Source organism: Allobosea sp. BE125 (assembly GCF_031456075.1).
Classification (GTDB): domain Bacteria; phylum Pseudomonadota; class Alphaproteobacteria; order Rhizobiales; family Beijerinckiaceae; genus Allobosea.
In genome coordinates this window covers 1-452,200 of the sequence record NZ_JAVDTY010000001.1, presented here as the reverse complement: position 1 = coordinate 452,200, position 452,200 = coordinate 1, and the positions used below count along the sequence as shown (strand labels likewise).

Here is a 452,200-nt window from a genome sequence, read left to right as displayed (position 1 = left end):
GGCAAGAGCCATATCCTGCGGCAGGTCGCGCTCGACGTGCATGAGAACGAGATCGTCGCCTTGCTTGGCCGCAACGGCGCCGGCAAATCGACCCTGCTCAAGACCATCACCGGCATTGCCCCGCCGGCTGCCGGCACGATCACGCTCGCAGGCTCCGATATCGCCAGGCAGCCGCCAGCCGTGATCGCGCGCGCCGGCATCGCCTATGTACCGCAAGGACGCGGGCTTTTTGCCGGCATGAGCGTCAAGGACAATATGGAACTTGGCCGGCTCAAGCGCCTGACCGGCAATGGTTCGCATTGGGACGACGACAAGATCTTCGCCTTCTTCCCGCGCATCAAGCAGCGCTGGCATTCCCCGGCCGATTACCTCTCGGGCGGCGAACAGCAGATGGTGGCGGTAGCGCGCGCTCTCTCCGGCGACACCCGCGTGCTGCTGTTGGACGAGCCCTTCGAGGGTCTGGCGCCAGCCGTCGTCGAGGAATTGTTCGAGGCCTTCGACAAGCTGAGACAGGAGATCGCGATCGTGATCGTCGACCATCATCTCGATCTCGCCTTGGCGCTGTCCGACCGCACCGTCGTGCTGGAGCGCGGCGCGGTCGTCCACACCGGCCCCTCGCGCGCGCTGAGCCAGGATCTGGCGCTGCGCCGGCAGGTGCTGTGGCTGTGATGGTGCACCTTTCGCCACCAGCAGCCCTCATCCTGAGGAGCCGCGCAGCAGCGTCTCGAAGGATGCTCCAGGAGGTTCCGGAGAGCGCTGAAGCATCCTTCGAGACGCGCTCCTGCGGAGCGCTCCTCAGGATGAGGGCTGAGGATTTCAAAGCTATTCCGAAGGATCTCCCCGCATGACAAAGACCGCCATTGTCGGTTCCGGCCTGATCGGACGCGCCTGGGCCACCGTCTTCGCCAGCCACGGTTTCGAGGTCGCGCTGCATGACGTTGCGCCGGGCGCGGCCGAGGCGGCTCGCGCCCATATCGCGACCAATCTCGAGGAACTCGCCAGCCATGGGCTCGTCGACGATCCCAAGGGCTCGGCCGCCCGCCTTCGCGTCGCCACCGATCTCACTGACGCGCTGGCCGGCGCCGAACTCGTCCAGGAGAACGGACCGGAGACGGTCGAGGCCAAGCAGGCCCTCTTCGCCGAGATGGATGCGCTCGCGGCGCCCTCGACCATCCTCGCCTCCTCGACCTCCTTCATCATGGCGTCCGTCTTCAGCGAGGGCCTCGCAGGCCGCGCCCGCTGCCTCGTCGCCCATCCCGTCAACCCGCCCCATCTCGTGCCGATCGTCGAGCTCGCGCCCGCGCCCTGGACCGATCCTGCGATCGTCGCCCGCGCCAAGGCGCTCTATGAGCAGGCCGGCCAGGTGCCGATCACGCTGCGCAAGGAGAAACCCGGTTTCGTGCTCAACCGCCTCCAGGCCGTGCTGCTGGCGGAAGCCTTCCGCCTCGTCGGCGAGGGGGTGGCGAGCGCCGAGGATGTCGACAAGACGATCCGCGACGGGCTCGGCCTGCGCTGGTCCTTCATGGGGCCGTTCGAGACGATCGAGCTCAATGCGCCCGGCGGCATTCCCGATTATTGCGCCCGCTATGCCGAGTCCCTGAACCGCATGGTCAAATCGTCCGAGGGCCTCGGCAATCCGTTCGGGGAGGACATCGTCGCCGAGGTCATGCGCGAATGGCCCGGCACGCAATCGCCCGAACGCGTCAAGCACCTGAGCGATTGGCGCGACACCCGGCTTGCCGCCCTGCAGGCGCATAAGCGCGCCTCCGCGCGCAAACCCTCCTGAGATCGACCAAAGATCGCCCCCAAGCCCGAAAGGACGAATCGCCATGGCGAAGAACCGCAAAGTCATCATCACCTGCGCGGTCACCGGCGCGATCCACACCCCCTCCATGTCGCCCTATCTGCCGGTGACGGCCGATGAGATCATCGATGCGGCGGTCGGTGCGGCCGAGGCCGGCGCGGCGCTGGTCCATCTCCATGCCCGCAACCCGGTGACAGGCCAGCCCGACCAGTCGCCCGCGGCCTTCGAGCCTTTCCTGAAGGTCATCAAGCAGCGCTCGAACGCCGTCATCAACATCACGACCGGCGGCGCGCCGACCATGGGCATCGAGGAGCGGCTGGGCCCTTGCGCTTATTTCAAGCCGGAGGTCGCCTCGCTCAATATGGGTTCGATGAATTTCGGCCTCTACCCGATGCTGAACCGCTTCAAGGACTTCAAGCATGATTGGGAGCGGCCCTATCTCGAGGGCTCGAAGGACCGCATCTTCAAGAACACCTTCCAGGACATCGAGAACATCCTGACCACCTGCGCGGAGAACGGCACGCGTTTCGAGATCGAGTGCTACGATATCGGCCATCTCTACACGCTGGCGCATTTCGTCGACAAAGGCCTGGTCAAGCCGCCCTTCTTCGTCCAGTCGGTGTTCGGCATCCTCGGCGGCATCGGCCCGCATCCCGAGGACGTCATCCATATGAAGCGCACCGCCGACCGGCTCTTCGGCGACCAGTATCACTGGTCGGTGCTCGGCGCCGGCCGCCACCAATTGCCGATCGCGGCGATGGCGGTCTCGATGGGCGGCAACTTGCGCGTCGGCCTGGAGGATTCGCTCTGGCTCGGGCCGGGACAGCTGGCGAAATCCAACGCCGACCAGGTCCGCGCCGCCCGCATGATCATCGAAGGCCTCGGCCTCGAGGTCGCGACGCCCGAGGATGCCCGCGCGGAGCTGCAGCTCAAGGGCGCCGACAAGGTCAATTTCTGACGCGCTCAGACAGCCCGGTTCCGTGCTTGCGGAGCCAAACGGCGCCGCAAGCGGATCGACGCGAAGGCGCAAAATCGAACGTGGCTCTTATCGCGGCTGCTCGCTCACCGCTTCCACAAGCGGGCAAGCCGCTGTTTCCGCCGGCCATCCACATCAGCTTGGCCGGCGCATCATTTCAGGGTTGCCAAGACGAACGAGAGCGGCTATCTCCGCGCCATCGGGTCGGCACGCCTCGCGCTGCTTGCCCCGGTACGCGCCCGTAGCTCAGCTGGATAGAGCATCAGACTACGAATCTGAGGGTCAGAGGTTCGAATCCTTTCGGGCGCGCCATTCTTCTCACGGACTTAGCATCGGTCCTGGGATACGCAGCGACAGCGTTGAATCTTTCGCTGTCCAGATGCGGTCCAACTTGCAAGGCTTTTGCGCCCCGTTCGGCTTGAGCAACGTCGCAATGCGGCTGTGAACAAGGTTGTTCGCCCATTCGACACTCTGCGAAGGATCGGCAAACGCGATCTCGCGCACCCAGGATAGCCTGCCGGGAAGCGAATAGTGCAGGTGCCCCGCCGACATCGGCTTACAGGTCGCTTGACATTGAAGATGCGTTTATCATTATCGATATTGATGAACGCGCCTCTTCCCAGACTGATCCGAAGGCCACGCGACGTGGTCTACGAGTCGCTGAAGCGACAGATCATGATCAATGAGCTGCGCCCCGAGAGCGCTTTGACCGAACTCGGCATGGCGCGCGAGCATGGCTGCAGCCAGGGCACGATCCGTGAAGCGCTCTTCCGCCTGCAGGAGGACGGACTCGTCACCCGCTCCGGCCATCGCGGCACCATGGTCACCCGGCTCGACCCCGAGGAGGCGGAGGAAATTCTGGCCTTGCGTCGCCGCATCGAGCTGCGCGGCGCGTTGCGGGCGGCGCAGCATGTCGATAGCGGCAATCTGGAGCGTCTGCAGGCCATCCAGGCCGATATGGACGCAGCCGCCGCAGCCGGCGACGAATATGCCCTGATCGCGCTGGACATGGCTTTCCACCTGACCATCTTCCGGCTCTCCGGGCTGGACGCGCTCGAGCAGATCCTGACCCGCTGCACGCTGCATTCGCATCGCTCGAAGCTCTGGGCGCCGGGCCATCGCCGCCCGCTGGTCGAGACAGCCGCTCGCCACCGGGAGCTGTTCGCATTGCTCGCGGCCCGCGACGGCGGGGGCTTGTCGCGGGCGATCGCGGAGCACATCGACACCATCGTCCTGCGCGACGGAGAAGCCTGATGCAGCCCTGGATCGATCCACAGATGGAGGCGATCCTGGAGCGCATGCGCAGCGGTCCGGCCTTCGACTTCCGCGCCGCACCGATCGCCGAGGCGCGCGCGACCGTCGATGCCGCGACATTGCCCTGGAGCGAAGGCGCTCCAGCCATCCCGGCGCGCGATCTTGCCATTCCCACTGCGGGCACCGCCATGCGCGCGAGGCTTTACCAACCCGAGGCCGCGCCGGTCTCCGCCGTCATCGTCTATGCCCATGGCGGCGGCTGGACCTTCGGCTCGATCGAGACCCATGACGGCACCATGCGCCATCTCGCAGTGGAAGCAGGCTGCGCTGTCCTCGGCGTCGATTACAGGCTCGCGCCCGAGCACCCCTTCCCCGCGCCGCTCGACGATCTCATGGCCGCCATCGCCTTCGTGGAGCAAGGCGGCCTGGGCCAAGCCATTCCCGCCGGCGCAATCGCCGTGGCGGGCGATTCCGCCGGCGCCAATCTGGCGCTCGCGGCACTGTTGCGCCGGCGCGACGAAGGCATGCCGGCGCTCTCGGCCGCGGCGCTGTTCTATGGCTGCTACGAGCCCGATTTCTCGACACCGAGCCATGCGGCGTTCGGCGGCGGCGACTACCTGCTCACCAGCCCGAACATGCGCTGGTACTGGAACAACTTTCTCGGCGGCGAGCCCGATGGAACGCTGAGCCTAGCCGCTCCCGTCCGGTCGAATCTCGCCGGCCTGCCACCGCTCTATCTTTCGGCCGCGGGGCTCGATCCGCTGCGGGACGACACGATCGGGCTGGCCCGGCGCCTCGGCGAAGCCGGGGTGCCCTTCCGTTTCGACCATGTTCCCGGCGTCGTGCATGGCTGCCTGCGCATGAGCCGGGAACTCACTGCGGCCGCCGCCATGCTCGCGGCCGGCGGCCGACACCTTGCCGACCACCTCAACGATAAAAAAACCGGAGGAAACCAACCATGGAACGCAGGGCTTTCATCAAGCTAGCGGGCGCAAGCGCACTGTCCGTTCCGCTTGTCGCCCCTCTCGCCCGCCCCGCCATCGCTCAAGGCGCGACGACCGTGCGCTGGTGGTATCATTTCGACAATCCGCAGCATTCGCCAGCTGAACTCGTCACCAAGTTCGAAGCCGAGAATCCCGGCATCAAGGTTCAGGCCGAGAGCATTCCCTGGGGCGGCGGCAACGACTACCAGACCCGCCTCTTCGCTGCGCTCGTCGCCGGCAACGGTCCCGATTGCGCCATGGTCCGCCTGTCCTGGGCCGCGCGCTTCCAGCAGATGAAGGCGCTTGCCCCGATCGACGACCTGATCGCCGGCTGGGCTGGACGCAGCGACATCGCCGACAACATCTGGAAGCTCAACAAGGGCGCAGACGGCAAGCAATATTACCTGCCGCTGCAATATGTCGTGCTCTATCTCTACTACCGGCAGGATCTGTTCGAGCAGGCGGGCCTGAAACCGCCAGCGACCTTCGAGGATTTCCGTGGCGCGGCCAAGGCGCTGACCAAGGCCGATCTCTCTGGCTTCGGCCTGCGCGGCGGCGCCGGCGGGTTCGACCATTGGGGGCCGTTCGTGCTCGGCGGCGGCGCCAGCTTCGAAAAGGGCGGCATGCTCAGCGAGAAAGCGCTCGCTGCCAATCGCTGGTTCGTCGATCTCACGCTCAAGGACAAGGTGGTACCGGCCTCGGCGCCGACCGACAGCTTCCGCCAGATCGTCGATACCTTCAAAGCCGGCCGCACTGCCATGACCATCCACCATATCGGCTCGGCGAATGAAATCGTCGGCGTACTTGGCGACAAGGTCTCGGCCGTGCCGGTGCCGCGTGGCCGCGACGGCAAGGGCTGGACCTATTTCGGCGATGAATCCAACGCCGTCTTCGCGGCCAGCAAGGCGCGCGAGGCCGCCTTCAAATGGTGCGCCTTCCTCTCCACCGCGGAGAACAACGTGGTGCTCAACAAATTCACCGGACAACTGCCGATCGCCTCCTCGGCGGCAAAGGACTGGACGCTGCACCCCAAACGTTTCGTCGAGGCGAGCGCCGCCTCGCTGCCGATCGCAGCCTCACTGCCCGATTCGCCCAAGACGCCGGACTTCATCGCCAGGATCTGGCCGGCCAACATGCAAAGAGCGCTGCTCGGCCAGATCCAGCCCGACGAGATGATGCGCGCCATCGAGCAGCATTTCCATGGCTGACGGGACTGGCGGCGGCCGGACGGCCGGCCCCCGCCCCTTGCCCTCGTTTCGACAGGCTCGCATCGTGGCTTCGCTCACCACCACGGACAGAGGCAGGCCGCCCCTTGGGCGCGGCGCGATGCCATTCTGGTTCCTGCTCCCGGCCATTCTGGTCACGGCAGGCGTCGTGCTCGTCCCCGTCGCGCAGACGGCCTGGCTCAGCCTGCAGGACTACCTGCTCTACGACCCCGACAATGCCCGCTTCATCGGGCTCGGCAATTTCGCCAAGATCGCCAGCGACGAGGTCTTCTGGATTTCGCTCGGCCAATCCTTCATCTGGATCATCGGCGTCGTCGGACTGCAATTCCTGCTTGGGCTCGCCGCGGCTTTGCTGCTCAACCAGAGCTTCTGGTGGCGCGGGCTGGCGCGGTCGCTCGTCATCATCCCCTGGGCGCTGCCGAGCGTCATCATCGGGTTGATGTGGACCTGGATGTACGACTTCAACCTCGGCGTCATCAACGACATCGCGATGCGCCTTGGCCTGATCGCGGCGCCGATCGCCTGGTTGGCGAGGCCCGACACTGCGCTTTACGCCATCATGCTGGCCCTGATCTGGCAGGGGTTCCCCTTCTTCGCCGTGACCATCCTGGCTGGCTTGCAGACCGTGCCGGCCGAACTCTACGAAGCGGCCGAGATCGACGGCGCCACGGGGCCCCAACGACTCTTCCACGTGACCCTGCCTGCAATCGCCGACGTGATCGCCACCGCCCTGCTGCTGCGCACGATCTGGGTGGCGAATTCGCTCGACGTCATCCTGGTCATGACGGGTGGCGGGCCAGGCTACGCGACCCACACTTTGCCCCTCTACGCCTTCCTGCGCGCTTCGAGCAGCATGGAGTTCGGCTATGGCGCGGCGCTGGCGCTGATCCTCACAGCGATGCTGCTGGGCGTCGTCTTCCTCTATGTCCGGCAGGCCGCGAGGAGCATCGAGACATGATCGAGCGCCGCTCTCGCACCCGGCGCATTCTGGAGGTCGAGCTTCCCGTCCTCCTGATCGTCCTCTTCGCGCTTGGCCCTTATGGCTGGATGATCCTGACCTCGCTGAAACCCCAAGTCGAGCTCTCGACCTGGCCCCTGACCTATTGGCCGCGCGAGCCGACGCTCCAGCATTACAGCGACCTGATCGCACGCACGAACTTCGCCGGCAGCCTGGGCAACAGCCTGATGATCGCGATCGGCGCCAGCCTGCTTGGCCTGGGAGTCAGCATCCCGGCGGCCTATGCCTTCTCGCGCTTCCGCTTTCGCGGCCGCCAGGGCCTGCTGACCGGCTTCCTCGTCATCAACATGTTCCCGGTCGTGCTGCTCATCATCCCGCTCTTCCTGATGATGCGCCGTTTCGGGCTGATCGACACCTTTCTCGGCGTCATTCTCGGTCATTCGACCTTTTCGATCCCCTTCGCGATCTGGATGCTGACCAGCTATTTCAACGCGATCCCCAAGGATCTCGACGAAGCGGCGATGATCGACGGCGCCAGCCGCCTCCAGACCATCCGCCTCATCATCCTGCCGTTGCTGATGCCCGGCGTCGTCACCGCGGGCATCTACATCTTCATCACCTCCTGGAACGAATATCTCTTCGCCATGATGCTCTCGGGCCAGGCGGTGCGCACCGTCACGGTCGCGCTGCAGCTCTTCATCGGCGAATTCACCATCCAGTGGGGCCTTCTCACGGCCGGCGGCACGTTGATTGCGCTGCCGGTCACCTTCCTCTTTCTCCTGGTGCAAAGGCGGCTCGTGGGCGGACTCACGGCCGGAGCGGTGAAATCATGATGACGAATTCCATCGGGGTCATCTCGATGTTCTATGCGCGGCCCTTCGCGCGCGAGCATTTCGACTGCTTCCAGCGGATCAAACGGGCCGGAGCCGATGTCGTCGAGCTCCTGGTGCCTGAGCCGGGCGAGCTCGATCTTGTGGAGACCCGCGCAGCGATCAGGGATGCCGGCCTGTCCTGCGTGCTGGCCGCCCGGGTCAATCTCAGCCGCGACCTCGCCAGCGCCGAGATCGGCGCGCACAAGGCCGGCATCGCCTATCTGGAAGCTTGCGTCGATATCGCCGCTACCTTGGGCGCCACCATCGTCGGCGGCCCACTCTATGGCGCTCCGCTGGTCTTCGCTGGTCGGGCGCCCGCCCCTGTCGATGAGAGCGAACGCAAACGCCGCATCGACGCCATCGTCGCGGGGCTCGCGCAAGCCGGCCGGCGCGCTGCCGATTCCGGCATCCTGTTCGGCGTCGAACCGCTCAACCGCTTCGAGACCGATATCTGCAACACGACCCGCCACGCGCTCGAAATCGTCGAGCGCGTCGGCAGCCCGGCTGTCGGCGTGATGCTCGACACCTTCCATATGAACATGGAGGAATTCGATCTCACTGATGCCATCCGCAGGGCGGGATCGCATCTCGTGCATTTCCAGGCCAATGAGAACAACCGCGGCTTCGTCGGCTCCGGCCATATCGACTGGCCCGCGATCGCGCGAGCCCTGCGCGACGTCGCCTATCGCGGGCCGATCGTGCTCGAACCCTTCCGGCGCAGCGATGAGCGGGCCGGCACGCCGCTCGCCCAATGGCGCGCGCCGACAGGAAACGAGGACGAACCGCTGGCCGCCAGCATCGCCTTCCTCAAGGCCGCGCTCGCCTTCGCCGGGAGGACGGCATGACCGCCCCCCCAAGCACGCTGCGCATCGGCTGGATCGGCTGCGGCACCCACGCCAACGAAATGCTGCTGCCGCAACTGACACGGCATGATGTCGAAATCGTCGCGCTCTGCGACACGGATGAGGAGCGGCTGAACACAACCAGCCGGCGCTATGGCGTCGCCGAGGCCAGCCGTCTGCGCGACTGGCGCGACCTGCTCGCGCGCGACGATCTCGACGCTGTCGGGCTTGCCGTCGGCCCCGGCCTGCATCACGAGATCGGACTGGCGGCCATCGCGCGCAGCTTGCCGCTCTTCATCGAGAAGCCGCCGGCGCCGACGGCCAAGCAGGCGGCCGAACTGGCCGCCGCTGCGGCAAGCCGGAAGGTACCGGTCGTGCTCGGCTTCATGAAGCGCTACTCGACCGCCAATCGCATCGCGGCGAATGTCATCGGCTCAACCGAGTTCGGGGAAACGGCGAGCTTCCTCGGGCAGTACATGACCGCGCCGACCTACTTTGCCAACAACCCGGACTATTCCGGCTTTTATCTGCATCATTGCGTGCATTATTTCGATCTGGTGCCGCATTTGATGGGGCAGGTCGCCTCGGTCGGCGCAAGGCGACACGAATTGGCGCCGGGCAAGCTGCTGCTCCATGTCGATTTCCGCTTCGCCAATGGCGGCATCGGCACGCTCGTCATGGGTACGCACCAATCGCGCGGCACGCCGATGGAATGGTGGCAGGTCATGGGTGACCATGCCCGCGTCGAGGTGCGCAACCTCCACGAGGTCCGTTATTTCCGCAATCCGCCCTTCAAGGTCTCGAAACCCGAGGCGAGCCTGATCGACGGGCAGGATACGCTGGTCTGGGAGCCTAATTTCACGGCCGCCGCCAATGAAGATCACAAGGGCTATCACGCTCTGCTCGGCGACTTCGTCCGGGCCGCGCGGGGCGAACCGACCGCGGCGCCGAGCGCGGCGGATGGCGCCGCAGCCATGGCCCTGCTCGAACGGACCATCGCGGCTTCCGAATAGGCGCCGCGTCAGTTCGAAAAGCGAGGGCATTCGCGTTCGACCAGAGCTGGCCGATCACGTCCGCAATGGGCCGACGAAACCGCCCTGCATCAGTAGCGGACGTCGGCGTCTTGCCCGAAACGAGGCCTTCGCACGCCAGGGAAAGGCGCCGGGGAAGCTCGGGTAAGTGGCCAGCCGGCCCGCAATAACCGCAGACGCCACAAGCGGTGACGGCTTCGACTACGCTGCGACGCGCGCGCTCATCGTCAGCAGCTCGTAACGCGCGACGGTCTCGCCATCCTGGTTGAAGACCTCGGCGTCCCAGCGCACCTCGCCATATTCCGGCTTCCGTGCCGCCTGCTTCTGCTTGACCGTGAGGCGGACGCGGATCGTGTCGCCCGGCGAGACCGGCTTGAGGAAGCGCAGGTTGTCGAGGCCGTAATTGGCCAGGAGCGGTCCCGGCGCCGGATCGACGAAAAGACCCGCGGCGAAGGCGAGAATGAGATAGCCATGGGCGACGCGGCCCGGGAAGAACGGGTTCGCCTTGGCCGCCTCCTCGTCCATATGCGCATAGAAGGTGTCGCCGCTGAAATGGGCGAAATGCTCGATGTCGTCGAGCGTGATCGCGCGCGCACCGGTCTCGACCGTGTCGCCGACCGTAAGGGCGTCGAAGTCCAGCTTGAAAGGGTGGGTTGCCGCGACCGGCGCGGGAGCGCCCTTGATCCAATTGCCCGTCAGCAACGAGAGGCGCCCGGGCGAGCCCTGCAAGGCCGTGCGCTGCATGTAGTGGAACACGCCGCGCAGGCCGCCGAGCTCCTCGCCGCCGCCGGCGCGACCGGGACCGCCATGGAGCAGATATGGCAGCGGCGAACCGTGGCCGGTCGATTCCTTGGCGCAGTCGCGGTCGATGACGAGCAGGCGGCCATGATAGGAGGCCATGCCGAAGATCAGCGCTTCGGCCACCCCCTGGTCGTAGGTGAAGACCGACGCCACCAGGCTGCCCTCGCCCATCGCCACCAGCGCGACGGCCTCATTCAGGCTGCCATAGCCCATCAAGGTGGCGACGGGGCCGAAGGCTTCCGTCGTGTGCGCATGGCGCGCCTCACGCGGTTTGGCGCAACGCAGCAGCACCGGCTGCATGAAGGCGCCCGTCGCGATATCGCCGCCGATCACGGTGGCGCCTGCCGGATCGCCGCACAGGATCTCGGCCTCGCCTGCGATCTCAGCCACTTTCGCGCGGACGTCTTCGCGCTGGGCCAGACTCACCAGTGGCCCCATGCGGACCTCATCGAGGCGCGGATCGCCGAGCTTGATCGCGGCAAGCTGGGCGGTCAGCGCCTCGCCGACGGCTGTCTCCAGCTCACGCGGAACGAAGATGCGGCGGATCGCCGTGCATTTCTGGCCTGCCTTCACCGTCATCTCGCGCACGACCTCCTTCACGAAGAGATCGAATTCGGGTGTGCCGGGACCTGCGTCCGGGCCGAGCACCGCGGCATTGAGGGAATCGCGCTCGGCGATGAAGCGTACGGCGTTGCGCGAGACGGCCGGATGGTTGCGCAGCTTCTCCGAGGTGCCGAGCGAGCCGGTGAAGGAGAGCACATCCTGTCCCGTGAGATGGTCGAGCAGGTCGCCGGTCGCGCCGCAGACGAACTGCAAGGCGCCCGCCGGCAGAATGCCGGACTCGACAATCAGCCGGATGACGGCTTCGGTGACATAGGCCGTCGCCGTCGCAGGCTTGGTGATGACGGGAACGCCGGCGATCAACGCGGGCGCGAGCTTCTCCAGCATGCCCCAGCACGGGAAGTTGAAGGCGTTGACGTGGACGGCGACGCCCTGGAGCGGGGTCAGCACATGCACGCCGACGAAGCTGCCGCCCTTGGACAGCGCCTCGCTCGCGCCTTCCACGACGAAACGCTCGCTCGGCAGATCCCGCCGCCCGCGCGAGGCATAGGCGAACAGCGTGCCGATGCCGCCGTCGATATCGATCAGGTTGTCGCGCTTCGTCGCACCGGTCTCGGCGGCCAAAGCGTAGAGCGGCTCCTTATGCGTATTGAGATAGGTCGCCAGCGCCTTGAGCAGATCGGCCCGCTGATGAAAATTCAGCGCCCGCAGAGCCGGTCCGCCGACATCGCGTGCATGCGCAACCACCGCAGCGAAATCGAGCCCGGCACTGGAAGCGCGCGCGACAACCCGGCCATCGATTGCGCTGGGAATATCGACGAGACCCGAGGATGCCTCGAACCATTGGTCGAGCGCGTAGCTTTTCAGGATGGCGGTCATGGCTCAGAGTCCTCCCGGTCAGCGGAGCCTTGCGTTCGCGGTTGACAAGCGAGCTCCTTGCGTAAAAGATTAACCGATCGGCCGGTTAATTCAAGAGGCTCTGAAGAGCCCGACCCCAGGGAGGATAGCGATGCAGCCGAAGACAGGCTTGCCGACGACAGACTTGGAGCCCGTGCTTCTCGTCGACCAGCGCGACGGCTGGACCAAGCTGACGTTGAACCGCCCGGAGCGGTTGAATTCCTTCAACGAAGCCATGCACCAAGCCTTGGCCGCGGCCCTCGACGAGGCCAGCGCAGACGAGCGCTGTCGCGCGGTTCTGCTCACCGGCACCGGTCGCGGCTTCTGCACCGGGCAGGATCTGAGCGACCGTCTCGGCGGCGATGGACCGCACGATCTCGGCGCGACGATCGAGGCCTTCTACAACCCGCTGGTGCGGCGGCTGCGCGCTTTGCGAAAGCCGGTGATCTGCGCCGTCAACGGCGTCGCCGCTGGCGCTGGTGCCAATGTCGCATTCGCCTGCGATATCGTGCTGGCCGCCCGCTCGGCCAAGTTCATCCAGTCCTTCGTCAAGGTCGGCCTTGTCCCGGACTCAGGCGGAACCTTCTTCCTGCCTCGGCTGGTCGGTTCGGCGCGGGCGCGCGGGCTTGCCATGCTGGCGGAACCTCTCCCGGCCGAGACCGCCGAAGCCTGGGGCCTGATCTGGAAAACCGTCGAGGACGCGACCCTGCAGGAAGAGGCCGAACGGTTGACCGCGCATCTTGCGACGCAACCGACGCAAGGGCTCAGCCTGATCAAGCAGGCGCTCGATGCCGCGCAAGAGAATAGCCTGGACGAGCAGCTCGACCTTGAACGCGATTTCCAGCGCAAGGCCGGCCGCACACCGGATTATCGCGAGGGGGTGAGCGCCTTCATGGAGAAGCGACCGCCGCGTTTTTCCGGGCGCGACTCGTGAGCGCGCCGATCGCCACTCCCTCGCCGGAGGAGATCGCGCGTCGCGCCGCCCAGGTGATGTGGGCCAGCGACAAGGCGAGCCAGGCGCTGGGGATGGAAATCCTTTCGACCGGACCGGGCGAGGCCGTGCTGGCGATGTCGATCTCGCCCGAGATGACCAACGGCCACGGCACGGCCCATGGCGGCTTCATCTTCGCGCTCGCCGACAGCGCCTTTGCCTTCGCCTGCAACTCCTATGGCGAGACCACCGTCGCCGCCCATTGCAGCATCTCCTATATCGCGCCGGGCAAGGCCGGAAACCGTCTGGTCGCCGCCGCCCGTGAAGTCTCGCGCAGCGGCCGCTCCGGGATCTACGATGTCCGCGTCACCAGCGACGGCAAGACGATCGCCGAGTTCCGCGGGCATTCCCGCACCATCGGCGGCTCGTTCATCGAGCCTGCCGCCAACGCGCCGCAGAGCGCGATCCGATCATAAGCTTGAGGGAAGGAGACGGCGACCATGGCGCTTCATGCAATGGCGTATGACGGTGCGGTGAAGGACGGGCTCGACGCGGCGGAGCGCGCCTCTCGCGACGAGATCATGGCACTCCAGCGTGAGCGCCTGGCATGGTCGCTGCGGCATGCCTACGAGAACGTGCCGCATTATCGCCGGTCCTTCGATGCGGCCGGCGTCCACCCCTCCGATTTCTGCCAGCTCTCGGACCTCGCCAAGTTTCCCTTCACGGTGAAGCAGGATCTGCGCGACAATTATCCCTTCGGGCTTTTCGCGGTGCCGCGTGAGAAACTCGCCCGCATCCACGGCTCGTCGGGCACCACCGGCAGGCCGATCGTGGTCGGCTACACGCTGGCCGATATCAATATGTGGGCCGATGTCATGGCGCGCTCGCTGCGCGCCGCCGGCGCGCGCCCGGGCATGATGGTGCATGTCGCTTATGGCTACGGCCTGTTCACCGGCGGGTTAGGGGCCCATTACGGCGCCGAGCGGCTCGGCTGCACCGTCGTGCCGATGTCGGGCGGCATGACCGAGCGCCAGGTCCAGCTCATCACGGATTTCAAGCCCGAGGTCATCATGGTGACGCCGAGCTACATGCTCGCCATCCTGGACGGCTTCGCCAAGGCTGGGCTTGATCCGCGCGCGAGTTCGATGCGTTTCGGCGTCTTCGGAGCCGAACCCTGGACCAATGCGATGCGCGAGGAGATCGAGCAGGCCTTCGCCATGGACGCCACCGACATCTATGGCCTGTCGGAGGTGATCGGCCCCGGCGTCGCCCAGGAATGCGTCGAGACCAAGGATGGTCTGCACGTCTGGGAAGATCACTTCCTGCCCGAGGTGATCGATCCCGAGACGGGAGCGGTGCTGCCCGACGGCGAACCGGGCGAACTGGTCTTCACCTCGCTCAGCAAGGAAGCCTTCCCGATCATCCGCTATCGCACCCGTGACCTGACCCGGCTTCTGCCGGGCACGGCCCGACCCGGCATGCGGCGCATGGAGAAGGTGACCGGGCGCTGCGACGACATGATGATCCTGCGCGGCGTCAACGTCTTCCCGACCCAGATCGAGGAAGCGCTGCTCGCCACCGACTGGTGCGCCGGCCATTTCCTGATCGAGCTGACGCGCGAGGGCCGCATGGACGAAATGACGGTGCTGGCCGAGGCTCGTGAGGGGATGTGGGACAGTGCCGGCCTGACCGTTCAGGCGGAGCGGCTGGTGACGCGGATCAAGGACACGATCGGCATCACCACACGAGTGGTCATCCAGCCTCCCGGAACGCTGGAGCGCTCGGCCGGCAAGGCCAAGCGTGTGATCGACAAGCGCCCGAAAGGGTAAGGCCAGCCGTTCCCGTCATTGCGAGCGCGGCGAAGCAATCCAGGGGGACGTGGAGCACGGCGGCCCCTGCATTGCTTCACTGCGTTCGCAATGACGCACGGGCGCGCTGTGATCAAACCTGATCGAAATCCACCACCACCCGCGCACTGGTCGGATGCGCCTGGCAGGTCAGGATGAACCCGGCCTTGAGCTCCCATGGCTCCAGCGAGTAGTTCACCGTCATCTGCGCCTCGCCCTCGACGAGCTTGGCCCGGCAGGTCGAGCACATGCCGCCCTTGCAGGCGAAGGGCAGGTCCATGCCGGCGCGCAATGCCGCGTCGAGGATGGCTTCGCCTGCGGCGATCGGGATTTCGCGGCGCTTGCCATCGACGATCATCGCCCCGAGATGGGCGGGCGGAGCGCTCGCTTCGACGATGACGGGTTTCGGCCGAGGCCGGCCGCCAAGCGCCGAGACGAAGCGCTCGACATGGATGGCGTCCCCGGCGATGCCGATCTCCTTTAGGGTCGTTTCCAAATCCTCGCTCATCGCGGCCGGGCCGCAGATGAAGACATGATCGACCGTCGCCGCCGGGACGATGCTGCGCAGCAGGAGCCGCGCCTTCTCGCCGTCGAGCCGTCCGTTCAGGATCGGCAGATCCTGCTCCTCGCGCGACAGCACGTGAAAGATCGCAAGCCGCCCGAGGAAGCGATCCTTCATCTCCTCCAGGCTCGCCCGGAACAGGATGTCTTGCGTCGAGCGGTTGCCATAGAACAGGAAGAAGCGGCTCGTCGGCTCGCGCTGCAGCACGCCGCGGATGATCGACAGGATCGGCGTGATGCCCGAGCCGGCAGCGAAGCCGACATGGATCCGCCCATCGCCCGGATCGCGTTCCAGGCCGAAGCGGCCGGTCGGGGTCATCACATCGACTGCGTCGCCGATGGCGATACTGCCGTTGATCCAGGTCGAGAACAGGCCGTTATCGACCTGCTTGACCGCGATCCTGAGTTCGCCGTCCTGCGGACCCGAGCAGATCGAGTAGGAGCGGCGCGTGTCCTCGCCTTCGATCGTCGCGCGCAGGGTCAGATACTGGCCGGGTGCGAAATGATAATCGGCGGCAAGATCCTCGGGCACCGCGAAGGCGATCGAGACGGCGTCCTGCGTCTCGCGCTTCACGTCGCGGACGGCCAGGCGATGGAAGCGGGGTGTGGCGGTGGACATGGCGCCCCTACTAATGGCAGCGGAAATAGTCGAACGGCTCTCGGCAGGCATTGCAGCGCCAAAGCGCCTTGCATGAGGTCGAGCCGAATTCGGCGAGCCGGGATGTATCGAGCGAGCCGCATTGCGGGCAGGCGACCTCTTCCACACCAAAAAGCGCCCGTCGCCCGGCGCTTCTGGCAGGAGGCGCGACGCCGTATTCCGTCAGCTTGCGCCTGCCCTCTTCGCTCATCCAATCGGTGGTCCAGGCCGGCGACAGCACTGTCGTCACCGTAGCGGGTCCGAAGCCGGCTTGCTCCAGCGCGAGCTCGATCTCCAGCGCGATCATCGTCATCGCCGGGCAGCCCGAATAGGTCGGCGTGATCAGGACCTCGACCCTGCCGTCATTGAGGCGCACCTCGCGCAGCACGCCGAGATCGGCGATCGACAGCACCGGAATTTCCGGATCGACGACGGCGCCGGCGATCCGCCGGACCTCGTCGAGCCGAGCCTCGTCGATCACAGCGGCAACGCGATCGCGCGCGACGGCGTTCACCAGACGGCACCGGGGAAGGCGCGCTGCAGATATTGCAGCTCGCTCAGGAGATGGCCGAGATGCTCGGTATGATGGCCGTTGCGCCCGCCCTTCTGCATCCAGTCGTTTTGCGGCACGGCAAGCGTCGCCTGGGACAGCACGCTGACGACGGTCTCGCGCCAACCGGCGCGCAGGCTCTCGGGATCGACCGCGACGCCTTCTGCGATCAGCTCCCGCTCGGCCGGATCGACCTCGAACATCTCCCCGGTGAAAGGCCAGAGCGCATCGAGCGCGGCCTGCGCCCGCCTGTGGCTCTCTGGCGTGCCGTCGCCCAGCCGCACCACCCATTCCGAGGCGTGCCGCAGATGGTAGGCGGTCTCCTTCTCCGCCTTGGCGGCGATCGCAGCCAGCGTCGCATCGGTGCTGGCCATCATGGCCCGCCACCACGGATCGATGAAGGCCGAGTAGAGGAACTGGCGCAGCATGGTCTGGGCGAAATCGCCATTGGGCTGCTCGACCAGGAGGAGATTGCCGTAGCCGCGCACGTCGCGCAGATAGGCATAGGCGTCCTCGTCGCGGCCGGCGGCTTCGACCTTGGCCGCATGGGCGTAAAGCGAGCGGGCCTGCCCGATCAGGTCGAGGCCCATATTGGCGAGCGCCATGTCCTCTTCCATCATCGGCGCGTGGCCGCACCATTCCGAGAGGCGATGACCCAGGATCAGGGCGTCGTCGGCGCGCCGCAGGGTGTAGCGCAGCAGCGGCGCGTCGGAGACGGAGATCGATGCGACGGGCATGGCGATGTCCTCACATATGCCCGACATCGTCGGGCACTTCGTAGAAGGTCGGATGCCGGTAGATCTTTGTCTCCGCCGGTTCGAACATCATGCCGGAATCGCTCGGGTCCGAAGCGATGATGGCGGTCGATGGCACGACCCAGATCGAAAGCCCTTCGCCGCGGCGCGTATAGACGTCGCGCGCCGCCTGGAGCGCCAGCGTGGCGTCTGCGGCATGAAGCGAGCCGACATGCTTGTGCGCGAGCCCGTTACGGCTGCGAATGAAGACTTCCCAGAGCGGCATCATCGGCCCGGCCATGCGTCATCTCCCTTGCCGCGCTGCCTTTGCCGGCGCGCTTTCTGTCGTGTTTGCTCAGTCCGCCGACGGTGCTCGCTCAGGCGGCGAGCGCCTTGCCGCGTTGCTTCTGCGCGTAAGCCAGCGCCGCCTCGCGCACCCACTCGCCTTCATCATGGGCCTTGCGCCGCGCCGCCAGCCGTTCCCGATTGCACGGGCCGTTACCGGCGATCACCTGCTTGAACTCGTCCCAGTCGATCTCGCCATAGCGCCAATGCCCGGTCTCCTCATCCAAGCGAAGCTCCGGGTCCGGCAGCGAAAGCCCGAGAATCCGCGCCTGGGGCACGGTGGCATCAACGAATTTCTGGCGCAGCTCGTCATTGGAGAAGCGCTTGATCTTCCACAGCGTCGAGGTGTCGGAGTGCAGGCTGGCGGCATCGGGCGGCCCGAACATCATCAGGCAGGGCCACCACCAGCGATTGAGCGCATCCTGCGCCATCTCCTTCTGCTCGGGCGTGCCGCGCGACAGCGTCAGCATGATCTCGTAGCCCTGGCGCTGGTGGAAGGATTCCTCCTTGCAGACCCGGATCATGGCGCGTGCGTAAGGGCCATAGGAGCAGCGGCAGAGCGGGATCTGGTTCATGATCGCCGCGCCGTCGACGAGCCAGCCGATCGCCCCGATATCGGCCCAGGTCAGCGTCGGATAGTTGAAGATCGAGGAGTACTTGGCCTTGCCGCTCAGAAGCTGGTCGACCAGTTCCTCGCGCGACGAGCCAAGCGTCTCGGCGGCGGCATAGAGATAGAGGCCGTGGCCGCACTCGTCCTGGACTTTCGCCAGCAGGGCGGCCTTGCGGCGCAGCGACGGCGCCCGCGTCAGCCAATTGCCCTCCGGCAGCATGCCGACGATCTCGGAATGGGCGTGCTGCGAGATCTGGCGGGTCAAGGTCCGGCGATAGGCCGCCGGCATCCAGTCGTTCGGCTCGATCCGCTCCTCGGCATCGACCCTGGCCTGGAACCGGGCCGCGAGACCGGCATCCTCGAGCTGGCGTTCGCCGGAATCGGGGCTGGTGTTGAGGGCCTGCGTATACATGCGCTCCTCCTCTTTTTTCGTTGGTCCAATTTATATGTGACAGAAAAATTCATGTCAACAATTTTCTGTAACATGTCGTCGCGCGATGAAGCGTGCGACCGCGCAGCGAAGGCCTGAGGTTAAGTCGTGAACCGGCTCTCGGTCTCGCTTGAACGCGGCAGTGGCTCGCCGCTCTCATTGCTGGCGTTCTGATCGAGCCAGCGTTCCGAGCCGGGCAGCACCTGGCGGTAGATCGCGGCGCATAGGCTGCGTGCCGATGCGCCTGGCCAGTCCTCCGGCAGGATATCGGCCGGCAGGAGGGGGTCGCGCAACACGACCCGGCGGTATTCGTGAATCAGCAGGATGCGGGCGACGAGCGCATCGAGATCGGACAGGCGAACGCCGCCCTCGAGGCCGGCCGCAAGCGGCTCGAACGCTGCCTGGAAACGGCGATAGGCTTCGGCGATGGTATCGAGAGGCCAGCTCCTCGCTGCAAGTGCTCGATTGGTCGAGAGGTCGCCGCTCCCTTGGAAGCGCAGCGCGCCGTTTGCCAGTTCCGGCAGCGCGGCGCCGGCTGGCGCAAGCCAGAGACCGGGCGAGGCAATCCCGAAGCCCGCGCTCTCCATCGCCGTCTTCGCGGCCTCGCGATCAGGGCCGCCATCGAACAGCACCATGTCGAAACGCCCCGGCCAAGGCAGCGAATGCAGCGTGTAGATCTGCTCCGACGCGTGCCGGAAGGTGTCGCGCCCCTTATCGGCCAGCCGGTAGAAACTGTTGCGGCCGACCTTGATGCGCTCCAGCCAGCCATCGGAGGCCAGCCGGGACATGGCCGTACGGACAAGCCCGTCGGACAGCCCCATCGCCCGGAAGAAGGCGAGCAAGGTGCCGAGCCAGACGCAGCCGCCGCGCGGCACGATCGCGTCGCCATAGATGGTGATGATGATCGACCAGGTCCGCGAAGGCTCGCCGCGAAGATGGTCGAGGATCGGGTCGAGGGTGGCGCGGGACATCGGCGATCAGTAGCGCCCGGCGCCGCAACCGCAAGCGGCAGGACAGATAAGCTGCATCACGCCCCACGCTTGGCGGATGCAGCTTGACGCCGAAGCGGCCTGGCATCGGCCGGCGCCACGGCCTCTGCCGCAACCGCAGCTCCGGCGGTGATGAGCTGCGAGGCCATCAACGCATATTGCTGTCGCGACAGGCCCTTGCCCTCGCGGAACCAGAGATAGTGCCAGTTCAGCATGCCGAACAGGGACATGGTCAGCGGCTTGAGCAGGGGCCCATGTCCCACCTCCGGAACCGCCTCGGCGATCGCGTCGGCGAAGATCGCCACGAGCTGGCGCTCCAGCGCGCGCAGCGTCTCCTGCCGGTCGTCGCTCAGGAATTTGAGATTGGCGATCTGCACCTGATGCTGGGCGTCGGCGTCGCGATAGGCTTCCAACAGGGCGGCAGACAAGGCGTAGAGGCGCTCCTGGGGATCTTTCGCCGAACGAGCCGCGTCCTCGACGACGGCCACCAGATCGTTGAGATGGTCGAACAGGATGTCGAACAGCACCGCGACCTTGTCGGGGTAGTAGTGGTAGAGCAGCGCCTTGGAGGCCCCGCAAGCCTCCGCGATCATCGTGATCGAGGTTCCCGAATAGCCGTACTGGGCGAAGAGCTCAGCCGCGCGCTGCAGGATCGTTTGCCGCTTGGCATCGTAGTCTTGTGCGCGAGTGCGAGCCATTGCGTGTCGTGTTCCTGTGTCGTCGCTTCCAGCGCAGCCCTGTTCACCGGACTTGATACCGCGGGTCCCGCCTTGCGCTTTCCAGCTTGCATAATCGGTCCCGCCGCTTCTGAATACCAAAGACTGTCCGACTGGTCGATCAATGATACGCGCAAATCTTGCTTTTAAGATTGACCAATCGGCCGGTTAATTTTAACTTGCTACCGTATCGGCATCAGCTACGATGTCGATGGGAATAAAACGGCGGGCCAACCGCCGCGCTTGATCCAGCTCAGGCCTTCTTGGAGGAACGCCCCATGACGAAATCCGCCTTCGGACGGCAGTCCTTGCGCGCGTCCGCGCTGCAAGCCCTTGCTGTCACAACCTTGCTGTCGCTGCCGGCGCTTGCCGCCGATCCGATCAAGATCGGCGCCGTCCTTTCCGCAAGCGGCCCTGCAGCTTTCCTCGGCGACCCGGAGGCGAAGACCCTCAAGATCTATGTCGAGGAGCTGAACAAGAAGGGCGGCGTGCTGGGCCGCCAGATCGAGCTCGTGCTCTATGACGATGGCGGCGATGCCAACAAGGCGCGCACCTTCGCGACGCGGCTGATCGAGGATGACAAGGTCGTCGCCATGGTCGGCGGTTCCACGACGGGCACGACCATGGCGATGATCCCGGTCTTCGAGGACGCCAAGGTGCCGTTCGTCTCCGTCGCCGGCGCGATCGAGATCATCGAGCCCGTGCGCAGCTTCGTGTTCAAGACGCCGCATACCGACAAGACCGCCTGCGAAAAGATCTTCGAGGACATGAAGGCGCGCAGCCTGACCAAGATCGGCATGATCTCGGGCACCGACGGCTTCGGCAAGTCGATGCGCACCCAGTGCCTGCGGGTGGTGAAGGATTACGGCATCACGATCGTGGCCGATGAGAGCTATGGCGCGACCGATTCCGACATGACGCCGCAGCTCAACAAGATCAAGAACACCGCCGGACTTCAGGCGGTGGTCAACCCCGGCTTCGGTCAGGGCCCGGCGATCGTGACGCGCAACTACGGCCAGCTCAGCATCGGGCTGCCGCTCTACCAGAGCCATGGCGTCGCCTCGAAGAGCTTCATCGATCTCGCCGGCCCCGCCGCTGAAGGCATAAGGCTGCCGGCCCCTGCCCTGCTCGTCGCCGACAAGCTCGCCGACGCCGACAAGCAGAAGGCGGTGGTGACCGCCTATAAGACATCCTACGAAAAGGCCGTCGGCCAGCCCGTCTCCACCTTCGGCGGCTATGCCTTCGACGGCATTCAACTCGTGGTCGAGGCGATCCAGAAGGCCAAGGGCACCGACCCGCAGAAGATCCGCGACGCGCTGGAAGCCACCAAGGGCTATGTCGGCGTCACCGGAATCTACACGATGTCGGCGACCGACCATCTTGGGCTGGGCACCGAGTCCTTCCGGATGCTGGAAGTCAGGAACGGCGGCTGGGTCGAGGTCGGCGCGCGCTGAGGCGCCGCCGACCTGGCCACCCCTTTCCCCGGCCGGGGCATAGCCTCGGCGCCAGCGCATGTGCGAGACGCCATGGCCGAGTTCCTGCAACTTCTCTTCTCAGGCCTGACGGTCGGCGCGGTCTACGCCCTCGTCGCGCTCGGCTTCACGCTGATCTACAACGCCTCCGACGTGATCAATTTCGCCCAGGGCGACTTCGTCATGATCGGCGGCATGGGCACGGTGTTTCTGGCAGCGGCTGGCCTGTCCCTGCCGCTCGCCGCCTTCATCGCGATCCTGGCGGCGGTCGCCGTCGGATTGCTGCTGCATCGCCTGGCAATCGAGCCGGCGCGCGGCGCCTCGCCGGTTGCGTTGATCATGATCACGATCGGCGCCTCGATCTTCATCAAGGGCGTCGCCCAGATCGTCTTCGACAAGCAGTTCCACTCGCTGCCCGCCTTCACCGGCTCGGACCCGATCGCTTTGGGCGGCGCGACCATCCTGCCGCAGAGCCTCTGGGTCGTCGGTGGCGCGATCGTGCTGTTTATCGCCCTCTATCTCTTCCTGGAACGGACCCTGCTCGGCAAGGCGGTGCTCGCCACTGCCGCCAACCGCCTTGCGGCGCGTCTGGTCGGGATCAACGTCAAGGTCATCCTCGCGCTCGCCTTCGGCGTCTCCGCCGCCATCGGCGCGATCGCCGGCGTCCTCGTCACGCCGATCACGCTGACGCGCTACGATATCGGCACCTTGTTCGCCTTGAAGGGCTTCGCCGCCGCGATGGTGGGCGGCATGGGCCATCCGCTCGGCGCCGTGGTCGGCGGCGTCCTGATCGGCCTGATGGAAGCCTTTGGAGCAGGCTATATCAGCTCGACCTATAAGGACGGCGTCGCCTTCCTCGCCATCCTGCTGGTGCTGTTCTTCATGCCGCGCGGCCTGTTCGGCGGCGGCAGCGTGGAGCGCGTCTGATGGTCAAGAGCGCATTGCAGTCGCGCTGGGCGACGCTCGCCGTCTTGGCGCTGGTGATGGCGATCGTGCCGCTGATCGCCCCGTCGGCCTTCTATCTGCGCGTGGCGGCGCTGGTCTGGATTTTCGCGCTGGCCGCGCTCGGGCTGACGATCCTGATGGGTTATGCTGGGCAGGTCAGCCTCGGTCATGCCGGTTTTCTCGGCATCGGCGCTTATGGCGTGGCGATCGGCCCGACCCATCTCGGCCTCTCGCCGCTGCTGTCGCTGGTTCTGGCTGCGGCATTGTCGGGCGTCATTGCCTATGTCGTCGGACGGCCGATCCTGCGGCTGAAGGGCTATTACCTTGCCATCGCGACGCTCGGCTTCGGCCTCATCCTGGCGCTGATCTTCCAGAGCGAAAGCGCGGTCACGGGCGGACCTGACGGCATGGCGGTGGCGCGTCTCACGGTGTTCGGCTGGCGCATCGCTGGCGCGATGCAATGGTACTGGGTCAGCGCCGGCGTGCTGCTCGTCGGAGCCTGGATTGCGCTCAACATCGCCGACAGCCCATCCGGCCGGGCACTGCGCGCCGTGCACGACAGCGAGGTCGCAGCGGCGGGCGCGGGCGTCGATGTCGCGGCCAAGAAGCTCGCCGCCTTCGTGACGGCTGCCATCTATGCTGCCATCGCCGGTGGGTTGCTTGCCTGCATGAACGGCCTGATCACGCCCGATGCCGCGAGCTTCATGCATTCGGTCGAATTCGTCGCGATGGTGATCATCGGCGGTCTCGGTTCCGTTCTCGGCGCAGTCGTCGGTGCGGCGTTCCTGATCGTTCTGCCCCAGGCGCTGACCTCCTTGCAGGAATACGAGCAGGCCGTGCTCGGCCTGCTGATCATGGTCTTCATGATCGTACTGCCGACCGGGATCGTGCCGTCGCTGCGCAACTGGCTTGCGGAGCACCTCGCATGAGCCTGCTCAGCGTCTCCGATCTCGGCATCAGCTTCGGCGGCGTCGTCGCCGTGGATGGCGTCGGCTTTTCGGTCTCGCCCGGCGAGGTGTTCTCCATCATCGGCCCCAACGGTGCCGGCAAGACCACCTTGTTCAACCTCGTCACGGGCATCTATCGCCCGCAAAGGGGCGAGGTGCGGCTCGATGGGCAATCGATGGTCGGACTGTCTCCGCATCTCCTGGTGCGACGCGGCATGGCGCGAACCTTCCAGAACCTGCAGATCTTTTTCCGGATGACGACGATAGAGAACGTCATGGTCGGCCGCCATCTCACTGAGCGCTCGTCATTTCTGTCGGACCTTCTCGGCCTGCCCAATGTCACCAGGCAGAACCGCCTGACCCGCGACGCCGCCCTCGCCTTGCTGGAGCGTGTCGGCCTTGCCGCCCACGCCGACGCGAATGCCGGCTCGCTGCCCTATGGCGCGCTCAAGCGCCTGGAGATCGCGCGTGCGCTCGCCGCCGAGCCCAAGGTGCTCCTGCTCGACGAGCCGGCGGCCGGCTGCAACGCCATCGAAACCGAGGCGATCGACGCGCTGATCGTCGAGATCGCCCGGTCGGGCACGGCCGTCGTCCTGATCGAGCATGACATGAAGCTGGTGATGAAGATTTCCGACCGGATCCTGGTTCTGGCTCAGGGCCGCCCTCTCGCGGAAGGGACGCCGCGCACTGTCCGCGACGATCCGGCGGTGATCGCGGCCTATCTCGGCGATCACGGCAGCAGGGAGGCCGATCGTGCTCGCGGTTGAGGGGTTGTCCTCGGCCTATGGCCGAATCGCGGTTTTGCATGAGGTCAGCCTGACCGTGGCGCAGGGCGAGATCGTCGCGCTGGTCGGCTCGAACGGTGCCGGCAAGACGACGCTGCTGCGGACCATCTCCGGCGTGCAGCCGCTGACGGGAGGGCGCATCCTGTTCGACGGGCGGCCGATCGAGCGCATGCCCGCCCACGCTCGTGTCGGGCTCGGCATCGCGCAGTCGCCCGAGGGGCGGCAGGTCTTCGGCCCGCTCAGCGTCGAGGACAATCTGCGCCTGGGCGCCTTCCGCAGACAGGATGCCGGCCTCGCTGAGCGGCTCGCCCAGGCCTATGCGATGTTCCCGATCCTCAAGGACAAGCGCGCCATACCGGCGATGAGCCTGTCGGGGGGGCAACAGCAGATGCTTGCGATCGCTCGCGCCTTGATGGCCGCGCCGAAGCTGCTCCTGCTCGACGAGCCGTCGCTGGGCCTCGCACCGCTACTGGTCGACCAGATCCTGAATGCCGTCGTCTCCTTGCGGGATCAGGGGATGACGATCCTCCTCGTGGAGCAGAATGCCTCGGCAGCGCTGGCCATCGCCGATCGCGGCTATGTGCTGGAGACCGGCAAAATGGTCCATCAGGGCGCGGCCCAGTCATTGCTGGCCGATCCCAAGATGCGGGCTGCCTATCTCGGGCTTTGAACGAGGTTTCCTATACGGCCACGGGCTTGCGCCGCGGCCAGCCGGCCGGCCAGTTCAATGGCGGTCTGGAGTGCGCCGGGCGAGGCCATGCCCTTGCCGACGATATCGAAGGCCGTGCCATGGGCGGGCGTGGTGAAAACGATTTCGAGCCCGGCCGTCACCGTGACGCCGCGGTTGAAGCCCTTCAGCTTCGTCGCGATCTGGCCCTGGTCGTGATACATCGCAACGACGCTGTCGAACTCGCCGGCGAAGGCGCGGATATAGACGGTATCTGCGGGATAGGGGCCGGTGCAGGCGATGCCTGTCGCCGCGATCCGCTCCACCGTCGGGCGGATCAGTTCGATCTCGTCGCGGCCGAACAGGCCGTTTTCGCCGGCATGAGGATTGAGCGCGGCAACGGCGATGCGCGGTTTTGCGATGCCGGCGCTTTTCATCATCCGGTCCACCAGCTCCACCGCATCCGTGATCGCGCGCGCATCGATCAGGTCAAGCGCTTCGCGCAGCGAGACATGGGAGGTCACGCGCGACATCCACTGGCCGTCGAGCACGTTCATCTCCGAGAAATAGCCCTGATGCTTCAGCAGATGCGCGAACAGCTTGTGCTCGTCGGGAAAGCGCCAGCCGCCCGCGAACATCGCCGCCTTGTTGAGCGGGGCGAAGGTGATGGCGTCGAGCTTGCCCGCCTGCGCGAGGCCGATCGCATGGGCCAGCGTCTCACCGGTTATGCGACCGGATTCGGCTGACATCGCTCCCCGCCCAAGCGAAGCGGGATCGGCATTGCCGAGATCGATCAGCGGAACCTCAGGCGCGTTCCAATCGATCTCGCTGCCTTCCGTGACGCTGCTCCAGCGCAAATGCACCCCGGCATCGCGCGCGCCCTGCTCCAGCACGCGCCGGTCGCCGATCGCAACCAGCCGCACATGATCGCGCCAGCCGCCATCGACCAGCACCTTGGCCGCGATCTCGGGGCCGATGCCGGTCGCGTCTCCAAGGAGGAGGCCGAGGCGAGGCTTGTCTTGCATGGCGGCCATGACGTCCCCCTAGATTCAAGATGCTTATTGTCGACAATATGATATTCATCGCATGGGATCTGGCGAGGAGCAATGCCGATGATGCTGGAACGATCGGATGGCGGCACGAGCCGGCCACCTTTATTGCCACATGGCCCTGTGCTGATGGCGGGCTTCGAGCGGCGCAGGATCCGCACCCGCGGCGCCGAGATCGAGGTCGCCATCGCCGGCAGCGGGCCGCCGCTCCTGCTGATCCATGGCAATCCGCTCAACCTGGCGAGCTGGCACAAGATCGCGCCCTCGCTGGCGCAGAGCTTCACCGTGGTGGCGACCGACCTGCGCGGCTATGGCGACAGCTCCAAGCCGGAGGGCGGCGGGGACCATTCCGAATACAGCTTCCGCGCCATGGGCGAGGACAATTTCGACGTGATGGACGCGCTGGGCTTCGACAGCTTCGCGATTGCGGGGCACGACCGAGGCGCGCGCGTCGCCTTCCGCATGGCACTCGACCAGCCGCATCGCGTCACGGCGCTGGCAGCGCTCGACATCGTGCCGACCCACCATGTCCTGACCCATGTCAGCCTGGGTTGGGGGCTGGAATCCTATCACTGGTTCTTCATGGCGCAGAAGGCGCCCTTCCCCGAGCGCTTGATCTGCGCCGATCTCGATTATTACATCCGCTACAAGCTCAACAAGAAAGGCGTCGGGCTCGAGATCTTCACGCCCGAGGCGCTGGCCGATTATGCGCGCTGCACGACGCCGGAGCAGATCCACGCCGTTTGCGAGGACTACCGCGCCACGGTGACCCTCGACCTCGCCATGGACACGGCCGATTACGGCAAGCGTAGGATCGACTGCCCGGTCCTCGTGCTCTGGGGCTCGAACAGCCATTGCGGCCGGCATTTCAGACCGATCGAGGCTTGGAGCGAATGGGCGCACGACCTGCGCGGCTGGGCGATCCCGACCGGGCATTACCCGGCCGAGCACCGGCCCGACCTCGTCTACGCCACCTTCCACGCGTTCTTCTCAGGCCGGGAACCCGCGCCCTACAGCGAAGCCGCCTGATGGCTGCGATCGATCCGCATCAGGCGAAACGGCGCCTGCATGCGCCCGCCGAAATCGCCTGCCTCGATCTGCGCGAGCACGGCCAATACGGCGAGGGCCACCCCTTCCTCGCCGTCCCCTGCCCCTATAGCCGGCTCGAGACCGTGGTCACGGCTCTGGTGCCGCGCCGTGACGTGCCGATCATCCTGGTCGACGGGGGCGACGGTGTGGCACCGCGCGCTGCGGCGCGTCTGGCCGCGCTGGGCTATGCAGAGATTGACTGGATCGACGGTGGCGCGCCGGCCTGGGCGGCCGCAGGCTACACCCTGTTCAAGGGCGTGAACCTGCCGAGCAAGACGCTGGGCGAGCTGGTCGAGGCGCAGTGGCATAGTCCCGCTATCGGACCGGATGCTCTCGAGGCGTGGCGGAGCGAGCATCGGCCCTTCCAGCTGTTCGACGGCCGCCCCGCGGTCGAATTCGCCAAGATGACCATTCCCGGATCGCGCTCCATGCCCAATGGCGAGGCGGGTCATCGCTGGGAGGCGCTCGCCTCGGATGGCGGCCCGGTCGTGATCAATTGCGCCGGGCGCACACGCAGCATCATCGGGGCGGCAGGCCTCGCGCTCGTGCAACCGGGATTGCCTGTGCTCGCATTGGAGAACGGCACTCAGGGCTGGGCCTTGTCGGGCCGCACGCTGGCACATGGCCGGGCCGCGGCGCCCCTGCCGGCTGCGCAGGCCGCGGCAAGCCGGCAGCGCGCCGACGCCTTCATGGCGGCACACGGCCTCCGGCAGATCGATCGCGCCGAAGCCGAGAAGCTTGCGTGCGAGCCGGGCCGGACGACCTATCTCCTCGATGTGCGCGATCCCGCCGAGCATTCGGCCGCGCCGCACGCCGCGGCGCCACCCGCGCCGGGCGGCCAGCTCGTCCAGGCCACGGACCAGTGGATCGGCGTGCGCCGCGCCCGCGTGATCCTTGCCGACGACACCGGCTTGCGGGCGGCGCTCGCCGCCTTCTGGCTGCGCCAGCTCGGCTACGAGACCTATGTGCTCGCCGGCATCGACACTTGGCCCGCCGATTGGCGCCTGCCCGTCGAGCCCTTTGGACAGCTGCATCCTGCCGCACTGCCTGAGGTCACGGCGAGCGAAGCTGTCTCGTGCGCCCAGAATGGCGACCTCCTGCTCGATCTGCGCAGCTCGTTCGACTATCGCGCGGGGCATCTGCCCGGCGCTGCATGGTCGATCCGGCCTCGGCCGCCGGCGGTGGCCGGCCGCCGCGTCCTGCTGGTCGGGGACACGAGCACCACGGCCTTGGCCGCCATCGACCTGATCGAGGCCGGCGCTGTCTCCTCGCACAGGATCGCGGGCGATGCGCAGGCCTGGCGCGATGCCGGGCTTGCCCTGGAAACCTCACTGGACGCCCCCGCTGACGCTGAGGCGATCGACTTCCTGTTCTTCGTGCATGACCGGCATGACGGCAATCTCGATGCCGCCCGACGCTACCTCGCCTGGGAAATGGGCCTCCTCGCCCAGCTCGACGACGCCGAGCGGAACGAGTACCGGCTGGATGCGATCGACCTCAGAGCAGGATGCGAAAAAGTGGGAACCGGTTTTTCGCGTTGATCCTGCTCTCACTTTTGGATGCCCTAGCCGATCGCGCTGACGATCGCCTCGGTCATGGCCCGCGTGCCGGCCGTGCCGCGGATGTCGCGCGTGCGCGTCTCCGGCGAGGCCAGCGCCTTGTCGATCGCACCCTGCATCGTTTGCGCTGCGTCCCGCGCCTGCGGGAGCGTCCTGGCGCGGCCGAGATGCTCGATCAGCATCCGCGCCGATTCGATCATCGCATAGGGGTTGGCGAGGTCCTTGCCCGCGATATCGGGGGCCGAGCCATGCGTCGCCTGCGCCATGGCCAGCCCGCCCTCCCCGATGCACAGGCCCGGCGCCATGCCGAGCCCACCGACGAGTCCCGCAGCCTCGTCGGTCAGGATGTCGCCGAACATATTCGTCGTCACCACCGTGTCGAAACTCTGCGGATCACGGATCAGGCGCATGGCGAAAGTATCGACGATCACCTCGTCGACCGTGACGTCGGGATAGTCGCGCGCGACCTCGTAGCAGCTTTCCACGAACATGCCGCAGCCGAGCTTGAACACGGTGTTCTTGTGCACGAGCGTCAGGCGCTTCTTGCGCGAGCGGGCAATATCGAGGGCGGCGCGTGCGACCTTGCGGCTGCCCTTGCGCGAGATGACGCGCACCGAGATGGTCAGGTCGTCATTGGGCCTGAACTCGCCGGAGCCCATCACCACATTGCGGTCCGGCTGGAAGCCTTCGTTGTTCTCGCGCACGATGACGAGGTCGATATCGTCATAGATGCAGCCGATGCCGGGATAGGAGCGCGTCGGGCGGACATTGGCGAACAGGTCGAAATGCTTGCGCAGGATCGGATGCGGATTGATCGCGCCCGGACCCTTCGGATAGGCCTGATGGCCGATCGGGCCGAGAATGAAGCCATCGAAGGTCGCGAGCGTCTCCAATGTGCCCTCGGGCATCGTCGTGCCGTGGCTGTCGAGCGCGGCGCGGCCGATCGGCATTGGCCGCCAGTCGATCTCCAGCCCATGCCGGGCAGCGGCAGCTTTCACCACCGCCACGGCCGCCGGCACGATCTCGTGGCCGATATCGTCCCCGTCGAGGACGCCGATGGTGAGCTGGGCCATGGTCACAGCCGCAAGGGCGCCATCAGGCGCTCGATCGAAGGCAGCGTCTCCAGATCGCGCACCAGCGCGATCACCTCTTCGATCCGCTCCGGCGCGAGCCTGGCGAAGCCGGCGGTCTCGCGGAATTTGTCGGAGACCTCCTCGTAGCTCATCGGGTTGGTCGGGCTGCCCTTGCCGAAATCCGCCCGGCCCGAGATCGTCCGGCCGCCCTTCAGCGTGATGGCGATGAGGGTCGTCATCTTGTCGTAGCCGGCGGCCTCCGCCTCCTCGTCGACGACGAAATCGATCCGCTCGATCATCGCCTTGATGTCGGGGCGGTTGACCACCTCGTCGGTGAACTCGGCAAGGCCGGCTTTGCCCTCGATCAGGAGGGCCGCCATGCAGAACTCCATCGAGAACTTGGCCTGGAGCTCATTGGTTGGGCGGTGGTGGATCAGGGCATTGGGCATGTTGTGGTTGGTGCCGATGCGAACCCGCTCGACCTCGCCAGCGACGATCTTGTTCTCGCGGATGAGGCGCAGCATCTCGGTCATGCCGGGATGGGTGAGCGAGCCCGACGGATGCGGCTTGATCGAGATACCCGGCGTCGCGAAGGTCCAGGGCGCGCCGAGCTGGTTCAGGATCGCAGCCTCGTCATAGCCGCCGCCGGCGGCGCGAAAGAAGCCGCGCGGCGCCTCCAGGATCTTGTCCGTGGCGCTCCAGCCATATTCGGCGAACTGGGCTGCCGCGACGCCGCTCTCCGACGAGCGCCCGGCATGGAAGGGTTTTGTCATCGTGCCGAAATTCTCGCGCAGGCCGGCCGACTGGCTTCCGGCGATGGAAAGCGCCCGCAAGGTCTGGTCGAGATTGAGCCCCATCAGCTTGGCGCTGGCGGCGGCTGCCGCGAAGGTGCCGCAAGTGGCGGTCGCGTGAAAGCCGGTCTGGTAGTGGCGCGGGTTGATCGCCTCGGCGATCTTGCACTCCACCTCGACGCCCAGATGATAGGCGAGCATCACCTCGCGCCCACTGGCGCCCTTCGCCTCGCCCATCGCAAGTGCTGCCGGCAGCGCGGGTGCGGTCGGATGGGTGAGCAGGCCGTAAACCCGGTCCTTGGCCACGGCGAGCTGGGTGTCGTCGTAATCATCCGCATGAATGCCGACGCCGTTGGCGAAGGCGGCGAAACGCGGCGCGACCTTCAGTTTCGAGCCGATCACGGTCGCCGGCCCCTCGGCGAGGTTCAGATCCCTCAAATGCCGGCGGACATATTCGCCGCTATGGGCAACCGAGCCCGACAGCGCCAGCCCAAGCCCGTCGAGGATCGATTTCTTGCCGAGCGCGACGACATCGCCGGGCAGATCCGCCGGCGAAGCCTCGCAGATGAAGCTCGCGACATAGCGCGTCAGGCCGTTATCCGAAGGCGAAAGATTATCGGGCGTCTTCATGGCGTCCTCCAGGATTGATCATCAGCGTCTAATTGTCTTTTGCCGATTGTCAACAGTTTGAGATTCGATGGCATCCGCGAGCCGCGGCTGATAGATTGAGGCAACCGCACGGAACCCATTGCAGGAACCCCATGGCATGAGTCTCGACATCGATTCCGCCCTGCAGCTTCGCCGCAACCAGTCGCTGACCTCGATCATCCGCCGCGAGCTGGAGCAGATGATCGAGCGGGGCGAGCTGAGCGCCGGCGAGCGGCTCAACGAGAATGCGCTCGCCGCCAAGCTGGGGGTCAGCCGGGGGCCGATCCGCGAGGCCTGCCGCGGGCTGGAGCAGAGCGGACTGGTGAATGTCGTCGTCAACCGCGGCGTGTTCATCCGCGCGCTCGACGGGCGCGAGGCGGCAGAACTCTACGAGATCCGGGCAGCGCTCTATGGCCTGGCCGGCCGGCTGCTGGCGCCGATCGTCACCGACGAGCAGGTCGCGATCCTCACCGGCTATGTCGAGGAGATGGACGCCGCCATGGCGGCCGGCGACCTGAACAGCTTCTATCCTGGCAATCTGCGCTTTCACGAGGCCATCGTCGAATTCGGCGGCAATGCCCGCCTGGCGGCCGAATGCGCCGCGATCCACCGCGAAATGCATCTGCTGCGCCGCCGCACCCTCGACATGCCGGGCCGGATGATGACCTCCAATGACGAGCACCGCGCCATCCTCGAACGCATCGCTGCACGTGACCCTGCCGGGGCCGAAGCTGCATTGGAGGAGCATGTCCTGATCAGCCGCAACGCGCTGTTTGGCCCACTCGGCCATTATCCCGACACCTGATCAGCCACGGACCGGTCCCACTCTCACGCCCCCGAGAAGCGGCAGGCGATTGGCGAGGAACACGACGGCGAACGAGACCATCAGCAGCATGATCCCGAGCACGGAGATCGCGCCGAGATCACCGGATTCGTTCAGGTCGTAGATGATCACCGAGACGAGCTTGGTGTCCGCCGTCGTCAGCAGGATCGTGGCGGAGAGTTCGCGGATCGTGCCGATGAAGACGAAGCACCAGGCCGCCACGACATTGGAGCGCAGCAGCGGCGCGGTGATGGTGCGCAGCGTCATCATCCGCGTCGCACCCAGAATGCGCCCCGCCTCCTCCAGCTCGACATGCACGCTTTTGAAGGCCGAGGAGAGCTGCTGGTAGCCCGCCGGCATCTCGATGGTCAGGAAGGCGATCAGCAGGATCCAGAGCGTGCCGTAAAGCGGCAGGATCGGGCTGGAATAGCTGAGGAAGAGCCCGACACCGAGCACGATGCCGGGAATCGCGATCGGCGCGGTCGCGAGATAGCCGAGATAAGGCGCCGCCCGCGAGGTGCCGCGCGTGACGAGATAGGCCACGACGAGCGCGATCGCCGTGCCGATGGTCGCCGTCAGGAAGCCGAGCAGAAAGGTGTTGCGCAGCGCGAGTTGCGTCGCGGAGAACTCGAAGAACACGAACCAGATATGATGGAGCGTGAAACTCTCGAAGGTGAGCGGTTCGGCCACGGTGCGGGTGAGCGCGGTCTTCACAAGTGCCGCATAGGGCATCAGCACCGTCAGCGAGAGGATGAGGAAAGTGAAGCCGAGCGCCAGCCATTTCCAGCGCCCGAGCACGGTGATGCGCACGCTCCCGCTCTTGCCGCCGAGCGTGGTGTAGCCGCGCCGGCCGAGGATGCGCCGCTGCGTCCACAGCAACAGGATGGTGACGAGAAGCAGCGGCAGCGCGGCCGCGGCAGCAAGCCCTGGCTTGGGCGGATACTGGAACAGGCTCCAGATCTTGGTGGTGATGACATGGAAATTTGCCGGCAAGGCCAGGATGGCGGGCGAGCCGAACATCGTCAGCGCCTGCAAGATCGCGATGAGCGAGCCGGCGAGCATGGCGGGCAGCACGAGCGGGATCGTCACCTTGCGCAAGGTCGGCCAAAGGCCGCCGCCGAGGATGGCGGAGGCCTCCTCCAGCTCGGTCGGTACACGTTCGAGCGCGTTGGTCACCAATGTGAAGACATAGGGAAACGTGTAGCAGGAGATGGCGAAAACCAGCCCCGAGAGCGTGTAGATGTCGACGAGGTATTCGTAAGGATCCAGACCGAACAGCCAGCGATAAACGGCATTGATGATGCCGCTATTGGGCGCGGCGAGAATCTCCCAGGCGATGGCGCCGAGGAAGGGCGGCGTCACGAAGGACGCCATGACGAGCCCGCGCACCATGGAGCGGCCCGGCATGTCGGTGCGCGCCACGATCCAGGCGAGCGGCACCGCGATGACGCATGACATCGCCCCGACGCTCAGCGACATGGTGATGGCGATGATGAAGGGTCGGCGCAGCGTCGCATCGGTGACCAGCGCCCTGAAATTGGCGAGGCTCAGGCTGCCCGCCTGATCCGTCACCGCGTAATAGCCGAGCCAGCCGAGCGGCAACACCACCAGCACCGCCAGGATCACCGTGAGCAGCACGAAGATCGGCCGCGACCAGTCGAAAGTGATGCGGCGCGTGGGAATCCCGGCGTCGATCCCGGTTATCGCGGTCATGCGGATCTCCGTGCGCAGCCAGCACGCGACGTAAAAAACGCCGAGCGCCGATCTCGTCATCAGGCGAAAGGACGGCGCGGAACGCCCGCGCCGCGGAAGGACAGCCGCGACCGGATCAGGTGCCGAAATACTCTTCGTATTTCTTCTTGATCATCTCGATATTGGGCTCGAGCTTGACCGGGTCGGAATAGAGCAGCTTGATCTTGGAGAGCGGCGTGCGCGTCTCCTTCTCCTTGACGCGTGGGTGGAAGGAACGCAGCCCACCGAAATCGCTGTTGAGCTGCTGCGTCTCCTGGTCGAACAGGAAGGAGTAGAACAGCTTCGCGGCATTGGGATGCGGCGCGTTCTTGAGCAGGCCGCTATGGCCGATGGCGATCGGCGTGCCCTCCGTCGCATAGACGATCTCGACGGGAACGCCGCTCTCCTTCAGCATGAACATGTTGTATTCGTTGCCGTCAGCCTCGATGGAGCGCTCGCCCTGGGCCAGTTTCTTCGGCGGCTCGGTCGATGACTGCACCTGCATGATGCGCTGCTTGCCGAGCTTCTCGAAGAAATCCCAGCCGAGCGCCTGGCTCAGCACGTCGGTCCCGGTCATCACCGTGCCGGAATAGCCGGGATGGGCTTTTACGATGCGGCCGCGCCATTTCGGGTTGAGCAGGTCGGCATGGCTCTTGGGCGCCTCCTCCGGCTTCACCTGCTTGGTATTGTAGCCGATGACCGAGAGATGCGCGCGATAGGCGGCGTAGTAGCCGTCCGGATCTCTGGCCTCCTTCGGCCAGTCCTTGGCGACCTCGGCCGGCACGGCCTGAGCCAGCCAGCCATTGCGCTTGAACAGCACGAAGTGCACCGCATCCGAGGTTTCCACCACATCGGCGTTGTAGATCGAGCTGCCATATTCCTGGCTGAGGCGCTGGAACACGCGTTCCGCGCCTGAGCGCTCGACCTTGACCTTGATGCCGGGATATTTCGCCTCGAAGGCGCTGCCGACCCGCTCGGCAACCACGACATCGGTGGCGGTATAGAAGGTGACGGTGCCCTCCTTCTTCGCCGCCTCGATCAGCGCCGGCGTGACGTCATAGGGTGCAGGGGCCTGGGCGAAAGCAGGCAAACCGCCGAGAGCCGTGGAGAGAAGAAGGCCGGCCATAACGGAGCGTCTGTCGAACCTTGGGCGTTTCATTCTCGTTTCTCCCGATTTTTATCGTTGGCTAAATGGCCTTTGGCCCCTCGTTCAGCGAGCCAGGGCGCGGCAATACTCCTGCGGAAAGTGCAGCCAGACGGGCTGGCCGCGATCGATGGACAGATGAGGCTCGGCCACCGTGCGAATCTGCGCGCCGCCTGGAAGCTCGATCAGGTAGTCGCGATGCGAGCCGAGATAGACCTGGCGCAGGACCGTGCCCTGCGTTCGGTTGGGGCCGTCGCCCTGGGGCTTAGAGTCCAGCACGATGTCGTGGTGGCGCACCGAGACGACGCCGTCCCCGCCGGCGGAGAAGTCGCCGGCGCCGCAGCGCAGTTTCAGCGGACCGCATTCCACCGTGTCGGCATCGAGCCAGCGGCCCTTCAGGATATTGGTGCCGCCAAGGAAGCGCGCGACGAATTCCGATTGCGGCCGCTCGTAGATCTCCTCGGGACTCCCGGCCTGCTCGATGCGCCCCTGGTTCATCACGACGATCAGATCGGCCGTGGTCATGGCCTCGGCCTGATCATGCGTCACATAGACCGTGGTGTAGCGGAAGGCATCGTGCAGGCGGCGGATCTCGAAGCGCATCTCCTCGCGCAGATTGGCGTCGAGATTGGAGAGCGGCTCATCCAGCAGCAGGATCTCGGGCTCGACGACGAGCGCGCGGGCCAGTGAGACGCGCTGCTGCTGCCCGCCCGAAAGCTCTCCGGGATAGCGCTCGGCAAGCGCCTTCAATCGCGTCACGTCGAGAATCTTGTCGACGAGCCGCGCGATCTCGGCGGCCGACATCTTCCGGAGCATCAGGCCGTAACCGATATTCTCGCGAACCGTCATATGCGGCCAGAGCGCATAGCTCTGGAAGATCATCGACATGCCTCGCCGCTCCGGCGGCTCGCTCCATCCGGCGGACGAGATCGTGCGTCCGCCGACGTGGATCTCACCGCCCTTGGGTGTGATGAAGCCTGCGATCAGTCGCAGCGTCGTCGTCTTGCCGCAGCCCGATGGCCCGAGCAGGCAGACGAGATCGCCCTTCTCGACTTTGAGGTCGACGCGATCGACCACGGTCAGCGCGCCATAGCGCATGGTGAGGTCGGCCAGCTCCAGAAACGCCAATGCATCCTCCCAGACGCCGTTTCGTCGCAAGATGAGCCCGGGCGTTGCACATCATCCGGCATTACGCCGGGCTATGTCCGCCTCTGTGTGAGCTATCGACCGAAGGCTACGGACCCTCGGCTAGATTGTCAACAATAAGCATTTCATTTTGCAGATTGTTGACATTCTTCAGATGACATTTTACCCACGATTGCCGAGGAAGGAAAGCCAATGCTCGCCCAGGCCATCGAGATGTTGAGGGATCGCTCCCTGCCGATGCTGATCGAGCAGGAGATCGAGCGCGTGATCCTGGGCGGCGAATACGCCCCCGGCGACAAGATCAACGAGCAGGCGCTGGCCCTGCGTTTCGGCATCAGCCGCGGTCCCATTCGCGAGGCCCTGCGCTCACTCGACCGCACCGGCTTGATCGACACCATTCCCAACCGTGGCGTCTTCGTGCGACGGCTCACAGCCGCGCAAGCCGCCGAGATCTACGACGTGCGCGCCGCGCTTTTCGCCCTCGCCGGGCAATGTCTCGCCATCCGGGCCAGCGCAGCGGATGTGGAGCGCCTGCGCAGCCATGTCGCGGCCATGGACGAAGCCGTCGCGCGCGACGATTTCGAGACCTACATCGCCGAGAATTTCGCGCTGCACGAAGCGATCGTCACCCGCGCCGGCAACGCCACGCTCGCCACGCATTACCTGGCGCTCGTCAAGCAATTGCGGCTCTACCGCACCCGCAACCTGATGCTGGCGGATTCCGTGCACGCCTCCAACGAAGAGCATCACGAGATGGTCGAGGCCATCGCCGCGCACGACCCCGCCCGCGCCTATGCCGCTCATTTCAACCATGTGGCCACGGCCAAGACACGCCTGATGGCGAACCATCTGACTTGAGAGGGACCTTCCGTGAGCGCAGCCGCCAGCGACATCACCCGCCAAGCTCTCCACTTCGTCGAAACCACCGGCTATGCCGACCTCTCGCCTGAGGCTTTACGGATAGGACGACGCTGCATCGTCGATGCGCTCGGCCTCTATCTCGCGGGCAGTCGCGAGCATTCGCTCGAGATCCTCATCGCTGACGCCCTCGAACAGGGCGGGCGGGCCGATGCGCCATTGCCGGCAACCGGCGCGCGGCGCGTGCCGGCCGCGCTCGCAGCCCGGATCTGGGGCACCGCCGGCCATGCGCATGACTGGGACGACACCCAGGTCTCGCACGATCCCGCCCATATCTACGGGCTGCTCACGCATCCAACCATTCCCCCGCTGACGGCGGCTCTCGTCATGGCGGAGCGGCTCGGCATCCGCGACGGCAAGACGGTGATGCTCGCCTTCCAGCTCGGCTTTGAGGTCGAGTGCAAGATCTCGGAATGGATGACGCCACGGCACTACCGGCGTGGCCATCATACCAGCGGCACGGTCGGGACCTTCGGCGCCTGTGTCGCCGCCGCCCATCTCCTGGGCCTCTCGGGAGACCGGCTCGCCCATGCGCTGGGAATGGCAGCGAGCTTCGCCGCCGGCATTCGCTGCAATTTCGGCACGATGACCAAGCCGCTGCATGTCGGGCGCGCCTGCGAGAACGGCGTCACCGCAGCCCTCCTCGCCGCACGGGGCTTCGACGCCGACCCCGCGGCGCTGGACGGGCCCTGGGGCTTTTTCTCGGTCATGGGGGAAGGCTTCGATGCGGAGAAGGCCAAAGAAGGCTTTGGTCAGCGGCTCACGATCGAGACCCCCGGGATATCGATCAAGCCCTATCCCTCCGGCATCCTGACGCATCAATCCATGGATGCGATGCTGAAGCTCGTCCTCGATCATGACCTGAAACCGGAGCAGGTCGAGCGCCTGCGCTTCTTCGCCGGCAAGAACATCATCGAGCCGATCCGCTACCCGATCGCCCGGAACCATCTCCAGGCCAAATTCTCGATGCCGGCGCTGCTGGCGATGATCGTGCTCTGCCGGCGCGCCAGCCATCACGAATTCGAGGATGCCTTCGTGGCCGGAGAGGCGATGCAGGACCTGCAGGCCCGCACCGATGTGATCAACGATCCCGAGATCGACGCCAGGGGCTACGACCTCATCCGCTCACGCATCGAGGTCGAGACAAAGGACGGACGCACCCTGGTGCAATGGGCCGACGAGCGCTATCGCGGCGGCCCGCTGAATCCGATCAGCGACGCCGATCTCGACGGCAAGTTCCGCATGTGCGCCGAGGGCGTGCTCGACAGCGCGGCGCAGGACGAGATCCTGGCGCTGGCCCGAAGCTTCGATACCGGTGCCGATCTGGCACGCCTGATGGCCCTGATGACCGGGGCCGCGCAGCCCGTCTATTCGGCCGCCTGACGCGTTCCGCACAGGATCTGTCCGGCCGCGGCGCGCTCATTACCCACGCTCAGACAGTCATTGGCGGGGTAGAACCCGGCCTGGATTCATCAGGCCATCCGGGTCGAGAAGACCCTTGATGCGCTGCATCAGCAAAAGCTCGACCGGCGGCTTGTAGCGCGCCATCTCGCCGAGATGGATCGAGCCGATGCCATGCTCCGCGCTGAAGGTGCCGCCGAGATCGGCGGCGATGTCGTAGAGCAGATGCCCGACCGCCCGGGTCGCGCCCGGCTTGTCTGCCATCGCGCCCCAATCGGCATGACTGAACATCGCGATGTAATGCAGATTGCCGTCGCCGAGATGGCCGACAACGACCGGCACCGCCTGCGGAAACGCAGAGGCAAGCGCAACTTCCGCCCGATGCACGAACTGTGGAATGCGCGCGGGCGGCACGGCGATGTCGTGGGTCAGGCCCATGCCTTCCCTGACATTGGCCTCGGTGACATTGTGGCGCAGATGCCAGAGCTGCTGGCGCTGGCGCTCGCTTGTCGCGATGGTCGCATCCGTCACGGAGCCGGCGTCCATGGGCTCTTCCAGAAGCGCGGTGAGGCGCTCCGAGACAACCGCCTCGCTCTCCGCCCCCGCGATCTCGACGAGCACATACCAGGGCGCCTCGCTCGCCAAGGGGTGGGCCGTGCCCGGGATATGCCGCACGACCAGTGCGAGTTCGCTCTCGGACATCAGTTCGACCGCGGAGACGGCGCCGGGAAACTCGGTCTGCAGCGCCTGCGCCAGCGCCGCCGCCGTCTCGATCGAGCCCACTGCGATCAGGGCGGTGACGCTGTGGCGCGGCAGCGGGAAAAGCTTCAGCGCTGCCGCGGTGATGATGCCGAGCGTGCCTTCCGAACCGATGAAGAGGTTCTTGAGATCGTAGCCGCTGTTGTTCTTGCGCAGCGTGCGCAACCCGTTCCAGATCGCCCCGTCCGGCAGGACCGCCTCGATGCCGAGGACGAGGTCGCGCATATTGCCGTAGCGGAGGACCGCCGTGCCGCCGGCATTGGTCGCGATATTGCCGCCGATCTGGCACGAACCCTCGGCGCCGAGGCTCATCGGGAACAGCCGCTCCACCTTCTGCGCCGCCTCCTGCACATTCGCCAGCACGCAGCCGGCCTGCACCAGCATCGCATTGTCCTGCGGGTCGACGGACAGGATGCGGTTCATCCGGCGCAGATTGACGACGATGCCACCTCCAGAGGCGTCCGGCACCGAGCCACCGCAGACGCTGGTGTTGCCGCCTTGCGGATAGATCGGAATCCGATGATGGCCGCAGAGGCTGACGATCGCGGCGACGGCCTCCGTCGACCCCGGCAGCGCGACGGCAAGGGCTTGCCCTTCATGGCGTTTGCGCCAGTCGATCAGATGCGGCTGCATCGCAACCGGTTCATCCAGGACAAGCGTGTCCGGAACGGCCTCGAGCGCGGCCAGAAAGCTCTCGGACATCCCGTTCACCCGTTCAGCACAATGACGTCGCCATCATCCCAGGCGACATGCAGCCGGTCGCCCGCCTTGACGCGCAGCGCGGCGCGTTCGGAGATGTTCTTCGCGACAAAGCTCGCCCCGTTCGCGGCGCGGATCGTCAGGCGTGTCATGCCGCCGACGAAGGAGACATGATCGACCGCGCCCGAGAGCATGTTGACGCCATCGGGCGGCGCCCGCTCCTGCGCCACGATCCTGAGCTTCTCCGGCCGGACGAGAACCTTGGCCCCGGACTTCGACGTGGCCGCCGGCCGAAACGTCGTACCGTCTGCAGCCCGCAGCAGCCCGGCTCCGACAGGCATGACATCGAAGAGGTTGGACTCGCCGATGAACTGGGCCGCGAAGAGGTTGGCCGGTTCGAAATAGAGCTGCTCCGGCGTGCCGATCTGGGAGACACGGCCACCTTCCATCAGGCACACCGTGTCCGACAGGTTCAGCGCCTCTTCCTGATCATGCGTGACATAGATGATCGTGGTGCCGAGTTCGGTGTGGAGGCGCTTGATCTCCTCCTGCATCTGGTCGCGCATGTTCTTGTCGAGCGCGCCGAGAGGCTCATCCATCAGGATGATCTTGGGCGAGTAGACGATGCAGCGCGCGATGCCGACGCGCTGCTGCTGCCCACCGGATAGCTGGCGCGGCTTGCGCGCCTCGAAGCCGGTCAGGCCGACGCGGGCCAGCACGTCGCGCACCTTGCTCGCGATCTCGCTTTTGGGCAGTCCGCGGATCTTCAAGGGATAGGCGACATTGTCGAAGACGCTCATATGCGGCATCAGCGCATAGTTCTGGAACACCATGCCGATGCCGCGCTCACGTGCCGGCTGCTCGGTCACGTCCCGGCCGTCGAGCAGGATGCGGCCGGAACTCGCCGCCACGGCCCCGGAGATCAGGTTCAGGATGGTGCTCTTGCCCGAGCCGCTGGGCCCGAGCAGCGTCAGGAACTCGCCCCGGCGAACCGATATCTCCGTCCTGTGCAGGGCGGTGAAATCGCCATAGGCCTTGCTGAGACCTTCGAGCCTAATGATCTCGGCCTCCGGCGGAGGCGTTGCGCTGATGGTCATGACAGGCGCCTCCATAACCTCGATCACGCTCATGCCGGCACCGGGACGGTATAGGCGAGCGGCAATCTCCCGCCATCGGCATAGATGGTCTGGCCCGTCATGTAGCTCGACGCATCGCTCGCGAGGAAGACGGCGACCTTCGCGATCTCTTCCGGCTGCCCGAGACGCCCCATCGGGGTGCGAGCCAGGATGTTGCTCAGCGCATCGGGGTTGGTGTTGACGATCTGGGCGAGCAATTCGGTCTCGATGCTGCCCGGCCCGATGCCGTTGACGCGGATGCCGTGCTTGGCGAGGCCGAGCGCCATCACGGCCGTGAGCTGGTTCAGCCCGCCCTTGCTCACCGCATAGGGCACGATATGGGGGCTGCAGACCACGGCGTTGATCGAGCTCATATTGATGATGACGCCCCGGCGGCCTTGCGCGACCATCTTGCGCGCGCTCGCCTGGCCGATCAGGAAGCCGCCCTTCAGGTTGACACGCAGGACGCGGTCGAAATCCGCCTCCGTGATCTCGAGGATCTCGGCGTTCTGGTTGATGCCGGCATTGCTGACGGCGATGTCGAGGCCGCCGAACCAGTCGCAGGTCGTCTCGATCAATCGGGCCACGTCCTCGGCCGAGCCGACGTCGCAATGGCTGTAGCGACAGCGGTTGCCGAGCTCGCGGGCAAGCCCGGCTCCGCGTTCGTCCTGAACATCGGCGATCACGACATTGGCGCCCTGCGCGATGAATTCGCGTGCGATCGCGGCGCCTATGCCCTGCGCGGCGCCGGTGACGATGGCTGTCTTGTTCTCAAGCTGCATGGTGGTCTCGGATGGCCTCAAAGGTTCGCCGTCGCCCGTTCGCGGTCGAAGCAGCCATCGTCGACGGCTTTCGAGAGGAACTGCTTCTGGATGCGCTGGGTCGGCGTCTTCAGGAATTCGTCGACGAAGGCGACGAAACGGGGGATCTGGAAGCTGGCGAGCCGCGGCTGGCACCAGAGCAGGAGATCGGCAGCGCCGAGCTGCTGATCCGGCTTGAGCTTGACGAAGAGCTTGAGGTCCTCGTCGGCGAGTTCGTTGGTCACGCCGATCAGGGCGCTCTCCTCGACGGCGGGGTGATCGTTGATCACCCGCTCGACCTCCCAGGCCGAGATGTTCTCGCCACGGCGACGCAGGCTGTCCTTCTTGCGTCCGAGGAAGAAAATGAAGCCGTCCTCGTCGCGATAAGCGAGATCGCCGGTATAGAGCCAACCGTCGCGGATTGTTGTTGCGGTCGTCTCCGGGTCCTTGTGATAGCGGGCGACCATCACGCCGGGCTCGTTCTGGGCGACCTTGATCTCCCCGACCTCGCGCGGCTTCGTCACGGCGCCGCTGTCGTCGACGATCTCGACCTCGAAATAATCGACCGCCTTGCCGATCGAGCCCAGCTTGCCCGCGGTGTTGATGGTGCTGAAGCTCGAGGTCTCGGTCATGCCGTAGCCCTCGCGGATCTGCATCCCGAAGCGCTCTTCGAACTCCCGCCAGATGCCGACCGGGCAGCCGCCACCCCAGGCGATCATGGCTCCGTGACTGCGGTCATCCGGCGATGGCGGCTGCTTCAGCAGGAGCTGGAGCACGCCGCCGACGAAGTGCACATGGGTCGCACCGTATTCGCGCACCTCGCCCCAGAAACGCGAGGCGCTGAAGCGCGGCACCAGCGCAAGCGTGACCGGCACCATCAGCGACAGCACCAGCACCTCGCTGCCGAAGACGTGGTAGATCGGGTCCCAGAAGTGCAGCACGCTGCCGGGGCGGATATCACCGATCCAGATCGAGCCGAGCGCCGACGCGCGCAGCATCCGGTCCGTCATCTCGACGCCCTTGGCGGGGCCCGTCGTGCCGGAGGTGTAGAGGATGGTGCGCAAGTCGTTGTCGCGCAGGTCGGTGCCTGGATTGCTCGCGTCGAGACCGGACAGGACATCGGCGAGCTGCGTGCCAACGCCCGCGCGCCCGCGCCAAAGCTGGGCGATGGCAGGCCGCTCCGCCAGGATGGGGTCGAGGCTCCCCGCGTATTCGGCATCCGCGATTATCAGCACCGGCGCGGCGTGATCGACGATGTAGGCTAGGCCGGGGCCCTTGAGGTTGACGTTGATCGGAACCTGCACCGCGCCGAGCTTCATCAGGGCGAAGACGATCGTGATGTGGTCGAGATGATGCCCGAGCATCACCGCGATATGCGCGCCCTTGACCACGCCGAGAGCGGCAAGACCATGCGCCGCATGGTTGACGCGGGCGTTGAGCCCGGCGCAGGTCACGACATCATCGCCTTGCCGGCAGAAGACATGCTCCGGCCGCGTCTCGGCGCAGCGCTCGAGCAGGAGCGGCACCGTCTCGGCCTCGGAGAACCAGGCTGTCTGCTTGCGCATCACCACCGCCTCACCAGAGCCAGCGCTTCTCGTCCGACAGCGTCCAGGTCTCGGTCTGGCTGCCGGCGTCGAAGTGTCTGGTGATCGCGACATGCCCGTTGCGCAGGCGCGTCATCATCGCGAAGAGCGCGAAAACCGCCTCGCGAAGGCCGTCATCGGCCGCATGCGCGAAAGGCTGGAAGCCACGGATGCGCAGTACGATCCGGTCGGCCTGCGCCGCGTCGAGGCTGCATTTGTTGCGGAAGGCGCGCAGGATCGCGGCGAAGCTGGCGGCGATCGCGGCAGGCGAAGCGCCCTCCTCGCCGCTCGCCTTGGCAAGGTCGGGGCCGAACTGCACGGCCAGTAGTCTCATCCCGGTTGCGACCAGATCGCGCGCGGCCGGCGCGCCGAAGAGCCGGTGCATGATCTCGATCGTGTGCTGCACATAGTCGACGCCGTAGCTGTAGCTGCCCTTGAGCCAGCGCGCCTCCGGCCAGATCGCCGGGTCGAGCCTGGGCGCCTTGTCCGGATCGAACTCCGGCGACCGTTCGACATGCTCGACGCGGAAACGCTCTTCCGGGGCAAGGTCGTGGTCGTATTCCTGGAAATAGCCCTCATCATAGGGATGCCCTTCAGCGACGAACTTGGTCGCCACCCAGCCAAGCCGCGGGCAGCCCAGGAGCCCGCCATTGCGGGGATGCCAGGTCGAGAGGATGGTCCGGCGCACCGAGGTCGGCACCGTCAGCGCCGCGATGCCGGGATAGGTGCCCCAGGGCGAGAGATAGCGGATCCAGACCTTCTTCGGCGTCTCCTCGATCAGCTGCATGTTCAGCCCGCCGATCGAGTTGCTGAAATAGTGGTACTTGGCCGCGGCGAGCGCCGGAGGGTCGTTCTGGATGCCGAGCTTGACCAGCGCCGCCTGGAAGCGAACCTTCTGCTCAGAGGATAGCAGCGCCGACCAGATCTCGTTCAGAGCCTTCTCACCGCGCTCGCGGTAGCAGATCGCCGTCAGCCCCGAGACCACGATCCAGGCGAATTTGTTGGCGAGCGCGATCCTGGCGCGCAGCGTCGCGATGTCCTCTTCGCCATAGGCAATCGTGTTCATGGCCTGTCGATCCTTGCGAGATTGGGGCGCTGGGCCGTCACTGTCCCCTGCCCGAGCGCTGCAGAGCCGCGGTCAGCATGCAGATGACAAAGGAGAGCACGGTCAGCATCGTCGAGACCGCTGCGATGACCGGCGAGATCTCCCACTGGATGCTGGAATACATCTTCACCGGCAGCGTCGTGGTCGTGGCCGAGACGAGGAACCAGGAGATCACCACCTCGTCGAAGGAGATCAGGAAGGCGAAGAGCCCGCCGGCCAGGATCGAGGGCATGAGCTGCGGCAGCACTACCGTCGCGAACATGCGGTAGCGGCCGGCGCCCATCAGCGTCGCACCGAATTCGAGGTTGGAATCGAGCTTCTGGACGCCGGCCGCGACCATGACGATGACGAAGGGCGTCACATAGATGGTGTGGCCGAGCACCAGCGCGAGCGTCGATCCGGTCAGGCGGATATAGGAGAAATAGAGATAGAGCCCGAGCGCCATGACGATGGCGGGGATGACGAGCGGGCTCATCAGCAAGAGCGTGATCGCCTTCTTGCCGGGGAAGTCGTGGCGGACGATGCCATAGGCAGCGGGCACGGCCGTCGCCAGCGCCAGGATCGTGGTGAGGCAGGCGATCTTCAGGCTCTGCAGCAACGGACCTGTCCAGGCCGCCGAGGAGAAGAAGATCTGGTAGAGTTCGAATGAGAACTCCCGCGGGGGAAAGCGCACCTCGTGCTGCGTCCCAAACGAGACCGGGATCACGATCAGGCTCGGCACCAGCATGAAGGCATAGACCAGGCAGGCGAGCAGCGTCCCGAACCGGCGGTAGCGGCGCTTGAGCGGATCCTTCAGGTCGAATGCGTTGGACATCGCCTCAGGCCTTCCCGGCAAGCTGGTTGCGGCGCATCCACAGGGCCGGGGCGGAGAGCAGGACGACCATCGCCAGCAGCAGCACGCCGATCGCCGCCGCCATGTTCCAGTCGAGCGTCTCGCGCGTGTAGAAATCGACCAGATTGGCGAGCATCACGTCCTGGCGCCCGCCGAGCAGCGCCGGGATGACGAAGAAGCCGAGCGACATCACCATGACGCTGGAGACGCCCGCCACGATGCCGGGCAGGCTGAGCGGCAGGGTGATGGTGAAGAAGATCCGCATTGGCCGCGCGCTCATGATGTCGGCGGCGCGGTACAGCGCCGGGTCGATCGCGAGAAGGCTCGCCAGCACGGGGAAGACGATGAAGGGCGTCAGGTAGTTGGTCATGCCGACCATGACGCCGAAGCGGTTGAGGATCATCGGCAGCGCGACCTGCGTGCCGAAAACCCAGCTCAAGACCAGATTGATTACGCCCTCGCGGCCGAGGATCACGGTGAAGGCGTAGCTCTTGACCAGGATGCTGGTCCAGAACGGCAGCAGCACCAGCACCATGTAGACGGCACGCCGGCGCGGCGGCTGGCGCGCCAGATGCAGCGCCACGACATAGCCGAGGAGAAGGCTGATCAGAGAGGCCGAGACGCTGATCTCCAGCGTCGTGTAGAGCGAGCGCTTGAACAGGGTGCTCGTCAACAGGTTCTCGAAGGCCTCGAGCGACAGCGCGGCGCCACCGAGGCTGGTGTAGAGAATGAACAGCAGCGGCACCGCCGCGATCGCCAGCGACACGATGGCCGCCGGCGAGACGAAAGCGGCAGCGGCCCGCGAACTCTCCGCACCAGTCATGTTTGGGGTCCGGTCACGTTGTACGATATCGGGGGCTCAGCTGAGCACCCACTCCTTGAAGCGGCGGCTGAGCTTGTCGAAATTGGCCGACCACCACATTTCGTCCATGATCAGGTTCTGCTCCGACTCCATGTTCGGCAGCCATTTGCGCGTCTCGGCCGACAGCATCGGCAGCGCCTTCTTGCTGACCGGCGTGTTGCCCAGGAGCTCCATGGTGGCCGCCTGCCGCGCCGGCTGCAGCGCATAGGAGACGAACTTCATGGCGTTCTCCTTGTTCGGCGCGTTCTTCAGGACGGCGAGGTATTCCAGCCCGTTCAGCGTCTGCGCAAAGGAGAAGGCCATTCCCGCCCCGGTCGCGCCGGTCGTCTTGACGCGCGAGGCGTAGGAGTAGCTGAAATCGACCTCGTTGGTCTGCAGCAGCGTGATCGTCTGCGGCGTGGAATCGACCCATTTGGCGACGCTGGGCTTGATCCGGTCGAGCGCCTTGAAAGCGCGCTCGACATCGAGCGGATACAGCTTGGAGGGCGGCACGCCGTCGGCCAGCAGCGCAGCCTCCAGCGTCTCGCTCGGCCGGTTGCGGAAGGTACGCCGGCCAGGAAAGGTCTTGGTGTCGAAATACTCGGCGAAGTTCCTGGGATATTTGCCCTCGGCATGGCGCTTGGGATCATAGGCTATGCCGCCGGCGAAGGTGTAGAACGGCACGAGATCCTTCGTCGCCGGGACCGACAGGTCCGACGCATCGAACAGCGAGGGGCTGAGCGGCTCCCAATAGCCTTCCTTCGAGCCGCCGGTGCCCATCGCGCCCGGGGCGTCGAAGACGTCCCATTCGACATTGCCGGTCGTAACCTGCGCCTTCACCTTGGCGAGGTCGGGCGTGTCGATCACCGTGACGTTGATGCCCGTCTCGGCCATGAACGGCTTGATCAGCCCCTCCTCGACCGAGCTGCGATAGGTCCCGCCCCAGGTGACGAAGACGAGGTTCTTCGACTGCGCCTGCGCGCGGCCGTTCCGCAGCACGAAGGGTGCAGCGATGCCGAGAGCGGCGCCACCGGTCAGCAGGCGGCGGCGCGACGGGCGGATCAGGCCAGACTTGGTTTCATATTCCGACATGGTAGTCCCCTCTTTGTTGCGTTCGCCGTCGAGGACGAACGTCAGGCTGCGTCAGACTTCAAAGCTGCGAAGGCCCTCTCGCGCTCCAGCGTTGCCGGAATGGCTTCCGCAAGCAGGCGGCGGGTCTCGTCGCTGACCGGCAGGAGCGGTGGCAGCACCTCGCCGGACGGAAAGCCGAACATCGTCAGCGCCGCCTTGATCGGCCCCGGATTATGCTCGCGATAGAGCGTGTTGATCGTCGGCATGATCTCGGCATGGAGCGTCTTGGCCTCATCCACGCGTCCGCTCGACGCCAGCCGGTACAGCTGCGCCCAGATCCGCGGGAACAGGCAGGAGGTCGCCAGGAGACCACCGCGCGCGCCCATCGCGATATGCAGCGGAAAGACGTTCTCCTCGCCGGTCAGGATCGAGATTTCGGCGCCGGCGAGTTCCATGGCGCGGAGTTGAACTGCGAGATCCTGGTTGCAGGCCTTCATCGCGACGATGCGCGTCTGCCGCGCCAGCGCATCGACCGTCTCCGGTTTCAGCGCAATGCCCGTCCGGTACGGGATTTCATAGAGCATGAGGTCGGTATCGACCGCATCCGACAGCTTCTTGAAGTAGTCGACGATCCCCTCCTGGGTCGGCCGCGCATAATAAGGCGTCACCACGAGGAGCGCGTTGGCGCCGGCGGCCGCGAATTCGCGGCAGGTCGCGATCGTCTCGCCATAGCCTGCCGAGAGCACGCCCGGGATGACCGGCACGCGGCCACCCACCGCTTCGAGCGTGGCGTCGAGCATCTGGCGGCGCTGCCTGGGCGTCAGCGAGACATATTCGCCGGTTCCGCCAACCGGGGCGAGACCATCGGCGCCCTCAGCGACGAGATGCTCGGCGAGCTTGTGCACGGCCGCGCCATCGACGTCGCCGGAGGCGGTGAGCGGCGTCGGCGTCGCCGTGATGATGCCGTGATAAGCCTTGGCCGCCGCCTTCATGATGTGATCTCCATATCGGCGGACTGCGGCGACCCCGTCGCCGCGCCGTCCTGCTCCTGGTGTTGCGTGCCATAATGCCGCGCGACGAAGGCGGGCGAGCATTTGCCCGAGACCGTATCCTCGGTGATCGCAGCCGCCGCGCGCTCCGAAGCCGGGCCATAGCCGCCCGCACCCGGCGTCTCGACCGAGACCGACGCATCCGGCGCAAGCTTCATCCCGGTGAGCTTGCTGGCAAGCGGCGCCTCCGACCCATCCGCCCGATGCAAACGGAACCGGCCGGGACGACCAGGTTCGCCGCCGAAGACGCCCGGCGGCGCATGACGGAACCGCTCGCCAACACCGGAGAATTCGCAGACATGCCCGACAGGGCGAACGACGCGCCTGAGGCCGAGGCCGCCGCGATGGGTTCCCGCGCCGCCGGAATCGGGCACCAGCGCGTATTCCTCGACACGCAGCGGATACTCCATCTCGATCGCCTCGACCGGGAGGTTCGAGGTGTTCGTGATGTGGACCTGCACACCGTCCTTGCCGTCGCGGTCGTTGCGGCCGCCCATGCCGCCGCCAAGGGTTTCGAGATAGACATAGGGCTGGCCCGTCACTGGGTCGGCGCCGGAGAAAACCATGCTGGTGTTGGCGCCATTGGCGCAGCCAATCGCGCGCTCCGGCAGTACGCCCGACAAGGCGCCGAGCACGACATCGATGACGCGCTGGCAGGTATTGGCCCGCAGCGCGACTGCGGCAGGCGCGACGCAGTTCACGATGGTGCCGGCCGACGCGACGATATCGAAGGCCTGGATCACGCCCTCATTATTGGGCATCGACGGATCGAGCAGCGCCTTCAGCGCGTAGCAGACCGAGGATCTCACCGCGTTCAGCGTCAGGTTGATATTGCCCGCGACCTGCGGCGAGGACCCGGTGAAGTCGAACAGCGCATCGCCGCCGCGCTTGCGCAGGGTCAGGGCGATCAGCACGTCGGACTGGCCGACGCCGTCGTCGTCCATCACGTCCGACCACGACCAGTCGCCATCCGGCAGCGCCGCGATCGCGGCGCGCATCCGGCCGCGGCTGCGTTCGATGATCTCGTCGAAGGTGCCACGCACGAGCGCGACGCCATAGCGGCCACAGAGGTCGCCCATGCGCTCGACGCCAAGCCGGCAGGCCGCGATCTGCGCGTTCAGGTCGCCCTTGCGCTCCGTCGGCAGGCGCATGTTGAGCAGCAGCAGGTCGAGGATATCGCGAACCGGCTCGCCTTCGCGATAGAGGCGCACGACCGGAATCCGCAAGCCTTCCTGGTAGATCTCGGTCAGGCCGCCGGACATCGAACCGCGCGCCGCTCCGCCGACATCGGCGTGGTGGGCGATGTTGCAGACGAACGCCAAAAGCTTGCCGTCGACAAAGACCGGGGCGGCGAGGTTGATGTCGGGCAGATGCGTGCCGCCGGCGACATGGGGATCGTTCCCAACGAAGATGTCGCCGGGATGGATATCCCCGGCGAAACGCTCCTGCAGGATCGCGACCAGCCCGCTCATCGAGGCAAGATGGATCGGCAGCGCGTTCTCGGCCTGGACGACGAGCCGGCCGGAGGCGTCGAGGACCGCGACGGAATGATCGTGGCGCTCCTTGATATTTGTCGAGAAGGCCGAGCGCTGGATCGTCAGGAAGCACTCATCCGTGGTCGAGCGCAGGCCGTTCCAGACGATCTCTAGGGTGATCGGATCGAGCTTGGCGGCCGTCACGGCTTAAACTCCATGATGATGTTGCGGGCCTCATCGACCTCGGCCGACCAGCGCGGCGGCACCACCGTGGTCGAGTCGAACTGCGTGATGATCGCCGGCCCGGCGAGGCGCGCGCCGGGTTCGAGCGTCGAGCGATGGACGACCACCGCCTCGACCGGGGCGGAGGGGTCGAACCAGGCGCTGACCGTCGCCCGCTCCAGCGCGGTTCCGGCCGTCTTCAGGCGAGGAGCCGCCCTGCCCTCCCCAGCGAGGCGCGCTTTCATCCGGACATTCACGATCTCGATGGCGGCAGCCGGATCGCAATGCCCGTATTTCGCCTGATGCGCGGCGAGGAAGCGCTGGCGCAGCAGCGCGACCGGTGGCAGGCGATCGCTCTCGTCGAGCGGCACGGAGAGTTCGTAATTCTGGCCGACATAGCGCATGTCGAGCGTGGTGGAGAGAGACAGGCGGCCGACTGCAGCACTCGCGGCATGCCAGGCCCGGGCCTGCACGTCCAATCGCCCGACCGCCTCCGCCACGGAGGAGAGCTCTCCATCGAGCCCGACACGGCTGGTCGCGACGAAGCTCTCCTGAACATCCGACATGGCGACACCCTCGGCGCAAAGAATGCCCGGCGAGAGCGGCACCAGGATCCTGCGGATCGAGAGCTCCTCGGCCACATCCGCCGCGTGGAGGCCGCCTGCCCCGCCGAACGGCATCAGCGTGAAATTGCGTGGATCATAACCTCTTTCGACCGAGATCGCCCGGATCGCGCGCACCATGTTCGAGACGCAGATGCGCACGATGCCGAGCGCTGTCTCCTGCAGCCCAAGCCCCAGCGTCTCGGCCAGCGGCGCGATGACGCGCTCGGATGCCACCTGGTCGAGCGTCATGCCACCGCCGACCAGCGTCTGCGGCAAGCGCCCGAGCAAGGTGTTGGCATCTGAGACCGTCGGCAGCGTGCCGCCGCGGCCATAGCAGGCGGGGCCCGGCACCGCGCCTGCGCTGGCTGGCCCGACCTTGAGCAGGCCGTCAGGGCCGACATGGGCGATCGAGCCGCCGCCGGCGCCGACCGTGTTGATGTCGATCGAGGGCAGGCGCACCGGGAATTCGGCGATGTCGCGGCCATAGGTCATGGCGGCCGCGCCGTTCTCGATCAGGCAGACATCCGTGCTCGTCCCGCCGATATCGAGCGTGATCAGATCCGCCTCGCCAGAACGCGCCGCCACCGCCACCGCGCCGACGACGCCGGCGGCGGGACCTGAGAGCGCGGTGCGGATGGGCAATTCGCCGGCCCGCTCGATCGCCATCAGCCCGCCGGCGGATTGGCTGATGCCGATCGTGGCGTTGCCGGCCCGGCTTTCAAGCGCCTCTGCGAGCCGCGCCATGTAGCGCGACACCTTGGGTTGGAGATAGGCGTTGAGCACCGTCGTCGAGAAGCGCTCATACTCACGGAACTCCGGCTGCACCTCGCAGGAGAGTGAAATGTGCAGATCCGGCATCCGAGCCCGCAGCGCCCGGCCGATCCTGCGCTCATGCTCGGGGTTCAGGAACGAGAACAGCAGGCAGACGGCGCAGCAATCGGCACCGGAGGCGGCAACCGCATCCACCACCGCCTCGATCTCAGCCTCATCGAGCACTGTTACGACCTCGCCGCGCGAGCCGATCCGCTCACGGACCTCGAAGCGCAATTGCCGCGGCACGACGGGCGCCGGCGCATCCGCCTTGAGGTCATAAATCTTCGGCCTGACCTGCCGCCCGATCTCGATCAGGTCGCGGAAACCGGCCGTCGTGACCATCGCGACCTTGCCGCCGCTGCGCTCGATCAGCGCATTGGTCGCGACCGTGGTGCCATGGGCAAAACGCGACACGTCCTCGGCGGCGAGCCCACAACGCTCACCCAAGGCAGCGAGCCCGGCCAGAATGGCACGCGAGGGGTCGTCAGGCGTCGAGGGCAGCTTGTGAACGAAGACGTCGAGGGTCGACGCGTTCAGCAGATAGAAGTCGGTGAAAGTGCCCCCGACATCGACGCCGACCGTCCAACTCATTGCCGCTCCCCCAGTTGGATATTGAAATTATCCAACTTGGACACATTGTCAATTCAAGCTGTGTCTGTTTATTCGACAGGGCGTGAGAAGCAGGAGACAGCGATGAGCTTGGCGGTTGGTTCCGAGACGGCCGTTCGCAACGGCGACCGCGTCTATGACGATCTGCGGCAGCGCATCCTGTCGCTCGAACTCGTGCCTGGAGCGGTCTTCGACGAGGCGCGCATCGTCGGCGAGCTCGGCATTTCGCGCACGCCGGTGCGCGAGGCGGTGATCCGCCTCGTCTCGGAAGGCCTGCTGCGCCGGGACGGCCGCCAGATCCGCGTTTCATCCTTCGAGGTCAGCCAGCTACGCCCCTTCTTCGAGGCCAACAGGCTGTTGTCGCGCACGCTGCATCGCCTGGCGGCGATCCGCCGGACCCCGGCGCAGCTCGAACGGATTCGCGCGGAAATGCTGGCCTTCGAGGAAAGTCTCGCAAGCGGCGGCGACGCGATCATGAACGAGGCCAATTACCGCTTCCACAAGGAGATTGCGGAGGCGGCCGATTCCTCATTCCTGGAGCGGACCTATTCCGACATCCAGCTCGAGGCGATGCGCCTGTCCCGCCAATGCTTCGACATGGGCGACAACACGGCCGATCAGTTCCAGGCCCACATCACCCAGATCGTCACCGACCATCGCGAGATCTTCCGCGCCATCGAGCAGCGCAACCCCGACGACGCCGACGCGCTCGCCTCGCGGCACTCCGACCTGTTCCGCGACCGCGTCGCCCGCCAGCTCCTCGGCCCTCCCAGCGAAGCGAGTCTGGTCAACCTTGCCGAGGCCTAGATCGTTTTCGAGCGAAGTGGACACCGGTTCGCGGGAAGAAAACGCGTTAAAACAAAGCGCTGGAGCTGTTGAACGATCCAATTGGATCGGAAACCGCTCCAGCCTCGCCAAGGAGACACAACATGCCGACAGAACCCCGTGAGCTGACCGCCGAGATCGCCGAACGCTTCGCCCGGATCGCGCTTGGCCATGTCGGGCGCGAATATCCCAACAAGCCCGACCATGTCCTCGCCGGGCCGCAGGATGCGCGCACGCCGCGCGAGCTCCACCCCGTCTTCTACGGCAGCTTTGACTGGCACTCCTGCGTCCACAGCTACTGGCTGCTCGCCCGGGTGCTGCGACGCTTTCCGGACACGCCTGTGGCCATCGAGATCACCGCGCTGTTCGACGCACAGTTCACCGCGGAGAAGATCGCCGCCGAATGCGACTATCTCGCCCAGCCGACGGCGCGCGGTTTCAAGCGCCCCTATGGCTGGGCCTGGCTGCTGAAGCTCGCAGCCGAGCTCTCCGCTCTGCCGCACCAGGACTGGCCCGTCAGGCTCGCCCCGCTCGCCGAGGCTTTCGCCCAGCGCTTCCGCGACTTCCTGCCGCTCGCGACCTATCCGGTCCGGGTCGGCACGCATTTCAACACCGCCTTCGGCCTGAGGATGGCGGCCGATTATGCGCAGGCGACGCAGGACACCGCGCTCTCCGCGCTGCTGCGCGAGACCGGCCTGCGCTGGTATGGCGAGGACACCGACTGCCCGGCCTGGGGCGAGCCGAGCGGCGACGATTTCCAGTCCTCGGCGCTGATCGAGGCCGAATGCATGCGCCGCCTGCTGCCGCCGGAGGCGTTCCTGCCCTGGCTCGCGCGTTTCCTGCCGCGCATAGAGAACAACCAGCCCCGGACCCTGTTCGAGCCTGCCTCCGTCAGCGACCGCAGCGACGGTAAGATCGCCCATCTCGACGGTCTCAATCTCAGCCGGGCCTGGTGCTGGCGCTCGCTGGCGGCCAGTTTGCCTGCCGACGACCCACGCCGCCCGGTGGCGCTGGAGGCGGCGCAACGCCATCTCGCGGCCGGGCTGCCGCATATCGCCGGCGACTATATGGGCGAGCACTGGCTCGCGACCTTCGCCTTGCTCGCACTCGAGGCTGGCGAAGCGCCTGCCATTTGAGCCGGCGCAAGCAGGCTACGGCATCAATTGGCCGCCATTGACCTCCAGCACCTGGCCGGTGACGTAGCCGCTGAGCTCCCCCGAGGCCAGGAAGAGAAAGGCTCCGACGCAATCATCCGATGTGCCGACGCGGCCCATCGGCACCGTTCGGCGCATCGCCTCGATCTGCTCGGCATTCGAATAGCGTTCGTGGAAGGGCGTATCGATCACACCCGGCGCCACGGCGTTGACGCGGATCCTGGACGGCACGAGCTCGCGGGCCATGCCCTTGGTGAAGGCGCTGACGAAGCCTTTCGAGGCGCCGTAGAGAATGGCGCCTCCGCCGCCGCCATTGCGGGCGGCGATCGAGGTCACATTGATGATCGAGCTGCCGCCATCGCTGGGCATCAATGGCGCGATCTCGCGGGTCATGGAGAAGACGGACCAGCAGTTGAGGCGCATCACCTTGTCGTAATGCTCATCGTCCATTTCGGTCGTCACGACCCGGCCGAGCATGCCGCCGGCGTTGTTGATGAGAACGTCGATGCGGCCGAAATGCGCCATCGTCCGGGCGGCCAGCGCTTTGACGTCCTCCTGCTTCGTCACATCGCCATGCACGGCCAGGCCGTCACCGCCCTCGCGCTTGATCGCGTCGAGCACGGCCATCGCCGCGTCGCGGCTGGCATTGTAATGCACGACGACCTTGGCGCCGTGCCGGGCAAAGCCCTTGGCGGCCGCCGCGCCGATGCCCGTGCTCGCGCCCGTGACGAGAACGACCTTGCCTTCCAGGTCGGAGATCATGCTGTGCTCCTCGATCGGTGGAAATGGCGGGTAGCGCGGACCGCAAGTGTCACGAGGTCAGCGCGCCCGCGGTCATGCCCTGCACCATGAAACGCTGCAGGAAGATGAAGGCGATGACGAGCGGCAGGCTCGCCAGGACCGAGAACGCCATCATCGTGTTCCACTCCGTGACGAACTCGGCCATCAGGCTGTAGATCGCCATGGTCAGCACCCGGTGTTCCCAGGATTCGATCAGCACGACCGCGAAGAGGAACTCGTTCCAGGCGAGCAGGAAGGTGTAGAGGCCAGCCCCGATGAAGGCCGGATAGGACATCGGGATCAGCGTGCGGAAGATCGCCCCCAGCCGCGAGCAGCCATCGACCATGGCCGCCTCCTCGATGTCGCGGGGAATGTTGAGGAAGTAGCTGCGCAGCATCAGGATGCAGAAGGGCAGCGTGAAGGTGAGATAGACGATCACCAATGAGGTACGCGTGTCGTACAGCCCCAGCGTGATGAAGATCCGGAAATAGGGGATGCAGAGCAGCACGAGCGGAAACATCTGCGTCGTGATCAGGAACATCAGCACGGCGCGCTGGCCGATGAACTTGAAGCGGGCGAGCGCATAGGCCGCCATGGCGCCGAGCACGAGCGACAGCCCGGTCACCATCAGCGAGACCACCATGGTGTTGAAGAAGACGACGAGGAACTTCTTGTTGGAGAAGATCTTCGCATAGCCCTCCAGGGTGAAGACCTGCGGGATCCAGTCCGGCGGCATCTTCATCACCTCGATGTTGGGGCGCACCGACACCGTGACCATCCAGGCCAGCGGGAAGAAGATCACGACGATGGCGAGGATCAGCAGCCCATAGGCGAGCGCGTTAAGCAGCCGCTCGCGATTCCGCTGGCCGAGATGATAGGGCGAGACCGTTTGTGGCAGCATTGCCGTGCGTGTGCGCATGTCAATTCACATTGCTCATTGTCCGGCGCACATAGATGGCGCTGACGGTGAAAAGGACGACGAACATCACCACGGCCTCCGCCGAGGCGTAGCCGAAGCGCAGCTTCTGGAAGCCGTCGAAATAGATCGCGCTGGCGAGCACTTCCGACGCATGCGCCGGGCCGCCGCCGGTCATCACGAAGACCGGATCGAAGGCGCGGAAACTCCAGATCGAGTCGAGCAGGACGATCGTGGTGATCACCCCGCGCAGCTGCGGCAGCGTGATGTGCCAGAACTGGCGCGGCAAAGACGCACCGTCGATCTCGGCTGCCTCATAGAGCTGTTTCGGCACGGCTTGCAGGCCAGCCAGCAGCATCACCATGAAGAAGGGGAAGGCGCGCCAGACATTCATCGCCGTGACCGAGCCCAGCGCGGTCGAGGGATCGCCGAGCCAGGAGACCGAGGCGTTGGCATCGATCACGCCGACCGAGACGAGAAGCCCGTTGAAGACGCCGAAAGGCGCCAGCATCAAGACCCAGATCATGCCGGCGACCGTTGGCGCCAAGAGCCAGGGCACGATCAGCAATCCGCGCGCGATTGCGCGGAAGCTGTCGTTGATCTGCATGTTGAGCAGGAGCGCCAGCGCCAGGCCGATGGCGAGGTGGAACACCACGCTGAACAACGTGAAGATCACGGTCTGGCCGAAGGACCGCCAGAACAGCGGGTCTTGCAGCAAGGCGGCGTAGTTCCCGAAGCCGACCCAGGTCTCGCGCTGCAGGTTGCTGTCGTGGAAGCTCAATCGGATGACGTCGACGAGCGGGTAGATCAGTAGCGCGACCAGGATGAGCAAAGCCGGCCACAGGAACGAATAGGCCAGGATCTCCTCACGATATCGCCGCCTGAGCGAGAGCATCGTCCACCAACCGATGCGGGACCGGCCGCCTGTCCGGGACAGGCCGGCCGATTTGTGAGCTGTGACCAGGCGCGACGGCGGCGCGCCCGTGTGCAGGACTGTCACCTCGCACCTACTTGGCCGAGGCCAGGATCTTGGTCCACTCGGCCGCCGCGTCATCGAGCGCCTGCTTGGCGGACTTCTTGCCCTGCACGACGTTCTGCACCTCCGTCGTCATGATCTTGTTCATCTGGACGGCGTTGGGCATGACGAGGAATGGCGACTCGGCATTGGAGCGGCCCATCTGGGTGACGAAGGCCTGGAACTCCTTGCGCTCCTTGAACCAGTCCTGATTGGCGACATCGGTCCGGGCCGGGAAGGCGCCGGTGCCCTTGGCCCACATCTCGATGCCTCTGGGACCCGACATCCAGCGAATGAAGGCCCAGGCGGCCTCCTTGTCCTGCGCCTGGCTCGACAGCGTGTTGAGCGAACCCCGGACCATGGTGCCAGCCGCCTTGCCGGCCGGCAGCGGCGCGATCTCATAGTTCAGCTTGGGGTTGAGCTGCTTCTGGATCGCGATGCCCCAGGGCCCCTCGAGCATCATCGCGACATTGCCCGAGGCGAAATTGGCGCGCTTCTCCTTCTCGCCATTGCTGAGCACGCCGGGGACGGAGATCTTGTCCTTGTTGATGCGCTCGACATACCACTCGATCGCGGCCACGCCCTCGGGGCTGTTGAAGACGGCCTTGTTCGTGGTCGCGTCGATGAGCTTCGCACCCGCCTGGAGCATGAGCGGATAGATCTCATAGGTCATGTTCGTCGGCGGCTCGCCCTGGAGCGTGCCGGTGATGGCGAACTGGCGCTTGTCGGGATTGGTGAGCTTGCGCGCCATCTCCGCAAACTCGTCCCAGGTCTTGGGAGGGCCGGAAAGACCGGCCGCCTTGAACAGATCGGTGTTCCAGAACAGCGCGACGGCGCCGCTCTCGACGGGCAGGTAGAACTGCTTGCCGCGCCAGGCCTGGTGGAAGGTCTTCGGGATGTTCTCCCAGAACTCCTTGGGCTCCTTCGCGATCCGCTCGTCGAGCGCATCGATCATGCCGAGATCGGCGAATTCCGCCACCCAATCGACCTGGACCATCAGCACGTCGGGCAGCTTCTTGGCCTGATGCTGGACGATGGCCCGGTCATGGAAGCCGGTGAAGGGTGCATCGACCGGCACGAGCTTGATGCCGGGATTGTCCTTCTCGAAGGCGGCCTTGAGTTCGGACATGAATTTCTCGCCGACCTCGGTGCCCTTCCACTGCCCCCAGCGGACTTCCTTCTGCTGAGCCTGGGACGAGGTGGGCAAGGTGAGCAGGGAAGCGAGTGTCATTGCCGCGAGCGCCAGCAATGATGACCTACGGTGCAGGTGCATAAGCGTCCTCCTCGTATTTTGTTGGTCGTTTCCTCGGTGTTTTCTTTGAAGCTGGCGGCTTCGCTTTTTGCGGCCGCTCTTGTCGTCGTCGCTATCGCTCTGCCTTTTACTCCGCGGCGATCCTGTCGAGCGTGTCGGGCAAGGGCGGCGCGATCTTGGTCAGGCTGGTGTTGTCGCGGACGAGTTGCGAGGTGTCGCCGACATTCATCCAGGTGAACATGTCGCGGAACATGCCCTGCAGCGACGCCATGACCTCCTCGCCGACGGGCTCCGGCAAGGCCCAGAACCGCGCCTTCATCACCTTCCAGGCCTTCTTGCGCGTGTTGTAGAGGAATTGCAGGTCGTTCTCGCCCTGCTGCCGTTCATTGGCGTGATGGGCGAAAGTGTAATCCCGGATCTCCCCGGCAATCGCCTTCGGCAGTTTCGGATGGTCGAAGATGAGGTTGGTGAAGCCCAGCGCGAGATGGATCTCGATGGCGCCGGTGCCCGGGAATTTCGCGAGTTGGTGGCCGGGCAGCGTCGAGGCGCCATGCTGCACGGCCCCGCCCATGCCGAATTCCGCGCGGCAGATATCCGAGATCGTCTTCAGCAGCGCGTAATCGACGTTGACATCGGCGAGCTTGCCGTCCGGCTGCATCTTGCCGCCGTGATAGGTGCCGGAGTTGATGCTGATCTTGCTGACGGGCGCAAGCGCCTTGCCCCGCGCCGCGAGCTCCTCGCGATAGACCGCCATGAATTCATGCAGTTCCTCGGGCGTGGTGTTCTCGTGGCCGACCTCGCCGATTTCGGCGCCGAGCGAAATGGTGACGCCCTTGGGTTCGATGCCGCGCACGAATTGCGTGAAATGCGCGGTCAGCTCCGCGTTCAGGCGCTGCTGCTCCCGCACCGTCGGCAGCGAAAGGTCGACGACGGTCGAGGCGTCGATGTCGATGCTGTAGAAGCCGGCGGCGACCTGCTCGCGCATGACCCCTTCCAGCCTGCGGATCTCCGCCGCGCTATCCCGGAGATAGGCGCCGGCATTGACCTGGTCATGGTCGGCCTGGAGGAAGACCGGGCCCTGATGCCCCTCACGCAGGGCCGCGGCCAGCACGCCTGCGGTATATTCCGCCGGTGGCTGGGCGGCGTAGATCGCCTCCCCCACCGCCTGCTCGAAAATGAACAGCTTGGCATCCATCTCCCGGGCGGCACGAAACACGGCGCGGCAGGTATGGTAGGTCCAGCCGCGAAGGTTCATCGCCGGGACGGTCTTGCCCTCCCACTTGCCCGCAGCACGCGCGAGGTAGAGCTCCTGCACCGAAGCCGGCACGATGCCTGCCGCCAGCGCCGCCTGCCGTATCGCCCAGACCGCAAAGGCGCGCGCCTCGGGCTCGGCCAGCGCCGCCGTCTCCGCCCAGCGATCGATCATCGCCGCAGGCGGCCGCAGCGCTTTCGAGAAATCGGGCGAGGCGGCGGACAGATCGACCTTGAGGGTCCTGAGATCGTCGGCGAGTTCGGCGAGCGAAGAGCAGCCCATGAGTGACACCTTCTCGGATTATCTTCGAAATCGAAAATTCTGGTGCGAAACCCCGTTGCAGTGACGCCTGGCCGAACAAGAGCAGATGCCCTCTCGCTCAGCCTGACCGACGCCCGGAATGGCGAATGCCCTTCCCTCTCAGCTCTGTCGTGCCCTCGGCACGCGATTCAGCGCTCATCGCCGGCATAGAGCTGGTCACCTCCCGACATCACGCTCCTTTTGTTTTCGCGCCTCCATGATGCATTTCAATTTCGATATCGCAACTATTGTTTTCGTTTTCGACGATCATGCCGCCACCTCGGCCGCCATGAGGCAAGCAACCGCAGCCCGATCCGCCATGCCATTCCAGCCGCGCGCGCGTTCGCCCTTCAAAGCCGCCGCGGCCGTCGCGAAGCGGGCAGCCTCCAGAGGAGGCATGCCCTCGCCGAGCCCGAGCGCATAGGCGCCATGGAAGACATCGCCGCATCCGGTCGTATCGGCGACGACGACTTTGAAGGACGGCACGCAGACGATCTCTCCATCCAGCAGCCACAGGCTGCCGGCCGCACCGCGCGTCACGGCAAAGACCTTGCCGGGCTCGCTTGCGCAGCGGCGCAACAATTCGTCGGGGGCGCCTTCACCGGCGAAATCCCGCAAGCCTTCGCTCGAGAACACGACATGGTCGGCCTTGGCGACGAGGCGCTCATTATCCGCCGGCGTGCCGCCATCGGCATCGAGGACCGTCGGGATGCCGGCCGCTCGCGCGCGGTCGAGCACGATTTCGGCGCCCGCCGGCCAGCGGCTGTCGACCAGCACCACGGCGACGTCATCGAGCGGATCGACCGGCAATATGGCCGGATCGGGCGGCAGGCTGCGCCGATCCGAGACGATGCTGCGCTCGCCACGGCCATCGACGAGCACAATGGCGCGCAAGGTGCGGCAGTCCCGGATCATCGCCACGCCGGCGCAATCGACGCCATGCCCGCTCATGATGCTGATGGCCGCCTCGCCCGCCGCATCTGCGCCGACCCGGCCCCAATAGGAGGCGACGCCGCCAAGATTGCAGATCGCCACGGCGGCGGTCGCAGCCGGCCCGCCGAAGCGCGATTGGTAGTCAAGGACGCCGGTCTTGATGCCGGACGAGGGCAAGGCGTCGACCTGGAAGACCTCGTCATGAACGAGATTACCGACGCAGACGATCCTGCGCTTCATGGCAGGCTCGGCTGGCAGCGGACCGCGACACTTTCCGGGCCAATTGCCGCCACGCGCGGCAGCCTGCCGTTGCGCTGTATGCCAATACGGGCCGGCGCCGGAGCGGCCAGCTTGCACCGATCTTCAGGCATGTTTCTTCCCGTGGCGTTTCTTGTCGGCGGCTCCTAGCCTTCCGGCCGGGCCGCCTTGTCGTGTCGCATCGGCATTTGCCTTTGCGGCCAACAATGATGCACCAACACTTCTCTTTCGCAATGGTAATTTTCGAAAACGCGCATTGCGCCAATCGAAGGGCTGGCTATATGGCTACCTTCGGAATGGACCAGCTCAGCAAGCGCCACCGCGAAATCCTCGATACGCTCGGTCGGCGCGGCTATCTCGCGATCGAGGAGCTGGTTGCTGCCTTCAACGTCACGCCGCAGACCTTGCGCCGCGATCTTCAGGACCTCGCCGACCGAGGCCTGCTCAGGCGCCATCACGGCGGCGCCAGCGCCAATGTCAGCACCGCCAATGCCGATTATGGTTTGCGCCATGTCGAGACGGCCGACGGCAAGGCCGCGATCGGCCGCGTCGCGGCCAAGCTGGTGACGCCAGGAAGCTCGCTGTTCCTGACGCCGGGTACGACCGTGGACGCGCTCGCCAAGGCGATCGTGGAGCTGGCGCCGAGCGGTTTGCGCGTCGTCACCAACAGCATCGCCGCCGCCGCGATCCTCGAGCAATGCCCCGGGATTTCGATCCAGGTCACCGGCGGCATCTGGATGCGCCACAATCGGGCCCTGGGCGGGACGCCGGCGGTCGAGTTCGTCGAGAACTACCGCTGCGATCTCCACCTCACCAGCATCGGCGCCATCGACATGGAGGGAAACCTGCTGGAATATCGGGACGAAGAGGTGGTGGTGGCGCGAGCCATGTTCCGCAATGCGCGGCGCAAGGTGCTGTTGGCCGACCACACCAAGTTCGGCCGCGTCGCCACATCCCGCCTCGCCCATCTCAGCGAGGTCAGCACCCTGATCACCGACCGCAAGCCGAATGAGCAGATTTCGGCGATGATCCGGCGCGCGGGCTGCGAACTCGTGGTGACCGGCTAAAGCGCTGGTGGAGCAGCGCACGGGCCAAGACGTGAATGCTCGGGACAAGCCCGAGCATGAAGGAAAGGGCGCGGGGAACCCCTCTCCTGTAAGGAGAGGGGCAGGGGTGAGGTGTCGGCCCCTGGACCAGTCGAGCGCGACCTTTGAGCGACGCAGCGGTCAGGGCACGCCAAAGCGTCAAGCGGCCGACCCCTCACCCTGCCCTCTCCCTCCGGGAGAGGGTTCCCCGCGCTCATCACGGCAAGAGAAACGCCTCCGCCGTCAGCCTCTACACCCCCGCAGTGAGATCGATCTCGGACTGGCTCGCCATGTCCTTGCCGAACCAGGCCCGGATCGAGGCCGCGCGCTTGCCGAGATAGCGCGGCTTGTCGTCGTCGAGGATCATCGGCAGGTCGTGGCCGGGCACGACCACGGTGCCGGGCCGCTCGCGCCAGCGCGACCAGATCATCTCGATCGTCGCTTTGCTCACCGCCGGATCATAGGTCATGTCAGTGTCGCGCGAGATCAATTCGGCGCGGTTCTTGGCGGCGTCGCCGGTGAAGATCACGTCCCTCTCCGGGCTGCGCAGATGATAGATCAGGCATCCCGGTGTATGGCCGGGCGCGATATGGGCCGTCATTGCGGGGAAGACCTCTGCCCCGTCCTGAACCCTCTCGCATGTCGGCCAGTCCGAGAGCGTCCGCATATAGAGCTCAGGCACCGGCGTCTCGCCCCAGGGCTCGCCCAGCGCCCAGGCCAGTTCGACCGCCCCGACCACGATGCGGGCGCCCCGGAACAGCGTCCAGTTCACGGAATGGTCGTAGTGGGAATGCGTCAGCAGCAGGTCGGTGACGTCGGACGGCTTCAGGCCCTGCCGGCCAAGCTGCTCGATCAGCAATTTGCGCATGCCGAAATTGCCCGCATCCACCAATGCGACGCGCCCGGCGGCCCTGAGAAGCACGACCGAACTCCAGCCCAAGCCGCCATGGCAGACCGATTTGCCGGGATAGCCGCAGACCAGGATGCGCAACGGCCCGTCGGCCAGCTCCGATGGGGTCTCGAACATCGTCATGCCATCGCTCCTGTCAGAAGCCGTAAAGCGCCGCGGGATTGTCGACGAGAATGGCATGACGCCGGGCCGGATCCGAAATGGCTTCCGTCAGGCAGGACAAGGCATCGGCATCGTCCATCGTCTCGAATGGCTCGATCTCGGTCGCGGCCCGCCCCACGCCGCGCCCGCCACCCGTATGCGGCCAGTCGGACCCCCAGACCAGCGCCTCCAGGTTCTCGGCCGACAAAGCCTTGATGAAGGGGATGGCGCGAGCAAGACGCCCCCGCCCCGCAAGCCGCTGGATCGCCGAGATCTTGATCGTCGCCTTGCCCGACCCCGCCAGGCGAAGGACAGCTGAGAAGCCGGGCTGTGCGGGACCGAGCGCCAGATCGGGCAGCCCGAAATGGTCTATCACCACGCGCGTCTCCAGCTCTATCAGGCGCGCCGCCAGGGCATCAATGACGTCAAGGCGGGCCAGGATCTGGACATGCCAGCCAAGCCGGGCGACCTGTTGCGCCTGCCCATGGATCAGCCGCCAGGCTTCCTCGGGATCATCCATCCCATGGGTTGCGATGTTGACGCGCACGCCCCGGACACCTTGCGCATGGAGACGATCGAGCTCGTCGCGCGGCGTGCCGAGGCCGATGACCGCCACGCCTCGCGCTGTGCTGCCGAGATGGTCGAGCCCGGCGAGCATCCGCCGATTATCGGTTCCGTAGGGGCTGGGCTGCACCAGGACCACGCGGGAGATGCCGAGCCGCGCATGCAGCGCGCGGAGCTCGCCCTCGTCGGCATCGCCGGGCGTGTAGACGCGTTCGGAAGCGAACGGGTATCGCCCGGCCGGGCCGAAGAGATGGACATGACAGTCGCAGCTGCCTTGCGGCAAGGGCTCGAGCGCTATCGTCATGCGGCACCTTTGCGTGCGTCGTCCGTTTGGGCGAGCAGGTCTTGTTGGTCGAGCAAGCCGCTCAGCACATGCGGGATGATGCCGCCGGCCTTGAGCAACTCGACTTCGAGCGACGTCTCGATGGCGGCCGTGAGCGCAAGCGTCTCGATGCCGCCCTCCTCCCGCAGGATCGAAACCACGACCTCGCAGCGGGGCGAAAGCCTGTCGAAATCCCAGTCGAGCTGGAAGCGATCGCCAGTTGCGATACCAAGCGCGGAGGGGTGAAGGCCCGCAGGCAGCAGCAGCGGCAGGATGCCCATGCCGATCAGGTTGGAGCGATGGATCCGCTCGATGCTCGCAGCGATGATCGCACGGACGCCAAGCAAGGCGGCGGCCTTGGCCGCCCAGTCGCGCGAGGAGCCCATGCCATAGCGCTCGCCCGCGACGACGACGAGCGGCACGCCCTCCAACCGGTAGCGCTCGGCCGCATCAGTCAGGCTGACGATCTCGCCTGACGGCATGTGGCGCGTCAGCCCGGCCGGCGCTGCCGGCAGGAGCTGGTTCACCACTAGGCGGTTGCTGAAGGCGCCGCGCAGCATGACCTCGAAATTGCCCCGCCGCGAGGCGAAGACATTCAGGTTCCCCGGATCCCCGCCTGCCGCGACGATGTAGCGGCCGGCCGGGCTGTCGCCGCGGATCTGGTTCGCCGGCGAAATATGATCGGTCGTGATGTCGTCGCCCAAGACGAGCAGCGGCCGCGCTGGCCCCCGGGGCGGTGATGCCCCGGAAGCGCGCACGAAGGGTGGGCGGCGCAGATAGGTCGAACGCTTGTCCCATGGGAAGCGCGGCCCCGTCGGCGCCTGTAGGTCGAGCCAGAGCGGCCGGACCGCCGCCTCGCCATAGGCGGCGTCGTAGTCGCGCCGGTCAGCGCCCAAAGCGAGCGCCGCGTCGATTTCCGCGCCGCTCGGCCAGAGCGCGGACAGGCGAATCTCCGCTCCCTCCGACGTCACGCCGACAGGGTCTTGCATGATGTCGATATTGACCGTGCCCGCCAGCGCGAAGGCGACGACGAGCGGGGGCGAGGCCAGGAAGCCGTATTCCAGATCGGGATGCACGCGGCCGGGGAAGTTGCGATTGCCGGACAGGACCGCGACCGGGCGGAAATCCTTGGCGCTCAAGGCCTGCTGGACCTGGGGAAGCAACGCGCCGGAATTGCCGATGCAGGTCGTGCAGCCATAGCCGACGATGCCGAAGCCCATAGCCTCGAGATCGGCCATGAGACCGGCGCGTCGCAACATCCTCTCGGCGGTCGGCGAACCCGGCGCCAGCGAGGTCTTGACCCAGGCCGGCGTCTTCAGCCCCAGCGCCCTCGCCTTGCGGGCGAGCAAGCCGGCGGCGACGATCAAACGCGGATCGGAGGTGTTGGTGCAGCTCGTGATCGCGGCGATCACCACGGCCCCATCAGGAAGCTGCACCGTGGAGGCAGGTTCGAGCGCAGGCATGAACGCGGCCGCGGTCGCGCCTGCGGGAAGACGGTCCTGCGGGCGCCGCGGCCCCGCGACGCTGGGTTCGATCCGGTCGAGCGCGATATCGAGACCACGGGTGAAATCGGGCTCCGCATCAGGGTCGAACCAGAGATCCGCCGCCCTCGCGAAGCCGCGAATGAGGTTCAGCTCGGCCTCGCCCCTGCCGACGCCGCGAAGATAGCTGCAGCTCGCCTCGTCGATCGGGAAATAGCCGGTCGAAGCGCCATATTCCGGCGCCATATTGGCAACGGCAGCCCGCTCGCCGACGGCCAAGGTCGAGACGCCGGGACCGAAGAACTCGACGAAGGAGCCGGAGACTCCGAGCTTGCGCAGGCGTTCCGTCACCGTCAAAGCGAGATCGGTCGCTGTCACGCCCTCGCGCAATCGCCCGGTCAAGCGAACGCCGACGACTTCGGGGATCCTCAGGATCACCGGAACGCCGAAGAGTGCGCCCTCTGCCTCCAGCCCGCCGACGCCCCAGCCCAGGACGCCCAGCCCATTGACCATGGGCGTGTGGCTGTCGGTACCGAGCAGCGTATCGGGATAGGCCAGGAGCCCGTCCGCCTCCTGCGTTGTCACGACCAGCCTGGAAAGCCGTTCGAGGTTGATCGTGTGCATGATGCCGGAACCCGGGGGGTGTACATGGATCCTGGGCATCGCCGCCGAAGCCCATTTCATCAGGCGATAGCGCTCGGCGTTGCGCTCGAACTCCTTCTCCAGATTGAGCTGGAGCGCGTCGGGACGGGCGTGGAAATCGACGCCGGAGGAGTGGTCGGTCGAGACGTCCACCCCGATGCGCGGCATCAGCAAATCGGGATCGCGGCCATGCTCGGCCAGCACATCCCGCATCGCGGCGATATCGACCAGCGCCGGCCCGCAGGTCGTGTCATGCATCATCAATCGGTTCGGCAGGAACGGGATTTCGGCGACGCTGGTGCGCGCCGACAGCCAGGCTTTGAAGGCGGGAACGAGGTGCTGCGCCTCGCCGGCTGAATTCCTCAGCGCGTTCTCGAGCAGGATGCGCAGCACATGCGGCAGGCGCAGGAGATCGGCCCCCAGAGCATGCCGAAGATCGATGCAGGCGTAGGAACGCCCATCGACTTCGAAGCGACGACGCCGGGCTGCCCCCGAGGTTGATTGATCGGCTTGCATCATCTTAGTCCGGCTTGAAGCCTGCCTTGTGGAGGATCGCGGCCCAGCGATCGACCTCGCTCGCCACCAGCGCTTGCATGGCGGGGCCGCCGCGTTCGTCAGGTCGCGGCGCCCGCGCCCCGATCGTGCCGAGCCGCTTTGCGACCTCCGGATCGTCCAGGGCCTTGGCGACCGCGCCCTGCAGGATATCGAGCACGGGCTTCGGCGTCGTCTTCGGCACGAACAGCCCCGTCCAGGTCTCAGCCTGGAACTCCGGCAGGCCGGCCTCCTCGGAGGTCGGCACATCCGGCAGGGTCTCGGCCCGCGTTTTGGCCGCAACCGCGAAGGCCTTCACCGATTGCGACTGGACCTGGCCGCTGACGGAGGCGACGAGATCGCAGGAGCCGTCGATCTTGCCACCGATGATGTCGTTGATCGTCTGGCCGAAGCCGCGATAGGGCACATAGGTCGGCTTCACATCGATGAGCCCGAAGAACATCAGGCAGGTGATGTGCGAAGCCGCGCCATTGCCGGAATGCCCCATCATCAAGGCGCCCTGCTTCTGCTTCGCCAGAGCGATGAACTCCTTCAGATTCACTGCGGGCAGATCATTGCGGAAGAAGACGATGTTCGGCGTCGAGGCGACGAGGCCGAGATAGGCGAAATCCGATTTCGGATCATAGGGCAGCTTCGGGTTGACGGTCACCGCAGCAGCAAGCGTGCCGGTATGGCCAAGACCGATGGTATAGCCATCGGGCGCCGCACTCTTGACCCGGGAGCCGCCGATCGCTCCGCCCGCCCCGCCGATATTCTCGACCACCACGCTCTTGCCCAGCACGCGCCCCAGGGCCTCGGCGAGAATGCGCCCTGTCGTGTCAGCCGCGCCACCCGCGGCGAAAGGGACGATCATGGTGATCGGCCGCTCCGGGAACGTCTGGGCCCGCGCGCCAGCCGACAGCAACACCGCTGCGCCGAGCATCGCGGTCAGGCCGAGGCAACTCCTCCCGAATAGCGTCATCTGTGTTCCTCCCTTTTTGGCCTTTGTTCGGCGCTCACGCCCCCGACCATTTTTCGGACCTTGCGGACGGCAGCCTCCGGCGAGGACAGCACCGGCACGGATGTCGCCTCGCGGCAGGCCCTGAGCGCGCGCGCTGTCGAGAAATGCGCCAGCATCAGCGCATCGACCGGCCCGAAGGCCTTGGCCTCCCGCGCCACCAGGGCGTTGTGGGTCTCGGCATCGCCCGCGCGCAGCGCCGCCATCGCCTCGGTAGCCAGCCGTGTGGCGAGCCTGGCCCCGGGCCTGAGGCGCCTTGCCTCCTCCGCGAACTCGGCCTCCATCGTCGCGATCGAGGGGCCGAAGGTGGCGACCATGCCGAGCTTCTCGCCTTGTCCGAGCGCCTCCTCGAACATCGCCTCGTTCGGTTTGAGAACCGGAACCGGAACCGCGCGGCCCGCCGCCTCGATCGCGGGACCGAAGGCCGAGCAGGTAAACAGGATCGCCTTGGCGCCGAGCGAATAGCCGTACTCGGCCAGGGCGATGATGCGCTGGTTGATGGCGGGCGTGATGTCGCTCGTCTTGGCCCTGTCGACGGAGAGGGAATCGTCGAGGACGCTGACCGGCTCGGCTTCGGGCCAGAGCTCCTTGAAAGCCTGAAGGATGGGCTCGATCGCGACCGGCGTCGCGTGGATCAAGACGATGCGAGGACCGGTGCTCATGTCAGCGGGCTCCGGTCACGGGTTGAACAGCCAGGTCGAAGCCGGCTGCACGGTGCAATGCGCCACAAGCGACGACAGCTCCGACGCGCCCTGCGCGCGCAGCCGAACACTGCCGCGCCTCAGCCGGTACTCCCATTTGTCGCCGAGATAGATGCAGCCCTCTACATCCAGCGGCTGGCTCGTCGCGGTTGGCTCGGATGAGACCATGATGGTTTCGACCCGGACGACGGCACGGATGTCAGAGGCATCGCGCGGCGGCTCGGCGTCGCGCCAGATCCCGGGCAGGCTCCAGCCCTCGCAACGAATGACCACACCGCCATCGGCTTGCGCTTCATAGGCGCCCGACAACACGTTGTTGGTCCCCATGAAATCGGCCGCGTAGAAGCTTGTCGGCTGGCCATAGATCTGGATTGGCGTGCCGTCCTGGACGATGCTGCCGCCCTTGAGCAGCAGGACATGGTCGGCGATCGCCAGCGCCTCGCCTTGGTCATGCGTGACCATGATGGCGCAGATCCCCAATTCGAGGATCAGCTTGCGGATCCAGAACCGTGCCTCCTCGCGCAGCTTGGCGTCGAGATTCGAGAGCGGCTCGTCCAGCAGCAGGACTTTGGGCTCGTAGACGAGCGCGCGGCAGATCGCGACGCGTTGCTGCTGGCCGCCCGAGAGCTGGTCGGGATAGCGCGCCGCCAGATGCGCCAGGCCGAGCTTGTCGAGGATCGTCTCGACCCGCGTCTTGATCTCGGCCGCCGGCCGCTTGCGAAGCCGAAGCCCATAGGCGACGTTCTCGAACACCGTCCGATGCGGCCAGAGCGCATAGGACTGGAAGACGAGGCCGATCTCGCGGGCCTCGGGCGGCAATGCGATGCCGGCCTCGCCATCGAGCACGGTCTTGCCGCCGATGACGATCCTGCCGATTTCGGGCTGTTCGAGCCCGGCGATACAGCGCAGCAGCGTGGTCTTGCCGCTGCCGGATGCACCGAGCAAGGCGACGATCCGGCCCTTCTCGGCGGTGAAGCAGGCGCCGGACAGGATCTTGAGGCCACCCAGCCATTTTTCGACGTTTTCGACGACGAGTTCAGTCATGTGATCGACTCAGTCATGTGATCGTTTCAGTCATGGAGTTTCGCTCCCAGCCGCAGGGCGAGTGTCAGGCCAACAGCCGTCAATGCGATGGAGATGAAGGACAGGGCGGCGATCTGGTCCATCGCGCCCGAGGTCAGCAGCGACACCATCAGCGAGCCGATGACCTCGGTGCCCGACGACATCAGATAGACGCCGGTGGCGTATTCGCGCAGGAACACGATCATGATCATCGCCCAGGCGCCGGCGAGGCCGGGCTTGACCAGCGGAATGACCACGTCGCGCCAGCTCCGGTAGATCGAAGCGCCGGTGATGCGCGCCGATTCCTCGAGTTCCGGCGCGACCTGCAGCAGCGTCGACTGGATGATCCGCAGGCCATAGGACAGCCCGACGATGATGTAGGCGATCAGGAGACTGATCAGCGTCGCCCTGAGCGGGATCAGGAAGGGCACGAACAGGAACAGCCAGAAGAAGGTCAGGCCGACGATCAGGCCGGGCAGCGCGCGCGGGATCAGCACGGAATAGTCCAGCAAGGTTCCGCTTCTGCCGCGGTTGCGATGCCCCGCGAGCCCGACCAGCAGGTAGAAGGCGACCGCGATGGCGCCGCCGACCCCGGCGAGCAGGATCGTATTGAGGATGCCGCGCGACAGGCTCGGGATCTCGAAGACCGCCTTGAAATTGGCGAGCGTCAATTGCTCGGTCAGCCTGACGCCCTCGCCCCAGTTCTCGACGAAGGCGCGCAGCACGATGCCTCCCACCGGAAAGAAGACCGAGACCAGGAGCCACAACCCGATCAGTCCCAGCGCGACGGCCTGGCCGGTGCTGCCCAGCCGCAGCAGATTGGTTCTCGCTCCCTTGCCGCCGACGGCGGCGAAGCGCCGGGCATGGCGCAGCAAGCGGCGCTGGATGAAGACAAGCGGCAGCGTGATCAGGATCAGGAAGACCGTGACCGCCGCCATGACCTGATAGGTCGGCGCACCGAAGATGGTGTTGACCTTGTAGATATAGGTGGTCAGCACGAGGATGCCGTTGGGGTCACCCAGCACCAGCGGAATGCCGAAGGTCTCGAAGCCCAGCAGCAGGTTGAGCGCAGCGCTGAAGACCAATGCCGGCAGGACCATCGGCAAGGTGACGTCGAGCGAGACCCGCCAGATTCCGGCGCCCGCGGTGCGCGCCGCCTCCTCAAGGTCGGATGGCAGGCGGCGCATCGCCGAGGCCACATAGAGATAGACCGTCGGTACGTGGCTCAGGCCACCGATCAGGATGATGCCCGGCAGCGTGTAGATGCTCCAGGGCGCCGCGCCGAAGAGGCTCTTGAAGGCGATGGTGACGAAGCCCGAAGGCCCGACCGAGACGGTGTAGCCGAAGGCCAGGACGATCGACGACAGGAACATCGGCACGAGCACGAGCGGCTCGAGCCATTTTCGCCCCTTCAGATCCGTCCGCGTGATCAGGAAGGCGAGCAGCCCGCCGAGCGGAACCGCGACCACCACCATGCCGAAGGCGTAGAGCGTCGTCGTCCAGAGCGCCCGATAGAACTCGGGATCGGTCAGGACGAAGCGGAAGGCATCAAGGCTGAAGCGGACATTGTCGTCGAAGAAGGGCGCGTCGAGGACGCTTTGATAGATCACGAGCAGCGCGGGCGCTGCCACCATCGCGAACAGGGCGAGAATGACTCCCGCCCTGAAACGCGGCGCGTCGTTGGCAAGCGACATGGCGATGCTTTCGAGCTGTCGGCGTCAGCCGCGCAGCGCCTGCTTCCATTTCTGGAAGAACTCGGCGCGCGTTTTTGGATCGGATGCTTCCAGCAGCGCAGCCGAAACGGGGATCGGCTTCAGCTTGCCGCCGGCCATCTCATTGAGCTTGGCGATGTTGAGGCCTTCGCTGACATCGGTGCGGATCGACGGCGCGCCGCTGCCGGCCATCGCCGTCTGTCCGCGCTGGGACAGCAGGAAGTCGAGGAAGACGCGCGCCGCGGCGGGATGGGGCGCACCCTTCGAGATATTGGCGACCCGCGAGAACGCCGCCGCATGGTCGGGCGGCAGGACGACGCCGAGATTGCTGTTTTTCTTGGCCCATTCGATCGCATAGGAGCCGATCAGGTTGAAGGCGATCCAGTGCTCGCCCGAGGCGATCTTCTCGCGCATCGCACCCGAGCTGCCATAGACCTTGGGGTCCGTTCCGCCGAACGCCTTTACGAGTTCCCAGGTGTCGGTGGTGGTGCGGGCGTCGTTGTTGAAGAACAGGAAACCGGAGCCGCTCTTCTCCGGATCGAACGAGGCGACCTTGCCCTTCAGCGTTTCCTTGTTGGTTTGCAGGAAGGCGATGAGCTCGGCGCGCGTCTGGGGCGGCTTGAGCGCCCCCAGCATGCTCTTGTTGTACATGATCGCGACCGGCTCGACCGAGGTCGCGTAAAGCTGGTCGTTGAAATTGGCCCAGGCCGGCAGTTGGGCGGCCTCGGGCGATTTGTAGGTTTCCGCCTGCCCCTTCGAGACCAGCACCATCTGCAGGTCCATCGCCGAGGTCCAGACGATGTCCGAGCCGACCTGCTTGGCGGCCGCTTCCGAGATGACGCGGTTATAGGCGCCGTTCGTTCCAAGGTCGTTATAGTCGACCCGGATGCCGGGGAACGCGGCCCGGAAGGCTTCGATCAGCGGCCGGCCCTGCACATCGTCCGTCGATGTGTAGATGGAGACCGCACCCTCCTTCACCGCCTTGTCGACCAGATCCTTGTAGTCGGCCGAATAGCCCGCCGGAATGCCTTGCGCGAGGGCAGGACGATTGCCGGCCATGGCTGCAGCGGTGAGCGCACCAGCGCCCGCAACGACATGTCTGCGTGTGATCATAGCGTCCTCCCAAGATCTTTTTCTTGCAAGGATGCTAACTCAGAATATTGGTTTTATCAATCTATAAAACCAAACGCACGCAGATGATCCCGGCTGCGGCGCCCTAACCCCTTGGCGCAGGCGCGAACTCGGCTTGAACGACCGGCGATTTGACCGCCAGCGCGCCGTTCAGATGCCGGCGCATGACATGCGCCGCCTCCAGATTGTCGCCGCGCTCGAGCAGATCCAGGATCTGAACATGCTCGATGCTCTGCGCGACGATCCGCTGGGGATCGACCTTCAAGCGGTACTCGATGAGGCGCCGGAATTGGTTGGCGCGCTCCAGTGCGAACAGGAACATCGGATTCCCCGCCATCCTGATCAGCTCCTCATGGAAGCCCGCGCCGGCGCTCCGCATCGCCTCGGGCGTCAGCCCGCCGATCTGCCCCCGCGCCAGCTTCTCCTGAACCCTCCGCAAAGGGGCGGCAGCTGCCCTGTCGAAGCGGAAGGTCGGCTCCATGATCGCCGCTGGCTCGATCACCGCCCGAAAGCGATAGATCTGCTCGAAGGCCTCCGATGTCTTGGCGACCGGCCGCAAGCGCCAGCCATATCCGGGCTTGGGCTCGGCCCAGCCTTCCTGGACCGCGCGCACGAAGAGATCCTGGGCCTGGGAGCGCGTGAGCTTGTACCTGTCCCTCACGGCCTGCTCGGTGAGCTCGCCTTCGATCCGGTCGTTCAGCCAGTCCTCGGCGAAGGTGAAATAGGGGTCGGCATCGGCCGCCCTGACTGCCAGCGCCGGCTTGGCCAAGCCCGCCAGATCGATATCGGAGCGAACATAGAAGCCGCGATTTGGCCGGCTCTCGATGACGCCGTCACCGGCCAGCACGCTCAGCGCCTCGCGGACCGGCGAGCGGGAGACCTGATACTGCCTGGCAAGCGCCTCGGTCGCCAGATGCGATCCCGCGGAGAGGTCGCCCGAATTGATGCGGGCAACGATATCGCCGGCGATGCGGAGCGCGAGGGGACTGTTGGACATGGGCTTGATCTCATCAAGAGCTTCTAAATGGCGAAACGACCTATCGTGCAAACGCACCCAGCCGGCAGCAATGATTTCGGGCGGTCGCCCTTGACGCTAATTTGGATTTAATAGATGCAATAACCAAATCTACAAATTCGCCTCGTGTCGCAGTGACGGAACGCGGCGTGCCGGAGAATCCTCATGAAGCTGCTCGTCCTGCCCTGCGATGGCATCGGTCCCGAGATCATCTCCGCCTCCATGCAGGTGCTGGAAGCCGCCAGCACGCGGTTCGGCCTCGACCTTGCCTTCGACTATGACGAGGTCGGCTTCGCCAGCCTGGAAAAGCACGGCACCACGCTGCGTGACAGCATCCTGGAGAAGGCTCGGCACGATTATGATGGCGTGATCCTCGGAACCCAGTCGCATGCCGACTACCCTGCGCCGGAAAAGGGTGGACGCAACGTCTCCGCCGGTTTCCGGATCGGCCTCGACCTCTACGCCAATGTCCGCCCGGCGCGCACCCGGTCATTCATTCCATCCAATATGAAGCCGGGCAAGACGATGGACCTCGTCATCATGCGCGAGGCGACGGAGGGCTTCTATCCCGACCGTAACATGCATCTGGGCTGGGCCGAGCTGATGCCCTCGCCCGATATGGCGATCTCGCTGCGCAAGATCACCGCCCATTGCTCGAACCGCATCGCGCGCCGCGCCTTCGAATTGGCGATGAAGCGCCGGAAGAAGGTCACAGCCGTCCACAAGGTCAACAGCTTCCACCAGACCGACGGGCTCTTCCTGCGTGAAGTCAGGAAGGTTGCCGCCGACTTTCCCGAGGTTGCCCTGGACGACCTGCTGATCGACGCCTCGACGGCGCATCTCGTGCGCAATCCCGAGCGCTTCGACGTGATCTGCGCGACGAATTTCTATGGCGACATCATCTCGGATCTGGCGAGCGAATTGTCGGGCAGCCTCGGCCTCGCCGGCTCGATGATGGCGAGTGACAGCCATTGCTGCGCTCAGGCCCAGCACGGCTCGGCGCCCGACATCCAGAATCAGGACAAGGCCAATCCGGTCTCGATGATGCTGTCCTGCGGCATGCTGCTGCAATGGCTCGGCGAGACGCGCGGCCTGCCGCAGTTCGAGGCGGCCTTCCGCGCCATCGACGCCGCCATCGACACCGTCCTGACGGATCCGGCCTCCCGTACGCCCGACCTCGACGGCAAGCTCGGCACAAAGAAATTCGGCTCGCTGGTCGCCGAAGTGCTGGATCGCCCCTGAGCAAGATCGCGGGGCGACGGCAGGGCGTGGCAGGCGCTCAGGCGAACTTTGCTGGCATTGCCGCGCGATCACTCAATAACGCAGATGGCGGTTCAGGCGATGCTCGAGGCGGCGGCTGAACAGCGACATCCCGAAGCAGCACAGGAAGAACACCACCACCGCGAAGGCATAGCCCTCCCGCGCCATGCCGAGCCAGGCCTGGTCCTTCTGGGCCTGAGTGATCACGGCGAGAAGGTCGAACAGGCCGACGATGCTGACGAGCGTGGTGTCCTTGAACAGGTCGATCACCGTGTTGACGAGGCCGGGAATGACCAGCCTGAGCGCCTGGGGCATGACGATGAAGGACTGGATCGCCCAAGGCCGAAGGCCAAGTGCGGTCGCGGCCTCCGCCTGGCCGCGCGGGATCGCCTGCAGGCCGCCGCGCACGATTTCCGCCATATAGGCCGCCGTGAACAGCGTCAGCGCCAGCATCGCGCGCAGCAGATTGTCGATCGTCGCGCCATTGGGCATGAACAGCGGCACCAGCAGCATCGCCATGAAGAGCACGGTCAGCAACGGCACGCCGCGCCACAACTCGATGAACAGCATCGAGAACAGGCGGATGACCGGATATTTCGAGCGGCGGCCGAGCGCCAGGAAGACGCCGAGAATGAAGCCGCCACCGCCAGCCACCGCGGTGAGCAGGACGTTCAGCATCAAGCCACCCCAGAGATTGGTGGCGATGTAGGCAAGTCCGAACAGCCCGCCGACCAGCAGGATGCCGGCCACCGCGGGCACGACGCCGAGCAGGATCAGCGCGAGCCATCCCTGCCAGCGCGGCGGCGCGATGAGCGTCGCCGCCGTGGTGCCGACGACCAGAGCCAAGGCGAGATCGACCCGCCAGCGCTCCGGCGAGGGATAGCGGCCATAGAAGAACAGGTCGAACCTGACCTTGATGAAGGTCCAGCAGGCGCCGCCGGCATCGCAGGCGGCACGCGTGGTGCCGGAGATCGTCGCATCCGTCACCGCCCAGTTGAAGATCGCTTTGACCAGCACAATGATCACGCCGGCCAGAACCAGCGTCAGCAAGCCGCTGGACAGCGAGGGAAACAGGTTCCGTTTGACCCAGACATGCGTCGGCGCCATCGCGATCAGCGCTCCACGATCGCGACATGGGCATTGTACCAGGCCATGAAACCGGAAATGACGAGGTTGATGCCGAGGAAGATGATCATCACCAGGAACATCGTTTCCAGCGCCCGCCCGGTCTGGTTGAGCACCGTGCCGGCATAGATCTGGACCAGCTCCGGATAGGCGATCGCCGCGCCGAGCGAAGTGCTCTTGGTCAGGTTGAGATACTGGTTCGTCAATTGCGGGATCATCACCCGCAATGCCTGCGGCAGGATGACCAGGAACAGCGCCTGCGCCCCGGACAGGCCAAGCGCGGATGCCGCTTCGCGCTGGCCTTTGGCGATGCCCTGGAGCGAGGCGCGCACGATCTCGGCGACGAAGGCCGACATGTAGAGCGACAGCCCGCCGACCAGCGCGATCAATTCCGGCGGCACCACGACGCCCCCGACATAGTTGAAGCCGCGCAGCGTCGGGTAATCGAGATGGTCGACCGACAGCAGGACGACCACAAGCGCGAGAGCGGGCAGGAACGGCGCGGCCCAGCCGAAGGCGCGATGCCGGCGACGCAGCCCCCTGAACACGGGGACGAGGCACAGGGCAGCCACCAGCAGCAGGAACGGCCACAGGCCGGCAGTGCCCATCTCGATACTGGGCATGTTCAGGCCGCGGACGCTGAGGATCATGCCGCCCGGCAGGGCCAGGCCGTTGCGCGGCGGCGGCAGCGCCTGGATCATCACCACATACCAGAAGATGATCTGCAGCAATTGCGGAGTGTTGCGCACGATCTCGATGATCGCCAGCGACAGGCTGCGCGCCAGCCAGTTTGCCGAGAGGCGCATCACGCCGAGCAGGAAACCCAGCAGCGAGCCCAGGACGATGCCGATCGCCGCGGCGAGCAGTGTGTTGAGCAGGCAGACCCACAAGGCTCGGCCATAGCTATCGGCCGTCGACCAGGGCACGACGTGGAAGGGGATGTCGAAACCGGTCCGCTGGGACAGGAAAGCGAAGCCGAAATTCATGTTCCGCGCCGCCAGATTATCCGACGCGTTGGCGATGATGAACCATGCGAAGAGAGCGAGCGCGCACAGGAAGAGGCCTTGCCAGGCAAAGGCGCGGAAAGAACCGCGCCTTTGCTGTCTCGGGGCTGGCTGTCGCGCGATCAGGACCGCGGTGTCAGCCAAGGCCATCAGCGCAGCGGCAGGGCATATTGAAGCCCGCCCTTGGTCCAGAGATTATTGGTTCCACGCGGCAGGCCGAGCGCCTTGGGGCCGAAATACTCGTCATAGATCTCGCCATAATTCCCCACCGCCTTGATGATGCGTAAGGACCACTCGCCGTCGAGGCCCAATGGCTTGCCGAAATCCTCGTCGATGCCGAGCAGGCGCTGCATGAAGGGATCGACCGGCTTGCTCGCCTTGATCTGATCGGCATTGGCCTTGGTGACGCCCATCTCCTCGGCCGTCAGCAGGATCATATGCGTCCATTTCAGGATATCGCCCCATTTCTCGTCGCCTTCGCGGGCGAAGATGCCGAGCGGCTCCTTGGAGATGATCTCGGGCAGGATCATCCAGTCGTCGGGCACCTTCATGGTCGAGCGCGCCGCAGCGACGCTGCCGGAATCGTCGGAATAGCCATCGCAGCGCCCCGCCTCCGCCGCCGCGAAGGCCTCCTCCGGCTTGTCGAACAGCAGGGAATTGATCTTGATGCCGTTGGCGGCGCCATAATCGGCGATGTTGAGCTCGAGCGTGGCGCCCGTGAGCATGCAGATGGTCGCGCCGTTCAGCTCCTTGGCGGAGGCGACCTTCAGGCTCTTCTTCACCATGAAGGCCTGGCCGGCGTAGAAATTCACCGCGATGGGCGAGAGGTTGAGCTGCGTGTCACGCGTGAAGGTCAGCGTGCTGTCGCGGATCAGGACATCGATCTCGCCCGATTGCAGCACGGTGAAGCGGACCTTGGTGGTCACACCGACATATTTGACCTTCTCGGCATCGCCCAGCACCGCTGCGGCGATGGCGCGGCAATAGGCGACGTCGAGCCCTTTCCATTTGCCGGTCGAGTCCTGGAAGGCGAAGCCGGGAATGCCGGTATCCACGCCGCAATTCAGCTCGCCGCGCTTCTTCACCGCGTCCAGCGTCGCACTCTTGACCTGGGCTTCGGCGGGGAGGCCCGCCGCACCTAGTCCGCAAGCGGCGAGCGCCGCCGCATAAGCCAGTTTCCGCAAGCTCGTCATGACCCGATTACTCCCTGCCTGAGACAAAAGACAAAATCGAAGGCGACGCGGGGCTCTCGCCCCAAAACCAGAGCAATGTCCGATCCAGCTGGATCGCTCGATTGCTCTGGGTCCTTGTTTTAACGCGTTTTCCTCATGCGAACCGGTATCACTTCGCTCGAGAACGCTCTAAGCAGACACTCCTTGGCACGCCAACGAATGTTCTGCTTAGGTCTTTGATTTGTCGCAGATTCTTGTCGGAAAGCCGTGGGACATTTTTCCGGAATCTGCTCAGCTGGCGGCACTGTAATCGATCGGTTCGGCATGCCAGCCTTCATGCCGTTTCGCCCAATAAGCCTCGCGCAGCCGCTCCGAGATCGGGCCCGGGCGGTCATTGCCGAGAATGCGCCCATCGAGCCTGGTCACGGGAATGATGCCGCCTGCAGTGCTCGTGGCGAAGATCTCGTCGGCCTGGCGAAACTCCTCGACCGGCACCGCCCTCGCCTCGCAGGGCAGCCCCAGCTCGGTGCAAAGATCGATCGCGCTCAGCCGGCTGATTCCGTGCAGCACGTTGCGATCGGCAGTCGCGACCTTGCCGTCCGTGATGCAGAAGATGTTGTAGCCGGGGCCTTCGGTGACGTTGCCGTCGAGATCGAGCAGGATCGGGTTGTCGGCGCCCTTCTCCTCGGCCTCGAACATCGCCGCCGTCATATCCGCCCAGTGGAAATTCTTGATGCGGGCGTCGAGGCAGATATCGGGAATGCGCGGCGTCGAGGCGATGATCATATGCGCGCCGCGCGCGATGACATCGGGCTTCATCTGCCAGACATAAGGAATGGCGAAGGCCGCGAGATAACTGCGCGCATTGACCGGATGATAGCGCTGCTCGGGGCTCGGCCTCCCACGCATGCAGTCCATCGCCACATAGGCCTCGCGCAGGCCCGACAGTCGTACGAGCTCGTGCAGGATCGCGCGGATGTCCGCGTCGCTCTCCTGCGGGGTGAAGCGCATGGCTCCGATCGAGGCGCGGAAGCGGGCTAGGTGATCGTCGAGCCGAAAGAACGCGCCACCCCAGACGCTGACGACGTCATAGGTCACATCCGAGCGGCGATAGCCCCAATCAGTGATCGAGAGCTTGGCCTCGGAGACCGGCATATAGGCCCCGTCGAGATAGGCAGCGCCCTTCGACCAATCGACGTCCCGGGTTGTCGCAGTTTCCATCGTCACTCTCCGTATCGCGATCTGCACCCGCGCCGAAAGCAAGATATGTGATCACATCAGGCGAGATATCGCCGCCAGCGTCAAGGTCGAGCCATTATCGGGCGCAGCCATTTTCAGCATTTTGAGCTGCAAAATTGAGCAATATGACCAAGCTTGCAGCGCATGAGCTTTTCGCTCCAATCTCTCGACAATCGACAGACGGCATGATGTGATCACACTATCAGTGGCAATCCAAGCTGCATCAATTCACCCATCACGGATTATGCGCAAGCCGGCAGGAGAGCGATATGGCCTCGACCAAGCTGAACTACCGCAATGACACCTTGATGCTCGGCTTCAGCGACCTCAAGCGGCTGCGCTCGGAGCGGCCGCTGGTCCTGACGGGCGGCCGCGGCATCAGGGTCTTCGACGAGCGTGGGCGCGACTACATCGAGGCGGTCTCGTCGTTCTACTGCGTCGCGCTGGGCTATAGCGACGAGGAGCTGATCGAAGCCGCCATCGCGCAAATGCGCGCCTTGCCGATCTATCCCTCGGCGATCGACCGCACGGTTCCCGCCGTCATGGAGCTGGCCGAGAAACTCGCCGCCCTCTCCCCGATGCCGCAAACCCATGTCACCTTCGCCACCACCGGCTCCGAGGCGAATGATCATCTGATCAAGTTCATCTGGTACGCAAACGGCTTCTCCGGCGAGCCGAGGCGGCGCAAGATCATCAGCCGTTGGTCGAGCTATCACGGCAGCACGATCCAGTTGACGGCGCTCGGCGGCGGCTCCGACCTGCATCGCTCCTTCGCGGTGCCGACGGATGAATGCCTTTATGTCAGCCATCCCAATTGGCCGGGCGGCGCCGAGCCGGGCGAGAGCGAGGCGGCTTATGGCGATCGCCTTGCCGCCGAGCTCAGATCGGTCATCGAGCAGGCCGGCCCGGAAACGGTCGCCGCCTTCTTCGCCGAGCCGGTTTCCGTATCCGCCGGCATGTATGCTCCGCCCGCCGGCTACTTCGCCAAGATGAAGGCGGTGCTCGACGCCTACGGCATCCTGCTGGTCGCCGACGAGGTCGTGACCGGGTTCGGACGGACCGGGCAGTTCTGGGGCACCCAGACGCTGGACATCAAACCCGACTGCATGACCTCGTCAAAAGCGCTGTCGAGCGCCTATCAGCCGATCTCGGCGATCCTGATGTCGGGCGATTTCTACGACCGGCTGGAGCGCGGCAGCACCGAGAAGGGCTGGTTTGCCCATGGCGGCACCTATCATGCCCACCCTGTGGCTGCGGCCGTGGCCCTGAAGACGATCGAGATCTATGAGCGGCGCAATCTCGTCGCGCATGTGCGCGACGTCATGCCGGCCTGGGCGCGTGGCCTTACCGCGCTGCAGGATCATCCGCTCGTCGCCGAGACGCGCTGTTTTGGGCTCCTCGGCGCGGTGCAATTGAAGCAACCCGGCGACGGCGAAACCGTCCCGGCCTCGCTGCGGATCGGCGGATTGCCGGCGCAGGTCTATCAGGCCGGCTTGGAGGCCGGCATCATCGTCCGGCCGTTGGCGAACTGCCTCGTGCTCTCGCCGCCGCTGATCATCACCATCGAAGAAATCGGCGAATTGTTCGAGCGGCTGACGCGGGCGCTGGATCAGGTGCTGAAGGACATGCCGGCCGGGTAGCCGCAGCGCGCAAAGCAAGCCTGCAGCACCATTCCAGTGCTTGAACTAGCCGGCAACCAGCGCGCGATGCGTGAGCCCGAGCCTTTGATACAGATCGCGCTGGAAGGTGAGGATGTCGGCGCGCCGCAGGTCGCGAGCCCTGACCGGATCGCGATCCCGAAAGGCCAGGACCATCTCGTGGTTGATATGGACCGTGAAATGCAGGAAGTCGGGATCGGGCGCGGCCGGCGCGGACATGGCCTCGGCGAGATGCGGCCCCAAACGCAGCCGCAATGTGAAGATCGCCGATTGCAACACGCCCGACGATGACCCCTGCGCGATCCGCAGACCCCAGGACTGGATGCAGGTGACGATCTTCACGACATCCGAGCTGTCGTAGGCAAGGCGAAGCTCCTCGTTGATCCGCGACAGGATCGCGACGTCCTCCTCGGAGGCGCGTTCGGCAAAGCGCGCCGCCGCCTCCCCTTCCACCAGGACCCGGGCCGAGTGCAGATCGTCGAGCTCGGCGCGGGTCAGGACCGGCACCAGGATGGAGCGGTTGGGGGTCGCGTGAAGCGCGCCGTCCGCCGCAAGCCGGACGACGGCCTCGCGAACCGGTTGGATGCTGGTGTTCAGGGATGTCGCCAGGCCGCGCAGGGTGAGCTTCGTTCCGGGCAGCAGATGCCCGTTCAGGATGGTTGCCTGCAATTGCCCATAAACCTGTTGCCCAAGCGTCCTCTGCGGCACGGTGCGGCGGATGCTGTCGGCTGGGTTCTGGGCCAAGGATAACCTCTCGTTTTCGCCTGAAGAATCCCTGCCCTTTTCGGTCGCGGGGCATCATCGAAGGGCACTATAGTGTAGACCGCAATAACCCGGCCAACTCAACGAACATAGGGGTTGGCACACAGGTTCTCCGATACGGAGAAAGCGCTGGGTTCGGCTGTGGACCTGATACCGGTGCGGCGCCCTCTTGGGACGAGGCCGAGATCGCCCAGGCGATGCTCGGTCAGAGCCGCTCGCCGACTGTTATCGCCGACGGCTCCAAGCTCGGGAGAACCGCGATCTTCCAGGTCTGCGAGCTCAGGCGGATTCAGCGCTTGATGCTGGACGAGCTTCCGGCGAGGCCCTCGCTGCGGCCCTGTCGGCAGAGGGCATCAAGGTCATCGTCGCGGAATGATCGCGTCTCCGGCGGCTTATCCGCCGCAGACGCGATGAGCTCAAAAGCGCGTGCCGCCCGAGAAGCGGAAGGCTTGGATCTTGTCGCCGCCATATTTGATGCCGGTCGTCGGGTCGCGCCAGCCATCATCCTTCGTCAGTGCATAGGCGTAGTCGAAGCGGATGGGACCGAGCGGCGACTGCCAGAGCAGGCTGACGCCGATCGATGAGCGAATGACGTTGTTGTCGCGGACGCAGGCGACGTTGGATTGGTAGCTCGAACTCGTCGTGACCTTGAACTGCCGGGCTTCAGAGCCGGTCGGGCAGCCCGTATAGCTCGCGCTGGTAATCGTCTTCGAGCCGCCGTCATAATTGAACAGCGTGCCGGCATCGGCGAATATCGCGCCGCGCAGGCCGGCATCGCGCGGCAGGCCCGGCAACGGAAACTGCATTTCGAGCGTGCCGCCGACATAGGTCGTGCCGCCGAGTGCGCTGCCTGTCAGCACATCGCGCGGGCCGATGCCGGTGGAGGAGAACCCGCGTACCAGGTTCGACCCCATGGAGTAATGGTCGATCATGCGCAGGTCGCCGCTGGTCGCCTGGACATGGCCGCCCTGGAACCGCACGAAACCGACGACATCGTCGAAGAGCTCGCGATAATAGCGCGCATCCGCAGCGACGCGCAGGAACTTCGAATCACCGCCGAGGCCGGCATATTCGGGCTTCAATTCGGCGACGAAGCCGTTGCGCGGTTTCTGGATGTTGTCGAGCGAGTTGTAGTTCAGGTTCAGCCCGATCAGGGAGGTGATGGTCGAGCCCTGCGCCTCCTTCACCGCGACCGACGCCTCGCCATTGGTGAGGCAGTTATAGGTTGAGCTTTCCGCAGTTGCGCCCGTTGTCCCCGGCGTCGTGCCCGTGATCACGTTCGAGCAGTCGTTATAGGGATAGTCCGTCGAGTTCGGGACCTTGATCTCCGTCGTATAGAGCGAATAGCGCGGCGTGATCGAGAACTCCTCCGTTATCGGGAAGGTCAGGCGCACCTGCCCACCGGTCACGCGGCTCGAATAGCGGCTCGTGCTGTAATAATCATTGTATTTCGAGAACGCGTCGAACCCGGCTGCAACGCGATGGCCGAGGAAATAGGGCTCGGTGAAGGAGAAATCGACGCCCTGGGTACGCTGGCCGAGCGTGCCGGCGATGCGCACAAACTGGCCGCGGCCGAGGAAATTCGCCTCCGACAGTGCGACCTCGCCGATGACGCCATCCGAGGTCGAATAGCCGCCGCTGATCGAGAACGAGCCGGTCGCCTTGTCCTCGACATCGATGTTGACGATGACGCGGTCGGGCGTCGAGCCCGGCTCGTTGGTGATGCGAACCTTGCTGAAGAAGCCGAGATTGTTGAGACGACGCTCGGCCCGGTCGACCAGGACCTTGTTGTAGGCGTCGCCCTCGCTGAGATCGAGTTCGCGCCGCACGACATAGTCGCGGGTGCGGGTGTTGCCGCGCACATTGATGCGCTCGACATAGACGCGCGGCCCCTCATCGACGACATAGGTGATGCCGATGAGGTGGCCGGCGGCGTCGCGATCGCCACGCGGACGGACCTGCGCGAAAGCATAGCCACGACGCGACACCTCCATCGTCAGGGCCAGCAACGACTTCTCGACCGCTTCGGCGTTGTAGGTGTCGCCGGCGGAGGTCGCGATGACGCGCTGCAGCGCATTGGGATCAATGTCGGGCAGCTTGGAATCGACCGCGACATTGCCGACGCGGTATTTCGCCCCCTCCTCGACCGCGATGTCGATGATCCAGCCGCCTTGCGCCTCGTCGAAATGGGCCTTGTTCGAGACGATCTGGAAATCGGCATAGCCGTTCTTCAGATAATAGCGGCGGATGATTTCGAGGTCGGAGATGATCCGGTCCGCCTCATAGACGTCCGAGGTCTTGATGAAGCTGAGAAAGTTCGACTCGGTCGAGGTCATCAGATCGCGCAGGCGGTCCGACGAATAGACATTGTTTCCGCTGAAATTGATCGATTTGATGCCGGTCTTGCCAGCTTCGGAGATCGTGAAAACCACATCCGAGCGACCATTCGACAAGGTGTTGATGCGCCCGCTGACCGAAGCCAGGCCGTAGCCGGCGCGGCGATAGGCATCCTTCAGGCGCTGAACGTCGGCATCGATCAGCGCCTGGCTCAGCGGGCCGTTGGCCTTGGACTGGATCTGCTGCAGCAGGACGTCGCTTTTCAGGCGACGATTGCCCTCGAAGGCGACGCGATTGACCGCCTCGTTCTCGCGCACGGCAATGACGATCTGCGAGCCGCGCCGGCTGACCTGGACGCTGGAGAACAGGCCGCTGGCGACCAGCTTCTGCCGAATCTGCTCGGGCGTTCCCGCCTCGGGGTCGCTGGCATAGCCCCGGATCGTCTCCGCATCGACGGTCCTGTTGCCCTGCACGACCACGGCCTGCGCGAACGCCGCGCCGCCGCCGAAAACCAGCAGGAACATGGCCAGCCCGGCCGACACAGAGAGCCACGCCTTGAAAACCCGGCTCGGGGAGGTCCACGTCATTCTATCGCCTGTTGCATCACCGGTTACGCCGATGGCAGGCTAACCAGCGACTAAAGGCGAAGAATCGACGAGATTGATTCCAATTGCTTCCGACCATTTCGCGCGGTGTCTGAACGACTTCGCCGCGCCTTATTTTCGAAGAGCCGAAGCGGTCTATTTCAAGTTCCGCACATAATTCCGGAATGAAAATCAAAAATTACTGCAATAAAACGACTATATCAGCAGAAAATCCGCGTTCTACAGTTCATCCGCCTGCCATCGAGACCGCTTTTGGAAACACAGTCTTCATCCTGAAGAACGCGCTGGCAGCCGTGTCGAAATCGGTTCCACGCCCCAGAGGCTGTCAGACCTTACCAGCCCGCCCCACCGGCTGCGCCGCCAGGCTGCAGATCATGCGCGCGACATCGAACGACTTCTCGAAGGCCGGGACGGGCAGGAACTCGAAGCGCGAGTGGAAATTATAGGCGCCGGTGAAGAAATTCGGCGTCGGCAGCCCCTTGGCGGAGAGTGCGGCGCCATCCGTCCCACCCCGCATCGGGATCAGCTTCGGCTCGATCTGCAGCGCCGCCAGTGCCGCGAAGAGCAGGTCGACCGAGCGGCGGTCATCGCCCAGGCTGTCATGGATATTGCTGTAGGTGTCGCTCACCTGGCAGTCGACGCGGCCTTTCGGATATTGCGCGGCGATCTGTGCCGCAACCTCGCCAAGGCGCGCTTTGCGCCGCTCGAACGAGGCTTTGTCGAAGTCGCGGATCATCACCCGCAACCGCGCCTCGCTGACATTGGCGACGATGTCATGGAACCAGATATAGCCTTCGCGGCCCTCGGTGTGCTCGGGGGTCTGCCTACGGTCGAACTGGCTGATGAAGTCGTGCGCCATCAGCAGCGGGTTCACCAGGACATTCTTGGCCGACATCGGGTGAGCGCTGACACCGCTGAAGACGATGTCGGCAGCCGCGGCGTTGAAGTTCTCGATCACGACCTCGCCGAGTTCGCAGCAATCGATCGTATAGGCGAAATCGCAGTCGAACCGGGCGAGGTCGAGGACCTTGGCGCCGCGCAGGCCGATCTCCTCGTCCGGCACGAAGGCCACCATGATGTCGCCATGCGCATCCTCGGGGCGCAGATTGGCAAGCAACGTCATGATCACGGCGATCGCGGCCTTGTTGTCGGCTCCGAGCACGCTCGTGCCGTCGCTCGCGATGATATCCGCGCCGGCCCAGGGGCGGATCTCGGGATGCTCCGCCACACGCAGCCAGATATCCTCTTGCCGGTTCAGGCAGAGATCCTCGCCGTCGAAGCGCAGGATCTGCGGGTGGATCACTGGCGAAAGCCCGGAGTCGACCGTGTCGACATGTGCGATGAAGCCGATCCGTGGCGCGGCCGGCCGCGTGCCCGGCTTCACCGCCGTGACGGTGGCATGGTCGTCGATGACGACCTTCTCGAGCCCGAGCGCGCGCAATTCCTCCGCCAGCAAGGCGGCCATCCGTTGCTGGCCCGGCGTGCTCGGCAACGCCGTGGATTTGGCGTCGCTCTGACTCTCGACCGCCAGATAGCGGAAGAACCGCTCGATCAGCTGCGCGCGAATGCTCATCCTGTCTCCGTCAGGCCATTGAGGCTTTGTGCATCGCCTCCGTCGCAACGACCCTATCGCAATGACGGGCGCGAGACAGCGCGGGAAAGGCGGACCTCGCCCTCGCTGGCCGCATCCTGCCTAGCCCGCCGCCGCTGGTCTGAAAGGCAAAATGCGAGAGTTAAAATGTAGTTATATCAGTATGATACGAAAATTCAGCCTCCTAATAAGGAGACCGCGTCCATCATTGAATGAGAACGCAGGCGCTGGATCCACCAACAAAAGAGACCGCAGTCTCACGGTTTCGTCGCAGCCTGATCCGTTTGCCAAGCATGCTCATCGGGAATCGCGGAACGCCCGTCGAGCCAGGTTAGCGACTTGAAAGGTTCGAGCCTCAATTCGCTGGCGGTGGGAAGCCCAGATGTTTGCAAAGCTGTTCGATAAGCGGTCGGAAGCGGACCTTCATCGCATACTCATGCGAGGATCAGAATTGCCTCATCTGCGACGCGTCGCTTCCAGTATCATCGCGAACCAAGGGCAAGCTCGTGAACCCGGGCGCCCGGGCAGACCCTCCGCGCGATCTCGCAGAGATGCGGATGATGGGTGAGGTAGATCACCTGCCCGACCTGCGCCATCTCCCCGAAGAGCCGGAACGCCTCCTCGGCGCGGAAATCATCGAAAGTCTCCATGATATCGTCGGCAATGAACGGCACTGGCTGCCGAGAGGCAACGAATTCGTAATATCCCGCGACGCGCAGCGCGAGATAGAGCTGGAAGCGCGTGCCTTTCGACAGTTCCGCAGCCTCTTTTGAACCTCCGCCAGCTGCCAGCGCAATCAGGATCTCGCCGTCCTTCTCCGGCTGGGCAGCGAGCCCGGTATAGGCCCCACGGCTGATCGTCGCGAAGGCTTGGGAAGCGCGCGCCATCATCGAGCTGCGATGCCGGTCGCGATAGGCGCGCAGCGCCTGTTCGGCCGCGGCGGCGCCTAGCTTCAGCCTGAGATAGCGGAGCGCCCGATCCTCGATGTCGAGCAGCAGCGTGCGCTTCTCTTCCTCGATCCTCGCCACGGCGCCATCGCCGCCGACGGCCTCGACCTGGTCGAGCGCCTTGCTGTGGACGGAGAACATGTCACGGCTGCGCTGGTCCTGATCATCGAAGCGAGCCTTCAGCTCGACAAGCTCAGCCTCCAGGGCGGTGTGATCGGCACGATCGAGCGTGGCTTGCGCCTCGTCTATTGTAGGCAGCCGAAGCGCAGCGAGGATGTCACGCTCGGCCGCCTCTATCCGCGCCGTCAGTTCCGCCCTCTTTTCGATGGCCGCCAGCTTGCCCGACACCTCCGCCAAGGTCGCGACGCCGAAGAAAGCGGTCATCTCGATCTTGCGGTGATCATGGATCGCCCAGGTCTCGGAGAGCGTGCGTTGTCGGGTCCGAGCAACTTCGAGGTTTTGGGCGGCGGTCGCCCGCCGCGTGCGTTCGGCCTGGGCTAGCTGAACCTGACCACTGACCGCCTGGGCCAGATCCAGGATATCGCCCGACGGCGCAATGATCCCCATCTCACTGGCGAGCGCTTCAGCCTCGTCGCGGAATGCGGCCTGATCTTTCTCCATCTTGCCTATCCGGTCGACGAGGCTGGCCTTCTTCTCCAGCACGGGCCCCAGTTCAGTGATGGCCACGAGGATTTCGCGAACGGTCGAGAGCGTCGGCACTGTGCCGCCCTCTCCCAGCCAGCAGGCAGAGCAGGCTTTCGTCCATAAGGCGTTCCAGTCCCGGTCGGCCTCCGTAGCCTTTTCGAGCTCACGTTCGCGGCTCGACAGATCGCGCCGCCGTTCATCTACGCTGGCCCGCAACGCCTTCAATTCGACCTCTCGATCGATTGCTCCCTGGCCTGCTACGAGCAGCGCCTCGAACCGGGCATCGGCGTCCTGCAGCAGACCGGCCGCTTCGAGCGCCGTCGCCAACCGATCCCGCACGGCCACGGCGTCGGCCTCCGCCTCACGGAGGCCACTTTCCGCTGCACGGTCGAGCGCCCGCGCCTCCAGTGCCTTGTCCCGCCGACCGAGCCAGGCTTCGAACTGGGGCAGCGCCATGCTGTCCGACAGAGCTGGGCAGGTCGCAGCTACAGCCGCGGCAATCTCGCGCTGGATGCCTTGCAGAGCCGTTGCCGCGACATTCCGGAGTTCTATGGCGCGATCGCACTCCGCCTTGACGATGGCCAGTGCCTGGCTCGCCTGGTGGAGTTTTGCGAGATCTCCCATATGGCCCAGTCGCCCACTCGTGATGATGTCGTCACGCCGAAGGGCCGCCTCGAAGCCATCGGCAGAAGCCGTGTCGAGCTTGTTCCGATGAGCGGCCCAGGCCTGCTCCCGGATTGCACGAATGCTCGCAGCTTCCTGATCCGAGACGAGACCTGAGATCCCACTGAGCGCATCCAACCCGGCCGTCAGGCGGATCTGCTCCGTCGTCAGGCGCTCGACCTCCCCGGCATACTGATCGACCCGCTTCTGTGCCTCAGCGGTCGCCAGTGTCCAGCGTTGAATCTCCCCCGCATCGGGCGCCGGCAGGTCGACAAGCTCGTCGATGTCACCGTTCCACGGCCGTAACTCGCGCAAGCGATCCGCCAGCGTCGCGCGAGTGGCGTCACGAGTCCTTTCGGCCAATCTGCGCCGAGCCGCGTGGTCATCCGCCCGCGCGGCCGCAACGGTTGCTGCGAGCGATGACATTCGCGTCTCTCGTCCCTGCCCCATCTGCGGATCGCCGCCAGCCTCGCGCAGGTTCGCCTGCGCCTCGTCCAATCGCCGACGAACCTCGGACAGCTCATCGGCCGCCGATTTCAGCGCCGCCTCGACGCCGGAGCGCGTTTCGATCAGGGCGCGAAGAGCGCCCATGATGGAGGCTCCCAGCACAAGACGATCGGGGCTGGCTTCTCCGGTCCGATCGATCCGGCCCAGGATCGCGGAGATCGCGAGTTCGGCCTCGCGCAGTTGCAGGTGGCGCTCAGGGATGTCCTTCTCGGCCGTGACATGGCGAGCGCGCAGATCAGCGAGCCGCTCGACCTTGTCGGCCAACCGCAACGCCGCCTCATCCACGACGATCGCGTCGAGTTGCCCTGACAGTTCCGCGATCTCCTCGGTGAGGCCTTGCGCGCGAATGCCGAGCTCGATCTCGTCCTTTTGCAATTGCGGCAGCTCGTCGGCCCAGCCGCGCGGAGCGTCGGGAAGGTCGGCCACAGGCGCGATGCGTTCTCGAAGCGCGCGCAAATCCGTCAGGCGCGGCAAGGCGCTGAGATGGCGCTGGATCTCGTCCATGCGCGCCTGGATACGGCTGCGGCTGACGATTGCCTCTTCATAATGGATCGCGGCCCGATCGCGCGCCTCGATAAGCTGGGCATAGTCGGACGCGAGAGTATCGATCCGCTCCCGTTCCGCCTTGAGCTCCCCGAGACGGGCCTTGAGGTCCGACAGCTCGCCACTGCGGGCACGGTATTTGTAGAAGCCCTCGGCCTCTGTCTTGAGATCGACGAGGCCTTTGCTGAGATCCGCGAGACCCGCGCTCGCCGAAAACAAGAGCTGGCCGAGATCGCCCTTGCTCGACAGGATGCTTTCGCCGCCGGCTTCCAGCGTTGCATCGTCGAGCGAGAACATGGTGCGATAGGATTCACGATCGATGCCGCCGAGTTCTCCCAGAAGGACGCCTTCGGCAATCGGCTGGTCGCGCGCATCGAGCAGACTGTTTTGTGGTCGCTTGATCCGAACGAGCTCGTGGGGACCACCGGCAAGCTCCAATCTCCCGCCAATGCGCATCGTCGGATAGGGATGGATGAAGTTGAAGCGGCTGCGCGTTTCGATCCCGAAGAGAAGATCGAGAAAACCGGCAAGAGCGGTCGATTTGCCGGCCTCGTTGGGACCGTAGACGATATGCAGGTCGGGCTGGCCTTCCACCCGCTCGCCAAACTCGATGCGATGATCGGTGAACTTGCCGTAGCGTGTGAGGTCAAGGCATTTCAGGCGCATCAGGAAACGCCGCCTTCCGCGCCGGCATGGAGTCGGGCTAGCACGTCTTCGGACCCGTCCTTCGCCAGGGCTGCGATCATGGCCTTGAACGCTTCCTCGTCTGAACCGAGCAGGCCGCGGCATTCCTGCGGAAGCTGTGTCCTGAGCTCCTCGGCAATGGCCGCAACCTCGGCCTGGTATGCGTCGGAGCCGATGACCTCCTCGTCGATCAGGCGGCGCAGTTCGGTGAGGGGATCAGCCGGAGCGCCAGCCACCGCAGCCGGGGCCCGGCAGTCGACCTCGAGCTTCTCAACCCAGCAGCTCCCGATGACCGATGCCCGATCGTCGGCTTCCGTCTTGAGGAGATCGAGATCGCGCCGGATGCGCCAGGCCAGTGGCGTCGCTCCCGTCACCCGCAAACGGGCGACAAGATGTTCTGAGGCGACGTCGCCGCGCGCCTGCTCCAGCGCTCGCGCCAGCGCCGCAACGAGGTCGCGCCAATCGTCGATGCCTGTCGCATCGACGGCAACCCTCTCGAACTGCGCGATGCTGGTAACGCGCTCCTCGATTCGGATCGAGCGATCGTCGCCGATCGTCACCAGGGTCACGGATTTGGCACCGGCCTCGTTGATGTCGCGCCCCTGCGGCATGCCGGGCATCACGATTGCGCAGCCGCCCTCGACGATCGAACGTTTGTGGACATGGCCGAGCGCCCAGTAGCGAAAGCCAGTGCCCTGCAGATCGGTGAGGCTGCACGGCGCATAGAGGTCATGTCCGGGCGTGCCGGCGAGGCTGGTGTGCATCAGGCCAATATTCACGGCGCCCTCGACGGGTGGCCTGTACCTGCCAACCAGGCTTTCGGGGGCATGGGGCTGCGCAAAGCTGAGGCCATGGATCGCGACGGGAAACTGGCCACCGTCCCGCTCGATCGCAATCGCTTCAGCGCGGCCGCCGAACAGCTTCACCGAATCCGGCAAGGTCAGCTCCTTGCTGATCCGCGACAGGGCATCGTGATTGCCACGGATGACGAAGACGCGGATGCCGGCTTCATGCAGCCGGCGGAGCTGCTCGGCCAGGAAGCGCGCCGTCTTCATCGAGGCCTGGTCGCCATCATAGAGATCGCCCGCCAACAGCAGCGCATCGACCTGCTCGTCGAGACACAGATCAACGACGCGCACGAAGGCTCGCCGGGTGGCGTTTCCGATCAGATCGGCGAGGTCCGGATCACGCAGCGCGAGAGAACGCAGCGGCGAGTCCAGGTGGATGTCTGCCGCGTGGACGAAGCGATATGTCACGTTTTGCCTTTTGTCGCCCTTCGATGCGCAACACCGCGCCAGCGACCTTAGCGCATTCACGATCCCCGCCGACTACACGACGACAGACAATCTGCCGCGAGAGGGCGCAAGTCCACACGGCTTTGAAGAAGTCAGCGGCCAAAGCAAGTGTCGGCGAGCGAGTTCCAAAGACCATCATGCAGCATGCGAATTCGCCGATCTGGTCGGTCGAGAAAGGCCTCAAGCCCGCTATGCGCCAGGAGCGGAAGTTGAACCATTGCCGGAAAGCGGACACGGACACTGACAGCAAGGTCAGTGTGGGGAGGCGTGCGCTTCCGAGCGGCCTTGGCTGCGCCGCCACGAGCAGCAAAACGAACACATCCTAAACTGCCTTTGCTGGCAAGGCGCTCAGCGTATCGGCGATGAGCTCGGGCTCGTCCTTGGATTTTTCAGGGCCAGCGCCGCCGCCCCTTGACCCGCGTCATCACGCCTTCTAGAAGATTGTACCTTACATACAAGAGGGCGGTCACGCGATGCTTGCGATGAACCAACCCCGTCGCGCGGAGGATGCGCTTGAGGATCTGAAGGCCAAGCTCGGGGCGCATGCAGTCCTGACCGGGGCCGATGTTCCCGCGCGCAACTGCAACGATTGGAGCGCCCAGCTCCCTCGCCGGCCCCTGGCCGTCGTGCGACCGGTTGATGCGACAGGAGTTTCCCAGGCGGTCACTGCCTGCCGTGCGGCGGGCCTGCCTTTCGTGCCGCAGGGCGGCATGACCGGGCTCTGCGGGGGCGCGACGCCCGAGGCGGGCTGGGTCGCCATCTCGCTCGAGCGCATGACCGGCATCGAGGAGATCGATACCGCCAGCGCCACGATGACGGTGAAGGCCGGCACGCCGCTGGAGCTGATCCAGAACGCAGCCGACGCCGCCGGCTTCCTCTTCCCGCTCGATCTCGGCTCGCGCGGCTCCTGCGCCATCGGCGGCAATCTCTCGACCAATGCCGGCGGCAACAGGGTCATCCGCTACGGCATGACGCGCGACCTCGTGCTCGGGCTCGAAGTCGTGCTCGCCGACGGCACGGTCGTCACCAATCTGAACAAGCTGCTCAAGAACAATGCCGGCTACGACCTGAAGCATCTCTTCATCGGCTCGGAGGGAACGCTCGGCATCATCACCCGCGTGGTGCTGCGGCTGTTCCCCAAGCCGCGCTCGACCATGGCCGCGCTCTGCGCGCTCTCAGACTACGACGCGGTGGTGACGCTGCTGGGCGAAGCCCGCAACGGCCTCGGCCCGAACCTCTCGGCCTTCGAGGTGATGTGGCCGGATTACTGGCAGGTCGTCACCGAGCGCGTCGGCGTGCGCGCTCCCGTCGGCAGCGGCCATGGCTTCTATGTGCTGGTCGAGACGCATGGCTCGGACGAGGCCGCCGACGGAGCGCGTTTCCAGGCCTGGCTCGAAGGCATGATGGAGCAAGGCGTCCTCACTGACGCCGCCGTTGCGCAATCGCATGCACAGACACAGGCCTTCTGGGCCGTCCGCGACGCCTGCGCCGAATTCGGCCAGGTGCTGGGCCCGCATGTCTCCTACGATATCGGCCTCGTGGTGGCGCGCATGGACGTCTTCGCGACGCGCTGCAAGGCAGCGCTGAATGCCGGCATTCCCGGCTGCGAGAGCGTCTATTACGGCCATATCGGCGACGGAAACCTGCATCTCGTCACCTGGGTGCCGGGGCTTGCCATCGAGCAGCAGCCGAAGGCGGAGATGGACGCGATCATCTACGGTCTCGTCCGCGAACTCGGCGGCAGCATCTCGGCCGAGCACGGCATCGGCACCATGAAGAAGCCATGGCTCGGCCATGCCCGCAGCGAGCCGGAAATCGCGCTGATGCGGACGCTGAAGACGGCGCTCGACCCCGACAATCTGCTCAATCCCGGCAAGGTGATCTGACCATGGCGCGTGGTTTCAAGCTCATCGAGGCGCTGCTGGCCGCGCTGCTGCTCGCCATGGTGGTGATGGTCTTCGGCAATGTCGTGCTGCGCTACGTCTTCAACTCCGGCATCGTCGTCTCGGAAGAGCTGTCGCGCTTCTGCTTCGTCTGGCTGACCTTCATCGGCGCGGTGCTGGCCATGCGCGACGGAAGCCATCTCGGCATGGACACCGTCGTGCGCGCCCTGTCGCGCCGCGGGCGGCTGATCTGCTTCGCCCTCAGCCAGGCCCTGATCCTGATCTGCTGCATCATGCTGTTCGAGGGCACCTGGGTCCAGCACGAGGTGAACGCCACCACGGCAGCACCGGTGACCGGCCTGCCGATGATCTGGGTCTATGGCGTGAGCTATGTCACGGCGCTCGGCATCGGCCTGCACGCCGCGACCAAGCTCTGGCGCGTCGCCACCGGGGTGATCCGGGACGATGAATTGATCGACGTCAGCGAGAGCGAAGACATGCCCCATCCGCCCGTCGCCGGAGAACTGCGCCCGTGACCGTCGTCGTCTTCACGACCTCGCTGCTCGGCGCCATGGCGCTGGGCATGCCGATCGCCTTCGCGCTGCTGGTCTGCGCGGTCGCCCTCATGCTGATGCAGGGCAATATCGACACCGCGATCCTGTCGCAGAAGCTGATCGAGGGCGCCGACAGCTTCCCGCTGCTGGCGATCCCCTTCTTCATGCTCGCCGGCGAATTGATGAATGCCGGCGGCATCTCCAGGCGCATCGTGGTCTTCGCGCTGACCTTCGTTGGCCATCTGCGCGGCGGACTCGGCTTCGTCGCGATCTTCGCCTCCGTCGTCATGGCCGCGATCTCCGGCAGCGCGGCGGCAGACGCTGCGGCGATCGGCGCCTTGCTGATCCCGATGATGCGGCAGGCCGGCTACAACGTGCCGCGCGCGGCCGGGCTGATTGCCGCCGGCGGCGTCATTGCCCCGGTGATCCCGCCATCGATCGGACTGATCGTCTTCGGCGTCATCGCCAATGTCTCGATCGGCAAGCTCTTCCTCGCCGGCATCGTGCCCGGCCTGATGATGGGCCTGTCTTTGACCATCGCCTGGCTGTGGGTTGCGCGGCGCGACAAGGTCACGGTGCTGCCACGCCAGGATTGGGGCGCGCGAGCGCGCGCCGGCATCGACGGCATCTGGGCCCTGATCATGCCGCTCGGCATCATCGGCGGGTTGAAATTCGGCGTCTTCACACCGACCGAGGCCGGCGTCGCAGCCTGCGTCTACGCCTTCGTGATCGGCGCCTTCGTCTATCGCGAACTGCCGCTGCGCCAGCTCTATCCGCTGCTGGTTGCGGCAGCCAAAAGCACCTCCGTCGTGGTCTTCCTGATCGCGGCCGCCCTGATCTCGGCCTGGCTGATCACTCTGTCGGAGCTGCCCGAGCAGGTCGCGGCGATGCTCAGCCCCTTCATGGGCAACAAGATCCTGCTGATGTTCGTCATCATGGCGATCGTGGTCGTCGTCGGCACGGCGTTGGATTTCGCGCCGACCCTGATGATCCTGACCCCGGTGCTGATGCCGGTGATCAAGCAGGCGGGGATCGATCCCGTCTATTTCGGCGTGCTCTTCATCATGAACAACGCCATCGGGCTGATCACGCCGCCGGTCGGCATCGTGCTGAACGTGATGTGCGGCGTCGCCAACATTTCGATGAGCGATCTGATGAAGGGGCTCTGGCCCTTCCTCTGGGCGGAACTGCTCGTGCTGTTCCTGCTCGTGCTGTTCCCCGGACTGGTGATGGTTCCGCTGGCCTGGCTGTCGCGTTGATTTCAAAAAGGGAGGATCAAGAAAATGACGAAAAAATCGCTGCTTGTGAGCTTGCCCGCCGCGTTTGCGGCCATTGCCCTGGCTTGTATCGCCGGCCCCGCCGCGGCCCAGTTCAAGGAGCGCAGCATCCGCGTCTCCAACGGCGTCAGCAAGGAACACCCCATGGGCAACGGCCTTGCCGCCATGGGCGCCTGCACATTGGCGAAATCCGGCGGCAAGCTGAAAATCCAGCCCTATTGGGACGGAGCGCTCGGCAACGACCTCACCGCGACACAAAGCGTGCGCACCGGCTCGCTCGACATGGTGCTGACCTCGACCGCACCCCTGACCGGCATCGTGCCGGCACTCGGCGTGTTCGACCTGCCCTTCCTCTTCAATGACGAGAAGGAAGCCGACCAGGTTCTCGACGGCAAGGCCGGAACCTGGTTCTCGGACAAGCTGCCGGCCGTCGGCGTCATCAATCTCGCCTGGTGGGAGAACGGCTTCCGCTACACCACGAATTCGCGCCGGCCGATCACCAAGGCCGAGGATTTCCAGGGCGTGAAGATGCGGGTGATGCAGAACACCATCTTCATCGACACCTTCAAGGAGCTCGGCAGCAATGCCGTGCCGCTGGCCTTCTCCGAGGTCTATTCGGCACTGGAGACCAAGACGGTCGACGGGCAGGAAAACCCCTACAACAACATCGAGAACATGAAGTTCTATGAGGTGCAGAAATACCTCACGCTGACCAAGCACGCCTACAGCCCGACCTTGGTGCTGTTCTCCAGGAAGATCTGGGACACGCTCTCGCCCGCCGAGCAAGGCGTGCTGAAGGAATGCGCCATCGTCGGCCAGGCCGAGCAGCGCAAGGTCAACCGCGAGAAGTCCGATCTGAGCCTGGCCAACCTCAAGGCCGCGGGCATGCAGGTCAACGAGATCTCGCCTGAGGAAACCGCGAGGCTGCGCGACAAGCTCAAGGTCATCTACGAGCGCAACGCCGCCTCGATCGGGCAGGAGGCGCTCGACCTCGTCCTCGGAGATCTCAAGCGCATTCGCGGAAGTTGAGTTTCGGCGCTTACAATCTCGGGAGCGGCTTACGGGTCGCAGCTGACCCGGCCATTCGTTCTCGCGCAAATCTGTTATGAGAATGCCCGAAGCCTCTCCCGGCTTCGGGCATTCCTGCTCCGCTCCATCTCGCCGTCCTCACGAGGCGTAACCAACCTCGCCATGCTGTCACTGAAGCTCCAGCCCACGAAGTCATTGGCGCAGAAGGCGGTCGCGCGCCTCCGCCAGGCGATCATCGAAGGCGAATTGCCGCTCGGCGCCTTCATCGCCGAGGAGATGCTGGCGCAGTCCTTCGGCGTCAGCCGGACCCCGGTGCGCGAGGCGCTCAACCAGCTTCAGCTGCAGGGCCTGGTGGTGATCAAGCCGCAGGTCGGCAGCTTCGTCTTCAGCCCCGATGCCGAGGACATCGCCACGATCTGCCAGTTCCGGATCATCCTCGAGCCCAAGGCGGCCGAGCTCGCCTATCACCACGACCGCGACAGTGTCGTCGCCGAGATCGAGGCGGCGATCGCCGGCATGGAACAGGCGCTGAAGGCCAGGGACAACGTCGCCTATGGCCGCGCCGACACCGCCCTGCACGAGGCCTTCTTCAACCATTGCGGCAATCGCTATCTGCAGGAATCCTACCGGCTCGTGGCCGGGCGTGTCGCGGCGCTGCGGACCAATCTGAGTTCGCCCATCGACGTCCAGACGCCGCTCTCCTTCGAGGAGCACCGCTCCATCCTCGGCTTCTTCCAGGCCGGCGACTTCGCCGGCTTCACCAGCCTGATGACCGCGCATATCGCCAATTCCGGCCGGACCTATGCGAAGGCGCTCCTGGGCTGAGGGCAAGCTCTCGCCTATCGCTAGATCGCTCAACCGCTAATGCAGCCAACCCGCAGCCACTCCCAACAAAAGCAGGATGCCCATGCAGCCGCGATAGAGAACGAACGGCCAGCTCGACATCCGTTCCAGAAAGCGCATCAGCCCCCAGACCGCGGCAAATGACGCCAGCGAACCGGCGACGAGGCCCACCAGCAGCAAAGCCACGGCACGCGCATCGATGCCGGCCCTCGCAAGCTCGACCGCCTCCTTGAGACCGGCCAGCGCGATCGCCGGCAAGCCGATCAGGAAGGACAGGCGCGCGGCCTCCGTGCGTTTGAAACCCAGCCCCAGCGCCGCGGTCAGGGTCGATCCCGAGCGGGACACGCCGGGGATCAGCGCGCCGACCTGGGCGAGGCCGACCAGGAGGAAATCCCGAAGCCTGGCCTGCTCGACGCTGCGGTCATGGCGGGCCAGCCATTCGGCCAGGGCCAGGAGCAGCGCCATCACGATCGAGCTCACGCCGATCACCCAGAGCGAGCGCAAGGGCGAGCCGCAGGCATTGAGCAATGGGGCGAGCAGCACGCCCGCGACGACGATCGGGATCGTTGCCAGCACGATGCCGACCGCCAGTCTGAACTGCGGCCCGCCGGTCTCGCGACGCCTCAGCGCGAGCCAGGACCCGCTCGCAATCTCTCTGACGTCGTGCCGGAAATAGGTCACCACGGCGGCAAGCGCCGCCAATTGCATCAGCGCCGAGAAGGCCGATCCCGGATCCGGCCAGCCCAGCACCGCCGGGACGACGCGCATATGGGCCGTCGAGGAGATCGGCAGCAATTCGCTGACGCCCTGCACGAGGCCGAGCACCACCATCTGCCCGAAATCCAACGCGGCGAAGCCGGTGTCGATACCGGCCGAACATGCATTCGCCATCGCGAAAGCTCTCCATCCGAAAACGCGCCGTCTCCTATACGCTCGCGACGGGGATGTCGCTCAATGCGGCGTTGTCCGAAGGCGCCGATGCCAGCCTGGCGTGCCCGGACCGCCGGAAACCCGGATCGGCTATCAGGCTTGAAACGGCAGCACCCCCAGCGTCTTGCCGCAAGCTGTCTGGAATAGCCGAATAATCATCGCTTCGCGCCAAGAGCCCTCAGGCTCGGGCGAAGCATCGCCCCAGCCCGGTTGCCGCATATGTGGTCACATGCATCAGGCAAAGCCGTGCTATACGGGAAGCTCCAGCAATAGTCCGTGGCGGCCCGCCGCCCAGAAGGAGATCATGCCTAGTTCCGATGGCAGTATGCCCGATCTGATCGGGATACTCGCTGTACTTGTTCTCGTTGCCGCGAACGGCTTTTTTGTCGCAGCGGAATTCTCCCTCGTCGCCGTCCGCCGCAGCCGCGTGACCGAACTGGTCAATGCCGGCAGGAGCAATGCCCGTGCCCTGAAGCGGGCCGTCGACAATCTCGACGCCAATCTCGCAGCCACCCAGCTCGGCATCACGATTTCGTCCCTGGGCCTCGGCTGGATCGGCGAACCGGCGCTCGCACATCTGATCATGCCCCTGCTGAACGCGCTGCCCGGATCCCTGGCGACGGCCAGCTCCCATGCGATCGCGGTCGCGATCTCCTTCATCATCATCACCACGCTGCATATTGTGCTCGGCGAACTCGCCCCCAAGAGCCTGGCCCTCCAGCGCAGCGAAGGCACTGCGCTCTGGGTCGTGCGCCCTCTCGGCCTCTTCCTGTTCCTGCTCCGGCCGGCGATCATCGCGCTCAACGGCCTCGGCAATCTCCTGCTGCGGCTATGCGGCTTGCGACCCGGTACGGGCGAGGATGCGCTGCATTCGCCCGAAGAGCTCAAGCTCCTCATCCAGGCCAGCCAGGAAGCCGGCATCCTCCAGCAGACGCAGCAGGAGGTCGTCGAACGCGTCCTCAATATCGGCGACCGCCGCATCGGCGACATCATGACGCCGCGCCGCGACATCGAGTGGATCGACGCCGATGACAGCCTGGCCGAGATTCTGCGCAGCATCCGCGCCTGCCGCCACGAGCAGCTCCTGGTCGGGCGCGGCGATGTCGGCGAGCCCCTGGGCATGATCCTGAAGAAGGACCTGCTCGACCAGGTGCTCGACGGCAAGACGCTCGACCCGATAGCCGTGATCCGCGAACCCGTGATCGTTCACGAAGGCGTGCCGATCTTCCGCGTGCTCGACCAGTTCAAGAAGGCCCCGGTCCGCCTCGCCATCGTCATCGACGAATATGGCAGCCTGGAAGGGATCGTCACCCAGACCGACCTGCTCGAGGCTATCGCCGGCGACCTGTCGGATACGGAAGGCGAAGAGCCGGACATCGTCGAGCGCGAAGACGGCTCGCTGCTGCTCGACGGCGCGATGCTGGCGCACGACGCCTTCGCCCGTCTCGGCTTCCGGTCGGGATCGGTGGAGGGCGATTTTCACACCATCGCCGGCTTCGCCCTGTTCCAGCTCGGACGGCTTCCGGAAGCCGGTGAGCATTTCGACTATGAGGGCTGGCGCTTCGAGATCGTCGACATGGACGGCAAGCGGATCGACAAGCTGCTCGCGCAGCGCAGCGCCTTGCCGGCCGCCTCCGCGGTCGCTTGAGACGCGATCGCAAAGGCCACCGCGTCGAGTTCGAACAAAGGCGTCATTACGCAGCCGGCGTTCCGAACACGAAGCGCACCGCCAGATTGAGCGCGGATGGCAGCACGGACATATGGGTCTCGCCGGGAAGGAACTGGAATTCCGTCGCGAGGTTTGGGGCGCGCGCGAGCCGTTCCGCCATCGCCCGCGCATTGTCGACGATGCGGCTCTCGGCAAAGCCCATGATGCGCTTTTCCGCATCAGCCGCGCCTGTCTGGAACGGCGCGAGCGCCTGCTCGTACTCGCCCGCCTGCAGAAGCACGCGTCCTGGCGGCTCGATCTCGCCCTGCGCCAGGAAGCGCTCGGCCTCGGCGACGATGCCCGCTCCCTCCCACCAGATCGCCGGGCTCGCCGAGACCCAGGCGGAAAACACAGCCGGGCGGCGAAACAGCGCGTGGAGGACGAAGAGCCCTCCGAAGGAATGACCGAAGATCGCCTGGCGCTGCCGGTCGACCATGACGCGCCGATCGATCTCGGGCTTCAACTCGTCCTCGATGAAGGCGAGGAATTCGTCGGCCCCGCCGGTGCGCACATCCGGACCGCCGGGCGTGTGGGGCGGATAGACCTGCCCCGGCGGCGGCCCCATATCCCAGGAGCGCCTGACGCTGTCATAGGCCCCATCCGTCGGGTAACCGATGCCGACCACGACGCCATCAGTGATGCCGGTCCCGAGCGGATAGGCCGCCTGCACCCGCAGGATATCGGCCACTGTGGCGATCATCGCATTGGCGTCGAGCAGATAGAGCACCGGCCAGCCCTGCGGTGGCCGCGCGCTTGTGGGAATGCGCAGGAAGATTCGGTAGGGCGCGCCGCCCGAACGCGGCGCCAGATCGAAATGGATCGTGTCGGGGATGAGCGCTTGCGCCGCCATCAGGAAGACTTTCGCGAGAGGAGCCATAGCAGCACGGGGCAGCCGATCATCGAGGCGGCGAGCCCCGCCGGAATCTGCCAGGGAAAGGCGATGCTGCGGCCGACCCAATCGGCCGCGACCATAACAAGGCCGCCCGCGAGAGCGGCCCCCATGAACTCAGGCAGGGCCCGCCGGAGGCCAAGTTGCCGCGCCAGATGCGGCGCCATCAAGCCCACGAAAGTCAGCGGGCCGACAATGAGCGTCGCGATCGCCGTCAGCACGGCGCTCGATAGCAAGATCGCCGCCTGGCTGCGCCTGGGGTGAAGCCCCAGCGCCAGCGACGTCCCGGCCCCGAGCGGTACGATGTCGAGCCAGCGCGCGCCCAGCGGCAGGAGGATGAGCAATCCGGCGGCCGCGGCAAGGGTGACGGCGGCACCCCATGCGTCGATCGCGTAGGTCGAGCCGGTCATCCAGTTCAGCAGCAGCACCGCCCTGGGATCGCCGTCGGCCATCAGCGCCGTCACAACGGCGTCGAACAACGCTCCGAGCGCGATGCCGACGAGCAAGGTCGATCCCGATGCCCCGCCCCTCCCCCGCCCCAGAGCGAGGATCGCCAGCAGCGCAACCAGCGCGCCAGCGGAGGCGGCGAGAAGCTGCGTGCCCCGCCCGACCTCGGACAGCGTGAACAGCGCAACGGCAAAGCCGAAGGCCGCGCCGGCGCTGACGCCCAGCACCTCCGGGCTCGCCATCGGATTGGCGGTCAGGCGCTGCAGCATGCAGCCGGCGACCGCGAGCATCGCGCCCGCCGACAGGGCGGCAAGCGCGCGCGGCAGGCGCAGAGGCAGCAGGAGATCGAGCTCGCCGCCCAGGCTCAGATGCCAGCCGTCGAGGCCGCGCCCGACCATGACGGAGAGTATGGTCGCAATCACGAGCAGCACACCGAGACAGCCAAGCACCCGTCCCGCATGAGCGCTGCGGCGAGGTGCCGGCCCGGCCGAGGAAAGCAGCACGCCTTGCTGGGACTGGCGCAAACGCGGCAGCAGCCACAACAGCAGCGGTGCGCCGAACAGGGCCGTGACCACGCCAGTCGGCAGCATCGTGCCGTCGGCGCCGGCCGCGAGCTGCACGCATTGATCGGTCAGCCAGAGCAGAGCCGCACCCAGCAGTGCCGACCAGGCCAAGCGCGCCCCGACCCGCCTGGCCCCCGCGACATGCGCGAGCGCCGGCGCGGCCAGGCCGAGGAAGCCGATGATGCCGACCGTGCTGACGACGCAAGCCGTCAAGGCGACGGCGAGGATAAGCGCGGCGAGCCGGGCGACCCCGATCGACAGCCCGAGATTGCGCGCATTGGCGTCGTCCAGGCTCAGCAAGGTCAAGGGGCGGACCAGGAAGGCGCTCAACGCAGCCACGACGACGAAGCGCGGCGCAAGGAAGGTCGCGGCCGACCAGTCCTGCTGGCTGAGCGACCCGCTCCCCCACATGAACAGGCCGGCGAGGTAATGCGTCTTGAACAGGATCAGCGTCGCGACCACGGCGCTGCAGGTGAGGCCGATGACGAGCCCCGAGAGCACGACCGAGACCGGCGCCAGCCCCTTGCGCCAGGACAGGGCGAGCACGCCGGCGACAGCGAGCAGCCCGCCCGCCAGCGCCGTCCATTCCCGGCCGAAGGCGAGCAGCCCCGGCGCCCACAGCATGGCGACCGACAAGGCAAGATTGGCCCCCGCCTCGACCCCGAGCGTGGTCGGCGAGGCGATCGGATTGCGCAGCACCAATTGCAGCAGCGCCCCGGCAAGCCCCAGCGCAGCACCGCACAGGATGCTGGTGACAAGCCGCGGCAGGACGCTATAGGCCGCCAGCATCTGGCGCGCATCGGCTGGGTCCGGCCTGCGCAGGGCGTCGAACCACAGCTCCAGCGGCAGCAGCCTTGCGAGCGCCCATAGGCTCACCGCAGCCGCCGCGACCAGGCAGAACACGACGAGGCCGGCGGGGCCCTTGCGATGGAGAGCCTCAGCCACCGGAACGTCCCGTTGCGGAAAGATGCTCGCCCAAAAGCGCGGCGAAGCGCATCGCCGAGGGCAGCATGCCGAACATCAATGCCGCCGGCAGCCGCTGGATGCGCCCGGCGCGGACGAAGGCCAGGCTGTTCCAGAGCGGGCTGCCCGCGAGCCTCAAGAGGATGTCGCCGGAAATCGGCTCCAGATAGACCAGCCGGCTCTCCGGTACGGCCGCCAGGGCCTCGATGCCGACCGTGGCGAAGCCCCAGTAATTGCTCGGGCCCCGCCAGCCATTCGCAAGGCCGCAGCGCTTCAGCGTGTCGTCAAAGAGGCTGCCTGCGCCATAGACCCGGACATGATGCGCATCGAGAAAACTCACGATCAGCAGCGGGATATCGGCCCTATCGCGGAGCCTGGCGCGGATCTCCGCCATTCGCGCCTCGGCCCGCGCGATCAGCGCCTCGCCCTCCGTCGCACGGCCAAGCAGACCAGCCAGTTCACGCGTTGCCGCGACGCTCAGCTCATAAGGCCGCCCGCCCGGCGGGGCATAGATCGAGAAGGTCCGGGTCGGGGCAAAGCGCTCCAGCACCGGGCGGATCGCGGCGAGATAGGGCGTCGTCACGATCAGATCCGGCCTGATCGCTGCCAGCAATTCGAGATTCGGCTCACGATCCGCACCGAGGTCGATCATGCCGGCCGGCAAGGCAGGCTCGACCACCCAATCCGCCCAGGCGCCGACCTGCACCATGCCGATCGGCGCGACGCCGAGCGCGAGCAGCGTCTCGGTCAGGCCATAGTCAAGCGAGACGATGCGCGCCGGCGGCGAGGGCTCGCCGGCGCGAGCCACACCGCCGCGCACAGCCAAGCAGCAGGCGGCGGCGAGGAGGGTCCGGCGATCCAGGCGCATGGCAGGACCCGCGCCCTCACCAGCGATAGCGCAGGCTCGCGATGACGCTGCTGCGGGTGCCCTTGTAGCAATAGCCGGCCTCGCAGGTCGTGTATTTGGTGTCGAACAGGTTCTGGGCGTTGACCTTCGCCGACCAACCCTTCAGCGCGGGATTCACCCGCCCCAGATCGTAGTTCAGTGAAGCGTCGACGAGCGCGATCGCGTCATTCTTGAAAGTGTTCTGGGCGTCGCCATAGCTGGAACCGGTGTAGCGGACACCCACGCCGAGCCCGAGCCCGGCGAGCGTCAGCCCGTCCGGCACGGTATAGTCGGTCCAGGCCGCGAAGCTGTGGCGCGGCGTCGCCACGGGTACCTTGCCCACCGTCCCTGCGGTGCCGGTGATGGTCTCCAGATCGAGATAGGCATAGGAGCCCCTGACGCGGAAGCCCGCGCCGAGATTGGCGACCGCCTCCAGTTCGAGCCCCTGGCCGCGCACCTCTCCGCGCTGGACCTGCACATAGGGGTTGGCGTCGGAGGCGACGAGGCCGCCATCCTGCGTGATCCGGAAGAGCGAGGCGGTGAAGAAGCCGTCGAAGCCGGTCGGCGCGTATTTCACGCCGATCTCGGCCTGCTCGGCCGTGGTCGGCTTGAAGGGCACGCCCGTCGGATCGACGCCGAGATTGGGCGCAAACGAGGTCGAATAGGTCGCATAGGGCGCGATGCCGTTGTCGAACTGATAGGTCAGACCGACGCGGCCGGTGAAGGCCTGGTCGTCGGCCTCCTGACGGCTGGTGCTGACGCGATCCACCGTCTTCGTCCGCACCCAGTCCTGCCGTCCCGACAGCGTCAGCGTCCAGCGGCCGAACTTGGCCTGCTCCTGGACATAGGCGCCGATCTGGTCCTGGGTCTGCCTGCCGATCGTGCTGAAGGCAGGGTCGGTGAAGCGGCCGAGCGATTGCAGCGTCACCAGGCTCAAGCCCGGCGCCGTGCCGTAGCCGATCCGGTCGCTGAGCCTGAGATGGGTGTAGTCGAGGCCGGCGAGCAGGCGGTGCTGGATCGGCCCGGTGCCGAAATCAGCCTGCACCTGATTGTCGACCGCGAACGAATTCAGCACGTCATGCACATAGCCGGTATAGCGATTGAGGACCGTGCCGCTGGCGTCGACGCCGGAATCGCCGGTGAAGCGGTTCTTGGTGTCGACCTGGCCCCAGCGCAGGTTCTGCCGGACCGTGAAGACCTCGTTGAACTTGTGCTCGAACTGGTAGCCGATGCGGTTCTGGGTCTGCGCCAGGCTGTTGTAGTCCGGGTCGCTGCGCAGGAAGGTCTGCGACCGCGCGCCGCTCCAGGCGTAGTATGGCAGCCCGCCCGGATTCCTCGAATCCTGGAATTCGCCGAGGATGGTCAGCTTCGTCTGGTCGTTCGGGCGCCAGGTGAAGGCCGGGGCGAGGTTGAGCAGGTTGTCGTCGCCGCCCACCACATTGGCCGTATGGCTGTCGCGGACCGAGCCCGTCAGGCGGTAGAGCAGGGTTCCGTCGGGATCGAGCCGGCCGCCCACATCGAAATTGCTCTGGACGCGATTCTTGTTGCCCGCCTGCAATTCCACTTCGCCGAATGGCTGATCGACCGGGCGCTTGGAGGTGATGTCGACGAGCCCGCCCGGCGAACCGAGGCCATACAGCGCCGAGCTCGGGCCGCGCAGCACGGTGACGCTCTCCACGCCATAGGGCGCGACCTTGAACACCGCCATATTATTGCCGGGCAGGCGCAAACCGTCGCGATAGACCCCGTTATAGGTCGCGTTGAAGCCGCGGATGTAGAAGGCGTCGAAACGGGGATCGAAGCCCGACGACTCGGAGCGCACGCCCGGCGTATAGGCGACCGACTGGGTCAACGTCTGCACATTGCGGTCGTCGAGCTCCTGCCGCGTGATGACGGAGACCGATTGCGGCGTCTCGATCAGGGGCGTGTTGGTCTTGGTGCCCGCCGCGCTGCGCGTCGCGACATAGCCGACGCTGCCGTCAGTCGATCCTTGCACGTCGATCGTATCGAGCACCACGGCGCCGTCTGCGCCGACAGAGCCGTTGCCTGCCGTACGCGCCGAGATCGCGACGGTGGTCGGATTCGGGAAGGAGTAGACGAGCCCCGAACCCTGGAGGATGCGCGCCAGCGCCTGCTCCCGCGTCGCGGCGCCCGAGACGCCGGGCGAGGTCTTGCCGGAAGCGACGGAGGCCAGATAGGTGATCTGGAGGCCAGACTGGCGCCCGAAAGCGGTCAGGGCCTGGTTCAGCGGGCCGGCGGGAATGGAGTAGCTCGTCCGCGCGGCCTGGGCGAAGGCGCTGGGCACTATCGCCGTGGCGGCAGCGCCAACCGATGTCGTCGCCAGCAGCGCTGCAAGCAACGTTTTGCGTCCGGCTGTCCTGCGCGAACTGATCTGCGCCCCTCGCCCCATGGTGAAGCCGCTCCTGTCGATTGCATCGGGCGGGCGTGCCGATGTGAATGGCGCAGCCCTTGAAGCTGATACAAACGGGGGGCGGATTTTTTCTCCCTTCCGCCCGGTTTTTTTCAGAAGGACGAAATCACCGTCAGGAACGACGAGATCCGACGGACATGGCCGCCGGTCGGATGCACCACTGCCTCGAGCGCCCTCGCGGGATCGCGCAGGTCGAAGAGCCCGCTCACCTTTTGCGAGCCACTGAAGGATCCCGCGACGACGATGCGTCCGGGAAGCCAGCGGCCGATCCGGGCGATCAGCGCCGAGACCGGCTCCTGCTCGGCCACGATCAGGCGGTCGCGCCACGTCGCGACCTGGCCCGCCTCGCGCCTTCCGCGATCGAGGCTCTGCGAGGCCGCATCGAACGCCATCCAGTCTCCGGCGCCCAGTCGCTCGCCCGAGACCAGCGCCGAATCCGGAGCCCGCGCCTCGACGAGCCCATGATCGACGGAAACCGTCACGATCCCCGCATCGCTGGAGACATCGAAGGCCGTTCCAAGGGCCGTCGCCGTCAGATGCCCGGCCTGGACCCGGAACGGGCGCCCCTTGTCCGGCGCAACCTCGAAGAACGACATGCCCTGCAGCAGCGTGACGCGCCGCTCGCCCGGCCCATAGGCGAGCGCCAGCGCACTGTCGGGGCCGAGCGTCGCCATGCTGCCGTCTGGAAGCGCGACCTGGCGGATCTCGCCCTTGGCCGTGAGATGGTCGGCCCGTGGCTGGAGCAGTGCATCCGACATCATCAGCGTGCCGACGCCCACCGCGCCCAGGCCGATCGCGCCAGCGATGACGAGGTTACGGCGGGTCAGCCCCAGCGCCGCGCGCTGCTCGGCCTTTCGACGATCGGTCAGGACCTTGCCGGCCATCCCATGGGCGCTGGCGATACGCGCCCAGGTCTGCTCATGCGCCGGGCCCCTCGCCCGCCATGCCCTGACCATCTCGATGGCGACGGGATTGCCGGGATCGTTCTGCAAGCGAATGACGAGGTCGATCGCCTCGTCAAGCAAGCGATCGAGCTCCGGCGCAGCCTCGGTCATTCCTGTCCTTCCGGCATGGGCCAGTCCTTCCGGCATGGGCACAGCCACCTGTTCGGCTTGCGTCTCCCATCCTCTACTACAACCGGCCGGCCGCGTTTTTCTCTCCCTGAGATATTTCCAATTACAAATTTTCGGTGCGCATGACGATATGGCGGTAGGCATCCCGGATCAAAGTCCAGGTCCGCGTCACCGACAGGTCGAGCTCGCGGGCGACCTCGCTGATGGTGTGGTCCCCCAGCCGATGCATCTCGAAGGCGGTGCGCGTGCGGGCGGGGAGCTCCGCCAGCGCAGCCTCCACCAGCTTCAGACGCTGACGGTCATGGACGATGGTTTCGGGAGACGGCAACGGCTCGGCAAGCTGCGCGAACGCCTCGTCGTCGAGCTCCACCCGCTCGACCAGGCGCTCGCGCCTGATGTGGTTGATGCTGAGATTGCGCGAGACCTGGTAGAGATAGGCCTTGGGATTATGATGCGCCGCATCGTCCCTGGGCGGCGACGACAGCACACGCAGGAAGGTGTCCTGCGTCAGGTCGGCCGCCATCTCGGCCGTCAGGCCACGCCGCCGAAGCGAGCGCGCGATATCCTTGGCGTGATGCCGGAACAGCTTTTGAATATCCCAGACCACCCGGTCCCGCCTCCATGCCGCCGGCGCTCGGGCGCAGCTGGATGTGATCCGGCCGCCGGCCCTTGCCGCCATCCCGAGGCTTTCGACGTGAAACCTGCCCCAGGTGCTGCAGCGCAGTAGCGTGAATTCAAATTTCCCTGCAAGTACAGATATTTAGATAGATTCTAACCTGTTCGTCACAGAAACAATGGACTTGCCGGCTGCGCGCCGGGAAAACCAAATATTCTCCGGGAGATAGCGGCATTCGGCTCGCTCAAGCCGGCTCCCGCCAGCAAAAAACGGCGCTCCGGACAGCGCGGAGAATTGCCGCAAACCGTTGCCCGGCTGCAACGGCCGGGCTGATGAGACGGCAGACCCTGCCTCCGGCAGGCGATCAGAGCCCCGTACGGGGCCCTGGTCACGGCTCTCCGCGCGTTCAGGCTTCGTAGCCGAAGGGATCGTCCACGGAATGGGCCGGCTTGGTGAACCAATGGGCCCCGTCCTCGGCCATGTAGATGATGTCCTCCAAGCGCACGCCGAACTCGCCATAGATGCAGATCATCGGCTCGTCGGAGAAGCACATGCCGACCTGGAGCGGCGTCTTGTTGCCCTTCACCATGAAGGATTCCTCATGCACGTCGAGGCCGAGCCCATGGCCGGTGCGATGCGGCAAGCCCGGCACCTTGTAGCCCGGGCCGAAGCCCGCCGCCTCGATGACGCCGCGCGCGGCTGCATCCACCGCCTCGCAGGGTGCACCCAGGACAGCCGCATCGAACGCCGCCAGCTGCGCCCGCTTCTCCAGGTTCCAGATCTCGCGCTGGCGCGGGTTGGCCTCGCCGAAGACATAGGTGCGGGTGATGTCGGAGCGATAGCCGCCGACCTTGGTGCCCATGTCGATCAGCACCATGTCGCCGTCCTGCAGCGTCTGCTCATAGGGCACGCCATGGGGATAGGCGGTCGCCTCGCCGAACTGCGCGGCGCCGCTGGTCCAGCTCATGCCGAGCTTGCGATGCGCCTGGTCGAGGAACAGCTTGACCTGGGCGGTCGTGACGCCGACCTGCAGCGCCCGGGCCGCTGCCCTGTGCACCTCCATGGTGATGTCCATGGCGCGCTGGATCAGAGCGATCTCGGCGGCCGACTTCAATTGCCGGCAAGCCGCGGTGATCACATTGCCGTGGCTGAAGGAGAAGCGGTTGCCGGCCTTGCGCAGCCCCTCGACGATATAGAACGGCGTGTGCGGATCGAGCGCGACCTGGCCACTCTCATAGCCCAGGCTGCGGATGGTCTCGATCACCAGCTCCGTCGGGTCCTCATGCTCCTCCCAGCAGCGCACCTCCTCGCCGAAGCGCATCAATTCCCGCGTCTTCGGCTCCTCGAAGGTCGGGCTGAGATAGACGATCTCGCCCTCGGCCGGAATGACCGCACCATGCAGGCGCTCGGACAAGGTCAGCTGGATGCCGGTGAAATAGGCAAGGCTCGTGGAGGTATCGAGATAGAGCGCCTGGAGACCCTGCTCGCGCAGCAAAGCCTGCGCCTTGGCGATGCGGGCCTTGAACTCGGTCACCGCGATCGGCTCGATGCCATCAGTCATCGGCTTCAATTTGGCGAGCTCCGCCTCGAAGCTCGATCCACCCACTCCGATCGTCATAGGTCCTGTCCTCATTCATCCGGTCGCAAAAGCATTGGGCCGATCAATCGCTGGTGGCGGTTGCCAGCCGAGGAGACCGATCGGAGCGGCGAAGGGCTTGTTATGGACCGCAACCGTTGGAAACGGCACCTGCGCTGTCGGCTGAAAGCGCATGCGGATTTGCGGGTGGTGGATCGCCAGCCAACGCGCGATGCTGCCTCATCCAGAACGACGCACGCTCAAGGCGACGATGCGCGACGGGACCGGGGAGATATCGATGCGCGGCATGATCGTAGCGGCCCAGCCCGAGGCTGCCGAAGCCGGCGCTGACATCCTGCGCCGGGGCGGCAACGCCATCGACGCCGCCATCGCCTGCGCCTTCAGCCAGGGCGTGGTCGATCCACAGATGTGCGGGATTGGCGGCTTCGGCGCGATGCAGATCTGCATGCCCAAACGCGGCGTGCACACCGTGCTCGAATTCCTGGCGCTGGCGCCGCTCGCAGCCACGCCCGAAATGTGGGCCGACCGTTTCGTCGGCCAGACGCGCGACGGCTTCGTCTTCCTGCTCAACGACCACGCCAACGAGCTCGGCCATCTCGCGGCCGGCACGCCGGGCAACGTCAAGGGCTACAGCGAGGCCCTGTCGCGCTTCGGCACGATGGATCTCAGGGATGTCATGGCGCCGGCGATCCGGCAGGCGCGCGACGGTTTCACCATCCGCCCCTATGTCCATTACTACTGGACGATCGACCAGCGCAGCACCGGCCAGATCAACACCGAGGACAAGCTCCGCCACAGCGAGACCGGGCGCGCGATCTATTTCCACCCCGACGGCACGCTGAAGCGCCCCGGCGACAGCGTTGCCAATCCCGACCTCGCCCGCACGCTGGAGCGCATCGCCGCCGCCGGCCCTGAGATCTTCTACACCGGCGCGATCGCCGAGGAGATTGCCGCCGACATGGCGAGGCAAGGCGGGCTCCTGACGAAGCGCGATCTCGCCGAATACAAGGTGCGCGAGAAAGAGCCCGTCTGGGGCGCCTATCGCGGCCTGCGCATCGCCGGCAACCCGCCCGCCGCTGGCGGCGTCTCGCTGATCGAGCTCATGCATATCCTGCAGGAGTTCGAGATCGGCGCCCTCGAGCACAACGGCGCCGAGCACATCGCGATCCTCGCCGAGGCGATGAAGTGGATGACGATCGACCGCGACGCCCATATAGGCGATCCCGACTTCGTCGATGTGCCGATCGACAGGCTGCTCTCGCAGGCCCATGCCGCCGGCCACGCCGACGCGATCCGGTCGGGCGAGAAGGCGCGCGTGGCGCGCTCGGAATTGTCCAGGGATCCGCCGGACACCACCGTCGTCTGCGTGATGGACGAAGAGGGCAATGCGGTGACGCTCACCCACACCCTCGGCCAGCCATCGGGCGGCATCACGCCCGGCCTGGGCTTCATGTATAACGGCTCGATGAGTGGTTTCGACCCTCGTCCCGGTCGCGCCGGCTCGATCGCACCCGGCAAGGCGCGCGGCAGCGCCATGGCGCCGACGATCATGTTCAAGGACGAGACGCCCGTCATCGCCATCGGCGCGCCAGGCGGCACCTTCATCGTGCCGGCAATCGCTCAGGCGCTGAGCAACGTCATCGATTTCGGAATGAGCATGTCCGAGGCGGTCGCTGCGCCGCGCATCGTCTGCCTGAGCGACACGATCGACGTCTCCAACCGCATCGAGCGCCGCGTCACTACCGCCTTGGAAGCCAAAGGCTATGCCGTGAACCGGTCCTACCAGTCCTTCGCCTTCGGCGCGCCGCATGGCATCCGCGCGGAGGGAGCAAGCTGGTCGGGCGGCGCCGATCCGCAGCGCGACGGCATGGCCGTGAAGGTCTGAAGCCGGCGCGCCTGGCACGCGCAGCTCGCTTCAGACGCGAGCGACGCCGTTGACGAAGATATCGATGCACATCCGCACATAGGCGCGGCGCTCTTCGCTCGAACCCCATTCGTCATGGTGAGGCCGGCGCGCGAACACACCGAACACCATGTCCATCAGCATCCGCGCTGCCTTTGAGGGATCGGCGAGCGCGATGAGGCCGCGCTCCACCTGACGCACCAGCCATTCCGCGAGAAGGCGACGCGACGCCTCGGCGCCGTCACGTCGGATCAGGAGCTCGATCTCGGGAAATCGGGTCGATTCCGTAATCACGAGACGAATGAACGCGATGCGCTCACGATCGGCGGCCTCATCGATGTCGATCTTGAAGATCGCTTCCAGGGCCTCGGTCACGGGCAGATCTTCATCGTCGGGACGCGGCAGATCGAACATCGACTGCCGGTGCAGGATGACGACCGCCGTGAACAGATCGGTCTTGCCGGGGAAGAGGCGATAGAGCGTCCGCTTCGAGATGCGGCAACGTGCCGCGACGAGATCCATCGTCGTGCCGGCATAGCCGACCTCGAGGAAAGCATCCCTGGCATGGGCCACGATCATCGCGCGCACAGCCTCGTCGGCCATGATTTTCGGGCGCCCGCGCGCGGGCGTTCCCCTGACCGCCATTGCGGCGTCCTCGCACTTTGTCGTCAGACCCTGCGCCATATGTTTCCCCTTATTTCACCTCCATGCGATTGACAGCGGAAGATTGCAAGCCATAAAGGTACTCCTAAGTTTCCAAAATAGGGTGATGCCGTGCAGCGCTTGAGGATGCAACATTGCGAGTCCAGCCTTGTGCACTGCGGTATGACCGTATTGCGTGGGCGAAGCGCGGTCGCAGCCATTGCGGCAGGGCTTCTGCTCTCGGCCTGCAACGAGAAAGCGGCCGGCCCCGCTCCGCCGTCCGCGCAGATGCCGGTCAGCGTCGTCAGCCTGCGTCCGCAACCCGTCGCGATCACGGCCGAGCTGCCGGGACGGGTTTCCGCGAGCCTCGTCGCGGAGGTGCGTCCGCAGGTCAACGGCATCATCAAGTCGCGCCTCTTCAAGGAAGGCGGCGAGGTCGCGGCTGGGACCGTGCTCTACGAGATCGACCCGGCGAGCTACCAGGCGGCCTATGACAGCTCCGCCGCAGCCTTGCAGAAAGCCGAGGCCGCCGTACCCAGCGCCCAGGCAAAGCTTGACCGCTACCGCGATCTGGTCCGCCAGAACGCCGTCAGCAAGCAGGACCTCGACGACGCGATCTCGACCCTGGCCCAGGCCAATGCCGATGTCGCCTCGGCCAAGGCGAGCCTCGCCACGGCGAAAATCAATCTCGATTACACCAAGGTCGTTGCCCCGATCGGCGGGCGGATCGACAAATCCTCCCTGACGCCCGGCGCCCTGGTGACGGCGAGCCAGACCGACGCGCTCACCACCATCCGCCAGCTCGATCCGATCAATGTCGACATCACCCAGTCGAGCACCAACCTGCTGAAGTTCCGCAGCGCGCTCACTGAGGGGCGGTTGAAGCTCAGCGGCCCCAATGTTGCGGTCAAGCTCAGGCTCGATACGGGCACGCTCTACAATCAGGACGGACGCTTCGAATTCGCCGAGGCCAATGTCGACCAGACCACCGGCACCTTCACCCTGCGGGCGGAATTCCCCAATCCCGACCGGCTGCTGCTGCCCGGCATGTATGCGCGTGCCATCCTGCAGGAGGGCATCGCCGAGAATAATTACCTGGTGCCGCAGCGCGCCGTCGGCCGCAACACCAAGGGCGAAGCCACCGCCAAGTTCGTCAACAAGGACGGCAAGGTCGAGGAACGCGTGCTCCTGACCCGTCGCTCCATCGGCAACAACTGGCTGGTCGATACCGGCATCGGTGACGGCGACAAGGTGATCGTCGAGGGCGGGCAGCTCGTGCGCGTCGGCCAGGCGGTCACGGCCAACGAGGTCACGATCGACGAGGCAAGCGGGGAACTGCGCCCGGCGGCGCAGCGCGCGGCCGCTGAGACGGATACGCCCGGCACGGTGAAGAACTGAACATGTCACGCTTCTTCATCGAAAGGCCGATCTTCGCCTGGGTCGTCGCCATCGTCATCATGCTCGCCGGCGTGCTGGCGCTGCAGTCCCTGCCGATCTCGCAATATCCGCAGATCGCGCCGACGACCGTGAACATCAGCGCGAGCTATGCCGGTGCCGACGCCCAGACCGTCGAGAACTCGGTGACCAAGGTCATCGAGCAGGGCATGACCGGCGTCGACAACCTGCAATACATGACCGCGACCTCGACCTCGTCGGGCAATGCCTCGCTGACGCTGACCTTCACCAACGCGGCCGATCCCGACGTCGCGCAGATGCAGGTGCAGAACAAGCTGCAGCTCGTCACCTCGCAATTGCCGCAGACGGTCCAGAACACCGGCATCACCGTGTCGAAATCCTCGACCGGCTTCCTGATGGTCATCGCCTTCGTCTCACGCGACGGCAAGATGTCCTCGACCGACCTCGCCGACTATGTCGACTCGACGCTGAACGACACGCTCAAGCGCGTCCCCGGCGTCGGCTCGAGCCAGCTCTTCGGCTCGGGCTATGCGATGCGCATCTGGCTCGACCCCGACAAGCTGCAGAAATACGCGCTGATGCCGAGCGACGTCTCCAACGCGATCACGGCGCAGAACACGCAAGTCTCGGCCGGCCAGCTCGGCGGCTTGCCGCAGAAGCCCGGCCAGCAGCTCAACGCGACGGTGACGGCGATGAGCCGCCTGCAGACCGTCCCGCAATTCGAGAACATCATCCTGAAGAGCGGCAGCTCCGGCTCGATCGTGCGGCTGAACGATGTTGCGACGGTCGAGCTCGGCGCCAAGGACTATCGCACGGCCGCCCGCTATAACGGCCAGCCGACGGCGGCGCTGGCGATCAGCCTGGCGACCGGCGCCAACGCCATCTCGACCGCCGAGGCGGTGCAGAAGGCGATCACGCGACTGTCGCAGACCTTCCCCGAGGGTGTCGAGGTCGTCTACCCCTACGACACCACGCCCTTCGTCCGGCTCTCGATCGAGAAGGTGGTCGAGACCCTGATCGAGGCGATCGTGCTCGTCTTCGTGGTGATGTTCGTCTTCCTGCAGAATCTGCGCGCGACGATCATCCCGATGCTCGCCGTACCGGTGGTGCTGCTCGGCACCTTCGGCGTGCTCGCGGTCGCCGGCTATTCGATCAACACCTTGACCATGTTCGCCATGGTGCTCGCCATCGGCCTGCTCGTCGACGACGCGATCGTCGTCGTCGAGAATGTCGAGCGCGTGATGCAGGAAGAGAAATTGTCGCCGAAGGAGGCGACGATCAAATCGATGGGCGAGATCACGGGCGCGCTGGTCGGCATCGCCACCGTGCTCTCAGCCGTGTTCGTGCCGATGGCCTTCTTCGGTGGCTCCGTCGGCGTGATCTACCGGCAGTTCTCGGTCACCATCGTCACCGCCATGATGCTCTCCGTGCTCGTCGCGCTCGTGCTGACGCCGGCACTCTGCGCCACCATGCTGAAGCCGCCGGCGGACCATGCCAGCCAGAAGGGCCCCTTCGGCTGGTTCAACCGCAATTTCGACAAAGCGACCCACGGCTATCGCAGCGGCATCGCCGGCATGATCGCGCGGCCGTTCCGGTTCCTCGCCGTCTTCCTGCTGATTGGCGTCGGCATGGCGGTGCTGTTCACGCGCCTGCCGAGCTCCTTCCTGCCGGAGGAGGACCAGGGCACGCTGTTCACCATCGTGCAGATGCCGGTCGGCGCGACGCAGGACCGCACCTTGCGCGTGCTCGACCAGATCCGCACCCATTATCTCGACAAGGAGAAGGACCTGGTCGAGGGCGTGCTGACGGTCGCCGGCTTCGGCTTCGGTGGCGAGGGTCAGAATGTCGGCCTCGCCTTCGTCAGGCTGAAGCCCTTCGCCGAGCGCAAGGGCAAGCAGGCGACGGCGCAGGCCGTGGCGATGCGCGCCATGGGCGCCTTCCGCTCCATCAAGGACGGCATGGTCTTCGCGCTGGCGCCGCCGGCGATCCAGGGCTTCGGCAACACGGCGGGCTTCGACTTCTACCTGCAGGACATCGCCGGCGCCGGCCATGACAAGTTGATCGAGGCGCGCAACCAGCTCCTCGGCCTCGCCGGCAAGAGCGCGATCTTGTCCGGCACCCGGCCCAACGGCCAGGAAGACACGCCGCAATACTCCGTCGAGATCGACCAGGAGAAGGCGAGCGCGCTGACGCTCTCGCTCGCCGACATCAATGCGACGCTCTCGACCGCCTGGGGCAGCGCCTATGTCAACGACTTCATCGATCGCGGCCGGGTGAAATCGGTCTATGTCCAGTCCGGTGCGGCGTCCCGGATGCAGCCGCAGGATGTCGATAAATGGTATGTCCGCAACTCCGGCGGCACGATGGTGCCGTTCTCGGCCTTCTCCTCGGGGCGCTGGACCTACGGCTCGCCCCGGCTCGAGCGCTATAACGGCTCGGCGGCGGTGGAGATCCAGGGCGCAGCCGCGGCCGGCATCAGCTCGGGTGCGGCGATGGACGAGATCGATGCCCTGATGAAGCAGCTGCCGGCCGGCTACGCTCATGAATGGACCGGACTGTCCTATCAGGAGCGGCTCTCCGGCAGCCAGGCGGCAGCGCTCTATGCGCTGGCCATGCTGGTCGTCTTCCTCTGCCTGGCCGCGCTCTATGAGAGCTGGTCGATACCCTTCGCAGTCATGCTCTCCGTGCCGATCGGCATTTTTGGAGCGCTGCTGGCCGCGACCTGGTTCGGGCAGACCAACGACGTCTATTTCAAGGTCGGCCTGCTCACGACGATCGGCCTTGCAGCCAAGAACGCGATCCTGATCGTCGAATTCGCGATCGAACAGCAGCAGGCCGGCAAGGGGCTGGTCGAAGCGACATTGGAGGCCGCGCGCCAGCGCCTGCGGCCGATCCTGATGACCTCGCTCGCCTTCGTTCTCGGCGTGACGCCGCTGGCGGTCGCGACCGGCGCGGGCTCGGGCAGCCAGAACGCGATCGGCATCGGCGTGATGGGCGGCATGATCGCCGCCACCGCGCTCGGCGTCTTCTTCGTGCCGTTGCTCTTCGTCACCGTCCGCCGCCTTGTCCAGGGCAAGGACGCGCAGGGCAAGCGCGCGGATGAGCCGGCGGCCGAGCCGGCAAAGGCAAGCTGAGATGGCCGCAATGATGACCGGAAGCCGCGCGACGATGAAACGCCTCAGCCTGGCCCTGCCGCTCTGCCTGGCGTTGGGCGCCTGCGCTGTCGGGCCCGATTATGCCGGCCCTTCCCTGAGCCTGCCGGCGAAATGGGGCAACGCACCGGCCTCGAAACGGCCATTGGCAGCCAAGGCGCTGGATGAATGGTGGAAGCGTCTCGGCGACAAGACGCTGAACGGCATCGTCGAAGAGGCCGTCGCCGGCAATCTCGACGTGGCCTCGGCGAAGGCGCGCATCCGGGAGGCGCGGGCAACCAGGCGCCAAGCCATCGGGGCGCTGTTTCCGTCGCTCGACGGCACCGGCTCGGCCACACGGTCACGGACCAGCGCGGCCACCTCCAGCACGGGCGGCAACATCACCTCAAGCCTGTACCAGGCCGGCTTCGATGCAAGCTGGGAGCTCGACCTGTTCGGCGCGAACTATCGCGGCGTCGAGGCGGCGACCTATGGCACTGATGCGGCCGATGAGGACCTGCGCGCGACCCTGCTGACGCTGGTCGGCGACGTGACCTCGAACTATGTCGAGGCGCGCGGCTACCAGGCCCGTATCGCGCTGGCCAGGCGCACCGCAACCTCGCAGCGCGAGACCGAAGGGCTGACGCGGACCAAGTTCCAGGCCGGCTCGGCCTCGGCCGTCGACGTCGCCAAGGCGGCCGCGCAAGCGAGCTCGACCGAGGCGGCGATCCCGAGCCTGGAGGCCGCCTATGCCCAGAGCCTGCATCAGCTCGGCATCCTGACAGGGCAAGCGCCCACCGCGCTCGCCGGCCGGATGGCGCGTGGTGACCCGATCCCGGCCGCGCGCAGCACGCCGCCTGCCGGCCTGCCCGCCGACGTCCTGCGCAATCGTCCCGATGTCCGCAAGGCCGAGCGCCAGCTCGCCCAGTACACCGCCAAGATCGGCCAGGCGGAAGCGGCGCTCTATCCGTCGGTCAGCCTCACCGGCAATATCGCGACATCGGCCCTGAAAACCGGCGACCTGGCCAAGAACGCCTCGATCGGCTGGTCATTCGGACCGACGCTGAGCGTGCCGATCTTCAATGGCGGCGAGCTCAGGGCCGCCGTCGAGGTCGCCCAGGCCCAGCGCGACCAGTATGATTCCGCCTTCAGGCTCTCGGTGCTGACCGCGATGCAGGATGTCGAGAATGCGCTGGTCTCGCTGGCGCAGGAACGCCTGCGCTCGGGCAAGCTGTCCTCCGCCGCTGCCTCCTATCGCGATGCAGCCCGGCTCTCCCGCACGCTCTACCAGTCCGGCTCGTCGAGCTTCCTCGACGTGCTCGACGCGGAGCGCTCGCTCTACAGCGCCGAGGACACGCTGCTGCAGAGCCGGGTCGCTGTCTCCACGGATTTCATCGCCCTCAACAAGGCGCTGGGCGGCAGTTGGACCAAGCCGGTCGACGTCTCCTCGCCGGCGGTGATCGATGTCGACACCGGGCCGCATCCGCGCACGGGTTACTGACGTCGGCTATTTGGGCAGGACAGCGCCCCGTCCCGTCCGGTCTCAGATCAGAAGGCTCCTGCGAGCGTCGAGAATGCCATCCAGCGCGTTCAGGAAAGCCGAAATCTCCTGGCCTCCGATCGGGAAGGACAGGGCAATCAGGCCGCGCGGCGCGAAATAGACGCCGGCCTTCACAAGATCGAAGAACAGCAGGCTGCGCTTTACGTTCGCGATCTGCGGTGCGCCCTGCGGGTGAATGTTCATCAATGAGCCGAGGCCGGACACGGTGATCGGAACGTTCTTAGAGGCGAACAGCGCGTTCAGATCGGCGCGGAAGCGGTCGCCGCGCGCATTCAAAGCGTCGAGCGCCTCGGCCGTCAGGAGCTGCACCACCGCCGCAAGCCCTGCCGCCATGGTCAAGCTGTTGTTGTTGTAGGTGCCGGCATGGCCGATCGAGGACGGCCGGCGCGGGTCGAAGACCTGCATGATCTCGCGCCGTCCGCCGAAGCTGCCGAAGGCGAGGCCGCCGCCGAAGAACTTTCCGATCGTCGTCATGTCCGGCGTGATGCCGAGCAGCTGCTGGCGCCCACCGAATGAGAGCCGCGAGGTCTGGATCTCGTCGAAGATCAGCACGGCGCCCGTTTCGTCGGCGAGCCGGCGCAGGCCGGCAAGGAATTCGGGAGCACCGGGAATGCAGCCGCCCGCACCCTGCATGGGCTCGACCAGGATGGCTGCCAATTCGCTGCGATGCGGCTCGACGAGGTCGAGCGTCTTTTCAAGGTCGTTATAGGAGGCGACGACGAAGTCGTGGGGCACCGTGACGGGCGTGCCACCGGGCGGAAAGGTCAAGACGCCGCCATGATAGCCCCCGGCGAACACCAGGATCTTGCGCCGCCCCGTGAAGGTGAGCGCGGCGGCGAGCGCCATCAGATTGGCTTCCGTGCCGGAATTGGTGAAGCGCAGCAAGTCCATCGAAGGGAAGCGCGCGCAGATGCGCTGGGCCAGCTTTCCCTCGATGGCGTTGTGCGAGGACAGGTTGATCCCGTCATCGAGCGCGGCACGGATCGCCTGCTTCAGCACCTCGGGTGAATGGCCGAAGATGCCGGCGGTGAACTCGCCCAGGAAATCCAGATATTCGTGCCCGTCGGCATCGGTCAGGCGGCAGCCCTCGCCGCGCAGCATGCAGAGCGGGAAGGGATCGTAGAAGAGCGAGGTCCGGGTGTTGCCGCCCGGCATCGACTCCGCAGCCGCCATGAAACGCGCCCGGCTTTCCGGGTTGCGGCGCACGTAATCCTCGCGAGCCTCGGCGAGAGCGACATCAAGCGCCCCGGCTTCATGCGAATTGGTGGCGGTCGAAGGCATGGTCGGCCTCTTGCGATGCGAGATGGCGGTGGCAGGTTCGATCGACGATCAGGCGACTGCCCGCTTGATCTCGATCAGGCAAGAATTGGGCGCGGTCGCCTGCGCCAGGCGCGAGGTCGGCATGCTGGAGGTGAGGCTGTTGGGATTGCCGCCGCGGTCGAGCGGCAAGGCCCCACCCTCCCAAACCGGATCATACCAGGCGCCGGTTGGCAGCACGGCAATGCCAGGCTCGACCTCACGCGTCGACCTGAGCGCCGCCAGGCAGCGGCCGCGGTCGTTGAAGAGCTCCACGATGTCGCCGTCCCGGAGGCCGCGCTTGATCGCCTCGGCCGGGTGCATCAGCACGACCTCATAGCCGTCGCGCTTGGCCCCCTGGCTCGGCCCGGCCAATTCCAATTGGCTGTGCAGGCGATGCGCCGGCTGCGGCGAGAGCAGGTGCAGCGGGTAGCGCTCAGCCAAAGGCGAGCCGAGCCATTCCTCGGGCGCGAGCCAGGTCGGATGGCCGGGACAATCGTCATAGCCGAAACCGGCGATCGTCGCGGAGGCGATCTCGATGCGGCCGGACGGCGTCTCCAGCGGGATCCCCTCGGGGTCGGCGACGAAATCGGCCAGTGGCGTGACTGGGGCCGGCGCGGCTTCGCCTTCGTCGAGGGCCGCATAGCCGCGCGCCCAAAACGCCTCGAAATCCGGTAATTCGGCATGGGCTGTGCGGTAGCCGTCATACATCCGGCGCAACCACTCCCGCGGTTCTCGGCCTTCGGTGAAGGCATGCTCGAAGCCCATCTCGCGGGCAATGCGGGCCATGATCTGGTGATCGGACAGGACTTCGCCCGGTGGCGCGCAGACTTGCCGGCTGGCGATGAGCCAGTTGTCACGGGAGGAGGCGGCGATGTCGTCACGCTCGAACGGGAAGCTCGCCGGCAGCACGATGTCGGCATGGCGCGCAGTCGCGGTCCACATCGGCTCGTTGACGATCACCGTCTCCGGCCGCCGCCAGGCCTCAGCCAGGCCGGCGAGATCCTGATGGTGATGGAACGGGTTGCCGCCCGCCCACCAGACCAGGCGGATATCGGGCAGCACGAGGCGCCGGCCGTCATAATCCAGCGTCCCGCCCGGCTGGGACAGGAGTTCGGTGATCCGCGCCACGGGGATGAAGCTTTCGACCGGGTTGCGCCCCTGATCGAAGGCCGGGCCCCGCAGCCGCCGGATCGGCTGGCCGACGGTGCTGACGGAGGTCAGGCCGAAGGCGATGCCGCAGCCGGGCCTTCCGGCATGGCCGGCAATGGCTGCAAGCGCGATCGCCGCCCAATAGGGCTGCTCGCCGAAGCGCGCCCGCTGCAGCGACCAGGCTGCATTGACGAGTGCGGGTTCCGAGGCGAAGGCGCGGGCGAGATCCCGGATGGTCGCGGCCGGCACGCCGCAGATTTCGGCAGCCCAATCGGCGTCCTTGACCACCCCGTCGCTTTCGCCCGCCAGATAGGCTTCGAGCTCCGCAAGCCCGACCGTGCAGCGCGCGAGGAAGGCGCGGTCGGCCAGGTCTTCCGCCAGTAGCGTCCGCGCCATCGCCAGCAGCATCACCGTGTCGGTGTTGGGGCGGATCGCGATGTAGTCGGTCGTCCCGCCCGGCAGGTCCGGGACATCGGTGCGCACCGGGCTGACGACGACGATCCTGACGCCTGCTGCAGCCGCTGCCGCCAGCCCACGCTCGGAGCGGTGCTGGCCGGTGCCGCCGGCCTCGACCTGCGCATTCGACAGGCGAAAGCCGCCGAAGGAGACCAGCAGCCGGGCATGGGCGGCAATCTGGTCCCAGCTCGGCGCGACGTCAGTGGCGAATTTGAAGCGCGGGCCGATGACATGCGGCAGGATGACCGCGCCGGCCCCAAAACTGTAGGTGTTGACGGCCGAGGTGAAGCCACCCGTGAGATTGAGGAAGCGCTTGAGCTGGCCCTGTGCATGGTGGAAGCGCCCGGCACTGGCCCAGCCATAAGATCCGCCGAAGATCGCGGCATTGCCGTGAACCGTGCGGACGCGCCCGACCTCACCGGCGACGAGCGCCGCCGCCTCGCCCCAGTTGATGCGGATGAACCCATCACGGCCACGGTCTCGGCCGCGCCCCTCCGGATTTTCCCGCGCTGCGAGCCAGCCCTTGCGCACCATTGGATGAAGGACGCGCGCCGGATGGTCCTTGAGGTCGAGATAGGCCGCCCCGACCGGCGAAGGCTGCGGGTCGGGCCCGAAGCCCTGCAAGGCAGCCTGCCCGGAACCGTCGCGGACGACCTCATAGGTGCCGAAATGCGTTCCGAACAGATGCAAGATCTCACTCCTACTGAGCCGGCTTCATATCGAAGGAACGGACCCAATCGTCGCCGCGCGCCTGCCAGGTCACCCGCTTCGAGACGCCATAGGTGGTCGGCTGCGCATAGAGGAACAGCACCGGCGCCTCCTCGCACATGATCTTGGTCGCGTCCTTATAGGCTGCGAGGCGCTTGTCCTTATCCATGGTCGAGCGCCCGGCCTCGAGCGCCTTGCCGAAGGCGGCATCATCCCAATAGGCGTACTGGTTGCCGGGCGCGAGCAGGGTCAACTGGCCGTCGGCGTCCAGGGTCGGCCAGCCATGGGTCAGGAGCGAGGTCTGCGCCAGGGTGCGCGACCGCAGATATTTGTTCATATAGGCGCCGAAATCCATCTCGTTCATCTTCACCTTCAGGCCGACGTCGCCGAGCATGGCAGCCACCGCCTGGGCGACCTCCTGCCCCTGGATGTAGGTCGCGACGGGGATGTCCATCTCGATCACCTGCTTGAGATCGATGCCGGATTCCTTCAGCAGGGCCTGCGCCTTCTTCACGTCATGGGGATAGGGCTTGAGGTCCGGATTGAAGCCGAAATAGGACGGGGTCAGAATCTGGCAGGGCTCGATATAGGCCTGCCCGTCAAAGATCGAATCCCGGATCGCATCCTTGTCGATGGCGTAGTTCATCGCCTGGCGCACCAGCTTGTTGTCGAGCGGCGCCTTCTGGGTGTTGAACTTGATGAAGACGTTGCGCGTGCTCTGCACCGAGCCGGCAATGGCGTTCTTGCTCGCCTTGACCCGTGCAAGCTCCGAGGTCGGAATGCCGGTCACGAGATCGACCTCGCCGGCGAGCAGCGCGGCGATGCGGCTTGCCGGTTCGGGAATGGTCTTGAACACGACCGTGTCGAAATCGGGCTTGCCCTGCCAGCCTGCAGGATTGGCGGCAAGCGTGATGTGGTCGCCCGGCACGTTCTCGGTCATGCGGTAGCGGCTGCCCGACATCGTCTCGGTTGCCGGATTGTGGCTCGCCGCCCATTGCGGCGGCAGCAGGAAGAACATCGAGAGCTGGTCGACGAAGGCCGGGAACGGCGCGCTGGTCTCGACCTCGACGGTCCTGGCGTCGATGACGCGGACCTCCTTGACCAGATCGAACCAGGACTTGATCCGCGCATTGACCTTGGGGTCGCGCACGCGGTCGAGGTTCCATTTGACGGTTGCCGCATCGAGCGGCTCGTCATTGACGAATTTGGCGCCCTCGACGAGGTCGAAGCGCCATGTCGTGTCGTTCACCAGCGTCCAGGATTTCGCCAGCGCAGGCGCCAGTTTGAGGTCGGCCCCGCGGATGACGAGCGAGGGATAGATGTGGCTCAGCAGGCTCATATCGGAGCCGAAGGAGCCCGTCATATGCGGGTCGAAGGTGTTGACGTTGACCGAGAGCGCGATCGTCGCCGTGCGCCCCGTCTGGGCAAGCGCCGGCGGAGCGGACAGCGCGGCGGCCAATGCGGCAGCGCTGAGGGTCTTGATCCAGAACGATGTCATGTCACGGGCTCCAATGGCGGTGGCAAGGAATGGCAGCGAGCAAGGGCAATGAAGTCTCAAATCAGGACGAAATGACCGGGCGAGACCTCGGTCAGCACGGCATCGGGGGCAGGCTTCTGCGTCTCGTAGTCGAAGGCCAGCGGCCGCCTGGCGCGCTCGATCGCCGGGTTCGGGATCGGAATCGCCGAGAGCAGCGAGCGCGTATAGGGGTGGCGCGGATCGGAAAAGATCGCTTCCGTCGGGGCGATCTCGACCAGGCGCCCGCGCAGCATCACAGCGACGCGGTGGCAGAGATAGCGCACCATCGACAGGTCATGCGCAATGAAGAGATAGGCCATGCCCAGCTCCTGCTGCAGGTCCTGGAACAGGTTGATGATCTGGGCCTGGATCGAGACATCGAGCGCCGTGATCGGCTCATCGGCGATGATCAGACGCGGGCGCATCGCGACGGCGCGCGCGATGTTGACGCGCTGGCGCTGGCCGCCGGAGAATTCGTGCGGATAGCGCGTCATGAAGCGCGGATCGAGCCCGACCTGCTTGAACAGGGCTGCGACGCGATCGCTGCGCTCCGAGCGGCTGGTGACGAGGCCGTGCACGATCAGGGGCTCGGCGACGAAATCCCCCACGGTCATGCGCGGGTTGAGCGCGGCGTAAGGGTCCTGGAAGACGACCTGCATCTGGCGGCGAAAGGCCTTCAGTTCGCGCGCCGGCAAACTCGTGATGTCGTGGCCGTCAAAGCGGATCTCGCCGCCGGTCGGCTCTTCCAGGCGCAGCACGACGCGCCCGGTCGTGCTCTTGCCCGAGCCGGATTCCCCGACCAGCCCGACGATCTCGCGGGGCGCGATGTCGAAGGAGACATCGTCGATCGCCTTGACGAGATGCGACGCCCCGCCGAACCAGCCGCCGCCGCTGGTATAATGCTTCGCCAGATTGCGAACGCTGAGAAGCGGATGCGTCGGCGACGTGCTCATGCCACGGTCTCCCTGCGGGCCTTCAGCGCGGCGGGCAGATCATACCACGCGGCGACGAGATGGCCCGGCACGCTGCCCTCGGCCTGGCGCAGAGGCGGCATCTCCACGAGGCAGCGCGGTGTCGCGAAGGCATTGCGCGGCGCGAAGGGGTCGCCCAGCGCCGGCTTGTAGAGATCGGGCGGCGAGCCCGGGATCTGGTGGAGCCGCCCCTCAGTGCGGCGCTCTGCTGTGGGCAAGGATTGCAGCAGGCCCCAGCTATAGGCGCTGCGCGGGTCGGCGAAGATCGCATCGACCGGGCCGCGCTCCATGATGCGCCCGCCATACATCACCTGGATGCTGTCGGCGATGCCGGCAACCACGCCCATGTCATGGGTGATCCAGATCACCGTGGTGCCGAACTCGCGCTTCAGATCCTTGACCATGTCGAGGATCTGCGCCTGCACGGTCACATCCAGTGCCGTCGTCGCCTCGTCCGCGATCAGGAGCTTGGGCCGGCAGGCGACGCCGATCGCGATCATCACGCGCTGGCGCATGCCGCCGGAGAACTGGTGCGGGTACTGGCCGATGCGGCGCGCGGCATCGGGAATGCGCACGATCTCGAGCAGTTCGATCGCCCGCGCCCGCGCCGCCTTGGCGTCGAGCTTTGTGTGGCGGCGGATCAATTCGACCAGTTGCCGCTCCACCGTCAGCACCGGGTTGAGCGAGGTCATCGGATCCTGGAAGACGAAGCCGATCTGCCCGCCGCGAATGTCGCGCAAGTCCCGCTCAGACAGGGTCAGCAGGTCGCGCCCCTGGAACAGCACCTGCCCGGAAACGATACGACCGGGCGGGCGCGGAATCAGTCCGCACATCGCCAGCACATGCACGCTCTTGCCCGAGCCGGATTCCCCGACGATGCCCAGCGTCTCGCCCTCATCCAACGCATAGGAAACGTCGTTGACGGCATGGACCGTCCCGCCCGGCGTATCGAAGGCGACGGTCAGGTTCCTGACTTCGAGGAGCGGGGCCATGCCGGTCAGCCTCAGGCGTTCAACACGACGTCCGGCGCGCGCGTCAGGAACTCGCAACCGCCTTCCGTGATCAGGACGGTGTCGGAGAGCTGGGTCGCGGCGATGCCGGGCATGCGCAGATTGGGCTCGAGCGTCAGGATCATGCCCGGTTCGAGCAGGATGCCGGTCTTGGCGTCGAGGGAAGGATGCTCATGCGCGCCGAGCCCGATGCCGTGGCCGATGCGGCCCGGCAGGTACTTGCCGTAGCCGCGCGCCTCGAGCCCGGCCTTGGTCGCGTCGAACAATGCGCTGATCGGCGTGCCCGGCTTCAGCAAGGTCGCGACCTCGTTGCGGATCTCGATGATCGAATCGAGCGCCCTGCGGCGCTCGTCGTTCAGCGTGCCGACCGCGACCGTGCGCTCGTTCTCGGCATGGATGCCGTTGACGATCGTCCAGATCAGGATGCTGATCGCCTCGCCGGCTTCAGGCTTGCGGTTGGTCGGGTTGTCGCAGTTCATGAACATGCGGTCGCCAGCCAGCGCCCAGGCCCAGAGGCCGTTCTGCGCGCCGCCTTCGAGGCTGCCGAAATCGCAGACCTCCTTGTCGGGGAAGTTATCGGCCCAGAAGCGGTTCATCGCCGCCATGGCCGCGAGCGACACGTCACGCTCCGAGCCGCCCTGCCGGACGGCCTCGACCGCCGCGATCATGCCGGTATCGGCGATGCGGGCGGCGTCGCGGGCACTGGCGATCTCGTCGGCGTCCTTCACCAGGCGGGTCGTCATGATCATCTCGGACGCGTCACGGAAGGAGGCGCCGGGCAGAAGCTCGGCAAGCTGGCGTGCCCGCGCAACCGGCAGGAAGTCCTCCTCGACGCCGATGACCGCCTTGGCGAGCCCGGCCTCCTCCAGCATCGTCTTCAATGCGTCGAGCCAATTCGGCCCCATCGTGACCTTGGTCGACCAGGCGCCGTAGAGGCGGATGTCCTCGATGAAGGTCGAGGCGCGGGCATGGTCGTCACGCAGCGCATGGATCAGCATCGAGGGCTTGCCCTGCGCAGGCAGGATCGCGATCACCGGATGGCTGTAGATGATCGGGTTGAAGCCGGTCAGGTAGAAGCTGCTCTCGGGCTTGAAGGCGAGGATCACGTCGAGACCAGCAGCGTGCATCCTCTGGCGCAGGCGTTCCGTGCGGGGAGCGATAGGGGTCATGGTCACGTCCTCAATTTCGGGTCGAAATAGTCGCGCAGCCAGTCGCCGAGCAGGTTGACGCTCAGAACCGTCAGCAGGATGGCAAGGCCGGGAAAGGTGACGATCCACCAGGCCGTGGAGATGTAGACGCGCCCCTCGGCCAGCATGCGGCCCCAGCTCGCATCGGGCGGCTGCACGCCGAGGCCCAGGAAGGACAGGGCCGCGTCCATGATGATGACGCGCGCCAGCTCCAGCGTCGCGACGACGAGCGCCGGCGTCAGGACATTGGGCAGGATATGGCGCAGCATGATGCGCCAGGTGCTCGCGCCGATCGCCCGGGCCGATTGCACGAATTCGCGCGAGCGCAGCGCCAGCACCTGCCCACGGATGATGCGGGCGTAGCGGATCCAGCTGGTGACGGCCAGGACGATGACCAGATTGGTCAGATTGGGACCTAAAGCCGCGACCACGAGCAGCGCCAGCAGCATCAGCGGAATGGCGAGCTGGATATCGACGAGCCGCATCAGGATGCGGTCGACGACGCCGCCGAAATAGCCGGCGACGATGCCGAGGAAGACGCCGACGATGCCACCCAGCACCACAGCGCAGGTCGCGACCGAAAGCGTGATCTGGCTGCCATAGATGATGCGGCTGAGGATGTCGCGGCCGAGCTGGTCGGCGCCGAGCGGATGGGCGCCTGGGCTGAACAGGCCCGACCATGTCGGCGGCGCGAAGCGCCCGCGCAGATCCGAGCGCACCGGGTCGGGCAGCCCCAGCAAGGGCGCCAGGATCGCCGCTCCTATGAACAATGTCAGCAGGATCGCACCGAGCAGGCCAGTCCGGCTGCGAAGCAAGGCGCGCAGGAAATCAGCCATCTCAGGCACTCCCCTTGATGCGGGGGTCGAGCAGCGCATAGAGCAGGTCGACGATCAGGTTCGTCGCGACATAGATCGCCGCGATCAGCGCGACGCCGGCCTGGATCACGGGAAAATCCTTGGTCTCGATCGCCTGGACGATCAAGCGGCCGACGCCGGGCCAGGCGAACACCGTCTCGGTGACGACCGAACCGCCCAGAAGCTCGCCGGTCAGGATGCCGATCATCGTCACCACCGGGATCAGCGCGTTGCGCGCGACATGCCAGGTGAAGACGGTCGCAGGCATCAGCCCCTTGGCGCGGGCGGTGCGGACATAATCCTCCTTGAGCACATCGAGCATGCTGGAGCGGAACAACCGCGCGATCGAAGCGGAGACGAAGACGGCAAGCGTCAAGGCCGGCAGAACGAGATTGGCCGGGCTGCCATAGCCGCCGGTCGGCAGCCAGCCGAGATCGACCGCGAACAGCAGGATCAGCATGATGCCGAGCCAGAACACCGGCGTCGCCTGCCCCAGCAAGGCCAGCGTCATCACCACGAATTCGGCGATCGAGCCACGCCGCATCGCGGCGATCGCTCCTGCCGTGCCGCCGATCAGGACGCCGAGCATGATCGCGGTCAGCGCAAGCTGGATCGTCGCCGGCATCCGCTCCAGCACGACGCCGATGGCCGGGCGCCCGAACTGGAAGGACTGGCCGAAATCGCCGGTCAGGGCCTGGGCGAGAAAGGTGATGTATTGCCGCCAGATCGGCTGATCGAGCCCCAGCTCGGCCGTCAGTGCCTGCATCTGCTCGGGCGAAGCACCGACCGGCAGGAGCAGCGCGACCGGGTCGCCCAGGAAGCGCGTGACGAAGAACACGATCGTCACCACGCCCCAGATCGCGATCAGGGCCTCGCCGAGCTTTCCGGCAAAGTAGCGCGTCACGGCGCCGTCCTTGCGAGGAAGTCCCTGACGGCCGACAGCACGCGCGCATTGGCCTCGATATGGACGGCGTGGTTGGCGCCCTCGATCTCCAGCAGCTCGGCGCCCGGAACCATCTCGGCGATCAGGCGCGACTGGCTCGGCGGGCAGATCCAGTCAGCCGCGCCGCAGATCGCCAGCGTCGGCACGTCGATGCCGGCGAGCCTGTCGCGCAGGTCGTAATCCTTGGTGGCGAAGAGCGCGTTATGGGTTTGCGCATGCAGATGCAGCGTGCGCGTCTTCTCCAGCGCGGAATCCGGGTCGAAATTCTCGAAATAGAGCGGCTGCAAGGCAAGCCAGATCAGGCGCAGCTCGGTGTCGTCGATGATCTTGTCGGAGAACAGCTTCTCGACCATGCCGATCGACGCGCAGGGCGCCTTGTGGAGGCGCGCCTTGAAATGCTCGATCGCCTCCGCCTCATGGTGATGGCTCGGCGCGGTGCCGCGCAGGATCAGGCGCGACAGGCTGTTGCTGCCATATTTGACCGCATGGGTCAGCGCGATCATGCCGCCGAAGGAGCCGCCGATCAGCACGATCTTGCGGCCGCCGCAGAGCGCCTGCCGGAAGGCCTCCACATCGTCGGCGAACTGCTCGAACAGGAAAGGCGGCGTCAGCGAGCTGCGGCCGCAGCCGCGCTGGTCGAAGGCCAGCACGCGATAGCGGTCCGACAGGGCCTGATAGGCGCCGAACTCGCCGCGATGGTCGCCGATGCCGCGCCCGCCATGCAGCACGATGATGGTCTCGTCATGCTCCTCGCCGGCGACGTCGTAGCAGAACGTCGCGCCGTTGAGCTCGATCCAGCGCGGGTTTTCATTCAGCGGCATGGGAAGCGTCCTGAGAGGGGGCGTCTGCATCGGTCCATTCGTCGCCCTGGAGCTCGGGCGTGTCGAAGGCCTGGAGGGTGGCGAAATGCGTCTCGCGATCGGCGACGAACAGGCTGCGGACGATTCCGCGCGCGAGGCGGTCCGCGCCCTCGCTGATCGCCGGGATGTCGCCCGAGAGCTTGCCGTGGCTCAAGGTGGCGGGAAAATTGAAGCAGTGGATCGCTCGGAGCGCCGGGCAGGCACCCGGAATCTTCTCCAGGAACTCGAAGCTCTCGCCGAGATCGGGCGAGGTTTCGAGATCCACATTGGGCATGTCGGCAGGGACCGGGAAGCGATCGCGCCAGAGCCGGATATGGGGGGCGAAATCGGCCAGTTCCGGACGCGACATCAGGTCGACACGGAAGCCCGTGCCGAAGATGATGAAATCAGTGTCGTAGCGCCCCTTCGGCGTCGTCAGGACGAGGTGTCCGTTGCGCTCCTCGATGTCGAGGATCGGGCTGCCCAAATGGAAATGCCCGTTGGGATGTTGCGAGACCCGCAAGGTGCTCGGGCGCGGCGGCGGCGTCTGCGCGCGCAGCGTATGGTCGAGGAAGCGCCATTTCCATTCGTCGGGCAGGCCGGCGAAACCATGGACGACGCCCTGGCTGCCAATGCCGGTGAACTTGTTGACGCGGGGTATGTCGGTGCGGCGGATGAACAGGTCGAGCCGCGCAGCGCCTGCCTCCAGCGCGACGGCGGCGTTGTCCATCGATGACGCGCCGGCGCCGATGACGGCGACACGCTTGCCTTTCAGCGCCTCGAAATCGATCGCGTCGGCGGTATGGGCCCAGTAGCGGCGGTCGATCGTCTCGGCGATCGGCGGAATATAAGGCCCGCCGAGCCCGTCGCGCCCCGTCGCCAGCACGACATGGCGCGCATGAACGGTCTCGGCCACGCCCGCTTTGACGATCTGGAGCGCGAGGATGCCGTCGGGCCCGCCATGGATTGCGGCGACCTCGGTCTCGTTCTCGACGGGCAGGTCGAGCATTTTGCGGTACCAGATCAGGTAATCCATCCAGAGCGCGCGCGGCGCCCTGTCGAGCGCGTCCCAGGCGTCGCGCCCGAATTGGGCCTCGTAGAAGGCGCGAAAGGTCAGCGCCGGCAGGCCCATCGCTGGCCCCGTCAATTGCTTCGGCGAGCGCAAGGTCCGCATCCGCGCAAAAGTCACCCACGGCCCTTCCAGGCCTGCGGGGGCGCGGTCGTAAAGCACGTGATTGTCGACGCCGAGGCGCTTCAGCATGCCTGACGCGACAAGCCCTGCCATGCCGGCGCCGATGACGACGACATCTAGCACGCGCCGCCCGTCGATCTCGCGCGGCGGCACCCAGGATTTCGCGGGAAGCTCGAGCCATTCCAGATCCTGGCGCAAGCGGGCTTCCAGCCTGGCCAACCCCATTGGGGTCGTGGACGACACGGTCATGAGCGCGCCTCCTGGTTGTCCGCCCCGCCATAGACGGCATCGGCCAGCATCTCGGCGCCGGCCGCGTCACGCAGCACGAAGCCTGGAATGAGCGCAGCGGCGGATTTCAGCAGCGCTTCGTTCAGCGCCGCGATGCTGGGCGTGAGCGGGCGCGCGACAGGCGAGATCGCCCCGAACAGGAAGGGGATCGTCACGTCGAGCGGGCGCAGCACGACACCCTTGACGGGCAAACCACAGGCCGCCGCAGGCTCGATGATGGCGACGCCCAAACCGCGACGCGCCAAGGCGAGCGCCGTGAGGGAGGCATTGGCGTCGATCAGTTCGCGCGGCGCAATGCCGGCTGCCGCAAAAGCCTCGTCCACCCGCCGGCGCAGCCGGTAGGGGTTCGCCATGGTGATGACGCGCCGCGCGGCGAGATCAGCAAGCGCAACGACGCCATGGCTCGCCAGCGGATCGCTTTCCGCCATCGCCGCGAGGCAAGGCGCCTCACCGATCCAGTGCACATCGAGGCCGGGATGCTCGATCGGCAGGGTCGCCAGGCCGAAATCGGCCGATTGCGACAGCACCTGCTGCACCACGCCCTCGGCCGCAAGCGCTTCGATATGGATCTGACGCGGCAGGAGCGCAGGGTCCATCGCGGCGAGCGCATCCGGTACGATGCCGGCCGCGAGTGCAGGCGTCGCCGCGAGCTCGATCGCGGGCAGTACCCCGGCCCCGATCGCCGCCGCACGCTCGCGGATATGCTTGAGGCCGAAGAACAGGCGCTCGACCTGGACATGGAACAGCACGCCGCGCGGCGTCGGACTGATGCGCGGACCGCTGCGATGTAGAAGCTCGTAGCCGATCTCCGCCTCGAGATCCCGGATCTGCCGGGTCACGGCCGGCTGGGAGCGGTCCAGCAAGCGCGCCGCGCCGGTGATGCTGCCAGCCGACATCACCGCCACGAAGGCTTCAAGCTGCCGGATGTCGAGCGCGTCATTATTCATATCTGATATGCTAAGCCGGCATTGATACAGATCAAACATAAAACGCTGATCAATGGCCGATGATCCGCACATTTTTGAATGATTGGAAGATATTGATACTAGATTCGCATAATGAGAGACTGATCGTCCCCAATTGGAGCCCGACACAGCAATGCAAGTCTCCAGCTCCCCGCGCAGTTCTGACGATTGCCCTCGCGCCTGGGTTGGAAACGCCATCGCCGTGCTCGAAGCCGACCAGCATCGCTCGGCCGATACGCATCTCTTCAAGCTCGGCTGCGCCGGCCTGGGCGGGATCGACATCTATCTGAAGGACGAATCGACCCATCCCACAGGCAGCCTGAAGCACCGGCTCGCGCGGTCGCTCTTCCTCTACGCCCTCTGCAACGGGCATATCCGCGAGAACACGCCGGTCGTGGAGGCCTCCTCCGGCTCGACCGCCGTCTCGGAAGCCTATTTCGCCGAGATGATCGGCGTGCCGTTCTATGCGGTGATGCCGCGCTCGACCTCGGCGGAGAAGGTCGCGGCGATCGAGCATTACGGCGGGACCTGCCATTTCATCGATGACGGGCGGCTGCTCTACAGCGAGGCCGCCGCGCTCGCCCAGCGCCTGGGCGGCCACTACATGGACCAGTTCACCTTCGCCGAGCGCGCCACCGACTGGCGTGGCAACAACAACATCGCCGAATCCATCTTCGAGCAGATGCAGCGCGAGCGTCACCCCATCCCGCGCTGGATGGTGATGGGCGCCGGCACCGGCGGCACCTCGGCGACGCTCGGGCGCTATCTGCGCTACAAGCGCCATGCGACCAGGCTCTGCGTCGCCGATGTCGAGCACTCCGCCTTCTTCGAGGGTTTCCGGACGCGCGACGCCGCCTGCTGCTGCGAGCGCGCCTCGCTGATCGAGGGCGTCGGGCGGCCGCGCGTCGAGCCCTCCTTCATTCCCGGCGTCGTCGACCGCATGGTCAAGATTCCCGATGCGGCCTCGATCGCGGGGATGAATGTCCTGTCGCGCCGGCTCGGCCGCCGCGTCGGCGGCTCGACAGGCACGAATTTCTTCGCCCTGTGCTGGCTCGCCAATGAGATGAAGGCGAACGGCGTCGAAGGCTCGCTCGTCACCTTGATCTGCGATTCCGGCGAGCGTTATCTGAAGACCTATTACGAGCCCGAATGGGTCGTCTCGAAAGGTCTCGACCCCGCGCCCTATGAAGCCAGGATCGAGACCCTGCTGGCCAGCGGCGCGTTCGACTGCCATCTCGAAGAGGCCTGAGCCTCCACCCGATCGCAAGAAGGACGCAAGAGGGACAATATGTCTTCCACCACTCTCATCGAGCAGCTTGCGGGCATCGAGCCCGGCTCCGCGCTCGCGCAGGCGCTCTCGAGCCGCGCCGAGATCATGCGCCTGAGCCAGGCGAGCCATGATGCCGTGATCGTTCCGCGCGAACCGGGCGGCCTGAGCCATGGCCTGCGCGCCGCGCTCGCCGCCCGCATGGCGCGGCAGAACGCCGACCCTGCCCTGACGGCGCATTACGAGACCTGCCTCGCTCGCACCGGCGAAGTGGAGGCCGTGCCCCTCTCCGAACCGGACCAGCGGCGCATCGCGGCGATCCTCCGCCATGCCGACATGCTGACCTTGTCCCCGCGCGACGCGACGCGGGCTGATATCGAGGCGCTGAAGGCCGCCGGCGTCGAGGAGGCAGACATTGTCCGCCTCGCCGAACTCGCCGCCTTCGTGAACTATCAGGTCCGCGTCCTGGCCGGCCTCAAGGCCTTGAGGGGATCCCGATGAGCAACGTCGTCCACGCCTTCACCAGCACGGTTCCGGTCTGGTCGCCCTATGTCACGCCGGTCGACCTTGCCTCGGCGACTCCCGAGCAGATGGCGGCGATGCAGGTGACGCCCTCCAACAAGGGCGTCTCGAAATACGTCCTCACCTTGGCGCATGATCCGGAATCGCTGGCAGTGCGCTCGCCGCTGTTCAACCTGATCATGTATGGCAAGGACGGCCTGTCCTCCGCCGAGCGCGAGCTCGGGGCGGTCGGCGCCTCCGTCGTCAACCGCTGCATCTATTGCGCGGCGGTCCATGCCTCGCGCTTCAACGGCCTGACCAAGCGCCCTGAAGTCATCGACGCGATCTTCAAGGACGAACTCGACGCCAGGATCGAACCGCGCGACCAGGCGATCTTCGATTTTTCGGCGCGGCTCTCGACGACGCCATCGCAACTCACACAAGGCGATGCGGACGCCCTGCGCAAGGCAGGGCTCGACGAGCTTGAAATGCTCGACCTCGTTCTCTCCTCTGCCATCTTCGGCTGGGCGAACCGGCTGATGCATACGCTGGGCGAGCCGCTGGAGCCCTGAGATCCTGCGCCTGCTGTCCGCTGGGTAGATCATTGCTCCACCGCAAGGCATCGGGGCAGGATAAATGCGCTCTCTACGCCCCGTAGCGAGCGCGAATCTCGCTTTGTTGAGCCTCTCCTAAAAAACGGAATGCCCCTGTCTTAAATGGTGAGGCGCTCGAGACCCTCACGACAGGCCGCTCCATGCCCGCTCCCCGCCAGCTTCATCTTGGCGCCTTCATGCGCCCCGTCAGCATCCATACCGGCGCCTGGCGCTATCCCGGCGCCTATCCGGATGCCAATTTCAATTTCGGGCACCTGAAGCGTTTCGCGCAGAAGCTCGAAGCCGGCAAATTCGATGCCTTCTTCATGGCCGATCATCTCGCCGTGCTGAACATGCCGGTCGAGGCGCTGAAGCGCAGCCACACCGTGACCTCCTTCGAGCCCTTCACCCTGCTCTCGGCGCTCGCCAGCGTCACCGAGCATATCGGGCTCGTCGCCACCGCCTCGACGACTTTTGATGCCGCCTACCATATCGCCCGGCGCTTCGCCTCGCTCGACCATATCAGCGGCGGCCGGGCGGGCTGGAACATCGTCACCACCTCGAACCCCGACGCCGCGCTGAATTTCGGGCTCGACGAGCATATGGACCATGGCGAGCGCTACGACCGGGCGCGCGAATTCTACGACGTCGTCACCGGGCTCTGGGATAGCTTCGCCGACGACGCCTTCATCCGCGACCGCGAGAGCGGGCTCTTCTTCGACCCGGAAAAGATGCATGTATTGGCGCATAAGGGCGAGCACCTCTCGGTGCGCGGCCCGCTCAACATCGCCCGAACGCCGCAGGGCTGGCCGGTGATCGTTCAGGCCGGCGCCTCCGAGCCCGGACGTCAGCTCGCAGCCGAGACGGCCGAGCTCGTCTTCGCCGCCCACCGGACGCTCGACGCCGGCCAGGCCTTCTATGCCGATGTAAAGGGCCGGATGGAGGCGATCGGCCGCAATCCCGACGATCTCAAGATCCTGCCCGGTGTCCTCACCGTGGTCGGCGACACGGTCGAGCAGGCGCAGGAGAAGCGCGCTTTGCTCGACAGCTTCGTGCATTACGACAGCGCCATCGCCTCGCTCTCGATCGCGCTCGGCCATGATGCCTCGGGTTTCGACCCCGACGGGCCGCTGCCCGACATCCCCGAGACCAATCAAAGCAAGAGTGGCCGCGAGCGCACCATCGAACTGGCGCGGCGCGAGAATCTGACCGTGCGCCAATTGGCGCAGCGGCTGGGCGGCTATGGCGGGCTTGCCTTCGTCGGCACGCCCGAGACCATCGCGGATTCGATGGAGGAGTGGCTGACGACGCGCGGCAGCGACGGCTTCAACGTGATGTTCCCCTATCTGCCGGAAGGACTCGACGACTTCGTCGACAAGGTCGTGCCGGTGCTGCAGCGGCGCGGCCTGTTCCGGACGGAGTATGCCGGCAAGACCTTGCGTGAGAATCTCGGCCTGCCCCGCCCGGCGAACCGGTTCTTCGCCTGACAGCCGGACAAAGCTCGCGCCCAAATCTGCCGGGATACAAGACTACCGAGACACAAGACTGCTGGGATACGAGACTGCCCGGATAAGCGGCACCGAGCGAAAGGCTATCGCGGAGCGCCGTCTGGAGAGGTCATCATCCCTCCCCGACGGCGATCTTTGAAAAGACGTTTCATTGACCGGGCGCAATCGATCGAGAAATACTCAAGTATCGAAACGGTATCGCCCGGATCGATCGCGGGATTTGCTGGAGCAGCTTGCGCCGCGTCACCAACGCTAAAAGCACCACGATGAATTCGTGGGCTCCCAATGGATGGAGACACGGTCATGATCTATCTCAGCCACTTCGTGATACGAGGCTTGCTGCGCGTTTCCGCCTTCCTGCGCTCCACCCGATGTTGACCGCGCGCCCATTGCGCGCCCGGCCCGGCTGACCGCCGAGGATTCACTCATCATCGCAGACGAAAAGGCGCCGATCCCGCTCGGCGAAGGCAAAACCATGTCTCAAGCCATCATCATCGAAATCGCCGGCGCGACAGCCGGCATCGTCGTCGGCTCCCCCGGTAACTTCCGCTTCTTCTCGTCCGAGCCGGCCTTCGACAGGCTCGACGGCCGGAGCTTTCATTCTGCCGAGCAGGCACGCCGCACCGCTGCCGCGCATCGCACCGCCAAGGACCACCGCAAGGACGACCGCAAGGCCGCCTGAACCCTTTCGCCACTCGATCCAGACAAGGGCCCTCAAGCCATGGACCGTAGAGATTTCATCGCCAGCCTGGCCGGCTCGTCGCTCGCCCTCGCCGCGGGGGCCGCCATCGCCCAATCCAGCCCCTCGCCCAAGGAGCTGCGCATCGGCTTCCAGAAGAACGGCGTGCTGCTCATCGCCAAGCAGCAGGGCGTGCTCGAGAAACGCTTCAAGCCGCAAGGCATCGAGATCAAATGGGTCGAATTCCAGTTCGGCCCGCCATTGCTGGAGGCGCTGAACGTCGGCTCGATCGATTACGGCCCGACCGGCGATGCTCCCCCTATCTTCGCCCAGGCTGCCAAGGCGAACCTGCTCTATGTCGCGACGCAGGAGGCCGCCGGCTCCGGCGCCGCGATCCTGCTGCCGCCGAAATCGCCGATCCAGACGCTCGCCGAGCTCAAGGGCAAGAAGATCGCCTTCGCCAAGGCCTCGAGCTCGCACAACCTCACCATCGCGGCGATCGAAAAAGCCGGGCTCGGCTATGACGAGTTCACGCCGGTCTATCTGCCGCCGGCCGATGCGCGCGCCGCCTTCGAGCGCGGCTCGGTCGATGCCTGGACGATCTGGGATCCGTTCTTCGCCATCGCCGAGGCCATTCCCGGCGTGCGCATCCTGTCGCTGTCGAAGGGCATCGTCTCGCAGAACTCGTTCTACCTCGCCAATCGCGACTTCACGGGGAAGAACCCCGAGATCGTCGCGGCGATCAATGACGAGCTCGCCAAGGTTGCGCGCTGGGCCGACAGCCATCGCGACGAGGTCGCCAGCGTCCAGGCGGCCGCGACCGGCCTGCCGATCGAACCCTGGAAGCGCTCGGTCGAGCGCTCCGACTTCGTCATTGCGCCGCTCAATCCGCGCGTGCTCGACGAGCAGCAGCGCGTCGCCGACCGCTTCCACCGGCTCGGCCTGATCCCAAAACCGATCAATGTCCGCGACATCGTCTGGGACTGGAAGCCGACCGCCTGAGCGATCGGCCTCCTCCATCTTGAACCCGAGAAAGATAGCCCATCCGATGATTTCGAAGAGATCGTTCCTGACCCTCTCGGCCGCGAGCCTGGCGCTTAGCCTGTCCGCGACCGGTGCCTCCGCGCAGGAGAAGACGCTGCGCGTCGGCTTCCAGAAATACGGCAAGATCGTCCTGCTCAAGGGCAAGGGCACGCTGGAGAAGGCGCTGGAGCCACTGGGCTACAAGGTCACATGGACCGAATTCCCGGCCGGCCCGCAATTGCTGGAAGCAGTCAATGTCGGGGCGATCGACATCGGCAACACCGGTGAAGCGCCACCGATCTTCGCCCAGGCCGCGGGCGCGCCGCTGGTCTATGTCGCCTATGAACCGCCCGCACCAAAGGGCGAGGCCATCCTGGTGCCCAAAGGCAGCCCGATCCAGTCGGTCGCCGAGCTCAAGGGCAAGAAGGTCGCGCTGAACAAGGGCTCCAACGTCCATTACCTGCTGGTCAAGGCCCTGGAGAAAGCCGGCGTCGCTTATGCCGAGATCACGCCGGTGTTCCTGACCCCGGCCGATGCGCGCGCAGCATTCGAGCGCGGCTCGGTCGATGCCTGGGCGATCTGGGATCCCTTCCAGGCCGCGGCCGAGACAACGATCGGCGCGCGCACGCTCACCGATGGCACCGGCATCGTCGCCAACCACCAGTTCTATCTCGCCAGCGAGAAGCTCGTCGCCAATCACGACGCGGCCTTGAAGGTCTTCCTCAAGCAGCTGAGCGAGGTCGATGACTGGGCCAAAGCCGACATCGCCGCCGTCGCGGAGGCGCTGAGCCCCTCGACCGGCGTTCCAGCCCCAATCCTGCAGCTGGCGCTGGCGCGCCAGAGCTACGGGATCAGGCCGCTCGACGAGGCCACGATCGCCGAGCAGCAGCGCATCGCCGACACCTTTCACACGCTCGGCCTGCTGCCCAAGCCCGTCACCATCGCCAGCGCCGTGAAGAGGATCGGCTCATGAGCGTCGCGCCTGCACAAAGCGCCAATGTCCTCTGGTTCCTGCCGACCCATGGCGACGGCCGTTATCTCGGCACGGCCACGGGCGGCCGCCAGACCGATTTCGCCTATCTGCGCCAGATCGCACAGGCTGCCGACACGCTGGGCTATTACGGCGTCCTGCTGCCGACCGGCCGAAGCTGCGAGGATTCCTGGATCGTCGCTTCTGCGGTCGCGCCACTGACGCAGAACCTGCGCTATCTCGTGGCGGTCAGGCCCGGGCTGCAATCGCCGACATTGGCGGCGCGCATGACCGCGACGCTCGATCGCATCTCGAACGGGCGGCTGCTCGTCAATGTCGTCACCGGCGGAGATCCGGTCGAGAACGCCGGCGACGGCATCTTCCTGTCGCATGACGAGCGCTACGAGGTGACCCGCGAGTTCCTCTCGGTCTATTCCGCCCTGCTGCGCGGCGAGACCGTGCGGCATGAGGGCAAGCATATCCGCATCGAGGATGGGCAATTGCTCTACCCCGCGACGCAGGCCGGCGGGCCGCCGCTCTATTTCGGCGGCTCCTCGCCCGCCGCCATCGATGTCGCGGCTGAGACCATCGACAAATACCTGACCTGGGGTGAGCCGCCGGCAGCGGTCGCCGAAAAGATCGCCACGGTCTCCGCCGCAGCCAAGACGGCAGGACGGAAACTCTCCTTCGGCATCCGCCTGCACGTCATCGTCCGCGAGACGGAGGCCGAGGCCTGGGCGGCGGCCGACAAGCTGATCAGCCATCTCGACGACGCCACCATCGCCAAGTCGCAACAGATCTTCGCCCGCATGGATTCCGAAGGGCAGCGACGGATGTCGGCGCTGCATGGCGGCAACCGCGACAAGCTCGAGATCTCGCCCAATCTCTGGGCCGGTGTCGGATTGGTGCGCGGCGGGGCCGGCACAGCTCTGGTCGGCAGCCCCGAACAGGTAGCGGACCGGATCAAGGAGTACATGGCGCTCGGTATCGACAGCTTCATCCTGTCGGGCTACCCGCATCTTGAGGAGGCTTACCGCTTCGCCGAACTGGTCTTCCCGCTGCTGCCGCTCAATCACGGCAAGCCCGTGATCAACGGCATCGTCAATAACGGCCCCTTCGGCGAGACCATCGCCAATGACGCCAAGCCCGAGCAGAAGCGGGCCGCAAGCTCATGACCGACCGCGCAGAACCGATCCCGCGCCCGCAGCGCGCCAGCCTGCGCGTGCCGGACCTCAAAGCGCTGCAGCCCAAGTCACTGCAGCTATGGCTCGCGCGCCTGACGCCCTGGCTGTTGCCGCTCGCCATTCTCGTCGTCTGGCAAGCGGCCTCGCGGCTGGGCTTCATCGCCGCCAATGTCCTGCCGGCGCCAAGCGACGTGCTCGCCGCCGGCTGGCGGCTGACGCTGAATGGGCAGCTTGCCGAGAACATCGCGGTCAGCTTCAAGCGCGCCATCTCCGGCTTCCTGCTCGGCGGCTCGCTCGCCTTCGCGCTTGGCCTGTTCAACGGCCTGTCCAAGACCTCCGAGCGCGTCACCGACACCACCATCCAGATGGTGCGCAATATCCCGAACCTGGCGCTGATCCCGCTGGTCATCCTCTGGTTCGGCATCGAGGAGGAAGCCAAGCTCTTCCTGACCTCGCTCGGCGTCTTCTTCCCGATCTACATCAACACCTTCCACGGTGTGCGCACCGTCGACAGCCAGCTCGTCGAGATGGGACGCTCCTATGGCATGAGCAATTTCGAGCTGTTCCGGCGCGTCATCCTGCCCGGTGCCCTGCCCTCGATCTTCGTCGGCGTACGCTATGCGCTCGGCATCATGTGGCTGACGCTGATCGTGGCGGAGACGATCGCGGCCAGTTCCGGCATCGGCTACATGGCGATGAATGCGCGCGAGTTCATGCTGGTCGACGTCGTCGTGCTGGCGATCGTGATCTACGCAGCGCTGGGCAAGCTCGCGGACTCCGTGGTGCGCCTGCTGGAGCGGCTCTGCCTGTCCTGGCACCCGGCCTTCCAGAAGCACTGAGGAGCCTGCCATGGCGACAGCGACATTGGCGACAACAACACCGGCGCCCGGCGCCCGGCTTTTCGAGGCCCTGTTCGAGGACCAGTCGGCGAAGGCCCGGGCCGCGCGCGGCCAGCCGATTGCGATACGGGGCCTGAAGAAGCGCTTCGGCGAGCTCGAGGTGCTGCGCGGGATCGATCTCGACGTGCCCGCAGGGCAGTTCCTCGCCATCGTCGGGCGCAGCGGCTGCGGCAAGAGCACGCTGCTGCGCATCCTCGCCGGGCTCGATACGCCAAGCGAGGGCACGCTCAGTCTCAGTCAGGCCGGCACCGCCGCCGCGACCCCGCGCATCATGTTCCAGGAGCCGCGCCTGCTGCCCTGGGCGCGCGTGCTCTCCAATGTCGAGGTCGGGCTGGGCGCCGAGCGCAAGCTGCCCGAAGCCGAGGAGCGCGCCTTCCAGACGCTGCGCGCCGTCGGGCTCGAAGCGAAGGCGCAGCAATGGCCCGCCTTGCTCTCCGGCGGCCAGCGCCAGCGCGTCGCGCTTGCCCGCGCCTTGGTCAGCCGGCCGCGCGTGCTGGCGCTGGACGAGCCGCTCGGCGCGCTCGACGCGCTGACCCGCATCGAGATGCAGGGCCTGCTGGAGCGGGTCTGGCTCGCCCAGGGCTTCACCGCGATCCTGGTGACCCATGACGTCTCAGAGGCGCTGACGCTCGCCGACCGCGTCGTGATGATCGACGAGGGCCGCATCACGCTCGACATCGCGGTCGACCTGCCGCGCCCGCGCCGGCGCGGCTCGGTCGACCTCGCCTTGCTCGAAGAGCGCATCCTCAAGGATCTGATCCGCGAGGACGCCAACCCGCCCGAATACGCGATCTGAAGGAGATGAATGCGATGGCCGTCATCACCCAGCTGCCCAAGGCGATCCGCCCGGTCCGCGACGACGCCGCTACCTTCCGCGCCGCCTTCCGCCATCTCGCCGGCGGCGTCAGCGTGATCACGACAGGGCACGGCGAAGATCGCACCGGCTTGACCGCGACCTCGGTCTCCTCGCTCTCGGCGGAGCCGCCGACCATCTTCTTCGGCCTCAATCTGAGCTCGTCGAGCTATCCCGTGCTCCAGCGTCACCGCAGCTTCGGCGTGAATTTCCTGAGCGCGACCCAAAAGCAGGTCGCCGATCGCTTCGCCGGCCGGGGCGGCGAGAAGGGCGCCGCACGCTACGCCGATGCGGACTGGACGAGCGGTGTATCCGGCGCGCCGCTCCTGCTCGGCGCCCTGGCCAGCCTCGATTGCGAGGTCGAGGAGATCATCGAGCGCCACTCCCACGCCATCATCATCGGCCGGGTCCGGGAGGTCAGGCTCGGCCGCGACGACGCCGCCTTGGTCTACTGGCGCGGCGACTATGAACGACTCGGCTGGATGATCGAGGAAGCGACCACGGCACTGGGCTTGCGTGCTTATTAAAGCGTTTTCGAGCGAAGTGGACACCGGTTCGCGTGAAGAAAACGCGTTAAAACAAAGAGCTAAAGCCCTCAGCGCTCCCTGACGATCTCCAGCCTCGCGCCATGAGTGAGGCTGGTGTCGAGCACCTGGTCCTTCCCGCCGAAGAACGAGATCGCATAGGCTCCCTGGCCACGCTGTTCGAGATGGCGCGTCAGCCCTTCGCAGGCCTCGGCCCGCCCCTCGACCAGCGACACGATCTGGCGACCGAGCTGGAACTGCACGAGCCCGAAGCCGAGCCCCGGCACGCCGCCGCTGGCGACAGGCGCCATGCCGAGCAGGGTGCGATAGCGCGCCGTCGATGTTCCAAGATCACGAACCGCCACGGTCACGCCGGCGACGCCGGTGACCCCATTTGCATGCTTGCGGGCCGCGCCCTCCGGCACGCGCAGCGCCCGCGCCGTGACATCCTCGCACAGGAAGGGGATGTCGCTTTCAGGTGGGCGCGCCGAGCGCCAGGCCAAACGCGTGCCGTCGGGCTGCAAGCGCGCGCCGTCGATCGGGCCATCCATCACGATTCCGCCGGCACGGGCGCGAGCCAGATCGATATCGAGCGAATCCGGCAGCAGGGCGTAATCGACCAGCCCGCTGCCGGCCTCATCCAGGACGCGCCACCAGCGGAAATCCGGCACCGGCCGGGAAAAGGCGATAATTTCGAGATAAGCGCCGTCCGTCAGCACCACGAGCGCATTGCGCGAGCCGCGCGGGTGCTCGCCGCCAGGCAGCACCGTGAAGCCCAGCGACTCATAATCGCGAACGGCCCGATCGAGATCAGTGACGGCGATGACGATATGGTCGATCGAAAGCGGCATCGCGGGGCGTCCTTGTAAACGGGTGGGTATGCGAGGCCGCCGCCAGATCAGGCAGATCTGGCGGCGGATAAACGGCTTGGTCGCGGCTGAGCTAGACCGGGTGGAACGCGACGTTCAGCGCAACGGCGAAAACGCCGTCGGGCGCAGGATGCGGCTGCGCATCTCCAACACATAGGGCGCGGCCTTGGCGCGGAACTCCTGCCAGCGCGGATCAGCCTCCATCGCCGCGCGCCGGCGTTCGCGATCACCAGCATCCTCGAAGCGCCACATATGGACGACTTCGTTGACGACGCCCGTATCGGTGGTGAACCAGCCGATCAGCTGGCCGAGATGCGAGACCTGCAGCTCCATGCCCTCGCGGACATAGAGGTCGAGATAGTCGCGCACATGGGCCGGCTTGATCGCGTAGGTGCGTTCATCGAGGATCATGATGGCGTCAGCCTGCCGGAAAGGCGCCTTCGAAGACGCTGGCCGAGAGCGGGTTGCGCTGGCTCGGGGTTTCGCGCGCCTGCAGCGCCTCCGGCAATTGCGTCTTGTCGCCCGGCTTGCCGATCGCGATCGCAGCCTCGACGCGGTAGCCGGCCGGCACATTCAGTTCGGTCGCCGCGCGCGCATGATCGAAGCCGACCATGCCATGGGCCTGCCAGCCCGACCGCGTCGCCTGCAAGGCGAGCTGGGCCCAGGCCGCCCCGGCATCGAAGGAATGGCTGTAGGACGGAACCTCTTCGGCCTTGCCGGGAACGGCCATGGCCTGCTTCGAGACCACGATGACCAAAGCGGCGGCGTGCTTGGCCCAGGAGGCGTTGAACTCGTTCAGCAGGCCGAGCAGCTTGTCCCAATGCGCCGTGCCGCGCCGCGCATAGACGAACCGCCAGGGCTGCGAATTATAGGAGGACGGGGCCCAGCGCGCCGCCTCGAACAAGGACAGGAGCTCGGCCTCGGAGATGCCGTCGACGGTAAAGGCGCGCGGCGACCAGCGCTCGAGGAAAAGCGGGTCGATCGCATGCTCGGCGACGCGATGATTGATGCTTGTCATGGAAACATATCCTGCTGCATGCGGAACAGTGGTGGATTGAGCCGCGTCACGATCGGCAAGATAGTCCGGATCAGTGCATCGACGCCGCGCCTCCTCCATTAGCAAGATGCGCGTCCACGGCATATCGCCATATGCCGCATTTTCGGAGAACGAAGCTTGCAATAACGCCTATGCGAACCATGGCTTCAGCGAGCGTGGCCGCTTATCGCGAACCATCCAGGCTGCGATATTGCCCCCGATAGAAGATCAGGGGCGCATCGATCGGCTCGCAATCGAAGCCAAGCACCTCGCGTATGCTCAAGCTCCCGACCACGCTGGTCGTCAGGCAATCCTGCCAGGCGCTCATCCCCGGCACTCGCGATTGAATAGCCCGGACCGTTCGCGCAGCCGCCCTTGCCTGGCGGCCGCGCGGATCGGCAACCTTGCTCAGAAGGTCGGCATCGGCGGCAGGGCCGACAGCGGGATGCCGAACCAGCGCTTGTTGATCTCGCTGAGCTGGCCGTTGGCGGCGATCTCGGCGATGAACTTGTTCGACCATTCCGCCAGCGCGGTATCGGCCTTGCGGAAGGCCATCCCGTTGGCCTGTTCCTTCAAGGTGATCTTCGGCTCGATGTTGAGCTGGGGATAGTCCTTGTTCAACTGCGCCAGGATGGTGTTGCTCGCGCCGATCGCCTGGATCTGCCCGGAGATGATCGCCTGCAGGGCGGTCGCATCGTCGTCATAGCGCTTGAGCTGCGTGCCGGGAGGCATGATCGCGCTGATCGCGGTGTCCTGCGTACTGGCGCGCGCCGTGCCGATCGAGACGTTCTTCAGGTCCTCGGGCTTCTGGATGACGACGTTCTTGGGCGCCAATACATAGATCGTCAGGGCGCTGTAGGGGTTGGAGAACAGCACCTGCTTCTGGCGCTCGGCGGTGATGCCGAAGGTGGCGATCAGGACGTCGATCTTGTTGGTCAGGAGATAGGGGATGCGGTTGGGGCCGGTCACCGGCACGAGCTCGAGCGGCACGCCGAGCGACTTCGCCATCAGCACGGCGACATCGGCATCGTAGCCCGCCGGCTTCTGGTTGGCGTCGGTGCCGCCGAACGGCGGATAGTCGGTCAGCACGCCGACCAGAAACTTGCCGCGCGCCTTGATCTCGTCTGGCGTCGCAGCCGAGGCGGCGTTGCGGCTGAACGGCAGCAACGCCGCTGCGAGACCGAGCGCCAGCGTCAGGCTGATGGCTCTGCGGAATATGGCCCTGCGGGATATCGTCTTCATGGTCATGGTCGTTTCTCCTGTGGTTTCGATGGTGTTTTTCTAATTATTGCCGCTCACCGGCTTGCGACGGTCAGTCTCCTTTCCATGATCTTGCTATAGGCCGAGAGCGGCCAGCAGATCAGGAAATAGACGAGCGCGACGAGCGCGAAGATCGTGAAGGGGCGGAACGTCGCGTTGTTGATGATCTGCGCCGCGCGCGTGATCTCGACGAAGCCGATGATCGAGGCGAGCGAGGTGCCTTTGATCAACTGCACAAGGAACCCGATCGTCGGCGGAATCGCGATGCGGAAGGCTTGCGGGATGATGATCAGGAACATGCGCGGCACATAGGTCAGGCCGAGCGCGCGCGCGGCCTCGGATTGGCCGCGCGGCACGACCTCGATCGAGCCGCGCCAGATCTCGCCGAGAAAGGCGCTGGCGTGCAGCGAGAGGCCGACCGCGGCGGCGCCCCAGGGATCGATGTCGATGCCGAAGATGCCCGGTACGAAGAAGGCCAGGAAGAGCTGCATCAGGAGCGGCGTGCCCTGGAAGATCTTGATGTAGCCGAGCGCCAGGAAGCGCAGCCATTTGAACTCAGCCGTGCGCGCCAGCGCCACGACGAGCCCCCCGATGCCGCCGCCGATGAAGGCGGCCATGGAGAGCAGCAGCGTCCAGCGGACGGCCGTCACGATGAAGAGGATGTCGCCTTCGCTGAGGACGCGCATTGTCGGCTCTCCTAGCGCAGGCTGGGTTTGCGCAGCCAGATGCGCTCGATGGCGGCGAAAGCGCCCCAGAACAGCACCGACATGGCGAAATACATGCAAGTCACGATGAAATAGACCTCGAAGCTGCGGAAGGTGCGCGACTGGATATCGCCGGCAGCCGCCGTCAGCTCGCTCGCCGCGATCGCCGAGCAGACGCTCGAATTCAGCATCAGCAGGATGAACTGGCTGGTCAGCGACGGATAGATCGCCTGGATCGCCGGCTTCAGGATGATGAAGCGGAAGATCTGCAGGGGCCGCAGGCCCAGTGACTTGCCCGCCTCGATCTGGCCCTTGGAAATGCTCTCGATGCCGGCGCGGATGATCTCGATGCCATAGGCGCCGACATTGACCACGAGCGCGAGCAGGGCTGCCGTGTCGGAGGACAATCGGATGCCGGCCGCCGGCAAGCCGAAATAGATCATGAAGATCTGGATCAGGAAGGGCGTGTTGCGGATCGCCTCGATATAGCCGTCGAGGAACCATTGCAGCCAGCGCGGGCCCGATGTCTTGCCCAGCGCGCCGAGTACCGCCACGACCATGCCGATCGCCATGGCCAACCCAGACAGCACCAGCGTGTGGAGCGCGCCCGCAAGCAGATCCGGCCAATAGGCGAAGACATCCGCGAATTCGAATTGATAGCCCATGTCAGCGCCGCATCCAGGCGGGGCGACAGGAACAAGCGGGCGGCGCAGGCTCGGTCAAGACCAGGTTTCCTTGTTCCCAGATAGTCTGGAGTCGGTTGAACCCGGCCACCGTGTTTTAAAGTCACGCGAACCACATCACTCCGGCAAGCGGCACGGCCCATCAACTCGTTCCTTAGAGCATGACGCGCCAAAGGAGGAACCGACTTTCGAACGAGGGCCGCCTTGTATCCCGCGCACAAGGCAAGCCTCCTCTGGCTCTGAAGACGAGGCGGCAGCGCCTCGCCAATAGGGGTATTTCCCGAACGATCGCCCTCATTCCGACGCCCGCCTCGCCACCTTACTCCTCGCAACCTCGAAAGCCCGGCCGCCGCCATGACAATCGACGCCACCATCTACGACCAGATCCGCGACACCACGCGCCGCTTCGCAAACGATGTCATCCGTCCCGTGGCAGCGGAACTCGACCGCAGCGAGGCCTTTCCAGCCGAGATCTATCGACAGATGGCCGAGCTCGGCCTGTTCGGCATCACCGTCCCCGAAGCGCTCGGCGGGGCGGGTCTCGATACGCTGGCCTATACGATCGTCATGGAGGAGTTGTCCCGGGGCTACGCCTCGGTCGCCGACCAATGCGGCCTGGTCGAGCTGATAGGGACGCTGCTCACGCGCTACGGCACAGCCGCGCAACAGGCGCGCCATCTGCCGGATATCCTCAAGGCCCGCACCCGCGTCGCCTATTGCCTCACCGAGGCGGAGGCCGGCTCGGATCTGTCCAATGTCAGGACCACCGCGAAGTCCACGGCCGAGGGCTGGGTGCTGAACGGCGGCAAGCTCTGGATCCACAACGCACCGGTCGCCGATCTCGGCTTCGTGCTCGCCTCGACCGACCCGCAGGCGAGGCATCGCGGCATGAGCATCTTCATCGTCGATCTGCACGCCAAGGGCGTCTCGCGCGGCCAGAAGGAACATAAGATGGGCCAGCGCGCGAGCCAGGTCGGCGGCCTGAACTTCGATGATGTCCTCTTGCCCACCGAGGCCTTGCTCGGCGAGATCAATCGCGGCTTCCACATCATGATGAGCGTGCTGGAGAAGGGCCGCGTCGGCATCGGCGCGCTGGCGGTCGGCATCGCCCAGGCGGGGCTGCAGGCCGCGCTGGGCTATGCTCGGGAGCGCCGCCAGTTCGGCAAGCCGATCATCGAGAACCAGGGCCTGCAATGGATGCTGGCCGATATGGCCAAGGACATCGCCGCCGGCCGCGCTTTGGTCGAACGGGCTGCCGGCCTGATCGACACCGGAGCCTCGGCGACCTCGGCCGCCTCGATCGCCAAATGCTTCGCGAGCGACATGGCCGTCGCCCAGACCGCCAACGCCGTGCAGATCTTCGGCGGCACCGGCTATATCCAGGGTTTCGAGGTCGAGCGGCTCTACCGGGACGCCAAGATCACGCAGATCTATGAAGGCACGAACCAGATCCAGCGCACGATCATCGCCAGGGAGCTAATGAAGAACGGCGCCTGAAACGGCGCGCTCCGATCTCGCCATTCGGCAAACGACCCGGGGGACTGCGGCAGGCGCCGCGCGCACCGGCTTGATTTATCCCGGACTTGTCCCTCACATGCGGCGCTGGAGAGGGGCCGCATTGTGATCGATCGTCAGGACATCGCCGGCAGCCTGAAGCGCTCTCTCCCGCCGACAGGCGACGATCATCGAGAGCGGCACTGACTTGATCCGCCAGGCCATCGACCACTTCATCGCTCACCGCCGATCTCCAGGCGCCACCTCATGAGCGTCGTCCTCGCTTGCGATCTCGGCGGCACCAGCTTCCGCGCCGCGCTCGTCGACGCCCAGGGCGCGACGCTGGCCGAGAGCATGATCCCGGGGCCGACAAGCCTCGACCGGATAGGCTGGTCGGAGATCGATCCGATCGCATGGTGGCAGATCCTGATCGAAGCCTGCGCCGCAATCGCGAAGGCGCAGCCGGCGCTGTTCTCTCATGTCCAGGCCGTGGCGATCTGCGGCGTCACGCGCACGCAAGTCTTCCTCGGGCGCGATGGGGAGCCGTTGCGCCCCGCCATGACCTGGAAGGACACGCGCTCGGAAGCCGCCGCCACTCGCCTGCGCCAGCGGCTCGGCGACGCGCACCCCGAAAGCGCGCGGATCAACGCCTTCCACCCCCTGGCGCGCCTCGCCTGGCTGCACCAGGAGGAGGCATTCTTGAGCCTCGGCTCGGTGCTGGAGCCGAAGGACTATCTGAATTTCAGGCTGACCGGCCGCCAGACCAGCGATCCGGTCTCGATGGCGCGCCTGCTCGCCTCCGCCGAGATCGTCGCGGGCATTGATCCGCTCGCGGCGGTCGGCCTCTCCTCGGCGATCCTGCCCGAGGTGCTGGAGCCTTGCCAGGTCGTCGGACCGGTCCAGGCCGGTTTGCCAGCACCGTTCGACGCGATCGCGGGCGTGCCGGTGTTCTGCTCGTCCAACGACACCTGGGCGGCCGTCACCGGGCTCGGCGCCATGCGGCCGGGCTATGCCTACAACATCTCCGGCACAACCGAAGTGCTCGGCGTCGTCAGCGAGCGCGCAGCGGAAGCCGAGGGGCTGATGACCGTCGACTGGCGCGGCGTATCGCAGCTCGGCGGTCCCAGCCAGAACGGCGCCGATACGGTGTCCTGGCTGCTGTCGCTCCTGGCACGCGGCGATGGCGACCACGCCGCCATCGGACGCGACATCGACGCCCTGCTCGCTGGAGCTCGCCACGCCCAGCCGCTGCTCTTCCTGCCCTATCTGCAGGGCGAGCGCGTGCCTTACTGGAATCCGTCGCTGCGTGGCGCCTTCATCGGCCTCAACCGCCAGCATGGCGCGACCGATCTCGCCTGGGCGGTGCTGGAAGGCGTCGCCTTCCTCAACCGCACCGTGCTGGAGCGGGCGGAAGCCGCGCTCGGTGCGCCGGTCTCGGAAATCCGCTTCGGCGGCGGCGCATCCGCCAACCAGATCTGGTGCCAGATCAAGGCCGATATCTGCCGCCGGCCTGTCGTGGTCGGCCATGCCAGGGAGCCCGGCATTCTGGGCGCGGCGATCATTGCCTGGACGGGGCTTGGTCGCTTCGCCTCGCTCGCCGGGGCGCAGGCCGCGCTGGTCGGCGTCGCCGCGCGCTTCGAGCCCGACCCGGCGCGCACCGCGATCTATGACAGCCTGTTTTCGCTCTACCGCCACAGCGAAGCGGCGCTCGCGCCGATCTCGACCGAGCTTGCGGCCCTGTCGCACGGCACCGACGCCCTGACCGCAAGGAGGCCCGCGCCATGAGCGCTCCTGTCACGCTCATCACCGGCGCTTCAGGCGGCATCGGCGGCGCGCTCGCCGCCATGCTGTCGGCTGCCGGCCATCGGCTCGTCCTCTCCGGGCTCGACACCGCACAGCTTGAGGAGATGGCCGAAGGGATCGCCCGCTCAGGCGGTGAGGTCGCGACGATTGCCGGCGATGTCCGCGACCACGACTTACCGCAGCAACTCGTCGACCTCGCCATCGCGCGCTTTGGCCGGCTCGACAACCTCGTCACCGCGGCGGGAGCCTCCCGATCCATCACGCTCGTCGAAATGGAAGACGATGAGTGGGACAAGCTCGTCGACATCAACCTGTCGGCGGTCTTCCGCATCTCCAAGGCCGTGACGAAGCAATTGATCGCGCAGGGCGAAGGCGGCGCCATCGTCCACATCTCCTCGATCGCCCATGCCAATGGCGGTGCAAATCTCGCCTACGGCTCCGCCAAAGGTGGCGTCGCCACCTTGACCTATGGCATGGCCCAGCAGCTCGGTCCGCATGGGATCCGGGTCAACGCGGTCGCGCCCGGCATCATCGACACGCCGATGGTGCGTGGCGGCTTCGCGCAGCAGTTCAACGCCCTGGTCGCAAGCGCGGCGGTCCGCACACCGCTCGGCCGGCTGGGCAAGCCTGAGGATGTCGCAGCCGTGATCGCCTTCCTGCTCTCGCCCGGAGCCGCCTTCGTCACCGGCGCGCTGATCCCAATCACCGGTGGCATCGAGATCCTGTCGCCGATCTCGACCATCGCTAGGGGAGCCTGAGGCCGTGCGAGGGCTGAGCTGGCGCGATGTGGTCGGACATTACGGCACGGCGATCGCCGGGCTCGTCCTGATCGCCTTCTTCCTGGTTTTCGCACCGAATTTCGCCAGCCCGATCAATATCGTCAACGTACTGAAGGATACGAGCTTCCTCGCCATCCTGGCGCTCGGCTTCGCGCTCGCCTTCACCGTCGCCGAGCTCGATCTCTCGATCGCCGAGACGGCGAGCCTTGCCGCCGTCGTCTGCGGCTGGCTGATCCAGTCGCAATATCCGCCGATCGCCGCCGTCGCGGCTGCGATCGGCGTCGGCCTCGCCCTCGGCGCGTTCAACGGTTTCGGCGTCACCGTGCTGCGCATCCCCTCGCTGATCATGACACTTGGCACGGCGGCGATCGCCAAGGGCCTGGCCTTCATGATCACGCAGGGCATCGCCTTCGTCGGGCGCTGGCCGGTGGGTTTCACCGGCCTGGCGCGCGGCGCCACCTTCGGCATCCCCAATCTCGTCCTCTGGATGACGGCGGTCACGCTCTTCGCCTATGGCCTCATCAAATGGACCCGCACCGGCGCGCATATGGTGGCGACCGGCGAGGCCGATGAAGCGGCGCGGCTCGCTGGCATCGCGACGGGCAGGATGAAGCGGATCGGCCTGCTGCTGACCGGTCTCTTCGCCGGCATCACGGCCATGCTGCTGGCGGCAAGCCTGTCCTCGGCCGCGCCCAATATGGCGGGCGACTACCTGCTCTATGCGATCGCCGCCGTGCTGCTCGGCATGACCATGTTCGAGCCCGGCAAGCCCAATGTGCCGGGCACGGTCTTTGCCGCGCTGGTGCTGAAGGTTCTCGGCAACGGCTTGGTGATGATGGGCGCACCCTACTACGCTCAGGATATCGTTCTCGGCGTCATCATCATCGGCTCGGTCGCCTTCTCGGCCAGCGCGATGAAGAAGGCGGCGTTCAAGGTCTAGCGGCGTTCCAAATCTAACGGCGTTCCAGGTCTAACGGCGTTCATGGTCTAAAAGACAGGGGGAGAGTTCATCATGTCAGGGTTTCGCAAATTCCTCGTCGCGACTGCGACGCTGATCGCGCTTTGCCAATCGGCTGAGGCCTTCGAGGTCGGCGTCATCGGCTTCCAGTTCTCCTCGGAGACGCATGCGCGCGTCGCCAATTCCGCCGCAGCCGCCGCCAAGGCCAAGGGCTGGGGCGTGACGCTGCTGAACTCAGAGGGCTCGCTGCCCAAGCATGCCGAGCAGTTCGACGCGCTGATCGCCAAGAAGGTCGATGCGATCATCATCGCCATGGGCAAGCCGGTCGAGGCCGATGCCCAGTTCAAGGCGGCCAAGGACGCCAAGATCCCGGTGATCACCGTGCAGTCGGGCGCAAGCCCGCATGCGCTCTTCGACATCCAGAGCAATGAATACAAGATCGGCGCCGATGCCGCGCTCTACCTGCTCGGCCAGCTCGGCTATCAGGGCAGCATCGTCACCGCCCGCTTCGACCTCAACGTCGCCTCGCGCATTCGCGGCAAGGTGCTGGACAATGTGCTGGCCGAGAACCAGGCCGTGAAGGAGCTCGGCAAGTTCTCGATGGCCCGCACTCAGAGCTGGAGGGATGATGTCCGCGCCGGCATGCAGGCGCTGCTGCTGCAGAACCAGGGCAAGATCAACGGCATCTGGGCCTCCTTCGACGGCCAGGCCTACATCATCGACGACCTGCTGCAGGCCCAGGGGATCAAGAAGGGTCAGATCCCACTGGTCTCGGTCGATGGCGGCAAGGAAACCTATGCCCGCATCGCCGACCCGGCCTCGACCTTCACCGCGACGGTCTCGATCCCCTTCGAGGAGATGGGCAAGCAGGCGGTCGACGCGATCCAGACGATCGCCATCGACAAGAAGCCGAAGGAGACGGTGACCAGCGGTCCCTATCTCTTCACCGAGGCCGTGCTGGTCGACAAGACCAATGTCGACAAGTTCCTGAAGTGAAGCCTTGAACGGGTCCGTGCACTCCCTCACGCGTCATGGTGGGGCTCGTCCCGACCATCCACGTCTTCGTTGGTCGAGGATCGTGTTCAAGACGTGGATGCTCGCCACAAGGGCGAGCATGACGGGAAGGGCGCCACGCCCTTTGCGAACTGGTTCGACGTATGACTGAAGCAACTCCCCTCCTCTCGCTGCGCGGCGTCAGCAAGAGCTATGGCGCTGTCGCTGCCGTACGAGAGGTCGATCTCGACATCTTCCCAGGCGAGGTCGTGGCGATCTGCGGCGACAATGGCGCGGGCAAATCGAGCCTGATCAAGGTCATCTCCGGCGCGGAGGAACCGACGGCCGGCGCGCTCGCCATGCGCGGCAAGCCAGTCGCTTTCGCCTCGCCGCAGGAGGCCCTCAAGCACGGCGTCGCAACGATCTACCAGGACCTCGCGCTTGCCCCGCGCCTCTCCATCGCCCAGAACGTCTTCATGGGCTCGGAGCTGACGAGGCCGGTCTTGCTGCCCTTCCTGCGCGTGCTCGACAAGGCGCGGATGCGCGAGCAGGCGCGCGGCTTTCTCGCGCAGCTCTCGGTCACCGTCGCCGACATGGACCGCCCGGTGGAGCGGCTTTCCGGCGGCCAGCGCCAGGCAGTCGCGATCTCGCGTGCCCTGCGCTGGAACGCCGAGATCATCATCATGGACGAGCCGACCGCGGCGCTCGGCGTCAAGGAGACGGCGCTGGTGCTCGACCTGATCCGCAAGCTGAAGGCGGACGGGCGCACCGTGATCCTGATCAGCCACAACATGCGCGATGTCGTGGCGCTGGCCGACCGGGTCGTGATCATGGGAGCGGGCCGCAAATATGGCGACCGGCCGATCGGCGATCTCAGCGCCGACGACATCGCCCATATGATCATGAGCGGCAATGCCAAGGCGGCCTGAAGCGATGCACGAGACGATCATCATCGATACTGATCCGGGCCAGGACGATGCGGTTGCCCTGCTGCTCGCCTTCGCCAGCGCCCAGCAGCTCGACCTGCGCGCCATCACCACCGTCGCCGGCAATGTCCCGGTCGCCCGGACCACCGCAAACGCGCTGCGCATCCGCGAGCTTGCCGGCGCCAGGGCACCCGTCCACCGCGGTGCGGAAAGCCCCCTGCTGCTCCCGCTCGAAACCGCAGAATTCGTCTGCGGGCCGGACGGGCTGGCCGGCGCCGATCTGCCGCCGCCCCAAAGCGAGCCTGCGCCCGGCCATGCCGTCGAGGCGATCATCGCTCTCTGCCGCGCCGCGCCCGATGACAGTGTCACGCTCTGCCCGCTCGGGCCGCTGACCAATCTCGCGCTCGCCTTCCGCCTCGCACCCGACATTCTGCCGAAGGTGAAGCGCATCGTCTCGATGGGCGGCGCGCTCGGGCTCGGCAACATGACGCCGGCGGCCGAGTTCAACATCTATGTCGACCCCCATGCCGCCGCGATCGTCTACGCTTCAGGCCGGCCGATCGTGATGATGGGGCTCGGCGTGACGCATCAGGCGATCGCGAGCCATCAGCAGGTCGCAGCCATCGGCTCGCTCGGCACCGCGACCGGCAAGGCGATCCACGGCATGCTGACACGGCCGCGGCCTGGTGGGCTCGGCACGGCTGGCCACCCGATGCACGACCCTTGCGTCATCGCCTTCCTGCTCTGGCCCGAACTGTTCGAGGGACGCGATTGCTTCGTCGCGGTCGAGACCTCGGACGGCTCCCAGCGCGGCCGCACGACGATCGACTGGAACGGCCGGCTGAAGCGCCCGGCCAATGCCCATGTCGTCGCGGGCGTGCAAGCCCACGAACTGTTCGAGCGCATGACCTCGCGCCTCGCCACCCTCCCCTGACCGGAAGCCGTCGGCGCGCCCTCAAGGAAACCTGCATGCCCCATTTTGTCGAAGAGCTTCAGCAGGAAGCGGCAGGCGCCATCGCGCGCATGAAGCAAGCCGCGCTCGCCGCCCGCCATATCCACGCCCGCGCCGAACTGATGCGCCATATGCTGACGACCGCGAAAAAGGTCGCCGGCAAACCGAAGGTCGAGGCTGTGGAGACCGTCGTGAGCGAGTGGATGCAGGCCTGGAATCTCGAGCGCACGCAATGGCCCCATATCGCCCGCGAGATGGAGACTTTCACCGAAGCGTTCCACGACTACGCCAACACCCCCTCGGACGCGCATGATGCCATTCTGCGCCAGAGCTGCGAGGCTCTGGATGCGGCGCTCGCCCGCGAGGGCACCTCGATCTCCGACCAGATGGCCTGGCGCTCGCAATGCGCCCATGGCTGGTGGGACAAGGTCAGCCCGACGCCGACCGACCTGCCCGGCAGCAAGCCGCGACCGTCCATTCCGCAGCCGGCGGCCAACACTGCGTTCTGGGACCAGGCTTGCGCCGATTTCTGTCGCTGAACAGCGATCAAAGCGATCCTGTACCATGCATCTGAGCCATTTGGATAAGACGGCTGGCTTTGCAACCCTCGCAAATCCGCTACCCAGCTTGCTCGCATTCCAATAAGCTCCGTCCCAATCGGGACCAAGTTCCGGCGGGGCCGAGGCTCGCGCCATGGTCCCATGAAAGATCGGACGGAGTTGGGCAGGAACGACCCTGATCCGTCCGGTCACAAACTGGGGAAGCTGATCATGAAGAAGATTTTGCTGGCCACGCTCTCGGCGTCGGCCCTGATGGCGGCGCAGCCGCTGATGGCCAAGACCCTGATCTATTGCTCAGAAGGCAGCCCCGAGAATTTCGCGCCGAGCATCAACACGACCGGCACCTCCTTCGACGCCAACACCCAGATCTACGACACCATCGTGCAGTTCGAGCGCGGCGGCACCAAGGTCGAGCCGGCGCTGGCGGAAAAGTGGGACATCTCGGCGGATGGGTTGACCTACACCTTCCACCTGCGCAAGGGCGTGAAGTGGCACAACACTCGCGCCTTCAAGCCGACGCGGGCCTTCAACGCCGACGACTTCATCTTCATGATCGACCGGCAGTGGAAGGAGAGCGACCCCTATTTCAAGGTCACCAGCTCGAACCACTCCTATTTCAACGATATGGGCATGCCCAAGCTGTTGAAATCAGTTGAGAAGATCGACGACTACACCGTCAAGATCACGCTCAACCAGCCCGAAGCGCCGTTCCTCTCCGACCTCGCAATGCAGTACGCCAGCGTGCAGTCCAAGGAATATGCCGACGCCATGCTCAAGGCCGGCACGCCCGAGAAGATCGACCAGGATCCGATCGGCACCGGCCCGTTCTCGCTGGTGCAGTACCAGAAGGACGCGATCATCCGCTACAAGGCCTTTCCGGATTACTGGGCTGGCAAGGCCAAGATCGACGACCTGATCTTCGCGATCACGCCTGACGCCTCCGTCCGCTGGGCCAAGCTCCAGAAGGGCGAATGCCATGTCATGCCCTATCCGAATCCGGCCGATCTGGACGCGATCAGGAAGGACGCCAATGTCCAGATCCTGGAGCAGCCGGGCCTGAACATCGGCTACCTCGCCTACAACACGACCAAGAAGCCCTTCGACGACGTCAAGGTCCGCCACGCGGTCAACATGGCGATCAACAAGAAGGCGATCATCGACGCGGTCTATCTGTCGAGCGGCATCGCGGCGATCAACCCGATTCCGCCCTCGATGTGGTCCTATAACGAGACGATCAAGGACGACCCCTTCGATCCGGAAGCCGCCAAGAAGGCGCTGGCCGAGGCGGGCTACCCCAATGGCATGGAGATCGATCTCTGGGCGATGCCGGTGCAGCGTCCGTATAATCCCAACGCCAAGCGCATCGCCGAATTGATGCAGGCCGACCTCGCCAAGGTCGGCGTCAAGGCCGAGATCAAGAGCTTTGAGTGGGGCGAGTACCGCAAGCGCATGCAGAACGGCGAACACCAGACCGGCATGCTCGGCTGGACCGGCGACAATGGCGATCCGGACAACTTCCTGCACACCCTGCTCGGCTGCGATTCCGCCAAGACCAACGGCTCGAACGTCGCCAAGTTCTGCTTCCCGGCCTTCGAGGAGCTGGTGCAGAAGGCCAAGACGGTCTCCGACCCCGCGCAACGCACCGAGCTCTATCGCCAGGCTCAGGTGATCTTCAAGGAGCAGTCGCCCTGGTTCACCATTGCGCACGCGGTGCAGTTGAAGCCGATCCGCAAGGAGGTGAAGGACTTCAAGCTTTCGCCCTTCAGCCGCCATGTCTTCTACGGCGTCGACATCACCAATTGAGGCCTTGGCCCGCCTGATGCATTGACGGCTGGGCGCGGCTTTCGAGCCGCGCCCGTTTTGCTAGAGCAGCCTGAATAACAGCGGAATCCGGTTTTCCGCGTCCAGCTCGGCCTTTGATCGTCTTCGGAGAGACAGCCATGTCCATTCGCATGTTCGCCGCCGCCATGGCCTTTGGCCTGAGCGCGCTCCTGCAGCCAGGCACCGCGGGCGCGCAAACGCTCGTCGTTTGCTCCGAGGCCAGCCCCGACTTCCTCAACCCGCAATTCTCGTCGCAGAACACGGCCTATGATGTCGCGGCGCAGATCTACGACAAGCTGGTCACGACCGAGCGCGGCGGCTCGCAGATCATCCCCAGCCTCGCCGAATCCTGGACGATCTCGGATGACGGCCTGACCTACACCTTCAAGCTGCGCCGTGGCGTGAAGTGGCATTCCAGCAAGATCTTCACGCCGACGCGCGACTTCAACGCCGACGACGTGGTCTTCACGATCACGCGGATGTTCGACGAGAACCACCCCTATTACAAAGTCGGCGGCTCGAATTATCAGTTCTTCGGCGAGATCGTGAAGCCGAGCCTGAAGGCGGTCGAGAAGCTCGACGACTACACCCTCAAGGTCACGCTGACCAAGCCCTATGCGCCGCTCCTGAGCGCGCTCTCGGTCGAGCCGATGTCGATCCTCTCGGCCGAATACGCCGATGCGATGACGAAGGCGGGCACGCCCGAGCAGGTCAATCAGGCGCCGATCGGCACCGGCCCCTTCTCCCTCGTCGTCTATCAGAAGGATGCGACGATCCGCTTCAAGGCGGTGCCGGACCATTGGACCAAGGCCGTCGGCAATCGTGACCGCATGGCGCTGGTCAGCGACCTGATCTTCGTGATCACGCCCGACGCCTCGGTGCGCTACGCCAAGGTCAAGTCCGGCGAATGCCAGATCGCGCGCTATCCCAATCCAGGCGACCTGCCGGCGATGCGGGCCGACTCCAACCTGACCATGCTTTCGGGCAGCATTGCCGATCAGAGCTTCCTCGCCTTCAACCAGCAGAAGAAGCCCTTCGACGACAAGCGCGTGCGCGAAGCGCTGGTCTACGCCACCAATATCCCCGCCATCATCGATGCGGTCTATCAGGGCACCGGCAAGCAGGCGGCGGCGCTCGTGCCGCCCTCCCTCTGGTCGCATGACGACGCCTTGAAGCCGCGCCCCTACGACCCGGAAAAAGCCAAGGCGCTGCTCGCCGAGGCCGGCTACCCCAATGGTTTCAAGACCGTGCTCTGGGCTATTCCGGTGGTGCGCGCCTATATGCCCAATGGCCGGCGCGCTGCCGAATTGATCCAGGCGGACTGGGCCAAGATCGGCGTCCAGGCCGAGATCCAGAGCTATGAATGGGGCGAGTATCTCAAGCGCGGCCGCGCCGGCGACCATGAGGTCGGCATGTTCGGCTATACCTGGGACTATCCCGATCCGAGCCAGATCCTGCTCTCGGGCTGGCATTGCGACGGCGTCAAATCCGGCGCCAACCGGGCGCGCTGGTGCAACAAGGAGTTCTCCGACCTCCTGACCAAGGCCAACACGATCACCGACCAGGCCGAGCGGACGAAGATGTTCGTGCGCATGCAGGAGATCTTCCAGGAGGATGTCGGCGGGTTGCTCTTCGCCAATGCGCAGGCCTTCACGCCGGTGCGCAAGGACGTCAAGGACTACAAGATCCACTTCTTCGGCGGCCAGCCCTTCGTCGGCGTGTCGCTGGCGAAATGACCTGAAAAACCGGGCGCGGTCCTCTCAAAGCCGCGTCCGGATTGCCTAATCCACAGGCAGGATTTGCAGGCGCGCTCGACCTCGTTGTAACAGGACCAAATAAAATCTGTCGCGACGATCGGTTCACGCGGCGAACAGGCCGACAAGACTGGGGCTCCGATGCTTCGCTTCATCCTCACACGCGTCAGTCTCGTGATCCCGACCTTCATCGGCATCACGATGCTGGCTTTCTTCCTGATCCGGCTCGTGCCTGGCGATCCGATCGAAACCATGGCCGGCGAACGCGGCATCGACGCGACGCGCCATGAGATGCTGCGCAAGGAACTCGGCCTCGACCAGCCGCTGCTGGTCCAGTACGGCATCTATATCGGCCGCGTGCTGCATGGCGATCTCGGCAAGTCGATCGTCACCCGCGAGAGCGTGATCTCGGAGTTCAACGCGCTCTTCCCGGCGACGATCGAGCTCGCGCTCTGCGCCATCTTCATCGCGCTCGCGATCGGGCTGCCCGCCGGCATCATCGCGGCGGTCAAGCGAAACTCCATCTTCGACCACGGTGTGATGGGCCTGTCGCTGACGGGCTATTCCATGCCGATCTTCTGGTGGGGCCTGCTGCTGATCCTGCTGTTCTCGGTCCAGCTCGGCATCACGCCGGTCTCGGGCCGCATCGCGGTTCAGTATTACATCGAGCCCGTCACCGGTTTCCTCACCGTCGACAGCCTGCTGGTGGGCGACTGGGACGCCTTCAAATCGGCGCTGTCGCATCTGGTCCTGCCCTCGATCGTGCTCGGCACCGTGCCGCTCGCCGTGATCGCGCGCATGACGCGTTCGGCCATGCTGGAGGTGCTGGGCGAGGACTATATCCGCACCGCCCGCGCCAAGGGCATGGCGCCTTTGCGCGTCGTCGCGCTGCACGCCCTGCGCAATGCCTTGATTCCGGTGATCACGGTCATCGGCCTGCAGGTCGGCGTGCTGTTCACCGGCGCGATCCTGACCGAGACGATCTTCTCCTGGCCGGGCATCGGCAAATGGCTGATCGAAGCGATCAGCCGGCGCGACTACCCGATCCTGCAAGGCGGCACGCTTTTGATCGGCGTCGTCGTGATGAGCGTCAATCTGTTCGTCGATCTGCTTTATGGCCTGATCAACCCCCGCATCCGCCATGCACGTTGAGGGGCGCTGAACCATGACTGCAGAAACCCTGGAAGCCCCGAGCGCGACCGTCCCCGCCGGCGCCCCGCCTCATCCCCTGCGCGAGTTCTGGAGCTATTTCAGCGCCAATCGCGGCGCGGTTGCTGGCCTTATCGTCATCGTCCTCGTGCTGCTGGCGGCCGTCTTCGCCGAGGTGCTGGCGCCGCACTCGCCCTACCTGACCAACAACGCCGTCTTCCTGAAGCCGCCGGCCTGGCAGGAAGGTGGCTCGTGGAGCTATCCGCTCGGCACCGACGCGATCGGCCGCGACATCCTCTCGCGCCTGCTCTATGGCGCGCGCCTCTCGCTGGTCATCGGCATCGCCGTGGTGGCGCTCGCCATGGCGCTGGGCATCGTGCTCGGCCTGGTCGCGGGCTTCTTCAAGGGCATCACCGAAATCATCATCATGCGCTTGATGGACATCGTGCTGACGATGCCGAGCCTGCTGCTCGCCATCGTCATCGTCGCGATCCTGGGGCCGGGCCTGATGAACGCGATGCTGGCCGTCGCGATCGTGGTGCTGCCGCATTATGTCCGGATCACGCGTGCCGCCGTCATTGCCGAAACCTCGAAGGACTACGTCGTCGCCGCCAAGGTCAGCGGTGCGGGCACCCTGCGATTGATGTTCAGCGAAGTACTGCCCAACTGCACCGCCCCCTTGATCGTGCAGGCGACGCTCGGCGTCTCCACGGCGATCCTGGACGCCGCGGCGCTGGGCTTCCTCGGCCTTGGCGCGCAGCCGCCGACGCCGGAATGGGGCACGATGCTGGCCGATGCGCGTGAGTTCGTGCTGCGCGCCTGGTGGGTGGTGACGCTGCCGGGCCTGGCGATCCTGATCACCGTGCTCGCTTTCAACCTGCTCGGCGACGGCTTGCGCGACGCCCTCGACCCCAAACTGAAACGCTAGAACCATGCCGCTGCTCGAAATCGAGAATCTGTGCGTCGAATTCCCGACCTCCGCCGGCACGCTGAAGGCCGTCGACCGCATCAGCCTGACCCTCGACGAGGGTGAGATCCTCGGCGTCGTCGGCGAGTCCGGCTCCGGCAAGAGCGTCACCATGCTCGCGCTGATGGGCCTCGTCGCCTATCCCGGCAAGATCACCGCCGACCGCCTGATGTTCGGCGGACGCGACCTGCTCGCAATGTCCGACCGGGAGCGCCGCAAGCTCACCGGCAAGGATGTCGCGATGATCTTCCAGGAGCCGAGCACGAGCCTCAATCCCTGCTTCACCATCGGCTTCCAGATCGCCGAGACGCTCAGGAAGCATGAGGGCATGGACGGCAAGGCAGCGCGCCGGCGCGCGATCGAACTGCTCGAGCAGGTCGGCATTCCCGCTCCCGAGAGCCGGATGAAGGCCTATCCGCACCAGTTGTCGGGTGGCATGAACCAGCGCGTGATGATCGCCATGGCGATCGCCTGCAATCCACGCCTGCTGATCGCCGACGAGCCGACCACCGCGCTCGACGTCACCATCCAGGCGCAGATCCTCGATCTCCTGATCTCGCTGCAGCGCGAGCGCGACATGGCGCTGGTCCTGATCACCCATAATATGGGCGTGGTCGCCGAGACGGCGCAGCGCATCATGGTGATGTATGCCGGCCAGATCATGGAGGAGCGCAACGTCGCCTCGCTCTTCGCGGCCCCGCAGCACCCCTATTCCGCCGCGCTGCTGGCCGCCCTGCCCGAGCGCAGCGAGGGCGAGCATCGGCTCGCGACCATCCCCGGCATGGTGCCGGGCCTGCATGACCGGCCCAAGGGCTGCCTGTTCAGCCCGCGCTGTGCCTATGCCACCGACCATTCCCGCCTGGTCCAGCCGGAGCTGCGGCCCTGGCAGGACGGGCAGATCCGTTGCCATTACCCGCTCGGTGATCCGCAGCGCGACGCCCTGCGCGCGGCCGGCGGCAATCAGTTCGCCGCTCCGGAGACGACGCCGTGACAAACCCGGTCATCGATGCGCGCGAACTGACGCAAACCTATCCGGTCAAGCGCGGCCTGTTCCGCGCGCCGGCGAGCCTGCAGGCCGTCAGCCGCGTCTCCTTCACGGTCGAACCCGGCAAGACGCTTGCCGTCGTCGGCGAATCCGGCTGCGGAAAATCGACGCTCGCCCGGATGGCCACGCTGATCGAGACCCCGACATCGGGCACGCTGACGCTCGACGGCCTCGATGCGATCCACCCGCCTTCTTCCGAAAAGACCAGGCTGCGCCGTACGGTGCAGATGGTCTTCCAGAACCCCTATGGCTCGCTCAATCCGCGCAAGCGCGTCGGCGCGATCCTCGAGGAGCCTCTGCTGATCAACACCAAGCTGAGCAAGGCCGAGCGCACCGAGAAAGCGCGCGCCATCATGGCCAAGGTCGGCTTGCGCCCCGAGCATTACAGCCGCTACCCGCATATGTTTTCGGGCGGCCAGCGCCAGCGCATCGCGATCGCCCGCTCGCTGATCCTCTCGCCGAAGCTGCTGGTCGCCGACGAGCCGGTCTCGGCGCTCGACGTCTCGATCCAGGCCCAGGTGCTGAACCTGCTCGCCGATATCCAGGATGAGTTCGGGCTGGCCTATCTCTTCATCTCGCATGATCTCGGCGTCGTCCGGCACATCGCCCATGACGTGATGGTGATGTATCTTGGCCATGCCATCGAGCACGGCCCCAAGCAGGCGATCTTCGCTCGCCCGCTACACCCTTACACCCAGGCGCTGCTCGCCTCGACGCCGCGCGTCACCACGGAAAAGCGCGAGCGCATCGTGCTGAAGGGCGAATTGCCCTCGCCGCTGAACCCGCCCAAGGGCTGCGTCTTCTCGACCCGCTGCCCGCATGTCACCGATCTCTGCCGCAGCGAGCGCCCGCCAGCCCGGGAGCTCGACCAACGCCTGGTCGCCTGCCACTACGCCGAGCGCTTCCTCGCACAAGCCGCCTGAACCGAGAGACCGAGCCTATATGAAAAAGGCGGCGCGGATGAACCGCGCCGCCTTCTCGTTTCAGCCCGCGGAAGAGCTATTTCCGCTTGGTGCCGACTTCCTCGTCCCAGCGGCGGAAGGCCACGACCATCTTGTCGGGCGTCAGCGGCGTCTCGATCGGATTATTGGCGATCAGATCGGCATATTCGGGCCGGCCATATTCGGCGATCGCCTTCTGGCTGCTTTCGGGCGCCATAGAAAGCGGCACGTCCTTCACGGCCGGACCCGGATAGAAATAGCCCTCGTCATAGGTGAAGGCCTGCTGCGCCGGCGTCATCGTGTGGCTGATCAGGTCGAGGATGACGGCGAGCTTCTCGCTTGAGACGCCCTTGGGCACGAACATGTACTGGGCGTCGGAGACCCAGTGGAAACCCTTCAGCGTCTGGATCTTGGCTTCCTTCGGCACGATGCCGAGCGCACGCGGATTGATGTCCCAGCCGGTGGTCGAGACGATCATGTCGCGCGAGCCGTCGCCGAGCTCCTTCATCGTCGCGCCGGTTCCCGTCGGATAGTATTCGACGTTCTGTCCGAGCTCCTTGAGATAGGCCCAGGTCTTGTCCCAGCCATTGACCGGGTCCTTGGGATCCTTGTCACCGAGCAGATAGGGCAGCCCCATGATGAAGGTGCGGCCCGGGCCGGAATTGGCCGGGCGGGCATACAGGAAGCGGTTGGGGTTCTGCTTGGTCCAGGTCAGCAGCTCCTCGGCCGTGGTCGGCGGCGTCTTGACCTTGGCCGGCATGTATTCGAGCAGCGGTCCGGAGGGGTAGTAAACCACGCACATGCCCTGGCCACCGCCGAGATTATGCATGTCGAGCGCGGCCTTGAGCAGGATCTTGGTCGGGTCGGGCAGCGAGGCGGCGTGAGCCGGCAGGAGCGGCTCCCAGAGATTCTGCTCGATACCGGCAGAGAGCGCATCGAGGCCGCCGATGATGAGGTCGATATCGACCCGGCCGGCCTCCTGCATCGCCTTGATCTTGCCCGGCAGCTCCGGCGCCGGCGCCTTGGTGAAAGTCATGCGCGAGACCAGGTTCTTCTTGGCGTCGCGATAATTCTCCAGCGGCTTCTGCAGCAAAGCGAGCGCGCCGCCGACGTCGATCACGCTGATCGCGACCGGCGATTTCGGCAGCGCTAGCGTCTGAGCAAGAGCCCCTGTCGCGCCCAGAGCCGGCAGGGTCGCCAGCATGGCTGCGCCACCTTCGACGAATTGCCGGCGCGAGGCACCCGGCTTTCTTGTCCTCTGATCATCTGTCATCGTTTGTCTCCCTTGCTTGGTTGCTTCATCAGGCCGGAACTCCGTCGAGTCAGGCCTGACGTCGTTGGCCGCAGCGCCGAGGCGGATGCGGGAATGAGATGGCGCGCGCCCGCACCGCGCACTTGTCGAAAGTCGCGGCGTCCCGATACATCGCCGTCGAGCTGTCCCGACGCCGGGACCTGCAAAGGACGACGCCATGCCTGCCGACACCGCCGAGACGCTTTCCGGCTGGCTGAGGGAAACGCTGCTGCCCGGCTGGCTCGCGCGCGTCTACGACCCCACGCGGCCCGGCTTCGTCGAGATGCTCGAGCCCGGCGGCGCGGCCTCCGGCAGCGACATCCGCAGCACGCTGGTGACGGCGCGCCTGACCTACGTCTTCAGCCACGCCCATCTGCTCGGCGTGCCCGGAGCGCTGGACGCCGCACGCCACGGCATGACCTTCCTCTGGGAGACCTGCCGGCGCCCCGATGGCCGCTTCTGTCATCGCTGCAGGACGAGCGGAGAGGTCGTCGATACCAGGTCCGATTTCTACGACCTCGCCTTCGTGCTGTTCTGCCTCGGCTGGTTCGCCAGGGCGAGCGGTGATGGCCAGGCCTTGGCGCGGGCCGACGAGGTGATGGGCTTCATCGAGACGCAGCTCGCTCATCCCGCAGGCGGCTTCGCCGAGGACACGCTGGGCACCCTGCCACGCCGGCAGAACCCGCATATGCACCTGCTCGAAGCCTGCCACGCTCTGGCTGAAGCGAGCGGCGACAGGCGCTGGCTCGCCCGCGCAGACGCCATCGTCGCGCTGATGCGCACACGCATGCTCGATCAGGCGACGGATTCGCTTGGCGAGTTCTTCGGCGAGGATTGGAGCGCCTGGCCGGAGCCGCGTGGCCTCGTCCGCGAGCCCGGCCACCATTACGAGTGGACCTGGCTGCTCTATCACCATGAGCGGCTGACGCATTCCGCCAGCGCCCGCATCGACGCGCGCCGGCTCTATGGCTTCGCCGAGCGGCACCGCGATCAAGGCACGACGCATCCCGTCATCAACGAGATCGATCCCAACGGAGCGGTTCTGAACGGCGCGGCGCTGCTCTGGCCCCAGACCGAATATCTCAAGGCGCTCGTCGCGCGGATCGAGTTCGAGGGCGACGAGGTTGCCGCCAGCCGGCTCGACGGCCATCTGCGCCTGATGTTCGAGCGCTTCGTCGATCGTAAGACCGGACTTTGGATCAACCAGATCGACAGCGCCGAGCACGCCATCGTTGAGGCGGTCCCGGTGCGCGTGCTCTACCACCTGCTGCTCGCCTGCGCTGAGATCGTGCGGCTGCGGCCAGAGACTCGCCTGCCGCAGAACATGTGAGCGGCGCGGATGCGGCCTCATGAGGTCGCTCCCTCGCCAATCTTCCAGCCTGCTGTCGCGAGGATATTATCGACGAGCCGCTGGGAGGTCAGCGCCTCCTCGCCGGTCACGACCGGATCGCGGCCCTGCCTGATCGCATCCAGGAAATCGGCGATCACGGCGCGATGGGCGTCATGCGGGAAATCCATGATGTTGGCGCCACTGCCGGTCGAGCCCTCCGCCTCGACGATCTCGGAGCGGCCGTCGAGGAATGACAATTCCAGCCGGCCGCCGACCAACGCGGCAAAGCCCTTGCTGCCGATGATCTCGATGCGCTCGGGATGGCCGGGATAGGCGGCCGTGGTCGCGACCAATGTCGCGGGCGCACCGCTGCCGGTTTCGAGCAGGGCCGAGACGTAGTCCTCCGTCTCCATGCGGTGCAACGCCGTGATGCGGGCCTGCGCTGCCACAACCTTGGAGACACCGACCAGCGAACGGAACAGGTCGAGCGAATGGATCGCCTGCGTCAGCAACACGCCGCCGCCATCGCGCGCCAGCGTGCCGCGCCCCGGCTCGTCATAATAGGATTGCGGCCGCCACCACGGCACCCGCAGGAAGGCGGCCTCGACGCTGCCGAGCTCACCGTCGTCCAGGGCCGCCTTGAGGCGAAGGCTCGCCGGTCTGAGGCGATGCTGCAGCACGACGCCAAAGACCTTGCCGGCCTTTCGCGCGGCCTCGACGAGGCGGGCGCCGCGCGCGCTCGTCAGTTCCAGCGGCTTCTCGACCAGGACATGCTTGCCAGCTTCGAGACAGCGCACCGAGGCATCGAGATGGCTGCTCGGCGGCGTCAGGACGATCGCCGCATCGACGGCGGGATCCGCCAGCACGGCGTCGAAATCGGTCGTCACCGGGAAGGGAAACTGCCCGGCAAAGGCGTCCGCGCGCGCCTGCGAGCGGCTGACCGCCCAGCGCACCTGGCTGCGATCCGCGAGATCGAGCAGGCTCTTGGAATGCGGCAGCGAAGCCGGCCCAAGCCCGATGATGGCGATGCCGACCTTGCCTGTCACGCGACCAGACTCCTTGGCGTTTTCCCCTGCAACCCAACAGCCCTGGCCTGCGCCTCCAGCGCCAGCCGGCAGACCGTGAAGACATGGGCCTGCGCCATGGCCGTTTCCGTCCGCGCGCCGATATCGGCGACGAGGTTGCGGAAATAGGTCAATGGTTCACCCGAGGCATCGATATGGCGCGTGCCGGCCTTGTCGACGAGGAAGACATGGTCGGTCCCCGCTCGGCCTGCGATGTCGACATATTTGCGCAGCTCGATCGTGCCTTCCGTCCCCAGGATGGTGAGCCGTCCGTCTCCCCAGGTCGGCAAACCATCGGCGGTGAACCAGTCGACGCGGATATAGCCGCCAGCCTGCGGGCTGCGCAGCAGGATCTCGCCGAAATCCTCGAAGTCGGGCAGATCCTTCACGCCAAAATGGCCGGTGGCGGAGGCCACGATCTCGGCCTCGCGCGAGCCGGTGAAGTGCAGGAACTGGTCGATCTGATGCGAGGCGATATCGGTCAGGATACCGCCGAACCTGGCCTTGTCGAAGAACCAGCCGGGCCGGATCGCGCGATTGAGCCGATGCGGGCCAAGTCCGATCGTCTGCACGACGCGCCCGATCGCTCCGTCCGCGATCAGTTTGCCGGCGATGATGGTCGCGGGAACGATGAAGCGCTCGGAAAAGCAGACCGAGAGGATGCGGCCGGTCTCCGCCACAACCGCCTCGACCTCGGCCAGCTGCGCCAGCGTGGTGACGCCGGGCTTGTCGACCATGACGTCCTTGCCCGCCCGCATCGCGCGGATCGCAAGCGCGGCGCGCTCATCGGGAATGCCGGCGCAGACGATCAGCTCGATCGATGGGTCGTCGAGCAGTTCGTCCGTGCTGCGCGGCGCGAGAGCGGGAAAGCGCTCGCGGAAGCCTGAAAGCACGCGCTCGTCGCTGGTCCGCGGATCGAAGCCGACGCATTGCGCGCCGGCCTCGATGAGTCCGCCCACCATGTGGAAGATATGGCGGTGGTCCAGCCCTGTAGCGGCGAAGCGCATCCTATTTCGGTGCTCCGTGCCCGACGCCGATCTCCTGGTCCCAGCGCCGGAAGGCGGCGACGAGACGCTCCGGCGTCAAGGGCGGCCTGGTCGGCAGCTTGGCGATGAGATCGTCATATTCCGGGCGGCCATATTCATTGAGGACGTCGCGGCTTTCCTGCGGCGCCATGGCGAGCGTCACGCCCTTCACCGCCGGCCCCGGGTAGAAATAGCCCTTGTCATAGGTCGCGGCCTGCGCCTCGGGCTTCAGCATGTGCGACATCAGCGCCAGCAACACGGCGATCTTGTCGGCCGGCACGCCCTTGGGGATGCACATGAACTGGGTGTCGGGAATCCAGTGCGTGTTGGCCAGCACGAAGACCTTGGCCTCCTTCGGCACGATGCCGAGCGCACGCGGATTGATGTCCCAGCCCAAGGTCGAGACGATGACGTCGCGCGTGCCCTCGCCGAGTTCCTTCATCGTCGGCGTGGTGCCGCCGGGATAATAGTCGATGCCGGTGCCGAGCTCCTTGAGATAGGCCCAGCTCTTGTCCCAGCCCTTCATCGGGTCGGACGGATCGGCATCGCCGAGGATGTAGGGCAGTCCTTGCAGCCAGGTCCAGCCGGGGCCGGAATTGACCGGTCGGGCATAGGTGAAGCGCTTCGGGTTCTGCTTGACGTAGGCCAGGAACTCCTCGGCCGTCTTGGGCACGACCTTGAGGCGTTCGGGCGCATATTCGAAGAGCGGGCCCGACGGCGAATAGACGACGGCGACGCCTTCGTTCTGGCCGAAATTGCGCTGCATCATCAGCGCCTGCTCGTGATAGACCTCCTCGGCCTTGGGCAGTTTCGCCGCATGAGATTTCCAGACATCGACCCACAGGCCCTGCTGGATGCCGTCCGACATCGCCCCCGGTCCGGTCAGGACGAGGTCGATATCGACGCGGTTGGCCTCCTGCTGCGCCTTGAGCTTCGCCGGCAGTTCCGGTGAGGGCGCCCGCGAAAAATTCAATCGCGAGATCAGCTTGGGATTGTCTTTGCCAAAGCGCTCGATCGCGGCCTGCGTCAATTGCAGATTGCCCGCGACATCGATGATGTTGAGCGCCACCGGCGCGGCCTGGGCGCGGGCCCCGGTCGCTGCGAGCGCGGCAAGTCCCGCCGCGCCGGCCACGACGCGTCTGCGTGTCGGATATGTCGAATCTGTCATGGCTTATCTCCCTGAAGGTTCGACCCTCTATCCGCCCCCCTTGGACAGGGCGCGCCGGGGCCTTGAGTTCATCCCTCCGCAGCCGGCCCTGAGCCGGCTGCGCTAGTCGCTTGTCAGCGCCGCCCTCCCCGCCCGACGATCTGCGTCGGGTTGACGAAGCGCAGCGCGATCACGAGCCAGATCAGCGTCGTGACCATGTAGACCACCGCCATCGCGTCGATCGATTGCACGGCGCGCACGCCGGCCGCGAAGACGGCGTAATAGAGCGCCACGACCAGGGTCTGGCTGGTCGGACCGGCGGTGAGGAAGGTCAGTTCGAACATCGCGATGGTGCGCACCAGCACGAGCAGCAGCGAGGCGAGAATGCCCGGCATCAGCAAGGGCAGGAGCACATGCACGAAGAGCTTGAAGGTGTTGGCGCCGAAGACGCGCGCCGCCGCCTCGATCTTGGTGTCGATCTGCTCGATGAAGGGGATCATCACCAGGATGACGAAGGGCACTGTCGGCACCAGATTGGCGAGCACGACGCCCGACATCTGCCCGGCGAGGCCGAGCCGGTAGAGCACCGTCGCCAGCGGAATGCCGAAGGTGATCGGCGGCACCAGGAGCGGCAGCAGGAACAGCAGCATGACGAGCCGCTTGCCCGGGAATTCGCGCCGCGCCAGCGCATAGGCCGCCGGCACGCCAATCAATCCCGACAGGAGCACCACCAGGAACACGATCTGGAAGGTGACGCTCAGCACCTCGTCGAGCTGGAACTCGGCCCAGGCGGCCGAGTACCAGCGTATGGTCCAGCCGGCTGGGAACCAGGTGCCTAGCCAGCGCGTGGCAAAAGAGCTCGTCACCACGGTGGCGATCATCGCCAAGAGGTTGAGCAGGAAGAAGCCGATGACAGCCCAGTTGGCGGCGGCCCAGAGCTTCGTCGAGAGGCGGGTATCTGCAACCATGATCGTCAGCCCTTCCCGCCGCCGGCCGGGCCGCGATAAAGCAGGCCGCGCGCGCTCAGGACCAGGACGACGATCCCGAGCTGAACGACGCCCATGATCATCGCCACCGCCGAGGCCATCGAATAATCATACTCCTCGAAGGCGGCCTGATAGGCCGCAATCGAGATCACCCGCGTCGGCCCCGCCGGCGCACCCAGCAGCACGGCCGAGGGAAACACCGAGAAGGCCTGCACGAAGCTGAGGCAGAAGGTGATCGCCAGTCCCGGCAGCAGCAGCGGGAACATGATGGTCTTGAAGCGCTGCCAGGGGCCGGCCCCCAGCGTCGCCGCCGCTCGCTCCAGCGCAGGATCGATGCCCGAGAGATAGGACAGCGTCAGCAGGAAGGTGAAGGGGAAGCCGGTGATCACCAGCGAGATCACGACGCCCCAGTAATTGTGCAGGAGCTTGATCGGGGTCGAGATCAGGCCGAGCGTCAGCAGGGTGCGGTTGAACCAGCCCTGCGGGCCGAGATAGTTCAGCAGCCCCTGCGCGACCAGCACGGTGCCGAGCGTGATCGGGATCACCAATAGCGTCGTCAGCAGGCGCTGATGCTGCAGCAGCCTGACGCGGAAGGCGATCGGAACCGCAAAAAGCAAGGTCAGGAACGTCACCGGCAGAGCGAGCCAGAGCGTCGTCGCGATCGTGCCGTACAGGAACGAGTCGGAGAAGAACTTGATGTAGTTCGCCAGCGCGCCGCCGCTCTTGGGATTGAAGGACAACACCAACCCGTAAAGGAACGGGTAGACGAACAGCGCCAGCAGGAACAGCACCGCCGGCAGCACCAGCAGGGTCAAGCCGTCGACGCCGCGAGCCGCGAGCCGCTGCTTCAGCGGGATCGTGTCGGGAACAGCGCTCATGCCGCCCCCCCGCCGAAGACGAGCACGCGGTCGGGATCGGCTCCCAGCGTGACGCTCGTGCCGGGTTCCAGCTTGGTGTGAGCCAGGAAGGACAGGTCGGTGCCGTCCTCCATGCGCGCGAAGCCGACGAATTCGCGGCCGCGGAACTCAGTCGAGATGATCGTCGCCTTGAGCCCGCCTTCGGCGCTCGGATTCAGGTCTTCCGGCCGGATCGCGACATGGCAGGCCGCACCCGCAGCGACCGCGCCGCGAACCCGCCCGGTCACGCTGGCAGAGCCGACCGCGACTTGCGCCACGCCGCCATCGACCGAGGTGATGCGGCCGGCCACGACGTTGCGGAAACCCATGAACTCGGCGACGTCGAGATGATCGGGCCGCGAGAACAGATCCTCCGGCACCCCGACCTGGCGGACCTCGCCGTCGCGCATCACCACGATGCGGTCGGCAAGCGACAGGGCCTCCTCCTGGTCATGCGTGACGTAGATCGTGGTCGCGCCCAGCGTGTTATGGATGCGGCGGATTTCGGCGCGCATCTCGAGGCGCAGCTTGGCGTCGAGATTGGACAGGGGCTCGTCCATCAGCACCAGCGGCGGCTCGACCACGATGGCGCGGGCGATCGCGACGCGCTGCTGCTGGCCGCCCGAAAGCTGGCCGGGGAGCTTGTCGACCTGGCTCTGCAGGCGCACCAGCGCGGCGGCCTCGTCGACGCGCTTGTCAATCTCGGCCTTGGGCAGGCCGCGCATCTTGAGCCCGAAGCCGATATTGCGGCGGACATTCATATGCGGAAACAGAGCATAGTTCTGGAACACCATGCCAAAGCCGCGCTCTTCGGGCCGCAGCGGGTCGATGCGCTTGTCGTCGAGCCAGATGCCGCCGCCCGTCGCGGGCAGGAGACCGGCGATCAGGTTCAGCGTCGTCGACTTGCCGCAGCCCGACGGGCCGAGAAGCGCGATGAACTCGCCCTTCTTGATCGTCAGGGAGACGTCTTTCAGCGCGTTGTGCGTGCCGAAATCGCGACTGAGTCGATCGAGCCTGAGCTCGTGGAAATTCGCTGCATGTATTGTCATGGAAGCCACAGGATTGAGGGCAGGCGCAGGCCGCCTGGAGCAGGCGGGAGCGAAGCGTCGAACAAGGATAAGGGGCCGGGCGAAAACACGGACAGGATCATGCGCTGAGAGGGGAGGCGGCGAGCGCTGCTGCTGGGAGATCGCACTCGAAGCGAGATGCGTCCGCGCTGGTCCTGTCCCGTGCCATGGCCTCTTCCCCGACAATGTCTACCGCTGTGTTGTTTCCTTCGGACATCGCGCCGGGTCTCCCCTTTGCAACGTCCGTGACGCCTTCCGCCTGACGACGGTTGACGCTCTGATCGCGGCATTGGTATGCTAGTATACTAGCGAGTGAGAATGCAATGACCTTCTCCACGGCGGGACAAAGCGCCGATCAGATTTACCGTGCGCTTCGGGCCAATATCCTCGACGCCGCGATCTTGCCGGGCAAGGCGATGTCGGAGGCGCGCATGGCGGCGCAGTTCGGGGTCAGCCGCACGCCGGTGCGAGAAGCCTTCAAGCGATTGGTCGATGAGGGCTTCCTCCTCGTGCGGCCGCAAGCCGGCACCTTCGTCGCGCCGATCGACCTCGCCGCCGTCCATGACAGCCAGTTCGTGCGCGAGACGCTGGAATGCCGCACCGTCGTCCTGGCGGCCGAGCGCATCGACGCCGCCGGCAAGGCGCGGCTCGATGCTCTCGTGGCGCAGCAGGGCCAGGCCATGGCGGCAGGCGACCGCAAGAGCTTCTTTCGCCTGGATGAGAGCTTCCATGCCGAATTGTCGCGCCTTGCCGGCTATCCTTCGGTCTGGAGCATGATCGAGGCCGTCAAGGCGCAGCTCGACCGGGTGCGCTGCCTCTCGCTGGAGACGCCGTCCTGGTCGGACATGATCCTCAGGGAGCACCGCGAGATCGCCGCCTGCGTCGGCCGCGGCGATGCCAGCGGCGCGGAAGCTGCGATGCGCGCGCATCTGCGTACCGTTTTCGACGCGATCGAGGCGATCGCGCAAGCGCATGTCGACGCCTTCGACAAGAGCAGGCTCGGCCCGCCACGGGACTGAGACGAGACACTGCAAGAGACTGGTAGCGCAGCAAGCGCCCGCAGGGAGAGACGTTATGGAAGAAACTTGGCGCTGGTTCGGCCCGAAGGACGCGGTCGGGCTGTCGCAGATCAGGCAGACGGGCGCGCGCGGGATCGTCACCTCCCTGCACGACATCCCCTATGGCGAGGTCTGGAGCATTGCCGCGATCGAGGAGCGCAAGGCGCTGATCGCCGCCGACCCGTCGCTCGGCCTGCGTTGGAGCGTGGTCGAGAGCCTGCCGATTCATGAGCGGATCAAGCTGAACGAGGGCGACCTCGCCCCGCTCTTCGACAATTACCGCGCCTCGATGCGCAATCTCGCCGCCTGCGGCGTCAAGACGATCTGCTACAACTTCATGCCGGTGCTGGACTGGACGCGCACCGAGCTCGCCCATCCTCTGCCCGGCGGCGGCCGCGCCTTGCGCTTCGGCATCGTCGAGTTCGCTGCCTTCGACTGCTACATGCTGGAGCGGCCGGGCGCGGAAGCCGAATTCGCTCCCGCCACCCTGGACGCCGCTCGGCATTGGGCCAAGACTGCCTCCGAGAGCACCAAGGCCCAGTTGCTGGCGACGATCATGGCCGGGCTGCCCGGCGCCTTCGACCGCTACGACGTCCCCGGCCTCCGGCGCATGCTGGACCGCTACGCCGGCATCACGCCGGCGATCCTGCGCGAGAACCTGGCGCGCTTCCTGCGCGAGATCATCCCGACCGCCGAAGAGCTCGGCATGCGCTTCGCCATCCACCCCGACGATCCGCCACGCTCGCTGATGGGCCTGCCGCGCATCGTCTCGGGCGGCGACGACATCGCCTTCGTGCTCGGGGCGGTGGACAGCATCGCCAACGGGTTGACCCTGTGCTCGGGCTCGCTCGGCGCCGGCCCGCATAACGACGTGCCTGCCATCGCCAAGCGCTTCGCCGATCGAATCCATTTCGCCCATCTGCGCAATGTCGCCAAGGAGCCGGACGGCTCCTTCATGGAAGCCGACCATCTCGACGGCGACACCGACATGGTCGCGCTGGTCTCGGTGCTGCTCGAGGAGCAGGAACGCCGCCGCCTCGCGGGCGACGAAAACTGGCGCATCCCGATGCGGCCCGACCATGGCCATGAACTGCTCGACGACATCGGCAGGCCGACCCATCCCGGCTACCCGATCATCGGCAGGCTGAAAGGCCTGGCAGAATTGCGCGGGGTGATGCGGGCCGTATCCTCGCCCAAGGGCTGGCCGCTGTCCTGAATCAAGCCCCCTTCAGGAGCGCCTCGGTGGCGCGGCGGAGCAACGGCGCCGCCGCGCCCTGGATCTCGTGATCCTGGCTCGCGCGGACGCTGGTCAATTGCGGCACAGCGAGCCCCTCCATCGCACCCTCGACCCGGAACAGCGCATCGAAATGCGCCCAGAGCCGCGCATTGGCGACCAGTGGGCCGCTGACGATGATGCGCTGGGGAAAGAGCAGGCGGCAGGCATTGGCCAGCGCCCGCGCCAGGATGCGCGCGGCGGCGTCGATCTCGGGCACGCTCATCAGGTCGCGGCTGGAGAACCGCTCGCCGAGATCGGCCTCATCCTCGTCGAGCTCGGGCCAGTGGCCGCGCAGGATCGGCAGCAGCGCCCACAGCGCCGCGCCGGTCTCCAGACAGGCCGTGTTGCCACAGCCGCAGCGCCGCTCGCCGAGTGCCGAGAAACGCCAATGGCCGATCTCCCCGAACGGGCCGCCGGCCGGCGCCAGGGGCTCGCCATCGACCGCATGGGCGAGGCCGATGCCCCAGCCCCAATGCAGCAGCAGCGTGCCGCCCGAGAAACGCCCGGGATCGCGCGCGACGCGAGCGCGCAATTCGGCGTCGAGATTGCGGCAGATCTCGACCGGGCCGGCGACGGGATCGAGCATCGCCTGGATGTCGAGATTGCGCATGCGCGGCCAGCGCGAGGCCATCAGCCAGCGCTTCTCCCGCAGATCGAGCAGGCCAGATAGTGAGACCACGGTACCGGCATGGGCCATGCCGAGCGGCGTCGCCTCCTTCAGCTCGGCCGCCAGGCCGCACATCGCGCGCGACATCGCCTCATTGTCGGCCTCGGGCGAGAGCGCGACCGTGCGCTCGGCGATTATCTGGCCGTTAAGGTCGACCAACGCCCCCATCAGCGATTGGCTGACGACATGGATCACGCTGCCGCCAATGCGCCGCGCATTTGCGATCAGAACGCCCGCCGGTCGGCCCCGCCCGGCAATTTCCCCAACGCTTTCGACGACGAGGCGGCGCGCCGCCAGATCGGCGACGACACGCGAGACGGTGGTGGAGCGCAAACCCGAAAGCTGCCCGGCCTCGGCGCGCGACTGAGCCAACCCCGTCGCAACCAGCCCATAGACCCGGGCGCGGTCACGCTCATGGGCGGTGGAGAAGGCGCTCTCGTCGAGGCCCGCAAGCGCCATCGCATCTCCTTTTAGAACCATATCGTTCAAAAATATCGATTGCCTTTATTGCGCACTTTTCTAAACTCAAACGACAGGTTTTCAAACAAAAACAAGCGTAAACGGTTCAAAAATACCATGCTCGATATCCGCATCGTTCCCGACAAGGCGACACTCGGCGCCCAGGCAGCTGCGCTCGGCGCGGCCGCGATCCGCGAGGCGCTGGCGCGCCATGGCGAGGCGACGATCATCGTCGCCACCGGCGCGAGTCAGTTCGAGGTGCTGCAGCATCTCGTCGCGGCCGAAGGCATCGACTGGTCGAAGGTCACGGCCTTCCATCTCGACGAATATGTCGGCCTGAGCGAGGCCCATCCGGCGAGCTTCCGCCGCTATCTGCGCGAGCGTTTCGTTGCTCCCCTGGGTGGAGCGGTCACCTTCATCCCCGTCGACGGCGAAAGCGACCCGCAAGCCGAGACGCAGCAGCTGAACGCGCTGATCGCCGGCAGGCGCATCGATGTCTGCTTCGCCGGTATCGGCGAGAATTGCCACCTCGCCTTCAACGACCCGCCGGCTGATTTCGAGACGACGGAGCCCTATATCGTGGTGACGCTGGACGAAGCCTGCCGCCGCCAGCAATTCGGCGAGGGCTGGTTCGAGAGCTTTGAGGCCGTGCCGCAGCGCGCGATCTCGATGAGCGTGCGGCAGATCATGACGAGCAAGCTGATCGTCCTCTCCGTGCCCGACGAGCGCAAGGCCAAGGCGACCCGCGACGCCGTCGAAGGCCCGGTGAGCCCGCTGCACCCGGCCTCGATCCTGCAGACCCACCCCAACACGGTGCTGTTCCTCGACCCGCCGGCGGCGTCGCTGCTGGCCAAGGCCTGAGGCGGCGCGATGCGGATCTCGGCCGGTCTCGTCGATCTCCAGGTCAACGGCTTCGCCGGGGTCGACTTCAACTCCGGCGCGATCACCGCCGCCGAACTGGACCGGGCGCTGGAAGCGATGCTCGCAACCGGCGTCATCACTTGCCTGCCGACGATCATCACCGCCCATCCTGATGAATTGGAGGCGCGCTTCAAGGCGCTCGATGCCGCGGTCGCCGCCAGCCGGCTGGGGCCGGCGATGTGCCCTGGCTACCATCTCGAAGGCCCCTTCCTGAATCCCGCCGCCGGCTATGCCGGCTGCCACCCGCCCGATGCGATGACGGCAGCTGACCCCACCCTCGTCGAAAGCCTGCAGAAGGGGCTCAAGCGGCCGATCCTGATGGTGACGATCGCGCCGGAAGTTGCGGGCGCCGCAGCGCTGATCCAGGCCATGGCCCGGCAAGGACGCATCGTCGCGCTCGGCCACACCGCCGCCGATTTCGATCAGGTCGCGGCTGCAGCCGAAGCCGGCGCGACGCTCTCGACCCATCTCGGCAACGGCATGCCGCAGACTGCCCACAAGCTCGCCAACCCGATCTTCGCCCAGCTCGCCGAGGACCGGATGTGGGCAAGCTTCATCGCCGACGGCATCCACATCCATCCCAAGGCCCTGCAATCGCTGATCCGGGCCAAGGGATTGGCACGCTCGATCCTCGTCACCGACGCAGTGGTCGGCGCGGCAGCCAAACCAGGCCGCTACGATTTCGCCGGCATGAGCGTCGAGCGCCTCGCCGACGGCTCGGTCCGGCAGGCTGGGACCGCCCTGCTCGCGGGCTCGGCGCTGTGCCTCGATGCGGCAATCCGCAACGTCGTCGCCTGGGGGCTCGCAACCCCGGATGAAGCGATCGCGATGGCCTCGCACCACCCGCTCGCCGTGCTTGCGCCGGCCTTGGCCGCTCACGGTATCGCGCTCGCGGACAGCGAGGTCGAATGGTCCGACGACCTCAAGGTCCGGCGCGTGCGCATCGACAGAATCGAACGCCGTTTCGGCACGATCGAGACGGTGCATTAGAGCGTTTTCGAGCGAAGTGGATACCGGTTCGCGTGAAGAAAACGCGTTGGAACTAGCCAGTCACAACAACAGGGGAGAGACCGGATGAAACAGGATCTTACGAGCATCAACCGCCGCACGGTGCTAGGCGGTCTGGGCGCAATCGCAGCCGGTGCGCCCAGCGCTTTCGCGGCGTCGCCAGCGCTGCCGAGCGCGCCGGTCACAATCAGCATCATCGATGTCGGCGGCGCGCTCGCCCTGATGCAGAAAGCCTTCGAGGATTACCGCACGGCCAACCCCAAGCTGGTCTCGCGCATCGCCTTCGTGAAGGCGCCCGCGCCTGAGCTCGCCAGCAAGATCAAGGCGCAGCAGGATGCCGGCCGCGCCGATCTCGACCTCGTCCTCACCGGCAGCGACGGCCTCGCCGCCGGGCTCGACCAGAAGCTCTGGCTGAAGATCCTGCCCGATTTCGCCGACAAATTCCCAAAGATCGAAGAGAACTACGAGCCGGCGGCGCTCAACCTGCACAAGGTCCAGGGCGACGGCTTCGGCGTCGTGGTCAATTACTACCCGTCAGGCCCGCTGCTCGAATACGCCCCCGAGCGGGTGAAAGCTGTGCCGACGACGGCCGAAGAGCTGCTCGCCTGGGCCAAGGCCAATCCGGGCCGCTTCATGTATGCCCGCCCGACCAATTCGGGACCGGGCCGCACCTTCATGATGGGCCTGCCCTATATCCTCGGCGACAAGGACCCGCAGGACCCGCTCGGTGGCTGGGACAAGACCTGGGCCTATCTCCAGGAACTCGGCCAATACGTCGAATATTATCCAACCGGCACCGGCGCGACGATGAAGGAGTTCGGCGACGGCTCGCGCGACATCATCATCTCCACCACCGGCTGGGACATCAACCCGCGCGCGCTCGGCATCGTCCCGAAAGAGGCGAAGATCCAGACGCTGAAAGGCTTCCACTGGGTCTCGGACGCCTTCTTCATGTGCGTGCCCAAGGGCGTCCCCAACGACCGGCTCGCCGTGGTGCTCGACATGATGGCCTATGTGCTGACGCCCAAGGCGCAGGCCTATGCCTATGACGAGGGCTATCTTTATCCGGGCCCGGCGGTGAAGAACGTCCCGCTCTCGCTCGCCCCGGAAAGCAGCCAGAAGGTCATCGCCGAATTCGGCCGACCGGAATATGCCGACCTCATCGCCAACAACCCGATCGAACTGCCGCTGAAGCCCGAGAAGATGGTCGTGGCCTTCCGCAAATGGGACGAGCTGGTCGGCGCGAAACGCGCGCGGTAGGGCGTAGAGTTTCCGCTCGGAAGCACATCGTCATCCCGGGCGACCCACCGGGTCCGGCTTTCAGCCGGCCCGATGGCAGGCTACGGGAGATCCGGGATCCATCCCTGAACCTCCCCGGTCAGCGCTCCGGAATGGATCCCGGGTCTGCGCGGAGTTTATCCTTGGGCCGATCGAAGATCGGACCCGAGGGCTCCGCCCGGGATGACCGCGCGCTTGGGGGCTAGGCGCGAGACATTGAGCTGAGCCTCGTCACTTCGGTCAGCCCCTCAGGTGATGCGGCGCACGCTCTCGGCGATCTCCTCCGGCTCGAAGAGCCGCTTCCAGTCCGGCTTGAGGATCGTGTCCTTGCCGAAGACGATCGCCTTGTTGCAGGCGTCGGAGAACACGCCCTGGACCTGCTCGAAGGTCACGGCGGCGAGGATGTTCATATGGCCGAGCAGGAAGTCGCGCGCCGCCTCGCGCGGCACGCCGCGCGCGATCGCCTCTTCCATCGCCTCGCGCATCGCATCCAGCAGCGTGGCGCAGACGGTTTCCGACAGGCCGGGCTCCAGGATCGCCATCTGCTCGACCGTGACCCGATGCGAGCGCATCACCGGCGCCCAGATCGCGCGTGCGACCTCCTCGCCGAGCGCATAATGCGCGTCGGGCCCCTGCATCAATGCGTTGACGATATGCTGCTTGGCGGCGATGCCGCCGAAATGATCCGCCTTCGCCGCCGGATCGGTCTCGTCGTTGAAGATCGGCGGATGGCACGGGTGAGTGACGAAATAAGTGATGTCGGCGCGCTCAGGCAGATGGCCGGCATGCGGGGCGGCGGCATCGAGGATGACCACCATCGTGCCGGGGCTAAGCGTGGGCACAAGATCATGCGCGACCGCGCCGACAGCGGTATCGGGCACCGCCAGCACCACGACATCGGCGCCGATAATAGCCTCGGCCGCGTCGACACAGTCCACGCCATAGGCCTGCTTCACGCGCTCGCGGCCGGCCGGGCTGACCTCGACATGGCGCGTCTGGAAACGCGACCCGGCCAGGTTGCGCCCAAGCCGCATCCCCATCTTTCCGCCAGCGCCGAACAATGCAACGACCGTCATGCTTCTCTCCCGATAGCCGCCTGCTTGAGCAGGCTGTTTGGTATGCAAGCTGTTTGGTATGGTTGAACCCGGCTCATCGTGAGAGACGGCCTCCCGGGATCAAAGCCGCTGCGCCCGCGCCTGGCAAGCCATAGAGCGCCGGACGCCAGCAGCTAGCGCTCGATCCGCGTCGAGAGGATGATCGAGGACATCGTCCGCTCGACACCCTCCAACCCGCCGATGCGGTCGATGAGCTGGTCGAGCTCGCCGATCGAGGGCGCCACCACGATCGCGATCATGTCGAAATGCCCGCTGACCGAATGCAGCGTCCGGACCTCCGGAATGCGGCGCAGCTCCGCCTCGACCTTGGGCGCGAGCTTCGGCATCGCCGTGATCAGCACATGCGCCTTGACCAGCCCCTTCTCGTGATCGTCGGAGAGGCGAGCGGTATAGCCGGCGATGACGCCGCGCCGCTCCAGCCGCTCGATCCGGCTTTGCACGGTGGTGCGCGACAAGCCGAGCTTGCGCCCGAGCTCGGCGACCGGCGCGCGGGCGTTCTCGGTCAAGAGCACGAGCAGGAGGCGGTCAGTCTGGTCGATCGTCATCTTGCACAATGCTTACGGCGATCTGCCGAAAAATACCATATGAATCGTCGCGTTCATGGCTTCTATCCGATGAAGCCGCGAGCGACCATCGCTCTCAAGAACAGCGACTGAGGGCGAAGACGATGCGGGACGTGGTGGTGGTTGGCGCAGGCAAGATCGGGGCGACGATCGCCGATCTGCTCGGCGGAAGCGGCGATTACCGCGTCATCGTGGCCGATCGCTCCGACGTTCAGCTCGCCGGCATCCGCAAGAGCGCGACCGTCTCGACCCAGACGATCGACATCGCCGATGCCGCGGCCCTGAACCGCCTGCTCGCCGGCCGCTTCGCCGTGCTGAGCGCAGCCCCCTACGATCTGACGACGCGGATCGCAGAAGCTGCCGCCCCGCTCGGCGTGCACTATCTCGACCTGACCGAGGATGTCGCGAGCACGAAGCGCGTCAAGGAGCTGGCTGTCGACGCCAAGGCCGCGCTGATCCCGCAATGCGGTCTTGCGCCCGGCTTCATCTCGATCGTGGCCGCCGATCTGGCGCGCGATTTCGACACGCTGGACTCGCTCAAGCTCCGGGTCGGCGCCTTGCCGCAATATCCCTCCAACGCGCTCGGCTACAACCTGACCTGGAGCACGGACGGGATCATCAACGAATATTGCGAGCCCTGCGAGGCGATCGCCAATGGCGAGCATGTCCTTGTCCCGGCGCTGGAGGAGCGCGAGGAGTTTTCGCTCGACGGCGTCACCTACGAGGCCTTCAACACCTCGGGCGGGCTCGGCACGCTCTGCGAGACGCTGGCCGGCAAGGTCCGCACGCTGAACTACCGCACCATCCGCTACCCCGGCCATTGCACCCTCATGAAAGTGCTGCTGCAGGATCTGCGCCTGGCCGATCGTCGCGACGTGCTGAAGGACATCTTCGAGAACGCGCTGCCGAGCACCTTGCAGGACGTCGTCATCGTCTTCGTCACGGTGAGCGGACGCAAAGGTGGCCGCCTCGTGCAGGAGACCTACGCCCACAAGATCTATAGCGGCCTGGTCGACGGCGTGACGCGCAGCGCCATCCAGATCACCACCGCGGCCGGCATCTGCACGGTGCTCGATCTGCTTGCGGGCGGAACCCTCCCGCAAAGCGGCTTCGTCCGGCAGGAGGACATCACGCTTCAGGCCTTCCTCGCCAACCGCTTCGGCAAGGTCTATGCCCGGGCGCAAGACCATGGCGACATGCCGGCGACCGAGACCAGCCGCGCCGCCTGACAAGGCGGCGAGCATATCCGCCCGGGCTCGGCAAGCGCCCGGATGCAGGGAGCACATGCACGCAAGGGAATTGGCAGCGACCCTAACGACCAGCCACAAGAGTCGAAAAGGGTATTGGGACGGGAAACGACCAGAGCAGGATGCGAGAGGGCCGGCACCGGCTTTCGCGTGAAACCTGCTCTTGATCCGGCTCTGGGAGGGCGGAGAGGCGATGGGGCGGCGCGTACTGATCGCGGAATTCATGCATGAGACGAACACCTTCAGCGTTCAGCTCACTGGCCAGGACGCCTTCGAGGCGCATGGCGTCTATCTCGGCAACGCTATCCCGCAAGCGTTTCGTGGCACGCGAACCGCAATGGGCGCAGCCTTCGAGGCCGCCGAGAATTTCGGCTGGAGCCTCGTTCACCCGCTCGTGACGGGCGCCAACCCCTCCGGCCGCGTCTTGGACGCGGCTTTCGAGCTCTTCGCCGGCCATATCCTTAACGCCAGCGCCAGCGCCGGCGTCGACGGCGTGCTGCTGCATCTCCACGGCGCGATGGCGACGGAAAGTTCCGATGATGGCGAGGGCGAATTGCTCGCCCGGCTGCGCAAGCGGCTCGGTCCCGACATCCCGATCGTCGCCGTGCTCGACCTCCACGCCACCCTGACGCAGCTCATGGCCGACAGTGCCAATGCGCTGATCTCCTACCGCACCTATCCCCATATCGATCAGTACGAGCGGAGCTGGCAGGGTGCGCGCTTGCTCGAACGAGCCATGGCCGGCGAGATCAGGCCGAAGGTTGCGGTCGCCCGCCGCCCGATCCTCTACGCGCTCGACGGGGGCCGCACGACCTCGCCGCCCTTCAAGGAATTGCTGCGCCGGGGCGACACGCTGGAGGCCTCCGGCGAGGCACTGGTGGTCAGCGTGCAGGCCGGCTTCTCCTCCGCCGATGTCCACGATATCGGCCCCTCCGTCGCCGTTACCGCCAATGATCGCGGCCAGGCCCAGGCCATTGCCGAAGAGCTGATGGACTATGCCTGGGAGCAGCGGCATTTCTCCTCGATCAGCTTCACGCCGCTGGCGGAGGCCATGGCCCGCGCCAAGGCTGGCGAAGGACGACATGACAAGCCGCTGCTGATCTCGGACTATTCCGACAATCCGGGCTCCGGCGCCTATGGCGACGCGACCAATCTGCTGCGCGCCGTGCTCGATACCGGGCTCCGCAATGTCGGCTTCCACGCCATTCGCGATCCGCAGGCCGCTCTTGCAGCCCAGGCAGCCGGCGTCGGCAACCGGGTCCGGCTCAAGCTCGGCGGCAAGGTCGATCCGTCGACGGGTGGCGGGCCGCTCGATCTCGACGCCCATGTCGTGGCGCTGACCGACGGCCACTTCATCGCCTATGGCCCGATGGGCGGTGGCGTCTGGCGCAATTACGGCCTCTCGGCCCTGCTGCGCGTCGACGATGTCGAGATCATCGTGATCACTCATAATGGCCAGGCGACCGATCTCGCCCAGTTCACCTCGCTCGGCGTCGATCCGGCCCGCAAATCGACCCTGATCGTCAAATCGATGCAGCATTTCCGCGCCGCCTTCGAGCCCGTCGCATGCGAGGTGCTCGAGGTCGACACCGGCGCGCTCTCGACCCGCAACTTCAAGACCCGGCCCTACCGCAAGGTGCGCCGGCCGATCTTCCCGCTCGACGACATCTGACGACCGGCCCTGAAGCGCCGGCGACCACAAGGCAATCGGAGGACAGCGATGACCAAGGCGAGCGACGTGGCAACGAGGTCCCGCCCATGAGCGTGCAGGCCGATATCGTATTGCGGAATGGCCCGATCTGGTGCGGCCGCGAGGATGGGGTCAAGCAGGCGCTGGCGCTCTGGCAGGGCAAGGTGCTCGCCACAGGCCAGGACAGCGAGATCGCGCCGCTGATCGGCCCCAGGACACGGGTCATCGATCTTAAGGGGCGGCTGGCGACGCCGGGCCTGAACGATTCCCATCTCCATCTGGTCTCGCTCGGGCTGACCATGGACTGGGTCGATTCCAAGCCCGCCGCTGCCCCGACGCTGGAGGCATTGCTCAGCGCCATCGCGGCCCGCGCCGCCAAGGCCAAGCCCGGCGAATGGATCCTGTCGCGGGGCTACGACCAGACCAAGCTCGACACCGGCCGTCATCCCTTCCGCGAGGAACTCGACCGCGCCGCCCCCGACAATCCGGTCATGCTGGTGCGAACCTGCGGCCATATCGCGATCTGCAATTCGGCGGCGCTCGCGCTCGGCGGCATCGACGAAGCCTCGCCGACGCCGCAAGGCGGCCTGATCGAACAGCAGAACGGCCGGCTCACCGGCCTGCTCGCCGAGAACGCCCGTGCCCCGATCCAGGCCGCGATCCCGCTGCCGAGCGAGGCCGAGATCGTCGCCGCGATCGAGCGCGCCGGGCATTACCTGCTCTCGCTCGGCATCACCAGCTGCATGGATGCCGCTGTCGGCCAGAAGGCGGGCTTTGCCGAGATCGCCGCCTATCACCGCGCCAAGCGCGACGGCCGCCTGCCGGTGCGCACCTGGCTGACCCTGCTCGGCGACGAGGGCCGTTCGATCGTGCCGCAATGCTACGCCGCCGGGCTGATCTCGGGCACCGGCGACGACATGCTGATGATCGGCGCGGTGAAGCTTTTCCTCGACGGCTCGGCCGGCGGCCGCACCGCCTGGATGAGCCAGCCCTATCTTGGCGACGACAAGACCACCGGCGTCTGGATGCTGGACGATGCTGAACTCGAGCGCATGGTCATGGATATCCATGCCAAGGGCTATCAGCTCGCCTGCCATGCCATCGGCGATGCCGCGATCGAGCAATTGATCACGGCTTATGAGAAGGCGTTAAAGGCCCATCCAGACCCGGACCGGCGCCATCGCGTCGAACATTGCGGTTTCTCCACGCCCAGGCAGCATGGGCGCATGGTCGCGGCCGGTATCTACCCCTGCCCGCAGCAGGTCTTCATCCATGATTTCGGCGATGCCTATGTCAAGGTGCTCGGGCCGGAACGCGCTCTGCCGAGCTATCCGTTCAGAACCTGGTTCGATCTCGGCCTGAAGCCTGCGACCGGCAGCGACGCGCCGGTCTGCGACCCCGATCCCTTCCCGAATTTCCACGCCATGCTGACCCGCCAGACTTGGCGCGGCACGGTGATGGACGAGGCCCAGCGCGTCTCGATCGAAGAGGCTTTGCAAGCCTACACCGAGTTCGGCGCCTTCTCGCAGAAGCAGGAGGCCGTGAAGGGCAGGCTCGCCCCCGGTTTCCTGGCCGATGTCGCGGTGTTCTCGCGCGACCTGCTGACGGCAGCGCCCGACGAGATCTTGAAGGACACGCGCTGCGATCTGACGATCCTGAACGGGCAGATCGTCCATGATCGGCTCGGTCTCGCCTGAAACCATCTCCGAGAGGGAGGACGCGCGCCTGAACTCCGTTATAGTTCCAAATGGAAGTAATCGATTCCGGCAAGAACGCCGGGACGGAATTTAAAAAACTGGGAGGAACTACCGTGCTCAAGAAATTAGTCTTCACGACCGCGCTGACGCTGGCAGCGTTCAGCGTGCAAAACTTCGGCGCCCAGGCGCAGGAACCACGCAAGGGCGGCACCATCCGCTTCACCGCGCCTTATGCGGCCTCCTTCGTCAGCAATGACAGCCACGTCTCCAACCAGATCCAGGACGACATCTACGGCAAGGCGCTGCACCGCTCGCTCTACAATTGGGATTCGGCCAACAACAAGCCGGTGCTGGAGCTCGCCAAGAGCGTCGAGGTTTCGGCCGACGGCCTCGTCCACACCTTCAAGCTCAGGGATGACGCGCTTTTCCATAACGGCCGCAAGATGGTCGCCGACGACATCATCTGGACCTTCACGCGCCTGATGGACGGCTCGAAGAGCTATCCTGCCGCGCGCTATGTCCGTCTGCTCAAGGGCGCGATCGATGTCGAGAAGGGCCAGGCCAAGGAGATCGCAGGCCTCAGGAGGATCGACGATTTCACACTCGAGATGACCTTCACCGAGCGCACCGAGCCCGGCTTCCTCTTCAACTTCGCGACGACCTCGATCTACCCTGCCAAGGAGGCCCAGGCGCCGGACTTCTTCAACAAGCCGATCGGCCTCGGCCCGTTCAAATTCGTCGAGCATGTTCCCGGCTCGCGCATGGTCTTCGAGCGCTGGGAGAAGTTCTATAAGCCCGGCAAGCCCTATGCCGACAAGCTGGTGATCTCGCCGATGGGAGAGGCTGCCGCCCGCGACGTCGCCTTCCGCAACAAGGAGATCGACGTCTCCATCCTGGGGCCGACACAATATGTCGCCTACAAGGCCGACCCCAACCTGTCGAAGGGCATCCTCGAGGTCGCCGAGGTCTTCACCCGCAATATGGGCATGAATCCAGGCTTCAAGCCCTTTGCCGACAAGCGCGTGCGCCAGGCGATCAACCACGCCATCGACAGCGAATTGATCATCAAGCGCCTCGTCCGCGACAAGGCCTATCGCGCCACCGGCTGGCTGCCGCTCTCCTCGCCCGCCTATGACAAGGCGATGCAGCCTTATGACTTCAATCCCGAGAAGGCCAAGAAGCTCCTGACCGAGGCCGGCTATCCCGACGGCTTCGAATTCGAATGGACGGCGACGCCCAATGAGAGCTGGGGCATGCCGATTGTCGAGGCAACGATCCCGATGCTGGCCAAGGTCGGCATCAAGGTGAAGGTCAAGCCGGTCGAAGGCTCGGCGCTGGGTGGCATCGTCGCGAAGGGCGATTTCCAGGCCTATATCTGGTCGAACACCTCGGGGCCCGACCCGCTGACGGCGATGAAGTGCTTCCACTCGGCGACGCCGCAGAGCGCCTGCAACTACACCACCTACAAGAACCCCGCGGTCGACAAATTGCTCGACGAGGCCGGCACCACCGGCGACGCCGTCAAGCGCCTCGACCTCGTCAAACAGGCCAATGCGATCGTCTATGCCGACGCGCCGGTCTGGTTCTTCAACTACAACAAGGCGGTGCTGGCCTATCAGCCCTGGCTGCACGGCCTGCAGCCGAACGCGACGGAGCTTGCCCTGCAATATTTCGAGGATCTCTGGGTCGACGCCTCCTCGCCGGCGGCGAAGTAACCCTCCCGCGCCAAGTCCCTACGCCCGGCGGCTCGTTCCGCCGGGCGTTCATGGCCAGGAGCTGCCCATGCTGCCCTATGTCTTCAAGCGACTGCTGCAGGCCGTGCCGATCCTGCTCGCCGTCGCGGCGCTGGTCTTCGTAATGTTCAGCGTGATCCCCGGCGACTTCGCATCCACACAGTCGTCCGATGGCCGCGCGGTCATCGATGCAGAGGCGGTGGCGCGGATGAACACGCAGTTCGGTCTCGACGAACCCGTGCATGTGCGCTTTGGCAAATATGCCGCGAAACTGCTGACATTGGACCTCGGGACATCCTTCAGAACACGCCAGCCCGTGATCAATTCACTGTCGGAGCGGATCTGGCCCAGCTTGCAGCTTGCCATGGCCGCGATGCTGTTTGCGATCGCCTTCGGCGTCCCGCTTGGCTTTCTTGCCGCTCTCAAGCCCGGCGGATGGCTCGACATGCAGTCGATGGTCGTCGCCGTCTCCGGCTTGTCTCTGCCCCAGTTCTGGCTCGGCCTGATGCTGATGTACACCTTCGCCCTTTTGCTCGGCTGGTTCCCCAGTTTCGGCTATGGCGACGGCAATCCGCGCTATCTCGTGCTGCCGGCTGTCGCGCTCGGCGTGGCGCCGCTGGCCCTGCTGGCACGAACCACGCGGGCTGCCGTGCTCGAGGTGATGAACGCAGACTTCGTCCGCACCGCGCGCGCCAAAGGCAACAGCGAAGTCCGGGTGATGCGCTGGCATGTGGCGCGCAACGCGGCCGTCATCGTGCTGACGACGCTCGGCCTGCAGTTCGGCTCGATCATGGGCGGCGCCGTCGTGATCGAGAAGCTGTTCGCCTGGCCGGGAATCGGGTCGCTGCTGGTCGATAGCGTCTCGTTGCGCGACATACCCGTCGTCCAGGCCTGCATCCTGCTGCTCGTGCTGTTCTTCCTCATCGTCAATATCGTCGTGGACGTGCTCTGCGCGTTAATCGATCCACGCATCAAATACAGCTAGGATCGAGTAAGCCTATGAAATTTAGAGCTAATCTCTGGATCGGCGGCGTGCTTTTCGCGGCTGTAATCGTCGGTGGCACTCTGGCGCCCTGGCTGGCGCATACAGATCCGGTCATGGACGCCAACCTGATGAATGCCGAGGTGCCTCCCGGCAGCGAGTTCTGGTTCGGCACCGACGCGCAGGGGCGCGACATCTACAGCCGCGTGCTCTACGGCGCGCGCATCTCGTTGACCGTCGGCATCGTCTCGCAGTTGATCAACACCCTGATCGGGGTCGCACTCGGACTATCGGCGGGCTATTGGGGCGGCTGGTGGGATGATTTCGTCAACGGCCTGACCAATCTGATGCTCTCGATCCCTTCGCTGATCTTCGCCCTCGCCATCATGGCGATCCTGCAGCCCGGCCTGACCAGCCTCCTGATCGCGCTCGGGCTGACCAACTGGTCCTATACCTGCCGACTTTCGCGGGCGGCGACGCTTTCGATCAAGCAGCAGGGCTATGTCGAGGCGGCGCGCTCCTTCGGCAGCGGCAATACGCGGATCATGCTCAAACAGATCCTGCCCAATATCGCCGGCCCGATCATCGTCATCGGCACGCTGGGCATGGGCGGGGCGGTGCTGGCGGAGGCTGCCCTGTCCTTCCTCGGCCTGGGCATCCGCCCGCCTTTCCCAAGCTGGGGCTCGATGCTCTCGGATGCGCGCGACCAGATCACCACCGCACCCTGGATCTCGGTCTTTCCCGGACTTGCCATCTTCATGACCGTCCTCGGCCTCAACCTGCTGGGCGACGGCCTGCGCGACATCCTCGACCCGCAATCGCAATCGCGCCGCGCCTGAGCAGTCATCCCCTTAAAGCCGAGACCGAGACCATGACGACCGAACCTGCCCCTGATGCCGCCCTCGATCTCGCGCCACTGGAAAGCGTGCGCTTCCACGGCCTCAAGGCCGGCCCGAGGCTGATCGTGCTCGGCGCGGTCCATGGCAACGAGACCTGTGGACCCAACGCCATCGCTCGCGCCATTGCTGATTGCCGGGAGGGCCGGCTGACGGTCCTGCGCGGCGAGGTCACTTTCCTGCCCGTCGCCAATCCCAAGGCCTATCGGCAGAACACCCGTGAGGGCGACCGCAACCTCAACCGCGACCTGCGCGAGAAGCCCCTGCCCGCCGATAATGAGGATCGGATCGGCAACCGCCTCTGCGCCCTGCTGCGCCAGCACGATGTCCTGCTCGACATCCACTCCTTCAAGGGCGAGGGCGAGCCCTTCGTCTTCTTCGGCCCCGAGAACAACATCGGCGAGCTCGAAGCCTTCCGTCATGCCACGGAGGAAGCGGCTTTCGCAGCCTGCCTCGGCCCCGACATCCTGACCCATGGCTGGCTTCCCATCTATGCCCGCCAGATCGCCGCGCGCGAACGGTTGAACCTCCCGCCGCTCTCGGTCACGGAGGGCTTCGGCACCACGGAATACATGCGCTTCGCGGGGGGCTACGGCGTCACGCTGGAATGCGGCCGGCATGACGACCCCAACTCGGCGAATGTCGGCCATGCCGCGATCCGCAACGCGCTCAGCCATCTCGGGCTGGTCGATGCGCCGCCGCCCGCGCCCTTGCAGCGCACGGTGATCGAGATGGTCGATCAGGTGCTCTGCGAAGCGGAGGGCGACCGTCTCGAAGGGGTCTGGAAGACCGGCGACCGCATCGCGGCCGGCCAGCTGATCGCGCGGCGCGCCAATGGCGACCCGGTCGCGGCAGCCCATGACGGCTTCACCATCTTTCCCAACGCCACCGCCAAGCTCGGCGAAGGCATCTGCTGTCTCGGCGTGGCGAGCACGCGCCACCCGTAGCCACTGCCGAGCCGGTTCTAGATGATCTCGGAGACCAGCTTCGCGATCAGGCTGTTGGACAGGATGACCGGCAAACCGGAAGCCTCCGCCGCCTCGCGGCGGTGGCTCTCGACGAAGCCCATGCAGTCCATCAGCAGGATTTGCGCGCCGCGCTCGGCGAGATCGCACGCGGCCTCCGCCAGCGCCGGGCTCGGCTCCGCATAGGGAGAGGCCGCGCCATAGAGCGGCTCCTGGCCGAGCCCCGCCCATTTGCCGGCTTCGCTGGCGATCTGCTCCGGAATCGGCACGATGATGCCGAGCCGCGCGCCCTGCGTCAGGGCAGCCACGGTCGGCGGCAGGATGCGGTCGGGCTCGATCAGGCGCGCATGATCACAGGTCAGCGTCTCGAAACGGCCGGTGCAGAGCATCAGGATCGTGCTGCAGCCCTCAGCCTCCAGCATGGCGAGCTTGGCCTGCGCCGCAGCTTCCGTCTTGCTCCTGTCGATGATCACAGAGGAGCCGTCGAGCAGTTTGGTGATCAGCATCGCCTCACCCGGACGGGCTGCGAAATCACGCTCGATCTCGGCTCGGCTCAGGCCATCGAGCACGCCGGCATGCTGGCGCGGCGTCCCCGCATCGATGACGGCGTCGAGAATGGGCGTGATGTCGGCGCGCGGCGCCTGGCCGATGGTGAGCGTGCCGAGTTTGCGGGCCGTCATCGTCATGATGGGATCTCGTCGTTTTGGGGCGGCCTGCGTGCCGGGAGGAGCCCCGGCACGCAGGCTCAGGAGCTCAGCGCTTGAAGCCCTTCAGCACGGAGTCGAAGAAGCTGAAGATCGCATCGCCCGCGATGACGCCGGCGGCAAAGACCTCCATGTCGCCTTCGCCGCTCGCGCCACGCAGCTTCTCCCAGATCAATCGGCAGACGATGCCGGTCAGCACGGCCCAGCCCGCCATCGGGAAGTTGATCAGCAGGCCGGTCGCGAAAAGCACGCCGATCTGGCGCTTGGGACCGCCGATGAACTGCAGGATCGCGCCCGGAATCGCCCACATGAACAGCGACCAGGCAACGCCTGGGGCCACGCCCGCCTTGATCGTCGCGGCATAGACCTTGTCGACCGGAGCCACGAGGTTCTGGGCGAAATAGCTCTGATAGGAGACCAGGACCACGATGCCGGCGATGACGAAGGCGAACATCGCCGCGAAGAGCTGCTGGCGGCGGCCGTCGAGTTCGAAGGCGGGATCGACGCCATTGCCGCGCAGGATGTAGCCGGCCTTGAGGTCGTAGCCCATATCGGCGAAGGCCGGCCCCGTCGCAGCGGAGAAGCCGACGAGCAAGGCGAGCGCGGGGATGGGGAAGCCGATCAGCATGCCGATGATCAGCGTGATCAGCGCCACCGCGAAGGCCGGGAACCAGCCGGAATGCATCGCCGCCAGGCCGACGATCAATTCATGCACATAGGCCGCAAAGGCCGCATAAAGCACGAACAGGATCAGCATGCCGATCGACATGTCGCTCATCAGCCCGCCGGCGAGCGCGATGAACACGGCGATGACGAGATAGCCGATAGTGCCCAGCCCGAGCGCGCGGCGCACCGCGGCATCCGACGTACCCGCGGCAGCCTCGGCCTTCCGGGCGGCCTCGTTGCGCTGCATCAGCAGTTGCACCACCTGGAACAGCGCGACGACGCCCGCGCCGATCATGAAGCCGTGCGGGATATAGGCCGCCATCAGATCGCCCTTGGGGATCAACGTGGCAAAGGTCTCGTTGTTGAAGAGCTGGCCGGAATAGCCGCGCAGCAACAGGCCGACGCCGAACATCGTCAGCGCCCAGATATTGCCGATGAAGGCGACGCCGAAAGCCGACATCGGAATGCCGGAGACGGCAGTCGAGCCGACGAAGCCGATCGCCGCCAGCGGGATCTTGATGAAGGACACGGCGATGCCGGTGACGAAGCCGACACCCATCAGCACCGCCTTGCGGCCACCCTCGTCGCCGGCCTTGATCGCCTCGGCGGCGGCAACGCCCGGCGGCCAGGCCCCGGTCGCCGGGAAGACGCGCGAGTCGAACATCCGATAGAGCAGATAGGCGTCGAGCAGCATCGCCATGAAGGCGCCGGCGAACATCGGCAGGACCAGATCGGGGCGCCCGAGCAGGAAGGGGATGCCGATCGGCAGGAGCAGGCTGTTGGCGGCGCCGAAGGTCGCTGACGAGATCGCGCTCTGCGCCAGGTTCTGCACATGGATCGAGCGGTAGCGCAGGAACAGCCCGAGCGGCAGGCGCGCCAGCGCCATCGCCGCCATCGCGCCGATCAGCGAGGTGTTGGCGGTGACGCCGAGCGACACCAAAAGCTGCATGCCGATGATGGCGCCGAAAACGCTGAGGATGCCGATCAGTATCAGCGTCGCCGGCTCGAACAGGCTCGGGTGCTTCTGCGGCCCTGCCCCGGTAGGTTCAGTCATAGGTAGTCCCCCTCTTTGCCCCTTTCGGGCTTGAACGCCGATTGGCGATGATCTCAGCCGGCGGCAAACGCGCCGGACTTGGTCTTCTCCTCGTCCTGCAGCGCCTCTCCGCCCGCGGCGCCGTAGTCGCGCCTGGCAGCCTCCGGCGAGACGAAGCCCAGGGCGATGTCGCGGGCGATGGCGTCGGGAGAGCGTTCGGAAGCCGCGCCATAGCCGGCGCCGCCGGCCAGGACGAGTTCGACGATCTCATCGGGATGCATGACCTGGACCAGCTGGCCGGTGCCGACATCCTTGAGCACTTCGCCGGCCTCATCGAGCACGCGGCCCGAGGCGCCGCCGCCCGGCTTGCCGCCGAACAGACCGGGGATCGGGTTGTTGACGCCTTCCGGATAGAGCGAGACCAAGGTCGGCAGGCCGTCGGCTGCGAGCTTGCGCAGCTTGACGCGCTGGCCGAGGCCGCCGCGCTGCTGACCGGCGCCGCCGGAATCCTGGAGATAGGTCTTCTCGACAACCAGCACCGGGACGCGCGCCTCGAAGGTCTCGATCGAGGTATTGGCCGCCGAGGTCGGGTAGAGCAGGCCCGATTTGCCGTCGCCATGAGCGGAGCCGCCCTGCCCCCCACCGACGAAGAGCATGTCGGAATAGGTGCTGCCGGCCTCGTCCCGGCCATAGACATTGGCCGCCACGGGCAGGCCGGTGAAGGCCTGGACCTGTTTCGGCGCGGCCTGCGATAGCGCCCGGAAGATGTTGGGCGCGATGTACCAGCCGGTGCGCGTGCGCAGATTGACCGCCAGCGGCTTGTCGCAGTTCAGGATCGAGCCCTTAGGCACATCGAGCGTGAAGGCGCGGTAGCAACCGGCATTGCCGCGCACATTCGGCGTCAGCATGCATTTCAGCGGGTAGGTCGCATGCGCGCTGGTATAGTTCAGCGTGCAGTTCAGCCCGCCCTGCGCCAGCTGCGGCGGTGCGCCGGCGAAGTCGAGATGGATCGTGTCGCCCTTCACCGTCAGCGCCAGCGGATAGGTCATCGGCGTGCCCAACGGGTTGTTCGAGACGGTGCCGTGATAGGTTCCGTCCGGCAGCGCCGAGATCGCCTCGCGCATCGCCTTTTCCGAACGGTTCTGCACCACGAAGGCGAGCGCGCGCAGATCCTGCATGCCGTAATCGGCCATGAAGGACTGGAGGCGCTCGGCGCCGATAGCGTTGGCCGCCACGAAGGAGTGCAGGTCGCCGAGCACCTGCTCGGAATTGCGGACGTTCTCGCCGAGCAGCCTGACCAGCGTCTCGTTGATCGCGCCGGCCTCGTAGAGCTTCATCGGCGGGATCTGGAAGCCTTCCTCATAGATCTCGCGGGCCCGCAACGAGTCCTTGGTGCCGCCGATGTCGGAGACATGGCCGACGGTGCCCATCAGGCCGACGACGCGCTCGCCCAGGAAGACCGGCGTGACGATGGCGATGTCGAAGAGATGCCCGGCGCAGAGCCAGGGATCATTGGTGATCAGCACGTCGCCGGGCTTCAGCGTCTCGGCCGGGTAGCGCTCCAGCAGCGCCTTGACCGCGCGCGGCAGCGTCAGGTTGAACACCGGCATGGCGCGCGGGCTATGCGCCAGCGTCTCGCCCTCGGGATCCAGCAATTCGCAGGCGAAGTCCTGCGATTCCGAGATCACAAGCGAGAAGGCGGTGCGGCAGACGGTCAGCCACATCTCCTCGACGACGTTGACGAGGCGGCTCCACATGATCTCGAGTGAGATCGGATCGGCCTCGATGCGGCGCGCCGCTTCCGCCATCGGCATGTCGGCGGTGATGGTGACCTCGGCCGCGCTGGTGCTGGCGACGCTGATCAGCAGGTTCAACACCGCGTCGATCGCCACCGTGTCGCCCGGCGGCACGATCGTCGTCGCCTCGCGCTCCTCGATGATCGCCGGGCCGCTGATCTGGTCGCCGGGACGCAGCGCATAGCGGTCATAGACCGTGGCCTCGCTCCAGCCGGTCTCGAACCAGGCCTGGCGGCTGCCCTTGACCTTGTTGCTGGCCTCGGCCCCGCCGGCAGCGCCGGAGAGCGAGAGCGTCGGCGCGGGGCCAACGCAGCGGACGCGGAAATTGATCGCCTCCAGCCGCGCGCCCTCATAAACCGAGGTGTAGCGGGCCGAGTAGGCCTTGGCGAAGGCGGCGCGGATCGCTTCCAGGCTCGACGCGTCGATCGTCCCGGCCGGAAGATCGACCGCGATATCGTGCATCTGGCCGACGAGGCGCATATCGGCCGAGCGCTCGACGGCAATGTCGGCCGGCTTCACGCCGGCGTCGAGAAGATGCTTGCGCCCTTCCGCCTCCAGCTCGGCCAGCATGGCGTTGACCGAGACGGCGTCGAAGCCATCAGTGAATTCGACCGGCAGCGAACGGACGAGGTCGAAGGACAGCGGCGCGGCCAGGAAGCCGAGCGCGGAAGCCGCGCCCGAGGCCGGGGGAATGATGACCTGGCTGACGCCGAGCACGCGCGCGACATCGACCGCATGCGCCGGGCCGGCGCCACCGAAGCCGACCATGGCGTAACGGCGGGGGTCCTTGCCCTTCTCGACGAGATGGACGCGGGCGGCGGCGCCCATGCTCTCGGTCACGACCTTGTGGATGCCCCAGGCCGCCTCCTCGACCGAAAGGCCGAGCGGGGTCGCGATCGAGGCCACGGCCTTGCGCGCGGCTTCGAGATCGAGCGCCATGCGCCCGCCGAGGAAGAAGCCTGGATCATAATAGCCGAGCACGAGATTGGCGTCGGTCACGGTCGGCTTGGTGCCGCCCATGCCGTAGCAGGCCGGGCCCGGATCGGAGCCGGCCGAATGCGGGCCGACCTTGAGCAGGCCGACCTCGTCGATCGCCGCGATCGAGCCGCCGCCGGCGCCGATCTCGATCATGTCGATGACGGGCGCTTTGATCGGCAGGCCGGAGCCCTTGGCGAAGCGGTTGACGCGGCCGGCCTCGAGCATCGGCGCGATCTCGGCGCGGCCATCCTCGATCATGCAGGCCTTGGCAGTGGTGCCGCCCATATCGAAGGAGATCACGTCCTTGTGGCCGGCGAGCTCGCCGAACAGGGCTGTGGCGAGCCCGCCGCCCGCGGGACCGCTCTCCAGGAGGCGGATCGGGAAGGCGCGCGCCGTCTCGGGCGAGACCAGGCCGCCGGCCGAATGCATCAGGCGCAGCGCGCCGGCAAATGAACGGGCCGCGAGTTCGCGCTGCAGCCGTGCGAGATAGCGCCCCATCAAGGGCTGGACATAGGCGTTGGCGGCCGTGGTGACGAAGCGCTGATATTCCCAGATCTCGGCGACGACCTCGCTGGAGATCGAGACGGTCAGCTCCGGGAAGGCCTCGCGGACGATGCGGCCGGCCTCGCGCTCATGGGCGGTGTTGCGATAGCTGTTCAGGAAGCAGATCGCGACCGCTTCGCAGCCGGCGGCAGTGAGCTCGCCGGCAGCCTTGCGCACGGCCTCCGTGTCGAGGGCCGTAACGACCTTGCCGTCGCGATCGATGCGCTCAGTGACCTCAAGCCGATGCTCGCGTGAGACCAGCGGCTCCGGGAAGGTCAGGAACAGATCGTAGATGTCGTAGCGCTGCTCGGTTCCCATCTCCAGGATGTCGCGGAAGCCCTGGGTGGTGATCAGGCCGAGCTTGGCGCCCTTGCGCTCGATCACGGCATTGGTCACCAGCGTCGTGCCGTGGACGATATCGCCGATATCGGCCAGCGTGATGCCGGCCATGGCGACGAGTTCCTCAAGGCCGATCAGAGCCGCCTCGGACGGGTCGTGCGGCGTGGTCAGGCGCTTATGCAGCCGGACCGAACGCTCCTGCCCGTCATAGAGGATGAAATCGGTGAAGGTGCCGCCGATGTCGAAGCCGATGCGCCAACGCGTGCTCATGGAGCTCACTCCGCGATAGAGGATGAGAGGGGGATGAAGCGGGGATCCTTGGTGATGGCGGCGATCTCGGCCGCCCCCTGACCAAGGGAGGTGATGATGGCGGCCCGCTCGGCCGCACTGGCCATCGCCGCGGGAAAGGAAATGCAGAGCGCGACCTCGTCGCCGCTGACGGGATCGCCGACCGCGACCGAAATCGCACCGACGCCGCGGACGGCCTCGTCCTCGGATTCGGCATAGCCGCGGGCACGCGCCGTCGCGAGGCGGGCGAACAACTCGTCGAAACTCTGCGGCGCCGTGGCCGATGGCGGCGCGAAGCCTCCGGCATAGAGGCGGCGGATCTCGTCATCGGGCAGCCGCGCCAGCAAAGCCCGGCCGGTGCTGGAGGCGAAAGCCGCGATCCTGTCGCCGATCGCTGTGACCACCCGCAGCGCATGGCGGCCGGGATGAGCGGTAACGCCGATGATGTCGGTGCCCTGGCGCACGCTGATATAGCCGGTATGGCCGATCTCGGCCGAGACCCGCGCCACGACCGCGTCGGCGCGATCGATCAGGGAAGCCGAGAAGCGGTAGACCTGCCCGGCCTGATGCAAGAGCACGCTGGGCCGGTAGCGCTTGCTGTCGCCGACCGTCTCCAGAAGCCCGGCATCGCGCATCGTCCGCAGCAGGCGCGACGCGTTGCTTTTCGGCATGTCGAGCAAAGCAACCAGATCCGTCACCGTCACATCGTGACGCGTGCTGGAGAAGCAACGAAGCACATCAGCGGCTGCGAGCAGGATGGACAATCGAGCGCATCTCAAAAAGTTCCATTAAATGGAACTTAAGTTGCAATAACAGGAACATACACGCCGCTGCGATCGGGAGTCAATCGAGCCATGACGGCCCGACATGTCCCGCTCGCCCGCGGCAGTGCTTCACACAGCCAGCCACATGCAAAAGCCGCGCGAGAAGGCGCGCGGCTTGGCAAGAGTATTCGTGGGTACGGTTGCCCGAGCGGGCGACGTCAGGCTTAGCGCGTCAGGCAGAGACCTGGGCGAAGGCCTGCGCCGTGGTGCGGATCTGCTCGCGCGTCATGCCGGGCTTGTACAGCGCCGAGCCGAGGCCGAAGCCACCGGCGCCGGCCTTGCGATAGGCCTCGACCTTGTCCGCGCTGATCCCGCCGACTGGGACGAGCAGCGTCCCCGCCGGCAGCACGGCGCGCCAGGCGCCGACGACGGCAGGCGGCATCTGCTCGGCCGGAAACATCTTCAGCGCATCGGCCCCGTTGGCGAGCGCCGCGAACGCCTCCGTCGGTGTCGCGACGCCGGGCACGCAGGTCAGGGCCCGCTCCTTGGCCGCCCGCACGACTGCCCCATCGCTATGCGGCATCAGGATCAGGCGCCCGCCCGCCTGCTGGACCGAAGCCACGGCGTCAGCGCTCATCACCGTGCCCGCACCGATCAGGATGTCGGGGAAGGCGCGCGCCAGCGCCTCGATGCTGCGCAGCGGCTCGGGCGAGTTCAACGGCACCTCGACGATGCGAAAACCCGCCGCGATCAGTTCCTCGGTGAGGCCAACGACCTCGTCAGGCTTCACGCCGCGCAGGATGGCGATGAACGGAAAGGCGCGGAGCGCATCGTGAAAGCTCATGCTGGAACCTCAGGCGATCAGGGCGTTGCGGCGGGCGATGTCGAACAGGCCGAGAAAGGCCGCATCGTCGATCCAGGCGCTGTCGATCCCGGCGGCCTGGAGGCAGAGCCGGTAGGAGCGCGCCAGATCCTCGCGGCAGATCAATTGAATGGGGCCGGGCGCATGATCGCCGATCAGCGCTTTCGCCTCGCGCACCTCCTCGCCGATCAGCAGGCCGGAGAGATAGCTCGGCAAATCCTCGCTGGTGAGGCGGTGGAACAGCCCGGTCGTCCTGACCGAGAACAGGCGGTGCAGCAGCGCGCCCGATTCGTCGGAGAGCGCAAGCCTGCAGCCGGCTTCGAAGGCGGCGGGAGCGAAAGGCGGCTCGCTGTCCTCCGGCATCAGCTTGCCCAGGATCGAATGCCGCTTGAGCAAACCGTAGAGCTCACCGGTCATGAAGGTGTGGAAGCGCGCGATCTTCCCCTCCTCGACCACGACCCATTTGCTGTGCGTGCCCGGCAGCACGAAGATGCCGCTGGCTTGCCCGTTGAGGCGCATGCCGCCGAAAACCTGGACCTCCTCGCCCCGGATGACGTCCGGCGCTGGCCCGATCTGATCGCTGACGAGGCCCGGCACGAGGCCGATCCGACCGCGCCCTTCCACTTCGATATAGGCGATGCCGCGCGCCAGATCCTCGAAACTGGCGGGGCAAGCGACATAGGGAGCCTCGCGCCAGCCCTGGCGGCTGCCGACCATGCCCGATGCCAGGACGGTCGCCGCGGGATGGCGGTCGAGCCAGGGGCCGAACAGGCTCTCGAAGCACTCGGCATAGTCGCGCCCCAGCATCGCCATGACGCCGTCGCCCGATTGCAGCCGGTCGAGGATCGTGCCGTCGCGGTCCATCAGCGCCGCGCGCAGCGACGAGGTGCCCCAGTCGATGGCGATCAGATGCGAGGCTGGGCTCATGGGCGTAAAGGTCCGGCGCAAAATCGGGCGGCCGGAGTTATGCAGCCTGCGGGCGAAGCCGCAAGCGCGGATCGTCAGGGTCGCCCATCGATCCAGGTCGCGAGCACGCTTGTCGCATCAAAAGCGACGAGGTCGGCCCGGTGGCCGGGCACGATCCGGCCAAGTTCCTTGTCCAGCCCGAGAAAGTGCGCCGGCGTCCGCGAGGCCATGATGAGCGCATCCTCGATCGTCACGCCCATCAGCCTGACCGCATTGCGCACGGCCTCGATCATGCCGAGATGCGCGCCTGCGAGCGTGCCTTGCGCATCGGTCAAACGCCCATCTTTCAGAGTGATGGCGCGGCCATGCAGCAGGAACGATGCCTTGTCGGAGCCGATAAGCGACATCGCATCGGTGACCAGCATCAGCCTGTCGCGCCCCATGGCACGGAAGGCAGCGCGCAGATTGACCGGGTCGACATGCAGGCCATCGCAGATGATCCCGGCGAAGAGGCGCTCATCCGCAAGCGTCGCGCCGACGACGCCCGGCGTGCGCGGCGTCATCTGCGACATCGCATTGAAGAGATGCGTCACACCCGTCGCGCCATCACCCACGGCCGCCGCGACCTCGGCCGCGGTTGCATCGCTATGGCCAATCGCGATGCGCAGGCCCGCAGCAGCGAGCCGCTTCAGGACAGCGCCGTCGACCAGTTCCGGCGCCAGCGTCAGGAACGAACGCCCCGTCATGCCGAACCGCGTCAACAGCGCGATCTCCGCCTCATCAGGCAAGCGGATATGCTGCGGCGGATGGATGCCCTTGCGCGCCGGATTCAGAAAGGGGCCTTCGAGATGAAAGCCCAGCACGCCCGGTACCGCCAGCGCCTCGCCGGCGATCGCGGCGAGCGTGGTCAAGCGGTCCGGCGCGTCGGTGATCAATGTCGGCAGCAGCCCCGTCGTGCCGAAACGGCGATGCGCGGCAGCCATCATGCCGACCGTCGCCACGGACGGATCGTCATTGAGCAGGACGCCCCCGCCGCCATTGACCTGGATATCGATGAAGCCCGGCGCGAGCAGGCTGTCGGCGGGCAGTTGCCTCGTCGGCAGTCCCCCCGGCGCCTCGTTCGGCTCATGCAGCGCGACGATGACGCCGCCGGCGATCTCGACCGAGCACGGTCCCAGCATCCGCTCGCCGTCGAAGAGCTGCGACGCCGCGATCAGATGGGGGCCTTGCCAAGAAGGAGAGGGATCGCGATGCAAGGGCTGAGGACCGTTCGCGCGGCGCGACGCCGCTTTGCTGTGATCTTGCTTGTTGTGGTCTTGTCTTGACAAGACCAGTATAACACCATTCAGCTCGTCACAAGAGGAAGCTCATGGATCGGCTCAGGATCGTCGGCGGCAAGCGGCTGGAAGGCGCGGTGACCATCGCCGGCGCCAAGAATGCGAGTCTGCCCCAGATCGCGGCAGCCCTTTTGAGCGACCAGCCGCTAACGCTGACCAATCTGCCGGCCGTGAGCGATATCGACAACATGCTGGCGGTCGTCCACGCCCATGGCGCGACGGTCACGCGCCATGATCCTCATTCCGCCACGATCGACGCCGGCCCGGCCAATGGCGGCGAAACGCCCTACGACACCGTCCGGCGCATGCGCGCGACTGTGCTCGTGCTCGGCCCCCTGCTCGCCCGCTTCGGGACGACGCGGGTCTCGCTGCCCGGCGGCTGCGCCATCGGTGCGCGCCCGGTCGACCTCCACGTCAAGGCATTGATGGCGCTGGGCGCCAGGATCGAGATCGAAGGCGGCACGATCGTCGCCGAGGCGAAGGCGGGGCTGAAGGGCGCACGCATCGTGCTCGGCTCGCCCTCGGTCGGCGCGACCGAGACCGCGATGATGGCGGCGACCCGCGCCAAGGGCGAGACCGAAATCGTCAACGCGGCGCGCGAGCCGGAGGTTGCCGACCTCGCCGATTGCCTGATCGCCATGGGCGCGCGCATCGAAGGCGCCGGCACGCACCGCATCCTGATTGCCGGCGACACCGATTTCCGCACAACGCAACACCAGATCATCCCCGACCGCATCGAGGCGGGGACCTATGCCATCGCCGCCGCCATCACCGGCGGCCAGCTCGAACTGACCCATGCCAGGCTCGAGCAGATGGCCTCGGTCGCGCAGGTGCTGGAGGCAGCCGGCGTCAGGATCTGGCCGGGCGATCGCGGCCTGATCGTCTCCGGCGACGGTGCCCTCACCGGCGTCGACATCAGCACCGAGCCCTATCCGGGTTTCCCAACGGATCTGCAGGCGCAGTTCATGGCCCTGATGACGCAGGCCGCCGGTGCGGCAATGATCCGCGAGACCGTGTTCGAGAACCGGTTCATGCATGTGCCCGAACTCCAGAGGCTCGGCGCCAACATCACGCTGCAGGCGACGACCGCGCTGGTGCGCGGCGGCTCGCCCCTCAGGGGCGCCCAGGTGATGGCGACCGATCTGCGCGCCTCGGTCTGCCTCGTTCTCGCGGCCCTGGTCGCCGAGGGCGAGACCATCATCAACCGCGTCTATCATCTCGACCGCGGCTACGAGCAGCTCGACGTCAAGCTGCGCCGCTGCGGCGCCGACATCACCCGATTGAAGGATTGAGCGCGGTGTCGGGGCAAGCGCGCCATTATCTGGGCGTCGATGGCGGCGGCACGGGCTGCCGCGCGCGGCTTGAGACAAGCACGGGCGAGGTGCTCGGCCAGGGTCTGTCGGGACCGGCGGCGACGCGGTTCGGCATCGACAAGGCCTGGGCCTCGATCATGACCGCCGTCGAGGCCGCCCTGCAGGAGGCCGGTATTGCCGGTGAGGCGCGTGGCGCCATCCGTGCCGGCATCGGGCTTGCGGGGCTCGGCCGCAAGGGCGCGCTGGAGGCTCTGCAGGCCCTGCCCCACCCCTTCGCCGGCATCGCCTTCACCAGCGACGGCTTCGCCGCCTGCCTCGGCGCGCATTCCGGCCAGGACGGCGCGATCGTGATTGCCGGCACGGGCTCGATGGGGATCGGCCGCGTCGAAGGGCGCGAGCTGCGTGTCGGCGGCTACGGCTTCCCGATCTCGGACGAGGGCAGCGGCGCCGATCTCGGCCTGCAAGCCGTCAAGCTCGCCTTGCGGGCTCATGACGGCCGCCATGAACGCACCGCTTTGCTCGGCGAGGTGATGCAGCGCTTCCAGAACGAGCCGGCGGAAGCCGTCGCCTGGATGGATCGCGCCACGGCGACGGATTACGCGACCTTCGCCCCCCTGGTGATGCGCCATGCCAATCAGGGCGACGCGGCCGGCCGGCGCATCGTCCAGGGCGCAGCCGAGCAGATCGACGGGCTCGTGCGCGGCTTGTTCGACCAGGGCGCGCCGCGCGTCACGCTGCTCGGCGGCCTGTCGAGCGCGATCGAACCCTGGCTCTCGCCCGATGTCCGCCATCGTCTCAAGCCCGCCGACGGCGATGCAGTTTCGGGCGCGATCATCCTGGCGCGGACGATAGCGGCCTAGCGGTTGTTATGGAGTCTGGGGAAGCATTTGCCAGCGCGTCCATGCCAGTCAGCGGCGCCATGCCGAGCAGGCGGCGACGAAGGGAAACCGGGCGATCAGGCTGTCCCTGGGCGACGCATCGCACCCAGCTGGAGCGGATTGGCGATTGCGATAGCTTGGACTAATTGGTATCTCTGAATTCGCAAAAGGCATTTAACTGGTATCTTGAGAGCTTGCCGCAAAATGGCGACCGAAGACGTCGATCCCCGATTCACCGATCTCGACGCCTGGCCCTTCGCCAGCGCGATGGAAGCGATGTGGGACGGCCAGATGGCCGCTGTCGCTGCTGTCCGCAGCGCCCTGCCTGCGCTAACCGCGGCAGCCGCTGCGGCAGCCGAAGTTCTCGGCGAGAGCGGGCGACTGGTCTATGTCGGGGCGGGCACGTCGGGCCGCGTCGCGGTGCAGGACGGCGCCGAATTGCCGCCGACCTTCGACTGGCCGCTCGAACGCATCGTCTTCGCCATGGCCGGCGGCCAGGACGCGCTGATCTCCAGCGTCGAAGGCGCTGAGGACGACACCGCTGACGGCATTCGGCGCATGGAAGAAGCGCGGATCGGCCCCGCCGATGTGGTGATCGGCGTAGCGGCCAGCGGCACGACGCCCTTTACCGTCGCGGCGGTTCAGCGCGCGACGGAGCGCGGCGCGGTGACGATCGGCATCGCCAACAATGCCGGCGCGCCATTGCTGGCGGCGGCGCGGTTTCCGGTGCTGGTCGAGACCGGCAGCGAATTGATTGCGGGCTCGACCCGGATGAAGGCCGGCACCGCCCAGAAGGTCGTGCTCAATCTGATCTCGACCGGCATCATGCTCCGGCTCGGCCGCGTCTATCGTGGCATGATGGTCAATATGCGCACCGCCAATGCCAAGCTGAAGCTGCGGGCGCAGCAGATGGTCGCGCGCATCGCCGGTTGCGATGTCGAGGAGGCGGCCGCTGCGCTGCAGATCACGCATGGCGACATCAAGCTCGCGACGCTGGTCGTGCTCGGCTATGCGCCCGAGGCGGCGGCCGGCATTCTCGCGCGCAGCGGCGGCAATCTGCGTGTCGCGCTCTCCGATATCGCCGACGGGACCATCTGATGCTGCGCATCACCAAGGGCCAACTCATCGAGGTGAGCCCGACGCCGCTCTATCTGCAACTGGCCGAATTGATCCGCGCCCAGGTCCGCGACGGCGCGATCAAGACCGGCGACGCGCTGCCCTCGGAGCGCGAATTATCCGATGCGATCGGGATTTCGCGTGTCACCGTGCGCAAATCGCTGGATGTGCTGCTGCGCGAGGGACTGCTCTCACGCAAGCATGGTTCGGGCACCTATATCGCCCCGCGCATCGAACAGCCGGCAGCGCTGCTGGCCGGGTTCTCTGCCGACATGGCGATCCGCGGCCATGCTGCGGGCTCGATCTGGGTGGAGAAGGCCACCGGCCTGCCCACGCCGGACGAGGCCATGGCGCTGGCGCTCTCGCTCGACCAACCCGTGCACCGCCTGACGCGCGTGCGCACCGCCGATGACGAGCCGCTCGCGATCGAGCGCGCCGTCGTTCCCGCGCGTCATCTGCCCTCGCTCGACGAGGTCGGCATCTCGCTCTACGCCGCGCTGGAGGCGCGCGGCGCCAAGCCCGTGCGCGGCCTGCAGCGCCTGCAAGCCTCGCTCGCGACCGCGCCCGAGGCGAAACTGCTGTCCGTGCCGGTGGGCGCCGCCATCCTGCGGATCGAGCGCCGCGGCTTCCTGCCCAACGGCACGCCGGTCGAGTTCACCCGCTCGGCCTATCGCGGCGACCGCTACGATTTCGTCGTCGAGGTCCGCGAATTGCGCAGCGAGGGCGGCAAGGTCGACAGCGGCAAAGTCGAGAGCGGCAAGGTCGAGAGCGGGACCTGACAGCGGTCAGGGCCGCTCGTAACGAACGAAATCGCACACCGCCCCGGCGAAAGACCGGGAATAGCGTGCCGCGATGCGCCAGCCGGCGCGCTCATAGAAGCGCCGCGCCGCCTGGTTGATCGCGAAGGTTTCGAGCGAGCCTGCGCCGCGCTCCTGCGCGTCGCCAAGCAATCTCGCCCCGACGCCCCTGCCCTGCACGCTGCGATCGACGAAGAACATGTCGACATGGCCATCCGTGACCAGCGCAAAGCCAAGCGGAACGGCATCCGCAACGATCCTGACGCGCGGCCAGGCCTCGCTGAAGCGCATCCGGAAATGCGCCTCGTCGAAAGGCGCCCAGTCACAATCCGGCAAGAGCGGCGCGAAGATCGCGCGATAATTGTCGAGCGCGACCTCTGTCAGCCATGCGACGTCGCAGGCTCTAGCGTCGCGGCAGATCACTGCTCGCCTCTCAGGCGCGGATCGAGCGTGTCGCGCAGCACGTCGCCGAGCAGGTTGAGCGCGAAGGCCAGGATCAGGATCGCGACCCCTGAGAACACTGCGCTCCAGGGCGAGAGCAGCAGCACATTGCGCCCCTCCGACAGCATGGTGCCCAGCGATGGCGCCGGTGGCTGCGTGCCGAGCCCGAGGAAGGAGAGCGAGGCCTCGACCAGGATCGCCGCCGAGAGCAACAGGCTGGTCTGCACCAAGAGCACGCTCGCCAGATTGGGCAGCATATGGACGAAGATGATGCGCGCATCGGAGGCCCCGATCGCGCGCGCATTCATCACGAAATCGCTCTCGGCCACGACCAGCGCCGGCCCGCGCAGCAGGCGCGCGAAGATCGGCGTGTAGACCACGGCGATCGCGATCGCTGTCGGGCCGGAGCCCGGACCCAGCATCGCGATGACGCCGATGGCGAGCAGGATCACCGGAAAGGCGAAGAGCACATCCATGCAGCGCATGACGATGCGCTCGGTCCAGCCGCGATAATAGGCGGCGACCAGGCCAAGCGTGCCGCCGACCAGGAGCGCCACGATCACCGCCGCAGCCGAGATGCCCAGCGAAGCGCGCAGGCCATGGATGAGCCGCGACAGCAGATCGCGGCCGAATTGGTCGGCACCGAGCCAATGCTCTGCGCTCGGACCCTTCAACCGGGCCAGGATGTCCTGCGCCAGCGGATCGTAAGGTGAGATCCAGGGCGCCAGCACCGCGACGAGGACGAGCAGGATCACGGCGCTCGCCGCGACGATCAGCAGCTTCGGCGTCTTGCCTGACTTCGGCGTCTTGCCGGCCATGGCAGCGCTCACAGCCGCACGCGCGGATCGATCAGCACATAGAGCAGATCGACCACGAAATTGACCAGCACGAAGGCGAAGGTGACGACGAGGATGGTCGCCTGCACCAGCGGATAATTGCGCTCGGCGATGGCCCCCAGGATCAATCGCCCGAGGCCCGGAATGGCAAAGACCTGCTCCACCACGATGGCACCGCCAAGCAGATAGCCGGTCATGATGCCCGCGCTCGTCACGAAGGGGATCAGCGCATTGCGCAGCGCGTGCCGGTACAGGATGCGCCTTTCCGACAGGCCCTTGGCGCGGGCGGTGCGGACATAGTCCTGCTGCAGCGCGTCGAGCATGGCCGAGCGCACCAGGCGGGAGAGATTGGCCAGGATCGGCAGGGCCAGCGCCACCGCCGGCAGCAGCAGCTTTGCGATATTGCCGAGCGGGTCCTCGCTGAACGGGACATAGCCGAGCAGCTGCCAGTCCGGCGCCAGCGTCGTCAGCGCCAGGATCATCATGATGCCGAGCCAGAACGAGGGGATGGTGAGCCCCGCCACCGAGCCGATCCGCAAGGCGGTGTCCCAGGCCTTGCCACGCAAGCGCGCCATCAGCACGCCCAGCGGCAGCGACAGGCCCGCTCCCACGATCAGCGCCAGCACGGTGAGCTGGATCGTCGGCCACATATGGCCCGTGATCTCCTGCGAGACTGGCCGCCTCGTCCACAGCGACACGCCGAGATCGCCGCTCAGCACGCCGCCGAGCCAGCTGAAATACTGCAGCAGCACCGGCTGATCGAGCCCGATCCGGCTGCGCAGCGCCGCGACCCGATCGGGCGTCACCTCGGTGTTGGCGCCCAGCATGATCGCAACCGCATCGCCGGGGATCAGCCGGATCATCAGGAAGGTCAGCACAGACACGCCAAACAAAACGACGGCCAGATCAAGCGCACGATTGGCAAGGAAAGAGCTGCGCATGACGCGGTTTGACTGACCTGGTTTCGACTGCAAGCGCGGACGGAGACTGCCCGTGCCGGGGCGGACGATGCCAGCGTCCATCTGGTTCTGAATTGGTAATCCTCGATAATACCAATTGCAAGCCACTTACGGCGATGCCCGCCCGCAGCTCCAAAATTTCTCAGGGGCAGCCGGCGCGAACCGGCACGCCCGCAATCGCATCGCCCGGCACCAGCGACAGCCCATGCCGCCTATCGATCCATGGCGGGCACCTCATGCCACCGCCATCGATGCAAAGGGAGCGCTTCACGCGCCGTGAGCAGGATTACCTCCGCCTCGCCGATCGTTCAATGCTTCCATCGCGGATTGGGCTGCCCTTAACGATGATCCGATCCATCCTTGACTATCTACCCCAAGTTGCGACTATCTGGTTTCATATTGGTATTGCCGCAGGCAGCCGCACCGATGATTTCGCCTTGCCTCGCCCCAAGTATACGCGAGCGGCCGCTGTGCCGCACGCATGCGCGCGAACCCAAAGTTTGAACCCAAGGCTTTACCAAACCCAAGGCTTTACCAAACCAAAGGCTTTGCAGCGTCCCCAGGAGGCAAGCGATGAGCAGCACGACAAACCCCGCCGGTGATGAGACGACCTCCGGCGCCGTCGCCATCTTCGTCAATCGCAGGCGGTTCGAGGTCAAGCCGGGGGTGACTGGCGCAGGCATCGCCGCCCTGCTCGGGGTGCCGGCGGAGAACGCCGTGGTCGAGATCGAGGCGGGCGACTGCGAACCCACTGAGTTGGTGCTGGATGCGCCCGTCACGCTCGCGCCTGGCCAGCACTTCCTGGTTACGCGCCAATATGTGATGGGCGGATCGCCGGCCGGAGACGGCGCGTGAATTCCCTCCATCGCAAGGCGGAGCCGACAGCGCTGTTGCGCTTCGCCTCGCCGGAGTTCGACCTGCTCGAGCGCCTCGTCTTCCGGCGCTATCCGAACAAGGAATGGGCGGGTTTCGCGCGCTTCGGCTGGCGCGAGACACCCGAGGGGCTCGTCGTGACCCTGGCTGCGCTCGACGAGCCGCTCGAGGGCGATCTCGACGACGGCGTCGCGGATGTGAAGATCACGGCCGGCTATTCGCGGCGGATCGCGCTCGCAGCGGAGCGGCATGCGCTTGGCGTCGGTATCATCCACTCGCATCCCGAAGGCGCTCCGCCCCGGCCAAGCTCCGTCGACGACGAGATGGATCGCTATTACGCGGAGTATTTTGCCGATTTCGCGCCGGGCCGCCCCTATGTCAGCATCATCATGTCAGAGCTCGCAGGCGACACCGGCAAGGAGATCGCGGTCTCGGGCCGAATCTTCCATGGCGGCATCTGGCGGCAGGCGACACGCGTGGCGGCGGCGCGCCGGCCCGACGTTGTCGCCTGGCCGCGCGGCGAGCGCCCACCCGCCCCTCCGATCCCGCCCGAGCGTGTGGCCCGGCTTACCAGCGCATTCGGCAAGGAGGCCTATCAGCGGCTCCAGCGCGCGACCGTGGCGCTGATCGGCGCCGGGGGCACCGGCTCGGCCGCGATCCCGATCCTGGCGCGCGCCGGGGTCGGGCGCCTGATCGTGATCGATTCCGATCATGCCAGCGAATCCAATCTGGAAAGGCTGCATGGCAGCGTGCCGCAGGACGCGGCGGATGCAGTGCCCAAGGTCACGATCGCGCGTCGCCATGTCGCCGGCATGTCGCCCGATGTGGTGGTCGAGACCTGGATCGGCCGGCTGCCCCAACCCGAGATCATCGACGCCGTGATCCAGGCCGATGTCCTGATGGGCTGCACCGACCAGCATACGAGCCGGCTCGCGGTTTCCGACATCGCCCGGCGCTACGCCATGCCGGCGCTCGACATTGGCGGGCTGATCGAGGGCGCGAACGGGGTGGTCACGGGGCAGATCGTCCAACTGGTCCGTTTCCTCCCGGAGGATCCCTGTCCGCAGTGCAGGGGCATGATAAACCCGACCCGCTTCCGACAGGAGATGATGTCGGCCGACGAGCGCGAGGCCGCCAAGGCCGAGGCCGAGGCTGCCGTCGCGCGCGGTGAACGGCCGGACCCGATCGCCAGCGCGATCCCACAGATCGACACAGTGGGCTACATCACCACGACGGCGGGAACGCTGGCGGCGGGCTTCGTCATCGGTTGGCTGACCGGGCGCTTCGATCCCAAATTCGAACGCCTCCAGCTCGATCTCGTGGCCGAATGCCTCGGCGCCGTCGACCGTCCGCAGCGCCGCAAGGGCGATTGCGTCTGCGGCCGGGTACGCGGCTTCGCCGATCAGGCTGCAGACGCGGCCCCCTTCCAGCCCCCGGCCCATTGGGAGCCGGCCCAAAAAATCGTGGCGGAAAAAGTCTAGAGCCGGATCAATGCGAGAAACCGGCGCCCAGTTTTTCGCATCCTGCTCTCGGACAAGCTGGCTCTGCACGAAGGTTGCGTCAGCCCCCCTCGCCCTCGCCATTAGCCTCGCCCGGGCTGGAACGTAGCGTCGCGACGAAATCATAACGGTCGCCGCGATAGGCAGAGATGGTGAACTCGATGGGGCGGCCATTGGCGAGGAAGGCGCGGCGCTCGATCCGGAGCACGGCGCTGCCGGGCGGAATCATCAGCAGCTTGGCTTCCTGTGTGGTGGCGAGCGAGGCATGCAGGCGCTGCACGCCCCGCGCCGGCCGGCAGCCGGCGGTCGCGAGCGCCGCATAGAGGGAATCCCCCACCAGATCCGGCGAGGACAGCAAAGAGGCGGGCACGGCCGCGATCTCGATGGCCAGCGGTTCGTTCTCGGCAGTGCGGACACGGGAGAGGCGCAGCACGGACTCGCCGGGATCCAGGCCCAGCGCCAGCGCCTCGCTGGAGGAGACCCGCGCGATCTCTTTGGAGAGCCAGGTCGAGCCGGCCCGGCGCCCACGCGAGGACATCTCCTCGGTGAAGCTCGCCAGCACGGAGAGAGGTTGCTCGATGCGGCGGGTGACATAGGTGCCCGAGCCTTGCCGCCGTGTCAGGATGCCCTCCCGCAGCAGCACCTCGATCGCGCGGCGCACCGTAATACGCGCGAAATTGGTCCAGGCCGCCAGGTCGCGCTCCGACGCCAACGCCTCGTCGGCACGAAAGACGTCGCGCTGGATCAGGTAGCGGAGGGCCGAGGCGAGCTGCAGATAGCGCGGTGTAGCGCCTTCGGGGTTGAGTGCCGCGAGGAGCTCCGTCCGCACATTGCGCCGGACGGCATCGCCCGTTTCGGATGCTTGTTCGGCGACCGTCGACCGGGCGCGATTCGACGGCTGTTTCGTCATCATCCGTTCGTCTGTTAGGTCCGCGCTACGCAAAGCGCACCGGAACTCGGCCGCAGCGTCTCGCGACGGATGCTGCTGCGCCGGGAGCCAACACGCTCCACCCCGCCAGTGCTTGAAAAGCCTCAGGGGCCGCAGACCGAGATTATGCCAGATGGAACTACTTTAATATCGATTCATTCCGCGAAGACGCCCTTATCCAAAGGCGAAGCTTTCCGCGCCGCCCAGCCCGAGTCAGACCGCCGGCGTCGGGTCGAACAGCACCGCGAGCCGTTCGAGCGAGCGGAGCTGGGCGCCGTTGTCGATATGCGTTTCACTGGCGCCCGGCTCGACTTCGACGACAAGCGTCGGCCTCCCCTGTCCCAGCCGGTTCGGCAGCAGCGCGAAAGGCAGATTGCCCGTACCGATTTCCAGCCCCTCGCTGACGATGCCCTCGACGAGACGCAGCTCGGGCAGGTCCGCCTCCGCAAGTTCGGCCGCGGCAAGCAGGCAGGCATCCGAGACATGGAGGTAACTCATCGCGGGATCGACGAAGTCGAAGGGCGCCAGCCATTCCGCCTGATCGAGATCGTCCGGCGTGATCCAGGCGAAGCGCGGATCATCCGCCGTCTCCGTGAAGTGCAGCTTGCGGCGGTTGAACAGATTGGCCGAGAGCGTGGCGTGCGCCACGTCGACGAAGGGCTCGACATTGGTCAGTCCTTCCTGCGCGCAGAAGCGGCGGAAGGCGCTGATTTCCCAGGGGAAGAAATGGTCGAGCGGTCCGCTGAGGTAATTCCGGCCGTTGCGCGGCAAGAGCGAATAGTGCCCGATATTCTCGACCAGCAGCCTGATTTCGGGCGCGAGACGAGCAAGGTCACGGATGATGGCATGAAAGCGCCGGATCGCCTCCGGCTTCGAGAATGCGCGGGGCGGCGCATCCCCGAAAACCAGGTCGAGATAGCGATGGATCACGACCGCCTCGGCGCCGATCTCCGCCGCAAACGCGATCGCCCTCTGGCATTGTCCTGCATCGAAATCGACCTGCGTCACCACAGGCACCTGCTGCACGGGCACATGCACAATCAGGCGCTCGACCGCATGGCGTTCCCGCAGCCGGGCGACCGTCGCGCGGGAGGCGGCGAGGCCCGCAGTCGTGTCGATGTCGCGCGCGCCGAAGGTATGCAGCTCCAGCACGATGGGCCGGCCGGCGCGGGCAAGCCATGCGGCGCGCGCCTCCAGTTGAGCGGGATCGGCCAGCGCGGCCTTCAGGGCGAAAACGGCGTCGGTCATCGGCTCTCCCGGAGCGGCTTCTAGAGCGTTTTCGAGCGAAGTGGATACCGGTTCGCGTGAAGAAAACGCGTCAAAACAATTACTCTCGGCAGGCACCGCCTGAACCCAGCGCGATCACCGAGTCCATGCCTGCGGCAGCGCCGCTCCGATTCAGGATGGCGTTCTCTTTCCCGCCACGCAATAGACAGATTGGTACAGGATAGGTATTGCTCTTGAGAGGGTTCTCGCCGACATCTATGACGGCTTTCTGCCGCCGGATGCCCGCCGTGAATTCAGCGTACGATCTCAAATATTCCCATTTTGGCTCCCTCCAAAGCCGAACAATCCAATCCTACTGATATTATTCGATATTTTATCCATCATTAGACGGCCCCGCCGTTTGCCAGCACGTCGCAGGTGAAAGCGAAGAGAATTCGAATTGGTCCTATCTTAGGGAGTGTGGCCATGCAGAATGCTAGCGTATTTCGATCATTCTCCGCCCCGCCCAATGCTGCAACGGAGGAGTCTCGTGCTGCAGCGCTGACGCGAGCCCGGACGCTGATTCCCCTGCTGCGCAGCAAGGCCGGGGACGGTGATCGCGATGCACGGCTCTCGCCGATCGTCATGGACGCGATGCGTTCGGCCGGACTGTTCCGGTTGCTGCAGCCGCAGCGTTATGGCGGGCCGGAACTCGAGCCGGAGAGCTTCTTCATGATCCAGGCGGCGCTCGCCGAAGGCGACATGTCGGCCGGCTGGCTGCAGGGCGTGATGGGGGTGCTCGCCTTCCACCTCGCATTGTTCGACGAACGCGCGCAGGACGACGTCTGGGGCGAGGATCCCGACGCTCTCCTCGCCTGCAGCTACATGCCAACAGGCAAGGCGACGCCGGTCGGCGGCGGCTTCCGGCTCAGCGGGCGCTGGGGCTTCGCCAGCGGTTCCGACTATTGCGACTGGCTGATGCTCGCAGGCAGTGTCAGCGCCGAGACGGCCGAAACGGAAGTGGGCGCCCCAGGTGCGCCGCCGGATTTGCGTGTCTTCCTCGTGCCCCGCGCTGACGCCCTCGTGCATGACAACTGGGACACCACGGGGCTGCGTGGCACCGGCAGCCAGGATGTCACGGTGGAGGGCATCTTCGTTCCCGAGCACCGCACGCACCGGCATGTCGACCGCTTCCTCGGCACCAGTCCAGGGCTCGCGATCAACACGGCCCCGCTCTACCGGCTGCCGCTGCCGCAACTGCTGTTCCGCACCATCACCATGCCGGCTGTGGGAGCATTGCGGGGATTCCTCGACGCCTTCCTCGATCATAGCCGCGCCCGCGTTGCCGTCACCGGCCAGGCCGTGGCGCGCGATCCGGTGGCCCAGCTCATCGTCGCCGAGGTCGAGGCCTCGCTCGACGAGATCACCGCCATGATGGGGCGCAACTTCGCGCGGCTGACGGATTATGCCCGTCGCGGCGAGCAGGCGCCGATCCCGCAGCGCATGGTCTACCGCCTCCAGGCGACGATGGCGGCCGAACGCTGCACCTTGCTTGCCGCGAGGCTGTTCAAGGCCTGTGGCGCCTCCGGGCTGGCGAAGAGCCATCCTTTCGGGCGGTATCTCACCGACATCGCCGCCGCACGTCAGCACGCAGCCAATCAAAGCGAAGCTCAGGGCCGCGCGCTTGGCGCATTGATGCTTGGCGTTGGCGTAGAAGATACAGTATTATAGCCAATTTTATAGAGTAGTATCCATAAAATTACTGTAATAGACTGATTGACTACCACCATAGATTCGTATTGTCTTCGTACTTCGACTGCAGAAACTTGGTGGATTCGAGAATCTGGCGCCGCGAAGCGTCATCGATCAGCACCGGAGCGCACAGCCCATGTCCGTCACTACGCCGCCGCCAATGCCCTTCACCGTCGGTTTCGACGACCGCGACGAGGACGAGGTCATGGCGCGCTGGCGCAAGGTGCTGCGCTCGCAGCGCTGGAGCCATGGCGAACAGATCGAGGAGTTCGAAGCGCTATGGCGGGACTGGAACGGCCTCGCCTCCGTCGCTTTCGACAACTGGGCCGGGGCCGCGTTGGCCGCGCTGGATTTCGTCGGCGTCGCCGGCGAGACGGTGCTGTGTCCGTCGAACACCTTCCTGGCGACGCCACGCGCCTCCCAGCTCGCCGGCGCCGAAATCGTGTTCTACGACTGCAACCGCGAGGATCTCTGCGGCTCCTATGACGACTTCGTCGCCAAGGCCGAGAGGGTGAAGCCCAAACTCGCCTGGATCGTCCATATCGGCGGGCATATCGCTTTCGACATCGAGCGCATCGCCAGCTATTGCCGCGAGAAAGGCATCGTCCTGTTCGAGGACTGCGCCCATGCCGCGGGCGCGGACTGGAACGGCCGCAAGCCCGGGAGCTGGGGCGAGGTCGGCCTCTACTCCTTCTATGCCACCAAGACGATCTCCACGGCCGAAGGCGGCATCGCCGTCAGCACCAATGACGAAATGATACGGCACCTGCGCAGCTACCGCGATTACGGGCGCGGCTCGCGCTACAAGGTGCGCAGCCTCAATCACCGCCTGGACGAGTTCCGCGCCGCGCTGGGCGTGGTGCAGACCCGGCGTCTCGGCGAGATCGTGGCCTGGAAGCAGGCCTATGCCCGCGACGTGCTGGACCAGCACCACCCCAACCGCGTGCACCTGCCCGCCGGCATGTCGAGCGGCTTCTACAAATACATCGTCTTCGATGAGATCCCGGTCTCGACCGGCAAGGTCTACGAATTGCCGTGCCATCGGATATTCGGCCAGGACGTCTCGCTGCCGAATACGGAATGGGCCGCCACAAACCATTGGTGCGTACCAATCTATTACCCGCGCGAGGGCGGTTTTCCGGCACATGACGAGACGAAACTTCTCCGGACGCCGGCTCCGGCGTGAGCGTCCGGCGCGGCGGATTGTTTGACGCAGTGGTATTATTCCGATACTAAAGTGGTCCTATAAAAATACGCGAAACACAATCTCTCCCGGCTGCCAAGGCGGCGTCCCCGTGATGCGTCGCGGGGCCATGATCGAACACGCAATGGAGGTCGACCGGCGCAGCGAGCGCCGTGGTGGGGCGTTTCGAGGTTGCTCAGGGTTGGCCGCTGCAGGGCGGCGCGTATTTCTGCCGTCGAGAACAGGCCCGGCGCGCGCGCCGGGCGGCAGGCCGGCCATGGCAACCATGCAAGGGCAATTCAACCCGGAGGCCAAGGCTATGCTGCATGCAAACACCGCCCAGGGGGCCACTCCTTCGCCCGTCTGGCTCTGGCTCGACCCGACGACACGCTGCAATCTGGCGTGTCGCCTTTGCTACACCAAGGAAAGTCACGGCAAGCTCGACCTCGATCCGGCCGATCTGGAGCAGGCCCTGATCAAGCTCAAGGAATCGCCGGCGCTCGAGGTAAAGACCATCCACCTGAACTGGCGCGGCGAACCCTTGATGAACAACCGTTTCCACGAACTTCTGGCGGTCACGCGCGACATCATGCCGGACACCCAGCTGCAATGGCACACCAACGGCACGATGCTGACCAGGAAGCGGGCGCGGCAGCTGCTCGAGGTGAAGCACCGGCACAAGATTTTCGTCTCGATCGACGGCGGCAACGCACTGTCTCACGATCTCAACCGCGGCGAGGGTACCTTCCTGCGCACGCTGCGTGGGCTCGAAATCTTGCTCGAGGAGGCGGCCGGCGACGAGCACGTCAAGGTCGGCGTTTACCAGATCGACCTCGGCGAACCGATCGAGAGCTATGATCGCGCTTTCCTGCGCCTGCTCGAACGCGTCGACGACCACGTCAAGGTCACGCCGCTGCTGCCCGGCGGCGCGCATCACGACGTCGCCTCCCTGTCGGATCTCGAAAGCGACGAGAAGCTGCACCAGCGCATGATGCAGGACGTCAACCCCAAACTGCCCGTGCCGAGCGGCGCGTGCTTCTGGGCCGGTCATGTCATGTGCCTGGCGCCGGACGGCAAGGTTTCGATCTGCATCATCAGCCACGGCCAGCACGGCGTCATCGGCAATCTCTTCGAGGAGAGCGCCGAGCAGGTGCTGGAGCGCGGCCTGGCCTTCCGCAACCGCATGGAAACGCAGGGCCGCTGCAGCGTCGGCCATTGCAAGACCTGCCGGAAGCCGGAGGGGCAGGTCTACGCCAAGCACCGCCTGGCCGCCTGAAGCGATGAACCGTGATGCGCGCCGCGCCGAATTGACTATGAATCACCGGGATCTGGGAACGGAAAGGGAGTGCGACGCATGAAGCCGGTTTGGGCTATCGGGTTAATGACCGGGACGGTTCTCGACGGGATGATCGATGTGGCGTCGATCCGCACCGACGGAGAGAATGTGGCGGAGTTCGGCCACTGGAAGCTCGCTCCATACAAGACCGACATCCGCGCCCTGCTCGCGGCTGCGGTCGAGGCGGCGCTGGCCTGGCGCTTCGAAGGGCCAGAGCCCGCCATCTTCGCCGAAGCCGAGGCGGCGTTGACCCGGGCGCAGTCCGAGGCGGTGGCCGATTTCATGGCGGAGGCGGGCCTGACGCCATCCGATGTCGCCGCTGTCGGCTTCCACGGGCAGACGGTGCTGCACCGCGCGCCCGAGCCCGGCCGGCATGGCGACACACGCCAACTCGGCGACGGGCGCTTGATGGCCGATATCCTCGGCGTCGATGTCGTCTACGACTTCCGCACCGCCGACATGCGCGCCGGCGGCCATGGCGCGCCGCTCTCGGCGAGCTATCACGTCGCGCTGCTGCGCGGCATCAATGCGGGGCCCGAGACGGCCGCGCTGAACCTCGGCGGGGTCGGCAACATCACCTGGTGGGCGGGTGGCGAGGAGTTCCACGCCTTCGACACCGGGCCGGCCAACGGGCCGATCAACGACTGGATCATGCGCCACGGCAAGGGCGAGATGGATGTCGATGGCGCACTGGCGCTCAGCGGCACGGTCGATGAGGAGCGGCTCGCCCGCTTGCTCGACCACCCCTATCTGACCGCGCCCTATCCGAAATCGCTCGACCGCTACGATTTCACCGCCGACATGGCCGAGGGGCTTTCGCTGGCAGACGGGGCAGCGACGCTGACCGCCTTCACCGCCGGCACGGTCGGGCGCTCGCTCGACCAGTTGCCGCAGCGGCCGACGAAGCTCATCGTCTGTGGCGGCGGGCGCAAGAATCCGGCGATCATGGCGGCGCTGCAGAAGCGCGCCGGGGTCGAGGTCGTTCCAGCCGAAGCGGTGGGCTTCCGTGGCGACGCGGTCGAGGCCGAATGCTTCGCCTTTCTCGCGGTTCGCGCATTGCGTGGCATGCCGTTGAGCTTCCCCCTCACCACCGGCGTTGCCGGGCCGATGACCGGAGGGCAGATCGCGACCCGCCCGGCCACGGCCAGGCGGGCCTGAACCGGCCTGGAACAAGCCGTCTGCACGACCAACGTCATCCAGCCGGAGTCGGCCATGACCATGCTCGACAGCCCGATCGAGGAACCCATCGCCGAAGTCGCGGCGCAACTCGAAGCCGAGTTCGCCGCCTTCGCGGATTTCACCGAACGGGTCGGGCATGTGCTCAGCCTCGGCCGGCGCCTGCCACGTCTGGCGCCAGAGGATTGCTGCGAGGACAACCGCGTCAAGGGTTGCCAGTCCCAGGTCTGGGTCGTGGCCGAGCATGACGCCGACCAGGACCGCATGCGGCTCGCGCTGGATTCCGACGCGATGCTGATGCGCGGCCTGCTCGCCATGGTGCTCAGGCTCTATGGCGATCGGCGGCCGGACGAGATCCTGGCCTACTCGCCCGAGGTGGTCGAGCGGCTGCTCGTCGGCCGCAGCCTCGCGCCGAGTCGCGCCAATGGGCTGTATCTGGTGGTCAAGCGCATCAGGGCAGCCGCGGCGGCCGCTTCAGGCGGGCGTCAGATGGCTCGCGAAGCATGAGCGGCGGCGGCGCGCCAGGACCGCATCAAGGAGGAGCGCTGGAATGCGAATGCCCCAGACGCTGAGTCCCGAGGAGCTGCAATGGTATCGGCGGCAGACCGTGCTGCCGGAGATCGGCGTCTCCGGCCAGGAAAAGCTCAAGGCGGCCCGGGTCCTGGTGATCGGCGCCGGAGGACTGGGCTCGCCGCTGCTGCTGTATCTCGCCGCGGCCGGCATCGGCACGCTGGGGATCGTCGATTTCGACTATGTCGAGATCTCCAATCTCCACCGGCAGATCCTGCATTCGGTCGAGCGGCTCGACATGCCCAAGACCGAGAGCGCCGAGAAGTCGCTGCGCGCGCTCAACCCGCATGTTGCGATCATCCGCCACGACATGCCCATCAGCGCGGAGAATGCGGCGAGGCTGGTGGCCGGCTACCACATCGTCGCAGACGGCAGCGACAATTTCGCCACCCGGGACGCCGTGCACTCGGCCTGTCTTGCGGCACGGATCCCGCTGGTCAGCGCCGCGGTACAGCTCACCGACGGACTGATCACCACCTTCAAGGCCTATCTCGGCCCGCCGCACCCTTGCTACCGGTGCCTGTTCCCGGACACGCCGCCGGCGGCGGTGACGCCATCCTGCTCCGAAATCGGCGTGCTTGGCCCGGCGGTCGGCGCGCTCGGTTCGATGCAGGCCATCGAGGTGATCAAGGAGATCCTGGGCACGGGGCCGAGCCTCTCGGGCACGCTGATGATGTACGACGCCTGGCGCTGCGCGCTCGACGCCATCGCCCTGCCGCGCCGGGTGGGTTGCCTGACCTGCGAAGCGATGGCTCAGCCGCCCGTCACCGGCGGGAACAGCCCCACTTCGTCATCGGAGGCAAGCTCGTGCGAATTCTCGACGTAACGGCGATTGACGGTGAAGCGCATGCTGCCGCGCGCGTCGGCGATCTCGGCCAGGGCCGGATAGCGCGCCGCAAGATGCCGCACGAGGTCGTCAACCGTCCTGCATTGCACCGGCAAGGCGATCTCCTCATTGGGGATGCCGGTCTTGGTGCGGAGCCAGGAGAAATAGGAAATTTTCATATCGATCTCCGTTTCCAAGCGTAATAAATTCTGATGGCGACACTTTTGTCAATAAAAATCCCCACGCTAAAACAAGATATGTAGTATTTGTATGGACAGTACCAATAACTGAAGGGCGAATTCATGTCGGCGTCACTTGATGGGGTAAAGGTCATCGACCTCTCGCGCTATATTGCCGGGCCGTTCTGCGGTCAGCTTCTGGGTGATCTCGGCGCCGATGTCGTGAAGGTCGAACGCATCGATGGCGGCGAGGAGGGCCGGCGCGTCGGCGAGACGGTGGAGGGAGACACGCTGTTCTTTCTCTCTGCCAACCGCAATAAGCGCGGCTTCGCCATCGATTTCCGCGACAAGGAGGGCCAGGCGCTGCTCCGGCAACTCGCCGCTACGGCCGACATCCTGATCGAGAACTTCCGGCCCGGCACGATGGAGGCCATGGGGCTCGGCTGGGACGTGTTGAGCGCGTTGAATCCGCGCCTGATCATGGTGCGCATCTCCGGCTTCGGGCAGGAAGGACCGCTCGCCCAGCATCCCTGCTTCGACGGCGCCGCGCAGGCACAGTCCGGCGTCATGGCGATGACCGGACCGGCAGGCGGCGCGCCGACCATGGCGGGTGTCTTCGTCTGCGACTATTCGACCGCGCTCTACGGAGTCATCGGCACCCTCGCTGCGCTGCACGCCCGCGAAACCAGCGGCCGCGGCCAGGTCGTCGAGGCGACCCTGATGGATAGCGGCATGGCGCTGATGACCACCGCGATCCCGGAGCGCATCCTCTTCGGCCGCGAGCCGGAGCGCCTTGGCAACCGCGACCGCTACCTCTCGCCCTCGCACTGCTTCCGCAGCCGGGACGGCATCTGGATCTACATCGTCGCCGGCAACGACGTGCATTTCCCGCGGCTCGCCGCCGCGATGGGCCGGCCGGAGCTGGCGCAGGATGCACGCTTCGCCACCTTCGTCGCCCGCAATGCCAATGTCGCCGAGCTGGAGGCGATCATCGATGCCTGGGCAGCCGGGCTCGATGGCGAAGCCGTTCTCGAGATCATCCACGCCGCCGACATACCCTGCGAGCGCGTCGCCACCATCGCCGATGTCATCGCCAATCCGCAGGTGGTGCATCGCAAGCAGATCGTCGACGTGCCTCACCCGGTGATGGGTTCGGTGCCGTTCCAGGCGCCCGCGGTGCGGCTGCATGGCACGCCCACCGTCATTCGCCGCGGCGCGCCCGGCCTCGGCGAGCACGGCGCCGAGATCCTGTCGGACTGGCTCGGCATGAGCGCCCCCGAGATCGAACGGTTGCAGGCGGCGGGGACGATCTGAGAGGCCGAGGAGCGCTGGAGCTCGGTGCGGGCTCTGGTCAACTGGTGTCAGCGGTTTTGCCCAATACGCCCAATTGGTATTGCTAGAATGGCGAAAGGCATTAAAGTGGTTCTATAGCCACTGGAAAACCTCGCCATGCCGACGGAACGCATCACTCACCGTTTCGTCGATCCCGGCTGGATGACCGGTGAGGCGCCGGAGGGAGAGAATTCGGCCCTCGCCACTCTCTCCGCGATGGCGCAGGAAACCGCCGAAGCGCCGGATGTGGTGGCCCGTATCATGGCCTCGCGCGCCGGCCTCGCGGCGCTGGCCGCACGCTTGCAGCGGATGGATTTCGATGTCGCCGTGATCTGCGGGCGCGGCAGCTCCGGGCATGCTGGCGTCCATCTGCGCTATCTCCTGGAGACGCGCATCGGCGTGCCCGTTTCCGCGACAGCGCCGTCAGTGATCACAAGCTTGAAACGGCCGGTGGCGTTGCGCCGCGCGCTGTTCATCGTCATCTCGCAATCAGGCCGCAGCCCGGACCTCGTGGCGGCCACGATGGCCGCCCGGCGCGAGGGCGCCGCCACCGTCGCCATCCTCAACGACATCGCCTCGCCCGTGGCGCGCGCAGCCGAATGGGTGCTGCCGCTGGAGGCCGGATTGGAGCGCTCGGTTGCCGCCACCAAGAGCGTGATCGGGTCGATGGCACTGGGCGCGCTGCTGGTCGCTCTTCTGGCCGATGATCACGCGCTCGTGGCGGCGCTGGAGCGCTTGCCGGGGCGGCTGTCGCAGGCGTTGCATCTCGATTGGGACGTGGTCGGCCGGAGCCTGCCGATGGCGCGCGCCGCCTTCATCGCAGGGCGCGGCTACGGCTTGGGCCCGGCGCGCGAAATCGCGCTCAAGATGGCCGAGACCTTGCGCCTGCCGGCGCTCGCCTATTCCGCGGCCGAATTGCTGCACGGGCCGCGCGCAGCCGTCACCGACCAGACCCCGGTGCTGGCGCTGCGGGTAGGAGACGAGACCGCCGAGGCGGTCGACGCGCTGGTCGCCAATCTCGACGCCTCGCATCTCGCGGCGCACCTGGCCGGAGGGCCGGCCTCGCGCCTGCCCTGGATCGGCGACGATCATCCGGTCACGGACGCCATCGCCATGCTGGCCCCAGCCTATCGCATGATTGAGCGCACGGCACTCGCGATGGGTTACGACCCCGACAATCCACCGCATCTGAAGAAGGTCACGGAGACGCTGTGACGATCAGAGCCCCACGGATTCCGGCGACATCGTCGGTGGTAGCGTCGCGGCAGATCACTGCTCGCCTCGCAGGCGCGGATCGAGCGTGTCGCGCAGCACATCGCCGAGCAGGTTGAGCGCGAAGGCCAGGATCAGGATCGCGACCCCTGAGAACACTGCGCTCCAGGGCGAGAGCAGCAGCACATTGCGCCCCTCCGACAGCATGGTGCCCAGCGATGGCGCCGGTGGCTGCGTGCCGAGCCCGAGGAAGGAGAGCGAGGCCTCGACCAGGATCGCGGCCGAGAGCAACAGGCTGGTCTGCACCAAGAGCACGCTCGCCAGATTGGGCAGCATATGGACGAAGATGATGCGCGCATCGGAGGCCCCGATCGCGCGCGCATTCATCACGAAATCGCTCTCGGCCACGACCAGCGCCGGCCCACGCAGCAGGCGCGCGAAGATCGGCGTGTAGACCACGGCGATCGCGATCGCGGTCGGGCCGGAGCCTGGGCCCAGCATCGCGATGACGCCGATGGCGAGCAGGATCACCGGGAAGGCGAAGAGCACATCCATGCAGCGCATGACGATGCGCTCGGTCCAGCCGCGATAATAGGCGGCGACCAGGCCAAGCGTGCCGCCGATCAGGAGCGCCACGATCACCGCCGCAGCCGAGATGCCCAGCGAAGCGCGCAGGCCATGGATCAATCGCGACAGCAGATCGCGGCCGAACTGGTCGGCGCCGAGCCAATGCGCCGCGCTCGGACCCTTCAACCGGGCCAGGATGTCCTGCGCCAGCGGATCGTAAGGTGAGATCCAGGGCGCCAGCACCGCGACTAGGACGAGCAGGATCACGGCGCTCGCCGCGACGATCAGCAGCTTCGGCGTCTTGCCGGCCATGGCAGCGCTCACAGCCGCACGCGTGGGTCGATCAGCACATAGAGCAGATCGACCACGAAATTGACCAGCACGAAGGAGAAGGTGACGACCAGGATGGTCGCCTGCACCAGCGGATAATTGCGCTCGGCGATGGCCCCCAGGATCAATCGCCCGAGGCCCGGAATGGCAAAGACCTGCTCCACCACGATGGCGCCGCCGAGCAGATAGCCGGTCATGATGCCCGCACTCGTCACGAACGGAATCAGCGCGTTGCGCAGCGCGTGCCGGTACAGGATGCGCCTTTCCGACAGGCCCTTGGCGCGGGCGGTGCGGACATAGTCCTGCTGCAGCGCGTCGAGCATGGCCGAGCGCACCAGGCGGGAGAGATTGGCCAGGATCGGCAGGGCCAGCGCCACCGCCGGCAGCAGCAGCTTTGCGACATTGCCGAGCGGATCCTCGCTGAACGGGACATAGCCGAGCAGCTGCCAGTCCGGCGCCAGCGTCGTCAGCGCCAGGATCATCATGATGCCGAGCCAGAAGGAGGGGATGGTGAGCCCCGCCACCGAGCCGACCCGCAAGGCGGTGTCCCAGGCCTTGCCACGCAAGCGCGCCATCAGCACGCCCAGCGGCAGCGACAGGCCCGCTCCCACGATCAGCGCCAGCACGGTGAGCTGGATCGTCGGCCACATATGCCCCGCGATCTCCTGCGAGACCGGCCGCCTCGTCCACAGCGACACGCCGAGATCGCCGCTCAGCACGCCGCCGAGCCAGCTAAAATACTGCAGCAGCACCGGCTGATCGAGCCCGATCCGGCTGCGCAGCGCCGCGACCCGATCGGGCGTCACCTCGGTATTGGCGCCCAGCATGATCGCAACCGCATCGCCGGGGATCAAACGGATCATCAGGAAGGTCAGCACAGACACGCCAAACAAAACGACGGCGAGGTCAAGCGCACGGGAGCGCAGGAAATTCATTGGCGAAACCAGCAGGCGCTCGGCGAACGATCACCCGTCATTCCGGACAAGCCGCGCAAGCGGCGCTGATCCGGAATCCATCGATGGGCAGCGCACTCCACAAGGGATTCCGGGTCTCCGCAGAGCCTGTCCTTGGGCCAGCCGAAGGCCGGACCCGAGGGCTGCGCCCGGAATGACGGCGCGGTTTCTGGACACAATCCCAAAATCGCGACGATCAACCCGACCTCACCGCGCCTGCGTCGTCGTGGAAAGCGAGAACAGCGAGCGGTTTGCGACGATGTCGAACCCGCTGACATTCGTGCGCATGGCGGTGAAGAGCTGGCCATAGGTCATGAAAGCGGCCGGGCCGTCACAGGTCAGGAGCGACTGCACCCGGTTATAGGACGCCTTGCGCTTCGCCTGATCGGTCTCGATGCGGGCCGCATCGAGCAGGCCGTCGATCTCGGGGTTCGAGTATTTGAACACATTGGTCGAGCCAGCCGTGCGGAAGGTCCGGTAGAAATAGTCGTCTGGATCGATCGAGCCCGCATTGGTCGAGACGAAGGCGTCGAAATTCGAGTTGCGCCAGTCCTGCACGAACTGGCCAAGCTCGGGGATCTTTAGCTCTGCCTTGAAGCCGGCCTTGTTGAGCTGCGCCTGCACGACCTGGGCGATGTCGCGAATATCCTGGCGCGGCAGCACGAGCAGCGTCACGGCAACCGGCGTCGTGATCCCTGCGGCCTTGAGCAGCTCCTGCGCCTTGGCGGCGGACGGCGTGAAGCAGGGGAACTCCTTCACGTCGAGCGCCCATTGCTTCAGCGCCGGCGAGAGCGGCCCGCCGGGGACGCCGGCGCCGAAGAGCGCGGCCTGGACGATCTCCTGCCGGTTCAGCGCGTAATTCAGCGCCTCGCGCACCCTGGCATTGTCGAAGGGCGGCTTGGAGGTGTTCATGCCGACGAGCGTATAGGCGAGCTCTAGCGTGTCGGCGATCTTGACGTTCGGCCGGCCCTTGAGCTGCAGGGCCGTGGCCGCATCGATATTCGGCAGCAGCGCATATTGGCCGCTCGACAGCCCGACCTGGCGCGTCGCCGATTCCGGGATGATGTTGAACTTCACCCCATCGAGCTTGGGTTGGCCCTTGCTCCAGTAGCCGGCATGCTTCTCCAGTTCGATGAAGCCGTTGGGCTGCCATTCCTTGAACTTGAACGGGCCTGTGCCGACAGGCTGGCGCTGCAAGCCATCCTTGTTGGTCTCGAAAGCGCGCGGCACGATCGCGATCGAGGCCAGCGCTGTCAGGAAGGGCGCCGACGGCTCCTTCAGCGTGACTTCGACGGTCCCGGCATCCACGGCGCTCGCCTTCTCCATCGCCGCGAGGCGGCTCGCCAATGGCGAGGCAATGTCCTTGGAGAGCACGCGGTTGAGGCTCGCGACGACGTCGGCCGCCTCCAGCGGCTTGCCGTCATGGAAGGTCGCGCCCGAGACCAGCTTGAAGACATAGCTCTTGCCGTCGCCGGAGAGCGTCCAGGACTGGGCCAGGGCCGGCACCACGCGCAGATCCTTGTCGATCCCGGTCAGGCCCTCATAGATCGAGCCGTTCACCACCTGGAATGAGCTGAAGGCAGTGATGATATGCGGGTCGAGCCCGGCGGGAGAGGCGTCGACCGCCGCTTGCAGGACCTGAGCCCGGGACGGTGCCGGCAGAAGAGCCGCCGCAGCGAGCCCCATGGTCAGCGCCAGCGCCGTGGTGGTCAGAGAACGCGCCATGCCTCAACTCCCCTACCGAATGCATCGGGCGGCCTATGGCCTTGCCCGGAGTGGTCTCATCGAAGGCTAGCCCTCTAGAATACCAATTGCAAGACGAGCCCTTGCCGCGACTCTGCGTCAGGGCAGGTCAAATCGCAATCGCAACCCGCCTCTGCACGCGATTCCCGGGCATGTGAGAACGCCAGGCGCAGCTCCGGGATCGATCGGAAGGCAGAGCGCCCCGATTTTCGAGACGGTCGGACCAAGCCCACCGCTGTCCGGTTGGGGCTTGGGCCCTTGCGCCGATCATGCACGGCTCTCCCGCGCCGGCGAAGGTGACGCGAAGCGCCGGATGAAGGGCGCGGGGAACCCTTCTCCCGCATCGAAGTCGGGTCCACCCGACTTCGATACTCTGGGTGCTGACTCGGGCAAGCCCGAGTTCAGTGAGAAGGGCTGGGATGATGGCCTGCCGCTGATTATTGAGACGCGACCGCGCCGCAGCGCCGGCTTCATCCTGAAAGCGCAGGAGACGATGCGGAGCCGCTTGCGCGATCTGGTTGTCTGGCCTGCCCTCACCCCTGCCCCTCTCCCACACGGGAGAGGGGTTCCCCGCGCTTGTCTCATTCGCCCCCGCCCGCTGGAAAGCCTTCAATGAACGGAGCTTTTTCGATAGGGCGCTCGCGGCGAACTGGACAGTCGTGCATCAGGCCCGACCATGACGCGCTTCGGATCCGGGACGATCTTCGGTCGCCCAGGATGACGGCGCGGCTCAGAGCGAGAGCAGCGTGCCGCTCTCGCAGCCAAGCCGTCTTACTTGCCCATCACCAGATTGGGCAGCCAGGTCGTCAGTGGCGGCCAGAGCGTGATCGCCGCGAGGACGACCAGCAGCGGCACGATCCAGGGCAGGATCGCCTTCGACATGGTCTCGAAGGAGACATTGGCGATCCGCGTCACCACGAAGAGCACCACCCCGATCGGCGGATGGATCGTGCCCAGGATCAGGTTCAGGATCATGATGATGCCGAACTGGACCGGGTCGATGCCGAAGCTATGCGCGGCCGGCACCAGGATCGGGATCAGGATCAGCATCGCCGCCAGCGCTTCCATGAAGCAGCCGACCAGGAGCAGGATCAGGTTGCAGACCAGGAGGAAGACCAGCGGATCCTTGATCGTCTCGACGATCAGCGGCGTCAGCGTCTGCGGCACCCGCGAGATCGACATGCACCAGCCGAGCGCGCCCGCCGCCATGACCAGGACCATCACGAGGCCGGTGGTCTCGACGGTCTCGACCAGGATCGGCCCGAGTTGCTTCACCTCCAGTGTGCGGTAGACGAAGAAGCCGAGGAACAGCGCGTAAAGGCAGGCGACCGCGGCGGCCTCCGTCGGCGTGAAGATGCCGGAGAACATGCCGCCCAGGATCAAGGGCGGCGTCATCAGCGCGAAGAAGCCGCTGAGGAAGGTCCGCCCGATCTCGCGAAAACCCTTGAACGGCTCCTTGCGGAAACCCTGGCGCTTCGAGATCAGCATGACCATAGCCATCAGCGACAGCCCCATCAGGATGCCGGGAATGACACCGCCGATGAAGAGCCGGCCGATCGAGACATCGGCCGTGACGCCGTAGATCACCATCGGCAGGCTGGGTGGGATGATCGGACCGATCGTCGCCGCGGCAGCCGTGATCGCGGCGGCCGTCTCGGGCCGGTAGCCGGCCTTCTTCATAGCCCTGATCTCGATTGCGCCTGAGCCTGCCGCATCAGCGACAGCCGAGCCGACCATGCCGGCGAAGATCATGCTGGTCAGGATCGAGGCATGGGCATAGCCGCCGCGCAGCCAGCCGATCACCGAGGTCGCGAACTCCACGATCCGGTCGGTGATCCGCGCCGCGCCCAGGATGTTGCCCATCAGAATGAAGAGCGGCGCCGCCACGATCGGAAAGGCGTTCATGGCTTGCGCCATCTTCTGCGGCACGATCGAGGCCGAGAGATCGGCCAGCGCCACGAAGGCGAAAGCGGCGAGCCCCATCGAGGCGAAGAGCGGAAAGCCGGCGAGGATCGAAAGCAGCCAGACGCCCGAGATCTGGAAGATCAGCGTGCTCACAGGACCTCTCCCGTGATCGGCGGCTCGGCCGGCTCATAGGGCGAGACCGCCCAGTTCCTGAGATTGGCGATCAGTTCGAACACGCCCTGCGCAGCCGTGACGAAGCCGGCGAAGACCATCGGCGCATAAAGCAAACTCATCGAGATCGGCACTGTGGTCGCCTCGAGATCATGGTTCACGGCGACGAGATGGATGCTGTACCAGCCGGCCAGCAGGCCGAAGACGACCATGGCGATCTGCATCACCGTCTCGGCGGCTCGCCAGCCCTGCCGCGGCAACAGGTCATGGAAGAAGCGGATGCGGATATGGGCCTGCCGCCGGCTGGCGATGACCCAGCCGCAGACCGCAACCCAGAGCATCAGGAAGCGCGAGACCTCGTCGGTCCAGATCAGCGGATCGCCCAGCGCCCGCGTGACGATGCCCAGCGTCACGCAGACGAGCAGCGTCACGATCAGGATGCCGGCGAGAATGTCCATCGCCCGGTCGAACACCGTGCGCGCGAAGGCGATCATGCTGTGTCTCCGAAGAGCAGATTCTGTTTCAGCCGGCCCGGATCGCGCGAGCCCCGATCCGGGCAGCTTGTGGTTCTCTCAACCAGGCCTTGAAGCTACAGCGCCTCGATGCGCTGCCAGAGGCCCTTGCCCCATTTGCTTTCGAACTTGGCCGGCAGCGACGCCAGCACCGGCTTGCGGAAGCTCTCGAGATCGGGCTTGATCACGGTCATGCCGCTCTTGCCGAGGCTCTCGGCGAGCCCGTTCTCCTGCGTGACGATCTCATTGTCCTGCCAGGCCGAGGCCGTGTCGATCGCGGCCCGGACAAGAGTACGATCGGCCTCGCTCAGTTTCGACCAGGCGGCATCGTTCACGATGACCAGGCGCGGCGTGATGATATGGGCGGTCAGGATGAGGTATTTCTGGACCTCGGCGAGCTTGGCCGACTGGATCGTCGGCAGCGGGTTCTCCTGGCCGTCGACCGCGCCCTGCGACAGAGCGAGATAGAGCTCGCTGAAGTTCAATGGCGTCGGCCGCGCGCCCCAGGCCTCGGCCATGGCGCGGAAGGTGTCGACCTCCGGCACCCGCAGCTTGAAGCCCTTCATATCCTCCACCGAATTGATCGGCTTGGAGCCGCTGGTGAGGTGGCGGACGCCGTAATAGGTCACGCCGATGACGCGCAGACCCCGCTTCTCGACCAGCACCTTGTTGAGTTCGTCCATCAGCGGCGATTTCAGCGCCCGCGTCATATGCGCCGGGTCGCGCCAGATATAGGGTGCCTCGATGATCGATATCTGCGGCACGAACTGGCCCAGCAGCGCCGCGCCCTCCGTCACCATGGTGAGCGCGCCGCTGGCGACGGATTCGACCATGTCGCGTGACGAGCCGAGCTGACCGGCCGGGAAGGTCTGGATGTCGATGCGCCCGCCGGTCTTCGCCTTGACTTCGGCTGAGGCCTTCACCGCGCTTTGCGGCGAGGGATGCGTCATCGCCTGGCCGTCGGCCCAGCGCAGCACGATCGCTTGCGCCCGCAGGACGGCCGGCATGGCAATGCTCGCTCCGGCAAGCGCCGCGGAGCCGACGAGCAGTTCGCGTTTGGTCAACCTGGTCATGATCTTTGCTCCTCCCGAGAATGCCCGGTTGTCCGGATCGCTATTGGGTTGAAGCCGCCCCTCATGAGCCGGCTTCATATCGCGTCAGTAATTCATCGCCCGCGTCCGGGCATTGCCGATATGCAGGCTCATCTCCTCGGCGGCGCGCAGCGGGTCGCGCGCCTCGATCGCCGTGATGATCTTGAGATGGTCCCGCATCACCGGCACCAGGATGTGGTTCTGGATCCGCGTCTCATATTGCCGGATCAGCCTGATCTTCAGCCAGGTGACGCGGAAGGCCTTCGAGACGATGTCGTTGTCGAGGTGATCGATGATCGCCTCATGCATCAATCGATCGACATCCTCGGCATCCTCGATCAGCGCCTCGTCGCCGCCGGCCTCGGCGCGCATGATGATCGCCTCGTGCCGCTGGCGCTGCTCGGCGATTTCCGCATCGGTCGCGTTCGCCGCATAGAGCGCGGTCGCCTCCCTTTCCAGGAAGAGCCGGAACTGAAAGGCGTTACGGATCAGGTTGAGATCGACATGGGCGACCTGCATGCCGCGCTGCGGCACCGTCTTGATCAATCCCTCGGCCTCGAGCCGAGGGATCAATTCGCGGATCGCCCCCAGAGGCAGGCCGGTCAGCGCCACGAGCTCGCGCTGGGTCACGAATTGCCCGGGCTTGATCTCGCGCGCCAACAACCGCTCGGTGAAGCTGGCATAGGCCCGCTCCCGCAGTTTCAGCGGCTCGGCCTCGCGTTCGGGCTCCGTCTCCGGCTGGTTCAACCTGTCCTCCCTGGGGCGGCCTCGTCTCAGGCCGCCTTGGCGCGCGTGATCGTGTCGAAGGCGGCGAAGAGCCGCTTGCGCTGACCCTCGTCGAGCGCCTCCAGCGGCGCACGCATCGCGCCATAGCCGGCATCGCCATGCACATGCCCGACCAGGGCTTTTACCGCGGCCAGCACAGGGTAGCTGCAGATCTCGTCGACCAGCGCGTTCACCACCGGGCTGTCGGTTCCCTCATAGACCAGCGGCCGCAGCAGATGCGGCACGAGATTGGCGACGCCGCAGATCGAGCCCTGCGCGCCCGCGCGCACTGCGCGGGCGAGCTGCCGCTCATCGCCGACCAGGATGGCGAGCTCGCCATGCGCCTTCAGGAAGGCTTCCGTGCTGTCATAATCGCCCGACGAATCCTTGATGCCGGTGACGACGCCCGGGAACGCGGTCTTGAGCCTCTGGACGAGATCGACGCTGATGCTGACCGCCGTCACCGAGGGGATGTGGTAGAGAATGGCGTTGCGCGCGGAGGCGCCGAGCTTGTCGAAGAACTGCGAGAACCAGGCATAGAGCCCTTCGTCGCTGACGCCCTTGAAGTAGAAGGGCGGCGCGACCAGCAAGCCCTTGGCTCCGGCATCGAGCGCCAGCCGCGCCTGCTCGACCGCCTCATGCAGCGAAGCTGCCGCGATGCCTGCATAGATCTGCTTGGCGGGATCGACGCCCGCCCCGATCAGCGCGCCCATCATCGCCGTGCGCGCCGGCAGGCCGAGCGCCGCGCCCTCGCCGGTGGTGCCGAACAGGGTGATGCTGTCGCAGCCCTCGGCGAGGACATGGCGCGCATGCGTGACGAGGCGCGGCAGGTCGACGGCGCCGCCCTCCCGCATCGGCGTGGTGATGGCGCAGGAGAGGCCGAAGCGGTTGGGGTTGAGAGCCATGGAACTTGTCTTTCGAGGAAGATGACGGACTGACATGTTAGTTTGCGCGCTGGAAGGCCGCAAGGCCGGACGGGCGATTACCCGTCCTTGAGGCCTCCGGCCGACAGACCGGCGACGATCTGGCGCTGCGCCAGGACAGTGACGAGAAGAACCGGCAGAGTGACGAGGAGCGCGGCCGCGGCCAGCGGCCCCCACGAAATCTGCTCGAAGGTCAGGGAGTTGTAGACCGCCGAAGGCAGCGTGCGGCTGTTCTTGCCTCCGAGCACGACGGAGAAGATGAAGTTATTCCAGGAGAAGATGAAGGCGAGGATGCCGCCGATCGTGACGCCGGGCAGCGCCAGCGGCAGCGCGACATGGCGGAAGGCCTGCCAGGTCGTGGCGCCGTCGATACGTGCGGCGTCTTCCAGCTCCATCGGCACGTTCTCGAAATAGCCGATCATGATCCAGACGATGATCGGGATGGTGATGACGAGATGGGTGATCACCAGCGCCGTGATCGTGCCCACCAGCCCGGTGATCTGGAACAACAGGAAGAGCGGGATGAGATAGGACAGCGCCGGCGTCATGCGCGCAATCAGGATCAGGATCGCGAACTTTGCCGCCTTGCCGCGCGCGATGCCGTAGCCCGCCGGCACGCCGACCAGCAGACCGATCAGCACGGCCCCACCCGTCACCAGGATCGAATTCCAGAGATAGAGCCCGAAATTATTCTGCGCGAAGACGTCGACATAGTTCTTCAGCGTCGGCGGATCGGGAATGAACACCGGCGGGAACGCCGTGTTGTCGAGCTCGTTCTTCAGCGACAGCGAGATCATCCAGAGGAAGACCAGCACCGCCGGCGAGACCAGCACGAAGACGGAGGCGTAGAAGCCGAGTTTGGTTGCGAGGCGCTTCATCACGCGTTCCATTTCGACTTCTGGCGCGCATAGAGCAGCAGCAGCGAGAGCATGATGATCATCACGAAGAAGATCACCACCACGGCCGAGGCGTAGCCGATCTTGTAGAACTGGAAGGCCTGCAGGTAGAGGAAGATGTTCAGCGTCTCCGAAGCCGTGCCCGGCCCGCCCTGGGTGATCACGAAGATCGTGTCGAAGGCCTTCAGCGCATCGATGGTGCGGATCACGATCGCGACCATGATGAAGGGCCAGACCAGCGGCAGCGTGATGTGGCGGAACATGTGCCAGTTGTTGGCGCCGTCGATCAGCGCCGATTCATAGGGCTCGCGCGGCAGGCCGGCGAGGCCGCCGAGGACGATCAGCATGACCAGCGGCGTCCAGTGCCAGACCTCGACCAGGATCAGCGTCGGGATCACGGTTCCCGGGTCATAGACCCAGTTCTGCGGGCCGATGCCGACCAGCGAGAGCAGGTAGTTCAGCACGCCGAGCTGAGGGTGGAACATCATCGTCCAGACCAGCGCGACCGCGACCGGCGTCGCCATCATCGGCATCACGAAGACGGTGCGCAGCAGGCCCCGGAACGGAAACTCGCGATGGAAGACCAGCGCCGCGGCCGTGCCGAACAGAATCGGCAGCACCACGGCCAGGATCGTGAAATAGGCGGTGTGCCCCATCGATTCGATGAAGCGGGAATCGCGAAACAGCTCGGCGAAATTCTGCAGGCCGACGAATTCCGGCCCGCCGCCGATCTTCCAGTCCTGCGTCGACATGTAGAGCGTGAACAGCCAGGGGAAGACGATCACCCCGGCGATGATGAGCACGGCCGGCAGCGAGAACAGCCAGTAGCGCGGCGTGAAATCGGCCGAATGCTGGAACGCCGCGGAGGGCGGTCGCGGGACAGCTGCGGGCATGGATGTGGTGATCGTCATCGACTGCGCCTTGTCTTGCACACTCCGTCATGCTCGCCCTTGTGGCGAGCATCCACGTCTTGAACGCCGCATCGAAGCCGCGAAGACGTGGATGGCCGGGACAAGCCCGGCCATGACGCGAGCGCGGATGCTTTAAGCCTGTTCGCTCTTCTCGAGGATCGGCTTGAAGGTCTCGGTCGCCTTCTTCAATTCGGTAGCCGAGTCCGCACCGGTCAGCGTGTTGGTGATCGCCACGCCGAAGACGTCACGGAACTCGGTCACCGGGATGATCTGCGGCAGGCCGGCGCGCGCGATCTTGCCGGATTCCGCCAGGCACTCGAAATACTGCTTCGGGAAGCGCGAGCCGGCAGAGGCCTCCGGGCTGCCTAGCGCCGACAGCCGGCCCGGCGCACCGGCGCCCGCCTTGATCATCGCCAGCTGATTGCCCTTGTTGCACATGTACTGGAGGTAGAGCCAGGCGGCCTGCTTGTTCTTCGACCCGCGCGCGATACCCAGCCCGTCGCCGAACAGCGCCGAGTGATGCGCCTTGGGGCCAGCCGGCGTCACGCCATAGCCGACCTTGCCGACGATGCGCGACTTGGTCGGATCTTCCAGCGGCGTGGCGAAGCCGATGCCGTCGAGCCACATCGCGGCGCGGCCTTGCATGAAGGTGGTCTGGCATTCGTTCCAGTTGAAGCCGATCGTGCCCGGAGGGCCGTAATCCTTGTTGAGCTTGCGGTACATGTCCGCAGCCCACACAGCTTCCGGCCCATCCGTCTGCAGCTTGCCTGTCGCCGAGACCGTCTCCAGCCCCTGCCCCAGCAGCCAGGAGGTCCAGACCGGGATGTTGGCGTTCTTCAGGCCGCGCGACACGAAGCCCGCGACACCTTTCGCCGGGTCATTGAGCTTGGCGGCGGCAGCCACCAACTCGTCCATGGTCTTGGGATATTCGAGCCCCTTCTGCGCGAACATCTCCTTGTTGTAATAGACCATCCAGAAATCGATGAAGTGCGGCAGCGTGTCGATCGACCCATCCGCCTGCTTGCCGAAATCCACCGCGCCGGCTGCGAAATCGGCATAGTCGAAATCAGGCGAGGTCAGCGAGGCGTCCGCGAGATAGGGACGCAGATCCTCCATCCACTTGCCCTTGGCCGAGAGCCGCTTCTGGACGTGCAGCGCCAGCATGGTCACGTCGAAGGCGGGCTTGCCTGAGGAGAACTCGATCATCGCCTTCTGGCGCTGCTGCTGCTCGGGCACCTGCTCGGAGGAGACCTCGATGCCGGTCAGCGCGGTGAAGGCCTTCTCCTCGGACTGCATCAGGTCGGAACGCGGGTTCTTCACCAGCATCACGTCGAGCTTGGTCCCGGCGAAGCGCTTCCAGTTGAAGCTCGATTGCGCGTTGGCCTCGCGGATGATCGCCGGCGCGCCGATCGCGCCAAGGGCGCCCAGCGCAGCGGCATTGCGCAGCAAGGCGCGGCGAGTCGGCTTCAGGATCATGGATGTCATAGGCGCCCTCCCTCAGGACATGGTCACGGCCCGTTTCGGGCCTGTTGGTTATGCGGTCGGCACCCTGCATGTCGCTGGAGGCCAACCGATCCGGCGCTGACGCTAATCGTGTTTCAACACGGTTGCAAGCTAACATGTTGGCGTGCACATACTGTCGCCGCGACCAGCCGAAAGATGCCCTGCATGCCTGCCTCGACCATCCCGATCCCCAGCCGGACACTCGGCAGAAGCGGGCTGTCCGTCTCGACGCTCGGCTTCGGCGGCGCACCGCTCGGCGATCTCTATGCCCGGCTCGACGAGGCCCAGGCCGTGGCGACGGTCGAGGCCGCCATCGCGGGCGGCGTGACGCTTCTCGACACCTCCCCGCTCTATGGCCACGGCCTGTCCGAGCACCGCATCGGCGCGGCTCTCCGTCGTGTGGACCGCGCCAACATCGCCGTCTCGACCAAGGTCGGCCGCGTCGCCGAGCCCTTTGGTCCGCGCGGCGACGGCTCCGGCTATCTCGGCGGCCTGCCGCATGCGCTGCGCTTCGACTATTCCTATGACGGCGCGATGCGCTCGCTCGAGCAATCGGCGCTGCGGCTGGGCGTCGACCGGATCGACATCGTCCTGATTCACGACGTCGATGTCTGGACGCATGGCACGGACGCGATCGAGGCGCGCTTCGCGCAAGCCATGAAGGGGGCCTATCGCGCGCTCGAAGGCTTGCGCGCCTCCGGCGCGGTGAAAGCGATCGGCGTCGGCGTCAACGAAGCCGAGATGTGCGAGCGCTTCGCCCGCGCCGGCGACTTCGACACGATGCTGCTGGCGGGCCGCTATTCCCTGCTGGAGCAGCCGGGGCTCGCCTCCTTCATGCCATTGGCGCTGGAGAAGGGCATCGGCCTGATGCTGGGCGGCGTCTTCAACTCCGGCATCCTCGCGACCGGCCCGGTCACTGGGGCGAAATACAATTACAAGCCCGCCCCGCCCGAGATCCTCGCCCGCGTCGCGGCAATCGAAGCCGCCTGCCTCCGCCATGACGTGCCGCTGCGACGCGCCGCGCTGCATTTCCCGCTCGGGCATCCCGCTGTCGCGAGCCTCGTCATGGGCGCGGTCTCGCCCCGCGAGGTCGCGGACCAGATCGCCGAACTCTCCGCCCCCGTTCCCGCCACGCTCTGGGCCGAGCTGAAGGCCGAAGGGCTGCTCGGCGCCGACGTCCCCGTGCCGGTTTGAACCGATGCGGATCGACGCTCATCAGCATGTCTGGACACTCGCACGCGGCGATTATGGCTGGCTGACGCCGGCGCTGGGACCGATCCATCGCGATTTCGGTCCTGATGACCTGACCCCACTTCTCGCCGGCCATGATATCGACCGCACCATCCTGGTCCAGGCCGCGCCGACCGAGGCCGAGACCCTGTTCCTGCTCGATATCGCGGCCCGCACGCCCTTCATTGCCGGCGTCGTCGGCTGGACCGATTTCGAGGCGCGCGATGTAAGCCTGCGCATTGCGCATCTCGCCTCGACCCCGCTGCTCGTCGGCCTGCGCCCGATGGTGCATGACATCTCCGACGTGGACTGGCTCGCCAAGCCGGAGCTCGACCCCGCTTTTGATGCCCTGATCGCGGAGAACCTCGTTTTCGACGCGCTGCTCAAGCCCCGGCACATCGCGCCGATGCTGAGCCGGCTCGAACGCCATCCCGCACTCGCCGCCGTGATCGACCACGCCGCCAAGCCCGACCTCGTCAGCGGCGATCTCGACGGTTGGCGCGAGGGCATCACGGCCCTGGCGCGGCATCCAAACCTGTTCTGCAAATTGTCGGGCCTGGTCACCGAGGCCAGCGAGGACTGGACGCTCGCGACCTTGCGCCCGGTGATCGAACATCTCCTTGCAAGCTTCGGCCCGCAACGCCTGATCTGGGGCAGCGACTGGCCCGTCCTGACCCTGCGCGCCAGCTATGGCCGCTGGATCGAGACCGTGGAGGCGCTGCTCGCGCCGCTTTCGCAGACCGAGCGCGCCGCCATCATGGGCGGCAACGCCCGCAAGCTCTATCTCACGCGCCGCGGACGCAGCCCGCTATGACCGTGCTGCCATGCTGACTATCTGTTTGCTCCTCTTTCCGAGCCCTCATCCTGAGGAGCCGCCCTCGGGTCCGATCTTCGATCGGCCCAAGGATAAACTCCGCGGCGTCTCGAAGGATGCTCCAGGAGGCTCCGGTATCCGCTGGACCATCCTTCGAGACGCCATTCCGTACGGAATGGCTCCTCATGATGAGGGCTGTGTTTCCAAACGGATTCAGAAAGATTTCCCATGCTGAAGGGCCTCGATCCCGTCCTCTCCGCCGATCTGCTCTGGCTGCTTTCCGCCATGGGCCATGGCGACGATCTCGCTCTGGTCGACGCCAATCATCCCGCCGAGACCATCGCGCGCGCCACCACCAGCGGCCGGCTCGTGCGCCTGCCCGGGCTGACCATGGCCCGCGCCGCCCGCGCCATCCTCTCCGTGCTGCCGATCGACGATTTCGAGCCCGCCCCCGCGCGGCGCATGCTGGTGGTCGGCGATGCGCAGGCGGTCCCCGTCGTGCAGGCGCAGGTGCAGCATGAGCTCGACCGCGCGACGGGCGCTCCCCTCCCGCTCGTCGGCATCGAGCGCTTCGCCTTCTACGAGGCGGCGAAGGCGGCCTTCGCTGTCGTCCAGGTCGGCGATCCCCGCCCCTATGGCTGCTTCCTGTTCCGCAAGGGCGTGATCGCCGGAGAACCCGGCTGAGCGCTCGGGTTTCTGTCATGGACCGTTCATTTTAAAGGCGTTAGCCTCCTTCCTTGCAGCACGACCGCCCGGAATGAGCCGTCCGGCCGAAGCTCCACCAACGGGCCATGCCCGTCAGGGAACGATGACCATGACAAAGACCAGCACCGCGCTCGCCGCCGGCGTCTTCGCACTCGTCGGCGGGTTCGTCCTGCAAGCCTCGGCTCCGGCCCAGGCGCTGACGATGAAGGAATGCAGCACCAAATATAACGCGGCCAAGACCGGCAACACGCTGGGCGGTCAGTCCTGGAACGATTTCCGCAAGGCCCAGTGCTCCGACACGGCCGCCCCGGCTGCAGCCACCGCGCCGGCATCGGCCGGGGCAGCGGCTCCCGCCAAGCCCGCAGCCGCTGCCCCGGCCGCCGCCGGCAACGCCGTCTTCCCCGCCAAGGTCGATCCGAAATATTCGACCCTCTCGGCCGGCAAACAGCGCTTCAAGACCTGCAACGACCAGTACAACATCAACAAGGCCAATGGCGGCAATGGCGACCTGAAATGGATCCAGAAGGGCGGCGGTTATTACAGCCAGTGCAACACCAGGCTGAAGGGCGCCTGAGCGCCCTCTCTCCCTTCTCCCCCGTCAAAGTCGGCTGTTGCCGACTTTGACACTTTGAGTTGCCCATCTCGGGCAAGCCCGAGATGGGTGGGAGAAGGAAAGCCCTTACGCCCCCTTCGCCACCGCCTGCTTCAACCGCGCCACGGCCTCCGTCGCGCCGGCCTTGATCGCCAATTCCTGCGTCTGCGCCTCGCGCTCGATCATCTCGACCAGCACGGCCGCATTGATCTCGCTGCCGGCGGCGGTGAGCTTCAGCACCGCATTGGCGATGATGTTGGGCCAGAACGCCGCCCCGCCCTTGGCGAGCCCCTTCGCTTTGCGGCCCTCGAACTCCTTGGCTAGCTGTTCGGGGGTCTTCTTGGCCATGACGGGCTCCGGTTTGTGTGTCGGCCTGTCCCACCATGCCCGCCGGGCGCGCGCAAGGGCCGTCTTACTCGTGCAGCCTTGGCTTCGCTCTAGCGCTCTCTGCCTGGAGACAGCCGCCCCGGCTCGGGCACGGCCACACGGCCGACCTCGAGCAGGGCCATGTCGATCATGAAGCGCAGATCGTTTTGCCCAGCAGCGGCCGCGATCTCGCGCGCCGCCATCAGATGGTCGGCGGCATCGTCCAGATCGTGATGCGCGCCGAAGGTGATGTCGATCACCACCCCCATATATTCGATCGGCCGCCCGGCTTTCGAGACGACGCATTGGCCGCGATCCCAGAGCCAGCGCACCGAGCCGTCATGCGCCACGACGCGATACTCGGCCCAGAACTCGCCGGAAATGGCGACCGCCTTCGAGACCTCGATGTCGAAAGCCTCGCGATCATCGGGATGGACGGCGTGGATATAATCGTCGAGCGGCAGCCCGATCTTGGCGCGCTCGGGATCGACCCGGAAAGCCCTGGCGATGGCGGGGCTGGCCCGCAACGTGCCCTCCTCGATCTTCCACAGCCACGAGCCGAGCACGCGCCTGGGACCGATCAGAGCTGGATCGCGCTTTGCGGGTGCCGCCATATTGACCTCATCGCCGCGAAGCCGGACCGGCATTTTGCTGCGCCGCAAAAGACTGTGCTGCTCCCGGCCAAGCTTGCAACAATTCTAAGCTGGTTCTCCACATCCGCTATCGCCCGGCCTCCTCGGCCAGCGCGCGGGCGAAATCGGTGACGAGCTTGCGCTTGATCGGCGGCAGCGCCCGGAACAGCTTCACCAATTCCATCGCCTCCGCGACCATGGGGTCGTCGCCCGGGTCCTGCGGTTGAGGCTGCGCATCGTCAAAGCCGCCCTGATCGTCATCTCTGGTCATCTCGATCGCCGTGTCCCCAGCGCCCCCTGCCAATAGCAATTTTTGCCGCGATCATGTCAATTTTGGGCTGGGGCGCGGTCTCTTCCCTTCTCCCCTCGGGGGAGAAGGTGGCAGCGCGTAGCGCTGACGGATGAGGGAAGTCTTGTTCCGGCTTGCTTCCTTCCCTCATCCGACCCGGCTTCGCCGGCCCACCTTCTCCCCCCATCAAAGTCGGCTGTTGCCGACTTTGACACCTTGAGTTGCCTATCTCGGGCAAGCCCGAGATAGGTGGGAGAAGGAAGGCGCCCTTCCCCGAGCAATGCCCTCCCTGCACGCCGGGGCACCCGGAAACGCCGTTGCGCGCGGCAGCGGGGCAGTGCACGAGCGGCGCGGCCGCAGCGCGCGGCCCGCTCGTTCAGGACCGCCATCATGCCCCTCGCCTCCCGCGCGCTCGTCGCGGCCTTCGCCTGCCTCCTCACCATCGCCCCGGCCCTTGCCGCGATCACCGACCCGGAGATGGATTGCGCCACCTATCTCAAGAGCAGCGCAACGGGGGGTCACAAGCCGAAGGCCCATCAGGCCAGCCATGATGTCGAGGCCAGGATCAGAGCCTTCTGCGCCGCCAACCCGAAGATGAAGGCGATCGACGCGGAGATGACGGTGACGGGGGATTGAGGGGCAAGCCCATTCGCCTGCAGGTGAAGCGCGGGGAACCCCTCTCCTGTAAGGAGAGGGGCAGGGGTGAGGTTTAGGCCGTTGGACGGTGAGGCGCGATGGCGACGGAACAGCAGAGTTTCGCAAGGACACTCCGCCGGCAATCGACGAAACCGGAAGACATCCTCTGGGACCTACTGCGCGCGCGCCGTCTCGACGGTCTCAAGTTCCGACGTCAGGCTCCGCTGCTCGGCTACACCGTCGATTTCCTCTGCTTCGAGCGCAAGCTCGTCGTCGAACTCGACGGCAGGCAGCATGATGCCGAGCGCGACTACGACGCGGCGCGATCAGAGGAGATCGAGCGCCACGGCTTCATGTTGATCCGCTTCGGCAATGAAACGGTGCTCAACGACCGCGACGCCGTCATTGCCCGCATCCGCGAGACGGCTGGAACCTCGACGGAGAACCCTCCCGTTTAAGGAGAGGGTGGGGTGAGGTGTCGCGCGCTTTCCGCACGACGCTTACGTCCGCTGCGGTAAGTTCTGCACCCCACTGGTCCAGGGGCCGACACCTCATCCCTGCCCTTCTCCTTACAGGAGAAGGGTTCCCCGCGCCTTTTCACCGCAGCCGCGACGCCCTCTTTCCTTCTCCCGGATGGGAGAGGAGAGCGCAGAGTGCCGGATAAGGGTGTGAGGTCAACCAACTGAGCATCAATGCCCCACATACAATGCCGCAGCAGCGACAATATAAGATACGGCGATCATCACATAAGAGATCTGAAGAAATGACAATTTGGCCTCCGAGCACTCAAGGGGCCTCTTAGATACAACGCAAAATTCTCGATCACGCGGTTATTTCAGCCAGTATCTTGGCTGAATCAGCCAAGATCGCGCCCAAGCGATCAGCGGCACACCCTCACCCCTACCCCTCTCCCATCCGGCAGAGGGGTTTCGCGCGCCTTTCGGCCTTTGGTCGGGTTGCATCCGCACTGATCTCTGAGCTCGTAGCCCGCTAGACGTTATTTGAGCTACGATCGAGGGGGAAGGAGGCGACAATGGCAAAGAACAAACTCAGAAACCTTCTTGAATTGGCGCCGATCGATAGAATTCGACCGCTTCACGAAGACGCTTTCACCGAGATGATACAAAATTCAGGCGGCTTTCGGCTCGACGACATACTTTCAGTGCCGCCCGGCGTCGCAAATGCCGACTTTATCATTCCGTGCGATGACGGCGATATTTTGCTCGAGTTAAAGCAACTCAGCGGTGAGAGCACACGAGGATCGTTGGCTCGTTTCTTCGAAGGAAAACGTAGTCGCGCGCGCTATTTTGAACAATTACCTGGGAATATTACAAGAATTAATTCAGATGCCATGACACCGGCCGATTGGACCGCCTTTCATCGAGAGTTTCGCCCAAATTTATTCGATTTGATAAAGAAAGCAGCACGACAACTCAAAGAGAGTGAAGAACTGGCTCAGAAGCAGGGTCGAAAAATTATCGCCAAGGGCGTTTGGCTACTAAATTCTGGCGACCCCGACATGAGTCTGGATCTCCTAACCAGGCTCACGCACGTTGGTGTTGTGGGTGAATGGCGTCGAAAACTGTTCCGCTCACTAGATTTTGCCGTTTGTTCCGCCTGGACTCAATTTGAGAATCCGCATCACACGATCAACGCGTTGCCCGAAAATTTCGGAGGCTTTCCCAAGAAAGCGTTTTTCGACATGCGGCCAATCTATCGATCACCTGACCCGGCAATTATCACCGCATGCCAGAGTATTTGTCTAAGTTGGATGCGGTATTGTGCCTTTGCGATCGATGCGGACATCAAACAGGAATTTTTTCGTGGCGAGCCCGTCTTCAAGCTTGAAGTTCGGCCTTCTTCTCCATTCGCTCAGGGTTACGCGTATCGGGATGCTCCCGAGCGCGCGATGATCCCAATCGAACTGCCTACTACAGCTGAGCCTTGCGATTCCAAATGTGGTTCGACAATTAGCGGCACGGAACACCATGCCTTACCGTCGTCGACTAAGGTATAGCCTGAATGCACTCCCTTGACTCCCCCCACCCTCCCGCCTTACCCCCATCGACGGGACACGCCACCCCACCGTGGCGCGCCCATCTGTAAGGATGGAGACATCGATGGCGAATACCGTTCCGGCCACGCGTCCGCGCGTGCCGCATTTCTCGTCCGGCCCCTGCGCCAAGCGCCCCGGCTGGGCTCTCAAACATCTCTCTGACGCGGCGCTCGGCCGCTCGCACCGCGCCAAGGTCGGCAAGGACAAGCTCAAGCTTGCCATCGACCTGACCCGCGAGGTGCTGCAGGTGCCGGCGGATTACCGCATCGGCATCGTGCCCGCTTCCGACACCGGCGCCGTCGAGATGGCGATGTGGTCGCTGCTCGGCGCCCGCGGCGTCGACATGGTCGCCTGGGAAAGTTTTGGCGAGGGCTGGGTGACCGATGTCGCCAAGCAGCTGCGGCTCACCGATGTGCGCACCATCACCGCGCCCTATGGCGAACTGCCGAACCTGAAGAAGGTCGACACGAAAACCCGCGACGTCGTCTTCACCTGGAACGGCACGACGTCGGGCGTGCGCGTGCCCGACGCCAGCTGGATCGCCGATGACCGCGAGGGGCTGACGATCTGCGACGCGACCTCGGCCGCCTTCGCCCAGCGCCTCGACTGGCCCAAGCTCGATGTCACCACCTTCTCCTGGCAGAAGGTGCTCGGCGGCGAGGCGGCCCATGGCATGATCATTCTCTCGCCCCGCGCGGTCGAGCGGTTGCTGACCTACAAGCCGAGCTGGCCGCTGCCGAAGATCTTCCGCATGGTCTCGGGCGGCAAGCTCTCCGAGGGCATCTTCCAGGGCGAGACGATCAACACGCCCTCCATGCTCGCGGTCGAGGATTATCTCGATGCGCTGCACTGGGCGAAGAAGGTCGGCGGGTTGGACGGGCTGGTGAAGCGCGCTGACGGCAATTTCCGCGTGCTGCAAAAGTTCGTGCGCGAAAACGACTGGATCGACTTCCTGGCGGTGAAGCCGAAGACGCGCTCCAATACGAGCGTGTGCCTCAAATTCACCGACCCGGCGGTGACGGCGCTCTCGGCCGACGCGCAGACGGCGTTTGCCAAGCAGGTCGTGTCGATCATCGAGAAGGCGGGCGCCGGTTTCGATCTCGGCCACTACCGCGACGCCCCTCCCGGCCTGCGCATCTGGTGCGGCGCGACCGTGCAATCGCGCGATCTCAAGGCGCTGCTGCCCTGGATCACCTATGCCTTCGCCGAGGCCAAGGCGGGGCTGAGCAAGAAGGCGGCGTAGCCTCGACCTAGCCCCCTCTCCCCTCGGGGGAGAGGGTTGGGGTGAGGGCAGCGCAACGCTGTTCGCCAGCTCCTTTCCCCCATCAACGTTTCCGACCTGCGCGGCCCTCATCCGTCTCGGCTTCGCCGAGCCACCTTCTCCCCCGAGGGGAGAAGGATGCGCGCCTTCCCTTCCACGTGCCGAACGCTCCCCGTGCAGCGCGGCGTAAGCCGGAGCCATTCCATGACAGCCCCCCGCGTATTGATCTCCGACGCCCTCTCCCCCGCCGCCGTGCAAATCTTCAAGGATCGCGGCATCGAGGTGACGTTCGATCCCAACCTCGGCAAGGACAAGGACAAGCTCGCTGCCATCATCGGCGAGTATGACGGCCTTGCTATCCGCTCGGCGACCAAAGCCACCGCCAAATTGCTCGAGGCCGCGACGAGGCTGAAGGTGATCGGCCGCGCCGGCATCGGCGTCGACAATGTCGAGATTCCCGCTGCCACCGCGCGCGGCATCATCGTGATGAACACGCCCTTCGGCAATTCGATCACCACCGCCGAGCACGCCATCGCGATGATGTTCGCGCTCGCCCGCCAGATCCCCTCCGCGGATACCTCCACCCAGGCCGGCAAATGGGAGAAGAACCGCTTCATGGGCGTGGAGATCACGGCCAAGACGCTGGGGCTGATCGGCTGCGGCAATATCGGCTCGATCGTCGCCGAACGCGGCATCGGCCTGAAGATGCGCGTCATCGCCTTCGACCCCTATCTCTCGGCCGAACGGGCGGTTCAGCTCGGCGTTGAGAAGGTCGAATTGGAGGACCTGCTCAAGCGCGCCGATTTCATCACGCTGCATGTGCCGATGACGGCGATGACCAAGAACATCCTCTCGGCGGAGAACCTCGCCAAGACCAAGAAGGGCGTGCGCATCATCAACTGCGCCCGTGGCGGGCTGGTCGATGAGGCGGCACTGGCCGAATTGATCAAGTCCGGCCATGTCGCCGGCGCGGCCTTCGACGTGTTCTCGGTCGAGCCTGCCGAGGCCAACCCGCTCTTCGGCCTGGAGAACGTCGTCTGCACGCCGCATCTGGGCGCCTCGACCAATGAGGCGCAGGAGAATGTCGCGCTGCAGGTCGCCGAGCAGATGTCTGACTACCTGCTCAAGGGCGCGATCACCAATGCGGTGAATTTCCCCTCGATCTCGGCCGAGGAAGCGCCGCGGATCAAGCCTTTCGTGGCGCTGGCCGAGAAGCTCGGCTCGTTCCTGGGCCAGCTCACCGAAGCGCCGGTCAAGGGCATCCGTATCGAATATGAGGGCGCGGTCGCCCATCTCAACCTGAAGGCGATCTCGGCTGCCGCCATCACCGGCGTGCTCCGCCCCTTCCTGCCCGAGATCAACATGGTCAACGCCGCGATGATCGCCAAGGAGAAGGGCATCGTGGTCGAGGAATTGACCCGCGAAGTCGCCGGGAACCTCGAAAGCGTCATCCGCATCGTGGTCGAGGCCGAGGACATGCCGCGCCACGCCTCGGGCACGGTCTTCCAGGACGGCAAGCCGCGCATCGTCGAGATCCGCGACATCCAGGTCGATGCCGAATTCGCCCCGCACATGCTCTATGTCCGCAATGCCGACAAGCCGGGCTTCATCGGCCAGTTCGGCTCGCTGCTCGGCGAGGCCGGCGTCAATGTCGCGACCTTCTCGCTCGGCCGCGACAAGCCGGGCGGCGACGCGATCTGCTATGTCGCCGTCGACGAGCCGATCTCGGACGCGCTGCTCGACAAGATCCACGAGATCCCGATGGTCAAGCGCGCTCGGCGGCTGAGGTTCTGAGCTGATGCGTTTTGCAGATCTGCGCGCCATGGTCGCACCCCGCAAGGCTGCGCCCATGGTTCCCGTCAAGTTCGAGGTCCGCCGCGACGAGGAGGCTGGCGTCTGGTACGCGGTCTCCTGCTGCGATCTCGGCATCGTCACGGAAGCCCCGACGCTGGAGGGCCTGCGCGAACGCCTGAAGCAGCTCGTGCCGGATCATCTCGATCTCGACTGCGACTGCCCGATCGAATTGGAGATCTGCACGGAAGAGCCGGGCGGCGCGGCCTGAGCGCACCCGCGGCGCGCCAAACTCAGCCGTCATTCCGGACAAGCCGCGCAGCGGCGCAGATCCGGAATCCATCGTAGAGCCAGACCCGTCAAAGGATATGCCCTCCGATGGATTCCGGGTCGACCTTCGCTGCGTCCGGAATGACGGCGCGTGTCCGAGCATCGCCACGCGCTCGAATGCCCACATCACGCCCCATCGCCGCCCCAATCGCACCCCCCTGTGGCGCCGCCACAGGAGATGCCTTATGCTTCGCTACGCCGCCCTTGCCCTCGCCATCCTCACTGCTACGCCGAATCTGCTCGCGACACCGGCCCTCGCCGATTGGGACAAGGCCAGGCTCGACCAGGAGATCGTGGCGATCGAGCGCCAGTCGCAGGGCCGGCTCGGCGTCGCCCTGCTCGACCTGAAGGACCGCAAGAGCTGGTCGCATCGCGGCTCCGAGACCTTCCCGATGCAGAGCGTCTTCAAGCTGCCGCTGGCGGTCGCGGTGCTGCAGGCGGTCGAAGCCAGCAAGCTGAAGCTCGACCAGCCGATCACCATCACCCGCAAGGATTTCTCGCTGTTCCATAGCCCGCTGGCCAAGGCCTTCAAGGGCGAGAGCAACGCCTACCCGCTACGCGAGCTGATCGCACTCGCCGCCGGCCAGAGCGACAATACCGCAGCCGACACTCTGATGCGCCTCATCGGCGGGCCGCAGGTGGTGACGAAGATGCTCCGGGATGGCGGCATCGGGGGGATTTCGGTCGATCGCTATGAGCGCGAATTCCAGCCGCAGGTGTTCGGCCTGCAAGGCTTCGGCTGGGACAGGACCGTCGACGAGCAAGCGTTCCGGGCCGAGCTGAAGGCGCTCGCTCCGAAGACGCGCTTGGCCGCGCTCGCTCTCGCCCTCAAGGACCCGCGTGACGCCGCCACCCCCGAGGCAAGCACGCTGTTCCTGGAGGCGCTGGCCAAGGGCAACTGGCTGCGCGACCCGGCCCATGCCGCCTTCCTCGATACGGTCATCACGGAGACGAAGAGCGGCCCGCTGCGCATCCGCGCCGGCCTGCCGCTAGGCGCGCGCTTCGCCCACAAGACCGGAGCCGGCCTGACCATGGACGGCGTCAACCACGCCACCAACGACATCGGCATCGTGACGCTGCCCAATGGCCGCGTCTTCGCGATCGCGATCTATCTCGCCGGGTCGAAGGCCGACGAGAAGACCCGCGAGGCCGCCCATGCGGCGGTGGCGAAGGCGGCGGTCGCGGCGTTGCGCTAAAGCGCGCAAGGCCTCGAGCGGATCAGATCGAGATTGGCGCCCATGGCGCTCAGCCCCACTTCATTTCGCCGGTCGCGACCTTGGCGCCGATATCGATCGCGACGCTCATTCCCAAATTGGGGAAGCGCGCCTTCATGGCGGCATTGAGCGCGACGGAATCGGGCTTCTTCGCCAGCTCTTCCTCGAAGGCCAGCAGATAGGCCTTCGTGTGATCGAGGCCGGACAGATCGGTCTTGGCGTCGGCCGTCATATGGCCGGCGACCACGATGGCGGGCCGGCGCGCGGCGATCAGATCGAGGTTCCTGACCCAGGCGGCTCGCAGTTCGGCGCCATTGGTGTCCGCAGTCCAAACATGAACACCGGAGAAGACAAGCACGCCACCGAACACCGCCTTGAGCGACGGTACCCAGAGATAGCGGCGGTTGGGGAGGCCCTCCGCATCGACGATCTCGATGGTCTCGCCATCGACGGTCAGCGTCTTGCCGTCGAAGGCTTCGGGAATGACCACCTCGGCGAGGGTCTGCGGGCCGTTCTCCTTGAGCTGCGGCCCCCAGACGGCCAGCTTCTTCTCGACGCTGCCCTTGATCGCCTCGACCGTAGCCGAGGCGGCGATCACGCGCGCCTGGGGAAAGGCGGCCTTGATCGGTCCGAGGCTGAAGTAATAATCGGGATCGGACTGGCTGATATAGATCGTGGTGAGCCTCTTGCCGGTCGCCTTGATCACGTCCGCGAGGGCGCGGCCGTCAGACAATGTGAAGCCGCCGTCGATCAGCACGGCTTCCGTGGCGCCGGAGACCAGGACCGGGGCACGGTAGAAGCCGTTCTGTCCGGCAGGAACATGCTTCCAGGTGAGCGCCCCTGCGGCATGGCCGAGACCCGCCGGAGCAAAGACGGCAGCAGTGCCGGCGGCGATGCTGGATGTCATGATGGCTCTCCTTGTGAGCATGATGCTCTCCTGTCGATGGGGGTGCGAAGGTGAAATTCAGGCGCGCCGCCTGTCTGTTCCGGTCAGATCCGGGCTCACGCCCTTCAGCCTGGCGACCAAGACCTCAAGGCTGCCGAAGAGCGCATTTCCGGGCACGAGACGGCGGCTCTCTCCCACGCCCGCAATCAGGGTTGGAACGCCGTTGGCGCCAAAGCGGTGCATCTCTTCGCGCGCGGCCTCGGTACGCTTGCGATAGGCGGCAAGCAGATTGTCATCGGGCGTTGTGAGGCGTTCGGCGGCCTTTTGGAGATCCAGGGCGCGCAGCATATCGGACAGGACGGAGACAGCGGCGATGTCGCGGCCGTCCACGTAACGGGCGCTTTGAATGGCCTTAAGCGCGGCAAACTCCTGACCCGGAGCGGTGACGGCGACAGCGGTGAGCGCCAGCGTCGCCGGACCGGAGTCGAAGAGGCGCGTATGGTCGCCAAGCACATCGCGGCGATAGGCTTCGCTGAAGGGCTGGCCGCTCAAGCGGGAAATGCGCTGATCATTGCTCCAGGCGTAAGCCGCGAAACCGTCATCCATCGGACGAGCCCCGGTGCCGGCAAACAGTCCTGTCGGCGCGAGATCGATAGCGAAGTCCGGCCTGGCCACGAGCTTTTCGAGCACCGCCGAGGCGCCGTAGCACCAGCCGCACAGCGGATCGAAGAGATAGGTGATGCGGGCGGTGGCGATCATATCCGGGTTCCTTCGCCACCCGATATGACGCGCGGACATTGATTGATAAAGACCGACAGATAAGACAGAATGTCTGTTATTATTTGACAATCAATGCCGGCGAGACTTGATCGAAACGATGAATCTCAATCGATTGGCCTATTTCGCTGCTGTCGTTGATACCGGATCGTTCACGCGCGCGGCCGAGCGGCTCGGCATCACCAAGGCCGTGGTCAGCCACCAGGTGGCGCAGCTCGAACAGGATCTCGGGACGAGCCTGCTCGTGCGCACCACCCGGCGCGTCCACCCGACCGAAGCCGGGGTGATGTTTCATGCCCGTTGCGTGATGATCCTGCGTGAAGCGGAGGACGCCTTCGACGAACTTGCCCAGGCCGCCATCGAGCCGACCGGAACCTTGCGGATCACCGCGCCCAACGACTACGGCGCCGCGGTGCTCGCTCCGGTCGTCGCGGCTTTCACGGCGCGTTATCCGGCTTGCCGCGTGGAGCAGACGCTGAGCGACCAGACCATGGATCTGACATCCGGCCGGGTCGACATGGCGGTCCGGGTCGGCTGGCTTGCGGATTCCAGCCTTCAGGCGCGCAGGATCGGCTCCTTCCAGCAAGTCTTGGTCGCAGCACCGGCGTTCGCGGACCGGATCGCGGGGGTCCTCGACCCGGACGATATCGTGTCCCTTCCGTTCGTCGCCAACATGGCGCTGCGCGAACCGCTGCTGTGGCAATTCTCGCGCGGGGATCTCGATCGACGCGCGGTGCGCCTGCAGGCGAGAATTGCCATCGACACGACGCCGGGCGTGCTCGGGGTCGTTCGAGCCGGGGGAGGTCTTTCAGTCCTGCCGGATTTCCTGGTTGCAGATGAACTGGCGTCGGGCCAGCTGATCCACGTCCTGCCGGAATGGTCGCTGCCATCCGGCGGCATCCATACGGTCTATCCCGCAGCGCGGTTCCGGCCGCGCAAGGTGACCGCTTTCGTGGAAATGCTGATCGCGGCCGAGCAGCAAAAGCGGGCGATCGCGCTTCCGCCAGAGTTTGCCTCGTAAGGAGACTTGCCTCGTAAGGAGAGCTGCCTCGTAGAAGGGGGCTTGCCTCGAAAAATGTGTCTCATTCGGCCGCGAGTTCTCGCGGCATGCCGGCCGCAGCCGCCCATCTTGTCGCGAATCTCAGGGGTTCTGCGACGGGCGGTTGAGGGTCGGCCGGGCTGACGTCATGGCGCGCTCTGAGCACGCCGGCCCCCTATTGGTCAAAACCGCTTTCCCCGGCGGATATGGCCTTGCAGACGCCGCGATCCTTCTCCCCCACCATCCGCTTGTCGCGGACGACAACCAGCTTGGATGGATCGATCTCCCATGCGACCGCCCCCTCATTCGCGGTGACTGTGCTGGCGGCGAAGACCGCCTTCACCTGTCTTTCGCTGCCGGTGCTCGGAACATGGATTCCAAGCGTTCCCGAGGAAGCGTCGAGCGCAAAATTGAAAATCTGGGATTTGCCCGAGGGCTGGGCGAATTCGCAGGATAGATATCGCGGCGCCGCCAAGGCGCCGCAGATCGACATCATCAGCAAACCGGCGACCAAACTGACTTGCGAGATCATGTTCATGAGGCAAGCTATCGATTTGGAAGGTTGCTGGTTACCGGGATTAAGCAATTGGAGCGGATTTATCGCGGGGGGATTCCCAAGGGGCTGGAAGCCGCTTCAGACTGTCAGCCGGATCGGAGGCGCTCCCGTCATTGCGAGGAGCAACGCGACGAAGCAATCCAGGAGACGTAGCGCGAGCCCTCCGGGATTGCTTCGCTTCGCTCGCAATGACGATAATGGCTGGTCGAAGGTCGTCCTGAACCTCACCGCTTCCCCAGCCGCTCCGCGATGAAGATGCCGCCGAGCACCAGCGCCAGCGCCAGGCCGTGATAGAGCGCCAATTGCTCGCCGAGGATGAAGACCGCCAGGATCGGCGCGAAGACCGGCACCAGATTGACGAAGACGCCGGCGCGGCCGGGGCCGATCAGTTCGACCGCGCGCAGAAAGAAGATCTGTGAGATCAGCGAGGGGAAGATCACCACGAAGGCGAGGATGAGCCAGCCCTTCGACGTCGGCCAGTAGCTGTGGCCCATCGCGATCTCGGCCCCAAAAAGCGGCAACGAGGCGAGGCAGGCGACGATCGCCAGCGCGGTGAAGAAGACGAGGCCGGGCATCATCGGCCGCGAATGGATCGCAACCGTGTAGCCGGCATAGAAAAAGCTCGCCAGGATCATCAGGAGATCGCCGGGGAAGAAGGCGAACTGCGTCAGCACGTGATAGTCGCCGCGGCTGGCGACGACCATGACGCCGAGCAGGGTGACGAAGACGCCGAGCGCCTGCAGCGGGCCGATCGCGGTGCGATGGGCCAGGAAGGCCCCGACCAGGACGAAGATCGGGATCGCGCCCTGGAGAATGCCTATATTGATCGCCGTGGTCGAATAGCCCGCGAGATACATCAGCGCATTGAAAGCGGTGAAGCCCACGGCCCCCGTCATGACGACATAGCGCCAGCGCGCCTTGAGCACCGGCCAATAGGCGGCAAGCTCGCGCCGCATCAGCCAGGGCAGGATGGCGCAGACGAAAACCCAGCGCAGCGAGGTCAGGCCCATCGGCGAGATCTGGCCGACGGCCAGACGGCTGGCCACCGCATTGCCAGCCCACATCAGCGTGGTCAGGCTGAGCAGCAAATAGGCATTGCCCCAGAGACGCTGCGGCAAGGTCTTGCTGGCGAGCCCGTTGAGGGGAGACTTGTTGAGCGGAATCTTGCTGAGTGGAGTCTTGGCCGGCATGGTCTCGGCTTCTGTCACGTCTGGCGTCCGGCTGCCTCAGGAATGAGCAACTGCAATAGCCTTGCAGGCGGCCTGCCTCCTATGAGATGAGGCGCAGGGCCGCCCGTCGCCCCGCGCATCCCTCGGCACGCCCTTTTTGCACGCTTTCCTGGCCTGGACTCCGCTCATGCTGCAGATTTCGCCTCGCCCGCTCCGCCTGCTCCTCGTCGACGGCAATACGCGCGAGCAGCGCGAGAACCATGCGGCGGGCTATCGCGGCCTCTCGCCCGCCGACGCCTATGCCGAGGAGGTGCGTCGCATTGCGCCGGGCAGCATCACAGATATCTGCCTGCCGGCCGATGAGGGCGCCAACCTGCCCGATGGCAGCGGCCTGCAATCCTATGACGGCATCTTCCTGACCGGCTCCTCGCTCCACATCTACAATCTCGAACCGGCGGTCACGCGCCAGATCGAATTGATGCGGGCGATCTACGCCAGCGGCACGCCCTGCTTCGGCTCCTGCTGGGGAGTCCAGATGGGCGCGGTCGCGGCCGGCGGCACGGTCGTCACCAATCCCAGGGGCCGCGAGATCGGCTTCGCCCGCAGGATTACGCTGACGCAGGCCGGGCAGAGCCATCCGCTGCTCGCGGGCCGGCCGGCCGCCTTCGACGCGCCCGCGATCCATCTCGACACTATCGCGCAGCCGCCCGCGGGCGCGACCGTGCTCGCCTCCAACCCCTATAGCGTCGTCCATGCCTGCGAGATCGCCCATGACGGCGGCCTGTTCTGGGGCGTGCAGTACCACCCCGAATTCCCGCTGGCGCAGGTCGCCTCGATCCTGGAGCGGATGACGCCGCTGTTGATCGCGGAAGGCTTTCGCAAGGACGAGGCGGCAGCGCAGAGTTGGCTGGAAGAGATCACCGCTCTCGACGCCGAGCCGGCGCGCAGCGACCTCGCCTGGGCGCATGCTCTCGACGAGGAGGTGCTCGATCCCTGGCGGCGCGTCACCGAATTGCGCAATTTCCTGGAGCATCGCGTCCAGCCGCAGGCGAGCGCGCGGGGAAGGGCTTAGAGACTGCTTGGAAACTCCCTGAGCCCTCATCCTGAGGAGCCATTCCTTTGGGAATGGCGTCTCGAAGGATGCTCCAGGAGGCTCCGGAGATATCTGGAGCATCCTTCGAGACGCCGCTTCGCGGCTCCTCAGGATGAGGGCTCAAATGTCCAAACAGATCGGCTCATAGAGCAGGATGCGAAAAGTGGGCGCCGGTTTTTCGTATTGATCCTGCTCTCACTCTTGAACACGGCAGGCGTTGGCGACCCATGAAAAGCACCGGAACTCCCTCAGCGCCCCCGAGGTCAGCTTCGCTTCGCCAATAAGCCTGTCGCCATGAGCTGAAACGCTTCAACGGCCTTGGGCAAAACCGACTGCGGCTCTTCGCTCGCCGCCACCCACAGGGCCGCGTTCAGCGCCGCTCCGTTGAGCAGGCGAGCCGCGGCTTCGACATCGACGGGCGCCAGGGTGCCTTCCGAGACCAGCCTGGCGACCGCCTGCTTCGTCACCTCAAGGCAGACATTCTGGCTTGGCCATTGCGAGGGATCGCCAAGGAAAGCGGGTCCATCGAGCAGCACGATCCTCTGCACTTCGGGGTCGAGCGCCATCGCGATATAGGCCGCGCCTTCGGCGAGCAGCCCCTCCCAATCTCCCTTTGCGGCGCCGGCCTCCTGCGCGCGCCCCGCCATCTCGCCATCGATCTGAGCGACAACCGCGGCGAGCAGCCCCTTCTTGTCGCCGAAGCTGTGATAGAGCGCCCCGCGCGTGAGGCCAACATCCGCCGTCAGCTCATCCATCGAGGCTGCGGCAAACCCCTTTTCGGCAAAGGCCTTGCGCGCAGCCGAGATCAGCTTGGCGCGGTTCTCCTCCATCGTTTCGATCCGGCGCTTCGGGGCCATGGCTCACCTTCACTGCGGATACGCGACGCATCCGGATTGACATACGTACCGTATGTGAGATTATTCGACATACGAAGCGTATATCAAATCGCACCACCTGTTGTGAAGTCCCGGCGCCGATGGCCACACCGGCTTCGCGCGGGACAGCGATATCTGAAAGGACCATGACATGATGCAACGCACTGCTGTCTTCCCGGCAAACCGCCATGCTCTCTACGAAGCGCATGGCTATTCGGCCGCGATCCGCTCCGGCGATCTGCTGTTTGTTTCCGGCCAGGTCGGCAGCCGTTCCGATGGCTCGCCGGAACCGGATTTTGCCGGTCAGGTAAGGCTGGCTTTCGCCAATCTCAAGGCGACCCTTGCGGCAGGGGGCTGCGGCTTCGACGATATCGTCGATGTGACGACCTTCCACACCGATCCCGAAAACCAGTTCGGAACCATCATGGCCGTGAAGAGCGAAGTCTTCCCGCAGGCGCCCTATCCGAACTGGACCGCGATCGGCGTCAACTGGCTTGCCGGCTTCGACTTCGAAATCAAGGTCATCGCCCGCATTCCCGGCGATGCCTAGGCAGACCCGAAACCCTCGTAGCGAAAGCCGGCGAGACTGTCGGCGCGCGCTTCATCGAGAGGCGCGGCGAACCCTTCTCCCGCATCGAAGTCGGGTACGCCCGACTTCGATACTCCAAGTGCTGAACCCGGGCATATCTGGGTTCAGTGAGAAGGGCAGGGATGGGGGTGTGTCGCCGATTCACTTATCTGGTCAAACCCTTGAAATGGGACGAGCCGAGCTATCTCAGCGTAGACCCTCTGGGATCGATCGGCGGCCGATGCTCAGCACCACGATCGACCTTCCGCCGTTCTGACCCTACGGCCAGGCGCGAAGCCCTGACGTTGCGAGAGGGCCGCTTCCAATCGAGAACGGTTCTGCGCCACCCGCTCCCGCGTCAACACCTGTGGCGCACTCCGTCACACCCTTCCGCAGTCCGGCCCAATTCCGCCTTTGCCACGTCGAAATCGGGCGTGCTTTATCGCGGGCATCGTGATTTGGGAGGGGACACCGTTATGATGAGCCGACTGGCCGCTGCCTTGATCGTCGCGCCGAGCTTTGCCGCCGCCGCCGAAATGGACCTCGCCTCGCGGATCGACCGCGTCACCGTCTATCCCGACGGGGCGGTGATCACCCGTCTCGGCCGGGCCGAGCTGCTGCAGGGCGCCTCGCAGATCGTCCTGCGCGGCCTGCCGGCGACGATCGATCCGGCTTCGATCCGCGTCGAGGGTAAAGGCGACGGCTCCTTCTCGATCGGCGCCGTCGATGTCCGCCTCGCCCCGGGCGACGCCAAGCCGCTCGACAGCGTGATCGAGGCCAAGCTCAAGGCTCTCCGCGATGAGAAGGCCGTGCTCGACGGCCAGGCTGGCGCCATCGAGGCCAAGCGCGGCACGATCGAACGCTTTGCGCAGACCGGCCCCGACAAGCTCGGCCCTGATGGCAAGGCGCTGCCAGTCGCCGACTGGCCGGCGATTTTCGATGCGATCGGCACCGCGCTGGTCAAGGTCAATGCCGAGCTCAGGACTGTGCGCGGCCGCGCCGCCGAGATCGAAAGCGAGATCGCGGCCCTCGAACGCGCCCGCCCCCAGACGGGGCGCCCCGGCGCGCCCAAGCGCGATGTCGCCATCGCTGTCGAGGCCCCTGCCCCCGTCGCGGCCGAGTTCACGGTGAGCTATCGCGTCGCCGGGGCGAATTGGACGCCGCTCTACGAGGCCAGGCTCGCCACCGGCAGCGCCGGGGCCAAGCCCGAGATCAATTTCATGCGCCGCGCCGAATTGCGACAGCGCAGCGGCGAGGACTGGGCCGATGTCGCCATCACCCTCTCGACCACCCGCTCGGCCGGCGGCACGCGGGCGCCCGATCTTGCCCCGATGCAGGTGATGTTCTTCGAGCCGCAGGAAATCTATCAGGCTCGCGAGCGCGCCATGGAGCAGGCCAACAGACAGGCGAAGGAGCGTGCCGCTGCTCCCGCCATTGCCCGTGCGCCGGCGCCACGCGGCTTCGATGCAACGCAATCGCTGGAGGACGGCGTCGCGCGGCCGGCGACGATCGCGGCCTCGACGATCGAGGCCGGCGCCTATCAGGCGAGCTTCCAGGTGCCCGGCCGGATCACGGTTCCGCAGGACGGCTCCTCAAAAGCCGTGCTGCTGAGCCAGAGCAAGGTCAGCCCGAATCTGAGCGCGCGGACGACGCCCGAGCTGGAGGAGAAAGCCTATCTCGAAGCCGCCTTCACCCATGAAGACGAGGCCCCGTTGCTGCCAGGCGAGGTCTTCCTGCATCGCGACGGCGGCTATATCGGCAAGGGCCGGATCGGCCTCGTCGCCTCCGGCGACAAGGTCGAGCTCGGCTTCGGCGCCGACGACAAGCTCAAGGTGACGCGCGCGCCGGTCAGGCGGCGCGAGAACGACCCGACCTGGCTCGGCCAGAGCCGCACCGACCTGCGCGAGTTCCGCACCGTGGTGAAGAGCCTGCACGCCCAGCCCGTGAAGGTCACCGTGACCGAGCGCGTGCCCTTCTCCGAGAGCAGCGCCATCACCATCGAGACCTTGCCGCAGACCACGCCGCCGACCGAAAAACAGGTCGGCGACAAGCGCGGCGTCCAAGCCTGGACCTTCGACCTCGCCCCCGCGACCGAAAAGGAGATCAAGCTCGCCTACCGGATCAAATGGCCGGGCGACCGCGAGGTGACCTTCCAGCCCCAGGCCATAGCGGAACCGCGCTTGATGCGCTGAGGCGGCAGGTTACTACCTTCAGCCCGGAACCACCCCCGTCATTCCGGGCATGCCGCAGGCATGAACCCGGAACCCACGACTGGGCCGCCACCGACCGTTTCGGGCGCTCACCCGGTCGTAGGTTCCGGGCTCGGCCCTACGGGCCGCCCCGGAATGACGGCGTGGTTCCGATGCCAACCGCGCTCACAGCGCCATCTTGAGCTCGCTCTGCCGGCCGAGCCGGGTCATCCAGTCCTGATATTGCGGCTGGACCTTGAGCTGGTGGCCGTAATGGCGGCGCAGCGCTTCGACCAATCGCCCGCCACGGTCGAGCTGCTCGTCGGCGAAGCCGATCATCACCGAATTCGGCCAGGCCTGCGGGCGCACGCTGCGCAGGCGCTCGAACAATTCGTCCTCCCTCGCCTCGCTGTCGTTTTGCGCCATCAGCGACAGCATCGCGGCGGTCGAGCGCGAAATGCCCATATGGCAATGCACCAGGAGATGGCCCTCGACGCGGCCGGCCACACCCTCCCGCAGGCTCTCGCCGAAGCCCAGGATCGCCTCGACATGCTTCGGCTGCGGATGGGTGTAGCCCTGCGAGGGACCGAGGATGTCGTGGAAGCGCAAGGTGACGCGGTGATGCTCGCCATAGGCACCGAAAGCGTCGAGCTCCGCCAGGCCCGGGTCGAGCAGGGAGAGGACATGGGTGACGCGGCGCTCGCTCTGCGCCGGCAATTCGTCGATGCCGCAGATCGTCAGGGTCGAGATGGCGAGCGTCTTCATGCGGGAGCTCCGGCGGCTGGAGAGAGCTGCCGGCATAGAGCCGGATGATCTCAGATGGAATCACGAAGTGATCACATCTGAGATCTGAATCCGTCTCTCATCTAAAAGCGAGAGCAGGATCAATGCGAAAAACCGGCTCCCACTTTTTCGCATCCTGCTCTTGCGAGCCGCCCCCTTCGCGGCAACCGCCGCGGATGATGGCCTGCCCTGCAGCCGGAGCCGCCAGCCTCCTACCCCGCGCGCGGAAGGCGCGGCAGCAGGATGGTGAGCAGCCCCAGCAGCGGCAGATAGGAGCAGATGCGGTAGACGAAGGCGATGCCATGCGTGTCGGCGAAATTGCCGAGCAGCGCCGCGCCCAGGCCGCCGGCCCCGAAGGCAAAGCCGAAGAACACCCCCGCGATCAACCCGACGCGCCCCGGCACCAGCTCCTGCGCGAACACCACGATGGCCGAGAAGGCCGAGGCGAAGATCAGCCCGATGACCACGCTGAGCACACCCGTCCAGAACAGGTTGGCGTAGGGCAGCAGCAAAGCGAAGGGGATGACGCCCAGGATCGAGAACCAGATCACGAAGCGCGCGCCCATCCTGTCGCCGATCGGCCCGCCGAGAAAGGTGCCAGCCGCGGCCGCCGCCAGGAACAGGAACAGCATGAGCTGCGCCTCGCGCACACCGAGCCCGAACTGGTCGATGACGTAGAAGGTGAAATAGCTGGAGATGCTGGCCATGTAGACGTTCTTCGTCGCGGTCAGCAGCACGAGGATGCCGAAGGCAATGGCGACCCGCCCCTGCGGCAGCGGCAAGGCGCGGCTGGCGGCGGGCTTGCCCGCGTTCTGCTTGCGATGAGCCGCATACCACGCCCCGACGCGCCAAAGCACGACGACGCCCAGCATCGCGACGCCTGACAGCCAGGAGACGCTGCCTTGTCCGAAGGGCAGGACAATGAAGGCCGCCAGCAGCGGCCCCATCGCCGAGCCAATATTGCCACCGACCTGGAAGAGCGATTGCGCCAGCCCGTGCCGGCCGCCGGAGCCCAGCCGGGCCACCCGCGACGCCTCCGGATGGAAGATCGCCGAGCCGAGCCCGATCAGGCAGGCGGCCGTCACCAGCAGTGTGAAATTGCCGGCATTGCCGAGCAGGATCAGCCCGAGGAAGGTCGAACCCATGCCGACGGGCAGGGAATAGGGCATCGGCCAGCGGTCGGTCGCCATGCCGACGAGCGGCTGCAGCAGCGACGCGGTGACCTGGAAGGCCATGGTCAGAAGCCCGATCTGGACGAAATCGAGCGCGTAATTCGCCTTGAACAGCGGGTAGAGCGAAGCGAGCAGCGACTGCATCAGGTCGTTGAGCAGATGACAGAAGCTCACCGCCAGCAGGATCGACGTCGTCGTCTTCTCGATGCGGGGCTCTGCCCCCGGAAATGCCGCAACCATCTCGAAACCTCTTTCGCGCCGCCATTCGGCGCGCCATGCCGGGTTCCTTCTACAGGCCTTGCCGCTGACCTTCATTCGTGTTTTGGTCAAAAACTTTCGCGATTGGGCCAAGGTTATGACGAAACTGTCGGCGCCGACGGTCGCAGCACTCGACGAGAGCCACCGGCACAGTGTCGGCAAAATCTACCATGCCGGCAGCAGCGTGATCGTGCATCGCTCGGACGATCCCGCCGGCTACACCGTGCCGCCGCACAGCCACAGGCATATCCAGCTGCTTTGCGTCTTCTCCGGCGTCGTGCTGCTTGCCACCGGGGTCGGCTGCTGGATGATCCCGCCCGGCCACGCCTTGCTGATCCCGCCCCATCTCGAACATTCCGTCGAGATGATGAGCGACGTCAGCATGCGTTCGGTCTATCTGCTGCCCGGTGACGACGCGCTCGCCGAACGCTTCCTGCAGGTGCTCGCGGTCACGGACCTCGTCCGCGGCCTGATCATCGAGGCGATTCGCCTGCATGACGCCAGGGTGGAAGGCCGCAAGCCGCAACTGGTGCTCGACCTGCTCGCCGAGGAGGTCACGACCTTGGCGCCCCGGCCGCTCGGCCTGCCCTTCCCCACCGACGCCCGGCTCTCGGCGCTGTGCCGGGCCTTCATGGAGGCACCCTCCGCCCATCTGCGTCTCGACGCATGGGCGGACAGGCTGGCAATGAGCCGGCGAACCTTCACACGTTTCTTCCTGCGTGAAACCGGCCTCAGCTTCGCGGCATGGCGCCAGCAGGCCTGCCTGTTCGCCTGCCTGCCGAAGCTCGCCGCCGGCGCCCCGGTGACGCAGATCGCCATGCTGGCGGGCTATGACAATGTCGCCGCCTTCACCACGATGTTCACGCGCCGCCTGGGAACCCCGCCGCGCGCCTATATGCGTCGCTCCTTGGCGGGCTGAGCGGCGTCGGGCCTGTACCGCTCGTGTTTTGCGGGCACGCCCATGCAGCCTTATCGATCGCCAATGACCGCACTGCGACGCCGCCCCGAACCACGCGACCGGCGACATCGGACATGCACAGCCTTGACCTCGCCGCAGTGTTGCCTCATGAGGGCCTGCAAGAACCTGCCTTACAAACCCCGGTCTTGCGCCGGGGTTTTTCATGTGCGCGGCGCTTGCGTGGGATCAAACAGGCAAGACAGCAGGACACCTGGACCATGGCAAATGTGGTGGTGGTCGGCGCCCAGTGGGGCGACGAGGGCAAAGGCAAGATCGTCGACTGGCTGTCGAGCCAGGCCGATGTCGTAGTCCGCTTTCAAGGCGGCCATAATGCCGGGCATACCCTCGTCATCGACGGCAATGTCTACAAGCTCTCGCTGCTGCCCTCGGGCATCGTGCGGCCCGGCAAGCTCTCGGTCATCGGCAACGGCGTCGTCGTCGACCCCTGGCATCTGGTCGAGGAAATCGAGCGGCTGCGCAAGCAGGGCGTCGCGATCAGCCCTGAGAACCTGCGCGTCGCCGACAACGCGACCCTGATCCTGCCGCTGCATCGCGAGCTCGACCATTTCCGCGAGACCTCGAATGCCGGTCTCAAGATCGGCACGACCAAGCGCGGCATCGGCCCGGCCTATGAGGACAAGGTCGGCCGCCGCGCCATCCGCGTCATCGACCTGAAGGATCCCGCGATCCTCGAGGCTAAGATCGAGCGCCTGCTCGCCCATCACAATGCGCTCAGGCGCGGCCTGGGCATCGCCGAGGTCGACGGAACGGAGTTGCTGGCGCAGCTCACGACCATCGCGCCGCAGATCCTGCCCTATGCCGACACCGTCTGGGCGTTGCTCGATGCCGAGCGCCGCGCCGGCAAGCGCATCCTGTTCGAGGGCGCCCAGGGCGCCCTGCTCGATGTCGACCACGGCACCTATCCCTTCGTGACCTCCTCCAACATCGTCGCCGGCCAGGCAGCGACCGGCTCGGGGCTGGGCCCCTCCGCGGTCGGCTATGTGCTGGGCATCGCCAAGGCCTATACGACCCGCGTCGGCGAAGGCCCCTTCCCAACCGAACTCTTCGACGAGATCGGCGAACTGATCGGCCAGAAGGGCAAGGAATTCGGCGTCGTCACGGGGCGCAAGCGCCGCTGCGGCTGGTTCGACGCCTGCCTGGTCCGCCAGACGGTAAAGACCTCGGGCATCGACGGCATCGCCTTGACCAAGCTCGACATCCTCGACGGCTTCAACGAGATCAAGGTCTGCACCGGCTACAGGCTCAATGGCGAACTGCTCGAGCATCTGCCCGCCGGACAGAGCGACCAGGCCCGCGTCGAGCCCGTCTATGAGACGATCGAAGGCTGGGAAGGCTCGACCGCGAACGCCCGTTCATGGGCCGATCTGCCGGCCCAGGCGATCAAATATGTCCGCCGCATCGAGGAACTGATCGGCGCGCCCGTGGCGGTGCTTTCGACCAGCCCGGAACGCGACGACACCATCCTCGTCCACAACCCTTTCGAGGGTTGACGGGACCAGCCAACATCGACAAGTGAGGCCAATGGCCGATTTCTATCCCATCCTGGCACGTGCGATCGCTGGGTTGCCCGACAAGTCGTCTGCGGCGCGGCGGGCCGTCTATGACCGCGCCAGGACCGCGCTCGTCGCGCAGTTGCGCAGTCTTGACCCGCCGCTCGGCGAGGCCGAGATCATGCGCGAGCGGCTCTCGCTCGACGAGGCCGTGGCGAAGGTCGAGGCCGATTACGGTGAGGGACCGGCGCAGCCGCCAGCCCAGGCCGGGCCGGTCTTCCGCCCCGCCGTCACGCCCGAACCGGCCCGCAGGGAGGTCACGACGCCTCCGGCCGCCATCGCGCGAGCGGTACCGGAGTCCGAGCAAACCCAGGATGACGGGCGCTTCGAGGATCCGCTTCCGGAAGCCGCCGAGCAGCAGACGATCCGTCCCCGCGTCGCGCCCCGCCGCGAACGCCGCGTCAATCCCGGCCATGTCCGCACCGCCATCGTCGGCGGCGGCGTCGCCATCGCGGTCGCGGCGATCGCAGCCGCCGCCTACTACGTCAACAAGATCAGGCCGCCCGAGAACACGGCGCGCAGCCATGTCGAGACCCCGGCCCAGCCGGCGCAGCCCGATGCCGCCGGCAAGCTGAACGACCGCGTCGGCGATGCCGGAGCGCCGCCGCAGACCCGGCCGAACAGCAATGCCGGCGCCCCCGCGCAGGGCAGCGAGATCACCGTCGCGCAGCGCGCCATCCTCTACACCGAGGTCTCCGAGAGCCCGCAGCAGCCGCGCACCGTGAACGGTCGCGTCTTCTGGCGGCTGGACAGCGAGAGCGCTGGGCCCGGCCGGCCGGTCGAGACGATCGTGCGTGCCACGATCGAGGTGCCGGAGGCCGGCATCGGGCTCGACTTCACCATCCGCCGCAATACCGATACGGCCTTTCCGGCCTCGCATATCATCGGCCTGCGCTTCACCAGTACAGGCACGACAGCGCCGGAGACCATCCGCGAGGTCGGCGTGCCGCAGTTCAAGACCGACGAGAACGAGCGCGGCGCGCCCTTGTCGGCGATCAACTCTGCGCTTGGCGAGAACCTCTTCGTCGCGGCCCTGTCGAACGTGCCCGTGGAGGTCGAGCGTAATCTCGATCTGATCCTGAACCGCAACTGGATCGACGTGCCAATCCGCTTCGCCTCGGGCAAGCGCGGCATCCTGACCTTCGAGAAGGGTTTCCCGGGCAGCCAGACCCTGGCCGACGCTTTCGGCCGCTGGCGTTAGAGCCGCGCTTTTTAGCTGGGGTCTACGAGGATGGCGGCGATGGTAGAGAAGCTTGATTTCAGAAAGCTTCTCAAGCCGCTCCTTAACCCGCCCGCCGGAGAGTTCGTTTCGGTCGAAGTGCCGCAGATGCAGTTCGTCAAGGTGGATGGCGGAGGCGATCCCAACACCGCTCCAGCTTACCGTTCGGCGGTCGAATGGCTCTACGGGGTCAGCTATGCCATGAAATTCGCCGCCAAGGCAGCGCTCGGCAAGGACTATGTCGTGCCGCCGCTGGAAGGATTGTGGTGGGCAGACGATCCCAAGAGCTTCATCACACGCGAAAAGGACCGATGGCGCTGGGCGATGATGATCATGGTCCCTGATTTCGTCGCCCCCGACATATTTGAGAACGCCGTGGCCAAGACGGGCGGAAAACGCGGCCAGCCTCCGCAAAGCCTACGCCTCGAACCCCATAGCGAAGGGCTATCGCTTCAGACCCTGCATCTGGGCAGCTATGATGACGAAGGTCCGATCCTGGCCAGGCTCCACGGCGAGGTGATGCCGAACCAGGGGCTGGCCTTCAACGGGCCACACCACGAGATCTATCTGAGCGATCCGCGCAAGACTGACTCGGCCAAGCTCAAAACGATCCTGCGCCAGCCGGTGAAGTTCAAGGCGTAGGTCGGCTTCCGGTCACACCAGGCTCGTCAGCTCGTGCGCTCCGCAGCGAAACGCGCTGCCGCGCGCAGCATGTCCGCTTCACGGCCGAAGCCGGCCAGCGCCGCGATGGCATCGGCGCTCAGGCGGTCGCGCTCGCGCTTCGCCGCGTCCAGCCCCAACACGGAAACCAGCGTCGCCTTGCCCTTGTCCTGGTCCTTCGCCGTCGCCTTGCCGAGCGCCTCGGGCGTGGCCTCGATGTCGAGAATGTCGTCTGCCACCTGGAAGGCAGCGCCCAGCGCCCGGCCGTAACGGACCAGCGCGACGCGCGCCTCGGGCGCGGCGCCTGCGATCAGCGCACCGATCTCGACGCTCGCCGCCAGCAGGGCGCCGGTCTTCATCGCCTGAAGCCGGCGGATCTCGACCTCGGTGAGGCTGCGCGGCCGGCCGCCATCGAAGCGCCCCTCCGCCGCAAGGTCGAGCATCTGCCCGCCCGCCATGCCCCCTAACCCCGAGGCGCGCGCCAAGGCCAGCACGAGCGCCGCGCGGACCTCGCCCGAAGGATGCGTCGCCTCATCCGCCATCACATCGAAGGCCAGCGTCAGCAGGCTGTCGCCAGCCAGGATCGCCGTCGCTTCATCATAGGCCTTGTGCACGGTCGGACGGCCGCGGCGCGTATCGTCGTCATCCATCGCCGGCAGGTCGTCATGGACCAGCGAGTAGCAATGCACGAGCTCGACCGCAGCCCCCGCCCGCAGCGCCTGGCCCGCATCGCCACGCAGCAGCCGCGCGGTCTCCACCGTCAGGAAGGGCCGCAGCCGCTTGCCTCCGCCGAGCGCGCCATGGCGCATGGCCGAGAGCAAGGGCTCAGGCCTGGCGATCTCGCTCTCGCGTGGCGCAGGCGACAGCAGCGCGTCCAACAGGGACTCGATCGCCTGCGCCGTCCGTGCGAGGCTGGAGGCAAGGTCGCCGGTCTCGGCGGTGGGCAGGGCGGAACTCATGCGTGGATCTCGCATTCGCCGTGAGCGCGGGATGCGGGACGGTGGCAACCGGTGTCTCGCATGAAGCCTGCCCTCACCAGGTGATGAGAGCACCGATTGCCGGAGCCGGCCGGCACCGTCAAGCCGAGGACAGCAAACCAAGGGGATGTGAAGGCATGGCGGCAGGAGAGCGGACGGCACGGCGCGGACTTTTCGCGCGCCTGATTCGCTGGATCGGCCGGCTCGTGCTCGGCCTGCTGATCGTGCTGGCGCTCGGTCTCCTGCTCTATCGCTTCATCCCGGCGCCATCGACCCTGATGATCGGGCGCTGGCTCAGCTTGCAGCCTGTCGAACGGCAATGGGTGCCGCTCGACCAGATTTCCTCAGCCCTGATCCGCTCCGTGATCGCCGCCGAGGATCAGCGCTTCTGCGCCCATTCCGGCGTCGACTGGATCGAGCTCAACACAGTGCTCGACGATGAGGACGGGCCCAGCCGAGGCGCCTCGACCCTGACCATGCAGACCGCCAAGAACCTCTTCCTCTGGCCTGGCCGCTCCTACATCCGCAAGGCGCTGGAAATCCCGCTGGCGCTGGCGATCGACCTCGCCTGGCCCAAGCAGCGCATCATAGAGGTCTATCTCAATGTCGCCGAATGGGGCGATGGGCTGTTCGGCGCAGAGGCCGCGGCCCAGCGCTATTTCAAGAAATCGGCGGCAGGGCTGACCGGGCCGGAAGCCTCCAGGCTCGCCGCCGCCTTGCCGAATCCGAGCGCGCGCGACCCCGGCCGGCCGAGCCGCAGCCTGCAGGCAGGCGCGGCGCGCGTGCAGCGACGCCTCGGACAATTGGGTGCGCTCGGCAACTGCGCGGTGCCCGAGGGCGAGGAGGACATGGACTGATCCCCAGGCCATGGCTTCAATTCATGGGCTGGCCCTGCGACTTTTTCGCATCCCGCTCTAGCCAGCGCCCGCCGCAGCGTGTATGGGCAACGCCTCACGAGATTGATCCGTCGTCGTGACGGCAGCGCGGCCTTGAGCCAAGCGCTTCCGGACGGCGGCACGATGGAGATTACTATGGCCGTTCCGAAGAGAAAGACGTCGCCGTCGAAGCGTGGCATGCGCCGCTCGGCCGACGCGCTGAAGCAGCCCACCTATATCGAAGACAAGAACTCCGGCGAACTGCGCCGTCCGCACCATGTCGATCTGAAGAGCGGCATGTATCGCGGCCGCCAGGTCCTGAAGGTCAAGGCCGAGGCCTGATCGCCTCAAGGCCCAGCGCCGGGCCTTGCGCCCGACGCTAACGAAACAAGCCGGCCGCGAGGCCGGTTTTTTCTTTGGAAGACGAACTCAGCCGTCAGAGGCGCACCGGCCTGCGATCCCTGAAAATCGTGGTCGCCTTGAAGGTTTGGGCCGCCTCATAGACGCGCGCCGCCTCGCGCGGCGTCTCCCGCCCGGACCGGGCGAAGGGGCCGATCTCGGCCCGGCAAGCTGCAAGCTGCAGCAGCACCATGGCGAGATCAGATGCCGAATCGGCAGCGAACGGGGCGCGGCTGCGGCTCTGATCGTCGAAATCCGTCATGTCCCGCTCCGAAACATTGGGTCAGTCTAGGAGCTGAATTTGCAAAGTTATAGCCAAACTTAACGGCGCGTTAAGGCTGAAAGCCGCATCGTTTCGAAACATTTCCCGATCCGCCCGGGCCAGGACGAGACGGCATCGATCCGCATCGTTCGATCAGCCCCATTGAGGCCCGCCCGATGCCTGCGCCGTCGATCCTCAGCCCCCGCGACGACAGCCACATCGATCCGCGCAGCCTGCTCTCCTCGATCGGCGAGGTCGTCTACGCTTGGGACATCGTCCATGACGCCCTGAGCTGGGGACCCAATGCGCACGAAGTCCTCGCCGGCGTCTCCGACACAGTCATGAGTCGCGGCCTCTCCTTCGCCGGCCTGGTCGAGCCCGGCAGCGGCCGCAGCCGCTACGATGCGATCTTCTCCGCCAGCGGCCAGGACCAGGGCGAGGGCGTGGTCTACCGCACCCGCTACGCCGCCGACCTCGCCGGCCGCAAGATGTGGATCGAGGACGCCGGCCGCTGGTTCGCCGGCATCGATGGCCGCCCCGCCAGCGCGCGCGGCGTGCTGCGCCTGGAGCGCGCGGTGAAGCCCGACGAGCTCAGCCCCAGCAGTGGCGAACTCTGCGACCGCACCGCATTGGTCGAGCGCGTCGAACAGGCCTTGGCCGAACATCTGCCGGCCGAGCGCGTCGTCGTCGTGCTCGTCGCGGCAATCGACGAACTGACCCGGCTCAACGACGATTTCGGCCATGAGGCGACCGATGAGATCATCGGCGTGGTGCAGGAGCGCCTGCGCTCGGTGATGCGCCGGCGCGACCATCTCGTGCGCTATTCCGGCAACCGCTTCGCCATCCTGCTCACCGGCTGCCCGCAGAACCAGGTCGAGGCGGCTGCGCGCCGCTTCATCAAAGCCGTGGCCCAGTCAGCCATCGAGACCGCGCGCGGCATCGCCCTGGTGCGCCTGCGCGTCGGTGCAGCGATTGCGCCCGACCTCTCGACCCATGCCGGAAGCCTGGTCGCGGGCGCCGAGAACGCGCTCGCCAACGCCAAGGCCGGAGCGATAGACGCCGCCGTCATCGCCAAGCGCAGCGACATGCGTGAACCCGCCGTGACGCGGCAGGGTTTTGATCTGCAGGCCGTGGCCGCCCTGAACGAACGGCGCGTGCAGCTTGCGCTGCAGCCGGTCGTCCGCGCCCGCCAGCGCGACACCGCCTTCCATGAGGCGCTGCTGCGGGTCGGCCAGGGCGAGAACGGCCTCTTCTTCGCCCCTGCGGAGCTGATTCCGCTGCTGGAACGGCGCGGCCTGATCCGCCTGTTCGACCACCGCGTCCTCGAACTCGCGATCGACATGCTCGTCGATGAGCCCGACCTGTCGCTCTCGGTCAATGTCTCGCCGCGCTCGCTTGCCGATCCCGAATGGCTCGACGCCTTCCTCGCCTGCACCAATGCCGCGCGCGGCGTGGCCAAGCGCCTGATCGTCGAGGTCACGGAGACCGCGACGATCGATGACCCTGTGCGGGTCGCCAAGCTGCTCGGCAAGATCAAGGCCCAGGGCGCGCGCATTGCGATCGACGATTTCGGCGCGGGCCACACCTCGCTGCGGCACCTGCGCGCCTTCCCGATCGACATCCTCAAGCTCGACGGCGCCTTCACCCAGAATCTGCGCCGCTCGACCGACGACCGCTTCTATGTGCGCACGCTGATCGACCTCGCCCGCCATCTCGGCGTCGAGACCGTCGCCGAATGGGTCGATGACGAATTGCAGGCGACGATGCTGACAGATTGGGGGGTGACCTATTTGCAGGGTCACCTGATCGGCAAGGCCGCGATCCGGCCGAAAGCCCAGGCCGGGACGCGCGAGCGCGTGGCCGGCTGAGCGCGGGCTCTATGCATCAGACCGAATACCGTATTCGGTCTGATGCGGCATGAGCTTTGATTTGATATCGGCCTGCCCCGACAATCGGTTCCCACTTCTCGGGCCGATGCTCCGGTAGTCCTGCATCGGCTTATCCCGAAAACCGGTTCCCACTTTTCGGGCCGATGCTCACTTCGTCTTGGTGAGCTTGTCCAGGCGCTCGCGCATCTCGCCAAGCTCGCGCTTGAGATCACCGAGATCATCGCCCTTGGCCGGTGCGGCAGTGCCCTCCTCCTTCGCCTTGGCGGCGGCTGCCGCGGCAGCGAAAGGGTTGAACATGCGGAACGCGTCGGTGAAGAGCGTCATATTGGCCCGCGTCTGCTGCTGGATCGCGTCGAGCGCCCCGGTGCCGAAGGCCCCACCCGTGAAGGCCTTGGTCATCTGCTCGCGGAACTGACCCTGGTCCTTGGTCAGATGGTCCATCGAAAATTCGAGATAGCGCGGTACCAGCGCCTGCATGCTGTCGCCATAGAAGCGGATGAGCTGCCGCAGGAAGGCGATCGGCAGCAGGTTCTGCCCGTCCTTGGCCTCCTCATCGAAGATGATCTGGGCCAGGACAGAGCGCGTGATGTCTTCCCCGGACTTCGCGTCATAGACGACGAAATCCTCGCCGCCGCGCACGAGGCCGGCCAGATCCTCCAACGTGACGTAAGAGCTCGTGCCGGTATGATAGAGCCGCCGATTGGCGTATTTCTTGATGACGGTCGGTTCTTTTTCGCTAGCCATCAGTACCCTACATGACGTTGGTTCGGCTCCTGCCGCGAAACCCGCGACGGACCAAACGGAACGATCTCCCCTCCCGACGATAGCCGCTCAGTGGTTTGCCGCAAGTTTTTTGAGCGTGCAGCGCAAAAACAAGACTAAAGCATGACCTGATCTGCCCGTCTTTACAGCAGGCAGAGCGTGACGGACCGGTCGAATCCCGGCAGGCGCGCCTTTCTCCTGACTTGACGCAAGCGCGGCGGGCTTCGAAGGTGCCCGACGAACCAGGCGGCCCGGCGTGAGAGCGGACCGTCCGACAACAGCGAGGATCTCTCCCATGGCTGATACGGACATCGTCATCGTCGGCGCAGCACGCACCGCCGTCGGCGCCTTCAACGGCGCCTTCGCCAACACCGCGGCCCATGAGCTCGGCGCCGCCGCGATCAAGGAAGCGCTCGCCCGCGCCAAGGTCGAAGGGGCCGAGGTCGACGAGGTCATCATGGGCCAGATCCTGACCGCCGGTCAGGGCCAGAACCCGGCCCGCCAGGCCGCGATGGCGGCCGGCATCCCGCAGGAGGCGACCGCCTGGGGCCTCAACCAGCTTTGCGGCTCCGGCCTGCGCGCAGTGGCGATCGGCCTGCAGCAGATCGTCAATGGCGATGCCGACATCATCGTCGCCGGCGGCCAGGAATCGATGTCGATGTCGCAGCACGGCGCGCATCTGCGCAACGGCACCAAGATGGGCGACATGAAGTTCGTCGACACGATGATCAAGGATGGGCTCTGGGACGCCTTCCACGGCTACCATATGGGCACCACCGCCGAGAACGTCGCGACCAAATGGCAGATCAGCCGCGAGGAGCAGGACAAGTTCGCCGTCGGCTCGCAGAACAAGGCCGAGGCCGCCCAGAAGGCCGGCCGCTTCAAGGACGAGATCGTTCCCTTCACCATTGCCGGCCGCAAGGGCGACATCATCGTCTCCGACGACGAATATCCCCGCCATGGCGCGACGATCGAGGCCATGGCCAAATTGCGCCCCGCCTTCTCCAAGGAGGGCACCGTCACTGCCGGCAACGCCTCGGGCCTCAATGACGGCGCCGCCGCGCTCGTGCTGATGAGCGCCAAGGAAGCCGCCAGGCGCGGCCTGACCCCGCTCGCCCGCATCGCCTCCTGGGCAACCGCTGGCGTCGACCCGGCGATCATGGGTTCGGGTCCGATTCCGGCGACGCGCAAGGCTCTGGAGAGAGCCGGCTGGAGCATCGGTGATCTCGATCTCGTCGAGGCCAACGAGGCCTTCGCGGCGCAGGCGCTGGCGGTCAACAAGGACCTCGGCTGGAACACCGATATCGTCAACGTCAATGGCGGCGCGATCGCGATCGGCCACCCGATCGGCGCGTCCGGCGCGCGCGTGCTGGTGACGTTGCTGCACGAGATGGCCAAGCGCGACGCCAAGAAGGGCTTGGCGACGCTGTGCATCGGCGGCGGCATGGGCGTGGCGCTCACGGTCGAGCGCTGAGCCCTGCGCATGGCGAGGCAGACGACGCTCTATCGCTATCTCACCGGGCCCGATGACGCCGCGTTCTGTCATCGGGTCTCGGAGGCCCTGAGCCAGGGCTGGGTGCTCTATGGGCACCCGACCCTGACCTTCGACGCCACGAGCGGGCGCGTCATCTGCGGCCAGGCGATCATCAAGGATGTCGACGGGCCCTATTCGCCCGGGATGAAGCTTGCAGAACAATAGCGCGGCGCTCACGCCGCCAAGAGGGAGGAGACGGGAATGTCGAAGGTCGCTTTGGTCACAGGGGGCACGCGCGGCATCGGCGCTGCGATCAGCAAGGCCTTGAAGGAGGCCGGCCACAAGGTCGCGGCGAGCTATGCCGGCAATGACGAGGCGGCGGCCGCATTCAAGGCCGAGACCGGCATCCCGGTCTACAAATGGGACGTCGGCGACTATGACGCCTGCGCCGCGGGCATCGCCACCGTCGAGGCCGAGCTCGGCCCCATCGACATCCTGGTCAACAATGCCGGCATCACGCGCGACGGCTTCTTCCACAAGATGACCAAGGATCAGTGGTCGGCCGTCATCCGCACCAATCTCGATTCGCTGTTCAACATGACGCGTCCCGTGATCGAGGGCATGCGCGCCCGCAATTTCGGCCGCATCATCGTGATCTCCTCGATCAATGGCCAGAAGGGCCAGATGGGCCAGGTCAATTACTCCGCCGCCAAGGCCGGCGATATCGGCTTCGTCAAGGCGCTGGCCCAGGAGAACGCCAATAAGGGCATCACCGTCAACGCGATCACGCCGGGCTATATCGGCACCGACATGGTCGCGGCGATGCCCGAGGAGGCACTGAAGCGTGTCGTCGCCGGCATTCCCGTGGGCCGTCTCGGCAAGCCCGAGGAAATCGCCCAGATGGTCGTCTTCCTCGCCTCCGACAGCGGTGCCTTCGCGACGGGCGCGACCTTCGCGGTCAATGGCGGGCAATACATGGCCTGAGCCTCTGTCGGAGACACACGTCATTCCGGAGCAGGCCGCAGGCCTGAGCCGGAATGGCCGGGAGGCTCCGAGTTCAGGCAACGGCTCTACGACAGTCTGCGTGACGCCGACGGCGCGCCCGCCGAGGCGCTCACGACGACGCTGGCGCTCATCCTTGCCGGTGCCGCGGCGGAGATTCTGAAGCACGCGCTGTAACGGCGCAGCACAATCGCCTCGGGCGCGACCTATACAACCAGTGGGCACTGCACTGCGTAACAGCCGCCTATGACCGCTGCGATCGCGCCCGTTCGCTCATCGCCAGAAAGCCCGCCCCCAGCATCGCGAGTCGGCAGACGGTCCTGGCTCCAAGGTCGCCGAGATCGTGCTGAGGGGTGAACTCGACGAGGTTGAAGCCGACGATCGGCGCGCGGGCGGCAACACCGTGCAGAAGCTCAACGATGTCGCCGTAACCCAGCCCGCCCGGAGCCCGGCCGACGACGCCAGGGATCACCGTGGGGTCCAGCCCATCGACATCGCAACACACCACGACCGGCTGGCCTTCCGGCACCTGTTCGGCGGCATAAGCGAGCCCTTTGGCACGCAGCATGCGCATATCGACCAGTCGCGCTCCCGCCGCGACGGCATCAGCCACATCTGATTCCCGGGCGCTGCCGATGCCCCGGGCGCCGACCTGAACGATCGCTGCGACGCCCGCCATTTCGGAAGCCCGTCGCATCGTGCTCGAGGGCCCGAAGCGCTCGCCCTCGACCTCGTCGCGCCAGTCGATATGCGCATCGATCTGCAGCAGCGTGATCCTGCCATGCGCTGCAAAGGCGCGCAGCGCGGGGATTTGGACGCTGTCATCGCCGCCCAGCAGAACGGGCCGTGCGCCACGGCCCAGAAGCGTCGCAAAAGCCGCTTCGATCCTCGCGCGATTGCCGCTGAAATCGGTTTCGTCGAAGGCGAGATCGCCGCAATCGACCAAAACCGTGTCGGCCGTCATCAGCGGCGCGCCCAGATCGAAATCGTAATGCGTGCGGCGGGCGGAATGTCGTGCGCTTGCTGCCCGGATCGCCGCCGGAGCGCCCGCGCTATGGGCGCCATTCCCGGCATAGGGCGTCGCACCGGGAAGGCCGACCACGGCGATCGCGCCTCGCGGCACGGCATCGATGGCGACGGCTTCGCAGTCGAGGAAAGTCGGCCTCTGGGCGCGCGGAACAGGCGTATCGCTTGGCAATGAAGCAGGACCCTCATCGGGGTTGAGGCTTTTGACTATGCCGCGCTGGCTCGCGTCACGGCAAGCACGGCTGTCTGCGAGACACCGACGGTCGGTTCAAGTCGGGGACGCCTCCGGGCTCAGGCCGGCACGAGCCGATAGCTGTCCCCAACCGCCTCCAACCGCTGGAAACCGGTGATATGCCCTCCCGAGATGATCCAGCCGTCTCGGGCCGCCTCCTTCAGGATGATGTGGCGGCTGCGCGCGGCCGCGGCCGGGTCGAGGTCGTAGACGAGCCCGACATCCGGGTCGCCGGGCTGGAGATCCTCGACATGCACGAGATCGCCCCAGAGCAGCAGGCTGTGCTGCGCGTCCTGCACGATGAAGCCGGTATGGCCCGGCGTGTGCCCCGGCAAGGTGCGCGCGGTGATGCCCGGCAGGATCTCGCCTTCGCCGAAGCTGCGGATACGGCCGCTATAGAGGCTTTGCAGCTTCGCTGCGATCACGAAGCCGCTCCGCCGCGACGCCGGCAGCGCTTCGCGCGCCTGCTCGTCGGTGAAGAAGGCAAGCTCGACCTGCGGAACCCAGATCTCGGCTTGTGGAAAGTACGGCGCCTCCCCATCGAAGAGTCCAAGCGCGTGATCGCCATGGAGATGGCTGATCAGGACGCGCTGAACCTGGTCCGGCGTCACACTCACGGCTTCGAGCGCCGCGCGGGCATGGCCGAAGGCATCGCCCCAGGAAGGGCCTGTCCCGGCATCGACGAGAGTGATCCCCGTATCGTCCCGTAGCAGGAAGCAGTTCACATCGACGCTGATCGCGGATTTGCTCCAGCCTGCAAGAGCCTGCTTTCGCGCCTCGTCGCCTCTCGCATGGATCAGGACATCCGCCGGTGCCTGGAAAACGCCATCGTGCAGGATGGTGATGTCGTAGCGCCCGAAACGCCGTGAAGTCTGGCCCATGCTGAAAACCTTTTGCTCTGTTGGCCCGCTCAGCGGATCGCGGCGATGAGGCGGTCGACGAAGCCGTCGAGCGCCGTCTTGTCGATCCAGCGCAGCACCGCAACGAGATCCTGCGCCGGGTCGAGCCAGATCGCATTGACCCCGGCGCCGAGCGCGAAGACCGCTGTCGCCGGCACGCCGGGCTTTGCCGCCGCGCCCCGGTTCAGCCACCAGAGATAGCCGTAATTGGCGAGCGTCGGCGAGGGCGTGAGCATCGCGTCGATCCAGGCCGGCGACAGCAGTTCGCTGCCGCCCCACACCCCGCCGCGCGCCACCAGCAAGCCGACCCGGGCATGATCGCGCGCACCGATGAAGAGCCCGCCGCCCCAATGGCCGCCGCCCGGCACCGACTGGACCCGGCGCCCGTCGATCTCGACGAAGGCGTTGTCATAGCCTTGCCAGCGCCAGTCCTGCGAGGCCCCGATCGGGTCCATGATGCGCTCGCGTAGCACCTCCGGCAGCGGTCGGCGGAAGCGCTGCAGCAGGCAATAGGCCAGCAGATTGACCCTGACGTCATTGTATTCGTAGAAGCTGCCGGGCGGCTGGAGCGCGCGCTTCTCCCCCTTGCGGCTGTTGTCGGCGCCGGGCCCGATCTGGCGGTTATGGTCGACCTGATCGGATTTGCCAAAAATCTCGCCCTGCCACTCGCTCGACTGCTGCAGCAGATGGCGCCAGGTGATCGTGCGGTTATGGGCGCTCTCGAACCAGGGACCAGCAACGGTCTTCGCTACGGGCTCATCGACATCGCCGATCAACCCGTCAGCGGCCGCAAGCCCCGCCAGGATGGCGATGTAGCTCTTGGCGATGGAGAAGGTCATGTCGGTGCGGGCCGTGTCGCCCCATTCGGCCACGATGCGGCCGCCCTTGACGATCAGCCCGGCCGGCCCGCCGCGCTCGCGGACGGGACCGACGATCTCGCTCCAGGGCCCGCTCTCGTTCCATTCGACCAGGCCGACATAGCGTCCATCGGGATAATACAGGCTGCGCGGCCAGGAGCTTTCATGCGCCTTGGCGAAATCGACGGCAGCCGCGAGGCCAGCAGCGTCGAAACCCGCCTGCGCCGGCGAAATGCTGTCCCAGGCGTCACCGTCCGACGGTGGCGCATAGCTTTTTGTCGATATCGTCACCTGGCGGATGCTCCGGAATCTAAGGCGTCGCGGGGCTACGATCTTTATGGAGCGCCGGCACCGGCCACAAGCGCCGCTGCCGGTTGACCCGGCCCCTGGGACCGCCTCGATAAGCATGGCTGTCCGCAACAGCGAGGTGATTCGTGAGCGCTTCCGCCCCCTTCCTTTCCGCCTCCGAAGCCGCAGGACGGCTTGGCGTCTCGACCAAGGCCCTGCGGCTCTACGAGCAGCGCGGCCTGGTCTCTCCCATCCGCAGCGCCGCCGGCTGGCGGGCCTATGGCCCCGACCAGATGGCCCGCGCCAGCGAGATCGCGGCCCTGCGCCGGCTCGGCCTCAGCCTCGCCCGGGTGGCGCAGGTGCTGGGTGGCGATCCGCAAGGCCTGGAACCGGCGCTCGCCGCGCATCAGGCAACGCTCGAAGACCGGATCCGCCAGCTCACTGGGGCGATCGAGAGGGTCCGCGAGCTGCGCAGCGATCTCGCTCGGGGCAAGGCCCCGGCCGCTGGCGAGCTCGCGTGCCTGCTAAAGCCCGCTCCCGAACTCAGCGTCGCCTTCGTTCTGCCCTGGCCCTGGGGCGGCGAGCGCTTCGAACTGCGCGACATCCGGCCGCTGAACTACATCATCGGGCCGCTGGGCAGCGGCAAGACGCGACTGGCCCTGCGCCTGGCCGAGACCTTGCCTGGGGCCGCCTTCCTCGGTCTGGATCGCCTGGCCGATGGCGGCGCGGCAGCCCGCGCCCGGCTGTACGCCGACCCTGCCCTGAAGGTGCGGGTCGACCAGGCCCTGGCCTGGCTCGCCGAGGATGGCGCCGTCCTCTCGGACGCGCTCATCGCCCTGCTCGCCGGGCTGGAAGCCGAAGGTCCCGCCATCCTGGTCGTCGACATGGTGGAACAGGGGCTGGACCAGGCCACGCAGGAGGCCGTGATCGCCCATCTGCGCCGCCGTGGCCCGAACGGGAGGCCGCTCTTCCTGCTCACGCGCTCCTGCGCGATCCTGGATCTCGCCGCCATTGGCCCCGACGAGGCGATCATCCTCTGCCCCGCCAATCACAGCCCGCCGAGCCGCGTCGCCCCCTATCCCGGCGCGCCGGGCTTTGAAGCCGTCGCGACCTGCCTGGCCTCGCCCGAGGTGCGGGCGCGGACGGAGGGCGTCATCGCCTGGCGGCCGCAGGTAGCGTGACGGTTTGCCTCCGCTGACGGCCCCGGAAAGACGGCTTACCGGGCACGCGGCAGGAACATGGCGAGCAGCCCGACAGCCGGCAGCCAGGCGCAGAGCCCGAACACCCTGACGATGCCGATCTGGTCGGCGAGCGCGCCGATCCCTGCTGCAGCAATGCCGCCCAAACCGAAGGAGAGGCCGTAGAACAGCCCGCCGACGAGGCCGATGCGGTGCGGCACAAGGTCGATCGCATAGATCAGGATCGCCGAGAACGCACTCGCCATGATGAAGCTGATGACGACGCTGAGCGCGCCGGTCCAGAACAGATCGGCATAGGGCAGCATCAGCGCGAAGGGCAGCGAGCCCAGGATCGAGAGCCAGATCACGCGGTAGCGGCCGATCCTGTCGCCGATCATGCCGCCGACGATCACGCCGAGCGCGCCGACAACGAGATAGAGGAACAGCATGATCTGCGAGAGCTGAATCTCGATGCCGAAGCGCTCGATCAGGTAGAAGGTGTAATAGGAGCTGAAAGCCGAGGTGTAGCCGTTCTTCGACATCAGCAGCACGATCAGCATCGTCATCGCCAGGATGACCTTCGCCTTCGGCAGGCCGTGGCTGGCGATCTCCTCGACATGGTCCTTGGACGATTTCTGGTCGCGGCGCAGCGCCGAATAGCGTGAGCCGAGCCAGCCCATCACCAGCATGGCGACGAGCACCACCCCGGAGAACCAGGACAGGCTTTCCTGCCCGCGCGGCACCACGATGGCCGCGGCCAGCAGCGGGCCGGTTGCGTAGCCGATATGGCCGCCGACCTGGAACACGCCCTGCGCCAACCCCTGCCGGCCGGCCGCCGCATGGCGCGCCATGCGCGTCGCCTCGGGATGGAACACCGCGGACCCCAGCCCGATCAGCGCAGCCCCGACCAGCACGACCGCATAGCTGTGCGCATGGGAGAGCAGCAGCAGCCCGACCAGCGTCCCGCACATGCCGGCGACCATCGCATAGGGCCAGGGCTTGCGGTCCGTGACGTAGCCGAGCAGCGGCTGCAACAGCGACGACGTCACCTGGAAGGCCAGCGTGATGAAGCCGACCTGGAGGAAGTCGAGCTGGTAGGCCTGCTTGATCAGCGGATAGAGCGCCGGAATCATCGACTGCACGAGGTCGTTCAGCAGATGGGCCAGGCTCAGCGCCAGCAGCACCGGAAGCAACGGGCGCCGCGCGGCAGCAGTGGGCATCGGGATCGTGGTCATAACCGACGCATGATCCCGCGCGGGGGCGCGGTCAACATCCCGGCGCGGCGCTCAGAGCATGGCGCCTATCGCGCCCAAGCCGTGCTGCGGTGCAAGAAAGCCGTCTTCGGCAGGCCTCCGTCAGCCTTTACTGCCCCCATCGGCATTTGCCGCGGAAGCTGATATCGCGGTGCAAGATTCCTTCGATCCGCAGTCAAGTCCTGCCCAACCATGTCCTCCCGCAGCGCCACCCTCACCGGCCTCATCGCCATCCTGCTCTGGTCGACGCTGGCGCTGTTCGCCGCCATGTCGGGCCGGGTGCCGCCGTTCCAGCTCGTCGGCATGACCTTCGTCATCGGCGGACTGCTGATCCTCGCTATTGCCGCAGCGCGCGGGGAGCTGCGCCGCGTCATGCCGACCCCGGCCTCCTTCGCGCTCGGGCTCTACGGCCCCTTCGGCGACACGGCGCTCTATTATGCTGCGATGAAGACCGCGCCGGCGGCCGAGGCCAACCTGATCCATTATCTCTGGCCGCTGCTGATCGTGCTGTTTGCGGCCCTGCTGCCGGGCGGCCGCTTGAAGCCACGCCACCTCATCGGCGCGCTGATCGGCCTCGCGGCGACCGGATTGCTGATCTCGGGCGGCCTCGGCGTCGGCGGCGGCCTCTCGCTAGGCCATGGCTTGGCGGCGCTCGGCGCTTTCGTCTGGGCGAGCTATTCGGTGATCTCGCGCCGGTTCAGCACCGTGCCTTCCGAGAGCCTGAGCGTCACCATGCTCGGCTGCGCGATCCCCGCCTTCGCCTGCCATTTCGCCTTCGAGACGACCTTGTGGTCGCTGACATCAGTCGAATGGGGCGGTGTGCTCGGACTCGGCCTCGGAGCAATCGGGCTTGCCTTCGTCGTCTGGGACATCGGCATGAAAAAGGGCGACGTCGCCCTGCTCGGCGTCGCCTCCTACGCTGCTCCCGTGCTCTCGACGATCATCCTGGTGATCGCCGGCTATGCGCCCGCAAGCTGGCTCTTGGCAGCGTCCTGCCTGCTGATCGTCGTCGGGGCGCTGGTGGCAAGCTGGGAACGGCGCCCTTGAGAGACGCGCGCGGGAAACCTCTCCTTCCGGGAGAGGGGGCCCTGCGCTTCACGATTCCGGAAGAGCTCAATTCCGCCTGAGCAGGCGCTCCAGATAGTCGAGCTCCTCGCTCGGCCGCGACGGGTCGCCGAGACGCCGCCTCAACTCGTCCAGGATGCGACGCGCGCGCTGTGTCGCGCTCTCATCGGCACCGGGCACGCGGACGCGGCCATCAGCCCAGTCGCGCTGGCGCTGCGGCCGGCCCAGAGGATCTTCTCGGCCGCGCTGTTGCGCCGAGGGACGCCCGGCCGGACGGCCATCGGGCTCGCCGAAAGCGCCCTCGGTGCCGTCGCCCTCGCCGGGTTGGCCCTGCATCTGCTGGGCAAGGTTCTGGCCGCCCTTGCGCAGGGCTTCCAAAGCGCGCCCTTGCGAGTCGAGCGCCCCTTCGCCCTGGCCCTGGCCGAGCTGGCCCTCGGCCTCGCGCATCGCGTCCTCGGCTTCGCCGAGTTCGCTCTGGCTGGGGGCGCCCATGCCTTGCATGCGCCGCTGCAATTCCTGCAGGCGCTCGCGCAGGGCCTGCTGGCGCTCGGACAGGCTCTGGCCTTGCCCCTGCCCCTGCTGGCCCTCGCCGTCCTGTCCCTCTTCGCCTTCGCCCTGCTCGCCGGGTTGTTGACCGGGCTGCTGGCCGCGCTGCCCGCGCTGGCCCTGTTGTCCTTGCTGGCGTTGCCCCTGGCCGGGGCGCGCCTGCTGCTGGCCGGGGCGCTGCCCGCGCTGGGTCCGGTTCTGGCGCTGCTGCTCCTGCTGATAGGTCTCGTCTCGCAGTCCCTGCTGCTCGCGCGTCATCTTGTCGAGCTCGCCCAGCGCCTGGTTCATCTCGCGCTGGCGCTGGTCCTGCTGGCCGGGGCGCGCCATCTGGAGATTGTTGAGCATCTGGTTGAGCTCTTCCATCAGACGCTGCGCCTCGGCCATGTCGCCGCGCTTCGAGAGCTCCTCGATGCGATCGAGCATGTTCTGCAGATCGCGCGGCGTCACCGAGCGAAAATTCTCCGGCAGCTGCGCCGATTTCTGATCGCCATTCTGCTGCTGGCGCTGCATCTGCTCAGCGAGCTGGCGCATGAAGCGGTCCATCGCCCGCCGCATCTCTTCGGTGAGCTTCTTGATTTCCTCCTCGGACGCGCCGCGCTCCAGCGCCTGCTGGAGATTTTCCTGCGCCGCCCGCAAGGCGCGCTCGGCATCGGACAAATCGCCATCCTCGAGCTGCAGCGCCATCGCCCACATCAATTCGGCGACATCGCGCAATTGGTCGTCGCTGGCCGAACGGCGCAGCCGCTCGGCGATCATCCGTACGCCGAGATAGACGCCGGTCTCTTTCATGAACAGCTCGGGCTCGATCAGCAGCGCATCCATGGCGAGCTGGACCTTGCTCCGGGTCTCGATATCCATGACCAGCTTGCGGCGCTGTTCGACCAGGGATTTGGCGAGCGGCTTGGTGAAGGTGCGCTGCGGCAGCGTGACCTCGACCGGCTCGCTGCGGCCCTCCTGGCCGGCATCGTCGCGCGCGACCAGCGTCATCCTGACCTTGGCGCCAGCCCAGGGATGAGCCGAGAAATCGACCGTGCTCTTCATCTCCTCCTCGCCGGTCGGCGAGGAGGGGGCGCTGAGCGACTGCTTGGGCGGCTCGACCAGCGAACGCCCGACCGAGGGCGGGCCCGGCCGCGAGACCAGAACCTCGACCGAGGCGACGCCGTAATCGTCCTTGGCGCGATAACTCAGCCCGAGACCGCCGCTCTGCGCGCCGGTGATCGGCTTGGGCGGCTCGATGAAGCTGATGTCCGGCGGCTGGTCGGGTACGGCATTGAGATGCAGCGTCGCATTGGGCGCGCCGCTGCCGGTGAGCCGCAGCGTGCCGTTGCCGGCCAACGCATAGCGCTTCTCCAGCACGGCGGGAGTGTTCCCTGCGGCCGGCTTCGCCTCCTTGGCGTCGGCTGCCGGCAGCGCGTCGAGCCGGCCCGTGGTCGCGACATCCATGCCCGACTTGCCGGCGATGCGTACGACGACGACGGATTTCTCGGGCGCGCTGAAATTGGGGCTCGCCAGCTTGGCGAAGTCGATCAGGATCGGCGGCAGGCGCGTATAGGCCGGCGGATCGATCCAGGCGTCGATACGGATGGCGGGCGCGGCCGAAGCAGCCCCTCGCCAGTCGAAGGCGGCGCCGAGGCGCGGCGCGGCCTCGTGACCGGCGACGAAGAAGGCGGTGATCGCCGCAAGCAGCGGCACGGCGCGCAAGGCAAGACGATCGCGCCCGGCCATGAGCGGATGCGGCGCCGCGAGCCTGAGCCCGGCGACCTGCCGGCTCTGGCGCTCGACATGGAGCTTCCACAACGCCTGCGAGACCGGATCACCCGAGCCGACAGCGAGACTATCCTCCAGCGAGGAGGCCGGGCGATGGCCGCCCTCGAGCGAATGGTCGAGCCGCGAAAGCCCGTCGCGCCGCGTCGGCAGCGGCGTCGTCGCGACATGCCAGAGGCTCGCCGCCAGGCCGGCGAGGAACAGCACGACGCCGAGCGCACGGCCCTGCCAGGGCAGCAGCGTCCACAAGCCGAACCAGGAGAGCGCCAGGAAGGTGAGGATGATGGCCGCCGACAGCCAGAGCCGCGGCCAGGCCCGCTCCCAGCCGAGCGACAGGCGTGAAGCGGTCGTGAGCCGGCCAAGCCGCTGCCGGATACCCTCGATCGGATCAGACGCCTTGCGGCGCTCTGCCTCATTCATGCCGTCGCTCCGAGCTGCCTGCGCACCATCCTGAACCTTCGCCACTCGACACACGCTAACACGTGAATGTGGCAAGGCCAGAGCGAAGGCGCTCCGCCCACAGGGGCCTCAGCGCATCGTGATCGAGAGCTCAGGCCAGCCAGGGCGGTGCACGATCCGTGCCGAGAAGCTCCTCATAGCTCTGGCGCGGCCGGGTCACGGCGTATTGTCCGCCCTTGACCAGCACTTCCGGGACGAGCAGGCGCTGGTTGTAGGTCGAGGCCATGCTGGCGCCATAGGCGCCCGCGGTCATGAAGGCGATCAGGTCGTCGGGCTTCTGCTCGGGCAGAACGCGTCCGGTCGTGAAGGTGTCGCCTGATTCGCAGACCGGCCCGACCACGTCATAGGCGATGCGGCTTGCATCCGCGGCCGGCTCGGAAACCGGCCAGATCTCGTGATAGGCCTCGTACATCGCCGGCCGCATCAGGTCGTTCATCGCTGCGTCGACCACCAGGAACTGCTTGGTCGGGCGCGGATTGAGATACAGCACGCGCGTCAGCAGGATGCCGGCATTGCCGACGATCAGGCGGCCCGGCTCGAAGCCGAGCTCGACATCGAGCCCCTTGGTGACCCGCCCGACCATGGCGGCATAGGCCTCGATCAGATCGGGCCCATAGTCGAAATCCTTCGGGATCTCATAGGGAATGCCGAGGCCGCCGCCGAGATCGAGCCGCTCGACGCGGTGGCCCTCCGCGCGCAAGCTCCCGACCAGCGTCGCCATCTTGGCATAGGCCGCCTCGAACGAATCGGTCTCGCGGATCTGGCTGCCGATATGGAGCGCGAGCCCCATGATCCTGACGCCTGGCATATTGGCCGCACGGGCATAAAGCCTGCTGACCTCCTCGAAGGAGACGCCGAACTTGTTCTCGGACGAGCCCGTGGTGATCTTGGCATGGCCGCCGGCGCCGATATCGGGATTGACCCTAAACACCGCCTCCTGGCGCTTGCCCAGCGAGGCCGCGACGCGCGAGAGCAGATCGAGCTCACCCTCGGTCTCGATATTGACCTGGTAGATGCCGGCCCCGACAGCGAAGCGCAGCTCGCTCTCGCTCTTGCCGACGCCGGAGAAGACAATCTTCTCGGGCGGGAAGCCGGCGGCGAGCGCCTTGCGGACCTCACCCTCGGACACCGTATCGACCCCGGCACCGAGCGCAGCCAGCGTCTTCAGCACGCCGAGATTGCCGTTGGCCTTCAGCGCATAGAAGACATGGGCCGTCCCCGCCGGAGCGTTCGCCTTCACCGCCGCGGCGAACAGACGGTAATGCCGCTCGATCGTGGCCGAGGAATAGACATAGACCGGCGTGCCGACCTCGGCCGCGATCTGCCTGAGATCGACATCCTCGGCGAAAAGCGAACCGTCGCGATAGCTGAAATGGTGCATGGGACGCTCAGTGCCTGTTCAAGAATGCCGATGGCCCTCGCTAAAGAGCTGTTCCGACCGGAACAGCGTCTCGAAGCGCGAGGGCTCCCGTTGCAAACGTTGCGTTTAGAGGATCGGGTCGAGCACGAAGCTCTTTTCGGGAATCGTGAAGTTCCGGTCCGCTTTCGGCGGCTTGCCGAAGGGCGCGCCGCCAGCCTGGATCTCAGCTTGCTGCTGCTCCTCTCCGCCGATGTCGCGGTCGGGCAGGTCGAGCGCGCTGGTCGCCTTCGGCGGCGCCTCCAGCGGCCCTCTGCGGCCGCAAGCTGTCAAGGCAAGTCCGAGCAGGCCGGCCAGAACGACGGCACGGCCCAATTTCAGGCTGGAATGCGGCACGAAAGGAAACCCTCGGACGAAGCGTGGCGGAGACTGTAACGAATGGAGCAACCTGTTGCGAGCTTTTGAAGGCGCTGCAACCTCATTCTCGGGCGGGGCCCTCAGGTCCGGCCTTTGGCCGGCCCAGGGAGAGGCCCCGCGCAGGCCCGAAAATCCCTGGCGGAGATGCCAGGGTCAAGTCCGAGCGTGACGGGTTCGTCAGCCGCGCGCCTTCGCAAGCCGCCTGAGCCATGACTTTGCCTGCCGGCGGACATTGACCGGAGCCGTGCCGCCATAGCTGACGCGGCTCTTCACCGACTGCGTCACGCCGAGCACGGCGAAGACGGCTTCCGTGATCTTGGGTTCGGCCTCCTGCATCTCGGCGAGCGTCAGCTTCTCCAGCCCGACGCCTTTGGCAGAGGCGATGCCGACGAGCCGGCCGGTGACGTGATGCGCGTCGCGGAACGGCATCTTGAGCACGCGCACCAGCCAGTCGGCGAGGTCGGTCGCGGTGGCATAGCCCAGCCCCGCCGCCTTCTTCATCACCTTCAGGTCCGGCTCCATGTCGCGCACCATGCCGGCCATGGCGGCAAGGCAGAGCGAGAGCGTCTGGAGGGCGTCGAAGGTGCCTTCCTTGTCCTCCTGCATGTCCTTGGAATAGGTCAGCGGCAGGCCCTTCATCATGGTCAGCATGGCTTGCAGCGCACCGAAAACCCGGCCCGCCTTGCCGCGAACCAATTCCGCGGCATCGGGATTGCGCTTCTGCGGCATGATCGAGGAGCCGGTCGAGAACTTGTCGGAGAGCTTGACGAAGCCGAATTGCGGCGTCGCCCAGAGCACGATCTCCTCGGCCAGACGCGACAGATGCATGGCGCAGATCGAGGCCGTCGACAAAGTCTCGAGCACGAAATCGCGATCCGAGACCGAATCGAGCGAATTCGCCGTCGGGCGGTCGAAACCGAGCGCCTTGGCGGTCATATGGCGGTCGATCGGGAAGGAGGTGCCGGCAAGCGCCGCAGCCCCCAGCGGGCATTCGTTGAGGCGCTGACGCGCATCGCGGACGCGACCGCGATCGCGCGACAGCATCTCGACATAGGCGAGCAGGTGATGGCCGAAAGTCACCGGCTGGGCCGATTGCAGATGAGTGAAGCCCGGCATCACTGCACCAGCGTGGAGATCGGCCTTTTCGGCCAAGGCGAGCTGGAGATCGGCCATCTGCTCGTCGATGGCGTCCAGCGTATCACGGACCCAGAGCCGCATATCGGTCGCGACCTGGTCATTGCGCGAGCGCGCCGTGTGCAAACGGCCGGCGGCGGCGCCGATCCTGTCCTTCAGGCTCGACTCGACATTCATATGGACGTCTTCGAGCGCGCGCGAGAACGTGAAGCTCCCCGCCTCGATCTCACCCTCGACGCTCTTGAGTCCGGCGCTGATGGCGGCCACATCGTCCTTGGTCAGGATGCCGGTCTCGCCCAGCATCGCCGCATGCGCGAGCGAGCCTCGGATATCCTGCCGCCAGAGGCGCTTGTCGAAATCGATGGAGGCGTTGATCTCCTCCATGATGGCGTCGGGACCCGTGGCGAAACGCCCACCCCACATGCGATTGCTCACGGCGGTCTTTCCTGATTTCAAAGGACGTATGATGACGTCTGGAACGAAGATAGGTCTGGCCCTCGGGGTCGTGGCGGCGCTCGGCCTCGCGGGCATGGCGGCCTTCTACTCCGGCCAGGGCCGTGCCGGCAATTCCGCTTCTTGCGGCGCAGCGGCGGCGCGGGCGGCAAAGATGCAGCCTTTGGCGCAGGGCGAGGTCGCGGCCGTCGAGGTTCGGACGAGCCCGCAGCCGGCACCCGATCTCGCCTTCGAGGGCCCCGACGGTCGGCCGACGACGCTCGCGGCCTTCAGGGGCAAGACCGTGCTCGTCAATCTCTGGGCGACCTGGTGCGCGCCCTGCCTCAAGGAGATGCCGGCGCTCGACGCCCTGCAGGACGCATTTGGCGGACCTGACTTCGCGGTGGTCGCGATCAACATCGACACGCGCAATCTCGACAAGCCGAAATCCTGGCTCGCCGAGAACAAGGTCACACGCCTGCCCTATTACGCCGACGCCCAGGCCAAGGTCTTCCAGGATCTGCGCGCGGCGCGGAAGATCGAAGGCATGCCGGTGAGCCTGCTGGTCGATCCGCAAGGCTGCGAACTCGGCATGATCCAGGGCCCGGCGGACTGGGCGAGCGCCGATGCCAAGGCGCTGATCGCCGCTGCGATGGGGCGCTGAATAAAGCAGCTTCGAAGCGGATAGCCTATCCACAGCCCGCAAGGCAGGTATCCGCTTGCCTTGCTGTTCAGCCTGCGATCGGATCGTCATAATCCAAGGCTAGTCACAGCTAAAATTCAGCTGCAGGAGCGCTTGCGCTCATCGATGACTGGCGGAGGAGAGAATTGATGAATTCTAATAAAATCTGTTTCAGCCGTCGCGCCTCACACCTCGTTGCCGCCCTGCTCACTGCATTTGCTGTCGGCTTCGGCGCCTGCCCGAACGCCGTCGCTCAGGATCGGCAAGCCATCGCCGGCACCAGCGTCTCGCTCGTCGCACCGAAGGGCTTCACCCCGGCGACCGGCTTCGCGGGCCTGGCGAACCAGGCCACGCAGGCGAGCGTCCTGATCATGGAGATGCCGGCAGTCGCTCATCCCCAGCTCGTTCCGCTGTTTTCCGACATGGCGACGGCCAAGACCAACTTCGCCAAGCAGAATATCGCCATCGCCAGCATCGACGAAGTGGCCACCACCGGCGGCGACAAGGCGCCGGTGATCAGCGGAACGCAGACGGCGGGCGGCGCTCGCCTCGACAAATGGATCGGCCTGTTCAAGGGGGAGAAGACCGTGATGGTCACGGTCCAGGCTCCCAAGGCCGCGGCGCTCGGGCATGCCACGGTGCTCGCCTTGATGTCGTCGGTCTCGCTCGGCAAGGAGCCGACGCTTGCGGAAAGGCTCGCCGCCCTCCCCTTCACCCTCACACCGGCCGAACCGTTCCGGGTCATCGATACGATCGCCGGCTCCGGCGTGCTGATGACGGCCGGCGAACTCAATACCGATCCCGCCGGCAAACAGCCGCTGCTGATCGTCGCCTACCAGCTCTCCGTCCCGGCGGCAGCGAGCACGCTCGAAGCGACGGCGGAAGCCACGCTGAGACAAACGCGCGATTACCGGACGGCCAAGATCACGGCCCGCGAGCGCATCCGCTTCGCCGGCACCGACGGGCTGTTGCTGTCGGGCACGTTCGACCACGCCAATGGGACCACCAAACGGTTCGTGCAGTATATGGCGTTCGACCCCAAGGGTCGCTTCGTCCGCATGATCGCCTCGGCCGACGATGCCAGCTTCGAAAAGCTGCAGCCGACGATCGCAGCGATTGCCGGCAGCGTGGCCTTCGCGGCCGGGAAATAGGCCGGCTGCAGAAGCCTGGACCGCCTGCGTCGATTGCCTCGCGCTTGCAGCTGCGCCATACGCTGCCGGCCATGACCTACACCATCGGCCTCGCCACCACCTTCCACGACCCCGCCCTCGCCATCATCGGGCCCGATGGCGAGGTCGTCTTCGCCGAGGCAACCGAGCGCTACCTGCAATATAAGCGCGCCCCCAATTGCGAGCCGGATCCGGTTCAGCGCATGGAAGGGCTGCTCAAGCGCTACATCCCAGGAGACGCCGAGGTCCGGATCGCCACGAGCTGGAGCGAGGACTTCACCGGCTTCCTCGACCAGATGAGCCGCGCCGGCTCCTTCTCGCTCGACGCCCTGCTCAAGCTCTCGCCCGAACTCAACCGCTCGCTGGTGCCCGAGCGCACCGAGCGCGCGCTGATCGCCTCGCTGCACCTGGGCCAGCAGCGCGCGGGCCTCGGCACCCTGCTCGGGCTCGACCGCGCTTTCGGCAAGGCCAATGTCACCGGCCTGACGCGCTACGACCACCATCTCAGCCACGCCGCCTATGGCTGCTGGTCCTCGCCCTTCGCGGACGCCGCCTGCCTGATCGTCGACGGCATGGGCGAGACCGGGGCTTCGGCGATCTTCGCACTCGCGGACGGCAAGATCACCGAGGTGAAGCGTCATCGCGGGCGTGAGTCGATCGGCTTCTATTTCGGCCTCGTCACCGACCTCGCCGGCTTCGACCAGGCCAAGGGCGAGGAATGGAAGATCATGGGGCTCGCCCCCTATGGCACGGCCGACGCCGCGCTGATGGCGCTGCTGCGCCGGCTCTACCGGATCGATGGCTACAAGCTCTCCTTTGCGGATGCCGCAACCGTGCGTGAGGTCAGCGCCGAGATCCTGGCGCTGCGCCCGATCGATGCTCTCGACCAGGGCTGGGCCGATCTCGCCCGCTGCGGCCAGGACGTCTTCGCCGAGATGATGGAGGCGCTCCTCTCGGAAACCGCCGCTTTGGTGCCGGCCGAGAATCTCGTGCTCGCCGGCGGCTGCGCGCTGAATTCCTCCTTCAACGGCAAGATCGTCGGGCGCCATGGTTTCGCCCGCGTCCACGTTCCCTCCGCGCCAGCCGATGACGGCAATGCGATCGGCGCGGCCTGGCTCGCCCATGCGCAAGCCAATCCGGACTGGCGCGCGCCGCAAGGTCCGCAATCGCCCTATCTCGGCTCGACCGTCTCGACCGAGCCGCTGGAGCGCATGGCGGCCTGGGAGCCGCGCCTGAGAAAGCTTGACCCCGAAGAGGTCGCCCCCGTCACCGCGCAACTCTTGGCCGACGGCAAGCTGATCGGCTGGGTCCAAGGCAAGGCCGAGTTCGGCCCGCGCTCTCTCGGCAACCGTTCGATCCTGGCCGATCCGCGCCCTGCCAACGCCAAGGATCTGCTCAACGCCAAGGTGAAGTATCGCGAGGCGTTCCGCCCCTTCGCACCCTCGATCCTGGCCGAGCATGGGCCGGACTGGTTCGAGAACTACCAGGACGCGCCCTATATGGAGCGCACCTTGGTCTGGAAGCCGGGCATGCGCGAGCGCGTGCCGGCCGTGGTCCATGAGGACGCGACCGGGCGGCTCCAGAGCGTCACAGCGGAGCGCAATCCGCGCTACCACGCGCTGATTCAGGCCTTCCATGCGCTGACCGGCGTGCCGGTGGTGCTGAACACCTCCTTCAACATCATGGGCAAGCCGATCCTGCACACGGCGGAGGACGCGATCCTGATGTTTTATACGAGCGGCCTCGACGCGCTGGTGGTGGAGGACTGGCTGCTGGTGAAGTGATCCAACTCATCAGCAAGAAGCGTTGGCGGATAGCCGCGACTGGCCGCATTCTCCGTACTAGGAGGATATAGCCATGCTGCAACTGCGCCCGAACTGCGAATGCTGCGACCGCGACCTGGCTCCTGACGCGCGCGACGCGATGATCTGCACCTTCGAATGCACCTTCTGCGCGGACTGCGCCGATACGCGCTTCCAGGGCGCCTGCCCGAATTGCGGCGGCGAACTGGTGCGCCGGCCGGTCAGGCCAGCAAGCAAGCTGGAGGCATATCCGGCCTCGCAGGAGCGGGTGAGGAAGCCGCATCCGGAATGCGCAGCGGCTTGAACAGCACCTGCATGCGGGGATGATCGATCGGGCAAGGAACTGGCCAAGGAACCTGCAATGACGTCCGCACCCGTCCTCTATGGCGCGCCCTACAGTGTCTATGTCCGGGCAGTCCGGTTGGCGCTCGCAGAAAAAGGCGTGCCCTATCGGCTGGAGCCGATCGATGTCTTTGCCGAAACCGGGCCACCGGCTGCCTTGCTCGAAAGGCAACCTTTCGGCCGCATACCCGCCTTCGAGCATGACGGCTTCAAGCTGTACGAGGCGGGAGCGATCGAGCGCTATGTCGACGAGGCCTTCCCGGGACCGGCCCTGCAGCCTTCCGCTCCGCGCGAGCGGGCCAGGGTCAATCAGGTGATCAGCATCCTCGACTCATACGCCTACCGCACCTTGGTCTGGGACATCTATGTCGAGCGCGTCTCCAATGTCGAGCGCGTCTCCAATCCCAGGAAGGGCCGTCCGCCTGACGAGGCGCGCATCCAGGCGGCGCTGCCGAAGGCGCAGCTATGCCTGCGCGCGCTCGGTGAGCTGATGGATGGCGGCCCCTGCCTCGCCGGCGCCGCGCTCACATTGGCCGATCTGCATGCCGCGCCGATGTTCGCTTATTTCACGCTGGCGCCGGAAGCCGGCCCATTGCTCATCGACCAGCCAGCCATCAAGGCCTGGTGGGAGATGATGGCCCAAAGGCCTGCCATGCGTGCAACTGCGCAGCCCGCCTGAACGGCCCCTCGGTTTGAGGCCGCCAGTAGCCCGCCTCGCGCTCGCGAGAGGCGGGCCTGGGTGAACGAGAACGAACCCTCAGCTCGCCTGCTTGACCGTGATGCCCTTCTCCTCGAAGAGCGCCTGGAGCTCGCCGGCCTGGAACATCTCGCGGGTGATGTCGCAGCCGCCGATGAACTCGCCCTTGACGTAGAGCTGCGGGATCGTCGGCCAGTTCGAATAGGCCTTGATGCCCTCGCGGATTTCCTGGTCCTCAAGCACGTTTACGCCCTTATAGGGCACACCGAGATAGCCGAGGATCTGCGCGACCTGGCCGGAAAAGCCGCACATCGGGAATTGCGGCGTGCCCTTCATGAAGACCACGACATCGCTGGACTTCACTTCGGCATCGATGCGGGCGTTGACGTCGCTCATGATCTGATCTCCTGAGGCGGGTTCAAGGCCCGCTGGCAAGGACTGCTGGAATGGTCTTGTTCTAATTCTGGGGAACCGAAGTCGTCAGCGCAAGGGCGTGCAGCACGCCGCCCATGTTTCCCTTGAGCGCGGCATAGACCATCTGGTGCTGCTGCACCCGGCTCTTCCCGGCAAAGGCTGACGAGGTCACGGTCGCGGCGTAATGGTCGCCGTCACCCGCGAGATCCTTGATCTCGACGGTGGCGTCAGGCAACGCCGCCTTGATCATCGCCTCGATATCGCGCGCATCCATCGCCATCGTGGCTCTCCTCAGGCGGCCTTGCCAGCCATATAGGCGGGCAGCCAGGTTTCATGCGCAGACTTCAGGGCCGCAATCGTGATCGCCGCCTCGCCGGGAAGAGCAAGCGCATCCCCGCCGGTCTTGCCGAGCGCGAGCACGGGAACGCCGGCCGTCTCGAGTTCGGCGAGCACCATGGCGGCCGAAGCCTCCGGCACCGTGACAAGATAGCGCGCCTGATCCTCGCCGAAGAGCACGGCATGGGCAGGGCCAGCCGGCAGGGCGTCGATCGTCGCCCCGACGCCGCCCGCCATCGCCATTTCGGCCAGCGCGACGGCAAGGCCGCCATCCGACAGGTCATGGCAGGCGCTGACGCGCTGGGCGGTGATCAGCGCCCGCACGGCATCGCCATTGCTGCGCTCGATTGCGAGATCGACCGGCGGCGGCGCGCCCTCTTCCCGGCCGCAGATCGTGGCGAGATAGGCCGACTGGCCGAGCCACCCCGCGGTCTCGCCGACCAGGATGATGGTCTCGCCCGCGGCCTTGAAGGCGACGGTCGCATGCTTGGTCACATCCGCCAGCACACCGACGCCGCCGATGGTCGGGGTCGGCAGGATCGAGACGCCATTGGTCTCGTTGTAGAGCGAGACATTGCCGGAGACGACCGGGAAATCGAGCGCCTTGCAGGCTGCCCCGATGCCCTTGATGCAGCCGACGAGCTGGCCCATCACCTCGGGACGCTCGGGATTGCCGAAATTCAGGTTGTCGGTGATGGCGAGCGGCGTCGCGCCCACAGCCGTCAGGTTGCGCCACGCTTCGGCCACCGCCTGCTTGCCGCCTTCGAACGGATCGGCCTCGCAATAGCGCGGCGTCACATCGGCTGTCATGGCCAGGCCCTTGGGGCCGTCCTCGATGCGGATCAGGCCGGAATCGCCGCCGGGCGTGATCACCGAATTGCCCAGGATCAGCGTGTCGTATTGCTCGGTGATCCAGCGCTTGGAGCTGAGATCGGGCGAGCCTACGAGCTTCAGCAGCGCATCGGCATGCGACAGCGGCGGCTGGACCGAGGCGGCCTCAATCACCGGCAGCTTGGGCGTCTCGACCCAGGGCCGGTCGTATTCGGGAGCCTCGTCGCCGAGTTCCTTGATCGGCAGGTCGGCCATGACCTCGCCCTGATGCTTCACGACGAAGCGCAGATTGTCCGTGGTGTAGCCGACCACGGCGAAGTCGAGGCCCCATTTCCTGAAGATGGCTTCGGCCGGCTCCTCATGGCCGGGCTTGATCACCATGAGCATGCGCTCCTGGCTCTCAGAGAGCATCATCTCATAGGCGCTCATGCCGTCCTCGCGGCAGGGCACGGCGTCGAGGTTCAGCTCCACGCCGAGATCGCCCTTGGCGCCCATCTCGACAGCCGAACAGGTCAGGCCAGCCGCACCCATATCCTGGATCGCGTCGACATGGCCGGCCGCCATGATCTCGAGGCAGGCCTCGAGCAGGAGCTTCTCGGCGAAGGGATCGCCGACCTGCACGGTCGGGCGCCGCTCTTCGCCACCCTCGCCGAAAGCCGCCGAGGCCATGGTCGCACCATGGATGCCGTCGCGGCCGGTCTTGGAGCCGAGATAGACGATGGCTTTCCCGACGCCCGAGGCCTTGGCGTAGAAGATCTCGTCGGCGCGGGCGATGCCGACCGCCATGGCGTTGACCAGGATGTTGCCGTCATAGCGGCTGTGGAAGCCTGTCGCGCCGCCGACATTGGGCACGCCGAAGGAGTTGCCGTAGCCGCCGATGCCGGCGACGACGCCGGAGACCAGATGGCGCGTGCGCGGATGATCAGGGGAACCGAAGCGCAGCGCGTCGAGCACCGCGATCGGCCGTGCACCCATGGTGAAAACGTCGCGCAGGATGCCGCCGACGCCGGTGGTCGCGCCCTGATAGGGTTCGATGAAGGAGGGGTGGTTGTGGCTCTCCATCTTGAAGACGATTGCCAAACCATCACCGATATCGATGACGCCGGCATTCTCGCCCGGCCCCTGGATTACCCAGGGCGCTTTGATCGGCAGCGTCTTCAGATGCAGCTTCGAGGATTTGTAGGAGCAATGCTCGTTCCACATCGCCGAGACGATGCCGAGCTCGGTGATCGACGGCTCGCGGCCGATCAGATGCAGGAAGCGCTGATATTCGTCGGGCTTCAGGCCATGTTCGGCCACGAGCTGCGGGGTGATCTTGATCTCGTTGGGAATCACGGCGCGACGGTTCCTGATCGTCCGGCATGAAGAAGGGCCGGCCCTCGATGGGCGGGGCATAGCGCGCCTGCGGGCGCGAGACAACGCATTCCCGACCTGCAATGGCGCTGTTCAGGCGGAAAGTGCCTCCAGCGCCGCCCGCAAGGGGGCCGGAATCGGCACCGGCTTCTGCGTTGCCCGCTCGACATAGACATGGGTAAAGCGCCCCTGCGCCGCTGCTGCCTGCCCGCCCTGGCGGAAAATCCCGAGCCGGTAGGTCACCGAACTGGTGCCCAGCCGCGCCACGGCAAGCCCGATCTCGACGGTTTCGGGAAAAGCGACGCTCTCGAAATAGGTGCAGCCCGTTTCGACCACGAGCCCGACGACCGGGCTCGTCGCCGGGTCGAGAAAACCCTGCTCGACCAGCCAGGCGTTCACACCCGTATCGAACCAGCCGTAATAAACGACATTATTGACGTGGCCGAAGACGTCATTGTCGTGCCAGCGCGTCGGGATCGCACGGAACAGCTTGAAGTCGGCGCGGGAGAGGCGAGGCTCGCGGGCGCTCATCGGGGGGCCTTGTCGCCGGCCCCGATCTCTGGCACGCCCAACGCATCCGCCAATCGCGCCTTGGCCGAGCCCGGACGCAGCGGCTTCTGCTGGCTTTCATGCGGGGCCCAGCCGGAGAGCCAGACCATCTCGAAGGTCGCGCGCAGGCGCCCATCGGCATCAGCGAAGCGCTCCGCATAGAGCGAGGCAGCCCGCGCCAGCGTTTCACGCCGCAATCCCGCCCGGCTGCGCTGCGTCAGCGCATTGGCCCAGCCCATGGCGCGCAGATCGCCGAGCAGGCCGAAGATGTCGCGATAGCGCACCGTGACGAGCTCGCTGTCGACGACGGGCAGCGCAAAACCGGCGCGCTGCAGCAGGCTGCCCATGTCGCGCAGATCGGCGAAGGGGGCGACGCGCGGGCTCGCCCCGCCCGAGGTTTCCGCCTCCGCCTCGAGCAGCACCTGCCGCAATTCCTGCAGCGTGCGGCCGCCGAGCAGGCAGCCGATGAACAGCCCGTCCGGCCGCAAGGCCCGCCGGATCTGGATCAGCGCGCCGGGCAGGTCGTTGACGCCGTGCAGCGCCAGGAGCGAGGCGGCGAGATCGAGCGAGCCGGCCGCGAAGGGCAGGCGCTCGAGATCGCCGATGATGTTGGCGTCCGCACCCGCCGCCTCGGCCATGCGCAGCAGCGCCTCCGCCTTGGCACGTAGCACCGAAGCCGCAATCGGCAAGGGCGTGCCGAGATCGGCCGCCAGAGTAAAGCGCCGCAGCACCGCGTCGAGCCGCTCAGCCAGATCCTCGGCCGCCCGCGCCAGCAGGAAATCCGGGTAGGCGGCCGCAAGCGCCCGCGCCAGCCGGCGCCGGCTAAGATCGCGATCGAAGACGGGCTGGTTCTTGCTCAATCGCTCGGCTCCTCGCCAATGCGCCCCGTCAACGCTCCAGCAGCCGCTCGATCTCAGCCCGCAGCTGCGGGCCGAGGTCGCCGCGGTCGAGCGCATAGGCGATGTTGGCGGTCAGGAAGCCGATCTTCGAGCCGGTGTCGTAGATATCGCCGTCGAAGCGCACGGAGTAGAACGGCTCCAGCCGCGACAGCGCGATCATCGAATCGGTGAGCTGGATCTCGCCGCCTGCGCCCGGCTCCTGATTGGCCAGCAGGTTGAAGATCGTCGGCTGCAGGATGTAGCGGCCGGTGATGTGCAGGTTCGAGGGCGCCGTGCCCTTGGCCGGCTTCTCGACCATCTTCGTCACCTTGGACACCTTGGCGTTGCGATCCTCGACGCCGACGATGCCGTATTGATGGGTCTGGTCCTCGGGCACGGGCGCAACGGCAACATGATTACCGCCATGCTTCTCATAGGCGTCCATCATCTCGGCGAGGCAGCCCTTGCCATGGCTGTGATGCAGCATGTCGGGCAAGAGCAGCGCGAAGGGCTCGTCGTCGCCGATGATGTCACGCGCGCACCAGACGGCGTGGCCCAGGCCGAGCGGAGCCTGCTGGCGGGTGAAGCTGGTCGCGCCGGCGGCCGGCAGATCGGCCAGGAGCGCCTCCAGCTCCTTGAGCTTGTTGCGCTTGCGCAAGGTGTCGTCGAGCTCGTAGGCAAGGTCGAAATGATCCTCGATCACGCCCTTGTTGCGGCCGGTGATGAAAACGAAATGCTCGATGCCGGCGGCCCTCGCCTCGTCCACGACGTGCTGCACGACCGGACGGTCGACGACGGTCAGCATCTCCTTGGGGATCGCCTTGGTGGCGGGCAGGAAGCGTGTGCCGAGCCCGGCGACGGGAAGAACGGCCTTGCGAATGCGTTTCGTCATGAAGAATCCATTTCGCGCGCTTAGCCGTGCGGTGACGGCGGGCGGTTGGGGTGGAGGGGGCGACTTGGCTCACATGTTCACTGAGCCCGCCGAAGATGGCAAATAGCAGGACGACCTTGATGGCTCGTCAACATCTTTTGCTTAGATGTGTCGAAACGATTGTGACGGATGAGGATGTATAATGGCGATTCTGGTTTCGGGCGGCGCCGGCTATATCGGCAGCCATATGGTTCTGGAATTGCTCGATCGTGGTGAGCACGTCGTCGTACTCGACGATCTCTCGACCGGTTTCTGGTGGGCCGTGCCGAAGGAAGCCACCCTCGTCCAGGGCGATATGGGCGACCAGCCCTTCGTCGAGCGCGTCATCGCCGAGCACGGCATCACCGAAATCGCGCATTTCGCCGCCAAGATCGTGGTGCCCGATTCCGTCTCGGACCCGCTCGGCTACTATCTCAACAACACCGTGAAGACGCGCGCGCTCCTGGAAAGCGCTGTCCGCGGCGGCGTGAAGCATATCATCTTCTCCTCCACGGCGGCCGTCTATGGCGAGCCGCCGGTCAGCCCCGTGCCGGAAGAGATCGCGCTCAACCCGATCAACCCCTATGGCCGCTCCAAGCTGATGAGCGAATGGATGCTGGGCGACGTGGCGCGCGCTTTCCCCCTGACCTATGTCGCGCTGCGCTATTTCAATGTCGCCGGCGCCGACCCAACGGGCCGCTCGGGCCAGTCGAGCCCCAACGCGACCCATCTGATCAAGGTCGCCAGCCAGGCGGCACTCGGCCAGCGCGCCGGGCTCGAGGTCTTCGGCACCGATTATCCGACGCCCGACGGGACCTGCGTGCGCGACTACATCCACGTCACCGACCTGGCGCGGGCGCATCTCTCCGCCCTCGACCATCTGCGCGCAGGTGGCGCCAACCTCACCCTGAACTGCGGATATGGTCGCGGCTATTCGGTCAAGCAGGTGGTGGATGTGGTGAAGCAGGTCTCCGGCGTCGATTTCCCGGTCAAGCTCTCCGGCCGCCGCGCCGGCGATCCCGCCTCGCTCGTCGCCAAGGCCGACCGCATCCGCTCCGAGCTCGGCTGGCAGCCCGAGCATGATGATCTCGAGCAGATCGTGCGCCAGGCCCTGGCCTGGGAAGAGCAGCTGAAAACCCGCAACGCCAAATAAGCTCGCAGCCATGTAAAACGGCCTGCGAAATAGGCGCGCGATTGCGCGCCGTTTACCCTTGGTTAATCTTGTTCGGGCGCTGTGGGGAAAGCTCCGTTTCCCCCAGCCCGCCTGAGCGAGGTTCGTCATGCGCCTGTCCGTGATCGCCGCCACGGCCATCATCAGCCTCGCCCCCGCGCTTGCGCAGACCACCGGCTCGATCAACGTCTCGGCGGCCCGCGCCAAGGACGCCAAGACGGCTCCGGCCAATGCCTCTTTTGAAGCCTTCCTGAAGGGGCTCTGGCCGCAGGCCCAGGCGCGCGGCATCTCGCGCGCGACCTTCGACCTCGCCTTTCGCGGCGTGACGCCAGACGCCTCGATCGCGGCGCTGACCAAGAAGCAATCCGAGTTCACCGCGCCGATCTGGGGCTATCTCAACAGCGCGCTCGGCGGCACGCGCATCCCGCGCGGGCGCGACGCCGCAACTGAGAATGCCGGCGTCCTGGCGCAGGTCGAGGCGCGCTACGGCGTGCCCAAGGAGGTCGTGCTCGGGATCTGGGGCATGGAGACCAATTACGGCTCGTTCAAGGGCGACAAGGACACGATCCGCTGCCTCGCGACCCTGGCGCAGATCCGTTATCGCGGCGACTTCTTCCGCGACGAACTGCTGACTGCGCTGGAGCTGATCGAGAAGGGCCATGTCGAGCGTGCAGAACTGCGCGGCTCCTGGGCCGGCGCGATGGGCCACACCCAGTTCATGCCGTCGAGCTACATGAAGTATGCCGTCGACTGGACCGGAGACGGCCATGCCGACATCTGGACCTCGACCAGCGACGCCCTCGCCTCCACCGCCAACTACCTCAAGGGCTATGGCTGGGTGCCGGGCCTGCCCTGGGGCCTCGAGGTCACATTGCCCGAGCGGTTCGACTACCGCATCAACAAGACGAGCTTCTCCTCCTTCGCCGCGGCCGGCGTGCGCCGGGCGGATGGGCGGCCCCTGCCCGCTTCCGGCGAAGCACGCTTGTTCTTCCCCGCCGGCCATCGCGGGCCGGTCATGCTGCTGACCGAGAATTTCGACGTCATCAAGAAATACAATTCCTCCGACGCCTATGCGCTCGCCGTCGGGCATCTCGGCGACCGCATCATGGGCCGCCCGGCGATCCAGGCCGACTGGCCGGTCCAGGCGCCGCGCCTCGACAAGACGGGCCTGCAGGAGGTGCAGCGCCGGCTCAAGGCGGTCGGCCTCTACAATCACGACGCCGACGGGCGCATCGGCTCCGGCACGCGCGAGGCCGTGCGGCAATACCAGCTCAAGACCGGCGAGATCGCCGACGGCTACCCGACCCCGGCCCTGCTCGCGAAGATGCGCGACGCCCGCTGACGCTGTCCCGATCCTGGGCTATGATGGCTGCGAAGCCACGGCGCAGGATCGAAAGACTCATGCGTTTGCGTTCCCTCGTCACGGTACTGGGCGCGGCCTGCCTGCTGTTCATGACCGGCGGGCCATCCTCGCTCGCCCAAGCGCCGCCCCAGCCGCAGCAGCGCGGTTTCTTCTCCTTCTTCTGGCAACAGCCGCCACCACCTCCCGTCGTCGTGCCGAGGCGTCCGCGTGTCGTGCCGCCGCCGGTGGTGAAACGACGGGCACCGCCGGTCATCGTCAGGGACGACCCGGTCATTCCCAAGGTCGATGTCGCCCATCATGTCCTGGTGATCGGCGACTCGCTCGCCGTGCTCCTTGCCGGCGGGCTCGACGATGCCTTGAACGACAGGCCCGACATGGCGGTGGTCAACAGGGCCAAGCCCGATTCCGGCCTGGTGAGGAGCGATTTCTACGACTGGCCCAAGGTCGCCAACGATCTGCTGGCGGGTGACTCGAAAATCAGCCTCGGCGTGATGCTGCTCGGCCTCAACGACCGGCAGGCGATCCGCGAGGGCGAGACCGTGCACGAGCCGCTCAGCCCGCGCTGGAGCGAACTCTACAAGGCCCGCATCGAGGCGGTCGCCAACGCCTTCGCGGCCAGGCGCGTCCCGCTGATCTGGGTCGGCGCGCCGCCCGTGCAGAACCCCCGCCTCTCCGCCGATTTCGTCTCCTTCAACGAGCTCTACCGCCAGCAGGCCGAGAAGGTCGGCGGGCAATATGTCGATCTCTGGGGCGCCTTCGTCGATGCCGAGAACCGCTACACGGCAATGGGGCCGGATGTGTCGGGCCAGACCATGCGGCTGCGGCTCGGCGACGGCATCCATTTCACGACGGCGGGCGCGCGCAAGGCCGCCCATTTCGTCGATGTGCTGATCCGCCGGCAGATTGAAAGCCAGCCGCAGCCAGGCCTCATCGCCGTGCCGGTCGCGCCGGGAACCGGCGCTCCGACCAGCCCCGAGCTCCAGGCAGGCGGCATCGAGCGCCTGATCGACGCCATGGTCGGCAATCTGCCCGCCGCGCCGGGGCTGCCGACCGCCTTGCAGGTCAAGCCGCTGGCCGGGCCGATCCAGCCCCTGACCGGGCAGGTGAGTGCGGGCGAACAGGCGTTGCTGGCCTCGATCCCGGATGCCCGCGGACGTGGCGAGGCCGCAGCCCAGCTCGACCGCATCTTCGGCGAAGGCATCGCGCCCGAGCCGAAGCCCGGGCGTCTCGACGATTACAAATGGCCGCGCTGAATTCTGGCCGCCTCCGTCCTTGCCGAATCCTGGGAGCTTGTCGCGTAACTCGCTTCGGTGAGTAGGCTGGTGTGGCTTTCGAGAACCGGAGCGCAGCGGACTTCATGTCCGTGAGCACCGGAAGCGCAGAAAGCCGCGTCAGACGGCCGCCGGAGTAGAGTTACGCGGCAGGCTCACCGCGGCAGGATCGTCTCGCCCATCAGATGCTTGTCGATCGCATGGGCCATCTGGCGACCTTCGCGGATGGCCCAGACCACCAGCGACTGGCCACGCCGCATGTCGCCCGCGGTGAAGACCTTCTCGACCGAGGTCTTGTAGGCGAGCGTGTTGGCCTCGACATTGCCGCGCTTGTCGAGCGCGACGCCGAGCTTCGCCAGCAGGCCCTCATGGACCGGCGAGACGAAGCCCATGGCGAGCAGCACGAGATCGGCCTTGAGATCGAACTCCGTGCCTTCGATCGGCTTGAACTGACCGTCGACCCTGGCGCAGCGCAGCTTGCGGACCTGGCCGTTCTCGCCGATGAACTTGATCGTGCCGATGGCGAAGTCGCGCTCGGCGCCTTCCTCATGGCTCGACGAGGTACGCAGCTTGAGCGGCCAGTTCGGCCAGGTCAGCGCCTTGTTCTCCTTGGCGGGAGGCTCCGGCATGATCTCGATCTGCGTCACCGAGAGCGCGCCCTGGCGCACCGAGGTGCCGATGCAGTCGGAGCCGGTGTCGCCGCCGCCGATGACGACGACATGCTTGCCCGAAGCCAGGATCGGCTTGGCGTTGCCGGTCGCAGCCTCAGCCCCGACACGGCGGTTCTGCTGCGGCAGGAAATCCATCGCGAACTGGACGCCGTCGAGCTCGCGGCCCTCGATCGGCAGGTCGCGCGGCTTCTCGGCGCCGCCCGTCAGGCCGACGGCGTCATATTGCGTGAGCAGCTCGGCGGGATCGAGATCGACGCCGACATTGACGCCGTAATGGAAAATGACGCCCTCGGCCTCCATCTGGCGGACGCGGCGCTCGACATGGGACTTCTCCATCTTGAAGTCCGGGATGCCGTAGCGCAGCAGGCCGCCGGCCCTGGCCTGACGCTCATAGAGATGCACCTCGTGGCCGACGCGCGCGAGTTGCTGCGCGGCGGCGAGGCCCGCCGGGCCGGAGCCGATCAGCGCGACCTTCTTGCCGGTCTTGACCTTGGCCGGCTCGGGCGTGATCCAGCCCTCCTGCCAGCCCTTGTCGACGATCGCACATTCGATCGACTTGATGGTGACCGGCGTGTCCTCGAGGTTCAGCGTGCAGGATGCCTCGCAGGGCGCGGGGCAGACGCGGCCGGTGAACTCCGGGAAGTTGTTGGTCGAGTGCAGATTGGTCAGCGCCTCGCGCCATTTGTCGTTGTAGACGAGGTCGTTCCAGTCCGGGATCTGGTTGTTGACCGGGCAGCCATTGTGACAATAGGGAATGCCGCAATTCATGCAGCGCGCCGCCTGGTCACGCGTCGCCTCGACCCCGAGCGGGATCACGAATTCCTTGTAGTTCCGGATCCGGTCCGAGGCCGGAAGATACTTCCGGTCACGGCGGTCGATCTCGAGAAAGCCGGTTACCTTGCCCATCGTCTTACTCCGCCGCGACCGACATGCTGGCCTGCGCCTGCTCGATTTCCTGTAGCGCACGCCGATATTCGACCGGCATGACCTTGACGAATTTGGGCAGGTACTCCGCCCAGTTGTCGAGAATGTCCTTGGCGCGAAGCGAGCCGGTATAGCGCAGGTGATCGCTGATCAGCTGGTGCAGGCGCTCGGCATCGTAGCCGGACATATTGGCCATCACGTCGATGCGGCCCTTGAATTCGAGGTCGCCGCCATGGTGGTGGATGCGCTGCATCAGCTCCTCCTCCTCGGTGACCGGTTCGAGGTCGACCATGGAGAGGTTGCAGCGCTTGGCGAAGCTCTTGTCCTCGTCGAGCACATAGGCGACACCGCCCGACATGCCGGCCGCGAAGTTGCGCCCGGTCTGGCCGAGCACGACGACGACGCCGCCGGTCATGTATTCGCAGCCATGGTCGCCCGTGCCCTCGACGACCGCGATCGCGCCGGAGTTGCGCACCGCGAAGCGCTCGCCGGCGACGCCACGGAAGTAGCATTCGCCCGAGATCGCGCCGTAGAGCACGGTGTTGCCGACGATGATCGACTGCTCGGCCAGCGGCCGGGCATCGGGCGAGGGCTTGATGATCAGCTTGCCGCCGGAGAGGCCCTTGCCGACATAGTCGTTGGCCTGGCCGGTGAGATCGAGCGTGACACCATTGACGACCCAGGCGCCGAAGCTCTGGCCGGCGGTGCCGGTGAGCTTCACCGTGATGGTGTCCTCGGCCAGGCCGGCATAGCCGTAGCGCTTGGCGACCTGGCCTGAGAGCATCGCGCCGGTCGAGCGGTCGACATTGCGGATCGGGCTTTCGATCACGACCTTGTCGCCCTTTTCGAGCGCGCCTTGCGACTGCGCGATCAGCATGCGGTCGAGCACCGTGTCGATCGGGTGCTGCTGCAATTCGACATGGCGGATCGCAACCTCTGGGCCGACATCGGGCTTATGGAAGATGCGGGTGAAATCGAGCCCCTTGGCCTTCCAGTGTTCGATCGCCTGCTTCTTGTCGAGCCAGTCGGAGCGGCCGACGAGGTCGTCGAAATTGGCGACGCCCAGGCTCGCCATGATCTCGCGCACGTCCTCGGCGAGGAAGAAGAAGAAGTTGATGACGTGCTCGGGCGCGCCCTTGAAGCGCTTGCGCAGGACGGGATCCTGCGTTGCGACGCCGACCGGGCAGGTGTTGAGATGGCATTTGCGCATCATGATGCAGCCGGCCGCGATCAGCGGCGCGGTCGCGAAGCCGAACTCGTCGGCCCCGAGCAGCGCGCCGATGATGATGTCGCGGCCGGTGCGCAGGCCGCCATCGACCTGCAGCGCGATGCGGCCGCGCAGCTTGTTCATCACCAGGATCTGGTGGGTCTCGGCGAGGCCGATCTCCCAGGGCGAACCGGCATGCTTGATCGAGGTCAGCGGGGACGCGCCCGTGCCGCCCTCATAGCCCGAGATGGTGATGTGGTCGGCCCGCGCCTTGGCGACGCCGGCCGCGACCGTGCCGACTCCGAGCTCGGAGACGAGCTTGACCGAGACGTCGGCCGCCGGGTTGACGTTCTTCAGATCGAAGATGAGCTGGGCAATGTCCTCGATCGAATAGATGTCGTGATGCGGCGGCGGCGAGATCAGGCCGACGCCAGGGGTGGAATGGCGCACCTTGGCGATGCGCGCATCGACCTTGTGGCCGGGAAGCTGGCCGCCCTCGCCGGGCTTGGCGCCCTGCGAGATCTTGATCTGCATCATCGCCGAATTGACGAGATACTCCGTCGTCACGCCGAAGCGGCCCGACGCCACTTGCTTGATCGCCGAGCGCATCGAGCGCCCGTCGGCCATCGGCACGAAGCGCTCAGGCTCCTCGCCGCCCTCGCCGGTGTTCGACTTGCCACCGATCGTGTTCATCGCGATGGCGAGCGTCGAATGCGCCTCATGGCTGATCGAGCCGAAGGACATCGCCCCCGTCGAGAAGCGCTTGACGATGGACGCGGCCGACTCGACCTGCTCGATCGGGATCGGCTTGCGCTGGAGCGCATCCGCATCCTTGATCTGGAACAGGCCGCGGATCGTCGAGAAGCGCGAGCTCTGGTCGTTCACCAGCTCGGCATAGGCCTTGTACTTGTCCTGGGCATTGCCGCGCACCGCATGCTGGAGCAGCGCGATGTTCTCCGGCGTCCAGGCATGGTCCTCGCCGCGCAGGCGGAAGGCGTATTCGCCGCCGATGTCGAGGGAGTCGCGATAGATCGGCGAATCCCCGAAGGCGTCGCGATGGCGGCGTACGGTCTCTTCCGCGATCTCGGGCAGGCCGACGCCTTCGATCGAGGAGATCGTGCCGGTGAAATACTTCTCGATCGTCTCGGTCTTGAGCCCGACGGCGTCGAAAATCTGCGCGCCGCAATAGGATTGGTAGGTCGAGATGCCCATCTTGGACATGACCTTGAGCATGCCCTTGCCGACCGACTTGATGAAGCGCTTCACCACCTCGTAACGGTCGACCTCCCGGGGGAATTCGCCGGCCTCGAGCAGGGCCTCCAGCGTCTCGAAGGCGAGATAGGGGTTGATCGCCTCGGCGCCGAAGCCGGCGAGGCAGGCGAAGTGATGGATCTCGCGCGGCTCGCCCGATTCCAGCACGAGGCCGACCGAAGTGCGCTGGCCCTTGCGGATCAGGTGGTGGTGCACGGCCGCCGTCGCCAGCAGCGCCGGGATCGGGATGCGGTCCGGACCAACCTGCCGGTCGGACAGGATGATGATGTTGTAGCCGCCGTTGACGGCAGCCTCCGCGCGCTCGCAGAGCCGCTCGATCGCATGCTCCATGCCGGCCGCGCCATCGCGGGCGGGATAGGTGATGTCGATCGTCTTGGTGTCGAAGCGATCCTCGTAATGGCCGATGCAGCGGATCTTCTCGAGATCGTCATTGGTCAGGATCGGCTGGCGCACTTCGAGCCGCTTGCGCCGCGAGGTGCCCTCCAGGTCGAGGATGTTGGGACGCGGCCCGATGAAGGAGAGCAGGCTCATCACGAGCTCCTCGCGGATCGGGTCGATCGGCGGGTTCGTGACCTGCGCGAAGTTCTGCTTGAAATAGGTGTAGAGCAGCTTCGACTTCGACGAGAGCGCCGAGATCGGCGTGTCCGTGCCCATCGAGCCGACGGCTTCCTGGCCGGTCACCGCCATCGGCGCCATCAGGAGCTTGGTGTCTTCCTGGGTGTAGCCGAAGGCCTGCTGGCGATCGAGCAGCGGCACATCGGTGCGCTGCGCCCGCGCCTCGACCGGGGGCAGTTCCTCCAGCACGATCTGGGTGCGCTTCAGCCAGTCCCTGTAGGGGTTGGCGAGGCACAGGCTCGTCTTGATCTCGTCGTCGCCGATGATGCGGCCCTGTTCGAGATCGATCAGCAGCATCTTGCCCGGCTGCAGGCGCCACTTCTGGACGATGCGCTCCTCGGGGATCGGCAGCACGCCGAATTCGGAGGCCAGCACCACGAGCCCGTCATCGGTGACGAGATAGCGCGCGGGACGCAGGCCGTTGCGGTCGAGCGTCGCCCCGATCTGGCGGCCATCGGTGAAGGCGATCGCGGCGGGCCCATCCCAGGGCTCCATCAGCGCGGCGTGATATTCGTAGAAGGCGCGCCGCTCCTCATCCATCAGCGGATTGCCGGCCCAGGCCTCGGGCACCAGCATCATCATGGCGTGAGCGAGCGAATAGCCGCCCTGGACCAGGAATTCGAGCGCGTTGTCGAAGCAGGCGGTATCGGACTGGCCCTCATAGGAGATCGGCCAGAGCTTCGAGATATCGGGGCCGAACAATTCGGAATCGACCGAGGCCTGGCGCGCCGCCATCCAGTTGACGTTGCCGCGCAGCGTGTTGATCTCGCCGTTATGCGCCACCATCCGGTAGGGATGGGCGAGCCGCCAGGACGGGAAGGTGTTGGTGGCGAAGCGCTGATGCACCAGGGCGAGCGCGCTGACGAAGCGCGTATCGGTCAGATCCTTGAAATAGGAGCCGAGCTGGGTCACCAGCACCATGCCCTTATAGACGATGGTGCGGGCCGACATCGAGACGGGGTAATAGGTCGCGGTGGCGCGGTCCTGGCGCTTATAGACCTTGTTGGAGACCGACTTTCTGAGGACATAGACCTTGCGCTCGAAATCGTCCTCATCGGCGATCTCGGCCGGACGGCCGACGAAGAGCTGGCGATGGACCGGCTCGCTCTCCTTCACCGCCTCGCCGAGATCCGACGAGTCGACCGGCACGTCGCGCCAGCCCAGGAAGATCAGCCCCTCCTCGGTGACGGCCTGGGCCACGATCTCCTCGCAGACGGCGCGATCCTCGGCCTCCTGGGGCATGAAGAACTGGCCGATGGCGTAGTGACCGGCCGCCGGCAATTCGATGCCGAGCTTGGCGCACTCCTCCATAAAGAAGCCATGCGGGATCTGCACGAGGATGCCGCAGCCGTCGCCGAGCTTGGGGTCAGCCCCGACAGCGCCGCGATGGTCGAGATTATGCAGGATCTGCAGGCCCTGCTGGACGATCGCATGGGTCTTGCGGTTCTTCATATCGGCGATGAAGCCGACACCGCAGGAATCTTTCTCGTAGGACGGATCGTAGAGCCCCTGGCGCTCGGGCATTGCGGGATCACGCACTGCCGGGAAAGCCGCAGCTGCCGCCGCCACGCTCGACTTGCTGATTTCGCTCATCGTCAAACCCCGCTTCACGCTGCCTGCCAGCTTCCGCCAACAGTCGCCTTCGAGTCCACACCATCCTTCGCCGCGCCAGCCCTTGTGCAGAGCCCGAGCGGGCATGCAGCAAGGATGGGGCCAACGTGGCCAAGTCATTCCTCGGGAGGGTGGCTTGCGCTGTCTTGGGGCGCCCGCGTCCTCCGCAGGCGCCTCGGGCTTGTCGCCCTGCCGCGCCTGTCTAAGCCGCCGCTTTACGGGCGGCGCGCGTACGATTGGTTTTGGCGGTCGTAGCCTTACCCCTCGTCATGTGTCCGCTCCGTTGCGATCGGCCACCGCAAGCGCTAGGCGGCTCACGGTCGGCGCAGTGAAAATGGGACAGCAACACTGTCCTATTGCGATGAATTTGCCAGAATTCTAATCTCGGCACAAGCGCCGATTGCGAGCCGAGCCGAAATTTTATTGCGATATCGCTCGCCCCCGGGACATATCCGGAGCGAAAGCCCAACATTGCCAGCACGCTTCTTGTTTTCAGCCGGTTTTCCAGCCCTCGCCGCGTTTCGACCATCGTTGCATGCAGACCGGCGATCCGCCGATGCGCTTGTTGGTGTCGCAGCCCGGCGCTACCCCTTTGAGATGAACTTCTTCAGCGACAACACCGCCGGCGCGAGCGCCCCCGTCATGGCAGCATTGGCGGCCGCCAATGACGGCACCGCGACAGCCTATGGCACCGACGCCTGGACGGGCCGCGTCGAGCGCCTCTTCGCCGAGATCTTCGAGCATGAGGTCGCAGCCTTCCTCGTCGCCAGCGGCACGGCCGCCAACTCCCTGGCGCTCGCCAGCATCACCCGCCCCTGGGGCGCGGTGCTGACCCATGAGGAAAGCCATGTCGCCGACGATGAATGCGGCGCGCCGGAATTCTTCAGCGACGGCGCCAAGCTCGTCGGCCTGCCGGGCGCCGGCAACAAGATCGCACCCGAGCCGGTGACGCAGGCGCTTGCCCGCATGCGCGAAGGCGCGCTGCATCAGGTCCAGCCGCAGGCGATCTCGATCACGCAGGCGACGGAATGCGGGCAGATCTACACGCCTGCCGAGGTACGCGCTCTGAAGGACGCCGTCACGCCGCGCGGCCTCACCATGCATATGGACGGCGCCCGCTTCACCAACGCGCTCGTCACGCTCGGCTGCTCGCCGGCCGCGATCACCTGGCAGGCCGGCGTCGACGTGCTGACCTTCGGCGGCACCAAGAACGGCGCCTGGGCGGCGGAGGCCGTGATCTTCTTCCAGCCCGAGGCCGCGGCCGAGATGAAGTGGCGGCGCAAGCGGTCGGGCCATACCCTGTCCAAGGGCAGGCTGATCGGGGCGCAGTTCGAGGGCCTGCTCGGTGGCGGCCACTGGCTCGAACTGGCGCGCCACGCCAATGCGATGGCCAAGCGCCTGGCCGATGCGCTCATCGCCCTGGACATCCCGCTCGCCTGGCCTTGCCAGGTCAATCAAGTGTTTCCGATTCTGTCGGCGGACCTCCAGACGAAGCTGAAGGCGGCCGGCGTCGGCTATCTGCCCTGGTCGCAGACCGCCCTGCCGAAGGATATCCCCTTCGCAGAGGGCGAGACCATCGGCCGCTTCGTCATGGCGTTCTCGACGGGAGAGGCGGATGTCGAGCGCCTGATCAATGTGTTCGCCGCGGCAAAAGGCTGAATTCTCCCCCGATTTCAGCCCCACGCGCGCCGTAATCCCTAAGGAAGACTGAAGACCCAGTTCAGTCGCCCAAAGGAGACGACATGGTATTTCGATCGACCGCGCCCTCGCGCCTGGTCCTGACGAGCCTGGCGGTGGCCGGCGCGCTTGCAGGTTCCGTTGGCGGAGCGGCAGCGCAGTACTACCTCTATGAGGAGGAAGAGGTCTATCCGCGCGGCTATTACGAACGCTACGCGCCGCTGCCTCCCGCTCCGGTCCCGCCCCGTTCAATCGGCCGCATTGCCGCGCGCGACTTCGGCCTCGCCCGGGTCGACCGGATGGTGCGCACCGGCTCCTCCTATGTGATCGACGGCCAGACCGCCAATGGCGGCCGCGCCCGCTTGATCTTCGACGCCCATAGCGGCGACCTGATCGACCGCATCCCCCTGCCCGATGCACGGCCGAGGCCCGCCCCCGCGCCGCATATCGCCCGCGTCGATCCACGCGACGACAGGCCGGCGCCGCGGCTGGTTCCGCGCCCACCCGAACGCCCGCCCGCGCTGAAGCCGCCAGGCCAGGCGAGCGCGCCGGCGACGATCCCGCCGCCAAGCCCGGCTGCGCCGCCGCGCGCGACCGAATCGCTCATCCCGGCCGAAAAGCCGGCCGCGACGGCGAGCGCTCCAGCGACGACAGCCCCGAGCTCGCCAGTGGCCCCGGCCTTGCCGACACCCGGCCCGGTCAACCCCGCGACCGGCGCGGACAAGCCCCAGCTCGTCAATCCCCAGCTCGTCAACCCCAATGACGTGCGCGGCACGGACGAGGCGGAGCGCAAGCCGCCGCTGGCTCGGGCCGACCCGTCGGGCATCACTGTCGCGCCCGTCGAACTGCCACCGGTCCAGCTTCCAGATGCGACGCCCTCGACGCCGAAGCCTGAGACGCCGGCCGTTCCGGTTACGCCGCTGGACTGACGCCAATCCGCGTTACGGTCCTCGGCCAAGAAAAAGGGCGTCCCCGGTCACCCGGGGACGCCCCATTCGTATCAAGGACTCAGGTCAGGCGTGCGTTACGCGGCCTTGGCAACCTTGGCCTCGAGCACCTTGGCGGGCTTGGCCCCGCCGATCGCGATCTGGCGCGGCTTCTTGGCCTCGGGAATCTCGCGGACGAGATCGATATGGAGCAAGCCGTTCTCAAGGCTGGCGCCGGTTACCTGCACATAATCGGCAAGCTGGAAGCGACGCTCAAAAGCGCGCGCAGCGATGCCCTGATGCAGAACCTCGCGTTTTTCAGCGGATTCGGTGCCCTGCTTCTCGCCACGCACCGTCAGCGCATTCTCCTTGCTCTCGATGGCAAGGTCGGCTTCGCCAAAGCCCGCAACCGCGATGCTGATGCGGTAAGCGTTCTCGGCGGTGCGCTCGATGTTGTAGGGCGGATAGCTCGGCGCGGCCTCGGCGGCAGTAGCCTGGTCAAGCAGCGAGAACAGGCGGTCGAAACCGACGGTCGAGCGATACAGCGGGGAAAGATCGAAGTGACGCATGATGTCCTCCTGGGAAGCGACAAGTTCAGTCCAGCCCGCCTCATCATGAGCACGGGCCTGGTTTAGGCTCGCGCAGCCGGTCTTGGCCTGCGCAGTGATGATCTGGTCTCGCCTTTTCGGCTTTTCAAGGGGGCGCGGAGACGCGCATAAACAGACTGGCGCCGCCGCGAAGGTCCGCCCGATTCGAAGGCCCTTCGATCGCGCCGCATGCGGACCGTCATGTCCGAGTGCGAGACTTGATCGACAAGCTGGGGTTAAGCGCATGGCTCACGCGAAAGTCCGGTTTCCTCTTCTGCGCGCCATGCCCTGATGGCCGAGGCCCAGCTCTTCGCCCATCCCGATTATCCCGTCCCCGGGCATGGCAAGGCCTGGTTCGCGAAAACGCGCGACGGCGCGCAATTGCGCTTCGCGAGCTGGCGACCGACGGTCAAGCTGGTGCGCGGCACCATCCTCGTCGTCCAGGGCCGGGCCGAATTCATCGAGCGCTACAGCGAGACGATCGTCGAGCTACGCCGGCGCGGCTTCCATGTGATCAGCTTCGACTGGCGCGGCCAGGGCGGCTCGCAACGCTTCGTGCGGCGCCGGCGCAAGGGCCATGTCGGCTGGCTCAGACATTATGAGCACGACCTCGCCTTGGCGCTGGCGCAGATGCGCGAGACGCTGCCCGAGCCCTATTTCGTCCTGGCGCATTCGATGGGCGCGGCCCTGTGCCTGGACGCCGCGCGCCGCGACGCCTTGCCGATCTCGCGGCTGGTGGCGCTCGCCCCTATGCTCGGCCTCTCGATGATCGAGCGCCCCGATATGGCGCGGCGGCTGGCAAGCCTGCTGTTCTGGCTCGGTCTGGGCAAATCCTTCGTGCCCGGCGGCAGCGACACCGCGATCGCGACCAAACCCTTCGAGGGCAACCGGCTGACCAGCGACCCCGCCCGCTATGCCCGCAACAGCGCGCTCTCGGCGGGCGCGCCGCATCTGTGCATTGGCGACCCGACGGTCGCCTGGGTGCATACGGCCTTCCAGTTGATGGCGCGCCTGAACGCACCCTCCGCCGCCCGCGAGATCCGCGTGCCGACGCTGGTCATCGCCGCCGGCCAGGACCCGATCGTCTCCACGCCGGCGATCGAGCGTTTCGCGGCGCGGCTCAAGACCGGCGCCGCGCTCGTCCTGCCGACCGCGCGCCACGAGATCCTGATGGAGAGCGACGAGATCCGCGCGCAGTTCTGGGCGGCCTTCGACGCCTTCATTCCCGGCGAGGACCAGATTGCGGCCAGCTCAACCGGCGAGCAGGCTGAGCGCGGCCTGATGCAGCGTCTTGTTGCCGGCGGCGATGACCGTGCCGCCCCCGGCGGCACTGCCGCCATCCCATGAGGTGACGATGCCGCCGGCGCCCTCGATGATCGGGATCAGCGCGACGATGTCATAGGGCTTGAGGCCGGCTTCGATCACCAGATCGACATGGCCGGCCGCGAGCATGCAATAGGCATAGCAATCGCAGCCATAGCGCGGCAGCCGCACCTGGCTTTCAACGCGGGCATAGGCTTCAGCCTGCGCGCCCTTGAACAGCGCCGGCGAGGTGGTCATCAGCGTCGCTTCGCTAAGATTCGTGATCTGGCGCGTGCGCAGGACGCGCGGGCCGTTGGGCCCCTCGTAGCGCGCCTGGCGGCCATCGCCGGAATAGCGTTCCCCCGTGAAGGGCTGGTGCATCATGCCATAGACCGGCACGCCGCCGCGCGTCAGCCCGATCAGCGTGCCCCAGACCGGAATGCCGGAGATGAAGGCGCGCGTGCCGTCGATCGGATCGAGCACCCAGACATATTCGGCGTCGATGTTCTCGTTGCCGAACTCCTCGCCGAGCACGCCATGGGCGGGGAAGCTGCGCTTGATCAGATGGCGCATCACATTCTCGCCGGCCCGGTCGGCTTCCGTCACCGGATCGAACACGCCGCCGAGCGATTTGTCCTCGGTGGCGTGATGGGCGCGAAAGAACGGCAGAATCGCCTGGCCGGACTGCGTCGCCAGTTCGGCAATGAAAGCGCCGAAATCGACAGTGCTCATATACCAGCCTCCCGTTATTTTGTTGCTGCGCAGCATTGCGCCCCACCGCAGCTCCGCCGCGCGAGCCCGTCATGCAAGTGGAATCATTGGAAAACAAGGGAATCGGCCGGCAATCCGCCAACATTCCTGCGCCTGACGCATGGCGCATAAGACTTTACGCAAAACCACTTGCGTTTTTGCGCTGCACCGTCATATTGTGCACTGCGAAGGGGCGATCACCTCAAGCCTTCGTTGCCCTCCTTGGGCGTTTCCTCCCTAGACTTGGGCCGCCACGCAAGTGTGCGGCCCTTTTTTCTGGGTTGCGGTGGCAAGCAATCCGGTCGCCACGGATTTTTACACCCGCATCGACCTGCTCCGAAAACCGCATCCGCTTTCGCAGCCGATGCTCTATTCGGCGGCCTCGCGCCATTCGTCGAGCCAACCGCTCCAGCGCGCGAAGCAATCCGCCATCGCCGCGGTCACGCCCCGCTCCAGCTCCGTAAAGCCGACATGCGGCTCCAGCGTCGCCTCGTTCATGTAGAGCGCGCGGTTGATCTCGATCTGCAGCGCATGCACGCCCGAGGTCGGCGCGCCGTAATGCTCGGTGATGAAGCCCCCGGCATAAGGCCGGTTGCGCGTGACGCTCAGGCCCAATCGCCGGAAGGCCTCCTCGGCGATGTCGACGATATAGCCCGAGGCGCTGGTGCCAAAGCGGTCGCCCAGGATGACGTCGGCCTTGGCGAGCCCGTCTCGGTCGAGCCCGCTCGACGGCATCGAATGGGCATCGACCAGGATGCAGGTGCCGAAGGCGCCATGCGTGCGCTGGATCAGGCTGCGCAGGCCTGCATGATAGGGCCGGTAGAGCGCATCGATCCGCGCCAGCCCCTCCTCGACCGGGATGCGGCCGAAATAGATCTCATGCGCATCGCCGACGATTCGCGGAATCGTGCCGAGCCCGCCCGCGACCCGCATCGAGCGCGTATTGGCGAAGGCCGGCAGGCGGCCATCGAACATGCGCGGATCGAGCTCATAAGGCTCGCGATTGACGTCGAGAAAGGCGCGCGGGAACTCGGCGACCAGGAGCGGAGCTCCAAGCGCCACGGCCTGGGCGAAGAGCAGGTCGATATAGGCGTCCTCGGAGCGGCGCAGGCTGCGCAGCGGCAATCGCGCGCCCTCGACGAAGGCCTTGGGATAGCGCCGCCCGGCATGGGGCACGTCGACCACCACGGGCACGACCTGCAGCGCCGGCTGATGCAGCGTGAAGGGCCGCTCGATCTCGGCGACGACATCCTCGGGATCGGCTTTGAAGAAGGCGGTTGGAGAGCTCATGTCGCCGAACTGAAGCACACAAAACGGCGCTGTAGAAGCATTACCCGCGTGGCTGTTTAACCAAGACCGGATTCACGCGTTGTTTACCATGCCCATGCCTTATAGAAGGACATGGTTCCAAGCCCGCAGCCGGCCGGCTAACCCGGCTGCTCGCCGGCCCGGGATATGGCGCAGGCGCCAGACAATACGACCGGATGGAAACCGCCGCGCCCGGCGGCCTTCATCTTGAGACAGGCCTTTCGGGACGGACATAGCAGGCCCATGACGAAGATACTTCTCGCCGAAGACGACAACGACATGCGCCGATTCCTGGTCAAGGCCTTGCAGAATGCAGGCTATGACGTGGCCTCGTTCGACAACGGCCTCTCGGCCTATAACCGCCTGCGCGAAGAGCCCTTCGAGCTGCTCCTGACCGACATCGTGATGCCGGAGATGGACGGTATCGAATTGGCGCGGCGCGCCACCGAGCTCGACCCCGACATCAAGGTGATGTTCATCACGGGCTTTGCGGCAGTCGCCCTGAACCCCGATTCGCAGACGCCCAAGGATGCCAAGGTGCTGTCCAAGCCCTTCCATCTGCGCGAGCTCGTCAGCGAGGTCGAAAAGCTTCTGGCGGCCTGACGCTTTTGCAGCTCAAGCGGCTTGCAAGGCGCCGCATGAGCCGCTATAGCCGCACACCTCGCAACATGGTCAGCCGGCAACGGTGACACCTTGTTCCGGCGGCCGCGACGATATCCCGACGCGGCAGACGGGCGCGTAGCTCAGCGGGAGAGCACTACGTTGACATCGTAGGGGTCACAGGTTCGATCCCTGTCGCGCCCACCATATGAAGCCCTTGAGATACAGGGACAAAAGGCCGCCTCGAAAGGGCGGCCTTTTTGCTTTGGGCCGGAAGCAGCGCTGGAAGCCCCCGCGAAGGCATGCCCAAATATCAGTTCCCAGCTGCGCTTGATGGACCTAGCCGCCGCCAGAAGACATGTTGCGAAAGTGGTGGGCTGAGAGGGATAGGCATGTTCGGCACGATCGAGCGATTTTGGCGGCGGCGGCGCACGATCTTCCACCTTTCGGTCCTGATGTACCCCCTCAAACAGAACCAGATCTCAAACCTGCTCGCCGGCCAACTCGATCGTTTTGTACCTGCCGGCTTGGCCGGAGGCTGGAATGCCCCGACCACCGCCGCTGTCATTGCTTCCGCCTTCATGGCGAACATGGCGCGTCAGGATCTCGACCTTCCTCGGCGAGAACGGTGTCTCGAACAAATGCGCGATCAGGGGCCAAAGGATTTGGTGGAAGAGCTCAAATGGCTCATCGCATTCCGAGAAGGCGAAGTCGTCGCTGCGGATTGGGACCCGTTCTTGTATCGCTTCAATTTCATCAATGGCATGTTGGCCCACTGGTTCATCCGCGAGAAGACGATCGACTTCTCCACGAAGTCGCTCTTCGTCACCATGGTCGCACAAGCAGTAAGTGGCGTGGACACGCAGGCCATGAACGAACGGTTCGCCGAACTCTGCTCTCGGATCGGCGAGTAGATCCCGCCGTCGGAGATCAGCTAGACCCGGGAACCTCTGCGGCGCTCAGGCAAGTTATTCACTGCGGACGAACCCTGGGGGCATCGATTCGCAAGGGCAGACCGCCGGAGCGCGGTCCATGCAAGCCGGCCGGCTCGGGCGAGCTTGATAGAGCAACGGAAAACCCACCGCCGGCATCCTTTTTGCACACCATCGTCTTCGTGAAACTGACATCGAACGCAGGCTATGAGCCCGCGATCAGTGGAGTTGCCGATGACCTTGCAGCAACGCGTGCGCATTCACACCGAAGACGACCACGAACGCGCCACACAGCGGATCGACGAGATCGCGCATGCCTCGCCGGGCTCGCGCGAGGAGGCCGAGCTCCTCGCCTTGCTCGAAGCGGTCGAGCGCTGGGAGAGCCATCAGGAGTGCTGGTCCGACTGGCTTTGACGGGCAGCTGCCGAAGCAAGCCCCGCCATCGACGCCCCTGTTCTCGCCCTCAGCCCTGATAGCGGGCGACGATGCCAAGCAGGGTCGAGGGCTCAAAAGGTTTGACCATCCAGGCGCTGGCGCCGGCGCGACGACCCTCCGCCTTGATCTCGGCGCCGTTCTCGGTGGTCAGCATGATGATCGGGATGTTCTCCCCCTCGGGCCTCGCCCGGCAGGCGCGGGTGAACTCGATGCCGTCCATCAGAGGCATGTTGAGGTCGGTGATCACCAGATCCGGCTTGAACTTGTCGAAGGTCGCCAGGCCTTCCTCGCCGTTCTCAGCCGCCGCCACGTCATGGCCGGCATTGCGCAATGTCAGGCAAAGCAGGCTGAGCAGGGTCTTGGTGTCGTCGATGGCCAGGATCTTCATTCACCTCACTCCAGAACGGGCGCGCTTCGATGACGCGCCGGTCATCTGATTTGGACAGCCACGGAACAACTCGGACATGTCCCCGACAGCCTAGGAAAAGGATCTGACCAAGCCGCCGATCAGGAGATTCCAGCCGTCGATCAGGACGAAGAAGATCACCTTCAGGGGCAGCGAGATCACGGTCGGCGGCAGCATCATCATGCCCATCGACATCACCACCGTCGCGACGATCATGTCGATGACGAGGAATGGCAGGGCGATCAGGAAGCCGATCTCGAAGGCACGCCGCAATTCCGAGATCATGAAGGACGGGATCAGGATCCGCAGATCGACGCTCTGTGTCGGGTCGGTCGGCCGGATGCTTTGCGGCGCGATATCGGCGAAGAGGCGCAGATCGGCCGGGCGGGTCTGCGTCAGCATGAAATCCCGAAACGGCTCGGTGATCTTGGTATAGGCCTCGCCTTCGCTGATCTTGTTCTCGACCAGCGGCTGGACGCCGTTCTGCCAGGCCTTGTCGAAGGTCGGCGCCATCACGAAAAAGGTCATGAACAGGGCCAGGCTGATCAGGATCAGATTGGCCGGCGTGCTCTGCAGGCCGAGCCCCGAGCGCAGGAATGACAGGGCGATCACGAAGCGGCTGAAGCTCGTCACCATCATCAGGAGCCCGGGCGCGACCGAAAGGATCGTGAGCATCGCCACGATCTGCACGATGCGGCCAGAAGCCGAGGCCCCGCCCGGGGGCAACAGCCCGTCGAGCCCGAGCGACTGGGCGCCGGCGGCGGCAACCCCGGCCAACAGGAAAATGAGCGTCGCGGCTGACTTGATCACTGGACGACCAGGGTTTCGATGACGATGTCGCGGACGAGGCCTTTCGAGCGCACGGCGATCCGCTCGGTGAGATCCTCGCGCAGGTTTCGCAGGCCCGCGGCGCCCTCCATCTGCCGCGCCGTGACGCTGCGCAGGAAGGCCAGGATGTCCTCGGTGATGGCGCCGATCAGCGGCTCGGCGCTGAGCGCCGCCTTCTGTTCCAGCACCAGCGCCGCCTCGATGCGCACCCAGGCATTCGCCGGCGCGGCAAGATTGGTCACGATCGGCGTGAGCCGCTTGAGCACCAGCCCACCGGCCATCGCAGGATTGACGCTGAGATGGGGCGAAGCCTCCTCCATCCGCTTCATCACGGTGGTCTCGACCGTGCCGATGACACGGGTGCCCCAGAGCGCGCCGGCGCCGGCCGCCAGCAGGGTCAGCAGCACGGTCGGCACTGCTGCCCGCAGCGCCGGCAGGGAGCGTCTGGAGCGTTTCCGGCCAGCCGGCAGTTTGAGCTTGGGTGTGGCCATCAGAACGGCATGACCCGGTCATAGACCTGATGGCCCCAGCCCGGCTGCTGCACCTCCATGCCGCGACCGCGGCCGCCATAGGAAATCCGCGCCTCCGCGATCTTGTCGTAGGAGATCGTATTCGTGCCGGTGATGTCGCGCGGCCGCACCATGCCGGCGATATTGAGGACGCGCATGTCGTAGTTCACGCGCACCTCCTGCGAACCGTTGATCATGAGATTGCCGTTGGGCAGGATTTCCGTGACGACTGCGGCGACGGAGAGATCGACCTCCTCCGAGCGATCGGTCAGCCCCTTGCCGCGCGACGAGGATTCGGAATCGACATTCGAGCTGATATTGGCCGAACTCGAATTGCCGCCGAAGGCGGCGAGGAAATCGAGCCCGAACTTGGCGACCGAATTGCGCGAGCGGTTGGAGTTGTTGTCGAGCTTGGCCTTGTCCTTGATCGAGATGCGCACCGTGACGACGTCGCCAAGCTTCATCGCCCGGGTGTCGCGGAACAGATCCTCGCTATGGCGCGTGTAGATCGAGTTGAACGAAACATCGACCGGGCGGCCCGATTGCTGGCCGACCGGGATCGCCTCGCGCGGCGTCGACAGGCCGCTCCCGACGCGGGACAATTGCGGTTCGCGGTTGAGTTCGGCCAGGTCTTGCGAGCAGCCGCCGAGTGTGACGGCGCAGGCCGCGAGGATGAGAGCCTTCATCGGGTCTGGACTCCGGTTGTTGGCGTTCTGTTGGCGGGCGCACGGCGGCCGCCCAGGGCTTCGGCGAGTTGGGCCGCGCGTGCGGCTTCCATTTCGTTGAGTACGGCGCTGGCCGTGCGCGGCGGCAGTTTGCCCAGGAGCGAGACGGCCATCGCCTCATCCATCGCAGCCAATTGCAGCGCCGCCGCCTCGGGGCGCATCCGCGCGAAGATCTCGGTGATGCGCGTCTCGGTCTGCTGGATTTCGGCATCGCGCTTGGCGGTCAGGGCTTCGAGCTCGGCTTTCCGCTCCTCGAGCTTCTTGAGCGTGTCGGTCAGCTTGGTTTCGAGCGTCTTCAAGGTATTGGCCTGCCATGCGAAACGGGCCTCGGCCGCGGAATCGCGGATGCTGGCGCAGAAATTCGCAGCGTCGGAGGTCCCGGAGGCTGCAGCGGGCGGCGTCGTCCTCGGCGTCTGCGCCTGCGCGTGCGAGGCCAGCGGCATGCCGGCCGACGCCAGGATGGCGACTGACAGCAACGGACCGCCCAGAGATGTCCTCAGCAGCATTACGAGCAACTCGCTTGAGTGATATGATGAGACTATTGGGTGCGATGCTTTCGCGGGGCTGACCTCAACGAAGGAAACCCGGCTGAATCCAATAAAAACGCCGAGATCAACACATGATCCCGGCGCTTATTGAGCGTGCAGCGAAGCTATTGAACGACGAGATCTGCCTGCAGGGCGCCTGCGGTCTTGATCGCCTGGAGGATCGCGATGATGCCGGCGGGCTTCAGCCCGATCTGGTTGAGCCCCCGCATCAGCGTATGCAGGTTTGCCCCATTGATGATGGCGAGCCGGCCCGTTCCCCCTTGCGTCGCCGTGACCGTGGTCCGGGGCACGACGACCGTCTCGCCATTGCTCAGCGGCTCGGGCTGCGACACCGTCGGCGTCTCGGTGACGCGGACAGTGAGATTGCCATGCGTCACGGCAACGGTGGAAATCTTGACGTCGCGGCCGATCACAACCGTGCCGGTGCGCTCGTCGACGACGACGCGGGCAGGCGAATCCGGCTCCAGCGTCAGGCGTTCGATCTCGGCGATGAAGCGGGTGGTCGAGAGATTGACTGGCCGCGTCAGGCTGATGGTGCGGTGGTCGAGCGCGAAGGCGACGGTCGATTTGTAGCGCTCGCGGCTGAAGGCGTTGATCGCGCCCGCGACCCGCTCGGCCGTGGCGAAATCCGGGTTGCGCAATTCGAGCGACAGGACATGCAGGCTGGCGAGCTGATCGGCCACCTGGCGCTCGACCAAGGCCCCGCCCGGAATCCGCGCCGCCGTGGCGACGCCCTGCGTCACCCGCTCCGCCTCGCCCTGGACCGAGAAGCCGGAGACATTGAGCCGGCCTTGCGCCAGCGCATAGGTCTGCCCGTCGGCTGCGAGCAATGAGGTCACCACGAGCGTGCCGCCGAGCAGCGAGGTCGCATCGCCCATCGAGGCGACGCTGACATCGATGCGGCTGCCGCGCCCGGCGAAGGGCGGCAGGTCGGCCGTCACGATGACCGCCGCGACATTGCGGGTGCGCAGCGTGCTGTTACGGACATTGACGCCCAGCCGGTCGAGCATGGATTGCAGCGCCTGGCCGGTGAAGGGCGAATTGCGGACGCTGTCGCCCGTGCCCTGCAGGCCGATGACCAGGCCGTAGCCCACGAGTTGGTTGTCGCGCACGCCCTGGAGCCCGGCGATGTCCTTGATGCGAACGGTCGCCCTCGCCGGGGTGGCGCCATGAGCCGCCATCATGAGCGTGCAGATGAAGACGATAAGTCTCGACCGGAGCGCCATCACTCGCCTCCGACGCGGATGGTGCCGTCGGCCTGGACGACGCCGACGACCGTGAGACCGGTATCGGGGTTGCGCGCCTTCACCATCTCGTTGACCGAGGCCGATTGCAGCGGCTCGACGATCCCTGTGATCACCATCTCGCTCTCGCGGAAGACGACTTGCGTCGGCACGCCACGCCGCACGATCTTCGGATCGTCCACCGCATTGATCGGGATCGGTTGACCCGGCAGCAGGGTGCGCCGCGCCACCTTGCCGACAAGCGCCAGGCGGTTGTCGACCGATACCCGCATCGCCTGCCTGAAAGCGCGGTCGATCAGATGGGAATCGGTGATGACATCGCCGGGATAAAGCGTGACAACGGGCACCGGCAGCATGATGTCGCCGGGCGCCGCCTGCGCGCAGCTTGCACCCAGGCAGAACAGGGTGGCGGCCAGAAGCGATGATCGCGCCGGAACTCGGGTCATGGCTGGGCTTCCTTACCGGATGCCGGTGGAAACGGTGCCGGCCATCTGGTCGGCGGCGGTGATCACCTTGGCGTTCATCTCATAGGAGCGCTGGGCCGCGATGAGCGCCGTGATCTCCTTCACGGGATCGACATTGGACGCCTCGAGATAGCCCTGGCGCAGCTTGCCGAAGCTGGTGCTCGCCGGCGTGCCGTCGACCGGCTGGCCCGAGGCCACGGTCTCCCGGTAGAGATTGCTGCCCAGCGGTTCCAGGCCGGCATCATTGGCGAAGTTGACCAGCGTGATCTGGCCGAGCTGCCGTGGCTGGACCTCGGTCGGGATCTTGGCCAGCACCAGCCCGGATTCGTTGACCGTGATGTCGGTCGCATCGGCGGGGACGCGGATGACGGGGTCGAGCAGATAGCCATCGGCCGTGACGATGTCGCCATCGGCATTGGTGTTGAAGGTTCCAGCCCGAGCATAGAGCGTCTCGCCCTCCGGCGCCGTGACCTTGAACCAGCCGCGGCCGTCGATGGCGAGGTCGAGCTTGTTGCCGGTCTGGGTCAACGCGCCCTGGATGTGCAGGTTGCGGATCGCCGCGGCGCGCACACCAAGACCAAGCGAGGCGCCTTCCGGGATCGAGCCGTCGCCGCCGCGATTGGGCACGCCGCGAGAGCGTTCGGTCTGGTAGAGCAGATCAGTGAATTCAGGCCGCGCGCGCTTGAACGAGGTCGTGTTGATATTGGCGAGGTTGTTGGCGATGACCTCAACATTCAACTGTTGAGCGCTCATTCCCGTCGCGGCGATGGCAAGAACTTTCATGGGGCAAGGACTTTCATGGAATTGGCTCCTCAGAGTCTGTTTTGAAACTCGCTCCGGTGAGTCGGCTGGCGCGGATTTCGAGAACCGGAGCACAGCGGACTTCTTGTCCGAGAGCACCGGAAGCGCAGAAAGCCGCGTCAGACGGCCTCCGGAGTGGAGTTTCGGGACGGCTCTCAGATCGCCATGTGGATGAATTCTTGATAGGCGGAGACGACCTTGTCGCGCACGGCCATCGCCAGCTGCAGCGACTGCTCCGCCGACATCACCGCCTGGACCACGTCCTGAACGGCAGCCTTGCCCTGGACACCGGCGACGGCCGCGGCCTCGCCCTGCGCCAGATTGTCGACGAAGCCCTGCGAGACGCTCGCGAAGACCGAGCCGAAATCGGCGCCCGGAGCCTGGGTCGCGGCCTCGCCCGCAAAGCCCGGCCGGACGGCCGAGGCACCGAGGCTCTGCAGCCCCTGCCCGATTTGGCCCGCGACCGGGGCAAGCGCGGAAATTGCGTTCAGCATCAGCCGTTCCTCAGCAGGTCGATCGTCATGGATTGCATCGAGCGCACCTGCTTGATCATCTGCAGGTTGGCCTCGTAGGAGCGATTGGCCTCGCGCATGTCGGCCATTTCGAGCAGCATCGAAACGTTGGGCAGCTTGACGTAGCCCTTCGCGTCGGCTGCCGGATGGCTCGGCTCGAACTCGACGCGGAAGGCCGACTTGTCGACGCCGACGCCCTTGATCTTGACCAAGGCCGCGCCGAGCGCGCGATCCATAGTATTCTCGAAGGTCACGGTCTTGCGCCGGTAAGGATCGGCGCCGGCGGTCTTGCCGGTCGACTGCGCGTTGGCCAGGTTTTCGGAGACGACGCGTACACGCGTCGACTGGGCCTGGAGGCCGGCGCCGGCGATGCGGAGCGATGCGTCAATAGGATCGATCATGGTCTAACCTTGCCTTTTCAAGCTTAAATCCAATCGGCTCAGCTCTTGACCGCGGTCATCATCATGCGGTGGAAGCTTTTCACGAGATTCGTCATCAGCGCGTAGTTGCGGCCGATATCGCCGGCCTTGAGCATTTCCTGCTCAAGGCTGACCGAATTGCCGGAATGGACCACCGACCAGCTCTCGCCCTTGCGCTGCTTGGCCGTCATCGTCTCGGCCGGCGTCGTGGTGATGTGGTTTGGCGATGTCGCCGCCACAGTGAGCGTGGTTTTCCTGACGATGGCGTCGAAAGGCTCGACATCGACCGCTCCGTAGCGCGGCGTATTGGCGTTGGCGACGTTCTGCGCCACGGCGTTCTGTCGAACGGCAAGCCAATTCGCTTTCTTGGCGGCAATATCGAAGAGGTAAATCGGCTCCACCTGGGGCGCTCCCGAAATCGTTGCAATGCAACAATACGAAGCGTTACTTGTGCGAAGCTGTTGTTGTGGATTTTAGGGAAAACATCGGCTCAAATTGAGCGGCGACACCGAGCCAAAGCGTTTTGGCTTCATCGCGGGACGCCGGCCTTAAGGTCGGCGTCCGAAAGATCAGAGTATCGTATAGCCGAGATAACGCTTGGAATCGATCGGATCGTGGCCAAGTCTAGCACGAAGTTTCTTCCGCAGCTTGCTCACATGGCTTTCGACGACGGCCTCGTCCACTTCCGCGTCGAACAGGCCATAGACCGCGTTGAAGACTTGCGACTTGGTGACCCAGCGTCCGCGATTGCGCATCATGAATTCGAGGATGCGGCGCTCACGCCGCGGCAACATCATGACCTTGCCACCGACATCGGGATCGCGGCCATCGAAATACACCGTGATATCGCCCCGGTTGATCTCATCGTCGGTGGAGCGCCGCTTGTCGGTCCGGCGCCGCATCGCGTGGACCCGCGCCAGGATTTCGCGGACATGAACCGGCTTGCGGACTACATCGTCGACGCCGGCGGCGAAAAGCTCGAGGGTCTTCTCGAGTGAGGTCGCCTCGTTCATCGCGATGACCGGAGCCTGCGAGCGGCGACGGATCATCATGGGGAAACTTGCGCGACCTTCACAATCACCAAGAAGGAAGGCCTCGACATTCTTGATATGGTCGGCAGGTGTATCCTCGACCCACTCCTGGAAACGGGATGGCGAGAAACCGATTGATGGCACGCCCTCGCCGGTGAAAAGGGATTGATACCCCTCCGTCACCAAAATTCGATCATCGACAACAATATACATCGACACCCCCCAGCGTCAGGCTCAGCCCACCTCGCAGGAGGCAGGAACAATAGCAGATTGTGTGTCGGACTGTTGCCCGTCAATATAATATTGCTGCAACGCAAAACAACAACAACGCTGCGAAAACCCGGAATGAATATCCAGATACGTATTTATTTTGTTGGATAAACCAATCATTAAGTATGTGAGATTCCCGCATCGCCGCGACCGAGCGAACCGACCATGGGCGAGCCTCCACCACGAGGCCTCGGTGCCGCGCAAAAGCGACCCTATTATATAATGAGTGGAATCCAGTATATTTTCTGCCTGCGCGATGAGAAATTTATTAAAGATTTACAAGAAACAAGACGAAAGCTCCACACAAGCAAATCATTGCGTAATGCCATTCGAGATTTGAGCTTGGAGAGTGGCGATGAGCATTTTCGGCATCATGCGAACCGGCGTGTCCGGTATGGCGGCGCAGGCAAGCAAGATGAGCGCGGTCGGCGACAATATCGCCAACGTCAACACCACAGGCTACAAGCGCGCCTCGACAGAATTCTCCTCGTTCATTTCTCAAGGAGGCGCCGGCGAATACAATTCCGGCGGCGTGTCGACGACCTCCCGTTACGCCATTTCCAATCAGGGCGTGATCATGGGGACGACCTCCACCACCGATCTCGCCATCAACGGGGAAGGTTTCTTCGTCGTCTCGGATGCCGGCGGCACGCCTTATCTGACCCGCGCCGGCGCCTTCGTCGAGAACGGCGACCATGACCTGGTCAATTCGGCCGGGTTTTACTTGATGGGCTATCCGATCACCAATGGCGACGTCTCCGTGGTGGCCAACAGCCTGGACGGGCTGCAGCGCGTCAATCTGGCCAATGTCGCCTATGAGGCGAACGCCACCACGAGCGGAACGCTCAAGGGCGTTCTTAACTCTAACGCGACGGTCGTCGCGGCGGGCAGCTTGCCATCGGACAACGTGGCCGGAAGCACTTATTCGAGCAAGGCGTCGATCGTGACTTACGACACCTTGGGCAACAAGGTTTATCTCGACGTATACATGACGAAGACCGGCACGGGCCCCGATACATGGCAGGCCGCGATCTTCGCCAAGGCCGACGCCAACCCCGCCACTGGAGGTTTCCCCTATGGCGCGGCCGGCTCCGCTCCCCTGGCGACGGCGGCGCTGAGCTTTGACGGTGCGGGCCAGTTGACGACCGCGCCGGCCACGGTCGGTGTCGCCATTCCCGGCGGCAGCACGATGACGCTCGATTTCAGCGCGACCTCCCAGGTCGCGATGGACACGAACATGGAGCTCGCCGTCAACGGAAACGCGCCAAGCGCGGTAGACAGCGTCGACATCGCCGCGGACGGGACGGTCTACGCTGTGTTCGAGAACGGCAACCGGATCGCCACCTACAAGATCCCGCTGGCCACGGTGCCCAGCGTCGACCAGCTCACCCCGCTATCGGGCAACGTCTATGCGGTCAGCCAGCTGTCGGGCGACGTCATCGTCGGCTTCCCCGGGAGCGGCGGTCTCGGCTCCATCAACTCCAAGGCGCTCGAGCAGTCGAATGTCGACCTGGCGACCGAGCTGACGGCGATGATCGAGTCGCAGCGCAGCTACACCGCCAATTCCAAGGTCTTCCAGACCGGCTCCGAACTGCTCGACGTCCTGGTCAACCTGAAGCGCTGAGCCGCGGCCAGGAATACCGGACGACAAGAATACGAGACGAAGAATAACGGAAAGCAACCCCATGAGCCTGTCATCCGCCCTGAACGTGGCCCAGTCGTCGCTCTCCGTGACCGGACTGCAGACCGCCGTCATCTCGCGCAATGTCGCGGGCGCCGACAGCGACTACTACAACCGCAAGAGCGGCCTCGTGGTCACGACCTATGGCGGTGCGGTGAAGGTCGCCTCGATCGGGCGGACGATGAACACCGTGCTGTTCACCAACAAGCTCAGCGCGACCTCCACGACCTCCGCCCAGCAGGCGATCGTCGACGGGCTCAATCAGCTCGAAGCGACAGTGAACGATCCCGAGCTCGACCAGTCGGTTGCCGCCAAGCTCGGCAGCCTCAATAACGCGCTGCAGCAATACAGCGTCACGCCCGACGATCCTTTGCTGGCTCAGAATGTCCTGAGCGGCGCCGACGCGCTGGCCCGCGCGCTCAACCAGGCCAGCGACACGGTCAGCGGCGTCCGCGAGCAGGCGGATGCCGACATGGCCGCCGGCGTGGACCGCGTCAACGGCCTCCTCACCGAGTTCGAGCAAGTGAACCGGGCGCTCGTCAAGGGCACCCAGGCCGGCTCCGACATCACCGACCAGCTCGATTCGCGCGACCGCATCCTGTCCCAGCTCTCGGAGGAGATCGGCATCAGCGTCTCGACCCGCTCGGGCAACGACATGGTGATCTACACCGATAGCGGCGTCACCTTGTTCGAGACGACGCCGCGCAGCGTGACGATGGCGCCAAGCTATGCCCTCGGTGCCGGCGCCTCCGGCAACGCGGTCTTCATCGACGGTGTCGCCGTGACCGGCGCCAACTCCGTGATGCCGCTGAAATCCGGCCAGATCTACGGCTCCTCCATCATCCGCGACGATGTCGCGGTGACCTACCAGAACCAGCTCGACGAGATCGCCCGCGGCCTCGTCGAGGCCTTCGCGGAAAGCGACCAGGGTACGCCGGCGACGTTGCCGGACCAGGCCGGCCTCTTCACCTGGGCCGGCGGCCCGGCTGTTCCGGCGACAGGCACCGTCTCGCCAGGCCTGGCGGCTTCGATCCGCATCAACCCGAATGCCGATCCCACCCAGGGCGGCGATCTCGACCGTCTCCGGGACGGCGGCATCTCCGACCCGTCGAACCCGAACTACATCTACAATTCCAGCGGCGCGGCCAGCTATTCGGACCGGATCCAGGGCCTGCTGACCGCCTTGAGCGCCGATCGCTCCTTCGACCCGGCCACCAAGGCCGACCCGAGCACCAGCCTGGCCGGCTTCGCCAGTTCTTCGGTCGGCTGGCTGGAGGCGCAGCGCCAGTCCAGCACCACCACGCTGGGCTACCAAAAGGCCTTGCTGGAGCGCACCTCTGAATCCCTGTCGAACGCCACCGGCGTCAATATCGACGAGGAGATGACGCTGATGATGGAGCTGGAGCGCTCCTACAGCGCCTCTTCGACCCTGATCACGACGATCGACAAGATGCTGAATTCCCTGCTCGAGGCCGTGAGGTGACGTCATGAAGACAAGTTCTGTTTCCTCATCCTCATTGTCGACCATGCTGCGCAGCACGATCCTGAAGGCGCAGGAGAAACTGGTCGGCGCCAACAAGGAGATGACGACGGGCCGCTATGCCGATATCGGCGTCAGCCTCGGCGCGCGCACCGGCACGACGGTCAATCTGCGCAACCAGCACGATCGCACCGCCGGGATCATCGACACCAACGGGCTCGTCTCGCAACGGCTCCAGGTGACGCAGCAGGCGCTCGGCGGCATGCTCGACACGGCCCAGAATTTCCTCAAGACCCTGCTCAGCGTCCGCAATGGCGAGAGCGGCGTCGACGTCCTCGTCTCCGAGGCCACGAACAATCTTCAGGCCACCATCGGCGCGGCCAACAGCTCGATGGGCGGGCAATACATCTTCGCCGGCATCAACACGCAGCAGCAGCCGCTGACGGATTATTTCTCGAGCGCCACCGCCCCCAGCAAGGCGGCGGCCGATGCGGCCTTCACCAGCTATTTCGGCTTCGCCCAGGACGATCCGGCCGCCGCCAACATCACGGCCGCCGACATGACGACCTTCCTGCAGACCGACTTCTCCAATGAATTCACTGACCCCGCCTGGGGCACGAACTGGTCCACCGCACTCGACAAGAACATCCAGAGCCGGATTTCCCCCAACGAGGTCGTCGAGGTCTCGGCCAACGCCAATTCGCAGCAGATGCGCGATCTGGCGAAGGTCTACACCATGGTCGCGGATACCGGCACCAAGGGCTTGAACCAGAACGCCTACCAGGCGCTGGTCGACGAGGCGATCAAGGTGGTCAACGGCGCCATCCAGGGCCTCATCGCCAATCAGGCGCAATTGGGTTCGGCACAGGCCAGGGTCACCACCGCGAGCGAAAGGCTCACGACCCAGCGCGACATCCTGGCCCAGCAGATCATCTCCAATGAGGGCGTCGACCCCTATGAGGCGAAGGTGCGCGTCGACCAGCTCACCACCCAGGTGGAGACGGCCTACGCGCTGACCGTGAAGCTGCAGAGCCTCAGCATCCTCAACTACATGCGCTGAGCGCCCCGCTCCGCCCATTCCCCGATCAAGCTGGAGGACACCCATGTATCACAGCTCGTACATCGCCGCGGCCGAGGACGATTGCACCGTCGCGCGAGCAACCGAATGGCGAGCGCTGGACCAGGCGGTCAAGCTGCTCGAAACGGCCCGACCGACTGGATCGGCCTCACGCGAGACGATCGAGGCGATCTCCTTCGTCGGACGTCTCTGGACGCTGCTGATCGAGGATCTCGCGAACTCCGACAACGCGCTCCCTGAGGCGCTGCGCGCCTCGCTCATCTCGATTGGCCTGTTCGCGCTCAAGCAGGGGGAATTGCTGCGCCTCGGCCAGTCCGAGGACTTCGACTCCATCATCGACGTCAACCGGATGATCAGGGACGGCCTGGCGTGAGACAGGAGGTGAGGAAGACGATGAACCTGTCCCTGCGCGCCAACGAGAAGATCTACATCAACGGAGCGATCCTCAAATTCGATCGCAAGGTCAGCCTCGAGCTGCTCAACGACGCGACCTTCCTGCTCGAGAGCCATGTCATCCAGGCCGATGAAACCACGACGCCGCTTCGGCAGCTCTACTTCACCATCCAGGCCATGCTGATCGAGCCCAAGAACAGCGGCGTCATCAAGTTGATGTTCGAGCGCATGCTGATGACGACGGCGCGGATGTTCGAGGACGCGACCGTACTCGCCGGGCTCCAGCACGTCGACCTCCTCGTGACGGAAGACCGCTTCTTCGAGGCGCTCAAGTATTTGCGCGGCCTCTACCCCATCGAGGCCGCCATCCTCGCAAGCTCCGGACAGGCTCCGGCGTCTAAGCTCGACAATGTGGTCCCGACCAAGGCGATCGCAGCCCCGATACTCACTTCACAGGTTGCTTAGGAGGCGATCATGGACGTGGCCAGCACAACCAGCGCGCAGAGCTCGACTGCGAGCACCAGCACGACCAAATCGACCACCTCAAGCGGCATGGCCGACTACAACACCTTCCTGAAGCTGCTGATCGCGCAGGCGAAGAACCAGGATCCGACCAATCCGACGGACCCGGCCCAATATGTCCAGCAATTCGCCGCGCTGTCGCAGGTCGAGCAGTCGGTCTCGACCAATTCGAAGCTCGACCAGATCATCGCGAGCCTCGACAGCCTGAAAACGACGACCACGACCTGAGGAGCACGCCATGAACGAGGCCGATGCGCTCGACATGATGCGCGACGCGGTCTGGGCGGTCATCCTCGGCGCCGGGCCGGCCGTGGGCGCCGCGATGGCGATCGGGATCACGATCGCGCTGATGCAGGCCCTGACCCAGGTGCAGGAGGCCACGCTGACCTTCGTGCCCAAGATCGTCGTCATCCTCGTGGTGATGGCGACCACCGGTTCCTTCACCGGCGCGCAGATCTTCGCCTTCACCGAGCGCGTCTACGGGCGCATCGAGCGCGGATTCTAGAGCGTTGCACCCGCAACCCTTTCCGGCGGCAGGACAAAACTCAGCATGACGATCCAGGACGTCTCATCGGGCAAGGCCGCGACTGTGCCCAACAGCGGACGCGATGTCGGCTTCGCCGTCGGCATCATCGGCATCCTGTCGATCCTGTTCCTGCCGATCCCGGCCTTCGCCATCGACCTCGGGCTCGCCTTCTCGATCTCCCTGTCGGTGCTGATCCTGATGGTCTCGCTCTGGATCCAGAAGCCGCTCGAATTCTCCTCGTTTCCGACGATCCTGCTGGTCGCTACGATGCTGCGGCTCTCCCTCAACATCGCCACGACGCGCGTCATCCTCTCGCATGGCAATGAGGGCTCGAACGCCGCGGGCTACATCATCGACGGCTTCTCGCGCTTCGTCATCGCCGGCGATTTCGTCATCGGGCTGATCGTCTTCATCATCCTGGTCACCGTCAATTTCATCGTGATCACCAAGGGCGCGACCCGCATCGCCGAGGTCGGCGCACGCTTCACACTCGACGCCATTCCCGGCAAGCAGATGGCGATCGACGCCGATCTCTCGGCCGGATTGATCGATGCGCCCGAGGCCCAGAAGCGCCGGCGCGAGCTGGAGGAGGAAAGCTCCTTCTTCGGCTCGATGGACGGCGCCTCGAAATTCGTCCGCGGCGATGCGATCGCGGGCCTGATCATCACCGCCGTCAACATTCTGGGCGGCATCATCATCGGCGTGACGCGTCACGGCATGTCGCTGTCGGAATCCTCCGACGTCTTCGTCAAGCTCGCAGTCGGCGACGGCCTCGTCACGCAGATCCCGGCCCTGATCGTTTCGCTCGCCGCCGGCCTGCTCGTCTCCAAGGGCGGCATGCGCGGCACAGCCGAGCAGGCGATCCTCGGCCAGCTCGGACATTATCCGCGCGCGCTCTTCGTCGCCGCCTTCCTGATGCTGATCCTGGCGCTGGTGCCGGGACTGCCGCTCCTGCCCTTCGCCCTGCTCGGCGGGCTGATGGCCTTCGTCGGCTATACCATTCCCAAGCGCCTGGCGGAGCGCGAGGCGGCCGCCGAGGAGATCCGCGCCATGGAGGCCGAGCAGGCCGTCCATGACAGCAAGGACACGATCAAGGACTCGCTGGCGATCTGCGAGATCGAATTGAGCCTGGGCAAGCAGTTGTCGGCCGAGATGCTGAACGCCCATAGCGAGCTCGCCCATCGCGTCGCCAAGATGCGCAAGAAATTCGCGGCGCAATACGGTTTCGTCGTGCCGGAGATCAAGCTCTCCGACAGCCTGCGCCTGCCGCCCAAGGCCTATGAGTTCCGCATCCACGGCACGGTCGTCGCCTCCGGCGAAATGCGCCCCGGCAGCATGCTGGTCGTCGTCGGCGATGGCCGCCTGCCGGATCTGCCCGGCGAGGAGGTTCGTGAGCCGGCTTTCGGCGTCAAGGCGATGTGGGTCTCCGAGAGCTACGCCAATGAGGTGAAGCGCGAGGGCATGCACCCGGTCGACCGCCTCTCGGTGCTGCTTACCCATCTCAGCGAGACGATCCGCAAGAATCTCGGCCAGCTCCTGTCCTACAAGGACATGCGCGGCCTGCTCGACCGGCTCGGCCCCGAATACAAGAAGCTGCTCGACGAGATCTGCCCGGCGCATATGTCGCTGTCGAGCCTGCAAGCCGTACTGCGTCTGCTGCTGTCGGAACGGGTTTCGATCCGCAACCTGCATCTCATCCTGGAGGTGATCGCCGAGATCGCGCCGCATGTGCGCCGGGCCGAACCGATCGTGGAACATGTGCGCATGCGCATGGCCCAGCAGATCTGCGGCGATCTTGCCGAGGGCGGCGTGCTCAACATGCTGCGGCTGGGCAATCGCTGGGACCTCGCCTTCCATGAAAGCCTCCGGCGCGACGCCAAGGGCGACGTCATCGAATTCGACATCGATCCGCGCCTCATCGAGGAATTCGCCGCCGAGGCGACGACCGCGATCCGCAGCCGGATGGACCAGGCGCAGAACTTCGTCCTGGTCACCAGCCCCGACGCGCGCCCTTACGTCCGCATGATCGTCGAGCGCATCTTCCCGGCGCTGCCCGTCCTCTCCCATGTCGAGATCGCGCGCGGGCTCGAGGTCAACCTGCTGGGCACGATCTCGTGACGCTGGTCACGCCCGAAATCCTGCTGCATGCCTTCCTGATCTTCTGCCGCATCGGCGCATGCCTGATGCTGATGCCGGGTTTCTCCAGCCCGCGCGTGCCGGTGCGGCTGCGCCTGCTCATGGCAGGCGGCATCACCCTGGCCTTGACGCCTTTCGCCTTGCCCGCCTTCGCGGCTCTCAGTGCCGATCCAGGCCCGGCGACGCTGCTGCGGTTCATCGTCTCCGAGACGATGACCGGCGCCCTGATCGGGCTGATGGCCCGCTTCTTCTTCCTCGCCCTGCAGACGATCGCAACCGCGATGGCGACCGCCACGGGGCTTGGACAATTGCCGGGCTTGCCGATCGACGAGGCGGAGGCGTCGGCGCCTTTCGTCACGCTGATCACCATGACCGCGGCGACGCTGATGTTCGTGACGAACCAGCATGCCGAGGTCATCCGGGCGCTGGCCGGCTCCTATGCGCGCATCGCGCCCGGCACCGCATTCGATGCACAAGCCGGCCTGATTCAGCTCGCCGACCGCGCCTCGGACAGCTTCTTCCTGGCTTTGAGGATCGGCAGTCCGTTCATGATCTATGGGGTGGTGGTCAACCTCGCCATCGGATTGATGAACAAGCTCACCCCGCAGATCCCGGTCTATTTCATCTCGCTGCCTTTCGTCATCGCCGGCGGCCTGTTCCTGCTCTATTTCACGGGGCCCGAGGCGCTGCGGCTGTTCATCACGGCTTTCTCCTCCTGGCTCGCGCATGGCTGAACCGAGATGCCGCGCAAGCGCCTGAAATCGATCGAGCGGATACTGGCGATCCAGTCGCGGATCCGTAGCCTCGCCGAATGGCGCCAGAAGGCAATCGAGCGGAAAGCCACCGAGACCAAGGGTGAGGCGCAGGCACTCCTCGCCTCGCTCAATGGTGACGGTCTCGTCGACGGGCTGTTCGCGGATATGACGGCCAAGCGCCTGCACCGGGTCTCGCTGTCGCTCTGGGAGCTGCAGGCCGCCGCCGCCGAGCAAGCAAAGCGCGTCGTCGCGGAAACCGGGCGCGAGAAACAGACCGCGCGCCTCGCCGATCATGTCCGGCGGATCAAGCTTCGCGCCGACCAGGACGATGTATTGGTCGAGATCATCGACAGCATCGAGGGCAAGCGAGCGGCAAGCCTCGAATAAGCCTGCGGGTGCAATCTCCCGGCGTGATCGTTCAATGACCTTGGAAAGGCGACCATGGCGATTTCTCCTCCATCCGACATCGTTCTCGACGTCGCTCTCGCCGCCGATCCGCAGCGTCAGCGCGCAGCTTTCGACCGGCTTGCCCGCATGGCCGTGCCCGGCGCTGCCACCACGCAGTTCGCCTCGGCCGTCGAAGGCGCCGGCGCCGCCCTGCAGGCTCCGGGTTTGGCCAGCGCGCGCGACAAATTCGCCAGTCTGACGCTCACCAAGCCGTCATTTGCCAAACCATCATTTGCCAAGCCGTCTGCCGCAGCAGCAGGCGACCAGAGCGCCACCGCCAAGACGCTGCGCCAATTCGAGGCGCAAGTGATCTCGACCTTCATCGAGCAGATGATGCCGGAGGCCACGACCAACACCTTCGGCAGCGGGCTCTCGGGCGGCGTCTGGCGCTCGATGCTGTCCGAGCAGATCGCCGGCGAGATCGCCAAGACGGGCGGGCTCGGCATCCGCAGCAAGGTCATGGCCGCGCTCGCGGCACGGTCCGGCAACACCGCCGGCGCGGAGCCCGGCACAGTCGTCGCGACGACCCAGAAGAGCTTGGCCCCGACGGCCAGCGCCGGCGCGAGTTCGCGCGACCTCGCCATTCCGCTCACGGTCGAGCGCAAGCTCCTGAACATCACCCGGCCCAGCGCGATCGGCGTAGGTCGAACCTCCACAACCCGACAGGTGTGACGCATCATGAGCGAACAGCAAGACGACATCGCTATCCTCGACCCGCACCCGCTGGCTCAGGACACGCCGGAGGCCTGGGGCTCGACTGGCGCCATCGCGCTCAGGAGCACGAGCCCGGCGGCACCGGAAGCGCCCTCGGAGGCCGGGCGCGCCATGTGGACCGTGCTGGATCATCTCGAACAGGTGCTCGACCACGAGACCTGCGAATTGATGGCGCTCAGGAACGCCGACCTCAACCGCCTCAACGAGACCAAGAGCCGCCTGCTCCTCGACGCCAGCCGCGCCGTGCGGGCGATCAGCAACGAAACCATCGACGGCCCGCTCCTGGCGCGATTGTCGACGCTGCGATTGAAGCTCGAGCACAACCGCCTCGCCATCGCCATGCATCTCGACGCGGTGCGCGAGATCGCCGCCGCCATGGCCACCACTTTGATGGATGCGGATTCGGACGGCACCTACTCCGCCACGGTCACCTCGCAGCTCGCCGCGCCGATGCCCGCCAAAGCGCCCGCGATATGACGACAGCGCGCCTCTTCCTGCTCGGCGCCTGGGTTTGCGGGGTGACCCTGATCTCGGGCCATCTCGCTCTGACCTGGCGGGCCGAACGGGCCCCCGCCACGGAGACCCCCTTCTTCGAGGGGTTGGAATATGAGGAAACCAGCCTGATCCATGTTCCGATCCTGGCCGGCGGCGAGGTCAAGGGCTATGTCGCGGCCCAGTTCGTCTTCACCGCCGACGCCCACACCTTGCGGCAGATGACGGTGAAGCCTCATCCCTTCGTCCGGGACGAGGCGCTGCGCGCGATCTACTCCAATACCCAGATCGATTTCTCGCGGCTGGAGCGGGTCGATATCGACGCGTTGCTGAAAAGCGTGAAGACCAATGTCAACAGCCGCCTCGGCGGCGAGCTGATCAAGGACGTGCTCGTCAAGGAATTCAATTATGTGCGCAGGGAGCAATTGCGCAGCTGAGTTTCGGCCAGAACGCATTCGTCATTGCGAGCGTAGCGAAGCAATCCAGGGGCTCACTTTACGTCCCTCTGGATTGCTTCGCTGCGCTCGCAATGACGTTACGAAAATGCCCTCTCACCCCTGCTGCAACGCGCTCGCCAGATCCTGGAACACGTCGGCGCTCAGCGGCGCGCCCATATCCTGGTGCAGCGCCGTGTAGATGCGCGGCACGAGCGCGATCGCCGTGTCGAGCTCGGCATCGGCTCCGGCCTGGTAGCCGCCCATCAGGCGCAGGTCCCGCGTATCCTCGAAGCGCGCGACGAGGCCCTTCATCCGGGTGGCGAGGACGCGCTGCTCTGGCGTCCAGACATGGTGCGCCAGGCGCGAAACCGAGGACAGCACGTTCACTGCCGGATAGCGGCCCTGATCGGCGATGGCGCGGTCGAGTACGAGATGTCCGTCCAGCGTGCCGCGGATGCTGTCGGCGACGGGGTCGTTATGGTCGTCGCCGTCGATCAGCACCGAGAAGATCCCGGTGATGGCGCCCGCTCCCTCGATGCCCGGGCCGGCCCGTTCGAGGAGCTTGGGCAAGGCACTGAACACGCTTGGCGTATAGCCGCGCGCAACCGCGGGCTCGCCCGCCGCCAGGGCGACGTCGCGCGCGGCATGGGCGAGACGTGTCACCGAATCGATGATGAGCAGGACGTCCTCGCCCTGGTCGCGGAAATATTCCGCCACCGCCATCGCCGTGTTCGGGGCGAGCCGGCGCATCATCGCGCTCTCGTCGCTGGTCGAGACCACCGCGACGGCGTTGGCGCGCATCGCGCCCAAGGTGTCGTCGAGGAATTCACGCACCTCGCGTCCGCGCTCGCCGACGAGCCCGATGACGATCGTGCCGAAGCCCGGCGCCCGCGCCAGCATCGAGAGCAAGGTCGATTTGCCGACGCCGGAGCCGGCGAAAACGCCGATGCGCTGGCCCGCGCAAAGCGGCGTGAACAGGTCGATCACCTTCACGCCCGTGCGGATCGGCCGTGTGACGCGGGCGCGCTTCATCGCTTCCGGCGGCGGCGCGTCGACGCGCATCGCGGTATCGCCAGGCAGCAGCGGCCCGGCCTCGTCGAGCGGCTCGCCGAAGGCGTTGATCACCCGGCCCTTCCAGCTCTGCGCCGGCCGCAGCGTCATCGCCCCGGCGACGCTGGCGCGCGCGCCCAGCCCGACGCCGACGGTGGTGGCGAACGGCTTGACCAGCACGCCGTCCCGGTCGATGCGGATGGCCTCGCCGAATTCCTCCCGCCCATTCGCGGAGAGCGCGATGCGTTCGCCCAGCCGGACGAAGCGGGAGAGCCCCGCGACGCGCACCGCAGCCGGCGTGACTTCGCTGACCGCGCCGCTGATCCGCACCAGTTCATGCGTTTGCGGCCCACCGGCGACGGCTTGTTCGAGACGGGCGAGCGCGTTCATCGCAATCCTGTGCAGAGGGGCGAAAGGGTCAGAGCGTTTTCGAGCGAAGTGGATACCGGTTCGCGCCGGGAAAACGCGTTAAAACAAGGGTCTGGAGCTATTGAACGATCCAATCGGATCCGGAAGTTTCTCCAGGTCCGGCCGGCGGTCAGTTGGTCTCACCGAGCGAGCGGATGGCGCCGTCGACGGACTTTTCACCCTTGTCGATCGCATTCGCGGCGCTCTCGAAGGCGCGCGTCACCATGATCAGTTTCGCCATCTCGCGGATGGGATTGACGTTGGAACCTTCGACAAAGCCCTGGCGGACACCATTGGTGACGAAATCGAGGATGGGCGTCGCCGCCTTGTCGGGGATCACGCCGGAATTCTCGTAGCGTTGCAGCTTCGCATTGGGGTCGATCGTGAACAGGCCGAGCGCTCCGACCTGCTGGTTGCCCTGCCAGATCATGCCGTCCTTGGCGATCACGGGCGGGCCGCCCTCCGGGTCAAGCAGCATCGGCGAACCGCCGGCATCGAGGACCGGATAATTCGAATGCGTCTGCAATTCGCCCTGGGCCGTGATCTTCATGCGGCCGTCGCGCGTATAGACCGTGCCGGCCGGCGTCGAGATGGCGAGGAAGCCGTCGCCTTCCACCGCCACGTCGAGCGGGTTCCCGGTCTTGTCGACGCCACCCTGCATCCGGTTGATGAAGCTCTCGCCCTCCGAGGCGAAGTTGACGCCGTCGGGCCCCTTCTTCGACAGGAAGGTGCTGAACTTGACCTCCTCGGCGCGATAGCCGGCAGTGTTCATGTTCGCGACGTTGCGGGCGAGCGTCTCCATCCGCTTTTCCAGGACGAGCTGGGCCGAGAGGCCGACATAGATGGCGGACTGCATGGTCAGATGCCTCCAAGGCGAAGTTTCTGCAGGCTCGCCAGCACGTCCTGGCCAATCAAGGCGGAGGAGGGTTGGCTGAAGAGCAGCATGGTCGGGTTCGAGGAAGCGCCGCTCTCCGCACCCGCCAGGCTGGTGAAGCGCTGCATGAAGCGCTTGAGCCCATCCGGATCCTGCAGTGACTTGAGGTCGAGCTTCTTCTCGATCATCGCCGCCTGCTTGTCGATCGGCATCGCGGAGGTCTCCGCGGGGATGCCGAGCGCCGTCTGGACGACCTTCAACAGGGCGGCATCCGCCAGGATCTGGTAGGCGGTCTTGATCGTTGGCGCCTTGCGTTCAAAATAGAGCGCGAGACGAACATTGTCATCGCTGGCGCCCGCATCCTGCTCGAGCCTCTGGCGCGTGTATTTCTCGATCGTGGTCTTCGTCTGGTCGCTTCTGACGGCCGCGTTGTGGCGATCGACCGTCTGCTGCATCATGGCCTTGTCGCTGGTTGCTTTTGAGCCCTTATCGGCAAAATCGAAGGCCTTCAGGAAGGCGCGAAACTGCTTGTCGATCGCCGGATCGTCGAAGTGAAGCGGCGAATCCTTTCCGAGATGGAGCGCCTGGGTTACGGCTTCCTTCTCCTTTGGCGTGTCGACGATGGACTCCAGGCCGAACGCCTTGATCGCGTAATCGAACATGCGCGAGGCGCTTTTGTCCGTGAAGCTGGTAACCGTCTTCACCTTGCCGATATTGGTCTGGAAATAGGTCGTGTCGGCTGTCTCGGTTGAAAAATCGAATGCCGCCGCCAGTTCACGATAGCGCGGGTCCGTGAGCTTGTTGGCGAAGCTGTCGGAATCCTTGACCCCACCTGCGAGGACTTTGCGCATGAAGGCCTTGGCATAGGCCATGTCACCCAGGCCGAAGGCCTCCACTGCATAGCGGTAGAGCCGATCGTCCTTCATGAAGTCGTCGAGCGTCTTCACCTTGGCGATGTTCTTCTCGAAATAGGCTGAATCATTGGCGACCTCAGGCTTTGCCGCCGTCCGCGCGAGCGACTGAGTCAGGTTCCGCGTCACCGCCTGATAAGCGATCATCGTCGTGGTCATCGGCGCCTCCGCAGCAACGGGGTTATTGCGATCTTCACCGATCACGGTCCCGCGCAAGGCTTGCGCGGACCTGACCGAGATGAGCGCGCCGGTTTCAGCCTCACGCAAGCCACCTCGTCTACTCCTCGCCATGTAGATTTCGAGAAGGAGCGACGCGTTGAGCGTACTGATCGGACTGACGATAGCAGTGGGTTCGCTGATCGGTGGTTTTGCCGCCATGGGCGGGCACGTCGCCGTGCTCTGGCAGCCATGGGAGCTCGTCATCATCCTGGGAACCGCGATCGGAACCTATATCATCGCTAACCCGATGAAGACCGTCTCCGATACCGGCGCGGCGGTGACGGAAGCTCTGCGAAACGCCGTGCCGAGCCAGGCGCATTACTTCGAGATCCTCGGCGTCCTCTATGCGTTGATGCGCGAATTGCGCAACAAGGGCCGCGCCGAGGTCGAGGCGCATGTCGAGGCTCCCGCTGAATCCGCGCTCTTTGCGAATGCGCCCAGCGTCCTGGCGGACGCCAGGCTGACGACCTTCATCTGCGATTATTTCCGCCTGGTCATCGTCGGCAAGGCGCAGGCCCATGAGGTCGAGGCCCTCCTTGACGAGGAGATCACGAGCCAGCTCCAGGACAGCCTGAAGCCCTATTACGCGCTGGGCATGGTGTCGGAGGCCCTGCCCGCGCTGGGCATCGTTGCCGCCGTCCTGGGCGTGATCAAGGCCATGGGCGCGATCGACCAGTCACCGGCCCTGCTCGGCGGCTTCATCGGGGCAGCGCTCGTCGGCACCTTCGCCGGTATCTTCTTCTCCTACGCGGTGATCGGGCCGATCGCCCAGAAGATCAAGACGACGCGGGAGAAGCAGGCGCGGGTCTACATCGTCGTCAAGCAGACCATCCTCGCCTTCATCGGCGGCGCCGCCCCTCAGGTCGCGCTCGAATATGGCCGCAAGGTCATCTCGGCCAGCGAGAGGCCCTCGATCGACGAGGTCGAGGACAAGACGATCAGCGCAGCTCCGCCGCGCGGCGCTGCCGCCGTCGCCACAGCCGCCAACGACCGTCCCCAGCAGGAAGCCGCCTGACATGAGCACAGCTGCACAGCCCCTCCGCGAGGACAAGCTGCTCGACTCGACGGGCATCTCGATCGACCGGCTGCCGATGCTGCAGATGGTCTTCGACCGGCTCGCGACGAGCTGCGCCGACGCGGTGCGGCAGATGTCCTCCTCGCCGGCCTATTTCTCGCTCGCCGGCGTCCAGAGCCAGCGCATCGGCGACGCGCTCAACGCCCATGCCTACAACGCCATCGCCGGCATCTTCCATGCGCGCGAATGGGATTCGCGCATCCTGATCGGCTTCGACCGCGATTTCATCTTCACCCTGCTGGAGGTGATGTTCGGGGCCGATGGCAGCGAGGCGCCGTTCAAATACGAGCCCGACTTCCCCGATGACGAGCGCCCCTACACCAATATCGAGATCCAGGTGGCCCAGGCGCTGTTCGAACTCGCGGCCCGCAATCTGAAGAGCGCCTTCGCCCCGGTCTGCGACGTTTCCTTCGATTTCGAGCGCGTCGAGACGCGCATGTACTTCGCCACGATCGGCAGCCGCAGCAACCTCGCCGTCAAGGCCCAGTTCCTGGTCCAGGGCCTCGACAATTGCGGCCAGATGTTCGTCGTCATCCCGCAGACCGCGCTGAACCCGATCCGCCAGAACCTGGCCCATGTCCATTCCGGCCAGTCCACCGCCCGGGACCCGCGCTGGACCAAGCAGATCCGCTCCGAGGTGCAAAGGACCGAGGTCAAGCTCTCGGCGATCCTCGAGGAGCGCGCCATGACGCTGGGCGAGATCGGCTCGCTGCAGATCGGGCAGGTGATCGAGCTGCAGGCCTCGCCGCAATCCAAGATCCAGCTCCAATGCAATGACGAGACCGTCTTCTGGTGCCAGCTCGGGCAGCGCAACGGCTCCTATGTGCTGCGCATCCAGGACCACGCCAACGAGGAACAGGAGTTTCTAGATGACCTTCTATCTCGGTGAAGTCGTACTCTTCGCGGCGCTGCTGCTCACCAGCCTCCAGGTCCTGCGGATGCGCAGCGAGCTCAAGCGCATGCGCAGCTTCCATGCCGAATTCCAGAGCGTCTTCCTCCAGACCGAGGCGGCGCTGGGCGCGATCCAGTCCACCGTCCGCGATCTCCAGGCCAGCGGCCGCGAGGTCGTCGAGGAGCTCGGACAGCGGATCGACACGGGCTGCAATCTCCTGCGCGAGCTGAAATCGGCCAACACGCGCGCCGAGCGCATCTCGCCCCGCGCGAGCCGAGACGCCAACGCCGCCTGAAATGCCTTCATCCCCGCTGCCGGATGCGACCGGCAGAGCGTTCCCATAGTCTCCGGAGAACCCCATGACGAAGCCCAACAAATCCGTGAAGCTGCCCGAGCTGACGTCGGAGGACATGCCCGCCGGCGTGGCGGAGGCGGAAACCGAGAACGCCTCGGCCACGGCGGACGGAACGGCCGGAGCCGTCACCGAGGCGAATGAGATGCTCAATCTCGACGCCGTCATGCGCATTCCCGTGAATATCCAGGTCGTGCTGGGCAGTGCCACCATGCAGGTCGCCAATCTGATGAAGCTTCGCCGCGGCGCCGTCGTGCAGCTCGACCATCGCGTCGGCGAACCGGTCGATGTCGTCGTGAACGGGCGGATCGTCGCGCGAGGCGAGGTCGTGATCGTCGAGGACGACAACAGCCGCTTCGGTGTCTCGCTCACCGAGATCGTCGGCGTCCAAGCCAAGTTCGAAGCGTGAGTGGCAAGTTCGAAGCGTGAGTGGATCATGTCGATGACGGGGACTGCGAAGGACAACAGGGCGAACGCCACGCCAGCCATCGTCCCGGCGGGTGACGGGCTCAGCGGAGCGCAGAAGGCGGCCGTCCTGGTCCTGGCCATGGGCAAGCCCCTCGCCGGGCGGATGCTGAAGCATTTCGAGCCCGGCGAGATCCGCCTGCTGATGCGCTGCGCCGCCGAGCTCGGACCGGTCCCGGCCGACAATATCGCGATGCTGGTGGAAGAGTTCAGCGATCGCTTTTCCAGCGGCGTGAACCTGGTCGGCTCGCCGCGCGAGGTCCAAAAGCTCTTGACCGGCATGCTGCCCGCCGAGGAGATCACCGAGATCATCGGCGAGACGGCGGATGCGGCGAACCGCTCGATCTGGGACCGCGTCTCGATGATGTCGGAAAGCGTGCTGGCGGGCTATCTCGCCAAGGAGCATCCGCAAACCATCGCCTTCATCCTGTCCAAGCTCAGCCCGTCCTGCGCCTCGCGGATCATGACGCAATGGCCGGCCGGCCAGCGCCACGAGCTGATGCGCCGGATGCTGAACCTCAAGCCCGTGGCGGAGCAGCCGGGCGCGATCGTCGAGAAGGCGCTCTATGAAGGCTTCACCCTGAACCTGGCGCGCAACAAGGGCGCCGACACCCATGCCCGCATGGCCGACATCCTCAACAAGATGGACAGCCAGGACATGGAGGAGGCGCTCGACAGCCTGCAGCGCGTGCGCCCGGAATCGGCCGAGATGCTGAAGGGGCTGCTGTTCGTCTTCGAGGACATCGTCAAGCTCTCGCCGCGCGACCGCATGGCGATCTTCGACCAGGTCCCGACCGACCGCCTCGTCCTGGCGCTCAAGGGAACCGAGACCCTGTTTCGGGAGCAGATCCTGTCCTCCCTGGCGACGCGCGCGCGCCGCATCGTGCAGCAGGATCTCGAGAACGGCGAGCCGGCCCTGCAGCGCGACGTCATCGAGGCGCGCCGCGCCATCACCGACATCGCGCTCGACATGGCGGGCCGCGGCGAGATCGAGCTCAATTCGGAGCGCGAGGACGGCGCTTACTTCCAATGAGACGGTGACCGGCGTTGTCCGAGCAAGACCAGGAAAGCAAGACCGAGGAGGCCTCCGAGAAGAAGATTCGGGACGCTGTCGAGCGTGGCAACACGCCCTCCTCGAAGGAGGCGCCGATCTTCGCCAGCATCGCCGCAACCTTGATCGCAAGCGTCTTCCTGATCCGCGCCAGCGGCGGCGAGCTCGCACGCTTCCTCTCGAACTTCCTCAGCGATCCCGCCGGCTTCGACATCTCGACGAACAAGAACGCGACGACGCTCCTGGTCTATGTCGCCGTTCAGGCCAGCCTCTTCGTCGGGCCGATCCTGCTGCTCTTCATGGTCTTCGGCCTGAGCGCCTCGTTCCTGCAGCACGCGCCGCAGTTCTCGCTGGAACGGATCAGCCCGCAATGGTCGCGCATCTCTCCCGGGAAGGGCTGGTCGCGCATCGCCGGGGCGCAAGGCCTGATGGAATTCGGAAAGTCGCTGGCCAAATTCGCCGCCATCGCGGTGACGACCTGGCTGATCCTCAAATCGGACAAGAACACGGTGGTGACGGCGATGCTGCAGGACCCAAGCACGATTCCGGAACTGGTCCTCACCATCGCGACCAGGCTGCTGTCGGCGGCTTGCGTCGCGACGATCGTGATCGTCGCCGCCGACCTCGTCTGGACGCAGAAATCCTGGCGCCGCTCGCTGCGGATGACGAAGCAGGAGATCAAGGACGAGCACAAGCAGGCCGAGGGCGACCCGATCCTGAAATCGCGCCGGCTCTCGCTGGCCCGCGACCGCGCCAGAAGCCGCATGATGGCCGCCGTGCCGCGCGCTACGATGCTCATCGCCAACCCGACCCATTACGCGGTGGCGCTGCGCTATGTGCCCGAGGAAGGCGGCGCGCCGCTGGTGCTCGCCAAGGGCATCGACTTGATCGCCCTGAAGATCCGCGAGATCGCCGAGGCCAACGACATTCCGGTGATCGAGGACCGCGTCCTGGCGCGCTCGCTCCATGCCGGCGTGCAGATCGACCAGATGATCCCGCCGGAGTTCTACAAGGTCGTCGCCGAGCTGCTGTGCCTGGTCTATGCCCGCAAGGTAGCCTGAGCGACCAGCCTATAGCTGATCAGGCACCCAATAAAGCGCGTCATCCCAGAGCAGGATGCGAAAAAGTGGGAACCCGTTTTTTCGCATCAATCCTGCTCTAACTCCTTGATGAGAGCCGGCACTACCTTGCACTCCCGCCGGGATGACAGCGCCTCCCCGGCAGCAATCACCACATCTGCACTCGGCTCGAAAATCCTCCGCAATCCGGTAAGCTCCACGCAAGCTTCCGCAGGCTAAGGTCACGGCATGGCAGGTTGACCTGATGGGCGCGTCCCACATCGTCGAAGGCATGATGCCGCCCTGCCATACCGGTTAAAGTCCGGAATGTTCCCCATCATTCATCGATAGAGGAACAGAAACCATGACCAGCCTTCTCACGAACTCCTCGGCCATGACCGCGTTGCAGACGCTGTCCATGACCAACAAGAACCTCGCCACCACGCAGAACCGCATCGCCACCGGCCAGCGCGTCTCCACCGCTTCGGACAACGCCGCTTACTGGTCGATCGCCACCACCATGCGCTCGGACAACAAGGCTCTCGGCGCCGTCAAGGACGCTCTCGGCCTGGGCGCTGCGACCATCGACACGATGTATACCGGCCTCAACGGTACGGTCGACGTCGTCTCGGAGATCAAGGCCAAGCTCGTCGCCGCCCGTACCCCCGGCGTCGACCGCGACAAGATCCAGAGCGAAATCACCGAACTCCAGAAGCAGCTCAAGAACACCGGCGACTCCGCTGTGTTCAACGGCGAGAACTGGATCTCCGTCGACTCCGCTTCGGCAAGCTACAACTCGACGAAGTCGGTCGTCTCGTCCTTCTCCCGCGCCGGTGGCGTGGTCCAGATCGACACGGTGACCGTCGACCTCGAGGCGATCAAGCTCTACGACAGCAAGGCGGATGCGACCCCGGCGACCAACGTGGTCACCGGCGCCAGCACCGGCACCTTTGTCGCCGCGGCCGGCAACATCACCGTCCAGGTCGGCACTGGCGCCACGTTGAACGTTGCCACGACGGCGACCTCGACGCTGGACAGCATCGCCAAGGACATCATGAAGCTTGGCATCGAGGGGCTGACCGTCGCTGTCGACACGGCAGGCGGGCAGCTGGAATTCGCCAACCGTAACGCCCAAGGCGTCACGATCACCCTGAACAGTGGTCTGACGGCACCTGCCGCGCTGGCGACGGCTCCGGCGACGCAGACCGGCAAGGGCATCCTCGACAAGTCCTATGATGCCTATAACGGGACGGCGTGGGAAACCTTCAGCGTCAACGATCTCGACATCTCGGCGCTGACCGACAACGCCGCCGACCTCGCGAAGCTCGAGACCTATATCTCGGCCGTCGACGATGCTCTGGGTGACATTACCGATGCCGCCACCAATCTGGGCGCCATCAAGAACCGCATCGGCCTTCAGCAGGACTTCGTGCAGGCCCTGACCGACTCGCTCGATCGCGGTGTCGGCCAGCTCGTCGACGCCGACATGAATGCCGAATCGACCCGTCTCCAGGCTCTGCAGACGCAGCAGCAGCTCGGCATCCAGGCGCTGTCGATCGCCAACTCCGGCAGCCAGAGCATCCTCTCGCTGTTCCGCAGCTGACGCCTCCGCGCCACCGCCGACGCCAACGGGCCACGCTCCTCACGGAGCGTGGCCTTTTCGTTGCGCGACACAATGCTCGCGCAAGGCTGGCGAAGAATACTTCCGTCATAACCTCCGAAGCTCGAAGGAACGACGATGCCGGGTCGGCAATACGCTGAAGAGATTTGGCTCAACCTCCAGCAGCTCGGGCATAAACGCCTCGCAGCGCTCGCAGCGATCGGGCTGTTCGTTTTCGGCGCGATCGGCGCCAGCGCCTATTATCTCAGCCGGCCGGAGATGTCGGTCCTCTACAGCGGCCTCCAGCGCGAGGACGTCAACCGCATCGGCGCCGCCCTCCAGGAGGCCGGGGTCGTCTTCGACGTCAACGCTGAAGGGTCGCAGATCCTGGTCAAGCCGTCGCAGGCCGGCCAGGCGCGCATGCTGCTCGCCGAGAAGGGCCTGCCGCGCAGCACCAGCGGCGGCTACGAGCTCTTCGACAAGCTCGGCTCGCTCGGGCTGACCTCCTTCATGCAGGAGATCACCCGCGTGCGCGCGCTGGAAGGCGAGCTCGCGCGCACGATCCAGCTCATGCGCGGCGTCAAGGCGGCAAGCGTGCATCTCGTCCTGGCCGATAAGGGCTCCTTCCGCCGCGACCAGCAGCCGGCCTCGGCCAGCGTCGTGGTGCGTACGGAGAGCTCGGGCGCCGGCAACATCGCCCAGGCCGTGCGCCATCTCGTCGCCTCCGCGGTGCCCGGCCTCACCACCGAGAAGGTAACGGTGCTGAACACCGACGGCACCGTGCTCGCCGCCGGCGGCGAACCCGGCCAGATGCAGGCGGGCAAGCTCGCCGGGCTGCAGCAGACCGTCAATCGCGAGGTCCAGGACAATGTCCGCAAGGCGCTGACCCCCTATCTCGGCCTGGAGAATTTCGAGATCAGCGTCGCAACCGACCTGAACACCGACCGCAAGGAGACCAGCGAGACCGTCTTCAACCCCGATTCCAAGGTCGAGCGCTCGGTCCGCGTGGTGCGCGAGAACGACACCTCGCAGAATGCCGCAACCCAGGAGCCGACCACGGTCGAGCAGAACGTTCCCGAGCGCGCGGTGCGCGCCGATGGCGGCCAGCGCTCCAGCGAGGAGAAGCAGCGCCGCGAGGAGCTGACGAATTACGAGATCTCCTCGAAGAAGACGCAGACGATCAGCGACGGCTACTCGATCGCGAAGATGTCGATCGCAGTGCTGATAAACCGGCCGCGCCTGGTCGAATCGCTCGGGGCCGCGCCCACGCAGGAGCAGATCGACCAGCGGCTCGACGAGGTCAGGCAGGTCGTCAGCTCGGCCGCCGGCATCAGCAATCAGCGCGGCGACAACATCAAGGTGCTGGCCGTCGACTTCCTGCAAGGCAGCCGCACGCTCGAGCCCGCCGCGCCCATCGGCATCGGCGAGGCGCTGCTGCGCCAGTCCGGGACGCTGATCAACGCGGTCACGATCCTGGCCCTGGCGGCGCTGATCATCTGGTTCGGCCTGCGGCCCTCGATCGGCGCCCTGCTCAAGCGCCCCGAGCCCGCGCCGGTCATCGCCTCGGTCACGACCGGCGACAGCCCGGCCCAGATCGCGGGGCCCGAGCTCGGCCTTAACCTGATCGGCGATCTCACCCAGGCCTCGCAGCGCTCGCCGCTGAAGAAGCTGGAGCAGCTCATCGACTTCGATGAGGCGCAGGCGGCCGCCGTCCTCAAGCAGTGGATCCAGGAAGGAGCGCGCGCGTGAAGCACCTTCCCGCCAGCGATTTCATCCCGAGCTTCGACATTGAGGAGATCAACCCCCCGGACGTCACGGCCGAGAGCGCAGCCACTGAGCACGCCGCGGTCGAATTGCCACCCTTCCTGCTCAAGCTGCCGCGCGAACCGGCTCCCGATCTCGCTCAGATCTTCGAGGATGGCCGCCAGGCCGGCCTCGTCGAGGGACGCATTGAGGCCGAGAAGCAGATAGCAACGTTGCGCCAGGAGGCCGCCGCGACGCTGGACGGCGAGCGCCGGAGCTGGTCCGACGATGTCGCCAGCCGGCTGGAGGCGGAGCTTCCCAAGGCGCTCGAGGCGCTCGGCGAGACCTTGTCCGACACGGTCGGCCGCCTGCTGCGCCCGTTCCTGGAGGCGGAGCTGAGGGATGCCGCGAGCCGGGCGCTGATCGAGCAGATCACGCCGCTGCTCGCCGGAAGCGACGGCTCGCTCATCCGCATCAGCGGTCCAGCCCGCCTCCTGACGACGCTGCGCTCAGTCTTCCCGGAAGGCCGGGCGGTGGAATTCGCTGAGAGCGACGCAGTCGAGGTCGCCATCGTGACGCAGGACACCGTCATCGAGACCCGGATCGAAGCCTGGGTCGCCCGGCTTGAGGGCAAGGGCCCCGACCGCCGGCGCCGCCGATCCGACCCTCTCGGCCCAGCAACGAAACGGAACGCGTGAGCATGAGCAAGGACCAGCCGGACATCATCATCGTCCGCCGCTCCGCAGGGAGGGTCGCAGACCAGCCCAAGACCGGCGTCTGGAAGATTGCCCATGCCGACTTCATGACGGCGATGATGGCGCTGTTCCTGGTGCTCTGGCTGGTGAACTCCACGAACCGCGAAACCCGCTCGCGCGTCGCGCAGTATTTCAACCCGATCCGGCTCTCGGACACGACCGCCGACCGCAAGGGCGTGCGCAATCCCCAGGATGCCGACCCCGGCGAAGCCGAGCACGCCATCCGCCATGAAGGCCACGAGATCGGGGCGGCCGGCTCCGGCTCCGAACGCCGCCCGAGCATCCCGGCTAAGGATCCGAGGCAGGGTGCGGCGGGTTTCGAGGATCCTTACGCGGTCCTGGCCGAGGTCGCAGCGAGCAAGGCCGAGCCGAGGGCGGACAAGGCCCTGCCCCAGCCCCTGGCCGCGACGGGTGCGCCCGGCGTGAGGGGCGACGAGGCACCGCGCGACCCGTTCGACCCGAATTTCTGGCGTCAGGCGCTGCAGGGCGACCCCGCCACCAAGCCGGACACCAGAGCGGTCGCGACCGTCCCGCCGACAACTGCCCCGCCCGCGCCTCAGCCCGTGCCGATTGCCCCGGCACTGAGGCGGACGGAGCCGGAAACCGCCCCGGTTCTCGCCCAGGCGAAGGAGGCCGGCGCAGAGCAGTTGGGAGCCGTCGCCACCTCCGGCCCGGCGGCGCTGCCGATGAGCCCGCGCAACATCGCCCGGCCGGAGCCGGCCCTGAGCGTCAAGCCCGGCGCCGAGCAGAGCCCCGCCGACACCGCCGTCGCCAAGGCGATCGCCGCTGCGATCGCAGGCGGCAAGGAGGACGGCCTGCGCCGCGACAGCCCCCAGGTCGATGTCCGCCAGACCGATGAGGGCCTGCTGATCAGCCTGACCGACGATGCCAATTTCGGGATGTTCGCGATCGGCTCGGCCGACCCGCATCAGGAGACGGTCAAGGCCATGCAGCGCATCGCCTCCGTCCTGAACAAGCGCGAGGGTGCGATCATCATCCGCGGCCATACCGATGGGCGGCTCTTCCGCGGCCGGCAGAACGACAATTGGCGGCTCTCGACCGCTCGCGCCCATGCCGCGCAGGACCTGCTGATCCAGGGCGGCATCGACGAGGCCCGCATCGAGCATGTCGAGGGCTATGCCAGCCGCAAGCCGCGCGCGACCGATCCCAACGCAGCGGAAAACCGCCGGATCGAAATCCTCGTCAGAGAGAAGCGGGCATGAGGCGCATCGCACGAGGCCTGTGGATCGCGTCCGCGATCTGCCTAGCGACGTCGCCGGCATGGGCCCAGGCCGAGGCCGCCCCGGTCGAGGGCCCCCAGCCCTATCAGATCGTGCGAACCTTGCAGTCGCTTCAGAATGAGGCGGCGGCCGGCAGCAAGGCCGCCCATGCGGCGCAGGCCAGGCTGCTGCTGGATGTCGAGCAGCCCTTGCTGCAGCAACCGCCGGAGATCTGGGCCGATCCGCGCAACACCCGCGCGGTCGTGCAATATGTGCTGAGTGGCGGCCAGCCCACCGTGCTGCGCGAATTGCTCGCACGCGGCGAACCCGTCGGCCTGCCGCAGGGCCTGGCCGAGGGCGCACTGGCCTATGTCACTGGCGACAGCGCCAAGGCGCGCACGCTGCTGCTGCCGCTCGACCCCGCGACCCTGCACGAAACGCTCGCCGGCCACCTCGCGCTCATCCAGGCCAGCCTGATCATGCGCAGCGACCAGAAGCGCGCACTGGAATTGCTCGACCAGGCTCGCCTGCTCGCTCCGGGTTCGCTGGTGGAGGAAGGCGCACTGCGCCGCGCGGTCTTCATCGCGGCCGAGATCAACGAGCTGGACCGCCTGGAAAAGGCGACCGCGCAATATATCCGCCGCTTCGACCGCTCGGTCTACGCCGAGAATTTCCGCCAGAGCTTCGCGACCGGACTGATCCGCTTCGATATCGGCCGCGATGCCGACAAGTTTCCCCGGCTCGTCGCCACGCTGCAGGCCTTCGACCGCGAGCAGCAGCGCGCCGTCCTGCTGATCATCGCGCGTGACGCCCTGCTCAAGGGCCGTTTCGAACAGGCGCGCCGCGCCGCCGACGAGGCGGCCAGGCTGCCGGGCGCCACCCCCGACACGGCCGCCCGCACCTCGCTCTACGCCGCCGCCGCGCGCATCGCGGTCGACCGTGCCGACGGCGCGCTCGTCACGCTGAAGACGATCGACCCGGCCCGCTTGCCTCCCGCCGAGACCGAGATCCTGCAGACGGCCCTGCGCGTCGCCTCGCATATCGTCGATGCGCCGGCCCGCCCCACCACGACGCCGAACGCCGAGTCCGAGCCCGCCGGCATCGACCCCGGCATGAAGCGGCTCGTGACCATGGCGGAGAGAAGCCTGCGTGAATCGCAAGCCCTGCTCGATCCTCCGCCGAAGGCAAGGAAAACGCCATGAGCAGCCTCGAAACGCCAGCCCTTCCACAGGCCCGCACCGCCGCGAATACGACCGGCAAGGATGCCAAGGCGCGAGGCGGGATCGGCGGGCGCGAGGAGCGGGGTTCCGCCTTTCGCGCCCTGCTCCAGAGCGTCACCAACACGGCGCCGCAGGGAAAGCTCGCCCCCGCCGAGAAGGGCGCGGAAGTGGCCTTCGCGGAATCGGGCGAGGATAGCGCCGCAGCCGGGCCCGACGTGACCGCCGCGGCAGCCACGCCGCCGCAGCCGGAAGCCGCAACCTCGCCGGATGCGGCGGCGCGGCTGCTGCTGGGCGCCCTGCAGACCCCTGCCCGCGACGCTCCGGAGCCGCGCAAGGAACCGACCAGGCGCGACGCCTCGCTCGCCAGCTTGAGCAGCGCCCTGGCGCAGGCCGGTCGAATGGCCGGCGCCGACACCGCCAAGGGCACCGCCCGACAGCTCGCCGCAGAGCAGGGCCCCGCCATGCCGAGCGACGATGAGCCCGGCCCGGATCTGCCGGGGTCGACGGCCTTGTCCCAGCTCAATGACCTGATCGACGACAAGGCCGGCGCCACCGAAGCCATGAAGGACGACGGCCAGCCGGCAAAACCGCTCTCCATCAGCATCACGCGCCAGGAGACCTATCTGCCGCCGGTCATGCGACTGTCGCCGTTCCAGCAAGTGGTCGAGCCGATCAGGCAGGCAGCCGTCGATCTGGCCGCCTCGCGCGCCGAGGCCGTGCCGGAGCTCGGATCGGACAAGCCGAACGAAATCTCCGCGCCCACCAAGATCCTCCATATCGAACTGCGCCCGGTCGAGCTCGGCAGCATCACCGTCAAGCTGCGGCTGTCGCAGGGCGGCATGGAGATCCGGCTCGAAGCCAGTCGCGCCGAGACGGCGCAGATGCTCGCCAATGACAAGGATGCCTTGCGCGAGGTCATCAAGGCGAGCGGCTATTCGATTGACGCCGTCTCCGTGGAAACGGTCCACATCGATGCCCCGGCCTCGGACCGCCAGGCCGGACAGGGCAACGCCTCCAACGAGCGCCCGGGCGGGCGCGACGGAGACGGGCGCGGCTTCGATCAATCCCGACAGGGCGAACACCGGCAGGAACCGCGCCAGCGCGGCTGGGTTGCCGACATCGCCTCCAGCAAGGACGAATCCCATGACCTGGATGATGCCCGCAGCAAGGGCCGCGATCCCTCGCGCTATCTTTAGCCTGCTCGCTGTCTTTAGCCTGGCCTCGCCGGCGGAAGCACAGACCGTCTGCGAGGAGCACATGATCCGCGTCGCCAAGGCTTACGACATTCCTGTCGGCGTGCTCTATTCGGTCGGCCTCACCGAGAGCGGCCGGCGCAGCTCGCTGCAGCCCTATGCGCTCAACATCCAGGGCCGGCCCTTCTTCGGCGCGACCAAGGAAGAGGCCCTGAGCGCCTTCAACGCGGCCCGCGCCGAGGGCAAGAAGCTGATCGATATCGGCTGCATGCAGATCAACCACCATTACCACCGCGATCAGTTCCCCAGCCTCGACGCGATGTTCGAGCCGGGGCTGAATGTCGAATATTCCGCAAAATTCCTGAAGCGCCTGAAGGCGCGCCATGACAGCTGGACCATGGCGGTCGCCCGCTACCACGCCGGGCCCAACAACAATCCAGCCCAGCAGCGCTATGTCTGCACCGTCATCCGCAACATGGTCGCGACCGGTTTCGGCCAATGGACCGACAAGGCCAGAGCCTTCTGCGGTTGAAAAAAACGTTTTGCGGGTAAGGCCGGTCAGCGCCGCGCGAAGAGCGCCAGGCCAATGACGCCCATGGCGAAGGTCGCAGCGCCCGTCGCCGTGATCATTACGCCGACCCCGAACTGGCCAAACAGGATGGGCGCCGCGAGATAGCCGATCAGCGAACCGGCGAAGACGGCGCACATCAGCAAGCGATAGACCTGCGACAGGCGCTGCGGCGGAAAATCATGCTGCATGATGTGGAGCAAGGCGAGGTTCTCGAGCGGCCCGTTGATGGCGGCAAAGGCGGCGAACGCCATCAGCCAGGCGCGGTCGGGCGCGAAAGGCAGCAGCATGACGCCGGCACCGAAGATCAATTTCGAGCCGACGAGCCATAGCGCGGGGCGTTGCGGGCGCAGGCTCGCCAGGACGAGGTTCGCACCGAGATTGCCCAGCCCATAGGCGGTCATCATCAGGCTGTAATCCGTGAGCGGGTCGGTGCTGGTCGCGCGCAGATACAAGGCCATGCCGAGCAGGACGCCCATCGACCAGCCGATATTGCCGACGAAATCGGCGATCAGGCCGTAGCGCATGACGGCGTGTCCGTGCACCGCGCGGAGGCCTCCCGACAGCGCGTCGATCACCGCAGCCAAACCCCGTCCGGTCGAGGTCGGCGGAATCTCGACGCCTTTCAGGCTGCGCCCAACGCCGATCGCCGAGAGCAGGAAGCCCGCCGCCGTGATCGTGAAGAACTGCCCGATCGGCACGATGCCGTTGACCAGCGCGATCAGGCTCGGGCCGAGGATGCGCGCCATGCGCCGCGTCGCATCGAACAGACCGTTGACCGCATGGCGCAAGCGCGGTTCGGGCGCCAGCACCGGAAGCGTGCCCTGCAGTGCCGGATCGAAGGCCGAGGTCGCCAGCGCCACGAGCCCGGCAATGATCGCAAGCAGCGGCAGGCTCATCAGGCCGAGCATGCCGGCCACGGACAGGACGACCAGCAGCAGCGCCCGGATCAGGCTGGTCGCGATCATCGTCGTCTTGAAGCGCCAACGATCGGTCAGGACGCCGCCGAACAGGCTACCAGCGAGCAGCGCTCCCGCCTGCAGCGCCGAGATGTAGCCGGCATCGCGCCCGATCAGCGCGGTCGCGATCCACACCACCGCGACCATGTAGAACTCGGCCCCGGTCGCGGAGAACAATTGGCTGCCCCACAGCAAGGCGATGCGGCGCTCCGCGAGCGGCTTGAAGACGAGCATGGAATGGCCTTGGCAGCGTGGGGCCGCGAGGTTTACACCGCAGCCGGGGCGCCGCCAGCGACGTTTGAAGCGGGCTCTCGCCCGGAATACGCATGACGCCGCGCCGTTGGTGGCCTGCCGACCCGTCCCAACCGATCGGAGGGCGGTGGAACGCCGCACTCGTCGCCGCCACCCGCCCCTGATATAGAGCGCTTCAAATCAATGGCCGCGAGCGGGCTTCCAGCCCAGGTGAACCGTCCCCATGCACATCAAGATAGGCACGCGGCGCAGCCCGTTGGCGATGGCGCAAACCAATTACATCATCGGCCTGATCAAGGCGATGCACCCCGAGACCGAGTTCTCGCTGCATCCGATCGCGACGATCGCGGACAAGGACCGCGTCTCGGAATTCCACCAGTTCGGCATCATCGGCGTGTTCTCGACCGAGCATGAGGAGCAGCTGGTCTCCCGGGAAGTCGACATCGTCGTCCACTCCCTGAAGGATCTGCCGACGACGCTGCGCGAGGGGCTGGTCCTGGCCGCCGTGCCCGAGCGCGAGGATGCGCGCGACGTTCTCTGCGGCGCGACGCTGGACAATCTCAAGCCCGGCGCCAAGGTCGGCACCGGCTCCTTGCGCCGGCGCGCCCAGATCATGAGCCTGTGCCCGGATATCGAGGTCGTGCCGATCCGCGGCAATGTCGGCCCCCGGCTCGCCAAGATCGATGGGGAGCATGGCTTGGACGCGGTCATCCTGGCCCAGGCCGGGCTTCAGCGCCTGGGGCTAGCGGGCGCCACGACGGAGCTTCTGGATCCGCAGTTCTTTCCCCACGCCGTCGGCCAGGGTGCGCTCGGTATCGAGGCCAGAGGCGACGACGCCGATGTGCTGGCGATCCTGAAGGACATCGAAGACCCGAAGGCCCGCGCTGAGGTCGATTGCGAACGGGCGATGCTGCATGCCCTGGGAGCGGGCTGCAGCCTGCCTGTCGGCGTCTGCACCAGTTGGAAGGACGGGCACCTCGTCCTGCACGCCCAGATCACCTCGCTCGACGGGCGGGAGCGCATCGTCGCCACGGAAGAGGACACCGCCGAACGGGCCGTCGAACTCGGGCTCGCCACCGCCGAGACCTTGCGGCTTCGCGGCGGCGTCGCCATCCTCGAATCATCCTATCGAAGCTTCGGCGGCCACTTCAAATTCGTCGGTGCGTGAGAGGCAACGCCCCATACCAACAATGACGAAAGGCCACCCGCAAGGGTGGCCTTTCCGGTTTCTGCCGATATTGCGCTGTGCGGGGGCTCAGCGTGTGGAGCGACGCGTCTCGCGCACAACCGTCGGCGCCGCGATCGCGCCAGCTGCTCCGCCGACCACCGCTCCGACAGGGCCGGCGACGACCGCGCCGGTGCCCGCGCCCACGGCCGCGCCGCCGATGCGCTGTTCCGTCCGGTTGCCGCAGGCTCCAAGCGCGAGTGCGGTCACAGCAAGCAGAGTCAAGGTCAGGGTTTTCACGATGATTTTCCCAAAAGAGTATCGATGGTTGGAAACGCCCGGCGATGCCCGAAAGTTCCCTTGCTTAGGCCATGCCGGCGCCATGGTTGCGTCGCGCCCCTGCATGCCGGCCCAGCTTCGCGACAGATAACGCCGCCGCGCCGCTGAGATTAGCATCGTAGCCTTGCCGTCCCGGAGCGCTTGCCATGCCCCGCTTCCTCTGCCGCCAATGCGGCGCGCGCTTTCCCGATGCCCCGGCGCCTCCGCCCGGCTGCCCGATCTGCCTCGACGAACGGCAATATGTTCGCTGGGGCGGGCAGGACTGGCTGACGCCGGACGCGCTGGCCGCCGATCACCATATCGCCTGCGCGCCGGACCATGGCGTGCTCGGCCTGCGCATCCAGCCCGCCTTCGCCATCGACCAGCGCGCGCTGCTGATCGAGGCAGAGGGCGGCAATCTGCTGTGGGACTGCATTGGCCTGGTCACGCAGGCCGCGCTCGATGCGATCCGGGCGCGCGGCACGATCATCGGCATCGCGATCTCGCATCCACATTACTACACCGCGATGGCCGAATGGGCGCGGGCGCTCGACGTGCCCGTGCATCTTCATGCCGACGACCGGGTCTGGGTGACTGAGCCCGACCCGGCGATCAGGCATTGGGACGGCGAGGCGCTGAAGCTTGGCCCCTCGCTCACCCTGCTGCGCTGCGGCGGGCATTTCGCTGGCGCGACCGTGCTGCATCACGCGGCGGGGACAGGCGCGCTCTATACCGGCGACGTGCTGCAGGTCACCCCCGACCGCAGCCATGTCAGCGTGCTCTACTCCTACCCCAACATGATCCCGGTCAACGCCGCGACGATCCGCCGGATCGCGGCGATCCTGGAGCCTTACGTTTTCGACAAGGTCTATGGCGCCTTCGAGGGCCGGGTCATCGCCGGCGGCGCCAAGGCCGCGCTGGAGCGCTCCTTCGAGCGTTATCTGGCAGCGATCGCCTGAGGTTTTTTGGTGCTTCGAGCCGGCTTCGCCCTTGCGATATCCGGAAAAATCCGTATACAGCCGGCATCGCATCAGCCGCACCATTCGCGTGGTCGATGAGGACCGGTCTCCGGTTCGCGTCGGAAGGCTTAGTTTTTGACCGGTTTGCCCGCAAAGGCAGATCGACGGAGTTGAGACCATGAAGATCCGCAATTCGCTGAAGTCGCTGCGCGCGCGCCATCGCGACAACCAGCTCGTGCGCCGCAAGGGCCGCGTCTACATCATCAACAAGGTCCAGAAGCGCTTCAAGGCGCGCCAGGGCTGAGATTTGGCGCGCGGCGGCTTCGTCGCGCGGCTCTCGCTCCGGTTGGACGGCATGGCGGGGCGCCCTCGGGCGTATCCCGCCTTTTCGCGCTGTGGCCAAGTCTTTGCGCGTGGCCTACTCGCCTCTCCGTGAATTGACGCGCGCAGCTGCTCCTTTACACTGCATTGCATGATCAATTCGCGCATGCTTCCCGTCGCTTTCGCGCTGGCGCTGGCCGCAGCCGCTCCCTTCTCGGTCGCCCCGCTACGCGCTCAGGAAAGCCCGCCGCGCCCCGGCTTCATCCCGCCCGCCGACAAGGACGACAATCCGGTTGCGCCAACGCCCGCCCCGCCAAGGACGCCGGCTGCCACGCTCGACCGCCTGTTCGAGCGCCTCGCGGCCGCCAAATCGCCCGAGGAAGCCAAGGGCATCGCCAATCTGATCCAGCGCCGCTGGGCGCGCTCGGGCTCCGACACCGCCGATCTGCTGATGACGCGTGCCCAGACGGCGCTGCGCGACAAGCAGACCGAACTCGCGATCGAACTGCTCGACCGCGTCATCAGCCTGGAGCCCGACTGGGCCGAGGCCTGGAACCAGCGCGCCAATGCGCTCTTCATCGCCGGCGACCCGATTCGCTCGATGCTCGACATTGGCGAGACCTTGAAGCGCGAGCCGCGCCACTATGGTGCGATGATCGGCCTCGGCTCGATCCTGCGGCAGCAGGGCGACGACAGGCACGCCATGGTGGCCTATCGCCGCGCGCTCGCGATCTATCCACAGCTGGAAGCGATCAAGAGCGCGGTCGAATCGCTGGCGAGCGAAGTCGACGGACGCGACGCCTGAAGCACGCCTCGTGATCCCTGGCGAAACCGAAGCCGGCGCAGCGGCGTAAGCGAAACATGCTGATCCGCGTCCTCGTCACCCTCGCCCTTCTCCTCGCCTGCGGCCTGATGCTGCGAACCGAATGGCTCGGCGCCGAGGTCGCCCGGCTCTACCCGCCCAAGGGCGCTTTCGTCGCCCTCCCCGGCGGCCGGCTGCATTACCGCGAGTTCCAGCCCTCCGGCGAAAGCCATGGCACGGTCGTCCTGGTCCATGGCGCCTCCTCGAACCATGCCGATCTGCTGGCGACCCTTGGACCCGAGCTCGGGCACTACCGCATCATCGCGCTCGACCGGCCGGGCCATGGCTGGAGCGACAGGCTGGAAGGCGCGGCGATGGCCGATCCCGCACGCCAGGCCGCGGCGATCACGCAGGCGCTCGACCGGATCGCGCCCGAGCGCTTCGTGCTGGTGGCGCACTCGCTCGCCGGCGCGCTCTCGACCCGCATCGCGCTCGAGCGGCCGGAGCGATTGAAGGGCCTCGTCCTGCTCGGCGGCGTCACCCATCCCTGGCCGGGCGGCATCGCCTGGTATCACCACCTCGCGACATGGCCCTTGATCGGCCCGCTCTTCACCAGGCTCGTCGCCTTGCCCGCCGCGAACCTCATGCTGGACGAGGGTGCGAGCAGCGTGTTTGCACCGCGTGCGGTGACACCCGGCTATCTCGAGACGGGCGAGATCAGATTGCTGCTGCGCCCGGACGACTTCCAGGCCAATTCACAGGATATCGCCGCAACCCTTGATTTCGTCACGGCGCAGGCTCCGCGCTATCGCGAACTCAAGGTGCCGGTGACCGCAATCACCGGCGACAGCGACGCCATCGTCTCACCGACGATCCATTCCGCCGCGATCGCGCGCGAGGCGCCGCAGGGCCGGCTCATCCTGCTGCCAGGCGTCGGCCATATGCCTCACCACGCCGCGCCGGAGATCGTCGTCGAGGCAATCGACCAGATGGTCGGCCCCAGATCGGGGTTGGCGCTGAACTGACCCGTGCGACGCGGGGCGCCCCGTTCAGGCCTGCTCGACATGCTCCTTCGCCACGAAGGCGATGCGCACCATATTGGTCGCGCCCGGCGTGCCGAACGGCACGCCGGCCACCACGATGATGCGGTCGCCGAGCTTGGCGAACTTCTCGCGCACCGCGAATTTGCAGGCGCGCGAGGCCATGTCGTCGATATCGCTGGCGTCCTTGGTCACCACCGCATGCACGCCCCAGACCAGGGTGAGGCGACGCGCCGTGGCCCGGTTCGGGGTCAGGGCGATCACCGTCGAATTCGGCCGCTCGCGCGCGAGCCGCATCGCCGTCGAGCCCGAAGAGGTCCAGGCGCAGACGGCCTTGAGGTTCAGCGTGTCGGCGATCTCATGGGCGGCCTTGGCGATCGCGTCGGCGCCCGTCGCCTCGGGCTCGGCACGCTGCGATTCCAGGATGGTGCGGTAGACCGATTCGCTTTCGACCTCCTCGGCGATGCGGTTCATCATCGTCACCGCCTCGATCGGATATTGTCCGGCCGCGCTCTCAGCCGAGAGCATCACTGCGTCGGCCCCCTCGAACACGGCGGTGGCGACGTCGGAGACCTCGGCGCGCGTCGGCACCGGAGCGGTGATCATGCTCTCCAGCATCTGCGTCGCGACAACGACCGGCTTGCCCTTGCGCCGCGCCATCCGGACGATGCGCTTCTGCGTGCCCGGCACCTTCTCCAGCGGCATCTCGACGCCGAGATCGCCGCGCGCCACCATGATCGCGTCGGAGGCCTCGATGATCTCCTCCAGGCGCAACAGCGCCTGGGGCTTCTCGATCTTGGCGAGCGCCAGCGCCCTGCCCTGCACGATCTTGCGCAGATCGGCCATGTCCTCGGGCCGCTGCACGAAGGAGAGTGCGATCCAGTCGACGCCGGCGGCAGCCGCAGCTTCAGCGTCCGAACGGTCCTTATCCGTCATCGCCGAGACCGGGATCGTCGTATCCGGCAGGCTGACGCCCTTGCGCGAGGACAGGCGGCCGGCAATCGTGACGCGGGTCACGGCCTGGGTCGGCGTCGCCTTCTCGACCACGAGCCGGATCTTGCCGTCGTCGAGGATGAGGTTGTGGCCGGGCTCCAGCGCGGTCAGGATCTCGGGATGGGGCAGATGCACCCGCTTGAGCGTGCCGGGCGCGGGATCGGAATCGAGCGTGAACTTCGCGCCCTTCTCCAGCATCACGCCGCCATCGCCGCCGAACTGGCCGACGCGCAGCTTCGGCCCCTGCAGATCGGCGAGGATCCCGACCGGGCGACGGAACTTCGTCTCCAGCGAGCGCAACATCGCGATCTTCTCGGGCAAGGTCTCGCGCTGTGTGTGGCTCATATTGATGCGGAAGACGTCGACGCCCGCCTCGAACAGCTTTGCGCACATCTCCTCGGTCGCGGAGGCAGGCCCCAGCGTGGCGATGATCTTGATCCGGCGTTCCCGCTTCATTCTTGTTCAATCCCTCAGGGGCGTTGCGGCGCATTGCCGGTGGTGTCGGTGAGCTGGATCGTCCAGCTTTTCTGCTCGCCCGTATCGACCTCGAAGAAGCCGGCGCGGTCGAAACCGCGCGCCAGGCAATCCTCGATGCCACGGATCGTGAACTCCTTGTTGCGCGTGCACATGACGGATTTTCCCGTCCACTCGCCACCCTTGTCGTAATCGACCGCATGCACATAGTAGAAGCGCGCCGCCAAGGTGCCGCGCAGCAGCGTCTCGCAGCCGCGCGGGCTGAGGTTCCACCAGCCTTCCGTGGTCCAACCCTGCGCGTCGCGATAGCCGATCGCAACGCCGACGCGGCTGCCTGTGGTGTTGCACATGCGCAGATCGGCCAAGGCGGGCGAAGCCCCAGCCACGAGGCAGGCCGCCAGCAGGCATGAACGCAAAGTCGTCGGGCTGATGCGGGTCATTTCAAGGGTCTATCAGGATCACGCGGCAATCATTCACATTGGTCAAGGTCGGCCCCGTCCGCAGCAGATCGCCGAGCGGCTCGAAGAAACCCGTCGAATCGTTGTCGGCGAGCGATTGGGCAGGAACGAGGCCGAGCGCGGCAGCGCGCGTCAAGGTCGTGGGGTCGATCACCGCGCCAGCCGGATCGGTCGCCTCGCCGCCGCCGCCATCAGTGCCGTCGGTATCGCCCGAGAGCGCGACGATGCCCGGTTCGCCGGCGAGCGCGATGGCGAGCGCCAGCGCATATTCCTGATTCGGCCCGCCCCGGCCTTGCCCGCGCAGCGTCACCGTCAATTCTCCGCCGGACAGGATGGCGGTGCGCTTGCCCAGCGCTTTCAATTCGCACGCAAGCGCTGCATGGGCGGCGGCGACATCGCGTGCCTCGCCTTCGAGATCGGCGCCAAGATCATGCACCATATAGCCTGCAGCTTCTGCAGCCTCCCGCGCCGCCGCCAGCGCATCGGCCGGGCGGGCGATGATGCGGAATTCGCTGTTGGCGAAGGCGGGATGGCCGGGCTTGGGCGTCTCGCTGGCGTCGTCATCGAGAAGCGCACGCGCGGCGGGCGGCAGATCGAGCTTGTATTGGGCGACGATGGCGCGGGCCTGCGCCAGCGTGGTCGGGTCGGGCACGGTCGGTCCCGAGGCGATGGCGGTCGGCTCGTCTCCGGGCACGTCGGAGACCGCCAGCGTCAGCATACGCGCCGGAGCGGCGGCGAGCGCCAGCCTGCCGCCCTTGATCCGCGAGAGCCGCTTGCGGACGATGTTCATCTCGCCGATCGGCGCGCCCGAGCGCAGCAGCGCCTTGTTCACCGCCTGCTTCTCGGCCAGCGTCAGGCTGCCGGCCGGCGCGACCCAGTTCGCCGAACCGCCGCCCGAGAGCAGCACGAGCACGAGATCGTCGGCAGTGGCAGAGGCCGCCAGTTCCAGCGCCTTTGCCGCGCTGTCGACGCTGCCCTGATCGGGCACGGGATGGCCGGCTGCGACCATCGGGATGTGGCGGGTCGCCGTCTCATAGCCATGGCGCGCGACGGCATGGCCGGTGAGCCGGTCCTGCGGAAAGCCTGAATCGAGATAATGTGCCTCGGCCAGCGCGGTCATGCTGCCCGCCGCCTTGCCGGCGGCGAGCAGAATCAGGCGACCCGAAGCCGGAGGAGCCGGCAGATGCGCCGGCAAGCAGCCGGCGGGATGGGCGCGCGCGACGGCGGCATCGAAGATCGCACGGGCAGTTGCGCGAGAGCCTGCCGTATCGTCATGTCTCGCCTGCACCGCCGCCCCGCCTTCCGCCCGAACTTTCCTGTCGATTTCATCGACTTTCGTTGCTGATTCTTTTAAGTCGCGGCCGGGCGAACGTCATCAGCCTTTTCCCGATATAATCATACTTTTTGAGGGACGCATGCGGATCGATCCGGCCGAGACCCAACCGGCCAAGACCCGACCGACCATAGCGCTGAAGCCGGCGGCGCCCCGCGCGCCCGGCGAGGTCGAGGTCATTCCAGGCGATCTCGCGAGCGGCATCCTGCTGATCTGCGACCACGCCACCAACGCGATCCCGCCCGAGTTGGCATCGCTGGGCCTGCCGCCGGCCCAGCTCGAACGCCATATCGCCTACGACATCGGCGCGGCCGAGATGACGCGCGCCATGGCGCGGGCGCTCGATGCACCCGCCGTGCTGAGCAATTTCTCGCGCCTGCTGATCGACCCCAATCGCGGCCTGGACGACCCGACGCTGGTGATGCGCCTCTCCGACGGTGCGATCGTGCCCGGCAACCGCCATATCGATCAAGCCGGCATCGCTGAGCGCGTGGCGCGCTACTACGAGCCCTATGACGCGGCGATCGATGCAGCGGTAGAGGCCGCACTCGCCGCCGGCCACCCGCCCGCGATCGTCTCGCTGCACTCCTTCACGCCGTTCTGGAAGGCTGCGGCGCGGCCCTGGCATGTCGGCGTGCTCTGGGACGGTGAAGGCGCATTGTCGCAGCTGCTGATCGCCGCTCTGCAGCGCCAGAGCGACCTCGTGGTCGGCGACAACGAACCCTATCGCGGCGGCCTGCCCGGTGACACGATCGACCGCCACGCCACGCGCCGGGGCCTGCACGAAACGCTGATCGAGGTACGGCAGGATCTGATCGCCAGCGACGCCACCGCGCGCGATTGGGGGGAGCGACTGGCCGCAATCCTGCCCGGTTGCTTGGCGACCTTGAGAGCTAGCTGAGGCGACGTGATGGAGAGAGCCATGACTTCTGAATCCGAATTCGTAGCTCTCATGAATGGCTACGGATTGATATTTCGAACCATCATAAAACACTTGGACTCCAAGGAATTACTGTCCAAGGAAGAGGTCTCTGTAGAGCTGAAGCAGCTTGCGGAAGACATCCTAGAGGGTTGGAAAGACTGCTATGCCGACGGCACGCGCCGGTGGGACATCAGCCTCCTCCGAACTCTGGCCCTCGATCTCCAGGAAGACAGAATTCTCCCTGTGCGCTGGGGACATGGCCTGGATTTCGCCGCAGGTAGCCCGGCCAACGATGAGAAAACCGATCCTGACAACCAGTGACAGAGAAGTTGCAGCACAGCTTTCGGAAGAGCGCCGCTCAACAGCAAAGACAGCTGTTGCGGCTTGACGCCGGCCCCCGCGCGGTGCGAACCCTCCGGCCAAATTCCCCCACCGCTTAAGGATATGCAGATGGAAGATCCGGTTGCTGGCGACCAGCTCAAGAGCATCGTCGAGCGCATCGAGCGCCTCGAGGAAGAGAAGAAGACCATCTCCGACGACATCAAGGAGGTCTATGCCGAAGCCAAGGGCAATGGCTACGACGTCAAGGTCCTGCGCAAGGTGATCGCCATCCGCAAGCGCGACGCCAATGAGCGCGCCGAGGAGGAAGCGATCCTCGACCTCTATCTGCAAGCCGTCGGCGAGAGCGCCTGAGCCATTTATCCACCCTCGATGTCATCCGGGGCGGAGCCCCCGGGTCCGATCTTCGATCGGCCCAAGGATAAACTCCGCGCAGACCCGGGATCCATTCCGGAACAGTTCAGGAATGAATCCCGGATCAGCGCGGCTTGCGCCGCTTGTCCGGGATGACTGAGCGGGTGTTGCCGATTTCGGAGCGCGAAGGCCTGCTCACAGCCAGCCATTCTTTCGGAAGCGCCAATAGAGCACCGTGCAGGAGATCACGATCAGCACCAGGACGGTGTGATAGCCGAACTGGAGTTCGAGCTCCGGCATGTTCTTGAAGTTCATGCCATAGATGCCGGCGACCGCAGTCGGCACCGCCAGGATGGCGGCCCATGAGGCGAGTTTCTTGGTGATCGCATTTTCCTGGCTCTGACCGATGAGCAGGCTCACCTCGAAGGCGAAGGCGAGCACCTCGCGCAGGCTGTCGATCTTTTCCTGAACCGTGCGGACATGGTCGGTCACGTCGCGGAACATCGGCGCGAGCGTCGGGCGCACCTGCGGCACATTCGCATTGGCGAGGCGCTGGCAGACATCGACCAAAGGCGCGGCTGCATTGCGCAGGCGCAGAAGATCGCGCCGCAGCATGTAGAGCCGCTCGATATCGTCGCGGATCATCGGCTTCGCCAGCACCTTGTCCTCGATCTCCTCGACCTCCTCATGGATCGCCTCGAGCACCGGCATGTAGTTGTCGACGATGAAATCGAGGATCGCGTAGAGGATGAAATCCTCCCCCTTGGCCAATGAAGTGGGGCAGGTCTCCCAATGCTGTCGCACCGTTTTGTAGGAGGTGGAGGCGCCGTGGCGGACGCTGACGATATAGCCGTTGCCGACGAAGATATGCGTTTCGCCAAACGCGATGCGCTTGTCGACCAGCTGGGCCGTGCGCGCGACGACGAAGAGCGCGTCGCCATATTGTTCGAGCTTCGGACGCTGATGGGCATTCGTCGCGTCCTCGACCGCGAGCGGATGCAGGTTGAACTGCTGCTGCACGCGGTGGAGCAGATCGGGATCGGGCTCGAGCAGGCCGATCCAGACGACATGCCCGTCCTTGCGGGACCATGCGCCAGCTTCCTCGATGGGTATGTCGGCGATGCGCACGCCATGGGCATAGACGCTGGAGGCGACGACACCGGTCTCGTGGAGATGGCCTTGCTCGGGGATCTTGGAGGGCGCGGGCTCGGCGGGCGGCGAAGACAGGGTTTCGGCGGCAAACCGTTTTTCGGCGACTGACATGGGCGCACCTCGTCCAGCCTGGGAGTTTGTCCCGCAGGCTAGCGCGTTTGTTTGCCCGGGCAAGGATTTTCCCTCGCGTGACGCCCGGCTCCATCACGTCCCGTGATGCGTGAAATCACGCGAATTCGCGTGGCTTCCCGCCGGCCTCGCGGCATGGTTGCGGCGCACCCGAACCGGAGACCGCCATGCTGCTCGTAGGAATGCTGGACAGCCCCTATGTCCGCCGCGCCGCCGTCACGGGAAGGCTCCTGGGGCTCGATTTCGAGCACCGCTCGGTCTCGGTGTTCCGGCATATGGAGGCCTTCGCCAAGATCAACCCGCTGATCAAGGCGCCCTCGCTCGTCTGCGACGACGGCACGGTGATCACCGATTCCAACCTGATCATCCAGCATTTCGAGGATGTCTCCGGCCGCTCGCTGCGCCCAAGCGATGCGGCAGCGCGAGCGCGCGATCTCGGCCTGACCGGCATCGGCATCGTTGCCGCCGACAAGGCGGTCTCGATCGAATATGAGCGCAAGCGGCCGGACGCCCAGCGCTACGCGCCCTGGCAGGAGCGCATCGTCGCCCAGCTCGACACCGCGCTCGACCTGCTCGATGCGGCAGCCAGGCGCGGCGAACTCGGCGCGGGACCGAACCTGCGGCCCGGCGACATCTCCGCCGCGATCGCCTGGGGCTTCTGCCGCTTCGTGATCCCGGAATTCGCACCGGAAGAACGCTGGCCGGCACTGGCCGCGCAAGCGAAAGCCTGCGAGGCGCTCGACGTGTTCAAGCACTGGCCGATCGACCGCGAGGAGCCGTAGGTCGCGCCCGCAGTTCGTTCTGGCGAGTCGGCTGGCGTGGTTGTCGAGAACCGGAGCGGAGCGGACTAAAGTCCGTGAGCACCGGAAGCGCAGACAACCGCGTCAGACGGCCGTCAAAACGAACTGCGCTCAGTTCTGGACGAAATTCGTCGGCAGCGGCCGGACCGCCGGGCCGCTGAACGAGCCCGTCTTGGCGTCGCTCGGCTCGGCATGGCTGAAGCCGAGCGACGCCGCCGGTCCCGGAGCCTGAATCGGTTCGGCAGTGTTGGCTGGCCCGGCTTTGGTGCGAGCAGTGGCGACCGTAACCGCCTTGCCGGCGGAGGCTGGGCTGCGCGCGACCGTCGCGAAGAGCGAATCGAGCCCCGTCCGGTCGGCGTCATATTGCGCGACGATCGGGGTCGGAGCCGGGCTAGGCGCATGCCGGCTGACGGAGGGCATCGACGCGAGCACAAAACCGTCATCGCGCGGACGGCCGGGCGGCAGCGGATGCGTGACCGTGACCAGACGTCCGGCCGGCTGAATCTCCGGCGTCTCGGCGGAGGCTCCCGCTCCGCCGCGCAGGTCCGCGAGCATCAGATTGGCAAAGGCCGCAGGACGGGTCGGCGGCAAAGGCGCGTTCATCGGCTTGCCTTCCACCACGGCCGCGATCAGCGAAACCATTTGGTCGGGCCGGCGCGGCGGCAGCGAGGCCAGGACAAGCTTCTGATCCTCTGCGGCCGCGCCTTGCGGGGCGAAGGCGAGCGCGCCGCCAGAGGCCGGCAAGGCCGCGACCTGGATCGAATCGCCGGGCTGCAGCGGCATGGTCAGGCCGCGCGGCCGCGCCAGCGGAACCGGCGCGTCGATCAATCTCGGCCGCTTGTCGTCGACCGGGGGCGGCGCAGCGGCAGGCGCCGCGGCGGCGACCTGCGCCGGCTGTGGCTGTGGCTCGGCGATTCTCGGCGTCAGCCGCTCGGAGCGCTCGCGCACGACCGTGCGGGCGACGGGGTCCGGAGCGGAAGCCTGCACGGCAACGGCGTAACGCCCGCCATCATTGGAATTGCTGTCATCCCGGGCGGGGGTGGCATAGGCCATGACTGTCGGCTGGGGTTTTGGCGAATTGCCGCGGCCGCGCGTCGGGCGTGCATCCGCCTCCTCGTCATCGCCACCGAAGAGCGCCGCCCACAGGCTCTTGCGGCCAGACGAGATCACTGCGCCTTCATCGGAATCGGCAGAGGCGTAACCGGCGACCGAGCCACCGCGCGACAGTACATCGGCCTTGGCCAGTTCATAGCCCGCAAGCGGATGGCCGTCGGCCGGCAGATGCACTGTCTTCTCGTCCGGGAACAATCGCACCAATTGATCGCGCGTCATGCGCGGCCAGGACCGCACCGAGCCGGCGTCGAGATGGACGAAGGGCGTGTGCGCGCCGGGATAGAAGCCGACCCCACCGCGCTGCAGCCGCATGCCGGCCTCGCGGATCTTGGCTGTCGGCGTATCCGGCAGATAGAAATCCATCGCCTTGCCCAGCATGTGCTGGCTGTTCTTGGCGACGGCACGCGAGCGCCGGCGCAGCATCGAATTGGTGCCCGGCGAGCGATAGGCGGAGACGACGTGGAAGGATTCCTGCGAACCGACCGCCCGCTGCACCTCCCAGGCAAGGTCGAAGAGACGCGGGTCCATCCGGATCGGCTCGTCGGTGCGCCAGTCGCGCAGCGCCCAGTTCAGCTTCTCCAGCGCCGCGGAATCATAGCGGCCGTCACGCTTGAAGGTGACGGTCGTCTCCTCCTTGGTGTGCATATGCGTGATGGTGATGGTGCGCGTATCGCCATTGGCGACGGCATCCTGCGTGCCGCGCACGCCGAGCATCAGAGCCGTGGCCGCCACGCTCAGCGCCAGGAACTGGCGGAAGCCCGGCTTCGGCAGCACCGAAAGCCGTCTCGAACGCGTGGCGATGGACATGCCCAATCTGCTTGACCCGTCTCGGTGCGCGCCTGACGCGGCGCGATGAACGTGAACGAACAGTTGCGGAGAAGAGTTAATCCAAGGTTACTAGGTCGGCAATCGCCATACCCCGACTTTTCCGCCGAATTCCGCTAACGGCGGAACGTGGCGAAACCGTGCCCATCCCGCCGCATGGCTTCAGCCACGCTGCTCCAGCGCCTGCCGGACGAGCCGGTGGAAGCCGTAGAGATCGTCGAAAACCGTCATGTGGCCATCGGCGCCCACGACATAGGTGTTGTAGACCAGATGGATCGGGAGCGGCTGCGGCAGCTTGATCATGCGCTCGCCCGAGCCGATCAGGCGCTTCAGCCGCTCATGCGACCAGTCCGGCCCGAGCACCTGATCCGCCAGCAGGAAGGGATTGTCGACGCGCACGCAGCCATGACTGAAGGCGCGGCGTTCGCTGGCGAAAAGCCGGCGGTTCGGCGTGTCGTGCAGATAGACGGCATGGTCGTTGGGGAACATGAACTTGATCCAGCCGAGCGCATTGCGCTCGCCCGGGGGCTGGCGGACAGAGATGTTGTTGCCGTGCCGCGTCACCACATAGCCGCGCTTGGCGGCATAGTTCGGATCGGCAGCGAGCCCCGGCAGGAACTCCTTCTTCAGGATCGAAGGCGGCACGTTCCAGGACGGATTCACGATGACGTGGTCCATCTTGTGCGAGAAGATCGGCGTCGCCGTATCCGGCTTGCCGACAATGGCGCGGGTCTGGTGCACGACCTTGCCGTCGCGCACGACGCGAACCATGAACTCCGGCACGTTGACGATGATGTGACTTTCGCCGAGATCGGGCGGCAGCCAGCGCCAGCGCTCCATCTGGGCGATGATGTCCTGCTCGCCGCGCGCGGTCGCCGGCGTGCCCAGTGCGGCCAGCGTGCGCTCGCTGAGCACGCCATTGGCCGGCAGCCCGGCCTTCTTCTGGAAATCGGCGAGCGCCAGCGCGGTCGAATGGTCGAAGACAGGCTCCTCTGACGGGCCCAGGCCCAGCCGCGCCCGCACCAGCGGCACGCGCTCGTCGCGCATGCCGAGCTTCAGCGGCGGGCCGGCCGGAATGCGCACCAGTGGCGTATCGTCGAGATGCTCGCGCAACTCGGCGAGCTTGGCCTTGAGACGGCGATACTGCTCATGCGGCGGATTATAGGCAGCGAGCGCAGTGCCCGGATCCTGCACCGCCGTCAGTTCCGACAGCACCTCGGTCGCCGAGGGCAAATAGAGCGTCGGCGTGATCAGCTTCGACAGGCGGCGCGGATCGATGCGGCCGCCGCGCGCGTCGCGGGCATAGAGCACAGCCAACGCCGAGAGCCTGACATCGGCTTCCGCGAGCTTGCCCTTGTCGCTCGCCTCGAACACCGGCAGCGGATAATCGGTCGGCCTCAGCCCGTCCTCAGCGGCGCGGCCGAGCTGGGCGACAAGATGCCTTGCGGCCTCGCTCCAGCCCTTGCCGTCGATCCAGAGCGGCCGGTTCTCCTGCGCCTGATAGGCGGCGAGGATCTCGTTGCGCTCACGCTCGGCCAGGCGCGGCAGCGCCAGCCCCTCGGTCATGCGCGCTGCGATATCACCGGCGAGAGTGGAGCCGGAGGGCAATTCGACCACGACCTTGGGCAGGTCCGGCGGGGGAATCGTGACCTCGCTGGGCGCAGCCGAGCGCAAGCGCTCGGGCGGCGACAGCGCCGGATCGAGCGGCGGCAGATCGACGGCCGGGATGTTGGTGGCAGGAATATCCGAAGCAGGGATATCGAGCGCTGCGGGACGATCATCGACCCCGAGCGTCGTCGCAGGCGTGGGCTGCGGCTCGGAGGTCACGAGATTGTTCTGCGGCACCCCTGATGGTGCGACCGTGCCCGTCACCATGCCGGGCTCTTCACGCGAGGCCTCGGCCGGCCGCTCGTCGCGCAGGATGACCAGGGCCGGCTGCTCCGGCAGCGGGATACCGAGCGTGGGGTCTATGGTAGCAGGAGCTTGGGTAGAAGGCGCTTGGGTAGAAGGTGTTTGGGCAGAAGGCGCTTGTGCGCTTGCTGCCGTCAGCCCCAGCGCAAGCGCCAGAACCGAGGCTGAACCCAAGCCCGCCCAGTGGCGACGACGCATGCTCGCTATCCTCGAATGTTCGCCGAGATCTCACCGCTTCTGCGTGAGTCAGCGGATTTGGACAAGATGCGGCGGCGCAACAGCCCCCGCTATTCAGACAGTGCCGATCGGCTTTAAATTTTTAGTGTGACCTCGGCCGAAACCGCCCCCGCCATTCACGAATAGGGAGCTGCGATTCGGCCTCATGCGTCAGGCCGCATCCTCGCCTTCAGCACCGGACTCGTTCTCGATCAGCCCGTAATCCTTGAGCTTGCGATAGAGCGTCGAGCGGCCGATGCCGAGCTTGCGCGAAATCTCCGACATGTGACCGCGATAATGCGTCAGCGCGAATTTGATGATCTCACGCTCGAGATCATCAAGCTTGCGCATGTCGGAACCCGCGACGAGTTCGAGCGAATTGGGATCGCGCACCGGCATCTGGATGATGCGCGGCGTGTCGTTGCGCATGTCCTGGCGCATCAGCGAGGCCGACACCGGCGGGATACGGATGTCGAAGCCCTCCATCTGGGCCGCGATCTGCGGGAACTCGGCCACGGTCAATTCGTCGCCATCGGCCAGGACCACCGCGCGGAACATCGCGTTCTCGAGCTGGCGGACATTGCCCGGCCAGTCATAGCCGCTGATCAGCCCGAGCGCCTCGGCACTGAGCCCGCGCAGCTTCTTGCCTTCCTCGGCGGCAAAGCGCGCCAGGAACCCGCGCGCCAGATCGGCGATATCCTCGCGGCGTTGGCGCAAGGGCGGCAGCGTGATCGGGAAGACGTTGAGGCGGTAATACAGATCCTCGCGGAACTCGCCCTGCTTCACCTGGTCGAGCAGGCTCTTATTGGTCGCGGAGATGATGCGGATATCGACGCGCACCGACTTCTTGGCGCCGACAGGGTCGACCTCACCTTCCTGGATGGCGCGCAACAACTTGACCTGCGCGTCGAGCGGCAATTCGCCGACCTCGTCGAGGAAGAGCGTGCCGCCATTGGCCTCGACGAATTTGCCGATATGGCGTTCGGTCGCGCCGGTGAAGGCGCCTTTCTCATGGCCGAACAGGATCGACTCGACGAGATTATGCGGGATCGCGCCGCAATTGACCGTGACGAAAGGCTTGCCCTTGCGATCGCTGGTGCCCTGGATCGCGCGCGCCAGCACCTCCTTGCCGACGCCCGATTCGCCCTCGACCAGGATCGGGATGTTGGATTTGGCGGCGCGCTCGGCCAGGCGCACCACGCGCGCCATGTCGGCACTCTTGGTGGCGAGGTCGCGAAAACCGAGCGTGCCGGACACACGCCGCTTGATGTGGCGCAATTCATGTTCGAGCGCGCCCAGCTTCAGCGCATTCTTGAGCGATATCTGCAGGCGCTCCGCGCCGACCGGCTTGACCACGAAATCGACCGCGCCGGCGCGTATCGCCGAGACGACGGTCTCGATCGAGCTATGCGCCGTCTGCACGATGACCGGCGTCTCGATGCCGCGCTCGCGCAGCGCCGCGAGCACGCCCATGCCGTCGAGCTCCGGCATGACGAGGTCGAGCACCACGGCATCGAACCTCTCGCCCTCACCATGGCCAAGCAGATTGACCGCTTCGCTGCCGCTCTCGACGACGACCACATCGTAGCCAAAACGCTTCAGCATCGCGTCGAGCAGACGGCGCTGGACGGGATCGTCGTCGACGACGAGAACGGTGGCGGACATGAAACCTCGAAGGCCAGGCAGAGCGAAAACGATATCGCGAGACAGAATCGGCTGTTCCGTTCTGGGTCATCCTCGGCCAGAACGGTTAAGCGGCGCTTAAGCGCCACAGCCTGCGTCAAACCACCTCTGCCCGACGCTCCGGCGTTGATCGCAAACGCTGCTCCGCGCATATGAGTGGGAAGGCCTATCGGGCCAGCGAGGTGTTGCAGAGATGAATTTCGCCGTGACAGGGATGGTCGAGTCCGCCGCTTTCGCCACAGCTGCCGAGCGCTCGGCGCGCAGCGCCAAGGCGCTGGGCCCGCTGCCGGAATGGGATCTGAGCCACCTCTACCCGGCGATGGATTCGCCCGCCTTCAAGGCCGATCTCGAACGCGCTTTGAGCGAATCGCAGCGCTTCGCCGAGCTCTATCGCGGCAAGCTCGGCCCGCTCGCCCAGCGCGAGGACGCCGCGTCCGTGCTGGCCGAGGCGGTCGCCGGTTATGAGACGCTCAGCGACCTGCTCGGGCGGATCGGCGCTTATGCCGGCCTGGTCTATTCCGGCGACACCACCGACCCGCAGCGCGCGAAATTCTATGGCGACACGCAGGACCGCCTGAACGCAGCCGTGACGGAATTGCTCTTCTTCGAGCTGGAGCTGAACCGGATCGACCCTGCGCTGATGGCGCACATCTCGGGCCAGGCTCCGCTTTCACATTGGAAGCCCTGGCTCGACGACCTCGCCAAGGACAAGCCGCATCAGCTCGAGGACCGGATCGAGGAATTGTTCCACGAGAAGTCGATGACCGGGCAAGCAGCCTGGAACCGGCTCTTCGACGAGACCATCGCCTCGTTGCGCTTCAGGCTCGACGGCGAGGAATTGACGCTCGAACTCACGCTGAACAAGCTGCAGGACGCCGACGGCGCGGTCCGCAAGGCGGCGGCCGAAGCGCTGAGCGCGGTTTTCCGCGAGCAATTGCGCACCTTCGCGCTGATCACCAACACGCTGGCCAAGGACAAGGAGATTTCCGACCGCTGGCGCAAATTCGAGGATGTCGCGGATTCCCGCCATCTGGCCAACCGCGTCGAGCGCGAGGTAGTCGATGCGCTGGTTTCAGCCGTACGCGAGGCCTATCCGCGCCTGTCGCACCGCTACTACAAGCTCAAAGCCAAATGGTTCGGCCGCGAACAGCTCGATTTCTGGGACCGCAACGCACCGCTGCCGCAGGTCGAGCAGCGCACCATTCCCTGGACCGAAGCGCGCGACACCGTGCTCGACGCCTATCACGCCTTCTCGCCCGAGATGGCCGGCATCGCGCGGCGCTTCTTCGACGAACACTGGATCGACGCACCGGCCCGCCCCGGCAAGGCGCCGGGCGCGTTTGCTCATCCGACCGTGCCATCCGCACATCCCTATGTGCTCGTGAACTATCAGGGCAAACCTCGCGACGTGATGACGCTCGCCCATGAGCTCGGCCATGGCGTCCACCAGGTGCTGGCCGGCCCCAATGGCGCATTGATGGCGCCGACGCCGTTGACGCTGGCCGAGACCGCCAGCGTCTTCGGGGAGATGCTGACCTTCCGCCGGCTGCTCGACGGCACCAGGGACGCAAAGCAGCGCAAGGCGATGCTGGCCGCCAAGGTCGAGGACATGATCAACACGGTCGTGCGCCAGATCGCGTTCTACTCCTTCGAGCGCAAGGTCCATGAGGCGCGCAAGGGTGGCGAGCTGACGGCCGAGAACCTCTGCGAACTCTGGATGAGCGTGCAGGCCGAGAGCCTGGGGCCGGCGATCAGGCTGGAAGCGGGCTACGAGCCATTCTGGTGCTACATCCCGCACTTCATCCATTCGCCGTTCTACGTCTACGCCTATGCCTTCGGCGATTGCCTGGTGAATTCGCTCTACGGCGTCTACCAGAACGCGGCCGAGGGCTTCCAGGAGCGCTATTTCGCTCTGCTCTCGGCCGGCGGCACCAAGCACCATTCCGAGCTGCTCGCGCCCTTCGGCCTCGACGCGCGCGATCCCGCCTTCTGGCAGATCGGATTGAAGATGATCGAGGGGATGATCATCGAGCTGGAGGGGATGGAGTAAAGCAAACTCCCCTCATGGTCGGGCTTGACCCGACCATGACGGCGAAACGCTCGTCCTCAGAACTGTATCCTCAACCCCACCTGCGCGACATTGGCGGTGTAGTCCGAGCCCTGGGCGGTCGAGTTCAGGCGCTCATGGGTGAAGCTGGCGCGCACCGAGAAGGTCCGGGTTAATTTGTATTCGACGCGGGCGCCGATGCTGGAGAAATCCTCGCGCAGGCCCTGCCCGTCATATTCGGTGCGGCCGAAATTGGCGAAGCCGGTGAGGGTCAGGTTGCGGCGCAGCGCATGCGCGATCTCGAGCGAGACGCGCCTTGCCGTCGTGCCCGACGAGCCGGCGATGGTGGTGTCGCCGAGCTCCGAGGTGCCGCGCAGGGTCACCGTCGTCAGCGGCGTCGGCGACCATAGGATCGCGGCATCGCCGATGAAGCCGCGCAGGTTCTTCAAGCGGTCGTCGTCATAGGCCCGGTCCTGATAGCCCGCCGAGACCTCGCCCGTCACCTGACGGCTGAGCTCGAAGGTCGAGCCGACCCGCCCCGTCAGGCCGTTGGAGGAGCGCTGATAGCCTGAGGAATCGACGGACTGATCGAATTGCCGCGTGTCGATCTCGCCCTGGATGAAGGGCTTGAAGCCCGGCGTCAGCTCATAGGCGGCGCGCAGCCTGACGCCATATTGCGTCTGGTTGCGGTCCTTCTGGCTGAGCGTCATGCCGCTGGTGAGCTTGGCATCCTCATAGTCGCTGCGGTCGACCGAGCCGCGCAGCGTCAATTGCAGGCGATTCATGTCATGGGTCACGCCGGCCGAGGCGCCGTATTGATAGACCAAGGGCCGGCCGGTAACCGAGGCCGTCAGATCGGGCGAGCCCGGGCGCTGCGTATCCAGCTTGAACCGGCTCTCGAGCAGGATACGGGTGTCGCGCGTCGCGTCCAAGCGCAGATCGAGATTGCCCTCGCCATCGGGGCGCGAGGCGTCCCTGTCGCGGAAATAATCGGAATAACCGGCGCGCAGCGAGCCTTTCAGCTCGTTGGTGTTCCAGTCCGACTGGATGGCGAGATCAGCCTCATGGCGGCTGAACGGGGAGCTGTTGCGCGCCGCTCCGCTGACCCGCTGCGGGTTGCTGTCATAGCCGATCGAATTGGTGAAGCCCGGCTTCAGCGTGACATTGCCGAGCCGCAGGCCGAGCGGCGCGTAGGGGTCTTCCTCGACAGCCGTCTTGCGCCGGCGTGGCGGCGGCGCTTCGGGGGCCGGCGGCAGGCCGGTGACGATGCGCTGCGGTGCGCGGAACTGGCGCTGCGTGACGCCGCGCAGGCCACGCGCCTGCACCGGCCGGCTCGCGCGCGGCGGCGCCTTGCGCGACACCACCGAATTCTGGTCCTGGATCAGAGTGGCGGGGTCGGCGACGCCGCTCGGCGTGCTCGGAAAGCCTGAAGGCGATGGCGCGGCAGGCGCTTCCTGCGCGACATAGACCGGCGTCCCGGTTCGCAAGCCCGCCGCGCGCGTCTGCGCTTGCGCGCCAGCCGTGGCGAGCACGAGGCTGGTCACGGCGACACCCGACAGCAGAATGATGACGCGGCGGGACACGCGGAGGCTCTCGCTCCAAACAAGGGCGGGCGCACCGGCATGGCGCGCGTGGTTAAGAGAGTTAGAACGAAGAGGGTTAATGGCGCGTCAATGCACCGGTGGGTGCGGCGAGGAATGGTGGCGCGGCGGCCATTCCTCGTGCTAGAGCGCCGCTCATGACGGCCGACATCCGCGCTTCCGCGCTTCGCACCATCGCAACCGAGCGCTCCGGGCTCGACACGCTTCACGAGGCGCTCGCCAATGGGCTGGGCCAGCCCTTCGCGGCGGCCGTGGAGCTGATCCGCGCCGCCAGCGGCCGCGTCGTCGTCACCGGCATGGGCAAATCCGGCCATGTCGGGCGCAAGATCGCGGCGACCTTGGCCTCGACCGGCACGCCCGCGCATTTCGTCCACCCGGCCGAAGCCAGCCATGGCGATCTCGGCATGGTCCAACCCGAGGATGTGGTGATCGCGCTGTCCTGGTCGGGCGAGACGGCGGAGCTCGCGGCAATCGTCGGCCATACCCGGCGCTTCCGCGTCGGGCTGATCGGCCTGACTTCGAATGCCGACAGCGCGCTCGGGCGCGAGGCCGATATCGCGTTGATCCTGCCCAAGGCGGCCGAGGCCTGCCCCAATGGGCTGGCGCCCACGACTTCGACGACCATGCAGATGGCGCTGGGCGACGCGCTTGCCGTCGCCCTGCTGGAAGCACGCGGCTTCTCGCGCCAGGATTTCTTCGTCTACCACCCCGGCGGCAAGCTGGGCGCGCAGCTCAAGACCGTCGAGAGCATCATGCATCGCGACGAGGCGCTGCCGCGCGTCGGGCTCGACACCGCCGTCGCCGACGTGGTCGAGATGATCTCGGCCAAGGGTTTCGGCTGCGCCATCGTCATCGGCCTCGACGGCCGGCTGGCAGGCGTGGTCACCGATGGCGATCTGCGCCGCAAATTGACCTCGGGCAACGTCACCGCGCGCCGCGCCCGCGACGTGATGACACCAAATCCGCGCCGCATCGCGCCCGATGCGCTGGCGGTCGAGGCGCTGGAGATGGTCAATCGCCTGCGTATCACCGCGCTGATCGTCGCCGATGGCGAGGACAAGCCGGTCGGGCTCGTCCATGTCCACGACCTGCTGACACTCGGCGTGGCTTAAGGCTGCTGTCTTGGCTCGTAGCCACTGCGTCGTCCCTGGACAAGCCGCGTAGCGGCGCAGCTCCGGGATCCATCCTGGAGCTCCGCAACCCTCCGATGGATCCCGGGCCTCCGCTTCGCTACGCCAGGGATGACGGCGTGTTTCCGAGCCTGAACAGCGTGCTCTAAAAGCCAGCGAATATCCTACGGACCGTCATTGCGAGCGCCAGCGAAGCAATCCAGTCTCATGGAGCGCTACGCCCCCTGGATTGCTTCGTCGCTACGCTCCTCGCAATGACGAGAGGTGCGTAGTTCACGCCCGCTGATACAGAAGCCTTGCCCTGATCGTGCCGTCGAGCGCCGCGATCTCGCGCAGGATGTCGCGCGCTTCGGGGCCGACGCTGTCGGCCTCCATCACGACATAACCGACCTCGCCATCGGTCTGGTAGTTCTGCGCGGAGATGTTGACCTCGCGGGCGGCGAAAACGTCGTTCAGGCGCCGCAGCATGCCCGGCACATTGCGCTGGACATGGATGAAGCGCGTGCCGGCGGGACGCGGCGTGAGCTGGACCTGCGGGAAATTCACCGCGCCGACGGTCGAGCCAATATCGGAATAATCGACGAGCTTGCGCGCGACCTCGGCGCCGATGCGCTCCTGCGCCTCCTCCGTCGAGCCACCGACATGAGGGGTGAGGATGACATTGGCCAGGCCCTGCAGCGGCGAGACGAAGCGCTCGGCATTGGAGGCAGGCTCGACCGGGAAGACGTCGACGGCCGCGCCCGCAAGCCGGCCCTCGCGCAAGGCCACGGCCAGTGCCTCGAGATCGACCACCGTGCCGCGCGAATTGTTGATGAGGTAGCTGCCCGGCCGCATCTGGGCGATCTGCTCGGCCCCGATCATGCCATGCGTCGCTGGCGTCTCCGGCACATGCAGCGAGACGATGTCGGCATTGCCGAGCAGTTCGGCCAGGCTGTCGACCGGTTCGGTGTTGCCGTGGCGCAGGCGGTCGGTCTGGTCGAAATAGATCACCCGCATGCCCATCGCCTCGGCAAGCGTCGAGAGCTGGCTGCCGATATTGCCGTAGCCGACGATGCCGAGCACCTTGCCGCGCACCTCGAAGGAGCCGTTCGCGGATTTGTCCCAGCCGCCAGCATGGGCCGAGACCGAGCGGTCGGTGATCTTGCGCAAGAGCATGACGATCTCGCCGATCGTCAATTCGGCGACGCTGCGGGTGTTCGAGAAGGGCGCGTTGAAGACCGGTACGCCGCGCCCGCGCGCCGCCTGCAGATCGACCTGATTGGTACCGACGGAAAAGCAGCCGACCGCGAAGAGCCGGCTCGCCTGGGCAAAGACCGGCTCGGTGAGCTGCGTGCGCGAGCGGATGCCGAGCACATGCACGCCCTCGACGGCCTTGAGCAGCGCGTCATGGTCGAGCGCCTTGGGCAGGCGGACCATGTTGGTATAGCCGGCCTGGACCATCAGATCGGCGGCGGAATCATTGATGCCCTCCAGAAGCAGGACCTTGATGCGGTCCTTGGAGAGGGACAGGCGTTGCGTGCGGAGTGTCATGGAACGATCGGGCTGGCGACGGAGCGTTCGCTATAGACCCGCCAGCGCGCCGGACAACCCGATTCTTTGCCTGCCGGGCGCGCGAAACCGTCGCGGCCTCAGGCCTTCTCGACCACAAGCGTCGCGCCCTCGACCCGCACCACCTTGATTTCGCTGCCCGCCAGCAATTCCGGGCCGGTGACGCGCCAGGAGGAATCGCCGACACGGATGCGGCCCTCGCCGCCGGTCATCGTCGCCTCCAAGCGGAAAACCTTGCCGATGAGCTGGCGGCCGCGATCATTGAGACCCGTCGCGGCGTCGGGCTCCTCATCCTTGCGCTGCGTCAGGCGCCGCCCGGCGAGCACACTGACGACGCTGAGCACAGCGAACGCCAGTGCCGCACTCTGCCAGCCGATGCCCAAAAGCCCGACGACCGTGCCCGTCAGCAGCGCCGCAAGGCCGAGCCAGATCAGGAACACGCCCGGCGCCAGCAATTCGCCGCCGATCAGCACGAGGCCGAGCACGACCCAAGCCCAGCCGCCCAGCGAGGAAAACCAGTCTAGCAGCATGACCGGCCTCACCCGTTCCGGCCGGACGGCGGAACCGAGCCGGCGCGGCGCGTCGCGACCGCCTCCTCGCCAAAGACCGCGCGGGTCAGTTGCGCGATGCCGCCGACCGTGCCGGCGAGCGCTGCGGCCTCGATCGGCACGATCACCACCTTGCTGTTATGCGAGGAGGCAATTGCCTTCAGCGCGTCGGTATAGCGCTCGGCGATGAGGAAGTTCGCGGCCTGGATATCACCCTTGCTGATCGCCTCCGAGACCATCGCGGTCGCGGAAGCTTCGGCCTGTGCCGAGCGCTCGCGCGCCTCGGCATCGCGGAAGGCGGCTTCCTTGCGGCCCTCGGCGGCGAGGATCTGCGACTGCTTCTGGCCCTCGGCCTTGAGGATCTCGGCCTGCCTCAGCCCCTCCGCCTCCAGCACCGCGGCGCGCTTCTCGCGCTCCGCCTTCATCTGCCGGTTCATCGCGCCGGCGATGTCGGCCGGCGGCAGGATGTCGCGGATCTCGATGCGCGTGACCTTGACGCCCCAGGGCGAGGCGGCGGCGTCCATGACGCGCAGCAGTCGTTCGTTGATCTCGTCGCGATGCGAGAGCAACTGGTCGAGGTCCATCGAACCGACCACGGTGCGGATATTGGTCATGGTCAGGATCATCAGCGCCTGGCCGAGCGAGGAGACCTCGTAGCTGGCCTTGGCAGCGTCGAGCACCTGGTAGAAGGCGGCGGCGTCGATGCGCACGCCCGCATTGTCCTTGGTGATCGCCTCCTGCGAGGGAATGTCGAGCACCTGCTCCATGACATTCACCTTGTGGCCGATGCGGTCGAAAAAAGGCACGATCAGCCCGAGCCCCGCGCTGAGCGTGCGCGAATAGCGGCCGAAGCGCTCGACGGTATAGTTGTATCCCTGCGGCACGGTGCGCACGCCAAACGCAAGCCCGAGGATGACGATACCGACAAGGAGAAGGATGGCGATGTTCGCGCCCGACATTACAACCATCCGAGCCTTCTCCCAATCGAGTCGCTGCAACTGCGGTGCGAATGCAACCTGACGATTGCAACAGGCTGATGCAAGGGCGGGGTTCAGCCTGCGCAGTTCTTCCTGAAAGCGCGTGAAGCCTCTGCGCGCTGGGTGGCGAAGGACGGCAACACTACGTGAGCGCCCTTGACCTGAGCGTGAATCGTTTCGCTGCCTTCAAGAAGGTCGAAAAGCTTTGCCGAAAGTGGGATACTGAGTTCGACATCAGTACCGCTAATCCCATCAAGTTCCGTCAACGCGGCGGTATAATGCCGCTTCTCAATTCCAGTCTGAAAACTGATCGGAGTTTTGTCTCCGAAGTTTCCGGTCTTCGGCCTGATACCGATCAGAATTTTTACTCGACTACGTTTCTTTGAGCATATCGCTACAAACGTCGTAATGTCACTGTTTTCGACGCCATAAACAAGGCGCCCATCATTCATAAACTGCCATTCCCATTTATCTGGAGGCGCATCTTCAGAACTGGCTCGAGACACAAAGACCGATGTATTCAAAACCGAAATTGACAATCCGACAAACAACAATTTGATCATGCAATTTGCCCCTCTCGCCAGAGAACATGGCTGAGTATCTTTCCAGTGTCACAAAAAAGAACACGCTGGAAGAGCCGTTCTACTTGCAGGAGAGAGAGGTCCCGCTTGATCCTAGTCGGCACGCCAAAACCCGCCGGCGTTTCCGCTGCTGTTGGTGAGGGGCTGGCGGAGCACTGCGAGGCGCACGTTGGTAGTCGGCGGCTTCGTTGAGCCAGAAGCGGCCCGGAGAGGGAGTTATCCCCGTTTCCGACAGAGCGTGACGCCTTCTTCCCTTCTCCCCTCGGGGAGAAGGTGGCAGCGCAAAGCGCTGACGGATGAGGGAAGAGCCTCAACCCAAAACAAGAAAAGGGCCGCTTACGCGACCCTTCCCTCATCCGCCTGCTTCGCAGACACCTTCTCCCACCCATGTCGGATGCTTCCGACATGGGCATGAGCCTTACCAAGATCGGGCAAGCCCGATCTTGGTGGGGGAGAAGGGATAAAGGCCCACGCCGTGCCTTTACCGCCTCACACAAACTGGCCGTGGCAGTGCTTGTACTTCTTGCCGGAGCCGCAGGGGCAGGCTTCGTTGCGGCCGACCTTGCCCCAGCTCGCTGGGTCGGTCGGGTTGCGGTCGAGCACCGCCGTGTCGCCCTCGATCGCGGCGTATTGCAGGCCCGTGCTGCCGTAATCACCGCTGCCGAAGCCGGAACCGGAACCGGCTTCATCCTGCGGCGGCAGGCTGCCCGGCTCTTCCGGCGCATCGAAACGCACCTCGATGCGCATCAGATTGCCGGTGACCTGTTCGCGCAGGCGGTCGGTCAGCGAGTCGTACAGCTCGAAGGCCTCCTGCTTGTACTCGTTCAGCGGATCGCGTTGGGCATAGCCGCGCCAGCCGATGACCTGGCGCAGGTGATCCAGCGTGACGAGGTGCTCGCGCCAGAGATGGTCGAGCGTCTGCAGCAGCACCTGCTTCTCGACATAGGTCATCACCTCTTCGGTGTTGCGCTCGATGCGGGCCGCGTAATCCTCGTCCGCGATCTTGCGGATGCGCTCGCGCAATTCGGTGTCGGCGATGCCCTCTTCCTTCGCCCAATCCTCGATCGGCAGATCGAGATTGAGGAACTGCATCACGCCTTCCTTGAGCGCGGCGGTGTCCCACTGCTCCGGATAGGCTTCCTCAGGGATATGACGAGCGACGAGATCCTCGGCGACGCCCTGGCGCATGTCGTCGATGGTTTCGCGCACGGTCGGCTGGCGCATGAAGTCGCGGCGCTGCTCGAACACGACCTTGCGCTGGGAGTTCATCACGTCGTCGTATTTCAGAATGTTCTTGCGGACGTCGAAGTTGCGTGCCTCGACCTTCCCCTGCGCCTTCTCGACCGCCTTGTTGATCCAGGGATGGACGATCGCCTCGTCTTCCTTAAGGCCGAGCTTCTGCAGCATGCCGTCCATCCGGTCGGAGCCGAAGATGCGCATCAGGTCGTCCTGCAGCGACAGGAAGAACTTGGACCGCCCCGGATCGCCCTGGCGGCCGGCGCGGCCACGCAGCTGGTTGTCGATGCGGCGGCTCTCATGGCGCTCGGTGCCGACGATGTAGAGCCCGCCCGCCTTGATCACGCGCTGCTTGAAGTCGATCACCTCGGCGCGGATGCGGTTCGCCTCGGCTTCCCGCTCCGGCCCTTCCGCCATGCCGGCGAGATCGTGGTTGATGCGCATCTCGGCATTGCCGCCGAGCTGGATGTCGGTGCCGCGGCCGGCCATGTTGGTGGCGATGGTGATGGCGCCGGGCACGCCGGCCTGCGCGACGATATAGGCCTCCAGCTCGTGGAAGCGGGCGTTCAGCACGGCAAACGCGTTCGAGGGCTTGCCGGCGCGGGCGGCGGCGTAGATCGGCTCCAGCCCGCTGGGATCGCTGAAATCGATCTGCTTGAAGCCTTCCTTCGCCAGCATCTCGGCGACGAGTTCCGAGCGCTCGATCGAGGTCGTGCCGACCAGCATGGGCTGGCCGCTGTCCTGCGCCGCCTTGATCTCACGGATAACGCCGCGGACCTTCTCCTCGAAGGTGCGGTAGACCTCGTCATCCTCGTCCTTGCGGGCGACCGGGACATTGGTCGGAATCTCGACAACTTCGAGCTTGTAGATCTCGAAGAATTCGTCGGCCTCGGTCGAAGCCGTGCCGGTCATGCCGGCGAGCTTGGAATAGAGCCGGAAATAATTCTGGAAGGTGATCGAGGCCAGCGTCGCGTTCTCGGGCTGGACGGTGACGTGCTCCTTGGCTTCGAGCGCCTGGTGCAGGCCTTCCGAATAGCGCCGGCCCGGCATCATGCGGCCGGTGAACTCGTCGATGATGACGACCTCGTCATTGCGGACGATGTAGTCCTTGTCGCGCTGGAACAGCGAATGCGCCCGCAGGCCCTGGTTGACGTGGTGGACCAGGGTGACGTTCTGGGCGTCGTAGAGATCGCCCTCCTTCAGCAGGTCGGCTTCGCGCAGCAGCTCCTCGATATGCTCGTTGCCGGCCTCCGTCAGCGAGACGGCACGCTGCTTCTCGTCGACCTCGAAATCCCCGGCCACCAGGCCCGGCAGGATCTTGTCGATCGCGACATAGAGATCGGACTTGTCGTCGAGCGGGCCGGAGATGATCAGCGGCGTGCGCGCCTCGTCGACCAGGATCGAGTCGACCTCGTCGACGATCGCGAAATGGTGGCCGCGCTGGGACATCTGCGCGACCTCGTATTTCATGTTGTCGCGCAGATAGTCGAAGCCGAATTCGTTGTTGGTGCCGTAGGTGATGTCGCTGGCATAGGCGCGCTGGCGCTCCTCGTCGTCGATGCCGTGGACGATGATCCCGACGGAAAGGCCGAGGAAGTTGTAGAGCTTGGCCATCCATTCCGCGTCGCGGCGGGCAAGGTAGTCGTTGACAGTGACGACATGCACGCCCTTGCCTGCGAGCGCGTTGAGATAGGTCGGCAGGGTCGCGACCAGCGTCTTGCCTTCGCCGGTCTTCATCTCGGCAATGGCGCCCTCATGCAGCACCATGCCGCCGATGAGCTGCACGTCATAAGGCCGCTGGCCGAGCACGCGCTTGGCCGCCTCGCGCACCGTGGCGAAGGCCGGCACCAAGAGGTCGTCGAGCTTGGCGCCATTGGCGAGCTGCTGGCGGAACTCGGCGGTGCGCGCCTGCAGCGCCTCGTCGCTGAGCGCTGCGACTTCGTTTTCGAGCGCGTTGATCGCCGCGACACGAGGGCCATAGCCCTTGACCCGCCGATCATTCGACGAGCCGAAGAGTTTCTTTGCGAGCGCGCCAAGCATTGTTGGGCCTTTCGATAGTGCAGCTTTCGCCTTGCGTCCGCGGTGACCCGCGCGCGGGCGAAAGCCCGATAATTCTCAATTCGACCGCGTGTTTAGACGCGTGCGGGGGCGGGGTCCAGCACCGCTTTGCACCAAGTGCGAGCCTTGTTTGCACCAAGCACGAGCCTTGGCCGGCGGCGGAATTCGCAACCGATGTGGGGTTTTCGCCGCGTAGTTCCAAGGGAGCCGCGCCATCGAACTGCGTAAGCCGCGCAAAGGCCGGCAAAGCATCGCGCTGCGAAAGCTTTAAACCGCGCAGCCGCCTTGCCTTTGCCGCGTTCAACTGGCAGTGCAGCGCAAATGACCGGTTTTTGCTGCTTGCGGAAGGTTTGACCCGATGACGCTGTCACGTCTCGCCATGATGTCCCTCGGTTTCGTGCTCGCCGCGACACCCGCCGCGCTGGCTCAAGCCGACAAGATCGTGGCCAAGGTCAACGGCATCGCCATCACCGAGCGCGACGTCGCGCTGGCGACGGAGGATCTCGGCGAGCGGCTGGCGCAGGTTCCCGAGGAGCGCAAGCGCGACGAGGTGGTGAATTATCTCGTCGACCTCAAGCTCGGCGCCAAGGCCGCCACCGACGCCAAGGTCGCCGACGGCCCCGATTTCGCCGCCCGCCTCGCCTATAACCGCGACAAGGTCCTGCTCGACGAATATCTCCAGCGCGAGGCCAAGAAGGCCGCAACCCCGGAAGCCGCCAAGAAGCTGTTCGACGACACCGTCAAGGCGCTGCCGCCCGAGGAGGAGATCCACGCGCGCCATATCCTGGTCGAGGACGAGGCCCAGGCCAAGACGGCCGCCGAGCGCGTCAAGAAGGGCGAGGATTTCGCCAAGGTCGCAGCCGAGCTCTCCAAGGATCCCGGCTCCGGCAAGGAAGGCGGCGATCTCGGCTGGTTCAGCAAGGAGCGCATGGTGCCGGAATTCGCCGAGGCCGCCTTCAAGCTGCAGAAGGGCCAGATCTCCGACCCGGTGAAGAGCCAGTTCGGCTGGCATGTCATCAAGCTCGAAGACCGCCGCACCAAGCCGACGCCGGACTTCGCCGCCGTCAAGCCGCAGATCGACCAGTATCTCGAGCGCAAGGCCCAGCAGGACATCGTGCTGGCGCTGCGCGAGAAGGCCAAGGTCGAGCGGCTGGACCAGCCCGCCGCTGCCACGCCTGCTCCTGCGGCCGAGCCGAAGAAGCCCTGACGAGCGAGAAGTCCTGATCAGATTGCCCGAGGGCGGAGCGAGCAGCTCCGCCCTTTCTTTTTGCGCAGTCCGCGACGAGCGCCCCGCCTCGATCAGACGGCTTTCTTGAGCGCTTCGTTGATCCGGGTCTGCCAGCCCTTGCCGGTCTTCCGGAATCGCTCGATCACGTCGCGGTCAAGCCGCAGCGTCACCTGAACCTTGGTCGGAGCAATCTGTGCTCCACGCTGTTTCGTGTTTGGAAAAGCCGCCAGGATTTCAGGAGGGAGCTCAGAGGCCGGGCGGGCCGTCCGAAAATCCTGTTCCGTCCATTCAGGATTGTCATCATCAAAGACGATCTTGCGGGACATGACGTCTGATCTCCTAGTCTCTCGCTCGACGAAGGCTGAGGGCACGGATGCGCCTTCAAGCTGGACGAAGGCCAGGCAGTAGGCCCGCTCGTCGATCAATCCCCAGGCGCGATAGCGCGTTTCCCCGGCGAAGCGGTCGTCAGCCTGGAACCCGAGGATCTCGAGGTCGACTGCCCGCGCCAGCGAAATACCGTGCTTTTGCCGATTGATCTCGTCCTTGGCCGGATCGAACGCGATTTCCATGCCGCAATGTAACTACGATTTGCCTCGCAGCAAGAGCGCATACCGGCTTATCGGCCATCCTTCTTGTTTTCGTCATCCGCCTGCGGCACATGGCTTCCTCGATCTGGAGGTGCTTTTCATGGCTGGCAAGGATGTTCCCGTTTCCCCGCTCGCGCCCAAGCGCCAGCCCAAGGTCCCGGCTGTGCCGGGCGTGCGCTTCGCGACCGCAGAGGCGGGCATCCGCTACAAGGGCCGCACCGATGTCGTGCTGATGCTGCTCGATCAGGGCACGCAGGCCGCGGGCGTCTTCACCCGCTCGAAATGCCCGTCGGCCCCGGTCGACTGGTGCCGCGAGAATCTGGCGCAGGGCTCGGCCCGCGCGATCGTCGTCAACTCCGGCAACGCCAACGCCTTCACCGGGCTTAAAGGTCGCGACTCCGTCAAGCTCACCGCCGAGATCGCCGCGAAGGCTGCCGGCTGCAAGCCTGCGGAGGTCTTCATCGCCTCGACCGGCGTGATCGGCGAACCGCTCGACGCCACCAAATTCGAGGGTGTGCTGAGCGACTGCGCCAGGCGCGCCGCGGATGGCCCCTGGATCGACGCCGCCCGGGCGATCATGACCACCGACACCTTCCCCAAGGCGCTCTCGCGCAAGGCCAAGATCGACGGCAAGGAGGTCGTGCTGGCCGGCATCGCCAAGGGCGCCGGCATGATCGCGCCCGACATGGCGACGATGCTCTCCTTCGTCTTCACCGACGCCCCCATAGCCGCACCCGTCCTGCAGGCGCTGCTCTCCAAGGGCGTGAAGGGCTCGTTCAACGCGGTCACGGTCGACAGCGACACCTCGACCTCCGACACGCTGATGCTGTTTGCCACGGGCAAGGCGGCCGAGCGCGGCGTGCCAGCGATCACCCAGGTCAACGATGCCCGCCTCTCCGGCTTCAAGCGCGCGCTGAATTCGCTGCTGCTCGAGCTCGCCCATCTCGTCTGCAAGGATGGCGAGGGCGCGCGCAAATTCGTCGAGATCCGCGTCGCGGGAGCAACCTCTTCACGCTCGGCCAAGCGGGTCGCGCTCTCGATCGCCAATTCCCCGCTGGTCAAGACCGCGATTGCCGGCGAGGACGCCAATTGGGGCCGCATCGTCATGGCCGTCGGCAAGGCCGGCGAGCCCGCCGACCGCGACAAGCTCGACATCTCCTTCGGCGACATCATGGTCGCCCGGCAGGGCGCGCGCGCGCCGTCCTATGACGAGCAGGCGGTCTCCGCCTACATGACCGGCGAGCACATCGTCATCACCACGGATCTTGGACTGGGCCGGGGCAAATCCACGGTCTGGACCTGCGACCTGACCAAGGCCTATGTCGAGATCAACGGCGATTATCGCTCCTGAGTGAAGCGGGCGCTCACCCGGCCTCGGCCGGAGGCCGCTTCGCCTTCGAGACCGTCGCGCCGGGTGCGTATTTCGGTCTCGCCCCCGTGATCTGAAGCGGTGACGCGTCGCTCTTCCAAGAAGGCGGCCCGGCCTATGACATCGCGAGCGTGACGGGTAAGGAGACTGATCCCGTCGACGTCATCCTCTCCGGACACTGGCCCCAGCGTGAAACTCCTCCTCGTCGTCGCCTGCGCCCTGATCGATTCCGACAACCGCGTCCTTGTCGCGCAACGCCCCGAAGGCAAGGCGCTGGCGGGCCTGTGGGAGTTCCCCGGCGGCAAGCTGGAGGCCGGCGAACGGCCCGAACCCGCGCTGATCCGCGAACTCTCTGAAGAGCTCGGCATCACCGTGAAGGAAGCCTGCCTCGCGCCTTTGACCTTTGCGAGCTACGCCTATCCGGACTTCCACCTGCTGATGCCGCTCTATATCTGCCGGCGCTGGGAAGGTACCGCCATCTCGCGCGAGGGCCAGGCCCTGAAATGGGTTCGCGCCGGCAAGCTCAGCCAGCTGGCGATGCCCCCGGCCGACGAACCGCTGATCCCGCATCTGATCGACCTGCTGGGGGCTTGAGGCCGCCCATTCGCTTCAATGGCTCGCCGGCAGGCCGCGCATCTCCCACTGCGCACGCGGAACCGGATCGCCGACGCGGAATTCGAAGGCCACCACCTGCTTGCGGTCGGGCGTGAACCCGCATTTGAAGCGCAGCGCGTACCAGTGCTGCTTGCTGCGGAAGGCCGCGCCTTCGGCCAGCAATTCACGACCGGAAAGCTTCGTGCCGGCCATGGCATAGGCGACCAGCCTGTCGGGCTCGAATTCGGCCTTCCAGGCATGGATCTGGCTCATCGCCTCCAGCCCGCAAAGCTGCTCGACGCGCTCGTCCTCAGCGAGATGCGGAAGGGCTTCCCGCGCCTGCCGGCTGAGGGGGCTGGCGAGGGCGGCCGCCGCCATGAGCCGGGAGGCCTTGATCATGGCGCCGGGTTCGAGCGGCGGCTCGCTCGCCGGCGGAACCACAGGCGCGACCTTCTCCGGCGCCGTTTGCGGTGGCGGCGACGGTTGCGGCTTCGGCGCCTCCTCGACAGGTTTCGGCCGGATCATCGCCTCGAATTGCGGAAAGCTCAGCAGCTCGACATCGATGCTGCTTTCAAGGAGCGGAGTAATCTCCTCCCTCGGACGCAAGGTGGCCAGTCCGAGCAGCGACAGCAGTATCAGATGCAGCAGGAGCGAGGCAGGCAAACCGCGCGCAAACGCCCGAGCCTGCGGAAGCACCCATGCCGGCATCGCTCAGCCCGCCATAACTGGGACACAGGCCAAGACGGCAAAAATGATCGATCTCACCGGACGGCTCCATGCGCTTGCCGTGCGGCGTCCAGCAAGACGGCGGAAGAACCCGGCATTTTTGCGGCGGGATAGGCTATCGCCCTTCGTGCAGACGGGCTCGTCATTGCGAGCGCAGCGAAGCAATCCAGAGGACGTAGAGCGAGCCCTTCTGGATTGCTTCGCTGCGCTCGCAATGACGGGGTTAAGCTTCGCGGAACAGTGTCTAAGCACGAAGCGCGGCGAAGTCCTCCTCCTCGGGCGGCACCTCTGCGAAGGCTGGCTCGCTCTCGCTGCCGAGCGCGAGCTGGAAGCGCTCGAACCGCGCCAGCTCAATCTCGATCGCCGCCTTTGCGGCCGGCGTCTCCTCCCCCGCAAGCCAGCTCCATTGCTGGATCAGGAGCTTGCCGGCGGCGCGGTCGGTTTTCAGGTCGAGCACCGCAACGATGCGGTCCCCGAGCAGGACCGGCAGGGCGAAATAGCCATAGACCCGCTTCTCCCGGGGCAGATAGGCCTCGAACAGGTGCTGGTAGCCGAAGAACAGGTTCAATCGCTTGCGCTGGATGATCAGGGGATCGAAAGGCGAGAGGATGTGGACGAGGCCAGCATCAGTGGGCGCGACTGCCTCCAGCACCTCGGGACTTGCCCAATGCGGCGACTTCTCGGCGCCCTCGATCCGCACCGGCACGAGCTCCTTGCGCCTGACCCGCCCGGCGATCAGCTCGGCCACGGCCTTCTTGGCGGGCGCGTCGAGATGGCAGATCGAATCGAGGCTGACCACGCCCTGCGCCCGCAGCGCCCGGTCGAGCTTGTAGGCGACGACCTGGCGCTCGCTCGCGGGAGCGGGCTTCTTCTCCCAGCCGAAATGCCGGTCGATCAGTTCATAGGTCTTGAGCATGCCGGCGCGTGCCGAGATGACGAGCTCGCCATCGTAGAAGGCGCGCTCCAGCAGGCCCTTGGACGGCTTCTTGCTCGCCCAGAGATGGGCCTTCTCGACCAGCACATCGGTGTCGATGTCGCGGATGGTGAGCGCGCCCTCCTTGCGGATGCGCCGGAGCAGCTTGCGCGTCTCCTCGGGCGAGCCGACGGCCGACCAGCGCTTGGGCTCCTCGCGATGCGCCTTCATCGCACCGAGGAAGAAGCGGATATCCGCAGTCGGGACATAGGAGAGCGCGTGCGTCCAGTATTCGAAGACGCTCTTATCCAGCGACTGCGCCTGCGCGAGATCGGAGCGGCGATAGCTCGGTATGCGGCTGTAGAGGATGTGGTGGTGGCAGCGCTCGATCACGTTGATCGTGTCGATCTGGACATAGCCGAGATGCGCGACCGCGGCCCGCGTCGCCTCCGGCCCGGAGCCGAAGGGCTCCGGCTCGTCGAGGCGTTGAGCGTGCAGCCAGATCCGGCGAGCCTCAGCGGCAGGGAGAATGGGCGGTGATTTCGGACGTCTGGCCATGATGCGCAAAAGCTAGCCGCGTTTCGTCCCGCTGTAGAGCCGTAGCGACCATCTCTGCTGACAGGCTGCGTCAGCGCCGAAATTCGGCCCGACATGTGGAAGCCGGTATCCGGAACGCCTGAGGCTCAGGGCGCGATCACCTTCTGGAAGCAGCTCGACTTCGTGTCGGTATAGCCGAGATGCTCGTAGAAGCGCTTGACCTTGTCGTTGTCGCCGCGAACGAGCAATTGCAGCTTCCAGACGCCGCGCCCGACCAGCCAGGCTTCGGCGGCCGCCATCATCGCCCGGCCGAGACCGGCGCCCTGCATCGCGGGATCGGCGGCGACATAGTAGACCCAGCCGCGATGCCCGTCCTCGCCGACCATAACGCTGGCTGCGACGCGACCCTCGACCTCGGCGACGAGCACGGTCGAATGCGCGTCGCGGCGGGCGAAGGCGATGTCGCGCAGCGGATCGTTCCAGGGTTTTGCGACGCCCGCCGCATGCCAGAGCGCGATCACGGCATCGATATCGGCGTCGGTGATCTCGCGGATCAGGGGTGTGAGGCTCATCGGCGGCATTCCAGGCGGGAGACAGACCGTCTCGCCTCGCATGCCATACGCCTGCGCGTCCAGTCCGCCGATGCGTCGGTGCGGCGACCCTCAGCTAGCCAGGGCGGCAGCGAGCATGTCCCGGGTCGCCTCGGCCATGGCGCTCTGCAGCTTGAACGCCTTCGTCTTCTCGCCGGGGTTCATCACCAGGATCACCGTCTCGGTGCCCGGGCAGGCTGGGTCGGCGCAGAGGATCTCGTTGACCGCGATCACGGCGTCTTCGGCCAAGCCGAGCAGGTCGCGGATATCGGCCTTGATCCGCGTCGCGGCCTCGGAAGCCACGGCCTTGTCCGCAGCGCCTTTCCCGAACAGGCCAAAGCGCATCCCGGGCCCTCAGCCGGCCGGCAGGGTGAGCACGCCGGCCACGCCATCTTCGGTCCCGAAGGCCAGGCGCTTGCCGAGCTTGTCCCAGGCGAAGGCGGTGACGCCGCTGCCCTTGATCGCCGGCCGCACCAGGAGCTCGGAGGCATCGGTCAGCCGGATCATCAGGATGCAGCCATCGTCATAACCGACGGCCAGCACCAGAGCCTTGGGATGGAAGGCCACGCGCGTGACCTTGGCATGGCGCGCACCGCATTCGCGCGGCGCCTTGCCGGTCGGCCCCTCCCCCTGGAACGGCCAGACGATCGCGGCGTCCGCGCCTGACGAGGCGAGCCAGAGCCCGTCATGCGACCAGGACAGCGAACGCGGCTTGGCCGGGTAGCCGGTCATGCGCATATGCGTCGGCTTGTCGCCCAGCCGCCAGCCATGCAGCGCGTTCTCCTGCATCGAGGAGACGACGAAGCGGCCATCGGGCGACCAGATCACATCGAGATGCGAGCCCTTCCACTCCAGGAATTCGGGCTTGGCCTCGGTGTTGGGATACCACAGCGAGACACCATTCATCTGGGCGACGGCGAGACGATAGCCCTTCGGCGCGAAGACCAGCCCCTGCGGCGTCGTGACGAAATCAAGCGATTTGACCCGGCCCTTGTCGTCGCGGGAATGCACGGTCTTGCCGGTGTTCCAGGCGAGGCTGCCGCTCGCGGACAGCGTCACCGCATCGATCCAGCGATGCTTGGGATCGCGCGCGATCTCGGTCGATTCGCCCTCAGTCCCGGTCGCGACCACGCGCCCGTCATCGCCGCCGGTGATCAGTCGCTCGCCATCAGAGCAGGCGCTGAGGATGCCGCCGGCATGAGGCTCGACGCTGTCAGCCTCGCCATCGCGCCAGCGCAGCACGCGCCCATCGGCAAGCGCAAGCGCCAGCGTCGATTTGAGCCAATGGGCCGCGACGACATGCGCCCCGGCCTCGACGGGGACGACATGTTCGCGCAGCGAAACGGGTTTGGTGATCGTATCCATGAGGCCGGTCTAGCAAACTATTCGGAGCGGGGCGACGCGTCATTCTCGGGCGGCGCATCGCGCCGAACCGAGAATCCCGGGACGAGAAGGTGCTGGTTTCCGAGATGGTCGGGTCAAGCCCGACCATGACGAAAACTCACGCCGCGCAGGCCAAAAATCCCTTGCGCAATTCACCCTCGTCGAGATCGCGCCCGATGAAGACGAGGCGGGAATTGCGCGTCTCATCCGCCTTCCAATCGCGCTGCAGATCGCCATCGAGGATCATGTGGACGCCCTGGAAGACGAAGCGGCGCGGCTCGTCCTTGAAGGCAAGAATGCCCTTGGAGCGCAGGATGTTGGGCCCTTGCGCCTGGCTGATGTCGTTGATCCAGGGCATGAACTTGTCGGGGTCGACATCGCCGGGGATCGTGAACGACATCGAACGCACCTCGTCGGAATGATGATGATGGTGCCCGGATTCGAGGAAGTCCGGCTCGATGTCGAGGATGCGGTCGAGATCGAAGGCGTTGCGGTCGAGCAGCTGGTCGATCGGCAGCTCGCAGCGCGTCGTCTTGTGCAGCTTGGCATAGGGGTTGATGGCGCGGATCGCGGCCTCGACCTCGGCCAGTTCCTCGGCCGAGACGAGATCGACCTTGTTGAGGATGATGACGTCGGCGAAAGCGATCTGGTTCTTCGCTTCGGGCGCATCCTTCAGCCGCTCGGTCAGCCATTTGGCGTCCGTCACGGTGACGACGGCGTCGAGCTTGGTCGCATCGCCGACATCCTGGTCGACGAAGAAGGTCTGCGCCACCGGGGCCGGATCGGCCAGGCCCGTGGTCTCGACGATGATCGCGTCGAACTTGCCCTTGCGCTTCATCAGGCCGTCGAGGATGCGGATCAGATCGCCGCGCACGGTGCAGCAGATGCAGCCATTGTTCATCTCGAAGACTTCCTCATCGGCGCCGACGACGAGGTCGCCATCGATGCCGGTCTCGCCGAACTCATTGACGATCACAGCGAATTTCTTGCCGTGGTCCTCGGTGAGGATGCGGTTGAGGAGCGTGGTCTTGCCGGCGCCCAGATAGCCTGTGAGCACCGTGACGGGGATTTTCTCGGACATGGGTTCGACCTGGTTATTGAACGGACAAAGCCGGAGCGCTCGATATCCGCCCCAGCCTTGGAAACCTTCAGCCCTCATCCCGAGGAGCGATCCGCAAGGGTCGCGTCTCGAAGGATGCTCCAGCACGCTTTGAACCATCCTTCGAGACGCCGCTTCGCGGCTCCCCGGGATGAGGGCTGGAGATGAGGACCGACGCTCAGGCCGGACCGGCGCCGAGCGCCTTCTCGAACTGGCTTATATTGTGTTTCATCATCGCGATGTAAGTCCCGGCCGGGCCGGAGGCTTCCGAAAGCGCATCCGAATAGACCCGGCCGCCGATCTTGGCGCCGCTCTCTTTGGCGATCTGCTCGATCAGCCGCGGATTGGTGACGTTTTCGAGGAAGACCGCCGGTATCTTCTCGGCCTTCACCTGCCGGATGATACGCCCGACATCCTTGGCCGACGCCTCGGCCTCGGTCGAGACGCCCTGGGGCGCGATGAAGTCGATGCCATAGGCCTTGATGAAATAGCCGAAGGCGTCATGCGAGGTGATCGCCTTGCGCCGGTCGGCCGGAATGCGCGCCACTGCCGCCTTGATCTCGCCGTCCAAGGCATCGAGCTTGGCGAGATAGGCCGTCGCATTGGCCTCATAGACGGCTTTTCCCGCCGGGTCGGCCGCGCTCAGCGCGTCCAAGATATTGGCGATGTAGATCTTGGCGTTGGCGACATTCTGCCAGGCATGAGGGTCCTCCCGGCCGGCGTGATCGTGACCATGGGCATCCTTCTTGCCGGGCTCCTCCGCGGCGGGCAGCGCCTGCGGCGTGATGCCTGTCGTCGCGACCGCGACAGTGCCCTTCGCGGCGGAGGATTTGATCAGGCGCGTCATCCAGCCCTCGAATTTCAGGCCGTTGACGACGATCAGCTTGGCTGCGGCCATGCTCTTGGCGTCGGCGGGCGTCGGCGAATAGACATGCGCATCGCCATTGGGCCCGACCAGCGTCGTCACCGAGACGCGCTCGGCCCCGATCTCCCTTACGAAATCGCCCAGGATCGAGAAGCTCGCAACGACGGGGAGCTTCTCCTGCGCCGACGCCGCCAGCGGAGCGGCAGCGAGGATCAATCCGGCGGCAAGGCCCGCAACCAGTTCGCGACGATTCGGCATGGCTTCTCTCCAGGCAAATTGAAACACTATAACATTACTAGCGTTGGAGATGGGGCCGAGGCAAGAGCCGCCGCGCAAGGCCGCCCTGCGAGCCGATCAGGAGCGAACCGAGATAGAGCGTCCCTGCAGCGAGGATGATAGCGGGGCCGGCGGGGAGATTGCTGCCCGCCGCATAGGAGACGACGAGCCCAGCATAGCCCGAGGCCATGCCGAACCCCGCGGCGAGCAGGATCAGTCGCGTGATGTCGGCGGTCCAGAACCGTGCGGCGGCTGCCGGCAGCATCATCATCCCGACCGCGAGCAAGGTGCCCAGCGCATGGAAGCCGGCGACGAGGTTCAGCACCACGAGCGCGAGAAAGGTCAGATGGACCCAGCCGCCGGAACGGCTGACCGAGCGCAGAAAACCGGGATCGACGCATTCCATCACCAGCGGCCGATAAAGCGCCGCCAGCAGCAGCAGCGTCAGCGTCGTCACACCAGCCAGCAGGACAAGCACGTCGTCATCCAGCGCCAGCACGTTGCCGAACAGCACATGGAAGAGATCGATCGCCGAGCCGCGCAGCGAGACGATGGTGACGCCGAGAGCGAGCGAAATCAGGTAGAAGGCGGCAAGCGACGCATCCTCCTTCATCACCGTCACCCGCGCCACCGCACCGGCCGCCAGCGCGACCGCAAAACCCGCGACAAGGCCGCCAACCGTCATGGCCGGCAGCGAGAAGCCGGCGACGAGATAGCCGATCGCGGCCCCGGGCAGGATGGCATGCGCCATGGCGTCGCCGGTCAGGCTCATCCGCCGCAGCATCAGGAAGACGCCGATCGGCGCGGCTGCGACCGAGAGCGCGAAAATCCCGACCAGCGCGCGGCGCATGAAGTCGAACTCGGCGAAGGGGCCGATGAAAAGGTCGTAGAGTTGCGTCATGGCTGGTGTGCCCGATCAGGCCGCGTCGCGCTCGCAAGGGGCGGCATGGCTGTCGAAGGCCTCGACCATCTGGCGCGCCTTCAGCAGATTGGCGGGGGTCAGCACCTCGGCAGTGGCGCCCCAGGCAACGGTTTCGCGTGCCAGCAACAGCGTCTGCGGAAAGGCGCGGCGGACCGTCTCGATATCATGCAACACCGCGACGACGGTGCGGCTCTCGCCATGCCAACGCTGCACCAGCGCGAGCAGATCCGAGGTGGTGCGTGCATCGATCGCGGTGAAGGGCTCGTCGAGCAGGATGATGTCGGCGTCCTGCAGCAAAAGCCTGGCGAACAGCACGCGCTGCATCTGCCCGCCGGAGAGATTACTGATCGGCCGGCGCTCGAACCCGGTGAGGCCGACGGCCGCGATCGCCTGCTCGATCCTGGCTTTCGCGCCAAAGCCGATGCGGCCGAAAATACCCGCCGAGCCCCACAGGCCCATCGCCACGAGATCATAGACATGGATCGGGAAGGAACGGTCGAGATCGGCCGATTGCGGCAGATAGGCAAGCCGCTTGCCCTTGGCCAGCGTCAGCCCGCCATCGAGCGGCGCAAGCGCGCCGGCGATGCCCTTGAGCAAGGTCGATTTGCCGGCGCCATTGGGACCCACGATCGCCGTCAGGCTGCCATGGGCGATCTCGCCGCACAGATGGTGCACCGCCGGATGGCGGTCGTAGCCGAGCGTCAGATCGTCCAAGCGGATGGCGGGCACGGGCTCGAACACTCTCTTCACAGGATCACGGCGAGCGTCGCCGCCCAGACCAGCACGATCACGGCGACAGCCAGGCCAAGCCGGGCCGCAGCCGACAGGCGCAACAGCGACCAGCCCGGATCCTCCGAGACGGCGCGACGGGCATGGCTGTGCGATTGGCTCATATGAGATGATATAATGTTACGAACAACAGCGGGCAAGCGGAGTCTGTGGATGGTTCCGTTGCTCCACCGTCATGCTCGCCCTCGCGACGAGCATCCACCTCTTGAACACCGCCCTCGAAAGGGAAGACGTGAGTGGTCGGGACAAACCCGACCGTGCCGGCAAAACCAGGCTAAACCGCCGCCATCAGAACGGCAGGTACTGGTAGAGCCAGGTCTCGGTCAACACCTTGTCGCCGCCGCGCATGAAGCAGCGCATCTCGACCGGCTCATTGCCCTCGACGGTGAGGTCGAACTGCGCCCGCCAATGGCCCGGCACGTCGTCGGGCACGGCTTCCGCGAAGACATAGGAGAAGGTCCCGCGCGAGGCCGAGAGCACGACCTCGGGCTTGACGCCGAAGGGGATCGTCTCCAGCGCCGGCCCCAAAAACTCGACCATGAACTTGCGCACGCCCCTGGGCCGGACCGTGCCGGGCTGGCCGCCATTGCCGAGCCGTGTCGCCACGACCCGCCCGAGCGCCGGCGGGAAGGGCTCGTCGGCAAGCCAGTGCAGCTTGTAGCGGAATTCGAAGGAGGCGCCGGCCTTGGCCGGGGCGGAGGGAACCCACATGGCGACGATGTTGTCGTGGATCTCGTCGTCGGTCGGGATCTCGATCAATTGGACCGCGCCCTTGCCCCAGTCGCCCTGCGTCTCGACCCAGAGGCTCGGCCGGCGCTCATAGAACACGCCGTCGAGGTAATGGCCGACCTCGCGGTCGCGCTGCAGCAGGCCGAAACCACGTGGATTCTCGTCCATGAAGGCCGACGCCGTGGTCCGGTGGGGATTGTTGAGCGGCCGCCAGGCGCGTTCGCCCGCGCCGGTCCAGAGTGCGAGCCCGTCGGAATCATGCACTTCGGGCCGCCAGTCGACGGCAGTCGATTTGGCCGTCTCGGAGTACCAGTACATCGAGGTCAGCGGCGAAATGCACAGGCGCTCGATATCCTTGCGCAGATAGAGCGCCTTCTCGATCTCCATCGTGACGCCCTTGCCGCGATGCATGCGGAAGCGATAGGCGCCCGCAACGCTGGGGCCGGAGAGCAGGGCATAGACCACGACATATTCGGCGCCGGGCTGAGGCGTCTCGAGCCAGACATGGGTGAAATCGGGGAACTCCTCCGGCTTGCCGGCCACCGCCGGATCGATCGCAAGCCCGCGCGCCGAGAGCCCGTATTGGTAGAGCTCGCCAATGGCGCGGAAATAGGATGCGCCGAGGAAGGCGACCCAGTCGTTCTTCTGCCAGTCGAGCTTCTCGCCCTTGCGGCCGGGATGGCCCGAGCGGCTTTCCTGGAAGCGGAAACCGGCAAAGCCGGCTCCGGTGGGCAATTCGCGCGCCGGGGAATCCGCCGGCATCTCGAAATAGCTCTCGTCATAGACGATCTCGCGCGCCTGGCCGGCGTCGAGGACATGCATGCGCACCGGCTTCTGGAAGTAGCGGCCGAGATGGAAGAAGGTCACCGGCCAGGGCGAGGGACCGTTCGCCCACAGCGCCATCTCCGGCTTGAACTTGATCTTGCCATGCGCGTCGTAATCGATCCGCTCCAGCACGTCGGCGCGAGGCGATGGCGGGGCCTGATAGGGCCTGGATGCGAGATCGCGCGCCCGCGCCTTCAGCCCCTCGAAGCCGAACGCCTCTGCCACACCGAGCTTCAGGCCCTGCTGCGCCAGCGCGGCCGGCGAAAAGCCGAGCGCAGCCAGCGTCGCGGTTGCGCTCGCCCCGGCGAGCAGCGTGCGGCGGTCGAGGGCGGGCAGCGGTGAGGAGCGATCCTGCATGTCTGGCGAGGCTCTTTGGCTGTGCGATGGCATGGACTGAGCGAAAGGATGGACTGTCCGGGCTAACCTGTCCCGCAGGCCAGAGCAACCGAGGAGAGGCAACTGGCGAGAAGGGGACAGCCGGAAAGGGGAAGGCCATTTCAATGCACGCCAAAAGTGGCGAAAGCATCACGCAACATCGACAAAAGTAGAAAGCCCCTGTGTTCCCTGGGCTTTCCTTTTGCGTACGGCCTGACCTACAAAAGGATTAAGCCCGGCCGGCAAGGCCGGAAAAAATCGTCTGGGAGGACACATGAATCGCTTCATTCGCGGTCGAAGGCTTGCAGGCCTCGCCACCGCTCTTCTGCTCGCCGCCGCGCCGGTGACCGCCCGCGCCCAGGACTTCATCAACATCCTGACCGGTGGTACCTCGGGCGTTTATTATCCGATGGGCGTCGCGCTCTCGAAGATCTATGGCGACAAGATCCCCAATGTCCGCCCGACCGTGCAGGCCACCAAGGCCTCGGTCGAGAATCTGGTCCTGCTGCAGCAGGGCCGCGGCGAGGTCGCCTTCACGCTGGGTGATTCCCTCGACGCCGCCTGGAAGGGCGATGAGGAAGCCGGCTTCAAGACCCCGCTCAAGAAGCTGCGCGGCATCACCGCGATCTATCCGAACTACGTCCAGATCGTCGCGGCGAAGGATAGCGGCATCAAGACCCTGGCCGATCTCAAGGGCAAGCGCCTCTCCGTCGGCGCGCCGAAATCCGGCACCGAACTGAATGCTCGCGCCATCCTCGCCGCCGCCGGCATCACCTACAAGGATCTCGGCAAGATCGAGTATCTGCCCTTCGCCGAATCCGTCGAGCTGATGAAGAACCGCCAGCTCGACGCCACCTTGCAATCGGCCGGGCTCGGCGTCGCCTCGATCCGCGATCTCGCCGCTTCCGTCGAGATCGTCGTCGTCGAGGTGCCCAAGGCGGCGATCGACAAGGCAGGCCCGCCCTTCGTCAGCGCCCCCATCCCCGCCAACACCTATGGCGGCCAGACCGCCGACGTGAACACCGCTGCCGTCGTCAACTACCTCGTCACCCATGAAGGCGTGAAGGAGGAGACGGTCTACCAGATGACGAAGAACATCTTCGAGAACCTGGGCGAGATCGGCGCGGCGCATTCGGCCGGCAAATCGATCAAGCTCGAAAGCGCGCTGGAGGGCATGCCCGTGCCGCTCCACCCCGGCGCCGCGCGCTATCTCAAGGAAAAGGGCCTGAAGGTCGGCTCATAAAGCGTGTCATCCCGTGCGCGCTGCGGCACGAGGTGACGCGGCGCAGACACGGGACCGTAGGACGACGAGGCGCCTCTTTATCTGAATGCGGTCCCACATCCGCGCAGCAGCACCTCGTGCCGCAGCGCGTGCGGGATGATACCGGCAGGACACCGCAATGACCCCCCAGACCGACCAGCTGCACGAACTCTCGGGCGCGCAGCCCGTGGAGATCGAAAACCCGGCGCTCGACAATTTCGAGCACGGCTTTCCACCCGGCTTCGGCCCGGGACGCTGGGGCCTGCTCGCCTATGCGGTCGCCTTGATCTTCGCCTGTTTCCAGATCGCGATCTCGGCCTGGCATGTCCTGCCGAGCCAGGCGGTGCGCGGCATCCATGTCGGCTTCCTGCTGCTCCTGACCTTCGGCCTCGTCGCCAATTTCAAGGCGAAATCCGAAACCGGGCGCTGGATCGGCTGGGCGCTTGGCGGGCTCGGCTTCTGGCTCGGGCTCTATCAGCTCGTCTTCTACCAGGACCTGATCCTGCGCGACGGCGACCCGACGACGATGGACCTCGTCACCGGCACCCTGCTGATCGTGCTCATCTTCGAAGCCGCGCGCCGATTGATGGGCAATGCCTTGCCGATCATGTGCGGCGTCTGCCTGCTCTACTGGTTCTTCGGGCAGTACCTGCCTGCCCCCTTCAATCACCGCGGCTATGATTTCGACCAGGTCGTCAGTCATCTCTCCTTCGGCACCGAGGGGTTCTACGGCGTGCCGATCTATGTTTCGGCGACCTATATCTTCCTGTTCATCGTCTTCGGCTCCTTCCTCGAGAAGGCCGGGATGATCCACCTGTTCAACGACGTCTCGCTCGGCCTCTTCGGCGGCGCGCGCGGCGGGCCGGCCAAGGTCGCCGTCTTCTCCTCCGGGCTGATGGGCATGATCTCGGGCTCGGGCGTCGCCAATGTCGTGACGGTCGGGCAGTTCACGATTCCCCTGATGATCAAGTTCGGCTATCGCCGCGCCTTTGCGGCGGGCGTCGAGGCCACCGCCTCGATGGGCGGGCAGATCATGCCGCCGGTGATGGGCGCCGCCGCCTTCATCATGGCCGAGACGCTGGGCGTCGAATATTCGGCGATCGTCCAGGCAGCCACCATTCCCGCCGTGCTCTATTTCGCCTCGGCCTTCTGGATGGTGCATCTCGAAGCCGGGAAATTCGGGCTCAAGGGCATCGAGCGCCATTTGCTGCCGAAGCCGCTGAAGGCGCTGCGCGAGCGCTGGTATCTGGCCTTGCCGCTTGCCGTCCTGGTTTTCATGCTGTTCCACGGCTTCACGCCGCTCTTCGCCGGCACGATCGGGCTTGCGCTCACGGTCGGGCTCATCCTGGGCGCGGGCATCGCGCTTGGGCTCGCGACCACGACCCTGCGCGTGATCTTCTGGGTCGGGCTCGGCCTGATCTCGGCTGCCCTGTTCCGCGAAGGCATGGATGTCAGGATCGTCGCCGGCTTGATCGCCTTGCTGATCGCCATCAACGCCTTCACCATCGGCGGGCGGGCGACCCTGACGATCTGCCGCAATGCTTTGGCCGACAGCGCCAAGACGGCGCTGCCCGTCGGCATCGCCTGCGCCATCGTCGGCACCATCATCGGCCTGATGACGCAGACCGGCATCGGCACCACCTTCGGCGCCTGGGTCATCGGGCTCGGCCAGACCAGCCTGTTCCTGGCGCTGGTCCTGACGATGGTGCTCTCGATCCTGCTCGGCACCGGCATCCCGACGATCCCGACCTATATCATCGTCGCGGCGCTGGCCGCCCCGGCTCTTGAGAAGCTCGGCGTGCCGCTGATCGTGAGCCATATGTTCGCGTTCTATTACGGCATCATGGCCGACCTCTCGCCGCCGGTGGCGCTGGCGGCACTGGCCGCCGCGCCGATCGCCAAGGAGAACCCCGACAAGATCGGCTGGGAGGCGATGCGCGTCGCGCTGGCGGGTTATGTCATCCCCTTCATCGCGGTCTATTCGCCCGCCCTGATGCTGCAGCCCGGAGACCCGCTGGCCAATGTGATCGGCTTCTGGCCGGCAGTGGTTTACGCCGTGATCAAGGCCAGCGTCGCCATCGCACTCTTCGGCATGGTGGCTATCGGCTATCTCTTCGGCCGGCTGACCCTGATAGAGCGGCTCGTCGCCTTCATCGCCTCGGTCTTCATCCTGGGGGAGTTCGCCTATAGCGACCTGCTCGGCTACATCCTTGCCGCCGCCATGGTCGGACGGCATTGGTGGCTCGCCCGCAATCAGCTCACCGAGAAACCTGCGTGAGCCTGTGTCTGGCAGCCGGCGCGCTCGTCATCGCGCTCGGCAGCGACGAGATCACGCTGAGTTGGCGCCATTCCGTGCAGAAGACCCTGTGGGAAGAACTCTGGCGCGATGGGCGCGACGGCATGCGCCTGGTCGAGGCACGCATTCAAGGCTCGGGAGCCGGCATGGACCCACCCGACGGCGCAAAGCTCGTCGACGGCTTCTGGCGCTGGACGCCGAAGCTTCCCGCATTGCCGGAGGTCGTGATGCGGCGCTCGGGCGCCACCGCCGACTGGCGCGTCTGCATCGCCGGCGCCTGCCGGCCGATGGGGGCCTATTTGCCGGATAACGCCGATCCGGTCGTCCTGAGGCCCTGCGGCTGAACCGCTTGTCTCAGTTGTCTCCGATCATATGCTCGACCTTGAGCACGCGGCGCATCAGATTGACCATCGCATAGCCGGCCACGACCGAGAACAGCGCCATCAGGACATAGCCGACGACATGGCCGAGATCGAACAGGCCGGCAAGCGCCCAGCCCGAGGCCAGCGCCACGCCGAACAATTCGACCGCGATCAGGATGCCCAGCGATATCACCATGATCAGGGTGCGCCAGTTGGTGCGCCTTACGGCCATCGGTCCCATTCCTCAAACACTCATGCACGGGACGGCCTAGCGGAGGCCGCAGCGGCATGCAACAAAATCGCGCGCCCCGTCACAAGGCAGAAGCTCTGCTTTTGGCGAGATAGTCCCGACCGCCCAGCTTGAAAAGACCCAGATGATCGAGACGCCCGTCTTTGCTGCCAGTGCCGCCGCCGCGCCCCATCATCTCGCCTCCGAGGCCGGGCGCGCCGTGCTGGCCGAGGGCGGCAACGCGATCGAGGCGATGGTCGCCATGGCCGCGACGATCGCAGTGGTCTACCCGCATATGAACGCGATCGGCGGTGACGGCTTCTGGCTGGTGCATGAGCCCGGCGGCAAGGGCCGGGTCCATGCGATCGAGGCCTGCGGCCCGGCCGGTGCGCTGGCGACGATCGAGCGCTATCGCGAGATGGGCCATGACACGATCCCCGCGCGCGGCCCCGACGCCGCCGTGACGGTCGCCGGCGCGATCGGCGGCTGGCAGACGGCTCTGGAACTCTCCAGGAGCCTGGGCGGCAGGATGCCGCTCAAGGACCTGCTCAGCAATGCGATCGCCCATTGCGATGCGGGCTATGCCATCTCGGATTCGGAGCTGCGCACCTGGCCCCAGCAGGTCGAGGCGGCCAAGCTCGCGCCCGGCTTCAGCGAATTCTTCTGGCCGGGCGGCGAGCAGCCCAAGGCGGGCGCGCGCCGCAAGCCTGAGGCGCTCGGCGCCACCTTCAAGCATCTCGCCGATGCCGGCCTCGACGATTTTTACCGCGGCGACATCGGCCGCGAGATCGGCGCCGACCTCGCCGCAATGGACGCGCCTGTGACGCGCCAGGACATGGCGGCCTTCAAGGCGCGCCTCGTCCAGCCGCTCGCCATCCAATTGCCGGGCCTGGCCGTCTACAATTTCCCGCCGCCGACGCAGGGGCTCGCCTCGCTCCTGATCCTCGGCATCTTCGAGAAGCTCGGCATCGAACGGGCCGAAGGCTTCGACCATCATCACGGTCTGGTCGAGGCGACCAAGCGCGCCTTCGCCATCCGCGACCGTTATGTCACCGACCCGGCGCATCTGCAGATCGATCCCGCGAGCCTGCTCAGCGACGCCGTCTTCGCCCGCGAGGCCGCCGCGATCGACCGCAAGCGCGCGGCGAGCTGGCCGTTCAAGACCGGCGATGGCGACACGGTCTGGCTGGGCGCGATCGACGCCTCCGGCATGGCGGTGTCCTATATCCAGTCGATCTATTGGGAGTACGGCTCGGGCTGCATCCTGCCCAGGACCGGCGTGAACTGGCAGAACCGTGGCGTCTCGTTCTCGCTCGACAAGCGCGCGCTGAACCCGCTCGCGCCCGGCCGCAAGCCCTTCCACACCCTCAACCCCGCCTTCGTGCGCTTTGCCGACGGGCGTATCGTCTCCTATGGCGCGATGGGCGGCGACGGCCAGCCGCAATTCCAGGCGCAGATCCTGACGCGCTACCGCTTCGGTCAAAACCCGGCGGCCGCCGTCGATGCGCCGCGCTGGCTCTTCGGACGGAGTTGGGGGGCGGGCTCGCTATCGCTGAAGCTGGAGAGCCGCTTCGACCCGATGCTGCTCGCCAGGCTAGCCGCTGCCGGCCACCCGGTCGAGGAATACAGCGAAGCCTATTCCGATCAGTTCGGCCATGCCGGCATGCTGGTGAAGCATCCCAAGGGCCATGTCGAAGCCACCCACGACCCACGTTCAGACGGCGACGCAAGAGGACTTTGACGCCTATGCCTACCGAAGACCCCTTCCGCTGCTTCGTTCCCTATCCGGATGCGCCGGTGAAGAACGCCGCCTTCGGCCCGCTCGCCGGGCTGACGTTGGCGGTGAAAGACCTGTTCGACGTCAAGGGCTATCCGACCGGGGCGGGCTCGCCGACCGTGCTGGCCCAGTCCGGCATCAAGACCAGAACCGCGCCGATCGTGAAGACGCTGCTCGATGCCGGAGCGCGCTTCGTCGGCAAGACCCATACCGATGAACTCGCCTTCTCGCTCAACGGCAAGAACGCCCATTTCGGCGCACCGATCAATCCGTCCGCGCCTGACCGCATCACCGGCGGCTCATCCTCGGGCTCGATGGCGGCCGTCGCCGGCCGCCTCGCCGATATCGCTATTGGTTCCGACACCGGCGGCTCGGTGCGCGCTCCGGCGAGCTATGGCGGGCTCTTCGGCATCCGTCCGAGCCATGGCCGGCTCTCGCTCAAGCATGCCTGGCCGCTGGCGGAGAGCCTGGATACACCGGGCTGGTTCGCCCGCGACGGCGAAACCTTCGCCCGCGTCGCCGAGGTCGTCTTCGGCAAGGACCGCATCGCCCTGCCCGAAATCCCGCGCATGCTGCTGGCGGACGACATGTTCTCGCAGGCCGTGCCGGACGCCGAGAACATCCTGCGCAATGTCGTCCAGCGCGTCATGCCCACGCTCGGCCAGCCCGAGAGCATCAAGGTCGCGCGCGATCTCGACGCGCTCTATTGGGCCTTCCGCTGGGTGCAGGGCCGCGAGGCCTGGCTCGCCGATGGGCCGATGATCGAGCGCTTCGCACCGCCGCTCGGACCCGGCGTCGCCGAACGTTTCGCCTTCTCGAAGTCCGTCACGGACGCCGAATACGCCAAGGCAGAGACCACCCGAAAGAGCTTCCGCGCCAAGCTCGCGCGCTGGCTTGGGCGCGATGGCGTGCTGATCCTGCCGACCGTGCCCGACATCGCTCCGCTCGTCAGCGCGCAGGAGCCCGAGCTCGACGATTTCCGCAACCGGGCGCTGCGCCTGCTCTGCCTTGCCGGGCTGTCGGGCTTCCCGCAGGTGACGATGCCGGTGGCGCAACGCGAGGGCGCACCGCTCGGCCTGTCGCTGATCGGGCCGAAGGGCTCGGACAAATCCCTTATCGCCTTCGCCGTGAAATTCGAGCGGGCGGCGCGGATCCGGATCGCATGAGATATCTTCAGGCCTCATCCTGAGGAGCCGCGCAGCGGCATCTCGAAGGATTGTCCAGGAGGCTCCTGCGAAAACTGGAGCATCCTTCGAGACGCAGCCTTCGGCCGCTCCTCAGGACGAGGGCTGAGAGTTTGGCAGGTTGGAAGGAAGGAAGACGATGAGCGGTCATCATCACCACCACGACCATGATCATGATCACGACAACCACTTCACCCCGATCGAAGCGCGGGTGAAGGCGCTGGAATCGCTGATGGTCGCCAAGGGCTATGTCGACCCGGCGGCGCTCGACGCGATCATCGACACCTATGAGACCAAGATCGGCCCGCGCAACGGCGCCCGCGTCGTCGCAAGAGCCTGGAGCGACCCGGCCTTTGCCGCAAGGCTGAAGGCGGACGGCTCGGCGGCTGTCGCCGAGCTCGGCTATGGCGGGCGCGGTGGCGAGCACATCGTCGCGGTGTTCAACACGCCTGAAGAGCACAACCTCATCGTCTGCACGCTGTGCTCCTGCTATCCATGGCCGGTGCTCGGCCTGCCGCCGGTCTGGTACAAATCCCCGCCCTATCGCTCCAAGGCGGTGATCGATCCGCGCGGCGTGCTCGCCGATTTCGGCGTCACGCTTCCGCAAGGCCAGAGCATCCGCGTCTGGGATTCGACCGCCGAGACGCGCTTCATCGTCATCCCGATGCGGCCCGCCGGCACCGAGGGCTGGTCGGAAGAAAAACTGGCTTCGATCGTCAGCCGCGATTCGATGATCGGCACGGGGCTGGCCGTCCTGGAGGCCCAGTCATGAATGGCGGGCAGGATCTCGGCGGCCAGATGGGTTTTGGCCCGGTCAGACCCGAGCCGAACGAGCCGATCTTCCATGGCGACTGGGAAAAGCGCGTGCTGGCGCTCAACGTCGCCGCCGGCGCGATGGGGCAATGGAGCATCGACGAAAGCCGGCATGCCCGCGAGAGCATTCCCCCGGCCGACTATCTCTCCTTCTCCTATTACCAGATCTGGCTCGCGGGCTTGCAGAACCTGCTGCTGCAGCATGGCTTCGTCACATCGGACGAGCTCACCGAGGGCAAGCCCTCCGCGCCGCCAAGGCCGCCCAAGCGCGTGCTGAAGGGCGAGGACGTCGCGGCCGTGCTGCGGCGCGGTTTTCCCTATGAGCGCGAAGCGCAGGCCCCGGCGAAATTCAGCGTCGGCGACAGCGTGCGCACCATCGTGATCCATCCCCGGCACCATACCCGCCTGCCGCGCTATGCCCGGGGCAAGCTGGGGGTAGTCGAGCGCGTCAGCGGCTGCCATGTCTTCCCCGACACCGGGGCGCAGGGCCAGCCCGAGACGGCGCAATGGCTCTACACCGTGGTCTTCACCGGCCCGGAACTATGGGGCCGCGACGCCGACCCGACCACACGCGTCAGCATCGAGGCCTGGGAGAGCTATCTTGAATCGGCCTGACACCGATCTCGCCGCAGCGCTGGCAGCCGATACGCCGATCCCGCGCGATGCCGACGGCCCGGTCTTCGCCGAGCCCTGGCAGGCGCAGGCCTTCGCATTGGTCGTCGCGCTGCAGAACAAGGGCATCTTCACCGCCGAGGAATGGGCGCAGGCGCTGGGCGCCGAAATCGCCGAGGCGGTGGCCGAAGGCGGCTGCCGCGACGGCTCGGACTACTACGAGCGCTGGTGCGAGGCGCTGGAACACCTGCTGATCGAAAAGGGCCTGACCTCGCATGCGGGCGTCGATGCGCTCGCCGCCTCCTGGGCGAGGGCCGCCGAGGCGACGCCGCATGGCAAGCCGATCGTTTTGGAGAACGATCCGGAGCGGGGGCGTTAGCGGCTACGACTCCTGAAGCGGAGGGCAGCTAACGAGCCCTGTTCGGTTTCGTCAGAACTCTTCCCAACCCGCGTCGCTGGCGCGCGCGTTTGCAACCTTCCTGGCGGGCATTGGAGCCGGTCGCGGCGCTGTCGCTGCCGCGGCAGGCCTGGAGCTCTGTCCGAAGGCGGCCTCGGCGAGCTTGCGCAGGCGCGCGGGCTCGGAGGCCGGTTCATGAGCCTGGGCAGCGCTTGCCCTGGCAGCCGGGCGCGGTGCCGGGGCGTAGCTGGCCGATGAGGCGGTCGCGCCCTCAGGGCCGGTCCTGAAGGCGGCGACGAGGTCGTTGAGCTGGACGATGCGGCCCGAGAGCGAACCGGCCGAGGCTGCGCTCTGTTCGGCGAGCGCCGCATTGGCCTGCGTCATCTCGTCGAGATGGGCGACGGCCTGGCTCATCTCGTCGATGCCATTGGCCTGCTCGCCCGAGGCCGCCGAGATCTCGGCGATGGTGGCCGCGACCTTTTGCGAGGCCGCCAGGATCTGGGTCAGCGCGTCGCCGGCCTGGCGCACCAGCTTGACGCCCTCGCCGACCTCGCTGTTGGACGAGGAGATCAGCCCCGAAATGTCCTTGGCTGCGGCGCCCGAGCGCTGCGCCAGCGTGCGCACTTCCGATGCCACCACGGCAAAGCCCTTGCCGGCATCGCCGGCGCGTGCGGCCTCCACCGCCGCGTTCAGCGCCAGCAGATTGGTCTGGAAGGCGATGTCGTCGATCACCCGGATGATGTCGGAGATCTTCTGCGAGGCACTCTCGATGCGCGCCATGGCGGCGACCGCTTCAGTCGCGATCGTTCCGCCCGACTGCGCCGCCTGCATGGCCTCGGTCGCGATCGCGGCCGCCTGCTTCGAGGCCTGGGCCGAGGCCTTCACCGAGGCTGCGAGCTCCTCGGTCGTCGCCGCGGTCTCCTCCAGCGACGAGGCCTGCTCTTCCGTGCGCTTCGACAGGTCGTCGGCGCCCATGGTGATCTCGCGCGCCGCCAAGCCGACATCCGCAGAGGTCGTCTGGATCGTGCGCACCGTCGAGGACAGCCGGTCGACCGTCTCGTTGATCGCGCCCTTGAGCTCGGCGAACTTGCCGCGATAGGCGGTCTCGATCCGGGAGGTCAGGTCGCCGCCGGCCACCGCCTGCAGGGCGGCCGCGAATTCGGATGTGGCTGAATCCACCACCGCATTGATCTCGTTGATGCCGGCGACGAGCTTCTGCATCTGCTCATCGGCATGCTCGATCTCGAGCCGCGCCGAGAAATCACCCGACGCCGCCGCCGCGACGACCTCGCCGACATCGGAGACCACAGCCTCCATCGATTGCGCGCGCGCCAGGCGAGCGGCGGAAGCGGTACGCTCCTGCTCTTCCAGAGCCCGAACCTTGACCAGATTTTCGCGATAGGCCTCGAGCGCGTTGCCAAGCGCCCCGACTTCGTCGGGGCAGGGCGCGGCGGGAACAGCCTCGTCGATGTCGCCGGCCTGCATACGCGCAAGCGCGACATTCATGCCGGTCAGCGGGTTCGCGATGCGCTTCTGGATGCCACGCCAGCTTGCTGCGCACAGGGCCAGCAGCGCGACAAGCAGACCGGCGATCAGGGCCAGCCGGGTCAGGGCGTTATTGGTCTGCGTCGTGGTTGTCGATCGCATCTCGTCCAGCGATTGGGCAACCGCGCCAACGATGGCATTGAAGGGCCCGTTGCACATCGCGGTCCAGTCCTCGGCGCCGATGACGGCGCCGGCGCCCTGGCCCAGTTTGCCGACAAGCTGGTCCATCGTCTGGTTTGCAGAGGCGACTTCGCCGGTGGCAACGCCGACCTTGCGCGCAAGTTCGGGCGAGATGCCGGCGCGCAGGGCGAGTTGCCCCAACTGGGCCTGCGCCGCGTTGCTGGCGCCGCGCAATTCGCCGAACTGTTTCCACTGTGGCGGGGAGAGTGCCTGGCCGGAGCCCAGCGGCGCACGCAGCAACGAGCATTGCGAGCCGTAGTTCGAGCGCAAAGACCAGGCGGCGGCCTTGAAGGCCTGAAGCTCCGCGAGCGCAGGATCGGCCAAGCGAACGGCGAGCGACGCTGCATCGGAGGCTTTGGTCAGCGCGGTCTCGATGGCGCCGACGGCATTGTACCAGGGCATGGTCGCAGCCAGGCTGCGTTGCGCCCGCGGCTTGGCCGCCTCGGCGTCCAGATCGGGAATCTTGCCCTGCATGGCCTTTTCAGCCTGCAGGATGGCAGCAGAATGTGCCGAACGCTCCGCCAGATCGACGGCCTCGAGCTTCGCCACGGCTGTCGCGATCTGGCTGCGCGATGTCTCCACGATCGAACGGATCGTCGCGCCGGCATCGTCGTTGGCCTGCAGGCTCGTCTGGGCCTTGCCGCGATCGGAACGAATTGCATTGCCCGTGAGCAGCAAGGCGCGATCCGCCTCGACCAGACCGGCTAGCCGGTGGTTTGCACGCATGTCGGTGACCGCATCATAGGCAAGGTAGCCGAGCGTACCGAGACCCGGCAGGCAGACAGCCGCCATGGTCGCCAGAAGGTACTGCCGAATGGAACGCGGAAAGATCATCACAGCACCTGGAACAGGATTCAGTCCGACAGCGATTGCGGCCAGCACCATACGTTCGACGAGAATACTGCGAATTCGGTTAATATTGCCTCAAATGGAGCGACATGGCCGGCACAATGACGCTCAGGCCAGCGACTCCGTGTAGGCTAGAGGCTCTATGACCATGGCGTTTGCGATAAAAGGCCGAAATCGGCGATCCGCATGCGATGATGTTCGTCTTTACCGGCCAGAAGACGATGTATGGCGGAAAGCACATCGCGGCAGACGATGTCGTCTTCATCTTCGCCAGCGGGAACGAGGCTGGGCAGGGCCTGATCGCTCGTGGCGTCGTCGCCTCCGCCGAAACTGTCCCCAGACGGCCCGGCATAGAGCGCCAGACCCCGCGCGTCAGCATCACCGTCGAACGCACCGCGCTGACGCAGCGGCCGTTGGAGCGCAGCGCGCTGAAGCCTTTCGCGTCCTGGAACGACGGCCGGCCGGAAACCGAGCTGAACTTCAAGTTCTATCGCCAGGCGACCAACAAGATCGTCGCGATTTCCGACGAGGCGGCGGCGTTCCTCGATGCTTTCTTCTAGAGCGTATTCGAGCGAAGTGGAGACCGGTTCGCGCGAAGAAAACGCATCAAAACGGGGAGCTCTAACTCCCCGCCCCCGCCGCCCAGAGCCCGAAGAACAGCGCCGCACCCAGCACCGCCACAAAGCCCGCTGCGAGAAGCTCCAGCCCACCGATCAATCTGGCGCTGCGCAGGGTGCCGCCGCCGGCAAATCTGAGCGCCGCGAATTTGAAGAACACGGCGAGCGCGGCCAGCGCTCCCGTCGTCAGCGCCGTGCCGAGCGACATGGCGAAGGCCGCGGCGATGCCGGCCCAGAGCAGGCCTTGCGAGGCCGAGAAGACCAGGATGATCAGCGCCCCCGCGCAAGGGCGCAGGCCCGCCGCGAAGACCACGCCCGCCATCTCGCGCCAGCTCTTGAGACGCGAGATCTCGTCGGGACCGGGCATATGGACATGGTCGCAGGTCGGGTCGTGCGCCTGCGCGCCATGGCCGAGCGCCAGCAACGCCCCGGCCTTGCGCCAGAGCACGAAGAGGCCGACGAGAGCGACCAGCGCGAAGCTCGCCTGCTCGACCATGTCGGCCGCGGTGGTCATGGTTTGCGCCGTCGCCCTCAAGGCCAGCGTCAGCGTGCCGACGAGCGCAATGGCGACGAGCGCCTGCAGGATCGCCGCCGCGAAGCTCAGGCCCAGCCCCCGACGCAGGCTGCGATTATCGGCGACGATATAGCCCGAGATCACCGCCTTACCATGGCCGGGACCGGCGGCATGGAAGACGCCATAACCGAAGGCCAGCGCCATCAGGCTCCAGAGCGCTGCCGGGCTCTGATGGATCGCCTTCAGAGCCGCCGTCAATTCGCGGTAGAAGGAGGATTGCCAGGCCAGCAACAATCCGCCGATCCCGGTCGTCGAGGGCAGCGCCTCGCGCGGCATCGCGCCACCGAAGGGATTGCGCGGCGGCGGTGGCGGCACCGGGCTCAGGCTCGTGACGAACTGCGCCAACAGCGTCAGGACGCCGGCGACCAGAGCCAATGTGACCACGACGACGATCAACCGGCGCGACAGCGCCGGCCAGGCGAGCGGAGTCGATTGCGACGGGATCAGGAACATGACGCGGTCAAGGACATGACGCGATCAAGGACATGCGACCAGCGCGCGGGTCGTCACCTGGAAGCCGCTCATATCCGGCGTGGCAGTGATGTCCTCCTGCGCCAGCTTGAGCTGGGTGGCCGCATCGAGCTTGGGCGGGCGCGCGACCCGCACGACACAGCCCTTGGGCGCATCCCGCGTGATCACGGCGTCTGGCGCATCGATGATGTCGAAGGCGACGAAATAGGTGGGGTCGCCGATCTCCAGCCCGACCGAGCGGACCGACTTGATCGGCGTTTTCAGCGGCAGCGTGTAGGTCAGGGTCAGGATCTTGTTCTCGAAGGAGAGACTGGCATCGGTCGGCTCCCCGAACTCCTGCGCCTTGCCATTGGCCTTGGCGGTGGTGAAGAAGCCGACCTCGGGCAGCGACTCCATATTGACCTTGGCGAGGTCGACCAGTTCGTCGGGCGTCAGCTTGCCGTCACCGTTCTTGTCGAGCCCTTGCGTGATATAGGCGGAATAGGCCTCGTCGAAGCTCCAGATATGCTTCAGCGCCGTCACCGCCCCGTCGGGGCCGAAGACGATCTCGGCACGCGCGGAGACGAAGACATGCGGATGCGCGCTCGCCGGGGTGGACAGGACGACCCACCAGCCCAGGGCCGCGAGCAAGGCGGTGGTAATGGCACGGCGCTTCAAGGGGCGGCTCCTTCGCGTGAGGCCGAAACCTGGCGGATCATGGTTAACCTATTATGAACACGCCACTTGCCGGTAATTTGCGTCGCAACCAGCCTTCCCCCGTAAACTGGGCCAAATCGCGGCGCAGCATCAGTCCTCGCGCAAAGCCTGGAACAATCCCAATCTGAATTGACCTCGGCACGCCGATATGTCAGCCTTACTGACATATCAAAGAGTTGGGTGATGCCCAGCTTGGAGGCTGGACCAACCCGCCCCATAGTCTGGAAACGGGACGATCCGGGGAAGTCGACCATGGCCGAGACGCAGCGGAATTCCGGCTCTGTCGCCAAGATGGCGACCAGCCTGCGCGAGGTCGCGCTCGACGACAAATACGACCTGTCCAAGCAAAAGATCTTCCTGACCGGGACGCAGGCGATCGCGCGCATGCTGATGGTCCAGCGCGAACGCGACAGGCTTGCCGGCCTCGACACTGCAGGCTTCGTCTCCGGCTATCGCGGCTCGCCGCTCGGCGGCCTCGACCAGCAGCTTTCGCGCGCCGGCAAGCAGCTCAAGGCGGCAAACATCGTCTTCCAGCCCGGCCTCAACGAGGACCTCGCCGCCACGGCCGTCTGGGGCACGCAGCAGGCGGAGCTCCAGGGCGAGGGTCGATATGACGGCGTCTTCGCGCTCTGGTACGGCAAGGGTCCGGGCGTCGACCGCACCGGCGACGTTTTCCGCCATGGCAACATGGCCGGCACCTCGCCTCATGGCGGCGTGATCTGCCTGATGGGCGACGACCACACGGCCGAGTCCTCGACCAACGCCCACCAGACCGAATTCGTCCTCGTCGACCGGATGATGCCGATCCTGAATCCCGCCGGCGTGCAGGAGATCATGGATTATTCCCTGCATGGCCTCGCGCTCTCGCGCTTCGCCTCGGTCTGGGTCGGCATCAAATGCGTCAAGGACAACATCGAATCGACGGCGTCCGTCGATGGCGCGATCGACCGCGTGACGATCACCCTCCCCGATGATTTCGTGATGCCGCCGGGCGGCCTGAGCATTCGCCGCGAGCTCGATTTCCTCGACCAGGAGAAGCGGCTTCACATCCACAAGCGCGCCGCGATCCTGGCTTACCTGCGCGCCAACAAGCTCAACCAGACCATCACCTCCGGTGGCAAGGCCCCGCGCATCGGCATCATCACCGTCGGCAAATCCTATCTCGACGTGCGCCAGGCGTTCGAGGATCTCGGCATCGACGAGGTCCGGGCCAACGATCTCGGCATCCGCCTGTTCAAGGTCGCTTGCCCCTGGCCGCTCGACCCCTCCGAACTCAAGGCTTTTGCCGCCGGCCTGGACCTCGTCATGGTCGTCGAGGAAAAGCGCTCGCTGATCGAGGTCCAGCTCCGCGAAGAGCTCTACGGATCGCGAGCTCAGCCCATGGTGATCGGCAAGAAGGACGAGGCCGGCGAATGGCTGTTCCCGGTCCATGGCGCGCTCGACCCCAACGATGTCGCGATCGCGCTCGGGGCGCGACTGCTGCAATACCGGGACGACCCGGCACTGCGCGCGCGATTGGAGGAGATCGCAAAAGCGCAAGGCCGGCTTGCGGAAGCCCAGGAGGTCGCCAAGCGCACGCCCTATTACTGCTCGGGCTGCCCGCATAACAGCTCGACCGTGGTGCCCGAGGGCTCGCGCGCCTATGCCGGCATCGGCTGCCACTACATGGTGCAGTGGATGGACCGCTCGACCACCGGCTTCACCCAGATGGGCGGCGAAGGCGCGAACTGGATCGGCGAGGCGCCCTTTTCCACCCGCAACCACGTCTTCCAGAATCTCGGCGACGGCACCTACACCCATTCCGGCTCGCTCGCGATCCGCTGGGCCGTCGCGGCCGGCGTCAACATCACCTACAAGCTGCTCTACAACGACGCGGTCGCGATGACCGGCGGCCAGCAGGCCGAAGGCCATCTCTCGCCCGACCAGATGGCGCGCCAGATTGCCGGCGAAGGCGTCCAGCGCATCGCGATCGTCAGCGACGATCCCGACAAATACCCGACCGGCACGGTCTGGCCGCCCGGCACGACCTTTCACCACCGCGACGATCTCGACGCCGTCCAGCGCGAATTGAGGCAGGTGCCTGGCGTCTCGCTGCTGCTCTACGACCAGACCTGCGCCACCGAAAAACGCCGCCGCCGCAAGCGCGGCACTTATCCCGACCCCGACAAGCGCGTCATCGTCAACGAATTGGTCTGCGAGGGCTGCGGCGATTGCGGCGTGCAGTCGAACTGCGTCTCGGTGCAGCCGCTGGAAACCGAATTCGGCCGCAAGCGCCAGATCGACCAGTCGAACTGCAACAAGGATTTTTCCTGCGTGAAGGGCTTTTGCCCGTCCTTCGTCACCGTGCACGGCGCGCGCCCCAAAAAGACCGAACCGCGCCAGATCGACGCCGGCGCACTCGGCGCAGGCGACATCCCCGAGCCGCAAGTGCCGGTACTCGACAAGAGCTTCGCGGTGATCGTAACCGGCGTCGGCGGAACCGGCGTCGTCACCATCGGCGCGATCCTCGGCATGGCGGCCCATCTCGAGGGCAAGGGCTGTGGCATGATCGATATGGCCGGGCTCGCCCAGAAGGGCGGCGCGGTCTTCAGCCACGTCAAGCTCGCCCCGACGCCCGACGACATCCACGCCATCCGCGTCTCGGCCGGGCAGGCCGACCTCGTGCTCGGCTGCGACCTCACCGTCACCGGCTCGAAGAAAGTGCTCGGCGCGATCAAGCCGACAGCCGCGACCGTCGTCGTCAACACGGCCGAAAGCCTGCCGGGCGATTTTACCCGCAATGCCGATTTCTCGCTGCCCATCGAGCGCATCAAGCGCTCGATCCTCTCGGCCTCGGGCCGCGACCAGACCCATTTCGTCGATGCGACCGCCGCGGCAGTCGCCTTCCTCGGCAATGCCATCGCCGCCAACATGTTCATGCTCGGCTACGCTTGGCAGTTCGGCAGCGTGCCCTTGTCGCGCGCGGCGTTGCTGCGCGCGATCGAGCTCAATGGCGAAGCCGTGCCGATGAACAAGCAGGCCTTCGAGCTCGGCCGCCGCGCCGCGCATGATCCTGCTGCGCTGGTCGCCTCCCTGTCGGAGGCCAAGGCCCCGACGCAGGCCCGGCATATCTCGGCCTCGCTCGACGAGATCATCGCTCGGCGCGTGAGCCTCCTCACCGCCTATCAGAACGCGGCCTATGCCGCCCGCTATCGCGAACTCGTCAATCGCGTGCAGGCGAAGGAAGCTGACGTTCTGCCGGGCCAGCACGCCCTGACCGAAACCGTCGCGCGCTATCTCTTCAAGCTGATGGCCTACAAGGACGAATACGAGGTCGCCCGGCTCTATGCCGACGGCTCGTTCCAACGTCAGGTCGAGGCGACCTTCGAGCCGACCAGCGCGTCGGGCCAAAAGCTGCGCTACGAGTTCAACCTGGCTCCGCCGTTGCTGGCCAGGCGCGATCCCATCACCGGTATCCCCCGCAAGATCAGCTTCGGTCCCTGGATGATGTCGGCCTTCGGCCTGCTGGCGAAGCTGAAGGGCCTGCGCGGCACGGCCTTCGACATCTTCGGCTATAGCGAAGAGCGCCGGACCGAGCGCGCGCTGATCGGCGCCTATGAGACGCTGATCGGCGAAATCCTGGCGAAGCTCTCGCCCCCGAACCACGCACTCTGCATCGCGCTCGCCGCGATCCCTGAAAAAATCCGCGGCTTCGGCCATGTCAAGGAACGGCATCTGAAGGCGGCGAAGGCCGAAGAGGTGGAGTTGCTGGCGAAGCTGCGCGATGGCTCTGCCGCCGCATTGGCAATGCTGAAGGCGGCGGAATAGGGAGAAGGTTCCCCGCGCATCTTTCGTCCAGCTTGAGTCCGGGCGCGGCCGCGCCCCATACTGAGCCCTCACGCTCCTCCGCTTCAGGATCGCCCCGCCCTTGATCCCTCCCGAAGACCTCCGCCGCATCGCCGCCTGGTCGCGCGACCTGACGGAGGCGGAATTCGAGGAGGCGCGGCGCGGCGTCAGCCTCAAGCTCTACGGCAAGGGCGCCTATATCTGCCATGTCGGCGACAAGCTTGAATCCTGGACCGGCGTCGCCGAGGGGCTGGTCAAGATGTCGACCACTTCCAAGACCGGCAAAGCCGCGACGCTGGCGGGCATGCGCGCCGGCGCCTGGTTCGGCGAGGGCACGGTGATCAAGGCCGAACCCCGCCGCTACGAGCTTGTCGCCCTGCGCGAGACCAGGCTCGCCTTGATGCGGCGCTCGACATTCCTCTGGCTGTTCGAGCACAGCGCGGCTTTCAACCGCTTTCTGGTGCATCAGTTCAACGAGCGTCTCGCCCAGTTCATCGCCATCGCCGAGACCGAGCGCACCCTCGATTCGACTGGACGCCTCGCGCGCAATCTCGCTTGGCTGTTCAACCCGATCCTTTATCCCGATCTCGACCGGACGCTGGCGATCTCGCAGGAGGAGCTCGGCCTGCTCGCCGGCATGTCGCGCCAGATCGCCAATCAGGGGCTGGCGAAGCTCGCCGATCTCGGCTTGCTCGAAGTCGGCCATGGCAGCGTGACGATCTTGGATCTGGAGCGGCTGGCGCGCTACGAAGGATAAAGGCAGAGCGGCCTGCGGCCCGTTCCCCGCATCAAGTGGAATGTTTGTGATGAGCGCCCCATTATGAGCTTGGCGAGCGACGCCCGTTTCTGGGACCGGACTTCGCGGAAATACGCCAAGAGTGCGATTGCGGACCAAGCCGGCTATGAGCGCACTTTGGACCGGACCCGCGCCCTGCTGGGATCAGGCGACAAGGTGCTGGAACTGGGCTGCGGAACAGGAACAACGGCGCTCCGGCTCGCCAGCGCTGTCCGAGACTACCTTGCGACGGATATTTCCGCTGGAATGATCGCGATTGCGCATGAAAAACATGCCGCCGCTCCTCTCCCGGGCCTCGTCTTCCGCACGGCGGCTGCAGAAGATCTCACAGCTGAGGCAGGGCAGTTCGACGCCGTTCTGGGGTTCAATTATCTGCATCTGGTCCGGGATCTGCGCGGGACTTTGCGCCGCATCCACGGCTTGCTCTCGGCGGAGGGACTGTTCATCTCCAAGACACCCTGTGTCGGAGACATGAACCCGCTCATCTGGCTTGCCGTGCCTGCGATGCGCGCAATCGGGCAGGCGCCCTATGCCGGCGTCTTTCGGGCGGCCAAGCTGAGCCAGCATATATCTGCCGCCGGCTTCGAGATTCTTGCCATTGAAAACCATGCAACGAAAGGCAACGACCATCGTCCTTACATCGTGGCTCGCAAGAGGTGATGTAAACGGCGAAGGCTGCATCAAAGGCCGCCATGGCAGGCATCGGCCCTACCTCATCACGAATCGCCGCCCGGCCAGTAGAAGCAGAGCAGTTCACCGGCATCGTTGATGCACAGATGCCAGTGCCCATCCGGCGAGGCGCGCGCCTTCTGATAGGGAATCTCGAGGATAAGGGGTTCGCGTCGCTCCGTCGGCCACATCGGATGACGCCCCGGCGCAATCGTCACGACGAAGCCGGAAGGGTTCTCCCGGACGGCGCCGGCGTCGATCTGTGCGCAATCGGCGCCCGAGCAGCACTCGAAGGGGTAGTCCCAACCGCTGGCAGCCTGATGCGAGCGCGTCTCGGTCGCTCCGGTGGCCAGCACCACTGCCAGGCTGATCGCGGCAAGAACGCGCATTCACCTACCCTCGCGGCGAGCTTCCCTCTCGAAGGCGGCGGATGCAAGGCGGTCAGGGCGCTAGTGCGCTGTCCTGCGCGGTCATGATCATGTTTCGGATCAGATATCGTGTTTGAGCTGCCTTCGAGCGCGCGACATTCCACGCACTCTCAATCCCGAGCAGGCCCGGGCGCCGGTCAGTTCGGGCTGGTGGCGCAATCCGCAAGCAGCCAAACCACACTGCCCCAAGACAATAGCGACCAAATGCCAAGTTGTCTGTCAAGCCCCCCCTTGCAAAGATATGGGGTGGCTGCGAGGCTCACATCAAGAACAAGGGCCGAAACGGCCAAAACGAAGGCCGCTGCAATGTACGGCGGCCGGACAGGGTGGAGAACGCAATCGTGGCAAGCGCAAGCGCCGGCCAGGCGGATACCTTTCCGAAATTGCTGCTGCGCAATGCGCGCGAGCGCAGTTCGCGCATCGCGTTCCGGCACAAGGATCTCGGGATCTGGCAGTCCTGGACCTGGGCCGAGGTCGCCGAGCAGGTGCGCAGCTTCGCCAGGGGCTTGCAGGATCTCGGCCTGAAGCGCGGCGAAAAGGTCGCGATCATCGGCTACAACCGGCCCAGGCTCTATTGGTCGATGTGCGCCGCGCAATGGATCGGCGCGGTTCCCGTGCCGGTCTATGCCGACAGCGTCGCCGAGGAGATGGCCTATGTGCTCGACCATGCCGAGGCGGTCTTCGCCTGCGTGCAGGACCAGGAACAGGTCGACAAGGTTCTCTCCATCGCCGAGCGCCTGCCCCATTTGCGCCAGATGCTCTATGACGAGCCGCGCGGCCTGCGCGATTACGACCACGGCAAACTGCACGAGATCGACAAGGTCATCGCTGGCGGACGCGACGCGCTGAAGGCGAGCCCCGAGGCTGCAGCCGCCCATGAGCGCGAGATGGAGGCCGGCTCAGGCTCCGATCTCGGCATCATCCTCTACACCTCGGGCACGACCGGCCGGCCCAAGGGCGTCATGCTCAGCCATTTCAACGTCATCACCGCCGCCGAGATCGGTTGCCAGTTCGACGGGCTGAACGAGAGCGACGAAGTCATCGCCTATCTGCCGATCGCCTGGGTCGGCGACCATGTCTTCTCCTATGCGCAGGCGATCGTCGCGGGCTTCTGCGTGAACTGCCCGGAAGGGCCCGAAACCGTCGTCGACGACCGGCGCGAGGTCGGCACGACCTACGCCTTCGCGCCGCCGCGCGTCTTCGAGACCATGCTGACCATCACCATGGTGCGCATGGAGGATGCCGGCCCGCTGATGCGCAAGATGTTCCATTACTTCCTCGGCGTGGCCAAGCAGCACGGCGAGAAGATCCTCAACGGCGAGAGCGTGCCGCTGGGCGCCAGGCTGCTCTACAAGCTCGGCGACATCCTGATCTACGCGCCCCTGCGCAACCGCTTCGGCCTGAGCAACATCAAGGTCGGCTATACCGCCGGCGAGGCGATCGGCCCCGAGCTGTTCAAGTTCTATCGCTCGATCGGGGTCAATCTGAAGCAGCTCTACGGCCAGACCGAAGCCGGCGTCTACATCACCATGCAGCCCAATGGCGAGATCAAGGCCGACACGGTCGGCCGCCCCGCCCCGCTGGTCGAAATCCGCATCGACGACAATGGCGAGGTGCTCTACCGCTCGCCCTCGATCTTCGGCGGCTATTTCAAGGATCCCGAGAAGACCGCGGAGACGATGACCGCCGACGGCTATGTCCGCTCCGGCGATGCCGGCTTCTTCGACGAGACCGGCCATCTCAAGATCATCGACCGCGCCAAGGATGTCGGCAAGCTCTCCTCGGGGGATCTGTTCCCGCCGAAATACATCGAGAACAAGCTGAAATTCTATCCCAACATCAAGGAGGTCGTCGCCTTCGGTCAGGGCCGCGACTACGCCACCGTCGCGCTCAATATCGACCTGACCGCGGTCGGCAACTGGGCCGAGCGCCACAATGTCGTCTACGCCTCCTACCAGGAACTCGCCGGCCACGATCTCGTCTACGACATGATCGCCAAGCATGTCGACGAGGTGAACCGTTCGCTCGCCGCCGAGCCCCTGATGGGCGGGGCGCAGATCAGGCGGTTCCTGATCCTGCATAAGGAACTCGACGCCGATGACGGCGAATTGACCCGCACCCAGAAGGTCCGGCGCGGCTTCATCGCCGAGCGCTACGCCCCGCTCGTCGCCGCGCTCTATGACGGCTCGGAAGCTGCCGACATCTCCACCGAAGTGACCTTCGAGGACGGCCGCAAGGGCGTGATCTCCGCCCGCGTCAAAGTCCGCGACGCCAAGACCTATCCGGTAACCGCGCCAACTCCGGCGAGGGCGGCATGAACGTCGAGACCATGAACGTGACCGGGGAACCGCTGCATCGCGACAAGGGCGAGATCCTGCTGTCGGTCGACAACATCTCGCTGCGCTTTGGCGGGGTGAAGGCGATCTCGGACGTCTCCTTCGACATCCGCAAGGGCGAGGTCCGCGCCATCATCGGCCCCAACGGCGCCGGCAAGACCTCGATGCTCAACTGCATCAACGGCTTCTACCATCCCCAGGAAGGCCAGATCACCTATAAGGGCGTGCGCCGCGCCAAGGTGAAGCCGCACCAGGCAGCCGCGGACGGCATCGCCCGCACCTTCCAGAACGTCGCTCTGTTCAAGGGCATGTCGACGCTCGACAACATCATGACCGGCCGCACGCTGAAGATGCGCCGGAACTTCTTCTGGCAGGCGCTGCGTCACGGCCCGGCGATGACCGAGGAGATCGAGCATCGCAAGGTGGTCGAGGACATCATCGACTTCCTGCAGATCCAGCACATCCGCAAGCTGCCCGTGGGGAAATTGCCCTATGGCCTGCAGAAGCGGGTGGAACTGGGCCGCGCCCTCGCCATGGAGCCGGAGCTGCTGCTGCTCGACGAGCCGATGGCCGGCATGAACCTTGAGGAGAAGGAGGACATGTGCCGCTTCATCCTCGACGTGAACAACCAGTTCGGCACGACCATCGCCTTGATCGAGCACGATATGGGCGTGGTGATGGATCTCTCCGACCGCGTCGTGGTGCTCGAATACGGCCGCAAGATCGCCGACGGCACGCCTGATCAGGTCAAGGCGAACCAGAAGGTGATCGACGCCTATTTGGGGGTGGCGCACTGATGGCCAGCTTCTTCAAGGACATAACGCCATGAGCGACGTCGCCGCACGGCCCGCGCCCAATCTCCTCGCCAAGGGCTGGGTCAAGACCGGCCTGATTCTCATCGCCATCGTCGCGGCCGCGATCCTCGGCGCGAAGTTCGACGAGTCGAACACGCTCTACAAGGTCTTCATCGACCCGTTCCAGCAGATGGTCCAGGCCCCGGACCTGCTCGCCCAGACGATCTGGGAGGGCCTCGTCTCCGGCGTGCTCTACGCGCTGATCGCGCTCGGCTTCGTGCTGATCTTCAAGGCCTCGGGCGTGTTCAACTTCGCCCAGGGCATCATGGTGGTGTTCGCGGCGCTGACCCTGGTCGGGCTCTACGAGAAGGGCGTACCGGCCTTCCTCGCCGTGATCCTGACGCTCGGCGTGATGTTCGCGCTCGCCGTCACCATCGAACGCGTCGTACTGCGCCCGCTGGTCAACCAGCCCGACATCATCCTGTTCATGGCGACCTTCGGCATCACCTATTTCCTGATCGGCTTCGGCGAGGCGCTGTTCGGCGGCAACCCCAAGCAGATGATCGCTGATCAGCTCTGGCTGCCCAAGGGCGCGATCGACCTGAAACTGTTCGGCGGCCTGGTCTCGCTGCAGAAGATCGACATCGCAGCGGCCGTCATCGCCTCGATCATGATCGCCGCTCTCGCCGCTTTCTTCCAGTACACGCGCATCGGCAGAGCCTTGCGGGCAGTGGCCGACAGCCACAAGGCAGCACTTTCGGTCGGCATCTCGCTGAACCAGATCTGGGTCATCGTCTGGTTCACCGCCGGCATCGTCGCCCTGATCACCGGCATCATGTGGGGCGCGCGCTCGGACGTCTCCTTCGCGCTCGAGATCGTGGCGCTGAAGGCCCTGCCCGTGCTGATCCTGGGCGGCTTCACCTCCATCCCCGGCGCGATCGTCGGCGGCCTGATCATCGGCATCGGCGAGAAAATGGGCGAGTTCTACTGGGGCCCGCTGATCGGCGGCGGCATCGAGAGCTGGCTCGCTTATTTCATCGCGCTGGGCTTCCTGCTGTTCCGCCCGCAAGGGCTGTTCGGCGACAAGATCATCGAACGCATCTGAGAGGCTGAAACCGTGTTCTATCGCGAAGCCGGCCAGTTCAAATCGACCTATTCCGCCGACATGGCGGTGTTCCCGATCTGGCAGGACCGGGTCGGTATCGCCGTCATCCTGGCGCTCGCCTTCATCGGCGTGCCGCTGATCGGCAACGACTTCTTCATCTCCTCGGTGATGATCCCCTTCCTGGTGTTCTCGCTTGCCGCGATCGGGCTCAACATCCTGACCGGCTATACCGGGCTGATCTCGCTGGGCACCGCCGCCTTCATGGGCGTCGGCGCCTATGCCGCCTACAAGCTGACGACCTTCTTTCCCGGCATCAACATCATCGTGCTCGTGCTGGTCTCCGGCCTGTTCTCGGCGGCGATCGGCGTGCTCTTCGGCCTGCCCTCGCTGCGCATCAAGGGCTTCTATCTCGCTGTCGCGACGCTCGCCGCGCAGTTCTTCCTGCAATGGGCTTTCGTGCGCGTGCCCTGGCTGTTCAACTACAATGCCTCGGGCGCGATCGAGGTGCCGCAGCGCACGCTCTTCGGCCTCCCCATCACCGGGGCCTCGGCTTCGCCTGAGACACGCTATTTCGTCTGCCTCGTGCTGGTCATAGGCCTGACCTGGTTCGCCTCGAACCTGGTGCATGGCAAGCTCGGCCGCTCCTGGATGGCGGTGCGCGACATGGACATCGCCGCCGAGCTGATGGGCATCAAGCTGCTCAACGCCAAGCTCACCGCCTTCGCGGTCTCGTCCTTCTATGCCGGCGTCGCCGGCGCGATGATGATCTTCTTCTGGTATGGCGGCGGCGAAGCGGCCGACGTCTTCAACATCCGCCTCTCCTTCAACATCCTGTTCATGGTCATCATCGGCGGGCTCGGCTCGCTGATCGGCTCCTTCTTCGGCGCCGCCTTCATCGCCAGCCTGCCGACCATCCTGAAATTCGGCCTGCCCGCGCTCGGCGTCCCGCTCTCGGGCGCCGCGGCCGAGCACGTCACCTTCATGCTCGTCGGCGCACTGATCATCACCTTCCTGATCGTCGAGCCGCATGGCCTCGCGCGGCTCTGGCAGATCGGGAAGCAGAAATTGCGGACATGGCCTTTTCCCTATTGAGGTCGGCCCTTTCCCCGGCGCGGCGGAGAGGAGCCCAACAAAACGACCTGCGCGGTCTCAATGCGGCAGGCGAAGCGGAGACGATCCGGCGTTCAAGGCCAGGATCGGTGGAAACGACGGAGGAACCATCATGAAGACGACCAAGCTGATGAAGGGAGCGGCGCTGGGCGCGCTCCTCGCCGCGAGCGCGCAAGTCGCTCCGGCCCTTGCCCAGGACAGCGTCTACTTCGCCAACAACGCCTATCGCACCGGCCCGTTCTCGGGCTCCGGCATTCCGATCGGCGACGGCATGCGCGACTACATCACGATGATCAACGAGCGCGACGGCGGCGTGAACGGCGTCAAGGTCGTCTATGAGGAATGCGAGACCGGCTACGACACCAAGAAGTCGATCGAGTGCTACGAGCAGGCCAAGTCGAAGAACACCATCCTCTACTCGCCCTGGTCGACCGGCGCGACGCTCGCCGCCATTCCGCGCGCCCATATCGACAAGATCCCGATCCTGTCGATGGCCTATGGCCTCTCGGCCTCGGCCGACGGCACCAACTTTCCCTGGGTCTTCATCCCGCCCTTCACCTATTGGGACGGCGCTTCGCTGATGGTGAAGCACATGGCGGCCGAACTCGGCGGCATGGACAAGCTCAAGGGCAAGAAGCTCGGCCTGATCCATCTCGATGCGCCCTTCGGCAAGGAGCCGATCCCGGTGCTTGAGAACCTCGCCAAGAAATACGGCTTCGAGCTCAAGATCTATCCCGTGGCCGCCGCCGACATGCAGAACCAGGGCTCGCTCTGGCTCTCGATTCGGCGCGACCGGCCGGACTATCTCTACAACCAGGGCTGGGGCGCGATGAACCCGACCGCGGTGAAGGAGGCGATCAAGAACAACTTCCCGATCAACAAGCTGGTCGGCGTCTGGTGGGCCGGTGGCGATGACGACGCACGCGCCGGCGGCCCCGAGGCCAAGGGCTACAAGTCCCTCAACCTCAACGCCGCGGGCACCAACTTCCCGGTGATCCAGGACATCCAGAAATACGTCGTGGAGAAGGGCAAGAGCCTCGCCGCCAAGGAGAAGGTCGGCGAAAACCTCTATAATCGCGGCGTCTACAACTCGATGCTCGTTGTCGAGGCGATGCGCAACGCGCAGAAGCTCACCGGCAAGAAGGTGATCAATGCCGAGGATATGCGCCGCGGCCTGGAGAGCCTGAACATCACCGAGGCGCGATTGAAGGAGATCGGCATGGAAGGCTTCGCCACGCCGACCACAATCTCCTGCACTGACCATTCCGGCCACAGCAAGGCCTATGTCGCGGAATGGGACGGCACCAAATGGACCAAGCCCGGCGACTGGCTCGAGCCGCTCAAGGACGAGGTCCGGCCGCTGATCGAAGCCAACGCCAAGGACTATGTGGAAAAGGCGACCGGCTGGCCGAAGCGGACCGAGCCTTGCGAGAAGTCGTCCTGATCTGACGGCAGTCGGCAGTGGGCAATCGGCAGTCGGTTTTTCCGGCTGCCGACCCGACTGCCGACTGCCGATTGCCCACTGCCGGGGAACCGCCATGTCGATAGCGACACTCGAAACGCCCAACACAAGCGCTGCCACCGACAACATCCTGTCGCTGAACAATATCGAGGTGATCTATGATCACGTCATCCTCGTGCTGAAGGGCGTCTCCCTGCATGTCCCGCGCAAGGGCATCGTCGCGATCCTCGGCGCCAACGGGGCCGGCAAGACCACGACGCTGAAGGCGATCTCGAACCTGCTCAAGGCCGAGCGCGGCGAGGTCACCAAAGGCTCGATCGTGTTCGAGGGCGAGCGCGTCGACAAGATGTCGCCCAACGAGCTGGTCCGGCGCGGCTGCATCCAGGTGATGGAGGGGCGGCACTGCTTCGGCCATCTCTCGATCGAGGAGAACCTGCTGACCGGCGCCTTCACCCGCCGCGACGGCAACGCCGCGATCAAGCGCGACCTGGAGAAAATCTACGAGCTCTTCCCGCGCCTGAAGCAGCGCCGGACCTCGCAGGCCGGCTACACCTCGGGCGGTGAGCAGCAGATGTGCGCGGTCGGCCGCGCCATGATGTCGAAGCCCAAGATGATATTGCTCGACGAGCCCTCGATGGGGCTCGCTCCCCAGATCGTCGAGGAGATTTTTGAGATCGTCCGCCGGCTCAATGCCGAGGATGGCGTCTCCTTCCTCGTCGCCGAGCAGAACACCAACATGGCCCTGCGCTACGCGACCTATGGCTACATCATGGAGACCGGCCGCGTCGTGATGGATGGCGAAGCTGCGATGCTGCGCGAGAATGAGGACGTGAAGGAGTTCTATCTCGGCGTCGCCGAAGGCAACAAAAAGTCGTTCCGAGAGGTCAAAAGCTATAAACGCCGCAAGCGCTGGCTCTCCTGAGTCGATGGACCGCAAGGTGGCATCCCATGCTCTATCTCGTCATGGCCCTGTTGGTGATCCTGCTGGTCTTCGGGCCACAAGCCTGGGTCCGTCACGAGATGAGCCGGCACGCCTCGGATCGCCCCGATCTGCCCGGCACCGGCGGTGAGCTCGCGCGCCATCTACTCGACCGCTTCCAGCTCGGTTCGGTCACCGTCGAGCAGACGCCCAGCGGCGACCATTACGACCCGAGCGCCCGCGCCGTGCGGCTCTCCCCCGACAATCATGACGGGCGCTCGATCACTGCCGTCGCGGTCGCGGCCCATGAGGTCGCCCATGCGATCCAGCATCATCAGGGCAGCGTGCTCTTCGCCTGGCGGACCGCGCTCGCCCGCTTCCTCGGCATCTTCGACAAGGTCGCGATGGGGATCATGATCACGGCCCCGCTCGTCGCCATCCTCACCCGCGTGCCCTCGATCGGATTGATGCAGTTCGGCCTCGCCATCGCGCTGCTCGGTGTCGGGCTCGTCGTGCATCTGGTGACGCTGCCGCTGGAGCTCGATGCCAGTTTCGGCAAGGCGCTGCCGATCCTGACCGCCGACGGCTATCTCGACTCGCGCGACCTGCCCGCCGCGCGCGGCGTGCTGCGCGCCGCTGCCTTCACCTATGTCGCCGGGGCCCTGATCGGCCTCCTGAATTTTCTCCGCCTGCTGCGGATCATCCGCTGAGACGAGGCGGCCCGTTTTCGTGAGGATTTGACCGATGAGCGAGCATCACGACGCCCTCGAAACCCGCTCGCCCGATGCCCGCGAGGCCGACCTCTTCGCCCGGCTGCCGGCTGTGCTCGCGGCCGCCCTGAAGACCCCGGCCTATGCCGAGCGGCTCGCCGGCATCGACCCGGCCGCGATCACCGATCGCAATTCGCTCTCCACCCTGCCAATCCTGCGCAAGGCCGATTTGCCCGCGCTCCAGAAGACCGCCCTGCCCTTCGGCGGCTTCGTCTCGGCGCCGCTCGGCTCCTTCGGCCGGCTCTTCACCTCGCCCGGTCCGATCTTCGAGCCGGAGAGCACCGGCAGCGATCCCTGGGGCGCGGCCCGTGGGCTCTACGCGGCGGGCTTCCGGGCCGGCGACGTCGTGCTCAACACCTTCGGCTACCATCTGACGCCGGGCGGCTTCATCATGGATTCGGCCGCGCGTGCACTTGGCTGCGCCGTGATCCCGGCCGGCCCCGGCAACACCGAGCAGCAGATGGAGGTGATCTCGGCCTACCAGCCCGCCTGCTATGCCGGCACGCCCGATTTCCTCAAGATCCTGATCGAGGCGGCTGAAGTGCGCGGCGTCGACATCTCCTGCCTGAAGCGCGCCGTGGTCTCCGGCGCAGCCTTCCCGCCCTCGCTCCAGGCCTGGGTCAAGGAGCACGGCATCGACGCCTACCAGCTCTACGCCACCGCCGATGTCGGCGTGATCGCCTATGAGACCAGCGCGCGCGCAGGCATGGTGCTGAACGAGAACCTGATCGTCGAGATCGTGCGGCCCGGCACCGGCGACCCCGTGGCATCAGGCGAGGTCGGCGAGATCGTCATCACCAATCTCGACCCGCACCACCCGCAGATCAGGCTCGCGGTCGGTGATCTCACCGCCGTCATGCCGGGCGCGAGCCCGTGCGGGCGCACTAACATCCGCATCAAGGGCTGGATGGGCCGCGCCGACCAGACCGCCAAGGTCAAGGGCATGTTCGTGCGCCCTGAGCAGGTCGCCGAGATCGCCAAGCGCCATGCCGAGATCGCCAAGCTGCGCCTCGTCGTCGGCCGCGCCAACGAGGTCGACACGATGACGCTGAAGGCTGAGATCTATGCCGAACCCGCCGGGTTTATCGATGCGGTCTCCTCGACCCTGCAGCAGGTCACCAAGCTGAGAGGCGCCGTCGAGATCCTGCCGCTCGGGGCCTTGCCGAATGACGGCAAGGTGATCGCGGACGAGCGGCCTGTGGGATAGCGCGCTGCATTGCCGAAAGGGCGCGGGGAACCCTCTCCCGTAGGGAGAGGGCAGGGTGAGGGGTCGGCCGTTTGACGTTTTGGCCGTGTGCCAACCGCTGCCACGCTGTGAGGCTTCCACGCAACTGGTCCAGGGGCCTACACCTCACCCCTGCCCCTCTCACTGATCTCGGGTCTGCCCGAGATCAGCACTCAAAGTGTCGAAGTCGGGTCTACCCGACTTCGATGCAGGAGAGGGGTTCCCTGCGCCTCACCACGCAATCGCCTTCTCCCCCCGCTCCTCCAGCCACGCATTCGCCTTCGAAAACGGCTTCGACCCGAAAAATCCGCGCCGCGCCGAGAGCGGCGAAGGATGTGCGCTCGCCAGCACCAGATGGCGCGTCTCGTCGATCAATCCGCGCTTGGCCTGTGCGGGGTTGCCCCAGAGCAGGAAGACGACATGGGGCCGGCGGGCCGAGACGCTGGCGATGATCGCGTCGGTGACGGCGCTCCAGCCGAGCGCCAGATGCGAGCCCGCCTTGCTTGCCCCCTCGCGGACGGTGAGCGCGGTGTTGAGCAGGAGCACGCCTTGCCGCGCCCACACCGTCAGATCGCCGCTCGCAGGCCCCGCTGCGCCGAGATCGTCCTGCAATTCGCGGTAGATATTGACCAGCGAGCGCGGCAGGGGCCGCGGACCGACATAGGAGAAGGCAAGCCCATTCGCATCGCCCGGCGTCGGATAGGGATCCTGGCCCAGGATGACGACGCGGACCCCAGTGAAAGGCGTCGTCGCCAACGCTGCAAAGGCCCGCCCCGGCCCGGGCGCGACGACATGGCCGGCCGCGACCTCTGCATCAGCCCGGACGCAAGCCCGCGCCGCCGCCCCGTCGTGGAACACGGCGAGATCGCGCCATCCTTCTGACACCGGCGTCGCCAGGAACGCGGCGAGCGCCGCCTCATAGCCATTCACTTGAGAATCGCCCGGCCCTCGACCTTGGCGTCGATCGTGCCGAGCCGGCGCAGATAGACCATCACCTCATTGGCCATCAGCTTGCCGTCGGTCAGGCCGATCAGCGTCCTGCCGCGCGCCAGCGAAGTGTAGCCGTCGCCGCCGGCGAGCATGAAGTTGTTGGAGGCGACGGTGTAGTTCGCCGCCTCGTCGATCGGCTTGCCCTCGACATTGATCGAGACGACACGCTGGCCGACGGGGCGCTTGATATCGGCCTCGAAGGTCAGCCCAGAGACCTGCGGGAAGCGGCCCGAGCCCTGCGGGGCGGGGGCCAGGCCGTTCTCGATCGCGTCCTTCACGTCCTTGCCGGTGATCTGGACCATGATCGTGGCATTGCCGAAGGGCAGTTCGCTCAGCACATCGCGCCGCGTCAGCTTGTAGCCGGCGGCATATTGCTTGTTGGCGCGGATGCCGCCGGCATTGGTGATGGCGAGCTGTGCACCGGTCGAGGCGCGGATAGCGTCGGAGATCAGATTGCCGATCGCCGTCTCCTGCGTGCGGATGACGCCGGTGCGGGAATCGAGCGGGGCGGCGAGCGTCGCGATCTCGATGTCGAGCTCCTTCGAGAGCTCGGTCTCGTAACCTTTCACGATCGCGGCGACCTCGGGATCGGGCGTGGCGGCGCGGCTGTCATTGACCCGGAAGGTCGGCGACCATGAGACCTGCCGGGCCGCGCCCTCGCCCGTGATGCTCACCGCGATGTCGATCGCGGTGACGTAATTGCCCTCTTCATTCGACTCCACCATCACGACCTTGCCGTCATAGGCGATGGCAAGGTCATGGTCATGGCCGGTCAGCACGATGTCGACGACGCGCGAACGGACGATTTCGAGATCGGTCCGGCGCTCGGCATGGACGACGGCGACGAGGATGTCGGCGCCCTGCGCCTTCAAGGTCCGCGCCTCGCGCTGGAGCGCCTCCATGGTCGAGGAGAATTTCAGGTCGCCGGGGTTGGAGAGTTGCGGTGTCGGATCATAGGTCGTGCCGATGACGCCGACCTTGACGCCACCGAGCTCGAAGATCTGCGAATCCCTGTGGCCGGGCAAGACATTGCCGCTTGCATCGCGCAGATTGGCGGCGAAGGTTGGATAAGTCTGGGCGGCGGCGAGCTTGAGATAGTTCTCCTTGCCGAAATCGAATTCGTGGTTGCCCGGCACGAAGACGTCGAGCCCCATCTTGTTCTGCATCGCCACGATATGGGCGCCCTGGTCGAAGCCCGACATCAGCGAGGGCGAGTAGCAATCGCCGGCATGGCAGAACAGCACCGGCACGCCCTTGGCCCGCTCGGCCCTGGCGATGCCGGCAGCCCGCGCGAAGCCGCCTTTGCCCTTGTCGTCGCTCATCTTGTAGATGTCGTTGACCAGAAGCAGCGTGAAGGCGGGAGCCGGCATCTGCGCCATGGTTCCGGTCGCGGCGAGCGCCGCCGGAGCGGCGATGACGCCGAGCGCCTTGCGGCGTGTCAGTGCGGGCATGGTGGGAGCCTCTGCTTGAGAACCGCTGCAAACTAGCAAAGCCCGGGCCGCATTGGCCAGTGCGGGCGCAGGCCCGTTCGCCAGAGCAGAATGCGAAAAAGTGGGAACCGGCTTTCGCATCGACCCTGCTCTAACTCCTTGATGAGAGACCGATTCGAATTTCAGATGAGATCACTTTGTGACCCATCTGAAATCATCCGGCTCTAGTGTCGCACCCCCCTGCCTGGCGCGCTTCGCGACTGGACGAAAACCGGAACTCGTCTAAATCACGGGCAAAGGAAAGTCTGCGCCATGACAGTCGAGACCAGTCCAGCCGCCGCGATGCCGGTCGTCAGCCTGCCCTCCGACCACCCCAAGGTCGCAGCCGGCCGCATCGGCGTCCTGCTGATGAATCTCGGCACGCCGGAAGGCACGAGCTACAAGCCGATGCGGGCCTATCTCAAGGAGTTCCTCTCCGACCGGCGGGTGATCGAGGAACCGCGCTGGAAATGGTGGCCGATCCTCAACCTGATCATCCTGACGACGCGGCCGGGCCGCAAGGGCAAGGACTACGCCTCGATCTGGAACAATGAGCGCAATGAGGGGCCGCTCAAGACGATCACGCGCTCGCAGACCGAACAAGTCGCCAAGCGCCTGAAATCCGTGACCGGCGAGCGCGTCATCTTCGATTGGGCGATGCGCTACGGCTTTCCCGATGTGAAGAGCAGGATCAAGGCGCTGCAGGACCAGGGCTGCGACCGCATCCTGCTGGTGCCGCTCTACCCGCAATATGCCGCGCCAACCTCAGCCACGGCCTGCGACCAGGCCTTTCGCGCCTTGATGGAGATGCGCTGGCAGCCGGCGGTACGCGTGGCCCCGCCCTATCATGACGACCCGACCTATATCAAAGCGCTGGCCGCCTCGATGCGTAGCTCGCTGGCGAAGCTCGATTTCGATCCCGAGATCATCCTCTGCTCCTTCCATGGCATGCCCAAGGAGTATCTGCTCAAGGGCGACCCCTATTACTGCCAATGCGTCAAGACCTGGCGCCTGTTGCGCGAGGAGCTCGGGCTGCCGGCGGAGCGCTTCAGGCTGACCTTCCAGTCGCGCTTCGGACCCGATGAATGGCTACAGCCCTATACCGACGAGACCGTCAAGGCGCTGGCACAGGCGGGCACCAGATCGCTCGCCATCGTCGCGCCAGGCTTCTCGGCCGACTGCCTGGAGACGCTCGAGGAGCTCGATGTCGAGAACCGCGAGATCTTCATGCACAATGGCGGCAAGCGCTTCGCCTATCTGCCTTGCCTGAACGACTCCGCTGAAAGCATCGACGTGCTCGAAGCCCTGGTCCGGCGCGAATTGATGGGTTGGGTCTGAGCGCTAGAGCCTTGCGCGAAAAAGTGGGTGCCGGTTTTTCGCAAGGGCAATGCTCTAAACTTTTAGAACCGATCACGCCGTCACGAAGCTCGTTACCGCCTCCACCACCGGTTTCGCCTGCAGGATACGGCGATGCCCGAGCCCATTCATCGGCACGAGCCTGGCGAAGGGCCCTGCCGTCGCCAGCGCTTCCGCATGTTGGAAGCCGAGCTCCTTGTCGTCGCGGCAATGCACGATCAGCGCCGGCAAGCCGACCGACGCCAGTTGGGCCGCCCCTTCGAAGGCCGTGACCGGCGCGCCGGCGACGACATGAATGCGCCGCTCCAGCGCCGCTTGCCCACGCGCACCAAGGCCGATCGCCGCGCCGAAGCGCCGCGTCACCAGCGTCATCGATGAGGGCGCGGCGATCATCGCCAGGCGCTTCGCCTTGACCACCGGCTGGCCGGGGACCGTGCCGGCGAGCGCCGCCAGCGCGATCGCGCCACCGAAGGAATGCGTGACGATGGCATGCACCGGGGCGAAGGCGCGCGCCACGGCCGCCAGGCTCGCAACCCCGAGCGGAATGTTGAGCTCGCTGCCGGTCGAGGCGCCATGGGCCGGCAGATCATAGGCCACGACGCGAAAGCCCGACGCCAGCAGAGGCGCGACGAAAGCGGTCATGAAGACGGCGGCGCCCGTCCAGCCATGAACCAGGATCACGGTCGGGCGTTGCTCCACCGGATCGGCGCCGGGCGGATTGAAGACATAAGCCGCCACCGAGCCGCATGGGAACGGTATCGAGACCGCCTCGCTCGCTTGTAGCCGCGTGGTCGCGGGTCTGGCCGCCCCCTTGCGATTGGCATTTCCCTGTAGGCGGCGCGGCGGGGTACAAAAGGCCTTGAAGGCGAGGCGGCCACTGGTCTTGGGAGCGAGGAAGCTCGAGACCCGGATCAACGGCCGCAACAGACGGAGTGCAATGTCAGCCATGGCTCATATCCGCATTAGTTCAGCGCTGAACTATTATGTTCATCCATGAACAAAAAGCAAGAGGTTGACGATACAGGCTTCGTCGAGACCCAGACCTTGCCCTGGGATCTGCCGCGCTTTCGCAACTGGATCGCGGTGGCGCGCATCCACGCGCTCTGGAAGAAGGTCTTCAGCGAAGCGCTTGCCCCGCTCGGCATTCAGGTCGCCCATTACGACGTGCTTGCGAACATCTTCCACACGCCGGGGCTGACGCAGCAGGCGCTTGCCGAAAAGCTCCTCGTCGGCCGCAGCGCCATGAGCATGCTGCTGCCCGAGCTGGAACGGCGCGAACTCGTCGAGCGGCGCAGCGACGAAACCGACCGCCGCGTCCGCAGGCTCTGGCTGACGCCGACGGGCGAGGCCCTGACGCGCAAGGCCATGGCGATCCATGTCGCGCGCATCGAGGCGATGATGACGGTGCTCAGCGATGCCGAATGCGACGCGGTCGGCGAGATGATGCGCCGCGTCGCAAAGGCGCTGGAATCCTAGCCTTCTGCCGTCTTCGCTCGGAAGCGCGTCGTCATCCTGGACAAGCCGCGTAAGCGACGCAGATCCGCGATCCATCGGAGGGCTCCGGAGCTCTACGATGGATCCTGGGACGACCTACGGTCGCCCAGGATGACGCAGTGGTTCCGCGCCAAGGCAGTTCCCACTCCAGCCGGACTGTCGACCGAACCGACAACACCCCGGCCAATGAAAAAAGCCGCTCTCGCGAGCGGCCTTCTGGGTCTCATCCCTGATGGGAGTTGTTACTTCGGCGCGAAGACGCCGAGGCTGCTCGCCGTGATGTCGAAGGAGAGCGAGCCGACGACCGTCGGGTTGCACCACTTCGAGCCGTAGGCCCCGCCGGCATTGCCGCGCGTGATGCCGCTCGGATCGGAGGTCAGCGTGAAGCACTTGGACTTCGACAGGTTGGTGTCGTGATAGCGGATATCCGCCGTCAGGTTCTTCCAGGTGTAGGACAGGCCGACATTCCAGTAATTGTAGTCGGGCAGGCGGATCGCGACGGGGAAGGCGATGTTGGTGTTGGTCGTGCCGAGCCAGTAGCGACCGAACTCACCCGAGACCGAGAGGCCCTCGAGGAAGGGCAGGTTGTACTTGGCGGTGCCGGAGGCATAGGTGCCGCTCGCGCCGGTGCCGAGCCAGTTCCAGGAATAGAAGACGTTGGCGCCGATCGTGACCTTGTCTTCCCAGTTATAGGAAACCTTGCCGGCGACTTCCAAGAAATCAGTGTTCTTCGGCGTCCAGATCGTGCCGAGATTGTCGATATAGCGCCTCTCATCCGGGTAGTAATACTGGATCACGCCGAAATCGAAGGAGACCGGGCCGAATTTCGGGCGGATACCAGCGGTGAAATCGACTTCCGCCGGCGGGTTGGTGACGAGATCGACGCTCGAGGCCCAGACGCCGACATAAAACAGATTGTCGTAGATCTGCAGTTCGGCGCCACCCTGGATGGCGGGCTTGCGATCCGACTGGGAAATGCCGCGGAAATTATAGTCAGTCGTCGCCTTGATGGTGACGGCGATATCGAACCAGGTGATCGCCGGAGGCACCGGGGCAACCGGAGCGCCCTTCTTGCTCGGAAGATCCGACGCATGCGCGGCACCCGACAGCATCGCCAGGGAGAGCGCCGTACCCATCACGGAAGACCGCAAGAAATCGAAAGCCATCATCAGCTCCGTCAAATGTCGAAATGCCAGCGCAACGTGCCGCGCTTTCGCCATTATGAAGCCAATGGATCGCCTGATTCAGCAAGCCGAGCTTTTCGGCAGGTTGCCCAGGAAGCGGGCAATATCCCGGTCAGAGTCACGTTTCGATGCATTCAAAACGGGCTTCGCCGACAAAGCAGAATGCTGTGATATTTCCGTCACGCATACCGGGCGCAAGCGCCCGGATGCAACCCATCAGCGTGTCACGGGCTGACTGGAATAGCCCGCGTCCGACTGATCCAGCCGCGAGGTGCGCAAGCCAGTGGCGCGCCGGGGCGGCAGGGGAGCCCGGATATTGGTCGGCGAATCCGGCACGGCCGAGGCCACCGGCGTGGCTTCCTGCGCCTGTTCCGGCTGCTGCTGCGAGCCGCCGATCAACGGAACGAAGCTGAGCGCCCGCTGATAGAAGGGCACCGCGGCAGGTGCGGCAGGGGTAGGGGCAAGGGCAGACGGCGCATCGATCGCCACGGGTGCGGCTGCAGCGCCTGCAGTGGCCTTGGCGACCTGCGTTGCGGCAGCCGATGCCGGCTTGCCAGTTACGCCCCTTGGCTGCGCCTCGACCTTGGCCGGGCTCGGCTTGGCGATGCTGGCGGTCTCGAGCTGGTTCACTTCAGGCGCGGCCGCAACCGCGGCGAGCACGGCGTCGTTATCGGCCGACGCCGCCCGGAACTCGGCTTTCGGCTTGCCCAGATTGTCGAGCACGAGCACGCGCGGACCGCCGGTGATGGCGTCGGGCCGGCTGACCCCGACATCGCGCGAGGCCCAGGTCGCCGTGCGGTTCAGCGAATCGGACCCGCCGGCGACGAGCGTGCGCTTGAACGAAGCGTGCGAGTCGCCATCGTCATAGATCAGCTTGATCGCGGGCGTGCCCTTGGCGACGAGCGCAGCGACCTGCACCTCGTCCTGCTGGCGCTTCTGCTGCACGGCCTGGGCGACGGAGGAATCGGCACCGTTGCTGAAGACGTAACGGCCTCCCGCCACCGAGACCGGCGGCTCGTCCTTCGTCACCTCGAAATAATCGGTGCCTTCCTTCAGGTTCTTCCAGAAGGCGATGTTGGAATCGAGTCGGTGCTTGGCCAGGTTCTCCGGCGTCATGCGGAAGGGCAACGCCTGCATCTGCACCGCCTTCTGGCCGGCATTCTGGGCCTCGCGGACAAGCGCGTAGATCTCGCCGATCTGATCGTCGGTCATCGAATAGCAGCCGGCCGAGGAGCAGGCGCCATGCACCATCAGATGCGCGCCGGTGCGGCCATAGGAGCGGTCATAGGCGTTGGGGTAGCCCATGTTGAAGGAGACGTAATAGGCCGAATTCGGGTTCATCTGCGCCGGCGTGATGGCGTAGAAGCCCTCCGGCGCCATGCGGTCGCCTTCACGGACCTTCGGGCCAAGCTGGCCGGACCAGCGGCACATCGGGAAGGTCTTGAGCAGCGCATATTGCCCGTCGGCCTTGCGCTTCCAGATCTCGAGCTCAGACTCCTTCTTGTAGGAGCGGATCAGGATCGGCTGATCCTTGCTCATGCCCTTCTCGGACATGAGCGTATAGGTCGCCGACGGAATCGGGATATTATGCCTGGCGGAGCCGCGATAGCGGTCCTCCTCGCAAGCGCCCAGCGACAATGCAACGAAAGCCACGAGCGCGAAGTGCTTGAATGCCACGTCGTCAATCCCATCGAACGGCCGGCGGAAGCACGACCACTGACTATGCAACACGGCCAAATTGTGCCGGCTGCTCAGTTGTAGAAGCGTTAGCCTTGAGGGTTCCTTACCACAGGCTGCTCCGTCATAGCCATATGGTCAACGCCTTCCTAACGGCGGCGGCCGTCGGCACACCGCAAAAAAGGCCTCACCTAACGTCAGATCGCCCGCCCGATGGCGAGGAATTTTTCTGCCCTGCGGCTGACGATGTCGTCGGCGCCCACGCCTGCGAAATCCGACAGCGCCGAGGCGATGGCATCGCCCGCCCGCACCATCGCCATCTGAGGATCGCGATGCGCGCCGCCCGCCGGCTCGCTGACGATGCGATCGATGACGCCGAATTTCAGGAGGTCCTGCGCGGTGATCTTCATGCCGGTCGCAGCATCCTGCGCACGCTTGGTATCACGCCAGAGGATCGAGGCCGCGCCTTCCGGCGAGATCACCGAATAGATCGCATGCTCCAGCATCAGCACGCGGCTGGCCGCAGCGATCGCAATCGCGCCGCCCGAACCGCCCTCGCCGATCACCAGCGCCACGCTCGGCGTGCGCAATCCCAGGCAAGCTTCGGTCGAGCGCGCGATCGCCTCGGCCTGGCCGCGCTCTTCCGCCTCGATACCGGGATAGGCGCCGGCCGTGTCGATGAAGCTCAGGACCGGCAGCCCGAAACGACCGGCCATCTCCATCAGGCGCACCGCCTTGCGATAGCCCTCGGGCTTGGGCATGCCGAAATTGTGCCGGATGCGGGTCTCGGTCGAATCGCCCTTCTCCTGCCCGACAATGCAGACGGCTTCGCCGCGAAAGCGGCCGAAACCGCCCACGATCGCCTCATCCTCGCCGAAAGCCCGGTCGCCCGCGAGCGGCGTGAACTCACTGAACAACGCCGCGCAGTAATCCTTGAAATGCGGGCGCTGCGGATGGCGCGCGACCAGCGTCTTCTGCCAGGGCGTCAGCGCGGCATAGATCTCCTTCAACGCCTGGCTGGCCTTGGCGTCGAGCTTGCCGATCTCCTCGGAGAGCGCATAGCCTTCACCCTTCGCCTCGAGGGCGCGCAATTCATCCGCCTTCGCCTCGAGTTCGGCGACCGGTTTCTCGAAATCCAAATAGCTTCGCATCGTGATCCAGTTCAGGTTCCGCGCCGGCAGGTCCGCGCGTGGCGCATGGGCGGAACCGGGTTCGCGAAAAGCGGCGGACCTTGGCCGCGCGTCGCGGCCGTTGTCAACCCGCCGCACCGTCTCCAGGCGGGTTTGCCGCGCGCTGGGTCGGGGTCGGTCGTGGCAGCAGGATCGGCCGGAAGGCAAAGCTGCGCCGCGTCGCGCGCAAGGGTGCGCGGCGATAGAATTGCTTGGTGGCATCGATGACATGGACGCCGGCGAAGGGCAGGGACAAGCCTGCGCCGGCCCGCTCCCAGGCGGGCGCCGAACGCATCAGCAGATGCCGCTTCAGCGGCGGAACATAGAGCGCCTCGGCCCAGTTCTCGGGCGAGAATTCGGCGGCGCGCATCAGCGCCTGGAGCTGCGAGCGGCTGAACGGGCGGCCATGGCCAAAGGGCGTGCCGTCCATCCGCGCCCAGAGTCCGCGGCGATTGGGCACGACGACGATCATCCGTCCGCCCGGCGAGAGCACGCGCCCGACCTCTTCCAGCAGATCGTCGGGGCTCTCGGTCTCCTCCAGCGCATGCACCAGTACCACCCTGTCGACCGAAGCCGTGGGCAAGGGCAGCAAGGTCGGCTCGACCAGCGCGGAGGCCGACAAGCCCTCGGAGGGCCAGTTCACCACGCCCTGTGCCGCCGGCATGAAGGCAAGCACCCGTTCGGCGCCAAGGCCGAGCACGGAGAGATAGGGCGTGGAGAAACCGAGCCCCAGCACGCGCTGGCGCGAGCAGTCGGGCCAGAAGCGCAGCATCGCCCTGCCGATGAACCGCCGCGCGACATGGCCGAGCGGGCTTGCGTAGAAGGCGCGAAGGTCGACGACGTCGAGTGGCATGAGCCTGAGATGGAACGGCAGCGCAGCCAAAGCAAGGGCTGCAAGTGACCGCTGCAAGAGAAGGCTGCAAGGGAAGGCCGCAAGAGAAGGCTCGGCTGAACCGCTCCCCTTCCCCCGCCTGCTTGGGGAAGCTTGAACCTCGCGCCTCAAGTCGAGTGGCTTGCAAGCACCTGCGGCTAGCAAGCCACTCGACTTGATAGAAGCCGGGCCATGGCGCATTCAGGGCGGCCCCCTGTCCTGCCCCCCGCGCCGGAGCCTCGCATGTCCCTCGATCTCCATATCTTCCGCACCCTCAGCGACAATGCCGGCGCGTTGATCTTCGACCCGGTGACGAAGGCCTGCGCGGCTGTCGACGTGCCCGACGCCACGCCCGTCCTCGCCGCCGCCAAGGACAAGGGCTGGACGATCAGCGACATCTTCGTCACCCACGCCCATCACGACCACACGCAAGGCGTGGCCGAGTTGAAGGAGGCGACCGGAGCTTTCGTCTGCGGGCCGGCCGATGCCGCCGATTCCGCCCCGCTCGACCGCATCCTCGGCGAGGGCGACCGCGTCGAGCTCGGCAATGACAGCTTCGAGATCTGGCACACGCCAGGCCATTCCGGCGGCCACCTGACCTTCGCCAGCATCGGTGCCAAGTTGGCGCTCGTCGGCGACGTCGTCTTCGTCATGGGCTGCGGGCGGGTCCAGCCCGGCCAGATGGGCGCGATGTGGACCTCGCTCGATCGCATCATGACGCTGCCCGACGATGTCCGCCTGATCACCGGCCATGACTACACGCTGTCCAATGCCCGTTTCGCCATCGCGATGGACCCAGCCAACGCAGCGCTCAAGGCCCGCTATGCGCAGGCCGAGGCCGCCAAGGCGGAAGGCCGCTTCTGGGCGCTGACCACGATCGGCGAGGAGAAGGCGACCAACCCCTTCTTCCGCGCCGGAGAGGCTGCGCTTGCTGCCGCAGTCGGCAAGGCCGGTGCCGCCCCCGGCGAGGTTTTTGCAGCGCTGCGCGAAGCCAAGAACGCATTCTGAGGACGGCCGGCATGAATACCTCGCTCGACAAGCCCTCGCTCGACAGCAATTCTTCACTCGACGGCCTCGGCGCGGCCGAGGTCATCCGCCTGCTCGACCTCAAGCCCCATCCCGAAGGCGGCCACTACCGCGAGACCTTCCGCGACGAGGCCGGTCCGGAAGGGCGCGGCTTCTCCACCGCGATCTACTACCTGCTCGACACCGGCGAGACCTCGGAATGGCACCGGGTCGATGCCGCCGAGATCTGGCATCATTATGCCGGCGCGCCGCTGGTGATCAGCATCTCGCCCAATGGCCATGATGCCTCGGCGCATCATCTCGGTCCCGATCTGAGAGCCGGGCAGCGGCCGCAATTCGTGGTGCCGGCAGGCACGTGGCAGAGCGCCACTTCGCTGGGCGCCTGGACGCTGGTCGGCTGCACAGTCGCGCCCGGCTTCGCTTTTTCCGGATTCGAGATGGCGCCGCCGGACTGGCGCCCGACGCCGCGCAAGCCCTGGGGAACCTGATGATATCCGACAATGCCGACGACCTTGCGCTGGCGCTCGAATGCGAGCGGCGCATCGTCAATGCCTGGCCTGCGCCCGCGACCTTGCTGATCGATGACTGGGTCGTGCGCTTCGCCAATGGCTATTCCGGCCGGGCCAATGCCGCCACGCCGCTGAAGCCCGGAGCGGAACTCGACGAGGCGACGCTGGCGATGATCGAGGAGCTCTACCGGGCCGACGGGCTACCGCCTTCCGTGCGGCTGACGCCATTGACCGGTGAGGCGACGCGCACCGAGGTGATCGCGCGCGGCTATCGCCTCAAGGATGCATCCTTCGGCATGATCGCGGCTCTCGATGGCGTCACGCTCGAGATCGACCCCGAGCTCCAGATCGAGGCGCGCCCGAGTGCCGACTGGATCGCCGGCGTCGCCGCGCGCCAGGCCGGCGTGAAGACCCATGCCGGCAATCTCGCCGCCATCGTCGAGAAGATCAGGATGCCAGCCGCCTTCGCGACCCTGCTGATCGCGGGCGAGCCCGTCGCCTACGGCATGGGCGTCGCAGAGCGCGGCATGGCCGAGATCGGTACGATCGTGGTCGACGCCAACCATCGCGGCCATGGCTTGGGCCGGCGCATCGTTTCCGGGCTGATGTCCTGGGCGCGCCTCATGGATTGCGGCAGCGCCTATCTCCAGGTGGACCAGACCAATGAGGTCGCGATCGGCCTCTACGACAGCCTCGGCTTCCGCAGGCTCTACAGCTACGAGACGCGCATCCTGGATTGACCTGCCGGCTGGACCGGCCTGCCCGGAGACCCTCGCTCAGCGGGTCAGCAGCGCCGTGCCGTAGAGCCCGACCGCGAAGACGATGTGGCCGACGATGTTCAGTGCCCGGATCGTCCAGGCGTTGGGCTTCCTGGAGGCGGCAATGCCCGCCCCCATGCCCGGCTGCAGGATGAACCAGCCGCAGCCGACCGTGACGAGACCGACGATCAGTGCAGGACCGAAAGTCGGGCTGCGCGACCAGCCGAGCCCCCAAAGCGCCAGGAGAACAGCCGCGAAGAGAATGCCGACGGCGTAATGGAACGCCCAGCCGATCGCGAGTTCGTTTGCGACAGGCTGCGCCCGCCCGATGTCCTCATGCGCGAACTGCCCGCGCAGCAGATGCGCGAACCAGCGCCCCGGCATCGCCCAATTCGGCGCGGGCCAGCCGGCCACGCGTTGCAGCAATTGCGCCCAGATATCGAGCAGCAAGGTGGCGCCAGCGCCGATCACGATCGCGCGGATCAGGAATTCCATCGTCGTCGCCCCCAAGCCAGGATGATCCACGCTGCGAGGATCTTTCCCGCATCGTCTCTCAGTCACCCTGTCGCCATGGAGCGGATATCGGCGCAGCCGGTCAAGCGCCCTGCGCTCATGCGGGACATGCAAGGACGGCTCCGATCGAGCCTGCCCGGGGAACCCTGCGAGCCGTCCTGGGTTGCCAGACTGAACCGCAAGACGAGGAACCTTCGCATGGGCGCCGCCACGGCCGACACGACGCGCAATCACCGAACCAATGGCTCGGCGGAGCTGCCCTCCGTGCATCTCACCAGCTACAACCTCGAAATCCGCGATCAGGACGGCTTCATCGGCGACAAGGCGAGCCGTGGCGCCTTCGTCGACCACCTCGATGCGCTGCGCCGGCATTTGCGCAAGACCGGCGACGATCCGCTGGCCGGCGACACGGCCGCGATCAGCAAGAAGGAGCTTGACGAGCTGCTGCTCAAGGGCGAACCGCATGAGGCCGCGCTCGTGCTGAGCGCGATCGAAAGCTTCGCCCAGTCGCTCGCCTTCGTCATCCGCCGCTTCATCAAGCTCAAATCCTGGGCGCCCGTCGAGCGCATCGCCATCGGCGGCGGCTTTCGCGAAAGCCGAATCGGCGAGCTCGCCATCGGCCGCGCCGGCATCCTCCTCCGCACCGAGGGCCGCGAGATCGACCTCAGGCCGATCCGCCATCATCCCGACGAGGCCGGGCTTGTCGGCAGTGCCCATCTCGCACCGTCATGGATCTTCGGGGCCTATGACAGCCTCGTCGCGGTCGACATCGGCGGCTCGAACATCCGCGCCGGCATCGTCGAGCTGCGCCAGGACAAGGCGCCTGATCTGAGCAAGGCCCGTGTCTGGGAATCGGAGCTCTGGCGCCATATCGACGACGAACCCAGCCGCGACGCCGCGATCAAGCGCCTCGGCAAGATGCTGAACGGCCAGATCCGACAGGCCCTGAAGGCGGGCCTGCGCGTGGCCCCCTTCATCGGCCTCGGCTGCCCCGGCCTGATCGAGCCCGACGGATCGATCGACCGCGGCGCGCAGAACCTGCCTGGCAATTGGGAAAGCAGCCGCTTCAACCTCGTCGACAGCATCCGCGAGATGGTGCCCGAGATCGGCGAGCACGAGACCCAGATCGTGATGCACAACGACGCCGTCATCCAGGGCTTGAGCGAAATGCCGGGGATGCAGGATGTCGAGCACTGGGCCGTGCTGACGATCGGCACCGGGCTCGGCAATGCGAGCTACCGCAATCGAGCCAAGCCGAAAGGCAAGGACAAGACCTGACATGTCCGGGAGGTGCGCGGAGCGCGGGGCCGGGCTAAGCTGGTGTCGTGACGTGGTATCGCGCCTCTCCGGGCGCAGCGGGCGCAATGAGGTTTGCGATGCGATGGTCGCTGGTAATGGCCGCAATGCTGGGCAGCATCGCTCTCTCCGTGCCGGCAATGTCCCAGCAGGTGCTCCGCACGGAACCGCCACCCGGCCAGCTCAAGGGCGGCGAGGTGATTTTGGTCGATGACGGACGCTGCCCGCAGGGACAGGTCCGCGAGGTGACTGGGGCGAGACAGCAGAAGACCCGCGACTCGCTGGCTTCGGCGACGTCTGGCTCAACGCGCTCGCGCCGCTGCGTCCAGCGACCGCGCTGAGGACAGGGTCCGTCCTGGAGCAGGATGCGAAAAAGTGGGAACCGGTTTTTCGCGTCGATGCAGCTCTAACTCTTTGATGAGAGTGTTTTCAAGCGAAGTGGATACCGGTTCCCCAACGACAAACGCGAAGCGTTTGCGCGGAGAAAGCGCGTTAAAACGAAGGGCAGGAGCAATTGAACGATCCAATTGGATTGGAAATCGCTCTAAAATCCCTCTTCGCGGCGATGGCAACGCTGCAGAAGCCCGGCGAAACGAATATCCGCTCAACCAAATGCCGAGACGCACCGGATTTCCCGCTTCGACGCCATCTTCATGTCCTGTTTGTCGTCAATGACGGCCGCGAGCCATCGACCCGCCTGTCGCAGGCATCGCGGCAATATGATGTTTTCTTCGCCAACAGCCCCATCTGCGCAACAAGGTTCTCCCATTGCCGGCCGTCACGCATTCTTCCTCGTCGCCTTGCCTTGAAGACGCTCGCAAGGCGAGGGTTGGCCTCCAAGCGAATCAGTCTCAGCGAGGCGCGACCGGAATGCCTGCGCAGGCGGGGCGAGCCCCCTCTCCCACCCCAGACCATGGCCGCACCGTGCCTGCCGGGCGCAGGCTCACGGCCTTGCTGGCGGCTGCGCTGTTTGCCCTCCTCCTTGGCTCGCTTCAGGCCCTTGCCCAAACGCCGGACCCCAATCCCGGCCGGGCAAAACTCGATGCCGCGCGCCTGGAGCTGAACCAGATCGAGACGACGCTGGCGGCCCCGAGCCCAAGCGACGCCGACCTGCAGCGCCAGAGGCTGCGCTTGCAGCCGCTCCTGGAGCAATTGCGCGGGATCGTCGAGGAGCAGGGCCCCCGCGTCGACCAGGCCAAGTTGCGGCTCGACCAGCTCGGCGCCAAGCCCGACGCCAGCGCGCCGCCTGAAAGCGCCGAGGTCGCGCGCGAACGCGACGCCCGCACCAAGGCCTTCGCCGACGCCGACGAGACGATGAAGATCGCCCGCGCGGCGCAGCTCCAGGCCGAACAGCTCCAGACCGGCATCAGCGACAAGCGCCGCGACCTGTTCGCCAAGGCGCTCTTCGCGCCGGGTCCATCGATCCTCAGCCCGGAACTCTGGAGCAATGCGCTGACCACCTTGCCGGAGGATCTGCGCGCTTCCGGCTATATCTTCGGCGGCTGGCTGTCGGTCTTCGGCGATGCCTTGTCAGGCGCGCGCGGTCTGTTCGTCGCGGTCTCCTTCATCGGCGCCATCCTGCTCTACGTCGCCCGCGCCCGCTACCTGCCGCGCTTCAAGGCGCATGTCGGCGCGACGGAAGACCCCGGCAGCCTGCACTGCCTTTATGTCGCGCTCACCCATCTCGTCGCCGGCGCCGCCCCGCCCGCTCTTGCGAGCTGGCTGATCTATTCCGCGCTCAACACCACCGGATTGCTGCCGCCGCGCATCCAGCCCGTGGTCTGGGCCGTGGTGATCGGGCTCGCCAGCTTCGCCTTCATCCAGGCATTGGCCGACGCTCTCTTCGCACCGGGCACGCCGCAGCGTCGCCTCGTCAGCGTGATGGATTCGACCGCGCGCACCGTCGTCTGGATCGCAAGCTCGCTCGCGCTGGTGATGGCGATCGGCAAGGTGATGGAAGCTTGGCTGCAGGCGATCGCGGCCGGGCTCGCGGTCTCGATCCTGATCAAGGGCGCCCTCGCCATCGTCTTCGCGCTGACCCTGATCGCGGGCCTGTATCAATTGCGCGATGACGACGAGGTCGAGGAGGAGGCCTGCCTGGGCCCCTATGTGCCCGTCGATGGCGCCAGCCTCGGCCCGGTGCGGATCCTGGGCTGGGTCGTCGGCCTCGTCATCGTGCTGGCAGCGCTCAGCGGCTATGTCGTCTTCGCGACCTTCCTGACCGAGCAGGTGCTCTGGATCGGCGTCCTCGCCTGCCTGTTCATGCTGTTCTATCAGTTCCTCGAACTCGGTGTCGCCCGGGCGCTGACCGGCAAGGGCCGCTTCGCCCTGACACTGAAGGCCGGAATCGGCATTCGCGAGGCAACGCTGCAGAAGATCGCGGTGGTCGGCACCGGTCTTCTCAAGCTGATCCTGATCATCATCACGATCATGCTGGCGCTGGCGCCCTGGGGGCTGGAGTCGGCCGATTTCTTCTCCTCGCTGCGCGCCGCCTTCTTCGGCTTCCAGGTCGGCGGCGTCACCGTCTCGCTGTCCTCGATCATCATCGCCGCCTTCCTGTTCGCGCTCGGCCTGATGTCGACGCGCTCGATGCAGGGCTGGCTCGACGGCAAATTCCTGCCGACGACGAAGCTCGACACCGGACTGCGCAATTCGATCACCACCGCCGCCGGCTATCTCGGCTACGCGGCGGCGGTCGCGATCGCCTTCTCGTCGCTGGGCCTCAGTCTCGAACGATTGACCCTGGTCGCCAGCGCGCTCTCGGTCGGTATCGGTTTCGGCCTGCAATCGGTGGTGTCGAATTTCGTCTCCGGCCTGATCCTGCTCTGGGAGCGCCCGATCCGCGTCGGCGATCAGGTGGTCGTCGGCGACGCGGAAGGCATCGTCAAGAAGATCAATGTGCGCTCGACCGAAATCGCGACCTTCGACCGCTCGTCGGTGATCGTGCCCAATTCGAACCTGATCTCGGGCGTCGTCCGCAACCGGGTCCGCAACGATCGGACCGGGCGCGTGCTGATCTCCATCGCGGTGCCGCGCACCTATGACCCCGCCGAGGTCCGCACCATGCTGTCGGAGGCCGCCACCGCGCATGGCGACGTGCTGCAGAAACCGCCGCCGAACGTGCTGTTCAAGAAGCTCGGCACCACGACGATGGATTTCGACCTGATCTGCGTCGTCGCCGAAGTCGATATCGTCGGTCGAGTGACCAGCGACCTCAACTATGTCATCCACAAGCGCCTGGCCGAGATGGAGGTGGCGCCGCCTGTCCCCGAACTCGCGGTCAAAGGCCTGGAAGGCATCGAGCAATCGCTCGCCGGCATCGCCAAGGCGGTCGGGCGCGAGATCGAGGCGCGCAAGCCGGCCAAGCCCGTCGCGCCGGTCCGCCGCGCACGGCAACACAAGATCGAAGACGAAGCCACGGAAGATGCGCCTCCGGAGCCGCAGCCCCCGTCCGAACCGGCCAGGGACTTCGCGAAAGACGACAGCAAGGAATGATGCGATGTTTTGTTTCCCACGCGGCGAGCGGAAAGCTCTCGCCGTGACATGTCCTGCCTTGCTCGCCGGCGCGCTCGCGATCCTGAACCTCGCCGGCTGTACGGAAGCCCCCCGCACCAGTCAGCCGGCCTTCTACCGCGATCTCGGCTCGGCCTCGGCCCGCGTCGACGCCGGCGAGGCGCGCGCCATGATTTCGGCCTATCGGATGAATGCCGGGCTGAACGCGCTGACGCTCGACCCGGCCCTCAACGCCGCAGCCCAGGAAGAGGCGAGCGCGATGGCGGCCGCCGACAAGCCGGCCCAGGCGGAAGCCGTGAAGGCGCGCCTCGCCCGTGCCGGACAGGAGGGGGCGGAAGCCAATCTCTCGGCCGGCTATCGCCGGCTGGCGGAAGCCTTCTCCGGCTGGCGCGATTCGCCCCAGCACGACCGCGTCATGAAGACGCCGGGCGCGACCCGCATGGGTATCGCGACCGGCTATGCGCCGGGCTCGAAATATCAGGTCTACTGGGCGCTGATCCTCGCGCCCTGAACGAGAGCGAGAGATGCGCGTGCCTGGAGCCGGATCGATGCGAAGAACCGGTTGCCGCTTTTTCGCGTCCTGCCCTGGTCATTCGATCGCGAAATCGAAGATCGTCTTCGGAAAGGGTTCGTTCGCCAGGGTGAAGTGCCACCATTCGCGGCCATAGCCGCGAAACCCCTCGGCCTTCATCGCTTCTCGCAGGATCGTCCTGTGCCTGAGCGCATCTGGGCCGACGGAGGGATCGCGGCCGGCGCTCTTTGCCGAAAAGCAGTCGAAGCTCGTCCCAAGATCGAGGCTCGTTTCCTGTGGGCGCTGCTGGAGGGGGCCATCGCAACGCCCGCCACCTGCGGGCGTCGGCAAGGCAGGCTCAACACGGCTGACGAGGCCGACATCGACGGTCGATCCGCGCGAATGGCTCGACACCGAGGCGATGAAGCCGCGCGCGACCAGCGTGTCCTTGGAAACATCCGGATGGAAGACCCGCCCGAGATCGCTCGCCTTCGCATCCTGCGCCCAGGCCAGAAAGGCCCGGACCGCCCGCGCCGGCCGGTAGCAATCGAACAGTTTCAGCGCATAGCCGGACGTGCCCAGCCGCGCCTCGACGCGGATCAGGGCCTGCCCCGCCGCCTGGGTCAGCACGCAATCGGCACGGCCATAGCCGGTGACAGCTGCCCCGGTGAAGTTGAAGGCGGATGCGTAGCGGATGTCCTGGCGTATCCCGGGCGCGATCTCGCGCAGGCGGATGAAGCCGTCCGGCAACGCCTCGCCGGCCTTGGCGGGCGCAAGCGCGAGCAAGAGTAGACAGCCGAGCCAGCCAAGCCGCCAGGAGAGTTTCGTCGCCCAAGCGAGCTTCATCGCCGCATCATGACCCGCACGCTGTCCGTGCGCGAGCCTCTACGGCTTCGCCCCGAACGGCAAGGGCGGCGCATCCGCCTTCAGCACGATGCCGACTCGGCGGTTGAAAGCGAGATAGGGGTTGTCCTTGATCAGCGGATCGGTATCGCCCTTGCCGGAGACCGAGGCGAAGCGCTCATTGGGCACGCCGGCATTGGCCAGGATCTCGCGCACCGCCGCCGCGCGGCCGACCGACAAGGTCCAGGGATCGCCCTCCGGCGACTGGCCTGGACGCGGCGTCGCGGTATGACCGGTCAGCGTGATCTTGTTGGGCAAGCGCCTCAGCGAGGGTGCCACCGCCGCAAGCACCTTGCGCATGCGCTCATTGGGCTGGCTCGAGCCTTCCGCGAACATGGAGCGGCCATCCTGATCGACCAACTGGATATCGATGCCGGATTCCGAGACCTCGACCAGGATGTTGCGCGAGACTTCCGCGATTTCCGGCATCTCGCGCAGGGCCTGGCGCAGCGAGGCGGCGGCGAGCGCGAAGCCCCGGTCATATGTCGCCGAGATCAGCCCGTCTTCCTTCTGCTGGTTGTGGTTGGGCGCGGTGGTGTCGGAAGCATCCTCCAGCGGCCGGATATAGGCGTTCTTGATATGGGTCTTGGTCGGGATGCCGTCGACTTCGACGATGCCGGCCAGCCGCATGTCCTTCTGCGTGCCGAAGGCCTCGCGCATCGAGCCCGCGACGATCTGCATCTTGTTTTTGTCCTGGCTCGAATAGGCCGCAACCATGACGAAGAACGCCATCAGCAGGGCCATCAGATCGGCGAAGGTCACGAACCAGCCGTGACCGCCATGAGCTCCGCGCTTCTTCTTCGCCACGGCTCAGGTCCCGTTCACGCCGCTTCCGCCATCTCCGCCCGATGATGGTCGGGCAGATAGGCGAGCAGCATTTCGCGCACCAGCGTCGCGCTCTTGGCGTCGCGCATCTGGAGCACGCCGTCGATGATCAGCGTGCGCGAGATCTCCTCCTCCTCGAGCTTGATATGCAGCTTGTCGGCGATCGGCAGGGTGATCATGTTGGCCACCAGCGCGCCGTAGAGCGTGGCGAGCAAGGCTGTCGCCATCGCCGGGCCAAGCTTGGACGGATCGCTCATATTGGCGAACATCGAGACCATGCCGATGATGGTGCCGACCATGCCCCAGGCCGGGGCGCAGTCGCCGATGGCGCGATAGACCTTCGAGCCTTCATCGAGCCGTTGCAGGAAGTTGTCGCGGTCGCGCTCCATCGTGTCGCGGATGAAATCCTTGTCGTAGCCGTCGGCGATATAGCGCAGCCCCTGCGCCAGGAACGTGTCGGAAACCTGGACGCTTTCCAGAGCCACCGGCCCGCTCTTGCGGGCGATCTCGGCGACGCGGGTGATCTCCTCGATCAGCTCGCGCGGATTGACCGAACGCAGGGTGAAGGCGAAGCGCAGGCCCATCGGCAGGCCATGCGCGATCACCGAGAACGGGAACCGCACCATGGTGGCCGCGGTAGCGCCGCCGAAGATGATGATCATGGCGTGCTTGTCGTAATAGGCAGCGAAGTTGCCGCCATCGATGATGATCAGCGAGCAGATCGTGGCGATACCGGCGAGGATGCCGACGCCAGTTGCGATATCCATGGAAACCACCTCGATCCGGCCGATGCGCGCCGCGCGAAGCGGCCCCGCTTCTGCAGCGCAAAAACCTTAGAAGGCGGCCATTGAACGAAGCGTTAAGGTTGAGGCCTTGCTCACTTCGCCATGTCAGTTAAAGCTCTGAGCATGTCTCTGTTTGCAATCTATACTCGCGTGCTCGGCGAGCTCGGTCCCGAAAAGCGGCTTGGCCTGATCCTGGCGCTCGCCAATGTCCTGCTCGCGGCGGCAGCTTTCGCCGAGCCGATGCTGTTTGGCGCGCTGATCGACAAGCTGTCAGTCGTGCAGGGCGCCGGCCAGCGTCTCGCCTGGAGCGATCTCAACGCCTTGATCCTGGCCTGGGTCGGCTTCGGCCTGTTCACCATCGCGGCCAGCGTTTTCGTCTCGCTGCATTCCGACCGGCTCGCCCATCGCCGTCGGCTCGCCGTGATGGCGAACTATTTCGAGCACGCGCTGACACTGCCGCTCGCCTACCACACCCAGACCCATTCCGGCCGCGTGCTCAAGGTGATGCTCGACGGTACCAGCGGCATGTGGGCGCTCTGGCTGTCCTTCTTCCGCGAGCATTGCGCCAGCCTCGTCGCGCTCTTCATCCTGCTGCCCTTCACGCTATGGAAGAACTGGCAGCTCGGCCTGCTGCTGATATCGCTCGTCGTGCTCTTCGGGGCGCTGACCGCTTATGTGCTGCGCAAGACCGATAAATTGCAGAGCAATGTCGAGGCCTATCACTCGAACCTCGCCGAACGCGCCTCGGACGCGCTTGGCAATGTGCCGGTGATCCAGAGCTTCACCCGCATCGAGGCCGAGGTGCGCGGCTTGCGCTCGACCATCGCGAGCCTGCTGGAAGCCCAGCTCCCGGTCCTGTCCTGGTGGGCGATCGCCACGGTGGCGACGCGCGCCTCGGCAACGCTGACCGTGCTCGCGATCTTCGTCGTAGGCGCCTGGCTCTTGATGCAGGGGCTGACGACCGTCGGCGAGATCGTCACCTTCATGGGCTTCGCCACCATGCTGGTCGGCCGCCTCGAGCAGATCGTCGCCTTCGTGAACTTCATCTTCATGCAGGCGCCGAAGATGCGCGAATTCTTCGAGGTGCTGGACACGCTGCCCGCCGTGCGCGACCTGCCCAGCGCCAAGGATGCCGGGCGCTTGTCGGGCGCGGTCGCCTTCGAGGACGTGTCCTTCTCCTATGACGGCAAGCGCGCCGCCGTGCAGGACGTCTCCTTTGCGGTGAAGCCCGGTGAGACCATCGCCATCGTCGGCTCGACCGGCTCGGGCAAATCGACCACGCTGGGCCTGCTGCACAGGGCCTTCGACCCACAATCGGGCCGCATCACCGTCGATGGTCTCGACATCCGCGAGATCTCCCTTCTGTCGCTGCGCCGCAATATCGGGGTCGTATTCCAGGAACCGATGCTGTTCGCACGCTCGATCCGCGAGAACCTCACCGTCGGCAAGCCCGACGCAACCGACGCCGAGATGATGGAGGCGCTCGATCGCGCGCAGGCGACCGAAGTGATGGCGCGCCAGACCGACGGGCTCGACACCCTCGTCGGCGAGCGTGGGCGGACCCTCTCGGGCGGCGAGCGCCAGCGCCTCTCGATCGCACGCGCCTTGCTCAAGGACCCACCGATCCTGATCCTCGACGAGGCGACCTCGGCACTCGACGCCGCAACCGAGGTCAAGCTGCAGAAGGCGCTGGAAGAGGTGATGAAAGGGCGCACCACCTTCGTCATCGCCCACCGCCTCGCGACCATCCGCAATGCCGACCGCATCCTGGTCTTCGAGCAGGGCCAGGTCATCGAGATGGGCTCCTTCGAGGAGCTCGTCGCCAAGGGCGGACGTTTCGCCGCGCTGGCGCGGGCTCAATACCTCGTCACCGACAAGCCGGCGGCATTGGCGGAAGAGGCTACGAGCCCGCTGGCGGCCAAGATCACATTCGATTGAGGCGAACGCCTCGCCTCGATCTTGCATCGTTCTCGGTGCAGCAATCAGGCGAGCAAAACGCCGTCCTAATGCGGTAAGCTGAGTCAGGTTGCCCTGGCGGCCAGTTTGCGCACGCCCTTTTCAAACCAATCATTTCGGGACGGCCCCTTGAACACCATGATCCTCCGCCTCGCCTGCGCCTGGGCAACCGTTGCCGCTTTCCTGCTCTTCGGAGGCGGCCTGCTCGGCCAGCTCGGCGCGCCGCTGGCGTCTGCAGCGATCTTCCTGTGGCTGCTGGGGATCATCATCTGGGCGGCGTTCGGTGTGGTTCACGAGGCGGAGATCCTGGCCGGTCGGCTCGGCGAGCCTTTCGGGACGCTGATCCTGACGCTCTCGATCGTGATCATCGAGGTGGCGCTGATCTCGGCTGTGATGCTTGGGGCCAAGGGCGCGCCGACGCTGGGGCGCGACACCATGTTCGCGGTGCTGATGATCGTGCTCAACGGTGTGGTCGGCATCGGCCTGCTGGTGGGCGGCCGACGCCATTTCGCGCAGAGCTACAATCTGAAAGGCGCGTCTTCTTATCTCGCGGTGATCATTCCCCTGACCGTGATCCCGCTTGTGCTGCCGAATTTCACGACATCGACCAGCAACGGCACGCTGACGACGCTGCAATCGGTCTCTTTCTCGCTGTTCACCATCACGCTCTACGGCGCCTTCCTCGTGCTCCAGACCGGGCGCCACCGCTCCTTTTTCCAGGAGCCGACGCGCGAGCAGGCGCCGCTGCCTCGTACCGCCATGCCCGGCGATGACGAGCCCAGCGAGAACGACCACGGCCATGACGATCCAGGCGGCGCGACCGCGACGCATGTTGTCCTGCTGCTCGCCAACATCCTGCCGATCGTCATCCTGGCGAAGAGCCTCGCGGCGGTGCTGGATTTCGGCATCATCAAACTCGGTGCTCCCGTCGCGCTCGGCGGTATCCTGATCGCCATGGTCGTGTTCACGCCGGAATGCATCGCGGCGCTGCGGGCGATCAGTGCCAACCAGCTCCAGCGCGCGATCAATCTGTGCCTCGGCGCGGCGGCCTCGACGCTCGGCCTGACCGTGCCGGCCGTGCTCGCGATCGGCCTGTTGACGGGACAGGAGGTCGTGCTCGGCTTGTCGGGAACCAATATGGTCATCCTGGCGATGACGCTGCTGCTCTCGACGCTGACCTTCACCGGCACGCGCACGACGATGCTGGAGGGCGCGGTGCATCTCGCGGTGTTCTTCGTGTTTTTGGTGCTGGTGTTCAGCCCATAAGCAGCTCCGCGATGACCTGAGAGGTAATCGACCCTGCGCCCTCGACACGGCAACGTCGCCGGTAGAGACCGGCCGTTCCGGCCCTGACAGGGAGACGACCATGACAGCCTACGCCATCTGCCATCTGCGCAATGTCGAACTGGGAGCGGAGATCGTCGACTATATCCAGAGGATCGACGCGACGCTTGCGCCTTTCAGCGGACATTTCCTCATTCACGGCGCCACGCCGGAGATCGTCGAAGGGCCCTGGCCAGGCGACCTCGTCATGATCGCTTTTCCCGACATGGAGGCAGCGCGCGGCTGGTACGCTTCGCCCGCCTACCGGGAAATCCTGCCGTTGAGGACGAGGAATTCGACAAGCGTCACCATGTTGGTCGACGGCGTGCCCGAGGGCTACAAAGCGACGCAGGTGCTGGCCAAGCTCAGCTGAATCGATCGCTCAGGCCGCCTTGCCGTTCACCGAAAGCTCGGTCTCGATGAACGCCTTGACCTCCGCGGCCGCAACGCCCGGCGCGATGAAGCTTTTGCCGATGCCATGCGCCAGGATGAAGGTCATGGCGCCGCGCTTGACCTTCTTGTCCTGCGCCATCGCCGTCACGATCTCGTCTGCGCTGCCTGCTCCGCCCGGCACCTGCTGGAGCCGGGTCGGGAGCCCGACCTGGCCGAGATGGCGGGCGACGCGGACCGCGTCCTGGCCGGAGCACAACCCCAGGCGCTGCGAGAAGCGGAAAGCGAGCGCAAGCCCGATCGCAACCGCCTCGCCATGGACGAGACGCGTCGAATCGTAGTTCGTCAATCGCTCCAGCGCATGCGCGAAGGTATGGCCGAGATTGAGCAGCGCCCGGTCCCCCTCCTCGCGCTCGTCACGGGCGACGATCGCGGCCTTGGCCCGGCAGGCGACCGCCACCGCGTGGTCGCGCTCGGGCCCGCCGGTGATGATCCGGCTCCAGTTGATCTCGCACCAGTCGAAGAAGCCGGCATCGTCGATCAGCCCGTATTTCACCACCTCGGCATAGCCGGCCTTGAACTCGCGCTCGCTCAGCGTGTCGAGCAATGCGGTATCGGCGATGACCAGCGCGGGCTGGTGGAAGGCGCCGATCAGGTTCTTGCCATGCGTGGAGTTGATCCCGGTCTTGCCGCCGACGGAGGAATCGACCTGGGCCAGCAGGCTCGTCGGAATCTGGATGAAGCGCACGCCGCGCCGCAGCACCGCAGCCGCAAAGCCGGTGAGATCGCCGACGACGCCGCCGCCAAGCGCGATGACGAGATCCTGGCGCTCGATCTTGGCCGCCAGCAGCGCATCGCAGAGCTCGATCAGCCTCGCATAGGATTTCGAGGCTTCGCCCGGCGGGATCACGATGCGGGTCGCCGCGATCCCCTCCTGGTGAAGACAGGCCTCGAAGGCCGGCGCATGCAATTCCGCGACATGCGCGTCCGTCACCAGCGCAGCCTTCGCGCCCGGCGCGAGCTGCGCGATCAGGGCGGCCGCCTCGCAAAGCTGGTGGCGGCCGATATGGATATCGTAGGAGCGGCCTTCGAGCGCGACCGGAACGATGATCCGCCCACCCGGATCTTCTTGAGCTGGAATAGTCATGACTCTTGCGACCCACGAGTTTCTTGCGACCCACAAGACTCTTGCGACCCGGATGGCGGCTGCCGCAGATGCTGACCGAGTGCCGCGACGACATCCTCGACCACGACGTCGAGGGGATCGTCGCGCGAGATCAAGGTGAGATCGGCCAGCGCATAGACCGGTTCGCGCTCGGTCAGCATCCGGCGCAGCGTCGCATCGGGGTCGGCGGTCTGCAGCAGCGGCCGGTTCGAGCGCTTGCGGACGCGGCGCATCAGCACCTCAGGCTCGGCCTTGAGCCAGACCGAGATACCGAGCTTGGCGATGCGCTCGCGCGTCTCGGCGTTCATATAGGCGCCGCCGCCCGTCGCCAGCACGAGCGGCGCGCGCGTGGTCAGGATACGGCCGATCACCCGCCGCTCGCCGTCGCGGAACTCGGTTTCGCCACGCTGGGCGAAGATCTCGGGGATGCTCATGCCCGCCGCCGTTTCGATCTCGGTATCGGCATCGACGAAGGGCAAACCGATCCGCGTGGCCAGCCGTCGGCCGACCGCACTCTTGCCCGAGCCCATCATGCCGACGAGTACGATCGCGCGCTGGCCCAATGCCGCGCGCAAATCTTCACGATCCACACGTAGACCCTTGCTATCTCGTTGGTCGAGCGTCTCGACAATCATCATTGTGGCATTTCCTCAACGCCCGTTTAGCATGAGCGATCACGCGTCGTCATGCCCTCACGAAGCCTTGCCTTCCCCGCAGTCTCGCACCGGCCCTTGCGCCTTCCCCGCCGCTTCGGGAATAACCGACAAGTCCCGATTCCGGGCCAGAACCTCGGGGGTCGCCACACCGTGCCGACGCTGTTCAGATTCGTCGCCTTTCTCGCCATTCTCGGCGGGCTGGTCTTCGGCGGCATGGTCGCGCTGGTGAGCTTCGTCCAGCCCGAACCGCGCGAGATCATCGAGATCGTGCCGCCAGCCAAGCTGCAGCCGCGATGAGCCGCGAGGCGCGCGCAAGGCTGAAGGCCTTCCTCGACATGCTGGCGGCCGAGCGCGGCGCGGCCCGCAACACGCTGGAAGCCTATGAGCGCGACATCGACGACTACCTGGAATGGCTCGGCGGCAAGGCGCTGGGCGATCTTGCCGCAGACGATATCCGCGGCTGGCTCGGCGACATCGCCGCGCGCGGCCTCAAGGCGTCCTCGGCTGCGCGCAAGCTCTCGGCCGTGCGCCAGTTCCATCGCTTTCTCTACACCGAGGGGCTCTCGCCCAACGATCCTTCGGCCGCCATCGAGGGTCCAAGGCAGGGCCGCCCTCTGCCGAAAGTGGTCTCTGTCGCCGATGTCGACCGGCTGATCGAAACAGCGCGCCTGGCGAGCGAGCGCGACGGATTGTCGAAGCTCGCCCGGCTGAAGGCGCTGCGCATGCGCTGCCTGATCGAATTGCTCTACGCCACGGGCCTGCGCGTCTCGGAGCTGATCGCATTGCCGCTCTCGGCTGCGACCACGCGCGAACGCTTTCTGGTGGTGCGCGGCAAGGGCGACAAGGACCGGCTGGTGCCATTGAACGAGGCCGCGCGCGAGGCGGGGCTCGTCTATCTCGAGGCGCTGCGCCAGGCGGGCGGGGCCGACAGCCGCTGGCTCTTTCCCTCCGATGGCGAAAGCGGGCATCTGACCCGCCAGGCCTTCGCCCGCGACCTCAAATCGCTGACTGCGGCGGCAGGACTTTCACCCGCCGCCCTGAGCCCGCACGTGCTGCGTCACGCCTTCGCCAGTCATCTCCTGCAGAACGGCGCCGATCTGCGCGTCGTGCAGGAATTGCTCGGCCATGCCGATATCGCCACCACCCAGATCTACACCCATGTCCTCGATGAGCGGCTGAAAAGCATGGTCCGCGACCTGCACCCGCTCGCCGACGAGAGTGTCGAATCTCACGACGTTTGAGCCTGTCTCACAGCCGGACGAGGATCTTGCCGCCCCCTATCGCGACGGCAAACCGGCGCCGATGCGGATGGGCGTCGAGGTACCGCAGCCTAACAGCGAGCGGCGGCCGCCTCGATGCCGCTCTCGCAAATCCGTGTCGTCGGCGGTCAGGGGCATGTGGTCGCCCCGATCCGGCGCCGAATAGTCAAGACGCCGGAAGTGAGCCAGCGGGACTCGACGGTCCGGCTCGCTCACTGTTGCTTAGAGTGGGATCGGCCAAACCCCACTTCGCCAAACGAACGGATCGCGATTGAGGTAACATGACCGCCATCTGGCGGCATTTCTGGTTTGAAGTTTGCTGTGCAATTGAATTTCGTTCGCGTTCGATCTCCGATCCGGATTGGCGCGTGCGAGGTTGATGCCGCTTCAAATGTGCTTGTGAACGGGGCTATCAGAACTCGGACCACCCGCCCGTCGAGCCGCCCGCCGCGCGCAGGAGGGGGCGCGGCGCGGAAGCGCCAGTCGGGCGCGTCATCTGCGGTGCGACTTGCCGGATCTCGGCTACCACGCTCGCCGCCAGATCGCGGCTGACGTCCGCATCGATCTTAAAGCCTGCCACCATCTGTTCGAGCGCGTTCGTGGCGCGCTGAAGTTCCTGCGCGACCCCAGCGCTCTGCTCAGCCATGAGGGAGTTCTGCTGGGTCATCTCATCCATATGGGCGACGACCTTGGCGACCTCTTCGATGCCGTTCGCCTGCTCGTGCGAAGCACTGGAGATATCACCCAGAGCGGAAGCGACGCTGGTCGAGGACTGGACGATTTCCGACAGTGCAGAACCTGCATCCTTGACCAGCTTGACGCCATTGGCGACTTGCTGAGTCGAGTTGGTGATCAAATTCGAGATATCCTTGGCCGCTTCGCCAGAGCGCTGAGCAAGAGTGCGGACCTCGGATGCCACGACCGCGAAGCCCTTGCCGGCGTCGCCAGCGCGAGCTGCTTCCACGGCGGCGTTGAGAGCGAGCAGATTGGTCTGGAAAGCGATGTCGTCGATCACCCGGATGATGTCGGAAATATCGCTCGAGGCCTTTTCGATACGCTCCATCGCCGTAACTGCTTGGGTGACGATCGCACCACCTCGATTGGCCACTTCGTTGGCCTTGGCACCGAGGTTCGTCGCTTCGCGCGCCCGCTCCGAGCTTTGCTTGACCGAAGCCGCCAGTTCCTCGGTCGTCGCAGCCGTCTCTTCCAGGCTCGATGCCTGTTCTTCGGTGCGCTGCGCTAGGTCGCGGCTGTCCGTGCTGATCCGCGTCGAGCCGACGGTGATACGCGCCGAGATGTCACCGACGGTGCGAACGATGTCGGCGACAGAGCCAAGCAATTCGTTGACGCCGGAGCACAGTTCGCCGATCTCACCGGTCTTGCCCTCCAGCGAGATCCGTTTGGTCAGGTCTTTCCCCTTCGCGGTGGCGATGACCGCTTGCGTCTCTTCAACAGCCTGCCGCAATGCCGCCTGCGCGAGCGTGTTGGCGGTGATGTCGGTAGCGTATTTCACGACTTTGTAGGGGTTGCCGAGCGCGTCGAGGATCGGGTTGTAGCTCGCCTGAATCCAGACTTTCCGCCCGCTCTTGCCGATGCGCAGATATTGCCCGTCATCATATTCACCGCGCCCGAGCTTTTCCCAGAAGCGGCGGTAGGCCTGGCCCTCGCGCTCCTTGGGTTCAACGAACATGCTGTGGTGCTGCCCCTTGATCTCACTGAGCGTGTATCCGAGTGCGTTCAAGAAACTGTCGTTGGCGTCTAGCACCTTGCCGGCAAGATCGAACTCGATCACCGCCTGGGACTTACGGATCGCCGCGACCTGGCCCTCGAAATTGGCGACGATTTGCTTTGCAGACGTAATGTCTGTGGCGAACTTGATCACCCGTGCAGGTTTTCCCGCGCGGTCGAGAATCGGCGCGTATGTGGCCTGCAGCCAGATCTGCTTTCCGCCCTTGCCGATACGCAGATATTCCGCCGTCTGAGGCTCGCCGCGGCCCAGCGCATCCCAGAAAGCGCGATATGCCTGGGTCGTACGATAGGCGGCGTCGACAAACATGCTGTGATGCTCGCCGCGGATTTCGCTCAGGCTGTAGCCGAGGCAATCCAGGAAATTCTGATTTGCGTCGACGACCTTGCCCGCAAGATCAAATTCGATGATCGCCTGCGACTTTTCTATCGCGTTCAACTTCAGCTGTGCATTCGAAGCGAAGAAACTCAAGCGCCGATCTCCCGTTTCAGGCGTTCATGAAGATGCCTTTCGGCCCCCTCATGCTGTACTCAAAAATTACCGCCAAATTGTTAGGGATCCGCTAACCATCCAGGACGCTGCTCAGCTCGAACAACACCCCACTGAGCACTTATTGCTCAGTGCACAACGCCACCGTTTCAGAAACTTTCCAATGACAATAAAATGTTCAGAAAAGCCCGTTTCAGAGAGGTGAACACACCAATACCGGCCTAAGCGATGATCCTAAGTTTACCCACAGGAAGCTGGTCGGGCTCGAAGAAAGACCCCCACCGAATCTTGCTCATCCGAATGGAATGTTACCCCTGCAGCCTCAAGAGCAGCCCGAACTGCGGACACGATGGATGGCCTGACGTGTTCGCCATTCACGCCCTCCAAGCGGCGAATAGAGGACTTGGAGACCTTCGCCGCTTCTGTCAGATCATCGAGGGACCATTGCAGCAACGCACGTGCGGCGCGGATCTGCGAGGGCTGCAAGCGTTCGATCGGCTTCAGCTTCGCATCGGCGCCACTGGATTGATGGGTTTCCAAATCGAGCGCCCCAATGAGCACTCCAACCCATTCCCTCACGCACCCATCCGCTTCGAGCACCGGCGCAGCGCGCGCAAGAATGTGCCGATAGATACCATCGGCACAGCGAATCCGATGATCGCTCGCGTAGCTACTTCGCTGGGATACGGCTTCCTGCCAGGTCTTCAACGTCGCATCACGGTCGTCGGGATGGATGGCATCGAGCCAGCCCAGCCCCGAGGCCTGCTCGCTCGTCTGCCCCGTCAGTTCGCCCCACGCGGGAACATAGTCTGTGGTTCCATCCCCATTCGCGCGCCACTCGACAAGAGCTATCGTGTCCACCAATGTTTTATAGCGTTCCGCACCGAATGCGACGGTCCGCCGAGCTTCGTGTTGGTCGGTGATATCAGCCATCAGCCCGATCGCGCGAACGGGCCGGCCGTCCGTATCAACGATGACTTCAACCTTGTTCTGGATCCATCTGATGGTTCGATCGGGTCGAATGATGCGAAACTGGCGGTCGATGGCCTGGCCTGAATGAACGGTTGCGCGCATGTCTTCATGCATCGGTCGGTCGTCCGGATGCATCATCTTCATCATATCGGCGTAGGTCTGGGGTATCGACGGATCGATTCCGAGGATGCGGTAGAGGCCGATCGAAATGGTCACCTGGTTGGTGGCAAACTCGGATGTCCAGAACCCGATTTTTCCGCGCTCCTCGACCAGTTTGAGAAAATGGGCGGAGGAGACACCGGGCAAGCGTTTTGGACTGCTCCCTTGGCCCTCTAGCGTTGTTTCGACACGTCCGCTGGATGCTGAGCGCTTCATGCGGCGTGTCGTCGGTGAAGCTGGCACTCCGGATTGAGCTCGACACCAAAGCCCGGCTTGTCGAGCATCGACACCTTGAGCTTGCCGTTTTCCGGCAGCGGCTCACCAAGCAGCAGCGGATTGAACATCGGCACAACCCGATCCGCCTGCGGGGCCATCATCAGGAATTCGGCGAAGGGGCTGTTATGGCGCGTCGCCACGAAGTGATAGCTGTAGACGCTCGATCCATGCGGGATGACGAGCGCGCCGTGCGCGTCTGCGAGCGCTGAGATCTTGATGAGTTCGGTTATGCCGCCGCACCAGCCGACATCCGGTTGGATGATGTCGCAGCAACCCATTTCAAGCAGCATGCGAAAGCCCCAGCGAGTTGCCTCATGCTCGCCGGTCGTGACCAGCATGCCCGGCGGCACGGCCTTCTTCAGCGCGGCATAGCCCCAGTAATCGTCGGGCGAGAGCGCTTCCTCAATCCATTTCAGGCCGTGAGCTGCGCCAGCATGAGCGAGCCGCGTCGCATAGTCGAGATCGAGCGCCATCCAGCAATCGAGCATCAGCCAGAAATCGGGGCCAACCGCTTCGCGCATCGCGGCCAGCGCAGCGATGTTGGCAGCCAGCCCATCCTCGCGCTCGATCGGGCCATGCTTGAGCGGCATCTTGCCGCCGATGAAGCCCATCCCCTTGGCGAGATCCGGCCTGGGACCGGTCGCGTAGAAGATCAGCTCGTCTCGCACGGCTCCGCCGAGCAACTGGTACACAGGCTCACCCCGAACCTTGCCGAGCAGATCCCACAACGCCAGGTCAACGCCGGAGATAGCATTCAGCACGACGCCTTTGCGGCCATAGAACTGTGTGGCGAAGTACATCTGGTCCCAGATCACCTCGATATCGGTGACCTTGCGGCCGATGATGAAGCGGGAGAGATGCTTCTCGACGACAAAGGCGCCGATTTCTCCCGCTGTCGTCACCGCGAAACCGATCGTTCCATCGCTCGCCTCGATCTCGATGACGAGCGAGCCGAGTACGTTGAGGCCGAATGAGGAGCGGGTCTGGCGATAATCCGGGTAGCGCGACATCGGCGTCGCGATCTGCCCGTCGATCCAGTGCCCGCCCTTCTGGTCATGGTAATCCGCCCCGCCGCCTCTGACTGTGAAGGCCCGAATGGCTGTGATGGTCGGCATCGTCATCGGTTTAACTCCTCGAGCCTCCATGCGCAGGCTCGCCGCATGGGGCGGTAGCGAGCAAATGGGTCATGTCCGCGCGGGGCTTGCTGCGATGGCACTGCGCAGGCCGACTATACCGAGCGCCGCGACAAGGCTGGCACCGATCAGTGTCGTGCCGGCCAGCAGGTAAAGCCCTGCGGCAGGCGATGCGAAGGCGGCTTCGGCCCAGGTCTTCACATTGGGAGCGACGAAGCCGCCGAGCGCGCCCAGCGCATTGATCAGCGCGATGCCGCCGGCTGCCGCGATACCGCCGAGATAGCTCGTCGGGAAGGTCCAGAAGATCGGCTGGACTGCGATGAAGCCCGCCGCGCCAAAGCACAATGCAAACAATGACAGCGCCGGCGAGGAGCTCGCCACGGAGGCCGCAATGCCAAGTCCCGACACCACGAGAATGCTGGCAGCAATCAGGCGATGCCTGGCCGTGGCATCCGCAAGACGCGGCAGAAAATAGGCCGCGACAAGCGCACAGACCCAGGGGATCGCGGTCACGACGCCGACCTCGAAGCCGATGCTCTTGCCGAGCAGGCCCGCGACCTGCGTGGGCAGATAGAACACCACGCCATAGACGCTCATCTGAATGACGAAATAGATCAGCGCGAGATAGAGCACGCGCGGATTGCGCAGCGCCGACAATACCTGGGTCGGGCCATGGGCGGTTTTTGCACCTTCTTCGGCGGCAATCGCCGCAGAAAGCTCGGCCTTCTCGGAAGCCGACAGCCAGGCGGCCTCCTGTGGTTTGTTGTCGAGATAAAAATAGGCCCAGACTCCGACGACGACCGCCAGCAACCCTTCCACCATGAACATCCATTGCCACCCCTGGAGGCCGCCGGTGCCGTGGAACTCCAGCAGCAGCCCCGAAAGGGGACCACCGAAGATGAAGGCGAGCGGCGCGCCGAAATAGAACAGCCCCATCGCACGCGCCCGCCCGAACGAGGGGATCCAATAGGTCAGGTACAGGATTACACCGGGGAAGAAGCCGGCTTCCGCGGCGCCAAGGAGCACCCGCAGGACATAAAACGTCGTCTCGGTGTGCGCGAACATCATGGCTGCCGAGATCAGCCCCCAGGTGACCATGATGCGGGCCATCCAGACCTTGGCACCGATCCGGTGCATGATCAGGTTCGAAGGCACCTCGAACAGCGCGTAGCTCAGGAAGAAGATCGAGGCGCCAAACGCGAAGGCGGCGTCACTGATGCCGGTATCGGCCTGAAAGGCCTTCTTGGCGAAACCGACATTGGCCCGGTCGAGGAAGGCGAGGATATACATCAGCAGCAGGAACGGCAGGAGCCGCTTAACGACCTTCGCGGTCGTGGCCTGCAAGGATGGCGTAGCGATTGCGGTTCTGGTCGGCATGACATGCCCCTCCCTGGGATGACGGTCGTCCTGGCCGCCTTGTGGATGGCGGCTCTGTCGTATGGGCGCTCCGATCCGTCGCATGCGGTTCGGTTGCGCAGCAGAAGGACCGCGTCAGCGGCCCCTGGTGTCGATGTCAGTAGACGGCGCGGCCACCGGAAATGTCGAAGACCGCCCCCGTCGAAAAGGCGCAATCCTCCGAGGCCAGCCAGCCGATCATCGCGGCCGCCTCACTCACCTCCAGGAAGCGGTTCATCGGGATTTTCGAGAGCATGAAATCGATATGCTCCTGCTTCATCTGGTCGAAGATCTCGGTCTTCGCAGCGGCCGGCGTGATGCAGTTCACCAGGATGCCGGCCTGTGCGACTTCTTTGGCGAGCGACTTCGTCAGGCCGATCAACCCCGCTTTCGAGGCGGAATAGTGCGACGCATTGGGATTGCCTTCCTTCCCGGCGATCGAGGCGACGTTGACGATGCGGCCATAACCGCGCTCCAGCATGTGTGGAACGATGGCACGGCAGGTCAGGTATGGCCCGATCAGGTTGACATCGACGACCCGGCGCCACGTCGCCGGCTCCAGCTCCCAGAGCCTGGCATTGCCGCCGGTGATCCCGGCATTGTTGACCAGGATGTCGATCCTGCCATGCGCGGCAATGGTGGCGGAGACGGCGCCGGCAACCGAGGCTTCATCCGTCAGCTCCACGATAGCGCTCGACACATGTCCGAGCGGCGCAAGCGCAGAAGCGGCTTCCGCCAGCCTTGCGACATCGACATCCCAGAGGCTGACTCCCGCGCCGGACCGGAGCATCCGTTCCGCCGCAGCGTAGCCGATACCTCGTGCTCCGCCCGTGATGATGGCGACGCGGCCTTCGAGATCGAGACGATTCATTGATGTCCCTCCAGCGCCGGCCGAATGACGGATATCGATCATCGAGGATCGCCTGCCCACGGCCCTAAGGATTGGCATAGCGGGCCGTGACATAACCGGATAATGAATTTTCTGACATTCATCATTCCAATTAGTTATCGCAATGTCGTTCATATCCTCCTTGCGTCAGCCGTTGCTTTCGCGCCTGCGGTTCCGGCACCTGATGCTGGTGTCTCGCATTGCGCGTATGGGCACGCTCCATCGCGCCGCCGAGGAGCTCAACGTCACTCAGCCTGCGGCGAGCAAGATGTTGCAGGACATCGAGGAAATCCTCGGCGTTCAGATTTTCGTGCGGCAGCCGCGGGGCCTGATCGCGACTGAGATAGGGGCCTTCGTGATCGATTATGCCGAGCAGGCACTCAGCGATCAGGAGCGCTTTCTCAAAGGCCTGAAGAACCTTCAGCGCGGCGGTTATGGCGCGCTGTCGATCGGCGCGATCATGGCAACCGCGCCCGATATTCTGCCTGCGGCCATCGCCGAGCTGAAGCGCAGGCGCCCTCTGATGACGATCATGCTGCAGACGACGACCAGCGATCAGCTGCTGCGTTCACTGGAGAAAAACGAACTCGATCTGGTCATCGGCAGGCTGACTGAATCCCGTCATCATGCGATTTTCGATGTCGAACCGTTGTCGATTGAGAAGCTCTGGGCATTCGTCTCGGCCGACCACCCGCTCGCCGGACGCGACGAGGTCTCGCTCGCCGAGATGGAGACCTATCCGTGGGTTCTGCAACAGCAGACCAGCCCGATGCGGCAGGTGATCGACCGCTCCTTCGCCGAAGCCGGCCTTCCGTCGCTCGACAATATCGTCGAGACCACCTCGATTTTTGCCACGCTGCATCTCGTGCGCCGCGCCGGTATGATCTCTGTCCTGCCGCACACCATCATCGAGGAAGCCATCGCGCGCGGAGAGCTTGCGCGGCTGCCCCTGACGATCGTCAACCCGCTGGAACCCTACGGCATCATTCGGCGCAAAGGCGAGCCGCTCTCGGTCAATGCCGAGGAGTTTGCTGGCATTGTGAGGGGGCTTCTGACCTCTGTTAGCCTCGCCACCATAGGCTAAGACATTATTCGATGGTGGTGGCTTAACCCCGCTACCAGTCGTGGGAACTGCTGCGATACGCCTCTGCCCGTTGGCACATTGGCGCCCTAGGTGACCGACTCATAACTTCGCAACCAGATGCGGATTGAAGCGAGTTGGACTGAGGCGAGGAAGTTGTCGTCTCGCTTATCGTAGCGCGTGG

At 65.9% G+C, this 452,200-nt stretch carries 412 protein-coding genes and 2 tRNA genes (1 of these 414 cut by a window edge); 208 read left to right on the top strand and 206 right to left on the bottom strand.

From position 1 onward, the window contains the following. The 11 genes from J2Y55_RS02075 to J2Y55_RS02025 form a co-directional block, all read left to right on the top strand. Positions 1 to 669 carry the end of a branched-chain amino acid ABC transporter ATP-binding protein/permease gene (locus J2Y55_RS02075; protein WP_310147139.1) on the top strand. 1,857 nt of this gene lie to the left of the window's left edge, so the window shows 669 of its 2,526 coding nt (coding positions 1,858-2,526); the start codon falls outside the window, past its left edge; the stop codon is at positions 667 to 669. A 175-nt stretch (positions 670 to 844) separates the two neighbouring features. Next, positions 845 to 1,786: a 3-hydroxyacyl-CoA dehydrogenase gene (locus J2Y55_RS02070; protein WP_310147138.1), complete on the top strand. Its 942-nt coding sequence runs from the start codon at positions 845 to 847 to the stop codon at positions 1,784 to 1,786. Positions 1,787 to 1,829: 43 nt separating this feature from the next. Then, complete coding sequence (gene kce / locus J2Y55_RS02065) at positions 1,830 to 2,762, top strand: 3,5-dioxohexanoate:acetyl-CoA acetone transferase (protein ID WP_310147137.1); 933 nt, start codon at positions 1,830 to 1,832, stop codon at positions 2,760 to 2,762. Positions 2,763 to 3,015: 253 nt separating this feature from the next. Beyond that, positions 3,016 to 3,092: transfer RNA gene (locus J2Y55_RS02060), tRNA-Arg, on the top strand. Positions 3,093 to 3,425: 333 nt separating this feature from the next. Beyond that, the gene (locus J2Y55_RS02055) at positions 3,426 to 4,034 is read left to right on the top strand and encodes a GntR family transcriptional regulator (RefSeq protein WP_310147136.1); all 609 of its coding nucleotides are present in this window, start codon (positions 3,426 to 3,428) and stop codon (positions 4,032 to 4,034) included. Continuing rightward, complete coding sequence (locus J2Y55_RS02050) at positions 4,034 to 5,020, top strand: alpha/beta hydrolase (protein WP_310147135.1); 987 nt, start codon at positions 4,034 to 4,036, stop codon at positions 5,018 to 5,020. The genes J2Y55_RS02055 and J2Y55_RS02050 overlap by 1 nt, the downstream gene beginning before the upstream one ends. Next, positions 4,993 to 6,225 carry an ABC transporter substrate-binding protein gene (locus J2Y55_RS02045; protein ID WP_310147134.1) on the top strand — a complete coding sequence of 411 codons (1,233 nt, stop codon included), beginning with the start codon at positions 4,993 to 4,995 and terminating at the stop codon, positions 6,223 to 6,225. The genes J2Y55_RS02050 and J2Y55_RS02045 overlap by 28 nt, the downstream gene beginning before the upstream one ends. A gap of 118 nt (positions 6,226 to 6,343) precedes the next feature. Next, positions 6,344 to 7,201, top strand: a complete 858-nt coding sequence (locus J2Y55_RS02040; protein WP_310147133.1) for a carbohydrate ABC transporter permease — start codon at positions 6,344 to 6,346, stop codon at positions 7,199 to 7,201. Next, on the top strand, positions 7,198 to 8,034 hold the full coding sequence (locus J2Y55_RS02035) for a carbohydrate ABC transporter permease (protein ID WP_310147132.1): 837 nt from the start codon (positions 7,198 to 7,200) through the stop codon (positions 8,032 to 8,034). The genes J2Y55_RS02040 and J2Y55_RS02035 overlap by 4 nt, the downstream gene beginning before the upstream one ends. Further along, complete coding sequence (locus tag J2Y55_RS02030) at positions 8,034 to 8,918, top strand: sugar phosphate isomerase/epimerase family protein (RefSeq protein ID WP_310147131.1); 885 nt, start codon at positions 8,034 to 8,036, stop codon at positions 8,916 to 8,918. The genes J2Y55_RS02035 and J2Y55_RS02030 overlap by 1 nt, the downstream gene beginning before the upstream one ends. Further along, entirely contained in the window at positions 8,915 to 9,928 is a 1,014-nt protein-coding gene (locus tag J2Y55_RS02025; RefSeq protein ID WP_310147130.1) for a Gfo/Idh/MocA family protein, read from the top strand. Before J2Y55_RS02030 ends, J2Y55_RS02025 begins: the two co-directional genes overlap by 4 nt. Before the next feature lie 219 nt (positions 9,929 to 10,147). On the opposite strand, the gene paaZ is transcribed toward J2Y55_RS02025, so the two are convergent. Then, positions 10,148 to 12,187, bottom strand: coding sequence for a phenylacetic acid degradation bifunctional protein PaaZ (paaZ, locus tag J2Y55_RS02020; protein ID WP_310147129.1), 2,040 nt, complete (start codon positions 12,185 to 12,187; stop codon positions 10,148 to 10,150). 130 nt (positions 12,188 to 12,317) lie between these two features. On the opposite strand from paaZ, the gene paaG reads away from it, so the two are divergent. The 3 genes from paaG to paaK are packed head-to-tail and all read left to right on the top strand — an operon-like array spanning position 12,318 to position 14,965. After that, on the top strand, positions 12,318 to 13,139 hold the full coding sequence (paaG, locus tag J2Y55_RS02015) for a 2-(1,2-epoxy-1,2-dihydrophenyl)acetyl-CoA isomerase PaaG (protein ID WP_310147128.1): 822 nt from the start codon (positions 12,318 to 12,320) through the stop codon (positions 13,137 to 13,139). 56 nt (positions 13,140 to 13,195) lie between these two features. Continuing rightward, positions 13,196 to 13,612, top strand: coding sequence for a hydroxyphenylacetyl-CoA thioesterase PaaI (paaI, locus tag J2Y55_RS02010; protein ID WP_310148650.1), 417 nt, complete (start codon positions 13,196 to 13,198; stop codon positions 13,610 to 13,612). Between the two features lie 24 nt (positions 13,613 to 13,636). Further along, positions 13,637 to 14,965, top strand: a complete 1,329-nt coding sequence (gene paaK, locus J2Y55_RS02005; RefSeq protein ID WP_310147126.1) for a phenylacetate--CoA ligase PaaK — start codon at positions 13,637 to 13,639, stop codon at positions 14,963 to 14,965. Between the two features lie 112 nt (positions 14,966 to 15,077). Here paaK and paaE read toward each other — a convergent pair whose 3' ends face one another. The 7 genes from paaE to J2Y55_RS01970 all read right to left on the bottom strand — a co-directional run bounded on the left by paaE (position 15,078) and on the right by J2Y55_RS01970 (position 20,537). Next, positions 15,078 to 16,163, bottom strand: a complete 1,086-nt coding sequence (paaE, locus tag J2Y55_RS02000; RefSeq protein ID WP_310147123.1) for a 1,2-phenylacetyl-CoA epoxidase subunit PaaE — start codon at positions 16,161 to 16,163, stop codon at positions 15,078 to 15,080. Between the two features lie 10 nt (positions 16,164 to 16,173). Next, positions 16,174 to 16,662 (bottom strand): 1,2-phenylacetyl-CoA epoxidase subunit PaaD, encoded by a 489-nt coding sequence (gene paaD, locus J2Y55_RS01995; RefSeq protein WP_310148647.1) that lies wholly within the window; start codon positions 16,660 to 16,662, stop codon positions 16,174 to 16,176. A 29-nt stretch (positions 16,663 to 16,691) separates the two neighbouring features. After that, on the bottom strand, positions 16,692 to 17,468 hold the full coding sequence (paaC, locus tag J2Y55_RS01990; protein ID WP_310147121.1) for a 1,2-phenylacetyl-CoA epoxidase subunit PaaC: 777 nt from the start codon (positions 17,466 to 17,468) through the stop codon (positions 16,692 to 16,694). A gap of 10 nt (positions 17,469 to 17,478) precedes the next feature. Then, positions 17,479 to 17,766: a 1,2-phenylacetyl-CoA epoxidase subunit PaaB gene (gene paaB / locus J2Y55_RS01985; RefSeq protein WP_310147119.1), complete on the bottom strand. Its 288-nt coding sequence runs from the start codon at positions 17,764 to 17,766 to the stop codon at positions 17,479 to 17,481. Between the two features lie 76 nt (positions 17,767 to 17,842). Continuing rightward, the gene (paaA, locus tag J2Y55_RS01980) at positions 17,843 to 18,832 is read right to left on the bottom strand and encodes a 1,2-phenylacetyl-CoA epoxidase subunit PaaA (protein ID WP_310147117.1); all 990 of its coding nucleotides are present in this window, start codon (positions 18,830 to 18,832) and stop codon (positions 17,843 to 17,845) included. Between the two features lie 119 nt (positions 18,833 to 18,951). Beyond that, positions 18,952 to 19,821, bottom strand: coding sequence for a phenylacetic acid degradation operon negative regulatory protein PaaX (gene paaX / locus J2Y55_RS01975; RefSeq protein ID WP_310147115.1), 870 nt, complete (start codon positions 19,819 to 19,821; stop codon positions 18,952 to 18,954). A 56-nt stretch (positions 19,822 to 19,877) separates the two neighbouring features. Next, positions 19,878 to 20,537, bottom strand: a complete 660-nt coding sequence (locus J2Y55_RS01970; RefSeq protein ID WP_310147113.1) for a TetR/AcrR family transcriptional regulator — start codon at positions 20,535 to 20,537, stop codon at positions 19,878 to 19,880. Positions 20,538 to 20,833: 296 nt separating this feature from the next. Between J2Y55_RS01970 and J2Y55_RS01965 the strand changes: the two genes are divergently transcribed. The 5 genes from J2Y55_RS01965 to J2Y55_RS01945 all read left to right on the top strand — a co-directional run bounded on the left by J2Y55_RS01965 (position 20,834) and on the right by J2Y55_RS01945 (position 25,374). Next, positions 20,834 to 22,009, top strand: coding sequence for an ABC transporter substrate-binding protein (locus J2Y55_RS01965; RefSeq protein ID WP_310147111.1), 1,176 nt, complete (start codon positions 20,834 to 20,836; stop codon positions 22,007 to 22,009). A gap of 72 nt (positions 22,010 to 22,081) precedes the next feature. Then, the gene (locus tag J2Y55_RS01960; protein ID WP_310147109.1) at positions 22,082 to 22,954 is read left to right on the top strand and encodes a branched-chain amino acid ABC transporter permease; all 873 of its coding nucleotides are present in this window, start codon (positions 22,082 to 22,084) and stop codon (positions 22,952 to 22,954) included. Further along, positions 22,954 to 23,901, top strand: coding sequence for a branched-chain amino acid ABC transporter permease (locus tag J2Y55_RS01955; protein WP_310147107.1), 948 nt, complete (start codon positions 22,954 to 22,956; stop codon positions 23,899 to 23,901). Before J2Y55_RS01960 ends, J2Y55_RS01955 begins: the two co-directional genes overlap by 1 nt. Beyond that, entirely contained in the window at positions 23,898 to 24,686 is a 789-nt protein-coding gene (locus J2Y55_RS01950) for an ABC transporter ATP-binding protein (RefSeq protein WP_310147105.1), read from the top strand. The genes J2Y55_RS01955 and J2Y55_RS01950 overlap by 4 nt, the downstream gene beginning before the upstream one ends. Then, positions 24,673 to 25,374 carry an ABC transporter ATP-binding protein gene (locus J2Y55_RS01945; RefSeq protein ID WP_310147103.1) on the top strand — a complete coding sequence of 234 codons (702 nt, stop codon included), beginning with the start codon at positions 24,673 to 24,675 and terminating at the stop codon, positions 25,372 to 25,374. Before J2Y55_RS01950 ends, J2Y55_RS01945 begins: the two co-directional genes overlap by 14 nt. Here the strand turns inward: J2Y55_RS01945 and J2Y55_RS01940 are convergent. Beyond that, a complete protein-coding gene (locus J2Y55_RS01940) occupies positions 25,359 to 26,405 on the bottom strand; it encodes a PdxA family dehydrogenase (RefSeq protein ID WP_310147101.1) in 1,047 nt (348 codons plus the stop codon). The genes J2Y55_RS01945 and J2Y55_RS01940 overlap by 16 nt on opposite strands. Before the next feature lie 78 nt (positions 26,406 to 26,483). On the opposite strand from J2Y55_RS01940, the gene J2Y55_RS01935 reads away from it, so the two are divergent. Beyond that, complete coding sequence (locus J2Y55_RS01935) at positions 26,484 to 27,449, top strand: alpha/beta fold hydrolase (protein WP_310147099.1); 966 nt, start codon at positions 26,484 to 26,486, stop codon at positions 27,447 to 27,449. Then, positions 27,449 to 29,050 (top strand): rhodanese-like domain-containing protein, encoded by a 1,602-nt coding sequence (locus J2Y55_RS01930; RefSeq protein WP_310147097.1) that lies wholly within the window; start codon positions 27,449 to 27,451, stop codon positions 29,048 to 29,050. The genes J2Y55_RS01935 and J2Y55_RS01930 overlap by 1 nt, the downstream gene beginning before the upstream one ends. Positions 29,051 to 29,073: 23 nt before the next feature. Here the strand turns inward: J2Y55_RS01930 and J2Y55_RS01925 are convergent, their stop codons facing one another. After that, entirely contained in the window at positions 29,074 to 30,141 is a 1,068-nt protein-coding gene (locus J2Y55_RS01925) for an isocitrate/isopropylmalate dehydrogenase family protein (protein WP_310147095.1), read from the bottom strand. Positions 30,142 to 30,143: 2 nt separating this feature from the next. After that, the gene (locus tag J2Y55_RS01920; protein ID WP_310147093.1) at positions 30,144 to 31,562 is read right to left on the bottom strand and encodes an MmgE/PrpD family protein; all 1,419 of its coding nucleotides are present in this window, start codon (positions 31,560 to 31,562) and stop codon (positions 30,144 to 30,146) included. A gap of 136 nt (positions 31,563 to 31,698) precedes the next feature. On the opposite strand from J2Y55_RS01920, the gene J2Y55_RS01915 reads away from it, so the two are divergent. Beyond that, a complete protein-coding gene (locus J2Y55_RS01915) occupies positions 31,699 to 32,385 on the top strand; it encodes an FCD domain-containing protein (RefSeq protein ID WP_310147091.1) in 687 nt (228 codons plus the stop codon). Here J2Y55_RS01915 and J2Y55_RS01910 read toward each other — a convergent pair whose 3' ends face one another. From J2Y55_RS01910 to J2Y55_RS01900, 3 genes are all read right to left on the bottom strand, one after another. Continuing rightward, positions 32,386 to 34,116: an ABC transporter permease gene (locus tag J2Y55_RS01910; RefSeq protein WP_310147089.1), complete on the bottom strand. Its 1,731-nt coding sequence runs from the start codon at positions 34,114 to 34,116 to the stop codon at positions 32,386 to 32,388. Between the two features lie 115 nt (positions 34,117 to 34,231). Continuing rightward, the gene (locus tag J2Y55_RS01905; protein ID WP_310147087.1) at positions 34,232 to 35,260 is read right to left on the bottom strand and encodes an ABC transporter substrate-binding protein; all 1,029 of its coding nucleotides are present in this window, start codon (positions 35,258 to 35,260) and stop codon (positions 34,232 to 34,234) included. Positions 35,261 to 35,344: 84 nt separating this feature from the next. Next, entirely contained in the window at positions 35,345 to 36,406 is a 1,062-nt protein-coding gene (locus J2Y55_RS01900; RefSeq protein WP_310147084.1) for an ABC transporter ATP-binding protein, read from the bottom strand. 210 nt (positions 36,407 to 36,616) lie between these two features. Here J2Y55_RS01900 and J2Y55_RS01895 point away from each other — a divergent pair, with 210 nt between their 5' ends. Continuing rightward, positions 36,617 to 37,282: an FCD domain-containing protein gene (locus J2Y55_RS01895; protein WP_310147082.1), complete on the top strand. Its 666-nt coding sequence runs from the start codon at positions 36,617 to 36,619 to the stop codon at positions 37,280 to 37,282. Between the two features lie 12 nt (positions 37,283 to 37,294). Then, positions 37,295 to 38,725, top strand: a complete 1,431-nt coding sequence (locus J2Y55_RS01890; RefSeq protein WP_310147080.1) for an MmgE/PrpD family protein — start codon at positions 37,295 to 37,297, stop codon at positions 38,723 to 38,725. 57 nt (positions 38,726 to 38,782) lie between these two features. On the opposite strand, the gene J2Y55_RS01885 is transcribed toward J2Y55_RS01890, so the two are convergent. Genes J2Y55_RS01885 through J2Y55_RS01835 form a run of 11 tightly spaced genes read right to left on the bottom strand, consistent with a single transcriptional unit; the run spans position 38,783 to position 52,303 of the window. Next, positions 38,783 to 40,204 carry an FAD-binding oxidoreductase gene (locus tag J2Y55_RS01885; protein ID WP_310147078.1) on the bottom strand — a complete coding sequence of 474 codons (1,422 nt, stop codon included), beginning with the start codon at positions 40,202 to 40,204 and terminating at the stop codon, positions 38,783 to 38,785. Positions 40,205 to 40,209: 5 nt separating this feature from the next. Further along, positions 40,210 to 41,298 (bottom strand): ABC transporter ATP-binding protein, encoded by a 1,089-nt coding sequence (locus J2Y55_RS01880; RefSeq protein ID WP_310147076.1) that lies wholly within the window; start codon positions 41,296 to 41,298, stop codon positions 40,210 to 40,212. 29 nt (positions 41,299 to 41,327) lie between these two features. Next, positions 41,328 to 42,098 carry an SDR family NAD(P)-dependent oxidoreductase gene (locus tag J2Y55_RS01875; protein ID WP_310147073.1) on the bottom strand — a complete coding sequence of 257 codons (771 nt, stop codon included), beginning with the start codon at positions 42,096 to 42,098 and terminating at the stop codon, positions 41,328 to 41,330. A gap of 17 nt (positions 42,099 to 42,115) precedes the next feature. Further along, a complete protein-coding gene (locus tag J2Y55_RS01870) occupies positions 42,116 to 43,681 on the bottom strand; it encodes an AMP-binding protein (protein ID WP_310147071.1) in 1,566 nt (521 codons plus the stop codon). A 10-nt stretch (positions 43,682 to 43,691) separates the two neighbouring features. After that, positions 43,692 to 44,765 carry a hypothetical protein gene (locus J2Y55_RS01865; protein WP_310147069.1) on the bottom strand — a complete coding sequence of 358 codons (1,074 nt, stop codon included), beginning with the start codon at positions 44,763 to 44,765 and terminating at the stop codon, positions 43,692 to 43,694. A gap of 37 nt (positions 44,766 to 44,802) precedes the next feature. Then, positions 44,803 to 45,618 carry an ABC transporter permease gene (locus J2Y55_RS01860; RefSeq protein WP_310147067.1) on the bottom strand — a complete coding sequence of 272 codons (816 nt, stop codon included), beginning with the start codon at positions 45,616 to 45,618 and terminating at the stop codon, positions 44,803 to 44,805. A 4-nt stretch (positions 45,619 to 45,622) separates the two neighbouring features. Next, positions 45,623 to 46,459 carry an ABC transporter permease gene (locus J2Y55_RS01855; protein WP_310147065.1) on the bottom strand — a complete coding sequence of 279 codons (837 nt, stop codon included), beginning with the start codon at positions 46,457 to 46,459 and terminating at the stop codon, positions 45,623 to 45,625. Positions 46,460 to 46,495: 36 nt separating this feature from the next. Next, a complete protein-coding gene (locus J2Y55_RS01850; protein ID WP_310147063.1) occupies positions 46,496 to 47,569 on the bottom strand; it encodes an ABC transporter substrate-binding protein in 1,074 nt (357 codons plus the stop codon). Positions 47,570 to 47,610: 41 nt separating this feature from the next. After that, on the bottom strand, positions 47,611 to 48,540 hold the full coding sequence (gene dapA / locus J2Y55_RS01845; RefSeq protein ID WP_310147061.1) for a 4-hydroxy-tetrahydrodipicolinate synthase: 930 nt from the start codon (positions 48,538 to 48,540) through the stop codon (positions 47,611 to 47,613). Further along, complete coding sequence (locus J2Y55_RS01840) at positions 48,537 to 50,276, bottom strand: hydantoinase B/oxoprolinase family protein (RefSeq protein ID WP_310147059.1); 1,740 nt, start codon at positions 50,274 to 50,276, stop codon at positions 48,537 to 48,539. Before J2Y55_RS01840 ends, dapA begins: the two co-directional genes overlap by 4 nt. Next, positions 50,273 to 52,303 carry a hydantoinase/oxoprolinase family protein gene (locus J2Y55_RS01835; RefSeq protein WP_310147057.1) on the bottom strand — a complete coding sequence of 677 codons (2,031 nt, stop codon included), beginning with the start codon at positions 52,301 to 52,303 and terminating at the stop codon, positions 50,273 to 50,275. The genes J2Y55_RS01840 and J2Y55_RS01835 overlap by 4 nt, the downstream gene beginning before the upstream one ends. A 102-nt stretch (positions 52,304 to 52,405) precedes the next feature. Here J2Y55_RS01835 and J2Y55_RS01830 point away from each other — a divergent pair, with 102 nt between their 5' ends. Next, positions 52,406 to 53,128 (top strand): GntR family transcriptional regulator, encoded by a 723-nt coding sequence (locus J2Y55_RS01830; protein WP_310147055.1) that lies wholly within the window; start codon positions 52,406 to 52,408, stop codon positions 53,126 to 53,128. Positions 53,129 to 53,250: 122 nt separating this feature from the next. Next, the gene (locus J2Y55_RS01825; RefSeq protein WP_310147052.1) at positions 53,251 to 54,282 is read left to right on the top strand and encodes a DUF2891 domain-containing protein; all 1,032 of its coding nucleotides are present in this window, start codon (positions 53,251 to 53,253) and stop codon (positions 54,280 to 54,282) included. 15 nt (positions 54,283 to 54,297) lie between these two features. On the opposite strand, the gene J2Y55_RS01820 is transcribed toward J2Y55_RS01825, so the two are convergent. The 6 genes from J2Y55_RS01820 to J2Y55_RS01795 all read right to left on the bottom strand — a co-directional run bounded on the left by J2Y55_RS01820 (position 54,298) and on the right by J2Y55_RS01795 (position 60,988). Then, positions 54,298 to 55,062 carry an SDR family NAD(P)-dependent oxidoreductase gene (locus J2Y55_RS01820; protein ID WP_310147051.1) on the bottom strand — a complete coding sequence of 255 codons (765 nt, stop codon included), beginning with the start codon at positions 55,060 to 55,062 and terminating at the stop codon, positions 54,298 to 54,300. Positions 55,063 to 55,111: 49 nt separating this feature from the next. Continuing rightward, positions 55,112 to 55,999, bottom strand: coding sequence for a carbohydrate ABC transporter permease (locus J2Y55_RS01815; protein WP_310147049.1), 888 nt, complete (start codon positions 55,997 to 55,999; stop codon positions 55,112 to 55,114). 1 nt (position 56,000) lies between these two features. After that, positions 56,001 to 56,996: a carbohydrate ABC transporter permease gene (locus tag J2Y55_RS01810; RefSeq protein WP_310147048.1), complete on the bottom strand. Its 996-nt coding sequence runs from the start codon at positions 56,994 to 56,996 to the stop codon at positions 56,001 to 56,003. 7 nt (positions 56,997 to 57,003) lie between these two features. Next, positions 57,004 to 58,242, bottom strand: coding sequence for an ABC transporter substrate-binding protein (locus J2Y55_RS01805; RefSeq protein ID WP_310147045.1), 1,239 nt, complete (start codon positions 58,240 to 58,242; stop codon positions 57,004 to 57,006). A 148-nt stretch (positions 58,243 to 58,390) separates the two neighbouring features. Next, on the bottom strand, positions 58,391 to 59,797 hold the full coding sequence (locus tag J2Y55_RS01800) for a class II fructose-bisphosphate aldolase (protein WP_310147043.1): 1,407 nt from the start codon (positions 59,795 to 59,797) through the stop codon (positions 58,391 to 58,393). A gap of 285 nt (positions 59,798 to 60,082) precedes the next feature. Then, a complete protein-coding gene (locus J2Y55_RS01795) occupies positions 60,083 to 60,988 on the bottom strand; it encodes a PfkB family carbohydrate kinase (protein ID WP_310147041.1) in 906 nt (301 codons plus the stop codon). Positions 60,989 to 61,287: 299 nt separating this feature from the next. Here J2Y55_RS01795 and J2Y55_RS01790 point away from each other — a divergent pair, with 299 nt between their 5' ends. After that, positions 61,288 to 62,073: a DeoR/GlpR family DNA-binding transcription regulator gene (locus tag J2Y55_RS01790; protein WP_310147039.1), complete on the top strand. Its 786-nt coding sequence runs from the start codon at positions 61,288 to 61,290 to the stop codon at positions 62,071 to 62,073. A gap of 268 nt (positions 62,074 to 62,341) precedes the next feature. On the opposite strand, the gene J2Y55_RS01785 is transcribed toward J2Y55_RS01790, so the two are convergent. From J2Y55_RS01785 to J2Y55_RS01745, 9 genes are all read right to left on the bottom strand, one after another. Continuing rightward, entirely contained in the window at positions 62,342 to 63,124 is a 783-nt protein-coding gene (locus J2Y55_RS01785) for an MBL fold metallo-hydrolase (protein ID WP_310147037.1), read from the bottom strand. Between the two features lie 13 nt (positions 63,125 to 63,137). Beyond that, positions 63,138 to 64,010 (bottom strand): amidohydrolase family protein, encoded by an 873-nt coding sequence (locus tag J2Y55_RS01780; RefSeq protein ID WP_310147036.1) that lies wholly within the window; start codon positions 64,008 to 64,010, stop codon positions 63,138 to 63,140. Further along, positions 64,007 to 66,667: an aconitate hydratase AcnA gene (gene acnA / locus J2Y55_RS01775; RefSeq protein WP_310147033.1), complete on the bottom strand. Its 2,661-nt coding sequence runs from the start codon at positions 66,665 to 66,667 to the stop codon at positions 64,007 to 64,009. The genes J2Y55_RS01780 and acnA overlap by 4 nt, the downstream gene beginning before the upstream one ends. Before the next feature lie 4 nt (positions 66,668 to 66,671). Continuing rightward, on the bottom strand, positions 66,672 to 67,664 hold the full coding sequence (locus tag J2Y55_RS01770) for a Bug family tripartite tricarboxylate transporter substrate binding protein (protein ID WP_310147031.1): 993 nt from the start codon (positions 67,662 to 67,664) through the stop codon (positions 66,672 to 66,674). Beyond that, on the bottom strand, positions 67,661 to 68,362 hold the full coding sequence (locus J2Y55_RS01765) for an aspartate/glutamate racemase family protein (RefSeq protein ID WP_310147029.1): 702 nt from the start codon (positions 68,360 to 68,362) through the stop codon (positions 67,661 to 67,663). The genes J2Y55_RS01770 and J2Y55_RS01765 overlap by 4 nt, the downstream gene beginning before the upstream one ends. A gap of 15 nt (positions 68,363 to 68,377) precedes the next feature. After that, positions 68,378 to 69,445, bottom strand: coding sequence for an ABC transporter ATP-binding protein (locus J2Y55_RS01760; RefSeq protein WP_310147027.1), 1,068 nt, complete (start codon positions 69,443 to 69,445; stop codon positions 68,378 to 68,380). A gap of 26 nt (positions 69,446 to 69,471) precedes the next feature. Continuing rightward, positions 69,472 to 71,157, bottom strand: coding sequence for an ABC transporter permease (locus J2Y55_RS01755; protein ID WP_310147025.1), 1,686 nt, complete (start codon positions 71,155 to 71,157; stop codon positions 69,472 to 69,474). A 24-nt stretch (positions 71,158 to 71,181) separates the two neighbouring features. Next, positions 71,182 to 72,288, bottom strand: coding sequence for an ABC transporter substrate-binding protein (locus tag J2Y55_RS01750; RefSeq protein WP_310147023.1), 1,107 nt, complete (start codon positions 72,286 to 72,288; stop codon positions 71,182 to 71,184). Between the two features lie 103 nt (positions 72,289 to 72,391). After that, positions 72,392 to 73,303 (bottom strand): GntR family transcriptional regulator, encoded by a 912-nt coding sequence (locus tag J2Y55_RS01745; RefSeq protein ID WP_310147021.1) that lies wholly within the window; start codon positions 73,301 to 73,303, stop codon positions 72,392 to 72,394. Between the two features lie 183 nt (positions 73,304 to 73,486). On the opposite strand from J2Y55_RS01745, the gene J2Y55_RS01740 reads away from it, so the two are divergent. After that, on the top strand, positions 73,487 to 74,563 hold the full coding sequence (locus J2Y55_RS01740) for an isocitrate/isopropylmalate dehydrogenase family protein (protein ID WP_310147019.1): 1,077 nt from the start codon (positions 73,487 to 73,489) through the stop codon (positions 74,561 to 74,563). A gap of 72 nt (positions 74,564 to 74,635) precedes the next feature. On the opposite strand, the gene J2Y55_RS01735 is transcribed toward J2Y55_RS01740, so the two are convergent. From J2Y55_RS01735 to J2Y55_RS01720, 4 genes are all read right to left on the bottom strand, one after another. Then, positions 74,636 to 75,688 (bottom strand): amino acid ABC transporter permease, encoded by a 1,053-nt coding sequence (locus tag J2Y55_RS01735; RefSeq protein WP_310147017.1) that lies wholly within the window; start codon positions 75,686 to 75,688, stop codon positions 74,636 to 74,638. Between the two features lie 5 nt (positions 75,689 to 75,693). Next, positions 75,694 to 76,692: an amino acid ABC transporter permease gene (locus J2Y55_RS01730; protein WP_310147015.1), complete on the bottom strand. Its 999-nt coding sequence runs from the start codon at positions 76,690 to 76,692 to the stop codon at positions 75,694 to 75,696. A gap of 167 nt (positions 76,693 to 76,859) precedes the next feature. Next, positions 76,860 to 77,885 (bottom strand): amino acid ABC transporter substrate-binding protein, encoded by a 1,026-nt coding sequence (locus J2Y55_RS01725; RefSeq protein WP_404978816.1) that lies wholly within the window; start codon positions 77,883 to 77,885, stop codon positions 76,860 to 76,862. A gap of 288 nt (positions 77,886 to 78,173) precedes the next feature. Further along, positions 78,174 to 79,103, bottom strand: a complete 930-nt coding sequence (locus J2Y55_RS01720; protein ID WP_310147010.1) for an aminotransferase class IV — start codon at positions 79,101 to 79,103, stop codon at positions 78,174 to 78,176. A gap of 287 nt (positions 79,104 to 79,390) precedes the next feature. Here J2Y55_RS01720 and J2Y55_RS01715 point away from each other — a divergent pair, with 287 nt between their 5' ends. After that, entirely contained in the window at positions 79,391 to 80,761 is a 1,371-nt protein-coding gene (locus tag J2Y55_RS01715; RefSeq protein WP_310147008.1) for an aminotransferase family protein, read from the top strand. A gap of 45 nt (positions 80,762 to 80,806) precedes the next feature. On the opposite strand, the gene J2Y55_RS01710 is transcribed toward J2Y55_RS01715, so the two are convergent. From J2Y55_RS01710 to J2Y55_RS01690, 5 genes are all read right to left on the bottom strand, one after another. Next, positions 80,807 to 81,523, bottom strand: a complete 717-nt coding sequence (locus J2Y55_RS01710; protein WP_310147006.1) for a GntR family transcriptional regulator — start codon at positions 81,521 to 81,523, stop codon at positions 80,807 to 80,809. Positions 81,524 to 81,957: 434 nt separating this feature from the next. Then, positions 81,958 to 84,465 carry an outer membrane protein assembly factor BamA gene (bamA, locus tag J2Y55_RS01705; protein WP_310147004.1) on the bottom strand — a complete coding sequence of 836 codons (2,508 nt, stop codon included), beginning with the start codon at positions 84,463 to 84,465 and terminating at the stop codon, positions 81,958 to 81,960. A 343-nt stretch (positions 84,466 to 84,808) separates the two neighbouring features. Continuing rightward, positions 84,809 to 86,056 carry a peptidase T gene (pepT, locus tag J2Y55_RS01700; RefSeq protein ID WP_310147002.1) on the bottom strand — a complete coding sequence of 416 codons (1,248 nt, stop codon included), beginning with the start codon at positions 86,054 to 86,056 and terminating at the stop codon, positions 84,809 to 84,811. Between the two features lie 500 nt (positions 86,057 to 86,556). Beyond that, entirely contained in the window at positions 86,557 to 90,045 is a 3,489-nt protein-coding gene (locus J2Y55_RS01695; RefSeq protein WP_310146999.1) for an ATP-binding protein, read from the bottom strand. Continuing rightward, positions 90,045 to 91,319, bottom strand: coding sequence for a metallophosphoesterase family protein (locus J2Y55_RS01690; RefSeq protein WP_310146998.1), 1,275 nt, complete (start codon positions 91,317 to 91,319; stop codon positions 90,045 to 90,047). The genes J2Y55_RS01695 and J2Y55_RS01690 overlap by 1 nt, the downstream gene beginning before the upstream one ends. Positions 91,320 to 91,840: 521 nt before the next feature. Here J2Y55_RS01690 and J2Y55_RS01685 point away from each other — a divergent pair. The 5 genes from J2Y55_RS01685 to J2Y55_RS01665 all read left to right on the top strand — a co-directional run bounded on the left by J2Y55_RS01685 (position 91,841) and on the right by J2Y55_RS01665 (position 96,926). Continuing rightward, the gene (locus tag J2Y55_RS01685; RefSeq protein WP_404978791.1) at positions 91,841 to 93,244 is read left to right on the top strand and encodes an FAD-binding oxidoreductase; all 1,404 of its coding nucleotides are present in this window, start codon (positions 91,841 to 91,843) and stop codon (positions 93,242 to 93,244) included. 2 nt (positions 93,245 to 93,246) lie between these two features. Continuing rightward, positions 93,247 to 93,777, top strand: coding sequence for a TRAP transporter small permease (locus J2Y55_RS01680; RefSeq protein WP_310146992.1), 531 nt, complete (start codon positions 93,247 to 93,249; stop codon positions 93,775 to 93,777). Continuing rightward, a complete protein-coding gene (locus tag J2Y55_RS01675) occupies positions 93,774 to 95,054 on the top strand; it encodes a TRAP transporter large permease (RefSeq protein ID WP_310146990.1) in 1,281 nt (426 codons plus the stop codon). The genes J2Y55_RS01680 and J2Y55_RS01675 overlap by 4 nt, the downstream gene beginning before the upstream one ends. Before the next feature lie 24 nt (positions 95,055 to 95,078). Next, positions 95,079 to 96,101, top strand: a complete 1,023-nt coding sequence (locus J2Y55_RS01670; RefSeq protein WP_310146988.1) for a TRAP transporter substrate-binding protein — start codon at positions 95,079 to 95,081, stop codon at positions 96,099 to 96,101. Positions 96,102 to 96,263: 162 nt separating this feature from the next. Then, complete coding sequence (locus J2Y55_RS01665) at positions 96,264 to 96,926, top strand: GntR family transcriptional regulator (protein WP_310146986.1); 663 nt, start codon at positions 96,264 to 96,266, stop codon at positions 96,924 to 96,926. 36 nt (positions 96,927 to 96,962) lie between these two features. On the opposite strand, the gene J2Y55_RS01660 is transcribed toward J2Y55_RS01665, so the two are convergent. Next, the gene (locus tag J2Y55_RS01660) at positions 96,963 to 97,835 is read right to left on the bottom strand and encodes an undecaprenyl-diphosphate phosphatase (RefSeq protein ID WP_310146984.1); all 873 of its coding nucleotides are present in this window, start codon (positions 97,833 to 97,835) and stop codon (positions 96,963 to 96,965) included. A 343-nt stretch (positions 97,836 to 98,178) separates the two neighbouring features. Between J2Y55_RS01660 and J2Y55_RS01655 the strand changes: the two genes are divergently transcribed. Then, positions 98,179 to 99,522: a hemolysin family protein gene (locus J2Y55_RS01655; RefSeq protein ID WP_310146982.1), complete on the top strand. Its 1,344-nt coding sequence runs from the start codon at positions 98,179 to 98,181 to the stop codon at positions 99,520 to 99,522. Positions 99,523 to 99,568: 46 nt separating this feature from the next. Here J2Y55_RS01655 and J2Y55_RS01650 read toward each other — a convergent pair whose 3' ends face one another. From J2Y55_RS01650 to J2Y55_RS01620, 7 genes are all read right to left on the bottom strand, one after another. Then, a complete protein-coding gene (locus J2Y55_RS01650) occupies positions 99,569 to 100,432 on the bottom strand; it encodes an alpha/beta hydrolase (RefSeq protein WP_310146980.1) in 864 nt (287 codons plus the stop codon). After that, positions 100,432 to 102,426, bottom strand: coding sequence for a Fe(3+)-hydroxamate ABC transporter permease FhuB (gene fhuB / locus J2Y55_RS01645; protein WP_310146979.1), 1,995 nt, complete (start codon positions 102,424 to 102,426; stop codon positions 100,432 to 100,434). Before fhuB ends, J2Y55_RS01650 begins: the two co-directional genes overlap by 1 nt. Beyond that, positions 102,419 to 103,312: an ABC transporter substrate-binding protein gene (locus tag J2Y55_RS01640; RefSeq protein ID WP_310146977.1), complete on the bottom strand. Its 894-nt coding sequence runs from the start codon at positions 103,310 to 103,312 to the stop codon at positions 102,419 to 102,421. The genes fhuB and J2Y55_RS01640 overlap by 8 nt, the downstream gene beginning before the upstream one ends. Positions 103,313 to 103,328: 16 nt before the next feature. Beyond that, positions 103,329 to 105,689: a TonB-dependent siderophore receptor gene (locus tag J2Y55_RS01635; RefSeq protein WP_310146975.1), complete on the bottom strand. Its 2,361-nt coding sequence runs from the start codon at positions 105,687 to 105,689 to the stop codon at positions 103,329 to 103,331. A 164-nt stretch (positions 105,690 to 105,853) separates the two neighbouring features. Further along, positions 105,854 to 106,816: a FecR family protein gene (locus J2Y55_RS01630; protein WP_310146973.1), complete on the bottom strand. Its 963-nt coding sequence runs from the start codon at positions 106,814 to 106,816 to the stop codon at positions 105,854 to 105,856. 121 nt (positions 106,817 to 106,937) lie between these two features. After that, positions 106,938 to 107,441, bottom strand: coding sequence for a sigma-70 family RNA polymerase sigma factor (locus tag J2Y55_RS01625; RefSeq protein WP_310146971.1), 504 nt, complete (start codon positions 107,439 to 107,441; stop codon positions 106,938 to 106,940). Positions 107,442 to 107,856: 415 nt separating this feature from the next. Next, positions 107,857 to 109,068, bottom strand: coding sequence for a M24 family metallopeptidase (locus J2Y55_RS01620; RefSeq protein ID WP_310146969.1), 1,212 nt, complete (start codon positions 109,066 to 109,068; stop codon positions 107,857 to 107,859). A gap of 256 nt (positions 109,069 to 109,324) precedes the next feature. Here J2Y55_RS01620 and ggt point away from each other — a divergent pair, with 256 nt between their 5' ends. After that, the gene (gene ggt / locus J2Y55_RS01615) at positions 109,325 to 110,932 is read left to right on the top strand and encodes a gamma-glutamyltransferase (RefSeq protein ID WP_310146967.1); all 1,608 of its coding nucleotides are present in this window, start codon (positions 109,325 to 109,327) and stop codon (positions 110,930 to 110,932) included. 30 nt (positions 110,933 to 110,962) lie between these two features. Here ggt and J2Y55_RS01610 read toward each other — a convergent pair whose 3' ends face one another. Next, positions 110,963 to 111,553 carry a TetR/AcrR family transcriptional regulator gene (locus tag J2Y55_RS01610; protein ID WP_310146965.1) on the bottom strand — a complete coding sequence of 197 codons (591 nt, stop codon included), beginning with the start codon at positions 111,551 to 111,553 and terminating at the stop codon, positions 110,963 to 110,965. Positions 111,554 to 111,775: 222 nt separating this feature from the next. Here J2Y55_RS01610 and J2Y55_RS01605 point away from each other — a divergent pair, with 222 nt between their 5' ends. From J2Y55_RS01605 to J2Y55_RS01595, 3 genes are read left to right on the top strand one after another with little or no spacing between them, the layout of a single operon-like run. Continuing rightward, complete coding sequence (locus tag J2Y55_RS01605) at positions 111,776 to 112,990, top strand: efflux RND transporter periplasmic adaptor subunit (RefSeq protein ID WP_310146963.1); 1,215 nt, start codon at positions 111,776 to 111,778, stop codon at positions 112,988 to 112,990. A 2-nt stretch (positions 112,991 to 112,992) separates the two neighbouring features. After that, entirely contained in the window at positions 112,993 to 116,142 is a 3,150-nt protein-coding gene (locus tag J2Y55_RS01600) for an efflux RND transporter permease subunit (protein WP_310146961.1), read from the top strand. A 34-nt stretch (positions 116,143 to 116,176) separates the two neighbouring features. Beyond that, the gene (locus J2Y55_RS01595; protein ID WP_310146959.1) at positions 116,177 to 117,640 is read left to right on the top strand and encodes an efflux transporter outer membrane subunit; all 1,464 of its coding nucleotides are present in this window, start codon (positions 116,177 to 116,179) and stop codon (positions 117,638 to 117,640) included. Between the two features lie 42 nt (positions 117,641 to 117,682). On the opposite strand, the gene J2Y55_RS01590 is transcribed toward J2Y55_RS01595, so the two are convergent. From J2Y55_RS01590 to J2Y55_RS01540, 11 genes are read right to left on the bottom strand one after another with little or no spacing between them, the layout of a single operon-like run. Next, a complete protein-coding gene (locus J2Y55_RS01590; protein ID WP_310146956.1) occupies positions 117,683 to 118,981 on the bottom strand; it encodes an aspartate aminotransferase family protein in 1,299 nt (432 codons plus the stop codon). 48 nt (positions 118,982 to 119,029) lie between these two features. After that, entirely contained in the window at positions 119,030 to 121,294 is a 2,265-nt protein-coding gene (locus tag J2Y55_RS01585) for a molybdopterin-dependent oxidoreductase (RefSeq protein ID WP_310146954.1), read from the bottom strand. A 10-nt stretch (positions 121,295 to 121,304) separates the two neighbouring features. Next, positions 121,305 to 122,810, bottom strand: coding sequence for an ABC transporter substrate-binding protein (locus tag J2Y55_RS01580; protein WP_310146952.1), 1,506 nt, complete (start codon positions 122,808 to 122,810; stop codon positions 121,305 to 121,307). A 56-nt stretch (positions 122,811 to 122,866) separates the two neighbouring features. Further along, positions 122,867 to 123,781: an ABC transporter ATP-binding protein gene (locus J2Y55_RS01575; RefSeq protein ID WP_310146950.1), complete on the bottom strand. Its 915-nt coding sequence runs from the start codon at positions 123,779 to 123,781 to the stop codon at positions 122,867 to 122,869. Beyond that, positions 123,778 to 124,791: an ABC transporter ATP-binding protein gene (locus J2Y55_RS01570; protein ID WP_310146948.1), complete on the bottom strand. Its 1,014-nt coding sequence runs from the start codon at positions 124,789 to 124,791 to the stop codon at positions 123,778 to 123,780. Before J2Y55_RS01570 ends, J2Y55_RS01575 begins: the two co-directional genes overlap by 4 nt. Positions 124,792 to 124,802: 11 nt before the next feature. Beyond that, entirely contained in the window at positions 124,803 to 125,978 is a 1,176-nt protein-coding gene (locus tag J2Y55_RS01565) for a M24 family metallopeptidase (protein ID WP_310146946.1), read from the bottom strand. Positions 125,979 to 125,980: 2 nt separating this feature from the next. Next, the gene (locus tag J2Y55_RS01560; RefSeq protein ID WP_310146944.1) at positions 125,981 to 126,832 is read right to left on the bottom strand and encodes an ABC transporter permease; all 852 of its coding nucleotides are present in this window, start codon (positions 126,830 to 126,832) and stop codon (positions 125,981 to 125,983) included. 1 nt (position 126,833) lies between these two features. Continuing rightward, positions 126,834 to 127,754 carry an ABC transporter permease gene (locus J2Y55_RS01555; RefSeq protein WP_310146942.1) on the bottom strand — a complete coding sequence of 307 codons (921 nt, stop codon included), beginning with the start codon at positions 127,752 to 127,754 and terminating at the stop codon, positions 126,834 to 126,836. After that, positions 127,751 to 128,614, bottom strand: coding sequence for an alpha/beta fold hydrolase (locus J2Y55_RS01550; RefSeq protein WP_310146941.1), 864 nt, complete (start codon positions 128,612 to 128,614; stop codon positions 127,751 to 127,753). The genes J2Y55_RS01555 and J2Y55_RS01550 overlap by 4 nt, the downstream gene beginning before the upstream one ends. Further along, on the bottom strand, positions 128,601 to 130,073 hold the full coding sequence (locus J2Y55_RS01545) for an NAD(P)-binding domain-containing protein (protein WP_310146939.1): 1,473 nt from the start codon (positions 130,071 to 130,073) through the stop codon (positions 128,601 to 128,603). Before J2Y55_RS01545 ends, J2Y55_RS01550 begins: the two co-directional genes overlap by 14 nt. Further along, positions 130,070 to 131,068 (bottom strand): LysR family transcriptional regulator, encoded by a 999-nt coding sequence (locus tag J2Y55_RS01540; RefSeq protein WP_310148643.1) that lies wholly within the window; start codon positions 131,066 to 131,068, stop codon positions 130,070 to 130,072. The genes J2Y55_RS01545 and J2Y55_RS01540 overlap by 4 nt, the downstream gene beginning before the upstream one ends. Before the next feature lie 142 nt (positions 131,069 to 131,210). Here J2Y55_RS01540 and J2Y55_RS01535 point away from each other — a divergent pair, with 142 nt between their 5' ends. From J2Y55_RS01535 to J2Y55_RS01485, 11 genes are all read left to right on the top strand, one after another. Beyond that, entirely contained in the window at positions 131,211 to 132,326 is a 1,116-nt protein-coding gene (locus J2Y55_RS01535) for a PLP-dependent cysteine synthase family protein (RefSeq protein WP_310146937.1), read from the top strand. A 39-nt stretch (positions 132,327 to 132,365) separates the two neighbouring features. Then, the gene (locus tag J2Y55_RS01530; RefSeq protein ID WP_310146935.1) at positions 132,366 to 132,845 is read left to right on the top strand and encodes a CMD domain-containing protein; all 480 of its coding nucleotides are present in this window, start codon (positions 132,366 to 132,368) and stop codon (positions 132,843 to 132,845) included. Next, positions 132,842 to 133,417 (top strand): peroxidase-related enzyme, encoded by a 576-nt coding sequence (locus J2Y55_RS01525; RefSeq protein ID WP_310146933.1) that lies wholly within the window; start codon positions 132,842 to 132,844, stop codon positions 133,415 to 133,417. Before J2Y55_RS01530 ends, J2Y55_RS01525 begins: the two co-directional genes overlap by 4 nt. Positions 133,418 to 133,599: 182 nt before the next feature. Beyond that, positions 133,600 to 134,925 (top strand): LLM class flavin-dependent oxidoreductase, encoded by a 1,326-nt coding sequence (locus J2Y55_RS01520; RefSeq protein ID WP_310146932.1) that lies wholly within the window; start codon positions 133,600 to 133,602, stop codon positions 134,923 to 134,925. A 496-nt stretch (positions 134,926 to 135,421) separates the two neighbouring features. Further along, positions 135,422 to 135,628: a hypothetical protein gene (locus tag J2Y55_RS01515; protein ID WP_310146930.1), complete on the top strand. Its 207-nt coding sequence runs from the start codon at positions 135,422 to 135,424 to the stop codon at positions 135,626 to 135,628. A gap of 39 nt (positions 135,629 to 135,667) precedes the next feature. Further along, the gene (locus J2Y55_RS01510) at positions 135,668 to 136,627 is read left to right on the top strand and encodes a sulfonate ABC transporter substrate-binding protein (protein WP_310146927.1); all 960 of its coding nucleotides are present in this window, start codon (positions 135,668 to 135,670) and stop codon (positions 136,625 to 136,627) included. Positions 136,628 to 136,673: 46 nt separating this feature from the next. Next, positions 136,674 to 137,621 carry a sulfonate ABC transporter substrate-binding protein gene (locus J2Y55_RS01505; RefSeq protein WP_310146925.1) on the top strand — a complete coding sequence of 316 codons (948 nt, stop codon included), beginning with the start codon at positions 136,674 to 136,676 and terminating at the stop codon, positions 137,619 to 137,621. Beyond that, entirely contained in the window at positions 137,618 to 138,793 is a 1,176-nt protein-coding gene (gene ssuD / locus J2Y55_RS01500; RefSeq protein ID WP_310146923.1) for an FMNH2-dependent alkanesulfonate monooxygenase, read from the top strand. The genes J2Y55_RS01505 and ssuD overlap by 4 nt, the downstream gene beginning before the upstream one ends. Then, a complete protein-coding gene (ssuC, locus tag J2Y55_RS01495; protein WP_310146921.1) occupies positions 138,790 to 139,641 on the top strand; it encodes an aliphatic sulfonate ABC transporter permease SsuC in 852 nt (283 codons plus the stop codon). The genes ssuD and ssuC overlap by 4 nt, the downstream gene beginning before the upstream one ends. A 10-nt stretch (positions 139,642 to 139,651) precedes the next feature. After that, the gene (locus tag J2Y55_RS01490) at positions 139,652 to 140,497 is read left to right on the top strand and encodes an ATP-binding cassette domain-containing protein (RefSeq protein WP_310146919.1); all 846 of its coding nucleotides are present in this window, start codon (positions 139,652 to 139,654) and stop codon (positions 140,495 to 140,497) included. A gap of 14 nt (positions 140,498 to 140,511) precedes the next feature. Continuing rightward, entirely contained in the window at positions 140,512 to 141,081 is a 570-nt protein-coding gene (locus J2Y55_RS01485; RefSeq protein ID WP_310146917.1) for a flavin reductase family protein, read from the top strand. A 68-nt stretch (positions 141,082 to 141,149) separates the two neighbouring features. On the opposite strand, the gene J2Y55_RS01480 is transcribed toward J2Y55_RS01485, so the two are convergent. The 6 genes from J2Y55_RS01480 to J2Y55_RS01455 all read right to left on the bottom strand — a co-directional run bounded on the left by J2Y55_RS01480 (position 141,150) and on the right by J2Y55_RS01455 (position 145,612). Beyond that, the gene (locus J2Y55_RS01480) at positions 141,150 to 141,929 is read right to left on the bottom strand and encodes a VOC family protein (RefSeq protein ID WP_310146915.1); all 780 of its coding nucleotides are present in this window, start codon (positions 141,927 to 141,929) and stop codon (positions 141,150 to 141,152) included. A gap of 114 nt (positions 141,930 to 142,043) precedes the next feature. Beyond that, positions 142,044 to 142,358: an NIPSNAP family protein gene (locus J2Y55_RS01475; protein WP_310146913.1), complete on the bottom strand. Its 315-nt coding sequence runs from the start codon at positions 142,356 to 142,358 to the stop codon at positions 142,044 to 142,046. A 7-nt stretch (positions 142,359 to 142,365) separates the two neighbouring features. Next, positions 142,366 to 142,965 (bottom strand): nitroreductase family protein, encoded by a 600-nt coding sequence (locus J2Y55_RS01470; RefSeq protein WP_310146911.1) that lies wholly within the window; start codon positions 142,963 to 142,965, stop codon positions 142,366 to 142,368. A 426-nt stretch (positions 142,966 to 143,391) separates the two neighbouring features. Then, positions 143,392 to 144,231: a transporter substrate-binding domain-containing protein gene (locus tag J2Y55_RS01465; RefSeq protein ID WP_310146909.1), complete on the bottom strand. Its 840-nt coding sequence runs from the start codon at positions 144,229 to 144,231 to the stop codon at positions 143,392 to 143,394. 47 nt (positions 144,232 to 144,278) lie between these two features. Then, positions 144,279 to 144,929, bottom strand: a complete 651-nt coding sequence (locus tag J2Y55_RS01460; RefSeq protein WP_310146908.1) for an amino acid ABC transporter permease — start codon at positions 144,927 to 144,929, stop codon at positions 144,279 to 144,281. 11 nt (positions 144,930 to 144,940) lie between these two features. Continuing rightward, complete coding sequence (locus J2Y55_RS01455; protein ID WP_103720040.1) at positions 144,941 to 145,612, bottom strand: amino acid ABC transporter permease; 672 nt, start codon at positions 145,610 to 145,612, stop codon at positions 144,941 to 144,943. A 372-nt stretch (positions 145,613 to 145,984) separates the two neighbouring features. Between J2Y55_RS01455 and J2Y55_RS01450 the strand changes: the two genes are divergently transcribed. The 14 genes from J2Y55_RS01450 to J2Y55_RS01385 all read left to right on the top strand — a co-directional run bounded on the left by J2Y55_RS01450 (position 145,985) and on the right by J2Y55_RS01385 (position 161,754). Then, the gene (locus tag J2Y55_RS01450) at positions 145,985 to 147,127 is read left to right on the top strand and encodes an acyl-CoA dehydrogenase family protein (RefSeq protein WP_310146902.1); all 1,143 of its coding nucleotides are present in this window, start codon (positions 145,985 to 145,987) and stop codon (positions 147,125 to 147,127) included. Between the two features lie 264 nt (positions 147,128 to 147,391). Then, positions 147,392 to 148,909 (top strand): xylulokinase, encoded by a 1,518-nt coding sequence (locus J2Y55_RS01445; protein ID WP_310146900.1) that lies wholly within the window; start codon positions 147,392 to 147,394, stop codon positions 148,907 to 148,909. Continuing rightward, positions 148,906 to 149,685: an SDR family NAD(P)-dependent oxidoreductase gene (locus J2Y55_RS01440; protein WP_310146898.1), complete on the top strand. Its 780-nt coding sequence runs from the start codon at positions 148,906 to 148,908 to the stop codon at positions 149,683 to 149,685. The genes J2Y55_RS01445 and J2Y55_RS01440 overlap by 4 nt, the downstream gene beginning before the upstream one ends. Before the next feature lie 4 nt (positions 149,686 to 149,689). Beyond that, positions 149,690 to 150,646: an ABC transporter permease gene (locus J2Y55_RS01435; protein ID WP_310146896.1), complete on the top strand. Its 957-nt coding sequence runs from the start codon at positions 149,690 to 149,692 to the stop codon at positions 150,644 to 150,646. A 72-nt stretch (positions 150,647 to 150,718) separates the two neighbouring features. Further along, entirely contained in the window at positions 150,719 to 151,660 is a 942-nt protein-coding gene (locus J2Y55_RS01430; RefSeq protein WP_310146893.1) for a sugar ABC transporter substrate-binding protein, read from the top strand. 161 nt (positions 151,661 to 151,821) lie between these two features. Then, the gene (locus J2Y55_RS01425; RefSeq protein ID WP_310146891.1) at positions 151,822 to 152,586 is read left to right on the top strand and encodes an ATP-binding cassette domain-containing protein; all 765 of its coding nucleotides are present in this window, start codon (positions 151,822 to 151,824) and stop codon (positions 152,584 to 152,586) included. 4 nt (positions 152,587 to 152,590) lie between these two features. Further along, entirely contained in the window at positions 152,591 to 153,517 is a 927-nt protein-coding gene (locus tag J2Y55_RS01420) for a nucleoside hydrolase (RefSeq protein WP_310146889.1), read from the top strand. A gap of 35 nt (positions 153,518 to 153,552) precedes the next feature. Continuing rightward, positions 153,553 to 154,074 carry a hypothetical protein gene (locus J2Y55_RS01415; protein ID WP_310146887.1) on the top strand — a complete coding sequence of 174 codons (522 nt, stop codon included), beginning with the start codon at positions 153,553 to 153,555 and terminating at the stop codon, positions 154,072 to 154,074. 231 nt (positions 154,075 to 154,305) lie between these two features. Then, complete coding sequence (locus J2Y55_RS01410; protein WP_404978790.1) at positions 154,306 to 155,898, top strand: ABC transporter substrate-binding protein; 1,593 nt, start codon at positions 154,306 to 154,308, stop codon at positions 155,896 to 155,898. Positions 155,899 to 156,035: 137 nt separating this feature from the next. Then, a complete protein-coding gene (locus J2Y55_RS01405; RefSeq protein ID WP_310146885.1) occupies positions 156,036 to 157,652 on the top strand; it encodes an ABC transporter substrate-binding protein in 1,617 nt (538 codons plus the stop codon). 159 nt (positions 157,653 to 157,811) lie between these two features. Continuing rightward, entirely contained in the window at positions 157,812 to 158,822 is a 1,011-nt protein-coding gene (locus J2Y55_RS01400; protein ID WP_310146882.1) for an ABC transporter permease subunit, read from the top strand. A gap of 13 nt (positions 158,823 to 158,835) precedes the next feature. Next, positions 158,836 to 159,747, top strand: coding sequence for an ABC transporter permease subunit (locus J2Y55_RS01395; protein ID WP_310146881.1), 912 nt, complete (start codon positions 158,836 to 158,838; stop codon positions 159,745 to 159,747). Between the two features lie 4 nt (positions 159,748 to 159,751). Continuing rightward, a complete protein-coding gene (locus tag J2Y55_RS01390; protein ID WP_310146879.1) occupies positions 159,752 to 160,777 on the top strand; it encodes an ABC transporter ATP-binding protein in 1,026 nt (341 codons plus the stop codon). Further along, positions 160,774 to 161,754, top strand: coding sequence for a peptide ABC transporter ATP-binding protein (locus J2Y55_RS01385; protein ID WP_310146877.1), 981 nt, complete (start codon positions 160,774 to 160,776; stop codon positions 161,752 to 161,754). Before J2Y55_RS01390 ends, J2Y55_RS01385 begins: the two co-directional genes overlap by 4 nt. Before the next feature lie 76 nt (positions 161,755 to 161,830). On the opposite strand, the gene J2Y55_RS01380 is transcribed toward J2Y55_RS01385, so the two are convergent. Beyond that, positions 161,831 to 163,045: an extracellular solute-binding protein gene (locus J2Y55_RS01380; protein WP_310146875.1), complete on the bottom strand. Its 1,215-nt coding sequence runs from the start codon at positions 163,043 to 163,045 to the stop codon at positions 161,831 to 161,833. A 196-nt stretch (positions 163,046 to 163,241) separates the two neighbouring features. On the opposite strand from J2Y55_RS01380, the gene J2Y55_RS01375 reads away from it, so the two are divergent. Next, entirely contained in the window at positions 163,242 to 164,393 is a 1,152-nt protein-coding gene (locus J2Y55_RS01375) for an AGE family epimerase/isomerase (protein WP_310146872.1), read from the top strand. 17 nt (positions 164,394 to 164,410) lie between these two features. Here the strand turns inward: J2Y55_RS01375 and J2Y55_RS01370 are convergent, their stop codons facing one another. The 6 genes from J2Y55_RS01370 to J2Y55_RS01345 all read right to left on the bottom strand — a co-directional run bounded on the left by J2Y55_RS01370 (position 164,411) and on the right by J2Y55_RS01345 (position 170,560). Next, positions 164,411 to 165,439, bottom strand: a complete 1,029-nt coding sequence (locus tag J2Y55_RS01370; RefSeq protein WP_310146870.1) for a Gfo/Idh/MocA family protein — start codon at positions 165,437 to 165,439, stop codon at positions 164,411 to 164,413. Continuing rightward, entirely contained in the window at positions 165,436 to 166,464 is a 1,029-nt protein-coding gene (locus J2Y55_RS01365) for a Gfo/Idh/MocA family protein (RefSeq protein WP_310146868.1), read from the bottom strand. Before J2Y55_RS01365 ends, J2Y55_RS01370 begins: the two co-directional genes overlap by 4 nt. Position 166,465: 1 nt before the next feature. Then, entirely contained in the window at positions 166,466 to 167,650 is a 1,185-nt protein-coding gene (locus J2Y55_RS01360; RefSeq protein WP_310146866.1) for an extracellular solute-binding protein, read from the bottom strand. Between the two features lie 113 nt (positions 167,651 to 167,763). Further along, entirely contained in the window at positions 167,764 to 168,597 is an 834-nt protein-coding gene (locus J2Y55_RS01355) for an ABC transporter permease (RefSeq protein ID WP_310146863.1), read from the bottom strand. A gap of 5 nt (positions 168,598 to 168,602) precedes the next feature. Continuing rightward, positions 168,603 to 169,493, bottom strand: a complete 891-nt coding sequence (locus tag J2Y55_RS01350) for an ABC transporter permease (protein WP_310146861.1) — start codon at positions 169,491 to 169,493, stop codon at positions 168,603 to 168,605. Beyond that, positions 169,490 to 170,560, bottom strand: a complete 1,071-nt coding sequence (locus tag J2Y55_RS01345; RefSeq protein WP_310146859.1) for an ABC transporter ATP-binding protein — start codon at positions 170,558 to 170,560, stop codon at positions 169,490 to 169,492. The genes J2Y55_RS01350 and J2Y55_RS01345 overlap by 4 nt, the downstream gene beginning before the upstream one ends. 341 nt (positions 170,561 to 170,901) lie before the next feature. Here J2Y55_RS01345 and J2Y55_RS01340 point away from each other — a divergent pair, with 341 nt between their 5' ends. Together J2Y55_RS01340 and uxuA are read left to right on the top strand one after the other, a co-directional pair. Then, the gene (locus J2Y55_RS01340) at positions 170,902 to 171,597 is read left to right on the top strand and encodes a GntR family transcriptional regulator (RefSeq protein ID WP_310146857.1); all 696 of its coding nucleotides are present in this window, start codon (positions 170,902 to 170,904) and stop codon (positions 171,595 to 171,597) included. Between the two features lie 55 nt (positions 171,598 to 171,652). After that, on the top strand, positions 171,653 to 172,852 hold the full coding sequence (gene uxuA, locus J2Y55_RS01335) for a mannonate dehydratase (RefSeq protein WP_310146855.1): 1,200 nt from the start codon (positions 171,653 to 171,655) through the stop codon (positions 172,850 to 172,852). A gap of 1 nt (position 172,853) precedes the next feature. Here uxuA and J2Y55_RS01330 read toward each other — a convergent pair whose 3' ends face one another. Then, the gene (locus tag J2Y55_RS01330) at positions 172,854 to 174,038 is read right to left on the bottom strand and encodes an ROK family protein (protein ID WP_310146853.1); all 1,185 of its coding nucleotides are present in this window, start codon (positions 174,036 to 174,038) and stop codon (positions 172,854 to 172,856) included. Between the two features lie 117 nt (positions 174,039 to 174,155). Between J2Y55_RS01330 and J2Y55_RS01325 the strand changes: the two genes are divergently transcribed. From J2Y55_RS01325 to J2Y55_RS01315, 3 genes are all read left to right on the top strand, one after another. Further along, positions 174,156 to 174,899, top strand: coding sequence for a glucosamine-6-phosphate deaminase (locus tag J2Y55_RS01325; RefSeq protein WP_310146851.1), 744 nt, complete (start codon positions 174,156 to 174,158; stop codon positions 174,897 to 174,899). Positions 174,900 to 174,908: 9 nt separating this feature from the next. Next, the gene (locus tag J2Y55_RS01320) at positions 174,909 to 175,949 is read left to right on the top strand and encodes an N-acetylglucosamine-6-phosphate deacetylase (RefSeq protein WP_310146849.1); all 1,041 of its coding nucleotides are present in this window, start codon (positions 174,909 to 174,911) and stop codon (positions 175,947 to 175,949) included. An 84-nt stretch (positions 175,950 to 176,033) separates the two neighbouring features. Continuing rightward, on the top strand, positions 176,034 to 177,227 hold the full coding sequence (locus J2Y55_RS01315; protein WP_310146847.1) for an ABC transporter substrate-binding protein: 1,194 nt from the start codon (positions 176,034 to 176,036) through the stop codon (positions 177,225 to 177,227). A gap of 266 nt (positions 177,228 to 177,493) precedes the next feature. On the opposite strand, the gene J2Y55_RS01310 is transcribed toward J2Y55_RS01315, so the two are convergent. Then, positions 177,494 to 178,321, bottom strand: a complete 828-nt coding sequence (locus J2Y55_RS01310) for a phosphogluconate dehydrogenase C-terminal domain-containing protein (RefSeq protein WP_310146845.1) — start codon at positions 178,319 to 178,321, stop codon at positions 177,494 to 177,496. A gap of 152 nt (positions 178,322 to 178,473) precedes the next feature. Then, entirely contained in the window at positions 178,474 to 178,905 is a 432-nt protein-coding gene (locus J2Y55_RS01305) for an Lrp/AsnC family transcriptional regulator (protein WP_310146843.1), read from the bottom strand. 122 nt (positions 178,906 to 179,027) lie between these two features. On the opposite strand from J2Y55_RS01305, the gene J2Y55_RS01300 reads away from it, so the two are divergent. From J2Y55_RS01300 to J2Y55_RS01270, 7 genes are all read left to right on the top strand, one after another. Beyond that, entirely contained in the window at positions 179,028 to 180,152 is a 1,125-nt protein-coding gene (locus J2Y55_RS01300; protein ID WP_310146841.1) for a saccharopine dehydrogenase family protein, read from the top strand. 211 nt (positions 180,153 to 180,363) lie between these two features. Continuing rightward, on the top strand, positions 180,364 to 181,842 hold the full coding sequence (locus J2Y55_RS01295; RefSeq protein ID WP_310146838.1) for a M81 family metallopeptidase: 1,479 nt from the start codon (positions 180,364 to 180,366) through the stop codon (positions 181,840 to 181,842). A gap of 86 nt (positions 181,843 to 181,928) precedes the next feature. Further along, positions 181,929 to 183,557, top strand: coding sequence for an amidohydrolase (locus J2Y55_RS01290; RefSeq protein ID WP_310146836.1), 1,629 nt, complete (start codon positions 181,929 to 181,931; stop codon positions 183,555 to 183,557). 143 nt (positions 183,558 to 183,700) lie between these two features. After that, the gene (locus tag J2Y55_RS01285) at positions 183,701 to 185,272 is read left to right on the top strand and encodes an ABC transporter substrate-binding protein (protein WP_310148638.1); all 1,572 of its coding nucleotides are present in this window, start codon (positions 183,701 to 183,703) and stop codon (positions 185,270 to 185,272) included. Between the two features lie 67 nt (positions 185,273 to 185,339). Further along, positions 185,340 to 186,275, top strand: a complete 936-nt coding sequence (locus tag J2Y55_RS01280) for an ABC transporter permease (protein WP_310146832.1) — start codon at positions 185,340 to 185,342, stop codon at positions 186,273 to 186,275. Positions 186,276 to 186,289: 14 nt separating this feature from the next. Continuing rightward, positions 186,290 to 187,111, top strand: a complete 822-nt coding sequence (locus tag J2Y55_RS01275; protein ID WP_310146830.1) for an ABC transporter permease — start codon at positions 186,290 to 186,292, stop codon at positions 187,109 to 187,111. A gap of 32 nt (positions 187,112 to 187,143) precedes the next feature. After that, positions 187,144 to 188,115, top strand: a complete 972-nt coding sequence (locus J2Y55_RS01270) for a succinylglutamate desuccinylase/aspartoacylase family protein (RefSeq protein WP_310146828.1) — start codon at positions 187,144 to 187,146, stop codon at positions 188,113 to 188,115. Between the two features lie 17 nt (positions 188,116 to 188,132). Here J2Y55_RS01270 and J2Y55_RS01265 read toward each other — a convergent pair whose 3' ends face one another. From J2Y55_RS01265 to nagA, 7 genes are all read right to left on the bottom strand, one after another. Further along, entirely contained in the window at positions 188,133 to 188,819 is a 687-nt protein-coding gene (locus J2Y55_RS01265) for an AroM family protein (protein ID WP_310146826.1), read from the bottom strand. 67 nt (positions 188,820 to 188,886) lie between these two features. Continuing rightward, positions 188,887 to 190,557 (bottom strand): OPT/YSL family transporter, encoded by a 1,671-nt coding sequence (locus tag J2Y55_RS01260; RefSeq protein WP_310146824.1) that lies wholly within the window; start codon positions 190,555 to 190,557, stop codon positions 188,887 to 188,889. A 53-nt stretch (positions 190,558 to 190,610) separates the two neighbouring features. Continuing rightward, positions 190,611 to 194,462, bottom strand: coding sequence for a hydantoinase B/oxoprolinase family protein (locus J2Y55_RS01255; RefSeq protein WP_310146823.1), 3,852 nt, complete (start codon positions 194,460 to 194,462; stop codon positions 190,611 to 190,613). 5 nt (positions 194,463 to 194,467) lie between these two features. Continuing rightward, positions 194,468 to 195,217 (bottom strand): IclR family transcriptional regulator, encoded by a 750-nt coding sequence (locus J2Y55_RS01250; protein WP_310148635.1) that lies wholly within the window; start codon positions 195,215 to 195,217, stop codon positions 194,468 to 194,470. Positions 195,218 to 195,476: 259 nt separating this feature from the next. After that, a complete protein-coding gene (locus J2Y55_RS01245) occupies positions 195,477 to 196,088 on the bottom strand; it encodes a 2-dehydro-3-deoxy-6-phosphogalactonate aldolase (protein WP_310146821.1) in 612 nt (203 codons plus the stop codon). 9 nt (positions 196,089 to 196,097) lie between these two features. Continuing rightward, entirely contained in the window at positions 196,098 to 197,033 is a 936-nt protein-coding gene (locus tag J2Y55_RS01240; protein WP_310146819.1) for a 2-dehydro-3-deoxygalactonokinase, read from the bottom strand. Between the two features lie 74 nt (positions 197,034 to 197,107). Continuing rightward, entirely contained in the window at positions 197,108 to 198,268 is a 1,161-nt protein-coding gene (gene nagA / locus J2Y55_RS01235) for an N-acetylglucosamine-6-phosphate deacetylase (RefSeq protein ID WP_310146817.1), read from the bottom strand. Positions 198,269 to 198,381: 113 nt separating this feature from the next. On the opposite strand from nagA, the gene murA reads away from it, so the two are divergent. The 4 genes from murA (at position 198,382) to J2Y55_RS01215 (ending at position 202,435) form a co-directional block, all read left to right on the top strand. Next, entirely contained in the window at positions 198,382 to 199,641 is a 1,260-nt protein-coding gene (gene murA, locus J2Y55_RS01230) for a UDP-N-acetylglucosamine 1-carboxyvinyltransferase (RefSeq protein ID WP_310146815.1), read from the top strand. 5 nt (positions 199,642 to 199,646) lie between these two features. Further along, positions 199,647 to 200,522 carry a glucosamine kinase nucleotide-binding domain-containing protein gene (locus J2Y55_RS01225; protein ID WP_310146813.1) on the top strand — a complete coding sequence of 292 codons (876 nt, stop codon included), beginning with the start codon at positions 199,647 to 199,649 and terminating at the stop codon, positions 200,520 to 200,522. A gap of 222 nt (positions 200,523 to 200,744) precedes the next feature. Next, positions 200,745 to 201,638, top strand: coding sequence for an N-acetylmuramic acid 6-phosphate etherase (locus tag J2Y55_RS01220; RefSeq protein ID WP_310146811.1), 894 nt, complete (start codon positions 200,745 to 200,747; stop codon positions 201,636 to 201,638). Next, positions 201,638 to 202,435, top strand: a complete 798-nt coding sequence (locus J2Y55_RS01215) for a GntR family transcriptional regulator (protein ID WP_310146810.1) — start codon at positions 201,638 to 201,640, stop codon at positions 202,433 to 202,435. Before J2Y55_RS01220 ends, J2Y55_RS01215 begins: the two co-directional genes overlap by 1 nt. A gap of 6 nt (positions 202,436 to 202,441) precedes the next feature. On the opposite strand, the gene J2Y55_RS01210 is transcribed toward J2Y55_RS01215, so the two are convergent. The 3 genes from J2Y55_RS01210 to J2Y55_RS01200 are packed head-to-tail and all read right to left on the bottom strand — an operon-like array spanning position 202,442 to position 204,671. Then, the gene (locus tag J2Y55_RS01210) at positions 202,442 to 202,876 is read right to left on the bottom strand and encodes a GNAT family N-acetyltransferase (protein ID WP_310146807.1); all 435 of its coding nucleotides are present in this window, start codon (positions 202,874 to 202,876) and stop codon (positions 202,442 to 202,444) included. After that, positions 202,873 to 203,712: an ABC transporter permease gene (locus tag J2Y55_RS01205; protein WP_310146806.1), complete on the bottom strand. Its 840-nt coding sequence runs from the start codon at positions 203,710 to 203,712 to the stop codon at positions 202,873 to 202,875. Before J2Y55_RS01205 ends, J2Y55_RS01210 begins: the two co-directional genes overlap by 4 nt. A gap of 8 nt (positions 203,713 to 203,720) precedes the next feature. After that, the gene (locus J2Y55_RS01200; RefSeq protein WP_310146804.1) at positions 203,721 to 204,671 is read right to left on the bottom strand and encodes an ABC transporter permease; all 951 of its coding nucleotides are present in this window, start codon (positions 204,669 to 204,671) and stop codon (positions 203,721 to 203,723) included. Between the two features lie 591 nt (positions 204,672 to 205,262). Here J2Y55_RS01200 and J2Y55_RS01195 point away from each other — a divergent pair. Next, positions 205,263 to 205,544 carry a multiubiquitin domain-containing protein gene (locus J2Y55_RS01195; protein ID WP_310146802.1) on the top strand — a complete coding sequence of 94 codons (282 nt, stop codon included), beginning with the start codon at positions 205,263 to 205,265 and terminating at the stop codon, positions 205,542 to 205,544. Further along, a complete protein-coding gene (locus tag J2Y55_RS01190; RefSeq protein WP_310146799.1) occupies positions 205,541 to 207,043 on the top strand; it encodes a ThiF family adenylyltransferase in 1,503 nt (500 codons plus the stop codon). The genes J2Y55_RS01195 and J2Y55_RS01190 overlap by 4 nt, the downstream gene beginning before the upstream one ends. 79 nt (positions 207,044 to 207,122) lie before the next feature. Here J2Y55_RS01190 and J2Y55_RS01185 read toward each other — a convergent pair whose 3' ends face one another. Both J2Y55_RS01185 and J2Y55_RS01180 read right to left on the bottom strand, forming a co-directional pair. Beyond that, complete coding sequence (locus tag J2Y55_RS01185; RefSeq protein ID WP_310146797.1) at positions 207,123 to 207,971, bottom strand: GntR family transcriptional regulator; 849 nt, start codon at positions 207,969 to 207,971, stop codon at positions 207,123 to 207,125. Between the two features lie 231 nt (positions 207,972 to 208,202). Then, positions 208,203 to 209,237, bottom strand: coding sequence for a TIM barrel protein (locus J2Y55_RS01180; protein ID WP_310146795.1), 1,035 nt, complete (start codon positions 209,235 to 209,237; stop codon positions 208,203 to 208,205). A gap of 444 nt (positions 209,238 to 209,681) precedes the next feature. Here J2Y55_RS01180 and J2Y55_RS01175 point away from each other — a divergent pair, with 444 nt between their 5' ends. The 6 genes from J2Y55_RS01175 to J2Y55_RS01150 all read left to right on the top strand — a co-directional run bounded on the left by J2Y55_RS01175 (position 209,682) and on the right by J2Y55_RS01150 (position 216,038). Further along, positions 209,682 to 210,926 carry an acyl-CoA dehydrogenase family protein gene (locus J2Y55_RS01175; RefSeq protein WP_310146792.1) on the top strand — a complete coding sequence of 415 codons (1,245 nt, stop codon included), beginning with the start codon at positions 209,682 to 209,684 and terminating at the stop codon, positions 210,924 to 210,926. A 157-nt stretch (positions 210,927 to 211,083) separates the two neighbouring features. Next, entirely contained in the window at positions 211,084 to 212,133 is a 1,050-nt protein-coding gene (locus J2Y55_RS01170; protein ID WP_310146791.1) for a DegT/DnrJ/EryC1/StrS family aminotransferase, read from the top strand. A gap of 316 nt (positions 212,134 to 212,449) precedes the next feature. Beyond that, positions 212,450 to 213,406: a radical SAM protein gene (locus J2Y55_RS01165; RefSeq protein ID WP_310146789.1), complete on the top strand. Its 957-nt coding sequence runs from the start codon at positions 212,450 to 212,452 to the stop codon at positions 213,404 to 213,406. 78 nt (positions 213,407 to 213,484) lie between these two features. Further along, complete coding sequence (locus J2Y55_RS01160; protein WP_310146787.1) at positions 213,485 to 214,624, top strand: anhydro-N-acetylmuramic acid kinase; 1,140 nt, start codon at positions 213,485 to 213,487, stop codon at positions 214,622 to 214,624. Positions 214,625 to 214,678: 54 nt separating this feature from the next. Continuing rightward, entirely contained in the window at positions 214,679 to 215,149 is a 471-nt protein-coding gene (locus J2Y55_RS01155) for a SufE family protein (protein ID WP_310146785.1), read from the top strand. A gap of 43 nt (positions 215,150 to 215,192) precedes the next feature. Further along, a complete protein-coding gene (locus tag J2Y55_RS01150; protein ID WP_310146783.1) occupies positions 215,193 to 216,038 on the top strand; it encodes a HesA/MoeB/ThiF family protein in 846 nt (281 codons plus the stop codon). On the opposite strand, the gene moaD is transcribed toward J2Y55_RS01150, so the two are convergent. Continuing rightward, positions 215,966 to 216,217 carry a molybdopterin converting factor subunit 1 gene (gene moaD, locus J2Y55_RS01145; RefSeq protein WP_069693251.1) on the bottom strand — a complete coding sequence of 84 codons (252 nt, stop codon included), beginning with the start codon at positions 216,215 to 216,217 and terminating at the stop codon, positions 215,966 to 215,968. The genes J2Y55_RS01150 and moaD overlap by 73 nt on opposite strands. Before the next feature lie 123 nt (positions 216,218 to 216,340). Here moaD and J2Y55_RS01140 point away from each other — a divergent pair, with 123 nt between their 5' ends. Both J2Y55_RS01140 and J2Y55_RS01135 read left to right on the top strand, forming a co-directional pair. Next, positions 216,341 to 217,531 (top strand): CaiB/BaiF CoA transferase family protein, encoded by a 1,191-nt coding sequence (locus J2Y55_RS01140; RefSeq protein WP_310146780.1) that lies wholly within the window; start codon positions 216,341 to 216,343, stop codon positions 217,529 to 217,531. Positions 217,532 to 217,666: 135 nt separating this feature from the next. Next, the gene (locus tag J2Y55_RS01135) at positions 217,667 to 218,764 is read left to right on the top strand and encodes an SIS domain-containing protein (RefSeq protein ID WP_310146778.1); all 1,098 of its coding nucleotides are present in this window, start codon (positions 217,667 to 217,669) and stop codon (positions 218,762 to 218,764) included. Between the two features lie 54 nt (positions 218,765 to 218,818). On the opposite strand, the gene J2Y55_RS01130 is transcribed toward J2Y55_RS01135, so the two are convergent. The 11 genes from J2Y55_RS01130 to J2Y55_RS01080 all read right to left on the bottom strand — a co-directional run bounded on the left by J2Y55_RS01130 (position 218,819) and on the right by J2Y55_RS01080 (position 231,013). Continuing rightward, a complete protein-coding gene (locus J2Y55_RS01130) occupies positions 218,819 to 219,640 on the bottom strand; it encodes an ABC transporter permease (RefSeq protein ID WP_310146775.1) in 822 nt (273 codons plus the stop codon). Positions 219,641 to 219,648: 8 nt separating this feature from the next. Further along, complete coding sequence (locus tag J2Y55_RS01125) at positions 219,649 to 220,593, bottom strand: ABC transporter permease (RefSeq protein ID WP_310146773.1); 945 nt, start codon at positions 220,591 to 220,593, stop codon at positions 219,649 to 219,651. 225 nt (positions 220,594 to 220,818) lie between these two features. Further along, a complete protein-coding gene (locus tag J2Y55_RS01120; protein ID WP_310146771.1) occupies positions 220,819 to 222,336 on the bottom strand; it encodes an ABC transporter substrate-binding protein in 1,518 nt (505 codons plus the stop codon). A 789-nt stretch (positions 222,337 to 223,125) separates the two neighbouring features. Further along, positions 223,126 to 224,412: a TRAP transporter large permease gene (locus J2Y55_RS01115; RefSeq protein WP_310146769.1), complete on the bottom strand. Its 1,287-nt coding sequence runs from the start codon at positions 224,410 to 224,412 to the stop codon at positions 223,126 to 223,128. After that, the gene (locus J2Y55_RS01110; protein ID WP_310146767.1) at positions 224,409 to 224,924 is read right to left on the bottom strand and encodes a TRAP transporter small permease; all 516 of its coding nucleotides are present in this window, start codon (positions 224,922 to 224,924) and stop codon (positions 224,409 to 224,411) included. Before J2Y55_RS01110 ends, J2Y55_RS01115 begins: the two co-directional genes overlap by 4 nt. Before the next feature lie 95 nt (positions 224,925 to 225,019). Further along, entirely contained in the window at positions 225,020 to 226,015 is a 996-nt protein-coding gene (locus J2Y55_RS01105; RefSeq protein ID WP_310146765.1) for a sialic acid TRAP transporter substrate-binding protein SiaP, read from the bottom strand. Positions 226,016 to 226,099: 84 nt separating this feature from the next. Next, positions 226,100 to 226,780 (bottom strand): GntR family transcriptional regulator, encoded by a 681-nt coding sequence (locus tag J2Y55_RS01100; RefSeq protein ID WP_310146763.1) that lies wholly within the window; start codon positions 226,778 to 226,780, stop codon positions 226,100 to 226,102. 26 nt (positions 226,781 to 226,806) lie between these two features. Then, a complete protein-coding gene (locus J2Y55_RS01095; protein ID WP_310146761.1) occupies positions 226,807 to 227,703 on the bottom strand; it encodes a dihydrodipicolinate synthase family protein in 897 nt (298 codons plus the stop codon). Positions 227,704 to 227,780: 77 nt separating this feature from the next. After that, positions 227,781 to 228,599 carry a carbohydrate ABC transporter permease gene (locus tag J2Y55_RS01090; protein WP_310146759.1) on the bottom strand — a complete coding sequence of 273 codons (819 nt, stop codon included), beginning with the start codon at positions 228,597 to 228,599 and terminating at the stop codon, positions 227,781 to 227,783. Then, on the bottom strand, positions 228,599 to 229,510 hold the full coding sequence (locus J2Y55_RS01085) for a carbohydrate ABC transporter permease (protein WP_310148632.1): 912 nt from the start codon (positions 229,508 to 229,510) through the stop codon (positions 228,599 to 228,601). The genes J2Y55_RS01090 and J2Y55_RS01085 overlap by 1 nt, the downstream gene beginning before the upstream one ends. A 150-nt stretch (positions 229,511 to 229,660) precedes the next feature. After that, positions 229,661 to 231,013 carry an ABC transporter substrate-binding protein gene (locus J2Y55_RS01080; RefSeq protein WP_310146757.1) on the bottom strand — a complete coding sequence of 451 codons (1,353 nt, stop codon included), beginning with the start codon at positions 231,011 to 231,013 and terminating at the stop codon, positions 229,661 to 229,663. Between the two features lie 183 nt (positions 231,014 to 231,196). Between J2Y55_RS01080 and J2Y55_RS01075 the strand changes: the two genes are divergently transcribed. The 4 genes from J2Y55_RS01075 (at position 231,197) to J2Y55_RS01060 (ending at position 234,354) form a co-directional block, all read left to right on the top strand. Continuing rightward, positions 231,197 to 232,225 (top strand): aldo/keto reductase, encoded by a 1,029-nt coding sequence (locus J2Y55_RS01075; RefSeq protein ID WP_310146753.1) that lies wholly within the window; start codon positions 231,197 to 231,199, stop codon positions 232,223 to 232,225. Positions 232,226 to 232,229: 4 nt separating this feature from the next. Next, positions 232,230 to 233,075: an amidohydrolase family protein gene (locus J2Y55_RS01070; RefSeq protein WP_310146750.1), complete on the top strand. Its 846-nt coding sequence runs from the start codon at positions 232,230 to 232,232 to the stop codon at positions 233,073 to 233,075. Between the two features lie 228 nt (positions 233,076 to 233,303). Continuing rightward, positions 233,304 to 233,759, top strand: coding sequence for an RbsD/FucU family protein (locus J2Y55_RS01065; protein ID WP_310146748.1), 456 nt, complete (start codon positions 233,304 to 233,306; stop codon positions 233,757 to 233,759). A gap of 130 nt (positions 233,760 to 233,889) precedes the next feature. Further along, positions 233,890 to 234,354, top strand: coding sequence for a hypothetical protein (locus J2Y55_RS01060; RefSeq protein ID WP_404978788.1), 465 nt, complete (start codon positions 233,890 to 233,892; stop codon positions 234,352 to 234,354). Between the two features lie 105 nt (positions 234,355 to 234,459). Here the strand turns inward: J2Y55_RS01060 and J2Y55_RS01055 are convergent, their stop codons facing one another. The 3 genes from J2Y55_RS01055 to J2Y55_RS01045 form a co-directional block, all read right to left on the bottom strand. Next, positions 234,460 to 234,720 (bottom strand): hypothetical protein, encoded by a 261-nt coding sequence (locus J2Y55_RS01055; RefSeq protein ID WP_310146746.1) that lies wholly within the window; start codon positions 234,718 to 234,720, stop codon positions 234,460 to 234,462. Positions 234,721 to 234,809: 89 nt separating this feature from the next. Next, a complete protein-coding gene (locus J2Y55_RS01050; protein ID WP_310146745.1) occupies positions 234,810 to 235,352 on the bottom strand; it encodes a PAS domain-containing protein in 543 nt (180 codons plus the stop codon). A 106-nt stretch (positions 235,353 to 235,458) separates the two neighbouring features. Then, entirely contained in the window at positions 235,459 to 235,641 is a 183-nt protein-coding gene (locus J2Y55_RS01045; protein ID WP_310146744.1) for a hypothetical protein, read from the bottom strand. A 408-nt stretch (positions 235,642 to 236,049) separates the two neighbouring features. Between J2Y55_RS01045 and J2Y55_RS01040 the strand changes: the two genes are divergently transcribed. From J2Y55_RS01040 to bla, 7 genes are all read left to right on the top strand, one after another. Further along, positions 236,050 to 236,295, top strand: a complete 246-nt coding sequence (locus J2Y55_RS01040; RefSeq protein WP_310146742.1) for a hypothetical protein — start codon at positions 236,050 to 236,052, stop codon at positions 236,293 to 236,295. A 98-nt stretch (positions 236,296 to 236,393) separates the two neighbouring features. Beyond that, positions 236,394 to 236,753, top strand: a complete 360-nt coding sequence (locus J2Y55_RS01035; RefSeq protein ID WP_310146739.1) for an endonuclease domain-containing protein — start codon at positions 236,394 to 236,396, stop codon at positions 236,751 to 236,753. A gap of 575 nt (positions 236,754 to 237,328) precedes the next feature. Continuing rightward, entirely contained in the window at positions 237,329 to 238,312 is a 984-nt protein-coding gene (locus J2Y55_RS01030) for a hypothetical protein (RefSeq protein ID WP_310146737.1), read from the top strand. Between the two features lie 103 nt (positions 238,313 to 238,415). Beyond that, complete coding sequence (locus J2Y55_RS01025; protein WP_310146735.1) at positions 238,416 to 239,594, top strand: phosphoserine transaminase; 1,179 nt, start codon at positions 238,416 to 238,418, stop codon at positions 239,592 to 239,594. A gap of 222 nt (positions 239,595 to 239,816) precedes the next feature. Then, on the top strand, positions 239,817 to 241,406 hold the full coding sequence (gene serA, locus J2Y55_RS01020) for a phosphoglycerate dehydrogenase (RefSeq protein ID WP_310146732.1): 1,590 nt from the start codon (positions 239,817 to 239,819) through the stop codon (positions 241,404 to 241,406). 4 nt (positions 241,407 to 241,410) lie between these two features. Next, entirely contained in the window at positions 241,411 to 241,674 is a 264-nt protein-coding gene (locus J2Y55_RS01015; RefSeq protein WP_310146730.1) for a DUF1902 domain-containing protein, read from the top strand. A gap of 244 nt (positions 241,675 to 241,918) precedes the next feature. Next, positions 241,919 to 242,929, top strand: a complete 1,011-nt coding sequence (bla, locus tag J2Y55_RS01010) for a class A beta-lactamase (RefSeq protein ID WP_310146728.1) — start codon at positions 241,919 to 241,921, stop codon at positions 242,927 to 242,929. Between the two features lie 49 nt (positions 242,930 to 242,978). On the opposite strand, the gene J2Y55_RS01005 is transcribed toward bla, so the two are convergent. Both J2Y55_RS01005 and J2Y55_RS01000 read right to left on the bottom strand, forming a co-directional pair. Continuing rightward, positions 242,979 to 243,875, bottom strand: a complete 897-nt coding sequence (locus J2Y55_RS01005; protein WP_310146726.1) for an MBL fold metallo-hydrolase — start codon at positions 243,873 to 243,875, stop codon at positions 242,979 to 242,981. Between the two features lie 36 nt (positions 243,876 to 243,911). Next, positions 243,912 to 244,592 (bottom strand): DsbA family protein, encoded by a 681-nt coding sequence (locus J2Y55_RS01000; RefSeq protein ID WP_310146724.1) that lies wholly within the window; start codon positions 244,590 to 244,592, stop codon positions 243,912 to 243,914. A gap of 118 nt (positions 244,593 to 244,710) precedes the next feature. Between J2Y55_RS01000 and J2Y55_RS00995 the strand changes: the two genes are divergently transcribed. Beyond that, the gene (locus J2Y55_RS00995) at positions 244,711 to 245,631 is read left to right on the top strand and encodes a LysR family transcriptional regulator (protein ID WP_310146722.1); all 921 of its coding nucleotides are present in this window, start codon (positions 244,711 to 244,713) and stop codon (positions 245,629 to 245,631) included. A 193-nt stretch (positions 245,632 to 245,824) separates the two neighbouring features. Here J2Y55_RS00995 and J2Y55_RS00990 read toward each other — a convergent pair whose 3' ends face one another. Together J2Y55_RS00990 and J2Y55_RS00985 are read right to left on the bottom strand one after the other, a co-directional pair. Next, the gene (locus tag J2Y55_RS00990) at positions 245,825 to 246,187 is read right to left on the bottom strand and encodes a hypothetical protein (RefSeq protein WP_310146719.1); all 363 of its coding nucleotides are present in this window, start codon (positions 246,185 to 246,187) and stop codon (positions 245,825 to 245,827) included. A gap of 242 nt (positions 246,188 to 246,429) precedes the next feature. Further along, on the bottom strand, positions 246,430 to 247,413 hold the full coding sequence (locus J2Y55_RS00985; RefSeq protein ID WP_310146717.1) for a DMT family transporter: 984 nt from the start codon (positions 247,411 to 247,413) through the stop codon (positions 246,430 to 246,432). A gap of 148 nt (positions 247,414 to 247,561) precedes the next feature. On the opposite strand from J2Y55_RS00985, the gene J2Y55_RS00980 reads away from it, so the two are divergent. Then, a complete protein-coding gene (locus J2Y55_RS00980) occupies positions 247,562 to 248,446 on the top strand; it encodes a type 1 glutamine amidotransferase (protein ID WP_310146716.1) in 885 nt (294 codons plus the stop codon). 284 nt (positions 248,447 to 248,730) lie between these two features. Here J2Y55_RS00980 and J2Y55_RS00975 read toward each other — a convergent pair whose 3' ends face one another. Then, positions 248,731 to 249,324 (bottom strand): TetR/AcrR family transcriptional regulator, encoded by a 594-nt coding sequence (locus J2Y55_RS00975; RefSeq protein WP_310146714.1) that lies wholly within the window; start codon positions 249,322 to 249,324, stop codon positions 248,731 to 248,733. A 169-nt stretch (positions 249,325 to 249,493) separates the two neighbouring features. On the opposite strand from J2Y55_RS00975, the gene J2Y55_RS00970 reads away from it, so the two are divergent. Continuing rightward, the gene (locus J2Y55_RS00970) at positions 249,494 to 249,892 is read left to right on the top strand and encodes a RidA family protein (protein WP_310146711.1); all 399 of its coding nucleotides are present in this window, start codon (positions 249,494 to 249,496) and stop codon (positions 249,890 to 249,892) included. A 497-nt stretch (positions 249,893 to 250,389) separates the two neighbouring features. After that, positions 250,390 to 252,102, top strand: coding sequence for a mucoidy inhibitor MuiA family protein (locus J2Y55_RS00965; protein ID WP_310146709.1), 1,713 nt, complete (start codon positions 250,390 to 250,392; stop codon positions 252,100 to 252,102). 183 nt (positions 252,103 to 252,285) lie between these two features. Here J2Y55_RS00965 and J2Y55_RS00960 read toward each other — a convergent pair whose 3' ends face one another. Beyond that, a complete protein-coding gene (locus J2Y55_RS00960) occupies positions 252,286 to 252,864 on the bottom strand; it encodes a tyrosine phosphatase family protein (RefSeq protein ID WP_310146707.1) in 579 nt (192 codons plus the stop codon). Between the two features lie 230 nt (positions 252,865 to 253,094). Then, complete coding sequence (locus J2Y55_RS00955) at positions 253,095 to 254,294, bottom strand: MFS transporter (protein WP_310146705.1); 1,200 nt, start codon at positions 254,292 to 254,294, stop codon at positions 253,095 to 253,097. 115 nt (positions 254,295 to 254,409) lie between these two features. Between J2Y55_RS00955 and J2Y55_RS00950 the strand changes: the two genes are divergently transcribed. From J2Y55_RS00950 to J2Y55_RS00935, 4 genes are all read left to right on the top strand, one after another. Continuing rightward, positions 254,410 to 255,231, top strand: coding sequence for an AraC family transcriptional regulator (locus J2Y55_RS00950; RefSeq protein ID WP_310146700.1), 822 nt, complete (start codon positions 254,410 to 254,412; stop codon positions 255,229 to 255,231). A gap of 257 nt (positions 255,232 to 255,488) precedes the next feature. Further along, positions 255,489 to 256,781 carry an adenylosuccinate synthase gene (locus J2Y55_RS00945; RefSeq protein WP_310146697.1) on the top strand — a complete coding sequence of 431 codons (1,293 nt, stop codon included), beginning with the start codon at positions 255,489 to 255,491 and terminating at the stop codon, positions 256,779 to 256,781. Positions 256,782 to 256,812: 31 nt separating this feature from the next. Beyond that, positions 256,813 to 258,042: a histidine kinase gene (locus J2Y55_RS00940; protein WP_310146695.1), complete on the top strand. Its 1,230-nt coding sequence runs from the start codon at positions 256,813 to 256,815 to the stop codon at positions 258,040 to 258,042. Between the two features lie 39 nt (positions 258,043 to 258,081). Then, positions 258,082 to 258,702 (top strand): GyrI-like domain-containing protein, encoded by a 621-nt coding sequence (locus J2Y55_RS00935; protein ID WP_310146693.1) that lies wholly within the window; start codon positions 258,082 to 258,084, stop codon positions 258,700 to 258,702. Between the two features lie 26 nt (positions 258,703 to 258,728). On the opposite strand, the gene J2Y55_RS00930 is transcribed toward J2Y55_RS00935, so the two are convergent. Beyond that, the gene (locus J2Y55_RS00930) at positions 258,729 to 259,679 is read right to left on the bottom strand and encodes a polyprenyl synthetase family protein (RefSeq protein WP_310146691.1); all 951 of its coding nucleotides are present in this window, start codon (positions 259,677 to 259,679) and stop codon (positions 258,729 to 258,731) included. Between the two features lie 155 nt (positions 259,680 to 259,834). Here J2Y55_RS00930 and mtgA point away from each other — a divergent pair, with 155 nt between their 5' ends. After that, a complete protein-coding gene (gene mtgA, locus J2Y55_RS00925; protein WP_310146689.1) occupies positions 259,835 to 260,554 on the top strand; it encodes a monofunctional biosynthetic peptidoglycan transglycosylase in 720 nt (239 codons plus the stop codon). Between the two features lie 174 nt (positions 260,555 to 260,728). Continuing rightward, complete coding sequence (gene rpmF, locus J2Y55_RS00920; RefSeq protein WP_069688448.1) at positions 260,729 to 260,914, top strand: 50S ribosomal protein L32; 186 nt, start codon at positions 260,729 to 260,731, stop codon at positions 260,912 to 260,914. A 94-nt stretch (positions 260,915 to 261,008) separates the two neighbouring features. Here the strand turns inward: rpmF and J2Y55_RS00915 are convergent, their stop codons facing one another. Next, a complete protein-coding gene (locus J2Y55_RS00915) occupies positions 261,009 to 261,233 on the bottom strand; it encodes a hypothetical protein (protein ID WP_310146686.1) in 225 nt (74 codons plus the stop codon). A gap of 176 nt (positions 261,234 to 261,409) precedes the next feature. Between J2Y55_RS00915 and J2Y55_RS00910 the strand changes: the two genes are divergently transcribed. Continuing rightward, positions 261,410 to 263,101 carry an EAL domain-containing protein gene (locus tag J2Y55_RS00910; RefSeq protein ID WP_310146684.1) on the top strand — a complete coding sequence of 564 codons (1,692 nt, stop codon included), beginning with the start codon at positions 261,410 to 261,412 and terminating at the stop codon, positions 263,099 to 263,101. Between the two features lie 168 nt (positions 263,102 to 263,269). On the opposite strand, the gene phaR is transcribed toward J2Y55_RS00910, so the two are convergent. Then, positions 263,270 to 263,866: a polyhydroxyalkanoate synthesis repressor PhaR gene (gene phaR, locus J2Y55_RS00905; protein WP_310146682.1), complete on the bottom strand. Its 597-nt coding sequence runs from the start codon at positions 263,864 to 263,866 to the stop codon at positions 263,270 to 263,272. A 313-nt stretch (positions 263,867 to 264,179) separates the two neighbouring features. Between phaR and J2Y55_RS00900 the strand changes: the two genes are divergently transcribed. Genes J2Y55_RS00900 through phbB form a run of 3 tightly spaced genes read left to right on the top strand, consistent with a single transcriptional unit; the run spans position 264,180 to position 266,342 of the window. Next, a complete protein-coding gene (locus J2Y55_RS00900) occupies positions 264,180 to 265,358 on the top strand; it encodes an acetyl-CoA C-acetyltransferase (protein WP_310146681.1) in 1,179 nt (392 codons plus the stop codon). A gap of 9 nt (positions 265,359 to 265,367) precedes the next feature. Continuing rightward, a complete protein-coding gene (locus J2Y55_RS00895; protein WP_310146679.1) occupies positions 265,368 to 265,583 on the top strand; it encodes a DUF1737 domain-containing protein in 216 nt (71 codons plus the stop codon). Between the two features lie 36 nt (positions 265,584 to 265,619). Beyond that, on the top strand, positions 265,620 to 266,342 hold the full coding sequence (gene phbB / locus J2Y55_RS00890) for an acetoacetyl-CoA reductase (protein WP_310146677.1): 723 nt from the start codon (positions 265,620 to 265,622) through the stop codon (positions 266,340 to 266,342). Positions 266,343 to 266,604: 262 nt separating this feature from the next. Here the strand turns inward: phbB and J2Y55_RS00885 are convergent, their stop codons facing one another. The 3 genes from J2Y55_RS00885 to J2Y55_RS00875 all read right to left on the bottom strand — a co-directional run bounded on the left by J2Y55_RS00885 (position 266,605) and on the right by J2Y55_RS00875 (position 269,665). Beyond that, positions 266,605 to 267,558, bottom strand: coding sequence for an arginase family protein (locus J2Y55_RS00885; RefSeq protein ID WP_310146675.1), 954 nt, complete (start codon positions 267,556 to 267,558; stop codon positions 266,605 to 266,607). A 119-nt stretch (positions 267,559 to 267,677) separates the two neighbouring features. Continuing rightward, entirely contained in the window at positions 267,678 to 268,499 is an 822-nt protein-coding gene (gene aidB, locus J2Y55_RS00880) for an AidB family quorum-quenching N-acyl homoserine lactonase (RefSeq protein ID WP_310146673.1), read from the bottom strand. Between the two features lie 29 nt (positions 268,500 to 268,528). Then, positions 268,529 to 269,665 carry a serine hydrolase domain-containing protein gene (locus J2Y55_RS00875; protein WP_310146671.1) on the bottom strand — a complete coding sequence of 379 codons (1,137 nt, stop codon included), beginning with the start codon at positions 269,663 to 269,665 and terminating at the stop codon, positions 268,529 to 268,531. A gap of 143 nt (positions 269,666 to 269,808) precedes the next feature. On the opposite strand from J2Y55_RS00875, the gene J2Y55_RS00870 reads away from it, so the two are divergent. Beyond that, positions 269,809 to 270,843, top strand: a complete 1,035-nt coding sequence (locus J2Y55_RS00870) for a MerR family transcriptional regulator (protein WP_310146667.1) — start codon at positions 269,809 to 269,811, stop codon at positions 270,841 to 270,843. A gap of 35 nt (positions 270,844 to 270,878) precedes the next feature. Here J2Y55_RS00870 and J2Y55_RS00865 read toward each other — a convergent pair whose 3' ends face one another. Continuing rightward, entirely contained in the window at positions 270,879 to 272,075 is a 1,197-nt protein-coding gene (locus tag J2Y55_RS00865) for an MFS transporter (RefSeq protein WP_310146665.1), read from the bottom strand. Between the two features lie 210 nt (positions 272,076 to 272,285). On the opposite strand from J2Y55_RS00865, the gene yddG reads away from it, so the two are divergent. Beyond that, a complete protein-coding gene (gene yddG, locus J2Y55_RS00860) occupies positions 272,286 to 273,140 on the top strand; it encodes an aromatic amino acid exporter YddG (protein ID WP_310146663.1) in 855 nt (284 codons plus the stop codon). A 66-nt stretch (positions 273,141 to 273,206) separates the two neighbouring features. Here the strand turns inward: yddG and J2Y55_RS00855 are convergent, their stop codons facing one another. The 4 genes from J2Y55_RS00855 to argH form a co-directional block, all read right to left on the bottom strand. After that, positions 273,207 to 275,888, bottom strand: coding sequence for a TIGR02302 family protein (locus tag J2Y55_RS00855; protein ID WP_310146661.1), 2,682 nt, complete (start codon positions 275,886 to 275,888; stop codon positions 273,207 to 273,209). A 130-nt stretch (positions 275,889 to 276,018) separates the two neighbouring features. After that, complete coding sequence (gene lysA / locus J2Y55_RS00850) at positions 276,019 to 277,308, bottom strand: diaminopimelate decarboxylase (RefSeq protein WP_310146658.1); 1,290 nt, start codon at positions 277,306 to 277,308, stop codon at positions 276,019 to 276,021. Between the two features lie 105 nt (positions 277,309 to 277,413). Next, positions 277,414 to 277,680 (bottom strand): LPS translocon maturation chaperone LptM, encoded by a 267-nt coding sequence (gene lptM / locus J2Y55_RS00845; protein ID WP_310146657.1) that lies wholly within the window; start codon positions 277,678 to 277,680, stop codon positions 277,414 to 277,416. Between the two features lie 198 nt (positions 277,681 to 277,878). Further along, positions 277,879 to 279,270: an argininosuccinate lyase gene (gene argH, locus J2Y55_RS00840; protein WP_310146655.1), complete on the bottom strand. Its 1,392-nt coding sequence runs from the start codon at positions 279,268 to 279,270 to the stop codon at positions 277,879 to 277,881. Positions 279,271 to 279,301: 31 nt separating this feature from the next. On the opposite strand from argH, the gene tlpA reads away from it, so the two are divergent. The 5 genes from tlpA (at position 279,302) to J2Y55_RS00815 (ending at position 283,941) form a co-directional block, all read left to right on the top strand. After that, positions 279,302 to 279,931 (top strand): thiol:disulfide interchange protein TlpA, encoded by a 630-nt coding sequence (gene tlpA / locus J2Y55_RS00835; protein ID WP_310146653.1) that lies wholly within the window; start codon positions 279,302 to 279,304, stop codon positions 279,929 to 279,931. Between the two features lie 167 nt (positions 279,932 to 280,098). Continuing rightward, complete coding sequence (locus J2Y55_RS00830; RefSeq protein ID WP_310146650.1) at positions 280,099 to 281,100, top strand: hypothetical protein; 1,002 nt, start codon at positions 280,099 to 280,101, stop codon at positions 281,098 to 281,100. 71 nt (positions 281,101 to 281,171) lie between these two features. Beyond that, positions 281,172 to 282,902: a carbamoyltransferase family protein gene (locus J2Y55_RS00825; protein WP_310146648.1), complete on the top strand. Its 1,731-nt coding sequence runs from the start codon at positions 281,172 to 281,174 to the stop codon at positions 282,900 to 282,902. A 73-nt stretch (positions 282,903 to 282,975) separates the two neighbouring features. Further along, positions 282,976 to 283,224, top strand: a complete 249-nt coding sequence (locus J2Y55_RS00820; protein WP_310146646.1) for a DUF1272 domain-containing protein — start codon at positions 282,976 to 282,978, stop codon at positions 283,222 to 283,224. A gap of 57 nt (positions 283,225 to 283,281) precedes the next feature. Further along, complete coding sequence (locus J2Y55_RS00815; RefSeq protein WP_310146644.1) at positions 283,282 to 283,941, top strand: glutathione S-transferase family protein; 660 nt, start codon at positions 283,282 to 283,284, stop codon at positions 283,939 to 283,941. 78 nt (positions 283,942 to 284,019) lie between these two features. On the opposite strand, the gene grxD is transcribed toward J2Y55_RS00815, so the two are convergent. From grxD to J2Y55_RS00785, 6 genes are all read right to left on the bottom strand, one after another. Then, positions 284,020 to 284,355 carry a Grx4 family monothiol glutaredoxin gene (gene grxD, locus J2Y55_RS00810; RefSeq protein WP_069688467.1) on the bottom strand — a complete coding sequence of 112 codons (336 nt, stop codon included), beginning with the start codon at positions 284,353 to 284,355 and terminating at the stop codon, positions 284,020 to 284,022. Positions 284,356 to 284,416: 61 nt separating this feature from the next. After that, positions 284,417 to 284,653, bottom strand: a complete 237-nt coding sequence (locus J2Y55_RS00805) for a BolA family protein (protein WP_069688468.1) — start codon at positions 284,651 to 284,653, stop codon at positions 284,417 to 284,419. An 11-nt stretch (positions 284,654 to 284,664) separates the two neighbouring features. Next, complete coding sequence (purL, locus tag J2Y55_RS00800; protein ID WP_310148626.1) at positions 284,665 to 286,872, bottom strand: phosphoribosylformylglycinamidine synthase subunit PurL; 2,208 nt, start codon at positions 286,870 to 286,872, stop codon at positions 284,665 to 284,667. A 114-nt stretch (positions 286,873 to 286,986) separates the two neighbouring features. Further along, positions 286,987 to 287,424: an acyl-CoA thioesterase gene (locus J2Y55_RS00795; RefSeq protein ID WP_310146639.1), complete on the bottom strand. Its 438-nt coding sequence runs from the start codon at positions 287,422 to 287,424 to the stop codon at positions 286,987 to 286,989. Next, positions 287,421 to 288,302: a methyltransferase domain-containing protein gene (locus J2Y55_RS00790; RefSeq protein WP_310146636.1), complete on the bottom strand. Its 882-nt coding sequence runs from the start codon at positions 288,300 to 288,302 to the stop codon at positions 287,421 to 287,423. Before J2Y55_RS00790 ends, J2Y55_RS00795 begins: the two co-directional genes overlap by 4 nt. A gap of 28 nt (positions 288,303 to 288,330) precedes the next feature. Further along, positions 288,331 to 289,212: a UTP--glucose-1-phosphate uridylyltransferase gene (locus tag J2Y55_RS00785; protein WP_310146634.1), complete on the bottom strand. Its 882-nt coding sequence runs from the start codon at positions 289,210 to 289,212 to the stop codon at positions 288,331 to 288,333. A gap of 181 nt (positions 289,213 to 289,393) precedes the next feature. On the opposite strand from J2Y55_RS00785, the gene galE reads away from it, so the two are divergent. From galE to J2Y55_RS00770, 3 genes are all read left to right on the top strand, one after another. Beyond that, positions 289,394 to 290,383 carry a UDP-glucose 4-epimerase GalE gene (gene galE, locus J2Y55_RS00780; RefSeq protein ID WP_310146632.1) on the top strand — a complete coding sequence of 330 codons (990 nt, stop codon included), beginning with the start codon at positions 289,394 to 289,396 and terminating at the stop codon, positions 290,381 to 290,383. Positions 290,384 to 290,510: 127 nt separating this feature from the next. Then, positions 290,511 to 291,743, top strand: coding sequence for a lytic murein transglycosylase (locus J2Y55_RS00775; RefSeq protein WP_310146630.1), 1,233 nt, complete (start codon positions 290,511 to 290,513; stop codon positions 291,741 to 291,743). A 59-nt stretch (positions 291,744 to 291,802) separates the two neighbouring features. Next, positions 291,803 to 293,017 (top strand): SGNH/GDSL hydrolase family protein, encoded by a 1,215-nt coding sequence (locus J2Y55_RS00770; RefSeq protein ID WP_310146628.1) that lies wholly within the window; start codon positions 291,803 to 291,805, stop codon positions 293,015 to 293,017. 173 nt (positions 293,018 to 293,190) lie between these two features. Here the strand turns inward: J2Y55_RS00770 and J2Y55_RS00765 are convergent, their stop codons facing one another. Then, positions 293,191 to 294,612, bottom strand: coding sequence for a glutamate synthase subunit beta (locus J2Y55_RS00765; protein ID WP_310146626.1), 1,422 nt, complete (start codon positions 294,610 to 294,612; stop codon positions 293,191 to 293,193). A 4-nt stretch (positions 294,613 to 294,616) separates the two neighbouring features. Further along, entirely contained in the window at positions 294,617 to 299,317 is a 4,701-nt protein-coding gene (gene gltB, locus J2Y55_RS00760; protein WP_310146625.1) for a glutamate synthase large subunit, read from the bottom strand. A gap of 615 nt (positions 299,318 to 299,932) precedes the next feature. Here gltB and J2Y55_RS00755 point away from each other — a divergent pair. Together J2Y55_RS00755 and J2Y55_RS00750 are read left to right on the top strand one after the other, a co-directional pair. Beyond that, a complete protein-coding gene (locus J2Y55_RS00755; RefSeq protein WP_310146624.1) occupies positions 299,933 to 300,994 on the top strand; it encodes a threonine aldolase family protein in 1,062 nt (353 codons plus the stop codon). A gap of 83 nt (positions 300,995 to 301,077) precedes the next feature. Further along, a complete protein-coding gene (locus J2Y55_RS00750) occupies positions 301,078 to 301,941 on the top strand; it encodes a hypothetical protein (RefSeq protein ID WP_310146622.1) in 864 nt (287 codons plus the stop codon). A gap of 95 nt (positions 301,942 to 302,036) precedes the next feature. Here J2Y55_RS00750 and J2Y55_RS00745 read toward each other — a convergent pair whose 3' ends face one another. Continuing rightward, a complete protein-coding gene (locus J2Y55_RS00745; RefSeq protein WP_310146620.1) occupies positions 302,037 to 302,507 on the bottom strand; it encodes an Hsp20 family protein in 471 nt (156 codons plus the stop codon). A 309-nt stretch (positions 302,508 to 302,816) separates the two neighbouring features. Here J2Y55_RS00745 and J2Y55_RS00740 point away from each other — a divergent pair, with 309 nt between their 5' ends. Then, positions 302,817 to 303,872 (top strand): alpha/beta hydrolase, encoded by a 1,056-nt coding sequence (locus tag J2Y55_RS00740; RefSeq protein WP_310146616.1) that lies wholly within the window; start codon positions 302,817 to 302,819, stop codon positions 303,870 to 303,872. Here the strand turns inward: J2Y55_RS00740 and hisN are convergent. Both hisN and J2Y55_RS00730 read right to left on the bottom strand, forming a co-directional pair. After that, a complete protein-coding gene (hisN, locus tag J2Y55_RS00735) occupies positions 303,777 to 304,559 on the bottom strand; it encodes a histidinol-phosphatase (protein ID WP_310146614.1) in 783 nt (260 codons plus the stop codon). The two genes, J2Y55_RS00740 and hisN, sit on opposite strands and share 96 nt — an antisense overlap. Positions 304,560 to 304,946: 387 nt before the next feature. Beyond that, positions 304,947 to 305,867, bottom strand: coding sequence for an N-formylglutamate amidohydrolase (locus J2Y55_RS00730; RefSeq protein ID WP_310146612.1), 921 nt, complete (start codon positions 305,865 to 305,867; stop codon positions 304,947 to 304,949). A gap of 261 nt (positions 305,868 to 306,128) precedes the next feature. Between J2Y55_RS00730 and cpdR the strand changes: the two genes are divergently transcribed. The 4 genes from cpdR to J2Y55_RS00710 all read left to right on the top strand — a co-directional run bounded on the left by cpdR (position 306,129) and on the right by J2Y55_RS00710 (position 307,831). Next, entirely contained in the window at positions 306,129 to 306,488 is a 360-nt protein-coding gene (gene cpdR / locus J2Y55_RS00725; RefSeq protein WP_054143348.1) for a cell cycle two-component system response regulator CpdR, read from the top strand. A gap of 129 nt (positions 306,489 to 306,617) precedes the next feature. Further along, positions 306,618 to 306,692 (top strand) — tRNA-Val (locus J2Y55_RS00720). Between the two features lie 185 nt (positions 306,693 to 306,877). Then, positions 306,878 to 307,399: a hypothetical protein gene (locus J2Y55_RS00715; RefSeq protein ID WP_310146605.1), complete on the top strand. Its 522-nt coding sequence runs from the start codon at positions 306,878 to 306,880 to the stop codon at positions 307,397 to 307,399. A gap of 252 nt (positions 307,400 to 307,651) precedes the next feature. Further along, positions 307,652 to 307,831 (top strand): hypothetical protein, encoded by a 180-nt coding sequence (locus tag J2Y55_RS00710; protein ID WP_310146603.1) that lies wholly within the window; start codon positions 307,652 to 307,654, stop codon positions 307,829 to 307,831. Between the two features lie 49 nt (positions 307,832 to 307,880). Here J2Y55_RS00710 and J2Y55_RS00705 read toward each other — a convergent pair whose 3' ends face one another. The 12 genes from J2Y55_RS00705 to J2Y55_RS00650 all read right to left on the bottom strand — a co-directional run bounded on the left by J2Y55_RS00705 (position 307,881) and on the right by J2Y55_RS00650 (position 315,552). After that, positions 307,881 to 308,240 carry a response regulator gene (locus J2Y55_RS00705; RefSeq protein WP_310146602.1) on the bottom strand — a complete coding sequence of 120 codons (360 nt, stop codon included), beginning with the start codon at positions 308,238 to 308,240 and terminating at the stop codon, positions 307,881 to 307,883. A gap of 90 nt (positions 308,241 to 308,330) precedes the next feature. Continuing rightward, positions 308,331 to 309,068 carry a flagellar type III secretion system pore protein FliP gene (fliP, locus tag J2Y55_RS00700; RefSeq protein ID WP_404978783.1) on the bottom strand — a complete coding sequence of 246 codons (738 nt, stop codon included), beginning with the start codon at positions 309,066 to 309,068 and terminating at the stop codon, positions 308,331 to 308,333. Further along, positions 309,065 to 309,577, bottom strand: a complete 513-nt coding sequence (locus J2Y55_RS00695) for a flagellar basal body-associated FliL family protein (protein ID WP_310146600.1) — start codon at positions 309,575 to 309,577, stop codon at positions 309,065 to 309,067. Before J2Y55_RS00695 ends, fliP begins: the two co-directional genes overlap by 4 nt. Then, on the bottom strand, positions 309,577 to 310,281 hold the full coding sequence (gene flgH, locus J2Y55_RS00690; RefSeq protein ID WP_310146598.1) for a flagellar basal body L-ring protein FlgH: 705 nt from the start codon (positions 310,279 to 310,281) through the stop codon (positions 309,577 to 309,579). Before flgH ends, J2Y55_RS00695 begins: the two co-directional genes overlap by 1 nt. Then, the gene (locus J2Y55_RS00685; protein ID WP_310146596.1) at positions 310,278 to 310,826 is read right to left on the bottom strand and encodes a MotE family protein; all 549 of its coding nucleotides are present in this window, start codon (positions 310,824 to 310,826) and stop codon (positions 310,278 to 310,280) included. Before J2Y55_RS00685 ends, flgH begins: the two co-directional genes overlap by 4 nt. A gap of 146 nt (positions 310,827 to 310,972) precedes the next feature. After that, on the bottom strand, positions 310,973 to 312,094 hold the full coding sequence (gene flgI, locus J2Y55_RS00680; protein WP_310146594.1) for a flagellar basal body P-ring protein FlgI: 1,122 nt from the start codon (positions 312,092 to 312,094) through the stop codon (positions 310,973 to 310,975). Next, entirely contained in the window at positions 312,094 to 312,558 is a 465-nt protein-coding gene (flgA, locus tag J2Y55_RS00675) for a flagellar basal body P-ring formation chaperone FlgA (RefSeq protein ID WP_310146592.1), read from the bottom strand. The genes flgI and flgA overlap by 1 nt, the downstream gene beginning before the upstream one ends. 12 nt (positions 312,559 to 312,570) lie before the next feature. Next, on the bottom strand, positions 312,571 to 313,359 hold the full coding sequence (flgG, locus tag J2Y55_RS00670) for a flagellar basal-body rod protein FlgG (protein ID WP_069688498.1): 789 nt from the start codon (positions 313,357 to 313,359) through the stop codon (positions 312,571 to 312,573). Positions 313,360 to 313,532: 173 nt separating this feature from the next. Then, entirely contained in the window at positions 313,533 to 313,871 is a 339-nt protein-coding gene (gene fliE / locus J2Y55_RS00665) for a flagellar hook-basal body complex protein FliE (RefSeq protein ID WP_310146589.1), read from the bottom strand. Beyond that, a complete protein-coding gene (gene flgC, locus J2Y55_RS00660; RefSeq protein ID WP_069688500.1) occupies positions 313,871 to 314,290 on the bottom strand; it encodes a flagellar basal body rod protein FlgC in 420 nt (139 codons plus the stop codon). The genes fliE and flgC overlap by 1 nt, the downstream gene beginning before the upstream one ends. Before the next feature lie 38 nt (positions 314,291 to 314,328). Further along, on the bottom strand, positions 314,329 to 314,709 hold the full coding sequence (flgB, locus tag J2Y55_RS00655; RefSeq protein WP_069688501.1) for a flagellar basal body rod protein FlgB: 381 nt from the start codon (positions 314,707 to 314,709) through the stop codon (positions 314,329 to 314,331). A gap of 168 nt (positions 314,710 to 314,877) precedes the next feature. Beyond that, entirely contained in the window at positions 314,878 to 315,552 is a 675-nt protein-coding gene (locus tag J2Y55_RS00650; RefSeq protein ID WP_310146586.1) for a response regulator transcription factor, read from the bottom strand. Positions 315,553 to 315,964: 412 nt separating this feature from the next. On the opposite strand from J2Y55_RS00650, the gene J2Y55_RS00645 reads away from it, so the two are divergent. From J2Y55_RS00645 to J2Y55_RS00585, 13 genes are all read left to right on the top strand, one after another. Then, entirely contained in the window at positions 315,965 to 317,233 is a 1,269-nt protein-coding gene (locus tag J2Y55_RS00645; RefSeq protein ID WP_310146584.1) for a flagellar hook protein FlgE, read from the top strand. A 61-nt stretch (positions 317,234 to 317,294) separates the two neighbouring features. After that, positions 317,295 to 318,773, top strand: a complete 1,479-nt coding sequence (gene flgK, locus J2Y55_RS00640; protein WP_310146582.1) for a flagellar hook-associated protein FlgK — start codon at positions 317,295 to 317,297, stop codon at positions 318,771 to 318,773. A 4-nt stretch (positions 318,774 to 318,777) separates the two neighbouring features. Next, positions 318,778 to 319,830: a flagellar hook-associated family protein gene (locus J2Y55_RS00635; protein ID WP_310146580.1), complete on the top strand. Its 1,053-nt coding sequence runs from the start codon at positions 318,778 to 318,780 to the stop codon at positions 319,828 to 319,830. Between the two features lie 43 nt (positions 319,831 to 319,873). After that, a complete protein-coding gene (flaF, locus tag J2Y55_RS00630; protein ID WP_310146577.1) occupies positions 319,874 to 320,221 on the top strand; it encodes a flagellar biosynthesis regulator FlaF in 348 nt (115 codons plus the stop codon). A 20-nt stretch (positions 320,222 to 320,241) separates the two neighbouring features. Further along, on the top strand, positions 320,242 to 320,706 hold the full coding sequence (gene flbT / locus J2Y55_RS00625; protein WP_310146574.1) for a flagellar biosynthesis repressor FlbT: 465 nt from the start codon (positions 320,242 to 320,244) through the stop codon (positions 320,704 to 320,706). A gap of 9 nt (positions 320,707 to 320,715) precedes the next feature. After that, complete coding sequence (locus J2Y55_RS00620) at positions 320,716 to 320,991, top strand: flagellar hook capping FlgD N-terminal domain-containing protein (protein WP_310146572.1); 276 nt, start codon at positions 320,716 to 320,718, stop codon at positions 320,989 to 320,991. Between the two features lie 10 nt (positions 320,992 to 321,001). Continuing rightward, positions 321,002 to 321,268 (top strand): flagellar biosynthesis protein FliQ, encoded by a 267-nt coding sequence (fliQ, locus tag J2Y55_RS00615; RefSeq protein ID WP_310146570.1) that lies wholly within the window; start codon positions 321,002 to 321,004, stop codon positions 321,266 to 321,268. Between the two features lie 45 nt (positions 321,269 to 321,313). Then, positions 321,314 to 323,407, top strand: coding sequence for a flagellar biosynthesis protein FlhA (flhA, locus tag J2Y55_RS00610; RefSeq protein ID WP_310146568.1), 2,094 nt, complete (start codon positions 321,314 to 321,316; stop codon positions 323,405 to 323,407). Continuing rightward, positions 323,404 to 324,159 (top strand): flagellar biosynthesis protein FliR, encoded by a 756-nt coding sequence (gene fliR / locus J2Y55_RS00605; RefSeq protein WP_310146566.1) that lies wholly within the window; start codon positions 323,404 to 323,406, stop codon positions 324,157 to 324,159. The genes flhA and fliR overlap by 4 nt, the downstream gene beginning before the upstream one ends. Positions 324,160 to 324,165: 6 nt before the next feature. Continuing rightward, on the top strand, positions 324,166 to 324,567 hold the full coding sequence (locus J2Y55_RS00600; protein WP_310146564.1) for a hypothetical protein: 402 nt from the start codon (positions 324,166 to 324,168) through the stop codon (positions 324,565 to 324,567). A gap of 54 nt (positions 324,568 to 324,621) precedes the next feature. Continuing rightward, positions 324,622 to 325,299: a rod-binding protein gene (locus J2Y55_RS00595; protein ID WP_310146562.1), complete on the top strand. Its 678-nt coding sequence runs from the start codon at positions 324,622 to 324,624 to the stop codon at positions 325,297 to 325,299. Between the two features lie 6 nt (positions 325,300 to 325,305). Then, positions 325,306 to 325,818: a hypothetical protein gene (locus J2Y55_RS00590; RefSeq protein WP_310146560.1), complete on the top strand. Its 513-nt coding sequence runs from the start codon at positions 325,306 to 325,308 to the stop codon at positions 325,816 to 325,818. Then, on the top strand, positions 325,815 to 326,270 hold the full coding sequence (locus J2Y55_RS00585) for a hypothetical protein (protein WP_310146558.1): 456 nt from the start codon (positions 325,815 to 325,817) through the stop codon (positions 326,268 to 326,270). Before J2Y55_RS00590 ends, J2Y55_RS00585 begins: the two co-directional genes overlap by 4 nt. A 114-nt stretch (positions 326,271 to 326,384) precedes the next feature. Here J2Y55_RS00585 and fliI read toward each other — a convergent pair whose 3' ends face one another. The 3 genes from fliI to J2Y55_RS00570 all read right to left on the bottom strand — a co-directional run bounded on the left by fliI (position 326,385) and on the right by J2Y55_RS00570 (position 329,672). Beyond that, a complete protein-coding gene (gene fliI, locus J2Y55_RS00580; protein WP_310146556.1) occupies positions 326,385 to 327,710 on the bottom strand; it encodes a flagellar protein export ATPase FliI in 1,326 nt (441 codons plus the stop codon). Positions 327,711 to 327,858: 148 nt separating this feature from the next. Further along, the gene (flgF, locus tag J2Y55_RS00575; protein WP_310146553.1) at positions 327,859 to 328,584 is read right to left on the bottom strand and encodes a flagellar basal-body rod protein FlgF; all 726 of its coding nucleotides are present in this window, start codon (positions 328,582 to 328,584) and stop codon (positions 327,859 to 327,861) included. 2 nt (positions 328,585 to 328,586) lie between these two features. Further along, positions 328,587 to 329,672: a DUF1217 domain-containing protein gene (locus tag J2Y55_RS00570; RefSeq protein ID WP_310146551.1), complete on the bottom strand. Its 1,086-nt coding sequence runs from the start codon at positions 329,670 to 329,672 to the stop codon at positions 328,587 to 328,589. 157 nt (positions 329,673 to 329,829) lie between these two features. Between J2Y55_RS00570 and motA the strand changes: the two genes are divergently transcribed. The 13 genes from motA (at position 329,830) to J2Y55_RS00505 (ending at position 342,888) form a co-directional block, all read left to right on the top strand. After that, complete coding sequence (gene motA, locus J2Y55_RS00565) at positions 329,830 to 330,747, top strand: flagellar motor stator protein MotA (protein WP_310146549.1); 918 nt, start codon at positions 329,830 to 329,832, stop codon at positions 330,745 to 330,747. A 1-nt stretch (position 330,748) separates the two neighbouring features. Further along, positions 330,749 to 331,696, top strand: a complete 948-nt coding sequence (locus J2Y55_RS00560) for a flagellar motor switch protein FliM (protein WP_310146547.1) — start codon at positions 330,749 to 330,751, stop codon at positions 331,694 to 331,696. Then, the gene (locus J2Y55_RS00555) at positions 331,677 to 331,994 is read left to right on the top strand and encodes a hypothetical protein (protein ID WP_310146545.1); all 318 of its coding nucleotides are present in this window, start codon (positions 331,677 to 331,679) and stop codon (positions 331,992 to 331,994) included. Before J2Y55_RS00560 ends, J2Y55_RS00555 begins: the two co-directional genes overlap by 20 nt. A gap of 64 nt (positions 331,995 to 332,058) precedes the next feature. After that, positions 332,059 to 332,460: a flagellar motor switch protein FliN gene (gene fliN / locus J2Y55_RS00550; RefSeq protein WP_404978781.1), complete on the top strand. Its 402-nt coding sequence runs from the start codon at positions 332,059 to 332,061 to the stop codon at positions 332,458 to 332,460. A gap of 33 nt (positions 332,461 to 332,493) precedes the next feature. Continuing rightward, positions 332,494 to 333,549, top strand: coding sequence for a flagellar motor switch protein FliG (locus J2Y55_RS00545; RefSeq protein WP_310146543.1), 1,056 nt, complete (start codon positions 332,494 to 332,496; stop codon positions 333,547 to 333,549). A gap of 14 nt (positions 333,550 to 333,563) precedes the next feature. Continuing rightward, positions 333,564 to 334,628 (top strand): EscU/YscU/HrcU family type III secretion system export apparatus switch protein, encoded by a 1,065-nt coding sequence (locus tag J2Y55_RS00540; protein ID WP_310146541.1) that lies wholly within the window; start codon positions 333,564 to 333,566, stop codon positions 334,626 to 334,628. Between the two features lie 361 nt (positions 334,629 to 334,989). Next, positions 334,990 to 336,228: a flagellin N-terminal helical domain-containing protein gene (locus tag J2Y55_RS00535; RefSeq protein ID WP_310146539.1), complete on the top strand. Its 1,239-nt coding sequence runs from the start codon at positions 334,990 to 334,992 to the stop codon at positions 336,226 to 336,228. Positions 336,229 to 336,363: 135 nt separating this feature from the next. Beyond that, positions 336,364 to 337,974, top strand: a complete 1,611-nt coding sequence (gene fliF, locus J2Y55_RS00530; protein WP_310146537.1) for a flagellar basal-body MS-ring/collar protein FliF — start codon at positions 336,364 to 336,366, stop codon at positions 337,972 to 337,974. After that, positions 337,971 to 338,666 carry a FliH/SctL family protein gene (locus tag J2Y55_RS00525; protein ID WP_310146534.1) on the top strand — a complete coding sequence of 232 codons (696 nt, stop codon included), beginning with the start codon at positions 337,971 to 337,973 and terminating at the stop codon, positions 338,664 to 338,666. Before fliF ends, J2Y55_RS00525 begins: the two co-directional genes overlap by 4 nt. Positions 338,667 to 338,668: 2 nt before the next feature. Beyond that, positions 338,669 to 339,946: a MotB family protein gene (locus J2Y55_RS00520; RefSeq protein WP_310146532.1), complete on the top strand. Its 1,278-nt coding sequence runs from the start codon at positions 338,669 to 338,671 to the stop codon at positions 339,944 to 339,946. Further along, positions 339,943 to 341,145, top strand: a complete 1,203-nt coding sequence (locus J2Y55_RS00515; RefSeq protein WP_310146530.1) for a chemotaxis protein — start codon at positions 339,943 to 339,945, stop codon at positions 341,143 to 341,145. Before J2Y55_RS00520 ends, J2Y55_RS00515 begins: the two co-directional genes overlap by 4 nt. Next, a complete protein-coding gene (locus tag J2Y55_RS00510; protein WP_310146528.1) occupies positions 341,142 to 342,359 on the top strand; it encodes a flagellar hook-length control protein FliK in 1,218 nt (405 codons plus the stop codon). The genes J2Y55_RS00515 and J2Y55_RS00510 overlap by 4 nt, the downstream gene beginning before the upstream one ends. Then, on the top strand, positions 342,319 to 342,888 hold the full coding sequence (locus J2Y55_RS00505) for a transglycosylase SLT domain-containing protein (protein WP_310148618.1): 570 nt from the start codon (positions 342,319 to 342,321) through the stop codon (positions 342,886 to 342,888). Before J2Y55_RS00510 ends, J2Y55_RS00505 begins: the two co-directional genes overlap by 41 nt. A 26-nt stretch (positions 342,889 to 342,914) precedes the next feature. On the opposite strand, the gene J2Y55_RS00500 is transcribed toward J2Y55_RS00505, so the two are convergent. Continuing rightward, a complete protein-coding gene (locus J2Y55_RS00500) occupies positions 342,915 to 344,117 on the bottom strand; it encodes an MFS transporter (protein ID WP_310146526.1) in 1,203 nt (400 codons plus the stop codon). Positions 344,118 to 344,358: 241 nt separating this feature from the next. Here J2Y55_RS00500 and hemC point away from each other — a divergent pair, with 241 nt between their 5' ends. Next, the gene (hemC, locus tag J2Y55_RS00495) at positions 344,359 to 345,303 is read left to right on the top strand and encodes a hydroxymethylbilane synthase (RefSeq protein WP_310146524.1); all 945 of its coding nucleotides are present in this window, start codon (positions 344,359 to 344,361) and stop codon (positions 345,301 to 345,303) included. 87 nt (positions 345,304 to 345,390) lie between these two features. Here the strand turns inward: hemC and J2Y55_RS00490 are convergent, their stop codons facing one another. Further along, the gene (locus tag J2Y55_RS00490; protein WP_148663288.1) at positions 345,391 to 345,600 is read right to left on the bottom strand and encodes a hypothetical protein; all 210 of its coding nucleotides are present in this window, start codon (positions 345,598 to 345,600) and stop codon (positions 345,391 to 345,393) included. Positions 345,601 to 345,785: 185 nt separating this feature from the next. Here J2Y55_RS00490 and J2Y55_RS00485 point away from each other — a divergent pair, with 185 nt between their 5' ends. From J2Y55_RS00485 to J2Y55_RS00470, 4 genes are all read left to right on the top strand, one after another. Beyond that, positions 345,786 to 346,577, top strand: coding sequence for an MBL fold metallo-hydrolase (locus J2Y55_RS00485; protein WP_310146521.1), 792 nt, complete (start codon positions 345,786 to 345,788; stop codon positions 346,575 to 346,577). 178 nt (positions 346,578 to 346,755) lie between these two features. Then, positions 346,756 to 346,881 (top strand): type B 50S ribosomal protein L36, encoded by a 126-nt coding sequence (ykgO, locus tag J2Y55_RS00480; protein ID WP_038363015.1) that lies wholly within the window; start codon positions 346,756 to 346,758, stop codon positions 346,879 to 346,881. 183 nt (positions 346,882 to 347,064) lie between these two features. Further along, on the top strand, positions 347,065 to 347,703 hold the full coding sequence (locus J2Y55_RS00475; protein ID WP_310146519.1) for a tetratricopeptide repeat protein: 639 nt from the start codon (positions 347,065 to 347,067) through the stop codon (positions 347,701 to 347,703). Between the two features lie 56 nt (positions 347,704 to 347,759). Beyond that, positions 347,760 to 348,725 carry an alpha/beta fold hydrolase gene (locus J2Y55_RS00470; RefSeq protein WP_310146517.1) on the top strand — a complete coding sequence of 322 codons (966 nt, stop codon included), beginning with the start codon at positions 347,760 to 347,762 and terminating at the stop codon, positions 348,723 to 348,725. Between the two features lie 24 nt (positions 348,726 to 348,749). Here J2Y55_RS00470 and pyk read toward each other — a convergent pair whose 3' ends face one another. Genes pyk through J2Y55_RS00455 form a run of 3 tightly spaced genes read right to left on the bottom strand, consistent with a single transcriptional unit; the run spans position 348,750 to position 351,953 of the window. Then, on the bottom strand, positions 348,750 to 350,189 hold the full coding sequence (gene pyk, locus J2Y55_RS00465) for a pyruvate kinase (protein WP_310146515.1): 1,440 nt from the start codon (positions 350,187 to 350,189) through the stop codon (positions 348,750 to 348,752). 14 nt (positions 350,190 to 350,203) lie between these two features. Beyond that, positions 350,204 to 350,647: a DUF1036 domain-containing protein gene (locus tag J2Y55_RS00460; protein WP_310146513.1), complete on the bottom strand. Its 444-nt coding sequence runs from the start codon at positions 350,645 to 350,647 to the stop codon at positions 350,204 to 350,206. Position 350,648: 1 nt separating this feature from the next. Continuing rightward, positions 350,649 to 351,953: a glycerate kinase type-2 family protein gene (locus tag J2Y55_RS00455; RefSeq protein ID WP_310146511.1), complete on the bottom strand. Its 1,305-nt coding sequence runs from the start codon at positions 351,951 to 351,953 to the stop codon at positions 350,649 to 350,651. Positions 351,954 to 352,080: 127 nt separating this feature from the next. Between J2Y55_RS00455 and J2Y55_RS00450 the strand changes: the two genes are divergently transcribed. From J2Y55_RS00450 to J2Y55_RS00440, 3 genes are all read left to right on the top strand, one after another. After that, positions 352,081 to 352,899, top strand: coding sequence for an N-formylglutamate amidohydrolase (locus J2Y55_RS00450; protein ID WP_310146510.1), 819 nt, complete (start codon positions 352,081 to 352,083; stop codon positions 352,897 to 352,899). Positions 352,900 to 352,920: 21 nt separating this feature from the next. Next, positions 352,921 to 353,241, top strand: a complete 321-nt coding sequence (locus tag J2Y55_RS00445) for a hypothetical protein (RefSeq protein ID WP_310146507.1) — start codon at positions 352,921 to 352,923, stop codon at positions 353,239 to 353,241. Positions 353,242 to 353,370: 129 nt separating this feature from the next. Then, the gene (locus tag J2Y55_RS00440; protein WP_069688540.1) at positions 353,371 to 353,613 is read left to right on the top strand and encodes a DUF2312 domain-containing protein; all 243 of its coding nucleotides are present in this window, start codon (positions 353,371 to 353,373) and stop codon (positions 353,611 to 353,613) included. A gap of 195 nt (positions 353,614 to 353,808) precedes the next feature. On the opposite strand, the gene corA is transcribed toward J2Y55_RS00440, so the two are convergent. Next, positions 353,809 to 354,876, bottom strand: a complete 1,068-nt coding sequence (gene corA / locus J2Y55_RS00435; RefSeq protein ID WP_310146503.1) for a magnesium/cobalt transporter CorA — start codon at positions 354,874 to 354,876, stop codon at positions 353,809 to 353,811. A gap of 185 nt (positions 354,877 to 355,061) precedes the next feature. Here corA and J2Y55_RS00430 point away from each other — a divergent pair, with 185 nt between their 5' ends. Beyond that, a complete protein-coding gene (locus J2Y55_RS00430) occupies positions 355,062 to 355,676 on the top strand; it encodes a glutathione S-transferase family protein (RefSeq protein ID WP_310146501.1) in 615 nt (204 codons plus the stop codon). A gap of 129 nt (positions 355,677 to 355,805) precedes the next feature. Here the strand turns inward: J2Y55_RS00430 and J2Y55_RS00425 are convergent, their stop codons facing one another. The 3 genes from J2Y55_RS00425 to J2Y55_RS00415 all read right to left on the bottom strand — a co-directional run bounded on the left by J2Y55_RS00425 (position 355,806) and on the right by J2Y55_RS00415 (position 361,424). After that, positions 355,806 to 357,614 (bottom strand): peptidoglycan L,D-endopeptidase MepK, encoded by a 1,809-nt coding sequence (locus J2Y55_RS00425; protein ID WP_310146499.1) that lies wholly within the window; start codon positions 357,612 to 357,614, stop codon positions 355,806 to 355,808. 180 nt (positions 357,615 to 357,794) lie between these two features. Beyond that, complete coding sequence (locus tag J2Y55_RS00420; protein ID WP_310146497.1) at positions 357,795 to 359,741, bottom strand: L,D-transpeptidase scaffold domain-containing protein; 1,947 nt, start codon at positions 359,739 to 359,741, stop codon at positions 357,795 to 357,797. A gap of 189 nt (positions 359,742 to 359,930) precedes the next feature. Continuing rightward, on the bottom strand, positions 359,931 to 361,424 hold the full coding sequence (locus J2Y55_RS00415) for a sigma-54-dependent transcriptional regulator (protein ID WP_310146495.1): 1,494 nt from the start codon (positions 361,422 to 361,424) through the stop codon (positions 359,931 to 359,933). A 211-nt stretch (positions 361,425 to 361,635) separates the two neighbouring features. Between J2Y55_RS00415 and J2Y55_RS00410 the strand changes: the two genes are divergently transcribed. After that, positions 361,636 to 363,492 carry a M3 family oligoendopeptidase gene (locus J2Y55_RS00410; RefSeq protein ID WP_404978780.1) on the top strand — a complete coding sequence of 619 codons (1,857 nt, stop codon included), beginning with the start codon at positions 361,636 to 361,638 and terminating at the stop codon, positions 363,490 to 363,492. Between the two features lie 56 nt (positions 363,493 to 363,548). Here the strand turns inward: J2Y55_RS00410 and J2Y55_RS00405 are convergent, their stop codons facing one another. After that, positions 363,549 to 365,072: an outer membrane beta-barrel protein gene (locus J2Y55_RS00405; RefSeq protein ID WP_310146493.1), complete on the bottom strand. Its 1,524-nt coding sequence runs from the start codon at positions 365,070 to 365,072 to the stop codon at positions 363,549 to 363,551. 155 nt (positions 365,073 to 365,227) lie between these two features. On the opposite strand from J2Y55_RS00405, the gene J2Y55_RS00400 reads away from it, so the two are divergent. Further along, on the top strand, positions 365,228 to 366,202 hold the full coding sequence (locus J2Y55_RS00400; protein ID WP_310146491.1) for a KpsF/GutQ family sugar-phosphate isomerase: 975 nt from the start codon (positions 365,228 to 365,230) through the stop codon (positions 366,200 to 366,202). A 291-nt stretch (positions 366,203 to 366,493) separates the two neighbouring features. Here the strand turns inward: J2Y55_RS00400 and serA (J2Y55_RS00395) are convergent, their stop codons facing one another. From serA (J2Y55_RS00395) to secA, 5 genes are all read right to left on the bottom strand, one after another. Beyond that, positions 366,494 to 367,750: a phosphoglycerate dehydrogenase gene (gene serA / locus J2Y55_RS00395; RefSeq protein WP_310146488.1), complete on the bottom strand. Its 1,257-nt coding sequence runs from the start codon at positions 367,748 to 367,750 to the stop codon at positions 366,494 to 366,496. Positions 367,751 to 367,848: 98 nt separating this feature from the next. After that, a complete protein-coding gene (locus tag J2Y55_RS00390) occupies positions 367,849 to 368,298 on the bottom strand; it encodes an NfeD family protein (RefSeq protein WP_310146486.1) in 450 nt (149 codons plus the stop codon). A gap of 8 nt (positions 368,299 to 368,306) precedes the next feature. Continuing rightward, positions 368,307 to 369,284 carry an SPFH domain-containing protein gene (locus tag J2Y55_RS00385; protein ID WP_310146484.1) on the bottom strand — a complete coding sequence of 326 codons (978 nt, stop codon included), beginning with the start codon at positions 369,282 to 369,284 and terminating at the stop codon, positions 368,307 to 368,309. Between the two features lie 83 nt (positions 369,285 to 369,367). Next, positions 369,368 to 369,856, bottom strand: a complete 489-nt coding sequence (locus J2Y55_RS00380; RefSeq protein ID WP_310146482.1) for a hypothetical protein — start codon at positions 369,854 to 369,856, stop codon at positions 369,368 to 369,370. A 507-nt stretch (positions 369,857 to 370,363) separates the two neighbouring features. Then, positions 370,364 to 373,150 carry a preprotein translocase subunit SecA gene (gene secA / locus J2Y55_RS00375; protein WP_310146480.1) on the bottom strand — a complete coding sequence of 929 codons (2,787 nt, stop codon included), beginning with the start codon at positions 373,148 to 373,150 and terminating at the stop codon, positions 370,364 to 370,366. A 376-nt stretch (positions 373,151 to 373,526) separates the two neighbouring features. On the opposite strand from secA, the gene J2Y55_RS00370 reads away from it, so the two are divergent. Then, complete coding sequence (locus tag J2Y55_RS00370) at positions 373,527 to 374,375, top strand: peptidylprolyl isomerase (RefSeq protein WP_310146478.1); 849 nt, start codon at positions 373,527 to 373,529, stop codon at positions 374,373 to 374,375. A gap of 92 nt (positions 374,376 to 374,467) precedes the next feature. Here the strand turns inward: J2Y55_RS00370 and J2Y55_RS00365 are convergent, their stop codons facing one another. Then, complete coding sequence (locus J2Y55_RS00365; protein WP_310146476.1) at positions 374,468 to 374,965, bottom strand: BrnA antitoxin family protein; 498 nt, start codon at positions 374,963 to 374,965, stop codon at positions 374,468 to 374,470. Between the two features lie 118 nt (positions 374,966 to 375,083). On the opposite strand from J2Y55_RS00365, the gene argJ reads away from it, so the two are divergent. Further along, on the top strand, positions 375,084 to 376,334 hold the full coding sequence (argJ, locus tag J2Y55_RS00360; RefSeq protein WP_310146474.1) for a bifunctional glutamate N-acetyltransferase/amino-acid acetyltransferase ArgJ: 1,251 nt from the start codon (positions 375,084 to 375,086) through the stop codon (positions 376,332 to 376,334). A 207-nt stretch (positions 376,335 to 376,541) separates the two neighbouring features. Continuing rightward, the gene (gene mutT / locus J2Y55_RS00355) at positions 376,542 to 376,946 is read left to right on the top strand and encodes an 8-oxo-dGTP diphosphatase MutT (protein WP_103718889.1); all 405 of its coding nucleotides are present in this window, start codon (positions 376,542 to 376,544) and stop codon (positions 376,944 to 376,946) included. Positions 376,947 to 376,961: 15 nt separating this feature from the next. On the opposite strand, the gene J2Y55_RS00350 is transcribed toward mutT, so the two are convergent. The 11 genes from J2Y55_RS00350 to J2Y55_RS00300 form a co-directional block, all read right to left on the bottom strand. Beyond that, positions 376,962 to 377,609: a DUF930 domain-containing protein gene (locus J2Y55_RS00350; RefSeq protein WP_310146471.1), complete on the bottom strand. Its 648-nt coding sequence runs from the start codon at positions 377,607 to 377,609 to the stop codon at positions 376,962 to 376,964. Between the two features lie 307 nt (positions 377,610 to 377,916). Further along, on the bottom strand, positions 377,917 to 379,143 hold the full coding sequence (locus J2Y55_RS00345; protein WP_310146469.1) for a winged helix-turn-helix domain-containing protein: 1,227 nt from the start codon (positions 379,141 to 379,143) through the stop codon (positions 377,917 to 377,919). A gap of 125 nt (positions 379,144 to 379,268) precedes the next feature. Then, positions 379,269 to 379,694 carry a GNAT family acetyltransferase gene (locus tag J2Y55_RS00340; RefSeq protein WP_310146467.1) on the bottom strand — a complete coding sequence of 142 codons (426 nt, stop codon included), beginning with the start codon at positions 379,692 to 379,694 and terminating at the stop codon, positions 379,269 to 379,271. A 90-nt stretch (positions 379,695 to 379,784) separates the two neighbouring features. After that, complete coding sequence (locus J2Y55_RS00335; protein ID WP_310146465.1) at positions 379,785 to 380,015, bottom strand: hypothetical protein; 231 nt, start codon at positions 380,013 to 380,015, stop codon at positions 379,785 to 379,787. A 51-nt stretch (positions 380,016 to 380,066) separates the two neighbouring features. After that, positions 380,067 to 381,077 carry a WD40 repeat domain-containing protein gene (locus J2Y55_RS00330; RefSeq protein WP_310146463.1) on the bottom strand — a complete coding sequence of 337 codons (1,011 nt, stop codon included), beginning with the start codon at positions 381,075 to 381,077 and terminating at the stop codon, positions 380,067 to 380,069. Positions 381,078 to 381,213: 136 nt separating this feature from the next. Continuing rightward, complete coding sequence (locus tag J2Y55_RS00325) at positions 381,214 to 382,176, bottom strand: CobW family GTP-binding protein (RefSeq protein WP_310146461.1); 963 nt, start codon at positions 382,174 to 382,176, stop codon at positions 381,214 to 381,216. Positions 382,177 to 382,372: 196 nt separating this feature from the next. Continuing rightward, entirely contained in the window at positions 382,373 to 383,317 is a 945-nt protein-coding gene (locus J2Y55_RS00320; RefSeq protein WP_310146459.1) for a metal ABC transporter substrate-binding protein, read from the bottom strand. A 37-nt stretch (positions 383,318 to 383,354) separates the two neighbouring features. Continuing rightward, complete coding sequence (locus J2Y55_RS00315; protein WP_310146458.1) at positions 383,355 to 384,236, bottom strand: metal ABC transporter permease; 882 nt, start codon at positions 384,234 to 384,236, stop codon at positions 383,355 to 383,357. Positions 384,237 to 384,251: 15 nt separating this feature from the next. Then, positions 384,252 to 384,986 carry a zinc ABC transporter ATP-binding protein AztA gene (aztA, locus tag J2Y55_RS00310; RefSeq protein ID WP_310146456.1) on the bottom strand — a complete coding sequence of 245 codons (735 nt, stop codon included), beginning with the start codon at positions 384,984 to 384,986 and terminating at the stop codon, positions 384,252 to 384,254. A gap of 17 nt (positions 384,987 to 385,003) precedes the next feature. Next, positions 385,004 to 385,150, bottom strand: a complete 147-nt coding sequence (locus J2Y55_RS00305; RefSeq protein ID WP_310146454.1) for a hypothetical protein — start codon at positions 385,148 to 385,150, stop codon at positions 385,004 to 385,006. Positions 385,151 to 385,334: 184 nt separating this feature from the next. Continuing rightward, positions 385,335 to 386,957, bottom strand: coding sequence for an OpgD/OpgG family glucan biosynthesis protein (locus tag J2Y55_RS00300; protein ID WP_310146452.1), 1,623 nt, complete (start codon positions 386,955 to 386,957; stop codon positions 385,335 to 385,337). Between the two features lie 292 nt (positions 386,958 to 387,249). On the opposite strand from J2Y55_RS00300, the gene J2Y55_RS00295 reads away from it, so the two are divergent. From J2Y55_RS00295 to J2Y55_RS00285, 3 genes are all read left to right on the top strand, one after another. Beyond that, on the top strand, positions 387,250 to 388,218 hold the full coding sequence (locus J2Y55_RS00295; protein WP_310146450.1) for a TAXI family TRAP transporter solute-binding subunit: 969 nt from the start codon (positions 387,250 to 387,252) through the stop codon (positions 388,216 to 388,218). A gap of 157 nt (positions 388,219 to 388,375) precedes the next feature. Beyond that, on the top strand, positions 388,376 to 390,514 hold the full coding sequence (locus J2Y55_RS00290; RefSeq protein ID WP_310146448.1) for a TRAP transporter permease: 2,139 nt from the start codon (positions 388,376 to 388,378) through the stop codon (positions 390,512 to 390,514). Then, the gene (locus J2Y55_RS00285; RefSeq protein WP_310146446.1) at positions 390,511 to 390,876 is read left to right on the top strand and encodes a DUF1850 domain-containing protein; all 366 of its coding nucleotides are present in this window, start codon (positions 390,511 to 390,513) and stop codon (positions 390,874 to 390,876) included. The genes J2Y55_RS00290 and J2Y55_RS00285 overlap by 4 nt, the downstream gene beginning before the upstream one ends. Positions 390,877 to 390,886: 10 nt before the next feature. On the opposite strand, the gene J2Y55_RS00280 is transcribed toward J2Y55_RS00285, so the two are convergent. After that, a complete protein-coding gene (locus J2Y55_RS00280; RefSeq protein ID WP_310146444.1) occupies positions 390,887 to 391,126 on the bottom strand; it encodes a hypothetical protein in 240 nt (79 codons plus the stop codon). Between the two features lie 142 nt (positions 391,127 to 391,268). Between J2Y55_RS00280 and J2Y55_RS00275 the strand changes: the two genes are divergently transcribed. The 5 genes from J2Y55_RS00275 (at position 391,269) to J2Y55_RS00255 (ending at position 395,888) form a co-directional block, all read left to right on the top strand. Continuing rightward, positions 391,269 to 392,864: a gamma-glutamyltransferase family protein gene (locus J2Y55_RS00275; protein ID WP_310146442.1), complete on the top strand. Its 1,596-nt coding sequence runs from the start codon at positions 391,269 to 391,271 to the stop codon at positions 392,862 to 392,864. 5 nt (positions 392,865 to 392,869) lie between these two features. Beyond that, positions 392,870 to 394,066 (top strand): amidase, encoded by a 1,197-nt coding sequence (locus J2Y55_RS00270; protein ID WP_310146439.1) that lies wholly within the window; start codon positions 392,870 to 392,872, stop codon positions 394,064 to 394,066. 157 nt (positions 394,067 to 394,223) lie between these two features. Then, complete coding sequence (gene nthA / locus J2Y55_RS00265) at positions 394,224 to 394,856, top strand: nitrile hydratase subunit alpha (protein WP_310146437.1); 633 nt, start codon at positions 394,224 to 394,226, stop codon at positions 394,854 to 394,856. Next, the gene (nthB, locus tag J2Y55_RS00260) at positions 394,853 to 395,512 is read left to right on the top strand and encodes a nitrile hydratase subunit beta (protein WP_310146435.1); all 660 of its coding nucleotides are present in this window, start codon (positions 394,853 to 394,855) and stop codon (positions 395,510 to 395,512) included. Before nthA ends, nthB begins: the two co-directional genes overlap by 4 nt. After that, positions 395,499 to 395,888 carry a nitrile hydratase accessory protein gene (locus tag J2Y55_RS00255; protein ID WP_310146433.1) on the top strand — a complete coding sequence of 130 codons (390 nt, stop codon included), beginning with the start codon at positions 395,499 to 395,501 and terminating at the stop codon, positions 395,886 to 395,888. The genes nthB and J2Y55_RS00255 overlap by 14 nt, the downstream gene beginning before the upstream one ends. A 51-nt stretch (positions 395,889 to 395,939) precedes the next feature. Here J2Y55_RS00255 and J2Y55_RS00250 read toward each other — a convergent pair whose 3' ends face one another. Next, entirely contained in the window at positions 395,940 to 398,465 is a 2,526-nt protein-coding gene (locus J2Y55_RS00250; RefSeq protein WP_310146431.1) for a methyl-accepting chemotaxis protein, read from the bottom strand. 206 nt (positions 398,466 to 398,671) lie between these two features. Between J2Y55_RS00250 and J2Y55_RS00245 the strand changes: the two genes are divergently transcribed. Further along, the gene (locus J2Y55_RS00245; RefSeq protein WP_310146429.1) at positions 398,672 to 399,040 is read left to right on the top strand and encodes a hypothetical protein; all 369 of its coding nucleotides are present in this window, start codon (positions 398,672 to 398,674) and stop codon (positions 399,038 to 399,040) included. Positions 399,041 to 399,101: 61 nt separating this feature from the next. Here the strand turns inward: J2Y55_RS00245 and J2Y55_RS00240 are convergent, their stop codons facing one another. Further along, entirely contained in the window at positions 399,102 to 400,124 is a 1,023-nt protein-coding gene (locus J2Y55_RS00240) for a nickel/cobalt transporter (protein ID WP_310146428.1), read from the bottom strand. Positions 400,125 to 400,148: 24 nt separating this feature from the next. Continuing rightward, positions 400,149 to 400,799, bottom strand: a complete 651-nt coding sequence (locus J2Y55_RS00235) for a DUF1007 family protein (RefSeq protein WP_310146425.1) — start codon at positions 400,797 to 400,799, stop codon at positions 400,149 to 400,151. Between the two features lie 291 nt (positions 400,800 to 401,090). Between J2Y55_RS00235 and J2Y55_RS00230 the strand changes: the two genes are divergently transcribed. From J2Y55_RS00230 to J2Y55_RS00220, 3 genes are all read left to right on the top strand, one after another. Beyond that, positions 401,091 to 404,645: an indolepyruvate ferredoxin oxidoreductase family protein gene (locus J2Y55_RS00230; protein ID WP_310146423.1), complete on the top strand. Its 3,555-nt coding sequence runs from the start codon at positions 401,091 to 401,093 to the stop codon at positions 404,643 to 404,645. Positions 404,646 to 404,745: 100 nt separating this feature from the next. Beyond that, entirely contained in the window at positions 404,746 to 405,420 is a 675-nt protein-coding gene (locus J2Y55_RS00225; RefSeq protein WP_310146420.1) for a Crp/Fnr family transcriptional regulator, read from the top strand. A gap of 63 nt (positions 405,421 to 405,483) precedes the next feature. Next, positions 405,484 to 406,119: a class I SAM-dependent methyltransferase gene (locus J2Y55_RS00220; protein ID WP_310146418.1), complete on the top strand. Its 636-nt coding sequence runs from the start codon at positions 405,484 to 405,486 to the stop codon at positions 406,117 to 406,119. A 56-nt stretch (positions 406,120 to 406,175) separates the two neighbouring features. On the opposite strand, the gene J2Y55_RS00215 is transcribed toward J2Y55_RS00220, so the two are convergent. Then, positions 406,176 to 406,517: a hypothetical protein gene (locus J2Y55_RS00215; RefSeq protein ID WP_310146416.1), complete on the bottom strand. Its 342-nt coding sequence runs from the start codon at positions 406,515 to 406,517 to the stop codon at positions 406,176 to 406,178. A gap of 377 nt (positions 406,518 to 406,894) precedes the next feature. Between J2Y55_RS00215 and J2Y55_RS00210 the strand changes: the two genes are divergently transcribed. From J2Y55_RS00210 to J2Y55_RS00175, 8 genes are all read left to right on the top strand, one after another. Continuing rightward, on the top strand, positions 406,895 to 408,874 hold the full coding sequence (locus J2Y55_RS00210) for an AMP-dependent synthetase/ligase (protein ID WP_310148611.1): 1,980 nt from the start codon (positions 406,895 to 406,897) through the stop codon (positions 408,872 to 408,874). Continuing rightward, entirely contained in the window at positions 408,871 to 409,689 is an 819-nt protein-coding gene (locus J2Y55_RS00205; RefSeq protein WP_310146414.1) for an ABC transporter ATP-binding protein, read from the top strand. Before J2Y55_RS00210 ends, J2Y55_RS00205 begins: the two co-directional genes overlap by 4 nt. A gap of 187 nt (positions 409,690 to 409,876) precedes the next feature. Further along, positions 409,877 to 410,791, top strand: a complete 915-nt coding sequence (locus J2Y55_RS00200; RefSeq protein WP_103720934.1) for a branched-chain amino acid ABC transporter permease — start codon at positions 409,877 to 409,879, stop codon at positions 410,789 to 410,791. Positions 410,792 to 410,803: 12 nt separating this feature from the next. Further along, positions 410,804 to 411,883: a branched-chain amino acid ABC transporter permease gene (locus tag J2Y55_RS00195; RefSeq protein WP_310146412.1), complete on the top strand. Its 1,080-nt coding sequence runs from the start codon at positions 410,804 to 410,806 to the stop codon at positions 411,881 to 411,883. A 130-nt stretch (positions 411,884 to 412,013) separates the two neighbouring features. Next, complete coding sequence (locus J2Y55_RS00190; RefSeq protein ID WP_092174963.1) at positions 412,014 to 413,345, top strand: ABC transporter substrate-binding protein; 1,332 nt, start codon at positions 412,014 to 412,016, stop codon at positions 413,343 to 413,345. Between the two features lie 94 nt (positions 413,346 to 413,439). Next, positions 413,440 to 414,285 carry an ABC transporter ATP-binding protein gene (locus J2Y55_RS00185; protein ID WP_092174960.1) on the top strand — a complete coding sequence of 282 codons (846 nt, stop codon included), beginning with the start codon at positions 413,440 to 413,442 and terminating at the stop codon, positions 414,283 to 414,285. Between the two features lie 26 nt (positions 414,286 to 414,311). Further along, positions 414,312 to 414,992 carry a zinc metallopeptidase gene (locus tag J2Y55_RS00180; protein WP_310146407.1) on the top strand — a complete coding sequence of 227 codons (681 nt, stop codon included), beginning with the start codon at positions 414,312 to 414,314 and terminating at the stop codon, positions 414,990 to 414,992. Between the two features lie 34 nt (positions 414,993 to 415,026). Further along, complete coding sequence (locus J2Y55_RS00175) at positions 415,027 to 416,259, top strand: phenylacetate--CoA ligase family protein (RefSeq protein ID WP_310146406.1); 1,233 nt, start codon at positions 415,027 to 415,029, stop codon at positions 416,257 to 416,259. A 249-nt stretch (positions 416,260 to 416,508) separates the two neighbouring features. On the opposite strand, the gene ung is transcribed toward J2Y55_RS00175, so the two are convergent. Beyond that, positions 416,509 to 417,207: a uracil-DNA glycosylase gene (gene ung, locus J2Y55_RS00170; protein ID WP_310146403.1), complete on the bottom strand. Its 699-nt coding sequence runs from the start codon at positions 417,205 to 417,207 to the stop codon at positions 416,509 to 416,511. Beyond that, complete coding sequence (locus J2Y55_RS00165) at positions 417,204 to 418,718, bottom strand: bifunctional metallophosphatase/5'-nucleotidase (RefSeq protein ID WP_310146401.1); 1,515 nt, start codon at positions 418,716 to 418,718, stop codon at positions 417,204 to 417,206. Before J2Y55_RS00165 ends, ung begins: the two co-directional genes overlap by 4 nt. A 291-nt stretch (positions 418,719 to 419,009) precedes the next feature. Between J2Y55_RS00165 and hemH the strand changes: the two genes are divergently transcribed. After that, entirely contained in the window at positions 419,010 to 420,074 is a 1,065-nt protein-coding gene (hemH, locus tag J2Y55_RS00160) for a ferrochelatase (protein ID WP_310146399.1), read from the top strand. A gap of 72 nt (positions 420,075 to 420,146) precedes the next feature. On the opposite strand, the gene J2Y55_RS00155 is transcribed toward hemH, so the two are convergent. After that, complete coding sequence (locus tag J2Y55_RS00155) at positions 420,147 to 421,040, bottom strand: alpha/beta fold hydrolase (RefSeq protein WP_310146398.1); 894 nt, start codon at positions 421,038 to 421,040, stop codon at positions 420,147 to 420,149. A gap of 45 nt (positions 421,041 to 421,085) precedes the next feature. Between J2Y55_RS00155 and J2Y55_RS00150 the strand changes: the two genes are divergently transcribed. Continuing rightward, the gene (locus J2Y55_RS00150) at positions 421,086 to 421,568 is read left to right on the top strand and encodes a MarR family winged helix-turn-helix transcriptional regulator (RefSeq protein WP_310146396.1); all 483 of its coding nucleotides are present in this window, start codon (positions 421,086 to 421,088) and stop codon (positions 421,566 to 421,568) included. Between the two features lie 260 nt (positions 421,569 to 421,828). Here the strand turns inward: J2Y55_RS00150 and J2Y55_RS00145 are convergent, their stop codons facing one another. The 4 genes from J2Y55_RS00145 to J2Y55_RS00130 form a co-directional block, all read right to left on the bottom strand. Continuing rightward, positions 421,829 to 422,752: a TorF family putative porin gene (locus J2Y55_RS00145; protein ID WP_310146395.1), complete on the bottom strand. Its 924-nt coding sequence runs from the start codon at positions 422,750 to 422,752 to the stop codon at positions 421,829 to 421,831. Positions 422,753 to 422,986: 234 nt separating this feature from the next. Next, entirely contained in the window at positions 422,987 to 424,447 is a 1,461-nt protein-coding gene (locus J2Y55_RS00140; protein WP_310146393.1) for a murein L,D-transpeptidase family protein, read from the bottom strand. Positions 424,448 to 424,644: 197 nt separating this feature from the next. Next, the gene (locus tag J2Y55_RS00135; protein ID WP_310146391.1) at positions 424,645 to 425,598 is read right to left on the bottom strand and encodes an acetyl-CoA carboxylase carboxyltransferase subunit alpha; all 954 of its coding nucleotides are present in this window, start codon (positions 425,596 to 425,598) and stop codon (positions 424,645 to 424,647) included. Positions 425,599 to 425,701: 103 nt separating this feature from the next. Continuing rightward, positions 425,702 to 426,469, bottom strand: coding sequence for a class I SAM-dependent methyltransferase (locus J2Y55_RS00130; RefSeq protein WP_310146389.1), 768 nt, complete (start codon positions 426,467 to 426,469; stop codon positions 425,702 to 425,704). 261 nt (positions 426,470 to 426,730) lie between these two features. Here J2Y55_RS00130 and gloB point away from each other — a divergent pair, with 261 nt between their 5' ends. The 3 genes from gloB to J2Y55_RS00115 are packed head-to-tail and all read left to right on the top strand — an operon-like array spanning position 426,731 to position 428,762. Further along, positions 426,731 to 427,495: a hydroxyacylglutathione hydrolase gene (gene gloB / locus J2Y55_RS00125; protein ID WP_310146387.1), complete on the top strand. Its 765-nt coding sequence runs from the start codon at positions 426,731 to 426,733 to the stop codon at positions 427,493 to 427,495. An 11-nt stretch (positions 427,496 to 427,506) separates the two neighbouring features. Continuing rightward, positions 427,507 to 428,001 carry a cupin domain-containing protein gene (locus J2Y55_RS00120; protein WP_310146385.1) on the top strand — a complete coding sequence of 165 codons (495 nt, stop codon included), beginning with the start codon at positions 427,507 to 427,509 and terminating at the stop codon, positions 427,999 to 428,001. Beyond that, positions 428,001 to 428,762 carry a GNAT family N-acetyltransferase gene (locus J2Y55_RS00115; protein WP_310146383.1) on the top strand — a complete coding sequence of 254 codons (762 nt, stop codon included), beginning with the start codon at positions 428,001 to 428,003 and terminating at the stop codon, positions 428,760 to 428,762. The genes J2Y55_RS00120 and J2Y55_RS00115 overlap by 1 nt, the downstream gene beginning before the upstream one ends. A 36-nt stretch (positions 428,763 to 428,798) precedes the next feature. Here the strand turns inward: J2Y55_RS00115 and J2Y55_RS00110 are convergent, their stop codons facing one another. Then, positions 428,799 to 429,275: a DUF2938 domain-containing protein gene (locus tag J2Y55_RS00110; protein WP_310146381.1), complete on the bottom strand. Its 477-nt coding sequence runs from the start codon at positions 429,273 to 429,275 to the stop codon at positions 428,799 to 428,801. A gap of 216 nt (positions 429,276 to 429,491) precedes the next feature. Here J2Y55_RS00110 and J2Y55_RS00105 point away from each other — a divergent pair, with 216 nt between their 5' ends. The 4 genes from J2Y55_RS00105 to J2Y55_RS00090 all read left to right on the top strand — a co-directional run bounded on the left by J2Y55_RS00105 (position 429,492) and on the right by J2Y55_RS00090 (position 434,613). Continuing rightward, on the top strand, positions 429,492 to 430,571 hold the full coding sequence (locus J2Y55_RS00105) for an ROK family protein (RefSeq protein ID WP_310146380.1): 1,080 nt from the start codon (positions 429,492 to 429,494) through the stop codon (positions 430,569 to 430,571). Positions 430,572 to 430,657: 86 nt separating this feature from the next. Then, positions 430,658 to 430,930 (top strand): DUF6719 family protein, encoded by a 273-nt coding sequence (locus tag J2Y55_RS00100; RefSeq protein WP_310146377.1) that lies wholly within the window; start codon positions 430,658 to 430,660, stop codon positions 430,928 to 430,930. Positions 430,931 to 431,459: 529 nt separating this feature from the next. Continuing rightward, complete coding sequence (locus J2Y55_RS00095) at positions 431,460 to 434,084, top strand: DUF3772 domain-containing protein (RefSeq protein WP_310146375.1); 2,625 nt, start codon at positions 431,460 to 431,462, stop codon at positions 434,082 to 434,084. A gap of 4 nt (positions 434,085 to 434,088) precedes the next feature. Continuing rightward, the gene (locus J2Y55_RS00090) at positions 434,089 to 434,613 is read left to right on the top strand and encodes a CAP domain-containing protein (protein ID WP_404978779.1); all 525 of its coding nucleotides are present in this window, start codon (positions 434,089 to 434,091) and stop codon (positions 434,611 to 434,613) included. 78 nt (positions 434,614 to 434,691) lie between these two features. Here the strand turns inward: J2Y55_RS00090 and J2Y55_RS00085 are convergent, their stop codons facing one another. The 3 genes from J2Y55_RS00085 to J2Y55_RS00075 are packed head-to-tail and all read right to left on the bottom strand — an operon-like array spanning position 434,692 to position 437,108. Next, complete coding sequence (locus tag J2Y55_RS00085) at positions 434,692 to 435,459, bottom strand: M15 family metallopeptidase (protein ID WP_310146371.1); 768 nt, start codon at positions 435,457 to 435,459, stop codon at positions 434,692 to 434,694. A gap of 39 nt (positions 435,460 to 435,498) precedes the next feature. Then, positions 435,499 to 436,323: an OmpA/MotB family protein gene (locus J2Y55_RS00080; RefSeq protein WP_310146369.1), complete on the bottom strand. Its 825-nt coding sequence runs from the start codon at positions 436,321 to 436,323 to the stop codon at positions 435,499 to 435,501. A gap of 14 nt (positions 436,324 to 436,337) precedes the next feature. Then, positions 436,338 to 437,108 carry a motility protein A gene (locus tag J2Y55_RS00075; RefSeq protein WP_310146367.1) on the bottom strand — a complete coding sequence of 257 codons (771 nt, stop codon included), beginning with the start codon at positions 437,106 to 437,108 and terminating at the stop codon, positions 436,338 to 436,340. Positions 437,109 to 437,249: 141 nt separating this feature from the next. Between J2Y55_RS00075 and J2Y55_RS00070 the strand changes: the two genes are divergently transcribed. The 3 genes from J2Y55_RS00070 (at position 437,250) to J2Y55_RS00060 (ending at position 440,778) form a co-directional block, all read left to right on the top strand. Next, positions 437,250 to 439,064 (top strand): glucan ABC transporter ATP-binding protein/ permease, encoded by a 1,815-nt coding sequence (locus J2Y55_RS00070; RefSeq protein WP_310146364.1) that lies wholly within the window; start codon positions 437,250 to 437,252, stop codon positions 439,062 to 439,064. A 156-nt stretch (positions 439,065 to 439,220) separates the two neighbouring features. After that, positions 439,221 to 440,348, top strand: coding sequence for a calcium:cation antiporter (locus tag J2Y55_RS00065; protein ID WP_310148604.1), 1,128 nt, complete (start codon positions 439,221 to 439,223; stop codon positions 440,346 to 440,348). Between the two features lie 100 nt (positions 440,349 to 440,448). Continuing rightward, a complete protein-coding gene (locus tag J2Y55_RS00060) occupies positions 440,449 to 440,778 on the top strand; it encodes a DUF1330 domain-containing protein (RefSeq protein ID WP_310146362.1) in 330 nt (109 codons plus the stop codon). 9 nt (positions 440,779 to 440,787) lie between these two features. Here the strand turns inward: J2Y55_RS00060 and aroB are convergent, their stop codons facing one another. Together aroB and J2Y55_RS00050 are read right to left on the bottom strand one after the other, a co-directional pair. Next, complete coding sequence (gene aroB, locus J2Y55_RS00055) at positions 440,788 to 441,942, bottom strand: 3-dehydroquinate synthase (RefSeq protein WP_310146360.1); 1,155 nt, start codon at positions 441,940 to 441,942, stop codon at positions 440,788 to 440,790. Beyond that, positions 441,939 to 442,493 (bottom strand): shikimate kinase, encoded by a 555-nt coding sequence (locus tag J2Y55_RS00050; RefSeq protein ID WP_310148600.1) that lies wholly within the window; start codon positions 442,491 to 442,493, stop codon positions 441,939 to 441,941. The genes aroB and J2Y55_RS00050 overlap by 4 nt, the downstream gene beginning before the upstream one ends. Positions 442,494 to 442,766: 273 nt before the next feature. Here J2Y55_RS00050 and J2Y55_RS00045 point away from each other — a divergent pair, with 273 nt between their 5' ends. Beyond that, complete coding sequence (locus J2Y55_RS00045) at positions 442,767 to 442,913, top strand: histidine kinase (protein ID WP_310146358.1); 147 nt, start codon at positions 442,767 to 442,769, stop codon at positions 442,911 to 442,913. After that, positions 442,910 to 443,857 (top strand): site-specific tyrosine recombinase XerD, encoded by a 948-nt coding sequence (locus J2Y55_RS00040; RefSeq protein ID WP_310146356.1) that lies wholly within the window; start codon positions 442,910 to 442,912, stop codon positions 443,855 to 443,857. The genes J2Y55_RS00045 and J2Y55_RS00040 overlap by 4 nt, the downstream gene beginning before the upstream one ends. Positions 443,858 to 444,287: 430 nt before the next feature. Here J2Y55_RS00040 and J2Y55_RS00035 read toward each other — a convergent pair whose 3' ends face one another. The 5 genes from J2Y55_RS00035 to J2Y55_RS00015 form a co-directional block, all read right to left on the bottom strand. Next, positions 444,288 to 446,093, bottom strand: a complete 1,806-nt coding sequence (locus J2Y55_RS00035; RefSeq protein WP_310146354.1) for a methyl-accepting chemotaxis protein — start codon at positions 446,091 to 446,093, stop codon at positions 444,288 to 444,290. Between the two features lie 258 nt (positions 446,094 to 446,351). Next, positions 446,352 to 447,458, bottom strand: a complete 1,107-nt coding sequence (locus J2Y55_RS00030) for a PAS domain-containing protein (RefSeq protein WP_310146352.1) — start codon at positions 447,456 to 447,458, stop codon at positions 446,352 to 446,354. Continuing rightward, positions 447,455 to 448,639 carry an L-rhamnonate dehydratase gene (rhmD, locus tag J2Y55_RS00025; protein ID WP_310146350.1) on the bottom strand — a complete coding sequence of 395 codons (1,185 nt, stop codon included), beginning with the start codon at positions 448,637 to 448,639 and terminating at the stop codon, positions 447,455 to 447,457. Before rhmD ends, J2Y55_RS00030 begins: the two co-directional genes overlap by 4 nt. Positions 448,640 to 448,702: 63 nt before the next feature. Then, on the bottom strand, positions 448,703 to 450,028 hold the full coding sequence (locus J2Y55_RS00020) for an MFS transporter (RefSeq protein WP_310146348.1): 1,326 nt from the start codon (positions 450,026 to 450,028) through the stop codon (positions 448,703 to 448,705). Positions 450,029 to 450,164: 136 nt separating this feature from the next. Beyond that, positions 450,165 to 450,917: an SDR family NAD(P)-dependent oxidoreductase gene (locus tag J2Y55_RS00015; protein WP_310148597.1), complete on the bottom strand. Its 753-nt coding sequence runs from the start codon at positions 450,915 to 450,917 to the stop codon at positions 450,165 to 450,167. Between the two features lie 142 nt (positions 450,918 to 451,059). On the opposite strand from J2Y55_RS00015, the gene J2Y55_RS00010 reads away from it, so the two are divergent. After that, positions 451,060 to 452,019, top strand: a complete 960-nt coding sequence (locus J2Y55_RS00010) for a LysR family transcriptional regulator (protein ID WP_310146346.1) — start codon at positions 451,060 to 451,062, stop codon at positions 452,017 to 452,019. The last annotated feature ends 181 nt before the right edge of the window (positions 452,020 to 452,200 follow it).

What these genes read in the sequence shown, in the direction of transcription:
- J2Y55_RS00975 (WP_310146714.1), bottom strand. Translation starts at nt 249,324, where the DNA reads ATGGCCCCGAAGCGCCGGATCGAAACGATGGAGGAGAACCGCGCCAAG.
- J2Y55_RS00470 (WP_310146517.1), top strand. Translation starts at nt 347,760, where the DNA reads ATGCTGATCCGCGTCCTCGTCACCCTCGCCCTTCTCCTCGCCTGCGGC.
- J2Y55_RS00980 (WP_310146716.1), top strand. Translation starts at nt 247,562, where the DNA reads ATGCTGCAGATTTCGCCTCGCCCGCTCCGCCTGCTCCTCGTCGACGGC.
- gltB (WP_310146625.1), bottom strand. Translation starts at nt 299,317, where the DNA reads ATGAGCGAAATCAGCAAGTCGAGCGTGGCGGCGGCAGCTGCGGCTTTC.
- J2Y55_RS01850 (WP_310147063.1), bottom strand. Translation starts at nt 47,569, where the DNA reads ATGTCGGAATATGAAACCAAGTCTGGCCTGATCCGCCCGTCGCGCCGC.
- J2Y55_RS00560 (WP_310146547.1), top strand. Translation starts at nt 330,749, where the DNA reads ATGAGCACAGCTGCACAGCCCCTCCGCGAGGACAAGCTGCTCGACTCG.
- J2Y55_RS00345 (WP_310146469.1), bottom strand. Translation starts at nt 379,143, where the DNA reads ATGGCCAGACGTCCGAAATCACCGCCCATTCTCCCTGCCGCTGAGGCT.
- J2Y55_RS00390 (WP_310146486.1), bottom strand. Translation starts at nt 368,298, where the DNA reads ATGCTGCTAGACTGGTTTTCCTCGCTGGGCGGCTGGGCTTGGGTCGTG.
- J2Y55_RS01550 (WP_310146941.1), bottom strand. Translation starts at nt 128,614, where the DNA reads ATGCCGCTGAATGAAAACCCGCGCTGGATCGAGCTCAACGGCGCGACG.
- phaR (WP_310146682.1), bottom strand. Translation starts at nt 263,866, where the DNA reads ATGGCTAGCGAAAAAGAACCGACCGTCATCAAGAAATACGCCAATCGG.
- J2Y55_RS01580 (WP_310146952.1), bottom strand. Translation starts at nt 122,810, where the DNA reads ATGACATCGTTCTGGATCAAGACCCTCAGCGCTGCCGCATTGGCCGCC.
- J2Y55_RS00115 (WP_310146383.1), top strand. Translation starts at nt 428,001, where the DNA reads ATGATATCCGACAATGCCGACGACCTTGCGCTGGCGCTCGAATGCGAG.
- J2Y55_RS02035 (WP_310147132.1), top strand. Translation starts at nt 7,198, where the DNA reads ATGATCGAGCGCCGCTCTCGCACCCGGCGCATTCTGGAGGTCGAGCTT.
- J2Y55_RS01525 (WP_310146933.1), top strand. Translation starts at nt 132,842, where the DNA reads ATGAGCAACGTCGTCCACGCCTTCACCAGCACGGTTCCGGTCTGGTCG.
- J2Y55_RS00150 (WP_310146396.1), top strand. Translation starts at nt 421,086, where the DNA reads ATGAACAAAAAGCAAGAGGTTGACGATACAGGCTTCGTCGAGACCCAG.
- J2Y55_RS00245 (WP_310146429.1), top strand. Translation starts at nt 398,672, where the DNA reads ATGATGTTCGTCTTTACCGGCCAGAAGACGATGTATGGCGGAAAGCAC.
- J2Y55_RS01200 (WP_310146804.1), bottom strand. Translation starts at nt 204,671, where the DNA reads ATGCGCAGCTCTTTCCTTGCCAATCGTGCGCTTGATCTGGCCGTCGTT.
- J2Y55_RS01665 (WP_310146986.1), top strand. Translation starts at nt 96,264, where the DNA reads ATGCTGTCACTGAAGCTCCAGCCCACGAAGTCATTGGCGCAGAAGGCG.
- J2Y55_RS01940 (WP_310147101.1), bottom strand. Translation starts at nt 26,405, where the DNA reads ATGGCCGCCATGCAAGACAAGCCTCGCCTCGGCCTCCTCCTTGGAGAC.
- J2Y55_RS01405 (WP_310146885.1), top strand. Translation starts at nt 156,036, where the DNA reads ATGTCCATTCGCATGTTCGCCGCCGCCATGGCCTTTGGCCTGAGCGCG.
- J2Y55_RS01765 (WP_310147029.1), bottom strand. Translation starts at nt 68,362, where the DNA reads ATGAGCACCGGTCCTCGCATCGTCTTGATCCACGCGACGCCGGTCGCG.
- J2Y55_RS01910 (WP_310147089.1), bottom strand. Translation starts at nt 34,116, where the DNA reads ATGACCGCGATAACCGGGATCGACGCCGGGATTCCCACGCGCCGCATC.
- J2Y55_RS01170 (WP_310146791.1), top strand. Translation starts at nt 211,084, where the DNA reads ATGTCCGTCACTACGCCGCCGCCAATGCCCTTCACCGTCGGTTTCGAC.
- hemH (WP_310146399.1), top strand. Translation starts at nt 419,010, where the DNA reads ATGACAGTCGAGACCAGTCCAGCCGCCGCGATGCCGGTCGTCAGCCTG.
- J2Y55_RS01680 (WP_310146992.1), top strand. Translation starts at nt 93,247, where the DNA reads ATGGCGCGTGGTTTCAAGCTCATCGAGGCGCTGCTGGCCGCGCTGCTG.
- J2Y55_RS00930 (WP_310146691.1), bottom strand. Translation starts at nt 259,679, where the DNA reads ATGAGTTCCGCCCTGCCCACCGCCGAGACCGGCGACCTTGCCTCCAGC.
- J2Y55_RS00270 (WP_310146439.1), top strand. Translation starts at nt 392,870, where the DNA reads ATGCCTACCGAAGACCCCTTCCGCTGCTTCGTTCCCTATCCGGATGCG.
- J2Y55_RS00095 (WP_310146375.1), top strand. Translation starts at nt 431,460, where the DNA reads ATGCCTGCGCAGGCGGGGCGAGCCCCCTCTCCCACCCCAGACCATGGC.
- J2Y55_RS01460 (WP_310146908.1), bottom strand. Translation starts at nt 144,929, where the DNA reads ATGCGCGTCCTCAGCGAAGGCGACATCCTCTTCATCGTGACGGCCGTC.
- J2Y55_RS01960 (WP_310147109.1), top strand. Translation starts at nt 22,082, where the DNA reads ATGGCCGAGTTCCTGCAACTTCTCTTCTCAGGCCTGACGGTCGGCGCG.
- J2Y55_RS00425 (WP_310146499.1), bottom strand. Translation starts at nt 357,614, where the DNA reads ATGTCCATCGCCACGCGTTCGAGACGGCTTTCGGTGCTGCCGAAGCCG.
- J2Y55_RS01605 (WP_310146963.1), top strand. Translation starts at nt 111,776, where the DNA reads ATGACCGTATTGCGTGGGCGAAGCGCGGTCGCAGCCATTGCGGCAGGG.
- J2Y55_RS01820 (WP_310147051.1), bottom strand. Translation starts at nt 55,062, where the DNA reads ATGATCTCCGACCTGGAAGGCAAGGTCGTTCTCGTCACGGGCGCGAGC.
- J2Y55_RS00450 (WP_310146510.1), top strand. Translation starts at nt 352,081, where the DNA reads ATGCGGATCGATCCGGCCGAGACCCAACCGGCCAAGACCCGACCGACC.
- pepT (WP_310147002.1), bottom strand. Translation starts at nt 86,056, where the DNA reads ATGAGCATTCGCGCGCAGCTGATCGAGCGGTTCTTCCGCTATCTGGCG.
- J2Y55_RS01830 (WP_310147055.1), top strand. Translation starts at nt 52,406, where the DNA reads ATGAGCTTGGCGGTTGGTTCCGAGACGGCCGTTCGCAACGGCGACCGC.
- J2Y55_RS01255 (WP_310146823.1), bottom strand. Translation starts at nt 194,462, where the DNA reads ATGAGCACGCGTTGGCGCATCGGCTTCGACATCGGCGGCACCTTCACC.
- J2Y55_RS00400 (WP_310146491.1), top strand. Translation starts at nt 365,228, where the DNA reads ATGACGGCCGACATCCGCGCTTCCGCGCTTCGCACCATCGCAACCGAG.
- J2Y55_RS00205 (WP_310146414.1), top strand. Translation starts at nt 408,871, where the DNA reads ATGAACGTCGAGACCATGAACGTGACCGGGGAACCGCTGCATCGCGAC.
- J2Y55_RS01455 (WP_103720040.1), bottom strand. Translation starts at nt 145,612, where the DNA reads ATGGGCTATCAATTCGAATTCGCGGATGTCTTCGCCTATTGGCCGGAT.
- J2Y55_RS00420 (WP_310146497.1), bottom strand. Translation starts at nt 359,741, where the DNA reads ATGCGTCGTCGCCACTGGGCGGGCTTGGGTTCAGCCTCGGTTCTGGCG.
- corA (WP_310146503.1), bottom strand. Translation starts at nt 354,876, where the DNA reads ATGTCAGTCGCCGAAAAACGGTTTGCCGCCGAAACCCTGTCTTCGCCG.
- J2Y55_RS00445 (WP_310146507.1), top strand. Translation starts at nt 352,921, where the DNA reads ATGACTTCTGAATCCGAATTCGTAGCTCTCATGAATGGCTACGGATTG.
- ssuC (WP_310146921.1), top strand. Translation starts at nt 138,790, where the DNA reads ATGACCGACCGCGCAGAACCGATCCCGCGCCCGCAGCGCGCCAGCCTG.
- paaB (WP_310147119.1), bottom strand. Translation starts at nt 17,766, where the DNA reads ATGGCCGGGCCGATGATGCCGCTCTGGGAAGTCTTCATTCGCAGCCGT.
- murA (WP_310146815.1), top strand. Translation starts at nt 198,382, where the DNA reads ATGGATCGGCTCAGGATCGTCGGCGGCAAGCGGCTGGAAGGCGCGGTG.
- J2Y55_RS01730 (WP_310147015.1), bottom strand. Translation starts at nt 76,692, where the DNA reads ATGAATTTCGGCTTCGCTTTCCTGTCCCAGCGGACCGGTTTCGACATC.
- J2Y55_RS01930 (WP_310147097.1), top strand. Translation starts at nt 27,449, where the DNA reads ATGGCTGCGATCGATCCGCATCAGGCGAAACGGCGCCTGCATGCGCCC.
- J2Y55_RS00050 (WP_310148600.1), bottom strand. Translation starts at nt 442,493, where the DNA reads ATGATGGGCTCGGGCAAGAGTGCGGTCGGCCGACGGCTGGCCACGCGG.
- J2Y55_RS00970 (WP_310146711.1), top strand. Translation starts at nt 249,494, where the DNA reads ATGATGCAACGCACTGCTGTCTTCCCGGCAAACCGCCATGCTCTCTAC.
- rpmF (WP_069688448.1), top strand. Translation starts at nt 260,729, where the DNA reads ATGGCCGTTCCGAAGAGAAAGACGTCGCCGTCGAAGCGTGGCATGCGC.
- J2Y55_RS00085 (WP_310146371.1), bottom strand. Translation starts at nt 435,459, where the DNA reads ATGAAGCTCGCTTGGGCGACGAAACTCTCCTGGCGGCTTGGCTGGCTC.
- J2Y55_RS00070 (WP_310146364.1), top strand. Translation starts at nt 437,250, where the DNA reads ATGTCTCTGTTTGCAATCTATACTCGCGTGCTCGGCGAGCTCGGTCCC.
- gloB (WP_310146387.1), top strand. Translation starts at nt 426,731, where the DNA reads ATGTCCCTCGATCTCCATATCTTCCGCACCCTCAGCGACAATGCCGGC.
- fliE (WP_310146589.1), bottom strand. Translation starts at nt 313,871, where the DNA reads ATGCTGAACGCAATTTCCGCGCTTGCCCCGGTCGCGGGCCAAATCGGG.
- rhmD (WP_310146350.1), bottom strand. Translation starts at nt 448,639, where the DNA reads ATGACGATGCCGACCATCACAGCCATTCGGGCCTTCACAGTCAGAGGC.
- J2Y55_RS00510 (WP_310146528.1), top strand. Translation starts at nt 341,142, where the DNA reads ATGAGCAGCCTCGAAACGCCAGCCCTTCCACAGGCCCGCACCGCCGCG.
- J2Y55_RS01120 (WP_310146771.1), bottom strand. Translation starts at nt 222,336, where the DNA reads ATGGCGCGTTCTCTGACCACCACGGCGCTGGCGCTGACCATGGGGCTC.
- mtgA (WP_310146689.1), top strand. Translation starts at nt 259,835, where the DNA reads ATGGCGGCAGGAGAGCGGACGGCACGGCGCGGACTTTTCGCGCGCCTG.
- J2Y55_RS01060 (WP_404978788.1), top strand. Translation starts at nt 233,890, where the DNA reads ATGACAAAGACCAGCACCGCGCTCGCCGCCGGCGTCTTCGCACTCGTC.
- J2Y55_RS01015 (WP_310146730.1), top strand. Translation starts at nt 241,411, where the DNA reads ATGCGTTTTGCAGATCTGCGCGCCATGGTCGCACCCCGCAAGGCTGCG.
- J2Y55_RS00030 (WP_310146352.1), bottom strand. Translation starts at nt 447,458, where the DNA reads ATGAAGCGCTCAGCATCCAGCGGACGTGTCGAAACAACGCTAGAGGGC.
- J2Y55_RS00900 (WP_310146681.1), top strand. Translation starts at nt 264,180, where the DNA reads ATGGCTGATACGGACATCGTCATCGTCGGCGCAGCACGCACCGCCGTC.
- flgF (WP_310146553.1), bottom strand. Translation starts at nt 328,584, where the DNA reads ATGCAGTCCGCCATCTATGTCGGCCTCTCGGCCCAGCTCGTCCTGGAA.
- J2Y55_RS00805 (WP_069688468.1), bottom strand. Translation starts at nt 284,653, where the DNA reads ATGGCGATGGATGCGCGCGATATCGAGGCGATGATCAAGGCGGCGTTG.
- J2Y55_RS00320 (WP_310146459.1), bottom strand. Translation starts at nt 383,317, where the DNA reads ATGCCGAATCGTCGCGAACTGGTTGCGGGCCTTGCCGCCGGATTGATC.
- J2Y55_RS00865 (WP_310146665.1), bottom strand. Translation starts at nt 272,075, where the DNA reads ATGACCACGATCCCGATGCCCACTGCTGCCGCGCGGCGCCCGTTGCTT.
- J2Y55_RS00595 (WP_310146562.1), top strand. Translation starts at nt 324,622, where the DNA reads ATGGCGATTTCTCCTCCATCCGACATCGTTCTCGACGTCGCTCTCGCC.
- J2Y55_RS01330 (WP_310146853.1), bottom strand. Translation starts at nt 174,038, where the DNA reads ATGGCGCTTGCGGGCCTCGACGAGAGCGCCTTCTCCACCGCCCATGAG.
- J2Y55_RS01320 (WP_310146849.1), top strand. Translation starts at nt 174,909, where the DNA reads ATGCGGATCTCGGCCGGTCTCGTCGATCTCCAGGTCAACGGCTTCGCC.
- J2Y55_RS01875 (WP_310147073.1), bottom strand. Translation starts at nt 42,098, where the DNA reads ATGCAGCTTGAGAACAAGACAGCCATCGTCACCGGCGCCGCGCAGGGC.
- J2Y55_RS00795 (WP_310146639.1), bottom strand. Translation starts at nt 287,424, where the DNA reads ATGAGCGCCCGCGAGCCTCGCCTCTCCCGCGCCGACTTCAAGCTGTTC.
- J2Y55_RS01420 (WP_310146889.1), top strand. Translation starts at nt 152,591, where the DNA reads ATGCACGAGACGATCATCATCGATACTGATCCGGGCCAGGACGATGCG.
- J2Y55_RS01040 (WP_310146742.1), top strand. Translation starts at nt 236,050, where the DNA reads ATGCCCCTCGCCTCCCGCGCGCTCGTCGCGGCCTTCGCCTGCCTCCTC.
- J2Y55_RS00535 (WP_310146539.1), top strand. Translation starts at nt 334,990, where the DNA reads ATGACCAGCCTTCTCACGAACTCCTCGGCCATGACCGCGTTGCAGACG.
- J2Y55_RS01165 (WP_310146789.1), top strand. Translation starts at nt 212,450, where the DNA reads ATGCTGCATGCAAACACCGCCCAGGGGGCCACTCCTTCGCCCGTCTGG.
- J2Y55_RS01305 (WP_310146843.1), bottom strand. Translation starts at nt 178,905, where the DNA reads ATGACGATCGACCAGACTGACCGCCTCCTGCTCGTGCTCTTGACCGAG.
- J2Y55_RS01855 (WP_310147065.1), bottom strand. Translation starts at nt 46,459, where the DNA reads ATGACTGGTGCGGAGAGTTCGCGGGCCGCTGCCGCTTTCGTCTCGCCG.
- fliI (WP_310146556.1), bottom strand. Translation starts at nt 327,710, where the DNA reads ATGAACGCGCTCGCCCGTCTCGAACAAGCCGTCGCCGGTGGGCCGCAA.
- J2Y55_RS00910 (WP_310146684.1), top strand. Translation starts at nt 261,410, where the DNA reads ATGCCTGCGCCGTCGATCCTCAGCCCCCGCGACGACAGCCACATCGAT.
- uxuA (WP_310146855.1), top strand. Translation starts at nt 171,653, where the DNA reads ATGGAAGAAACTTGGCGCTGGTTCGGCCCGAAGGACGCGGTCGGGCTG.
- argJ (WP_310146474.1), top strand. Translation starts at nt 375,084, where the DNA reads ATGGCTGGCAAGGATGTTCCCGTTTCCCCGCTCGCGCCCAAGCGCCAG.
- J2Y55_RS01275 (WP_310146830.1), top strand. Translation starts at nt 186,290, where the DNA reads ATGAAATTTAGAGCTAATCTCTGGATCGGCGGCGTGCTTTTCGCGGCT.
- J2Y55_RS01240 (WP_310146819.1), bottom strand. Translation starts at nt 197,033, where the DNA reads ATGAGCCCAGCCTCGCATCTGATCGCCATCGACTGGGGCACCTCGTCG.
- J2Y55_RS00750 (WP_310146622.1), top strand. Translation starts at nt 301,078, where the DNA reads ATGGTATTTCGATCGACCGCGCCCTCGCGCCTGGTCCTGACGAGCCTG.
- J2Y55_RS00010 (WP_310146346.1), top strand. Translation starts at nt 451,060, where the DNA reads ATGTCGTTCATATCCTCCTTGCGTCAGCCGTTGCTTTCGCGCCTGCGG.
- J2Y55_RS00015 (WP_310148597.1), bottom strand. Translation starts at nt 450,917, where the DNA reads ATGAATCGTCTCGATCTCGAAGGCCGCGTCGCCATCATCACGGGCGGA.
- J2Y55_RS01080 (WP_310146757.1), bottom strand. Translation starts at nt 231,013, where the DNA reads ATGACATCCATGATCCTGAAGCCGACTCGCCGCGCCTTGCTGCGCAAT.
- J2Y55_RS01000 (WP_310146724.1), bottom strand. Translation starts at nt 244,592, where the DNA reads ATGATCGCCACCGCCCGCATCACCTATCTCTTCGATCCGCTGTGCGGC.
- J2Y55_RS01130 (WP_310146775.1), bottom strand. Translation starts at nt 219,640, where the DNA reads ATGGCCGGCAAGACGCCGAAGCTGCTGATCGTCGCGGCGAGCGCCGTG.
- J2Y55_RS01570 (WP_310146948.1), bottom strand. Translation starts at nt 124,791, where the DNA reads ATGGCCCCGCTCCTCGAAGTCAGGAACCTGACCGTCGCCTTCGATACG.
- J2Y55_RS01880 (WP_310147076.1), bottom strand. Translation starts at nt 41,298, where the DNA reads ATGACCATCAGCGCAACGCCTCCGCCGGAGGCCGAGATCATTAGGCTC.
- J2Y55_RS01560 (WP_310146944.1), bottom strand. Translation starts at nt 126,832, where the DNA reads ATGGCTGATTTCCTGCGCGCCTTGCTTCGCAGCCGGACTGGCCTGCTC.
- J2Y55_RS00960 (WP_310146707.1), bottom strand. Translation starts at nt 252,864, where the DNA reads ATGAAGACGCTCGCCATCTCGACCCTGACGATCTGCGGCATCGACGAA.
- J2Y55_RS00520 (WP_310146532.1), top strand. Translation starts at nt 338,669, where the DNA reads ATGAGCAAGGACCAGCCGGACATCATCATCGTCCGCCGCTCCGCAGGG.
- J2Y55_RS01175 (WP_310146792.1), top strand. Translation starts at nt 209,682, where the DNA reads ATGCAGAATGCTAGCGTATTTCGATCATTCTCCGCCCCGCCCAATGCT.
- J2Y55_RS01950 (WP_310147105.1), top strand. Translation starts at nt 23,898, where the DNA reads ATGAGCCTGCTCAGCGTCTCCGATCTCGGCATCAGCTTCGGCGGCGTC.
- J2Y55_RS01035 (WP_310146739.1), top strand. Translation starts at nt 236,394, where the DNA reads ATGGCGACGGAACAGCAGAGTTTCGCAAGGACACTCCGCCGGCAATCG.
- fliN (WP_404978781.1), top strand. Translation starts at nt 332,059, where the DNA reads ATGACGAAGCCCAACAAATCCGTGAAGCTGCCCGAGCTGACGTCGGAG.
- J2Y55_RS01750 (WP_310147023.1), bottom strand. Translation starts at nt 72,288, where the DNA reads ATGATCACACGCAGACATGTCGTTGCGGGCGCTGGTGCGCTCACCGCT.
- J2Y55_RS00715 (WP_310146605.1), top strand. Translation starts at nt 306,878, where the DNA reads ATGTTCGGCACGATCGAGCGATTTTGGCGGCGGCGGCGCACGATCTTC.
- J2Y55_RS01670 (WP_310146988.1), top strand. Translation starts at nt 95,079, where the DNA reads ATGACGAAAAAATCGCTGCTTGTGAGCTTGCCCGCCGCGTTTGCGGCC.
- J2Y55_RS01600 (WP_310146961.1), top strand. Translation starts at nt 112,993, where the DNA reads ATGTCACGCTTCTTCATCGAAAGGCCGATCTTCGCCTGGGTCGTCGCC.
- J2Y55_RS01655 (WP_310146982.1), top strand. Translation starts at nt 98,179, where the DNA reads ATGCCTAGTTCCGATGGCAGTATGCCCGATCTGATCGGGATACTCGCT.
- J2Y55_RS00060 (WP_310146362.1), top strand. Translation starts at nt 440,449, where the DNA reads ATGACAGCCTACGCCATCTGCCATCTGCGCAATGTCGAACTGGGAGCG.
- J2Y55_RS01315 (WP_310146847.1), top strand. Translation starts at nt 176,034, where the DNA reads ATGAAACAGGATCTTACGAGCATCAACCGCCGCACGGTGCTAGGCGGT.
- J2Y55_RS01160 (WP_310146787.1), top strand. Translation starts at nt 213,485, where the DNA reads ATGAAGCCGGTTTGGGCTATCGGGTTAATGACCGGGACGGTTCTCGAC.
- J2Y55_RS00570 (WP_310146551.1), bottom strand. Translation starts at nt 329,672, where the DNA reads ATGACCACGACGATGATCGCTTATCAGGCGGTGACGCGGAACCTGACT.
- J2Y55_RS01155 (WP_310146785.1), top strand. Translation starts at nt 214,679, where the DNA reads ATGACCATGCTCGACAGCCCGATCGAGGAACCCATCGCCGAAGTCGCG.
- J2Y55_RS00250 (WP_310146431.1), bottom strand. Translation starts at nt 398,465, where the DNA reads ATGATCTTTCCGCGTTCCATTCGGCAGTACCTTCTGGCGACCATGGCG.
- J2Y55_RS01530 (WP_310146935.1), top strand. Translation starts at nt 132,366, where the DNA reads ATGTCTTCCACCACTCTCATCGAGCAGCTTGCGGGCATCGAGCCCGGC.
- J2Y55_RS01470 (WP_310146911.1), bottom strand. Translation starts at nt 142,965, where the DNA reads ATGACAAGCATCAATCATCGCGTCGCCGAGCATGCGATCGACCCGCTT.
- J2Y55_RS01835 (WP_310147057.1), bottom strand. Translation starts at nt 52,303, where the DNA reads ATGAGTTGGACGGTCGGCGTCGATGTCGGGGGCACTTTCACCGACTTC.
- J2Y55_RS02050 (WP_310147135.1), top strand. Translation starts at nt 4,034, where the DNA reads ATGCAGCCCTGGATCGATCCACAGATGGAGGCGATCCTGGAGCGCATG.
- J2Y55_RS00120 (WP_310146385.1), top strand. Translation starts at nt 427,507, where the DNA reads ATGAATACCTCGCTCGACAAGCCCTCGCTCGACAGCAATTCTTCACTC.
- J2Y55_RS01450 (WP_310146902.1), top strand. Translation starts at nt 145,985, where the DNA reads ATGACAATCGACGCCACCATCTACGACCAGATCCGCGACACCACGCGC.
- J2Y55_RS02040 (WP_310147133.1), top strand. Translation starts at nt 6,344, where the DNA reads ATGCCATTCTGGTTCCTGCTCCCGGCCATTCTGGTCACGGCAGGCGTC.
- J2Y55_RS01280 (WP_310146832.1), top strand. Translation starts at nt 185,340, where the DNA reads ATGCTGCCCTATGTCTTCAAGCGACTGCTGCAGGCCGTGCCGATCCTG.
- J2Y55_RS01870 (WP_310147071.1), bottom strand. Translation starts at nt 43,681, where the DNA reads ATGCGCAAGCAGACAGCCTGGTTCTCCGAGGCCGAGACGGTGCCGCTC.
- J2Y55_RS01065 (WP_310146748.1), top strand. Translation starts at nt 233,304, where the DNA reads ATGCTGAAGGGCCTCGATCCCGTCCTCTCCGCCGATCTGCTCTGGCTG.
- J2Y55_RS01245 (WP_310146821.1), bottom strand. Translation starts at nt 196,088, where the DNA reads ATGAGCTTTCACGATGCGCTCCGCGCCTTTCCGTTCATCGCCATCCTG.
- J2Y55_RS00175 (WP_310146406.1), top strand. Translation starts at nt 415,027, where the DNA reads ATGAGCGAGCATCACGACGCCCTCGAAACCCGCTCGCCCGATGCCCGC.
- J2Y55_RS00710 (WP_310146603.1), top strand. Translation starts at nt 307,652, where the DNA reads ATGACCTTGCAGCAACGCGTGCGCATTCACACCGAAGACGACCACGAA.
- J2Y55_RS00295 (WP_310146450.1), top strand. Translation starts at nt 387,250, where the DNA reads ATGAATCGCTTCATTCGCGGTCGAAGGCTTGCAGGCCTCGCCACCGCT.
- J2Y55_RS00290 (WP_310146448.1), top strand. Translation starts at nt 388,376, where the DNA reads ATGACCCCCCAGACCGACCAGCTGCACGAACTCTCGGGCGCGCAGCCC.
- bla (WP_310146728.1), top strand. Translation starts at nt 241,919, where the DNA reads ATGCTTCGCTACGCCGCCCTTGCCCTCGCCATCCTCACTGCTACGCCG.
- J2Y55_RS02030 (WP_310147131.1), top strand. Translation starts at nt 8,034, where the DNA reads ATGACGAATTCCATCGGGGTCATCTCGATGTTCTATGCGCGGCCCTTC.
- J2Y55_RS01215 (WP_310146810.1), top strand. Translation starts at nt 201,638, where the DNA reads ATGCTGCGCATCACCAAGGGCCAACTCATCGAGGTGAGCCCGACGCCG.
- J2Y55_RS00130 (WP_310146389.1), bottom strand. Translation starts at nt 426,469, where the DNA reads ATGCCACTCGACGTCGTCGACCTTCGCGCCTTCTACGCAAGCCCGCTC.
- J2Y55_RS01745 (WP_310147021.1), bottom strand. Translation starts at nt 73,303, where the DNA reads ATGTCCAACAGTCCCCTCGCGCTCCGCATCGCCGGCGATATCGTTGCC.
- pyk (WP_310146515.1), bottom strand. Translation starts at nt 350,189, where the DNA reads ATGAAGCGGGAACGCCGGATCAAGATCATCGCCACGCTGGGGCCTGCC.
- secA (WP_310146480.1), bottom strand. Translation starts at nt 373,150, where the DNA reads ATGCTTGGCGCGCTCGCAAAGAAACTCTTCGGCTCGTCGAATGATCGG.
- J2Y55_RS01790 (WP_310147039.1), top strand. Translation starts at nt 61,288, where the DNA reads ATGGCTACCTTCGGAATGGACCAGCTCAGCAAGCGCCACCGCGAAATC.
- J2Y55_RS01915 (WP_310147091.1), top strand. Translation starts at nt 31,699, where the DNA reads ATGAGTCTCGACATCGATTCCGCCCTGCAGCTTCGCCGCAACCAGTCG.
- J2Y55_RS00825 (WP_310146648.1), top strand. Translation starts at nt 281,172, where the DNA reads ATGACCTACACCATCGGCCTCGCCACCACCTTCCACGACCCCGCCCTC.
- J2Y55_RS00600 (WP_310146564.1), top strand. Translation starts at nt 324,166, where the DNA reads ATGCCGCGCAAGCGCCTGAAATCGATCGAGCGGATACTGGCGATCCAG.
- J2Y55_RS01860 (WP_310147067.1), bottom strand. Translation starts at nt 45,618, where the DNA reads ATGTCCAACGCATTCGACCTGAAGGATCCGCTCAAGCGCCGCTACCGC.
- fliQ (WP_310146570.1), top strand. Translation starts at nt 321,002, where the DNA reads ATGAACGAGGCCGATGCGCTCGACATGATGCGCGACGCGGTCTGGGCG.
- J2Y55_RS00190 (WP_092174963.1), top strand. Translation starts at nt 412,014, where the DNA reads ATGAAGACGACCAAGCTGATGAAGGGAGCGGCGCTGGGCGCGCTCCTC.
- J2Y55_RS00200 (WP_103720934.1), top strand. Translation starts at nt 409,877, where the DNA reads ATGGTCCAGGCCCCGGACCTGCTCGCCCAGACGATCTGGGAGGGCCTC.
- J2Y55_RS00415 (WP_310146495.1), bottom strand. Translation starts at nt 361,424, where the DNA reads ATGTCCGCCACCGTTCTCGTCGTCGACGACGATCCCGTCCAGCGCCGT.
- J2Y55_RS01755 (WP_310147025.1), bottom strand. Translation starts at nt 71,157, where the DNA reads ATGTCGCTTGCCAACGACGCGCCGCGTTTCAGGGCGGGAGTCATTCTC.
- J2Y55_RS00755 (WP_310146624.1), top strand. Translation starts at nt 299,933, where the DNA reads ATGAACTTCTTCAGCGACAACACCGCCGGCGCGAGCGCCCCCGTCATG.
- J2Y55_RS00460 (WP_310146513.1), bottom strand. Translation starts at nt 350,647, where the DNA reads ATGACCCGCATCAGCCCGACGACTTTGCGTTCATGCCTGCTGGCGGCC.
- J2Y55_RS01415 (WP_310146887.1), top strand. Translation starts at nt 153,553, where the DNA reads ATGCCCCATTTTGTCGAAGAGCTTCAGCAGGAAGCGGCAGGCGCCATC.
- J2Y55_RS00370 (WP_310146478.1), top strand. Translation starts at nt 373,527, where the DNA reads ATGACGCTGTCACGTCTCGCCATGATGTCCCTCGGTTTCGTGCTCGCC.
- J2Y55_RS01535 (WP_310146937.1), top strand. Translation starts at nt 131,211, where the DNA reads ATGCAAGTCTCCAGCTCCCCGCGCAGTTCTGACGATTGCCCTCGCGCC.
- J2Y55_RS01400 (WP_310146882.1), top strand. Translation starts at nt 157,812, where the DNA reads ATGCTTCGCTTCATCCTCACACGCGTCAGTCTCGTGATCCCGACCTTC.
- J2Y55_RS01355 (WP_310146863.1), bottom strand. Translation starts at nt 168,597, where the DNA reads ATGGTTGCAGATACCCGCCTCTCGACGAAGCTCTGGGCCGCCGCCAAC.
- J2Y55_RS01630 (WP_310146973.1), bottom strand. Translation starts at nt 106,816, where the DNA reads ATGACCGAGGCTGCGCCGGAGCTCGATCGCTTGCTTGACGAGGCGATC.
- J2Y55_RS00940 (WP_310146695.1), top strand. Translation starts at nt 256,813, where the DNA reads ATGGCCGATTTCTATCCCATCCTGGCACGTGCGATCGCTGGGTTGCCC.
- J2Y55_RS01465 (WP_310146909.1), bottom strand. Translation starts at nt 144,231, where the DNA reads ATGACCATGAAGACGATATCCCGCAGGGCCATATTCCGCAGAGCCATC.
- J2Y55_RS02045 (WP_310147134.1), top strand. Translation starts at nt 4,993, where the DNA reads ATGGAACGCAGGGCTTTCATCAAGCTAGCGGGCGCAAGCGCACTGTCC.
- J2Y55_RS00410 (WP_404978780.1), top strand. Translation starts at nt 361,636, where the DNA reads ATGAATTTCGCCGTGACAGGGATGGTCGAGTCCGCCGCTTTCGCCACA.
- J2Y55_RS01425 (WP_310146891.1), top strand. Translation starts at nt 151,822, where the DNA reads ATGACTGAAGCAACTCCCCTCCTCTCGCTGCGCGGCGTCAGCAAGAGC.
- J2Y55_RS01095 (WP_310146761.1), bottom strand. Translation starts at nt 227,703, where the DNA reads ATGGCTCTCAACCCCAACCGCTTCGGCCTCTCCTGCGCCATCACCACG.
- J2Y55_RS01925 (WP_310147095.1), bottom strand. Translation starts at nt 30,141, where the DNA reads ATGGCCCAGCTCACCATCGGCGTCCTCGACGGGGACGATATCGGCCAC.
- J2Y55_RS00380 (WP_310146482.1), bottom strand. Translation starts at nt 369,856, where the DNA reads ATGATCAAATTGTTGTTTGTCGGATTGTCAATTTCGGTTTTGAATACA.
- J2Y55_RS01760 (WP_310147027.1), bottom strand. Translation starts at nt 69,445, where the DNA reads ATGACTGAACTCGTCGTCGAAAACGTCGAAAAATGGCTGGGTGGCCTC.
- J2Y55_RS01575 (WP_310146950.1), bottom strand. Translation starts at nt 123,781, where the DNA reads ATGAGCACGTCGCCGACGCATCCGCTTCTCAGCGTTCGCAATCTGGCG.
- J2Y55_RS01295 (WP_310146838.1), top strand. Translation starts at nt 180,364, where the DNA reads ATGGGGCGGCGCGTACTGATCGCGGAATTCATGCATGAGACGAACACC.
- ggt (WP_310146967.1), top strand. Translation starts at nt 109,325, where the DNA reads ATGCGCGGCATGATCGTAGCGGCCCAGCCCGAGGCTGCCGAAGCCGGC.
- J2Y55_RS00785 (WP_310146634.1), bottom strand. Translation starts at nt 289,212, where the DNA reads ATGACGAAACGCATTCGCAAGGCCGTTCTTCCCGTCGCCGGGCTCGGC.
- J2Y55_RS00775 (WP_310146630.1), top strand. Translation starts at nt 290,511, where the DNA reads ATGCGCCTGTCCGTGATCGCCGCCACGGCCATCATCAGCCTCGCCCCC.
- paaC (WP_310147121.1), bottom strand. Translation starts at nt 17,468, where the DNA reads ATGCCCGTCGCATCGATCTCCGTCTCCGACGCGCCGCTGCTGCGCTAC.
- J2Y55_RS00040 (WP_310146356.1), top strand. Translation starts at nt 442,910, where the DNA reads ATGAGCCGCGAGGCGCGCGCAAGGCTGAAGGCCTTCCTCGACATGCTG.
- yddG (WP_310146663.1), top strand. Translation starts at nt 272,286, where the DNA reads ATGTCCTCCCGCAGCGCCACCCTCACCGGCCTCATCGCCATCCTGCTC.
- J2Y55_RS00275 (WP_310146442.1), top strand. Translation starts at nt 391,269, where the DNA reads ATGATCGAGACGCCCGTCTTTGCTGCCAGTGCCGCCGCCGCGCCCCAT.
- lysA (WP_310146658.1), bottom strand. Translation starts at nt 277,308, where the DNA reads ATGCACCATTTCAGCTATCGCGACGGTTCGCTTTTCGCCGAGGATGTC.
- tlpA (WP_310146653.1), top strand. Translation starts at nt 279,302, where the DNA reads ATGACGTCTGGAACGAAGATAGGTCTGGCCCTCGGGGTCGTGGCGGCG.
- J2Y55_RS00730 (WP_310146612.1), bottom strand. Translation starts at nt 305,867, where the DNA reads ATGAGCTCTCCAACCGCCTTCTTCAAAGCCGATCCCGAGGATGTCGTC.
- J2Y55_RS01270 (WP_310146828.1), top strand. Translation starts at nt 187,144, where the DNA reads ATGACGACCGAACCTGCCCCTGATGCCGCCCTCGATCTCGCGCCACTG.
- J2Y55_RS01640 (WP_310146977.1), bottom strand. Translation starts at nt 103,312, where the DNA reads ATGCGCCTGGATCGCCGGACCCTCCTCGCCGCCGCCTGCTGCTTGGCT.
- J2Y55_RS01365 (WP_310146868.1), bottom strand. Translation starts at nt 166,464, where the DNA reads ATGCGCTTCGCCGCTACAGGGCTGGACCACCGCCATATCTTCCACATG.
- J2Y55_RS01805 (WP_310147045.1), bottom strand. Translation starts at nt 58,242, where the DNA reads ATGACACTCGCTTCCCTGCTCACCTTGCCCACCTCGTCCCAGGCTCAG.
- J2Y55_RS00590 (WP_310146560.1), top strand. Translation starts at nt 325,306, where the DNA reads ATGAGCGAACAGCAAGACGACATCGCTATCCTCGACCCGCACCCGCTG.
- J2Y55_RS01380 (WP_310146875.1), bottom strand. Translation starts at nt 163,045, where the DNA reads ATGACAGATGATCAGAGGACAAGAAAGCCGGGTGCCTCGCGCCGGCAA.
- J2Y55_RS01920 (WP_310147093.1), bottom strand. Translation starts at nt 31,562, where the DNA reads ATGAAGACGCCCGATAATCTTTCGCCTTCGGATAACGGCCTGACGCGC.
- J2Y55_RS01410 (WP_404978790.1), top strand. Translation starts at nt 154,306, where the DNA reads ATGAAGAAGATTTTGCTGGCCACGCTCTCGGCGTCGGCCCTGATGGCG.
- J2Y55_RS01780 (WP_310147036.1), bottom strand. Translation starts at nt 64,010, where the DNA reads ATGACGATAGCGCTCGAGCCCTTGCCGCAAGGCAGCTGCGACTGTCAT.
- J2Y55_RS01025 (WP_310146735.1), top strand. Translation starts at nt 238,416, where the DNA reads ATGGCGAATACCGTTCCGGCCACGCGTCCGCGCGTGCCGCATTTCTCG.
- J2Y55_RS00155 (WP_310146398.1), bottom strand. Translation starts at nt 421,040, where the DNA reads ATGGCTGACATTGCACTCCGTCTGTTGCGGCCGTTGATCCGGGTCTCG.
- flgI (WP_310146594.1), bottom strand. Translation starts at nt 312,094, where the DNA reads ATGGCGCTCCGGTCGAGACTTATCGTCTTCATCTGCACGCTCATGATG.
- paaZ (WP_310147129.1), bottom strand. Translation starts at nt 12,187, where the DNA reads ATGACCGCCATCCTGAAAAGCTACGCGCTCGACCAATGGTTCGAGGCA.
- J2Y55_RS01720 (WP_310147010.1), bottom strand. Translation starts at nt 79,103, where the DNA reads ATGGAAACTGCGACAACCCGGGACGTCGATTGGTCGAAGGGCGCTGCC.
- J2Y55_RS01325 (WP_310146851.1), top strand. Translation starts at nt 174,156, where the DNA reads ATGCTCGATATCCGCATCGTTCCCGACAAGGCGACACTCGGCGCCCAG.
- J2Y55_RS00220 (WP_310146418.1), top strand. Translation starts at nt 405,484, where the DNA reads ATGAGCTTGGCGAGCGACGCCCGTTTCTGGGACCGGACTTCGCGGAAA.
- J2Y55_RS01800 (WP_310147043.1), bottom strand. Translation starts at nt 59,797, where the DNA reads ATGGGCTGCTCTTCGCTCGCCGAACTCGCCGACGATCTCAGGACCCTC.
- J2Y55_RS00855 (WP_310146661.1), bottom strand. Translation starts at nt 275,888, where the DNA reads ATGAATGAGGCAGAGCGCCGCAAGGCGTCTGATCCGATCGAGGGTATC.
- J2Y55_RS00135 (WP_310146391.1), bottom strand. Translation starts at nt 425,598, where the DNA reads ATGCGAAGCTATTTGGATTTCGAGAAACCGGTCGCCGAACTCGAGGCG.
- hisN (WP_310146614.1), bottom strand. Translation starts at nt 304,559, where the DNA reads ATGAGCACTGTCGATTTCGGCGCTTTCATTGCCGAACTGGCGACGCAG.
- galE (WP_310146632.1), top strand. Translation starts at nt 289,394, where the DNA reads ATGGCGATTCTGGTTTCGGGCGGCGCCGGCTATATCGGCAGCCATATG.
- flgG (WP_069688498.1), bottom strand. Translation starts at nt 313,359, where the DNA reads ATGAAAGTTCTTGCCATCGCCGCGACGGGAATGAGCGCTCAACAGTTG.
- J2Y55_RS01205 (WP_310146806.1), bottom strand. Translation starts at nt 203,712, where the DNA reads ATGGCCGGCAAGACGCCGAAGTCAGGCAAGACGCCGAAGCTGCTGATC.
- serA (WP_310146732.1), top strand. Translation starts at nt 239,817, where the DNA reads ATGACAGCCCCCCGCGTATTGATCTCCGACGCCCTCTCCCCCGCCGCC.
- J2Y55_RS01595 (WP_310146959.1), top strand. Translation starts at nt 116,177, where the DNA reads ATGAAACGCCTCAGCCTGGCCCTGCCGCTCTGCCTGGCGTTGGGCGCC.
- J2Y55_RS00895 (WP_310146679.1), top strand. Translation starts at nt 265,368, where the DNA reads ATGGCGAGGCAGACGACGCTCTATCGCTATCTCACCGGGCCCGATGAC.
- J2Y55_RS01045 (WP_310146744.1), bottom strand. Translation starts at nt 235,641, where the DNA reads ATGACCAGAGATGACGATCAGGGCGGCTTTGACGATGCGCAGCCTCAA.
- flbT (WP_310146574.1), top strand. Translation starts at nt 320,242, where the DNA reads ATGAACCTGTCCCTGCGCGCCAACGAGAAGATCTACATCAACGGAGCG.
- J2Y55_RS00950 (WP_310146700.1), top strand. Translation starts at nt 254,410, where the DNA reads ATGACGAAACTGTCGGCGCCGACGGTCGCAGCACTCGACGAGAGCCAC.
- J2Y55_RS01310 (WP_310146845.1), bottom strand. Translation starts at nt 178,321, where the DNA reads ATGACGGTCGTTGCATTGTTCGGCGCTGGCGGAAAGATGGGGATGCGG.
- J2Y55_RS01590 (WP_310146956.1), bottom strand. Translation starts at nt 118,981, where the DNA reads ATGCCTTCGACCGCCACCAATTCGCATGAAGCCGGGGCGCTTGATGTC.
- J2Y55_RS01815 (WP_310147049.1), bottom strand. Translation starts at nt 55,999, where the DNA reads ATGCGCACACGCACGGCAATGCTGCCACAAACGGTCTCGCCCTATCAT.
- J2Y55_RS00545 (WP_310146543.1), top strand. Translation starts at nt 332,494, where the DNA reads ATGACGGGGACTGCGAAGGACAACAGGGCGAACGCCACGCCAGCCATC.
- J2Y55_RS00240 (WP_310146428.1), bottom strand. Translation starts at nt 400,124, where the DNA reads ATGTTCCTGATCCCGTCGCAATCGACTCCGCTCGCCTGGCCGGCGCTG.
- flgA (WP_310146592.1), bottom strand. Translation starts at nt 312,558, where the DNA reads ATGACCCGAGTTCCGGCGCGATCATCGCTTCTGGCCGCCACCCTGTTC.
- J2Y55_RS01490 (WP_310146919.1), top strand. Translation starts at nt 139,652, where the DNA reads ATGGCGACAGCGACATTGGCGACAACAACACCGGCGCCCGGCGCCCGG.
- aroB (WP_310146360.1), bottom strand. Translation starts at nt 441,942, where the DNA reads ATGACTATTCCAGCTCAAGAAGATCCGGGTGGGCGGATCATCGTTCCG.
- paaA (WP_310147117.1), bottom strand. Translation starts at nt 18,832, where the DNA reads ATGTATACGCAGGCCCTCAACACCAGCCCCGATTCCGGCGAACGCCAG.
- J2Y55_RS00505 (WP_310148618.1), top strand. Translation starts at nt 342,319, where the DNA reads ATGCCCGCAGCAAGGGCCGCGATCCCTCGCGCTATCTTTAGCCTGCTC.
- J2Y55_RS01350 (WP_310146861.1), bottom strand. Translation starts at nt 169,493, where the DNA reads ATGAGCGCTGTTCCCGACACGATCCCGCTGAAGCAGCGGCTCGCGGCT.
- J2Y55_RS01895 (WP_310147082.1), top strand. Translation starts at nt 36,617, where the DNA reads ATGCTCGCCCAGGCCATCGAGATGTTGAGGGATCGCTCCCTGCCGATG.
- flaF (WP_310146577.1), top strand. Translation starts at nt 319,874, where the DNA reads ATGTATCACAGCTCGTACATCGCCGCGGCCGAGGACGATTGCACCGTC.
- kce (WP_310147137.1), top strand. Translation starts at nt 1,830, where the DNA reads ATGGCGAAGAACCGCAAAGTCATCATCACCTGCGCGGTCACCGGCGCG.
- J2Y55_RS00620 (WP_310146572.1), top strand. Translation starts at nt 320,716, where the DNA reads ATGGACGTGGCCAGCACAACCAGCGCGCAGAGCTCGACTGCGAGCACC.
- serA (WP_310146488.1), bottom strand. Translation starts at nt 367,750, where the DNA reads ATGACACTCCGCACGCAACGCCTGTCCCTCTCCAAGGACCGCATCAAG.
- ykgO (WP_038363015.1), top strand. Translation starts at nt 346,756, where the DNA reads ATGAAGATCCGCAATTCGCTGAAGTCGCTGCGCGCGCGCCATCGCGAC.
- J2Y55_RS00100 (WP_310146377.1), top strand. Translation starts at nt 430,658, where the DNA reads ATGAGGTTTGCGATGCGATGGTCGCTGGTAATGGCCGCAATGCTGGGC.
- paaK (WP_310147126.1), top strand. Translation starts at nt 13,637, where the DNA reads ATGGCGCTTCATGCAATGGCGTATGACGGTGCGGTGAAGGACGGGCTC.
- J2Y55_RS00075 (WP_310146367.1), bottom strand. Translation starts at nt 437,108, where the DNA reads ATGGATATCGCAACTGGCGTCGGCATCCTCGCCGGTATCGCCACGATC.
- J2Y55_RS00990 (WP_310146719.1), bottom strand. Translation starts at nt 246,187, where the DNA reads ATGAACATGATCTCGCAAGTCAGTTTGGTCGCCGGTTTGCTGATGATG.
- J2Y55_RS01685 (WP_404978791.1), top strand. Translation starts at nt 91,841, where the DNA reads ATGAACCAACCCCGTCGCGCGGAGGATGCGCTTGAGGATCTGAAGGCC.
- flgK (WP_310146582.1), top strand. Translation starts at nt 317,295, where the DNA reads ATGAGCCTGTCATCCGCCCTGAACGTGGCCCAGTCGTCGCTCTCCGTG.
- J2Y55_RS00485 (WP_310146521.1), top strand. Translation starts at nt 345,786, where the DNA reads ATGCCCCGCTTCCTCTGCCGCCAATGCGGCGCGCGCTTTCCCGATGCC.
- J2Y55_RS00185 (WP_092174960.1), top strand. Translation starts at nt 413,440, where the DNA reads ATGTCGATAGCGACACTCGAAACGCCCAACACAAGCGCTGCCACCGAC.
- J2Y55_RS01505 (WP_310146925.1), top strand. Translation starts at nt 136,674, where the DNA reads ATGATTTCGAAGAGATCGTTCCTGACCCTCTCGGCCGCGAGCCTGGCG.
- J2Y55_RS01180 (WP_310146795.1), bottom strand. Translation starts at nt 209,237, where the DNA reads ATGACCGACGCCGTTTTCGCCCTGAAGGCCGCGCTGGCCGATCCCGCT.
- J2Y55_RS02070 (WP_310147138.1), top strand. Translation starts at nt 845, where the DNA reads ATGACAAAGACCGCCATTGTCGGTTCCGGCCTGATCGGACGCGCCTGG.
- J2Y55_RS00105 (WP_310146380.1), top strand. Translation starts at nt 429,492, where the DNA reads ATGGGCGCCGCCACGGCCGACACGACGCGCAATCACCGAACCAATGGC.
- J2Y55_RS00280 (WP_310146444.1), bottom strand. Translation starts at nt 391,126, where the DNA reads ATGGCCGTAAGGCGCACCAACTGGCGCACCCTGATCATGGTGATATCG.
- J2Y55_RS01515 (WP_310146930.1), top strand. Translation starts at nt 135,422, where the DNA reads ATGTCTCAAGCCATCATCATCGAAATCGCCGGCGCGACAGCCGGCATC.
- J2Y55_RS00215 (WP_310146416.1), bottom strand. Translation starts at nt 406,517, where the DNA reads ATGCGCGTTCTTGCCGCGATCAGCCTGGCAGTGGTGCTGGCCACCGGA.
- J2Y55_RS00430 (WP_310146501.1), top strand. Translation starts at nt 355,062, where the DNA reads ATGCTGCTCGTAGGAATGCTGGACAGCCCCTATGTCCGCCGCGCCGCC.
- J2Y55_RS01375 (WP_310146872.1), top strand. Translation starts at nt 163,242, where the DNA reads ATGCCTGCCGACACCGCCGAGACGCTTTCCGGCTGGCTGAGGGAAACG.
- J2Y55_RS01360 (WP_310146866.1), bottom strand. Translation starts at nt 167,650, where the DNA reads ATGACAGATTCGACATATCCGACACGCAGACGCGTCGTGGCCGGCGCG.
- J2Y55_RS01510 (WP_310146927.1), top strand. Translation starts at nt 135,668, where the DNA reads ATGGACCGTAGAGATTTCATCGCCAGCCTGGCCGGCTCGTCGCTCGCC.
- J2Y55_RS00500 (WP_310146526.1), bottom strand. Translation starts at nt 344,117, where the DNA reads ATGCTCGTCTTCAAGCCGCTCGCGGAGCGCCGCATCGCCTTGCTGTGG.
- J2Y55_RS01110 (WP_310146767.1), bottom strand. Translation starts at nt 224,924, where the DNA reads ATGATCGCCTTCGCGCGCACGGTGTTCGACCGGGCGATGGACATTCTC.
- J2Y55_RS01070 (WP_310146750.1), top strand. Translation starts at nt 232,230, where the DNA reads ATGCGGATCGACGCTCATCAGCATGTCTGGACACTCGCACGCGGCGAT.
- phbB (WP_310146677.1), top strand. Translation starts at nt 265,620, where the DNA reads ATGTCGAAGGTCGCTTTGGTCACAGGGGGCACGCGCGGCATCGGCGCT.
- J2Y55_RS00685 (WP_310146596.1), bottom strand. Translation starts at nt 310,826, where the DNA reads ATGCTGCTGAGGACATCTCTGGGCGGTCCGTTGCTGTCAGTCGCCATC.
- J2Y55_RS01865 (WP_310147069.1), bottom strand. Translation starts at nt 44,765, where the DNA reads ATGAACACGATTGCCTATGGCGAAGAGGACATCGCGACGCTGCGCGCC.
- J2Y55_RS01090 (WP_310146759.1), bottom strand. Translation starts at nt 228,599, where the DNA reads ATGAAGCGCCTCGCAACCAAACTCGGCTTCTACGCCTCCGTCTTCGTG.
- J2Y55_RS00325 (WP_310146461.1), bottom strand. Translation starts at nt 382,176, where the DNA reads ATGTCCGAGAAAATCCCCGTCACGGTGCTCACAGGCTATCTGGGCGCC.
- J2Y55_RS00935 (WP_310146693.1), top strand. Translation starts at nt 258,082, where the DNA reads ATGGTAGAGAAGCTTGATTTCAGAAAGCTTCTCAAGCCGCTCCTTAAC.
- J2Y55_RS01740 (WP_310147019.1), top strand. Translation starts at nt 73,487, where the DNA reads ATGAAGCTGCTCGTCCTGCCCTGCGATGGCATCGGTCCCGAGATCATC.
- J2Y55_RS00635 (WP_310146580.1), top strand. Translation starts at nt 318,778, where the DNA reads ATGAAGACAAGTTCTGTTTCCTCATCCTCATTGTCGACCATGCTGCGC.
- J2Y55_RS00555 (WP_310146545.1), top strand. Translation starts at nt 331,677, where the DNA reads ATGACCTTCTATCTCGGTGAAGTCGTACTCTTCGCGGCGCTGCTGCTC.
- J2Y55_RS01650 (WP_310146980.1), bottom strand. Translation starts at nt 100,432, where the DNA reads ATGGCGGCGCAAGCGCTCATCCCCGACACGATCCATTTCGATCTGGCG.
- J2Y55_RS01825 (WP_310147052.1), top strand. Translation starts at nt 53,251, where the DNA reads ATGCCGACAGAACCCCGTGAGCTGACCGCCGAGATCGCCGAACGCTTC.
- J2Y55_RS00830 (WP_310146650.1), top strand. Translation starts at nt 280,099, where the DNA reads ATGAATTCTAATAAAATCTGTTTCAGCCGTCGCGCCTCACACCTCGTT.
- J2Y55_RS00965 (WP_310146709.1), top strand. Translation starts at nt 250,390, where the DNA reads ATGAGCCGACTGGCCGCTGCCTTGATCGTCGCGCCGAGCTTTGCCGCC.
- J2Y55_RS00745 (WP_310146620.1), bottom strand. Translation starts at nt 302,507, where the DNA reads ATGCGTCACTTCGATCTTTCCCCGCTGTATCGCTCGACCGTCGGTTTC.
- grxD (WP_069688467.1), bottom strand. Translation starts at nt 284,355, where the DNA reads ATGAGCGACGTCAACGCCCGCATCGATGCCGAAGTGAAGTCCAGCGAT.
- J2Y55_RS01340 (WP_310146857.1), top strand. Translation starts at nt 170,902, where the DNA reads ATGACCTTCTCCACGGCGGGACAAAGCGCCGATCAGATTTACCGTGCG.
- J2Y55_RS01565 (WP_310146946.1), bottom strand. Translation starts at nt 125,978, where the DNA reads ATGACCCCTATCGCTCCCCGCACGGAACGCCTGCGCCAGAGGATGCAC.
- J2Y55_RS01125 (WP_310146773.1), bottom strand. Translation starts at nt 220,593, where the DNA reads ATGAATTTCCTGCGCTCCCGTGCGCTTGACCTCGCCGTCGTTTTGTTT.
- ssuD (WP_310146923.1), top strand. Translation starts at nt 137,618, where the DNA reads ATGAGCGTCGCGCCTGCACAAAGCGCCAATGTCCTCTGGTTCCTGCCG.
- J2Y55_RS00300 (WP_310146452.1), bottom strand. Translation starts at nt 386,957, where the DNA reads ATGCAGGATCGCTCCTCACCGCTGCCCGCCCTCGACCGCCGCACGCTG.
- bamA (WP_310147004.1), bottom strand. Translation starts at nt 84,465, where the DNA reads ATGACGTGGACCTCCCCGAGCCGGGTTTTCAAGGCGTGGCTCTCTGTG.
- J2Y55_RS00340 (WP_310146467.1), bottom strand. Translation starts at nt 379,694, where the DNA reads ATGAGCCTCACACCCCTGATCCGCGAGATCACCGACGCCGATATCGAT.
- J2Y55_RS00315 (WP_310146458.1), bottom strand. Translation starts at nt 384,236, where the DNA reads ATGACGCAACTCTACGACCTTTTCATCGGCCCCTTCGCCGAGTTCGAC.
- J2Y55_RS00330 (WP_310146463.1), bottom strand. Translation starts at nt 381,077, where the DNA reads ATGGATACGATCACCAAACCCGTTTCGCTGCGCGAACATGTCGTCCCC.
- J2Y55_RS01795 (WP_310147041.1), bottom strand. Translation starts at nt 60,988, where the DNA reads ATGAAGCGCAGGATCGTCTGCGTCGGTAATCTCGTTCATGACGAGGTC.
- J2Y55_RS00770 (WP_310146628.1), top strand. Translation starts at nt 291,803, where the DNA reads ATGCGTTTGCGTTCCCTCGTCACGGTACTGGGCGCGGCCTGCCTGCTG.
- J2Y55_RS00090 (WP_404978779.1), top strand. Translation starts at nt 434,089, where the DNA reads ATGTTTTGTTTCCCACGCGGCGAGCGGAAAGCTCTCGCCGTGACATGT.
- J2Y55_RS01135 (WP_310146778.1), top strand. Translation starts at nt 217,667, where the DNA reads ATGCCGACGGAACGCATCACTCACCGTTTCGTCGATCCCGGCTGGATG.
- moaD (WP_069693251.1), bottom strand. Translation starts at nt 216,217, where the DNA reads ATGAAAATTTCCTATTTCTCCTGGCTCCGCACCAAGACCGGCATCCCC.
- J2Y55_RS00645 (WP_310146584.1), top strand. Translation starts at nt 315,965, where the DNA reads ATGAGCATTTTCGGCATCATGCGAACCGGCGTGTCCGGTATGGCGGCG.
- dapA (WP_310147061.1), bottom strand. Translation starts at nt 48,540, where the DNA reads ATGAAGGCGGCGGCCAAGGCTTATCACGGCATCATCACGGCGACGCCG.
- J2Y55_RS00585 (WP_310146558.1), top strand. Translation starts at nt 325,815, where the DNA reads ATGACGACAGCGCGCCTCTTCCTGCTCGGCGCCTGGGTTTGCGGGGTG.
- J2Y55_RS01440 (WP_310146898.1), top strand. Translation starts at nt 148,906, where the DNA reads ATGAGCGCTCCTGTCACGCTCATCACCGGCGCTTCAGGCGGCATCGGC.
- J2Y55_RS00440 (WP_069688540.1), top strand. Translation starts at nt 353,371, where the DNA reads ATGGAAGATCCGGTTGCTGGCGACCAGCTCAAGAGCATCGTCGAGCGC.
- J2Y55_RS00305 (WP_310146454.1), bottom strand. Translation starts at nt 385,150, where the DNA reads ATGAGCCAATCGCACAGCCATGCCCGTCGCGCCGTCTCGGAGGATCCG.
- J2Y55_RS01075 (WP_310146753.1), top strand. Translation starts at nt 231,197, where the DNA reads ATGCCTGCCTCGACCATCCCGATCCCCAGCCGGACACTCGGCAGAAGC.
- J2Y55_RS01430 (WP_310146893.1), top strand. Translation starts at nt 150,719, where the DNA reads ATGTCAGGGTTTCGCAAATTCCTCGTCGCGACTGCGACGCTGATCGCG.
- J2Y55_RS01150 (WP_310146783.1), top strand. Translation starts at nt 215,193, where the DNA reads ATGCGAATGCCCCAGACGCTGAGTCCCGAGGAGCTGCAATGGTATCGG.
- J2Y55_RS01390 (WP_310146879.1), top strand. Translation starts at nt 159,752, where the DNA reads ATGCCGCTGCTCGAAATCGAGAATCTGTGCGTCGAATTCCCGACCTCC.
- J2Y55_RS01395 (WP_310146881.1), top strand. Translation starts at nt 158,836, where the DNA reads ATGACTGCAGAAACCCTGGAAGCCCCGAGCGCGACCGTCCCCGCCGGC.
- J2Y55_RS01770 (WP_310147031.1), bottom strand. Translation starts at nt 67,664, where the DNA reads ATGACGCTATTCGGGAGGAGTTGCCTCGGCCTGACCGCGATGCTCGGC.
- J2Y55_RS00765 (WP_310146626.1), bottom strand. Translation starts at nt 294,612, where the DNA reads ATGGGCAAGGTAACCGGCTTTCTCGAGATCGACCGCCGTGACCGGAAG.
- flgC (WP_069688500.1), bottom strand. Translation starts at nt 314,290, where the DNA reads ATGATCGATCCTATTGACGCATCGCTCCGCATCGCCGGCGCCGGCCTC.
- J2Y55_RS01660 (WP_310146984.1), bottom strand. Translation starts at nt 97,835, where the DNA reads ATGGCGAATGCATGTTCGGCCGGTATCGACACCGGCTTCGCCGCGTTG.
- J2Y55_RS00065 (WP_310148604.1), top strand. Translation starts at nt 439,221, where the DNA reads ATGATCCTCCGCCTCGCCTGCGCCTGGGCAACCGTTGCCGCTTTCCTG.
- acnA (WP_310147033.1), bottom strand. Translation starts at nt 66,667, where the DNA reads ATGCAAGCCGATCAATCAACCTCGGGGGCAGCCCGGCGTCGTCGCTTC.
- J2Y55_RS00695 (WP_310146600.1), bottom strand. Translation starts at nt 309,577, where the DNA reads ATGGCCACACCCAAGCTCAAACTGCCGGCTGGCCGGAAACGCTCCAGA.
- J2Y55_RS01480 (WP_310146915.1), bottom strand. Translation starts at nt 141,929, where the DNA reads ATGCCGCTTTCGATCGACCATATCGTCATCGCCGTCACTGATCTCGAT.
- J2Y55_RS00820 (WP_310146646.1), top strand. Translation starts at nt 282,976, where the DNA reads ATGCTGCAACTGCGCCCGAACTGCGAATGCTGCGACCGCGACCTGGCT.
- J2Y55_RS01050 (WP_310146745.1), bottom strand. Translation starts at nt 235,352, where the DNA reads ATGGCGGCACCCGCAAAGCGCGATCCAGCTCTGATCGGTCCCAGGCGC.
- J2Y55_RS01265 (WP_310146826.1), bottom strand. Translation starts at nt 188,819, where the DNA reads ATGACGATGACGGCCCGCAAACTCGGCACGCTCACCATCGGCCAGGCG.
- J2Y55_RS01085 (WP_310148632.1), bottom strand. Translation starts at nt 229,510, where the DNA reads ATGCCCGCAGCTGTCCCGCGACCGCCCTCCGCGGCGTTCCAGCATTCG.
- J2Y55_RS02025 (WP_310147130.1), top strand. Translation starts at nt 8,915, where the DNA reads ATGACCGCCCCCCCAAGCACGCTGCGCATCGGCTGGATCGGCTGCGGC.
- J2Y55_RS00365 (WP_310146476.1), bottom strand. Translation starts at nt 374,965, where the DNA reads ATGGAAATCGCGTTCGATCCGGCCAAGGACGAGATCAATCGGCAAAAG.
- J2Y55_RS01620 (WP_310146969.1), bottom strand. Translation starts at nt 109,068, where the DNA reads ATGACGATCGGAGTGGGTGGATCGAGCTTCGAGGCGGAGCTCGCCAAA.
- J2Y55_RS00815 (WP_310146644.1), top strand. Translation starts at nt 283,282, where the DNA reads ATGACGTCCGCACCCGTCCTCTATGGCGCGCCCTACAGTGTCTATGTC.
- J2Y55_RS01695 (WP_310146999.1), bottom strand. Translation starts at nt 90,045, where the DNA reads ATGCGCCTGAAATGCCTTGACCTCACACGCTACGGCAAGTTCACCGAT.
- J2Y55_RS00915 (WP_310146686.1), bottom strand. Translation starts at nt 261,233, where the DNA reads ATGACGGATTTCGACGATCAGAGCCGCAGCCGCGCCCCGTTCGCTGCC.
- flgH (WP_310146598.1), bottom strand. Translation starts at nt 310,281, where the DNA reads ATGAAGGCTCTCATCCTCGCGGCCTGCGCCGTCACACTCGGCGGCTGC.
- paaI (WP_310148650.1), top strand. Translation starts at nt 13,196, where the DNA reads ATGTGGGCCAGCGACAAGGCGAGCCAGGCGCTGGGGATGGAAATCCTT.
- J2Y55_RS01220 (WP_310146811.1), top strand. Translation starts at nt 200,745, where the DNA reads ATGGCGACCGAAGACGTCGATCCCCGATTCACCGATCTCGACGCCTGG.
- J2Y55_RS00740 (WP_310146616.1), top strand. Translation starts at nt 302,817, where the DNA reads ATGGCCGAGGCCCAGCTCTTCGCCCATCCCGATTATCCCGTCCCCGGG.
- J2Y55_RS01715 (WP_310147008.1), top strand. Translation starts at nt 79,391, where the DNA reads ATGGCCTCGACCAAGCTGAACTACCGCAATGACACCTTGATGCTCGGC.
- J2Y55_RS01545 (WP_310146939.1), bottom strand. Translation starts at nt 130,073, where the DNA reads ATGACCGTGTCGTCCACGACCCCAATGGGGTTGGCCAGGCTGGAAGCC.
- J2Y55_RS01055 (WP_310146746.1), bottom strand. Translation starts at nt 234,720, where the DNA reads ATGGCCAAGAAGACCCCCGAACAGCTAGCCAAGGAGTTCGAGGGCCGC.
- J2Y55_RS01185 (WP_310146797.1), bottom strand. Translation starts at nt 207,971, where the DNA reads ATGACGAAACAGCCGTCGAATCGCGCCCGGTCGACGGTCGCCGAACAA.
- J2Y55_RS00165 (WP_310146401.1), bottom strand. Translation starts at nt 418,718, where the DNA reads ATGCCCGCACTGACACGCCGCAAGGCGCTCGGCGTCATCGCCGCTCCG.
- paaX (WP_310147115.1), bottom strand. Translation starts at nt 19,821, where the DNA reads ATGTCCCGCGCCACCCTCGACCCGATCCTCGACCATCTTCGCGGCGAG.
- J2Y55_RS00945 (WP_310146697.1), top strand. Translation starts at nt 255,489, where the DNA reads ATGGCAAATGTGGTGGTGGTCGGCGCCCAGTGGGGCGACGAGGGCAAA.
- nthB (WP_310146435.1), top strand. Translation starts at nt 394,853, where the DNA reads ATGAATGGCGGGCAGGATCTCGGCGGCCAGATGGGTTTTGGCCCGGTC.
- hemC (WP_310146524.1), top strand. Translation starts at nt 344,359, where the DNA reads ATGCACATCAAGATAGGCACGCGGCGCAGCCCGTTGGCGATGGCGCAA.
- J2Y55_RS01140 (WP_310146780.1), top strand. Translation starts at nt 216,341, where the DNA reads ATGTCGGCGTCACTTGATGGGGTAAAGGTCATCGACCTCTCGCGCTAT.
- J2Y55_RS00995 (WP_310146722.1), top strand. Translation starts at nt 244,711, where the DNA reads ATGAATCTCAATCGATTGGCCTATTTCGCTGCTGTCGTTGATACCGGA.
- J2Y55_RS01935 (WP_310147099.1), top strand. Translation starts at nt 26,484, where the DNA reads ATGATGCTGGAACGATCGGATGGCGGCACGAGCCGGCCACCTTTATTG.
- J2Y55_RS01300 (WP_310146841.1), top strand. Translation starts at nt 179,028, where the DNA reads ATGCGGGACGTGGTGGTGGTTGGCGCAGGCAAGATCGGGGCGACGATC.
- J2Y55_RS01260 (WP_310146824.1), bottom strand. Translation starts at nt 190,557, where the DNA reads ATGACTGAACCTACCGGGGCAGGGCCGCAGAAGCACCCGAGCCTGTTC.
- J2Y55_RS01610 (WP_310146965.1), bottom strand. Translation starts at nt 111,553, where the DNA reads ATGGCCGACGAGGCTGTGCGCGCGATGATCGTGGCCCATGCCAGGGAT.
- nthA (WP_310146437.1), top strand. Translation starts at nt 394,224, where the DNA reads ATGAGCGGTCATCATCACCACCACGACCATGATCATGATCACGACAAC.
- aidB (WP_310146673.1), bottom strand. Translation starts at nt 268,499, where the DNA reads ATGGGCCAGACTTCACGGCGTTTCGGGCGCTACGACATCACCATCCTG.
- J2Y55_RS00650 (WP_310146586.1), bottom strand. Translation starts at nt 315,552, where the DNA reads ATGTATATTGTTGTCGATGATCGAATTTTGGTGACGGAGGGGTATCAA.
- J2Y55_RS00145 (WP_310146395.1), bottom strand. Translation starts at nt 422,752, where the DNA reads ATGGCTTTCGATTTCTTGCGGTCTTCCGTGATGGGTACGGCGCTCTCC.
- J2Y55_RS01970 (WP_310147113.1), bottom strand. Translation starts at nt 20,537, where the DNA reads ATGGCTCGCACTCGCGCACAAGACTACGATGCCAAGCGGCAAACGATC.
- J2Y55_RS01965 (WP_310147111.1), top strand. Translation starts at nt 20,834, where the DNA reads ATGACGAAATCCGCCTTCGGACGGCAGTCCTTGCGCGCGTCCGCGCTG.
- J2Y55_RS00180 (WP_310146407.1), top strand. Translation starts at nt 414,312, where the DNA reads ATGCTCTATCTCGTCATGGCCCTGTTGGTGATCCTGCTGGTCTTCGGG.
- J2Y55_RS01345 (WP_310146859.1), bottom strand. Translation starts at nt 170,560, where the DNA reads ATGACAATACATGCAGCGAATTTCCACGAGCTCAGGCTCGATCGACTC.
- J2Y55_RS00515 (WP_310146530.1), top strand. Translation starts at nt 339,943, where the DNA reads ATGAGGCGCATCGCACGAGGCCTGTGGATCGCGTCCGCGATCTGCCTA.
- J2Y55_RS01735 (WP_310147017.1), bottom strand. Translation starts at nt 75,688, where the DNA reads ATGGCGCCGACGCATGTCTGGGTCAAACGGAACCTGTTTCCCTCGCTG.
- J2Y55_RS01475 (WP_310146913.1), bottom strand. Translation starts at nt 142,358, where the DNA reads ATGATCCTCGATGAACGCACCTACGCGATCAAGCCGGCCCATGTGCGC.
- J2Y55_RS01195 (WP_310146802.1), top strand. Translation starts at nt 205,263, where the DNA reads ATGAGCAGCACGACAAACCCCGCCGGTGATGAGACGACCTCCGGCGCC.
- J2Y55_RS00475 (WP_310146519.1), top strand. Translation starts at nt 347,065, where the DNA reads ATGCTTCCCGTCGCTTTCGCGCTGGCGCTGGCCGCAGCCGCTCCCTTC.
- fliF (WP_310146537.1), top strand. Translation starts at nt 336,364, where the DNA reads ATGCCGGGTCGGCAATACGCTGAAGAGATTTGGCTCAACCTCCAGCAG.
- J2Y55_RS00955 (WP_310146705.1), bottom strand. Translation starts at nt 254,294, where the DNA reads ATGGTTGCGGCATTTCCGGGGGCAGAGCCCCGCATCGAGAAGACGACG.
- J2Y55_RS01030 (WP_310146737.1), top strand. Translation starts at nt 237,329, where the DNA reads ATGGCAAAGAACAAACTCAGAAACCTTCTTGAATTGGCGCCGATCGAT.
- J2Y55_RS01445 (WP_310146900.1), top strand. Translation starts at nt 147,392, where the DNA reads ATGAGCGTCGTCCTCGCTTGCGATCTCGGCGGCACCAGCTTCCGCGCC.
- J2Y55_RS01290 (WP_310146836.1), top strand. Translation starts at nt 181,929, where the DNA reads ATGAGCGTGCAGGCCGATATCGTATTGCGGAATGGCCCGATCTGGTGC.
- J2Y55_RS01785 (WP_310147037.1), bottom strand. Translation starts at nt 63,124, where the DNA reads ATGACGATGTTCGAGACCCCATCGGAGCTGGCCGACGGGCCGTTGCGC.
- cpdR (WP_054143348.1), top strand. Translation starts at nt 306,129, where the DNA reads ATGACGAAGATACTTCTCGCCGAAGACGACAACGACATGCGCCGATTC.
- J2Y55_RS01520 (WP_310146932.1), top strand. Translation starts at nt 133,600, where the DNA reads ATGCCCGCTCCCCGCCAGCTTCATCTTGGCGCCTTCATGCGCCCCGTC.
- J2Y55_RS00230 (WP_310146423.1), top strand. Translation starts at nt 401,091, where the DNA reads ATGGCCGAGACGCAGCGGAATTCCGGCTCTGTCGCCAAGATGGCGACC.
- J2Y55_RS00020 (WP_310146348.1), bottom strand. Translation starts at nt 450,028, where the DNA reads ATGCCGACCAGAACCGCAATCGCTACGCCATCCTTGCAGGCCACGACC.
- J2Y55_RS00385 (WP_310146484.1), bottom strand. Translation starts at nt 369,284, where the DNA reads ATGGTTGTAATGTCGGGCGCGAACATCGCCATCCTTCTCCTTGTCGGT.
- flhA (WP_310146568.1), top strand. Translation starts at nt 321,314, where the DNA reads ATGACGATCCAGGACGTCTCATCGGGCAAGGCCGCGACTGTGCCCAAC.
- J2Y55_RS01955 (WP_310147107.1), top strand. Translation starts at nt 22,954, where the DNA reads ATGGTCAAGAGCGCATTGCAGTCGCGCTGGGCGACGCTCGCCGTCTTG.
- J2Y55_RS01005 (WP_310146726.1), bottom strand. Translation starts at nt 243,875, where the DNA reads ATGCTCACAAGGAGAGCCATCATGACATCCAGCATCGCCGCCGGCACT.
- paaG (WP_310147128.1), top strand. Translation starts at nt 12,318, where the DNA reads ATGCAGCCGAAGACAGGCTTGCCGACGACAGACTTGGAGCCCGTGCTT.
- J2Y55_RS01105 (WP_310146765.1), bottom strand. Translation starts at nt 226,015, where the DNA reads ATGACCAGGTTGACCAAACGCGAACTGCTCGTCGGCTCCGCGGCGCTT.
- paaE (WP_310147123.1), bottom strand. Translation starts at nt 16,163, where the DNA reads ATGTCCACCGCCACACCCCGCTTCCATCGCCTGGCCGTCCGCGACGTG.
- J2Y55_RS01905 (WP_310147087.1), bottom strand. Translation starts at nt 35,260, where the DNA reads ATGGCCGGCCTTCTTCTCTCCACGGCTCTCGGCGGTTTGCCTGCTTTC.
- J2Y55_RS00705 (WP_310146602.1), bottom strand. Translation starts at nt 308,240, where the DNA reads ATGAAGATCCTGGCCATCGACGACACCAAGACCCTGCTCAGCCTGCTT.
- J2Y55_RS01885 (WP_310147078.1), bottom strand. Translation starts at nt 40,204, where the DNA reads ATGTCCGAGAGCTTTCTGGCCGCGCTCGAGGCCGTTCCGGACACGCTT.
- J2Y55_RS00110 (WP_310146381.1), bottom strand. Translation starts at nt 429,275, where the DNA reads ATGGAATTCCTGATCCGCGCGATCGTGATCGGCGCTGGCGCCACCTTG.
- J2Y55_RS01485 (WP_310146917.1), top strand. Translation starts at nt 140,512, where the DNA reads ATGGCCGTCATCACCCAGCTGCCCAAGGCGATCCGCCCGGTCCGCGAC.